At 57.0% G+C, this 461,373-nt stretch carries 400 protein-coding genes, 5 tRNA genes and 1 pseudogene (2 of these 406 running past the window's edge); 202 read left to right on the top strand and 204 right to left on the bottom strand.

The genetic code is table 11. The features are described 5' to 3' along the window. The 3 genes from AC2D8O_RS09700 to AC2D8O_RS09710 all read left to right on the top strand — a co-directional run. Positions 1-146: the 3' portion of a TonB-dependent receptor gene (locus AC2D8O_RS09700; RefSeq protein WP_484678619.1), read on the top strand. It extends 3,220 nt beyond the left edge of the window; the window shows 146 of its 3,366 coding nt (coding positions 3,221-3,366); its start codon lies beyond the left edge, outside the window; the stop codon is at positions 144-146. A 94-nt stretch (positions 147-240) separates the two neighbouring features. Continuing rightward, on the top strand, positions 241-1,941 hold the full coding sequence (locus AC2D8O_RS09705; protein ID WP_484678620.1) for a capsule assembly Wzi family protein: 1,701 nt from the start codon (positions 241-243) through the stop codon (positions 1,939-1,941). Positions 1,942-2,037: 96 nt separating this feature from the next. After that, positions 2,038-2,532, top strand: coding sequence for a hypothetical protein (locus AC2D8O_RS09710; RefSeq protein ID WP_484678621.1), 495 nt, complete (start codon positions 2,038-2,040; stop codon positions 2,530-2,532). Here AC2D8O_RS09710 and leuS read toward each other — a convergent pair. Continuing rightward, the gene (leuS, locus tag AC2D8O_RS09715; RefSeq protein WP_484679309.1) at positions 2,529-5,312 is read right to left on the bottom strand and encodes a leucine--tRNA ligase; all 2,784 of its coding nucleotides are present in this window, start codon (positions 5,310-5,312) and stop codon (positions 2,529-2,531) included. The two genes, AC2D8O_RS09710 and leuS, sit on opposite strands and share 4 nt — an antisense overlap. Before the next feature lie 175 nt (positions 5,313-5,487). On the opposite strand from leuS, the gene glmM reads away from it, so the two are divergent. The 4 genes from glmM (at position 5,488) to AC2D8O_RS09735 (ending at position 8,997) form a co-directional block, all read left to right on the top strand. Continuing rightward, a complete protein-coding gene (gene glmM / locus AC2D8O_RS09720; RefSeq protein ID WP_484678622.1) occupies positions 5,488-6,879 on the top strand; it encodes a phosphoglucosamine mutase in 1,392 nt (463 codons plus the stop codon). Positions 6,880-6,919: 40 nt separating this feature from the next. Continuing rightward, positions 6,920-8,080: a cysteine desulfurase family protein gene (locus tag AC2D8O_RS09725; protein WP_484678623.1), complete on the top strand. Its 1,161-nt coding sequence runs from the start codon at positions 6,920-6,922 to the stop codon at positions 8,078-8,080. Between the two features lie 120 nt (positions 8,081-8,200). Then, positions 8,201-8,578, top strand: coding sequence for a hypothetical protein (locus AC2D8O_RS09730; RefSeq protein ID WP_484678624.1), 378 nt, complete (start codon positions 8,201-8,203; stop codon positions 8,576-8,578). Between the two features lie 17 nt (positions 8,579-8,595). Then, positions 8,596-8,997: a hypothetical protein gene (locus AC2D8O_RS09735; RefSeq protein WP_484678625.1), complete on the top strand. Its 402-nt coding sequence runs from the start codon at positions 8,596-8,598 to the stop codon at positions 8,995-8,997. A 40-nt stretch (positions 8,998-9,037) separates the two neighbouring features. Here AC2D8O_RS09735 and AC2D8O_RS09740 read toward each other — a convergent pair whose 3' ends face one another. After that, positions 9,038-9,811 carry an AMP nucleosidase gene (locus AC2D8O_RS09740; RefSeq protein ID WP_484678626.1) on the bottom strand — a complete coding sequence of 258 codons (774 nt, stop codon included), beginning with the start codon at positions 9,809-9,811 and terminating at the stop codon, positions 9,038-9,040. Positions 9,812-9,877: 66 nt separating this feature from the next. Continuing rightward, complete coding sequence (locus AC2D8O_RS09745) at positions 9,878-10,537, bottom strand: hypothetical protein (RefSeq protein ID WP_484678627.1); 660 nt, start codon at positions 10,535-10,537, stop codon at positions 9,878-9,880. Between the two features lie 175 nt (positions 10,538-10,712). Here AC2D8O_RS09745 and AC2D8O_RS09750 point away from each other — a divergent pair, with 175 nt between their 5' ends. Further along, complete coding sequence (locus AC2D8O_RS09750) at positions 10,713-12,884, top strand: Tex family protein (protein ID WP_484678628.1); 2,172 nt, start codon at positions 10,713-10,715, stop codon at positions 12,882-12,884. A 47-nt stretch (positions 12,885-12,931) separates the two neighbouring features. On the opposite strand, the gene AC2D8O_RS09755 is transcribed toward AC2D8O_RS09750, so the two are convergent. After that, complete coding sequence (locus AC2D8O_RS09755; protein ID WP_484678629.1) at positions 12,932-14,167, bottom strand: MFS transporter; 1,236 nt, start codon at positions 14,165-14,167, stop codon at positions 12,932-12,934. Positions 14,168-14,296: 129 nt separating this feature from the next. Between AC2D8O_RS09755 and AC2D8O_RS09760 the strand changes: the two genes are divergently transcribed. Further along, positions 14,297-15,178: a DUF2911 domain-containing protein gene (locus AC2D8O_RS09760; RefSeq protein ID WP_484678630.1), complete on the top strand. Its 882-nt coding sequence runs from the start codon at positions 14,297-14,299 to the stop codon at positions 15,176-15,178. A 17-nt stretch (positions 15,179-15,195) separates the two neighbouring features. Here AC2D8O_RS09760 and AC2D8O_RS09765 read toward each other — a convergent pair whose 3' ends face one another. The 5 genes from AC2D8O_RS09765 to AC2D8O_RS09785 form a co-directional block, all read right to left on the bottom strand. Continuing rightward, positions 15,196-16,938: a sodium:solute symporter family protein gene (locus AC2D8O_RS09765; protein WP_484678631.1), complete on the bottom strand. Its 1,743-nt coding sequence runs from the start codon at positions 16,936-16,938 to the stop codon at positions 15,196-15,198. A 121-nt stretch (positions 16,939-17,059) separates the two neighbouring features. Further along, the gene (locus AC2D8O_RS09770; RefSeq protein ID WP_484678632.1) at positions 17,060-19,585 is read right to left on the bottom strand and encodes a PIG-L family deacetylase; all 2,526 of its coding nucleotides are present in this window, start codon (positions 19,583-19,585) and stop codon (positions 17,060-17,062) included. 85 nt (positions 19,586-19,670) lie between these two features. After that, on the bottom strand, positions 19,671-20,342 hold the full coding sequence (locus AC2D8O_RS09775; RefSeq protein WP_484678633.1) for a GDYXXLXY domain-containing protein: 672 nt from the start codon (positions 20,340-20,342) through the stop codon (positions 19,671-19,673). Beyond that, entirely contained in the window at positions 20,339-21,709 is a 1,371-nt protein-coding gene (locus tag AC2D8O_RS09780; RefSeq protein WP_484678634.1) for a DUF2157 domain-containing protein, read from the bottom strand. The genes AC2D8O_RS09775 and AC2D8O_RS09780 overlap by 4 nt, the downstream gene beginning before the upstream one ends. A 184-nt stretch (positions 21,710-21,893) precedes the next feature. Next, positions 21,894-22,769: a YncE family protein gene (locus AC2D8O_RS09785; RefSeq protein WP_484678635.1), complete on the bottom strand. Its 876-nt coding sequence runs from the start codon at positions 22,767-22,769 to the stop codon at positions 21,894-21,896. 241 nt (positions 22,770-23,010) lie between these two features. Here AC2D8O_RS09785 and AC2D8O_RS09790 point away from each other — a divergent pair, with 241 nt between their 5' ends. Both AC2D8O_RS09790 and AC2D8O_RS09795 read left to right on the top strand, forming a co-directional pair. Next, a complete protein-coding gene (locus AC2D8O_RS09790) occupies positions 23,011-24,225 on the top strand; it encodes a vWA domain-containing protein (protein ID WP_484678636.1) in 1,215 nt (404 codons plus the stop codon). Between the two features lie 3 nt (positions 24,226-24,228). After that, positions 24,229-25,383 (top strand): VWA domain-containing protein, encoded by a 1,155-nt coding sequence (locus AC2D8O_RS09795; RefSeq protein ID WP_484678637.1) that lies wholly within the window; start codon positions 24,229-24,231, stop codon positions 25,381-25,383. Between the two features lie 38 nt (positions 25,384-25,421). On the opposite strand, the gene AC2D8O_RS09800 is transcribed toward AC2D8O_RS09795, so the two are convergent. Further along, positions 25,422-26,966, bottom strand: a complete 1,545-nt coding sequence (locus tag AC2D8O_RS09800) for an acyl-CoA carboxylase subunit beta (protein ID WP_484678638.1) — start codon at positions 26,964-26,966, stop codon at positions 25,422-25,424. Between the two features lie 51 nt (positions 26,967-27,017). Beyond that, positions 27,018-27,758: a YebC/PmpR family DNA-binding transcriptional regulator gene (locus AC2D8O_RS09805; protein WP_484678639.1), complete on the bottom strand. Its 741-nt coding sequence runs from the start codon at positions 27,756-27,758 to the stop codon at positions 27,018-27,020. Between the two features lie 144 nt (positions 27,759-27,902). Here AC2D8O_RS09805 and AC2D8O_RS09810 point away from each other — a divergent pair, with 144 nt between their 5' ends. Continuing rightward, positions 27,903-28,124, top strand: a complete 222-nt coding sequence (locus AC2D8O_RS09810) for a hypothetical protein (RefSeq protein ID WP_484678640.1) — start codon at positions 27,903-27,905, stop codon at positions 28,122-28,124. Between the two features lie 11 nt (positions 28,125-28,135). Here AC2D8O_RS09810 and AC2D8O_RS09815 read toward each other — a convergent pair whose 3' ends face one another. Both AC2D8O_RS09815 and AC2D8O_RS09820 read right to left on the bottom strand, forming a co-directional pair. Further along, positions 28,136-28,498, bottom strand: coding sequence for a translation initiation factor (locus AC2D8O_RS09815; protein WP_484678641.1), 363 nt, complete (start codon positions 28,496-28,498; stop codon positions 28,136-28,138). A gap of 22 nt (positions 28,499-28,520) precedes the next feature. Then, positions 28,521-29,408, bottom strand: coding sequence for an aminotransferase class IV (locus AC2D8O_RS09820; protein ID WP_484678642.1), 888 nt, complete (start codon positions 29,406-29,408; stop codon positions 28,521-28,523). Between the two features lie 141 nt (positions 29,409-29,549). Between AC2D8O_RS09820 and AC2D8O_RS09825 the strand changes: the two genes are divergently transcribed. Continuing rightward, complete coding sequence (locus AC2D8O_RS09825; protein WP_484678643.1) at positions 29,550-30,749, top strand: hypothetical protein; 1,200 nt, start codon at positions 29,550-29,552, stop codon at positions 30,747-30,749. Between the two features lie 71 nt (positions 30,750-30,820). Here AC2D8O_RS09825 and AC2D8O_RS09830 read toward each other — a convergent pair whose 3' ends face one another. From AC2D8O_RS09830 to AC2D8O_RS09855, 6 genes are all read right to left on the bottom strand, one after another. Beyond that, positions 30,821-31,171, bottom strand: coding sequence for a hypothetical protein (locus AC2D8O_RS09830; RefSeq protein ID WP_484678644.1), 351 nt, complete (start codon positions 31,169-31,171; stop codon positions 30,821-30,823). A 17-nt stretch (positions 31,172-31,188) separates the two neighbouring features. After that, positions 31,189-36,201 (bottom strand): putative type IX secretion system sortase PorU2, encoded by a 5,013-nt coding sequence (porU2, locus tag AC2D8O_RS09835; protein ID WP_484678645.1) that lies wholly within the window; start codon positions 36,199-36,201, stop codon positions 31,189-31,191. Beyond that, entirely contained in the window at positions 36,198-37,289 is a 1,092-nt protein-coding gene (locus AC2D8O_RS09840) for a putative type IX sorting system protein PorV2 (protein WP_484678646.1), read from the bottom strand. Before AC2D8O_RS09840 ends, porU2 begins: the two co-directional genes overlap by 4 nt. Before the next feature lie 89 nt (positions 37,290-37,378). Next, complete coding sequence (locus tag AC2D8O_RS09845) at positions 37,379-40,642, bottom strand: UvrD-helicase domain-containing protein (protein WP_484678647.1); 3,264 nt, start codon at positions 40,640-40,642, stop codon at positions 37,379-37,381. Between the two features lie 8 nt (positions 40,643-40,650). Then, positions 40,651-41,169 (bottom strand): DinB family protein, encoded by a 519-nt coding sequence (locus AC2D8O_RS09850; protein WP_484678648.1) that lies wholly within the window; start codon positions 41,167-41,169, stop codon positions 40,651-40,653. 60 nt (positions 41,170-41,229) lie between these two features. Beyond that, positions 41,230-42,342 (bottom strand): chorismate mutase, encoded by a 1,113-nt coding sequence (locus tag AC2D8O_RS09855; RefSeq protein ID WP_484678649.1) that lies wholly within the window; start codon positions 42,340-42,342, stop codon positions 41,230-41,232. Positions 42,343-42,587: 245 nt separating this feature from the next. Here AC2D8O_RS09855 and AC2D8O_RS09860 point away from each other — a divergent pair, with 245 nt between their 5' ends. Together AC2D8O_RS09860 and AC2D8O_RS09865 are read left to right on the top strand one after the other, a co-directional pair. Then, positions 42,588-45,563 (top strand): serine hydrolase domain-containing protein, encoded by a 2,976-nt coding sequence (locus tag AC2D8O_RS09860; RefSeq protein ID WP_484678650.1) that lies wholly within the window; start codon positions 42,588-42,590, stop codon positions 45,561-45,563. A gap of 7 nt (positions 45,564-45,570) precedes the next feature. Beyond that, positions 45,571-46,131, top strand: coding sequence for a hypothetical protein (locus AC2D8O_RS09865; protein ID WP_484678651.1), 561 nt, complete (start codon positions 45,571-45,573; stop codon positions 46,129-46,131). A gap of 3 nt (positions 46,132-46,134) precedes the next feature. On the opposite strand, the gene AC2D8O_RS09870 is transcribed toward AC2D8O_RS09865, so the two are convergent. After that, positions 46,135-47,673, bottom strand: a complete 1,539-nt coding sequence (locus tag AC2D8O_RS09870) for a YifB family Mg chelatase-like AAA ATPase (protein ID WP_484678652.1) — start codon at positions 47,671-47,673, stop codon at positions 46,135-46,137. Positions 47,674-47,806: 133 nt separating this feature from the next. Here AC2D8O_RS09870 and holB point away from each other — a divergent pair, with 133 nt between their 5' ends. Continuing rightward, on the top strand, positions 47,807-48,937 hold the full coding sequence (gene holB, locus AC2D8O_RS09875) for a DNA polymerase III subunit delta' (RefSeq protein ID WP_484678653.1): 1,131 nt from the start codon (positions 47,807-47,809) through the stop codon (positions 48,935-48,937). A 150-nt stretch (positions 48,938-49,087) separates the two neighbouring features. Here holB and AC2D8O_RS09880 read toward each other — a convergent pair whose 3' ends face one another. The 4 genes from AC2D8O_RS09880 to AC2D8O_RS09895 form a co-directional block, all read right to left on the bottom strand. Beyond that, positions 49,088-50,473, bottom strand: coding sequence for a TolC family protein (locus AC2D8O_RS09880; RefSeq protein ID WP_484678654.1), 1,386 nt, complete (start codon positions 50,471-50,473; stop codon positions 49,088-49,090). Then, positions 50,470-51,084, bottom strand: coding sequence for a TetR/AcrR family transcriptional regulator (locus tag AC2D8O_RS09885; protein WP_484678655.1), 615 nt, complete (start codon positions 51,082-51,084; stop codon positions 50,470-50,472). The genes AC2D8O_RS09880 and AC2D8O_RS09885 overlap by 4 nt, the downstream gene beginning before the upstream one ends. 147 nt (positions 51,085-51,231) lie before the next feature. Further along, complete coding sequence (locus tag AC2D8O_RS09890) at positions 51,232-53,961, bottom strand: valine--tRNA ligase (protein WP_484678656.1); 2,730 nt, start codon at positions 53,959-53,961, stop codon at positions 51,232-51,234. A 53-nt stretch (positions 53,962-54,014) separates the two neighbouring features. After that, positions 54,015-54,707 (bottom strand): RsmE family RNA methyltransferase, encoded by a 693-nt coding sequence (locus tag AC2D8O_RS09895; protein ID WP_484678657.1) that lies wholly within the window; start codon positions 54,705-54,707, stop codon positions 54,015-54,017. Between the two features lie 163 nt (positions 54,708-54,870). On the opposite strand from AC2D8O_RS09895, the gene pckA reads away from it, so the two are divergent. After that, the gene (gene pckA, locus AC2D8O_RS09900) at positions 54,871-56,457 is read left to right on the top strand and encodes a phosphoenolpyruvate carboxykinase (ATP) (RefSeq protein WP_484678658.1); all 1,587 of its coding nucleotides are present in this window, start codon (positions 54,871-54,873) and stop codon (positions 56,455-56,457) included. 69 nt (positions 56,458-56,526) lie between these two features. Here the strand turns inward: pckA and AC2D8O_RS09905 are convergent, their stop codons facing one another. Next, a complete protein-coding gene (locus AC2D8O_RS09905) occupies positions 56,527-56,946 on the bottom strand; it encodes a BrxA/BrxB family bacilliredoxin (RefSeq protein WP_484679310.1) in 420 nt (139 codons plus the stop codon). Positions 56,947-57,149: 203 nt separating this feature from the next. On the opposite strand from AC2D8O_RS09905, the gene AC2D8O_RS09910 reads away from it, so the two are divergent. Beyond that, a complete protein-coding gene (locus AC2D8O_RS09910) occupies positions 57,150-59,189 on the top strand; it encodes an OmpA family protein (protein ID WP_484678659.1) in 2,040 nt (679 codons plus the stop codon). Positions 59,190-59,248: 59 nt separating this feature from the next. Continuing rightward, complete coding sequence (locus AC2D8O_RS09915; protein WP_484678660.1) at positions 59,249-60,436, top strand: AIR synthase related protein; 1,188 nt, start codon at positions 59,249-59,251, stop codon at positions 60,434-60,436. A gap of 111 nt (positions 60,437-60,547) precedes the next feature. On the opposite strand, the gene AC2D8O_RS09920 is transcribed toward AC2D8O_RS09915, so the two are convergent. Then, positions 60,548-61,897, bottom strand: a complete 1,350-nt coding sequence (locus tag AC2D8O_RS09920; RefSeq protein ID WP_484678661.1) for a tetratricopeptide repeat protein — start codon at positions 61,895-61,897, stop codon at positions 60,548-60,550. Between the two features lie 231 nt (positions 61,898-62,128). Between AC2D8O_RS09920 and tyrS the strand changes: the two genes are divergently transcribed. Both tyrS and AC2D8O_RS09930 read left to right on the top strand, forming a co-directional pair. Beyond that, positions 62,129-63,427, top strand: coding sequence for a tyrosine--tRNA ligase (tyrS, locus tag AC2D8O_RS09925; protein WP_484678662.1), 1,299 nt, complete (start codon positions 62,129-62,131; stop codon positions 63,425-63,427). A 48-nt stretch (positions 63,428-63,475) separates the two neighbouring features. Continuing rightward, positions 63,476-63,562, top strand: a tRNA-Ser gene (locus AC2D8O_RS09930). Positions 63,563-63,631: 69 nt separating this feature from the next. Here AC2D8O_RS09930 and lat read toward each other — a convergent pair. The 9 genes from lat to AC2D8O_RS09975 form a co-directional block, all read right to left on the bottom strand. Continuing rightward, positions 63,632-64,972: an L-lysine 6-transaminase gene (lat, locus tag AC2D8O_RS09935; RefSeq protein WP_484678663.1), complete on the bottom strand. Its 1,341-nt coding sequence runs from the start codon at positions 64,970-64,972 to the stop codon at positions 63,632-63,634. Positions 64,973-65,256: 284 nt separating this feature from the next. Continuing rightward, a complete protein-coding gene (locus tag AC2D8O_RS09940; protein WP_484678664.1) occupies positions 65,257-65,898 on the bottom strand; it encodes an O-methyltransferase in 642 nt (213 codons plus the stop codon). 164 nt (positions 65,899-66,062) lie between these two features. Next, entirely contained in the window at positions 66,063-66,527 is a 465-nt protein-coding gene (locus AC2D8O_RS09945) for a T3SS (YopN, CesT) and YbjN peptide-binding chaperone 1 (RefSeq protein ID WP_484678665.1), read from the bottom strand. A 93-nt stretch (positions 66,528-66,620) separates the two neighbouring features. Then, positions 66,621-67,415 (bottom strand): orotidine-5'-phosphate decarboxylase, encoded by a 795-nt coding sequence (gene pyrF, locus AC2D8O_RS09950; protein ID WP_484678666.1) that lies wholly within the window; start codon positions 67,413-67,415, stop codon positions 66,621-66,623. 64 nt (positions 67,416-67,479) lie between these two features. Further along, positions 67,480-69,420 (bottom strand): NADH-quinone oxidoreductase subunit L, encoded by a 1,941-nt coding sequence (gene nuoL / locus AC2D8O_RS09955; RefSeq protein ID WP_484678667.1) that lies wholly within the window; start codon positions 69,418-69,420, stop codon positions 67,480-67,482. 10 nt (positions 69,421-69,430) lie between these two features. Next, complete coding sequence (gene nuoK / locus AC2D8O_RS09960; protein WP_484678668.1) at positions 69,431-69,742, bottom strand: NADH-quinone oxidoreductase subunit NuoK; 312 nt, start codon at positions 69,740-69,742, stop codon at positions 69,431-69,433. 22 nt (positions 69,743-69,764) lie between these two features. Continuing rightward, complete coding sequence (locus tag AC2D8O_RS09965; protein WP_484678669.1) at positions 69,765-70,271, bottom strand: NADH-quinone oxidoreductase subunit J family protein; 507 nt, start codon at positions 70,269-70,271, stop codon at positions 69,765-69,767. A gap of 105 nt (positions 70,272-70,376) precedes the next feature. Continuing rightward, positions 70,377-70,895, bottom strand: a complete 519-nt coding sequence (locus AC2D8O_RS09970) for a MarR family winged helix-turn-helix transcriptional regulator (RefSeq protein ID WP_484678670.1) — start codon at positions 70,893-70,895, stop codon at positions 70,377-70,379. A gap of 5 nt (positions 70,896-70,900) precedes the next feature. Further along, positions 70,901-71,434 (bottom strand): DinB family protein, encoded by a 534-nt coding sequence (locus tag AC2D8O_RS09975; protein ID WP_484678671.1) that lies wholly within the window; start codon positions 71,432-71,434, stop codon positions 70,901-70,903. Between the two features lie 151 nt (positions 71,435-71,585). Between AC2D8O_RS09975 and AC2D8O_RS09980 the strand changes: the two genes are divergently transcribed. The 7 genes from AC2D8O_RS09980 (at position 71,586) to AC2D8O_RS10010 (ending at position 77,406) form a co-directional block, all read left to right on the top strand. Then, positions 71,586-71,660 (top strand) — tRNA-Val (locus AC2D8O_RS09980). A gap of 21 nt (positions 71,661-71,681) precedes the next feature. After that, positions 71,682-71,756: transfer RNA gene (locus tag AC2D8O_RS09985), tRNA-Val, on the top strand. Positions 71,757-71,932: 176 nt separating this feature from the next. Continuing rightward, complete coding sequence (hisG, locus tag AC2D8O_RS09990; protein WP_484678672.1) at positions 71,933-72,793, top strand: ATP phosphoribosyltransferase; 861 nt, start codon at positions 71,933-71,935, stop codon at positions 72,791-72,793. Positions 72,794-72,796: 3 nt separating this feature from the next. Continuing rightward, positions 72,797-74,092 carry a histidinol dehydrogenase gene (hisD, locus tag AC2D8O_RS09995; RefSeq protein ID WP_484678673.1) on the top strand — a complete coding sequence of 432 codons (1,296 nt, stop codon included), beginning with the start codon at positions 72,797-72,799 and terminating at the stop codon, positions 74,090-74,092. A 5-nt stretch (positions 74,093-74,097) separates the two neighbouring features. Then, entirely contained in the window at positions 74,098-75,147 is a 1,050-nt protein-coding gene (gene hisC, locus AC2D8O_RS10000) for a histidinol-phosphate transaminase (RefSeq protein WP_484678674.1), read from the top strand. Between the two features lie 15 nt (positions 75,148-75,162). Further along, a complete protein-coding gene (gene hisB, locus AC2D8O_RS10005) occupies positions 75,163-76,281 on the top strand; it encodes a bifunctional histidinol-phosphatase/imidazoleglycerol-phosphate dehydratase HisB (RefSeq protein ID WP_484678675.1) in 1,119 nt (372 codons plus the stop codon). 48 nt (positions 76,282-76,329) lie between these two features. Next, positions 76,330-77,406 (top strand): AI-2E family transporter, encoded by a 1,077-nt coding sequence (locus AC2D8O_RS10010; RefSeq protein ID WP_484678676.1) that lies wholly within the window; start codon positions 76,330-76,332, stop codon positions 77,404-77,406. Between the two features lie 8 nt (positions 77,407-77,414). Here the strand turns inward: AC2D8O_RS10010 and nuoK (AC2D8O_RS10015) are convergent, their stop codons facing one another. The 3 genes from nuoK (AC2D8O_RS10015) to AC2D8O_RS10025 are packed head-to-tail and all read right to left on the bottom strand — an operon-like array spanning position 77,415 to position 79,195. Continuing rightward, positions 77,415-77,714: an NADH-quinone oxidoreductase subunit NuoK gene (gene nuoK / locus AC2D8O_RS10015; protein ID WP_484678677.1), complete on the bottom strand. Its 300-nt coding sequence runs from the start codon at positions 77,712-77,714 to the stop codon at positions 77,415-77,417. A gap of 1 nt (position 77,715) precedes the next feature. Next, positions 77,716-78,294 carry an NADH-quinone oxidoreductase subunit J family protein gene (locus AC2D8O_RS10020; RefSeq protein WP_484678678.1) on the bottom strand — a complete coding sequence of 193 codons (579 nt, stop codon included), beginning with the start codon at positions 78,292-78,294 and terminating at the stop codon, positions 77,716-77,718. Continuing rightward, entirely contained in the window at positions 78,281-79,195 is a 915-nt protein-coding gene (locus AC2D8O_RS10025) for a NuoI/complex I 23 kDa subunit family protein (protein ID WP_484678679.1), read from the bottom strand. The genes AC2D8O_RS10020 and AC2D8O_RS10025 overlap by 14 nt, the downstream gene beginning before the upstream one ends. Positions 79,196-79,299: 104 nt before the next feature. On the opposite strand from AC2D8O_RS10025, the gene AC2D8O_RS10030 reads away from it, so the two are divergent. Then, positions 79,300-79,668: a TSUP family transporter gene (locus AC2D8O_RS10030; RefSeq protein WP_484678680.1), complete on the top strand. Its 369-nt coding sequence runs from the start codon at positions 79,300-79,302 to the stop codon at positions 79,666-79,668. Positions 79,669-79,676: 8 nt separating this feature from the next. Here the strand turns inward: AC2D8O_RS10030 and AC2D8O_RS10035 are convergent, their stop codons facing one another. After that, the gene (locus tag AC2D8O_RS10035) at positions 79,677-80,339 is read right to left on the bottom strand and encodes a DUF4230 domain-containing protein (RefSeq protein WP_484678681.1); all 663 of its coding nucleotides are present in this window, start codon (positions 80,337-80,339) and stop codon (positions 79,677-79,679) included. Positions 80,340-80,470: 131 nt separating this feature from the next. On the opposite strand from AC2D8O_RS10035, the gene ettA reads away from it, so the two are divergent. Beyond that, positions 80,471-82,132 (top strand): energy-dependent translational throttle protein EttA, encoded by a 1,662-nt coding sequence (ettA, locus tag AC2D8O_RS10040; protein ID WP_484678682.1) that lies wholly within the window; start codon positions 80,471-80,473, stop codon positions 82,130-82,132. A gap of 200 nt (positions 82,133-82,332) precedes the next feature. Then, the gene (locus AC2D8O_RS10045; protein ID WP_484678683.1) at positions 82,333-82,875 is read left to right on the top strand and encodes a hypothetical protein; all 543 of its coding nucleotides are present in this window, start codon (positions 82,333-82,335) and stop codon (positions 82,873-82,875) included. Positions 82,876-82,905: 30 nt separating this feature from the next. Here AC2D8O_RS10045 and AC2D8O_RS10050 read toward each other — a convergent pair whose 3' ends face one another. Both AC2D8O_RS10050 and AC2D8O_RS10055 read right to left on the bottom strand, forming a co-directional pair. After that, a complete protein-coding gene (locus AC2D8O_RS10050) occupies positions 82,906-83,298 on the bottom strand; it encodes a VOC family protein (protein WP_484678684.1) in 393 nt (130 codons plus the stop codon). Continuing rightward, positions 83,295-83,780, bottom strand: a complete 486-nt coding sequence (locus AC2D8O_RS10055) for a thioredoxin domain-containing protein (protein ID WP_484678685.1) — start codon at positions 83,778-83,780, stop codon at positions 83,295-83,297. The genes AC2D8O_RS10050 and AC2D8O_RS10055 overlap by 4 nt, the downstream gene beginning before the upstream one ends. A gap of 90 nt (positions 83,781-83,870) precedes the next feature. On the opposite strand from AC2D8O_RS10055, the gene sppA reads away from it, so the two are divergent. From sppA to murD, 8 genes are all read left to right on the top strand, one after another. Further along, complete coding sequence (sppA, locus tag AC2D8O_RS10060) at positions 83,871-85,664, top strand: signal peptide peptidase SppA (protein WP_484678686.1); 1,794 nt, start codon at positions 83,871-83,873, stop codon at positions 85,662-85,664. A gap of 394 nt (positions 85,665-86,058) precedes the next feature. After that, positions 86,059-86,517, top strand: a complete 459-nt coding sequence (gene mraZ, locus AC2D8O_RS10065) for a division/cell wall cluster transcriptional repressor MraZ (protein WP_484678687.1) — start codon at positions 86,059-86,061, stop codon at positions 86,515-86,517. Further along, the gene (gene rsmH, locus AC2D8O_RS10070) at positions 86,514-87,470 is read left to right on the top strand and encodes a 16S rRNA (cytosine(1402)-N(4))-methyltransferase RsmH (protein ID WP_484678688.1); all 957 of its coding nucleotides are present in this window, start codon (positions 86,514-86,516) and stop codon (positions 87,468-87,470) included. The genes mraZ and rsmH overlap by 4 nt, the downstream gene beginning before the upstream one ends. Positions 87,471-87,476: 6 nt before the next feature. Beyond that, positions 87,477-87,908 (top strand): FtsL-like putative cell division protein, encoded by a 432-nt coding sequence (locus tag AC2D8O_RS10075; RefSeq protein ID WP_484678689.1) that lies wholly within the window; start codon positions 87,477-87,479, stop codon positions 87,906-87,908. Beyond that, positions 87,905-90,010 carry a penicillin-binding protein gene (locus AC2D8O_RS10080; RefSeq protein ID WP_484678690.1) on the top strand — a complete coding sequence of 702 codons (2,106 nt, stop codon included), beginning with the start codon at positions 87,905-87,907 and terminating at the stop codon, positions 90,008-90,010. The genes AC2D8O_RS10075 and AC2D8O_RS10080 overlap by 4 nt, the downstream gene beginning before the upstream one ends. Positions 90,011-90,020: 10 nt before the next feature. Then, positions 90,021-91,478, top strand: coding sequence for a UDP-N-acetylmuramoyl-L-alanyl-D-glutamate--2,6-diaminopimelate ligase (locus AC2D8O_RS10085; protein WP_484678691.1), 1,458 nt, complete (start codon positions 90,021-90,023; stop codon positions 91,476-91,478). Next, a complete protein-coding gene (gene mraY / locus AC2D8O_RS10090; RefSeq protein WP_484678692.1) occupies positions 91,478-92,893 on the top strand; it encodes a phospho-N-acetylmuramoyl-pentapeptide-transferase in 1,416 nt (471 codons plus the stop codon). Before AC2D8O_RS10085 ends, mraY begins: the two co-directional genes overlap by 1 nt. A 173-nt stretch (positions 92,894-93,066) precedes the next feature. Further along, a complete protein-coding gene (gene murD / locus AC2D8O_RS10095) occupies positions 93,067-94,461 on the top strand; it encodes a UDP-N-acetylmuramoyl-L-alanine--D-glutamate ligase (RefSeq protein WP_484678693.1) in 1,395 nt (464 codons plus the stop codon). A 128-nt stretch (positions 94,462-94,589) separates the two neighbouring features. On the opposite strand, the gene AC2D8O_RS10100 is transcribed toward murD, so the two are convergent. From AC2D8O_RS10100 to AC2D8O_RS10110, 3 genes are read right to left on the bottom strand one after another with little or no spacing between them, the layout of a single operon-like run. Beyond that, entirely contained in the window at positions 94,590-94,802 is a 213-nt protein-coding gene (locus AC2D8O_RS10100) for a hypothetical protein (protein WP_484678694.1), read from the bottom strand. Positions 94,803-94,814: 12 nt separating this feature from the next. After that, a complete protein-coding gene (locus tag AC2D8O_RS10105; RefSeq protein WP_484678695.1) occupies positions 94,815-96,107 on the bottom strand; it encodes a type IX secretion system plug protein in 1,293 nt (430 codons plus the stop codon). 8 nt (positions 96,108-96,115) lie between these two features. Further along, positions 96,116-98,065 (bottom strand): ABC-F family ATP-binding cassette domain-containing protein, encoded by a 1,950-nt coding sequence (locus AC2D8O_RS10110; protein ID WP_484678696.1) that lies wholly within the window; start codon positions 98,063-98,065, stop codon positions 96,116-96,118. Between the two features lie 228 nt (positions 98,066-98,293). Between AC2D8O_RS10110 and AC2D8O_RS10115 the strand changes: the two genes are divergently transcribed. After that, complete coding sequence (locus AC2D8O_RS10115; RefSeq protein WP_484678697.1) at positions 98,294-98,752, top strand: hypothetical protein; 459 nt, start codon at positions 98,294-98,296, stop codon at positions 98,750-98,752. A gap of 78 nt (positions 98,753-98,830) precedes the next feature. On the opposite strand, the gene radA is transcribed toward AC2D8O_RS10115, so the two are convergent. Next, complete coding sequence (gene radA / locus AC2D8O_RS10120) at positions 98,831-100,222, bottom strand: DNA repair protein RadA (RefSeq protein WP_484678698.1); 1,392 nt, start codon at positions 100,220-100,222, stop codon at positions 98,831-98,833. A 95-nt stretch (positions 100,223-100,317) separates the two neighbouring features. Between radA and AC2D8O_RS10125 the strand changes: the two genes are divergently transcribed. After that, entirely contained in the window at positions 100,318-100,671 is a 354-nt protein-coding gene (locus tag AC2D8O_RS10125) for a YraN family protein (protein WP_484678699.1), read from the top strand. Between the two features lie 33 nt (positions 100,672-100,704). Then, positions 100,705-101,791, top strand: a protein-coding gene (gene prfB / locus AC2D8O_RS10130) for a peptide chain release factor 2 (protein ID WP_484678700.1) whose coding sequence is annotated in 2 segments (ribosomal slippage) — positions 100,705-100,764 and positions 100,766-101,791 — 1,086 coding nt in all. Because the reading frame shifts where the segments join, the coding sequence is not laid out codon by codon here. A gap of 57 nt (positions 101,792-101,848) precedes the next feature. On the opposite strand, the gene AC2D8O_RS10135 is transcribed toward prfB, so the two are convergent. Beyond that, positions 101,849-103,771: a RecQ family ATP-dependent DNA helicase gene (locus AC2D8O_RS10135; protein ID WP_484678701.1), complete on the bottom strand. Its 1,923-nt coding sequence runs from the start codon at positions 103,769-103,771 to the stop codon at positions 101,849-101,851. Then, positions 103,768-104,460 carry an ABC transporter ATP-binding protein gene (locus AC2D8O_RS10140; RefSeq protein WP_484678702.1) on the bottom strand — a complete coding sequence of 231 codons (693 nt, stop codon included), beginning with the start codon at positions 104,458-104,460 and terminating at the stop codon, positions 103,768-103,770. Before AC2D8O_RS10140 ends, AC2D8O_RS10135 begins: the two co-directional genes overlap by 4 nt. Before the next feature lie 157 nt (positions 104,461-104,617). On the opposite strand from AC2D8O_RS10140, the gene AC2D8O_RS10145 reads away from it, so the two are divergent. Next, positions 104,618-105,163 (top strand): GtrA family protein, encoded by a 546-nt coding sequence (locus AC2D8O_RS10145; RefSeq protein WP_484678703.1) that lies wholly within the window; start codon positions 104,618-104,620, stop codon positions 105,161-105,163. Here the strand turns inward: AC2D8O_RS10145 and AC2D8O_RS10150 are convergent. Next, positions 105,157-105,621: an Mpo1 family 2-hydroxy fatty acid dioxygenase gene (locus AC2D8O_RS10150; RefSeq protein ID WP_484678704.1), complete on the bottom strand. Its 465-nt coding sequence runs from the start codon at positions 105,619-105,621 to the stop codon at positions 105,157-105,159. The genes AC2D8O_RS10145 and AC2D8O_RS10150 overlap by 7 nt on opposite strands. Before the next feature lie 134 nt (positions 105,622-105,755). Between AC2D8O_RS10150 and AC2D8O_RS10155 the strand changes: the two genes are divergently transcribed. The 4 genes from AC2D8O_RS10155 to AC2D8O_RS10170 are packed head-to-tail and all read left to right on the top strand — an operon-like array spanning position 105,756 to position 109,287. Then, positions 105,756-106,778 (top strand): pyruvate dehydrogenase complex E1 component subunit beta, encoded by a 1,023-nt coding sequence (locus tag AC2D8O_RS10155; protein WP_484679311.1) that lies wholly within the window; start codon positions 105,756-105,758, stop codon positions 106,776-106,778. Beyond that, on the top strand, positions 106,778-107,386 hold the full coding sequence (locus AC2D8O_RS10160; protein WP_484678705.1) for a hypothetical protein: 609 nt from the start codon (positions 106,778-106,780) through the stop codon (positions 107,384-107,386). Before AC2D8O_RS10155 ends, AC2D8O_RS10160 begins: the two co-directional genes overlap by 1 nt. After that, on the top strand, positions 107,383-108,615 hold the full coding sequence (locus AC2D8O_RS10165) for an NAD(P)/FAD-dependent oxidoreductase (protein WP_484678706.1): 1,233 nt from the start codon (positions 107,383-107,385) through the stop codon (positions 108,613-108,615). The genes AC2D8O_RS10160 and AC2D8O_RS10165 overlap by 4 nt, the downstream gene beginning before the upstream one ends. 6 nt (positions 108,616-108,621) lie before the next feature. Then, complete coding sequence (locus tag AC2D8O_RS10170; RefSeq protein ID WP_484678707.1) at positions 108,622-109,287, top strand: DUF1684 domain-containing protein; 666 nt, start codon at positions 108,622-108,624, stop codon at positions 109,285-109,287. Positions 109,288-109,289: 2 nt separating this feature from the next. On the opposite strand, the gene cutA is transcribed toward AC2D8O_RS10170, so the two are convergent. Further along, on the bottom strand, positions 109,290-109,616 hold the full coding sequence (gene cutA / locus AC2D8O_RS10175) for a divalent-cation tolerance protein CutA (RefSeq protein ID WP_484678708.1): 327 nt from the start codon (positions 109,614-109,616) through the stop codon (positions 109,290-109,292). 85 nt (positions 109,617-109,701) lie between these two features. Here cutA and pdxH point away from each other — a divergent pair, with 85 nt between their 5' ends. After that, positions 109,702-110,379, top strand: a complete 678-nt coding sequence (gene pdxH, locus AC2D8O_RS10180; protein ID WP_484678709.1) for a pyridoxamine 5'-phosphate oxidase — start codon at positions 109,702-109,704, stop codon at positions 110,377-110,379. Positions 110,380-110,382: 3 nt separating this feature from the next. Here pdxH and AC2D8O_RS10185 read toward each other — a convergent pair whose 3' ends face one another. From AC2D8O_RS10185 to AC2D8O_RS10195, 3 genes are read right to left on the bottom strand one after another with little or no spacing between them, the layout of a single operon-like run. Next, complete coding sequence (locus tag AC2D8O_RS10185; protein ID WP_484678710.1) at positions 110,383-111,576, bottom strand: lipocalin-like domain-containing protein; 1,194 nt, start codon at positions 111,574-111,576, stop codon at positions 110,383-110,385. 4 nt (positions 111,577-111,580) lie between these two features. Then, positions 111,581-114,100, bottom strand: a complete 2,520-nt coding sequence (locus AC2D8O_RS10190) for an FtsX-like permease family protein (RefSeq protein WP_484678711.1) — start codon at positions 114,098-114,100, stop codon at positions 111,581-111,583. 53 nt (positions 114,101-114,153) lie between these two features. Then, positions 114,154-114,894: an ABC transporter ATP-binding protein gene (locus tag AC2D8O_RS10195; protein ID WP_484678712.1), complete on the bottom strand. Its 741-nt coding sequence runs from the start codon at positions 114,892-114,894 to the stop codon at positions 114,154-114,156. A gap of 179 nt (positions 114,895-115,073) precedes the next feature. Here AC2D8O_RS10195 and AC2D8O_RS10200 point away from each other — a divergent pair, with 179 nt between their 5' ends. Together AC2D8O_RS10200 and AC2D8O_RS10205 are read left to right on the top strand one after the other, a co-directional pair. Beyond that, positions 115,074-115,892 (top strand): segregation and condensation protein A, encoded by an 819-nt coding sequence (locus AC2D8O_RS10200; RefSeq protein ID WP_484678713.1) that lies wholly within the window; start codon positions 115,074-115,076, stop codon positions 115,890-115,892. Positions 115,893-115,928: 36 nt separating this feature from the next. Further along, on the top strand, positions 115,929-116,288 hold the full coding sequence (locus AC2D8O_RS10205; RefSeq protein WP_484678714.1) for a hypothetical protein: 360 nt from the start codon (positions 115,929-115,931) through the stop codon (positions 116,286-116,288). Between the two features lie 75 nt (positions 116,289-116,363). Here the strand turns inward: AC2D8O_RS10205 and AC2D8O_RS10210 are convergent, their stop codons facing one another. Beyond that, positions 116,364-117,749, bottom strand: coding sequence for a M20/M25/M40 family metallo-hydrolase (locus tag AC2D8O_RS10210; RefSeq protein WP_484678715.1), 1,386 nt, complete (start codon positions 117,747-117,749; stop codon positions 116,364-116,366). Positions 117,750-117,813: 64 nt separating this feature from the next. On the opposite strand from AC2D8O_RS10210, the gene AC2D8O_RS10215 reads away from it, so the two are divergent. The 10 genes from AC2D8O_RS10215 to gyrB all read left to right on the top strand — a co-directional run bounded on the left by AC2D8O_RS10215 (position 117,814) and on the right by gyrB (position 129,361). After that, positions 117,814-119,628 carry a M61 family metallopeptidase gene (locus AC2D8O_RS10215; protein WP_484678716.1) on the top strand — a complete coding sequence of 605 codons (1,815 nt, stop codon included), beginning with the start codon at positions 117,814-117,816 and terminating at the stop codon, positions 119,626-119,628. Between the two features lie 54 nt (positions 119,629-119,682). Then, on the top strand, positions 119,683-121,014 hold the full coding sequence (locus AC2D8O_RS10220) for a cryptochrome/photolyase family protein (RefSeq protein ID WP_484678717.1): 1,332 nt from the start codon (positions 119,683-119,685) through the stop codon (positions 121,012-121,014). 63 nt (positions 121,015-121,077) lie between these two features. Next, positions 121,078-121,248: a hypothetical protein gene (locus AC2D8O_RS10225; protein ID WP_484678718.1), complete on the top strand. Its 171-nt coding sequence runs from the start codon at positions 121,078-121,080 to the stop codon at positions 121,246-121,248. Between the two features lie 107 nt (positions 121,249-121,355). Then, complete coding sequence (locus AC2D8O_RS10230; RefSeq protein ID WP_484678719.1) at positions 121,356-121,934, top strand: UbiX family flavin prenyltransferase; 579 nt, start codon at positions 121,356-121,358, stop codon at positions 121,932-121,934. A gap of 159 nt (positions 121,935-122,093) precedes the next feature. Continuing rightward, complete coding sequence (locus AC2D8O_RS10235) at positions 122,094-122,540, top strand: hypothetical protein (protein ID WP_484678720.1); 447 nt, start codon at positions 122,094-122,096, stop codon at positions 122,538-122,540. A gap of 80 nt (positions 122,541-122,620) precedes the next feature. Further along, positions 122,621-123,328, top strand: coding sequence for a PrsW family glutamic-type intramembrane protease (locus tag AC2D8O_RS10240; protein WP_484678721.1), 708 nt, complete (start codon positions 122,621-122,623; stop codon positions 123,326-123,328). A 103-nt stretch (positions 123,329-123,431) separates the two neighbouring features. Then, a complete protein-coding gene (gene ndk / locus AC2D8O_RS10245) occupies positions 123,432-123,860 on the top strand; it encodes a nucleoside-diphosphate kinase (RefSeq protein WP_484678722.1) in 429 nt (142 codons plus the stop codon). Positions 123,861-124,044: 184 nt separating this feature from the next. Beyond that, the gene (locus tag AC2D8O_RS10250; protein ID WP_484678723.1) at positions 124,045-126,447 is read left to right on the top strand and encodes a TonB-dependent receptor; all 2,403 of its coding nucleotides are present in this window, start codon (positions 124,045-124,047) and stop codon (positions 126,445-126,447) included. Between the two features lie 5 nt (positions 126,448-126,452). Continuing rightward, positions 126,453-127,289 carry a DUF4249 domain-containing protein gene (locus AC2D8O_RS10255; RefSeq protein ID WP_484678724.1) on the top strand — a complete coding sequence of 279 codons (837 nt, stop codon included), beginning with the start codon at positions 126,453-126,455 and terminating at the stop codon, positions 127,287-127,289. Between the two features lie 65 nt (positions 127,290-127,354). After that, a complete protein-coding gene (gene gyrB / locus AC2D8O_RS10260; RefSeq protein ID WP_484678725.1) occupies positions 127,355-129,361 on the top strand; it encodes a DNA topoisomerase (ATP-hydrolyzing) subunit B in 2,007 nt (668 codons plus the stop codon). A gap of 94 nt (positions 129,362-129,455) precedes the next feature. Here gyrB and AC2D8O_RS10265 read toward each other — a convergent pair whose 3' ends face one another. The 4 genes from AC2D8O_RS10265 to panC form a co-directional block, all read right to left on the bottom strand. Further along, positions 129,456-132,500, bottom strand: coding sequence for a TonB-dependent receptor (locus AC2D8O_RS10265; protein ID WP_484678726.1), 3,045 nt, complete (start codon positions 132,498-132,500; stop codon positions 129,456-129,458). 147 nt (positions 132,501-132,647) lie between these two features. Continuing rightward, on the bottom strand, positions 132,648-133,628 hold the full coding sequence (locus AC2D8O_RS10270) for a lysylphosphatidylglycerol synthase transmembrane domain-containing protein (protein ID WP_484678727.1): 981 nt from the start codon (positions 133,626-133,628) through the stop codon (positions 132,648-132,650). Positions 133,629-133,630: 2 nt separating this feature from the next. Continuing rightward, complete coding sequence (gene panD / locus AC2D8O_RS10275; RefSeq protein ID WP_484678728.1) at positions 133,631-133,984, bottom strand: aspartate 1-decarboxylase; 354 nt, start codon at positions 133,982-133,984, stop codon at positions 133,631-133,633. Between the two features lie 59 nt (positions 133,985-134,043). After that, positions 134,044-134,898, bottom strand: coding sequence for a pantoate--beta-alanine ligase (panC, locus tag AC2D8O_RS10280; RefSeq protein ID WP_484678729.1), 855 nt, complete (start codon positions 134,896-134,898; stop codon positions 134,044-134,046). Positions 134,899-135,022: 124 nt separating this feature from the next. On the opposite strand from panC, the gene AC2D8O_RS10285 reads away from it, so the two are divergent. The 3 genes from AC2D8O_RS10285 (at position 135,023) to glmS (ending at position 139,160) form a co-directional block, all read left to right on the top strand. Then, a complete protein-coding gene (locus tag AC2D8O_RS10285) occupies positions 135,023-135,841 on the top strand; it encodes a glycogen/starch synthase (protein ID WP_484678730.1) in 819 nt (272 codons plus the stop codon). Positions 135,842-135,861: 20 nt separating this feature from the next. Further along, a complete protein-coding gene (locus AC2D8O_RS10290) occupies positions 135,862-137,253 on the top strand; it encodes a DUF4270 family protein (protein WP_484678731.1) in 1,392 nt (463 codons plus the stop codon). A gap of 68 nt (positions 137,254-137,321) precedes the next feature. Continuing rightward, positions 137,322-139,160, top strand: a complete 1,839-nt coding sequence (gene glmS, locus AC2D8O_RS10295; protein WP_484678732.1) for a glutamine--fructose-6-phosphate transaminase (isomerizing) — start codon at positions 137,322-137,324, stop codon at positions 139,158-139,160. A gap of 20 nt (positions 139,161-139,180) precedes the next feature. Here the strand turns inward: glmS and AC2D8O_RS10300 are convergent, their stop codons facing one another. The 7 genes from AC2D8O_RS10300 to guaB form a co-directional block, all read right to left on the bottom strand. Further along, positions 139,181-140,389, bottom strand: coding sequence for a glycosyltransferase family 4 protein (locus tag AC2D8O_RS10300; protein ID WP_484678733.1), 1,209 nt, complete (start codon positions 140,387-140,389; stop codon positions 139,181-139,183). Positions 140,390-140,410: 21 nt separating this feature from the next. Then, positions 140,411-141,619: a hypothetical protein gene (locus AC2D8O_RS10305; RefSeq protein ID WP_484678734.1), complete on the bottom strand. Its 1,209-nt coding sequence runs from the start codon at positions 141,617-141,619 to the stop codon at positions 140,411-140,413. A gap of 129 nt (positions 141,620-141,748) precedes the next feature. Further along, positions 141,749-145,321 (bottom strand): hypothetical protein, encoded by a 3,573-nt coding sequence (locus AC2D8O_RS10310; protein ID WP_484678735.1) that lies wholly within the window; start codon positions 145,319-145,321, stop codon positions 141,749-141,751. Then, positions 145,284-148,961: a sensor histidine kinase gene (locus tag AC2D8O_RS10315; RefSeq protein WP_484678736.1), complete on the bottom strand. Its 3,678-nt coding sequence runs from the start codon at positions 148,959-148,961 to the stop codon at positions 145,284-145,286. The genes AC2D8O_RS10310 and AC2D8O_RS10315 overlap by 38 nt, the downstream gene beginning before the upstream one ends. 72 nt (positions 148,962-149,033) lie before the next feature. After that, the gene (locus AC2D8O_RS10320; protein ID WP_484678737.1) at positions 149,034-149,684 is read right to left on the bottom strand and encodes a hypothetical protein; all 651 of its coding nucleotides are present in this window, start codon (positions 149,682-149,684) and stop codon (positions 149,034-149,036) included. A gap of 90 nt (positions 149,685-149,774) precedes the next feature. Next, the gene (rfaD, locus tag AC2D8O_RS10325) at positions 149,775-150,740 is read right to left on the bottom strand and encodes an ADP-glyceromanno-heptose 6-epimerase (protein WP_484678738.1); all 966 of its coding nucleotides are present in this window, start codon (positions 150,738-150,740) and stop codon (positions 149,775-149,777) included. Positions 150,741-150,842: 102 nt separating this feature from the next. Beyond that, positions 150,843-152,315, bottom strand: coding sequence for an IMP dehydrogenase (guaB, locus tag AC2D8O_RS10330; RefSeq protein WP_484679312.1), 1,473 nt, complete (start codon positions 152,313-152,315; stop codon positions 150,843-150,845). 75 nt (positions 152,316-152,390) lie between these two features. Here guaB and AC2D8O_RS10335 point away from each other — a divergent pair, with 75 nt between their 5' ends. Beyond that, a complete protein-coding gene (locus AC2D8O_RS10335; RefSeq protein ID WP_484678739.1) occupies positions 152,391-154,202 on the top strand; it encodes a lamin tail domain-containing protein in 1,812 nt (603 codons plus the stop codon). On the opposite strand, the gene rodA is transcribed toward AC2D8O_RS10335, so the two are convergent. Beyond that, the gene (gene rodA / locus AC2D8O_RS10340) at positions 154,199-155,470 is read right to left on the bottom strand and encodes a rod shape-determining protein RodA (RefSeq protein ID WP_484678740.1); all 1,272 of its coding nucleotides are present in this window, start codon (positions 155,468-155,470) and stop codon (positions 154,199-154,201) included. The genes AC2D8O_RS10335 and rodA overlap by 4 nt on opposite strands. Positions 155,471-155,532: 62 nt before the next feature. Here rodA and dapF point away from each other — a divergent pair, with 62 nt between their 5' ends. Both dapF and AC2D8O_RS10350 read left to right on the top strand, forming a co-directional pair. Beyond that, positions 155,533-156,330 carry a diaminopimelate epimerase gene (dapF, locus tag AC2D8O_RS10345; protein WP_484678741.1) on the top strand — a complete coding sequence of 266 codons (798 nt, stop codon included), beginning with the start codon at positions 155,533-155,535 and terminating at the stop codon, positions 156,328-156,330. A 128-nt stretch (positions 156,331-156,458) separates the two neighbouring features. After that, entirely contained in the window at positions 156,459-157,709 is a 1,251-nt protein-coding gene (locus AC2D8O_RS10350) for a PSP1 domain-containing protein (RefSeq protein ID WP_484678742.1), read from the top strand. 4 nt (positions 157,710-157,713) lie between these two features. Here the strand turns inward: AC2D8O_RS10350 and AC2D8O_RS10355 are convergent, their stop codons facing one another. The 5 genes from AC2D8O_RS10355 to AC2D8O_RS10375 are packed head-to-tail and all read right to left on the bottom strand — an operon-like array spanning position 157,714 to position 161,904. Further along, the gene (locus AC2D8O_RS10355) at positions 157,714-158,187 is read right to left on the bottom strand and encodes a gliding motility lipoprotein GldH (RefSeq protein ID WP_484678743.1); all 474 of its coding nucleotides are present in this window, start codon (positions 158,185-158,187) and stop codon (positions 157,714-157,716) included. Beyond that, the gene (locus AC2D8O_RS10360; protein ID WP_484678744.1) at positions 158,184-159,053 is read right to left on the bottom strand and encodes an EamA family transporter; all 870 of its coding nucleotides are present in this window, start codon (positions 159,051-159,053) and stop codon (positions 158,184-158,186) included. The genes AC2D8O_RS10355 and AC2D8O_RS10360 overlap by 4 nt, the downstream gene beginning before the upstream one ends. Then, positions 159,050-160,102, bottom strand: coding sequence for a dTDP-glucose 4,6-dehydratase (rfbB, locus tag AC2D8O_RS10365; RefSeq protein WP_484678745.1), 1,053 nt, complete (start codon positions 160,100-160,102; stop codon positions 159,050-159,052). Before rfbB ends, AC2D8O_RS10360 begins: the two co-directional genes overlap by 4 nt. Before the next feature lie 42 nt (positions 160,103-160,144). Next, entirely contained in the window at positions 160,145-161,215 is a 1,071-nt protein-coding gene (gene ribD / locus AC2D8O_RS10370; RefSeq protein WP_484678746.1) for a bifunctional diaminohydroxyphosphoribosylaminopyrimidine deaminase/5-amino-6-(5-phosphoribosylamino)uracil reductase RibD, read from the bottom strand. Beyond that, complete coding sequence (locus tag AC2D8O_RS10375; RefSeq protein WP_484678747.1) at positions 161,212-161,904, bottom strand: metal-dependent transcriptional regulator; 693 nt, start codon at positions 161,902-161,904, stop codon at positions 161,212-161,214. The genes ribD and AC2D8O_RS10375 overlap by 4 nt, the downstream gene beginning before the upstream one ends. A 235-nt stretch (positions 161,905-162,139) precedes the next feature. On the opposite strand from AC2D8O_RS10375, the gene AC2D8O_RS10380 reads away from it, so the two are divergent. The 8 genes from AC2D8O_RS10380 to cysS all read left to right on the top strand — a co-directional run bounded on the left by AC2D8O_RS10380 (position 162,140) and on the right by cysS (position 174,351). Continuing rightward, a complete protein-coding gene (locus tag AC2D8O_RS10380; RefSeq protein ID WP_484678748.1) occupies positions 162,140-163,216 on the top strand; it encodes an acyltransferase family protein in 1,077 nt (358 codons plus the stop codon). A 66-nt stretch (positions 163,217-163,282) separates the two neighbouring features. After that, positions 163,283-164,749 carry a tRNA (N6-isopentenyl adenosine(37)-C2)-methylthiotransferase MiaB gene (miaB, locus tag AC2D8O_RS10385; protein ID WP_484678749.1) on the top strand — a complete coding sequence of 489 codons (1,467 nt, stop codon included), beginning with the start codon at positions 163,283-163,285 and terminating at the stop codon, positions 164,747-164,749. Positions 164,750-164,786: 37 nt separating this feature from the next. Then, entirely contained in the window at positions 164,787-166,079 is a 1,293-nt protein-coding gene (locus tag AC2D8O_RS10390; protein WP_484678750.1) for a sigma-54 interaction domain-containing protein, read from the top strand. Between the two features lies 1 nt (position 166,080). Then, on the top strand, positions 166,081-166,641 hold the full coding sequence (locus AC2D8O_RS10395) for an LptE family protein (protein ID WP_484678751.1): 561 nt from the start codon (positions 166,081-166,083) through the stop codon (positions 166,639-166,641). Between the two features lie 61 nt (positions 166,642-166,702). Continuing rightward, positions 166,703-170,122, top strand: a complete 3,420-nt coding sequence (locus AC2D8O_RS10400) for a hypothetical protein (RefSeq protein ID WP_484678752.1) — start codon at positions 166,703-166,705, stop codon at positions 170,120-170,122. A 9-nt stretch (positions 170,123-170,131) separates the two neighbouring features. Further along, positions 170,132-170,515, top strand: a complete 384-nt coding sequence (secG, locus tag AC2D8O_RS10405; RefSeq protein ID WP_484678753.1) for a preprotein translocase subunit SecG — start codon at positions 170,132-170,134, stop codon at positions 170,513-170,515. A 103-nt stretch (positions 170,516-170,618) separates the two neighbouring features. After that, entirely contained in the window at positions 170,619-172,634 is a 2,016-nt protein-coding gene (locus AC2D8O_RS10410) for an alpha-ketoacid dehydrogenase subunit alpha/beta (RefSeq protein ID WP_484678754.1), read from the top strand. A gap of 220 nt (positions 172,635-172,854) precedes the next feature. Then, a complete protein-coding gene (gene cysS / locus AC2D8O_RS10415) occupies positions 172,855-174,351 on the top strand; it encodes a cysteine--tRNA ligase (RefSeq protein WP_484678755.1) in 1,497 nt (498 codons plus the stop codon). A gap of 70 nt (positions 174,352-174,421) precedes the next feature. Here the strand turns inward: cysS and der are convergent, their stop codons facing one another. Further along, complete coding sequence (gene der, locus AC2D8O_RS10420; protein WP_484678756.1) at positions 174,422-175,738, bottom strand: ribosome biogenesis GTPase Der; 1,317 nt, start codon at positions 175,736-175,738, stop codon at positions 174,422-174,424. 118 nt (positions 175,739-175,856) lie between these two features. Between der and AC2D8O_RS10425 the strand changes: the two genes are divergently transcribed. Together AC2D8O_RS10425 and AC2D8O_RS10430 are read left to right on the top strand one after the other, a co-directional pair. Continuing rightward, complete coding sequence (locus AC2D8O_RS10425; protein ID WP_484678757.1) at positions 175,857-176,426, top strand: porin family protein; 570 nt, start codon at positions 175,857-175,859, stop codon at positions 176,424-176,426. 33 nt (positions 176,427-176,459) lie between these two features. Next, on the top strand, positions 176,460-177,110 hold the full coding sequence (locus AC2D8O_RS10430; RefSeq protein ID WP_484678758.1) for a porin family protein: 651 nt from the start codon (positions 176,460-176,462) through the stop codon (positions 177,108-177,110). Positions 177,111-177,114: 4 nt separating this feature from the next. Here AC2D8O_RS10430 and AC2D8O_RS10435 read toward each other — a convergent pair whose 3' ends face one another. Beyond that, the gene (locus AC2D8O_RS10435; protein ID WP_484678759.1) at positions 177,115-178,671 is read right to left on the bottom strand and encodes a cryptochrome/photolyase family protein; all 1,557 of its coding nucleotides are present in this window, start codon (positions 178,669-178,671) and stop codon (positions 177,115-177,117) included. Positions 178,672-178,884: 213 nt separating this feature from the next. On the opposite strand from AC2D8O_RS10435, the gene AC2D8O_RS10440 reads away from it, so the two are divergent. The 4 genes from AC2D8O_RS10440 to AC2D8O_RS10455 all read left to right on the top strand — a co-directional run bounded on the left by AC2D8O_RS10440 (position 178,885) and on the right by AC2D8O_RS10455 (position 182,447). Further along, positions 178,885-179,307, top strand: a complete 423-nt coding sequence (locus AC2D8O_RS10440) for a hypothetical protein (RefSeq protein ID WP_484678760.1) — start codon at positions 178,885-178,887, stop codon at positions 179,305-179,307. A gap of 99 nt (positions 179,308-179,406) precedes the next feature. Continuing rightward, positions 179,407-179,985 (top strand): hypothetical protein, encoded by a 579-nt coding sequence (locus AC2D8O_RS10445; protein ID WP_484678761.1) that lies wholly within the window; start codon positions 179,407-179,409, stop codon positions 179,983-179,985. Positions 179,986-180,042: 57 nt separating this feature from the next. Then, positions 180,043-181,125, top strand: a complete 1,083-nt coding sequence (locus tag AC2D8O_RS10450; protein WP_484678762.1) for a DUF898 family protein — start codon at positions 180,043-180,045, stop codon at positions 181,123-181,125. Next, positions 181,125-182,447, top strand: a complete 1,323-nt coding sequence (locus tag AC2D8O_RS10455) for a M48 family metallopeptidase (RefSeq protein ID WP_484678763.1) — start codon at positions 181,125-181,127, stop codon at positions 182,445-182,447. Before AC2D8O_RS10450 ends, AC2D8O_RS10455 begins: the two co-directional genes overlap by 1 nt. An 80-nt stretch (positions 182,448-182,527) precedes the next feature. Here the strand turns inward: AC2D8O_RS10455 and AC2D8O_RS10460 are convergent, their stop codons facing one another. After that, complete coding sequence (locus AC2D8O_RS10460) at positions 182,528-183,559, bottom strand: DMT family transporter (protein ID WP_484678764.1); 1,032 nt, start codon at positions 183,557-183,559, stop codon at positions 182,528-182,530. Next, complete coding sequence (locus AC2D8O_RS10465; protein ID WP_484678765.1) at positions 183,556-183,999, bottom strand: hypothetical protein; 444 nt, start codon at positions 183,997-183,999, stop codon at positions 183,556-183,558. The genes AC2D8O_RS10460 and AC2D8O_RS10465 overlap by 4 nt, the downstream gene beginning before the upstream one ends. 254 nt (positions 184,000-184,253) lie before the next feature. Here AC2D8O_RS10465 and AC2D8O_RS10470 point away from each other — a divergent pair, with 254 nt between their 5' ends. Beyond that, positions 184,254-185,639, top strand: coding sequence for a poly(R)-hydroxyalkanoic acid synthase subunit PhaE (locus AC2D8O_RS10470; protein WP_484678766.1), 1,386 nt, complete (start codon positions 184,254-184,256; stop codon positions 185,637-185,639). Positions 185,640-185,718: 79 nt separating this feature from the next. On the opposite strand, the gene AC2D8O_RS10475 is transcribed toward AC2D8O_RS10470, so the two are convergent. Continuing rightward, positions 185,719-186,393: a hypothetical protein gene (locus AC2D8O_RS10475; RefSeq protein WP_484678767.1), complete on the bottom strand. Its 675-nt coding sequence runs from the start codon at positions 186,391-186,393 to the stop codon at positions 185,719-185,721. A gap of 21 nt (positions 186,394-186,414) precedes the next feature. Beyond that, complete coding sequence (locus AC2D8O_RS10480; protein ID WP_484678768.1) at positions 186,415-186,789, bottom strand: CoA-binding protein; 375 nt, start codon at positions 186,787-186,789, stop codon at positions 186,415-186,417. 136 nt (positions 186,790-186,925) lie between these two features. Here AC2D8O_RS10480 and AC2D8O_RS10485 point away from each other — a divergent pair, with 136 nt between their 5' ends. Continuing rightward, positions 186,926-187,120, top strand: a complete 195-nt coding sequence (locus tag AC2D8O_RS10485) for a hypothetical protein (protein ID WP_484678769.1) — start codon at positions 186,926-186,928, stop codon at positions 187,118-187,120. A gap of 204 nt (positions 187,121-187,324) precedes the next feature. Here the strand turns inward: AC2D8O_RS10485 and AC2D8O_RS10490 are convergent, their stop codons facing one another. The 5 genes from AC2D8O_RS10490 to AC2D8O_RS10510 all read right to left on the bottom strand — a co-directional run bounded on the left by AC2D8O_RS10490 (position 187,325) and on the right by AC2D8O_RS10510 (position 193,129). Beyond that, positions 187,325-189,850 (bottom strand): ATP-dependent Clp protease ATP-binding subunit, encoded by a 2,526-nt coding sequence (locus AC2D8O_RS10490; RefSeq protein ID WP_484678770.1) that lies wholly within the window; start codon positions 189,848-189,850, stop codon positions 187,325-187,327. A 102-nt stretch (positions 189,851-189,952) separates the two neighbouring features. Next, complete coding sequence (gene nuoH / locus AC2D8O_RS10495) at positions 189,953-190,990, bottom strand: NADH-quinone oxidoreductase subunit NuoH (protein WP_484678771.1); 1,038 nt, start codon at positions 190,988-190,990, stop codon at positions 189,953-189,955. Positions 190,991-191,047: 57 nt separating this feature from the next. Further along, positions 191,048-191,656, bottom strand: a complete 609-nt coding sequence (locus tag AC2D8O_RS10500) for a WbqC family protein (RefSeq protein WP_484678772.1) — start codon at positions 191,654-191,656, stop codon at positions 191,048-191,050. Positions 191,657-191,676: 20 nt separating this feature from the next. Continuing rightward, positions 191,677-192,393, bottom strand: coding sequence for a hypothetical protein (locus AC2D8O_RS10505; RefSeq protein ID WP_484678773.1), 717 nt, complete (start codon positions 192,391-192,393; stop codon positions 191,677-191,679). A 1-nt stretch (position 192,394) separates the two neighbouring features. Beyond that, a complete protein-coding gene (locus tag AC2D8O_RS10510) occupies positions 192,395-193,129 on the bottom strand; it encodes a hypothetical protein (protein ID WP_484678774.1) in 735 nt (244 codons plus the stop codon). Between the two features lie 51 nt (positions 193,130-193,180). Here AC2D8O_RS10510 and AC2D8O_RS10515 point away from each other — a divergent pair, with 51 nt between their 5' ends. Next, complete coding sequence (locus AC2D8O_RS10515; RefSeq protein ID WP_484678775.1) at positions 193,181-193,795, top strand: YdeI/OmpD-associated family protein; 615 nt, start codon at positions 193,181-193,183, stop codon at positions 193,793-193,795. Between the two features lie 68 nt (positions 193,796-193,863). On the opposite strand, the gene groL is transcribed toward AC2D8O_RS10515, so the two are convergent. After that, on the bottom strand, positions 193,864-195,516 hold the full coding sequence (gene groL / locus AC2D8O_RS10520) for a chaperonin GroEL (protein ID WP_484678776.1): 1,653 nt from the start codon (positions 195,514-195,516) through the stop codon (positions 193,864-193,866). Positions 195,517-195,560: 44 nt separating this feature from the next. Then, positions 195,561-195,836: a co-chaperone GroES gene (locus tag AC2D8O_RS10525; protein WP_484678777.1), complete on the bottom strand. Its 276-nt coding sequence runs from the start codon at positions 195,834-195,836 to the stop codon at positions 195,561-195,563. 186 nt (positions 195,837-196,022) lie between these two features. Between AC2D8O_RS10525 and AC2D8O_RS10530 the strand changes: the two genes are divergently transcribed. Together AC2D8O_RS10530 and AC2D8O_RS10535 are read left to right on the top strand one after the other, a co-directional pair. Beyond that, entirely contained in the window at positions 196,023-196,505 is a 483-nt protein-coding gene (locus AC2D8O_RS10530; protein WP_484678778.1) for a GbsR/MarR family transcriptional regulator, read from the top strand. A gap of 15 nt (positions 196,506-196,520) precedes the next feature. Continuing rightward, positions 196,521-197,390, top strand: a complete 870-nt coding sequence (locus AC2D8O_RS10535) for an SDR family NAD(P)-dependent oxidoreductase (RefSeq protein ID WP_484678779.1) — start codon at positions 196,521-196,523, stop codon at positions 197,388-197,390. A 41-nt stretch (positions 197,391-197,431) separates the two neighbouring features. On the opposite strand, the gene AC2D8O_RS10540 is transcribed toward AC2D8O_RS10535, so the two are convergent. Then, positions 197,432-198,256 (bottom strand): SDR family oxidoreductase, encoded by an 825-nt coding sequence (locus AC2D8O_RS10540; RefSeq protein WP_484678780.1) that lies wholly within the window; start codon positions 198,254-198,256, stop codon positions 197,432-197,434. Between the two features lie 89 nt (positions 198,257-198,345). Beyond that, the gene (gene paaN, locus AC2D8O_RS10545) at positions 198,346-200,046 is read right to left on the bottom strand and encodes a phenylacetic acid degradation protein PaaN (RefSeq protein WP_484678781.1); all 1,701 of its coding nucleotides are present in this window, start codon (positions 200,044-200,046) and stop codon (positions 198,346-198,348) included. Positions 200,047-200,207: 161 nt separating this feature from the next. Here paaN and AC2D8O_RS10550 point away from each other — a divergent pair, with 161 nt between their 5' ends. The 5 genes from AC2D8O_RS10550 (at position 200,208) to crtD (ending at position 204,682) form a co-directional block, all read left to right on the top strand. Further along, positions 200,208-200,858: a YceI family protein gene (locus AC2D8O_RS10550; protein WP_484678782.1), complete on the top strand. Its 651-nt coding sequence runs from the start codon at positions 200,208-200,210 to the stop codon at positions 200,856-200,858. Between the two features lie 147 nt (positions 200,859-201,005). Then, positions 201,006-202,322: an adenosylhomocysteinase gene (ahcY, locus tag AC2D8O_RS10555; RefSeq protein WP_484679313.1), complete on the top strand. Its 1,317-nt coding sequence runs from the start codon at positions 201,006-201,008 to the stop codon at positions 202,320-202,322. Between the two features lie 64 nt (positions 202,323-202,386). Next, positions 202,387-202,758: a hypothetical protein gene (locus AC2D8O_RS10560; RefSeq protein WP_484678783.1), complete on the top strand. Its 372-nt coding sequence runs from the start codon at positions 202,387-202,389 to the stop codon at positions 202,756-202,758. Positions 202,759-202,764: 6 nt separating this feature from the next. Then, entirely contained in the window at positions 202,765-203,157 is a 393-nt protein-coding gene (locus tag AC2D8O_RS10565) for a hypothetical protein (RefSeq protein ID WP_484678784.1), read from the top strand. Between the two features lie 37 nt (positions 203,158-203,194). Beyond that, entirely contained in the window at positions 203,195-204,682 is a 1,488-nt protein-coding gene (gene crtD, locus AC2D8O_RS10570) for a 1-hydroxycarotenoid 3,4-desaturase CrtD (RefSeq protein ID WP_484678785.1), read from the top strand. On the opposite strand, the gene AC2D8O_RS10575 is transcribed toward crtD, so the two are convergent. Continuing rightward, positions 204,679-205,482, bottom strand: coding sequence for a DUF3298 and DUF4163 domain-containing protein (locus AC2D8O_RS10575; protein ID WP_484678786.1), 804 nt, complete (start codon positions 205,480-205,482; stop codon positions 204,679-204,681). The two genes, crtD and AC2D8O_RS10575, sit on opposite strands and share 4 nt — an antisense overlap. A 149-nt stretch (positions 205,483-205,631) precedes the next feature. Between AC2D8O_RS10575 and AC2D8O_RS10580 the strand changes: the two genes are divergently transcribed. Then, positions 205,632-206,138 carry a hypothetical protein gene (locus tag AC2D8O_RS10580; RefSeq protein ID WP_484678787.1) on the top strand — a complete coding sequence of 169 codons (507 nt, stop codon included), beginning with the start codon at positions 205,632-205,634 and terminating at the stop codon, positions 206,136-206,138. Positions 206,139-206,239: 101 nt separating this feature from the next. Here AC2D8O_RS10580 and thiC read toward each other — a convergent pair whose 3' ends face one another. After that, positions 206,240-208,069, bottom strand: a complete 1,830-nt coding sequence (gene thiC / locus AC2D8O_RS10585) for a phosphomethylpyrimidine synthase ThiC (protein WP_484678788.1) — start codon at positions 208,067-208,069, stop codon at positions 206,240-206,242. A 182-nt stretch (positions 208,070-208,251) separates the two neighbouring features. Here thiC and AC2D8O_RS10590 point away from each other — a divergent pair, with 182 nt between their 5' ends. After that, the gene (locus tag AC2D8O_RS10590; RefSeq protein ID WP_484678789.1) at positions 208,252-209,568 is read left to right on the top strand and encodes an ABC1 kinase family protein; all 1,317 of its coding nucleotides are present in this window, start codon (positions 208,252-208,254) and stop codon (positions 209,566-209,568) included. Positions 209,569-209,664: 96 nt separating this feature from the next. On the opposite strand, the gene AC2D8O_RS10595 is transcribed toward AC2D8O_RS10590, so the two are convergent. From AC2D8O_RS10595 to era, 3 genes are all read right to left on the bottom strand, one after another. Next, positions 209,665-210,270, bottom strand: coding sequence for a DUF4199 family protein (locus AC2D8O_RS10595; RefSeq protein WP_484678790.1), 606 nt, complete (start codon positions 210,268-210,270; stop codon positions 209,665-209,667). An 8-nt stretch (positions 210,271-210,278) separates the two neighbouring features. Beyond that, the gene (locus AC2D8O_RS10600) at positions 210,279-211,121 is read right to left on the bottom strand and encodes an oxidoreductase (RefSeq protein ID WP_484678791.1); all 843 of its coding nucleotides are present in this window, start codon (positions 211,119-211,121) and stop codon (positions 210,279-210,281) included. Positions 211,122-211,188: 67 nt separating this feature from the next. Then, a complete protein-coding gene (gene era, locus AC2D8O_RS10605) occupies positions 211,189-212,085 on the bottom strand; it encodes a GTPase Era (RefSeq protein WP_484678792.1) in 897 nt (298 codons plus the stop codon). Positions 212,086-212,144: 59 nt separating this feature from the next. Between era and AC2D8O_RS10610 the strand changes: the two genes are divergently transcribed. The 4 genes from AC2D8O_RS10610 to AC2D8O_RS10625 all read left to right on the top strand — a co-directional run bounded on the left by AC2D8O_RS10610 (position 212,145) and on the right by AC2D8O_RS10625 (position 215,137). Beyond that, positions 212,145-212,216, top strand: a tRNA-Met gene (locus tag AC2D8O_RS10610). 120 nt (positions 212,217-212,336) lie between these two features. Then, on the top strand, positions 212,337-213,527 hold the full coding sequence (locus tag AC2D8O_RS10615; protein WP_484678793.1) for a tyrosine-type recombinase/integrase: 1,191 nt from the start codon (positions 212,337-212,339) through the stop codon (positions 213,525-213,527). Positions 213,528-213,572: 45 nt separating this feature from the next. Then, on the top strand, positions 213,573-214,577 hold the full coding sequence (locus tag AC2D8O_RS10620) for an HNH endonuclease (protein ID WP_484678794.1): 1,005 nt from the start codon (positions 213,573-213,575) through the stop codon (positions 214,575-214,577). 20 nt (positions 214,578-214,597) lie between these two features. Then, positions 214,598-215,137, top strand: coding sequence for a Panacea domain-containing protein (locus tag AC2D8O_RS10625; RefSeq protein ID WP_484678795.1), 540 nt, complete (start codon positions 214,598-214,600; stop codon positions 215,135-215,137). A 48-nt stretch (positions 215,138-215,185) separates the two neighbouring features. Here AC2D8O_RS10625 and AC2D8O_RS10630 read toward each other — a convergent pair whose 3' ends face one another. From AC2D8O_RS10630 to AC2D8O_RS10735, 22 genes are all read right to left on the bottom strand, one after another. After that, positions 215,186-215,368 (bottom strand): hypothetical protein, encoded by a 183-nt coding sequence (locus AC2D8O_RS10630; RefSeq protein ID WP_484678796.1) that lies wholly within the window; start codon positions 215,366-215,368, stop codon positions 215,186-215,188. A 44-nt stretch (positions 215,369-215,412) separates the two neighbouring features. Next, a complete protein-coding gene (locus AC2D8O_RS10635) occupies positions 215,413-216,630 on the bottom strand; it encodes a ParB N-terminal domain-containing protein (protein WP_484678797.1) in 1,218 nt (405 codons plus the stop codon). A gap of 2 nt (positions 216,631-216,632) precedes the next feature. Continuing rightward, a complete protein-coding gene (locus tag AC2D8O_RS10640) occupies positions 216,633-217,112 on the bottom strand; it encodes a hypothetical protein (RefSeq protein WP_484678798.1) in 480 nt (159 codons plus the stop codon). Beyond that, positions 217,109-217,297, bottom strand: a complete 189-nt coding sequence (locus tag AC2D8O_RS10645) for a hypothetical protein (protein ID WP_484678799.1) — start codon at positions 217,295-217,297, stop codon at positions 217,109-217,111. The genes AC2D8O_RS10640 and AC2D8O_RS10645 overlap by 4 nt, the downstream gene beginning before the upstream one ends. Continuing rightward, positions 217,294-217,533 carry a hypothetical protein gene (locus tag AC2D8O_RS10650; RefSeq protein ID WP_484678800.1) on the bottom strand — a complete coding sequence of 80 codons (240 nt, stop codon included), beginning with the start codon at positions 217,531-217,533 and terminating at the stop codon, positions 217,294-217,296. Before AC2D8O_RS10650 ends, AC2D8O_RS10645 begins: the two co-directional genes overlap by 4 nt. Further along, positions 217,530-218,171 carry a hypothetical protein gene (locus AC2D8O_RS10655; RefSeq protein ID WP_484678801.1) on the bottom strand — a complete coding sequence of 214 codons (642 nt, stop codon included), beginning with the start codon at positions 218,169-218,171 and terminating at the stop codon, positions 217,530-217,532. Before AC2D8O_RS10655 ends, AC2D8O_RS10650 begins: the two co-directional genes overlap by 4 nt. A 3-nt stretch (positions 218,172-218,174) precedes the next feature. Then, positions 218,175-219,284, bottom strand: a complete 1,110-nt coding sequence (locus AC2D8O_RS10660) for a hypothetical protein (RefSeq protein WP_484678802.1) — start codon at positions 219,282-219,284, stop codon at positions 218,175-218,177. Continuing rightward, positions 219,281-219,562 (bottom strand): hypothetical protein, encoded by a 282-nt coding sequence (locus AC2D8O_RS10665; RefSeq protein ID WP_484678803.1) that lies wholly within the window; start codon positions 219,560-219,562, stop codon positions 219,281-219,283. Before AC2D8O_RS10665 ends, AC2D8O_RS10660 begins: the two co-directional genes overlap by 4 nt. Further along, positions 219,555-220,199: a glycoside hydrolase family 108 protein gene (locus tag AC2D8O_RS10670; RefSeq protein WP_484678804.1), complete on the bottom strand. Its 645-nt coding sequence runs from the start codon at positions 220,197-220,199 to the stop codon at positions 219,555-219,557. The genes AC2D8O_RS10665 and AC2D8O_RS10670 overlap by 8 nt, the downstream gene beginning before the upstream one ends. Before the next feature lies 1 nt (position 220,200). After that, positions 220,201-221,127, bottom strand: coding sequence for a hypothetical protein (locus tag AC2D8O_RS10675; RefSeq protein ID WP_484678805.1), 927 nt, complete (start codon positions 221,125-221,127; stop codon positions 220,201-220,203). Between the two features lie 7 nt (positions 221,128-221,134). After that, positions 221,135-221,839, bottom strand: a complete 705-nt coding sequence (locus tag AC2D8O_RS10680) for a hypothetical protein (protein WP_484678806.1) — start codon at positions 221,837-221,839, stop codon at positions 221,135-221,137. A gap of 4 nt (positions 221,840-221,843) precedes the next feature. Further along, a complete protein-coding gene (locus AC2D8O_RS10685; RefSeq protein WP_484678807.1) occupies positions 221,844-222,290 on the bottom strand; it encodes a hypothetical protein in 447 nt (148 codons plus the stop codon). Positions 222,291-222,360: 70 nt separating this feature from the next. Further along, a complete protein-coding gene (locus AC2D8O_RS10690) occupies positions 222,361-223,092 on the bottom strand; it encodes a hypothetical protein (protein WP_484678808.1) in 732 nt (243 codons plus the stop codon). 45 nt (positions 223,093-223,137) lie between these two features. Continuing rightward, positions 223,138-223,551, bottom strand: coding sequence for a hypothetical protein (locus AC2D8O_RS10695; RefSeq protein WP_484678809.1), 414 nt, complete (start codon positions 223,549-223,551; stop codon positions 223,138-223,140). 56 nt (positions 223,552-223,607) lie between these two features. Continuing rightward, on the bottom strand, positions 223,608-223,853 hold the full coding sequence (locus tag AC2D8O_RS10700; RefSeq protein ID WP_484678810.1) for a hypothetical protein: 246 nt from the start codon (positions 223,851-223,853) through the stop codon (positions 223,608-223,610). 27 nt (positions 223,854-223,880) lie between these two features. Continuing rightward, the gene (locus AC2D8O_RS10705; protein WP_484678811.1) at positions 223,881-225,380 is read right to left on the bottom strand and encodes a transglutaminase domain-containing protein; all 1,500 of its coding nucleotides are present in this window, start codon (positions 225,378-225,380) and stop codon (positions 223,881-223,883) included. Further along, complete coding sequence (locus tag AC2D8O_RS10710) at positions 225,361-225,888, bottom strand: hypothetical protein (RefSeq protein ID WP_484678812.1); 528 nt, start codon at positions 225,886-225,888, stop codon at positions 225,361-225,363. Before AC2D8O_RS10710 ends, AC2D8O_RS10705 begins: the two co-directional genes overlap by 20 nt. A gap of 70 nt (positions 225,889-225,958) precedes the next feature. Next, positions 225,959-229,069 carry a metallophosphoesterase gene (locus AC2D8O_RS10715; RefSeq protein WP_484678813.1) on the bottom strand — a complete coding sequence of 1,037 codons (3,111 nt, stop codon included), beginning with the start codon at positions 229,067-229,069 and terminating at the stop codon, positions 225,959-225,961. Between the two features lie 125 nt (positions 229,070-229,194). Further along, positions 229,195-229,491: a hypothetical protein gene (locus AC2D8O_RS10720; protein WP_484678814.1), complete on the bottom strand. Its 297-nt coding sequence runs from the start codon at positions 229,489-229,491 to the stop codon at positions 229,195-229,197. Beyond that, the gene (locus AC2D8O_RS10725; protein ID WP_484678815.1) at positions 229,488-229,709 is read right to left on the bottom strand and encodes a hypothetical protein; all 222 of its coding nucleotides are present in this window, start codon (positions 229,707-229,709) and stop codon (positions 229,488-229,490) included. Before AC2D8O_RS10725 ends, AC2D8O_RS10720 begins: the two co-directional genes overlap by 4 nt. Next, a complete protein-coding gene (locus AC2D8O_RS10730) occupies positions 229,696-229,863 on the bottom strand; it encodes a hypothetical protein (protein ID WP_484678816.1) in 168 nt (55 codons plus the stop codon). The genes AC2D8O_RS10725 and AC2D8O_RS10730 overlap by 14 nt, the downstream gene beginning before the upstream one ends. Next, positions 229,860-230,096 (bottom strand): hypothetical protein, encoded by a 237-nt coding sequence (locus AC2D8O_RS10735; RefSeq protein ID WP_484678817.1) that lies wholly within the window; start codon positions 230,094-230,096, stop codon positions 229,860-229,862. Before AC2D8O_RS10735 ends, AC2D8O_RS10730 begins: the two co-directional genes overlap by 4 nt. Positions 230,097-230,861: 765 nt before the next feature. On the opposite strand from AC2D8O_RS10735, the gene AC2D8O_RS10740 reads away from it, so the two are divergent. The 9 genes and pseudogenes from AC2D8O_RS10740 (at position 230,862) to AC2D8O_RS10780 (ending at position 238,991) form a co-directional block, all read left to right on the top strand. After that, positions 230,862-231,536: an XRE family transcriptional regulator gene (locus AC2D8O_RS10740; protein WP_484678818.1), complete on the top strand. Its 675-nt coding sequence runs from the start codon at positions 230,862-230,864 to the stop codon at positions 231,534-231,536. A 91-nt stretch (positions 231,537-231,627) separates the two neighbouring features. Further along, positions 231,628-232,521 carry a hypothetical protein gene (locus AC2D8O_RS10745; protein ID WP_484678819.1) on the top strand — a complete coding sequence of 298 codons (894 nt, stop codon included), beginning with the start codon at positions 231,628-231,630 and terminating at the stop codon, positions 232,519-232,521. A 63-nt stretch (positions 232,522-232,584) separates the two neighbouring features. Further along, positions 232,585-233,010 (top strand): annotated as a pseudogene (locus AC2D8O_RS10750) (helix-turn-helix domain-containing protein); the annotation flags it as partial. A 9-nt stretch (positions 233,011-233,019) separates the two neighbouring features. Beyond that, positions 233,020-233,496, top strand: a complete 477-nt coding sequence (locus tag AC2D8O_RS10755; protein WP_484679314.1) for a S24 family peptidase — start codon at positions 233,020-233,022, stop codon at positions 233,494-233,496. 147 nt (positions 233,497-233,643) lie between these two features. Further along, on the top strand, positions 233,644-235,518 hold the full coding sequence (locus tag AC2D8O_RS10760; RefSeq protein ID WP_484678820.1) for a KAP family P-loop NTPase fold protein: 1,875 nt from the start codon (positions 233,644-233,646) through the stop codon (positions 235,516-235,518). Positions 235,519-235,522: 4 nt separating this feature from the next. Then, the gene (locus tag AC2D8O_RS10765) at positions 235,523-236,260 is read left to right on the top strand and encodes a hypothetical protein (RefSeq protein WP_484678821.1); all 738 of its coding nucleotides are present in this window, start codon (positions 235,523-235,525) and stop codon (positions 236,258-236,260) included. Beyond that, positions 236,253-237,641: a Qat anti-phage system QueC-like protein QatC gene (gene qatC, locus AC2D8O_RS10770; protein ID WP_484678822.1), complete on the top strand. Its 1,389-nt coding sequence runs from the start codon at positions 236,253-236,255 to the stop codon at positions 237,639-237,641. The genes AC2D8O_RS10765 and qatC overlap by 8 nt, the downstream gene beginning before the upstream one ends. Continuing rightward, entirely contained in the window at positions 237,625-238,359 is a 735-nt protein-coding gene (locus AC2D8O_RS10775) for a TatD family hydrolase (RefSeq protein WP_484678823.1), read from the top strand. The genes qatC and AC2D8O_RS10775 overlap by 17 nt, the downstream gene beginning before the upstream one ends. Before the next feature lie 134 nt (positions 238,360-238,493). Further along, positions 238,494-238,991, top strand: a complete 498-nt coding sequence (locus tag AC2D8O_RS10780) for a BsuBI/PstI family type II restriction endonuclease (protein WP_484678824.1) — start codon at positions 238,494-238,496, stop codon at positions 238,989-238,991. Between the two features lie 134 nt (positions 238,992-239,125). On the opposite strand, the gene AC2D8O_RS10785 is transcribed toward AC2D8O_RS10780, so the two are convergent. Continuing rightward, entirely contained in the window at positions 239,126-239,494 is a 369-nt protein-coding gene (locus AC2D8O_RS10785; protein WP_484678825.1) for a hypothetical protein, read from the bottom strand. 533 nt (positions 239,495-240,027) lie between these two features. On the opposite strand from AC2D8O_RS10785, the gene AC2D8O_RS10790 reads away from it, so the two are divergent. Beyond that, on the top strand, positions 240,028-240,927 hold the full coding sequence (locus tag AC2D8O_RS10790; protein ID WP_484678826.1) for a TlpA family protein disulfide reductase: 900 nt from the start codon (positions 240,028-240,030) through the stop codon (positions 240,925-240,927). 28 nt (positions 240,928-240,955) lie between these two features. Here the strand turns inward: AC2D8O_RS10790 and AC2D8O_RS10795 are convergent, their stop codons facing one another. Then, positions 240,956-242,092: a porin gene (locus AC2D8O_RS10795; protein ID WP_484678827.1), complete on the bottom strand. Its 1,137-nt coding sequence runs from the start codon at positions 242,090-242,092 to the stop codon at positions 240,956-240,958. A gap of 271 nt (positions 242,093-242,363) precedes the next feature. Here AC2D8O_RS10795 and AC2D8O_RS10800 point away from each other — a divergent pair, with 271 nt between their 5' ends. From AC2D8O_RS10800 to AC2D8O_RS10815, 4 genes are all read left to right on the top strand, one after another. Continuing rightward, positions 242,364-243,671 (top strand): carboxypeptidase-like regulatory domain-containing protein, encoded by a 1,308-nt coding sequence (locus AC2D8O_RS10800; RefSeq protein WP_484678828.1) that lies wholly within the window; start codon positions 242,364-242,366, stop codon positions 243,669-243,671. 26 nt (positions 243,672-243,697) lie between these two features. Continuing rightward, positions 243,698-244,948: a carboxypeptidase-like regulatory domain-containing protein gene (locus AC2D8O_RS10805; protein ID WP_484678829.1), complete on the top strand. Its 1,251-nt coding sequence runs from the start codon at positions 243,698-243,700 to the stop codon at positions 244,946-244,948. Between the two features lie 73 nt (positions 244,949-245,021). After that, positions 245,022-246,284 (top strand): peptidase associated/transthyretin-like domain-containing protein, encoded by a 1,263-nt coding sequence (locus AC2D8O_RS10810; RefSeq protein ID WP_484678830.1) that lies wholly within the window; start codon positions 245,022-245,024, stop codon positions 246,282-246,284. Between the two features lie 157 nt (positions 246,285-246,441). Beyond that, positions 246,442-246,975, top strand: coding sequence for a GNAT family N-acetyltransferase (locus AC2D8O_RS10815; protein WP_484678831.1), 534 nt, complete (start codon positions 246,442-246,444; stop codon positions 246,973-246,975). Positions 246,976-246,991: 16 nt separating this feature from the next. Here AC2D8O_RS10815 and AC2D8O_RS10820 read toward each other — a convergent pair whose 3' ends face one another. Beyond that, entirely contained in the window at positions 246,992-247,435 is a 444-nt protein-coding gene (locus tag AC2D8O_RS10820) for a hypothetical protein (RefSeq protein ID WP_484678832.1), read from the bottom strand. A 337-nt stretch (positions 247,436-247,772) separates the two neighbouring features. On the opposite strand from AC2D8O_RS10820, the gene AC2D8O_RS10825 reads away from it, so the two are divergent. From AC2D8O_RS10825 to AC2D8O_RS10850, 6 genes are all read left to right on the top strand, one after another. Beyond that, the gene (locus AC2D8O_RS10825) at positions 247,773-248,468 is read left to right on the top strand and encodes a LytR/AlgR family response regulator transcription factor (protein WP_484678833.1); all 696 of its coding nucleotides are present in this window, start codon (positions 247,773-247,775) and stop codon (positions 248,466-248,468) included. 173 nt (positions 248,469-248,641) lie between these two features. Next, complete coding sequence (locus AC2D8O_RS10830) at positions 248,642-253,165, top strand: PAS domain S-box protein (protein WP_484678834.1); 4,524 nt, start codon at positions 248,642-248,644, stop codon at positions 253,163-253,165. Positions 253,166-253,201: 36 nt separating this feature from the next. Then, the gene (locus AC2D8O_RS10835; RefSeq protein ID WP_484678835.1) at positions 253,202-255,064 is read left to right on the top strand and encodes a sensor histidine kinase; all 1,863 of its coding nucleotides are present in this window, start codon (positions 253,202-253,204) and stop codon (positions 255,062-255,064) included. Positions 255,065-255,079: 15 nt separating this feature from the next. Then, a complete protein-coding gene (locus AC2D8O_RS10840) occupies positions 255,080-255,475 on the top strand; it encodes a response regulator (protein ID WP_484678836.1) in 396 nt (131 codons plus the stop codon). Between the two features lie 57 nt (positions 255,476-255,532). After that, positions 255,533-257,308: a SpoIIE family protein phosphatase gene (locus AC2D8O_RS10845; protein WP_484678837.1), complete on the top strand. Its 1,776-nt coding sequence runs from the start codon at positions 255,533-255,535 to the stop codon at positions 257,306-257,308. A gap of 72 nt (positions 257,309-257,380) precedes the next feature. Beyond that, entirely contained in the window at positions 257,381-258,868 is a 1,488-nt protein-coding gene (locus AC2D8O_RS10850; protein WP_484678838.1) for a sensor histidine kinase, read from the top strand. 228 nt (positions 258,869-259,096) lie between these two features. On the opposite strand, the gene AC2D8O_RS10855 is transcribed toward AC2D8O_RS10850, so the two are convergent. Beyond that, positions 259,097-263,884, bottom strand: a complete 4,788-nt coding sequence (locus AC2D8O_RS10855) for a PAS domain-containing protein (RefSeq protein ID WP_484678839.1) — start codon at positions 263,882-263,884, stop codon at positions 259,097-259,099. A 140-nt stretch (positions 263,885-264,024) separates the two neighbouring features. Further along, complete coding sequence (kbl, locus tag AC2D8O_RS10860) at positions 264,025-265,215, bottom strand: glycine C-acetyltransferase (RefSeq protein WP_484678840.1); 1,191 nt, start codon at positions 265,213-265,215, stop codon at positions 264,025-264,027. A 181-nt stretch (positions 265,216-265,396) separates the two neighbouring features. On the opposite strand from kbl, the gene AC2D8O_RS10865 reads away from it, so the two are divergent. The 3 genes from AC2D8O_RS10865 to AC2D8O_RS10875 all read left to right on the top strand — a co-directional run bounded on the left by AC2D8O_RS10865 (position 265,397) and on the right by AC2D8O_RS10875 (position 268,758). Beyond that, entirely contained in the window at positions 265,397-266,599 is a 1,203-nt protein-coding gene (locus AC2D8O_RS10865; RefSeq protein WP_484678841.1) for a SpoIIE family protein phosphatase, read from the top strand. A gap of 132 nt (positions 266,600-266,731) precedes the next feature. Beyond that, on the top strand, positions 266,732-267,706 hold the full coding sequence (locus tag AC2D8O_RS10870; protein WP_484678842.1) for a magnesium transporter CorA family protein: 975 nt from the start codon (positions 266,732-266,734) through the stop codon (positions 267,704-267,706). A gap of 86 nt (positions 267,707-267,792) precedes the next feature. Further along, on the top strand, positions 267,793-268,758 hold the full coding sequence (locus AC2D8O_RS10875; protein WP_484678843.1) for an NAD-dependent epimerase/dehydratase family protein: 966 nt from the start codon (positions 267,793-267,795) through the stop codon (positions 268,756-268,758). Positions 268,759-268,831: 73 nt separating this feature from the next. Here AC2D8O_RS10875 and AC2D8O_RS10880 read toward each other — a convergent pair whose 3' ends face one another. Continuing rightward, positions 268,832-269,587 carry a septal ring lytic transglycosylase RlpA family protein gene (locus AC2D8O_RS10880; protein ID WP_484678844.1) on the bottom strand — a complete coding sequence of 252 codons (756 nt, stop codon included), beginning with the start codon at positions 269,585-269,587 and terminating at the stop codon, positions 268,832-268,834. 70 nt (positions 269,588-269,657) lie between these two features. Continuing rightward, complete coding sequence (locus tag AC2D8O_RS10885; RefSeq protein ID WP_484678845.1) at positions 269,658-270,458, bottom strand: hypothetical protein; 801 nt, start codon at positions 270,456-270,458, stop codon at positions 269,658-269,660. A 112-nt stretch (positions 270,459-270,570) separates the two neighbouring features. Between AC2D8O_RS10885 and AC2D8O_RS10890 the strand changes: the two genes are divergently transcribed. Next, a complete protein-coding gene (locus tag AC2D8O_RS10890; RefSeq protein WP_484678846.1) occupies positions 270,571-270,807 on the top strand; it encodes a hypothetical protein in 237 nt (78 codons plus the stop codon). A 111-nt stretch (positions 270,808-270,918) separates the two neighbouring features. Next, positions 270,919-271,857, top strand: a complete 939-nt coding sequence (locus tag AC2D8O_RS10895) for an SMP-30/gluconolactonase/LRE family protein (protein WP_484678847.1) — start codon at positions 270,919-270,921, stop codon at positions 271,855-271,857. A gap of 185 nt (positions 271,858-272,042) precedes the next feature. Here the strand turns inward: AC2D8O_RS10895 and AC2D8O_RS10900 are convergent, their stop codons facing one another. The 4 genes from AC2D8O_RS10900 to nadC all read right to left on the bottom strand — a co-directional run bounded on the left by AC2D8O_RS10900 (position 272,043) and on the right by nadC (position 274,617). Next, on the bottom strand, positions 272,043-272,924 hold the full coding sequence (locus tag AC2D8O_RS10900) for a hypothetical protein (protein WP_484678848.1): 882 nt from the start codon (positions 272,922-272,924) through the stop codon (positions 272,043-272,045). 198 nt (positions 272,925-273,122) lie between these two features. Next, positions 273,123-273,206: transfer RNA gene (locus AC2D8O_RS10905), tRNA-Leu, on the bottom strand. A 32-nt stretch (positions 273,207-273,238) separates the two neighbouring features. Beyond that, positions 273,239-273,751, bottom strand: a complete 513-nt coding sequence (hscB, locus tag AC2D8O_RS10910; protein ID WP_484678849.1) for a Fe-S protein assembly co-chaperone HscB — start codon at positions 273,749-273,751, stop codon at positions 273,239-273,241. Between the two features lie 2 nt (positions 273,752-273,753). Next, positions 273,754-274,617, bottom strand: coding sequence for a carboxylating nicotinate-nucleotide diphosphorylase (gene nadC / locus AC2D8O_RS10915; protein ID WP_484678850.1), 864 nt, complete (start codon positions 274,615-274,617; stop codon positions 273,754-273,756). Positions 274,618-274,737: 120 nt separating this feature from the next. Here nadC and AC2D8O_RS10920 point away from each other — a divergent pair, with 120 nt between their 5' ends. Continuing rightward, a complete protein-coding gene (locus AC2D8O_RS10920; RefSeq protein ID WP_484678851.1) occupies positions 274,738-275,736 on the top strand; it encodes an aldo/keto reductase in 999 nt (332 codons plus the stop codon). A gap of 75 nt (positions 275,737-275,811) precedes the next feature. Here the strand turns inward: AC2D8O_RS10920 and AC2D8O_RS10925 are convergent, their stop codons facing one another. Both AC2D8O_RS10925 and AC2D8O_RS10930 read right to left on the bottom strand, forming a co-directional pair. Beyond that, complete coding sequence (locus tag AC2D8O_RS10925) at positions 275,812-276,225, bottom strand: DUF4783 domain-containing protein (protein ID WP_484678852.1); 414 nt, start codon at positions 276,223-276,225, stop codon at positions 275,812-275,814. Between the two features lie 75 nt (positions 276,226-276,300). Continuing rightward, positions 276,301-277,641 carry a M28 family metallopeptidase gene (locus AC2D8O_RS10930; RefSeq protein WP_484678853.1) on the bottom strand — a complete coding sequence of 447 codons (1,341 nt, stop codon included), beginning with the start codon at positions 277,639-277,641 and terminating at the stop codon, positions 276,301-276,303. 172 nt (positions 277,642-277,813) lie between these two features. Here AC2D8O_RS10930 and AC2D8O_RS10935 point away from each other — a divergent pair, with 172 nt between their 5' ends. Next, positions 277,814-278,467 (top strand): hypothetical protein, encoded by a 654-nt coding sequence (locus AC2D8O_RS10935; RefSeq protein WP_484678854.1) that lies wholly within the window; start codon positions 277,814-277,816, stop codon positions 278,465-278,467. A gap of 23 nt (positions 278,468-278,490) precedes the next feature. After that, positions 278,491-278,724 (top strand): hypothetical protein, encoded by a 234-nt coding sequence (locus tag AC2D8O_RS10940; protein ID WP_484678855.1) that lies wholly within the window; start codon positions 278,491-278,493, stop codon positions 278,722-278,724. Positions 278,725-278,739: 15 nt separating this feature from the next. Here AC2D8O_RS10940 and AC2D8O_RS10945 read toward each other — a convergent pair whose 3' ends face one another. Continuing rightward, positions 278,740-279,012, bottom strand: a complete 273-nt coding sequence (locus AC2D8O_RS10945; RefSeq protein ID WP_484678856.1) for a hypothetical protein — start codon at positions 279,010-279,012, stop codon at positions 278,740-278,742. A gap of 29 nt (positions 279,013-279,041) precedes the next feature. On the opposite strand from AC2D8O_RS10945, the gene AC2D8O_RS10950 reads away from it, so the two are divergent. The 3 genes from AC2D8O_RS10950 (at position 279,042) to AC2D8O_RS10960 (ending at position 285,000) form a co-directional block, all read left to right on the top strand. Next, on the top strand, positions 279,042-279,497 hold the full coding sequence (locus tag AC2D8O_RS10950; protein WP_484678857.1) for a hypothetical protein: 456 nt from the start codon (positions 279,042-279,044) through the stop codon (positions 279,495-279,497). Positions 279,498-279,545: 48 nt separating this feature from the next. Continuing rightward, complete coding sequence (locus AC2D8O_RS10955) at positions 279,546-282,392, top strand: T9SS type A sorting domain-containing protein (RefSeq protein ID WP_484678858.1); 2,847 nt, start codon at positions 279,546-279,548, stop codon at positions 282,390-282,392. Positions 282,393-282,507: 115 nt separating this feature from the next. Continuing rightward, a complete protein-coding gene (locus AC2D8O_RS10960; protein ID WP_484678859.1) occupies positions 282,508-285,000 on the top strand; it encodes a penicillin acylase family protein in 2,493 nt (830 codons plus the stop codon). An 11-nt stretch (positions 285,001-285,011) separates the two neighbouring features. On the opposite strand, the gene AC2D8O_RS10965 is transcribed toward AC2D8O_RS10960, so the two are convergent. The 4 genes from AC2D8O_RS10965 to AC2D8O_RS10980 form a co-directional block, all read right to left on the bottom strand. Next, positions 285,012-285,647, bottom strand: a complete 636-nt coding sequence (locus AC2D8O_RS10965) for a hypothetical protein (protein ID WP_484678860.1) — start codon at positions 285,645-285,647, stop codon at positions 285,012-285,014. 116 nt (positions 285,648-285,763) lie between these two features. Then, on the bottom strand, positions 285,764-286,864 hold the full coding sequence (locus tag AC2D8O_RS10970; protein WP_484678861.1) for a hypothetical protein: 1,101 nt from the start codon (positions 286,862-286,864) through the stop codon (positions 285,764-285,766). After that, on the bottom strand, positions 286,842-287,513 hold the full coding sequence (locus AC2D8O_RS10975; protein WP_484678862.1) for a hypothetical protein: 672 nt from the start codon (positions 287,511-287,513) through the stop codon (positions 286,842-286,844). Before AC2D8O_RS10975 ends, AC2D8O_RS10970 begins: the two co-directional genes overlap by 23 nt. Beyond that, positions 287,503-288,099, bottom strand: a complete 597-nt coding sequence (locus tag AC2D8O_RS10980; protein WP_484678863.1) for an RNA polymerase sigma factor — start codon at positions 288,097-288,099, stop codon at positions 287,503-287,505. The genes AC2D8O_RS10975 and AC2D8O_RS10980 overlap by 11 nt, the downstream gene beginning before the upstream one ends. Before the next feature lie 205 nt (positions 288,100-288,304). Between AC2D8O_RS10980 and hflX the strand changes: the two genes are divergently transcribed. The 4 genes from hflX to AC2D8O_RS11000 all read left to right on the top strand — a co-directional run bounded on the left by hflX (position 288,305) and on the right by AC2D8O_RS11000 (position 291,160). After that, positions 288,305-289,489: a GTPase HflX gene (gene hflX / locus AC2D8O_RS10985; RefSeq protein WP_484678864.1), complete on the top strand. Its 1,185-nt coding sequence runs from the start codon at positions 288,305-288,307 to the stop codon at positions 289,487-289,489. Position 289,490: 1 nt separating this feature from the next. Continuing rightward, entirely contained in the window at positions 289,491-290,090 is a 600-nt protein-coding gene (locus AC2D8O_RS10990) for a ribonuclease HII (RefSeq protein WP_484678865.1), read from the top strand. 43 nt (positions 290,091-290,133) lie between these two features. Further along, positions 290,134-290,799: a phosphatidylserine decarboxylase family protein gene (locus tag AC2D8O_RS10995; protein ID WP_484678866.1), complete on the top strand. Its 666-nt coding sequence runs from the start codon at positions 290,134-290,136 to the stop codon at positions 290,797-290,799. A gap of 157 nt (positions 290,800-290,956) precedes the next feature. After that, positions 290,957-291,160, top strand: a complete 204-nt coding sequence (locus AC2D8O_RS11000; RefSeq protein ID WP_484678867.1) for a hypothetical protein — start codon at positions 290,957-290,959, stop codon at positions 291,158-291,160. A gap of 27 nt (positions 291,161-291,187) precedes the next feature. Here the strand turns inward: AC2D8O_RS11000 and AC2D8O_RS11005 are convergent, their stop codons facing one another. Together AC2D8O_RS11005 and AC2D8O_RS11010 are read right to left on the bottom strand one after the other, a co-directional pair. After that, positions 291,188-291,934, bottom strand: coding sequence for a polyprenol monophosphomannose synthase (locus AC2D8O_RS11005; RefSeq protein WP_484678868.1), 747 nt, complete (start codon positions 291,932-291,934; stop codon positions 291,188-291,190). 66 nt (positions 291,935-292,000) lie between these two features. Then, complete coding sequence (locus AC2D8O_RS11010) at positions 292,001-292,381, bottom strand: 6-pyruvoyl trahydropterin synthase family protein (RefSeq protein WP_484678869.1); 381 nt, start codon at positions 292,379-292,381, stop codon at positions 292,001-292,003. A 93-nt stretch (positions 292,382-292,474) separates the two neighbouring features. Between AC2D8O_RS11010 and AC2D8O_RS11015 the strand changes: the two genes are divergently transcribed. From AC2D8O_RS11015 to AC2D8O_RS11025, 3 genes are all read left to right on the top strand, one after another. Beyond that, positions 292,475-292,867, top strand: a complete 393-nt coding sequence (locus AC2D8O_RS11015) for a hypothetical protein (RefSeq protein ID WP_484678870.1) — start codon at positions 292,475-292,477, stop codon at positions 292,865-292,867. Between the two features lie 126 nt (positions 292,868-292,993). Beyond that, positions 292,994-293,665, top strand: a complete 672-nt coding sequence (locus AC2D8O_RS11020; RefSeq protein WP_484678871.1) for a sigma-70 family RNA polymerase sigma factor — start codon at positions 292,994-292,996, stop codon at positions 293,663-293,665. Positions 293,666-293,680: 15 nt separating this feature from the next. Beyond that, entirely contained in the window at positions 293,681-294,826 is a 1,146-nt protein-coding gene (locus AC2D8O_RS11025; protein WP_484678872.1) for a DegT/DnrJ/EryC1/StrS family aminotransferase, read from the top strand. Between the two features lie 9 nt (positions 294,827-294,835). Here the strand turns inward: AC2D8O_RS11025 and AC2D8O_RS11030 are convergent, their stop codons facing one another. The 3 genes from AC2D8O_RS11030 to AC2D8O_RS11040 form a co-directional block, all read right to left on the bottom strand. Next, entirely contained in the window at positions 294,836-295,612 is a 777-nt protein-coding gene (locus AC2D8O_RS11030; RefSeq protein ID WP_484678873.1) for a queuosine precursor transporter, read from the bottom strand. 51 nt (positions 295,613-295,663) lie between these two features. Next, positions 295,664-296,605 (bottom strand): ribonuclease Z, encoded by a 942-nt coding sequence (locus AC2D8O_RS11035; protein WP_484678874.1) that lies wholly within the window; start codon positions 296,603-296,605, stop codon positions 295,664-295,666. A gap of 67 nt (positions 296,606-296,672) precedes the next feature. Beyond that, positions 296,673-297,011 (bottom strand): hypothetical protein, encoded by a 339-nt coding sequence (locus AC2D8O_RS11040; RefSeq protein WP_484678875.1) that lies wholly within the window; start codon positions 297,009-297,011, stop codon positions 296,673-296,675. 165 nt (positions 297,012-297,176) lie between these two features. Here AC2D8O_RS11040 and AC2D8O_RS11045 point away from each other — a divergent pair, with 165 nt between their 5' ends. After that, positions 297,177-298,514, top strand: coding sequence for a UDP-N-acetylmuramoyl-tripeptide--D-alanyl-D-alanine ligase (locus AC2D8O_RS11045; RefSeq protein WP_484678876.1), 1,338 nt, complete (start codon positions 297,177-297,179; stop codon positions 298,512-298,514). A 10-nt stretch (positions 298,515-298,524) separates the two neighbouring features. Here the strand turns inward: AC2D8O_RS11045 and AC2D8O_RS11050 are convergent, their stop codons facing one another. Both AC2D8O_RS11050 and AC2D8O_RS11055 read right to left on the bottom strand, forming a co-directional pair. Beyond that, positions 298,525-298,683: a DUF2256 domain-containing protein gene (locus tag AC2D8O_RS11050; protein ID WP_484678877.1), complete on the bottom strand. Its 159-nt coding sequence runs from the start codon at positions 298,681-298,683 to the stop codon at positions 298,525-298,527. 41 nt (positions 298,684-298,724) lie between these two features. Then, the gene (locus AC2D8O_RS11055) at positions 298,725-299,429 is read right to left on the bottom strand and encodes a protein-L-isoaspartate(D-aspartate) O-methyltransferase (RefSeq protein ID WP_484678878.1); all 705 of its coding nucleotides are present in this window, start codon (positions 299,427-299,429) and stop codon (positions 298,725-298,727) included. 78 nt (positions 299,430-299,507) lie between these two features. Here AC2D8O_RS11055 and AC2D8O_RS11060 point away from each other — a divergent pair, with 78 nt between their 5' ends. The 3 genes from AC2D8O_RS11060 (at position 299,508) to AC2D8O_RS11070 (ending at position 301,779) form a co-directional block, all read left to right on the top strand. Further along, positions 299,508-300,290: an MlaE family ABC transporter permease gene (locus tag AC2D8O_RS11060; protein WP_484678879.1), complete on the top strand. Its 783-nt coding sequence runs from the start codon at positions 299,508-299,510 to the stop codon at positions 300,288-300,290. A gap of 20 nt (positions 300,291-300,310) precedes the next feature. Continuing rightward, the gene (locus tag AC2D8O_RS11065) at positions 300,311-301,087 is read left to right on the top strand and encodes an ABC transporter ATP-binding protein (protein WP_484678880.1); all 777 of its coding nucleotides are present in this window, start codon (positions 300,311-300,313) and stop codon (positions 301,085-301,087) included. An 86-nt stretch (positions 301,088-301,173) separates the two neighbouring features. Then, on the top strand, positions 301,174-301,779 hold the full coding sequence (locus AC2D8O_RS11070; RefSeq protein ID WP_484678881.1) for a response regulator: 606 nt from the start codon (positions 301,174-301,176) through the stop codon (positions 301,777-301,779). Positions 301,780-301,882: 103 nt separating this feature from the next. Here AC2D8O_RS11070 and AC2D8O_RS11075 read toward each other — a convergent pair whose 3' ends face one another. Continuing rightward, a complete protein-coding gene (locus tag AC2D8O_RS11075) occupies positions 301,883-306,703 on the bottom strand; it encodes a translocation/assembly module TamB domain-containing protein (RefSeq protein ID WP_484678882.1) in 4,821 nt (1,606 codons plus the stop codon). An 83-nt stretch (positions 306,704-306,786) separates the two neighbouring features. On the opposite strand from AC2D8O_RS11075, the gene tsaD reads away from it, so the two are divergent. The 6 genes from tsaD to AC2D8O_RS11105 all read left to right on the top strand — a co-directional run bounded on the left by tsaD (position 306,787) and on the right by AC2D8O_RS11105 (position 317,039). Next, on the top strand, positions 306,787-307,803 hold the full coding sequence (gene tsaD / locus AC2D8O_RS11080; RefSeq protein WP_484678883.1) for a tRNA (adenosine(37)-N6)-threonylcarbamoyltransferase complex transferase subunit TsaD: 1,017 nt from the start codon (positions 306,787-306,789) through the stop codon (positions 307,801-307,803). A gap of 84 nt (positions 307,804-307,887) precedes the next feature. After that, entirely contained in the window at positions 307,888-309,840 is a 1,953-nt protein-coding gene (locus tag AC2D8O_RS11085; protein ID WP_484678884.1) for a KUP/HAK/KT family potassium transporter, read from the top strand. Positions 309,841-310,023: 183 nt separating this feature from the next. Further along, positions 310,024-312,189 (top strand): glutamine synthetase III family protein, encoded by a 2,166-nt coding sequence (locus tag AC2D8O_RS11090; RefSeq protein ID WP_484678885.1) that lies wholly within the window; start codon positions 310,024-310,026, stop codon positions 312,187-312,189. 59 nt (positions 312,190-312,248) lie between these two features. Then, positions 312,249-313,175, top strand: a complete 927-nt coding sequence (locus AC2D8O_RS11095; RefSeq protein ID WP_484678886.1) for a hypothetical protein — start codon at positions 312,249-312,251, stop codon at positions 313,173-313,175. 59 nt (positions 313,176-313,234) lie between these two features. After that, complete coding sequence (locus AC2D8O_RS11100; protein ID WP_484678887.1) at positions 313,235-313,696, top strand: hypothetical protein; 462 nt, start codon at positions 313,235-313,237, stop codon at positions 313,694-313,696. Between the two features lie 28 nt (positions 313,697-313,724). Further along, the gene (locus AC2D8O_RS11105; RefSeq protein WP_484678888.1) at positions 313,725-317,039 is read left to right on the top strand and encodes a GEVED domain-containing protein; all 3,315 of its coding nucleotides are present in this window, start codon (positions 313,725-313,727) and stop codon (positions 317,037-317,039) included. A 73-nt stretch (positions 317,040-317,112) separates the two neighbouring features. Here the strand turns inward: AC2D8O_RS11105 and ispD are convergent, their stop codons facing one another. Both ispD and queA read right to left on the bottom strand, forming a co-directional pair. Next, positions 317,113-317,853, bottom strand: coding sequence for a 2-C-methyl-D-erythritol 4-phosphate cytidylyltransferase (gene ispD, locus AC2D8O_RS11110; protein WP_484678889.1), 741 nt, complete (start codon positions 317,851-317,853; stop codon positions 317,113-317,115). Positions 317,854-317,868: 15 nt separating this feature from the next. Next, positions 317,869-318,915 carry a tRNA preQ1(34) S-adenosylmethionine ribosyltransferase-isomerase QueA gene (gene queA / locus AC2D8O_RS11115; RefSeq protein ID WP_484678890.1) on the bottom strand — a complete coding sequence of 349 codons (1,047 nt, stop codon included), beginning with the start codon at positions 318,913-318,915 and terminating at the stop codon, positions 317,869-317,871. A gap of 129 nt (positions 318,916-319,044) precedes the next feature. Between queA and AC2D8O_RS11120 the strand changes: the two genes are divergently transcribed. After that, positions 319,045-320,292: an ABC transporter permease gene (locus tag AC2D8O_RS11120; RefSeq protein WP_484678891.1), complete on the top strand. Its 1,248-nt coding sequence runs from the start codon at positions 319,045-319,047 to the stop codon at positions 320,290-320,292. Positions 320,293-320,412: 120 nt separating this feature from the next. Beyond that, positions 320,413-321,369 (top strand): methylenetetrahydrofolate reductase, encoded by a 957-nt coding sequence (locus tag AC2D8O_RS11125; protein ID WP_484678892.1) that lies wholly within the window; start codon positions 320,413-320,415, stop codon positions 321,367-321,369. A gap of 12 nt (positions 321,370-321,381) precedes the next feature. Here the strand turns inward: AC2D8O_RS11125 and AC2D8O_RS11130 are convergent, their stop codons facing one another. Together AC2D8O_RS11130 and AC2D8O_RS11135 are read right to left on the bottom strand one after the other, a co-directional pair. Beyond that, a complete protein-coding gene (locus AC2D8O_RS11130; protein ID WP_484678893.1) occupies positions 321,382-322,392 on the bottom strand; it encodes a SpoIIE family protein phosphatase in 1,011 nt (336 codons plus the stop codon). Between the two features lie 84 nt (positions 322,393-322,476). Beyond that, positions 322,477-323,091 carry a heme NO-binding domain-containing protein gene (locus AC2D8O_RS11135; protein WP_484678894.1) on the bottom strand — a complete coding sequence of 205 codons (615 nt, stop codon included), beginning with the start codon at positions 323,089-323,091 and terminating at the stop codon, positions 322,477-322,479. Positions 323,092-323,306: 215 nt separating this feature from the next. Between AC2D8O_RS11135 and AC2D8O_RS11140 the strand changes: the two genes are divergently transcribed. Then, positions 323,307-325,484 (top strand): sodium-translocating pyrophosphatase, encoded by a 2,178-nt coding sequence (locus tag AC2D8O_RS11140; RefSeq protein ID WP_484678895.1) that lies wholly within the window; start codon positions 323,307-323,309, stop codon positions 325,482-325,484. 67 nt (positions 325,485-325,551) lie between these two features. Here AC2D8O_RS11140 and AC2D8O_RS11145 read toward each other — a convergent pair whose 3' ends face one another. Beyond that, positions 325,552-326,133 carry a MiaE family protein gene (locus tag AC2D8O_RS11145; RefSeq protein ID WP_484678896.1) on the bottom strand — a complete coding sequence of 194 codons (582 nt, stop codon included), beginning with the start codon at positions 326,131-326,133 and terminating at the stop codon, positions 325,552-325,554. A gap of 177 nt (positions 326,134-326,310) precedes the next feature. On the opposite strand from AC2D8O_RS11145, the gene AC2D8O_RS11150 reads away from it, so the two are divergent. The 3 genes from AC2D8O_RS11150 to AC2D8O_RS11160 all read left to right on the top strand — a co-directional run bounded on the left by AC2D8O_RS11150 (position 326,311) and on the right by AC2D8O_RS11160 (position 329,774). Beyond that, positions 326,311-327,060, top strand: coding sequence for a hypothetical protein (locus AC2D8O_RS11150; RefSeq protein WP_484678897.1), 750 nt, complete (start codon positions 326,311-326,313; stop codon positions 327,058-327,060). Between the two features lie 139 nt (positions 327,061-327,199). Next, a complete protein-coding gene (lysA, locus tag AC2D8O_RS11155) occupies positions 327,200-328,459 on the top strand; it encodes a diaminopimelate decarboxylase (protein WP_484678898.1) in 1,260 nt (419 codons plus the stop codon). Between the two features lie 25 nt (positions 328,460-328,484). Continuing rightward, on the top strand, positions 328,485-329,774 hold the full coding sequence (locus AC2D8O_RS11160) for an aspartate kinase (RefSeq protein WP_484678899.1): 1,290 nt from the start codon (positions 328,485-328,487) through the stop codon (positions 329,772-329,774). A gap of 46 nt (positions 329,775-329,820) precedes the next feature. Here the strand turns inward: AC2D8O_RS11160 and AC2D8O_RS11165 are convergent, their stop codons facing one another. Then, on the bottom strand, positions 329,821-330,117 hold the full coding sequence (locus AC2D8O_RS11165; protein ID WP_484678900.1) for a putative quinol monooxygenase: 297 nt from the start codon (positions 330,115-330,117) through the stop codon (positions 329,821-329,823). A gap of 90 nt (positions 330,118-330,207) precedes the next feature. Between AC2D8O_RS11165 and AC2D8O_RS11170 the strand changes: the two genes are divergently transcribed. Together AC2D8O_RS11170 and AC2D8O_RS11175 are read left to right on the top strand one after the other, a co-directional pair. Then, complete coding sequence (locus AC2D8O_RS11170) at positions 330,208-330,765, top strand: NADPH-dependent FMN reductase (RefSeq protein ID WP_484678901.1); 558 nt, start codon at positions 330,208-330,210, stop codon at positions 330,763-330,765. Positions 330,766-330,775: 10 nt separating this feature from the next. Further along, positions 330,776-332,209 (top strand): FAD-binding oxidoreductase, encoded by a 1,434-nt coding sequence (locus AC2D8O_RS11175; RefSeq protein ID WP_484678902.1) that lies wholly within the window; start codon positions 330,776-330,778, stop codon positions 332,207-332,209. A 2-nt stretch (positions 332,210-332,211) separates the two neighbouring features. Here the strand turns inward: AC2D8O_RS11175 and tamL are convergent, their stop codons facing one another. Next, positions 332,212-334,665, bottom strand: coding sequence for a translocation and assembly module lipoprotein TamL (gene tamL, locus AC2D8O_RS11180; RefSeq protein ID WP_484678903.1), 2,454 nt, complete (start codon positions 334,663-334,665; stop codon positions 332,212-332,214). 23 nt (positions 334,666-334,688) lie between these two features. Here tamL and AC2D8O_RS11185 point away from each other — a divergent pair, with 23 nt between their 5' ends. Continuing rightward, positions 334,689-335,462, top strand: a complete 774-nt coding sequence (locus AC2D8O_RS11185) for a TrmH family RNA methyltransferase (RefSeq protein ID WP_484678904.1) — start codon at positions 334,689-334,691, stop codon at positions 335,460-335,462. On the opposite strand, the gene AC2D8O_RS11190 is transcribed toward AC2D8O_RS11185, so the two are convergent. Further along, positions 335,459-335,947: a YceI family protein gene (locus AC2D8O_RS11190; RefSeq protein ID WP_484678905.1), complete on the bottom strand. Its 489-nt coding sequence runs from the start codon at positions 335,945-335,947 to the stop codon at positions 335,459-335,461. The two genes, AC2D8O_RS11185 and AC2D8O_RS11190, sit on opposite strands and share 4 nt — an antisense overlap. Positions 335,948-335,976: 29 nt before the next feature. Beyond that, positions 335,977-336,711 (bottom strand): hypothetical protein, encoded by a 735-nt coding sequence (locus AC2D8O_RS11195; protein ID WP_484678906.1) that lies wholly within the window; start codon positions 336,709-336,711, stop codon positions 335,977-335,979. Between the two features lie 132 nt (positions 336,712-336,843). Here AC2D8O_RS11195 and AC2D8O_RS11200 point away from each other — a divergent pair, with 132 nt between their 5' ends. The 6 genes from AC2D8O_RS11200 (at position 336,844) to lpxD (ending at position 343,772) form a co-directional block, all read left to right on the top strand. Next, positions 336,844-337,713 (top strand): 3-hydroxyacyl-CoA dehydrogenase family protein, encoded by an 870-nt coding sequence (locus AC2D8O_RS11200; protein ID WP_484678907.1) that lies wholly within the window; start codon positions 336,844-336,846, stop codon positions 337,711-337,713. An 84-nt stretch (positions 337,714-337,797) separates the two neighbouring features. Next, positions 337,798-339,918, top strand: coding sequence for a peptidylprolyl isomerase (locus AC2D8O_RS11205; protein WP_484678908.1), 2,121 nt, complete (start codon positions 337,798-337,800; stop codon positions 339,916-339,918). Between the two features lie 67 nt (positions 339,919-339,985). Next, positions 339,986-341,512, top strand: a complete 1,527-nt coding sequence (locus tag AC2D8O_RS11210; RefSeq protein ID WP_484678909.1) for a hypothetical protein — start codon at positions 339,986-339,988, stop codon at positions 341,510-341,512. Between the two features lie 122 nt (positions 341,513-341,634). Beyond that, a complete protein-coding gene (locus tag AC2D8O_RS11215; protein WP_484678910.1) occupies positions 341,635-342,213 on the top strand; it encodes a DivIVA domain-containing protein in 579 nt (192 codons plus the stop codon). Then, entirely contained in the window at positions 342,210-342,746 is a 537-nt protein-coding gene (dcd, locus tag AC2D8O_RS11220) for a dCTP deaminase (protein ID WP_484678911.1), read from the top strand. Before AC2D8O_RS11215 ends, dcd begins: the two co-directional genes overlap by 4 nt. 21 nt (positions 342,747-342,767) lie before the next feature. Continuing rightward, positions 342,768-343,772: a UDP-3-O-(3-hydroxymyristoyl)glucosamine N-acyltransferase gene (gene lpxD, locus AC2D8O_RS11225; RefSeq protein ID WP_484678912.1), complete on the top strand. Its 1,005-nt coding sequence runs from the start codon at positions 342,768-342,770 to the stop codon at positions 343,770-343,772. Between the two features lie 130 nt (positions 343,773-343,902). Here the strand turns inward: lpxD and AC2D8O_RS11230 are convergent, their stop codons facing one another. The 4 genes from AC2D8O_RS11230 to AC2D8O_RS11245 all read right to left on the bottom strand — a co-directional run bounded on the left by AC2D8O_RS11230 (position 343,903) and on the right by AC2D8O_RS11245 (position 349,804). Further along, positions 343,903-345,456, bottom strand: a complete 1,554-nt coding sequence (locus AC2D8O_RS11230) for a hypothetical protein (RefSeq protein WP_484678913.1) — start codon at positions 345,454-345,456, stop codon at positions 343,903-343,905. A 36-nt stretch (positions 345,457-345,492) separates the two neighbouring features. After that, a complete protein-coding gene (locus tag AC2D8O_RS11235; protein ID WP_484678914.1) occupies positions 345,493-348,336 on the bottom strand; it encodes a TonB-dependent receptor in 2,844 nt (947 codons plus the stop codon). A gap of 204 nt (positions 348,337-348,540) precedes the next feature. Beyond that, positions 348,541-349,284, bottom strand: coding sequence for a 3-oxoacyl-[acyl-carrier-protein] reductase (gene fabG, locus AC2D8O_RS11240; RefSeq protein ID WP_484678915.1), 744 nt, complete (start codon positions 349,282-349,284; stop codon positions 348,541-348,543). Positions 349,285-349,321: 37 nt separating this feature from the next. Next, positions 349,322-349,804 carry a hypothetical protein gene (locus AC2D8O_RS11245; protein WP_484678916.1) on the bottom strand — a complete coding sequence of 161 codons (483 nt, stop codon included), beginning with the start codon at positions 349,802-349,804 and terminating at the stop codon, positions 349,322-349,324. A gap of 85 nt (positions 349,805-349,889) precedes the next feature. Here AC2D8O_RS11245 and AC2D8O_RS11250 point away from each other — a divergent pair, with 85 nt between their 5' ends. Then, on the top strand, positions 349,890-350,021 hold the full coding sequence (locus AC2D8O_RS11250; RefSeq protein ID WP_484678917.1) for a hypothetical protein: 132 nt from the start codon (positions 349,890-349,892) through the stop codon (positions 350,019-350,021). Positions 350,022-350,029: 8 nt separating this feature from the next. On the opposite strand, the gene AC2D8O_RS11255 is transcribed toward AC2D8O_RS11250, so the two are convergent. The 7 genes from AC2D8O_RS11255 to AC2D8O_RS11285 all read right to left on the bottom strand — a co-directional run bounded on the left by AC2D8O_RS11255 (position 350,030) and on the right by AC2D8O_RS11285 (position 358,294). Continuing rightward, positions 350,030-350,845, bottom strand: a complete 816-nt coding sequence (locus AC2D8O_RS11255) for a S24 family peptidase (RefSeq protein ID WP_484678918.1) — start codon at positions 350,843-350,845, stop codon at positions 350,030-350,032. 113 nt (positions 350,846-350,958) lie between these two features. After that, positions 350,959-352,386, bottom strand: a complete 1,428-nt coding sequence (gene ftsZ / locus AC2D8O_RS11260; RefSeq protein ID WP_484678919.1) for a cell division protein FtsZ — start codon at positions 352,384-352,386, stop codon at positions 350,959-350,961. Positions 352,387-352,396: 10 nt separating this feature from the next. Further along, on the bottom strand, positions 352,397-353,716 hold the full coding sequence (gene ftsA / locus AC2D8O_RS11265) for a cell division protein FtsA (RefSeq protein WP_484678920.1): 1,320 nt from the start codon (positions 353,714-353,716) through the stop codon (positions 352,397-352,399). Positions 353,717-353,764: 48 nt separating this feature from the next. After that, entirely contained in the window at positions 353,765-354,589 is an 825-nt protein-coding gene (locus tag AC2D8O_RS11270) for a cell division protein FtsQ/DivIB (RefSeq protein ID WP_484678921.1), read from the bottom strand. 19 nt (positions 354,590-354,608) lie between these two features. Further along, a complete protein-coding gene (murC, locus tag AC2D8O_RS11275; protein WP_484678922.1) occupies positions 354,609-356,006 on the bottom strand; it encodes a UDP-N-acetylmuramate--L-alanine ligase in 1,398 nt (465 codons plus the stop codon). Then, on the bottom strand, positions 356,003-357,133 hold the full coding sequence (gene murG / locus AC2D8O_RS11280) for an undecaprenyldiphospho-muramoylpentapeptide beta-N-acetylglucosaminyltransferase (RefSeq protein WP_484678923.1): 1,131 nt from the start codon (positions 357,131-357,133) through the stop codon (positions 356,003-356,005). The genes murC and murG overlap by 4 nt, the downstream gene beginning before the upstream one ends. 6 nt (positions 357,134-357,139) lie before the next feature. Beyond that, positions 357,140-358,294, bottom strand: coding sequence for an FtsW/RodA/SpoVE family cell cycle protein (locus AC2D8O_RS11285; protein ID WP_484678924.1), 1,155 nt, complete (start codon positions 358,292-358,294; stop codon positions 357,140-357,142). A gap of 266 nt (positions 358,295-358,560) precedes the next feature. On the opposite strand from AC2D8O_RS11285, the gene fbp reads away from it, so the two are divergent. The 4 genes from fbp (at position 358,561) to AC2D8O_RS11305 (ending at position 362,127) form a co-directional block, all read left to right on the top strand. Then, positions 358,561-359,598, top strand: coding sequence for a class 1 fructose-bisphosphatase (gene fbp / locus AC2D8O_RS11290; RefSeq protein WP_484678925.1), 1,038 nt, complete (start codon positions 358,561-358,563; stop codon positions 359,596-359,598). A 195-nt stretch (positions 359,599-359,793) separates the two neighbouring features. Beyond that, on the top strand, positions 359,794-360,531 hold the full coding sequence (locus AC2D8O_RS11295; RefSeq protein WP_484678926.1) for a PspA/IM30 family protein: 738 nt from the start codon (positions 359,794-359,796) through the stop codon (positions 360,529-360,531). A 29-nt stretch (positions 360,532-360,560) separates the two neighbouring features. Continuing rightward, a complete protein-coding gene (locus AC2D8O_RS11300) occupies positions 360,561-361,016 on the top strand; it encodes a hypothetical protein (RefSeq protein ID WP_484678927.1) in 456 nt (151 codons plus the stop codon). Positions 361,017-361,236: 220 nt separating this feature from the next. Then, positions 361,237-362,127 carry a transglutaminase-like domain-containing protein gene (locus AC2D8O_RS11305; RefSeq protein WP_484678928.1) on the top strand — a complete coding sequence of 297 codons (891 nt, stop codon included), beginning with the start codon at positions 361,237-361,239 and terminating at the stop codon, positions 362,125-362,127. A gap of 75 nt (positions 362,128-362,202) precedes the next feature. Here AC2D8O_RS11305 and mdh read toward each other — a convergent pair whose 3' ends face one another. Further along, positions 362,203-363,135 carry a malate dehydrogenase gene (gene mdh / locus AC2D8O_RS11310; RefSeq protein ID WP_484678929.1) on the bottom strand — a complete coding sequence of 311 codons (933 nt, stop codon included), beginning with the start codon at positions 363,133-363,135 and terminating at the stop codon, positions 362,203-362,205. A gap of 129 nt (positions 363,136-363,264) precedes the next feature. On the opposite strand from mdh, the gene AC2D8O_RS11315 reads away from it, so the two are divergent. Further along, positions 363,265-363,921 (top strand): hypothetical protein, encoded by a 657-nt coding sequence (locus AC2D8O_RS11315; protein ID WP_484678930.1) that lies wholly within the window; start codon positions 363,265-363,267, stop codon positions 363,919-363,921. 13 nt (positions 363,922-363,934) lie between these two features. Here the strand turns inward: AC2D8O_RS11315 and AC2D8O_RS11320 are convergent, their stop codons facing one another. Genes AC2D8O_RS11320 through AC2D8O_RS11335 form a run of 4 tightly spaced genes read right to left on the bottom strand, consistent with a single transcriptional unit; the run spans position 363,935 to position 368,502 of the window. Further along, on the bottom strand, positions 363,935-364,477 hold the full coding sequence (locus tag AC2D8O_RS11320) for a hypothetical protein (RefSeq protein WP_484678931.1): 543 nt from the start codon (positions 364,475-364,477) through the stop codon (positions 363,935-363,937). Position 364,478: 1 nt separating this feature from the next. Then, positions 364,479-365,213 carry a tyrosine-protein phosphatase gene (locus AC2D8O_RS11325; protein ID WP_484678932.1) on the bottom strand — a complete coding sequence of 245 codons (735 nt, stop codon included), beginning with the start codon at positions 365,211-365,213 and terminating at the stop codon, positions 364,479-364,481. Then, positions 365,213-367,624: a polysaccharide biosynthesis tyrosine autokinase gene (locus AC2D8O_RS11330; protein ID WP_484678933.1), complete on the bottom strand. Its 2,412-nt coding sequence runs from the start codon at positions 367,622-367,624 to the stop codon at positions 365,213-365,215. Before AC2D8O_RS11330 ends, AC2D8O_RS11325 begins: the two co-directional genes overlap by 1 nt. Beyond that, complete coding sequence (locus tag AC2D8O_RS11335) at positions 367,624-368,502, bottom strand: polysaccharide biosynthesis/export family protein (RefSeq protein WP_484678934.1); 879 nt, start codon at positions 368,500-368,502, stop codon at positions 367,624-367,626. Before AC2D8O_RS11335 ends, AC2D8O_RS11330 begins: the two co-directional genes overlap by 1 nt. A gap of 190 nt (positions 368,503-368,692) precedes the next feature. Here AC2D8O_RS11335 and AC2D8O_RS11340 point away from each other — a divergent pair, with 190 nt between their 5' ends. From AC2D8O_RS11340 to paaD, 6 genes are all read left to right on the top strand, one after another. After that, positions 368,693-369,280, top strand: coding sequence for a TetR/AcrR family transcriptional regulator (locus AC2D8O_RS11340; RefSeq protein WP_484678935.1), 588 nt, complete (start codon positions 368,693-368,695; stop codon positions 369,278-369,280). Between the two features lie 57 nt (positions 369,281-369,337). Further along, the gene (paaA, locus tag AC2D8O_RS11345) at positions 369,338-370,327 is read left to right on the top strand and encodes a 1,2-phenylacetyl-CoA epoxidase subunit PaaA (RefSeq protein ID WP_484678936.1); all 990 of its coding nucleotides are present in this window, start codon (positions 369,338-369,340) and stop codon (positions 370,325-370,327) included. 79 nt (positions 370,328-370,406) lie between these two features. Next, positions 370,407-371,417, top strand: a complete 1,011-nt coding sequence (locus AC2D8O_RS11350; protein WP_484678937.1) for an NYN domain-containing protein — start codon at positions 370,407-370,409, stop codon at positions 371,415-371,417. A gap of 27 nt (positions 371,418-371,444) precedes the next feature. Next, on the top strand, positions 371,445-371,936 hold the full coding sequence (gene paaB, locus AC2D8O_RS11355; RefSeq protein WP_484678938.1) for a 1,2-phenylacetyl-CoA epoxidase subunit PaaB: 492 nt from the start codon (positions 371,445-371,447) through the stop codon (positions 371,934-371,936). 12 nt (positions 371,937-371,948) lie between these two features. After that, positions 371,949-372,749, top strand: a complete 801-nt coding sequence (gene paaC, locus AC2D8O_RS11360) for a 1,2-phenylacetyl-CoA epoxidase subunit PaaC (protein WP_484678939.1) — start codon at positions 371,949-371,951, stop codon at positions 372,747-372,749. An 18-nt stretch (positions 372,750-372,767) separates the two neighbouring features. Next, complete coding sequence (paaD, locus tag AC2D8O_RS11365; RefSeq protein ID WP_484678940.1) at positions 372,768-373,259, top strand: 1,2-phenylacetyl-CoA epoxidase subunit PaaD; 492 nt, start codon at positions 372,768-372,770, stop codon at positions 373,257-373,259. A gap of 7 nt (positions 373,260-373,266) precedes the next feature. Here paaD and AC2D8O_RS11370 read toward each other — a convergent pair whose 3' ends face one another. Genes AC2D8O_RS11370 through AC2D8O_RS11390 form a run of 5 tightly spaced genes read right to left on the bottom strand, consistent with a single transcriptional unit; the run spans position 373,267 to position 376,841 of the window. Continuing rightward, a complete protein-coding gene (locus AC2D8O_RS11370) occupies positions 373,267-374,208 on the bottom strand; it encodes a bifunctional riboflavin kinase/FAD synthetase (RefSeq protein WP_484678941.1) in 942 nt (313 codons plus the stop codon). Positions 374,209-374,226: 18 nt separating this feature from the next. Beyond that, the gene (truB, locus tag AC2D8O_RS11375) at positions 374,227-374,949 is read right to left on the bottom strand and encodes a tRNA pseudouridine(55) synthase TruB (protein ID WP_484678942.1); all 723 of its coding nucleotides are present in this window, start codon (positions 374,947-374,949) and stop codon (positions 374,227-374,229) included. Then, entirely contained in the window at positions 374,949-375,743 is a 795-nt protein-coding gene (locus AC2D8O_RS11380) for an undecaprenyl-diphosphate phosphatase (protein ID WP_484678943.1), read from the bottom strand. Before AC2D8O_RS11380 ends, truB begins: the two co-directional genes overlap by 1 nt. Then, complete coding sequence (locus tag AC2D8O_RS11385) at positions 375,740-375,976, bottom strand: DUF3098 domain-containing protein (protein ID WP_484678944.1); 237 nt, start codon at positions 375,974-375,976, stop codon at positions 375,740-375,742. Before AC2D8O_RS11385 ends, AC2D8O_RS11380 begins: the two co-directional genes overlap by 4 nt. After that, positions 375,963-376,841: a cell division protein FtsX gene (locus AC2D8O_RS11390; RefSeq protein WP_484678945.1), complete on the bottom strand. Its 879-nt coding sequence runs from the start codon at positions 376,839-376,841 to the stop codon at positions 375,963-375,965. The genes AC2D8O_RS11385 and AC2D8O_RS11390 overlap by 14 nt, the downstream gene beginning before the upstream one ends. A 108-nt stretch (positions 376,842-376,949) precedes the next feature. On the opposite strand from AC2D8O_RS11390, the gene AC2D8O_RS11395 reads away from it, so the two are divergent. The 9 genes from AC2D8O_RS11395 (at position 376,950) to AC2D8O_RS11435 (ending at position 400,009) form a co-directional block, all read left to right on the top strand. Beyond that, a complete protein-coding gene (locus AC2D8O_RS11395; protein ID WP_484678946.1) occupies positions 376,950-380,012 on the top strand; it encodes an ATP-binding cassette domain-containing protein in 3,063 nt (1,020 codons plus the stop codon). Positions 380,013-380,181: 169 nt separating this feature from the next. Continuing rightward, positions 380,182-382,146 carry a tetratricopeptide repeat protein gene (locus AC2D8O_RS11400; RefSeq protein ID WP_484678947.1) on the top strand — a complete coding sequence of 655 codons (1,965 nt, stop codon included), beginning with the start codon at positions 380,182-380,184 and terminating at the stop codon, positions 382,144-382,146. A gap of 456 nt (positions 382,147-382,602) precedes the next feature. Continuing rightward, positions 382,603-387,363, top strand: coding sequence for an nSTAND1 domain-containing NTPase (locus AC2D8O_RS11405; protein WP_484678948.1), 4,761 nt, complete (start codon positions 382,603-382,605; stop codon positions 387,361-387,363). 36 nt (positions 387,364-387,399) lie between these two features. Further along, positions 387,400-389,430, top strand: coding sequence for a hypothetical protein (locus AC2D8O_RS11410; RefSeq protein WP_484678949.1), 2,031 nt, complete (start codon positions 387,400-387,402; stop codon positions 389,428-389,430). A 49-nt stretch (positions 389,431-389,479) separates the two neighbouring features. Next, on the top strand, positions 389,480-390,799 hold the full coding sequence (locus AC2D8O_RS11415; RefSeq protein WP_484678950.1) for a T9SS type A sorting domain-containing protein: 1,320 nt from the start codon (positions 389,480-389,482) through the stop codon (positions 390,797-390,799). Positions 390,800-390,920: 121 nt separating this feature from the next. Continuing rightward, a complete protein-coding gene (locus AC2D8O_RS11420; protein ID WP_484678951.1) occupies positions 390,921-396,764 on the top strand; it encodes a T9SS type B sorting domain-containing protein in 5,844 nt (1,947 codons plus the stop codon). Positions 396,765-396,772: 8 nt separating this feature from the next. Continuing rightward, positions 396,773-397,876, top strand: coding sequence for a PorP/SprF family type IX secretion system membrane protein (locus AC2D8O_RS11425; protein WP_484678952.1), 1,104 nt, complete (start codon positions 396,773-396,775; stop codon positions 397,874-397,876). A 62-nt stretch (positions 397,877-397,938) separates the two neighbouring features. After that, complete coding sequence (locus AC2D8O_RS11430; RefSeq protein WP_484678953.1) at positions 397,939-399,477, top strand: PAS domain S-box protein; 1,539 nt, start codon at positions 397,939-397,941, stop codon at positions 399,475-399,477. A 49-nt stretch (positions 399,478-399,526) separates the two neighbouring features. Further along, positions 399,527-400,009 (top strand): SMI1/KNR4 family protein, encoded by a 483-nt coding sequence (locus AC2D8O_RS11435; protein ID WP_484678954.1) that lies wholly within the window; start codon positions 399,527-399,529, stop codon positions 400,007-400,009. 16 nt (positions 400,010-400,025) lie between these two features. On the opposite strand, the gene AC2D8O_RS11440 is transcribed toward AC2D8O_RS11435, so the two are convergent. From AC2D8O_RS11440 to AC2D8O_RS11455, 4 genes are read right to left on the bottom strand one after another with little or no spacing between them, the layout of a single operon-like run. Further along, a complete protein-coding gene (locus AC2D8O_RS11440) occupies positions 400,026-400,628 on the bottom strand; it encodes a flavin reductase family protein (RefSeq protein ID WP_484678955.1) in 603 nt (200 codons plus the stop codon). 9 nt (positions 400,629-400,637) lie between these two features. Then, positions 400,638-401,516, bottom strand: coding sequence for a peptidylprolyl isomerase (locus AC2D8O_RS11445; protein ID WP_484678956.1), 879 nt, complete (start codon positions 401,514-401,516; stop codon positions 400,638-400,640). Between the two features lie 52 nt (positions 401,517-401,568). Next, positions 401,569-401,949, bottom strand: a complete 381-nt coding sequence (locus tag AC2D8O_RS11450; RefSeq protein ID WP_484678957.1) for a hypothetical protein — start codon at positions 401,947-401,949, stop codon at positions 401,569-401,571. A gap of 21 nt (positions 401,950-401,970) precedes the next feature. Next, on the bottom strand, positions 401,971-403,731 hold the full coding sequence (locus AC2D8O_RS11455) for a tetratricopeptide repeat protein (RefSeq protein ID WP_484678958.1): 1,761 nt from the start codon (positions 403,729-403,731) through the stop codon (positions 401,971-401,973). 94 nt (positions 403,732-403,825) lie between these two features. Between AC2D8O_RS11455 and AC2D8O_RS11460 the strand changes: the two genes are divergently transcribed. Beyond that, entirely contained in the window at positions 403,826-404,086 is a 261-nt protein-coding gene (locus tag AC2D8O_RS11460) for a DUF4031 domain-containing protein (RefSeq protein ID WP_484678959.1), read from the top strand. Here AC2D8O_RS11460 and AC2D8O_RS11465 read toward each other — a convergent pair. Further along, positions 404,083-405,885, bottom strand: coding sequence for a BamA/TamA family outer membrane protein (locus tag AC2D8O_RS11465; protein ID WP_484678960.1), 1,803 nt, complete (start codon positions 405,883-405,885; stop codon positions 404,083-404,085). The genes AC2D8O_RS11460 and AC2D8O_RS11465 overlap by 4 nt on opposite strands. A 73-nt stretch (positions 405,886-405,958) precedes the next feature. Next, a complete protein-coding gene (locus AC2D8O_RS11470) occupies positions 405,959-406,747 on the bottom strand; it encodes a porin family protein (RefSeq protein WP_484678961.1) in 789 nt (262 codons plus the stop codon). Positions 406,748-406,831: 84 nt separating this feature from the next. Between AC2D8O_RS11470 and AC2D8O_RS11475 the strand changes: the two genes are divergently transcribed. The 9 genes from AC2D8O_RS11475 (at position 406,832) to AC2D8O_RS11515 (ending at position 414,927) form a co-directional block, all read left to right on the top strand. Then, complete coding sequence (locus tag AC2D8O_RS11475) at positions 406,832-407,476, top strand: L-threonylcarbamoyladenylate synthase (RefSeq protein ID WP_484678962.1); 645 nt, start codon at positions 406,832-406,834, stop codon at positions 407,474-407,476. A gap of 58 nt (positions 407,477-407,534) precedes the next feature. Beyond that, entirely contained in the window at positions 407,535-407,942 is a 408-nt protein-coding gene (locus AC2D8O_RS11480; RefSeq protein ID WP_484678963.1) for a hypothetical protein, read from the top strand. Between the two features lie 46 nt (positions 407,943-407,988). After that, entirely contained in the window at positions 407,989-409,215 is a 1,227-nt protein-coding gene (locus tag AC2D8O_RS11485) for an HD domain-containing protein (RefSeq protein ID WP_484678964.1), read from the top strand. Positions 409,216-409,356: 141 nt separating this feature from the next. After that, positions 409,357-410,220 (top strand): phosphate ABC transporter substrate-binding protein, encoded by an 864-nt coding sequence (locus AC2D8O_RS11490; RefSeq protein ID WP_484678965.1) that lies wholly within the window; start codon positions 409,357-409,359, stop codon positions 410,218-410,220. Between the two features lie 10 nt (positions 410,221-410,230). Continuing rightward, entirely contained in the window at positions 410,231-411,433 is a 1,203-nt protein-coding gene (pstC, locus tag AC2D8O_RS11495) for a phosphate ABC transporter permease subunit PstC (protein WP_484678966.1), read from the top strand. A 24-nt stretch (positions 411,434-411,457) separates the two neighbouring features. Beyond that, positions 411,458-412,321, top strand: coding sequence for a phosphate ABC transporter permease PstA (gene pstA, locus AC2D8O_RS11500; RefSeq protein ID WP_484678967.1), 864 nt, complete (start codon positions 411,458-411,460; stop codon positions 412,319-412,321). 15 nt (positions 412,322-412,336) lie between these two features. Then, positions 412,337-413,089, top strand: coding sequence for a phosphate ABC transporter ATP-binding protein PstB (pstB, locus tag AC2D8O_RS11505; protein WP_484678968.1), 753 nt, complete (start codon positions 412,337-412,339; stop codon positions 413,087-413,089). Positions 413,090-413,155: 66 nt separating this feature from the next. Then, a complete protein-coding gene (gene phoU, locus AC2D8O_RS11510; protein WP_484678969.1) occupies positions 413,156-413,854 on the top strand; it encodes a phosphate signaling complex protein PhoU in 699 nt (232 codons plus the stop codon). Between the two features lie 56 nt (positions 413,855-413,910). Next, positions 413,911-414,927 (top strand): MauE/DoxX family redox-associated membrane protein, encoded by a 1,017-nt coding sequence (locus AC2D8O_RS11515; protein ID WP_484678970.1) that lies wholly within the window; start codon positions 413,911-413,913, stop codon positions 414,925-414,927. Here AC2D8O_RS11515 and AC2D8O_RS11520 read toward each other — a convergent pair. Continuing rightward, positions 414,893-416,713, bottom strand: coding sequence for an ArnT family glycosyltransferase (locus AC2D8O_RS11520; RefSeq protein ID WP_484678971.1), 1,821 nt, complete (start codon positions 416,711-416,713; stop codon positions 414,893-414,895). The two genes, AC2D8O_RS11515 and AC2D8O_RS11520, sit on opposite strands and share 35 nt — an antisense overlap. A gap of 31 nt (positions 416,714-416,744) precedes the next feature. Then, a complete protein-coding gene (locus tag AC2D8O_RS11525) occupies positions 416,745-418,073 on the bottom strand; it encodes a hypothetical protein (RefSeq protein ID WP_484678972.1) in 1,329 nt (442 codons plus the stop codon). Between the two features lie 56 nt (positions 418,074-418,129). Here AC2D8O_RS11525 and AC2D8O_RS11530 point away from each other — a divergent pair, with 56 nt between their 5' ends. The 3 genes from AC2D8O_RS11530 to rlmD are packed head-to-tail and all read left to right on the top strand — an operon-like array spanning position 418,130 to position 421,833. Continuing rightward, positions 418,130-419,368 carry a pyridoxal phosphate-dependent aminotransferase gene (locus tag AC2D8O_RS11530; protein WP_484678973.1) on the top strand — a complete coding sequence of 413 codons (1,239 nt, stop codon included), beginning with the start codon at positions 418,130-418,132 and terminating at the stop codon, positions 419,366-419,368. Positions 419,369-419,389: 21 nt separating this feature from the next. After that, a complete protein-coding gene (locus AC2D8O_RS11535; protein WP_484678974.1) occupies positions 419,390-420,430 on the top strand; it encodes a bifunctional heptose 7-phosphate kinase/heptose 1-phosphate adenyltransferase in 1,041 nt (346 codons plus the stop codon). A gap of 2 nt (positions 420,431-420,432) precedes the next feature. After that, positions 420,433-421,833: a 23S rRNA (uracil(1939)-C(5))-methyltransferase RlmD gene (gene rlmD, locus AC2D8O_RS11540; RefSeq protein WP_484678975.1), complete on the top strand. Its 1,401-nt coding sequence runs from the start codon at positions 420,433-420,435 to the stop codon at positions 421,831-421,833. A gap of 9 nt (positions 421,834-421,842) precedes the next feature. Here rlmD and AC2D8O_RS11545 read toward each other — a convergent pair whose 3' ends face one another. From AC2D8O_RS11545 to AC2D8O_RS11585, 9 genes are all read right to left on the bottom strand, one after another. Then, positions 421,843-423,051, bottom strand: a complete 1,209-nt coding sequence (locus AC2D8O_RS11545) for an ATP-binding protein (RefSeq protein ID WP_484678976.1) — start codon at positions 423,049-423,051, stop codon at positions 421,843-421,845. A gap of 92 nt (positions 423,052-423,143) precedes the next feature. Next, a complete protein-coding gene (locus AC2D8O_RS11550; RefSeq protein ID WP_484678977.1) occupies positions 423,144-426,662 on the bottom strand; it encodes an adenylate/guanylate cyclase domain-containing protein in 3,519 nt (1,172 codons plus the stop codon). Positions 426,663-426,725: 63 nt separating this feature from the next. Beyond that, complete coding sequence (locus AC2D8O_RS11555) at positions 426,726-427,790, bottom strand: ABC transporter permease (RefSeq protein ID WP_484678978.1); 1,065 nt, start codon at positions 427,788-427,790, stop codon at positions 426,726-426,728. 12 nt (positions 427,791-427,802) lie between these two features. Then, positions 427,803-428,561: a glycosyltransferase family 2 protein gene (locus AC2D8O_RS11560; protein WP_484678979.1), complete on the bottom strand. Its 759-nt coding sequence runs from the start codon at positions 428,559-428,561 to the stop codon at positions 427,803-427,805. 14 nt (positions 428,562-428,575) lie between these two features. Next, on the bottom strand, positions 428,576-429,358 hold the full coding sequence (locus AC2D8O_RS11565) for an enoyl-CoA hydratase/isomerase family protein (protein WP_484678980.1): 783 nt from the start codon (positions 429,356-429,358) through the stop codon (positions 428,576-428,578). Between the two features lie 47 nt (positions 429,359-429,405). Then, on the bottom strand, positions 429,406-430,302 hold the full coding sequence (locus AC2D8O_RS11570; RefSeq protein ID WP_484678981.1) for a hypothetical protein: 897 nt from the start codon (positions 430,300-430,302) through the stop codon (positions 429,406-429,408). A 35-nt stretch (positions 430,303-430,337) separates the two neighbouring features. Then, entirely contained in the window at positions 430,338-430,547 is a 210-nt protein-coding gene (locus AC2D8O_RS11575; RefSeq protein ID WP_484678982.1) for a hypothetical protein, read from the bottom strand. 111 nt (positions 430,548-430,658) lie between these two features. Further along, complete coding sequence (gltX, locus tag AC2D8O_RS11580) at positions 430,659-432,197, bottom strand: glutamate--tRNA ligase (protein WP_484678983.1); 1,539 nt, start codon at positions 432,195-432,197, stop codon at positions 430,659-430,661. A gap of 65 nt (positions 432,198-432,262) precedes the next feature. Next, a complete protein-coding gene (locus tag AC2D8O_RS11585; RefSeq protein WP_484678984.1) occupies positions 432,263-432,796 on the bottom strand; it encodes a class IV adenylate cyclase in 534 nt (177 codons plus the stop codon). Positions 432,797-432,860: 64 nt separating this feature from the next. Between AC2D8O_RS11585 and AC2D8O_RS11590 the strand changes: the two genes are divergently transcribed. Both AC2D8O_RS11590 and AC2D8O_RS11595 read left to right on the top strand, forming a co-directional pair. Further along, the gene (locus tag AC2D8O_RS11590) at positions 432,861-433,454 is read left to right on the top strand and encodes a GbsR/MarR family transcriptional regulator (protein ID WP_484678985.1); all 594 of its coding nucleotides are present in this window, start codon (positions 432,861-432,863) and stop codon (positions 433,452-433,454) included. Next, positions 433,447-433,908, top strand: a complete 462-nt coding sequence (locus AC2D8O_RS11595; protein WP_484678986.1) for a demethoxyubiquinone hydroxylase family protein — start codon at positions 433,447-433,449, stop codon at positions 433,906-433,908. Before AC2D8O_RS11590 ends, AC2D8O_RS11595 begins: the two co-directional genes overlap by 8 nt. 4 nt (positions 433,909-433,912) lie before the next feature. Here AC2D8O_RS11595 and AC2D8O_RS11600 read toward each other — a convergent pair whose 3' ends face one another. From AC2D8O_RS11600 to AC2D8O_RS11610, 3 genes are read right to left on the bottom strand one after another with little or no spacing between them, the layout of a single operon-like run. Continuing rightward, entirely contained in the window at positions 433,913-434,359 is a 447-nt protein-coding gene (locus tag AC2D8O_RS11600; RefSeq protein ID WP_484678987.1) for a thiol-disulfide oxidoreductase DCC family protein, read from the bottom strand. Then, positions 434,360-436,336 carry an OmpA family protein gene (locus AC2D8O_RS11605; RefSeq protein WP_484678988.1) on the bottom strand — a complete coding sequence of 659 codons (1,977 nt, stop codon included), beginning with the start codon at positions 436,334-436,336 and terminating at the stop codon, positions 434,360-434,362. After that, positions 436,336-436,986 (bottom strand): 7-carboxy-7-deazaguanine synthase QueE, encoded by a 651-nt coding sequence (locus AC2D8O_RS11610; protein WP_484678989.1) that lies wholly within the window; start codon positions 436,984-436,986, stop codon positions 436,336-436,338. The genes AC2D8O_RS11605 and AC2D8O_RS11610 overlap by 1 nt, the downstream gene beginning before the upstream one ends. A gap of 127 nt (positions 436,987-437,113) precedes the next feature. On the opposite strand from AC2D8O_RS11610, the gene AC2D8O_RS11615 reads away from it, so the two are divergent. The 3 genes from AC2D8O_RS11615 to AC2D8O_RS11625 all read left to right on the top strand — a co-directional run bounded on the left by AC2D8O_RS11615 (position 437,114) and on the right by AC2D8O_RS11625 (position 438,990). Then, positions 437,114-437,749, top strand: a complete 636-nt coding sequence (locus tag AC2D8O_RS11615; protein ID WP_484678990.1) for a DUF4294 domain-containing protein — start codon at positions 437,114-437,116, stop codon at positions 437,747-437,749. A 67-nt stretch (positions 437,750-437,816) separates the two neighbouring features. Further along, positions 437,817-438,419 (top strand): glutathione peroxidase, encoded by a 603-nt coding sequence (locus tag AC2D8O_RS11620; RefSeq protein ID WP_484678991.1) that lies wholly within the window; start codon positions 437,817-437,819, stop codon positions 438,417-438,419. Between the two features lie 91 nt (positions 438,420-438,510). Beyond that, positions 438,511-438,990: a glutathione peroxidase gene (locus AC2D8O_RS11625; RefSeq protein WP_484678992.1), complete on the top strand. Its 480-nt coding sequence runs from the start codon at positions 438,511-438,513 to the stop codon at positions 438,988-438,990. 9 nt (positions 438,991-438,999) lie between these two features. Here the strand turns inward: AC2D8O_RS11625 and AC2D8O_RS11630 are convergent, their stop codons facing one another. The 7 genes from AC2D8O_RS11630 to AC2D8O_RS11660 all read right to left on the bottom strand — a co-directional run bounded on the left by AC2D8O_RS11630 (position 439,000) and on the right by AC2D8O_RS11660 (position 445,809). After that, positions 439,000-440,628, bottom strand: a complete 1,629-nt coding sequence (locus AC2D8O_RS11630) for a S8 family serine peptidase (protein WP_484678993.1) — start codon at positions 440,626-440,628, stop codon at positions 439,000-439,002. Between the two features lie 5 nt (positions 440,629-440,633). Beyond that, positions 440,634-441,521 (bottom strand): lipoyl synthase, encoded by an 888-nt coding sequence (gene lipA / locus AC2D8O_RS11635; RefSeq protein ID WP_484678994.1) that lies wholly within the window; start codon positions 441,519-441,521, stop codon positions 440,634-440,636. A 59-nt stretch (positions 441,522-441,580) separates the two neighbouring features. Beyond that, complete coding sequence (locus AC2D8O_RS11640; protein WP_484678995.1) at positions 441,581-442,375, bottom strand: hypothetical protein; 795 nt, start codon at positions 442,373-442,375, stop codon at positions 441,581-441,583. A gap of 118 nt (positions 442,376-442,493) precedes the next feature. Further along, positions 442,494-442,868: an FKBP-type peptidyl-prolyl cis-trans isomerase gene (locus AC2D8O_RS11645; protein ID WP_484678996.1), complete on the bottom strand. Its 375-nt coding sequence runs from the start codon at positions 442,866-442,868 to the stop codon at positions 442,494-442,496. An 85-nt stretch (positions 442,869-442,953) separates the two neighbouring features. Beyond that, complete coding sequence (locus AC2D8O_RS11650) at positions 442,954-443,451, bottom strand: FKBP-type peptidyl-prolyl cis-trans isomerase (protein WP_484678997.1); 498 nt, start codon at positions 443,449-443,451, stop codon at positions 442,954-442,956. Then, a complete protein-coding gene (locus AC2D8O_RS11655) occupies positions 443,444-444,478 on the bottom strand; it encodes a DHH family phosphoesterase (RefSeq protein ID WP_484678998.1) in 1,035 nt (344 codons plus the stop codon). The genes AC2D8O_RS11650 and AC2D8O_RS11655 overlap by 8 nt, the downstream gene beginning before the upstream one ends. Before the next feature lie 11 nt (positions 444,479-444,489). Further along, positions 444,490-445,809 (bottom strand): hypothetical protein, encoded by a 1,320-nt coding sequence (locus tag AC2D8O_RS11660; RefSeq protein ID WP_484678999.1) that lies wholly within the window; start codon positions 445,807-445,809, stop codon positions 444,490-444,492. Positions 445,810-445,926: 117 nt separating this feature from the next. Between AC2D8O_RS11660 and AC2D8O_RS11665 the strand changes: the two genes are divergently transcribed. Both AC2D8O_RS11665 and AC2D8O_RS11670 read left to right on the top strand, forming a co-directional pair. Beyond that, positions 445,927-446,868 (top strand): bestrophin family protein, encoded by a 942-nt coding sequence (locus AC2D8O_RS11665; protein WP_484679000.1) that lies wholly within the window; start codon positions 445,927-445,929, stop codon positions 446,866-446,868. A gap of 72 nt (positions 446,869-446,940) precedes the next feature. Further along, positions 446,941-449,499 (top strand): ATP-binding protein, encoded by a 2,559-nt coding sequence (locus AC2D8O_RS11670; protein WP_484679001.1) that lies wholly within the window; start codon positions 446,941-446,943, stop codon positions 449,497-449,499. A gap of 68 nt (positions 449,500-449,567) precedes the next feature. On the opposite strand, the gene AC2D8O_RS11675 is transcribed toward AC2D8O_RS11670, so the two are convergent. Beyond that, positions 449,568-450,368 (bottom strand): M48 family metalloprotease, encoded by an 801-nt coding sequence (locus tag AC2D8O_RS11675; protein ID WP_484679002.1) that lies wholly within the window; start codon positions 450,366-450,368, stop codon positions 449,568-449,570. A 40-nt stretch (positions 450,369-450,408) separates the two neighbouring features. Beyond that, positions 450,409-450,837 (bottom strand): GNAT family N-acetyltransferase, encoded by a 429-nt coding sequence (locus AC2D8O_RS11680; RefSeq protein WP_484679003.1) that lies wholly within the window; start codon positions 450,835-450,837, stop codon positions 450,409-450,411. Between the two features lie 74 nt (positions 450,838-450,911). On the opposite strand from AC2D8O_RS11680, the gene AC2D8O_RS11685 reads away from it, so the two are divergent. Then, positions 450,912-451,826: a prohibitin family protein gene (locus tag AC2D8O_RS11685; RefSeq protein WP_484679004.1), complete on the top strand. Its 915-nt coding sequence runs from the start codon at positions 450,912-450,914 to the stop codon at positions 451,824-451,826. A gap of 93 nt (positions 451,827-451,919) precedes the next feature. Here AC2D8O_RS11685 and AC2D8O_RS11690 read toward each other — a convergent pair whose 3' ends face one another. The 3 genes from AC2D8O_RS11690 to AC2D8O_RS11700 are packed head-to-tail and all read right to left on the bottom strand — an operon-like array spanning position 451,920 to position 453,938. Further along, entirely contained in the window at positions 451,920-452,477 is a 558-nt protein-coding gene (locus AC2D8O_RS11690) for an NUDIX hydrolase (RefSeq protein WP_484679005.1), read from the bottom strand. Between the two features lie 6 nt (positions 452,478-452,483). Then, entirely contained in the window at positions 452,484-452,810 is a 327-nt protein-coding gene (locus AC2D8O_RS11695; protein WP_484679006.1) for a DMT family transporter, read from the bottom strand. 18 nt (positions 452,811-452,828) lie between these two features. Continuing rightward, the gene (locus AC2D8O_RS11700) at positions 452,829-453,938 is read right to left on the bottom strand and encodes a type III polyketide synthase (protein ID WP_484679007.1); all 1,110 of its coding nucleotides are present in this window, start codon (positions 453,936-453,938) and stop codon (positions 452,829-452,831) included. A gap of 105 nt (positions 453,939-454,043) precedes the next feature. Here AC2D8O_RS11700 and AC2D8O_RS11705 point away from each other — a divergent pair, with 105 nt between their 5' ends. Then, positions 454,044-454,955 (top strand): UbiA family prenyltransferase, encoded by a 912-nt coding sequence (locus AC2D8O_RS11705; RefSeq protein ID WP_484679008.1) that lies wholly within the window; start codon positions 454,044-454,046, stop codon positions 454,953-454,955. 70 nt (positions 454,956-455,025) lie between these two features. Here AC2D8O_RS11705 and AC2D8O_RS11710 read toward each other — a convergent pair whose 3' ends face one another. The 4 genes from AC2D8O_RS11710 to AC2D8O_RS11725 all read right to left on the bottom strand — a co-directional run. Further along, positions 455,026-455,859: a hypothetical protein gene (locus AC2D8O_RS11710; protein ID WP_484679009.1), complete on the bottom strand. Its 834-nt coding sequence runs from the start codon at positions 455,857-455,859 to the stop codon at positions 455,026-455,028. 101 nt (positions 455,860-455,960) lie between these two features. Further along, positions 455,961-457,787, bottom strand: coding sequence for a bifunctional lysophospholipid acyltransferase family protein/GNAT family N-acetyltransferase (locus AC2D8O_RS11715; protein ID WP_484679010.1), 1,827 nt, complete (start codon positions 457,785-457,787; stop codon positions 455,961-455,963). A gap of 124 nt (positions 457,788-457,911) precedes the next feature. Then, entirely contained in the window at positions 457,912-458,619 is a 708-nt protein-coding gene (locus tag AC2D8O_RS11720) for an MBL fold metallo-hydrolase (RefSeq protein ID WP_484679011.1), read from the bottom strand. A gap of 118 nt (positions 458,620-458,737) precedes the next feature. After that, positions 458,738-461,373, bottom strand: partial view of a hypothetical protein gene (locus tag AC2D8O_RS11725; protein ID WP_484679012.1) — the 3' portion only. It continues 2,242 nt past the right edge of the window; only the last 2,636 of its 4,878 coding nucleotides appear in the window; the start codon falls outside the window, past its right edge — the gene reads right to left on this strand; the stop codon is at positions 458,738-458,740.

Consider the following 461,373-nt stretch of genomic DNA (forward strand, 5'->3'; position numbering starts at 1 on the left):
ATCCTGTTTCGGGTGCGACGGGCCTTCCCCGCTTCACCTTCACCCGTGCCAGCAACAGCTCCAACACCCCCCAGATTAACTCGTTCGCCCCCAACCTGAACTCCCGTTACCGGATTCAGTGTGGCATCCGTTATATCTTCAACTAAGCTGAGCCACACCGCAATCTGAAAAGGGCGCTCCACTCCGGAGCGCCCTTTTTCGTTTCTTTGTCACACCGTTCCTTTGGCCCTACTGCCCTGTATGAATCACTTACGCCGGGTGGCACTGCTGCCCCTGCTCTTCCTTCTGCCGCTGGCCACGCTGGCCCAGGAAGCCGACCTCCCCTACCACGATGAGCTCTATCGCTTCATTGACCGCATCGACATAAAAGGCCTGACCGGAAAGCCCATATCCACCGAGATCAAGCCCTATGGCCGCGAGCGCGTGCTGGAAATTCTGCGCGACGCAGACACCAGCCGCATGGGCCGCCGAGACCTTGCCTGGCTTAACCGCAGCCGCTTCCGCATCGACGAGTCCTACGCCCCCGAACGCACTGGCGAAGGCGCACGCTGGTATGAGCGCGGGCTCTTCAACCCCTTCTACACCAACAAGCGCGATCTCTTCACCCACCGCTCCGAAGACTTCAGCCTCTACGTAAACCCCACTTTCTACTGGGCCGTAGGGCAGGACCGCGTAACCCCGGACGGCGGCGCCCAGAAAACCAACAGCCTCTTCCGCAACTCCAATGGACTGCAACTCAGGGGCTCTCTCGTGAAGAAAATCGGCTACTTCGCCGAGGTGGTGGCTACCCAGCAGCAGTTCCCCGCCTACGTCAACAGTGTCATTTCTACGCTGGGAGCTGTACCCGGCGAAGGCAATATCAAGCCCTTCCGCGACAACGCCTGGGACTACTTCTCCTTCCGCGGATACCTTACCTACTCGCCCTTCAAGAACCTGCGCATCAAGTTCGGCCACGACCGTGCTTTCTGGGGCCAGGGCGACCAAAGCCTCGTACTCAGCGACTTCGGGCCTGAGTACCTCATGCTCAACCTCAACTGGCGCTTCTGGAAGCTGGAGTACACCAACCACTTCTCACAGATGGTGGACTTCATCCGCAATAAATCCGATGCCCTCGGCACCTACCCCCGCAAGTACGGCGCCTTTCACATGCTCACCTTCCGGCCCAACGCCAAGCTGTCGTTCAGCGTGTTCGAGAGCACTGTATTCTCTGGTCAGCAGGTCAATGGTCAGCGCGGTTTCGAGCTCCAGTACCTCAATCCGGTCATCTTCTTCCGCTCGGTGGAACAGTATATCGGCAGCCCCGACAACACCCTGCTGGGCGCTATGGCCAAGGCCAACCTCTGGAACCGCCTGCAACTTTACGGCCAGTTTCTCCTCGACGACTTCAATGTTGCCGCCAGCAGGAACGGTAGTGGCTATTGGGGCAACAAGTTCGGCTATCAGCTGGGCCTCAAGTACATAGACGTACTGGGTGTGGAGACGCTCGACGCCCAGGTAGAACTGAACAGCGTGCGCCCCTATACCTACGGCCACTACAACGTCAGCACCAATTACAGCCAGTATGGTCAGTTCCTGGCCCACACCTTCGGCGCCAACGTACGCGATATCAGCCTGACGCTCAACTACCAGCCCATTCCGGCGCTCTATCTGCACCTGCGTGTGCAGCACGTTCAGCAGGGCCGCGACGGCGATGGCCGCAACTGGGGTGGCGACATCTTCCGGTCCAATTCCACACCCCGCCCCTCTGACTATGGCAACACCGTCGGCCAGGGCACCGAATACCGCCTCACTTCCGTCAACGGCCGCGCCACTTACCAGCTCTGGCGCACAGCCCTTTACTTCGACCTCGAAGGCTACTACCGCAAGGAAACTGGCGGCAACTCGCTGGGCCTGCTGGGCGGCCTGCGCTACAACCTGCCCTGGCGCCCCATCCTGCTGTAATGGCAGTTTGCCTCCCGTATCGACAGGTTGCCCACTCCGGCAACCTGTCTGCTTTTAAGGAATTGGAATCGGGCGGGCAGCCCTGCTTCTTGCAGCATGGCCGCCATACGTGTTCCTCTGCCCATTCAGTTGCAGCACCGCCTGCTGCGCATCATTGACCACCAGATGGCCGTGATGGAGCGCAAGATGGCCGAACAGCCGGAGGAGGAAATCCCCAATGCCACGGTCAACAGCCTCAACCGTCTCATCAACACCTACCAGAAGGCTGCCAGTAACCACACGCCCGAGGGCTATTCCGGCATGTTCAAGCAGGTGACAGAATGGACGCAGAAGGCCCAGCCCCACCACATACCCGCGCTGGCCGACATCGTCATCGGCTTCATGGAAGACTTTGGCGGCCAGCTGGAACAGGGCAAACACGCGCAGCCACAGCCCGAGACGGCCCAGCCCAGCGGTACGCCCCCCGTATGGCGTCATACCGGGGCCATCCCCAACCTCATGCAGCAGCCACCCAGCCAGTGGCCCTCGGCACAGAAAGCACGCACTGCCAGTCAGCCGCTTGCACCTGACCGCCCTGCCGATAGCAGTTAAAGCACCACGTTGACGATGCGGCCCGGCACCACCACCATTTTCTTGATGGGGCCGGTCACATGTTTGGCCAGTTCGGGGTCAGCTTCCAGCCGTGCCCGCACTTCGGCTTCCACACCTGCCGCATCCAGCGTCCGCGCCAGCGTGATTTTCCCGCGCGTCTTGCCGTTGATGGAGATGGGATATTCCACTGAGGCCTCTACCAGATACTGCTCCTCATACTTCGGAAACTGCGCCTTCACCACGCTGGTGGTGTGTCCCAGCGCTGCCCACAGTTCTTCACAGATGTGGGGCGCGAACGGACTGAGCGCCAGCACCAGGGGCTCAAGAATGGCCCGCTTGCGGCAGCCCAGGCGCGACAGCTCGTTGGTACAGATCATGAACTGTGGCACTGCCGTGTTGAAGCTCAGCCGCTCGATGTCTTCGGCGGTCTTCTTCAGCGTCTGGTGCAGATATTTCAGTTCTTCAGCAGTAGGGGCTTCGTCGGTAACAGCGAGGTTGCCCTGTTCGTCGGTGAAGAGACGCCAGAACTTCTTCAGGAAGTTGAACACACCCGTAATGCCGTTCGTGTTCCAGGGTTTCGACTGCTCCAGCGGCCCAAGAAACATCTCGTACAGGCGGAAGGTGTCGGCCCCGTACTGCGCGCACAGGTCTTCGGGGTTCACCACGTTGTACTTCGACTTCGACATCTTCTCCACCTCCCAGCCGCATACGTACTTGCCGTCTTCCAGCTCAAACTCAGCAGTGGCATATTCCTCGCGCCAGTTGCGGAAGGCATCAAGGTCCAGCACATCGTCCTTGACGATGTTGACGTCCACGTGCAGGGGGGTGTAGTCGTCCATGCGCTGCAACAGGCCCTTCGACACAAACTTACCCGTCGTCTTGTGGCGATACACGAAGTTGCTGCGCCCCTGTATCATGCCCTGGTTCACCAGCTTGCGGAAGGGCTCTTCGGTGGCGCACAGGCCACGGTCAAAGAGAAACTGTGTCCAGAACCGGCTGTAAAGCAGGTGGCCCACCGCGTGCTCCGAGCCGCCTACGTACAGGTCTACGTTCATCCAGTACTGCTGGCGGGCGGGGTCTACAAACTGCTGGTCGTTTCCCACGCTGAGGTAGCGCAGGAAGTACCACGACGAGCCTGCCCAGCCGGGCATGGTGTTGGTTTCGCGCTGGCTGCCGTCGGGCAGGTGCACCCAGTCGGCCACAGCGGCCAGGGGGCTTTCGGCTGCACCGGTAGGCTTGTAGCTCTCTACCGCGGGCAGTGTCAGCGGCAGCTGGTCTACTGGCAGCGGGTGCGGAATGCCGTTGCGGAACACCATCGGGATGGGCTCGCCCCAGTAGCGCTGGCGTGAGAAAATGGCGTCGCGCAGCCGGTAGGTCACGCGCGCTTTGCCCAGCCCTTTGGCTTCTATCTCCTGTATGGCGCGCTCTATGGCCGCCTTCACCTGTAATCCGTTGAGGAAGTGCGAGTTCACCATCTCCCCCTCTTTGCCCGAAAACGCCTCTTCCTGCACGTTGCCACCCTTCACCACTTCCACAATGGGCAGGGCAAAGTGCTTGGCAAAGGCGTGGTCGCGCTCGTCGTGGCCCGGCACCGCCATGATGGCACCTGTGCCGTAGCCTGCCAGCACGTATTCACTGGTCCACACGGGCAGTTTCTCGCCCGTGAAGGGGTGAATGGCATAGGTGCCGGTGAAAGCGCCTGTCACGGTCTTCACCTCAGTCTGGCGCTCACGCTCGCTCTTGTTGCGGGCTTTCTCGCAGTAGGCGCGGGCCTCTGCGGCAGCATCGCCCTTCAGGAACTCGTCAATGCGCACATGGTCGGGCGCTACCACCAGGAATGTCACGCCGAAAATGGTATCCGGGCGGGTAGTGAACACCTCGATGGGCTCGCCGCCGTCGGCCAGCTGGAACTTCACTGCGGCACCCGCCGAGCGGCCTATCCAGTTGCGCTGCATCTCCACTACGCTCTCAGGCCACTCAAGGGTTTCGAGGCCCTTCAGCAGGCGGTCGGCGTAGGCCGTAATCCGCAACGACCACTGGCGCATCCGCACCCGCTCCACAGGGTAGCCCCCACGCTCGCTCAGGCCGTCCTTCACTTCTTCGTTGGCCAGGACGGTACCCAGCGCCTGGCACCAGTTCACCATCTCGTAGCTGAGGTAGGCCAGACGGTAGTGCAGCAGGGTCTCCTGCTGCTGGTCGGCGGTCATGGCGTTCCAATCGGCGGCGGTGAAAGGCTCGGGCAGCGCGGTAACAGCCTGCACGGCCGCACTTCCTCCCTTCGCCAGGGCGGCGGTCAGCGTAGCGATGGGCTCGGCTTTGTCCGTGGCTTTGTTGTACCACGAGTCAAACAGCTGAAGGAAAATCCACTGCGTCCAGTGATAGAAATCGGGGTCGCTGGTGCGGGTCAGGGTGTCGGGGTCGTGGCCCAGGCCCAGCACGGCCAGCTGCTTCAGGTAGCGGGCGGTGTTCTGCTCGGTGGTGAGGGCCGGGTGCTGGCCCGTCTGGATGGCGTACTGCTCGGCGGGCAGGCCAAACGAGTCGAAGCCCATGGGGTGCAGCACGTTGAAGCCCTGCATCCGCTTGTAGCGGGCCACGATGTCGGTGGCGATATAGCCCAACGGGTGACCTACGTGCAGGCCCGCACCACTAGGGTACGGGAACATGTCCAGTATGTAGTACTTGGGCTTGTGGGTGGCCAGTTTCTCGGCGGCAAAGGTGCGGTTGCTGCTCCAGTAAGCCTGCCAGCGCGGCTCGATCTGCTGTGGGGTATAGGGACCCAGTTTCGACATACGTTTCTCCTTGTTCCTGCCTCCTTTGGGGCAATTCAGGGCGCAAAACTACGGCTTTTGAGCCAAAGCCCCATTCAAAAAGCACCTGGCCTCAGGCCTTTGCGCGTTGTTCAAAATGGTACTTTTGCAGCCGAATCCATACGAACTGACTTTAGTCTCTGCCCGCATGTCTCTCATCGCATCCATTTCCGGCGTCCGCGGCACCATCGGTGGCCAGCCCGGCGACAACCTCACGCCCATCGACGTCGTCAAGTTTGCTGCCGCCTATGGCACATGGCTCAAAAGCCAGAACCTGGGCAACACCGTAGTGCTGGGCCGCGATGCCCGCGTGTCGGGCAGCATGGTGCGCTCGCTCGTTGCCGCCACGCTGCAAGGGCTGGGCATACACGTCGTAGACCTCGACCTCACCACCACCCCCACCGTGGAGGTAGCAGTGCCGATGGAGAAAGCCGCTGGTGGCATCATCCTCACGGCCAGCCACAACCCCGCCCAGTGGAACGCCCTGAAGCTGCTCAACAGCCGCGGCGAGTTCCTCTCCGGTGCCGATGGCGAGGCCATTCTGGCGCTCTATCAGTCGCAGGAGTTCACCTTCGCGCCCTACAACGAGCTGGGCACCTACCGTCTCGACAACACCTACCTCCAGAAGCATATCGACGCCATTCTGGCCCTGAAGCTCGTGAACCGCGATGCCATTGCCCGGAAGGGTTTCAAGGTGGTGGTAGACGCCGTCAACAGCACCGGCGGCGTCTACATGCCCGCCCTCCTCAAGGCGCTGGGCGTCACCGAAGTGGTGGAACTCAACTGCGAGCCCACCGGCATCTTCGCCCACAACCCCGAGCCCCTTCGCCAACACCTGGACCAGATCTGCTCCTACATCCAGCAGAACCCCGGCTACATCGGCGTAGTGGTAGATCCGGATGTAGACCGCCTGGTGTTTGTCTGCGAAGACGGCGAACTCTTCGGCGAGGAATATACCCTCGTGTTGGTGGCCGACTACGTCCTGAGCCAGACGCCCGGCGCCGCCACCGTCAGCAACCTCAGCTCCAGCCGCGCCCTGGCCGATATCGCCGCCAAGCACGGTGGCACGTACCATGCCGCTGCCGTGGGCGAGGTCAACGTAGTGGTGAAGATGAAGGCCAACAACGCGCCCATCGGTGGCGAAGGCAATGGCGGCATCATCTACCCCGAACTGCACTATGGCCGCGACGCCCTCGTAGGCGTGGCACTGGCCCTGACACACCTGGCCAACTCCGGCAAGACGCTGCGCCAGCTCCGCGACGAATACCCCAACTACGAAATGGCCAAGCACAAAGTGGAACTGCGTCCCGGCCTCAACGTAGACGCCATTCTCGACGCCATGGCCACCCACTTCGCCAGCCACCGCGTCAACCGTGAGGACGGCGTGAAGGTGGACCTGCCGGACAGCTGGATACACCTGCGCAAGAGCAATACCGAGCCCATTATCCGCATCTACACCGAAGCCGCTACCGCCGAAAAGGCGCAGGCCCTGGCCGAGGAAGTGCACGGGCTTATCACCGCCGTTGCACCCTCAAACTGAGATTCCGTACCTTTCGAGCCGACAGCCAGACAGAACAACCATGACCACCACCCGCGTTTACCTCGACAACGCCGCCAGCACCCAGCTTGACCCGCGGGTACTGGAAGCCATGCTCCCCTACCTCACCGAGCAGTTTGGCAACCCCAGCTCGGTGCACCACCATGGCCGCCAGCTGCGCGCCGCCATCGAGAAAGCGCGGAAAACCGTGGCCGAGATTCTGAACTGCGCCCCCGCCGAAATCGTCTTCACCAGCGGTGGCACCGAGGCCGACAACTACGCCCTTCGCAGCAGCGTCATTGGTCTGGGCCTGAAGCACATCATCACCAGCCCGCTGGAACACCACGCCGTGGGCCACACCGTGGAGCAGCTGGCACAGCAGCTCGGCATCACCTACACGATGCTGACGCCCGATGCCAAAGGCAACCTCGACCTGAACGAGCTGGAAGATGCCCTGAAGCGCAACCCCAAGTCGTTTGTGTCGCTGATGCACGGCAACAACGAGATAGGCACCCTGAACAACATTCAGGCTATCGGTGAGCTGAGCCGCCAGCACGGCGCGGTCTTCCATACCGACACCACCCAGACGGCAGGCCACCTGCCGCTGGACCTGCAAACGCTGCCCGCCGACTTCCTCGTGGCCAGCGCCCACAAGTTCTACGGCCCCAAAGGGGTAGGCTTCCTCTTCCGCCGCGAAGGGGTGGCCATTCCCAGTATGGTGACCGGTGGGGGCCAGGAGCGCAACCAGCGCGCTGGCACAGAGAACGTGGCATTCATCGTAGGGCTGGCGAAGGCGCTGGAACTCTGCACCACCGAGCAGCAGGCCCATCTGGACCTCTTCTGGAACCTCAAGCGCCGCATGATGGACGGCCTGAAAGCCCTGAGCCAGCAGATTGCTTTCAACGGCGAAACCGACTTTGACAAAGCCCTGCCCTGGGTACTCAACGTGGCTTTCCCCGGTACAGACGAAGAGTCGCTGATGCTCTTCAACCTTGACCTCTACGGCATCAGTGCCTCGGGTGGTTCGGCCTGCACCAGTGGCAGTGTCACGCCCAGCCACGTGCTGTCGGCACTGGGTCACACGCCCCAGCGCATCGCCAACAGTGTGCGCTTCAGCTTCGGCGCACAGAACACCGAGGCCGAGGTAGACTACACGCTGGAGAAGCTGCGCATAATTCTGGAGCCCGTGCTACAGCACGCCTAGCGATACCACAGCCTGACGCATTTGGCTTACTGCGCTACTGCCACTTGTAGGTTTCAGGAAACATACTTGGGCTTACCGCCAATGGCGCTTACATTGGGGTACTTATCTGCACATCCCTGAATGACCAAAAAAAGCTTTTTCTTCTCCTTTGACCTAGGGTTACAGCTGTTTCTGTATGTGCTCCTGGCCCTTGTGCTTTTAACCCGTATCAGCACCCCATTGGCAAATCTCCCAATTGGTGTCCTGTTGCTGATCATTGGCCTGTGGCATCTCTTTAGCTGGCTCATTCACTATGTAATGGGCGACCGTTCGGCCCAACGACGGACGTATGCCTATCTGGTGCTGGGACACATGGTGGTATCTATCATCCTGTTCAATGTCTTTTCGGGAGATGATTTTGCGACAGTATTTCCGCTGGTTCTGACGCTCGGTGTCGGCATTGGCCTCTTTTACCATTACCTCACCTGGAAGGCATTCCGCAGCCGCAACGCCTCCTGATTCTCAGCCCTCATCCGATGTCCACCTCGCCCCGTGGCCTGCGGTTCCTTCGCGCCGACGTCGCCATCCAGACGCTGCTGTACCTGTTCGCATTCCTGTCTGCCTTTCTCTTTGTGCTGAAAATTCAGGTTGGCGGGTTTCTCTTCATAATGGGCATGATTTTCATTGCCCTGTGGCATTTCGTCAGCTGGGGGATACATTTTTTTCTGTTGAAACGGCGCACTCGCGCCCGAAGTCTGTATCTCTGGCTTGTCATTGGCTACATAGCGCTCTACTGGTTGCTGGGCACGATTGCCTCAGGGCTGTCTGACGCCCTCCTCCTGCCCTACTTTGCCGCAGGAGTGCTCTTGGGGTTCTACTACCACATCACGAGCCGCCGCGAACTGAAATCCGAACTGGAGGAACAGCAGAACGGCTGAGCAGCTCCACTGCCGCATCCATTCGCCATTCAAGCACGTGCTAGTAGCGGAAGTGCTTGATTTTCTCACCCTTCTCTCCGATGTCGGTCATGGCTTCAATGCCGATCTGGAGGTGCATTTCGACGAACTTGGCGGTGACTTCGGCGTCAGACTTCTCGGTCTTCACGCCTTCGGGCGTCATGGGGGTGTCAGACACGAGAAGAAGTGCGCCTCGGGCCAGTGAGTTGGCGTGACCTACCACGAAGATGGTGGCGGTTTCCATGTCAATGCCGATGACGGTCTTCTTGCGGAGGGTCTCCTTGAACTCGGTGTCCCACTCCCACACGCGGCGGTTGGTGGTGTAGATAACGCCGGTGCGGTATTCCTGTCCGTGCTCGACGATTTTGTCAGAGACGAACTTGTGCAGCTTGAAACTGGGCAGGGCCGGGACGTCGGGCGGGAAGTAATCGTTGCTGGTTCCCTCGCCGCGAATGGCCGCGATGGGCAGGATGAAGTGGCCGAGTTCGGCGCTGTGCTTTACGCCACCGCACTTGCCCAGAAACAGGATGCCCTTGGGCTGGCGGGCCACCAGGAGGTCCATGATGGTGGCTGCGTTGGCCGAGCCGATACCGAAGTTGACTATGGTGAGGCCGGCGCTGTTGGTCGCGGTCTGCATGGGACGACCCACGCCTTTTACGTCACATTTGAATTTTTCGGCAAAGCGGGTGACGTAGTTGTGGAAGTTGGTGAGCAGGATGTAGTCGCCAAATTCATCCACAGCAGTGCCCGTGTAGCGTGGAAGCCAGTTGCGGGCGATTTCCAGTTTGGTTTCCATAGTTGGCTTCTGTGCAAGATACAGCCCATGGAGGCAATGGCGCAATGGCGATGTGGCAGGTTGCCCTCAGCGCAGATCGAGGCGGTGCTCTACGATGTTCATATCGTCTTCCACCTGTGTGACGACGAGCAGGTAAACCCCCTTGCGGAAGCGGGAGACGTCGAGGAGGAAGGCGTGGTTGCCGGGCTCACCAGAGGGCAGTTTCTCGGTCCAGACCTGCTGGCCGATACCATCGTATACGCGGACGAGGAGCTCCTTCTGGCGGTCGAGCAGGTAGTTCATGTATACTTTTCCAATCTCGCGGTGGAGCGTAAACTCACAGAAAAGAAGGGCCTTCTTGAGTTCGTAGTGAGTGGTAGCAAGGGGGGTTTCCTTGCGGTTGTTGTCGATGGCAACCAGGCGATAGTAGCGCTCGGCCTCGTTGAGCTGGTCTGTGAAGGAGAAGTTTTCTTCGAGCTTGGGGCTTACCCAGAACTGAACCGGGGCGTTGAGGCGGCTCCAATTGGCACCGTCGGCGCTGCGCTCTACGTAGAAATAACCCCACTGGCTGTAATTGCCAAGGGCTTTTGCCTTCCAGGAGAGCTTGACCTGGCGGGCCTTCTCGTCGGCATTGGCTTTGAAAGCGTGAATTTCCAGCGCTGGGGTATCGGCGCGGAAAGCCGCCGCCACCAGCCAGCAAAGGAGAAGCACGGGAGTAAGACGCAATCGGGCGTACAGCAACTGCATAACCGAAGGCAGAATTGTTTGTTGTGTTGTCTGTAGCAACAAATATCGGAGAGAAGTCGGTTTCTTCCACTTTTCCCGATTCACGGGGTGGTCACGTGCCTGAAACGGAAAGTTGCCCACAGTGGGGAAAACCTACACGTGCACGGGGAGGATTTCCCTGCGATTTTTGCCGGGTATGTCTGTACAGGAACAAGAACTGAACCGGCTGGTGGCAGGACGCACCGGGCTGGCACTGCATAACGTAAAAGGCACCATCGGGCTGCTGGACCAGGGCGCCACCGTGCCCTTCATTGCGCGCTACCGCAAAGCCCAGACAGGAGGGCTGGACGAGGAGCAGATACGCGACATTGCCAAGGCGCATCAGTATCTGAAAGACCTGCTGAGCCGCAAAGAGACGATTCTGAGCACAATAGCTGAGCAAGGCAAGCTGACGCCCGAGCTGAAGCAGCAGATAGAACGCTGCTTTGACGCCACCGAGCTGGAAGACCTGTATCTGCCCTACAAGCCCAAGCGCAAAACCAAAGCCACCGTGGCGCTGGAACAGGGGCTAGGGCCGTTGGCCGAGCGCATGATGAGCCAGCAGGACCGTGGCGAAGACAAAAACGCACTGGTACAGCCCTTTGTGACCGGCGAACTGTGCACCAAGAAAGAGGCCATTACTGGGGCGCAGTACATCATCGCCGAGCAGGTGGCCGAGCACAGCGAAATTCGCGGCGTACTGCGCAAGGAACTACAGGAGCGCGGCGTGGCCGTGAGCAAACTGAAGCAGCCCGACCACAAGGAGGCCAGCAAGTTTGAGCTGTATCACGACTTTCAGCTGACGACCAAGCAGATAAAGCCCCACCAGTACCTGGCGCTACAGCGCGGCGAAACGCTGGGCATTCTAACTGTGGGGCTGGAACTGGACGAAGCCGAAGCCGAAGACTTCATAGCCCGGAAAATGGGCTGGAACCACAACCTGCTGTTTGCCGAAGAATACCGCGCGGCACTGAAGATGGGCCTGACGCGCTACCTGCTGCCCAGCCTGGAGCGGGAAGTGCGCAACGCATTGAAGGAGCAGGCCGATGCGCATTCCATCAAGGTGTTTGCGGCCAACCTGCGCAACCTGCTGCTGCAACAGCCGATAGCGAACAAGGTGGTGATGGGGCTGGACCCCGGCTTTGCGTCGGGCTGCAAAGTGGCCGTGGTGGGCCGGCAGGGCGAGTACATGACCGGCGAAGTGATTTACCCGGTAGAACCCAAACGCGACCTGGCCGGCAGCGAACGTACGCTGCTGCGTCTGATTCAGCAGTATGGTGTAGAGCTGATTGCGATAGGCAACGGCACCGCCAGCCGCGAGACCGAGGAGTTTGTGGCTGGCATGCTGCGGAAGCACAAACTGAACGTGCAGTACCTGATTGTGAGCGAAGCGGGGGCGTCGGTGTACAGCGCGTCGGAACTGGCGCGGAAGGAGTTTCCGAATCTGGACGCCACGCAGCGGGGCAACATCAGCATAGCCCGGCGGGTGCAGGACCCCCTGGCCGAGCTGGTGAAGATAGACCCCAAGAGCCTGGGCGTGGGCATGTATCAGCACGACGTGGACGAGCGCATGCTGGAAGACGAACTACAGGCTGTAGTTGAACAGACGGTGAACGACGTGGGCGTAGACCTGAACACAGCTTCGGCGCGGCTGCTGCAGTTTGTGAGCGGCCTAAACGCGCGGTCGGCCGAGGAAGTAGTGGCCTACCGCAACCAGATAGGCCGCTTTACCAAGCGCAAGCAGTTGCTGGACGTGAAAGGCATTGGCGCCAAGGCATTTGAGCAGGCGGCGGGCTTTCTGCGCATCCGTGAGGGCGACGAGCCGCTGGACAACACGGCCATTCACCCCGAGAGCTACGACAAGGTGAAGCTGCTGGCCACCGAACTGAAAGCCGACACCAAGAACTTCCCTGCGCTGGGCCTGAAGCTGAAGCAACTGCCCGAACCCCAGAAGCGCACTCTGCTGGAGAAGGTGGCGGTGGACGAGCATACCTATGCGTTGATCGTAGACAACCTGTTGAAGCCAGGCCGCGACCCCCGCGAAGATGTGCCGGCCCCCATTCTGCGCAGCGACATCAAGCGAATGGAAGACCTGCGCGAAGGCGAGGTACTAAAAGGCACTGTGCGCAACGTGGTAGACTTTGGTGCCTTCGTAGACATCGGCCTGAAGAACGACGCCCTGCTGCACGTGAGCAAAATGCGCACGGGCTACAAGCGCGTGACCAATCCGCTGGAGGTGGTGCAGGTGGGCGACGTCATCACAGTGAAGGTGGACAAGATAGAGCACGAGCGCGGCCGCATCAGTCTGGCGCTGGTGAGCGACAACTAGGGCGCCCTACCCTACGCGATCCTTGTTCTGATACAAGCGCCTCTGCTTCAGGCTTCCTGCGGCAGGGGCGTTTCTGTTTCAGCGGCTGGCTGGGAACTGGCCTTAAGAGCTGGCAATGAAATGCGCAGGGCCATGAGGAAGGTCAGCAGCAGGAAGAAGGCGCAAGTAACATAAGGCATATAGTACAGCACCCCATAGAGTGCGCCACCCAGAATGGGACCGAAGATGCGGGCCAATGCACCGACACTCTGCATCTGGCCGAGGATGCGGCCCTGCTCGTGGGGGTCGGCGAGTTGGGAGACGATGCTGTTGGCGGCGGGCACCACAAGCGACTGGCCGAAAGCCCCGATGGCCACCAGCGCCAGTTCGAGGGTGTAGAGCGCCCAGACAGGAGCGAACGGAATGAGCCCGAGGCCAAGTGCCATAAGCAGGATGCCCCCGCGTAGAATGCGGATTTCGCCAAAACGGCGGGAGAAGAAACCGATGAGCCCACCCTGTATGAGTGCCGCCACCAGCCCCATGAAGGCAAACATATAACTGATGCCCTCGTCGTCGAGGTGGTAATGGTCTTTCCAAAGGAGGGCGTTGACCATCATCTGGGTAGCAAAGGCGAACACCAGCAGGAAGTAGAGCAGGAACATTCGGCCCAGCATGGGACGCTGGATGAGCTCGAAGAGATAGTCGAACTTGAAGAGCTCGAGTTTGGTCTCCTGCTTGGGTTCCTTCAGCGACTCAGGGAGGAAAAACCAGGCCAGTATGAGGTTGAGGGTGCAGAGCCCGGCAGCGAACATACCGACGCCGATGAGGTCGAAATACTTCTTGAGCAGGCCCCCGATGGGCGGGCCGAAGATGAAGCCGAGGCCGAAGGCAGCGCCGATGAGGCCCATTGCCTTGGCCCGGCTGCGGACGTCGGTGACATCGGTGATATAGGCCTGCGCCACGCCGAGGTTAGCCGAGCCGATACCGGCGAGCGCCCGTGCTGTCATGAGAATGAGCAGCGTGGACGAGAAGCCGAAGAGCGCGTAGGCCAATGCGTTGATAGCGATGGAAATAAGCAGCAGTGGGCGGCGGCCATAGCGGTCGGACAGGCTGCCCCAGATAGGCCCAAACACAAACTGCATGATGGAGAAGATGGAGGCCGTAAAACCCACCAGCCAGGGCTCGGCGCCAAGCTCGCGTGAGATGTTGGGCAGGATGGGCAACACCAGTCCAAAGCCCACGAGGTCGAGAAAGACGGTGAGAAAGAGGATGGCGAGGGGCGAACGAAAGAGCGAAAGGGACACGCGCGTGATGAGAAAATCAAAGGCTTGTTAAAGCCCGAGGCAAACTTACCGCTATTGCTGCCTGTGATGTACGATTCACCCACCCGAAAGCGATTTAATAATACTTATAGGCACCCAATGAACTACCTCATGCGCAAGCTGCTATTCCTTCTGCTGCCTTTTCTGTATCAGGCGGCCCATGCCCAGATAGACCTGCCACTGGCGAGCCCCCAGGCCAGTGTAACACAGACGATTGGCCTTACAAACATCACCATCAACTATTCGCGGCCCAGCACCAAAGGGCGCGCCATCTGGGGCAAACTGGTGCCATACAATGAGGTATGGCGCACGGGGGCAAACAACTGTACCCAGATTCTCTTCAATACAGAGGTGCAGCTTGGCAACGTGCGGGTGCCAGCGGGCCGTTACTCACTGTTCACCATTCCAACCGCGGGCGAATGGACAGTAATCGTCAACCGGAACACCAGCCTGTGGGGTTCTTTTGGCTACAACCAGAGCGAAGACGTATGCCGCTTCACGGTGAAGCCCATTGCCGGAGAGTATACCGAGACCTTCACGATTGACTTCTCGAACCTGAAGGAGAACAGTGCCACCATAGACATTCGATGGGACGAGCTGATTCTGCGCATTCCGGTGCAGGTGGAAGTGCAGAACCGCGTAAAAGAAAACATCGTGCGGGCAGTGGATGGTACCTGGCGCACCTATGCTACCGCAGCCAGCTATTATCTGGACAACAACCAGGAATTGCCAACCGCGCTGCAGTACATCGACAAATCGATTGTCCTACAGGAAGATACGTGGAACTACTTCCTGAAGTCGCGCCTGCTGGCCAAGACAGGCGACTACCGGGGCGCGGTGACGGCGGCCGAGAAGTCGCTGCTGCTGGCCAAAGCCACGCAGAACGACTTCTACATCAAGGCAAATGAAACCAACCTTGCCGAGTGGCGGCTGAAAGTGCCCACCGAAGAGCGCCAGCCGAACAACAACGGGCAGCCGAGCAAGCGCAAGTAAGCGTCCCCAGCCTTACGTTAGTCTCTATCATCCGCCTCCAGGGTGCCCGCAAGCTGCCGGGCCGATGGAGGCGGTTCGTTTCGGAACAGGGTGTACTGGCAAAGGAGAGCGGCCAGCGGCACCAGCAGCGTACCTACCAGGTTGTACCAGAGGTACGACATGCCTGTACCAAAGAAGCAGGCCAGTACAGCTGCCTGTGCCACCAGCGCACCCACAAACACGGCATTGCCGCGGATGGTACGCAAGAAAAAGGCCGTAAGGAAAATGCCAAGAATGGTGCCGTAGAAAAGCGAACCCAGGATGTTGACAGTCTCGATGAGGTTACCGAGGCGGGCAGCAAAGCCTGCGGTGAGGATACAGAAAATGCCCCAAAGCAGTGTGCTGATACGGCCGGCCTTGACGTAGTGCTCCTCAGAAGCGTCGGGGCGGATCATGCGGCGGTACACATCCACAATGGTGCTGGAGGTGAGGGAGTTGAGCGCCGCAGAGCACGAAGACATGGACGCTGCGAAGATGACAGCGATGACCAAGCCCACAAGCCCGCGGGGCAAGTTCTGCACCACGAAGGTGAGGAAGACGAAATCGTTGTCGGCGGGGGCCGGTGCACCCGTCGCTTTTTCCACCACAGCCATTGCCTGCTTGCGGAGGGCTTTTTCCTCGCCGAGTGTCTGCTGATACTGCTGCTGAAGTGGTGCAACGTTGGGAAGCGACTGGGCTTCAGCGGCAGCCAGCGCCTCGGCCAGGGCTTTCTTGCGCTGGAAGAGGGCCTGGTGCTGCTGCTCCAGCGCCTGGAACTCGGCGGCATGCGGAGATGCCAGTACCTCGGCGCGCTTCTCGGAATGGAAATACAGCTGGGGCTGGTTGAACTGGTAGAAGGCAAAGACCATTACCCCGACGAAGAGGATAACCACCTGCATGGGCACCTTGATAAAACCATTGAGGATGAGGCCCATGCGGCTTTCCTTTACCGACGGCGCGGTGAGGTAACGCTGCACCTGGCTCTGGTCGGTGCCGAAGTATGAGAGCTGAAGGAAGAAGCCACCGATGATACCGGAATAGAGGGTATAACGGTCTTCCCACCAGTTGGGCGGGGTGGTGATGGCCTGCATGCGGCCCGCGGCGCCTGCCACATCGAGTGCCGAGGTGAAGCTGACGGTTTCGGGCAGGAGGGAGAGCGTGACGCCCAGGGCGGCAAACATGCCGATCCAGATGACGGCCATCTGCTGCATCTGGGTGTAGCCCACGGCTTTGGCCCCGCCAGTAACGGTGTAGACGATGACGGCCAGCCCGATGAAAGTGGTGGTGGCGGTGGTGTTCCAGCCGATGAGCAGGCTAAGGACCAACGCCGGGGCATAGAGTGTGAAACCGGTACTGAGGCCTCGCTGGAGGAGGAAGAGAAACGCTGCAAAAGTGCGCGTCTTGAGGTCGAAGCGACGTTCGAGGTACTCGTAGGCGGTATATACGCCGAGTGTGTGGAAGCGCGGAATGAAGGCTATACACAGCACAATCATGGCCAGAGGAAGGCCAAAATAGAACTGCACGAACCGCATGCCGTCGCTGTAGCCCTGCCCGGTAGTGCTGAGAAAAGTAATGGCGCTGGCCTGCGTCGCCATGACGGAGAGGCCGACCATGTACCAGGGAATTTCTCGGTTGGCAAGAAGATAGGCGCGCATGTCCTTGCTTCGCCCACCTTTCCAGACCCCGTACAGCACGATGGAGACGAGTGTCAGAAAGAGGACAATCCAGTCGATGAGATGCATAGGCTGGAAAGGCTAAGAGAAAGTGTTGGTAAGCCACCAGAGGCCTAAAATGCAGACCACAAGCCAGAATGCCAACAGAAGGTAAAGGTTGCGCCAGCCAATGCGCGGGGGCGTCTCGGGGTCAGTTGCTGCCATTGGCTTTGCTTAGATTCAGGAGGTTGACAAACAAACGATAGGCACCGGGCACACCAGCAGGCAACTGGCGGAAGAAGGCCAACCCAGTGTAGACGAAATGGCCTTTGCCACAGCGGGCGACAAGCAGCGCACCGTCAAGGTCGTTGGAATCGTCATCGAGCACGTCCTGGGTGCGGAAGACAGGCTTCCACTCAGGGCCCCAGGTTTCAGCGAAATACAACCCCCGCTCCTGTACCCAGCCCTGATAGTCGGCTGCGGTAAGACGGTTGGGGAAATTGAGGGCGGGATGGCGGGCGTCGATGGCATTGAGGGCTGCATCTTCTTCCGTGACACGCCCCCGACCAAGTGAGAGGGCGAATGGGCCGAGTTTGTCGGTAACAAGTCCTTGACTGGTGCTGTACTGTTCTACCACAGTACCGCCCGCTTCTGCATAAGCAATGAGGCGAGGCATCCAGGCGCGAAGGCGGCGCTCGGTATTGAAGGCACGCACGCCGATGACGATGGCATCGTAAACGGAAAGATCGCCTGCGAGAAGGGTTTCATCGGCAAGCATGTCCACCTGAAGACCCACCTGTTGCAGCGCTTCAGGCACTTCGTCGCCTGCGCCCATGATGTAGCCAATTCGCTTGGCCACAGATACGAGTTCGACCTTGGTTAGGCGGCTTTGCGCTGGCGGATATAGTGTCTGAATGGGGATATGAGGATATTCGATGCGGATGCGGCCACGGTTCCAGGTGTTGGCGCCCACCTGTACTTCGGCCTGTAAGGTACCTTCCGTAGCGCTTTTTGGCGGTGTCACGGTAAAGGCCAGGACCTGCTCGGCATCGGTATCGGCCAGGTCAAATGGCCGGGAGGTGGGCGAGATCAGCCAGCAGGCTGGGGCTTTGAGGCGGGCTTCGCCTATTTGGGCACCCGCAGTACTGGTGACACGCACTTTTACCTCTTGGGCACCATTGGCAAACACCAGCGCCTGCGACGGCAGACTGACCAGCACTGGCGGTGCAACCTCAATGGGTCGCAGGCGCTCGCCGAAGGTAGGATCCACCCACTTGTAGCGCACGGGCACACTCAGGGAGAGAATCTGCTCTGCCTTTTCGCCAAAGGCCAGTTCGGCCATTACCTGAAAGGGCTCGTACTCGGGCTGCCCCACCAGCTGCTGGTGTGGGTGCTGGAAGCGGAAGCCATTGGCTGGCTGCGACAGCCAGTAGAGCGTGGACGTCCAGGCAAGCGGGTATTGCTCCATGACCCGGGCAGGAACCGACACCACCTGATTGTCGGGCAAGAGGACAAACTCGTCGGCACGGCCTTTGGTATAATCGAGCACACGCACAGGCATCTGTGCAGGACGGCGACGCACAACGGAAAGCGTAACCACGGGATTGACACCAGGCTGAACAGTAAAGGCAGGAGCAGTGGCTTCGAGATAAATGCCTGCGCAGGCAAAAACCAGGTGTGTGATTTCGCGCCGCTTGGTTACGAGAAGGGGTTCGGCTTCGATATTGTCACCGACATCATTCAACAGCCGGAGGGCCTCCAAAAGATGGGGCAAAGCTTTTTCGGGAGCCAGAGGATCGAAGGCCTTTTCGGCCTGAGCAAGCACCTCGCCGACTGCGGGCAGCCCTACGCGGTTCCAGGAGAGGTCAACACCTTCGAGAAGGTCGGATTTGGCAGGTTCACCGCCCCGGTGCTGGAGATAATCCATACGGGCACCCCGGCGGCGTGAAGCGCCAAAGCCCTGACTGCTGTGCTGGCTTCGGCTTCGGCCAGCCACCTCGGTATAGCTTTCGCCAAGAAGGGGATTGTACTGACCAAGGTCTACCCCGAGGACGCCCTGCGGCAACTGGGCAAGGGTTTCGCCACGAAAGCCCTGAAAGGAGTTCCAGAAAATACGTTTGGCCTGCCAGGGGCTGAGGTAACGCAACTGTTCTGGAAACCGCTTGGGGTCGGCAGCAGCGGCAAACGCTTCTTCGGCCAGAATGGCGCTTGCGGTATGGTGGCCGTGGCCGCCTTCTCCTGTGACAGGGAAACGGGTGATGATGGCATCGGGCTGAAGGGAGCGGATGATCCAGACGACATCGCGGAGAATGGAGTCGCGGTTCCAGATACGGAAGGCCTCTTCGGGGGTTTTGGAGAAGCCATAGTCTATGGCACGGGTAAAGAACTGCTCAGCGCCATCGATTCGGCGTGCGGCGAGGAGTTCCTGCGTACGGATGAGGCCCATAAGTGGCCCCTGTTCGGTTCCAATGAGGTTCTGGCCGCCATCGCCACGGGTGAGCGCCAGATAGGCAGTGCGCACTTTTCGGCCCTTTGCCAGCCAGGAAAGCATGGCGGTGTTCTCGTCATCGGGGTGGGCCGCAACATAGAGCACGGTGCCCATAACCTGTGCCTTCTGGATGCCCAGGAGAATGTCGGCGGAAGTGAGCCCCTGCGCCGGAACAGGCTGAGCGCGCAAGAGGGAAAAGAAGGGGCTGACAAGAGCCAGCAGGACGACCAGGAGTCCGGATTTCTTCATGCGAGGAGAAGTAAGACGCTGGCTAAAGGTAGCCTATTCGACCGAGGAATTGGCCGATTCTTCCACCCGTTAAGGATTCGTTTACTTAACGTTTCTGAATTTCCAGCGCTTTGAGGCGAGCCTTGCCCCCCGGCAGCGCATAGACGGTGGCGATAACGTGGAGGTCGGCAGGTGGGGCTACGTAGTAGGTGTCGGGATTGATGCGGCGGAGGCTGTCTTCGATCCGCCGGACGTCGTCGTCGATGCCACGCATGGCATCCTCAAAACGTTTGGCATCGGCCGGGGTAGCGTAGTAGTTCTCAATGCCTGCGGTGAGGTTTAGGTATCCACTGGGGCGGCCCTGGGTTTCGGCTCCTTTGTACAACGCGGCCTCAGAGGTAAGACGGGCCAACAAGAGGCGTTCGCCCTCGCGGGGTTCTGGCTGCTGCTGAAAAATGCCAGTGGGCGCGAAGTAGCCGGTAGAGTCTTTGGCCAGCGTGAGATAGAGCACCTGGTCTTCGGGCAACAGGAGGGTTGTATCGGAGGTATTGGCGAAGAAGTCGTGGCGCAGGCGGGTGTCGGAGAGATCTACAGACTGAAAGTCGAAGCCGAGGACAACGTAGTTGCCGCGCATGAGGTCGCGGGGGTCGCGGGCGATACTGCGCATCTGGAGGGGCTGACCAAAGAGCAGGGGCCACATAGCCATAACGACCATGCCCACCAGAATGGCCAGCTGAAGCCCCGCGGCCAGCAGAAAGAAGCGGTGTTTGGGGGTCATTTGCCGGATTGGTCAGGGTGTTGAGACTTGAGTGCGCGGTTCCAGTAGGAATTGAGGCCCCAGAGCGCCGCACCACCGAGCGCAAAGAGGAAGGAGCCAAAGAGGAAGTCGGCAGAGATCATAAAGAACTTGGTGACCATATAGACGATGAGCATGAACACACCCATCATAAAGTGGTACTTGACGAAATGGCGACGGCCGTACCAAATACGGAACAGTGCCACCCCGATAAAGAGAAGGTTGAAGAAGAGAAAAGCGACGTAACGGGCATATCCTTCGTTGAGGAAAGCCGGGTTATCGGTGGCGTAATTGCCTTCGAGCTGGAGAGAAGCGACCGCAACATGAAACCTGTAGAGGATACCAACTGCCACAAAAATGGGCAGGGCGATAGCCAGGGCAATCCAGGACTCAATACCTGGCTTAACGCGTGCCGAGACAGCCCCCCCCGCCACCAGCGCCAGCAAGCCGATGATTGAGATGCCGCCAGTGTAATAGACATCGCCGGACTCAGAGAACGTGAGGAAGTAGAGCATTGTCCCCAGCCCAAAGAAATGCAGATGGGCAATGCGCTGTGCGAGTTCGGTGCCAATGCGCTGGCGGGCCACTGGCAGCAATGAGACCATAAAGAACAGGCCTCCGGCGATAAACGTCAGATAGGGGAAGATGTCTTCGTCGAACCGGCTGCCGCCATTGGTGATAAGACCTTCGAGGCGCAAGGCAAAGAGCCAGAAGTTGACCACACCCGTAAGGACTGCCCATTTGCCGCCGTAGCGCCACAGCAGCACCAGACTAAGGGCCAGCATAGCATAACCGAAGTATGGGAAGGGGTCGGAAAAGGCGGAGAGCTGCCAGGCGAAAAAGAGCATCTGCACCACAATGTTCTGTAGCTGACTGCGGCACAGGATGACACCCGGCATAGCCCCGATGGCCCACCAGAGCACTCCATTGGGCCAGTGAGAAGAGATGTGGTAAATCTGCGCCTGGAGAAAGAGATTGGCGCCAAAGAGCATGGCGGCAAAGAACAGGGCAAGGTCCAGTTCGAGGGGCTTGTCGTTACGGATGGCGCGCCAGGCAAACCAGTACGCAGCCAGCAACGGCAACAGCGCGACGACCGTCTGGACAGGTGCGCCCATGTTTGCCCAGTTCTCGGAGATGAGCAGCACCAGCGCCGTGAAGATGAAGAAGAGCGCAACCGCCTTGAGGATGAAGCCCGTGCGGAGATACCAAGGCGTGTTATCCTCCGCTGAGCCCAGCAACTGGTAACGTTCGGCCAGTTTCTGGTGCACCTCAGGGGAGATGAGGCCTTCGTCGCGCCAGAGGTCAAGCTCGCGCTTGAAGTGCGGGTTGTGTTTAAGTGGGTTGCTCATGTTTCAGCCGGACAAGCCGGGTAGTATCCACCACCAAGTTAGACGAAACGCGGGGTTTCGGTGTCGCGATGATACTTACAGAGAAAACTTTTCTGTAACAACATCACGAATCAATCTAATTAAAATGACAAAGACTGCCACTGTAGCAATGGCAGTCTTAAAGAGAGTTTCTAAATATAGAATCTTACCTTTCCTGGTAGAAAGAAAAGGACTCTACGTATTTATTGGGGTTTTGCAACATAACCGAGTCCTTCCCAGATCCGTCTTCGTTAATACTGTATATATATTTATTCTGGCTAGACATATTTTGCCCAGAATAATATATTTTACGTGACAGGGGAGACATGGTAACAGCTCCAGGATATCTAACTTTTGCAATCGTAGACAATCCGGTTCCATCAGCATTCATTTTCAGTACTTTATCTCCATTACTATCGACTATAAATAATTGAGAGTTAGCGTGATCATAGTACAAATCTTCACACCACTGCACTCCGGATTGCAATATTGCAACTGGCCGGGACGACTTATCAAGAGGTGCCCTGAATATGGTAGTGCCATTGGCCCAGTACAATATCTTGTTCATTGTATCAACTACAAGGGCCTTATACATCGGATAACCAGCAAAAAGGGTATCTTTTACACCTGTTTTCAGATTATAACGCAGGAAATGTGCTGCCTGCATGAAAATCATAGTATTACTACCAGCAGCAGCAGCGCATCTTGTATTTAAACTGGAGCCTACCTGACTTAGCAATTCAGAAATACCAGATGGATTTCCCATTTTAAAATAAAAAGTTTTTCCATCATATTCAGATACGAAAATATTTTTTGTCAGTGGCTCAATAGCTAATGTATAGTAATTGTGGCCATTATTAATAGAAATTTTCTCAATTTTTTTATCATCTATTGAGTATCTAAATACTCTGCTACTATCATCATCCACAAAGTAAATCGACTGAGGCTTTGATGCCACAATAGGCTCCGGCGTATCGCTTTTGGCACAACTTGCCGCTAATAGCATGACAACCAAGAACATAATAGAAAAAAATTTGCTCATATAATTCATTTGAGATGAAGCACGAAATAGAACAATTAGGCAAATAAAATCATTGTATATAATTGACTTTAACGTTTAATTAAGACATATGTCTATTGAACCGTTTCGACTAGGCATCTTGTGAAGTCATGCCTCTGAAGCAGCGTCAGAATTAGCCCAGAACCTGCAACCCAATTGTGACTATTAATAACATACAAGCGTTAACCACTAAAGCAAACGCTTTGCCGTAGATTCGCTGACGATGTTTCTTCGCTTCTTCCTGCTGCTGCGCAGCCACGGTTTGCCCATTGGCTTTGGCGAGTACCTGACCCTGCTGGAGGGATGCAGGAAAGAACTGCACGGCTATGATGCCGAGACCTTTTACGGCCTGGCGCGCACCGTGCTGGTGAAGCACGAGAAGCACCTGGACCTGTTTGACCGGCTGTTTGCCCTGCACTTCGGCCATGCGCAGGCCATTCCGGCGGAGGTGTTTGCCGAGATACCAGCTGAGTGGCTGGAAAGCGACTTTCTGCGGCAGCTGACCGACGAAGAGAAAGCCGCGCTGGAGAGCCTGGGCGGGTTGGACGCCCTGATGGAACGCCTGAAGCAACTGCTGGACGAGCAGCAGGAGCGCCACGAAGGCGGCAACCGCTGGATTGGCACAGGCGGTACAAGCCCCTTCGGTGCGAACGGCTACAACCCTGAGGGCTACCGGATTGGGCAGGAGGAAAGCCACCACCGGAAGGCGGTGAAAGTGTGGGAGAAACGCGAGTTCAGGAATCTGGACGACGACGAACTGCTGAGCAAACGCAATGTGCGGATGGCCCTGCGCAAGCTCCGTAAGCTGACCCGCGAAGGCAAAGCCGAAGAGCTGGACCTGCCGGGGACCATCCGGCAGACGTCGCGGCAGGCAGGGCTCCTAGATCTATCGTTTCAGCCGAGCCGCCAGAACCGGGTGAAGGTGCTGCTGCTGCTGGACACTGGTGGCAGCATGGACCCCTACGCCCAGATGACTGCCGAGCTGTTTGCAGCCGCCCGACACGAGTTCAAGCACCTGGAATTCTTTTACTTCCACAACTGCGTGTATGAAAGTCTGTGGAAAGACAACCGGCGCCGCCACAGCGCAGGCGGGCGCATGGCCACTCTGGAAGTGCTTCGGAAGTACAACAGCGACTGGAAAGTGGTGTTTGTGGGCGATGCGGCGATGTCGCCCTACGAAGTGATAGCGCCCGGCGGCAGTGTGGAACACTGGAACGAAGAAGCTGGAGAAGTGTGGCTGCGGCGGTTTGTGGCTCAGTTTCCGGCGCTGGTGTGGCTGAACCCCGACCACCCGAAGTACTGGGACAGCACCCGCAGCACACGGCTGATTCGCGACATTGTAGGCGACCGGATGTTCAGCCTGACGCCTGCGGGCATCGGTGAGGCGGTGAAAGTGCTGAAAAACCCCGGGGCCTGGCGCACCTCACATTCTGCCTGAGCCATGCTGCTGCGCCTGTACCGCATACTCCGAGCCAAAGGGGTGCCTGTGACGCTTGGCGAGCACCTGGACCTGATGGCAGGCCTGCGGCAGGAGCTGCATGGCTACACCGTGGAGGGGCTGTTCTCGTTGGGGATGGCGGTGCTGGTGAAGCAGGAGAAGCACCTGGAGGCCTACACAGTGGGGTTTGCGGAGTATGCCACCGGGCTTGAAGCCCTGCCACCTGAAGCCCTTGCAGAAGCCCTGACCGGACTGGATGACCTGCCCCCCGAACAGGCCGCCGAACTGCACGAACTGCTGGAAGCAGGCGAAATGACGCCGCCTGGAGCAGAAGGCAGCAGCCAGACGAACCAGCAGGCTGGGCGGGGAAAAGGCGGTGCAGGCATAGGCGAGCGCACGGAAAACGCCCAGGAAGGTTCGGCGGGGAAAGGCAGCGGGGGCCGAAGCCGGCAGGCGGGCCGCTGGAATGGCAGCGACCTGAAGCAGCTGCGCGACGACCAGCTGCTGGGAGCCCGCAACCTGCAAGTGGCCCTGCGGCAACTGCGCCGCCTGACCCGCGAAGGCCGCGCCCTGGAACTGGACCTGCCCGGCACCCTGCGCGCCACGGCCCGCCAAGGGGGCCTGTTGGACATACGCCTGCGCCCACCCCGCAAAAACCACCTGCGGCTGCTGCTGTTTCTGGACACCGGGGGCAGCATGGATGCCCATGCACGGGTGGCGAGCCAGCTGTTCAGTGCTGCTCGGCATACCTTCAAACGGCTGGAGGTGTTCTACTTCCACAACTTCATTTACGAAGGGGTGTGGAAACGGGAAAATGGCCATGCCAAAGCCGTGACGCTACCTGAGCTGATGCGGCAGTTTGACCGCCGCCACCGCGTGCTGATAGTGGGCGACGCCTCGATGAACCCGTTTGAGCTAGTGGATGCCGCCGATGCCCGGGCCCACGAGCGGCTGGAAGCCCAACCCGGCGTGAAGTGGTTTGCGCGACTGATGCACCACTACCCGCTGGCCGTGTGGTTGAACCCCGAACCCGTGCAATACTGGGAGGGGACGGCTACCATCCGGTGGATACGTGCGCTGGTGCAGAACCGGATGTATCCGCTGACACCCGAGGGCCTGCGCGAGGCCGTGCGCGAACTGAAAAAGCCCCGCGTGTGACACAGGGCTTTTGTTCTATTTAATTGAAAGCCAGAACATCAGAGCGGAATGTTGCCGTGCTTGCGCTGCGGGCGGTCCACCTTCTTGTTCTCCAGACTCTCGAAAGCGCGGATGAGCTTCCAGCGGGTGTCTTCGGGTACGATGACCTCGTCTACATAGCCGTGGTTGGCAGCGCGGTAGGGGTTGGCAAACTTGCGGGTGTACTCGTCCACCTTCTCCTGCAGCTTGGCTTCTGGGTCGGCGGCCTCGGTGATCTCCTTGCGGAAGATGATTTCGGCAGCGCCCTTGGCCCCCATTACTGCGATTTCGGCAGTAGGCCATGCGAAGTTGAGGTCAGCGCCGATGTGCTTGGAGTTCATTACGTCATAGGCACCGCCATAGGCCTTGCGGGTGATGACGGTGATGCGGGGGACGGTGGCCTCGCTGAAGGCGTAGAGCAGCTTGGCGCCGTGGGTGATGATGCCGTTCCACTCCTGGTCGGTGCCGGGGAGGAAGCCGGGTACATCTTCGAACACCAGCAGGGGGATGTTGAAGCAGTCGCAGAAGCGGACGAAACGGGCTGCCTTTACAGAGGCGTCGATATCCAATACACCGGCCTTGTCGGCAGGCTGGTTTGCTACGATACCGAGCACGCGGCCGTCGAGGCGGGCAAAGCCCACGACCATGTTCTGGGCAAAGGCCTCGTGGATTTCGTAGAAGGAGTTCTGGTCTACCACCAGCCGGATGACGTCCTTGATGTCGTACGACAGGTTGCTGTTGAGGGGCACGATGTCGTTGAGGGCGGGAATCTTGGCGTCGCGGGGCTCGGTGGAGAGGTAGCGCGGGGGCTTCTCCTGGTGGTTCTGGGGCAGGTAGCCGAGCAGCTGCTTCAGCTTCTGGATGGCCTCGATTTCGTCAGCGGCGGTGAGGTGGGTAACACCGCTTTTGCTGGCATGGGTGTAGGCACCGCCCAGTTCTTCGCTGGAGACATCTTCGTGGGTGACAGTCTTGACGACGTTGGGGCCGGTAACGAACATATAGGACGACTGCTCCACCATGAGGATGAAGTCGGTCATGGCGGGGCTGTAGACAGCACCGCCTGCGCAGGGGCCCATGATGGCGCTGAGTTGCGGGATGACGCCTGAGGCCTGTACGTTGCGGAAGAAGATGTCGGCATAGCCGCCGAGCGACACCACTCCCTCCTGAATGCGGGCACCGCCGGAGTCGTTGAGGCCGATGATGGGGCAGCCGTTGCGCAAGGCGAGGTCCATGACCTTGCAGATTTTCTCGGCGTGGGCCTGTGACAGCGAGCCACCGAAGACAGTGAAGTCCTGGCTGAAGACGTACACCTGACGGCCGTTGACCGTGCCGTAGCCGGTGATGACGCCATCGCCCAGGAAGCGCTGTTTCTCCAGACCGAACTCGTGGCTGCGGTGGGTCACCAGTTGGCCTATTTCCTGAAAGGAGCCAGCATCGAGCAGGAGGTCTACGCGCTCGCGGGCGGTGAGCTTGCCCTTTTTGTGCTGGGCTTCGATGCGGTCGGCGCCACCTCCTAGAAGGGCTTCTTCCTGCTTGCGCTTGAGTTTCTCTACGGGATGTTCCACAGGGTGGAGAGGGGAGTTCGGTGAAAGGAAAGGGCTGCGATCGGCTGTATATCAGCCCATTTTCTCGAGGACTTCCTCGGTCAGTTCCAGGTTGTGGAAGACCTTGGCCACGTCGTCGTCGTCTTCGAGCTTGTCGATAAGCTTGAGGACTTTCTCTACGTTCTCGCCTTCGAGGCGGACGTAGTTGGCGGGGATGCGCTGGAGCTCGGAGCTTTCGGGCTCCAGCTTCAGGGCTTCGATGCGGGAGGAGACAGCGCCGTAGTTCTCGAAGGGGCAGGTGACGGTGTAAAACTCGCCATCGCTCTCGACGTCTTCGGCACCAGCATCGGCCATTTCGAGGGTCAGGGTTTCTTCGTCAATGGCCGCAACGGGGATGGTCCAGACGCCTTTGCGCTCGAACATGTAGCCTACCGAGCCACTGGTGCCCAGACTGCCGCCACCGCGGGTGAGGGCAGCACGGAGATTGGCCACGGTCCGGTTGATGTTGTCGGTGGTGGTCTCGATCATAAGGGCCACACCGGCAGGGCCGTAGGCTTCGTAGACCTGCTCGGAGTAGTTGGCATCGTCGCCGGCACTCTTATTGATGGCGCGTTCGATAACATCCTTGGGCATGGAGGCCTTCTTGGCGGTGAGGACCGCCAGACGCAGACGGGGGTTGTTGTCGATGTTGGGCCCACCTTCCTTGGCCGCCACGGTGAGTTCGCGGATGAACTTGGTGAACATGGCGCTGCGCTTGCTGTCGAGGACGGCTTTCTTGCGCTTGATCTGGGCCCATTTACTGTGTCCTGCCATACGACGGTGGAGGTAGATTTTGCGGGAAAAACGTGCAAAGATAAGCGTAAGGCGGTGTAGTGCGGCAGCCCGCTGCAAGTGGCGGCAGGCAAAAAAGAGGTGTTAACTTGAAAGCTGAACACAACCCTTTCCGCTACTACCACCATGCGACTGCTGAAACCCCTGCTGCTGGCTGGCGCCCTGCTGATGACTACAGGAACCGCCGCCATCAGTGCCACCCCTACCCCTTCGCCCACAACACAAGGCCGCGACTGCCAGTACGGGCGTTGCCAGGCGCAGACAAAAGCCAACACCCGCTGTGCCAACTGCGTGAGCGGCAAAGGCCACAAGTACTGCAAGACCCACCGCGGCTACCGGCCGAAGTAATCAACTGGTGGTCAGACCCCTGCGAGCTTGAAGCGGTAGCCCCGCTTCCTCAGTTCCTCCTGCACCTTGGCGAGGTGATTGCCCTGAAGCAGGATTTCGCCGTCTTTCACGGCACCCCCTACCCCACAGGCTTTCTTCAATTGTTGGCCCAGTTCTTCCAGCGCACTGTCGGGGCCCACGAAATTGTAGACCACCGTGGCCTGCTTGCCGCCTTTCAGCTTCTTATCGAGGGTGACGCGGAGGTCCTGCTTTGCAGGTGGCAGGACTTCGGCGGCGGAGTCACTGTCAGCGGCACGGGCCTGGGCATCGGGATCGGTGCTGTAGACGAGGCCGCCCAGTTCAGAAAGGCTGCCGAGGCTTTTCTTCGACTTCATGGTGCAAACTTACACAGCGTTGCTATTGCCACTGCCCGGCCTTGAGCCCGGCCAGCAAAGCCTGTTGCAGGCGCTGGGCCACCGGAGCCTTCTCGGAGAACGACCTGCCGGAGAAATCCATCCACGGGAAAACATAGCGGGCCGGGAAGATGCCGCTGATGGCATTGGTGGTGAAGAGTTCGGAGGCGGCCTGCACATCGGCGAAGGAGGTAAGGCGTTCTTCAACGGGGACGCCAAGGAAAGACGCGAGATCCAACACCACCGCCCGCATGACACCCGCCAGCACGCCAGAGGTGAGGGGCGGAGTAATGAGAGCGCCATCTACCACGAGAAACAGATTGGCACGGCCCGACTCGAGGGGATTGCCGGGGATGTCGAGGAGGAGGGCGTCGTCGGCGTCGCGGCGCTGAGCCTCCTGTGCAGCCAGCACATAGGGCAGCGCACTAGTGGTTTTAATGCCGGAGAGCACCGATGGCACCACCCGCCAACCGTCGAACACGGCGAGGCGCTGGGTGCGGTCGGTGGGATACTCGTTGTGGAGGAGTGTGTTGGCTTCGGCGAGCCAGAGACAGTCGTTGGAGACGGGGCGGTAGCCCCCTTCGCCGCCCAGGCGGGCGAGCGTCAGGCGGAGTTTGCCGCCCTGGGCGATGCCCTGACTGTCGACATACTGCTGAAGCAGCTGGCGGAAGGGCTCGGCGGCCTTGAATATCGGGGGGATGGCGAGTTGCAGCCGCTCCATGCCGCGGAGGAGGCGCTGGCGATGGTTCTCAACAAACAGGAGCCGGCCAGACCGTATGCGAAGGGTTTCGAAGAGGCCATCGCCGAGGCGAAAACCACGATTGTGGACAAGTGACTGAGCCTGAGCGCGGGGCACGGGGAGGCCATCGAGCAGGAGGGTATCGGCGGGCATAACGCAATCTCGCAAGAAGGCCGCTTGGCTAGCAATGAATTGTTTATCTTTGCCAGATAGGTTTCGTTATCAATCTGCTAGCCTTCGGTGGCGCTGTGCGAAACCCCATAATCACACCTAAACAGTTCTATCCCTAGTTCAATGGGTCTTTTTGATTTTCTGAAGGGTAAATCTTCCGATAAACCACGCAACAAAACACTGATCGCGATCGATTGGGACCGGGTGCAAGGCATCAACACCGACTTCCAGTTTCTGCAGAAGCACAAAAACCCGGTTATCTGGTTCTTCTACAAGCGTGTATCGCAGACTGACCAGTGGTCGAAGATTACCCAGAAGCACGAGTCGGCACACAAACAGATGCCGGCATATGAGCACCAACTGAGCCTGTACCTGGCTGAGAGCGTAGTGCACGAAGTGGTATCGAACCCGGTGTACAGCAAAGTCATCGTGGTATCGAACGACGATTACCTTCGCGGCCTGGCAAAATTCCTGAGCGAGCGCGGCATTGCTGCTGAAATGCTGGTACTGAGCAAAGGCGGCGCGAAAGATGGCCGTGATGGCAAGCGTGAACGTGGTGACCGCCCCGAGCGCGGTGACCGTGCCGAGCGTGGCGAACGCCGCGAGCGCGAGCCCCGTGAGCCCCGCAGTGAACGCGAACCCCGTGGGGAACGCGAGCCACGCGAGCCGCGTGCAGAACGCCCAGCGCGTGAACCACGCGAACCCCGTGAGCCCCGTGCAGAGCGGCCAGTACGCGAACCACGCCCCACTGCTGAAGGCGAAACCGAAAGCCACGAGGGTGGCGAAGCCCCCAAGCGCACCTCGGAAACCGTCAACCGCGACATTTCGCGTATTACGGACATCTTCCCAAAGCATTTCAACGCTGGTGAAGTGTATTCCAAGAGCGACGTGGAGGCTTTCCCTGCTTTCATCGCAGGCAAACCGCACGAAGAGATCTTTGGCAACGACGACCGCGCCGCCTACATCAGCTGTCTGGTACAAAACCTGGTGATTGAAGACCTGGGCGACGGCAACGTGAAGGTGCTGAAGAATCCCAAGAAGCTGCCGTTGCTGGAACTTGCCATGCTGGTGCCGCCCGCCAAAGGCGAACGCCGTGACCGCGGGGAGCGAAGCGACCGCGGAGACCGTCGTGACCGGGGTGGAGACCGCGATGGCGACCGCCGTCGTGGCCGCCGTGGTGGCCGAGGCGACCGCCGTGATCGTGGTCCCCGCGACGAGAACAGCTACGAAACGCCCAAGTTTGAAGAGGACTCACTTGACCATGCCGCCAAGGCAGCCGAAGAGGCCTACGAAAAAGCCATGCGTGAATCAGAAGCCCAATAAGCTTCTGTCAACACTATGCAAAAGGGCGCCCATGGCGCCCTTTTCTGTTTTGTAAAACGACGGCTGCCTGACTATGCCTTGCCCAGTGCCGGACGAAGCGTGGCGCCAGCCATGGCGGCAAGCCCAGACACCAGGCCACCAATGAATGCCGAAAGAAGAATGACGGCTGCGCGGCTGCCACCCAAGGGCAACAGGCTGGCCATCTGGGTAGACAGCAGCCCTGCATTGGGGATGTCTTTCAGCAGAATAAAGCCCAGCCAAAGCACAAAAACCGCAGCAAAGCCCCCCAGGAAAGCCTTGCCTGCAGGCAGACGACGAAGGAACGCTACAGCAGCTACCACGGGCGCGGCGACCCACCAGAAGGGGATAAGCACCTGAGCCACCAGCGCAGCCACCAGCATAAGGAGGAAAGAGATGAGCATGGACTCAAGATAATGGATCAGCGGAGAATGTACATCTTCCCGATGCCCCGAGTGAAAAACTGGCTGGTATGGGTGTCATCTACCTTGATTTCCTTGCCACCAGGCATGCGCATGACTACGCGGTAGAGATAGGTGCCATTGGCCAGTTTGTCGCCGTACTCATCGGTGCCATCCCAAGCGTAGTCGGTGAGGTTGGTGCCGGGACGAACCTCACCCAAAGCCTTGAGATCGATAACCTTAATGAGCCTACCTGTTACAGTATAGATGTGAATCTGGAAGACCTCGGGCAGCTCACCTCCTGTAAGAGTGTAGACAAACCTTGTAGACGTACTGAACGGATTGGGGTAGTTGACTACCTGAGTGATGCTGCTTTCGTTGATGACCTTGAAGCGCACCGAATAGGGAGTAGCACCCGCCTGGTTGCGGCGCCTGTCGTAGCCTTGAGCCAGCAGAATGTACTCGCCATTGGCAAAAGGGGGCGGGGTAAACCGTACTTGGGCACGGTTCTCGGGCAGAGAGGCCGGGATGAACTCAAGCATCCCACTCTGATAGGAAATACGGCGTCCAGGTCCCAGACTGTCGGCTGGCTTTACAAACACTTCAATTGAGGAGGTGTCGGTGATGGCGAGCTGTGGGTTCTCGTCTTTCACGGCAACCATGATAATCGGCTGCGGAGCCACAATATCGCCATTGACCAGATGCCGACCGTCGAAGGTGATGTCCATGGCCGGACTGAGCCTATCGCCGCGGATGTTGATTTCGGTGGACCAGGAGTTGTTGAAATAGTTACGCTCAGGCACCCTGCGGTTGGGATTGAGGGAAAGTATGAGGGTGTAGCGCCCACCAAGGCCCCGCGTAGGGAAAGACACCGACAGTAGCCCACGGCCCCCAGCATTCACTTTGGGCATTTTGCGCAGGAAGGTAGCCTGAGTAGCGGCGGATTCATTGAGCAGGGTGATCTGTACCTCTATGCTGTCATCTACCACTGAGGTTGGCCCAGCGTTGATGACCGACATTGCCAAAGCCACCTCTGCACCTTCATCTACCGTTGGGCTGTTGAAGGCGAAATCCACATTGGGCTCAAGGATGAGGTCGGTTGCAATTTCCTGGGAGACAGACCAGAAGCCGAACTGAGGGGGTGTACGATTGATGTTGTCGGTAAGAACTGCCTCCAGACGCATGAGAGGCCAGCGCTTTTCGTCGATGAGGGGTTCTATGTTGACGTCATCTGTAAAGAGTGTGGTTTCGTATGCCACTGTATCTGCGCCAGCGAGAGAAAGGCCATGCAACCGGATGCGCAGCTGATCGGTTACGGGAGCGTTCTCGCGAGGTGTGAATGCGTACTTGAAGCGCTTCCAGTTGCCCGCAGGGCCGACGAGGGCCGACTGCACGGTGGCAGTGTTGGTGAAGGTTTTGAGTATGGAAGAAAGCCGCTGGGGGTTAATGGTGAGGATAGGCCGAGGCTCGAAGAGCACCTGAATAGCCGAACCTGGCGCCCCACCCTTTCGGCCCAAAATAATGAATGGCTTATCCTTGGAACGAGTCTGGAGGTCGGCGCTGACCCCAATCTGTTGGGCAGCAGCCCAAGCAGTAGCATTCGCAGGCAAATTGAAGTTGACGGCAGCGTTGGCAGGCGCGTACAGCAAAATGTAATCGCCGTTAGCCGCACCATTAACGAGTGCCGAAAGCTGTGCGTTGATCTGGGTAGAGTCCAGCCAGGCCACCTGGCCCAAGGCGGGAGAAAATGGGGTTTTTACCTCCAGCGTTCGGCCATCAATCCATTCATACCAGATACCGCCACGGAAGTCTTCTGAAAAGCCAGAGAAAGTGATGTTCTGCCCGTTGAAGTTGATCTGCTTTTGCACCGGGCGGGTGTGCAGCACTTCAAAGAGATAGCGCAGGGAGTCATACTGATAAAAACCGGTGGGACTGTCGTAGCGGAGGGTACCGATATTGTTCTGGGTAAACTGAGTGGGGGGCTGCTGGCGCCAGCCCGGACCTTCGGAATTAATGCGGGTAAAAGAAGCGGTGTTCCAAAGAGCCAGCGGGTCGTTGCCGACCTTGACGCGCCAATAATATGTACGGTTGTTCTCGAGCGTAAACGGTACACGCCATGACGCAAACGCAGACGTTCCGATTATTTCAGGCGAACGCTTGAGGGCATCGGGCAACGGAGACGAGAAGGTAGAGACGGAGTCAATTTCGAAATAATAGCTGACCGGCCCGGAGCGCTCGATGCCATACAGTGAGGTTTGCAGCGTAAGGGTGTCCTGCGGGAGCTGCGCATAATTCCACGGATAGAGATGGGTGGCAATATTTTCAGAAAGCACCCTCTGGACAATAACGGTATTGTTTGACTCTACCAACTCGGCCACCTCGACATTGGGATCGGCCTCGATATCAAACAGGTGCACACCTTCGAACCGCTGTTGATTGCGATAGATTTTAAAGTCGAGGGTGTCGACTCCGGCAGTCATCCTCACCCGCTGGGTGTAAACGGTGGTTCGGCCCAACGACTGGACGGTATGCCGCAGGCGGACATTGAAGGAGTCCATCACGGCTAGGCCGCGATTGACCACTGCAACTCGAACCGTGAATGAATCAGCGAAGGCCGTAACGTCGGTTGGATTGACCAGCACCTGTGCCTCAGACAACACGAGATCGGGGCGCTGTGGAATGCGGAGCACAAGGGCAGGGTCGCCCTGAAGATTGAACTGCTGGGTAAGCGCTATGGAGCCGAAGTTGAAGAAAGAGAAGTTGCCTTTGAAGTCTTCATAATACTGCGCAATTGCCCCCTGCATGATTCGGCCGATAGGCACCCCGATGGAGTCGCGGAAGACGCGCTGGTAGAGATAGCCACTAAACCGGCCGAGATCCACCAAGGGTCCTTCACCTGACATAGCAACATAGCCAATGGCCCCGCGGCCAGGTTCTTTCACCCAGCGCTCACCAAAAGTAGAAGCACCTCTGGCGCTGGCAAATCCATTAAAGAAGTTGCCACTGTAGCAACCGTTAGCAATGATGAACGGATAGCGGCCAAAGTTCTGGTATTGGTTTGCTTCCTTAATGTCGATGTCGAACAGATTGGCGGCGGAGTGTCCAAAAAAGGTGATTTGCCCGACCCCCTGGTCTATCAGGGCCTGAATTTCAAGTGAGTTGGCGCCGGAGGTAACATCGGAAACCCGTTTCTGAAGGTAGGAAACCGCACCGTTCAGCGGATTACCTTCGTATACAGCTTCCATGCTATTGGTCAGATAACTGGATATGAGATTCTGTTCACCGACACTGGCACCGCCCCCCAAGTGAATTCCCTGTTTCATCCAGGCATCGTATGGCGCGTGTTCATATTCATTGACTTTCGCCAGATAGGCCATTCCCTCAACATCATCGGCCACAGTCACGCGGCCGATGGCCAGCAGCGGCTTGTTGTCGCGAACAGACTGATCGAAATTGGTTACAAAACCGTAATCGCTGGCCGGAATCCCCCAAACGGGAATTGACATTGCCTCTCGGTCTTTACCGTAGGCACGACCCCAAATCAGGAGATATTTAGGTTTGGGAGCCCAAGCGGCCAATGCCTGCTGGATGAAAAGCTTGATGGCCTGCGGGTGGTAGGTACCGTAGCCAAACTCATTGAAGATATCCTCCACATACACCACTTTGGGGTTATTGATGGGCGAGACTGTGGCGGTGTCGCGGTAGGTGCGATAGGCTTCGGCAGAGTTGGTAAGCGGCCTGGATGCAAGAATGATGTATTCGGTAGCATACGTGTTGGCTGCCAGATTCTTGAATTCGACCCGCTCGATGGACAGCGGCGTCAGCATGGCTGACGCCGCTGTTACCGCCAGTTGTATATTTCCATCGGTATCAGGCAGACGCACGTGGAGGGTATCGCGGGTGCGAGCAGTAGCACGGTCTACCCCGATACGGCCTGTGATGCGCTGATGGCGTGTGAGGTCGAAGACAAAGCCGCTGTCAACGGCAGCGAAATCCATACCGTCAAGGCGGAGATATCGGGGCTGAGGAGGCAATGCACGAAGGCGCATTGCCGAAAAGGCCCTGTCGCCATTGAAGCGTGTCTGCCGGTCGTACTCCAGCCGCGTGTATCCAGCAAAGTATACCAGGCCCCTTGTAGAAAGATTGCGCACATTGTTACTGGTGGTACCATTGACAACACTGGTGTAGGGCAACACCCAGGTATGAACAATAGGCCCTAATCCGCCGACCTGCTTTCTGATATTGAAAGCACTAATCGTATCAAGAACCGTATTCTGCCCAACAACAGACATTTCAAAAATGGGAGCAGAGCTACCAACCTGAGTTGCCGCAACCGGAAATGGAGTGGGAAATGAAACAGCGAACTGATTACCAGACGCCTGCTTACCTGTCCCCATGCCCTCTGACGGTGTGTACTCGGAGTTGAGAGCATATTGAAAGTCGGTTCCACTGGAGGTGCCTGGGCTCTGATAGGTATCGTAGTCGCGGTATGCGGAGACCCGGAAGAAAGGTTCAGGGGTAAGGCCGGTGGTGGAGGTGCCGACTACCTGTTGATAGCGAAGGCCTGGCGCCACGCCCTGCACGAGAAAATAAGCAGCTCTGTTAGAAAACATAGAGAGCAGCGGATTGGTGACACCGCCAGAGGTGATGTGTGCACCTGAGGCGACATCTCGATACATGGTGGAATCCAGAAATGCGGTATTCCGCATACCGTAAAACTCAATGACGTCATCGGCCTGAAAGCGCGAGGCATCGGCACCCCGGGATACATGTATTGGCACCTGACTGCCGCGATGGAATAGCTGAAGCAAGGTGGGATCTACTCCATTGAGCTCGGGCACCTGTGCAATGATATCTGCCGCCGACACACGGTAGATGCCTGTAGTGTTGACGGTGATTTTGGCGTATGGCTTCCCCGTCTCGAACCAGGTGTTTGTAAGGGGCATTGGCTGAGCTGAAAGGGGCACAGGCAGCCAACACAGCAACACCAGCAACAGTCGCAAAGTATAACGGAGGGTAACGGTATGTGTCATAGCGATACCTTATCGAAGGCGAAACGGAGAGAAAACAGATGCGAATAAAAGCCCTGGCGGAGGTCGCCAAGGTTGCTGAGGGCATAGTCTACCTGAAGCGTGTAGGCGTCGATCTGAAGGCGAAGGCCAAGACCCGCGCTGGGGAACACACTCCAATAGCGGGCGCCGTCTTCGCGCTGAAGGCGCTGAAAGTTCTGTAAGCCGCCTCTAAGGAAAATTAGGTTGCGGTAGTTGGCTTCGAGGCCCAGCCGGGGATCCAGGCTGACACGCCCAAACTCTACAAGTGTGTTACGCTTGCCATCGAAGGTTGACTGAACATCCATGGAGATGGCACCACTGAACTGTGACTTGGGGCGAATGCGATAAGCCAAGCCCAGACGGGCCGACGGCAGCGTGAGCTCGGTGTTTTCCTGAGGAACGAAGTTGCCAGTGGAACCGAACTGGCTACCGAACGCATCGACGTTGTAACTCCAGAGATTGAAGGTGCTGGTTAGGTCGGAAACCATGAGGCCGACCGTGAGACGATTACGACGATAGCGCGCAGCAACATCGAGTCCAAAGCCCCAAGCAGTTGCAAAAGGGCCTGCGATTCGATTGATTATCTTGAAATTACCGCCAATCGTAAGCCCCTTTATCCGCGGAATGGCCTGTGCATAGGAGATAAACACAGCCAGGCTGGCTTCGGAGAAAGAGGTAATCTGAGACAGATCCAGAACCCCACCACGGTAAATATTGAGCGTGTTGGGGATGTCATCGATACCAAGACGAATGGCAGAAATCCCGAGCCGACGATTGGAATCGATGCGGGTGGAGAAGCCCAGATAGTCGTACTTGGCAATGCCAGCAAAATATTCGCTGTGCATGACGCCAATTTCGTTGCGGGCATCTATGTCAAGAAGGGCTGCTGGGTTCCAGTAACCAGCGGTAACATCGCCTTCAACTGCGGTGACTGCGTTACCCATCCCAGCGGCCTTTGCCCCTACCCCGATTTTAAGGAATTCATTGGAGTATTTGCGGGCTTCAGTCTGGGCCTGAACATAGAGTGGCAGACCTACCAAAAGCCACAACAGAAGACGGAAGAAACGCATTCGGGTTGAGGGTATGAAAGAACCGCAGCAAGGGCGGTGCCAGCTTTACAGATTAGCTATCAAATGTACGGAGGAAGGGCCTGTGCCAGTCAGACAATTTCGATACCGGCACGGCTTACATCCTTCAAAAGCACCGGATTAACGTAAAGAATCTGGCCTTTCACGGATTGATAGCCCATTCTCGTCAATTCGGCGGCATAGCGCTTCACCTGCTTGTCGTGTGCGGGCAGCGGCTGACCCGATTTGAAATCGATAACCCAGGCATCCTTCCCATCAAGAGACTCCAGAACGCGGTCTGGGCGCAGGACTTCTCCTTCGGGCAGGATAATGTCGCATTCTGACCGAATCTTCCAGTTTCGAGAGAAAAGAGGCGCTACTTCCGGATGAGCGAGCAGGACTTCAACCTGGGCCGCGAGCTGGGCCAGCTGGTTCTCAGACACTATCCCCTGAAACCGGAGCTTCTGGAGTGCAGCGGGGGCATCTCCCGGCACCTTAATCTCGGCCAGCAGGGCATGGAGCAATTGCCCCCAGACAGCAGGAGGCAGGGTCTCGGCCGTAAGGAGCCCCTCAAGCACCTCGGCCCTGCGGCGGATGGTGAGGCGACGGCGCCAGGTATCAGAGCCAGAGGCACGGTAGAGGTGCAGTTCGGTATCGTCAGCAGTAACGGGATGGCTGCCACGCTCCTGCGTGCCAAAGCGCACGATGCCTTCGGAAATGGTAAGACCTGGCAAGGCTTCGCGCATCTGACGGAGCGTTTCTGCGAGTACAGCGCCTACAGATGCCAATCGAGTTTCTGTTTCTGGCTTGAGCTGGGGTGCCAAAAGGTACAGCTGGTCAACGGGGCGTGTGAGGGCTACGTAGAGTAGATTTAGGTTGTCAAGGTGGGTTTGGCGGATTTCGCGGAGATGGTCTTCAGCAAAGACGTCGTTATCTGCAACACGGGGGCGGCCAGGCAGCGGAAGCGTAGGGAAATCGGCATAGGGTTGCTCGGAACTGCTGCCCCAGATGATGGAGTCGTAACGCGGTTCGATATTCCAGTCGGCGTAGGGCAGAATGACCACTGGGAACTCAAGCCCCTTGGCCTTGTGGTGTGTCATGATGGTGACGGCTCCACGCTGATCGCCACTCTCTACGCTTTGAATGGCGCCCTTTCGCTCCCACCATTCGAGCAGGCGGAGCAGGTCGCTGCCCTCTTTCCGACTGAACTCCTGGACGAGGTCGAGAAAGCGGAGGAGATAGGGATCGGCCTCGGCGGAGCCACTGGCAAAGAGCAGGGCTACGATGCGTTCGACGAGTTCGTAGAGCGGGAGGCGCAGCCAGTCGGCGCGGCGGTGGTGCAGTTCGTCAAGACCCAGCGTGGCCCACAGCTCCTCGGCGGTGAGGTCGAGTGCAAGCCGGTCGAGGAGCTGGCTGGGCAACTGACGCTGCCTCAGCACAAAGTGACAGAGATGCGCCCGGTGCACAGCTGAAGCGGCTGGATCGGGGAAGGCGAGCAGGTGCAGCGCGCTGATGAGGGCCTGAATGGTGGGCGAGCCGGAAAGCTGGAGCGCCTCGGCGGAGACTACGGGAATGGGGTCGGCCTGCTCCATGAGCACCCGCACCAGCCGCGAGCCCTCGCTGTTGGAGCGAACCAGCAGGGCGATGTCGTCCCAGGCGTAGCCGGTAGCGCGGAGTCCGCGGAGGATGTCCAGCAGGCGGGCTTCGGCGTTGCGCTTCCAGCCATCGAGCACCTCGCCGGTTTCGGTATCGGCAAACTCGCCGGGCAGAAACTCTACCTGCACATATCCCTTGCCTTCGCGCTCTGTGGCAATTTCCTGCACCAGTCCGTCGGGCAGGAAAGAAGCCAGCAATTCATGGGGCTTCTGTTGCAGCTTCTGCGAAAGCACGGCCGATGCCGCCTGAAAGAAGGCATTGTTGAAGGCGATGATGTTACCGCCAGAGCGCCAGTTGGTGGAGAGGCGTTCGGGACTGATGAGCGTGGAGAACTGCGGGAACTCTTCCTCCAGCCCCTGAAGCAAACTGGCCTCGCCACCCCGCCAGCGGTATACGCTCTGCTTGGCGTCGCCCACTACCAGCACGGTGCCGCCATTGGAAAGGGCTTCGGACAGAAGGGGTTGCAGACTGGCCCACTGGCCCCGGCTGGTGTCCTGAAACTCGTCGAGAAGGAAGTGGCGGTAGCGCACACCTGCCTTCTCGTAAATGAACTGAACGGGATCTTCCTTGACGACCGCGCGGAGCCAGCGGGAGATGTCGGCGGTAAGCATAACGCGGTTCTCGGCGCGGTAGTCGCGGAGCTTCTCGTTGAGGCGGCCCATGAGGGGCAGGGCATACACCATCTTGAGGGCGTCGCCCGCGGCGCGAAGCTTCACAGAGCCGGTTTCCCATACAGCGATGGCCTGCTGGGTAAGGCGCATGAGGTGCTGCTCGGCCAGCTGTTCGATTTGAAGGCGCTTGGGAGCCGATTTCGAAAACCAAGAGGCCGAATCGGTAGCGGCTTTCTGCGCACGGGCTTTGGGTTCGGCCAGTTCGCCGGCAGCAATTCTGGACAGCCAGCCGGCCGGGCCCGAATCGCCGTAGGCAAAATCCTTGACGGAAAGGCCGTTCGCTGCCATCAGCTGTAGCGCCTGAATACCAGGAGCCGCGAGGTCGCGCTCGAAGTCGCGGCGCACCTGGCGGAGGTCGTTTACCAGCTGACGAAAGCGGTCATAGTTGTCTGCGCCCGCAAACAGGACGTCCGCGTTTTCTTCCAGCAGCTTGTTGCCCAGTTCCTGCAGGGCGCTTTCATACGAAAGCCAGGACTTGCCGTCCTCCATGCGGTCGAACACGAAGCGCGACAGCCAGTCGGTGAGGTCTTTGTCTTCGCCTACCTCGTCCAGCAGCTGGTCGGTGGCAAACGCAAGTGCGCCCTTGGCATCCATGTCGATCTCGGTGCCGGCGAGTATGCCCAGTTCGCGCTGGAAGGCCCTGACAACACTGTAGAAGAAGCTGTCGATGGTGCGGACACCAAAGTGTGAATAATCGTGGAGGATGCGGGTGAGGGTTTCGGCAGCGGCGGCACGTAGGTTGAGGCCCGGCAGTTCGCGCTGGAGGTCGACAGCGAGGGCTGTGGCTTTGCCCTGCGAGAGTTCGAAGAGGCGCTCGACGATGCGGCGCTTCATCTCGGCCGTGGCCTTGTTGGTGAAAGTGATGGCGAGGATGCTGCGGAAATCGGCGGGGCGAGGCAGCACCAACAGCAGATACTGGCGCACAAGGGCATAGGTCTTGCCGCTACCCGCCGAACTACGCAGGATGCGGAGCACGTTGGCAGGCTCGTGGCTGGAGCCGCCAGAGAGGTCCAGTGTCTGCTGTGCCATATTCTGAATCAGATTGCGAGACCGTAACGGTCGCGCAGTACCTGAAAATGGTGCCCAGCATGACCCGCCAGCAACGCAGCCTGCACACCCAGCGGAATGCGCAGCGTAGCGTGGGGGATGTGTTTGCGCAGCATGGATTCGTCGAACGTCTTCACGAGGTGAATGTTGGCCTTGCGGGCCAGCACCCAGTCTTCCAGTACATGGGAAAAGGGAAGGCCGCGGACGTTGGAGTGCTCGGCAATGACATTCTCATCGAGCGACGGCTGAATGTCGGTTATACCGCGGGCATATACCAGCATGCGATAGCCGAAAATGCGCTCCCAGTCGGCGACGTGGCCCAGTACTTCCTTCACTGTCCATTTGCCTGGGGCATAGGCATACTCGGCCTGCTCTGCGTTGAGGGCCGCCAGCACAGGCTGCATTTGACGGAGCTGATTTTCCAGTGCGGCAAGCGCCGGAACATCCGGCACGTGGCGCAGGTAGTCGTGATAGTAATCAGACAGGACGGCGTCGTAGAGAATAGGCATTTCGGGCAGCAGTGAGATACTGCCCGAAAGATAGGAGAAAGCCTTTACCGGCGGCGGCGCTTACTCACCAGCGGGGGTGTTGGCATCGTGGCGGGCAATGCTTTCCAGGTGGAGGAGGCGCAGACAGGCGGCGGTGAACTCGTCGCTGAGCCCAAGCTCGTTACCTGTAGCAAGACGGGTCTTGAAGACCTCGCGCCAGCGGGCCAGCTGGAAAAACTGTACGCCGTGGCGGCGCTTGAGTTCGCCAATCTGCTGCACCACTTCCAGGCGGCGTGCGATGGCGGCAAGGAGCTCGCGGTCCATCTCGTCTACCATGGCGCGCATGCGGTTGAGTTCGTGCTGATACAGCTCGTCGTCAGAGGCGGGGCGGCGATAGGCCAGTGAGCCGAGCATCTGTTCAAGGGCGGTGGGGGTCAGCTGCTGGGCGGCATCCGACAGGGCCTTGTCGGGATCGATGTGGCTTTCAAGGATGAGGCCGTCGAAGCCGAGGTCCAGGGCCCGCTGGGCAATTTCGCGCAGGAGCGGACGCGCCCCGGCAATGTGGCTGGGGTCGCAGATGAGGGGCAGGTCGGGGTTGAGGCGTCGCAACTCCAGGGGAATGTCCCACTGCGGGGCATTGCGGTAGCGGCCCTTTCCGTAATACGAGAACCCGCGGTGGCAAGCCGCCACGTCCTGAACACCCGCACCTTTGATGCGCTCGATGGCGCCAATCCATAGTGCCAGGTCCGGGTTGACCGGGTTTTTGATCATGACGGGCATGTCAACGCCACGAAGGGCGTCGGCAATTTCCTGTACTGCAAAAGGACTGACAGTAGTACGGGCGCCAATCCACATGAGGTCTATTCCCGCCTTAAGGGCCAGATCCACATGCTCGGAAGTAGCCACCTCTGTAGCGATTCGCATGCCGGTTTCTTCCTTCACCCGTGCCAGCCACCCCATCCAGTCCTGATGCAGGTTGCCCACGCCCTCAAAAGCGTTGGGGCGGGTGCGGGGTTTCCAGATACCGACACGCAGTGTGCGGATGCCCATTTGCTTGAGGGCCAGTGCCGTGGAAACCATCTGGGTTTCATTTTCGGCACTGCAGGGGCCAGCGATGACAGCTACCTTACCGGGTTCGGCGTCGGCGAGCCAGGCGCTGGCAGGCTTTTCAAGAACAGAAATGAAGGAAGACATGGATGGGAGGAGTCTTGCACTCCTAACGATAATTTTCAAAGATAATTGAAAACGCCAACTCAAAGCGGAATACACATGCCTGCGTTCTACCCCAAAGTGGCCTGTGTGTCCATTTTAAGCAGGCAAAAGGCTGGCAAGGGGCATGGGCTTTGTATCTTGTAAGCCGACCCACGATCAACCTGCCAGAAAAGTTGCGATACAAGGCTCTTCACCTTCTACTGGGCACATGGTTGGCACTTTTGCCAATGGTGCTGATGGCCCAGCCCGAGACACCGGCTCTGCGCCCTGCACCTGTTGCAGCTACTTCCCGCGAGCAATTGGCCATACCCAACACGCCATTCGCAGGCGTTCGCGGAGAATGGGCCCTCCAAACACTCAACAGTCTGTCGCTGGAAGAGAAGATTGCGCAACTTTTTATGGTACAAGCCTTTACCCGCGCATCTTCATACAACCGAAAGGCGATTGAGCTTCTGATCAAGAAGTACAAAATTGGCGGGCTGATCTTCATGCAGGGTGGGCCGATGAACCAGCTGCACCACGCCAACCTGTACCAACGGATGTCGGACCTGCCGCTGCTGATTGGCCAGGACGCCGAGTGGGGCCTCTCCATGCGGCTGGACAGTACGTTGGTATTGCCCAAAAACATGACGCTGGGCGCCATTGAAAACGACTCGCTGCTGTTCCGTTTTGGCCAGGTGCTGGCCGAACAGTGTCGGGCCGTGGGAGTACACATCAACTTTGCGCCAGTAGTAGACGTCAACAACAACTCGCGCAACCCGGTGATCAACGACCGGTCGTTTGGCGAGGACAAACACCGCGTGACGCGCCGCGCGCTGATGCTGATGCAGGGCATGCAGCAGAACGGTGTGATTGCCTGCGCCAAGCACTTCCCCGGCCATGGCGACACGGATACGGACTCGCACTTTGACATGCCGGTAATAGATCACAGCCGCGCCCGACTGGACACGCTGGAGCTGTATCCGTTCCAACAGCTGATACGGGAAGGCGTGATGTCGGTGATGGTGGCGCACCTGTATGTGCCGGCACTGGACACGACGAAGAACCGCCCGACCACACTTTCGCCCATCATTATCCGCGACCTGCTGCAACAGCAGATGGGCTTCGGTGGCCTGGTATTCACGGACGCCCTGAACATGAAGGGCTTGAGCAAATTCTATCCCCCCGGAAAAGCCGAACTGGCAGCCCTGCTGGCAGGCAACGACGTGCTGCTGTACCCTGAAAATGTGCCGCTGGCCATTCAGGTGATCAAACAGGCAGTATTTGACAGCGTGATTACAGAAGCGGAAATAGACCGCCGGGTGCTGAAGATTCTGCTGGCGAAGGAATGGGCCGGCCTGAACCGCAACCGCTATACATCGGCCAGTGCCGCCCGCGAGGTTCTGAACAGCCCCAAAGCCGAAGCCCTGCGTGCCGAGTTGTACCGTGCCAGTGTAACGCTGGCGCAAAACCCTGATACACTGCTGCCCCTGCGAAATCTGGAGCAGCGGATTGCCTACCTGCAACTGGGCTATGACAACCCCGCGCCTTTCTATCAGGCATTGCGGAAGTACAACCGGGTTGACTACTACAACGCCCCAAAAGACATGACACCCGACCAGCTGCGCCTGTTGCTGGACACCCTGGGCAAATACAACACCGTAGTGGTGGGCCTATTGCAGATGACGCGCCGCGTTGAGTTGCAGTATGGGGTACCCGGCATGGTGCAGGACCTGCTGTGCGGTATTTCCAAGACACCCGCCAAGCTGGTGATTGGCGCCTTTGGCAATCCTTACAGCCTGCAATTGATGCCTGTACAGGCGAGTATCATTGTTTCTTACGACGAAACGCCCGAGGCGCAACAGGCGGCAGCAGAAGTGGTATTCGGCGGCCGCGTCCCCCCTGGCGTGATGCCGGTTACCCCCCCCGGCCGCAAGCGTTCGCCCCAGCCCTATGCTGAAGGGTTCGAGCGCTTTGGCTATGCGCGCCCAGACAGCAGAGGACTGAATGCAGCCACGCTGGGCCGGATCGACTCGATTGTATACCGGGCCATAGGCCAGAAGGCAATGCCCGGCTGCGCCATTCTGGTGATGCGTGGCGACCGTGTGGTATTGGACCGCGGCTATGGCTATACAGACTATGACCGCACCCAACCGGTAGACCCCTACTCCACCGTTTACGACCTGGCATCGGTGACAAAGGTGGCAGGAACCACGCTGGCTGCCATGAAACTGGCCGAAAGAGGCCTGCTGGACCTCGAAGCGCCCTTGACAACCTATCTGCCCGAGCTGTCGGCGACGAACAAAACAGGTATCCGCATCAAGCATCTGCTGCAGCACGACGCCGGGCTGCCTGCCTTCAAGCCCTTCTGGAAAGAAGTAGTAAAAAGCGATGGCAGCGGCATTGACTCTGTGTGGATGCGCCGCCAGCTGGAAGGCGACTTCACGGTGCAGATTGGACCAGAGCTGTTTCTGCACAAGGACTTCAGAACACGGCTCCTGAACGAGATTTATCGCTGCGAACTCACCAGCGAGCCAGGCGAGAAGGTAGTGTACTCTGACCTGGGAATGATTCTACTGGCCGAGATTCTGGAGCGGCAGCTAGGCGAGCGACTTGAGTTTTTCCTTCAGCGGGAGTTTTTCCAGCCTATGGGTATGACCAGTACCTATTACCAGCCTGCGCTGAAGTGTCTGCCCCTGACGCCTGATCCTGGTGCACAGACGTTCCCGCCGACGGTGCTGGACACTTACTTCCGCTTTGGCAAAGTGCAGGGTTACGTGAACGACGAAACTGCCACACTGTTGGGCGGCTACAGCGGGCACGCCGGGCTGTTCAGCAATGTGTATGACCTTGGCAAACTGATGCTGATGCTTAAGAATGGTGGAGTATATGGTGGTCGCAGATATCTTTCCGCCAACACCATAGCGCAGTTTACCAAGCGGCGCGGCCCCAACAACCGTCGCGGGCTGGGCTGGGACAAACCAGAAACCGAGCCTACCCGCCCCTCGCCTACTGCGGTAGGCGCCACGGCCAGTGCATTTGGCCACTTAGGCTTTACCGGCACCTGTGTGTGGGTAGACCCAGAGAAAGACCTGGTGTTTGTGCTGCTCTCCAACCGCACCTGGCCCGACCCCAACAACAAACTCTTCAATGACCTGAGCATCCGCACCAAAGTGATGCAGGTGGTGTATGATGCGCTGGAAAACCCTCGCAACCAACCCTAACAGACACATGAAACTGCGTTTTACTCTCCTGCTGCTGGTACTGGGCAGCACGCTGGCTGGCTGCAACAGCAATGCGCCCGAACGTGCCGCCAAAGCCTTTTTCGAAGGCTATCTGAAGAACAGCAAGCCCAAGCCCACCAAGCGCATGAAGGTAGTAGCCGCCGATAGCGGCATAGTTCAACTGGACATATCGGAGTACCTGCTGTGGCTGGGTAAGCTTCCGCATGCTGGCGAAGGCCTGAAACAGGCGGTGCAAGAAATGGCCGATGTGTGCAACGAGCAGATGCGCAAGGAGAAGTTCAAGGGGGGCGACCTCCCGCAATGTCTGATTGCACAGATTGACCCGGTAATTCGCAGCGGCGATACCGTAGGCGACCCCTGTGTGGCTGTTGCTGGCATCAGCAAAAACGACAGTACCGCCCTCGTGATGGTCTACATTTATGAATGTGCCGACAAAGACATCATCGGAGCCTATGGCGGCCTCCGTGTGAAGATGCGTAAAACCGGCAGTGAATGGCTGGTAGATGGCTTTGACTACGACAAGCCCCAGCCGACCGTTACACAGTAAGCCTCAGCCTGCCCAGCCGTCGCGGTCGAGCGTTCGGTACTGTATGGCTTCGGCTACGTGGCTGGGCTGAATGGCCTCAGACTGTTCGAGGTCGGCGATGGTACGTGCCACCTTTAAAATGCGGTCATAGGCCCGCGCCGAGAGGTTGAGGCGCTTCATGGCGGTCTGTAGCAGCTTTTGGCCTGCTTCGTCTACCGCGCAGAGGGTGCGCACCAGCGGCGCAGGCATCTGAGCGTTACTGTAAATGCCGGGGCGATTGAGGAAGCGCTCGGCCTGAATGGCACGGGCGGCCATCACGCGTTCGCGTATGGTGGTGGAGGTATCCTGTGATGGCGCGGACCGCAATTCATCGAAGGGAACAGGTACTACTTCAATGTGGAGGTCAATGCGGTCGAGAAGCGGGCCACTGACTTTGGAGAGATAGCGCCCTACAGCACCAGGTGGGCAGAGACACTCTTTGTCGGGGTGGTTGTAAAAGCCACAAGGGCAGGGGTTCATGCTGGCGATGAGCATGAAGCTGGCGGGATACTCGACATTGAAGCGGGCACGGGAAATGGTGACCCGGCGCTCTTCCAGCGGCTGGCGAAGCACCTCCAGCACGGTTCGCTTGAACTCGGGCAGTTCGTCGAGAAAGAGGACACCGTGGTGTGCCAGACTGATTTCGCCGGGCTGGGGTTGGTTGCCCCCGCCCACCAGTGCGACATCGGAAATGGTATGGTGTGGCGCGCGGAATGGCCTTTGGGCCACCAGCCCCCGCTGTGTACCCAGACGCCCCGCCACCGAGTGTATTTTGGTGGTCTCCAACGCTTCGTGTAGCGACATAGGTGGCAGTATGGTTGGCAGCCGCTTCGCCAGCATGGTTTTGCCCGCACCGGGTGGCCCTACCAGAATTAGATTGTGGCCGCCAGCGGCAGCTACTTCCATGGCCCGCTTTACCTGATACTGACCGCGGACATCGGCAAAGTCGATGTCTACCTCGGTCTGTGCCTGTTCGAAGAGAGCACGTGTGTCGATACGTACCGGCTCAATGCCCGAACCTGTTTGGAGATAGGCTACGGCTTCGCGCAGGGTGTGGATGGGAATGACGTCGAGCCCGTCTACGATGGCGGCCTCTTCGGCGTTGGCGGCTGGAAGGAGAATGCCTTTGCGCCCCTCTTTACGGGCCTGAATGGCGATGGGCAGCACGCCACGCACAGGTTGCAGCTCGCCGTCAAGGCTCAGCTCGCCCATAATGAGGTAGTCGGCCAGTGGCTCGGCAGGTAGTTGTCCGGATGCTGCGAGGATGCCAATTGCGATGGTGAGATCGTAGGCCGAGCCTTCCTTTCGGACGTCGGCAGGAGCCATGTTGAGGGTAAGCTTTCCTCGGGGAAAGTCGAACCGATTGTTACGGATGGCCGCTTCTACCCTGGCGCGGGCCTCTTTCACTGCATTATCTGGCAGGCCGACCAGCTCAAAGCCAAAATTGGAGCCGAGGTTGACCTCGACGGTAATTGTCAGGGCGCTGACCCCATGCACGGCCGCCCCGTAGGTCTTCACCAACATTGGCGAAAAATACGCACTGACAATCAGGAGATTATGGTATAAAAGCGACAAAAGCTGAACGACTGTGCATACAGGGGCAGGCTTGCGGAAAACTTGCTGTGGAGGCGGGGCTGGGAGATGCTAATTTGCAATCATGCGATTTGCAGATGTAGTGGCGCAGCAGGCCGCAAAAAATGCCTTTCTGGCAATGATGCAGGGCGACCGTCTGCCCCACGCCCTGATGCTGCGGGGCCCGGCAGGGGTTGGCAAACTGGCCTTTGCGCTGGCGGCGGCACAGTATCTGGCCTGTCACAATCCTGGCCCTGAAGACGCCTGTGGTACCTGCCCCGCCTGTCACAAAGCCAGTCAGCTGATTCACCCTGACCTACACTTTACCGCACCCATTTTTCTTCAGACCAGCGGAGGCAAAACCGCCACCACCGACGACTGGATGGAAAAGCTGCGCCCCGCCATTCTCGCTAACCCATACTTCTCTCAACAGGAATGGCTGGGCATACTGGAAGCAGAAAACAAGCAGTTGGTAATAGGCATTGCTGAGATTCGCGAGCTGAAGAAAAAACTGCTGCTGAAAGCCTTTGAGGGCCGGCGCAAAGTGCTGGTGCTGTGGCACGCCGAGAAGATGAACACCGAGGCCGCCAATGCCCTGCTGAAGCTGTTGGAAGAGCCCCCAGATAACACCGTACTGCTGCTGGTGGTGGAAGAGCCCGCCCAGCTGTTACCCACAATCGTGAGCCGATGCCAGCTGCTGCGCCTGCGCCGGCTGCCGCAGACGGCCATCGAACAGGCCCTGCGCAACCGTGGGGTTGACGAACTGGTGGCCCGTGAAGCAGCACGACTGGCCGACGGCAGCCTGGCCGGAGCCGATGCCATATTGGAGCATGCCAGTCAGGGTCTGAGCGAGCTGTACCAGAAATGGATGCGCCTATGTTATGAAGGTTCCTTCGGCACATTGCAACAGTGGGCCGATGGCCTGAGCCATGAGCCGAAGGAAACGCAGAAACTGTTTCTGCAATATGCGCTGCACCAGTTGCGCGACACTCTGCTGTTGCAAACTGGCGTAGAAAGCCTGGTGATGCAACCGGCAGCCGAATTGCAGTTTCTTCAACGGTTTGGCAAAGCGCTGGGGATAGATGCCACTTTATATGCAATTGACAAGGTAGAGCAGGCTGTGCACTACCTGCAGCGGAACGCCAATGCCAGCCTGACGCTGCTGACCCTGAGCCTTGACCTACATGCGGCCATGCGGCGCAACCGCGCAGCCTGAGTATCGAACAAAAAAGGGGGCCTCGTGGCCCCCTCTGGATACTAACAAAACAACATGATGATGTAGTGAAAACTACACGGCCACATGGGAGGTTCCCACGTGGCCGTGCATTTGCCGTGCATTTTCAGTTTAGAGCGATTCCAGACAATATCAGTTCGCTGGGACCAAAGAGCCGTTGGCAGCTTTAAGGTCTATTCGAGCTACGTAAACATTGAGGATGGCGTTGTTATAGTCGCTTTGTGCTTCACGGTAACGCGACTCGGCATCGATCACCTCCAGGTTGGAGCCAACACCCTGCTTGTAGCGGGCTTCAGCAACGCGGTAGACGTTCTCAGCAAGGGCCACGTTTCGCTTCTGGATTTCCAGCGTACGGATGGCATTGGCGAAAGAAACACGAGCCTGCTCATATTCGAGCTCAAACGCCTGCGAGGACTGCTGGAGGTCGTTCTGGAGCTTTTCCATACGGAGGCGGGCCTGCTGGATTTTACCACTTTTGGCCAGACCGTCGAAGATGGGAATGTTGAGCTGTAGCCCCACTGCCCCCTGGGTAAAGGTGAAGTCGCGCCGGTACAGTTCGCCAATAGTGGAGCCGAAGGTATTGTACCCATAGTTTGCATAGCCGACCAGTGAGGGGAGATAGCCCGACTGGTACTGCTTCACATCGTATCGGCTGAGCTTGATATTCTGCTGTTGAAGGCGATACTCAATCCTGTTTTCCGCCTTGAAGCCCAGATTGGTTTCGGCCAGGGCATCCGCAGCAATAGACTCTGCATTGTTCTGAAGCGTGTCAGTGAGCGTGAGATTGCTGAGCAGAGGCATCCCCATCTGGAACTTGAGCGCCAGACTGGTAAGGGCGACCTGTGCGGCCGAATTCTCATAGTTGGCTTCCAGGTTGTTGTAGGCCACCTGGAGGCGGTCCACGTCAATCTGCTCGGCAAAGCCGTTGTTCCGCTGAACGGCGACTTCGTCAAGCTGTCGCTTAAGACGCACCATGTTCTCGCGTACAGTGTTTAGCGTAAGATTGTTAACCAGCACAGCATAGTAGGCTTTGCTGACTTTGGTGACAATCTCCACGCGGCTGCGCTCGGCCGATACCTCGGCCAGTTCGCGGTAAACCTTTGCCGCCTGCAACGCAGTAATGTACCTGCCGTCGAAGATGAGCTGGGTAAGCTGTACCTGACCGTTGGAGGTGGCTTTTGGAGAAAACTGCACCCCAACGAACTGACCCGCCGGAGCAGCAGGGTCGAAAAACTGCGCCGGGATGGGCGATACCGGAATCCGATAGTTGAAGTTCATGCCGACGGTTGCATCAACCTGAGGCAAGCCTTGGGCGCGGGTTTCGCGCATGAGGTAATGCGCGATACGCTTGTCGAGCATGGCATTTTTCAGCGCCTCGTTATTGGAGACGGCATAATCAATGCACTGCTGCAGGCTGAAATTGAACTGTTCGGCTTCCTGTGCGTACGAGGCTTTGGTGCCTATGAAAAAAGAAAAGAGGGAGAGTGAGAGCCCCAAGAGGAGTTTCGAGGGTTTCATGAGAGTGTAAGTGAGTAATTCTTAATGTATTCTTCGAGTTTCTCGTAGCCTTTCCGCGTGACAAGCCCAAAGAGGTAATGGGTCATGAACTCGCGGTTGGTATCTATAAGCGGGAACTGATCGGGTGGCAGGAGATCCAGATCCAGAAGCAGGTTGATGCTGGCGGTGTGCATACGAGCCATGAACTCGACATTGACATCCGGGCGATAGAGCCCCTCGGCAATGCCCCGCTCAAGGTTGCGGCGAACGGAATCGCGCACGAAGCCAGTGTGATAGGAGTCGAACTCCTGCCACACGACTGGAAAGTATTTCCGGATTTCAACTGGCAGAATGGGATTCAGGCCGTTAAGTCGCTGGCACTCGAAGTTCTGTATGCTCAGAATTTCGATGATGGCGTCTTCCGACTCTCCCATGATACGCCGGCAACCTTCGCTCTGTTCTGCGATGTACGCCATGGACACAGCCATAACCAACTCTTCCTTGTTACGGAAATGCTGGTAAATGGTTTTCTTCGACATACCAAGCTGTGTAGCGACATCATCCATTGTGATGTTGCGCACGCCGTACTTGAAGAAATAGGCCCGGCAGAATTCGAGGATGCGTTCTTTCATCAGGATAACGGGTGCAAAACTGAGGAAACTTTAAAAAAGTTCGCAGTTTCTTCCGTTACTTTTTTCCGGGAGGTAGGGGCAGGCACCCGAACCGTCAGGCCAGACGGCTCAAGTGTTGCCCCAGAAGTGGCGCCGGAGCGAATAAGATCAGCCCAGCGCAGCAAGACTTTGCTGCAAAGCGGCAATTTTGGCTTCGGCATCGGCCAGCTTCTGGCGCTCGCGCTCCACCACATCGGGCTTGGCATTCGACACAAACCGCTCGTTCGAAAGCTTGGCCTGCACCTGCTGGCGGAAGCCTTCGTTATACTCGATCTCCTTTAGAATGCGCTCTTTCTCACCAGCGGTGTCGACGCCTTCGCCTGCCGGAACGTAAAGCTCATGGCCGCCCCGAAGCACCAGGCTGAACGCGCCAGTCTGGGGCTCGTCTACAAAGGAGTAGCCATCGAGGTTGACGAGGCGGGACACAACGGGCAGGTTGCGGTCGAAGAAAGCGCGGTCGGTGGTGCGGATGCGCAGCTCAATGGGCTGCTGGGCCTTGATGCCTTTCTCGGCGCGGAGGGCACGGAGGGCAGTGGCCATCTCGCGGGCAAGGTCCATATCGGCCAGCAGGGCCAGGGCGTCGGCAGAGAGCTGGGTATCGGCAGCGGGCTCGGCCAGGGGTGCTACGATGACGCAGTCCTTGGCGGCGCGCTCGCCGAAGCTGTGCCAGAGCTCCTCGGTGAGGAAGGGCATGAGCGGGTGCAGGAGCTTCACCAGCTGCTCGAACGAGGCGAGGGTCTGCTCGAAGGTCTTGCGGGGCAGGGGCTCGCCGAAGGGAGGCTTCACGAGCTCAAGGTACCAGGAGCAGAAGTCGTCCCAGACGAGTTTATAGAGCGTCATGACACCCTCTGAGAGACGGAACTGGTCGAATAGCCCCTGTAACTCCACTTCCACCTGCTGAACACGGGTAGCCAGCCACTGGGCGGCCATTTCCTGGCGAGGCTCGGGCGCGGCGTCGGTGAGGTTGGCCTCCCAGCCCTTCACGAGGCGGAAAGCATTCCAGATCTTGTTGGCGAAGTTGCGGCCCTGCTCGCAGTAGGATTCATCGAACAGAAGGTCGTTGCCGGCTGGCGACGACATAAGCATGCCAAAGCGGACGCCATCGGCACCGTACTTCTGGATGAGCTCCAGAGGGTCGGGGCTGTTGCCCAGACTCTTGCTCATCTTGCGGCCCTGTTTGTCGCGCACAATACCGGTGAGGTATACGTTGCGGAAAGGCACCTGCTTCATCCATTCGTTACCGGCCATGATCATGCGAGCCACCCAGAAGAAGAGGATTTCGGGTGCGGTAACGAGGTCGGATGTGGGATAGAAGTACTGTAGGTCTTCGTTGGGGGTGCGGGGTTGGCAGTGCGCCTCTTCGTTGAAGATGGAGGCGTCGAACACTGCGATGGGCCAGAGCCACGAGGAGAACCAGGTGTCGAGGACGTCGTCGTCCTGGCGTAGGTCGGCGGCGGTGATGGCGGGGTTCTCGCGCTGGGCCTGTGCCAGGGCCTCTTCAACTGTAACGGCTACCACGAACGAGCCGTCGGGCAGATACCAGGCCGGAATACGATGACCCCACCAGAGCTGGCGGCTGATACACCAATCTTTCACGTTCTCCATCCAGTGGCGGTAGGTGTTGATGAACTTACCGGGGATGAGCTTTACCTCGCCCTCCTCTACCACTTTCAGCGCTTTCTGTGCCAGCTTAGGCATCTTCACCCACCACTGAAGCGACAGACGGTCTTCGATGACGGCGTCGGTGCGCTCGCTGTGGCCGATGCTGGTGGTATAGTCTTCGGCTTTTTCCAGCAGTCCGGCGGCGTCCAGCTCCTTAGCGATCTCCTTGCGGACGGCAAAGCGGTCTTTGCCCACGTAGTGCGGCAGGCCACAGGCTTCGTTCAGGGTGCCATCTTCGTTGAGCGTGTTGATGATGACGCCCATTTCGGGGTGGCGCTGGTAGATGTCGAAGTCTACGCGGGAATGGGCGGGCGTGACCTTGAGGCAGCCGGTACCGAACTCGCGGTCTACGGCCTCGTCGCCAATGACGGGAATCCAGCGGTCGGTGAGCGGCACACGCACCCGGGAGTTGCTCTTCAGCAGGTGGGCATAGCGCTCGTCTTCGGGGTGCACAGCCACGGCCATGTCGGCCAGAATGGTCTCGGGGCGGGTGGTCGCAACGGTGAGGTGCTGGTCGGTACCCTCGATAGTGTAGCGCACGTGGTAGAGCTTGGCGCGAACTTCCTTATAGATGACCTCCTCGTCGGACACGGCAGTGCGGCCGACGGGGTCCCAGTTGACCATGCGCTCGCCGCGGTAGATGAGGCCCTTGCGGTAAAGGTCTACGAAGACGGCAATAACCGCGGTGTAGAGGTCTTTCTCGGGGCCGGGGCCTTCCTGCATGGTAAAGCTGGTGCGGCGCCAGTCGCAGCTGGCACCGAGGTGGCGCAGCTGCTGCAGAATAATGCCGCCGTATTTCTCTTTCCACTGCCAGGCGTGCTTCAGGAAGTCTTCGCGCGAGAGGTCTTTCTTGGTAATGCCCTGCTCGCGGAGGAGGGCCACTACCTTGGCCTCGGTAGCGATGCTGGCGTGGTCGGTGCCAGCCACCCACAGGGCGTTATAGCCCTGCATGCGCCTGCGGCGGATGAGGACGTCCTGAATGGTGTTGTTGAGCATGTGCCCCATGTGGAGCACGCCAGTGACGTTGGGGGGAGGGATGACGATGGTGTACGGCCCCTTGGGGAAGCGGGTGCGGGCGGGGTCGGCATCGGCGTGAAAAAAGCCCTGCTCGTCCCAGTAGGCGTACCACTTGGGTTCGATGGCACTGGGCTCGTAGGTCTTGGCAATCTCTGACATGGCGTGCAAAAATGGGAGTGCAAAAGTAGGCAAAAGGCCCTCTTGGCTGGCACTCAGTAGCCAAGAGAAGCTTTGAGGGCGCTGAGGGCGTAGAGAGCGGCGGTTTCGGTGCGGAGGCGTGCCTGTCCCAATCCGACGAGGTGCCAGCCGAGTTCCTGCGCCAGTTGGGCTTCTTCGGGTGTGAAGTCGCCCTCGGGGCCAATGGCCAGCGTGGTAAGCAGAGGTTGGGCCGGAGGCAGCAGAGGGGCCAGCGGCGCGGTAGTCTCGCACCAGGCCAGGGCGCCCTTGTACTGGCGCAGCGCCTGGGGCAGCGACATGTACTGCAATTGCGGCAGGCGGCTGCGGTGGCACTGTTTGAGGGCCGCAATCATGATGCGCTCCAGCCGGTCAAGGTTGACATTACCTCGCTCGGTGCGGGTGCAGTCGGCCAGGATGAGTTGGGTTACGCCCAGCTCGACCGATTTCTCCACAATCCATTCAAGGCGGTCGCGGTGTTTCAGGGGCGACACCACAAGCACTACCTCGTGGGCATGCTCGCCCCAATTCGGGTGCTGTACCTCAATGGTGAACGCCACTTTGTCTTTGTGTGCCTTGACAATTGGGCCTTCAACGTAAAGCCCCTTTCCATCCACTGCGCCGATTCGCTGGCCGGGAGCATAACGCATGACACGCGTACAATGCCCGGCATCCTCGGCGGTGAGCCAAGCCCACGGCGCCTCGATATGATCCAGATAGAAGCAATCCATTCTGAATGCAATCTAATGTGCGTTAGGTTCGTTGGTGTGTTTGCAGATATCGAATGCGTATATTTGCGCCCATTGTCGGAACATTGAAACAGCGAACCTGATTCAATGCCAAGACGTTACAACCGAACCCACACGATTTAATCTTCCCATTTCGCGGACAGCCATGAGCAAACTGACGCAGCCAGCGCTGAAGGACATCACCAACGCGCCCAAGGTTAACTACCAACTGGAACCTGCTGAACTGGTAGAGCACGCCCTCCGTCGCGGCGACGGCGTACTGGCCGACAGTGGCGCCCTGGTGGTGAGCACGGGCAAGTTCACCGGTCGCAGCCCGAAGGACAAGTTCGTAGTGAAGGACGCGAACACCGCCGACAAGGTATGGTGGGGTTCGGTAAACAATGAGATCAGCGAAGAGAAGTTCGACCAGCTGTACAAGAAGGTGTGTGCCCACCTTGGCACCAAGGAACTGTACGTGCGCGACTGCTACGCTGGCGCCAACCAGAAGTACCGTATCGGCGTTCGTGTCATCAACGAAAGCCCCTGGGCCAACCTCTTCTGCTACAACCTCTTCCTGCGCCCCAAGCATGAAGAACTGGCAAACTTCAACGCAGACTGGACTATTCTGGCTGCTCCCTCTTTCCATGCCAACCCCGCCGAAGACGGCACCAAGGCTGAAAACTTCTCGATCATCAACTTCACCAAGAAGGTGATTCTGATCGGTGGTTCGGCCTATACCGGTGAAATGAAGAAAGGCATCTTCACCGTAATGAACTACATCCTGCCATTCCAGGGTGTGCTGCCGATGCACTGCTCTGCCAACGTAGGCGACAACGGTGACGTTGCCATCTTCTTCGGCCTGTCGGGCACCGGCAAAACCACGCTGAGCGCCGACCCGAACCGCCAGCTCATTGGCGACGACGAGCACGGCTGGACGGAAAACTCGGTGTTCAACTTCGAAGGCGGCTGCTATGCCAAGTGCATCAACCTGAGCCAGGAGAAGGAACCCCAGATCTGGAACGCCATCAAGTTTGGCTCGCTGGTAGAGAACACCCAGTTCTTCGACGGCACCCGCACCGTGGATTTCGATAACCAGAGTGTTACCGAGAACACCCGTGTGGCCTACCCCATCCACTACATCGACAACGCCCAGGAAGGCAGCGAAGCCGGCCTGCCCCAGAACATCTTCCTGTTGACAGCCGATGCCTTTGGTGTACTGCCCCCCATCAGCAAGCTGACCGTAGGCCAGGCAATGTACCAGTTCCTGAGTGGCTACACCGCCAAGGTAGCTGGCACCGAAGCTGGCGTGAAAGAGCCCCAGGCTACTTTCAGCCCCTGCTACGGCCAGGCGTTCCTGCCCCTGCACCCCACCAAGTACGCCGAAATGCTGGGCGACAAACTGCGCTCGCACAAGGTGAACGTGTGGCTGGTAAACACTGGCTGGACGGGTGGCCCTTACGGTGTAGGCTCGCGCATGAAGCTGGGCTACACCCGCGCCATGATTACCGCCGCCCTCAAAGGCGAACTGGAGAAAGTATCGTTTGAGAACGACCCGATCTTTGGCCTGGCCATGCCGACCACTGCTCCCGGCGTTCCCAGCGAAGTGCTGAACCCGCGCAACACCTGGGCCGACAAGAGCGCCTACGACGCGAAGGCCAACCACCTGGCCCAGCTCTTCAACGAGAACTTCGCCAAGTACAGCGACTTCGCCAGCGACGAGATCAAAGCTGCTGCCCCCAAGGTAATGGCCTGAGTTCGAACCGAACGGAAATGAAAAAGGGGCTTCGATGAAGCCCCTTTTCCTTTTGTGTTACGGGTGGAATCAGTTGCAGAACTGCTCCATTGCCATCTTGAGGTTGCCAGCAATAAGATCGGCGCTGCGACCCTCGATGTGATGACGCTCGAGCATGTGCACCAGCTTGCCGTCTTTGAAGAGGGCAATGCAGGGCGAGCTCGGAGGGAAGGGCAGGAGAAACTCGCGGGCCTTTTTGGTAGCATCGGTGTCTACACCTGCGAAGACCGTAACGATACGGCTGGGCTTGGCAGGAGCCTCTTCCAGCGCTTTGCGTACACCCGGACGGGCAGCGCCAGCGGCACAGCCACATACAGAGTTAACGACCAGCAGCGTGGTGCCTTCGTTGGCATTGAGAACAGATTCTACGGCCTGAGGGTCGCGGAGTTCCTGGAACCCGAGGGTCGTGAGCTCAGCACGCATCGGGGTGGTGATATATTCGGGATACATCGACATAGCGAAGCAAGTAAGGTTGTCGGTTGGTGTAACGCGTAATTCTGCTGTTAAGTATAAAACAAAGCAGCTGGTAGAAGTGTTCGGGCCGCCGAAGGGATGTTATTTCGGTTGCCTTTTGCCGCGTTTTCCCGTAGTTTTCGCAACGGAAAATACTTAGGTAGGGCATTACCGCCCTGCCACTCTATCCCCCTGAAGCTATGCGTCTGACCCTCAAGGTTTGTCTTTCTCTCACGCTGCTCCTGTTACCTACTGTATCCAGCTTTGCCCAAAAAGTGGCAGGCGACCAGGCCAAGCTGCTGCGGGATGCCGACCGCGCGTTCTCTCAGTATGACTACCCCACTGCCGACAAGCTGTATCGCATGGCTATAAAAAAGGATGCGGGCAATTGGCGCATCATGCAACGGATAGCAGAGGTGAACCAGGAGATGATGAAATATGAGGAGTCGTCGAAATGGTATCAAGCCGCACTGGACGTAGAACCTACCGCCAACGATACGCTCTGGTTCAATCTGGGCCGCGTACTGAAGACGATGGAGAACTTCGTGGAGAGTACACGGGCATTTGACCGCTTCATTGAACTGCACCGCCGCAACGACTTCCTGACCCGCCAGGCGCGCATGGAAATCGAAGGCAACAAGTATGCGCAGGTGGAACTGCGCCGCAAGCCCGGCTATCAAGTAACCAAGGCTGGTGTATCGAGCAATAACACCGACTATGACCCCGCGGTGTTTGTGGATGGCAATAATCGCTTTCTCGTGTTTTCCTCCGCACGACGGGGGAGCCTTGGCAAAGAAGTGTACGGCCGCTTTGGTGCCGAGCCATTCACCGACCTCTGGGTTGCCAAAATGAACAGCGACAGCACATTTGGAGGCCCCACCAATATGGGGAAGATGATTAACACCCAGCACAACGATGGCTCGGCGACCTTCACCCCAGATGGCCTGACGATGTACTATGCGATCGCCAACAAAGGAAAGATTGCCAAAGAAGGCAGCGACAACTTTGGGGTTAGTATCTATCAGTCAAAATTTGACAAGGACAAAAAAGTATGGAGCCGATATGAGTTGGCGCCACGACTTAACTCTACCCAGCAAGCCACTGTAGACAGCCGAGGCAAGACCAAAACAGTAGCTGGCTACGACGCACACCCGTTCATTACTGCCGATGGGCAAACGCTATACTTCGTATCTGACCGCCCAGGTGGCCGCGGTGGGCAGGACATCTGGTACTGCACGCGCGTGGGAAATGAGTGGTCTGAGCCGCAGAACGCTGGCCCTGAAGTGAACACGGAGTTCAACGACATTCAGCCTTTTGTGAGCGCCGATGGCCGCACGCTCTATTTCGCATCCGAAGGCCATATTGGCCTTGGCGGCTACGACCTGTACAAGGTGGAAGGCACGCCTGGCAGCTGGGGCCGTGTGGAGAACCTCGGCTATCCGCTGAACACCACTTACGACGAAACCTCTATCATGTGGCTGCAGCCCGAGCAAACGGGCCTCATCACAAGCAACCGCCCCGGTGGTTCGGGCAAGTCGGATATCTACTACTACCGTGTGCTGCCCCGTACACCTGACGAAGGCATCGAGATTACGATTCAGGGCCGTGTGCGCGATGTGAAGACCAAGCAGGCCATTCCGTTTGCAACTGTGCAGCTGTATGAGACCGACGGCTCCGCCCTCACCCCGATTGATACCTTCAAGACCGACCAGACCTCGCAGTACAAGTTTATCCTGAAGCGTGACCGCGACTACAAACTAGTGGGTAACGCGCCCGAGTACCTGGCGAATGAGGTGTTTGTCTCTACCAAGAACATCACCAGCAGCACCCAGTTGGAAGCTGATATTGATATCCTGTTGGAGCGCATCGAGATCAGCCGCCCCATCGTTCTCCAGAACATCTACTACGACTTTGACAAGGCCGAATTGCGTCCAGTGTCTATCACCGAGCTGGAGCGGATTGTAACGCTTATGCGTGAGAACCCAGGCATTACCATCCAAATTGGCTCACACACAGATACCAACGGCTCGGAGAAGTACAATCTGAACCTGTCGGAACGCCGGGCACGCTCGGTTGTGAACTATCTGGTGGAGAAGGGCATTGCCAAGAACCGCATCAAGTCGTTCGGTTTTGGCGAATCGCAGCCGCTGGTGTACCCTGAAATGTCGGACGCTGACGAGCAGACAAACCGCCGCAGCGAGTTCCGCATCCTGACGCTGGATCTGCCGTCAGGCCGGTAAACACAGATAAATGCAGTAAAACGGCAGGCTGACGCCTGCCGTTTTCGTTTCTTTGCGGCATGAGCAGTGCCAACGACCTGTATGCCCAGCGAGGCGTATCTGCCGACAAGCAGGACGTCCATAAAGCCATTGCCCACCTGGACAAAGGGCTGTATCCCAACGCTTTCTGTAAGATTCTACCGGATGTAGCTGGCGACCCAGCCTGGTGCAGCCTGCTGCATGCCGACACCGCAGGTACAAAAACCGTACTGGCCTATCTCTACTGGAAAGAAACCGGCAATCTGGATGTATGGAAGGGCATAGTACAGGACGCCATTGTCATGAACCTGGACGACATGGCCTGCGCTGGCGTGTTGAACGGCTTTGTGCTGTCGAACACGATTGGGCGCAACAAATCGGTGATTCCAGGGGAAGTGGTGGCAGCACTCATTGGAGGCGCTACAGAGTTTGCCGAACAAATGGCTGCGCTGGGCATTGAAGTGACACTGGCTGGCGGCGAGACCGCCGACGTAGGCGATATCGTGCGTACGGCCGATGTGGGCTTTACAGCACTGGCACGCCTGCCCCGTGCACAGGTGAAGAGCATTGACATACAGCCGGGCGACGTGATTGTGGGGCTGGCCAGCGACGGCCAAGCCACCTACGAACGCAGCTATAACAGCGGCATCGGTTCCAATGGTCTCACCTTTGCCCGCCACGAACTGCTGGATAAGCATTACGCCGAAGCCTATCCCGAGTCCTTTGACCCTGCATTGGACCGCCACGTGCTCTATACAGGCCGTCACCGCCTCACCGACCGCGTGGACAGCCTACCTATAGACATTGGCCGCGCCATTCTCTCACCAACCCGCACCTATGTGCCAGTGCTGAAAGCGCTGCCCCAGGAGCTGTGGCCGCTCATCAATGGCATTATCCACTGCACAGGTGGAGGGCAAAGCAAGGTGCTGCACTTTACGAAAGCGGGCCTGCGCATTGTGAAGGACAACCTACTGGACATACCCCCGCTCTTCCGCCTGATACAGTACCAGAACAACAGCGATTGGGAGAACCTCTTCAAGGTATTCAACATGGGCCAGCGACTGGAGTTCTACGTGCGTCCAGAAGGCGCCCAGGTGATCATCGACACTGCCCTGCGGTTTGGTATCCAAGCGCAGATTACAGGCCGCGTAGAGAAGTGGGAAGGTCCCAGCGAAGTGCGCCTGACCAACCCAGTCACGAGTGACATTTACCACTACATCCGTCAGTAGGCTCCGTCGCTGGAGAAGCCTCGAAACAAACAGGACTCAACTCCAACCCAAACGATGAAATGCAAAAAGCCCCGGTAAACCGGGGCTTTTTGCTAGACTGTCGTATTCGTATCAGCGAGCGGAGAGCTTCTCCATCTCTGTGCGGGCTGCAAATTTGAACTGCGATTTGCCACTGGAGAGTGTGCCAAACAGCTTCTTTGCACGCTCGTTGTCGCCAGCCTTTTTAGCAGACAGAGCCTGCGTAAACTGGAAAGCGGCTACGAGGTTAGCGTTGTTGTTGGCTGCAGCGATAGCGCGCTCAGCGGTGGCGACAGCAGCGGGATAACGACCCAGCTGATATTCGGCCTGTGCCTTGATGCCCAGAACGGTGGGATTGTTGGGGGTCTTGGCGAGGATCTTGTCGGCAGTAGCGAGGGCACCAGCGTAGTCGCCGTTGCGGAACTGCAGGTTGATAATGCTTGAGAGAACCTTGGCGCGCTTGGCTTCATCCTTCACCTGGTCGGCAGCCTTGTTCAGGTTGGCGATTGCTTGGGGAACCTGACCTTTACGAGACTGGATGTTAGCCAGCATCATGTAGCCAAGGTAGTTGTTGGGTTCCAGCTGAATGGCCTTGTTGGCGTAGGTAATGGCATCTTCCAGCACGTTAGCCTTAAGGTAACCACTGGCGATACGAAGCTGATAGCCTGCACCACTGGTGGCCTGGAAAGCAGCAACACGGCGCTGGTAAGGAGTACCTGCAACGTTCTTCCATGCTTCATTGGCTTTGGTCTGGTCGCCAGCCTTGTAATAGGCAACCCCGAGGCTGTACCAGTACTTGGCAACCTGATTGGGGTTCATGTTGGCAGCCTTGGCGCGGTCGATGGCACGCTGGTAGCTGGTAACAGCACCAGTGTAGTTGTTGAGGGCTACGAGGATGTCGCCGTCAACTGCGAGCACGCGGGGATCTTCGCCAGCGGTAGACTTAACCTTGTTGAGTTCGGCTTGGGCCTCCTGAGGACGGTTCTGCTTGAGCAGCAGGTTTACAGCAGCAAGCTTGTATTGGAGCTTTTTGTTAGCGTCCTTCTCAACATCATAAGCGGCATTGAGGGCTTGTGCGGCGCCAGGGTAGTTGCGCAGCTGGATGTAGGCCACCGCCATTTTCACATGGGGGTTAGCAATATCCTTGTTCAACACAGCAGCCTGACGGAAAGACTGTACAGCTTCGTTGAACTTCTTGAGCTTCATTTCGCTCTGGCCACGGTCGTAGAAATACCGGAAGTTGGTCTTCTCTACAGCGATGGCTTCATTGTAAGCCTGAATGGCCCCATTATGATCGCCACGCTTCGCAGCTTCCTTGCCTTTCAGATAGGCTTGGCGCCCCGGACCAGCGGTCTGGGCCACGAGCATCGCAGGCAGCAGGAGTGCGGCCACGGCAACCACCAGGCCGAAGGCGCGGAGGGTTGCGAGCTTGAATCCTTTCATTGCGTTCAGAGCTTTCATTCGAAGTAACGAATACGGTTGCAGTCTCTAGAGGTAACGCCTTAACGGCGGGTAGGTTTAATTCTCCTGTTACAAATGTAAAGGAAAAAGGCGACTGACCAAAGCCAAAAGAGAGTTAATCGCAGAAACCACGTACGCAGAATTTCCCACAGCCATCATTCTTTGGAGTTGTGCTTGCCGTAGAAAGCTATTAAAGCGGAACTTTGCCAGACTATGACACCCAAGTTTAATCTGGTAGAAGAACTGCGCTGGCGGGGCATGTATTATGACGCCACCCCAGGCGCAGAGGAACTAGTTAAAAAAGAATGTGTTACATGTTACGTTGGTTTTGACCCGACAGCGGATTCGCTTCACATTGGCAGCCTGGCAACCGCAATGCTGCTGATACATGCCCAACGCGCTGGACATAAACCACTTGCACTGGTAGGCGGGGCCACTGGAATGGTAGGCGACCCTACGGGCAAATCGGCAGAGCGCAAGCTGCTGACTACCGACGAACTGCAAGCCAATCTGGCTGGTATTCAGCGGCAACTGGAAGCCATGCTGGACTTTGGCGACATCCCCAACCGGGCAGAGGTAGTGAACAACTATGACTGGATTGGCCCCATGTCGTTCATAGAGTTCCTGCGCGATGTAGGCAAACATCTGTCTGTGAACTACATGATGTCGAAAGACTCCGTACAGAAGCGTCTGGAATTTGGCCTCTCCTTCACAGAGTTTTCCTACCAACTGCTTCAGGCCTACGACTTTGTGCACCTGTACAAGCACCGGAACTGCAAACTGCAGATGGGAGGGTCGGACCAATGGGGGAACATCACAGCGGGTACTGAGCTGATTCGCAGGATGTTGGGCGAAGCCGGTAGCGATGCGGAAGCCATCACAGGCCCACTGCTTACCAAGGCCGATGGCACCAAGTTTGGCAAGAGCGAGGGTGGCGCCAATATCTGGCTAGACCCCAAGCGGACCTCTCCCTACAAGTTTTACCAGTATCTGCTGAACACAGGTGATGCCGACGTGGAAAAGCTGGTGAAGGTGTTCAGCCTACAGAGCAGGGAAGCCATGGAAGCGGCTCTGAATGAGGGCAAAGCGAAGCCAGAGGCGCGTATTCCGCAGCGTTTCATCGCAGAGGAGCTTACTGCCCGCGTGCATGGAACCGAAGGACTGCGACAGGCAGAAGCGGCCAGCGAAGTGCTGTTTGGCAATGCTCCGGTAGCCATGCTGGAGCAAATGGGCCCAGAAGCAGTAGCCGACCTGTTTGACGGTGTGCCCACTGGCCAGTTTGCGAAAACACGCCTGGAAGAAGGCGCTCCCCTACTCGACCTACTGGTGGAAGCGCAAGCCTTTTCTTCAAAGGGGGAAGCCCGAAAGATGATTCAGGGTGGTGGCCTGCGCCTGAACAAGGAAAAAGTGGCTGATGAGAAGCTGGTGGTGAATGATGCCGCCCTTATTGCGGGGCGCTATCTGCTGTTCCAGAAAGGTAAACGGAACTACCACGTTGTGGAAGCCATCTGATATTTTTGCGTTCAAGGGAAAGTTGCTAAGTTTGCAGCCCCAACGCACGGAAAGGTGCCAGAGTGGTTGAACGGGCTCGCCTGGAAAGCGGGTATACGCTAAAACGTATCGAGGGTTCGAATCCCTCCCTTTCCGCAACCAAAAAGAAAACGGCTGGTCTAAGACCAGCCGTTTCTGTTGTAAGGGGGTTGATCGGTTCCCTACTTACTTCGTGATATCAGCGAGCGTTTTCTCGATGATGGAAATACCCAGATCGATGTCGGCCTTGGAGATGATGAGGCCTGGACGGAAGCGGATGCTACGGGGGCCACAGCCAAGGAACATGGTGTTATAAGCCTCGAGACCGCGGTCGATGAAGGCATTGCGATGCTGCGTGGTGGGCAGGTCGAACGCGATGATGAGGCCACGGCCACGGACGTTGGTCACCTGCGGAAACTTCTGTGCTACCTCATGAAGCTTGCCCAGGAAGTACTCGCCAACCACTGCGGCATTCTCCACGAGATTGTCCTCCGCAATGATGCTGAGGATTTTCTCGGCGCGGACCATGTCAACCAGGCTGCCTCCCCATGTGCTGTTGATACGCGAGGGAACTGTGAAACAGTTGGTTTCGACTTCGTCGATACGGGGCCCAGCGAGAATACCGCTGATCTGCATCTTCTTGGCGAAGGCCACGATATCGGGCCGGGCTTCAGGGCCAAAGTGCTCGTGTGCCCAGAACTTGCCTGTGCAGCCAACGCCTACCTGCACTTCGTCGAAAATGAGCAGGGCCTCATTTTCATCGCAGAGTTGGCGAAGGGTAACCATGAACTCCTTGCGGAAGTGGTTGTCGCCACCCTCGGCCTGGATGGGCTCGATGATGATGGCACAGATTTCGTCCTTGTGCTCCTGAAACGCCATCTTGATCTGGTTGATTGCCAGCTGCTCGCGCTGGATCAGATCGTCGTGATTGGCGTCGGTGTAGGGGAAATGAATCTTGGGGTTCAGGACGCGGGGCCAGTCGTTAAACTTGGCGAAGTAGCGGATCTTGGCGGGGTCGGTGTTCGTGAGCGACATGGTGTAGCCGCTACGCCCGTGGAAAGCCTCCTGGAAGTGCAGCACTTTGGTGCCCTTCTCGTGACGATAGCCCTTCTTGAAGTTCTTCTGCACCTTCCAGTCCATTGCCACCTTCAGGGCGTTCTCTACGGCCAGTGCACCGCCCGAGATGAAAAAGGCGTACTTGAACCAGTCGCGCTTGGCTACACGAGCGAAGGTGTCGAGGAACTGTGCGTACTGGGTGGTGTAGATATCGGAGTTGGAAGGGTTGACCAGAGCCGCCTGCAGCAGGTTCTTCTGGAACTCCTTGTCCTCCATCATCTTGGGGTGATTGTACCCCACCGGAATGGTAGCGAAGCAGGTGAAGAAATCGAGCAGCTTGCGGTCGTGCTTGGAGTCGTAGACATAGATGCCCTGACTCTTCTCGAGGTCCATGACAAGATCCATACCATCCTTGAGGATGTGCTTTTTCAGAATCTTGTCTACTTCTGAGGGTGCGATGGTTGCGCTCATGGCTATAGCAAAAGGGAGTATGGTCGACAGTACAAACAGATACGGCGAGGGGCTACCCATATACGTGGGTAATACACGCACACACATAGCGTGTGGCACACAACAACAAAAGACAATACAGGGAGGGCTAAGCGCCAGCGGGCTTAGAATACCGATTCCAGCCGACCAGAAAGGTCGAGGTAGAACAGGAGGTGCGACAGCTTATGTATGACTGCGGCTACCATCGGTAGGAGCTAGACAGGAGTAGCCTGTAGTGCAAGTATATGCAGGGCTCTGCAAAATTCCTAGAGGCTGAAATGCTCGGCGGCCTGTGGTCGGCGGAAGAACAGCAGGCCAGCATCAAAGAGATCAATGGAGACGGTAACGTCGGGGTCGGCAAGGAGGGAGTGCCAGGCCTGGAGCATATCGGGCGACCAGCGGATATCATCCACCTGCACGCATGCGCCTGGTATGAGGTGGGGCTTAAGGGCCTGCCAGTAAGCCAGCGTAGCAGCCGAAGTATGGTGCCCATCTAGGAGGACAAAATCCCACGGCCCTTGCGCAGCAGGCGTATCCAGAAACTGCTGGAAAGTACCGGTATGAAAAGCAATCCGGGCGTCGCCTGTTACCTGCTGGGCCGTTTGCCGGGCAATGGCCGCCAACTCGGGGCTTCCTTCAACCGTTTGAATATCAGCCGCTGGCGCCCCTAAAGCCAACCAGCATGTACCCACGCCAATATTGGAACCGAACTCGAGCACGCGCATGGGTTTCAGAAAAGCCAACAGCCGCGCCAGCCGGGCACCATCGGCCGGGGTACGTGCGGAAGAACTGGCGATACGGCCCAATGGAACTGTGCGTTCCCGCTGTCCGTCAGCGTCGTAGCCTGCGCCGTAGTCGACAATACGTATGGGTTGACCCGAAGCCTTCCAGTGCCTGTAGACTGCCAACAGAGTATCACTGCCTGGGAATCCCTGCGGTCGGAGGACCTGCTCGATCAACTGAAAGACGAAAGGGGAATGCACCCCGTGTCTTGTCTTTTTTCGCCATCGCCATTTCAGCCACTCGCCAGTTCTGAAAACGAGGAGGGCGAAGAGACGGAATACGCGTGTCATTACTCCTGCATGGGCACGGGGGCTTCTACAGGTTCTGAACCTGGGGGCAGACCGCCGTACTTGTCAATTAGGTAATCGTCGTACATATCGGCATACGTAGCGATGCGCGCGAGGATATTGAGGGCTTCTTCCACATCCATTCCACGGGCCTCGCGAATGGTTTTAAGCCAAACAAGGTCCTTGTACAGCGAAAATGCTACTCCGAAAAGCTTATCATTCAGCAGAAGCAATTCTTCGAAAAGGGCCAGCCGACTGGCCGTGTTAGGCACACGCATTACCGGGCTCATCACCTGATAATAAGCGCGGCCCTGTCGCTCAATATGCCAGAGGTCAATCCAGACTGATGCGGAGCCCTGTGCCAGGTTCCACTGCCCACGCTGCTCGCCCCGACAAGACTCAGGGTCAAGCTCCAGACGGCGAATTGAGTCTTCAATGATCTGGTAGTAGGCATCCAGATTTTCCATGTAACAGACAGTAGATAGGTTGCAGAAGGTCGTAGGCCGATATTACAGGTTTTTCGGGATGTTTAAATCGGCCAATAGTTAAAAAAGGGCTGCTCAACGCAAAAACGCCCCTGATGCGGTAGCCATCTCCTGTGCAGCCACTCTTGCAGCTTCGGGATAGGTAGCAGAGTTGCTGGAGGCGTAAAGAATGGAGCGGCTGGCATTGATGAGAAGTCCGCCATCGGGAGTAGCAGCTGCCCGGCACACCGCCTCCAGATCGCCGCCCTGAGCGCCCACACCTGGTACAAGAAACCAAGCATGGGGAGCGTCCTGCCGTATGTCGGCCAGGTGCGAAGCCTGGGTGGCGCCTGTCACGAAGCCCAAATGACCCTTGGAGGCCCACTGCTGACTGGTACGCACAACATGCCGATAGAGGGGCTTGCCGTCGGCCTGCGGGAGGAACTGGAAGTCGGCTGCACCAGGATTGCTGGTAAGTGCCAGCAGAAACACCCACTTGCCTTCCTGTTGCAGGAAAGGCGTAACAGAGTCTGAGCCCATGTAGGGACTAACCGTGATGGCATCAAAAGGCAACGCATCAAAAACGGCAGTGGCATACATGGTAGAGGTGTTGCCAATGTCGCCGCGCTTGGCATCCGCAATGCGGAGCGTATCAGTTGGCAGCAGCGCCGCTACCTCGGCGAGCAAATCCCACCCCCGGGGCCCCAATGCCTCGAAGAAAGCGAAGTTGACCTTGTAAGCAACAGCCAGATCGGCAGTGGCCTCAATGATTCGCTGGCAGAACTCTCTCACCCCGACGCCTGCGGGCATTTTGGCGCTGTCAGGATCGATACCAACGCAGAGCATGGACCGGCGTGAATGAACCAGCGAAGAGAGCTGTTGGGGTGTCATGGGCTAAAGCGGGTTATATGAAAACGGCCTGCTAGGCAGGCCGTTTGAAACATTCAGCGTTACATCAGAGCGGCAACATCATGTAGGCCAGCAGGGCAATAATGCCAATGGCCATGAGAAGAGCGTAGTTCTGTACGAGACCTGTCTGGAAGCGGCGGAGGCGTTCGCCAGTAACAGCCAGTACAGCACCGGTACCATCCACTATGCCGTCGATGACTTTCCGGTCGAAGGGTACAACTGCGTGTTCAGAAACCCAAACGAAGGGACGGATGATCATGCGGTTGTACAGTTCGTCTACATAGAACTTGTTCTCAAGCGTGCGGTACATGCCCCCGAAGAGCCCTTTCACCTTGTTGTCGCCAGCGAGGTCGAAACGGCTGTAGAGACGGTAGGCAATACCAACGCCCAGGAAGGCGATGAGGATGGAAACACCAATGAGCATCCACTCGGTGGCTACGTCGGCGTGTACAACACGGTTGACGATGGGGCCACCTTCGCGGGCCAGCCAGCTGTTGGTGATGAAGTTGTAGTGTCCGTGGCCGATAACCTCAGGAATGCCTACGTATCCACCGAAGATAGCCAGCACTGCGAGTATCCACAGGGGAATGGTCATGGCAGGCGACGACTCGTGTGGATGGTGATCGTGGTTCTCGTAGCGCTCCTGGCCCAGGAAGGTCAGGTAGGTGAGACGGGTCATATAAAAGGCCGTCAGCAGGGCGGTGAACATGCCAATGCCGTAGACCATGTAATACAGGGTAGACTCATGGCCATTGGCGAAAACCTTGCCCAGGATTTCGTCTTTGGAGAAGAAGCCCGACAGGCCCGGTATACCCGCAATTGCCAGCGTGGAAATGGCGAATGTCCAGAACGTGGAAGGCATGTACTTTTTGAGACCACCCATGGTACGGATGTCCTGTGGGTCGTGGGCCGCATGGGCATGCTCCATGGCGTGAATGACCGAACCGCTACCGAGGAAGAGGCAGGCCTTGAAGAAGGCGTGCGTCATTACGTGGAAGATGGCGGTGGAGAATGCACCAGCACCCAGGGCCATGAACATGAAGCCCAGCTGCGAAACGGTGGAGTAAGCCAGCACCTTCTTGATGTCGTTCTGAGCAATGGCGATAAGTGCCGCCATGATGGCCGTGAGACCACCTATCACGCACACCACCATCATTACGGCTGGCGCCTGAAGATAAATGATGCTGAGGCGAGAGATTAGATAAATACCGCTGGTAACCATGGTAGCGGCGTGGATAAGCGCCGATACAGGGGTTGGGCCGGCCATAGCGTCTGGCAGCCACACATACAGAGGAATCTGAGCGCTCTTGCCAGTTGCAGCGATGAATACCAGCAGGGTTACCCAGAAAGCGATATCGCCAGTGAAGGCAGAAGAAGCCAGGATGGCATCGTACTTCAGCGAACCGACGGTTGCGAAGATGATGAAAATGGCCACGAGAAAGGCGAAGTCGCCCACACGGTTGGCCACGAAGGCTTTCTGTGCGGCTTTGGCCTTCTCCATATCGGTATACCAGAAGCCGATGAGGAAGTAAGAGCATGCACCTACACCCTCCCACCCCAGGAACGTAACGATGAGGTTATCGCCCAGAATGAGGTTGTTCATCGCAAAGATGAACAGGTTGAGGTAGAGGAAGAACTTGTAGTACCCCTTATCGCCATGCATGTAGCTGGACGAATAGAGGTGGATCACCGAGCCTACGCCTGTGACGATCATGCCCATGAGGAGGGACAGTTCGTCGAGCTTGTAGCCGAAGTCGAGCGACAGGTTCTGCGTCTGCATCCAGGGAAGGATGGAGAACGTTACCGGAGTGCCGTTGTAAGAGAAGTATATAGAGCAGACGAGGATGAAGGGGATGAACACCGCAAGGGTAGCGATGGTCCCAATTAGTTTTTCCTGCTGCCGGAAGCCCTGCGACAGGAAGCCGCCCAGGCCAATTACCACTGCACCCAGCAATGGCAAGAGTATGATTAGCGCGTTCAGATCCATGAGTCGCAGATTACCACTTGAAGATGTTTACCTCGTTGATATTGATGTCCTGCCGGTTGCGGAACAGGGCAATGATGATGGCCAGGCCAACGACTGCCTCGGCGGCGGCCACGCACATGACAAAGAACACGAGCATGGTGCCCGAAGCATTGTCGTACATGCGGGAGAACGTAACCAGCGAGAGGTTTACCGCGTTGAGCATAAGCTCGACGCAGGCAAACACGATGATGGCGTTACGGCGGGTGAGCACCCCAATCAGGCCGATGACGAAGATGGCGGCACTGATGGCGAGGTACAGGTAGAGCGTCTGGGTATTTGCCATAAGGTCAGCTGTGCTGGAGGGTTCAGTTGTGGCGTTTGGCAATGACTACTGCGCCGATAAGGGCCGCCAGCAGCACCACGGAAATCATTTCAAAAGGGAACACATAGCTGGTCATCAGCTCGCGCCCGATGGCCTCAACCTTGCCATAGGCAAAATTTGGGCTGTTTGAGCCATTGAGCGCCGGCAGGCCCTTGTTGAGGGCGTACAGGAGTTGGCCCAGCAGAACAAGTCCCAACGTCATTGCGCCCAAGCGCCTGCTGTCCCACCGGAAGGGTTCCATGTGGCTTTCGTCCAGATTGAGGAGCATGACCACAAACAGGAAGAGCACCATAATGGCCCCTGCGTATACGATGATCTGGATGGCGAACAGGAACTCGGCATGCAGGGTGAGATACATCCCGGCGATGGCGAAGAAGTTCAGCACCAGCAGAAGAATGGCATACAGCGGGTTACGGCTGAAGATGAGACCACAACCGGAAGCCACGGCCAGAATGCCCAGCAGGATAAGAGGTAGATTGTCCAGCGACATAGGCGCAGTGTTAATAAGGCTGATGACAGGGCATGGGTATCCCTGGTTTCAGAATCGCCCGCAAGATGCAGGATTACGCCCAAACATTCAAGAAAGGGCGCATTTCTACTTGCCCACTTTTGGATGCGGGGGTTGTTGGGTGGCCTGTGTGCTTCGGCCGTGCCGGGTTGCCAGTTGAGACAAACCGCCTGTGAATGAGGCTACCTGCGGTTCCAAGACTTCAAAAAACGTGAAATCGACAGCCTCTACTATTGGTACTGCTTTTACAATAAGTGTGGCCCCGGCGGGGGTCAGTCGCGGCAAGCGGGCGCGGGGGTCGGCGGGGTGTACGACCCGCTCCACCCACCCGGCAGCCTCCAGCCGTCGGATTACCGAACTTACGAGCATGACATCCAGCTCGGCCATTTCGGCCAGCCGAGCTTGAGTGGGGGCTTGGCCCTTCTCTTCCATCCAGCGGAGAACGGCCAGCAGCACAAACTGCGTGTGCGTGATGCCGAAGGGCTTGAGGGCCTGTGTCTGCTGGCGCTGCCAGGCCTGGCTCACCTGCCAGAGCAAAAACCCCGGACTCTCACCCGGCTGCTCAAAGCCGAACGCCGAATCGGAGTGTGTAGTTGGTTCTGCCATGTGAATCAGCCCTGTTGCTTCAGAAGTGCATCAAGACGGGCCAGTTGGCGCTCGTGATGCGCAAAGTGCATGGGGATGAGCTTATACCACTGACGGGCATTGAGATGTGAAAAGCGGGGATGCAGACGGGTACCCGTCTGCCTGGCGGCCAAGAGTTGGGGCAACACCTCGCGCATGGCATTTTCGCATTGGGCCAGGCCTTCCAGCAGTTTGGCTTTATTCTCGGGCTGCGGCGGCGTGTATTGCGGAGACGGCGGCACCTTGATTCGCACGGGTGGCAACATGCCCAGCAGAAGCGCCAGGCGGGCAAACAGCCTGGCGCTTCCTTCGTTGGGAGTCGCGGGGTCCAGACATTCCTTGGCCAGACGTAACTGAAAGTGAAGTGAAGCGCCAATGAGATGCTGATACACCTGTCCGATGGTCCAGCCCTCTGCTTCCAGTTTCTGGGCCAATTGGGCTTCGGAATACCCCTCCAGCCGCTTGCGATAACGTGCCAGCAGGGCCTGGGTTCGAAGAAAAATGGCTTGAGGATTGCTCATACCGCAATACTAAACACAGTTATAATAATTGTGCTTACTATCTATCAAATAATTTTTTTGTGCAAAGGGGTTGCCACGAAAGAATGGACCACTATTTTTGCAAGCCCAATCGCTACAGCGGCTGGGCATTGAAAACGGCGCAAGCCAACGAGGGAGCTTAGCTCAGCTGGTTCAGAGCATCTGCCTTACAAGCAGAGGGTCGGGGGTTCGAATCCCTCAGCTCCCACTTTCGTTCTTACTTCTCTTTGGGAGCTTAGCTCAGCTGGTTCAGAGCATCTGCCTTACAAGCAGAGGGTCGGGGGTTCGAATCCCTCAGCTCCCACATCTCTTTATGATTCGTTTTCATCATCACCATCACAGCAGCCTCGAGGCCTTGAAGCCTTGCTGGATGTGAGGGTATGCACAGAAAACGACTCACTACCACCTAACTTCAAAAAGCCTCGTGAATGCTCACGGGGCTTTTTTGTTTTACGTCTACCCTATCCTATTCCTTCCGATATGTCTCTCCTGACCATTGCCATCCAGAAATCGGGGCGCCTGAGTGAAGACACGCTGCGTCTGCTGGCCGACTGCGGCATCAAGGTGCCAGCCGGTGGCACGGGCAAACTGAAAGCGGCTGCCACAGGCTTCCCCGCCGAAGTGCTGTTCCTTCGCGATGACGACATCCCACAGTACGTATCAGATGGCGTAGCGGATGTAGGCATCCTGGGCCGCAACGTGGTATTGGAGAAAGCCAAGCCCGTCAGAGAAGTGTCGACGCTGGATTTTGGCAAGTGCCGCCTGTCGCTGGCCGTGCGCCAGAATACCGAATACAGCGGGCTGGATTACTTCCGGGGGAAACGGATTGCCACCAGCTATGTAAAGATTCTCGGCGAGTTTCTGGCCAGCAAGGGGATCGAAGCCGAACTGCACGAGATCAGCGGCTCGGTGGAGATTGCACCGTCCATCGGGCTGGCCGACGCCATTTTCGATATCGTAAGCACCGGCAGCACCCTGCTGACCAACGGCCTGCGTGAAGTGGAAACCGTGTTGCACAGCCAGGCTGTACTGGTAAGCAGCCAGCGCCTGACCGCCGAAAAGCAGACGCTGCTGGACAAATTGATGTTCCGCATAGAGGCCGTGCACAAGAGCCGCGGACACAAGTACATCCTGCTGAATGCACCAAACGAGAAGCTCGAAGAGATCTGTGGTCTGATTCCGGGCATGAAAGCCCCGACCATTCTGCCGCTGGCCGAGCCCGGCTGGAGCTCTGTGCACAGCGTCATCTCTGAAGCTGACTTCTGGGAGCGCATTACCGCCTTGCGGGAAGCTGGCGCACAGGGGATTCTGGTAGTACCCATTGAAAAAATGATCCTCTGAGCCATGCAGACCTATGTAAACCCTGCACGTAGCGAATGGCCTCAGCTGCTGCAACGCCCTTACAGCGAAACCTCGGCCGAACTGACAGAACGCGTGTCCGCTGTGCTGAAACAGGTGCGCCTGGAAGGCGACAAAGCCCTGCTGGCACTGACCGAACGCTTTGACGGCGTGCGCTTGGAAAACCTGAAGGTAAGCGCCGCCGAACTGGCCGAAGCCGGCAGCCAACTGAGCACAGAGCTGAAGGAAGCCATTGGCACTGCCCGCGCCAACATCGAGAAGTTTCATGCCGCCCAGCGCAGCAAGGGGCTGGAGGTAGAGACACAGCCGGGTGTGATATGCCGCCGCAAGCAGGTGGCCATCGAGTCGGTGGGGCTGTACATTCCTGGCGGATCGGCGCCGCTTTTCTCTACCCTGCTGATGCTGGGTGTACCGGCAGTGCTGGCTGGCTGCCGCAACATCACGCTCTGCTCGCCGCCCGACAAAAGCGGCAAACTGCACCCTGCCATCCTGTATACCGCCCATCTGCTGGGCCTGACCGAGGTGTACAAAGTGGGCGGCAGCCAGGCCATAGCCGCCCTGGCCTATGGCACGGAAAGCATCCCTAAAGCCAGCAAGATTTTTGGACCTGGCAACCAATACGTTACAGCAGCCAAGCAGCTGGTATCGGCGCAGGGCACGGCCATTGACATGCCGGCTGGGCCATCGGAGGTGCTGGTAATTGCAACCGAAGGAGCTGATGCCGCCTTCGTGGCTGCCGACCTGCTGAGCCAGGCCGAGCACGGCCCAGACAGCCAAGTGATACTCGTGAGCGACAGCGCCGCGCGCGTGGAAAGCATCGTTGCCGAGGTGAACAGCCAGGTGCTGAAGCTGCCCCGTAAAGAGATTGCGCAGCAGGCGCTGGCCAACAGCCGGGCTTTTGTGCTGCCTACCCTGCAAGACCTCATAGACCTCTCGAACCTGTATGCGCCCGAACACCTGATACTGGCCGGGAAAGATGCCGATGTAGACTGGCTGGCCGAGCGTGTGGTGAATGCCGGTTCGGTGTTTATGGGCAACTGGGCCCCCGAAAGTGTGGGCGACTATGCCAGCGGCACCAACCACACCCTGCCCACCAACGGCTTTGCCACTGCCTACAGCGGCGTGAGCCTCGACAGCTTCTGCAAGCAGATTACCTTCCAGCGCCTGACGCCCGAAGGCCTGCGGGCACTGGGCCCCGTAGTAGAGCGAATGGCTGATGCAGAACAGCTTTTTGCGCACAAAAACGCCGTAACCTTGCGGCTCAACGCCCTCAACCGCTAAGACTCATGGCCTTCGAACTGAACCGCATCATTCGCCCGAACATCCAGAAAATGGTGCCCTATGCCACCGCCCGCGATGAATTCAAGGACACGGGCGATGGCAAGGAGCGAATCATGCTGGATGCCAACGAAAACCCCTACGACACCGGCTATAACCGCTACCCTGACCCACTGGCGAAGGAAGTGAAAGAGAAGCTGGCACGAATCAAAGGGGTGCAGCCCAGCCAGATTTTTCTGGGCAATGGCAGCGATGAGTGCATCGACGCCCTGATGCGCAGTGTATGCCAACCCGGCAAGGACGCCATTCTGATTCAGCCGCCAACCTATGGCATGTACGAGGTATGGGCCTCCATTCAGGACGTCTCGGTGATTCGTGTGCCGCTGGATGCTGATTTCATGCCGGATGCCGACAGGATTCTGAAGGCCATCACGCCGGAAACGAAGATTGTATTCTTCTGCTCGCCCAACAACCCGACGGGCAACCTGCAGCCCAAGGCGGTGATGGAGCGTGTGCTGCGCGAATGGCAGGACGGCATTGTGGTAGTGGATGAAGCCTATGCAGACTTTGCGCCGGAAGGCTCGCTGCTGCCCGACCTTGCCGATTACCCCAACCTGGTGATCCTACAAACGTTCAGCAAAGCCTGGGGCATGGCAGGCATCCGTCTGGGCATGGCCTTTGCCTCGCCCGAACTGGTGGCGGTGCTCAACAAAGTGAAGGCCCCCTACAACATCAACCAGATGACACAGCAGGCAGCGCTGAACGGCCTGGCGTATCAAGAAGTAACAGAGGGGCTGATGAAGATTCTGCTCTCGGAACGCCGACGCCTGACCGCTGAACTGGAAAAGCTGCCCAAAGTGGAAAAGGTGTACCCCTCGGACGCCAACTTCCTGCTGGTACGCGTAACCGGCGGTCATGAAGCCTATCAGTATCTCCTGAAACAGGACATTGTGGTACGCGACCGCAGCAAACTGCAGGAATGCCTTGGCTGTCTGCGCATCTCCATCGGTACGCCGCAGGAGAACGACCAGCTGCTGGAAGCACTGGCCAATTTCTAGAACCCATCCCGACATATGTCGAAACCAAAACTCCTCTTTATAGACCGCGACGGCACCCTGATAGTGGAGCCGTTGCCCGACCGGCAGATCGACTCGCTGGAAAAACTCCAATACATACCCGGTGTATTCACCTGGCTGGGCAAAATAGCCCGCGAGCTGGACTACACGCTGGTGATGGTGAGCAACCAGGACGGCCTGGGCACGTCTTCGTTCCCCGAAGACACCTTCTGGCCTGCCCACACCCGGATGCTGGAAACGCTTAAAGGCGAAGGCATTGCGTTTGCCGCAGAGCATATTGACCGTTCGTTTCCGCACGAGAATCTGCCCACCCGCAAGCCCGGTACTGCGCTGCTGACCGAGTACATGGACGGCAGCTATGACCTGGGCAGCAGCTGGGTGATCGGCGACCGGATGACCGACATACAGCTGGCGAACAATCTGGGGGCAAAGGGCATCCTGATTAAAACTGGCTTTGACAGCAGCCCGGAAGGTGTAGAAGCGCCACATGTGGTGGTGGACACCTGGCAGGAAATCTACCACCTGCTGAAGCGCCCCGCGCGAGTGGCCGAACACCGCCGAAAAACCAACGAGACCGACATCGCCATCCGGCTGAACCTCGATGGCACCGGCAAGGCCAACATCCATACAGGGCTGGGTTTTTTTGACCACATGCTGGACCAGCTGGCGCGCCATGGCGGGCTGGATCTGGACATACAGGTAGCAGGTGACCTGCACATAGACGAGCACCACACCATCGAAGACACTGCGCTGGCACTGGGCGAATGCTTTGACAAAGCCCTGGGCAACAAGCGCGGTATAGCCCGCTACGGCTTTCTGCTGCCAATGGACGACTGTCTGGCACAGGTAGGCATTGATTTTGGCGGGCGTCCGTGGTGTGTGTGGAAGGCCGAGTTCCGTCGGGAGAAGATTGGCGAGATGCCCACGGAGATGTTCTTCCACTTCTTCAAGAGCTTTTCTGACACCGCACGCTGCAACCTGAACATACAGGCCGAGGGCGACAACGAGCACCACAAGATCGAGGCCATCTTCAAAGGCTGGGCACGGGCCATTCGCATGGCTGTGCACCGCGACCCCGAACGCGACGACCTGCCCAGTACCAAGGGTGTACTGTAGCCGGAAATAGCCGTGGGACCGAGGGGCGGCAAGTGCTAGTTTTACAGCATGCAGTTGCGTCGCAAATCCGCCCCTCTTGTTCCGCCGGGCATGGCCCGTCTGGCACTGGTCCTTTTGATACTGACACTGGCCTACCACCTGCTGACCCAGTTCAAAAGTCTGCTGGTGCCCGTAGCCTATGCTGCCGTACTGGCATGCCTGCTGCTGCCAGTGGTCAGGTGGTTGCGCAAACGTCGTGTGCCCGATGCCTTGGCGGTGACAATTGGCATTCTGCTGGCAGGTGCAGTGTGCTTTGGGGTTTTCTACTTTGTGGGCACACAGGCAACAGCCCTACAGGAAGACTATCAATTGCTGCGCGAGAACTACCTGAAACTGCTGGACGAACTGGACGTGTGGATGCAGGCACATCTGGACTGGAAGTATCAGCAGAACCTTGATGCCCTACAGCATAGGCTGGCAGAAGCAGGCGACGAGCTTGCCGCAGTAGCAGGCTCCACACTGCTGCTCACCACCGATGTGATTACCGTGCTGGTGCTGATTCCGATTTACGCCTTCTGTATCCTCATTTACCGCAAGCGGCTGGTAAACGCCTTCGGCCTGATGGCTGGCAGCAGTCAGGCACCTGTGATGCGCGGCGTGGCCGAGCGCATCCGGAAAACGATGGGCTTGTACATTGTGGGGTTATTGGTGGTGATGTGCGTAGTGTTTACGCTGCTGTTCACCGGTCTGTTGATACTGGACGTACCACATGCGCTGTTTTTTGCGATGGTAGCCGCATTGGCCAACATCATCCCTTATGTGGGGATCCTGATGAGTGCCCTTGCAACCTCTGGCTACGCGATGCTGAGCACCGGGCACGGCTGGATGTTCCTGGCAGTGCTGGCGGTGTTCTGGGGTGTGCACGTGCTGGAATCGAACTTCGTGGCGCCTTTTGTCATTGGCCGCTATGTGCGGGTGAATGCTTTTGCCGCACTGCTGGGCGTGATACTTGGCGGCATGGTCTGGGGCATCCCCGGCATGATTCTGTCGCTGCCTACGCTTGCCGCACTGAAAATTGCCAGCACCGCTTCGCCCAATCTGCGGGCCCTGACGGTGCTACTGGGCGATGACCGCGACGAAGACTGAGGGAAGTCTCAGTGACGTAGGCGGTTCAACTGATCCAGAATGACCGTACGGTAGCGGTCGTATGCCAAGAGTACGATGGCCAATGCCACAGCAGCCTCGGCGGCGGCAATGACCATGACAAAAAGAGCGAACGTCTGCCCCTCAAGCGGATTATTGGCTGAAGTAGCAAAGCCAGCCAAATTGAGGTTGGAGGCATTGAGCATCAGCTCAACGCCAAACAGGATGGCCACCGCGTTTCGGCGGGTGAGCACCAGATACACCCCGATGGATAACAGTATGGCGGATAGGACGAAATAGTACTGTGCCATATCAGAGCAGGGGTTCTTCGGGTTCCTGTGTGTTGTTGCCTGTAACGGCCAGGGTCTCGCGGGGTTGTGACGCTTCGCGCCGCGAGAGGAAAGCTGCACCCAGCAGTGCTGCCAACAGCAGGATGGAGAGGAGTTCGAAGGGCAGAATCCATTCGGTCAGCAGCCCTTTGCCCAGCTCCACCACCGTGGGGGGGGAGGTGGCGCCGGAGTTTACCTGTGGCCGATAGCCCAGCAGCAGCACTGCCAGCAGGGTAATGGCAACCAGTGGGCCGCCCACCCTATTCACCAGCCCTGTGCGGGGGGCGGTGTCCATGGTATCGGGCAAAGATTCGACGGGCAGTTCGCGGTTGGACAGCATGACGCCAAACAGCAGCAGAATGAGAATGCCCCCGACATAGACGATGAGCTGAGAGACGGCGAGGAAGTCGGCAAGGGCAAAGACAAACAGCCCCGCGACGCCAAAGAAGCAGAGGAAAAGCCAAAAAGCCGCCCGCACGATGTTGCGCGAGAAGGCGACCGCGAGCGCCGAGCCCAGCATCACTGCCGAGAAGAGCCAGAAGACGATATCAAGCAGATTCATCGGGTTCGGGCTTGGCTGGTTTTGAGACAGGCGGCTTCAGGCCGGGTGGCAGCTTGGTGCCTGCGGGTGGCGCAGCAGCCTTGGGGGCATCGGCAGCGGGCGCATCGGTAGCTGGCTTGGCAACAGGCGGCTTCAGGCCGGGTGGCAGCTTGGTGCCTGCGGGTGGCGCAGCAGCCTTGGGGGCATCGGCAGCGGGCGCATCGGTAGCTGGCTTGGCAACAGGTGGCTTGAGGCCGGGTGGCAGCTTGGTGCCTGCGGGTGGCGCAGCCTCAACAACGGGGGCGACAACTGGCTGCTCGGCGGCGACTGCTGCCTGTTTGGCAGCACGCTTGGCGGCTTCGAAGCTGTCCAGTTCGGCCTGCTTCACCCTCGCCAACTCGGGCGAGAGGTTACCGAAGTGGTAGATGAAGTTCTCGCGGTCATACTCGGCGAAGTCGTAGTGCTTGGTCATGGTGAGGCACTCGGTGGGGCATACCGTGGTGCAGAGCCCACAGTAGCAGCACTTCGCCATGTCGATGTCGAACGTGGGCAGGTAGAACTTCTTGCGCGAGCCATCGGAGGTTACGCCAAGGTCGTCTACGGCTTTGATCTTCTCAATCGTGATGCAGTCTACAGGGCAGATGCGGGCGCACTGGTCGCAGCCGATGCAGTCTTCCGTTTCCAGGTACAGCCTGTAGCGGCCTACATCGGGCACTGCTATCTGCTGGTGGGGATACTGCACAGTGACAGGGCCAACCGGCTGCTGGAAGTAGCCTTCTTCCATCACGTGCAGCGGCTTTTCGCGGCCTGCTTTTCCGCGCAGCCCACGCTTCAGATGGCCCCACGTCAGGCGCAGGCCAGCCAGCGTACTGGTAGTGGCATGCACAATGCTGGCAAAATATGACCGGGAGGCGGGCGTCACGTATTGAACAATGAGTAGCGGCTCAAAGATAGTGCAGTGCACCGAGGTCTTAACCGCAGCAGGGGATAAGAAATTCCTAGTTTGCTGCACTAATCCCCTATCACATGGCGACTGTAGACATACTGAAACTGATATTGATTGGACTGGCCGCTGGATCGCTTTCAGGTCTGGTGGGCGTGGGTGGCGGCGTCATTATCGTTCCTGCGCTGATTCTGGCTTTGGGTTTCACTCAAAAGATGGCGCAGGGCACCTCCCTGCTGATGTTCATCCTTCCTTTTGGCATCATGGGTGTGCTCAACTACTATCGCCAGGGGAACGTAAGCATTCAGACTGCGCTGCTGATGGGTATTGGCTTTTTTGCGGGGTCGTTCTTCGGGTCGAAGCTGGCGCTGTCATTACCAGAAGAAACCGTACGCAGGATTTTTGCAGTAGTCATCATTCTTGTCGGGGTGAAGCTGCTGCTGGGTAAGTGAGGCGGGCCTCAACCCTTTACAGGCACGAATTCCACACGCTTGAAACCCAGGCGTTTGAAGAGTGGTTCAAGAAACTGGCGGGCCTGCTGTGAACTTTGAAGCAGAATACCCTGCTTGATGGCAGCTTCACGTATCTGCAGCTCGGCCTTTCGGTAGGCAGATTCCAATATCTCGGCTTTCTGCTTGTCGGAGAAGCGGTTGAAGAACGAGTCGTCGAACTGGGCGTCGAACACCTGGGTATTCTGGTGGTCGATGCGGAAGGTGCAGATTTCAGGCTCGGGCAGGCGCACCCGTACCAGCGTATCCAGCACCTCAATGGCCGAGGAGTCCAGTTTGGCCAGGTCTATACAGCCAATAGCCTCGCCTGACACCACCAGCAGCACCTCGCCAGTACGGCTGGGAGCAAACCGCTGGAAGCTCTCGAACATGGAGGGGAGCTTGGTTTTGTCCTCAAACTTGTGACGGAAGACATCCTTTAGGAAGAAGTGGGCCAGTTCCAGACGGCCTACCAGACGCACCTGCTCCACGACGGTCTGGCTGGTGACAGTTTCAGTGATGATGGAGCCCCCCCCACCAAGTCCGGTGCGTAGCATAAAGAACCCCGCCACCGCTGCCACCGTCAGGATTCCCACCAGAATGGCCAGCCACTTAAGTATGTCTTTCGGCATCATAGGCGTGAAAGATACACGTAACCAGTGGCTTCTGGAAGCGTGGGGACTAAGTGGCCGCCACCAACAAGGTCCGTAAACTGTAGTGGGGCCAGCAGGGCTTTTTCGTACCTTTGCACCCTATTTCATACGGAATGAGCGCCGAGAAAATCATCTATTCGATGGCGGGCGTGGGCAAAATCCACCCGCCGAACAAACAGGTACTGAAGGACATCTACCTGTCCTATTTCTATGGTGCAAAAATCGGGGTACTGGGTCTGAACGGCGCTGGTAAGTCGACACTGCTGCGCATCATGGCAGGCGTAGATCCCAACTTCATTGGGGAAGCCAAGCTGAGCCCCGGCTACACGGTAGGCTATCTGGAGCAGGAGCCCAAGCTGGACCCTGACAAGACCGTACGCGAGGTGGTGGAAGAAGGCGCTGCCGAGATCAAGGCGCTGCTGAACGAATATGAAGCTGTGAACAACGCCTTCGCCGAGCCCGATGCCGACTTTGACAAGCTGATTGAAAAGCAGGCCGCCCTGCAGGACAAGATAGACGCAGCCGATGCCTGGAACCTGGATACCCGGCTGGAGCGCGCCATGGAAGCCCTGCGCTGCCCCCCACCCGATTCCAAGATCGCACCGCTGTCGGGTGGTGAAAAGCGCCGCGTGGCCCTGTGCCGCCTGCTGATTCAGTCGCCGGACATTCTGCTGCTGGACGAACCTACCAACCACCTGGACGCCGAGTCTATCGCATGGCTGGAACACCACCTGCAGGAATACAAGGGCACGGTCATCGCCGTAACCCACGACCGCTACTTCCTGGACAACGTAGCCGGCTGGATCCTGGAACTGGACCGCGGCGAAGGCATCCCCTACAAAGGCAACTATTCTTCGTGGCTGGAGCAGAAGCAGAACCGCCTGAAGCAGGAAGAGAAGCAGGAAAGCAAGCGCCAGAAAACACTGGAGCGCGAACTGGAGTGGATTCGGATGGCCCCCAAGGCGCGCCATGCCAAGAGCAAGGCGCGTATTGCCAACTACGAAAAGATGGCCTCGCAGGAGGGCAATGACCGCGAAAAGGAACTGGAAATTTTCATTCCGTCTGGTCCCCGTCTCGGCGACAAGGTAATCCAGTTTGAAGGCGTATCGAAGAAGATGGGCGACCGCGAGCTGTACGGCGGCGTTGACTTCATGTTGCCCAAGGGGGCTGTGCTGGGCGTCATCGGCCCGAACGGCGCGGGCAAAACCACGCTCTTCCGCATGGTTATTGGTACCGAATCGCCTGATGCTGGCAAAATCACCATTGGCGAGACTGTGAAACTGGGCTATGTGGAACAGGGACACGACTCGCTGAACCCCAACGACGACGTCTTTACCGCCATCACCGAAGGCAACGAGGAGATTTCGCTGGGTAACCGCTCGGTGAACGGCCGCGCCTACGTGGCCCGTTTCAACTTCACGGGTGCCGACCAGGGCAAGAAAGTGTCTACGCTGTCGGGTGGTGAACGCAACCGCCTGCACCTGGCCCGCGTACTCAAGAGCGGCTCCAACGTGCTGCTGCTTGACGAACCGACCAACGACATTGACGTAAACACGCTGCGCGCGCTGGAAGAAGCCATTGAGAACTTCGGTGGCTCTGCCATCATCATTTCCCACGACCGCTGGTTCTTGGACCGGGTGTCGACCCACATTCTGGCGTTCGAGAACGATGGCGTTATTTTCTACGAAGGCAACTACAGTGAGTATGAGGAATTCCGCCGCAAGCAGGGCAAACTGCCCGACTTCAAGGCAGTGAAGCACCGCACGCTTAACTGATAGCCCCACCCATAAGCGAAAAGCCGGAATCTGACAGGATTCCGGCTTTTTGTTTGCACCAACAGCCTGCGTTTCAACACCTTTTGTGCGTGTTTTCGGGTGCGTCCCTACTCAAAAAACACGGGAACCACCTACCCCAAAGCAGCCCCTGTCTGCTGGAAGAAACAGCCTAACATGCAGTATCAAACTTCCAACTTCCCATGGACCACTCAACTGAAGGCGTAACGCTGTATGCGGCGTTTGTAAACGACGTACTCAACATGTTTGAAGGCAAGCCGGCCGACTTGGAAAAACTGAAGGAAATGGCCAGTGGGCTGGACCTTTCAAAGTTTGACAACAAGGTGCCGATGCAGGTGTATAACGAAATGTGCAACTACGTGCTGCAGGAGATAGGCCCGGCCAACACTCGCCTGCTGGGCAAGCGAATCGGTGCAACTGCCTTTCAGGGCATGGTAGCCAACAACCTGATACCGGAGAAAGCCACGCCCCACCAGGTAATGGACGCGCTGGTGACGGTAGCCAAAGTGATGATACAGGACCCCAAGGGCCGTGGCTGGGAAATACTGGAAAGCCACCCCAAACGTATGGTCATGCGCCGCACGCAGACATTCAACGGCGTAATGCAGATAGGGCTGCTTTTGGGCCTGTTGGAGAAGAGCTCGGCCATTTCACCCCGTGTAGAGCGTATCAATGCTGTTGAGAATGGGGCCGACTACGACGACTACGGCCTGACTTGGCTGTAAGCCGAGATGTGAAGGAAGCCGCCCTGGCAATCAGGATTCCGGGGCGGGCTCCCACAACTCGACGCAATTGCCTTCGAGGTCAAGTATCCAGGCAAATTTGCCATACTCGCTGACCTCCATGCCCCGCTCTTCGATCACCTGCACCCCTTCTGCACGCAATACCGGGAGCAGGGCCTCCAGATCGGCGACCCGGAAATTGAACATAAATGGTTTGGAGCTGGGGTTGAGGTAGTTGGTTCTTTCGGGCAGCGGACACCAGACACTCTGGCCAGCAACCTCTTTGCCAGGTTCGGCTTTCCAGACGAACATGGCACCATAGCTGTCGTCGACATCAATGCCTAGATGTGTGCGATACCAAGCCGCCAGAGCCGTGGGGTTTTCAGCTTTGAAGAGCACCCCGCCAAAACCTGTTACGCGTTTCATTTCTTTTTCCCGCTGGCAATCAAGTAGATATTCTGTTCCATACGAGTGCGTTTGGGGCTGGGCTTCTCGATGTAGCGCCCAAGCTCCTGGCCGTTCCGCTCAAAAACGAAAGTAGGGGTAAAGCGGATATTGTATTTGGCCGCCAGCCCCTTCTCATCACGTTTGGTAGTGTCCAGTGTGATGATTTCCACTTTCTGCACAGGCATGTGGGGTTGCAGGGCAAAGAACCGGGGCACCTCACGCTTGCTGTCATGGCACCAGGTGCCGACGAACATCTTCACTGAAAAGCTGTCTACCCGCTTGAGAGAATCAAGATAGGTGGGCATGGGGCGATAGCTGTCGTCCACTTTCTTCTTCCAGGCTACCATATCGATAAAGCCCTGTCGGTCGAAATAACCCTGAACAAATTGATATTTCTTGGAACAAGCCGAAGAAATCAGGAGCAACAGGCAACCAGAAAGCAGCCAGAACAGTCTTTTCATACAAGAAGTGTGATAGCAATGGCGCAAGATAGGGGCCGAAGCGAATTGCACTAGATTTGTAGATACAAACTCATCTGATCGCAGAACCCTATGGGCTTTTTCAAGACCTTATTTGCGGCATTCTTTGGCTTTCTGCTGGGAATAGCCGTGCTGTTTCTACTGGGGCTGTTCATTCTGGCGGGCATCGCCAGCAGCCTGGATGAAGAACCCACGCTGGTGGTAGAACCCAACTCGGTGTTGACGCTGGACCTGAGCCGGCCTATTGCCGAGCGCGGCTATGACGACCCTTTCCTGAAGCTGATGGGCGAGACTTCGCCACTGGGCCTCACCGAAATTCTGGCCGCCATTGAAGCTGCCAAAACCGATGACAACATCAAGGGCATCTACCTGAACACTGCCATGGTGGGCGGCGGCATGGCCTCGATGGAAAGCATCCGTGAGGCGCTGGTAGACTTCAAGAAGAGCGGGAAGTTCATCTACTCCTACAGCGAACTCTACACTGAGGGCGCTTACTACCTGGCTTCTACAGCCGACAGCGTTTTCCTGTATCCCGAAGGCTTGATGGAGTGGAACGGCCTGACTTCTACCCCCTACTTCCTGAAAGGCATGTTTGAGAAAGTGGGTGTACAGCCCATGCTCTTCAAGGTGGGCACCTACAAAAGCTACGGCGAGACGTTTACAAATTCGAAGATGTCGGATGCCGCCCGCGAACAGTCGACCGTACTGCTGGGAGACATCTGGGGCCGCATGCTTGAGCATATTGCTGTCAGCCGCAAGCGCGAAGCAGCCGAACTGAGCAAGCTAGCCACCGACCTTGCCGTCGGCGACGCGCAATCGGCCCTGAAACACAAGCTGGTAGACCGTCTGGCCTATGAGGACCAAGTGCTCAATCTGCTGAAAGCCAAAGCACACGGCAAACCCTATGTATTTGGCGACACCACCAGTGCCGAGCTGAAAGGCCTGAAACTACGTAAGGTGCCGGTGGCACGCTACGCCAAGTCGGCCATGGCAATGCGCCCCATCAAGTCGGACCGCATTGCCGTAGTCTACGCCCAGGGCGAAATCAACACTGGCAGCGGTGACGAGCAGAGTATTGGCTCTACCACGCTGGTGGAAACCCTGCGCCGCCTCCGTGACGATGACAAAGTGAAAGCGGTGGTACTGCGTGTAAACAGCCCCGGCGGCAGCGCACTGGCCTCTGACATGATTGCCCGCGAAATGGAACTGCTCAAGGCCCAGAAGCCAGTTATCGCCTCATTTGGCGATGTGGCTGCCTCAGGCGGCTATTACATCTCTGCTGGCGCCAACAAGATTGTAGCCCAACCAATGACCATCACGGGCTCTATCGGCATCTTCGGCCTGTGGTTCAACACCGAAAAGCTGTTCACCGACAAACTGGGAGTAACCTTTGACCGCGTAACCACCAACCCCTACGCCGACCTCGGCAACCCCAACCGCCCTATGACAGACGTGGAGAAGATGTTCGTACAGAACAACGTGAACCAGGGCTACTGGGACTTCGTGCGCATTGTGCGAAATGGCCGCAATTTTGCCGACAGCACTGCGGTAGACAAGATTGCGCAGGGCCGCGTATGGTCGGGTACCCGTGCCAAGGAGCTGAAGCTGGTGGATGAGTTCGGCGGCCTGCAAACAGCCATTGAACTGGCAGCCAAAGAAGCCAAGCTCACGGAATACAGTGTCATGAGCTATCCTGCGGTAAAGACCACCCTACAGAAGCTGACCGAAGATCTCTCCAGCCGCGTGAAAAGCATGTTCAGTGCCGAACTGCCCGCCGAAGTACTGGAGATGCGCCGCCTGATGGGCACCTACAACGACCCACGTGGCCTGTACGCCCGCATGCCGGAAACGTATCATATCCACTAAGCGGCCTCGAATTCAGAAGAAGCCCTGCCGGTTCCGGTGGGGCTTTCTGTTTTATCCACGTCTGAGATCGTAACACCTGCCGCATACCGTAATAATCCGAGGATAACCTGGCTCCCACCCACTCCCACAAGCAGCCTTTCCCGCCTACGTCAGGCTTACCCACAAACTGGAAAACAGCGGCACGTATACCCTGCGGACAAGTGCGCCTGAAAGCCAGAAACATAGCGTCTAACTTGCCTGTGCAGCTGCCAATTAGACGCTATGCGGCCACGGTTCTCCACGAGAGCCTGACAGCCTCAGGGTGTGCAAATCTAAATCCGTGGAAAGATGTGGGAGGAAGTGGGAAGAAGTGTTAGGTTTGTATGGGGTTTGAAGCCCCAGAACCCTACACTGCATGACTCCCCTCTTCGGCGAATACCCGGTGAAGCTGGACGCGAAAGGCCGCTTTCTGCTGCCTGCGGCCCTGCTGAAGCTGTTGCCCCCAGCGGCGCAGGGCGAGTTTGTAGTGAACCGAGGGCTGGATCCCTGCCTGGTAATCTATCCGCAAGCCACGTGGCTGGCCGAACTGTCCCGCATTCAGGCCCTGAACCCCTACCAGCCCGAGAACAGGGCATTTGCACGGCTGTTTCAGGCGGGCGCGCAGCCAGTGGCACTGGACAGCGCCAAGCGCCTGCTGGTACCCAAACGCCTGCTGGAGCAGGCCGAGATTGGCACAGAAGCCGTGCTGATAGGCGCGCTGGACCGGATAGAACTTTGGTCGCAGGCCCGGTACGACGCCTGGCTGGCCGAGCAGACACCGAATCTGGCTACGCTGGCAGCCAAAGTAATGGGCGAGAAAGGAGGCACGGCATGAGTGCTCAGCCCTACCATGTGCCTGTAATGCTGGCCGAGTGCCTGGAGTGGCTGAACCTAAAGGCCAACGGCCTGTATGCTGACCTGACTTTCGGTGGTGGTGGACACAGCCGCGCCATACTGGAGCGCCTGACTGCCGGAGGACATCTCTTCGCCTTTGACCAGGACCCTGACGCCCAAGCCAACGACCTGAAGAGCACACAGTTCACACTGATACGCGACAATTTCCGGCACTTGTCCACGTACTTCGGGCCTTCTGCACAGGCTGTCCACCAGATTCAACAGGGTTTTCCACAGAAATATGTGGATACTGAGCCGCTGCTGCTTGACGGCATTCTGGCTGACCTGGGCGTGTCGTCGCACCAGTTTGACGCCGCCGAGCGGGGATTCTCTTACCGCGCCGATGCGCCACTGGACATGCGGATGAACCCCGACAGCGACCAGCCTACCGCCGCCGATCTGCTGGCCACACTGGAGCCCCACGAACTGATACGCATACTGCGGGAGTATGGCGAAGTGCCTACGCCACACCGGTATGCACACGCCATTCTGGCCGCAAGGCCCACAACTACCCAGCAACTGTTTCAGGCGGTAGAGCCCATTCTGCCCCGCAAGGGCGGTATGTCGGTGCTGTCGCAGATTTTCCAGGCGCTGCGCATCGTAGTGAACGATGAAATGGCCGTACTGGAAGAAATGCTGGAAAGTGCCGTGCAAACCCTGAAGCCCGGCGGCCGACTGGTAGTGATGAGCTACCACTCGCTGGAAGACCGTCTGGTAAAGCACCTGTTCCAGACGGGCAATCTGGAAGGTCGCATCGAAACCGACCTCTACGGTAACCGGCTGACGGCCTGGAAGCCCCTGCACCGCAAGACCATCACGGCCAGCGAGGCCGAAACCGCCCACAATCCCCGTGCCCGCAGTGCTCGCCTGCGTGCCGCCGAACGAATTGCCTGACACCCCATGCGTCCCAACCGATTCAACACCCCCAAGTTTGAGACGGCCGCCGAAGCGTTCGAGCAGGGTCCACTGCCCGAACCCAAAGCGCCCGGTCGCTTCAGCAAGGTAGCCAAGGTGCTGCGTGGCCTGTTGGTACAGAACAATCTGCTGGGCCAGTTCCAGAAAAACTTCACGTTTGCGCTGTTTCTGACGCTGGTAGCACTGGTATACATCTGGAACTCGCACAGAGCCACCCAGCAGGCGCAACACGCCGAACGTCTGAGCCGCGAACTGAAAGAACTGAAGACAGAGCGTATGACGCTGAACGCCCAGTTGAGTACCGCCCGTCAGCAGAGCCAGCTGGCAGGTATCGTGGACAGCCTGGGGCTGCAACCCCTGCGCCGTCCGCCCTATAAGCTGAAGGTTGCCGCACCTCAATCGGAGGAAACACGATGAACATGGTATCTGACCAGATTCTCAAGCGCATTTACCTGCTGTTTGCTTGCTTTCTGCTGTTCAGCACGCTGATTGTGTGGCGTATCGTGCACCTGCAATTTGTGCAGGGCGAACGCTGGAAGCAGGTGCAGGCCACCGAGCGTGTGTACTACAAGAAGGTGCCTGCCGACCGCGGCGCCATTCTGGCCAGCGATGGCACCATCATGGCTGTAACACTGCCCTTCTATCGCGTGGCCATCGACGCCACCGTACTGACACGTGGTCGTTATGCCGCATTGGAAGACTCGCTGGACCTGCTGTGCCGCAAGCTGGCCAAGCACTTCGGCGGTGGCGAGTTCGACGCCCGCTACTTCAAGAACAAGTTCAAAAAGGCCATGCAGGAGCGCGACCGTCACGTGTACCTGTTCCCATACAAGCGCATCCTGAACTACCCCGAAATGCGGCTTCTGCGCAGCTTCCCGGTACTGAACCGTGGGCGCTACAAAGGGGGCCTTATTGTGGAGAAAATACAGAACAAGCGGTTCTATCCGTTCCGCGACATGGCCCGTATTACACTGGGGCTGGTGATTGACGACTCGATTCCGGCCAAGGGCATCGAGCACTCGTTCAACGCCATGCTGCGCGGCAAAGACGGCCTGATGCTGGTGCAGCGCATACCCGGCGGTGTGGAAGTTCCCCTTAGCGAGTATGGTGAAGTGGAAGCCCGCGATGGATATGACGTTCACACCACCATTGACGTACACATGCAGGATGTGGTATCCACTGCCCTGCGACAGGGCATGGAGCGTACGGGCAGCAGAGCGGGTGTAGCGATTCTGATGGAAGTGGCTACCGGCGAAATCAAGGCCGTAGCCAACTATCCCGAAAACCTGAACAATGCCATGGCTACCCTCTGGGAGCCAGGTTCTACTTTCAAGCTGGCAAGTGTAATGGCCGCCATTGAGGATGGCTATGCTACCCCTGATACAAGAATCGAGACGGGCAACGGTACGGTTACCTACTACGACCGCGTCATACGCGATGCGCACGGCAGTGGCAACATCACCCTGCAACAGGCGTTTGAACGCTCGAGCAACGTAGCCATCAGCAAGCTCATCTGGCAGCATTACCGCAGCCGTCCGGGTGCCTTCATCCAGCGGCTGGAAGACATGGGCCTGCTGAGCCCAGTCGGGTGCCAGATTACTGGCGAGCCAGCTCCATACGTGATCCGGCCCTCAGACCGCCACTGGAGCGGCCCCACCCTACCGCTGCTCAGCACTGGCTACAGTATCATGCAGACCCCCCTGCAAACACTGGCCTTCTTCAACGCCGTGGCCAATAACGGTCGCCTGATGCGCCCTCTGCTGGTGCGGCAGATAACCAACAACAGCCAGGTAGTAGCCCGTTACCGTCCCACGGTTCTGCGCGAGCAGATTTGCTCTGAAACAACCCTGCGTCGGGTGCGTGCCATGCTGGAAGGTGTGGTGGAAAACGGTACTGCCCGCAACATCAAAGGCACCTATTACCGCATTGCAGGCAAAACCGGCACCGCCAAGAAGCTGGAAAACGGCGTATATCAGAAGAAATACCGGGCCAGCTTCTGCGGCTATTTCCCGGCAGAGAACCCGCGCTACTCATGTATAGTGGTAGTAGATGAGCCGACCAACGGCGAGTTCTACGGTGCGGATGTGGCGGCCCCCATTTTCAAACAGATTGCCGATAACATACACGCCACCGACATGCGCTCGCAGCGCGAAGAGCGGTTTGCCTCCCGTATCAATGGCCGTCGGATTGCCTATCCCGTAACGCGCACCGTAGCGCTGGACGACGCCCGCCAGGTGTATGACGCACTCAGCATCTCAACACCCGGACAGCCCGAGTCGGCCTATGTGCGCGCGCGCCAGAGTGGGGCCACCGTCAGCCTGAGCTCCATGCGGACACCCCGCGAGTTAGTACCCGACGTAACTGGCATGACTGCCAAGGACGCGCTGGCATTACTGGAAAACCTGGGCCTGAGCGTGCGCCTCCGTGGCCACGGCAAGGTGCGGGAGCAAAGCCTGCCCGCGGGCACCCGCATCCGCGACAACCTGGCCATTGACCTGACCCTCGACAGCCAACCCTGACCGACCTTCCATGAAACCGCTACAGGACCTGCTATACGGCGTACACATCACCGAAGTGAATGGCCCCGCCGGCCCACAGGTGACGAACGTCCATTTTGATTCGCGGCAGGTGCAGGACGGCAATCTGTTTGTGGCTGTCCGCGGCACCAGTACCGACGGCCACACCTTCATCTCGGCAGCAGAAGATCGTGGCGCCCGCGTGGTGGTATGCGAAACCCTGCCCGACAAGCGCCGGGATGACGTAACGTATGTGCGGGTGCAGTCGTCAGCCGAAGCACTGGGCCAGATTGCCAGTAACTGGTACAACCGCCCCAGCGACCGCCTGAAGATTGTAGGCGTAACAGGCACCAACGGCAAGACCACCGTCAGCACCGTACTGTACAATCTGTTCCGCTCGCTGGGCTACCGCTGTGGCCTGGTAAGCACCGTCGCCATCAAAATCGAGGACGAAGAGCAGCCCGCCAAGCTCACCACCCCCGATGCCCTCGCCCTTCAGCATGCCTTCGCCGACATGGTGGAAGCTGGCTGCCAGTACTGCTTCATGGAGGTGAGCTCCATTGCAGTGGACCAGCGCCGTATTGCAGGCACACACTTTGTGGGCGCCATTTTCACCAACCTCACCCACGACCACCTCGATTACCACAAGACCTTCGCCAATTACCTGAAGGCCAAGCAGCAGTTTTTCGACGGCCTGTCGCCCCGGGCTTTTGCCCTCACCAACGCCGATGACCGCAACGGGCATATCATGGTGCAGAATACCCGTGCCCGTGTGAAGACCTATGCCCTGCATGGTGTAGCCGACTATGCCGCCCGGCTGCTGGAAAACCGTATTGAGGGCCTGCATCTGCAGGTGAATGGCCAGCAGGTGTGGTTTCAGTTGCCGGGCGAGTTCAACGCCTATAACCTCATGGCCGTCTATGGTGCTGCCGTGGAACTGGGGGAAGACAGCCAGCAGGTACTGATAGCCCTGAGCGAACTGCGGGGCGCCCGTGGCCGCTTCGAGGCGGTGCCCCTGCCCAACGATGTATCGGGCATCGTAGACTACGCCCATACCCCCGACGCCCTGCTGAACGTGCTGCAAACAGCCCGCGACCTCATGCACAAGGGCCGTATCATCTGCCTGGTGGGCTGTGGCGGCGACCGCGACCGCACCAAACGCCCCGAAATGGCCCGGATTGCTACCGAATGTGCCGATGTGGTGGTGCTGACCAGCGACAACCCACGTACGGAATCACCGGGCGCCATCCTCGATGAGATGGAAGCTGGCGTACCCACCCACCTGCGCAAGAAGGTGATGCGGATAGAAGACCGCCGCGAAGCCATCCGTGCCGCTGCCCGCCTGGCCGAACCCGGCGACCTGCTGCTGGTGGCAGGCAAAGGGCACGAGACCTATCAGGAAATCAACGGCGTACGCCACCCCTTCGACGATCGCGAAGAACTCATCCAGGCTTTCAAACTCCTCTACTGATGCTCTACCATCTACTCGACTGGCTGAACGAACTGTTCGACTTCCCGGGCGGCGGGGTGTTCCGCTACATCAGCTTCCGGGCCATTCTGGGTGCGGTGTTCTCGCTGGTGATATCGCTCATCATCGGCAAACAGATTATTGCGCTGCTGAAACGGAAACTGATCGGCGAGGCCATTCGCGACCACGGCCCCGAAAGCCATAAGAGCAAGAAAGGTACCCCGACGATGGGCGGGGTCATTATCATCGCAGCCATTGTGATCCCCACCCTGCTGTGGGGCGACCTCACCAATGCCTATGTATTGATGGTGCTGCTCAGTACCCTTTGGATGGGAGCAGTGGGCTTCACCGACGACTACATCAAGGTTTTCAAGAAGGACAAAGCTGGCCTGAAGGGTAAGTTCAAGATTGTAGGCCAGGTGGGCCTGGGGCTTATCGTGGGTCTGGTGATGATTTTCCACCCCGACTTCCAGGGCTCCAAACCCCACGTAATGTCAGATGGCAGCATACGTCCGAACCTTCCACTCCGTGAAGCAGGATTCCAGTATGGCGATACGCTGGTACTGGCAGGCGGTACCCCTTGCAGCGGCCCTCAACACCGACCACGTAAGGTGTGCGACAGTTACGTGATCCGGCGCAGCGCCAATGACAGCACCGTGCGGGAACTGGCACTTATCATTCCTGTCCGCGATCAACAGCGGGTGTTTGAAGAGCTGTTTGGCTCGGCCGAAGTGGGCTTTGCCACCAAAACCAACATCCCGTTCCTGAAAGACAAGCAGTTCAATTATGGACAGTTGGCGTTTTGGACAGAAGACGAATCGGGCATGTGGGCCAAAGGCATCTATCTGCTGGTGGTTATTTTTATAGTCACGGCGGTGAGCAACGGCGTGAATATTACCGATGGTCTGGACGGCCTTGCCGCCGGCACTACCGCAATTGTTACTGCCGCTCTGGGCATCCTGGCCTATGTGTCGGGCAACCTGGTATTCTCGCGTTACCTCAATATTGCGTTCATCCCCAACTCGGGCGAGTTGGTAGTGTTCTGTGCCGCTTTGCTGGGAGCCTGCGTCGGCTTCCTGTGGTACAATACCTTCCCGGCGCAGGTGTTCATGGGCGACACAGGCTCATTGGCGCTGGGCGGCGCTGTGGGTGTGTTGGCCCTGATGATCAAGATCGAACTGCTGCTGCCGCTGCTCTGCGGGGTCTACTTTGTCGAGAACCTGTCGGTCATTTTGCAGGTGGGCTACTTCAAGTACACGAAACGGAAGTATGGCGAAGGCCGCAGAATCTTCCGGATGGCACCAATTCACCACCATTTCGAACTGGGCGGCACCCATGAAGCCAAGATTGTGATGCGCTTCATGATTGTCACCATCCTGCTGGTAATTCTTGCATTTGCTACCCTGAAACTCCGCTGATATTGCGCATCACACTTGCCAACAATTACGATGTTCCACGGTCTTTTTGGTGTGGGGAAATACCTATCCACACTGCTCGGAGAGTGTGAACAACGCGATTCTTCTAACTAGGCAGTTCCGCCGATTTTTGTTCCACGACTCCCCGAACTCCCAACCGTCACCAATTCCATTCTGTGGCTGAGAAACTCCTGATACTGGGCGCTGGCGAAAGCGGCGTAGGTGCGGCCATCCTGGCCCGCAAGCTCGGCATGCAGGTGTATGTGTCGGACGGCGGGAGCATTGCGCCGCGTTTTCGCGACGAACTGGAGAAACGGGGCATCCCCTACGAGCAGGGGCGCCATAGCGCCGAACTGGTGGAGGCTGCCACACTGGTGGTGAAAAGCCCCGGCATCCCCGAGAAAGCCGAGGTAATCAAGCAGCTGCGCAAACGCAAGGTGCCCATCATCAGCGAAATCGAGTTTGGCTATCGCCATGCCGAAGGGGCCAAAATCATCGCCATCACCGGCACCAACGGCAAAACAACTACTACCAGCCTCGTCTACGAGATGCTGCGCCATGCCGGGTTTGACGTAGGACTGGGCGGCAACATCGGAAACAGCTTTGCAGCTATGGTTGCCGAAGAGCCCCATGCCTGGTATGTGCTGGAAGTAAGCAGCTTTCAGCTGGACGATATTGACCGGTTCCGCCCGCATGTGGCCGTACTGACCAACATCACCGATAACCACCTCGACCGGTACAATTACAATCTGTCTGAGTATGCCCGGGCCAAGTTCAACATGGCCCGGAACATGCAGGACACCGACTATTTCATTTACGGCCTCGACAGCGAAGTGCTGGTGCAGGAAATGGCAAAGCACACCATTCATGCCCAGAAGCTGGCGTTCAGCCGCAACCACACCCCCAGTGACCAGCACCCCGACATTGTGGCGTGGCTGGACACCGACGACGACACCCAGGAACCAATTATTCTGATCGATATGGAACGCAGGAAAAAGCGCGGGGCACTTGCCATCCCACCCGCACAACAAAAACTGAAAGGCAAGCACAACGAGTACAACACCATGGCAGCAGGGATTGTAGGCCGCGTGCTGGAAATCCGTAATGAGCTGGTGCGGGAAAGCATGCAGAACTTTGAAGCACTGGAGCACCGGCTTGAGAAAGTGCGCGAAGTGAATGGCGTAGCCTTCATCAATGACAGCAAAGCCACCAGCGTGAATGCAGCCTGGTATGCCCTCGACAGCATCCCCGGCGAGCAGAGCGTCATCTGGATTGTGGGCGGCGTAGACAAAGGCAATGACTACGGCATGGTAATGGACCTCGTAACCGAAAAGGTGAAAGCCATCATTATGCTGGGCAAAGACGTTGCCAAGATCCAGACAGCCTTCAACGGCGCTGTGAAAGTGCTGCGCCACGCCATGAGCATGGAAAGCGCAGTACAGATGGCAGTACAGGAAGCCCGCAAAGGCGATACCGTACTGCTGAGCCCCGCCTGCGCCAGCTTCGATATGTTTGCCAATTACGAAGAGCGCGGCAAGCGTTTCAAAGACTGCGTAGAGCGTCTGGACTGACCACGGCCAGACACACACAGTCTGCGCTTACCTTCTGTATCAGATACCTGCGTTTCCAGTGTAACGCAGACTGTCAATGCCTGAATAACCAAACCGCCCCAAGGCTGAACCCTGGGGCGGTTTTCTTTTCAGTGCCGCTGCTGCTTGCGGCGGCGCAGCTCGTTGAGTGCCTGCTTTTCACGCTCGCGCTCCAACCGCTGATAAACAAAGTGCGGGGCGATCAGCAGTACCCCGGCATAGGCCAGATACTCGCCCCAGGGCTTGCCCATGAACAGCGCCGCAAAACCTGCCAGCGCCACCACTACGCCTAGCCCCAACAGTAGTTTGAAGGCCGTTTTCATACCCGAATATAACTAACGGCCCTCGTAATAGTTGAGGAAGCGCAGCCCAAGCAGGCGGTCGTAGCGGTCACCGAAGCGGCGATAGTAGACGAGAATGGTATAGGTGTTGTCAGTTTCAAAGAAGCTGCCTTCGAAGCGGGTTTCGTCGGGTGGTGTACCCGGCCTGGCGTCTGCATCACGAACCACGTACAGGTAGTTGTAAATACCCTGCTTCAGGAGAGGCTCCACCACATAGGCCTGCTCATCTGCTGACCATTCCAGCTTATACTCTGGAAGGCACTGCCAGCGGGTGAACGCCCCCAGAAGGTAGATTTCCTGATTGCGTGGCAACGGATCGGCCTGAAGGCGGAACCGGGTACGCACGTAGTCGCCTTCCAGCGCGCCCAGATAGCGGTCGAGCGGCGTGAGGCCGGTATAGAACAGGCCGTTGAAGTCGGGATTGGCCAGATAGCCCATACGATTTCGGGGCTGGTCGGGATACAACAGTACCCTGATGGGGCTGGCGTTGCGGTCTACCTGCTGCACCTGCATGCCATTCTGGTTGAGGCTGCGCATGTCTACCACCCGGAACTCGTTGCCACCCGGAAACTGGTTACCCGGCTCCAGACTGTACTCGATTTTGCCCGGCATGAGGAATGAAGGCCGCATTTCGAGGGCGGCGTTGTCCCAGCGGAAGTTCTGGAGCACCGTTACCTTGAGTTCTCGGTAGGCATCGGTGATGGGCACCGCCGTAGGAACCAGCGAAAAAGCCACACGCTGCAGCTTAAAGCGGTCTGTTACGCTGAGGGCCAGCCCCGCTTCCGGCGCAATGCCAATGGCATCTTCTGCAACCACCAGACGCCGCACAAACAGCGGACGCTCCTCCTCGCCCTGAGGGTGCACCACCAACAGGTAGTTGCCGCTCACTTTGAACCAGCCGCCCTGGGAAGTGCCCGGAACCGTAGCTGTGTAATGCGCATAGTTGACCTTCGTCTGGCGTGCCCCCTGATAGGTCAGGATACGGTCGTTGGGGAAGCCGTTGAAATACTCGATGGGCATGAGGCGGCTCACCTCCCAATTGGCATCGCAATGCACCAGCCGAAACTGGAGGTCGTTTCGGGGCGCCCCCAGCAAGTCAAATGCGAGTGTGAGCGGCTGCTCGGGGCGGGAGAGATACAGCACGGGGTAGCCCAGTTCGCTTTCCCCTCGATACAGCTGCACCGAGCGTACGTCGTCAGAGGCATCCCAGTCGTAGGTGGGCAAATCCTGCGCCCAACTCCATACAGGCACCAGGGTCAGCAGGCACAACAGAAACCAACGGGTCATGCCCGAAACTACGCTTTTTCGAGCGCGCGCACCTGCTCACTCAGCTCTTCCCAGGCTGCCATTGCTTTCAGCAGGGCTTCTTCGGCCTTGCCCTTCTCGCGGTCAATCTCGGCCAGCTTGTAGAAGTCGGCCTGATGAGAAGGGTTCTGAAGTTCACTTTCCAGATGGGCCATTTTCGTTTCCCACTCGCTTACCTCCTGCTCGGCTTTGCGCAGCTGGGTTTGCAGCGTCTTTAGCTTGCGGCGCTGCTCGTCGGTAAGTTGGGGCTTGGCGGCTGGAGAGGTTTTGAGGGCGTGGGGCGACTGGGCCAATTTTGGTGGCGTCTGGCTGCTCTTGTCTTTGTCCTTTTCCTTGAGTTGGGCTGCCTTTTCCTTTTGCCAGGCTTCAAACTCGGTGTAGCTGCCGGGATACTCCTTGATCTTGCGGTCTTCGAGGTACCAGATTTTATTGGTGGCCAACGAGAGGAAATGGCGGTCGTGACTGACAACGATGTAGGTACCTTCGTAGTCGCTGAGAGCCTGAGCCAGAATCTGGATACTCTGCATATCCAGGTGGTTGGTAGGTTCGTCCAGCAGCAGGAAGTTGGCTTCAGACAGCAGCGTCTTGGCCAGCGCCACGCGCGACCGCTCCCCACCACTCAACACCTTAACAGGCTTGTAGACGTCGTCGCCGGTGAAGAGGAAACCACCCAGAATACTGCGCACATAGGTTTCGCCCTTCTCATAGGCAAAGTCTTTGCACTCATCCAGAATGGTTTTCTGGGGGCTCAGGGCTTCCAGCTGGTGCTGCGCATAGAAAGAAGGTGCTACGTTATAGCCCAGCTTGCGCTCGCCGGTGAAGGTATCGTGGTCGGCCAGAATACGCAGCACAGTGGACTTGCCCAGACCGTTGGCACCGATGAGGCCGATCTTATCGCCCCGCATGATGGTGGCCTCGGCACCATCCAGAATGTGCTTGGGGCCGAACGACTTGGAGATGTCCTTTACCGTAAGAATCTCGTTACCTGGCTTCACGGAAGGCTGGAAACGGAAGCTCACTACAGCTTCGTCAGACTCCGGCTCTTCGATACGGTCCAGCTTCTCGAGCATTTTGACACGCGACTGCGCCTGGGTAGCCTTGGAGGCCTTGGCCTTGAAGCGCTCGATGAACCGCTCGGCATCGGCGATGTACTTCTGTTGGTTTTCGTAAGACGCCTGCTGGATGACCCGGCGCTGCTCGCGCTCGGTGAGGTAGAAGGCGTAGTTGCCGCTGTAGTGGTTGAGCTTGCTGTGCGACACCTCGACAATCTTGTCGACCATGCGGTTGAGGAACTCGCGGTCGTGGCTGACGATGACGTAGGCGGCACCCGCACGGCGCAGGTAATCTTCCAGCCACTGGATACTGGGCAGGTCAAGGTGGTTGGTCGGTTCGTCCAGCAGCAGCAGGTCAGGACCTTGCAACAGGATGCGTGCCAGAATGGCCCGCATACGCCAGCCTCCGGAGAAAGTGTCGTAGGGTTGGTGCTGGTCTTCGGTGGAGAAGCCCAGGCCACCCAGCATTGCACCGGTACGGGCATCTATTTCGTATCCGCCCTTGCGTTCGAAGGCTTCCTGCAGCTCGCCCAGCTCGTTGAGAATCTGGTCAGTGACTTCGGTCTCCAGGCGCTTGAGCAGCGCATCAATCTTGTCCTGCATGGCCAGCAGGTCTGAGAAGCCGGCGCGGGCTACCTCAAAGATGGTAGAAGAGCTCTCGAAGCCGAGAAGGTCCTGGTTCAGGAAGCCAATCTTGATGCTGCTGGCACGGGTCACGGTGCCTTCCGTGGCCTGATACTCGCCGGCGATGAGGCGCAGCAGGGTAGATTTACCCGTACCGTTGCGGCCGATGAGGCCTACTTTGTCGCCGGGCTGAATGTCCCAGTTGGCGTTCCGGTAAAGGAAACGGCCTGCAAATTCGAAAGAGACGTCGTTTATCGTAACCATACCAAGGGCTGACGGGTGTCAGCAAAAACCGGCCGCAAAGTTCGGGAAGAAGTGCAGAGGAATTACCGAACCCCCGCTTTGAAACGGCAGAAAGTTGACCTTATCCCCTTTTTTCGGATTTTAACATGAGGAGAGTTCGATATCGGGTAGGTTTAATCCGAATTTTTAACAAATTTGCACAGAACCCTGACGCACACCTCTTGTCAGGGCACTACTAACGGCAGGCGCATGGGCCCCAATCGCATCTCAGCCTCGCTCGACAACGAGACGATCGACGATATCCAGGCTTCCCTGGAGAAGGTGCGTACCAGCTTGCCCTTTTTGCTCCAGTTGGTTGGATCGGATCGTCCCTCTCTGGTACACATCGGAGATGAGCTGTCGCCTTTCCTGCAACAGTCAGTGCAGGACGCCCAGCAGAACCCTGATCTCGTACCTCCGTCGCTGGATGTAGACGAATTGGAGCGCGATTACAAACTCTTCCTGCAGCTGACCAAAATTATGGAGCCGCTGGAAGAATTGCTGACGCTGTTGCACGACACCAGTCTCGCAGCAGGCTCTGACGCCTTCGACACGGCCCTGATTTTCTACAAGAACGTGCGCATGGCTGCACGTCTGGGCGACCCTAAGGCCCAACAGGTATTGGACGATCTGAAGGGGAAGGTGCCTACCTGGAAAAGCCAGCTTTAGCTGGTAGTTGAATTGCTGTTGCTATGCAAACAGCATCCGCACTACCTAACTAAGGACAAACCCTGAGCAGCCGAAGTCTTAGCCGAAGATTTCACGGAACACTCCATCGATACGTTCCACGTATTGCACGCGGATGTCCAATCCCTTGGGCAACATGAGTTCGCCAGCAGCAGCGCTGACGAACACTGTACGAAAGCCCAGCTTGGCGGCTTCGGCTATACGCTGCTCCAAACGTGCTACAGGCCGCACTTCGCCCGTGAGGCCCACTTCAGCGGCAAAAGCCACTTTGGCCTCCAGTGGCACATCATAGGCACTGCTGACGATGGCGGCCATCAGGGCCAGGTCCAGGGCAGGGTCGTCGAGACGAATGCCGCCAGCCAGGTTCACAAAGACGTCCTTCGAACCCAGTTTCAGCCCGGCTTTCTTTTCCAGCACGGCCAGCAACATGTTCAGGCGGCGCAGGTCAAAACCCGTGGCCGACCGCTGGGCCGTGCCATAAGCGGCATCGGACACCAGCGCCTGCGTTTCCACCAGCAGGGGCCGGTGCGCCTGCAAGGTAGCTGACACCGCCACCCCCGACAGTCCGCCCGCTGCGCCGCTCAGAAACAGTTCGGACGGATTGGGCACCTCGCGCAGGCCCTGCTCGCGCATTTCGTAGATGCCCATCTCGGGCGTGGCGCCAAAGCGGTTTTTGCTGCTGCGCACAATGCGATAGCCGCCGTGGCGCTCGCCCTCAAACTCCAGCACCACGTCCACCATGTGCTCCAGCACCTTGGGCCCGGCAATCATGCCTTCCTTGTTCACGTGGCCCACCAGCAGAATACTGGTACCCGTCTCCTTGGCATAGCGCATGAGACGCCCCGTGCACTCGCGCACCTGGGCCACGCTGCCGGGGGCGCTTTCAACTTCGTCGAGGAAGAGCGTCTGCACGGAGTCGATGACCATAAGCGCCGGCTCCAACTGACGCGCATGGGCAAAGACGGCATCCAGAGCGGTTTCGGCGAGTACGTAAAGGTCGTCGTTCTGGAAGGGCAGACGTTCGGCGCGCAGGCGCACCTGCTGCTCGCTCTCCTCGCCGGTTACATATAATATGGTGTGCCCCTTCATTTGCAACGAGAGTTGCAGCAGCAGGGTACTCTTGCCAATACCAGGCTCGCCGCCCAGCAGAATGAGCGAGCCGGGGACGATGCCACCATCGAGTACGCGGTCGAACTCTCGGTCGGGCATGGGGATGCGGGGCGCCTGCTCAAAGTCGATTTCCCGGATGCGCTTGGGCGCACTCTCGCGAACAGCACCTGCCACCTGCCTGCGGCCCACATGCACCGCTGCCGGTGCCGCAGCCCCTACCTGCAGTTCTTCTACCAGCGTATGCCACTCGCCGCAGCCGTTGCACCGGCCCTGCCATTTGGAGTGTTGTGTACCACAGGCCGAACACGTGTACACCGACTTGGCTTTGCGCGAGAGAGACATGCCACAAAGGTAGCGGGGAAAAGAGAAGGGTTTTCCGCTTCACATCGTCGGCTTTCAACAGCCACCCAATCCCATCTGCCGCACATCTTCGCGGCATGGTAAAACAGGCTTCGGGGGCTGAGGGCGAGGCCCTGGCGCTGGACTATCTGCTGCTGAAAGGCTACACCCTGCTGCACCGCAACTGGCGGCACGGCGGCCAGCTGGAACTGGACCTCGTGATGATGGACGGCCCCGAGCTGGTGATAGTGGAAGTAAAAACCCTCTCGAGCCTGACTGCACGTATGCCGGAAGACAACCTGAGCCCCGCCAAACTGCGCAAGCTTTATGAGGCTGCCGAAGCCTTCTGCGCGCTGCACCATGTGCAGGCAGTGATGCGCTTTGACCTCGTGGCCGTACAACTGCACAGCCATCGCCCGCCCACCATCCGCCACCACGAAAACATCGGCTGACAGCAAAACGCCTTTTTGCTATTTTTGCGACCTATGACTCCTGATCAACATAAAGAGCTTCGTAACAGGGTAGAGACTCTGGGGAGGTATCTTTGACGTCGCTGGTAAAAAAGAACAGCTAGCACAAAACGAGGAAGCCTCAGCCGCGCCCGGTTTTTGGGATGACCCCAAAGCCGCTGAAGCCCTGCTGAAAGGCAACCGCCAACTGAAATTCTGGACCGAAGCCTTCGACAGTGTGGCCGCCAAGGTGGACGACCTGGACGTACTGGTAGAGTTCTGGAATGCCGACGAGGCCACCGACACCGAAGTTGAGAACGCGTACAAGGCTGCTTACACTGCCCTGGAAGAGCTGGAATTTAAGAACATGCTCTCGGCAGAGGAAGATGCCATGGACTGCGTGGTGGAAATCAACTCGGGCGCGGGTGGCACGGAAAGCCAGGACTGGGCCGAAATGCTGATGCGCATGTACCTGATGTATGCCCAGAAGCACGGCTACAAAGCCTCGCTGATAGACGAGCAACCGGGCGAAGGCGCGGGTATCCGCAGTGCGTCCATCGAGGTTTCAGGCTCGTTTGCCTATGGCTACCTGAAAGGCGAAAGCGGCGTGCACCGTCTGGTGCGCGTGAGCCCCTTCGACAGCCAGGCCCGACGGCACACGTCCTTTGCTTCCGTATTCGTGTTTCCACTGGCCGACGACACCATTGAGATTGAAATCAATGCGGCCGACCTGGAGTGGGACACCTTCCGGGCAGGTGGCAAAGGTGGCCAGAACGTGAACAAGGTGGAAACGGCCGTGCGCGTGGTGCACAAGCCTTCGGGCATTGTGGTAGAATGCCAGCAGGAGCGCAGCCAGCACCAGAACCGCGAGAAGGCCATTCAGGTGCTGAAGTCGCGCCTGTACCAGCTGGAAATCGAGAAGCGCGAGGCTGCCAAAGCCGAAATTGAAGCCGGCAAGAAGAAGATCGAATGGGGTTCGCAGATCCGGAACTATGTGTTCCACCCCTACAAACTGGTGAAAGACCTGCGCACAAGCGTGGAGACGTCTGACATTCAGTCGGTAATGGACGGCGAACTGGACGACTTCATCAAGGCCTACCTGATGGAAATGAGTAAGCACTGAGCCTTGCAACGTATCCGAAAGCAGAACAGGCTCCCCTCTCCGGAAGCCTGTTCTGTTTCAGCGCTTGGCAAGTGCCACCCGAAAGTCCTTGCTGATGCGCACCCGGCCTTCGTCGGCCAGCGCGCGCAAAACACGTACCCGCTGCTCACCCGTACCAATGGCCAGCGATTCCAGCAGGCCAGCATAGCCACGGGGTGCGGCTTCCAGCACCGCAAGTATAGCTGCCGCAACATCGGCATCAGCCACCCCAATCTGGCGTGTGTGGGTACAGACATCGCAGACACCGCAGGGGTCGGGGCGCGTTTCGCCGAAATACTGGCGGATGAGTACCTGACGGCACTGCCTGGTAGTTTCGGCATATTCGGCCATACGCGATAGCCGTGCGGCGGCACCTGCTTTCCGGCGCTCCAGGGCATCCCAGTCCAGCAGCTGGCGGTTGAGTTCGTCTTTCCGCCGCTGGAAATACAACTTCCATTCGCCTGCATGCGCATAGCGGATAAAGCCCTGCTGTGCCAGATAGCGCAGGCGCTGCCCCACCCCATGCGTGGGAATACCCAGTTGCTGTGCCCATACTGCCTCTTCCACTTTCAGCGGCTCGCTGAACTCCGAACCACCGGTACGGCGGAGAATCAGCTCCAGCAGGTCGCGGGTAGGGTCAGGCAGCCGGGACATATGCTCGCGAATAGCACCAAGGTCGCGGATGGAGACTTCCGGGGAAGTACCACTGCGGTCATCGCCCCGTACAATCTTCAATGCCCCTGCCCCCTCCAGCAGCTTCAGCACGGCATCCACGCTGGCGGGCGGCACCTGCATACGTTCGGCCCATTCACTGGGCACACAGCCGATAGGCCGCTGCGGATCGGGCGGCAGACTACCCACGTCCGAGAAGTCGTACAGCCCACTGATGACCTGCTGCACTGTGGGCCAGTCGGGGTAGTTCTGGGCCATCATCTGCTCCTGTCGGTCGGCTTCCTGCGGATCGAAGAGCAGGGCCGCCACGGCCGTAAGGCCATCGCGCCCTGCACGGCCTGCCTCCTGATAGTAGCTTTCCAGATTGCCGGGCATGTTCCAGTGCACCACCAGGCGCACGTCGGCTTTGTCTATGCCCATGCCGAAAGCGTTGGTAGCCACCACTACGCGTGTGGTGTCGTTGAGCCAGGCGTCCTGCACGCGTTGCCGCTCCCAGCCCGAAAGCCCTGCGTGATACGCCTGCGCCGATATGCCCGTTGCCCGAATGGCCTCAGCCAGGCTCTCGGCAGTAGCGCGGGTGCGCACATATACTACTGCACTGCCTTTGTATCGCCCCAGAAAACGGTACAGCGCGGCATGGCGATCGGGGGTCTGCACTACGCCAAAACGCAGGTTGGGCCGCTCGAAACTGGCAGCAAATACGCCGGGCTGCCGTAACCCCAGTTGCACCACAATATCCTCCTGCACTTCCGGAGTAGCAGTGGCCGTTACCGCCAGCACTGGCACGGCGGGCATGCGGGCATGGAAGTCGCGGATGAGGCGATAGGCTGGGCGGAAGTCGTAGCCCCACTGGCTGATACAGTGGGCCTCGTCCACGGCCAGCAGCGACACTGGCAGCAGCGCCAGTTCGTTGCGAAAGCTTTCCAGCATCAGCCGTTCTGGGGCCACGTAGAGGAACTTCACCCGGCCAGAGCGCACCTCATGCAGGCGGCGCTGCTGCTCGTCGAAGGGCAGGGTGCTGTTGATGAAGGTAGCCGAGAGCCCTCGTGCCACAAGGGCCTGCTGTTGGTCGGCCATGAGGGCAATGAGCGGCGACACCACCACAGTGAGGCCACCACGTGCCAGCCCGGCCATCTGGTAGCACAGGCTCTTACCACCACCTGTTGGCAGCAGCGCCAGTACGTCACGTCCCTGCACGCTGGCCTCCACGATTTCGCGCTGGAGGGGACGAAAAGAGTCGAAGCCCCAGTAGCGCTGGAGCAGCAGATCTATATCGGCGACGGTACTCATACGCTGGCAGCAGGGTCGTCGAACACAGGAGCCATGGGCGTTACTATCTGGCCGTCTCGCAGGTGAATGCTGCGGTTGGCCATACGGCCGAAGGTTTCGTTGTGAGTGGCTACCAGCAGCGCCACGCCGCGCTCCTGGGCCAATTGCTGGAACAGCCCGAAAAGGGCGTCGCCATTGCGGGTATCGAGGTTGCCGGTGGGCTCGTCGGCCAGAATGAGGCGTGGGTCGTTGAGGAGGGCGCGGGCCACAGCCACCCGCTGCTGCTCGCCGCCGGACAGCTGCCCGGGGCGGTGGTCAAGCCGGTGGCCCAGTTGCAGATACTTTAGGAGATCGCGGGCCTTGGCGAGGGCTTTGGCCTTGGACTCGCCTGCGATGAGGGCGGGCATGGCGGCGTTTTCCTCGGCGGTGAACTCTGCCAGCAGGTGGTGAAACTGAAAGACGAAGCCAATGTGACGGTTACGGAAGCGGGCGAGGTCGGCGCCAGAGAGCCCACCGAGCGGCTTGCCGTCGAAGGCGATGCTGCCGGCATCGGGGCGGTCGAGCGTGCCTGCAATCTGCAACAGAGTGGTTTTGCCAGCACCCGAAGCGCCCAAGAGGGCTACCAGTTCGCCGGGCGCTACGGTGAGCGACACGCCGCGCAGCACCTCCACGGTTCCGTATCGTTTGTGTATGTCTGTCAGTTCCAGCATTGGGGCAAAGGTACGGAGGGTACTTGCGATATAGGCGAAATGGGTTGCTTAAATGACGGCGTGCTCTACCTGCACGCCAACAAGCGCTTTCGGCTGCTGGAGTTCCAATTGCCGTGAGTAGCCACTTCTGGCAGGTTTTTACGACCTTTACGTCGGAATGAACCCACTGACCGACGCCGACCCCACGCCGACGCCCGCCAGGCCCTCTCCCAGCCAGCGCCTGAAACAGGTAGCGCAGATGCAGCTTGTACGCTACATTTTCTCAGCTGGCATCGCCACTCTGGTAGATGTGTGTGTCTTTGCTGTGCTCTTCAACCTCTATTTCAGCCAGCCCTATTACGACCTGGGGATTGCCTTCAAGCCCAGCAAAGAGTTGCTCTCCCTCACCATCAGCTACACGCTGGGAGGCATCGTACACTTTGCTGTAAGCCGACTGCTGGTGTTTCAGGAAGCGTCAGGCCGCAAGCGCGAACAGTTGAGCCGCTTCCTTGTAGTGGTAATCGTGGTCTTCTTCTTGAACCATTTCCTTACCAAAGCGCTGCTGAACTGGCTTCCGCTGCTCACCTTCCTCCCCGCTGATTTTATCTCGGTTCTGGCCAGAGGCATTTCGGCGGGTACAGTTGGCATTGCCAGCTTTGTATTTCACAAGCATTTCACATTCAGAGTGAAACGCAACACCGATACTAGCGAAGAGGCTCAGTAACGGATACCCAACTGTCGGTACAGAAAGTGCAATAGCCACGCGGGGCCGATCAGCAGAAACTGCAGGTCCTTGAAAAAACTGGGCTTTTTGCCTTCGATGTTGTGGCCTATGAACTGGCCTACCCAGGCCCCCACGAAAATGCCTGCGCAGATGAGGGGAATATTGAATTCCTCCAGCTGCATGCGTGCCAGAATGGCCACCATGACCATTGTATAAACTGTCATGCCGATACCGAGCATGGGGCTGAGGCGGAAGTAGAACACCAAGGCGACCAATTGCAGCAGCATGGCCACGTTGATGGCCGGATGCACCTGAATGGCCGCAGGCAGCGGAATGCTCCAGAGCAGGCCCAGAATGCTGAAATAAATGAGCGGCACACAGATCCAGTGAATGAGCTTATTGGTGCTGTTCTGGTGGCTCTCGCCGTATTCGGCAAACCATTGGTCGGCAGTTTTCATGACAGTGAGACGGGAAAAGAGGTGACGCTGTCTACAAGATAGCGAGAAGCCGGACACACAGGAGCGAACGAACGTAAGGGAAACGGCTTGCAGGTAGGGGTGTTTTACTATCTTTGGCGCACGTTTGGGGTGGCATCCAACCCCGGCGTGCACCAACTCAACCCAAGCAAACGCACCGCATGCGTACCATACAGTTCCGCGAGGCCCTGCGCGAGGCCATGATTGAGGAAATGAAGCGCGACGAACGCGTGTTCCTCATGGGCGAAGAAGTTGCTGAGTACAACGGCGCCTACAAGGTCAGCGAGGGCATGCTGGACATCTTCGGCCCCAAGCGGGTCATTGACACGCCGATTTCCGAGCTGGGCTTCGCCGGCCTCGGTGTGGGCGCAGCCATGGTGGGTCTTCGCCCCATCATCGAGTTCATGACGTTCAACTTCTCACTGGTAGCCATTGATGCCGTTATCAACAGCGCAGCCAAGATGTACAACATGAGCGGCGGCCAGTACAGCTGCCCCATGGTGTTCCGCGGCCCAAGCGGTTCGGCTGGCCAGCTGGCAGCCCAGCACAGCCAGAGCTTTGAAAGCTGGTATGGCCAGGTGCCGGGCCTCATCGTCGTGAGCCCCACCACTCCCTACAATGCCAAAGGCCTGCTGAAGAGCGCCATCCGCAATGAGAACACGGTAATCTTCATGGAGTCGGAGCAGATGTATGGCCACAAAGGCGAAGTGCCCGAAGGCGAATACCTGCTGCCACTGGGCAAATGCCAGGTAGTAAAAGAAGGCACCGACGTAACCATCGTGACCTTCGGCAAAATGTACCACGTGGTGAAAGATGCCGTAGACGCCCTGGCCAAGGAAGGCATTAATGCCGAGTTCATCGACATTCTGAGCATCCGTCCGCTGGACCTCGAAACCATTGTCCGCTCTGTCATGAAGACGGGTCGCTGCGTGGTGGTAGACGAGTCGTGGCCGATGTTCTCTGTCAGCAGCGAAGTAGCTTACGGCGTACAGCGCTATGCATTCGACCACCTCGATGCCCCCGTAGTACGTGTAAACGGCGCCGACGTGCCCATGAGCTACGCCAGCACACTGGTAGCAGCCTACCTGCCCAGCGTAGAACGCGTGGTAAAGGCCGTGAAGGAAGTAACCTACAAGTAATGGCTGGCAAAAGCCGGAGCATTCAACTGATTGGGGCTGCCCTGTATGTGGCAGCCCTCCTTGTTTGTATTGTAGCGGCCAGCACCACCCAGTTGGCCGACTCTTTGGATGTAGCTCTGTTGCTGGCACCTCTTGTGTTCTTCACAGGAGGCGTGGTAGCCATCATCCAGAAACGGATACTGCGGGGCGTACTGCTTCTGGCCTTTCCGGTGCTGGTGTTTGGTGCCTATCGGCTGTTTTTGGTACCCCGGCTGTATCTCCTGCTATACAGGGCCGACTGGGAAGCCACCGTGCTGGCCCTTCAAAAGGAAGGCATACGTGAGGCTGGGCAGCAACAGCGGTATCTCAGCAGCCATCTGCCCAACCCCCTGTGCCGTGATGCCCAGTTGGAACTTCTGAAAGGCGAATTGGATCTGCCAGTGGTTGTTATCCCTTACCAGAAAACGGAATTTGGCTTCCGAGGCTATCTATACTGCCCCAATGGCGACTGTACCAAACAACTGCGACAGGTAGAATTCAGCGCTTTTCAACTGGGGTTGCAGTACGAGCCTCTGGCCGATGGCTGGCAACTGGTAAAACTCACCTATAACACCCCTCTTTCCGAATGAAAGAGTCACGGCCCTGCATCATTGGCGCTGGCCCTGCGGGCAGTTCAGCCGCCCTTTTTCTGGCCAAGCTGGGCATTCCCAGCCTGTTGACCGACCGCTCCACCTTTCCGCGGGACAAAATATGCGGCGACGCCCTCAGCGGCAAAGTGGTGGAGGTACTGAACAAACTGGACCCCGCCCTTCGGCAGGAACTGGATACTGCTCCGTTTCATGTAGGCTCATGGGGCGTAAGATTCGTGGCGCCCAATGGCAAAGACGTGCGCGTGCCCTTCAAACAGCAGTACAATGCAGCCGCAGAAATGTCGCCCGGCTACATTGCCAAGCGGCTGGACTTCGACAACTGGTTGTTCCAGAAAGCCGCCGCCCACCCACTGGTGGAAGTACGCACCGGCCATGCCCTGAAAACCGTGCAGCGCACAAGCGAAGGCATGCAACTGACCTTCGACAACGGCAGCGAGCTGACCACCCCGCTGGTGCTGGCCGCTGATGGTGCTCACAGTGTGGTGGCCAAACAGCTGCATGGCTTTACCGTGGAACCAGCACATTACTGTGCGGGTATACGGGCCTACTACAGGGGTGTAGAAGGGCTGGAAAAAGACAACTTCATAGAGCTGCACTTTGTGAAAGACGCCCTGCCGGGGTATCTGTGGGTGTTTCCGCTGCCAGATGGCCGGGCCAATGTGGGCGTGGGCATGCGGTCGGACTTCGTGTCGCGGCGAAAAGTGAACCTGAAAACGCTGCTGACCACCCTGCTGGAAAACAGCCCCGAGTTGAAACCGCGCTTTGCCAACGCCGTGCTGGAAGGCCCTGTGCAGGGTTTTGGTCTGCCGTTGGGCTCGAAGAAACGGAGCATCAGCGGCGATGGCTACCTGCTGCTGGGCGACGCTGGCTCGCTGATAGACCCCTTCACAGGCGAAGGCATCGGCAATGCCATGATATCGGGCTTGCTGGCAGCGCCTGTGGTGCAGAAAGCCCTGGAAACAGGCAATGTATCGGCCGCCGTCCTAAAGGTTTACGACGATGCCTTATACCACCGCCTGTGGTCGGAACTGCAACTGGGCAAAGTGATGCAGGAACTGGTGCGTGTGCCCTGGCTGTTCAATTTCGTGGTGAACAAAGCCCAACGCAACCGAACCCTCCGCGAAACCATCTCCTCAATGTTTGAGGACATAGAACTGCGCCAGAAACTGAAACAGCCGTCGTTTTATCTGAAACTGCTTTTCGATTGAGCCCCTATGACCAAGCGCATGCTGCTGCTGATTGCCGGAGCCACCATGGCCTCGCTGTTGTTGTTTCTTGTGCTGGACCTGGGAACAGGGCCCACCACCGAACTGAACGACAGTGAACTTGCAGGCATCAAAGGCGCCACGGCCGAAGAAACCGAAGTGCTGCAGGACCGCGAACGCAAAGACCACCGCTTCCGCGTAGCCGACGACAGCCCCCTGCCCGACTCGCTGCGCAAAGAGTTTGAGGGGCTCAGCTATTATCCCTATGCCCCTGCATTACGCGTTAAGGGCGTTATTCTGCTGGCAAGCGGCATTGAGGCCACTGTCGATACAAGCCTGAAAGCCAAAGGAGGCGTAGACCTCGTTTCCGCGGGAACAGTAGTTTTCCGCCTGAATGGGCAGGAGCAGCGTCTGAAAGCCTGGTGGGAAGAGGGCTCGAACCGGAAGGTACTTTTTGTGGCTTTCCGCGACAGCACCTCGGGCACCGAAACCTATGGCGGTGGGCGCTATCTCTCCATCCCGCTTTCAGCCGACAGCCTGACACTGGACTTCAACCGGGCCTATCACCCCTATTGTGTGTACGACCCTGCCTATATCTGCCCTGTGCCTCCAAAAGAAAATACGCTGCCGCTGGCCGTAAGGGCCGGCGAAAAACTGGGCCGCCAGTACTACTGAGCCTAGCGATTGGCCTCTCGGGTTTCACTGGCCAGCCAGGAAAGGTAAGCAGGGTTGCCCCCGACGATGGGCATAGCTACCACACAGGGGCAATTGTAGCTGTGGAGGCGCTTGACTTCTTCGGTCACCGCATCCAACAAATCGGCCCGAGTCTTTAGTATAAGTACTGCCTCGGTGCTCTCCTGTACTTCGTCTGCCCACCAGTATATGGATTCCATCTGGTCGAAGATGTTGGCGCAGGCGGCAAGGCGCAGTTCCACCAATCGGCGGCCAATCAACTGTGCCTCAGCCTTGTCCTTCGTCGTGATATAGAGAAACCGGAATTCCATTCTCCATACTACGAATCGGAATGCGGAAAGTCCAGCCCCCATTAAACAGGATGCACTAAGTTTGCCCCGCAACTGTTACCCTGCCATGCTGTATACGCCCAAGCCCGATCAGGAACCCACAGCGAACCTCGCACACCTTCGGCAGGAATATGCCCAGGCGTCGCTGGACATTACCGATGTAGCGGCAGATCCCTACCAGCAGTTTGCAGCGTGGTTTGCGCAGGCCCAGGAAGCCGGGCCCAAGGAGCCCAACGCCATGCACCTTGCCACCGCCGATGCCGATGGCCGCCCCTCTGGCCGCATTGTGCTGCTCAAGGGTTTTTCTATTGGTGAAGGGTTTGTGTTTTTCACCAACTACGAGAGCCGAAAAGGCCGCCAGCTGCACGAAAACCCTCACGCCAGCCTCACTTTTTTCTGGCCGGAGCTTGAGCGCCAGGTTCGGATCGAAGGGCTTATCCAACCGATATCAGCCTTGGCATCGGATGCCTACTTTGCATCGCGCCCACGGGGTTCGCAGATTGGCGCTGTGGCCTCGCCACAAAGCCGCACACTGACCTCGCGCGAGGAACTGGAGGGATACTTCAAACAGATAGAAGCCCAATACGGCGATGGTCCCATTCCCCGCCCGGCCAACTGGGGCGGCTATGCCTTAAGGCCGGTATTGGTGGAATTCTGGCAGGGGCGTCCCAGCAGACTGCACGACCGAATTGCCTACGAATTGCAGGACTATGGCACATGGAAACTGTTCCGCATGGCGCCGTGAGTGTCAGCGTGCACGCCCGGCCATCTCGGCATCGTAGCCGGTCAGCTCTACGTAGCCCACGCCTTTCACAGACTTGCCATTGCGGGTGCCGGAAAGGCTGACGGCGCCCTCCCAGTAACGAATACTCGTCTGCAACTCCTGGTCGGGTTGCTGCGGCGTTATCTGTAGGATCAGCTTGTCTTTGGGCACCGTCAGTGTCCATTGCGAAGGATAACGCACTTTACTTTTCGGGTGGATCCACCAGTCGGTTACTTTCAGGTCGGCCTCACCGAAAGCAATACTGGAAATCCGGCCCTGTGCGTCTACTGCACTGCCGGAACTGGAAACATCGGGCGTGCCATCTTTCTTCCGCAGTTGGTAATACATTAGCTCAGTGTTGTCGTCCAGTTGCAGCGAGAACCAGTCCCAGCCAACCTGTTCGGCAGATAGCGCACTGGTGCTCCATTCGCGGTCCATCCACGAAGTGCCCTCCACGGCAAAGGTATCGCCCTGCACTACCACAAACCCCTTTGCGCTCATGCGAGGATAGGAGTAATAGTAACTGGCATTGCCCGCCTGTGCACTCTTGCGGCTCAAGCCACGGTCGCCCTGCAACACAAGCGGCTTGAGAGAGTCTACGGAAAGATGCAGGACTACGCCATCCTGGGCCGCATGTACTGTAGTGGGAAAAATGCCGGAAGAGTTGCTACTGCGCAGCTCCCAGTCTTCCAGCCACACTGCAACGGGTGCCGCTTTAGCTCCGGCATTGTGGTTGTCGCCACGGGCAAAGCGCTCGAAGGAGAAGAAACGCTTCTCCTGTATGTCGCTGAGAGCGAAGTGGCCCATGTATAAGTCCTGTGCAGCCCAGTTACTGTTGCGGGAAGAAAGCACGCCTTTAGGCATCAGAGCCGACCGGAAGTAGGTCAGCTGAAAGCCGAATCGTCGGCCGGACTTCGATACCAGATTGCCGGTGTAATACCACCACTCGGTCTTGAATCCAGCATGAGGGCCGTGATCGGCAGGGAACCGGAAGGGTCGTACAGCAAGCGCGCGTTCATAACCAAGTGTATCGCTGTTGGCCATCGCTTCGCCAACGGTAAGGTTGCCGGAAGTAATTGCCTGCGGGGGGTCGGCCAGCAGCCACCAGCCGCCGGAAGCAAGGCCCAACAGCACCAGCAGAATCCAGAAGAGAGAGGCGGTACCCTTACGTTTCATCATGGCATCAGTTGTCTTCGCGGAGCGCTGCCGCAGGTGAGGTTTTGCTCTGCTTCCAGGCAGGATACAGGCCCGCGGCCACAGCGGCGACGATGGCCAGAAGGAGCCCCTGCACCATCAGGTCGGGGCTGGGTTCAAACTGAAGTGTCCAGCCGAAGCTGCGGCGGTTGATGACAAATACCAGGAACCACGACAGCGCTAGACCCAGTGGCTGGGCGGCAATACCCGCAACAAGCCCCAGGAGTCCGGTATGGAGCGCACCCAACTTCAGCAACTGGCCGGGTGTGAGGCCTACCGCCCGCAGCACCGCCTGTTCCCGGCTGCGCTCCAGTTGCAGGGCCAGCATGGCACTAAGCACGCCGACGAATGCTACCAGCAGCGTAAGCAGCCGCAGCGCCCCTGTGATGGCAAACGTGCGGTCGAACACCTCCAGCGAAGTAGCCAGCAGCTTCCGGTTGCTGCGCACCTGTAACTCCTGGCCCAGGGTTGCTGTCGTGCGCGTGACCAGCTCTGTCAGGCTGTCGCTGTCTACACCCTCGCGGCCAAAGATGGCCAGGCCACCCACCCCAGTATCGTTCCACCAGCGCTCATACGTCGGGCGGTCTATGTAGACGATGCCGAGGTCGGAACCGTAGTCGTAGAAAACACCCGCAATGCGGAAAGCCCGAAGACCGAAAGCGGTCGGCAGGGAAATGGAGTCGCCGACAGCTTTGCCGAAACGGAAGGCAAACGGCTCGGAAACCCACACCTCCCCAGCCATGAACTGTTTCCAGGCTGTTGCCGGATTTCCTTCGGCAAAACGGATGCGCTCCGGCGGCAGTGAAGAAGTGCGCAAATCCTCGTGGCCCAGCGCCACCAGTTGTGTTGTTTTCCCCTCTACCTCCACCAGAATACCGCGAATGGTGTGTACCGCACGTACCTGCGGCATCTCGCGTACAGCCTGTACAACCGCCGGAAGCAGTGTGGCATCGTTGCGGCGCGCCACCGGAGTGGGTGGCGATAGATATACGTCAGCATCCAGTGCCGCTTCCAGCCACACGGTAACCGTGGTACGGAAACTACGCACCATCACGCCGACGCCAATGGTAGCAGCCACGGCTACCGTGAGTGCAGCTACTGCAACTGAGGTGCGACTGAGCGAAGCATGCACATCGCGCGCAGCCATCGCCCCTGTCAGGCCAAACAGACGTTTCATTACTGGCTTCAGCAGCCGCGAAACCAAGGCAGTGATTGGCGGAACTATGAACGCAAAGGCAAGCACAAAGGACAGCACGCCAACATAACTGAGCGCAATGTTTTTGCCGGAAAACAGCATCAGCAAGGTGCCGACAAACGCCGAAAGCACCGCATAAAGCACCAGCCTGGGCAGGAACCGACGCACCCCTTGCTCCAGGCCAGAACGCAGGAGCGTGGCCCGTGGAGATATGTTGGCAGCCGCAGCAGCTGGGAACCAGGCGCTGAGCAGTGCACAGCCCAGCCCCAACAGCAGCCCCTTGATCGGCACCCACGGTTCAACTCCGGCAGCCTGTACCTCCAGTACAAAGTAAAGGTCGTTAATGCTTTGACTCACCAGCTTGGTGAGTATAGCCCCAAGAGCAATGCCCATTCCGGCGCCCAGCACAGACCCCACAAATGCCAATGCCGCTACTTCTGTCAGCACCTGCCGGCGGATTTCCCCACCCGTAACACCCTGGGCACGCAACAGACCTATCAGCGGCAGGCGCTGCACCAGACCGAACGTTGTGGTATTGTAGATCAGCAGCATGCCCACGACCAGCGCCAGCAGACTCAAAGCTGTCAGGTTGAGGCGGAAAGCTGCCGTCATTTCAGAGAGTCGTTCGTTGCGGGTTTCGGCACGCTCTACCTGCACGCCCTGTGGCAGCAACTGCTGTATGCGCTGCTCTTCCTGTTCAAGCGAAGGGCCAGTTTGCGACAGCAGCAGGTCTATCCGATTCAACTGCCCAATTCGGCCGCTGACTTCCTGCGCAGTGGCAATGTCAGTGAGAATGAGGCTTTCGGTGACACGGCGGGTGTAGTCATCGGCGGGGTCCAGCAGCCCAATCAGCTTGAGCCGTATGGTACGCCCCTCCAGCCGGAAGGCAAGTGAATCGCCAACTGAGGCGCCAACTGACAGCGCTCCCAGCTTTGACATGACGATGGTGCGCGGCAGGGCTACGAGTGGCGACAGTGGGAATACGGTGGAGTCGCGCAGCTCACCGAGATAATTCCGAAACGGAGCCTCGGCAAAAGGATCAACACCCAGCAGCCGGAACATACGGCGGGAGGTGTCGGAAGCCTGTAGATACTCTTCTACGATAGGGGCTGTGTTTCGGAGGCCCTTCCGGTTGCGCAGTGTGTGATACAGACTGTCGGGCAGCGTACCAGAAACAGCCACAATCCGGTGTGAAGCCTTGCCAGTTAGCCTGTCGGTACTAAGTTCGAAAGCCCGTGTTGCAGCCGAGTTTGCAGCATCTATACCTACTACAAGCGCCACACCCAATGCCATGCCCAGGATGGACAGGCTCAACTGCCAAGGGTGCCGCAACCAATGCCTCCAGCCACTGAGCCACAACAAGCGGCTCATCGGCTCACCTCCGGCGCTGTCTGTGTCTGTGCAGACGTAGCCGGCAGATGCACCAGCATACCGTTCTGCATCTCATAAGAGTTATCTGCCAGGCGGGTGAGGCCACGGTCGTGCGTTACCAGTACCAGTGTACGGCCCCGGCGGCGAATCAGGCGCTCGAACAGCTCTATCACTCCGGCAGCCGTTTTCTCATCCAGGTTACCCGTAGGTTCGTCGGCCAGTACAATGGCAGGCTCGTGCACCAGCGCGCGGGCAATGGCCACCCGCTGCTGTTCGCCACCAGAAAGCCGGTCAGGATAGGTGTTCACGCGTTCGGAAAGGCCTACCTCAGCCAACAGCTCCAACGCACGCAACGTGGCCTCCTGTGCTGGCACCTTCAACAGTTCCAGCGGCAGCATTACATTCTCCAACACCGTGAGGGTTGGGATGAGGTTGAAGAACTGGAACACAAAGCCGATTTTCTGGCGGCGCACCAGCGTGCGCTCTTTCTCGCTCAGCTGCGAAAACTCGCGGTTATCCAGCTGAATGGAACCACTGGAGGGCATGTCCATGCCACCCAACATGTTCAGGAGTGTAGACTTGCCACTGCCGCTGCGCCCCAACAGCACAACCGTTTCGCCCGCAGCCACATCCAGGTCTACGCCTTGTAGGATAGCGCGGAAGTGGGTGCCTTCTGAATAGTTTTTGTGCAGGTTGCGTACCTGCAGAATGGGGCGTGAAGATGACGGGAGCGGCATTTTAATACAACCTTAACTCGCTTGAATAGGTTCTTGCAAACCTCGCATTTTGCCGCGTTTGGGGCACCCAGCTAACAAAAGATAACGCAGAGGACGGCGGGAATAGAGTTGTCCACACGCCTAGGATGAGTGTGGAAGAGTGACGGCCCAGACCATGTACATGGCACCTACCTTTGAGTATGCAGCAAACTGTTGTATCTCAGCCCTCCAGTATAGGCGCGCCCACCTCAGGCCTGGGGTTCGGGCAGGCCTACCAGATACAGCTGCCCCAGTTCGAAGGCCCCTTCGACCTGCTGCTGTTCTTCATCCAGCGCGATGAACTGAACATACACGACATCCCCATCTCGCGCATCACGTCCGACTTCCTGCTGTATCTGCAACAGATGCAGGACCAGCAGATAGAACTGGCAGGCGAGTTCATGCTGATGGCCGCACAGCTGATGAAGATCAAAGCGGCCATGCTGCTGCCACGCCCCAAGCCCGTGGAAGGCGAAGACGTGGACCCCCGTACCGAACTGGTAGACCGCCTGCTGGAATACAAACGCTACAAACTGGCAGCCGACGAACTGGAGAAAAAAGAGCAGGACCGTGCCGCCCTGCAAACCCGCGGCTATGCTACCGAAGAGCTGAACCATGTGCATGACACCCATGAGCCCGAACCCGGCGACGAGTTGGTGGGCCTTTCGGTGTATAACCTCTTTAAGGTGTACGAACGCCTCATCCGCAAAGCACAGACCCGAAACCAGGACCCGCGCCACGTCATCCAGCGCTATCCATACACTCTGGAGCAGGTAAAAGAAGAGATAGTGGAACTGGTGGACAAATGGGAGAAGATAGAATTTGGCGCCTACGTAGCCCTGCGAGCCGAACTTATGTACATCATTTTCAGCTTTCTGGGCATACTGGAACTGGTGCAGCAGCGTCGGCTGAAGGTGGTGGCAGGCGAGGGCCATAACCAGTTCTGGCTCATGCGCATGCCAGAAGCCGAAGCAGCCTGAGGCAGCCAGTACTACCTCTGGCTTATCTTTACTGACATGGAAACCCACGACAAAACCCTCTACCAGATTTACAATCTATTGATTCTGATTCTGGGAGGGCTGTTTACGTTGGCGCTTTCGGGGTTTTTCTGGGGCACCGAGGAAGAACTCACCGAGCAGTTGTCCTATGGCGTAATGAGCTACGCCATCAACAGGATGATTGTCGGCTGGATCACAGGATTTTTTGTTGTCGGAGGACTGTACCTGTTGAATGCCACGCTGAATCGCAGCCTGCATTGGGACATCCCAAACGAAACACTACTGCGCCGCGCCACTCTGCAGTACACAATTTTATTTGTGCTGGTCATCATCACCGTACTGATGTTTGTGGTGCTGCCGCGGGCAGGCGGCGCATAGAGCCGAACTCAACATCAACAAAAAGCCGAAGCTCAGTTCCAGCTTCGGCTTTTTGTTTTTTGGCGAAAATCGTAGTTACTCTACCCCGTGCTGCGACAGCAGATACACCAGCGAAGCCATAGCGGCAGCGCCCAACTCCAGCTCACGCTTGTTTACCTTGTCAAAGGTATCGGCATCGGTGTGGTGAAGGTCAAAGTACCGCTGTCCATCGGGATTGAGGCCAATGAGAACAGTGCCCTGGGGGGCCAGCGGGCCAATGTCAGCTCCGCCGCCGCCATTCCGCCACTGATCGGTCAGGTATGGCTTGAACAGATGGCGCCAGGCGAAAATTCGTTCAAACTGCATGGCTTTGGGGGCGGAGATACCGAAGCCACGCGGGGTAAACCCACCGGCATCGCTCTCGATGGCGGCAATATGCTTTTCACCCTTGGCCTTTGCGCTGTCGGCATATGCATTGCCCCCGCGCAGGCCGTTTTCCTCGTTCATGAACAGCACCGCACGAATGGTACGCCGGGGTTTGATACCCAGCGCCTTGAACACCCGCAGGGCCTCGATGCTCTGCACCACACCCGTGCCGTCGTCATGGGCGCCCTGGCCCACGTCCCAGCTGTCAAGGTGGCCACCCACCACCACAATTTCCTCTGGCCGCTCGCTGCCTGAGATTTCGCCAATCACATTGTAGCTGTCGACATCGGGCCGCATTTCGCAGTTGGTGCGGAGATACACTTTCAGTTTGGGGTCGGCTTTCAGGGCAGCTGACAGCCGGTCTACGCTCTGGATGCCCAATGCCGCGGCAGGAATCTTGGGCTGGGCTTCATCATAGCGCAGGGCACCAGTGTGGGGGTGGTCGTCCAGCGCCTGGGTCAGAGAGCGGGTAAGCACTGCCACCGCGCCTTTAGAGGCCGCAACCGAGGGGCCAGCACGACGGATGTCGCCCGCCTGGCCATAGCCGGTCCCGGGGGTAATGTTGCGCGGGTCCATTGGCTTGTTGAAGAACACAATCCGGCCACGCACCTGCTCTTCAGGCATTGCCTTCAGGGCCTCCACGGTAGGAACCTCAATTACCTCGGCAGAAATGCCCTTGGGGCCCGTACCTACTGAATTGCCCAGCGCCAGCACGTTCAGCTTCACCATCACTTTGCCAGAGGTGAAACTGCACTCTTCCTTGGCGCCGCGCACCCAATGAGGCACTTTAACGGGCTGCAGCCATACTCGGTCAAAGCCATACTGGGTCATCATGGCACGCCCCCACTCTACCGCCTTGGCGGCCTGCGGCGAGCCCGACAGCCGTGCGCCAATATTCAGGCAGAGGTCCCCCAGGAGAGGATAGGCCTTGCCGTTGGTCAGTACCTCATCGTAGATCTTTCGGATGACAACCGAGTCGGGCGTCTGGGCGGTGGCCGTAGCACTCGCCAGCCCTGTGAGCAGGGCCAAAAGCCCCATTGTTCGTCTGATGTGCATAGCCAAACCTACCAAAAAAGGGAGAAGTGGAAAAAGTGTGAGGCCCGATTTGCATCTTCACGCCATGCAAGTCCGCTTTCTCACACTCCTGCTGGCACTGGCGCTTTCCCCAGCCGTTCTGCTGGCGCAAACCATCGAGTACCTGGTCGGCTTTCAGAACCGCGTACACCACGAGGCAGCAATCACCCTGACGGTCAGTGGCCTGACCGCTGGCAAAGCCCAGGACATCCGCATGGCGCGCAGTTCACCTGGCCGCTACGCGCTACATGAGTTTGCCAAAAACGTCTATTCTGTTCAGGCCAAAGATGGCAAAGGCAAATTGCTGACATTGGAGCGCCCCGACCCCTATTCCTGGCGGGTAGCAGGCCACGATGGCACCATCGTATTCACCTACACACTCTTTGGCGACCGCGCCGACGGCACCTATGCCGGCATTCAGGAGAACTATGCTCACCTGAACATTCCTGCCACGTTCGCCTACCCGGCCGGCCTGGATGCGCGGCCACGGAAAGTGCGGTTTCTGATCCCAGAAGGTGCTGACTGGAAGGTCATTACCCAGCTCAAAGAAGAACAGGACGGCACCTACAGCGCGCCCCATCTGCAATACTTTATGGATAGCCCGGTGGGCCTTGGCGCCTTCACCATCCGCAGCTGGCAGATGCCCCAGAAAGCCGATGGCTCCGGTCCTGTGCAGACCATCAGACTGGCCGTACTCCATACTGGCACCGAGGCTGAGGTTGACAGTCTGGCCGCAGTAACCCAGCGGGCCGTACGGGCACAACAGGCAGTGTTCGGTGAACTGCCCACCTTTGATTACGGCGTCTACACATTCATCGCCAACTACATGCCGACTGCTGCTGGTGATGGCATGGAACACCGCAACAGCACCAGCCTAACCTCCTCGGCTCCTCTTTCGCGGAATTTCATGGGGCTTGCAGGAACGGTATCCCACGAATTTTTTCACTGCTGGAATGTCGAGCGCATTCGTCCTGCCACACTGGAACCGTTCGCCTTTGACCGCGCCAATATGTCGGGCGAGCTGTGGCTGGCCGAAGGTTTCACCTCCTACTACGACGACCTGGCCCTGCGCAGGGCCGGGGCTTACAGTAAGGAGGAGTACATCGAGATACTGGGGCAAAGCATCAGCTTCTTTCTGGCATCTCCTGCCCGCAATTATGGTGGCCCGGTTTACATGAGTCGGCAGGCACCGTTCGTAGACGCGGGCGTCAGCATAGACCCCACCAACCGCAACTCCACATTCTTCAGCTACTACCCTTATGGAGCAGCCATTGCCATGGCACTGGACATGAGCATCCGCACGCAGTTTCCAGGCAAGTCGCTCGACAACTTCATGCAGGTAATGTGGCAGCGACACGGTAAGCCTGAAAAGCCCTACACGCTGGCAGACGTCCAGAACGCGCTGGCAGCTGTCACAAACCCCGCATTTGCGGCAGACTTTTTCACCCGATATATCCACGGCTCGGAAGCACCGGATTATGTCTCTCTTTTCCTGAAAATGGGGCTGCAGTTTGCCCGTACCAACCCCGAACGGCCGCTTCTGGGCTACTCTGGCAACCAAACCAAGGATGGTGGCCTGTTGGTAGCAGGTTATACGCAGGTTGGCTCGGCTCTTTATGCTGCCGGTATCGATAAAGGGGATATCCTCAAAAAGCTGGGCGATTATGAACTAATCAATCTTGACCAACTCACCTTGGCCCTAAAAGACCGCAAGCCAGGCGATAAATTACAATTGACCTTTGTGCGCAATGGTGAGACCCGCCAAGCCGAGGTGATTCTTGCAGCTGACCCCTCGTACACATTGACGCTGAATGGGCCTGCCAACGATGCACTCAAGCTGTGGATTGGTAGCAGGTTTTAATCTATCTTTCAGACACGCGCCGACCGATCCGGCGCCAAACCGATCTGCCTATCCATGAACAAACCCGCTGTCATTGCCTTTTGGCATCGTCGCGACCTGCGCCTCAATGACAATGCCGGGCTTTACCATGCTCTTAAAGCCGCCAAAGAGCAGGGAGTGAAGGTCCTGCCGGTGTTTATTTTCGACACCGACATCCTTGACCACCTGCCCAATCTGGACCACCGCGTCATTTTCATACACAGGTATGCATCGCGCCTGGCGCTGGATTACATCGTACGCGGCAGTATGCTGGTGGCTCAGCACGGCAAGCCCCTGGAGATATGGGAACAGCTGATGCAGCAATATGACATCAAGGCTGTCTACACCAACCGCGACTATGAGCCTTACGCCCTTGAGCGCGACCGAGCCATCGAAGGCCTTCTGAGGCAGCAAGGTGCCTCCTTTCACCACTTCAAAGACCATGTGGTGTTTGACGGCAGCGAGCTGATGACCCAGTTAGGAACCCCCTTTAAGGTTTTTACCCCCTATAAAACTGCCTGGCTGGAGAAAGTGACACCGGAAATGCTGAAGCCCTTCGCCTCCGAAGAAAACCTGGACGCGCTGCTGAAAGTACCCGTCGTAGAGCCAATCCCCAGTCTGGCCGACATGGGTTTCGAAGATTCAGCTGACGCTGATGCACTTTTTCCGTCTTCGTACATCCCCGACACGCTGATGCGCTATTATGCCACCCGACGTGATTTCCCTTCGGCACCCGAAGGGACGTCCCGGCTGGGTGTACACCTGCGGTTTGGCACTGTCAGCATCCGGTCGCTGGCCAACCGGGCCAACCTGCTGAGCAAGGCGTATCTCAACGAGCTCATCTGGCGCGATTTCTACTCGATGGTGCTACAGCACTTCCCGCATGTGGTGGGCGGGGCCTTCAAACCGGAATATGACGCCATTCCCTGGCGCGACGCACCGGAAGACCTCGAACGCTGGAAAACCGGCACCACTGGCTATCCCATGGTAGATGCAGGCATGCGCGAACTCGCTACCACAGGCTACATGCACAACCGTGTACGCATGGTGGTAGCGTCCTTCCTGACCAAACACCTGATGATTGACTGGCGTCAGGGCGAAGCCTGGTTTGCGGAAAAACTGCTGGATTATGATCTGGCCAGCAACAACGGGGGCTGGCAATGGGCCGCTGGAACCGGCTGCGATGCCCAACCGTACTTTCGCATCTTCAACCCGGCATCACAACAGGAGAAGTTCGACCCACAACAACAGTACATACGCAAATGGCTGCCCGAATTGGGCACCAGTCGCTACCCTCAGCCGATGGTAGATCACAGCCAGGCGCGCGAGCGGGCGCTGGAGACGTTCAAGCGGGTATTGTCGCGCTAATCAGTAAAAAAGATTGCACAGATACCGCAAGTTCCTATCTTTGCACCCTCAAACTTTCACGTCATGGGAAAAGCCCTGCAACGCCGTAACCTCCTTCTGGCCGTGCGTATGAAGCTGAAGCTTCAGGCGCGCAAAAACAACGCCCCCGCTCGTGGCGTAGAAAAATCGCTTCAGGAAGCCAATAAAGTGGTTCTGGATAGCGTACTCGCCAAAATTACTGCCACCAAGGCTTAATTGCCCTTGTCACGCATACGCAAGTCGAAGCGCCTTCTGGCGCTTTTTGCGTTTATATATCCCGCGCACGGAACCTGCCACCTGCTTTGCGCCGTTGACGCCTTAACATGAACAAGAAAAAAATCGTAGTTGCAGTGACAGGCGCCAGTGGCAGCATTTATGCCAAACGCCTGTTCGACCATCTGGCAGCCCTGGACCCCGACGGTTCCCGGCTGGAGGTGGGCGTTGTGCTCAGTCGTAATGCCCCCACGGTGTGGGAACAGGAGCTGGGACAAACTCTGCAACTGCCCTATAAAGTGTATGGCACCAGCGATTTCTTCGCGCCTTTTGCCTCTGGCAGTGCCCGCTATACAGAAATGGTGATACTTCCCTGTTCGATGGGCACGCTGGGCCGTATTGCGGCTGGCACCAGCGACGACCTCACAACCCGCGCTGCTGATGTTATCCTGAAAGAGCGCCGCCGCCTTATCTGCGTAGTGCGCGACACGCCGTACAACCTCATGCACATCGAGAACATGCGGACAGTGACCATGGCAGGGGGCATCATTCTGCCGGCCTCCCCCTCTTTTTACTCACGACCTGACAGCTTCGACGCCCTGGCCGACACCGTGGTACACCGCGTACTGGACCTCATGGGTCTGCCTCTGCCCCAGGGAAATGTATACCGGTGGGGCGAAGACCAGTAGCCAATCGCTTGTCCACACTGTTGACGGGTTTCCCGACAAGCCTCGGACGGGTGTGAATACATTCCCCACTTTCGGCCTACGAGTGGAAGCCAGTCCTGCTAGTTTTGTATTGTCCGGTTTGTCCTCTACCACCTGCCGGCCCAACTCTATTATTTCCGTATGATGCACCGCATTGCCAGCCTTTTTTGGGTTTCCCTGCTGTGCCTGACGTTGGTTTCCTGCTCTCAGGAGAGCCAGCAGGAAGCAGCTGACAAAGCCGAGAAAGGCACTCTGATGGAAGGCTCCATTGGCCGGAGCGAACTGAAGGTGAAGCCAAAGTGGAAGCAGGTCCTGTCGGTCAAGAACAAAAAGACCACCAAGACCAAGCATTTCAAGATTTCCGGCAACGAATGGAAAATCCGCTGGCGCACCAAGCCGTCGGCACAGAATCCCGACGAAGAGTTCATCATCATTCTCTACGATAAGAATGACGAGAACGTGTCTGAAATAATCGCCAATGTTAATGGCGCGGATGAAGATTTCGCCTTCCTCGAAGGCAAAGGCGAGTATTATCTCTCCATCAACACCGCCCAGAACTACGAAATCACTGTAGAGGAGCATAAGTAAGCTGCTTTGCACCTGATACTGTTAAAAGCCGACGTACTGGTCGGCTTTTTGTATTTTCAGGGCCCCAACCCTCCTGCCCCATGAATGCTATGCTTCTGATTGCGCTGGCTATCGCCCCAGGCCTGGCGATCATGATCTATGTGTTCTACATGGACAAGTTCGAGAAGGAGCCGCTGCACCTGCTGGCCAAGACCTTCTTTCTAGGCGTGCTTTGTACCCTGCCAGCCGTCTTTCTGGGTCAAATGATGCAGAACGTAGCGCCCACCTTCTACTCCTTCATGGGCAAACCCGCTTTTGACGCTTTTGTGCTGGCCGGGCTGATAGAGGAATATTGCAAGTTTGCCGTCCTCTTCTTCTTCGCCTACCCCAAGCGCGACTTCAACGAGCCCTATGATGGCATCACCTACTCCGTGATGGCGGCGATGGGCTTTGCCACATTTGAAAACGTGCTGTATGTATACCAGGGAGGTCTGGGTGTAGCCTTCATGCGGATGCTCACCGCAGTGCCTGCCCATGCGACCTTTGGCATCCTGATGGGCTACTTTGTGGGGTTGGCCAAATTCCGCCCAGCTTCGCGCTGGAAACTGCTGATGGCAGGCTTTCTTGTTGCCGCAGGCTTCCATGGCGCCTACGACTACTTTCTGATGCAGAACAACTATCAGCTGCTGGCGTTGGGCGCCCTTATCTCGCTGCTGGTGGGGGTTTGGCTCTCGTACAAAGCCATCCGCATTCACAACGACAACTCGCCCCATCGCCCAGGTGTCCCCCCACCCGACACCTGGGTTTAGAAGAAAAATAGGCCGCTAACTACTTTTTTGACATTGAGTTAACTGTCAGTTAGAATTAGCACTATTTTTGCGGCCAATTTTTGGGACAATCCCAACCGCTCACATGGCAGGTAACATCACCCTCTCGATCATCAAGCCGGATGCTGTGCGCAACGGCTATGCTGGCCAGATTCTGGACCAGATCACAACTGCAGGCTTCAAAATCCGCGCGATGAAGCTGCTGCAACTGAATGAGCACAGTGCTGGCATGTTCTACGACATCCACCGCGAGCGCCCGTTCTTCAAGGACCTCGTCAGCTTCATGACCTCAGGCCCCTGCATTCCGCTGGTGCTGGAGAAAGAAAATGCCGTTGCTGATTTCCGTGCAATCGTAGGCGCCACCGACCCTGCCAAGGCTGAAGCTGGTACCATCCGTGCCCGTTTCGCCAAGAGCATCGACGCCAACGCCATTCACGGCTCCGACAGCGACGAAAACGCCATTCGCGAAAGCCGCTTCTTCTTCGCTGAACTCGAAATGGTATCGGCGTCTTAAGTCGCCCCCCTTTCGCAAGCGCTACACCTGTGTGCTTTTCTGCACACAGGTGTTTTCGTTTCTGCACAGCCTGATACTGTCAATTTCTGTTAACGATTTTTTAGTCTTGTTGGCGAAACTAACGGACAGCTTCGTGCATTCTTCTACAGGCTTCGCGCTCTTCCACACTCAACTGCTTGCCCCTTTGCGCAATTTTATCCTCCTGGGCCTGTTTGCACTGATGCCCCTTGCCGCGCTGGCGCAAACCTCCAGCAAACCCGAACGGCCAAAAACCCGAACGCTAAGTGGCTATGTGCGAGACGCCTCCAATGGCGAGGCACTGCCCGGCCTCACTGTTCGGGTAGAAGGCACCCCCATTGGGGCAACCTCCAACACCTATGGGTTCTATTCCATCGCCGTGCCCGCCAGCACACCTGCAACCGTTTCGTTCTCCTATGTCGGCTACACCCCCGTACGTCTGGCAGTGAACCTCAAGGCTGACAGCAGTGCCGTGGTTCGGTTGATGCCCGAAGGTCGCCAGCTGGAAGAAGTAGTCATCACTGGCGAGCGTATTCAGGACGCTGTGGAGCAAACCCAAATGAGCGCCAACCGCCTGACGATTTCCCAGATCCGGTCTGTGCCTGCCATTTTCGGAGAAGTTGACCCCCTGAAAGTGCTGCAATTGCTGCCGGGGATTAAAGTAGGCACCGAGGCCACGGCAGGTTTCTATGTACGCGGTGGCGGCTCTGACCAGAACCTTATTCTGCTGGACGAAGCCACCGTCTACAACGCAGCTCACATCGGCGGTCTCTTCTCCATCTTCAACCCCGATGCCGTGAAGGGATTGCAGGTGTACAAGGCAGGCTTCCCCGCCAAATACGGCGGCCGCCTCAGTTCCATTCTCGATGTACAACTGCGCGAAGGCAACCAGGAAGACTACGCCTTCTCGGGCGGCATTGGTCTTATTTCCAGTCGCCTCACATTTGAAGGCCCCATCCAGAAAGGCCGCAGTTCTTTCATTGTATCTGGCCGACGCACCTACGTAGACATCTTCACCCGTATCGTCAACAGAGCCAATGAAGGAAACCGGGATTTCAATCCCATTCCAGATTACTATTTCTATGATCTGAACCTGAAAGCCAACTACGAACTTGGCAAGCGCGACCGCCTCTTCCTGTCGGGCTACTTTGGCCGCGACATCTTCGGTTTCAGGTCAGAGAACTTCAATTTCGATTTTGGCTGGGGAAACACTACTGCCACTCTTCGCTGGAACCACCTGTTCTCCGAGCGTCTCTTTGCCAACACCACGCTGGTTTACAGCAACTACAAATACGACATCAATACTGCCTTTGCCTCGTTCTCCCAGAGCCTGTTCTCCAGCATAGAGGACGTAGCAGCCAAGGTAGACTTCGACTGGTTCCCTACCCCCAAGCACACCGTGAAGTTCGGTGTCAATTACACATATCATATTTTCACGCCCAGTGGGCTCGACAGCGAAAACAGCTCTACTGGCACCAACTTTTCTTTTACCCAGCGCCTGTACGGACAGGAAGTTGCGGCCTACCTGTCTGATGACATTGATATTTCCGATAAGCTGTCGCTGAACCCAGGTATTCGCCTGTCGGGCTTCCTGACCGACGGCGTATGGTATGGCGGGCTGGAGCCACGCATGGCGGCGCGCTATCAGTTCAATGAAAAGTGGGCAACAAAGGCAAGTATCGGACGCATGTATCAATACGTGCACCTTGCCACCAACAGCACGGCTTCGCTGCCCACCGACATCTGGTATCCTACCACCCGTCAGGTAGCCCCCCAGTACTCCGATCAGATAGCCGCTGGCGTAACACGCATTCTGCCCAAATGGGGCGTAACGCTCAACCTTGAACTGTATTACAAGAAGATGTACTCGCAGGTAGAACTGCGCGATGGCGCCAACATCTTCGCCAACCAGAACCTGGGGCAGGAATTTACCTTCGGTGAAGGGCGCAGCTATGGAGCCGAGTTTCTGGCCGAAAAACGAGAAGGCAAAACCACCGGCTGGATTTCCTATACCCTTTCCTGGACCGACCGCCTCTTCCCCAACCTCAACATCGGGCAAAATGGTGCCCCCGGTCAGGGCCGTGTATTCCCCTTCCGTTACGACCGTCGCCACGATATTTCCGTCGTAGTCACCCGCGAGCTTACACCCCGCCTGTCAGCCACCCTCACCTTTGTCTTCCGCACCGGCGAGGCCGTTACGGTACCCAAAGACCGCTTTGCATTCTTCGACCTTGATGGCGCAGGCAGTGGCACGGTTGTCCGCCCTCCGGGTTCTGCGGCCATCTTCATCCCAGGGCAGGCTGTAGGCACTTACTATGACCGCAACAGCTACCGCATGCCTAACTACCACCGGGCCGATCTCTCTGTCACCTGGAAGTTCCGGCCCAAGAAGCCTACCCGCAGCAGCGAACTGAACCTCAGCATCTATAATCTCTACGACTATCGCAACCCCTTCTTTTTCTACATAGAAGGTGAAGAAAACAGCGCAGGGCAGATTGTCCGCTACCAGGCCAAGGTGGTTTCGCTCTTTCCGCTCATTCCTTCACTTACCTGGAATTTCAAGTTCTGAGCCCAATGACACGCTTTTTCCGCAACACCCTTATCGCGGCAGCATTGGGCTTGGAAACCCTGCTGCTGACCGCCTGTGGCAGCTTTGAACAGAATATCGACATTGACCTGCCAGAGGGCCCGCCAGACTATGTGGTGGAATGCTACCTTGAGCCCGACTCGCTGGCACACTTGAGCCTGACGACAACCATTCCCTACTTCGAAACGCCCGAGCTTCTGCCTGTGGTAATAGGAGCCAATGTCTCCATCTCTTACAACGGCACAACCCTGCCCCTGACCTTTCAGCCAGCCAATACCCCCGGCAATTACTTCCGAACGGGCGAGTATCGCTCGGCTACGCCCATCCCGGCCGACTACGGCGCCACGTACGAGTTGCTCATTGTGCTACCCGACGGCAAGCGCATCACGGGTACCACTACCATGCCGCGCCCCGTCAGCATCGACACCATCAAGCCGGCATTTGACCGTGGCGAGGCACAGCTGAATGTAGAATGGAAAGACCCTGACCGCAGCGCCATCAACTACTATCGCTTCGTTTTCAGCGAACCCGGCAAGCCTGACTCCGTCTTCACTTTTGCCCGCGACGACCAACAGCGTGGAGGAGCCGAAGTCGACTTCACTTTTACCCCCTTCCGCTGGCAGCCCCGCGACACCGTAAAAGTGGAGCTCTACCATACCACACAGTCATACTATGACTTCTACCGTTCGGTTCGTGGCGCTGTCAGCGGCAACAATAACCCCTTCCGCGAGCCCAGTACCGTACGCTCCAATATCACGGGCGGAATTGGGGTGTTCACGGCACTCTCCAAACGGCAAAAGGTGGTGATTATTCCGGTTCCGTAATGGCTTCTGTCGTATCTTAGCGCATTACCCCCGGCCTCGGGGAAACGCATCCGTTACGTGGTTACATGAGCCAGGACAACGAAGTAAAATCCGGCGCACAAAGCGCTGAACCCCAGAATAAAAGCAATTATACTGCCGACAATATCCAGGTACTGGAAGGGCTGGAAGCCGTGCGCAAGCGGCCAGCCATGTACATCGGCGACATCGGCGTGCGGGGCCTGCACCACCTGGTGTATGAAGTAGTCGACAACTCAATCGACGAAGCCCTGGCCGGGTATTGCAAAAACATCTTTGTCACCATCCAGAAGGACAACGCCATCAAGGTGCGTGATGATGGCCGTGGCATTCCGGTTGACATTCACCCAAAAGAGAAAAAGTCGGCACTGGAAGTGGTCATGACCGTCCTGCACGCTGGCGGCAAGTTCGATAAAGACACCTACAAAGTTTCAGGAGGTCTGCACGGGGTGGGCGTTTCCTGCGTGAATGCCCTTTCCGACGTATGTCAGGTACAGGTGCACCGCGACGGCAAAATCTGGTTTCAGGAGTACCACCGTGGCGTACCTGTAGAGCCTGTCAAGACCATTGGCACCACTGACTACCGTGGCACAGAAACCACCTTCTGGCCCGACAGCAGCATCTTCACTACCACCGAGTATCGCTTCGATACTCTGGCCAGCCGCTTGCGCGAACTTGCCTACCTGAACCGCGGCATCAGCATTACGCTCACCGATGAGCGCGAGCCTGCACGTAATGCCGACGGCCAGATCATTGAGGGAGAGTACCTGTCGCAGAATTTCTTCTCGGAAGGCGGCCTTCGCGAGTTCGTGAAATTTCTCGACTCCAACCGCGAGCCCCTCATTCCAGAGCCCATCTATATCGAGGGTATTGACGACGACAACCTCTACCCACTGGAAATCGCTATCCAGTACAATACGTCGTACAACGAAAACATTCACTCGTACGTCAACAACATCAACACCCACGAGGGTGGCACGCACGTCATGGGCTTCAAGAAGGCCCTTACGCGCTCGCTGAAGGCATACGCCGACAGCCAGAAACTGACCGAGAAACTGAAGTTCGAGATTACAGGCGATGACTTCCGCGAAGGTCTCACCTGCATCATCTCCATCAAGGTGCCCGAGCCACAGTTCGAGGGCCAGACCAAGACCAAACTAGGCAACTCAGATGTTGCGGGCGTTGTGGAAAGCATCGTAAACAAGCAGCTTTCCTACTTCCTTGAGGAAAACCCCAAGCTGGCCCGCCTTATCGTAGGCAAAGTGATACTGGCAGCAGAAGCACGTTATGCCGCCAAGAAAGCCCGCGAACTGGTGCAGCGCAAAAGCGCTGGCTTCGGTGGGGGCCTGCCCGGCAAACTGGCCGACTGCGCCAGCAACAAGTCGGAAGAATGCGAACTCTTCCTCGTGGAAGGTGACTCCGCAGGTGGATCGGCCAAGCAGGGCCGCGACCGCCGCTTCCAGGCCATCCTGCCTCTGCGGGGCAAAATCCTCAACGTAGAGAAAGCGCACCCCAGCAAAATCTACGAGAACGAGGAAATCAAGAACATCATCACTGCCACTGGTATCAAGGGCATTGGGGTTTCAGAAGAGGTGTCGCTGGAGAACCTCCGCTACGACAAGATCATCATCATGACCGATGCTGACGTCGACGGCTCACACATCCGCACCCTGCTGCTCACGTTCTTCTACCGCTACCTGCAACCGCTGGTGGAGGAAGGTCACATGTACATAGCCCAGCCACCTCTCTATCTTGTGAAAAAGGGCAAGGAAGAGCGCTATTGCTGGAACGAAGAACAGCGCAAGGCCGCTGTAGCCGAACTGGCCCAGGGCGACGAAAGCAAGGTAAACATCCAGCGCTACAAGGGTTTGGGTGAAATGAACCCAGAGCAGCTGTGGGAAACTACCATGGATCCCGAACGTCGGGTGCTGCAGAAAGTCACCATCGACAATGCCATTGAGGCCGACATGACCTTCAGCATGCTGATGGGAGACGAAGTAGCCCCACGCCGCGAGTTCATCGAGCGCAACGCCAAGTACGCCCGCATCGACGCCTGACATTTATCTATGCCAGGCCTCGGATCATTACGAGCCAACACACAAAAAGAAAGGCCCCGTTTCCGGGGCCTTTTCAGTTGCGTCTTCAAACAGCTTAGTTCATCAGCTGATCGAAGGTGAGCGATACGTAGTAAATCGCACCCAGCTCAGGACCACCGAAGTTGGTGAAGTAGCGGTGGTTCAGCAGGTTCTGGCCACCAATCTTCACGATGGTCTTGATGTTGGGCAGCTTGTAGCTGACCTGGGCATCCAACGTGCTGAAGGCAGGCACACGGCCAATGGCGAAGGAGCTTTCCCAGAGGAATGCATCCTGCCAGCGCCAGGTGACGTTGAACGCACCGTTCTTGAAGATTCGGCGGCTGCCGAAGCTCAGATTGGCCTTGTGCTCAGGCGTGTTGAACGAGTAGATCAGGCTTTCCTGGCCGGTCACATCCGTGTTCAGCTTGTTCCAGTTGTAGTTGGTGCTCACAAACAGGTTGGCAGGCAGCGAATACTCCGCACCGAAGACAAAGCCTTGGGCGTTCACACGCTTGTCGCTGTTGGTGTAGGGATAGAACGTAGACGCAATGCTGGGGTTTGTGTTGGGGCCGGCCAGTGTGGAGTTGCTGAGGCGAGGGCTCTGCAGCAGTACATTGGTGTTGTAGAAGCCAGCAGGAGCGGTAGGCAGTGGCCCGCCAGCACCATCAGGGTCAACAAGCGTAGCATCATTTACGTCGCCGACTACACGACGAACGAATACCTGCGAAATGAAGTCACTGTAGTCGCTGTAGTAGTAGGCCATATCAATGAACAACTTCTCATCGATGAGTGCCTTGTAGCCCACTTCAAATGTAGCCACACGCTCCGGCTTTACAGGAGTGGCGTTGAAAGGGACCAGCAGGCTCCGGGAAGCGAGAACAGCCGTGGGGTTGTTAAAGCCACCATTAGCCCGTACATAAGCGGCGGCAGCCAGTACCGATGCTTCGGTAAAGGTGTTGCTGTTCAGCTGGTAGCGGTCGATGGTTACACTGGGCAGGCCACCCAGCAGGCGAGAGGTCACAACATCCAGGTTGATGTATTGGCCCTGTGTGGTGGGGAAGCGGAAACCCGTCTGATACGAAACGCGGAGGTTGTGGTTCTTAATGAACTGCCACTGCGCCGCAAAACGTGGGTTGATCTGGCCTTCGAAGTTCTGGTTCTTGTCGTAGCGAACCGAAGCCGTCAGGCGCAGGTTGTTATCGAACAGACGCTTACCAGCCTGGAGGAAGGCGCCGTATTCGTTGATGGAGATGTCGCCCGCGGCATCGTCGAGGATGGTGCCACCGGTGCTCATCTGGAACTGGCGGAAGCTGGCACCGAACTGCAGATCCATGAAGTCGATCTGGTTCTTGAAGTCGTACTGACCTTCTACATGCACCAGACCCGAGCGGTCGTTGAACTTACCACCGGCCGGGATGAGGGCGTTGGTACCGTTGTTGAAGGCGGTACGGAAGGCATCGGAACCCGGCTGGAAACGACCACCATCGGCAGTGGTCCGAGCGAAGTTATGAGCGCCTGAACGAAGTGCAGATGGCAGTTGGTTGTTGTCTGAAATACCCCCGATAGCGGCAAAAAGAGCAGCCGGGTTGGTTCCGCCAGCACTCAGAGTATTAAAAAGCGCACCGATATAGGAGGTAGTGTAGGTAGGTAACCAGCCAGTGGCAGCGCTTGTCGGAGAGTAAGCTTCGTTGATAGCCGCACCTGTAGCATCTGCAATGTACGAGTTGCCGGAGTTCTCGAAGGTGTAGTAACCGCGGAGGAAGTAGTTATCGCCCTTCAGTTCGGCCTTGAACTGCTGGATGGAGAAATCCTTCAGTGAATAGCGCTGCGCACCCGTGTAAACCGAGGTACCAAAGCCACCGTTGTATTGCAGAATGGCTTCTGCATTGTCGGTGATACGGTAGTGCAGGGCAAGGCCACCTTTTACGTTGCGGGCATTGTAATCTACCAAATAACGTTCGTCATACCCAGTACGGCTGACAAACTGGTTGGGCACAAGACGTGCCAGTAGCTGGTCGTCAGTAAGGCCCAACGTTGATTTCAAAGCGAGATAGGTACCAGAGATGGGTGTGCCAGCGGGATTGTTGAGCGCGGCCCTGAACCCAGCATTTCCTGAAATGAGTTGCATGTTGAACTCTGACTCATCGCCGAGGGTGTGTACGCCGTTGTAGGCTGGGTTGATGCTGAGATCACCCTGACGGCCCGTGTTCAGATCGGTGAACGTGCGGCCATTCCAGTCTTCGGCGGCGAAATACGACAGGTTGACCTTGAAGGCAAACTTGTCGTTGAAGGCGCGGGCATAACGCAGCGAGCCTTCCCATACCGGCATGGTAGGACCTGTAGGGCGGGTAACGTGTGCCCCCGACTTAACAAATGCACTGAGTCCCTGGAAGTTGAACGGATCCTTGGACTGCATGACAATGGCGCCAGAAAACGCCTGCGGGCCATACAGCGCCGATGACGCACCCGGCACGAATTCCACGCTCTGGATATCCAGTTCCGAGGGGCCGTTAAGGTTCGAGATTGGGAAGTTCAGTACAGGTGCCTGGGCATCCATACCGTCGATAATCTGCACAAAACGAGTATTGCCCGTGCTGTTGAAGCCACGGGTGTTGTAGATCTGGAAGCCGATGGAGCTGGTAGCTACGTCAACGCCTTTCAGGTTCTGGAGACCCTGGTAATAGTTGGCCGATGCCGTCTGCTGCACCGCCACTGCATCCATTTTCTCGATGGTCACAGGCGCGTCAATCACACGCTCCGACACCCTTGAAGCCGACACTACCACCTCATTGCCCATTACATCCTGTACGGCCAGAGAGATGTTGAGTTTACCCCCTGCCTTCGCCTCTACTACCTGGCTGGCATAGCCCACGTAGGAGATACGGAGTTGAATGGGGCCCTGGTCGTTGATGGTGAGGCGGAAGTTGCCATCCTTGTCAGTAAGGGTGCCTGATACCTTGCCTACCACACTGATGTTGACACCAATCATGGGTTCGTTTGTCTCGGCATCCACCACCCGACCGGTGATGACGTTGACCTGTGCCCAAGCCGATGTAGCTGTGGCACAGCATAGCAGCAGCACGAGCAGCCGCTGCAACCAAGCGTAAAGGTGTTTTTGCATAAAGGGATGTTTGGGGAGAATTGTGTGCACCTTGCAAAGCCTTCGCTTTACAAAGCCATAACAAGTTACAGGGAATAGAAACCCCTGTCAACGCCCCCTCAACCTAATGAATCAGGGATTCATCCTGAAACAGGCCGCAGGGCCAAGTCAATCTATCGAAATCGTTGCCTCAGGCTGACTGAGATGCCAGCCGTAGCCAATGGCCCCTACAGCTACATTGACCAATAGCGCGGAGGCATGGCCTAAAATGGCAATCTGCGCCGTTTCCGATTCCGGAATACCGAAGCTGGCACCTCCAATCATAATTGCTGCATGATACGAGCCAATGCCACCAGGCACTGGAACCGCCATACCCACTGCTCCAAAAACAGTGAGAACTACCGCAGTGTAGAAGCTGCTGTCAGAAAGCCCGGAGATAGCCAGCATGATCAACCACATGTTGATGCAGTAGCCCGCCCATATCGCAACAGAGTAAGCCGCGAAACCCATAGGGTGTCGCAGACGGCGTACGCTCAGCACGGCATCCAGCGTCTGAAATCCAAAGCCTATCACCTTACCCAGGATTGGCAGTTTCATCACGCGCTCTTTCTGCCAAATGACCACCGCAAACCCAGCAATGGCCGCCACTATCAGCCCAACAAGCCACAGAGAGGCCCCAGGCAGCTTCACACGCGCCAGCAGCAACAACATCTTGTCGGCCTCCAGCCCCAACAGAGCCAGTACCAGCAGTCCCAGAAACAACACATCGGCCGCCCTTTCGGTAACTACCGTACCCAATGAGCCCGTGAGCGATGCGCGGTCAGAGCGCAACAGCAGGGTGCAACGCACTACCTCGCCCGCTCGTGGAAGGCCATAGTTTACCATGTAACCCGCCATTAGTGCATGAAAAGCCGGCAACGCACGCACCTTGGCCCCCGCCGCAGCCAACAGTTGCCTCCAGCGTTCAGAACGCGCAAAATGCGCCGCCAACATCAGCGGCAGCGACGCCGCTACTATCCAGTAGTTGGTGCGGTCGTGCATGGCTTCCAGATCGGCCCATTTTACATCTCTGAGGGCGAGATAGAGCAACAACAACCCCAGCCCAAAAAACAGCACCAGCTTCAGGGCATTCCACCAATTGGCCTTCATGCCTACTGGTTGGCTAAGCGGTTGTACTCATCCGGAAACACCACCACGGGCTCATGGACACGTGCCTCTTCGGGGGTCATCAGGGCGTAGGCAATTACAATAATAATGTCGCCCACAGCCACCAGCCGTGCCGCAGGACCGTTGAGGCAAATGGTGCCACTACCCCGCTCGCCCCGAATGATATAGGTCTCGAAGCGGGCGCCATTGTTCACGTTGACAATCTGCACCTTCTGGTTCACCAGCAGATCGGCCGCGTCTATCAGGTCTTCGTCGATGGTAATACTGCCAACATAGTTGAGCTCGGCAGCCGTGACGCGTACCCGGTGGATTTTGGACTTGAGAACTTCCAACAGCATGGCAGACCGCTTGGGAATGAATACTACAGACTAACGTAAAAAGCCCGCGAAAATAGGCATTACCCGAATACCGGAATATTATCGATGAGGCGGGTGCCCCCCAGATATACCGCAGCCACCACTACGGGGTTGTCGGCAGCTATTGCCTGATGGACAGGAGCCAGCGTTTCGCCGTGCACTACCTCTATATAGTCGAGCCGGAAAGCCACCTCCTGCTCCAACTGGCGTTTGAAAGCAAGTATTGCCGTTTCGGCTGAAGCGCCGCTGCGCAAGGAATCAGCAGCTTCCATCAACAACCGGGAGAAAACAGGGGCCAGCGCACGGTGCTCGACCGACAGGTAGCGGTTGCGCGAACTCATGGCCAGGCCGTCCTGCTCGCGTTCGGTAGGCTCCACTTTGATGTCCACTGGCAGCAGCAGGTCGCGCACCAGCCTGCGAATGACCACCGTCTGCTGAAAATCCTTCTGGCCGAAGTAGGCAGCATCGCACTGTACGGCATTCAGCAGCTTGGTCACCACCAACGCTACGCCGTCGAAATGGCCCGGGCGGGTCTTGCCCTCCAGCATGGCCGAAATGCCCGGCAACTGAATGCGGAGATCATCACCAGGGGCATAGATCACATCGGTAGTGGGCGTAAAAACAATGGCAGCCCCCTGATCTTCCAGAAGCCGCAGGTCAGCCTCCAGTGTGCGGGGATATTTGGCGAAGTCTTCGTTGGGGCCAAACTGGGTAGGGTTGACGAAAATGCTGACTACCACTTTATGGCCATCGCGCTGTGCTGCCCGCACCAGCGAGAGGTGGCCCTGATGAAGAGCACCCATCGTGGGCACGAAGCCAACGGTGGCGCCAGCTGCCCGCAGATTTCGGACAGCGGCCCGCAGGCCTGACAGATCGGATACGGTAATCATTGTCATTTCGTTAACATAATGCCTCTCAGGAGGGTCGCCTTGCACAGAAGCTAGCATGGCATTGCAAAGGCGGGCGAAAGTTATTAAATTTGCCTGCTTACCTACGCTAGCTGAACCCTACGTTCTGCCTATGGAAAAATTGCGGATCCTGTATGCCACCATGGAAATCGATCCGTTCCTGCGTATCAGTGACGCAGCCGATTTCCTGAGACTTCTACCCCAGGGCCTGCAGGAGAAAGGGCACGAGATCAGAATCCTGATGCCCAAGTTTGGTGTGATTAACGAGCGCCGTAACCGCCTCCACGAGGTAGTACGACTGTCGGGCATTAACATCAAGGTAGGCGGAGAGGAAAAGCCCCTGACCATCAAGGTGGCAACTATCCCTAACGCCCGCCTTCAGGTCTATTTCCTCGACAATGAGGATTACTTCCACCGGAAGTCGGTCCTCACGGACCCCAAAAGCAAGTCGTTCCATGACGACAACGACGAACGCTCAATCTTCTTCTGTAAGGGCGTTATCGAAACCGTCAAGAAGCTGGGCTGGACACCGCATATCATCCACTGCCACGGCTGGATGACAGCGATGATTCCGCTGTACCTGAAGACACACTTCAAGGACGACCCAATTTTCAAGCACAGCAAGGTGGTCTATACTGTCTATGACAATGAGGCCAACTACCCATTACCTGCCGGTTTTGCGGAGAAGGCCAAGCTGGACGGTATTCCCCCCAAGCTGATTGAAGCTTATTCTGGCACCTCCTACCTGGACGTTAGTTCAGGAGGCATGCGCCTGGCCGATGCCGTTACCAAAGGCCGTCCGAAAGTGGACGACCACCTGGAAGCCGTAATCAAGCAGCACAAGCTCGACGTCTCCTACGACCTCAACGGTCAGGACCCCGAGCAATATGTTGAATACTACAATCAGCTGTACCAAGACATTCTGGGCTGATTCTCTCACTACTCACACACGTGACAACAAGCAGATTCCTCAAGCCGCTGGCGCTATTTGCCATAGTGGCTTCTTTTGCATCCGTCTCCTGTAACGAACTTGGCACACTCGGCGAAGACATTACAGGCAGCCTCGATATTGAATATGTAGACCGCACTGCCGACACCCTTCTTACACAAGAAATCGGCGCCCTCTACACCGATGCCTACGGCGCTCCTACCAGTTCGCTTGGCCAGGGTTTCACCACGCAGGGCAACTTCCAGCTCGAGTCCATGATTGGCCAGGTGCGCGACCCCAAGTTTGGCACCATGACGGCGGGCACCTACACAGAATTCAACTACGTCATTTCCAAGCCCACCTCATACGGCGTGGATGTCGTGCTCGACTCCGTGATGATGACCCTGCGCATTGGCACCCGTTATGGCAACGCGCTGGATCCACAACAGCTGATTGTTGAGACCCTGGCCGATACGCTGGCGCATACACTTGGCCAAAAACGATTCAAAGCTGACACCACTGTCGCCCGAACTGGCGGCAACCTGGCCGCCAGTCTTGCCCCACTGGTGTTCCCCGACACCGTTACCTTCCGCCAGGTCAAGCTTCAGCTACCCAACAGCTATGCAGCCCCGCTGTTTGCCGAGCCAGTAAACGTGCTGAACGACAGCCTCCAAAACGTCATCCGGCGTAAGCAGATCCTTAAGGGATTCTTCATTGGCACCAGCGGAATTCCCGCTGGGCAGAAAGGAGCCATTTACACCCTTCAACACGCAGTCTTGAGTGGAAGCGGGGCTTCTTACCCGACTCAGATTACGATTTACTACCGGGCGAAGAACACGGCGACCGACACTCTCACCAGGCGATCTTTGATACTCATCAGCGGATTTCAGTCGCAGCACTACACCAATATCCAGCGCAGCGAAACTGCTGGCACCCTGTTGGACTCCATCATTAACCAAACGGCTCCACTTGGGCCGCAATACGCTTATCTGCAGAACGGTACAACCTCCAGTATGTATATGTCGCTGGCGGGGGTCCGCACCACCGGCGTAGATGGGGTAATCAATGCTGCAACCCTGACACTCAAGGTAGCGCCCAATTCATTCGGCGACGACTCTACTTACTTCCCTCCAGCGCAGCTTTACCTATTCCTCAGCAAGGAAAACAGCCGGGAGATTGACTACGATCAGGCAGTAACCATCGCCTCGTACAACGTCAAGTTGAAAGGCTATGAGTTTTCGCTCCGTAATTACATTCAACTGCTGATTGGCAACCGGATAACCAATCGTGGACTGGTTATCATCGATCCACGCACTGGCTACCGCTACGGCCGCGTTATTGTAGGCACACCTGCCAACACCGACCCCAACCTGCGGCCCTTCCTGCGTGTATACTATACCAAACTACCCTCCTGATTCTGGCACAGCTATTGCCATTCTCAGCACCGACCCCTCAAAGGCTCACTCTAGAACACAACTAAACTATGTGCGGAATTGTTGGCTACATCGGCCATCGCGAGGCCTATCCCATTCTGATCAAAGGCCTCAAGCGGCTGGAATATCGCGGATATGACTCAGCAGGTATTGCCCTGCTGAATGGCGGCATTCAGGTGCACAAGCGTAAGGGCAAAGTGCAGGACCTTGAAGACATCATGGTCGGGAAGGACACGCACTCTACCATCGGTATCGGCCACACGCGCTGGGCTACCCACGGTGAACCGAGCGATGCCAATGCGCACCCCCACGTCAGCCACACACTCAATTTCGCCATTATCCATAATGGCATTATCGAGAATTACCTCTCGCTAAAGAAGCGCCTCCAGCACCGTGGCTATCAGTTTGTTTCCCAAACTGATACTGAGGTACTTGTACACCTGATTGAAGAAATCTACAAGGTGGGGGATGTTAGTCCGGAAGAAGCTGTCCGTTTCGCGCTTTCCAAAGTGCATGGTGCCTTCGGCCTCGTAGTGCTGGTAAAGACCGAGCCCGGTATGCTTATCGCCGCTCGCCGCGCCAGCCCCATCGTACTCGGTATTGGTCAAGACGAATATTTTGTTGCCTCGGATGCTACTCCTATTGTGGAGTACACCAAGAATGTCATTTACCTGAATGACGATGACATTGCCATCATTCGCCGCAATGAGCTCACCATCAAGACGCTGAAGAATCTACCGCGTAATCCCGAAGTACAGACGCTGGAGATTGAACTGGATGCTATTGAAAAAGGTGGCTACGAACACTTCATGCTCAAGGAGATCTTCGAGCAGCCCCGTTCGATTCATGATTCGCTCCGTGGCCGTGTCCGCGAGGACCTGATGGCTGTACGTCTGGGCGGCCTGGAGCCAGTGATGAATCAATTGAGCAGCACCGACAAGCTGACTATCGTAGCCTGCGGCACCAGTTGGCATGCGGGCCTTGTGGGCGAGTACCTTTTCGAGGACCTTGCACGCCTGCCAGTGGAGGTAGAGTATGCCTCTGAGTTTCGCTACCGCAATCCGATCATCCGCAGCAATGACGTTGTCATTGCCATCAGCCAGAGTGGCGAAACAGCTGACACGCTTGCTGCCATTCAGTTGGCAAAAGCCAATGGTGCGCTGGTGCTGGGTGTCTGCAACGTAGTGGGTGCCAGCATCCCCCGCGAAACCCACGCGGGTGTATATACCCATGCCGGCCCCGAAATCGGCGTCGCCAGTACCAAAGCTTTTACTGCCCAGGTGACCGCACTTACCCTCATGGCCATCATGGTGGGGCGCGAACGTGGTACGCTCTCAGAAGCCCGCAGCAAGGAGTTGGTAAAAGGCCTGCTGTCTGTTCCCGAATTGGTACAGAAGGTGCTTGACAATGTGAACGATCAGGTAAAGGCCATATCCGAACGCTTCTATGAGGCCAGCAACTTCCTGTACCTCGGCCGTGGCCTCAACTTCCCCGTTGCACTGGAAGGCGCACTCAAGCTGAAAGAGATCTCCTACATTCATGCAGAGGGTTATCCCGCTGCCGAGATGAAGCACGGTCCTATCGCCCTCATCGATGAAAACATGCCGGTAGTGTTCGTTGCTACGAAGGACAAGTCGTATGAGAAAATAGTATCCAACGTACAGGAGGTAAAGGCGCGTAAAGGCGTCATCATCGCTGTTGTTACCGAAGGCGATACATTCATCCGCAACATGGCTGACTATGTAATCGAAATCCCCGAGGTAGACGACGCACTGGTGCCCCTGTTGTCTGTGGTACCGCTACAGCTGTTGTCGTATTACATTGCGGTGCTGCGCGGCTGTAATGTTGACCAGCCTCGCAACCTGGCAAAGTCGGTGACCGTGGAGTAACCCGCTGCCACAAGTCTGCCCTATCGCTGGCCGATGATGTTCTGCATACGCTGCAGAAGGTCATCGGCCAGTTTGTTTCTATCGAAATGGGCTACGGCCAATTCTCTGGCATTCTGGCCCATCTGCCTTCTCAACTCGGCATCTGCAACCAAGGCAGCCAAACGCTCGGCAAAAGCCGATACATCACCCTGCCGTGCAGTATACCCGGCATTGAAAGCGCGGATATAGTTGGCCTGCCACCCTTCGTAATTCAGCACCACAGGCAGTCCTGCTGCCAGATAATCATAAAACTTATTGGCGCTGTTGGCTTCCAGCGCTTTTACTGGAGCAAAGGTCACTACGCCAATATCTCCCTGAGACAATACGGTCGGCATCTCATCCTTTGGCACCGGCGCATAAAAATGAACACAATCCTCCAATTGCCATTCCTGCACAAGCCTTTGTAAGTTGTTCAGTTCACTGCCATCACCGTAAATACTGCACTGCCAGGGTGGCAACACCCGAGCTTTTAATTGGGATAAAGCCGCCAGCAATTGCTCGGGCGCATTAGCGGGCCCAAGTGACCCTGTGTATAGAATGTGGACAATCTCTGCTTGCCCCCTTGGCCCTGTGGGCCGAAAAAACCCAGAATTTGTCCCATTATGAGACACGTGTAGTTTCACTTTGGGAACGCCGTGTCCTTCAATCTGGTCGCGAATACCTTCTGAAAGGCAGGAGATGAAAGAGGCACGCCGATAGAGCCGCTCCACCCAACGGTGAAGGCCCCACAACAACAGTCGGTTCTTCAGAATACCCATTGCCTCGGGCACATCGGGCCACACATCACCAATCTCGAACACGAAAGGCACCCGATGAAATGCGGCAATCTGCAAGCCTAGTTCGCCTATCGTAGGCGGAGTAGAAAAGGCCAACACTACGTCAGGCCGCATCCTGCGCCAACCTGTCTGCATCCACATGCGCCAGAAAATGCGCAGAAACGCCCAAATACGCCGTAGAAAACCCATACGCTGGTGGTAGGGCTCATTCACCGCAACAACCTCAATGCCGTTCACGGTACCGTGCCACACACTGGTTTCCAGTGCCGGATGGCCCTTCGGAAAAAGTGCCGTAGTTGTAATCAACGTCACCCTACAGCCTGACTCTACCCATCGGGTTGCAAGCTCCAGATTCCTGTCATTCCCCCAGCCACCTGGCGGACAGAAATACTGATGCAGATACAGGATGTGCATCCTGCAAGTTCGCAGCTATCGTCAGTTTGACGACAGAGTACTGGCGATTTCGCGCTTCTCAGCAGCTTCGGCCTTCAAGGACTCTTCAGCCGCTGCGGTGCGCACCAGTTCGGCTGCACGCTCTTCCGCAACCAAGCTGCGCTGCTCTGCCAGTTCCTTCATGCGCTGCTTCCGGGCACCCGTACGATACATCACGAAGAAAACGCCAAAAGTCAACAGCACGAAACCGAAACCTATTCCCAGATTCAGCGCTGACCATACTCTCGCTGTCTGAATAAGCCAGAGAGCTGCCGCACCACCAAGAAGTGTAATGCCCCCAGTGATGATAGCCACAAAGCGCTGGCTGACCCCAAGGTAAACCAAGTGGTGGGTAACGTGGTCACGCCCCCCTACAAACGGGCTCTGTCCACGGCCCAATCGCGCGAAAGTGACAAAAGTGGTGTCCAGAATGGTCATCAGGAATACCAACAACGGCAGAAGAACATGGCCCAGTGGCTGCAAGAGACTGTCCTGTTGGCCTACCAGCGGTTGGTTCCAGAAGTACTCAATGCCAACGAAAGCCAGCAGAGCACCCAGAAACTGACTGCCAGTGTCGCCCATATACAGTTTAGAGGGATGCCAGTTCAGGATGAGAAATCCGATATGTGCCCCGATCATGCCCACCATGGTGTAGAACATGAAACTGTTGGTATCGCCCAACATCGCCATCAGAACCGCCGTAGTGGAAAGTACGCCCAGCGATACGCTCCCGCTGACGCCATCCATGTTGTCGATCATGTTGAAGCTGTTCATGATGCCAACAACCCACAGGAGGGTAAGCGCGTAATCGACGAGTGTGATGCCCGTTGCTTGAATGCTCACCCCAAAGGCAATCATGAGAATGCCACACAGAAACTGGCCTGAGAACTTGAGGAGTGGACGGGTATTGTAGGCATCATCAGCAAGGCCTACCACAAACCCCAACACCGAAGCAATCAGCAAGGGAGTAAAAAGGCGATCGGGCAGTGTAGTAGCCCCTTCGTGAAAGGCGAGATAAAAGCCGGGAATAGCCAAAAATACCATGAAGAACACAATACCACCCACGAGTGGCTTGGAGCGGCTGGCCCAACGGACCTCTGCTTTGTTTCCGGCACTGAGGGCCCCCATCTTCTTGAAGAAGCGAATGAAAATGAGGTTAAGTGCCAGGCTGCCTGCAAGAGACAGCAATAACAGGGCGGCAACGTTCAACATGTTGGTTCAGTTTAGTAGTGGTTCACAGCGTCACCATTGGCAGAAAGGATGGCTGTTATTAACCAGTCCTCAAAAATAGTGCTAAAAAGACGATGACCTGACCAATCAAATGGTTAGAAAGGCGAAATACTAAAAATAGGCTTTGAGCTGGACGCGGGCAGAGTGAATCACCGGAATACCAACAGCTGCCCGTCCATCGTACACCACATTCAGTTCAAGCAGACTTGAGAGATACTGAACCCACAGAAGATTCCATAACCCATTGCGGCCGGGCTGCAAGCCATCCAGCAGTTCAAAGCGCGCCGAGGCAGCAGGCTGGCCCAGCATATCATTCTGAAGCACCTCCAGGCGAGCCGTCAGCGTATTGCGGGCTTTATAGTTCCACCGGCTTTCGAAGATGAGTTTGTGCGAGCGGAGGTCCGCATTGGTTTCGGCCTGGGCGGCCCGCAGTTCCTTGTATCTGAAATCGTAGCCAAATGACAACCTGGCTTTCCGGCTCAATTGATACCCCACAGATGGGTTAATCCCAACGAAGGAAATGGCGTACACGCGCCCTGGAAGGCTTTCGTTTAGCGAACGGCGTTTCCCAAGCTGAAACAGATTTTCAAGTCCATAGCGTTCGTTCAGGTTGTAACGCTGGCGGGCATTGAAGGTCTGAGTGGCCCGTAAATCCGAGCCAACGGCCAGCAGGTTCAGCGAGCGGGTAGCCAGCCACGAAAATGAAAGATCACCCTTGGGGTTGTTTCGGAATAAGAAGACATCCTGCCGCACCTGTAACGTCTGTGAGAGCAGGCTGCTGTCGGCCCGTTCTGGCATGTCGAAGGAAATCAGATAGGAGCCAAACAGATCGGTAGGGTCGCGACGGCGCTGCTCCAGCCGGAAACTTGATTGGGCTGTTGTCTGCCGCAGCACCCGCTTCAGCCAGCCTGTCCCGCTTTCAGCCAACTGGGCAAAGTCCAACCGAAGTGAGCCACCAAGGCTCAGGCGTATGGCCGGAATCAGTGTAGGTGTAGGAGCCAGCAACCGAATGTAATTCGCCAGCAGCGGATTAACCGTTGGCTCAAACTCGTTCAACTCCTCTATGCCGTTCCCATTGTAGTCTATCCAGTCATACTGCCCCAGCCCAGGCGTTACTTTGATATAGAGGATTTCGCGCCTCGCTACCTGCTCGGTCGAGACTTCGTAGATGGCACTGCCCTGCCAGCTGCGACTTGGCGCACTGTAAGCGGCCTGCAGGTTGGATAACAGTGTCCGCTCGGGCCCCAGACCTTCCTGCACAAAGGCGTTGTCCAGTAAATCATAACGATAGTAGGTAGTTTGAGTAGAGAGGGTCAGGCCCTCACGGGGACGCCAGGCCAGCATGGCATAAGGCTTCCATGATCGCGACTTCTCGCGGTAGCTGCCCAGAAGGAATGCACGATCGTAGCGCCAGGTCAACCCTACATCATACGAGAGCTTGCGGCCCTCTCCGCCCCGGAAGTATGGCTTCAGGTCTACAAAATCGAAGCTTCCCTGCGCGCGTTCGCCGGGCAGAACCTCCTCGCGCCGATCCTCAATCCATATCTCGGCCCCTAGCCTGCCAATGGGAGCCGAAGCAGCCCCGAAGCGGTGAAAAAGATCGCCGTTGTTGCGTATCCAACTGGAGGTAGTACCCCTCAAAACGTTGCTGGTGCGGATATACTGCAACAGATTGGAACCCGCCACGCGGCTGCTGTCGGTGCTTTGAAACTCAGCATAGAAGCGCTGGGTACGCAGACTGTCATCCTGAGCACGATAGCCGCCGCCTATCTTTAACGAATAGCGGGTCTGTGCGGTCAGCTGCACAAAGCCTTCTACCAGCCGCTCGGTACCCCTGGCTCCCAGATCGTTGATGTTCCATTCCCGGCCATACTCCCGTACATACACACGATCTACATTCTGGAAAGTTGCGTCTACATATTGAGCAGCTACCTCAGCCGAAAGCCGGAGTCCTCTGTTCAACAGGAGCGAGTCGACGCGCAGACCCGTACGGTTGGCATAACCCTGTCGAGTAGCAAGGCCACTGTCGGCAAAACGATTTCGGTTGTCACGTGAGAACGCGTTCTGTGAGAACAACCGCAACTGGCTGGAGAGCCGCCATTCCATTCCAACAGCACCCACCTGGATTTCCCGCGGCAACGGCACCGTTCGCTGTGGCGCATAGTCACCCTGCGGAACCCCTGCCACTGGCGGCACCCACCGGAACACCGCCCCATTAACCAAAGCAGAATCGCGCACATAGTCACCCCTGTTGGGGCCTACCAGCGCAAAAGATACCCGATATACCGCCCGCTGGGGATTGACCGAACGCACAAAAATGCCTGGGTACGTGGTACCTCCCACCAGGGTATCGCGCCTTTCGTACCGGATTTCGCCTGAGACAAAACCCACTGAGTCGCCACCGGCAATGACACCCGACGTCTGGTCGCCTCGTATACTGCGCAACTGGGCGAGGTCATTGGCTGAGAGCTGAAGATTAACTGGCGCATCGGGGTCGTCGGCTTCGCGAGCATAGGAAGCTGTGAGTGTCAGACGGTCATTGAAATAGCGCCCGGCATAGGTGCCAAATAACAGCGACCGCGAAAAATTCTGCACCGCATACTCAAAGTCTACCACAATACGGGTGTTGACCTCGATGAGGTTGGCGGGCGTGAAGGTGAGTTCGCCTGTGTTGTAGTCAATGACATAGTCGCGGTTTTCACCGCGCACCAGCAGGCGCCCATTGAGGTAGACCTTTTCGGAACCCGCCAATACAATGATGAATGGCTCATTCTCGGAGCCCCGAAGCCTGTAAGGGCCCTGTCTACCATTCTGCCCCTGAAATGAGTTGGTGGCGAAGCGGCCTTTGCTGGCCGATCCCGACACCATCCACTGGCTGCGCTCGCCTTTCCGCTCAATTGAAATGCCTTGTACGTTACGGTACAGATCGGCAAAGCGGGTACCTCGCTGGGCCAACTGCATATCACCAAAGGTCACCGTCTGACGGTCCTTTTTCAGCCGTATGAATATGCGGTCGAAGTCCGACAGCTGTTGGGTAGCACCAGAAGGTTGTATCGGGATGTTCTCATCGGTCATGGCGGCGGCGATTTCAATATCGTCACCGACGGTGCCGTTGAGTTGCAGGCGGAAGTCGGACGTAACGCCAAGGTCGCGGTTGGAGCCTACCGTCACCGCGCGCGAAATACTGCCACTGCGCTGGATACGAGAAGAGGAAAAGAAGGGAGTACCACTCCGTCCATCCGTTTGGGCAGGATTCAACAGTTGATATGCACTGGTGTCCTGCATGGCTCCCCCGGCGGGTTCCGGCACGAACACCGGCTGCTGGCGCAACCGCAAAGGCCCTGGCCCTGCGCTGCCAGCGGGAAACACCCTGTAGCTGATTGTTACAGCCAACTGGCGATAGACTTTCTCCTGAAAAGCCACTACACCCCTGAAGTAGTCGATTCGATAATCTACATCACGTCGAAGAATGGAGCCCCCCATCAGGATGCGCTCAGAAAATGGCAGCAGATTGCCCTGCGGCAGTTGAAGGGTGTCGCCGCTGCGTCCCCCGGCCACCTGATGGGTCAGGCTGTCGGCTTGCTGAGCATACGCTCCTTCCCAAACAAAGCTGGACAGCAGTAGACACACCGACCAAAGGACGACGCTACTGGCGGGCAGCTGAAACCGAAGAGACAGGAGCATGTAATGGCAGCCGGATGACAAAAGTAGTACCACGGCCTACTACACTGGTGAAGCTGATGTCGCCGTTCATGTTCTCGACAATGCGGCGGGAGATAGCCAGCCCCAGGCCCATACCTGAGTTCTTTGTAGAGAAATTGGGCTCAAAGATGCGATGCTGGATGTCTTCAGGCACGCCAGCTCCTGTGTCAGCGATGGAAATGAACGCCTGGCTACCCTCGACATTCAGGCTGATGCTGATGCTGCCTTTCACTGGCATGGCTTGCAGGGCATTCTGCATGAGGTTCACCAGCACACGGGTGAGCTGCTCGGCATCAACCTCGGCATGAAGGCGGCGGTCTGTCATACTGAGCGATACCTCGGCCTGCTCATTTTCTGCGTAGAGGTCATACACCTGGCCCACAATATCCTGAAGGCAGTGTACGGCCTTGCGGTCCTGCGGCATGGAGGCGAAGTTGGAGAACGAGCTGGCGATGGTGCTGAGCGAGTCTATCTGTGTGAGCAATGTATTGGCCAGCTTCTCCACCTGTGGTGGGCGGCCCTCCTTACCTCCAAACATGGAATCCAGCGCGCGAATCAGCTGTTGGATACTCAGCCGCATGGGGGTCAACGGGTTCTTGATCTCGTGGGCAATCTGGCGGGCCATCTCACGCCAGGCAAGTTCGCGCTGGGTTTTGGCCAGCACTTTTTCACTCTCCTCCAGTTCCTTGAGCATGTGGTTGTAGGAAGTGATGATGGAGCCGATTTCATCGTTCGACTTCCACTCCAGAGGCTCGTTGCGGGCGCCAAGACTCGTCTTGTCTATTTTCTGCTTCAGCAGTCGCAGTGGATTGGTGAGGCTCTTGGATACAAACAGCCCCCCCACGATGACGCCGAGAATGAGAATTACATACAGGTTAACCAGATAGGCGGTAAACTTCCGCACCTGATTTTCCAGCAGATCCTGGCTCGAAAGCAGGGGCAGGTTCAGATAACCACGTATCTCCCCTCGGGCATCCAGCAGGGAGATGTAACCTGAGAGATACTTGAGGCCACCGATTGTTTCTTCCAGCACTATCTCTGACCGCTGGCCCAACCGTAAGGCCTCATACGCTTCCGGGTTCATGAAACTGCTGCCCAGTGCGCCCTGATACACCCTGCGTCGGGTAGTGTTGAAAAGGCGGCCATCGAGCGTGTACACGTTAATGTCAGCCAGCAGGAGATTGGAGATGCGATTGATATAATCCAGGGCAGGGGCAGGATCGGAATTGGGGTTGCGCAGCGCGTGCAGCGAAACCGTATCGCCTTCAACAAGTATGGTCACGGTCTGGAGCGTCTGCTGGAGATCCGACCGAGCGTCTTCAACGTAGAGATCGGTGAAGAGCTTCATCGAGGGCAGCCACAGGGCCAACAGCGGAATGAAGCCAATCATGGCCAGATAAAACTGAACCCGCACACCAAAACTGATACCACGCGACTCCTTTCGGCGGCGCAGAAGCCTGCGCAACAACCCCGGCAGCAGATACACGCCGTATAGCAGAATAAAGAAGTAGTACAGCAGCGAAAAGGCGGTCAGTCGCTCAAACCAGGTGGGCCTTGCAGCCTGTACCATCACCATACGGCCATCGGGCTGGGGCAACAGATAAGCCAGATGGGTAGCCGTCTCCTGATAGATTGGCTCTTTGAGTTGCTGGTTAACGAGGCGAGTAGGCAACGCACTGTTGCCATCGCGCCGAATGAGCAGCCCATTGCGGTAAATACCCACTTCGTACTCGGGTGGCAGACTCAGCTTCTGACGCAGCGAGAAATCCACCATCAGCGAAGGCAGCTGCCGCACGGCGGAAGTCGCTTTGGGGTGCAGCTCGATCTGGAGATAGCGTCGACCCGTCCAGGGACTGTTGACCATGAACTGCCCCACGTAGATAAACTTGCCACTGCCTTCGCGGGTATCGGGCACGAAGAACAGATTGTGCGAGAGCGTGCGCCCAGCACGCTTCTTCTGGAAGCTGAGCTGCGAGTATGGGGCCCACGGCTGATTATCTACGCGCGTGCCCCGTGAGTCATAGGCAAACACCCGGAAGTCGTAGCCTGGGAAGTTGCTCGCAAGGTGATTGGTGACCAGACGCGAAAGAAAAACACGAGGCAGTGTATCTGTCAGTGCCAGGGTTGAGTCCTGTACCCAGAGGCTGCGGTCGGTCTGGATATTTTGGGCTACCTCGTCGAAGATATACTCCGCAATGAGGTCCTGGCTTTTGGCATACTTAGCCGCGTAGAACACCAGGTTGTTTTCTGTAACCCGGCGCAATGCCCGTGCAATGGCCAGGTTGGTGGTAGCTGCCAATGCAGCCACCAACAGCAGTGTAGAGACAAGGCTGAAGTTAAGACGCGGCGAAGGCTGCTGTTCGCGCAGGAGAAACACAAGGGAAATGAATGCGCCGAAGCCAATAACATCTACCCAGGGCACCTGAAAGAGCGCCAGCAAAAGACAGGTAAGCCCTACCAGTGCCCAACGGCTGTCGAAGCCCGGATGCGTCTGCCGGGTAAGCTCGCGGCTGACTCCTGCCAGGAAATACACGATTAGAAAGACCGCCAGCAGCAGAAGGGCGACGTCCAGAAACAGTAACGCAGACTGGTAATTCAGCAGATAGAGGTCAGTGAACGCCAGATACGTTTTGCTGTTGATGGCCAGTTCTTCGAAGAAATGGAAGAAATAAAAATAGAGGCCGCAGGAAGCTGCTACCGTCACAATGTGGAAAGCAAGCCAACCGCCAAAACCCCAGCGGCTGAGGCGCGAAGCCAGTGTGTGGGGGGCAAACAGCCTGTAGAGGCGCAGCACCACTACCAGCACCAACAGTGCGTTGAGGGTCAGGTCGCCCAGAGAGGGCGTCAGCTCGTCAAGGGCCAGTACCCGTGGCGAAAAGAGTTCGAGCAAGACGTACCGGCCAGGCAGGTCGAACATCAGCAAGAGCGCCCGTGCCAACAGTAATGTAACGATCAGAAAGACTTCGCGGAGCAGACGATTACGAACAGTGCGCCGCAGCTGCTGCGCCAGCCATACAAACCCCAGCAGTATTGCCACGAATGCCAACGACACCACCAATCTTTTATAGGGCTGTCGTAAGGGTGTGGTGTCGGTAATCCGGATGCTGAAGAGATGCGTCCCTATCCCATCTGCAATATTCACACCCTGACGCACCGGCAATGTCCCAAAAGACTGCGCAGTAATTTCCGAGACTACTTCAGGCGCAGTGCTGTACCGACCCAGGAACACATAGTCTGACAGGTATTCGTTCTGAATTGGATACGATACACGCAACGGTACCAGCGTCAGCCGGGTCAGACTGCCCTTCTGCTTGCGAATGGAGTAATACACCTGGTTCTGGTATTCCAGCAGGTAGTTACGGGGGCGCTGAAGATGCTCGCGCAACACACCTTCGTTAGGGACAAACTGCTGCGAACTCCAGTATTCTACCCGGCCATCGCTCCGCACATCCAACATCACAATATCGGGGCGGCTGCCATTCTGTCCACCAGGGACTTGTTGCTCCCGAGCATCTCGAATTGTCTCGATGAAGTCGGCCTGTACATCGGTCTGGAGGTCGGCCAGCAATTCGGCATCTGAGGTCTGGTACTCGGCCAGTCCAATCAGCAGTGAGACCCCCAAACAAAACAAGGCGAGCCACCCTGCCAGGTGGCGCAACAACTGGTTACGCATGGCCCACACCCCAGCCAATGGTTAATTGCGCGACATTTTACGCAGAATGGCCCGCGACTGCTCGCGCAACTCCTGCTGGCGGCGAAGATTCATTTCCAGCATCACTTCAAATCGGGGCATTACATAGAAAGGAACCTTCAGGTTACGACGGGCATAACTGCCATCGGGCTGCTGGACGATAAACTGGAAGGCCGTGATGGGATAGTCTGACCGGAGGTAATAATCCTTGATATTCTCCCAGGGCAGCAGGTCTTGATGCGGCGACTGTATCAGCAACGGAAAGCGTGTGAGGTAAATGCCGTCCTGTGTGATGAACTGCGTACCAAAATTCTGTGCCGCTGCATACATCACCCACAGGGCAATCATCAGCAAGAGGCAGTCGAAGCCCATTTGCAACATCCGGTCTTCTGCCATGCTCCACAGCTTCATGCCGTTGATTCCACCCAGATAGCTGGCGAAAAAGAAACAGCCGCCCACAAACAGCACAAGACTGCCAAGAAAAGTGAATATGGTAAAGAAGACCAACCCTGTTTTCTTCCACTGCAACACCACACCCTTGAACTGACGACGATACATAATAGACGCCACCAACAGTGCCGGGGCAAACACCATGCTCAGGCCAATGGCCAACAGGTTTACCAGTTCATACATCATGGCGGCGAAGGCTTCCATAGCAAAATAACAAACCGAGCGTTTGGTGCAAACACTTGTTAGTGAAAGACACCCGGTTGTGGAAAAGGCTGCAAGCCAATGCCCCAACCATCAGTACACCTTGCCAGGCTGAAGGTAGTTGCGAACGTAGTCGGCGATGCCTTCTTCCAGTGAATGGAAAGGCTGGTCATAGCCTATGCCGCGCAGCTTGCCCATTTCAGCCTGGGTGTAATACTGATACCCGTCTCTGATATCCAACGGCATATCGACAAATAAAATTTCGCGGGGCACCCCCATTGCGTCAAACACCCCATTGGCGAGATCGGCAAAACTACGCGCCTGCCCGGTTCCTGTATTGTAGATTCCGGAGTTCTTGCGCGTCGTCATCAGGAAGTGCATAATCTGACACAGGTCCAGCACGTAGATGAAGTCGCGCAGTTGGCCGCCGTCAGCATAGTCGGGCCGGTGTGAGCGAAACAGCTTCACCTGCCCTGTTTCCTTGATCTGGTTGTAGGCGTGGAATATCACGCTGGCCATGCGGCCTTTATGGTATTCGTTGGGGCCATACACATTGAAGAACTTCAGCCCTGCCCAGAAGAAAGGCGTCTCCTTCTGGTCCAGCACCCATAGGTCAAAGTCCTGCTTCGACTGTGCGTAGGGGTTCTGGGGCTTCAGCGTCGGAATCACGTTGTGGCTGTCGGAGAAGCCTTGATCGCCACGACCATAGGTGGCTGCGCTGCTGGCATATACCAGCGGAATCTGATACTGCACACAGCGCTGCCAAATGGCCTTGGAATAGTTCAGATTCAGGCGATTGAACAGCTCCACATCCTTCTCGGCCGTGTCGGTGCGTGCCCCAAGGTGCAGGATGAACTCAATCTGCTTCTCGTTGCGGTCTATCCATTCGGGCAGCTCTTCACGCGGCACCAGAGCGGTGTAGGTCTTGGTAGCGAAGTTGCGTTGCTTATCAGCACGGGTAAAGTCGTCAGACAGCACCAGGTCTTTGAAGCCCAGCTGATTCAGATAGCCCGTCATTACACTGCCAATGAACCCGGCAGCACCTGTGACAATAATCATGGAAGAGACGAATTGTAAAACCGAGAGACAAACATACGCAGCCTGCCTGAATGGCTTCTGCAAAAAAGCAGAGGCCCCATTGTGGGGCCTCTGTATCAGCAGTTAGCGCGAGCTGTAGTTGGGGGCTTCACTGGTAATCTGAATGTTGTGGGCATGGCTTTCGCGCAGGCCTGCACCGGTAATCTGTACCATCTGGGCCTTTTTCAGCGCCTCGACGTTGGCCGAGCCTGTGTAGCCCATACCTGCCCGCAGGCCGCCTACCATCTGGTAAATCACTTCTGAGAGCTTCCCTTTATAGGGCACACGACCCACAATGCCTTCAGGCACCAGCTTTTTGATGTCGGCTTCTACGTCCTGGAAGTAACGATCCTTCGAGCCCTCGTTCATCGCCTCTACCGAACCCATGCCACGGTAGCTCTTGAACTTGCGGCCTTCGAAGAGAATGGTTTCGCCGGGGCTCTCTTCCGTACCGGCGAAGAGGTTGCCCATCATGGCTACATCGGCGCCAGCTGCAATCGCCTTGACGAAATCACCGCTGTACTTGATACCCCCATCTGCAATGATGGGGATGCCTTTCTTGGCCGCTGCTGCAGCTGCTTCCATCACGGCGGTAAGCTGCGGCACGCCCACACCCGTCACCACACGTGTGGTGCAGATACTACCGGGGCCCACCCCCACTTTCACCGCACTGACGCCCGCTTTTATAAGAGCCTCTGTAGCCTCGCCAGTGGCTACATTGCCTGCCACCATCTGTAAGTCCTTGTACTTTTTCCGGATGTCGCGCACCATCTTCAACACGCCTTCGCTATGGCCGTGGGCTGTGTCTACACATACTACATCCACCCCTGCTTTCAGCAGGCCTTCGATACGGTCGAAGGTGTCGGTAGTGACGCCTACGGCCGCACCCACACGCAGTCGGCCCATTTCATCCTTGCAGGCATGAGGGAAGTCCTTGCGCTTCAGTATGTCCTTGTAAGTGATGAGCCCCACCAGGCGGCCATTCTTGTCTACCACCGGCAGCTTTTCAATCTTGAACTTTCGAAGTACCTCTTCAGCCTTCTCAAGATTGGTCCCCTCTGGCACGGTGATAAGGTTGTCTTTGGTCATCACCTCGCTGATTTTCTTCTTCGAGGGAGAGTGGAAGCGAATGTCGCGGTTGGTGAGGATACCGACAAGCTTGCGGCTGGTGCTGTCTACTATTGGAATCCCGCCAATCTTGTGCTCAGCCATCACCCGGAACGCATCGGCCAGCGTCTGCTCGGGAGTCAGCGTCAGCGGGTCCACAATCAGGCCCGATACATAGCGCTTGACACGACGCACCTGGTCGGCCTGCTTCTCGATGCTCATGTTCTTGTGCAAAATGCCAATACCGCCTTCCGAAGCCATGGCAATTGCGAGCTGATACTCAGTCACAGTATCCATCGCCGCACTCATGATGGGGATGTTAAGGGTGATGTCTCGGGTCAGCTTGGTGGTAACATCCACGTCACGTGGCAGAACTTCGGAGTGGGCAGGCAGGAGCAGAACGTCATCGTAGGTCAGCCCTTGCATACGGATCTTGTTGGAAGTCGCCATTGTGATGAAGAGGTGGGTTAGGTAAGAACGTGCCGGATAAATTGTGTTCAAAACGCCTTTCACACGGGCGATGGTATGCATACTGGCAAAAAAAGTAACTCAGGTGGCAGGCTACTGTTCTACCTGTTTGTGTTTCAGTTTTTTCACCTTCTACCTTCATTATCATATTCCCAGATACCGGTAATCACAGACCCCTTTGAGGATGGCGACCTCACTGTAAGCCCAGGGTGGCTGGGCACCCTCAATCGCTTTCGGCACATAACAGGTGGGCGTTTACAGTTAGACGGAAATCCACAGGATGAGACGCTGCACCTTGCAACACACTGGCCTATACCGTTAAAAAAACACACCCTGCGTTGGCAGCTGCGTCTGGACACATCGCTGGATTCACTTTCCAACCGCAACAGCTTCCGCCTGCACCTTGCAAGCGACAACCCGTTGCTTCGGTCGCCAACTTCGAAAGGCTACACGCTGGAACTTGGCAGTAACCGTTATGGCAATGTGCCAACGATCTGGCGCGAGGATGGCGGAGCCCGAACCCTGCTGGCCATTGGCGAAACCGCCCTCCCATTGTCTGGGCAAACGATTTTTCTTCAGGTAGAGGTGGATGCTGTTGGTTGCTGGCAGATTCGCCACTCCACAGATGGACTACTGTATGTCCAGGATGCCATGGCATTTGACAGCACCTATTCGGCATCTCAATACACTGGCTTCTCGGTGCAGCACACACCAGCCAGCCGCGATCAATTCTGGTTCGATGACTTCCGGGCCCAAGCCTTAGCCGATAGCACACCACCCCAACTCCTCCGCATTGAAGCCACCAATGCCCAAACCCTTGAACTCCAGTTCTCCGAAGCACTGAGCCGTCCTTTGCTGCCGCTCTTGGCCTCCCTGAGCCTCTCCGGCGGGCCTGGCATATCAAGTTTTCGCATTCTGAGTTATTCTGAGTGGAAACTGGAAGTACAGCTGACCAGCCCGCTCCTGTCGCTTAAGCCCTACCAGCTTCGCTGTCAGCAGATACCTGACCGCGCTGGCAACCTTCTGTCTGATACCGTGGCGACGGTTCTCTGGGCCGACGCCCAACTACCTCTCCCGGGGCAACTGGTCTTTTCAGAGCTCATGCTGGCGCCTCCCACAGAAGGCAGTCGGTATGTCGAACTGCTGAACAATTCTACGCGTGCACTTCGCCTTACCGAACTTCAGCTTGTGCGCATACGAGATGGCGCCAGGACGGTTGTTCATTTGCCCAATGACATTCTGCTGCCCGGCCAGGTGGCGGCATTCACCAGCGACACCACCTGGGTGAAGAACCATTATTTGCCGCCAGATACTGCCGACATTCGCCTGCTGCAAAAACCCCTGCCGCCCATACTCCCTACCGATCTTCTGGCCCTTGAGACATCCTCCGGGCTTACACTGGCCACGCAACGCTGGCAACCCGCATTACATTCCTCATTCCTGCGCTCCATCAATGGAATAGCGCTGGAATGGACAGGCAAACGCTGGCGCACAGCGGCATCTTTGCACCATTTTGGCACCCCAGGCTGGCGCTCACAATCACATGAAGCCCCTGTAGCCTGCCATCTCAGTGGCCCGCATTTTTCACCCAATGGCGATGGCCATCTAGAAACACAAACTCTACGGCTGCTGGCGCCCGAAGGCACTCGGCTGGACCTGCAACTCATTGCAGGCAACGGCCTGGCACAGTCTGCCAGTCTGGCTTCAACCCTGCTCCTGAATGGCGAAACTCTACTGGAATGGGACGGCCGAGATGCAAACGGACAAATACTGCCCTCGGGGCCGTATGTATGGCTCATTTCCTATCAGACTGCCGATGGAGAAACAGGCAGTCTGCGGGCAGCATTCATTCTTCAAAGCCACCGCTAGGCGCTGCGGCGCTCAGAACCCAGAATATTGTTCCGGTTGGCGTGGTGGTTCAGCAAAATGAACAGCAGCACGGTAAACGCAATCAGCGAACTGCCGCCATAGGAGAAGAATGGCAGCGGAATGCCAATAACCGGCATTACACCTACAGCCATACCTATGTTGATGGCCACGTGCACAAAGAAAATGCTGGCCACAATGTACCCGTAGATACGCCCATACTGGGTCTTGGTGTTCTCGGCCAGATACAGGAGACGGGCCAAAAACACAAATAGCAACACCAGCAATACGGTACTGCCCAGCCAGCCATACTCCTCTCCGATGGTGCAGAAAATGAAGTCGGTATCCTGCTGAGGCACAAAATCGAACTTTGTTTGCGTACCCTTCAGGAAGCCTTTGCCTGTAAAGCCCCCCGAGCCTATGGCAATCTTACTTTGGGTAATGTTCCAGCCGGTACCGAGCGGGTCGGTCTGTGGGTCAAAGAGGGCGCGCACCCGCACCTGCTGGTGGGGCTTCAGCACGTCAGTCATCAGGAAATCGACGCTCAATACCAGTCCCGAGAATGCAATCATCAGCAGCAGATGCAGCCCCCAGAACTTGCGCCGAAACAGAAAGAAGAACGACAAAACCGCCAGTGCCACCACAATACCAATCACCACGAACTTCGACATCGTGAGCGCCATTATGACGAACACAGCTGCCAGAAAACCCAGAATAAGATACCAGGGCGACAGTCCTTCGCGGAAGAGCATCAGAATGAACGCACTGCTAACCAGCGCACTGCCGGTATCGGGCTGTAACATGATAAGCCCCGCAGGCACCAGAATGAGCGCAGCCAACCCCAACTGGTCTGTGGTTCGTTTCAGCGAGAAATTGTAGCGCGTCATAAAGGCCGCTACAGCCATAGCCGTACCTATTTTGGCAAACTCGGCAGGCTGCACCTTGAATGGCCCACCGAGGTCTATCCAAGCTCGGGCCCCATTCACATCACGCCCCACCACCAACACAAGCATCAAAAGTGCTATCGTGGCCCCGTACGCCAGGTAGCTGATAAGCTGGGTGAATTTCGTATCCAGCAACAGAATTATACCTCCAATCAGCAGCGCAATGGGGATAAAGATGAACTGCTTGCCGTAGTTATAGTCTACGTTGAAAATAGAGATGTTGGGATCGCGCACCGACGCCGCATAGACGTTGATCCATCCGAAAAAGACGAAGAACAGATATAGACCAACCGTAAGCCAATCTACGTTGATGGAGCGGCGGTTCATGAAATGGACTGTGTGGCGTGGGTTTGCAGTAAAGTTACATTCGCAGAACGGCGTCTCATCACATGCGCATCGAATTTCACAAATACCACGGAGCAGGCAATGACTTCGTCCTGGTGGACAACCGCAAAATCGGCCTCCCCGCCAACGCTGACGCATTGTACGAACACATCTGCCACAGGCGCTTCGGCATCGGGGCCGATGGCTTTATTCTGCTGCAGGCCGCCGAAGGCTATGACTTTGAGATGCGCTACTACAATTCCGATGGCCGTCTGAGCAGCATGTGCGGCAATGGCTCGCGCTGTGCTGTGGCGTTGGCCAAACGACTCGGCTTCTTTCAAGGTGACAACTGCCGGTTTCTGGCCTTCGATGGCCCGCATCTGGCACAGCTGGAAGGAGAGGATGTAGTAGTACAGATGAACATACAGGCCGAGGCGGCTCCAGTGGGCCCCGATGCTTGGTTCATCCACACAGGGTCGCCCCACCATGTGTGCGTATTGCCTCAGGGCACTGATATCACTGCCTGGCCAGTGGTAGAGCAGGGCAGGGCCATTCGCAACAGCGAAGCCTACCAGCCTGGTGGAACCAATGTCAACTTCCTGCTGCCTACAGGCCACAATCAATTGACGCTCCGTACCTACGAGCGCGGTGTAGAAGACGAAACCCTGGCCTGCGGCACGGGCGTAACAGCAGCAGCGTTAGTGTATGCAACCCGCCTTTTCCCCCAGCCGCCCCCATACACCATCGCCGTGCAGGCGATGGGAGGGCAACTGGCCGTGAGCCAGGACACAAACGGAACCGTCTGGCTGAAAGGACCCGCAACAGCTGTCTTTCAGGGAGTTATTGAGGTTGCGCAGCCCTGAGGCGTTGAACACCGCGGCAAAAGCCCTAACTTGGGGCTGTCGAAACGGGTATACTCCCGTTCATTACATATACTCCTCTACTTATGGGATGCACCTCCTGCGGAACCGGCGGATGTAGCCGGCTGGGTGTGACCGATTGGCTGGAAAACATGCTTCCGCCCGGCATACCTGAAGAGCAGAACATATACGAACTGAAGTTCAAAACCACCCGCAAGCAGTTCTTCCGGAACGATGCCGGGCTGGATATCATCACTGGCGACCTTGTCGTCGTAGCCTGCGACCGTGGTTTTGACATTGGCATGGTGACGATGGGCGGCGAACTGGCCCGCCTACAGATGCGCAAGAAAAAGGTGAGCCTGAAAGAGGTGGGCACCATTCTGCGTGTAGCCTCGGACGCCGAAATCAGCCTGCTGGAACAGGCGCGCAGCCGCGAATACACCACCCTGACACGCACCCGCACCATCGTAGACGAACTGCGGCTTGACATGAAGGTGTCCGATGTAGAGTTTCAGGCAGACGGCACCAAGGCCATCTTCTACTACACCAGCGAAACGCGCGTAGACTTCCGCCAGCTGATCAAGCAGCTGGCCCATGAGTTCCGCATCCGGGTGGAAATGCGGCAGATTGGCATGCGCCAGGAAGCCGCCATTGTAGGTGGCGTAGGCTCCTGTGGCCGCGAGCTGTGCTGCTCGTCGTGGCTCACCGACTTCCGGAGCGTCAACACCTCGGCCGCCCGCTACCAGCAGATTTCGCTGAACCCAGCCAAAATCACTGGCATGTGTGGCCGCCTCAAGTGCTGCCTCAACTACGAACTGGAAACCTACATGGATGCCCTCAAGGACATCCCACAGGTAAAACACATCCAGACCGAACTGGGCCAGGCCACCCTTCAGAAGACCGACATCTTCAAGCGCACCATGTGGTTCAGCTACGTGGGCGAGGAGAACTGGACAGCACTGCCCGTAGAGCAGGTCATTGAGCTGGTTAAGCTGAACAAGCAGGGCATTCGCCCACCCAGTCTGCATGCACTGGACGAAGAAGCCGCCGCCAAACAGGCCGCAGCGCCCCAGAAGGCTTCACTCGACTTTGTGGACGTAGTGGGCCAGAGCAGTCTGCACGAACGAATGACCCCCACACCACGCCGACGCAAGGATGGACGCAAACCTACTGTCGTTGGCTCCAGTGGAGATAAGTCGGGCAACCGGCAGCAGCGCCCGCCACGTGGAGAAGGCAGCGCAACGCCCCGCGCCGAAGGCCGCAGCACTGACAGCGACAACAAAGAAGGCGGAGACCGCAACCGAAACCGACGCAGAGGTGGCCGCAACCGCGGAAACCGCAGTGGAGGAGAAGGCGCCAAACCAGCTCCTTCGGCCGAGTAACAGCTTATTTCGCTGCAGCCTGTATCGAAAACTGCACCAGCTGAACGCCTTTCAGCGTGTCGGTACGCATGTACTGCACCAAACTGAACTGATAGGTGCCGGGGGTACGGAACCGTGCCTCCTCGTTCAGCACCGCTGTGGCTGATACCGTACCCGTCAAAGGGTTCTTGGTGCCAAGCCACTTGCCATCACTGGTAGCCAACAGAAACTCTGCACGGCCCTGCTGCACCTTACCCGCGGGATCCTTCACCGTGTAACGTACCCACAGGTTGTTGAAAGGGTAATCTTCCGTTACCTCCAGCTTCAGTACCAGTTGGCGGGGCAGCGTGTCATTGGCCTCATACTGCAGCAGCAGCGAGTCGGCGATAGGCCAGCCCTGTTCGGGGTTCAGCTGCTTTTCGCCTATTGCCTCAGGCGACTGGCAGCCAGTCAGCCCCAGCAGCAGAAACAGAACAGGCAAGAGTTGGAGTCGGATCATTGGAGTATGAGGATAATGGCTGTTACTGCACAGAGCAGGCCTGCCAGGGCAAAAGCATCAAAACGTTCGCGGTAAAGCAGGCGGCCCGCCAGAGCCCCTGTCAGCAGCAGGCCAATGCTGAAGCTGGGAAAAAATACCGTGCCGGGCAGCTCTTTCAGTGCTTCAATCAGCGTAATGATGGAGAAGTAGTTGGGAATACCGATACAGATGCCTGCAACCACATCGCGCCAGTGCAGGCGTACTTGGCCCCGCACCAGCCGAACGACCGTCAGCGTCAGGCCAATGAACGCCGCCACGCCAAATACGATAAGCGAGAAAGCAGGGCCAGGGAATGCCGGATACCACTCGTCAAAGAGTTTAAAGTTGGTATCAATCAGGCCATTGCCTACAAACAGTGAGATCCCCAAAAACAGAATCTGTGTGGGCTTCAACGTGGAACCATGTTGCGCGTTCCCGCGCACCAGTTGGTAGTTCACCAACACAATGGCTGCAAATGCCAGCACCACGCCCAGCCACTGCATCAGGCCGGGTTTCTCGTGAAAAGCTACAATGGACACCAGAAAGGGCACTACCAGGCTGATTTTGGACACCAGCGTGGTGTAGCCTACCCCTACCCGCGCCGAACCCAACGCAATGAGCGAGAACACCGAAATGAAAAGAACTCCCTGCAACATCCCCAGCCCTAGAGCGGGTCCGGGGTTCAGTGCCGCCTGCGCGCTGGACGGATCAAAAAGCGCCCCCACCACCAGACACACCAGATAGTTGACCGAGATGACCATCGTTCGGTCGCAGCCCCGGCGGTCAGCTTCGCGCAGCAGCACATACAGCCCGGCCGAGAGCAGGATGGTCAGCAGCAGTGCAATCATGCCAGTCGGTTGCCGTATTGGGTTTCGTAATACTGCTGATATCCGCCAGTCTTTACGGCGGTCACCCAGTCTTCGTTGTTCAGGTACCAGTCAATGGTGCGCTCCAGCCCTTCCTCAAACTGCAGCGAGGGCGCCCACCCCAGTTCTGTCTCCAGCTTGGTGGGGTCTATGGCGTAGCGCAGGTCGTGGCCCGGTCGGTCGGTCACGTAGGTAATCTGTCCAGCGGTTGCCCCAGCGGCGCGGCCCAGCTTGCGGTCTATCGTCTGGCACAGCAGGTGCACCAGGTCAATGTTCTTCCACTCGTTTTTGCCACCGATGTTATAGGTCTTGCCTACCCGGCCTTTGTGCAGTATCAGGTCAATGGCCGAGCAGTGGTCTTCTACCCACAGCCAGTCGCGCACGTTTTCGCCCTTGCCATACACTGGCAGCGGCTTCCCATCGCGGGCGTTGAGTATCATCAACGGAATCAGCTTCTCCGGAAACTGCATCGGGCCGTAGTTGTTCGAGCAGTTGCTCAGCACCACTGGCATATGATAGGTGTGGCCCCAGGCCCGCACCAGATGGTCGCTTCCGGCTTTGCTGGCGCTGTAGGGGCTGCGCGGGTCGTAGGGAGTGGTCTCCACAAAAAAGCCCGTTTCACCCAGCGAGCCGTACACTTCGTCGGTAGACACGTGGTAGAACCGCACGTCCTGCCGAGTACCCCACCATTGGCGGGCCGCCTGCAACAGCGTGGCTGTGCCCAGCACGTTGGTGCGCACAAATGCCAGCGGGTCCAATATCGAGCGGTCTACATGGCTTTCGGCTGCCAGGTGTATCACGGCATCTATGCTGTACTGCTCCATTACTTGGCTTACTGCCGCCAGATCGCAGATGTCGGCTTTCACGAAGGTGTAGTTGGGCGCATGCTCAATGTCGCGCAGGCTGGCCAGGTTGCCAGCGTAGGTAAGCACGTCCAGATTGACGATGCGATACTGCGGATAGCGCTTCACCATGCGGCGCACCAGATGCCCACCAATGAAACCTGCCCCTCCGGTAATGAGTATGTTCATGCCTGCGCAGAAATCGTGTAAGAGTGCAAAGGTACACCCCTGCTACCTACTTGCCACCCACAGGGCATCTTTCCCCAGCATTCCTTTCCGCACCAGGGCCTGCGCCTGAGTGGCAGAAAGGCGCGGAGCCAGCACATCGGCTTCGGGAGCCGCGTCAGGGCCACGCAGCACATGGATTTCGTCCCAGCAGTCGGCCGCCAGAAACGCCTGTAGCGTAGCAGCCCCGCCTTCCACCAGCACCGAGCCCACGCCATAGGTGCGGAAAAGGTGTGGTACCCACTCGCTGGGCTCATTGCCCCACTTCAGTAGGTCAATCTCCCGCAGACTACCCTCCGTGCGCTCCTCGCCTTCCAGCAACAGCCAGGTTTCGCTGCCATCGGCCAGCAGGTGCAGGTCGGGGTGTTCCAATATCCGCCTGCCGGGGTCCAGCACCAGCCGCAGGGGCTGGCGGCCTGTGTGGGTCAGCCGCACCGTAAGCTGGGGGTTATCGGCGATGGCCGTACTCGCCCCCACCAGCACAGCCTGCACCTGCGCGCGAAGGGTGTGGGTGTACTGGTTGGTCTCGGCGCCGGTAATCATCAACCGGCCAGCCGCCGCATCGCGGTTGCCCATTTTCCCATCGGCGGTCTCGGCCCACTTCAGTATCACATACGGCCGCTTGCGCTGCTGGTTCACCCAGAATGCCCGGTTTATCTCCAGAAAGGGGGCGGTATCCTCATTCACGATTACCTCAACGCCCGCTTCCCGCAGCCGGGCAATGCCCGCACCCATCACCTTCACATTGGGATCTATGCTGCCCACCACCACGCGGGGCACCCCCTTCTGCACAATCAACTCGGAACAGGGCGGGGTTTTGCCCTGATGGTTGCACGGTTCCAGACTTACATAAATCGTGCTGCGCGAAAGCAGTTCGGGGTGGGTGCAGTTGGCAAACGCGTTAACCTCGGCATGCGGCCCACCGAAGCGCTCGTGCCAGCCTTCCCCGACAATGCGGCCATCGGCAACAAGGAGAGCCCCTACGCGCGGATTGGGAAATACGGCGTTGCCACCGCGCAGGGCCAGGTCCAGCGTGCGGCGCAGAAACTGTTCGTCGGCAGGCGTCAGCACACTCATGTGCGGCTCACCAAAAGGTTCTCGGTCACGGCGCGACTCAGCAGCAGTTCGCGGGTGTCGCCACCTTTTCTACCCACCTGTACCAGCCGCGAGGCATCGAAGTCTATATGCTCCAGCACGGTCAGTTCCTCGCCTATACGTAGGCCTAGGCGGTCCAGATACCGAAGGAAGTCGGGCGAGGTATGCACCAGCCCTGCTACCACTACCTGCACCCCTGTTTCCGTAACAGACAGGTTCTCGGTCTGGCGTGAGGCCATGCGACCATCCGCATCCGGGATGGGATCGCCGTGGGGATCGAACTTTGGGTGGCCCAGAAAAGCATCCAGGGCTTCTACCAGCTGCGGGCTGTGAATGTGCTCCAGCTGCTCGGCCATATCATGCACCTCGTCCCACTTGAAGCCCAGCTTTTCTACCAGGAACACCTCCCACAGACGGTGCTTGCGCAGCGTGTTCAGCGCCAGCTTTCGACCTTCTGGGGTCAGAATCACACCCTTGTATGGTATGTGTGTAAGCAGGCCCTTCTCGTTCAGGCGCTTCACCATGTCCGTCACGCTGGCGGGAGTGGTGTTGAGAGCGGCCGCCAAGGCATTGGTAGTCACCGCATGACCACCATTACCTCTCTCTGCACTGGAGAGTCTGAGAATGGCTTTCAGGTAATTTTCTTCCGTACTGGTGGCCTGGGGCTGCATTGTAGAGCGGATCTGGCGTCGTGAGGATGGATACTACAAAGGTACAACTAAGGCAAAGACCATGCCCGCCATCCGGCAATCCCTACTTCGTTTTACCCAATTGGTTCTACTGTACTGAAATGCCAGGCGCCCAAAGTTTCATTGGCGTAATTTCGCACCCCATGACAGACGCCGCATGACGCAGAAACTGGCAGGCTGGAGGGCCGCTTTGCTGGAGAGAGGTCACCTCGCCGGAATGGATGGTTTGCGCGGAATTGCCGTATTGAGCGTCGTATTCTGCCACAACTTCAAGAATACCCACCTCGGAAGCCTCACCTTCTACGAACGGATGAAAAGCTATGCAGGCGGCGGCGGGGTCGAGCTGTTTTTTGTACTCAGCGGGTTTCTGGTCAGCTACCCTTTCCTCCGTGCTGCACTTGAGCAGGCACCTGCGCCACAACTGACCCCATACTTCCGGAACCGCATGCTTCGGGTTCTCCCACTCTACTTCATCACTACGGCCATCTTCGGTCTGCTGATGTGGTTAACAGCCAGTCCTTATGTATCCCTGATCCTACCGGCTATCCCGTATTACCTCACTCTCACCATCAACCTCTTCAGCGAACACAATGTCATCAACAGCGTCACGTGGTCTGTTGCAACTGAATTCCAGTTCTACCTGACGCTGCCGCTGCTGATGTACGCCTTCATGCAGCTCGAGCGAAAGCACCATCTCTATTTTCTGTCCGGATTGATTCTGGTTGCCATTGCTTACCAGACTGCTGTCTGGCTTCTGCTGCCCGAGATACAGTCCGATGCCTTGCTGTACCGTTCATGGGCCTACACCAACACTCTGGCCCGCTACGCACAGTTTGGCACTGGCATGCTGATGGCCTATTGTTACCTCGCCTTTCCAAGTCTGAAACCCAAGACCTACGCACTCGTTGCTGTGCTGGCACTGATGATACTGGCCATTTTTTGCTCCCGGACGGTTTACCTGCCTTTCAGCATGGATGCCTGGCAGTATTTTGGGTCTACGCTGTTGGGCACACTCACGTTTGCCCTGATTACAGCTTACTGCCTCTATCATCCCTGCTCTCGTGCCAGCCGCTTCATCGACAACCCGGTGTTTACCTTCTTTGGCAAGATTTCCTACAGCGTCTATCTACTGCACCGCCCGATACACGACCAGTTCGTCAAAGGGGTTGTACCCTACGGCTTCACCAACATCTGGGCACTCTGCTTCTCCACCCTGCTGATCATCACGGTTGTCAGCACGGCCAGCTACCTCTTCATCGAACGGCCCTTTCTCCTGCTGAAGAAGCCGAAATAACGCTTCTGCCATTTTGTCACAAATCGACGGCCTTTTGCGTTATCTTTGCACGCTGTCGATTGCCACATGAGCCAGAACACACAGAAAGTATTCACGCCCAGCGCCGTACCCACCACTGGCGGCCACACCGATACCCTTGCCCCCGAACTGGAGGGCCTCGTCAAGACCATCGATGAGAGCCGACAGGGCGAAGCCTATCAGGGGGATGCCCGCCTGCGCAATGCCTATGTGGAAACCTATGGCTGCCAGATGAACTTCTCCGACACTGAGATCATCGCTTCGGTACTCACAGGTATGGGCTACGGCTTCACGCGCGACGAACTCTCTGCCGACCTCGTGCTGCTGAACACCTGCGCCATCCGCGAAAACGCAGAAGAGAAAATCTGGAACCGCCTCCGCAGCCTGAAATCGGCCAAGAACAAACGCCCCAACCTGATGGTAGGCGTAATGGGCTGCATGGCCGAACGGCTGAAAACCAAGCTGCTGGACGAAGAAAAGCTGGTGGATCTCGTCGTAGGCCCCGACGCCTACCGCGCCCTGCCCGAGCTGATTGCCGAGGTAGAGTCGGGTCAGCGCGCCGTCAATGTGCTGCTCTCCCGCGAGGAAACCTACGCCGACATTGCACCCATCCGCCTCAACACCAATGGCGTATCTGCCTTTGTGTCCATCATGCGTGGCTGCAACAACATGTGCTCGTTCTGCGTGGTGCCCTTCACCCGAGGCCGCGAGCGCTCACGCGACCCCAAGAGCATCGTAGCCGAAGTGCAGGAGCTGGTGCAGCAGGGCTACAAAGAAGTAACACTGCTGGGCCAGAATGTAGACTCCTACCATTACGAAGGCACCAATTTCGCGCACCTCCTGGCCATGACCGCCGAAGTAGACAGCCAGCTGCGCATCCGCTTCAGCACCTCGCACCCCAAGGACATGACCGACGAGGTATTGGAGACCATGGCCCGTTATCCCAACATCTGCAACTTCATTCACCTGCCAGTGCAGAGTGGCTCCAGCCGCATATTGGAAGCCATGAACCGTGGCTACACCCGCGAGTGGTATCTCCAGCGCATTCAGCGCATCCGCGCAATCATGCCCGACTGTGCCCTGTCTACCGACATCATAGCCGGCTTCTGCTCCGAGACCGAAGCGGAGCACCAGGAGACCCTGTCGTTGATGCGCGAAGTCGGCTTCGACCACGCCTTCATGTTCTTCTACTCCGAGCGGCCCGGCACCCTTGCAGCCCGCAAAATGACCGACGATGTACCCGAGGAAGTAAAGAAGCGCCGCCTCACTGAGATTATCGAACTGCAGAACCAGCTGAGCCGCGAAAGCAATGCCCGCGATGTAGGCAAGGTGTTTACTGTGCTCATCGAAGGCGACAGCCGTCGCAGCGACCAGCAGTATGCCGGCCGCAACGACCAGAACAAGATGGTGGTCTTCGACAAAGCGGGCACACAGTATACCCCTGGCACTTACGTACAGGTGCGCGTCACTTCCTCTACCAGCGCCACCCTCATTGGCGAACTAGCCACCGCCTGACACTCCCTACCAACGCTCCTCTCTCCCTACGCAACGAATGTCAACCAGTAGGCAAACCATCAAGCAGCGCTTCGGCATCGTCGGCGACAGCCCCAAGCTGAACACCGCCCTCGACATTGCTTTGCAGGTAGCCCCCACCGAGGTTACCGTGCTGGTAGTGGGCGAAAACGGCTCGGGCAAAGACGTCTTTGCCAGCATGATCCACCAGCTGTCGCTGCGCAAACACCGCCCTTTCATTGCCATCAACTGCGGTGCCATTCCCGAGGGCACCATCGACAGCGAACTCTTCGGCCACGAGAAAGGCTCGTTCACCAGCGCCTACGACAGCCGAAAAGGCTACTTCGAAGAGGTAAACGGCGGCATCATCTTTCTGGATGAAATAGCCGAAATGCCCCTCCACACCCAGAGCCGTCTGCTCCGCGTGCTGGAAAACGGTGAGTATCTGCGCGTAGGCAGCAGCAAGGTCCAGAAGACAGACGTGCGTGTGGTAGCGGCTACCAACAAGAATCTGGTAGAGCAGATTCGCCAGGGCAAGTTCCGCGAAGACCTCTACTTCCGCCTGAACACCATCACGATATACGTGCCCCCGCTGCGTGAGCGCGGGTCCGACATCGAACTGCTCTTCCGCTACTTCGCCAACGAGTTTGCAACCCGCTATGGCCGCGAACCCATCGTGCTGGACGAAGGCGCCCGCGCATTGCTGTACGAATACCACTGGCCTGGCAACGTCCGCGAACTCCGCAATTTCGTAGAGAAGCTCACCGTACTCTCACCGCAGGCGCAGGTTTCAGCACAGATGATGCGCCAGCACCTGCCACTGAACGAGAGCAAACTGCCCGTGCACCTGCCTTCAAGCAACGACGCCCGCCGCGAGGAAAGCACCGCTGGCACGGTAGAGGGCCTGGACCCCAAGCTGCTGGTACGCATGTTCTACGAAATCAAGACCGAACTGGCCGACCTGCGGCGCACAGTAGCCGCCCTCACCGAAGCGCCCTTCGACACCATCCCCACTCCCGCCTACCCGCCCCGGCGCGAAAACGACGTCGCCTACCCCGAGGTCATCATCCATCCGCCCGCGGGCTCCAATGCACTGGCGGTAAGAACACCCCAGGCAGATCCGCGCTATGGAAGAGGCTATGGCGCGGACGCCTACCCTGCCGACCAGCCTCCATTGCTGGAAGAATCGCTGTCGCTGGAGCGCAAGGAGCGCGACCTCATTGCCAAAGCGTTGTCCAAGTACAACCACAACCGCAAAAAAGCGGCCGCCGAACTTGGTATCTCTGAACGCACTCTTTACCGGAAAATCAAAAGCTACGGCTTGGAACACTGATATGGCCTGCGAAAACTGCCGTTGTGAAAATCGCCCCCCCAGCCGCCTGAAGCGCTGGGGCCGCGCTGCCCTCTGGATGCTCCTGGCCAGCCTCGTTGCCTGGTCGCAAACGGGCTGCTTTTATTCCTTCAGTGGTGCGTCGGTGCCCGAAGACGTACAGACATTCACAGTTGAGCTCTTCCAGAACACTTCTCCACTGGTTTCGCCCTCTGCCGCACAGGAACTGACAGAAGCTGTGCGTAACAAATTCCAGACTCAGAGCCGCCTTCGCCTCGTCAATTCAGGCGGCGACCTCCAGATCACTGGTGTCATTGTAGACTATTATGTGCAGCCCGCCAACATCGTTGCCGGCAACACCGCGGCGGAAAACCGCCTCTACATGCGCGTGAAAATCACCGTAGAAAGCAGTAAGCACCCCGAAGACAACCTCGACAAGGTGTTTGAGCAGTTCGCCAACTATCCGGCCAATGTCAGTCTGGCAACCGTCGAAAGTACGCTCCTGGCCGATCTGAACGACCGACTCTCACAGGACATTTTTAATCAGGCGTTGTCTGATTGGTAAGGAATTACGCTATTTTTGGTAGTTATCAGGCGCTGAATACTTAAAAACCCTCAGGCGGACGGTGAATCCCCTGCACCTCTACAACCGATCAAGCGCTGGCCCACTGGGTCAGCAGGAGCGCAGTGTGCTGCAACAGCAGCTGGCGAAGTTTCCGTATTTCTCCCTGCTCCACATCATTCAGGCGCGGGAACTGAAATTGGGAGCCGAGGCAGTTGGTGAAGGCGATCCCATTGCCAAAGCCGCACTCTATGCCCACGATCGTGCCCGTCTGGCCGAGTTCGTAGAGCGCCCCATTGCCCCTCCTTCCGAAAACTCCGAACCCACCGGCAGCCGCGAACCCTTGCCGATTGGCGGACGCAAATCCGGCTTTCTGGAAGATGCGCCCTCCGAACCCACCAGCCCCAATGCGGGCGGTGTCAACCCGCGCTTCGTCATGCCGGCGCAGCGCAAATCCTCGTTCGTGCCCTCCTATCTACAGGACGACGAGAACTACTACCCCGACCCGGTTCTGCCAGCTACACCCGTCGCCAGCCGTGTAGATCCTGAGTTGGCAGCAAAGCCTACTACCGAACCCCGCGCCCCTGAGCCGCTGCCCGTTGCTGAAAAAGTGACCCCAGCCGTTGCAGATGCGCCAGCAGTTTCGGCGGAGGAAGAACCACTGTTTGCGCCCGAAGAGCCCCCAGTAACAACACCAGCAACTACAGTTGTTGCCCCTGTTGCTGAAGCAGAAAACAAGCCAGAGGCCCCTGTTGTCCCTGTTCAGGCGGCTTCTCCAGCATCAGCCAGCTCCGACGCCTTCAACGTAAAGCTGCAAACACTGTTGCAGGTGCGTGTAGGCATGTATGTGCCACTGTCTGCCCAGCTGGCCAAGGAAATTCGCAAGCATCTGGAGGAATGGGCCACTGTCTCTGTTGCAGCGCAGATTACAGGCAAAACGGTGGCTACCGCCACTGCTCCTGTTGCTGCTGACGCGCCCGCTATCGAAAAGCCCGAACCCGCGGCCTTTGTTCCGCCTCCGGCACCCGAGCCTGTTGTGGCGGCAGTTGAAGAAGTAGTTGCAGCTGCACCCGCGGTGCCCGCGCCTACAGAACCGGCTGAGGTGCCAGAGAGCCCGACAGAGGCCAGGCGAACCCTCCCGCCGCCGCCGCCCGAGCCAGAGCTTACACCTGAGCAGAAAGCCGAAGAGGAGCGGTTGGCTGCCGAAGCCCTGGAGCAGCACAACCGTCAGATGGGTGCCGACCCATCAATGGACGACCTGCGCCGCAAACTGCTGAGCCTCATCAACCAGCAACTTAGCAGTCCCACGCCCGAGCCATCGGAGCCAGTTGCAGCCGCACCCACGGTTGAGGTACCCCCGGTTGTCGCAGTCGAACCTGCAGTTGCCGCTACTGCTGCGCCCGAGGACACTGACCCCAGCCTGCTGGCGCTCAAAAAACGCCTGGAGATGGTGGAAACACCAGCCCCCCCTACAGAAGAAGTACCCACCCGCAAGCTGGAGCCCTTTTTTGCGCCTGCACCGGAACAGCCGGCTGCACTGCCTGAAGCCAAAACCGACGCTGCACCTGCTCCTGCCGACAACGACCTCAAAGGCTCTTCTGAGTCTATGCGCCGCTTTGTACAGCCTTCTTTCGACATCAAGCCGGAAACGCTGTATGTAGAGGGCCGCAATCGCCGCAGCGGTGACCCCACCGAAGAACCAGCAGCCCCGCTTGCCGCTGCCGAGCCTGAAGTAGCACCCGCAGAACCTGTTACCAGCAACCCTGCTACCGAGCTTACTCCATCATCTGCAAAGCCTGAGACGCATCAGTTTCCTGAACTTGAGGCTCTGAAGCCGTCGAACGAGCACCTGAAACCCACCCCTCGCGCCGAGCAGTTGGGCGGAGAAAGCAGTTTCCGTCGCTTTGTAGAGCCCGATTTCTCGGCCGAAACCAGCGTGCGCCTGCGCAACCGACCCACGGGTTTCGACGCACCAGCCACCCGACACGAACCCGAGGCCCCCAAGCCCGAAGCTGCGCCTGCAACCGAACCGATGGCTGATGTGCCCGTGGCTGCCTCACCGGAACCCGCCCGCTCAGAGTCAGCTTTGCCAGAAACACCTTCTGCAGTTGCTGCAACGCTGGAGTCCCCTGCGGTGGCGCCCAAGCCGGTGGAAGAGATAGGCCCAATACAGCCCATCAGCACCGATTCATTCCGCAGATTTGTCCCGCTTGAAACCGATACGCGGATTGTAATGCGTATGGGTGAAGCAGCAGAACCTGCCGTAGAACCAGCCCAGGCAACTCCCGCAGGTACTCCCGTTGGCCGCATTACCGATGAAGGAGCCGACCGTTTTGTGGCGGTAGAGAAAGCGACTGCGCACCTCAGCCCCGAGGCCGTAGACCCTGCGCCGAAAGACCCCACCATGACGACCGACTCGTTCCGCCGCTTCGTCGAGCCTGAGTTTGGCCGTCTGCGTTTAGCACCCACCCTGCACCGCGACTTCGACGAAACAGCCCCGGCTGTTGCTGAAACAGCATCCGCTGATGTGGCACCAACACTCCCCGCCGAGCCCATTGCCCTCCGCGAGAGTGACCTTGGGGTGGAAATCGTCATCAAGCCCGAGCAGATGCGCTACTTCCGCGAGATTCCGGTTCAGAAACCGGAAACCCCTGTCGAAGTACCCACTACCGAAACCTCTGTAGCAGCGGAAGAGACGCCCGGTCAGCCTCTTGTGGAAGAGAAGCCACATATTCCTGCCGAGCCCAACGAAATCATGCTGAAAGACCGGGAGCTGCGCCGCCTCATGGGCCCCGAAACCTTCCAGCACCTGGAAAAAGCCTTCGAAGCCCCACCAACTGCTACCAACCGCGCCGCTGAAATACTGGCAACTCCACTGCCTACCCTGTCGGCCGAGCCTGTTATGGGGGAGGTAATAGAGGCCAGCGAAAGTGCGCTGCCATCTACTGGCGAGGCTGGCCGCCAGACCGAAGATTTTGCGGTTCGCATCAGTGCCTTCCGCGAAAATCTTTCCAAGATTCGCAGCAAAGGCATGCCGCTGCCCGATGAAATCAACCTGCGAAGCATTCAGCAGAAGTTCCTCGATCGCGTAGTGCGCGACATGACCGGCGAGCAGGGCCGCGAACCCAATGCCGCTGGAACTACCACGCTCGCCGATCCCCGTGCTGGCTACGACGTCGAACGCGATGCTCCAGACTCACCGCTGCCAGTGGTTGCCACCAACGTCGATGACCTTATTACACGCTTTGCCGAGTTTGAGCCACGCTTGGGCTCGCTGAAAACCGAAGGCAGTGTCGAAACCCTCAGCGATGAAGAAACCGAAGCTGCCGCAGCCGCTGAAATGGAAGCAGCCTCCGAAACACTGGCCGAAATCCTGGTCAAACAGGGCAACATTGAAAAAGCCCGTCAGGTATACCAGAAGCTCCAGTTGAAATTCCCGGAAAAAAGCACGTACTTTGCCGACCTTATCAACCGACTGCAGTAATCACCGCATATGTCCGCATTCGTTATCACTCTGGTTGTCCTGCTGACACTCCTCGCGATTCTTCTGATTGGCCTGGTCCTGATCCAGAACAGCAAAGGCGGTGGTCTGGTCTCCAACACCTCTGGCGCCAACGCCGCGCAACAGATTTTCGGTGCTCGCAAAGGTGCCGAGGTTGTCGAAAAGCTTACCTGGGGCATGATGGCTGGCATCTTTGTTATGACCTTCGCCATCAACATCATGATGTCGCAGTCTGTTCGCGAAAGTGCTCCCCAGAATGGCCTGCAACTCTCCCCCGAAGTAGAGCAGAGCCTGCAGACCACTCCCAACATACCTGCTCCGGCACCCCAACAGGGTACACCGGCCCCCGCCGATACCACTGCCGGCCAGAAGTAATTCTGCCTACAGCCTACAGGAGAAGCCACCCACTACGGTGGCTTTTCCATTTGTTACGAGTCAGAATGCCCTAACTTTGCGCACCGACCAACCTACCGGCATCATGATCGCTTCTCCTGTATCCTTCGCCGAAACCCCCATCCGTTACGACCGCAGCCGCCTTTCCGACGCCGAATTGCTGGCGCTTTACGAGGCCATACTGCTGCCCCGCATGATTGAGGACAAAATGCTCATCCTCCTGCGGCAGAACAAAATCAGCAAGTGGTTCAGCGGCATTGGGCAGGAAGGCGTCGCAGTGGGCGTTACCATGGCCCTCCGGCACACCGACTATATCTACCCTCTGCACCGCAACCTGGGGGTCTTCACCAGCCGCGATGTAGACCTGACGCAACTGTTTGCGCAGTGGCAGGGCAAGAAGTCTGGCTTCACCAAAGGCCGCGACCGCTCTTTCCACTTTGGCAGCCCCGAGCACCGCATCATCGGCATGATCTCGCACTTGGGCGCCATGCTCAGCGTGGCCGACGGCACCTCGCTGGCCAGCAATCTTAAAGGTGAAGAGTTCATCTCGCTGGTGTTCAGCGGCGACGGCGGAGCCTCCGAGGGCGACTTCCACGAGGCCATCAACGTAGCAGCTGTTTGGGATCTCCCCGTCATTTTCCTCGTAGAGAACAACGGCTATGGTCTTTCCACCCCCAGCCACGAGCAGTTCCGCTGCCGCCAGTTCATTGACAAAGCCATTGGCTACGGAATCGAGGGCGTGCAGGTAGACGGCAACAACATTCTGGAGGTGTACGAGACCACCAAGCGGATTGCCGAGAAAATGCGCCGCGACCGCAAGCCCATTCTTCTGGAAGCCATGACCTTCCGGATGCGGGGCCATGAAGAAGCCAGCGGCACCAAGTACGTACCCAAAGAGCTGCAGGAAGTATGGTCACGCAAGGATCCCGTTGAGAACTACGAGCGCTGGCTGGTAGAACAGGGCCTGCTGACCCAGCAGCGCATTGACGAACTGCGCGCCACCATCAAGCAACAGATTGAATCTGCCCTGGCCACCACCTTCGCGCTGCCCGAAATCGTGGCAGACACCGAAGAGGAAATGCGCGACGTATACGCCCAGAACGTACCCGCACCTGTGGCCCCAAACCACAGCAGCATGAAGGAGATGCGTTTCATCGACGCCATTTCCGACGGCCTGCGCGAAGCCATGCGCCGCGACTCCAAGCTGGTGCTCATGGGCCAGGACATCGCCGAGTATGGCGGCGTATTCAAAATCACGCAGGGCTTCGTGGAAGAGTTTGGCAAAGGCCGTGTCCGCAACACTCCCCTCTGCGAAAGCGCCATCGTAGGCACCACGCTGGGCCTGGCACTCGAAGGCATGCCCAGCATGATGGAAATGCAGTTTGCCGACTTCGTGTCCTGCGGCTTCAACCAGATTGTCAACAACCTGGCCAAGACCCACTACCGCTGGAACCTGCCCGTACCGGCCGTCATCCGCATGCCAACGGGCGCAGGCACTGCTGCTGGCCCCTTCCACAGCCAAAGCAACGAGGCGTGGTTCTTCCACACCCCCGGCCTTAAGATCGTTTACCCCAGCTCGGCGTACGATGCCAAGGGCCTGCTCACCGCGGCCCTCGCCGACCCCAACCCGGTCATGTACTTCGAGCACAAACTGCTCTATCGCTCCATCAGCGGCCTGGTACCCGAAGGCTACTACACCCTGCCCATCGGCAAAGCTGCTATTGTTCAGGAAGGCGACACCCTCACCATCGTTACATACGGTACGGGCGTGCATTGGGCGGTAAATCTGGCTAAGGAAATGCCCGAAGCCGGTATTGAAGTAGTGGACCTTCGCACACTCCTGCCCTGGGACCGCGAAACCGTCTACCGCTCGGTGAAGAAAACCGGTCGCTGCCTGGTACTGCACGAAGACACCCTGACAGGCGGCATCGGTGGCGAAATCGCCGCTGCCATTGGCGAAGACCTTTTCCGCTCGCTCGATGCCCCGGTCATGCGCGTCGGCTCAATGGACACCCCCGTGCCCTTCAACCCCGAGCTGGAGAAGAACTTCCTGCCTGTTGCCCGCCTCAAGGCCAAGGTGCAGGAACTCCTCGCCTACTGAGCCGTCAGGCCCAACGTCTTACTGCGCAACGAGCCGTCATTCAGAAACTGTTGATGGTTCGTTGCGCCGTTTATTCCATCTTTGCATTTACAGAGCCTCAGGCTCCCGTTTGCCGTTATGAAGACCTTCACGCTTCCACTCCGCTGTTGTTGCTGTTGATTCCTGCGCCGCCCGGCCGCGCCTGTTCAGCTTTTGCACAACTCATTATCTCTGGAATCCTGTGGAACACAAACTGCATCTTCATAACACCCTCACCCGTCAGAAAGAACGCTTCGAGCCGCTGAACCCGCCCTTCGTGGGCATGTACCTCTGCGGACCCACCGTCTACGGCGACCCGCACCTGGGCCACGCCCGTTCGGCCATCAGCTTCGACATCCTGTTCCGCTGGCTCAAGTACAGCGGCTACAAGGTGCGCTATGTCCGCAACATCACCGACGTAGGCCACCTCACGGGCGACAGCGACGAAGGCGAGGACAAAATCTCCAAGCAGGCACGGCTGGAACAGCTGGAGCCCATGGAGGTAGCCCAGTATTATACCGACCGCTACCACCACCTCATGGCCCGGCTCAACGTCAGCCGTCCGTCCATCGAGCCCCGCGCTACCGGCCACATACCCGAACAGATTGCCCTAGTACAGCAGATTCTCGACAACGGCTTTGCCTACGTGAGCAGGGGCTCGGTGTATTTCGACGTACAGGCCTACCGAAAGGCCTATCCCTACGGCGAACTCTCTGGCCGCGACCAGGTGGAAGAAGCCATTCAGGGCACCCGCGACCTGGACGGCCAGGAAGAAAAGCGCCACCCCAGCGACTTCGCGCTCTGGAAAAACGCCTCGCCCGAGCATCTCATGAAATGGGAAAGTCCCTGGGGTGTGGGCTTCCCCGGCTGGCACATCGAATGCACGGCCATGAGCACCAAATACCTGGGCGCACAGTTCGACATCCACGCCGGTGGCCTCGACCTCATGTTCCCGCACCACGAGGCCGAGATTGCCCAGTCCAACGCCTGCCAGCACCATCACCACCCCACCCAGCCGGGGAACGAGGCCCGTTATTGGCTGCACAATAACATGGTCACCATCGGCGGCCAGAAGATGGGCAAGTCCCTGGGCAACTTCATCACGCTGGAGGAATTCTTCACAGGCACCCACCGGCTGCTGACGCAGGCCTTCAGCCCCATGGCTATCCGGTTCTTTGTGCTGCAAAGCCACTACCGCTCTACGCTCGACTTCTCCGACGAAGCCCTGCGCGCCAGCGAAAAGGCCTACCGCCGCCTCATGGCGGCCCTGCGCCTGCTAGACAGCATCAAGCCCACCGCCGGCGCCACTACTGGCTTTGACATTCCCGCGCTGGAAGCACGCCTCACCGCCGCCCTCAACGACGACCTCAACACCGCCATCGCCATCGCCGAGCTGTTTGAGGCCGCCAAGTGGCTGCACGCCCTGCACCAGGGACAGGAGCAGATTTCCGAAGCCGACCTGACCGCCCTCCGTACCCTGCTGAAGGGCTTTGTTACGGATGTGCTGGGCCTGTCAGATGACGAAGCCAGCGACCAGACCACCGCTCTGGACGCCGCCCTGCAACTGCTGGTAGAGCTCCGCGCCGATGCCCGCAAGGCCAAGAACTTCGCCATCTCCGACCAGATCCGCGACCGCCTGGCCGCAGCTGGCGTGCAACTGAAAGACGGACCGGCGGGCACCACCTGGGTGGTGGAGTAAGCTATCCGTTCATGACATGAAAACGGGCTGCCATTGGCAGCCCGTTTCTGTATCAGTACCCGTGCAAGGCTTACTTCTCGCGGAAGAAGATATTGAGCGGCCAAGCCTCAAAGCCAAAGTTCTCGCGGATCTTCGTTTCCAGAAAACGCTTGTAGTTTTCCTTCACCAGCTTGGGGTGGTTACAGAACATCAGGAAAGTGGGCACGCGGCCTTCTACCTGCGTAATGAACTTGATACGGATGAGCTTGCCACGCTGCGAAGGCGGGGGTGTCTGCTCTATGATGGGAATGAGCACTTCGTTCAGCTCGCGCGTTGGCACAATGCGGTTGCGCTGGTCGTAGATCTCCTTCGCCTTCTCCAGCGCTTTGTGCAGACGCACCTTCTCCAGCGCGGAGATAAAAAGGATGGGGATATTGGAGAGTGGCGCAATTCGAGCCTCTATCTGGGTGCGCAGGTCCCGGTCGGCCGTAGGGGTCTTGGGCACAGTGTCCCACTTGTTGGCCAGGATGATCAGCGGCTTGCGCTGCTTGTCTATCTGGTGCAGAATGGCTAGGTCCTGGGCTTCTATGCCTGCGTTAGCGTCCACCATCAGCATCACTATATCGGCTTCCTGAATGGCCCGCAGGGTGCGGATGACCGAATAGAACTCCACGTTGTCGTTCACCCGGGCCTTGCGCCGCATACCTGCCGTATCTATCAGGTAAAAGTCGAAGCCAAAGGCTTTGTAGCGAGTGGCGATAGAGTCGCGGGTAGTACCTGCGATGGGCGTGACAATATGCTGCTGCTTCCCCAGCAGTGCATTGATGAGGCTGCTCTTGCCTACGTTGGGGCGACCTACTATGGCAATCTTGGGTACGCCTTCTTCCAAGACAGGTTCGGCATCGGTGGGCAGCAGACGCACCACTTCATCCAGCAGGTCACCCGTACCCGCTCCCGTCATTGCCGAGATGGGAAATGCTTCTGAAAGACCCAGCGCATAGAACTCGGCCGAGCGCAGCTCGCGCGCGTAGTTGTCCACCTTGTTTACGCCCAGCACCACCTTGGCGTCTGTCTTCTTCCGGCGGCGGATGACGTCCAGAATATCCTCATCGGCAGGTGTCAGGCCGTCCTTCACGTCCACGATAAATACAACTACATTGGCCTCCTGAAGGGCAATCTCTACCTGCTCACGTATGGCAGCCTCGAACACATCGGCACTGTCTGGCACATAGCCGCCAGTGTCTATTACCGTAAAGAAACGCCCACCCCATGTGGCATTGCCTGTGTTGCGGTCACGCGTAACGCCCGGCATATCCTCTACTATGGCCTGCCGCTGCTCTATCAATCGATTAAACAGGGTGCTTTTGCCCACATTGGGCCGTCCTACTATTGCTACAATACCTTCCATGGAAACTCTGCCGCGAGTGCGGGACCACAAAGGTACACGCTTTGCCCGCAATGGCACGATAGTTGGTTAATTACCACGTAACTTGGTCCCCAAACCAGTACTAACCACTGCCAGAATTATGAAAAAACTTCTGTCTGTTTTTGCCTTCCTCTTGGTTGGCTCCACCGCCTTTGCCCAATTGGTACCCGTCACTTTTGGCCCTAAAGTCGGCATCAACTACTCGACTCTCATCAAAGACAACGTAGACCTTTCCTCAACCTACCGTTTGGGCTTTGTTGCTGGGGGCTTCGCCCGGGTGAACATCCGCAAGCTCTATATTCAGCCTGAGGTTTACTTCACGAGCCGTAACAGCGATGTCACCATCGGCGGCACCACGTTCAAGTCTCAAATCCAGAGCGTTGATATTCCCGTAATGCTGGGCTACAAGATTGTAGACCTGAAGCTGGTAAACGTACGCATGATGCTGGGCCCCGTAGCGTCGCTCACCGCCTCCACTGGTGGCGACCTCGTAGCCGAGAACATCAACGACTTCTCCTGGGGTGGCCAGGCAGGTGTGGGCGTTGACATTGCCAAAATCACTATCGACCTCCGCTACGAGTGGACGTTCAACCGTTTCAAGGAGTCGGGCGGCGCTGGAAAGCCCAGCAATGGCCTCTTCCAACTCGGCGTGGGCTTCAAGATCCTCTGAGTCGGCTACGACGCTGACAAAAAACAGGCCCATGTGGGCCTGTTTTTTTTGTTTATTACTACTTTCGTATATCAAGTAAAGCTGCCCCAACCATTGAAAAAGACTGTCTCAGCGCTGCTGCTTACTTTGTTCTGCTTAACAGCCCAAGCTCAAAACTTTCACTTCACCCTGGGGCCTAAAATTGGGCTTAATTACACGGGTATTGTATGGCCCAAGGGAGAGGTCTCTACCACCTTCAAAGTCAATTATCAGCTTGGATTCTCATTTCGGATTACCTACCGCAGATTCTTTCTTCAGTTAGAATCAAATTACGTTGAGCGAAGTTGTGTGGTAGATGCACGCCGCCCTCCCAATCAGGCCTACAACTTCCCGATCACTCAGACAGCTTTCGACATCCCGTTACTGATTGGCTACAAAGTATTTGCAAAGGAAAAGGTCAGCATCTGGCCGCTGCTGGGAGCTTATTTCTCAACTCCTGGCACTTTCATTGAGGGGGTGTCTACTACCAGGGCTTTCGCCAACTACGGCTACGGGTATCATTTGGGTGTTGGCGCCAGCTATGATCGATTGAATCTTGACCTCCGCTATGACATTGGCTTGCAGCGCTACAGAGCAACGGACCCCGACTTTGGATATCCCAAAGACTACGGCTATCAGCTGTCGCTGACTTACTTTCTGTTCTGAGAGGCTACAGCACCTCCAGTTGCCCCAGATACGCCTCAGCCTGATACAACAGTGCACTGCGGTCTTCTGGCGCCATGCGGTCCAGCGTACCGTACATCATGGCCATACGGGGGTTACGGGCAAATACCTCGCGGTTACGAGCCAGAAAATGCCAGTACAGGCTGTTGAACGGACATGCGCTTTTGCCATGCTTTTTCCGCGGATCGTACGCACAGCCTTTGCAGTAGTCGCTCATTCGGTGGAGATACGCCCCACCTGACACATAGGGCTTGGTCGCAATGACACCCCCATCGGCGTACTGACTCATTCCGTGGGTATTGGGGAGCTGCACCCACTCAAGCGCATCGGCATAGATGCCCAGATACCAGGCATTCACCTCGGCAGGCTCCAGCCCAGCCAGTGCTGCGAAGTTGCCTACCACCATCAGCCGCTGAATATGGTGCGCATAGGCATTGCGCAGGCTCTGCCCTATGGTTACTGAGAGGCAACGCATGTGCGTCTGGCCCGTCCAGAACCATGCAGGCAGGGGCCTGTGTGCCCCCAGATGATTGCGCAGCGCATACTCCGGCATCAGCGCCCAGTAGATACCCCGCACATACTCGCGCCAGCCCAGTATCTGCCGCACGAAACCTTCTACCGATGCAAGTGGAAAACGCTGCGGCGCCTGCTGCCATGCCTGCACCACGGCCTCCAATACTTCCGCGGGCGACAGCAGTTTCAGATTCAGCGCCACACTCAGCGCGCTGTGGTGCAGCAGCGTTTCTCTTGCCACCATCGCATCCTGCAGCGCCCCAAAGCCCGCCAGCTGATGTTCCACAAAGTGCGCCAGCAGCGCCAGTGCCTGGGTGCGGGTATACGGCAGGCTCAGGTCGCCCTGCCAGGCCCCAAAGTGCGGAATACCCGCCGCCTTGATATCTGCCAGCACATCCTCGGGCACGGGTGCCATATCCGGATACTTGGGAAACACATAGCCGGCGGGCGGCGGAGGCTGCCGGTTTTCGCTGTCATAGTTCCAGGCACCACCCACTGGCTCCCCTGCAGCATCCATCAGAAGCCCCGTCCGCTTTCGCATCATTCGATAAAAGCTCTCCATCAGCCACTGCTTCTTGCCTTTGAAGTGCTGGGCCAGCGTGTTCCTTTCTGTCAGGAAGTGTTCGGTGTCGCACACGCTCACCTCCAGTCCCTGCCCCCGCAGCCTGTCAGCCAGTTGAACCAGCTCCTGATCCAGGCGGTATTCATCGGGCAACTGATACTCCACCTTGCGCGCACCGGTTTCTCCCACAAGCTGCGCCAGATTCGCCTCAAAGCCGTGCTGGTTGTCGGCATCCACAATCCGATAATACCGCACCCGATGCCCCTGCTGCTGCAACCAACTGGCAAATGCCCGCATGGCCGCGAAGAAAAGCTGGATTTTCTGCACGTGATGAAGCACATATTCCTGCTCGCTGCGCACTTCCATCAGCACGTACTGCACCCGGTCGTCTACCGTGCGGTACCAACTGTGGTGCGCGTTCAGCTGATCTCCCAGTATCAGGCGCAATGTCTCTGTCTTTAGCGGCATCTCTTGGCTACAACATCCCAGGCGGACCGGTTCCCACTGTTCGCCCACGCACAGAAAGTGTCCGCTTCCGAACATCCCTCTTAACAAAAAACCGCTCAAGCACCTCAATTCACGCGATTCTACGTTCTGGCACACCCATTGACATATTACCGGCATACCGTGCAACCGGCCACTCACTCACCACTCTTTCTCTCACTCTCACCTCACACTCATATGAAAACGCTCCGCACCACCGTACTGCTGTCTCTGTTCACGCTGGTTGGCTTTGCTGCCAAAGCCCAACAAGCTCCCATCCCACCGACGCCACCTGCCCCTGCCTTCATGACGGTTCAGCTCAGTGCCGATGTGCGCGAGAGCATCCGAACTGCCTATCTGGTTGCCGCCGAGTACCATGGCAACTGGACGCTAAACACAGACTATGTATTTGTGAAAGGCACCAACGGCTACGCCTTCGACCTTCTGCCCATTGATGACAGCAACCGCGAGGTAAAGGTTGTCGGCTTCCGTCAGGACACCCTGCACGACCGCCTGATGGTTCTCCTGCTCCTGCCCGACGGCACCCCTGCCGTTACTTTTGTCGCCAGCGAATTAGACCTCCCCAGCCTGCTTTCACACCCCAGCGCACTGGAACTCTGAGCCGCCTGCCCACACACACACTCTCTCTCTCTCTCACCACACTCAAGCCCTGCCCCATCTGGCAGGGCTTTTTTATTGCTGCGTGGTATCTTGCCTCACATGTTGTCCAGCCCTTTCCCACACCTGCTGCGCTTTCGTGCACTGCTATACTGGCATATCGCCTTGGCTGCCATCACGCTGCTCATCTTCAGCGCCTTTCATAATGCCTGGGCCAGTGTAGGTTTTCTTACCGGGGTAGTATTGGTGATTGCGGTTGGCAAATGCGGCCTTTACTGCTGGGCACTCTACCGAAGCATCGTTAATGCGGCACAGAGCAACACCTATTTCTATCAGTTCCTGATGGCGCTGGCAGGCCTGATCATGACGGCCATCTTTTCTTTCGCACTCGATTTCTTCTGTCTCTACACATTTAACCCAAAGTCGCTGGAAGGTGTGGACCCCAAGGCCGATGTCTGGCTGCACCTGTTCGACTGCTGGTATTTCTCCGTGCTCAACTTCAGTTTCTTTGGTGTGGCCGAAATCCTGCCCCGGTCTTACCCCACCAAGTTCCTGCTGACCCTGGAGGCGCTCATCTCCTTTCTCACGGTCATGTTCATCCTGTCCGACTTCATTTCCCTGCGCGACTCCATCCATGCCAGCCGAGCCGGAGCCCCACCACCACCGCCCCGAAAAGGTTGATACTTTTGCAACTCCACTGGACGCCAATTATCTTTAACTGGCATTCCTTTATCCAACATGGCGTTACCGGACGCTCCTGAACAGGAGCCCTACACTCCCCCTGCCGACACACCGGCTCCCGATTCGGCAACCCCACCTCCGACCGCCGAAGCCAGCGCCTCGCCACCCTCTCCAGAGCCCCGCGCAAGCAGTACGCGCAAAGCCTGGCGGCTCAGGTTTCTGGGCTCGGCCGAGCAGTTTCTGGGCATCCAGTTGCTCAACATGCTCCTGTCCATCATTTCCCTAGGGCTCTATTATCCCTGGGCAAAAGCCAACTCACTTCGTTACTTCGCCCAGTACACCGAACTCGCCGGCAGCCGTTTCGTTTTCCACGGCACCGGGCAGGAGCTCTTCCGTGGTTACATGCGGGCGTTGGCCATTGCCATTGGCTTTGGAGCGGTTATCCTGGTGTTGCTCTACTCTGGCGAGGCCCAGTTGGCCTTGGCAGGTCAGGCATTGGGCTATGTGCTACAGGCTGTTCTGGTGCCGCTGGCGCTTTACGGCATGCTGCGTTACCGTCTGTCACGTACCAGTTGGCGTGGCATTCACGGCGGCTATCGCGGTACGCAGTCCGATCTCTTCAAAGTATATATCCGGGGTCAGGTACTAACCATCCTGACCCTCGGCCTGTACTTCCCCTGGTTCATCAACGACCTTCGCCGCGAAGTACTGTCCAACATCCGCATAGGCAGCCTGCGCATGCGCTACACGGGCGAGGGGCTCGATCTCCTCTGGCTGTATGTCAAACTGGTCCTGCTTGTGCTACCCACCTTTGGGTTTTACTTCTTCTGGCACTGGCGCGACATGAAGGTTTATCTTATCAACCACATCGTGCTGGAGCAGGAAGGCGAATATGTAGAGGCCGAGTCGTTCATGACCGTCAGCGACTACATGTCCACCACCATCACCAATGCTCTCATGAAGCAGTTTTCTGTTGGACTTTTGAGTCCTGTAGCCGCTATCCGCGCTTACGAACTCTACGTTTCCTCCATCCGCATCTCTTCCAACTTCGATCCCGACGCTGTCGTCCAGACCGAAGACGACTTCCGCGACGCAACCTCCGAAGACCTGGCCGACATGTTTGACGTTGGCATCAACTGATGAGTACCCACCCGAACGTCCCCGTATTCACAGGTCGTTATTTCAATGGCCTGACGTCCAAGGTGCATCATGCCACCATTCTGCTGGAGGCCGACTCCGTAGTCATCGGCTGGCTCGACCCTGAAGGCCAGCCCCTGCGCGTCGACTGGGAAATAGACCGCATTCACCGCAATGATGCCAACATCAGCGGAAAAGCGGTGCTCACTTACGGCAGCTTCCCCTATCAGACACTGGAGGTAGACCACCCCCAGTTCATCCAGTTTCTGGCGAATACCTATCCCAAGGCCAATTTTACCCAGAACACCTATCGCCAGCTTACCCGCACCGGGTGGAAAGGAATTGCCTTTTCGGCCAGTGCCATTGTGCTTTCGCTGGTCATGTTCTTCCTCTATGGCCTACCCTTCATCACCACGCAGTTTGTAGAACACCTGCCTATCGAGAGCGAAAAACAGATAGGGGCTCCTACCCGTGGCCAGATGGTAGGCGATGCCTTCATTGACGCCCGCCGTACCCGCCTGATGAACCAGTTTTTTGCCGAGCTGGAAAAAGACGACCCGTACAATACCCGTATCTACGTCGTCAACGATTCCCTCGTCAATGCCTTCGCCCTCCCAGGTGGCTACATCTTTGTTTACAAAGGCCTGCTCGACCGCATGGAGAATCCCGAAGAACTGGTGGCACTTCTGGGCCATGAGTTCGGCCATGTGCGCAAGCGCCATTCCACCCGCGCCATCGCACGCATACTCTCCAGCTACCTGCTGCTCAACATCATCACCAACGATGTAGGCGGCATTTCTGCTACAGTTGTCGACAATGCCAATGCGCTGTATCAGCTCAAGTTCTCACGCGAGTTTGAGACCGAAGCCGATGAAAGCGGCATGGACATGCTCGAAGAAAACCACCTGGACCCCCAGGGCATGGTGCAGATGTTCTCACGCCTGAAGGCTGCCGGCGGCGACATTCCCAAAGAGATGGAATGGGCCAGTACCCACCCGATCGTAGACAATCGTATCGAAGCCGCCGAAGCCCGCATACGCGACCGTCAATACAGCCACCGCCCGACGCCTGCCCGCCTGATCGAGCTGTGGAAAGCCATCAAGGTCCCTTCAACTGCCGACAACTTCAAAACCTGGGCTGAGTTTTCGGAAGAAGAGAAGCAGCAGGAAGCCGACATTACCCGGTATTTCGAAGATGGCCAGTACCATCCGCCAGTGGAAGAAATTCCTGGCAAGCACGACGAATCCCAAACGGTGGAGCAACCGGCCAAGAGCCCTCCCGAACCCGAGAAAACCAGTAACAGTTCACCCCTCAGCAACAACTGATCTACCGCGCAAATGCACAGCGGCCACAGTTTCCTGTGGCCGCTGTCTTTTCTGTAGGCGCTGAAGCAATTGGGTGTCACTCAGTCGGCCAGCTGGCGGGCGGCCATGCGGCGCTGAGCCAGGTTCAGCAGAAACACCCCCAGCACGGTAAGCGAACCGCCAACAACAAAGGCCAGCGTAAGGTCTTCGCCCATCACCAGTACCGCCCAAAGGGTGGCCACCACCGGCTGCATGTTCATGTAGATGGAAACCTGCGAGCTCTTCAGTTTCACAAGTGCATAGACAATCAGCAGGAAGGAGATCACCGAGTGGATGATAATCATGTACAGCAGGCCTGTCCAGCCAGAAGCTGGCACTGCGGCGTAGTCCAGACTGGGTAGGCGCCACAGCATGATGGGCAGGAACAGCAGCGCCCCCATCGCCATCATGGCTGCCGACATCTGCACGGGGTCGAGGTTGGCTGCCAGCCTGCGGTTGTACACCATATAGATGCTCCAGAAAATGACAGCCACCAGTGAAATGAGGTTGCCCAGCTGCACATCAGAGCCAAAGTCCAGGCTTTTCTGACTGAAAATGAAACCCACCCCCGTCAGGGCCACCACTACCCCCAACAGCTTGCCGGCGCTCATGGCTTCGGCTCTGGCAATGAATACCGAAATCAGCAGCACAAACATTGGCGTAATGGCATACATCAGTGCGCCGTTGGCCGCGGTGGTCAGCTTCAGGCCTGCGGCAAAAAAGTACTGATTCCCCGCCATGCCCAGCAGCATCATCAGAACCATGAACCTCCATAAGTCTGCAGTCGGCTTGAAAGTCCGGAAGCCTCCCTTCAGGAAGAACAGCGGCGTCAGCACCAGAAAGCCCCCCAGCATACGTAGCGATACCAGCACCTCCGGGTCAAACGCCACAGAGGCATTCCGGGCATAGGAATATCCGATACCGATAATGAGGGTATGAATCACCATGGCCAGATGGCCCTTCCAGCTGTCGTCGGGCGCAGCAATCGGGGCAGGCACTGGTTCCTTGGGGGTGGGCACAGCTGTGATGAGAATGGGTGGCGCCTTCTCCTCCGCCACTACCGGAGCGGCGGTTTCGGGCAAGGGGGTGTTCATGCGTGTGGAGCGAGTGCAGTTAGCGTGTGGTAGGCTTTCAGGTATCGGTTCAGGCGCGGCAGATCGGCAGCAGTCACCTCTGTCAAGCGGGTCAGGGTCAAGTTGTCACGCAGGTCGGCCAGCTTCACACGCACAGCCTGCGGATTGGCCTTCACCCGGTTCAGGTATACATCATATTCTTCGGTTTCGTCCTTTGTCAGGGCTTGCACGGCCTCCACTAAATGGGGCGGAAAGCCTTGTGCCAGCAGATCGTCGGCTGTAGTGTCGGTATCCTCCAGCACATCGTGCAACAGGGCCACCACTTTGTCCTCCGGGTTGGGAAGTGCGGCCGCAACACGCATCACATGAAACAGATACGGCATACCCATGCGATCTACCTGTCCCAGGTGGGCATTTGTGGACAGTGCCAGCGCGCGGGCCAGCAGCGTTTCGATACTCATAGCTGGACGGGACAAAGTTGTACAAATGCTACCAGTCTCCCAACGGCCTTTGCAAACATTATCCTTCGGTTAAGTATTGCAACAAAAACGCCGAAAACACCGCTTTCATGCATTAATCCCAACATTTAGACGCTTTTCAGGGATGTTTCGCAACATACCCTGTAAAACGCTTACGGAAATTCACTAGTTTTGCCAACGGGGTACAGGTGTATCCCTACAAAGAGGAACCCGCCATGGAGCGCACCACAGATCAGATGAAGTCTTTTTATGAGGCTTGGCTCGGCACGCAGAAGCAGCTGACCCAGCAATGGATGCAGGGGATGAACAATCTCCAGCAGCAGATGACCGGCAACTTTCAGGAGCAGGGCAAGCAGCTCTATGGCCAGGTAGCCGATCAGCAGGTATCCATGTACAAGCAGTGGATGGAGTCGGTACAGCGTGCGCAGCAGGGCGTGGCAAGCCTCATGGGCCTGCCTACCATGGCCGCAATGCCCGGCTTTGCCATGACGGAGCAGGGCTTCAACGCCATGCGTGACATGTGGGAACAGCAGATGAAAGCCTTCGGCTTGCCCTCTGTTGCTACCTCGCAGCAAGACATGATGGGCAACTTCGGCAAGCTCCGAAGCGATATGCTGGGCCAGGTTTTCGGCATGTACGACAACTGGACCAATCTCTACCGCCACTCGGCTGAAGCCATGGGCCGCATGCAACAGGACCTGCTGAAGAATGCCAAGCCCGGTATGCCCAAAGAGGCCGCCGACTTTGCGGCCCGCAGCACCGAAGCCTACCTCAAGGTGCTGGAGTTCTGGATGCCTGTGATGAAACAGATGCAGGAGAAGACCCTCACACCCGAGCAGTTCCAGCAGATGCTGCACCCCAGCCGATACAAAGAAGTAATGGACCGCGTGTTCTCCTTCGCTTCGGCCGAGAACGTACAGCAGTTCAACGCTCAGATGACCAAACTCGTGGAAGGCCTCTCTGGCAACGCGCAGCACACCGCCAAACGTTACCAGGAGATGCTCGAGCGTCATAGCCAACTGCTGCCCGAGCTCATGGCAGGCGACCCACAGGCGGCCGTAAAAATCTACGAGAACCTCTACGATACCTACCAGAAGAACCTGGATCCTATGCTCAAGGCTTCGCTCGGAGGCCGCGACGCAGAAGCAATCGGCATCGTTAAGGACATGATGGCCAAGTACGCCGACTACATGGGCCGCGTAACGCAGTTCCAGTACAAAGTGTACGTGACTGGCCAAAAGACGCTCGAAGGAGTGGCTGACAAAGCCTACAAAGCCTATCAGAAGAGCCACGAGGCAGGCAGCTTCAACGAGTTCTTCCAGCAGTGGGCGGCCGCCAACGAGTCGGCGTTCCGCGACCTCTTCCAGGCTGAAGAGTATACCCACGTGCAGAACGACCTCATGAATGTCGGCATGGAAATCCGTACCGATTTCCAGCGCCTCATGGAAATCATGATGGCCGACTACCCCGTAGTACCCCGCAGCGAAATGAATGAAATGGCAAAAACCGTGAACGACCTCAAGGCCCGCCTCTATGAACTGGAGAAAGCCCTGGGCAAGAACGGCGCTGCCGATACAACAGAAGCGCCCGCTGCCAAGCGCACGGCACCTGCCAAGAAGTAATTCTTTTCTATACAGTGAAGCGGCTCCTGGGATGTTCGGGGGCCGCTTTTATTTTACCCTGGCGAACAAACTGCAATAATCAGTCGAGGCCGCTGACGCTTTGCAGTTCCAGCAACGTGAAATAGCTGTTGGTGGTACGCGGCCGGGTTGGCAATCCCAGATCGAATTCATAGTACCGATCATACCGGATGATGAGCCCCACTTTCGGTGCGTAGATTTCGTATGTCTCGAAATCGAATGCCAGCGTCTTTCGGCGGCGCCACAACACCTTGGCGCAACGTTCGTAAGTCACTCCGTTGAGCGTTACGGTTGTGTCGGTGAGTAAATAACTGGCCTGCTGGCTGCCCAGGTTGTTGTACAGGTTGATGTTCCACTGCTGGCTGCCGGTTACTGGATAAGCCAGCACCAACCGCCGGATATTTCCCTCCTGACGCTCTGCATACGGCGACAGGTAGCCATGATGCCACACCTCTTCCAAGTCAAAGCCCGTGTTCGCAGAGGAAGAAGTATCGCGGCGCACTGGATACAGCGTCCGGCCATTCAGTTCAAAAGGCGCCAGGTAGGTCTCCCTGAGAAAATAACTGCGCCCAATAACGCCCAGTGTCGTCACATTGCTGTCGCGCACAGCATAAACCCGCTCCCCACCTTGCCGAATCGGGAAGAATTCCTCCAGACTGGGAGACAGCGGCTCCGCTTCCTGCACGCACCCAGGCAGCAGAAGCATTCCCAACAACACTATCGACAGCAGACGCATAGACAAAAATAAACGCTTTGTTCAGGCCGTGGCATACTGGCCTGTAGAAAGCAAAACCAGTGTACATGCCTCTACAACATGAATGCCAGCTTGTTCAGCCAGATCAGCGAGGTCGGGGTTCTCAGCCCCAGGATTAAACACAATACGACGAGGCTTCAGCGCCAGAATAGCCGGAATCAAAGGGGCCTGCCGAGCCGCACCCAGGTACATCGTCAAGGTGTCAATCGGCTCGGTCACCTCAGCCAATGACTTTCGGATTGGCACCCCCGCCACTTCGCCTGAGTCAAGACCAACTGCAATGACGGCCTCGTCGTGTTGGCGCAACATACGGATCGCCTTATTGGAATATCGTTCGGGGTTGGTGCTGGCACCCAAAACCAGTGTAAATGCACTCATTTGCGTGATTGTTCTGAATTATACACACCCGTGTACTTTGTGAACACAGTATTTTTCTCAAAAGATTTCACTAAATACTTGTATCATATTGGTATTTGCTATTTTTGTCGCGGATTTCAACTCAATTCCGCACACAATGAAGAAGATTTTCGGTCTCCTGTTCCTCGCTGGTATGTTCGCCGTAGTAGCTTGCGGTCCCAAAGAAGCTGACAAGCCCGCTGAAGCTCCTGCTGATAGCGCTGCTGCTGCTCCCGCTCCTGCTCCTGCTGACAGTGGCGCTGCCAAGGCTGACAGCACTGCTCCTGCCGCTGCTGCTCCTGCTGCTCACTAATTGTGAGCGCCAGCTAGGGCGCGTGCATTACGCACAAGGAACAAAAAATACCCGCTTCATCCCCGAAGCGGGTATTTTATTAACGGGCTGCCCTATACCAGCATCTCTGACCCAATACAATTCCTGTAGCCCACAATAAGACGGGCCTGCTCCGTAAGAAGCAGGCCCGTTTGGATTTCAATCAGGTCCGGACGTCAGTCCGTATCAGGAGCCACTCTTGGTAGCGCGTGAGGTCTTCTTACCACTGCGCTTCACGTATGTCTCCTGGGTTTCGGTATTCAGCTCTACGCGCAGCAGTTCCGAATCCTTGGCATCCAGGTTCAGCAGTTCTGACGCAATGGGGTCTTCAATGTACTTCTGAACGGCACGGTTCAGCGGGCGGGCACCAAACTGCTGGTCAAAGCCCTTATCTGCCAGAAACTCGCGCACTTCATCAGACACCTCGAAGCGATAGCCCAGCGCTTCTACACGCTTGCCTACCTTCGCCACAGCGATATCGACAATCTGGAGGATGTGTTCTTTCTCAAGCGCCTTGAAGATGATGACATCGTCAATGCGGTTCAGGAACTCGGGGCGGAACACCTTGCGCAGCGCGCTTTCCAGCGTGCCCTTCATGTTCTCGTAGCTCCGGGCCACCTTGGCCGAAGTAGCAAAGCCAACGCCAGTGCCGAACTCCTTCAGTTCTTTGGCACCCACGTTCGAGGTCATGATGATGATGGTGTTGCGGAAGTCTACCCGGCGGCCCAGACCATCGGTCAGGATACCGTCGTCCAGCACCTGCAACAGCAGGTTGAAGACGTCCGGGTGGGCTTTCTCGATTTCGTCCAACAGGATGACACTGTAGGGCTTCCGGCGGACCTTCTCGGTCAGCTGGCCGCCTTCCTCGTAGCCTACATAGCCGGGGGGCGCACCAATGAGGCGCGACACGGAGAACTTCTCCATGTACTCCGACATGTCTACCCGCACCAGCGAGTCGTCGCCTTCGAACAGGTAGTTCGCCAGTGCCTTGGCCAGCTCAGTCTTACCCACACCCGTCTGGCCCAGGAAGATGAACGAGCCAATGGGCTTGTTCGGGTCCTTCAGGCCCGTACGTGAGCGCTGAATGGCTCGCACCAGTTTTTCGATGGCCTCATCTTGGCCTATGATGCGGGCCTTCAGTTCGTTGGCCATTGCCAGCAGACGGTTTGCATCGCCTTCGGCAATCTTGTTCACCGGAATACCCGTCATCATGGCTACCACGGCAGCCACGTCTTCTTCCGTTACGGTGTAGCGCTTGCTGCGGGTTTCTTCTTCCCACGCCAGCTTGGCCAGTTCCAGTTCTTCCAGCAGGCGCTTCTCCTGGTCGCGGAGTTGGGCAGCCTCCTCATAACGCTGGCTCTTGACTACACGGTTCTTTTCCTCTTTCACCTGCTCTATGCGGGCTTCGAGGTCCAGAATATTCTTCGGTACATGGATGTTGCTGATGTGCACGCGGCTGCCAGCTTCGTCCAGTACGTCTATTGCCTTGTCCGGGAACTGCTTGTCCGACACATAGCGGTCAGACAGCGTGACGCACGCCTTGATGGCGTCGTCGGTGTAGTTCACGTTGTGGTGGTTCTCGTACTTCTCCTTGATGTTCTGCAGAATCTGCACCGTCTCGTCAGGAGAGGTCGGGTCCACCATAATCTTCTGGAAGCGACGCTCCAGCGCACCGTCTTTCTCGATGAACTGGCGGTATTCGTCCAGCGTGGTAGCACCAATGCACTGGATTTCGCCACGGGCCAGCGCCGGCTTGAACATGTTGCTCGCGTCCAATGAGCCGCTTGCACCGCCTGCGCCCACTATCGTGTGCAGCTCATCGATGAAGAGAATCACGTCAGGGCTCTTTTCCAGTTCGGCCAGTACTGCCTTCATGCGCTCTTCAAACTGGCCGCGGTACTTGGTACCAGCCACCAGCGAGGCAATGTCGAGGCTCACCACACGCTTATTGAACAACACACGGCTCACCTTGCGCTGTACAATGCGCAGCGCAAGGCCTTCGGCGATGGCAGTCTTACCGACGCCAGGCTCACCAATAAGTACCGGATTGTTCTTCTTGCGGCGGCTGAGCACCTGGGCTACACGCTCGATTTCCTTGTCACGACCAATGATAGGGTCCAGGCGGCCTTCTTCAGCCATCCGGGTCAGGTCGCGACCAAAATTGTCCAGAACAGGCGTCTTGGACTTAACGTTCTTCTTCGGACGGTCGGGGTCCCCACCACCTTGGGCGGCACCTGCGCCGGGATCCGACGGCTCTGACGGCAACGCCATCTTGATGCCATCACCGTTCTGTTCCAGCTCGGAACGAACGATTTCGTATGTGACGCCGAAACGCGAAAGAATCTGCGCGGCGATGTTGTCTTCGTCACGAAGCAGCGAAAGCAGCAAATGCTCGGTACCAATCACATCGCTCTTGAAAAGCTTAGCTTCCAGATACGTGATTTTCAGCACCTTTTCGGCCTGCTTGGTCAGAGGAATATTGCCGATGTTGACGTTGGTATTCGTCACCCGCACCGATTCCTCTATCGTCTTGCGCAGCTTCTGCAGGTCAATCCCCAAATTAACCAGCATTTTGATGGCCATACCCTCGCCTTCACGAATCAGCCCCAACAAGAGGTGTTCCGTGCCGATGTAGTCATGACCCAGCCGCAATGCCTCTTCCCTGCTGTAGGAAATCACATCGCGTACACGGTTCGAGAAGTTGGCCTCCATAACAGGTGATACTCTTTACTTGAATGCCTTTGGAATACAACTGAGAATATCGGCAAAAAGTTGGCCACCTCGGAGGTTGGCATGCCTGCCTGCCAATTTGCCTTACTGGCCGAAATACGTGCTGTAGATCAGCAGACCCAGCGCTATCAGCAAAAGATTTGCCAGCGACACCGGGATGAATGACTTCCAGCCAATATCCATCAGTTGGTTGTACTTGAAACGGGGCAGCGTCCAGCGTACCCACAGGAAGACGAAAATCATGAAAATCGTCTTGACCGAGAACCATGAGATACCCCAGAGCGCCTGTGCCAGTGGGCTCCAGTTGGCTACTCCCAGCGCTTCTTCACCAATACCCAAGTAGCCACCCAGGAACAGCGTGCTGATGATACCCGAGCCAATAACTACGTGCATGTATTCGGCCACGTAGAACGCACCGAACTTCATCGAAGAGTACTCGGTGTGGAAACCGGCTACCAGTTCCTGTTCGGCTTCCGCCAGATCAAAGGGTGCCCGGTTACATTCTGCAAAAACGCAGGTAACGAAAATGAGGAACCCAATCGGGTTCAGTATGATGAACCAGCCACTGCTGCGCTGGGCCTCTACAATGGTGGTAAGGCGCAGGAATTCAGATCCCTCGGGCGCAAAGTGGTTGGCCAGCAGAATCACGCTGACCACCGCAATACCCATCGACAGTTCATAGGAAATCATCTGGGCCGAACTGCGCAGGCCACCCAGCAGCGAGTACTTGCTGTTCGAGCTCCAGCCTGCCAGCGTAACGCTGTACACCGCGATGGAACCCAGCGCCAGCGTGTACAGAATCCCGATGTTCGCATCGAAAATCTGCAACCCCTTGGCGAACGGCAGGATCGCCATTGCCGATATGGCCAACGTAACGCCAATCACTGGCGAAATGAAGTGGATGAAACGGTTGGCGCCAGAAGGCACAATGTCTTCCTGCAGAATCAGCTTCACGGCGTCAGCGGCCGGTTGCAGAAGCCCCCAGGGGCCTACGCGGTTGGGACCCACGCGTTGCTGAATCCACGCTGAAACCTTGCGCTCGGCAAAGGTGACATAGGCAGCAGCCGTCAGAATCGTAAACAGTACGATGACGATGAACAGGACAGTACTCAGGATATCCATACGCGCAAAAATAGGCCCCTATGCGTACGGAACAAACTCCCTACCCCGGAAAATGCATCAACGTGGCGGGAAACTTTGCACCGAGCCCCTCAGCACCGTGTGGGTACGCGGCCCTTCATTGCACAGAAGGTCCACCAGCGACAGATTTGGCGCAAAACCTTCAAACTGCTGGAAGTATGGAACTGTCACAAACCAGCCAGGGGCAGCGGTATCCATTCCCAAGTTTTCTGCCACATTGTCAGCAGATGTTTCAAAAACCAGCCCAAGGCGTTTCCCCATGTACTGAATCAGCGCCACATTCAGCTCCAACAGCCGCTCGTGCGGCATCATCAGTATCCGTGCAAGGTCTTCTGCGTAGTGCAGATAGAAAGGGGAGCGCCGAAGGGCCGCGTCAATGCTGCGTATATGGGTACGGTTCCAAGGTTCCCGGTAAGTAAGCCGAGCCTCTGCAAGAGGCGTCTTCAAACCGTCCTGAGATACGGTAATACTCAGACGCTGAATGCCTTCTGGCCGCTTGATATACGCGCGGCTGTAGTGTGTCTGCTTGCGGTAAAACCCACCGGTACCCAGCACCAGTGGCTGGCCCTCCTGATGCCCAGCATAGGCCAGCGCCCACCAGGCAACCGATGGCAGATAATATGGCGGCAGTATCAGCGGACTCAACATGGCCCGCAAAAGTAGCTACTCTAGCTTTCTGCCAGATACGCGTCTAAATCTGCCAACACGGCCCGGGTCTCGGTCAGTGCGCTGCGGATAGCCTCCATACAGCTGTTTGCCTGATAGCGGGTAACATATACCAGTGCTGGAAACTCTTTCACACTCGTCAACTGCGGTATGTTCTTCAGTGCCCGCACGCCCGTGCGGGCAGGATCAAAGGTCCCATTGGCCAGCAGAAAGGCGCGTTTACCCGCATTCACTTCCTCGGCATACACACCATACTGCAGCTCCACCACTTTGTAGTGTGCTTCAAACAGGGCAAGCACCCTACGCTGCAAAGGCTTGTTGCGCAGCAGCTTCCATTGGTCGTTGCCAGTGATGGTTTCGTAGAACGGTGTCCGATGCGAGAAATACAGAAACTGATAGAACACCCTGTAGAAGCACTCGCGCTGTTCGGCAGTCAGCGACGCCAGACTGCTGTAGCTCCCTACTTCTCCTGTACAGGCGATAATGTTGGTATACCCCAGACTGTCCGACTCTAGCTCGCCTAGTTTCTCAATCAGGTCCTGCCGCAGGGAAGCCAGCAACTGGCGTTCCTGCTCCGCGTTTTCACGGCTCTTTTTCCATTGCTCAAAAGCAAACGACATTGTTATGCCGATGAAAATCACCAGAATCTCGGTGGCATAGCGGCCCCACGGTATTCGGGTAAACCAGTCGCGAATAGGTGCTCTCTGCTTGGGCGTCATATCAACGGTTGGCGAGATAATGGTCGAGTTCGGTTATGACTTTGCGGGTAGAGGCCAACGCTCTTGCGATTACCCCCCGACAGGCAAACGCATTGGCCCGTGTGCTGAACAGCATGGTCTGCATCTCGGGCGCGCGCAGCACTGCCTGTAGATTTGTCACCGCCCGCATACCACTCACATTGCCAGGGGCCTGCGCATGTGCCAGCGTATAGGGGCGCTTGTGCTGCCGCACTACCTCGCTGAAATTCCCATACTGCCATTCTACCACTTTGTAGTCGCTTTCATACAACCTTAGGATGTCCCGCTTCAGTGAGTCCTGTCGTATCAGTTTCCACTGGTCGTTCCCCGTAATCACTTCATAAGAGGGGGTTGTCTGTTCAAAGAAAAAATCCTGCTCCAACAGTTGAAAGGCACACTGGATTTGGTCATCCGACAGGCGCTGCGCCGCCATAATCTGCGGCAACTGCCGTGTACACTCTATCACCTCTGAGTAGCCCAGACTGTCCGACTCCAGCTCCTCCAGCTTCTCCTGAAGGTCCTGCCGCAGGGCCCCCAGCAGCAGACGCTCCTGCTCGGCATTCTCGCGGCCCTTCTTCCACTGGTCAAAGGCAAACGACACCGTGATGCCAATGAAAATAACCAGAATTTCGGTGGCATAGCGCCCCCAGGGTATGCGCAGGTACCATTTTGTGCGATGCACAGGAGTAGGCACCAAAGGCAGTAGTGGGTCGGACATGGAAAGCAGAAATGGCGGGTTTTCACAAATTACCAAACAATCCACCAGCCCATGCCTTCTTTTAAGGAATCCCTGCCCCATTATGAGCCGGCAAACCGTGCCGAGTTGCGCCAGTGGCTCGCCGATAACCATGAAACCTCAAAAGGTATCTGGCTGGTATTAAGGAAAAAGAAAGCAGAAGGAGAATACATTCCCTACACCGAGGTGGTGGACGAGGTCCTCTGCTTTGGCTGGATTGACAGCGTTACAAACACCATCGACGCCACCCGCTACAAGCTGATGCTAACCCCGCGCAAGAAGGGCAGTGGATGGTCAAAGGTGAACAAGGCCAAATTGGAGCTGCTGCTCCAGCAGGGTCTGATGCATCCTTCTGGCATGTTGGCAATTGAAAAGGCCAAACAGGATGGCTCGTGGGAGAAACTGGACCAGATAGAGGCGCTCTCCGTGCCCGACGAGCTCGCAGCTGCACTTGCCAGCCACCCACCTGCGGCCGAACGCTTTGCCGCCTTCTCGCCCTCCAGCCGCCGCGCCATCCTCGAATGGCTGAGCAATGCCAAAACGCCCACCACCCGCAGCAAACGCCTGAAGGAAATTGCCGAACTGGCTGCATTGGGCATCCGCGCAAACTACCCCGCCGACGCCCACAAGCGTCCACCGAAATCCTGACTCCTTTCTCCCCTAAACGACAACAGCCAGGCTTTCGCCCGGCTGTTGCGCTGTATGGTCTGTAGGAATTACATACCCATGTCCATGCCACCACCCATGCCAGCAGGCATCTTGGGGGCATCTTTCTCAGGCTCGTCGGTGATCACGCACTCGGTGGTGAGCAGCAAGCCAGAGATGGAAGCGGCGTTCTCGAGGGCCGAACGGGTAACCTTCGTCGGGTCGATAACACCAGCACCAATCAGGTTTTCGTAAACCTCAGTGCGGGCATTGTAGCCGAAGTCGCCTTCGCCTTCCTTCACCTTCTGGATGATGACAGCACCTTCCAGACCGGCGTTCGACACGATAGTGCGGATGGGGGCTTCCAGTGCACGGCGGATGATGCTCACGCCAATGCCTACGTCACCCTTCAGCAGGTTGTCGTTAATGCCGCCACGGCCGGGCTCCAGCGCCTTCTGGGCACGCAGCAGAGCCACGCCACCACCAGGAACGATGCCTTCTTCTACCGCAGCGCGGGTTGCGTGCAGGGCGTCTTCAACGCGGGCCTTCTTCTCCTTCATTTCCACTTCGGTGGGGGCACCGATGTAGAGCACGGCAACACCGCCGCTCAGTTTGGCCAGACGCTCGTTCAGCTTCTCTTTATCGTAGTCGCTGGTCGTGGTCTCAATCTGAGCCTTGATTTGGTTTACACGAGCCTTGATGTCGTCAGCTTTGCCAGCGCCACCTACTACCGTGGTGTTGTCCTTGTCAATGCTCACTTTCGAGCAACGGCCCAGGTAATCAATCGTAGCGCTCTCCAGCTTGTAGCCGCGCTCTTCGCTGATTACGGTACCGCCAGTCAGAATGGCGATATCTTCCAGCATGGCCTTGCGGCGGTCGCCAAAGCCTGGCGCCTTTACGGCAGCTACTTTCAGCGAACCACGCAGCTTGTTCACTACCAGCGTAGCCAGGGCTTCGCCGTCTACGTCTTCAGCGATGATGACGAGCGGACGGCTGGTGCGTACTACGGCTTCCAGCACGGGCAGCAGCTCCTTCATCGAGCTGATCTTCTTGTCGTAGATCAGCAGATAGGGCTCGTCCAGCTCGACAGTCATGTTGTCGGGGTTGGTCACGAAGTAGGGGGAGATGTAGCCGCGGTCGAACTGCATACCCTCTACGGTGTCCAGATAGGTCTCGATGCCCTTGGCTTCTTCAACGGTGATTACACCGTCTTTGCCAACCTTGTCCATAGCCTGGGCCAGCAGATCGCCAATCTCGTGGTCGTTGTTGGCAGAGAGGGTGCCTACCTGTGCAATTTCCTTGCTGTTCGAGATGGGCTTGCTCAGCTTCTTCAGCTCAGCTACCACCACTTTCACGGCTTCTTCGATACCGCGCTTCAGCTCCATGGGGTTGGCGCCAGCGGTTACGTTCTTGATGCCTTCGCGGTAGATGGCCTGGGCCAGTACAGTGGCAGTAGTGGTGCCGTCACCGGCGGCGTCGTTGGTCTTGGAAGCAACTTCCTTCACCATTTGGGCGCCCATGTTCTCGATGGCGTCCTTCAGCTCGATTTCCTTGGCTACGGTAACACCGTCCTTGGTTACCAGCGGCGCGCCAAACTTCTTGTCGATAACGACGTTACGGCCGCGGGGGCCCAGCGTTACCTTTACGGCGTTTGCCAGAGCGTCAACACCAGCCTTCAGTTTCTCGCGGGCTTCGATGTCAAACTTGATCAGTTTTGCTGCCATGATATTGTGCAGTTAAAGGGGTGTTAGAGGATTGGAAAGGCGGTTCAGATGATAGCGTAGAGGTCAGACTCCTTCATGATAAGGTAGTCGTTGCCCTCAATCGAAATCTCCGTGCCGGAGTACTTGCCATACAGTACAGTCTGGCCAACCTTCACCGTGGTGGGTTCGTCCTTTTTGCCAGGGCCTACTGCCACTACGGTCCCACGCTGGGGCTTCTCCTTGGCGCTGTCAGGAATAATGATACCCGAAGCGGTCTTTTCTTCGGCAGGTGCGGGCTGAATCACCACGCGGTCTGCCAGAGGTTGAATCGAGAGTGCCATATATGTATAGCGGTTTGATGATAATGTTGACGTGCGCTCCTTAGCGAAACACGTGCCACCCACCCACACATGTACACCCTGTCAGTTCTTCCTGCCACTTGCTCCTCACAGCCCTGCCACTCTGTCCTTTTTTTGTGAATACTTTTTAGTTCGGTAATTTCAGAACCAATCATACATTTGCACCGTATGGCTCCTGAAATACACACCCCTACCCCACTCCAGGAATTCGTCGAGGCCGCAGGTATCAGCCTCGAACGACTTGGAGCACCCAAGATGGCAGGCCGTATTCTTGGCTATCTCCTTGCAGCAGATGCCCAGCACATCTCTTTCGACGACCTCTGCCTGGCGCTCGGTGCCAGCAAAAGCTCCATCTCCACCAGTCTGCGTCTCCTCGCCGACAGCCAGATGGTAAGCCCCTATACCCTGCCCGGAATCCGCAAAACATACTATCGATTCCACTTTCAGGAGTTCTACACCGCCTTTGAGGAGAAGATGAACCACTCGGTAGCATTCCGAAAACTCTTCGAACAGGCTCTCGCGCTCTACGGCACCCGCGACGACGACCGAAGCCGCAACCTCGCCGAGATGGTCGATTTCTATTGCTGGCTCGAAGCTGAACTGCCACGCCTCTTTCTACAGTGGCGCACGCGCAACAACCCTGCATCGTAATCACTCACACCCAATATGAATACGTTTCTCACCCCTACCCTCCTCTCCGGCAAAGTAGCCGTCGTGGCCGGTGCCTCACGCGGTGCAGGCAAAGGCATTGCGCTGGAACTGGCCCGCTGTGGTGCCACTGTCTACGTTACAGGCCGCAGCACCCCAACCACACGCACCGACAATGTGCAGGGTTCGGTCCAGCAGACTGCGGAAGAAATCCGAGCATTTGGAGGCACCGCCATCCCAGTCATCTGCGACCACGGTTCCGAAGCTGCCAACTCCGCCCTATTCCAGCAGGTGTGGCGCGAGGAAGGACGTATTGACATCGCCGTCCTCAACGCCTGGAGCGGCAACGAGGGCTTCGATGGCAAAGCCTACGCCGACGACGGCAGCAGCTACTTCACCCCTGTGTGGGAGCAAAGCACCAGCCACTGGACGCGCATGATTGACGGTGGCGCCAAGCTGCACTATCTGGCAGCACGTGCCGCCATACCCTATCTGCTCCAGCAGGGGCACGGGCTGCTTATCTCCACCACCTTTTACGACCGCAACCGTTTCCTCGGCAGTGTCTTCTACGACCTCGCCAAGTACACCATCAGCCGGCTGGCATTTGGCATGGCGCAACACCTGAAGCCGCACGGCATTCCCTATATCGCGCTGTCGCCGGGCTTCATGCGCACCGAGCGCGTGCTTGACGCCCACCCGCCAGACGAACTGGAGCAGACCGAATCAACCGCTTACATTGGCCGTGCGGTAGTGGCCCTGGCCCAAGCCGACCGTCAGTCACTTATGGCTCGCATCAACGAACCGCAGGTGGTAGGCGAACTGGCCCGCGAGTTTGGCTTCACCGACGTGGATGGCCGCCAGCCCGAGCCCTTCCGTATGCCCGACTGACCCTACCCGCAGCTCTCACCCGCCCTCAGCAAAAGACCCGGTCACACCACCGGGTCTTCTTCTTTTTTGAAGTTCTTCAGCACCAGCTTATCGGCCATGGCGCCCCACAGCTTGTTCAACCACACAGCCAGTTTGCCCTGCCCGGTAAGTATCAGGGTGCGCTTGCGTGCCACTGTCGCATTGTAGACATGCAGTGCGCACTCTTCGGCGGTCATCATGCTGGCTTCCTCGCGGTAGCTGGCGCCCGCGCCTTTCACCTGGCTGTACGACCTGCCATCGGCCATCAGGGCATTTTCCCGGATACGGCTCTGTGTAAAACCCGGACAGGCGGTCAGCACATGTACGCCGCGCTCCAGCAGTTCGGTGCGCAGCACTTCCAGAAAGCCGTTCAGCGCAAACTTGCTGCCACTGTAAGCCGTACGGCCCGGCAGCCCCCGAAACCCGGCAATGCTGCTGATGCCCACCACGCTGCCCTTCGTCTTTTCCAGGTGCTTCACCGCAGGCTGTATGGTATGCAGCGCCCCCCAGAAGTTCACGTCAAACACCCGGCGCAGGGCGTCCATCTGCGCACTGTCAAAGCGTGCCCGCTGCGATATACCCGCATTGGCAATCACTACATCTATCTGTCCATAGGCATTCAGTGCCTCATCCACCATGCGCTGCCCGTCTTCGGGGCGGGTTACATCCATGGGCACCACCAGCGGTCGCTTGCCGGTTTCTTTCTCCAGTGCATCGGCAAGCACGTTCAGGGCGGCTTCATCGCGCGCGCCCAGCACCACACGGCTGCCCTTGCGGGCAAATACCTCGGCCAGGGCCTTACCGATGCCGCTGCTGGCACCAGTGATGAGTACTACTTTGTCCTGCATGGCTGCAAGATACACCCCGGCCTCACTCCCCAAAACAGAAACAGGCACCTCGTGGAGGTGCCTGTCGTGTAGTTGCAGCTGGAAGCAGCTTATTGGGCCACTTTGAAGCCGATATAGGTAAACCGGCGCAGCAGATACTCGGGGTTCGTCAGCGTAGCATTGCCTGAGGGATTGGCGCCCGTCACGTGGAAATCGCTGAATGCAGCGTTCTGGTTGATGAATACACCACCTGTCAGGTTGAAGCCAACCGGCGTGCCGGCATCGGCCATCGCCTCGGCAATCTCTACCATCACCTCCTCGCTGGTCGTGTAGGCTCCGCAGGAAATGGCACCGTGCAGCTTGGCGCTTTCAGCGGCCAGCGCAATAGACTGCTGCGTGCTGTCGGTCGGGATCACATAGAACACACCGCCAAACATCTCTCGCAGGTAGACGTCCTTTTTGTCGGCAGGCACTTCCACAATCACTGGCGTGAAGAGTCGGGCTTCGGGGAATTCGGGGTTCGGCACCGGAACGGCATCCAGCAGCACCTTGCCAATACCAGGCTTGCGGGCGGTGTCTACACGCTCGGCTGTGGCATCGGCCTGTATGGCCCCCAGTACGGCAGGGCCAGCCTTTGGGTTTTCTGCAAGGCCCTTAACGGCAGCTACCAGCGCTTCCATCACCTTATCATAGGCCACCACTTCGCCGCCCACTTTCACCCCACTCTTGGGGATGTAGAAGTTCTGGGGTTTCGTACACATCTGGCCGCTGTACAGCATCATCGACATCGCCAGGTTCTGCACCACAGCGTTCAGGTCGTTGCAGCTGTCCAGAATAATCGAGTTGATACCGCTCTTCTCGGTGAAACACTGCTTGCCGGGCAGGCTCTCCAGCCAGTTACCGAAGCTGGTGCTCCCGGTGTAGTCTATCAGCTTCACGTCGGGATGCTCGGCCAGCGGCTTCGTGATGGGCGCGCTGGTGGTATCGGGGGCCAGCATCAGTACGTCGGGCGAAAAGCCGTGGGCCTTTAGCACCTTCTGAATTTCAGCCACGCCAATGGCCAGCGAGTAAATGCCCAGTGGGTGCGGCTTCACAATCACCGTATTTCCCGTAATAAGGCTGGCGTAAACCCCAGGCAGGGTATTCCACAGCGGGAAGGTGGAGCAGGCCACCGCCAGGCTCACGCCCTTGGGTACCGGACGGTAATATTTCTTCAGCACCAGATTGGTCTTGCCAGCGGGCTTGTCCCAGGTTACTTCGTCGGGGTAACGGGTCAGCTCCTGAATACCCAGGGCAATTACCTCCATGCAGCGGTCAGCCGCGTGGGGGCCACTCGCCTGGAAGGCCATCATGTAGCCTTGGCCAGTGCCGTGCATGGTGGCATAGGCAATCTCGAAGAACTTGGCCTTCATGGCTTCCAGTGCTTCCACCAGAATGCCGGCGCGGGTCTTCACATCGGTCTTCTTCCACTGCTGCCAGGCAGCAGCACTCTTGGCTACGTAATCGGCAGGGCTCTTAAGGGCTGGATAAGTAATGCCCAGCTTCTGCCGAGTGAAGGCCGACACCTCGTCGCTGGTAATCTGCGTGTCGGCACTCTGCAGCAGGCGGCTGAAGGGCTTGCCCAGCTGTGCTTCAAATTCAGCTTTGCCCTCCGCATCTGCCGTCTCGCCATATACTTTGGGCGATGGCATCTCCGGATACTGTGCATAGAACTCGCGGCTGTGGAAAGCCTTCAGCGCTGCTTCAATGGCAGCTTTGTGCTTCTCAAACAAGTCAGCAACCGTAACTACGGGCAGCTTCAATACAGACATATGGGTAAGGATGTGCGGTAATCAATTTTGAAGGCCTCAAGATACAAAAACCCAGTCCCATCCATTAATTGGTAATTTCAACCCACTTCTGCCATTCCGTCAGCCTTCACTTACGGCACGAATCTTGTTTGTTGTTTCACCATCTTTTCCATCTTTCACACATGCGTAATTCTCTCCTTCTCTCCGCGGGCCTCTTCGCCCTCGTAGCCTGCACCAAGGCTCCTGAAGCGCCACAAGCGCAGGTATCTGACGCCCAGGCTGCCCCCGCAGTCGCTGGTACCGAAGTCGCCATCGACACCGCCAAAAGCCAGGTGAAGTGGATCGGCACTAAAGTAACCGGCCGTCATGAAGGTACTTTTGCCGTTACCAATGGCAAATTCATTGTGAACGACAGCGCACTCGTAGGCGGTGAATTCACCCTCTCCGTAGCCAGCCTCAACGTAACTGACCTGCAGGGCGAGTGGAAGCAGAAGCTCACTGGCCACCTCCTCAGCGCCGACTTCCTCGATGCCCAGAACCACCCCGAAGCCAAGTTCGTTATCACTGAGGTAAAGGCACAGCCCGGTGCAAATGGTGCTACACACCTCGTGAAAGGCAACCTGACACTCCGTGGTGTTACCAAGGCGATTGAAATCCCTGCTACCGTTACCCGCAATGGCAACGACATTGCCGTAGCTGCAAACTTCAACCTCAACCGCAAAGACTTCGGCATTGCGTACGAAGGCAAGAAGGATGACCTCATCCGCGACGAGGTGAACCTGAATATCGATGTCAAGACTGCTGCGGCTGCCGCAACACAAGCTGCCCAGTAAGCAGCCTGGCATTCAAAGGTATGGGAGGCCTCAACTGGCCTCCTTTTTTATTTTCAATTAAAAATGAAAATATTAACTTCGCAACGTTGAATCGCCGGAAACGATAACCCTGCCTTTCCGCGTTACTATAGCTCAATCTTTACTATGATGGTTGCTACCCAAACCACTGCCACTACCTACAAGGTTAAAGACATTACGCTGGCCGAATGGGGCCGCAAAGAAATCCGGCTCGCTGAAGCGGAAATGCCTGGCCTGATGGCACTGCGCGAAAAGTACGGCAAGTCCAAGCCCCTCGCTGGCGCCCGTATCGCTGGCTGTCTTCACATGACAATCCAGACCGCCGTCCTCATCGAAACCCTCGTAGAACTTGGCGCCGAAGTGCAGTGGTCGTCCTGCAACATCTTCTCTACCCAGGATCACGCTGCTGCTGCTATCGCTGCCGCTGGCATTCCTGTCTACGCCTGGAAAGGAATGACCGAAGGTGAGTACGACTGGTGTATCGAGCAGACACTCTATTTCGGCCCCGACCGTAAGCCTCTGAATATGATCCTCGACGATGGTGGCGATCTCACCAACATCGTCCTCGATGGCAAAGCCGACATTGTTAAAGAGCTCCGCGGCATCTCTGAAGAAACCACCACTGGCGTTATGCGCCTGTATGAGCGCATGCGCGCTGGCAAACTGCCCGTGCCCGCCATCAACGTGAACGACAGCGTTACCAAGTCGAAATTCGACAACAAATATGGCTGCCGCGAATCGTGTGTCGACGCCATCCGCCGTGCCACCGACGTTATGGTAGCCGGCAAGGTTGCCGTTGTTGCTGGTTATGGCGACGTAGGAAAAGGCTCGGCTGCCAGCCTGTCTGCCTCCGGCGCCCGTGTCATCGTAACGGAAATTGACCCCATCTGCGCCCTCCAGGCCGCAATGGACGGCTACGAGGTGAAGCCCATGGATAAGGCTATCCCCGAAGCTGACATCATCGTTACTGCCACTGGCAACCGCGATATCATCATTGGCCGCCACTTCAAACTCATGAAGGACAAGGCCATTGTGGGCAACATCGGCCACTTCGACAACGAAATCGACGTAGCCTGGCTCAAAGCCAACTATGGCCACACCCACATCAACATCAAGCCGCAGGTAGACCTCTACAATGTAGATGGCAAGGAAATCATCCTGCTGTCAGAAGGCCGCCTGATGAACCTTGGCAACGCAATGGGCCACCCCTCATTCGTAATGTCAAACTCGTTCACCAACCAGACCCTCGCGCAGATGGAACTCTGGAACAACCATACGAGCTACAAAAACGAAGTCTACACCCTGCCCAAACACCTCGACGAGGAGGTAGCCCGTCTGCACCTCGCCAAGATTGGTGTTGAACTGGAGGTCCTCACCGAAGACCAGGCCAACTACATTGGCGTACCCGTTCAGGGCCCCTTCAAAGGCGATGCCTATCGTTATTGAGAATCTTTAAGGTTAATATCTTCGCAAGCCCGGCTAATGGCCGGGTTTTTGCGTTTATTGTAACATGATTCCGTCCATTGTCAGAGAAAACCTACTGATTGGAACAGCCTTTCTGCTGTTGCCCGTTCTGGGATGGAGTCTGGGCTATGCGCTCGTGTTCCGCTTTGCCGAAACCACGGCCCACTTCTCCTGGTATCACCTCCTGGCGCCCCTAACTGCACAACTCACCTACGCTCTCCTCTGTCGCATCAGCGAGCGCAACGGCTGGAACATGTTCCTCGAGCCTTTCATCGTCTCATTTGCGGCGATCTTCTGTTCGGGTGTAACCTATAGCCTCCCTGGCGGAGAGGGCCTCCTCCCTGGCTTGGCAACCTGTGCTGCACTGGGACTGTCATATTGGCTGTTTGTTGCCAAAGACAGCACTTCAATCAAATAAGCTGACATGGAGGACCTGCTGGGAACTCTAATACTGCTTGCAGCCTATTTCGGTATCCCCTGCGTAGGCTGGCTGGCGGGCTTCGGCATCATGCATACCGCTGCAGACCTTCCCGTAGTACTGGCCTACCTCAATGACCGGCCGCGCCTGCACCTGTTGCATTTTCTTGTCCCATTGGCCGGCCAGTTCCTGTATGCAGGCCTGTATTTTCTTCAGGATCGCCAGAACTGGAATCTTTTCTCCCAGCCTTTTGCCGCAGCGTTCATTGCCCTGGCAGCCGCAATCGTCTTCTATGGGATTCCTGAAGGCAAAGGCCGTTGGCTGGCGCCTGCCGTCATGGCCTTGGGCATTCTGCTCTTTTATTTCCTGATGCCCAAAGGAAACATGCGCCTGTTCTGAGGGGCACCTTTTCGCTGCCGCACTGCGTTTAACTCTCATGTCTGCACCAGCCTCTGCCATTGTCGTGGGAGCAGGAGTGGCCGGCCTGGCCGCCGCCTGTCGTCTGGCACACAAAGGGTACGCCACCACCCTGCTCGAAGCCAACAGCTATCCGGGCGGCAAGCTCTCAGAGTTTGTACTGGAAGCGCCTGGCGGCACCTACCGCTTCGACGCCGGCCCCTCGCTCTTCACCCTGCCCCAATACCTAGAGCGCCTCTTCGCAGACTGTGGCCAGTCGCTCGGCGACTACCTCCAGCTCCACCGGCTGGACCCCATGTTCCACTATTTCTGGCCCGACGACACCCGCCTTGATGTCGCCGCCAGTCCCGAAGCCTTTGCCCAGGAGTGCAACCGTCTCTTTGATGTGCCCGCCGCCGATGTCCTGCACCACCTGCACCGCGCCCGCGAGATTCATGAAATCACGCACCACGTATTTCTCGACCGTTCGCTGCACCGGCTTGCCACCTACCTCCGCTGGCCCACCCTGCTCAGCATCCTCCGCCTGCCGCGTATAGACGGCACCCGTTCGCTGCACAGCGCCAATGCCGCCCGCCTGCGCCACCCAAAAATCGTCCAACTGTTCGATCGCTATGCCACCTACAACGGCAGCGACCCCTACCGGGCCCCGGCCACACTTTCCCTGATCCCGCATGTCGAATTTGGCTTTGGTGCATGGTTCCCACATGGTGGCATGCACGCCATTACGCTGGCATTGGTGCGCCTGGCCGAAAAATTGGGAGTCAACATCCAGTTCAATACCCCCGTTTCTCGCATTCTGCACCGGAATGGCAAAACGACGGGGGTCGAAACCCCTTTCGGTCCACTCTTCGCACAGGTTGTCGTCAGCAACATGGACGTCACGCCTACCTACCGCCGCCTCCTGCCTGACCTCCCTGCTCCCGAGCGCCTGCTGGCGCAGGAGAAATCCACCTCCGGACTTATTTTCTATTGGGGAATCCGCAAGGCTTTCCCGCAGCTGGGGCTCCACAACGTCTTCTTCTCCAGCAACTACCAGCGCGAGTTCGACGACATGTTCCTCCGGCGCACCGTACCCGCCGAGCCCACCATCTACCTCAATATCTCCAGCAAAATGGCACCAGCCGACGCCCCAGAGGGCTGCGAAAACTGGTTCGTCATGATCAACACCCCGCCTGACACCGGTCAGGACTGGCCTGCACTTATTGCAACCGCCCGCCAGACCATTCTGCAACAGCTGTCCGCTCGTCTCGGCACCGACATCGCGCCTCTAATCGAATGTGAAAGCCTGCTAGAACCGCGCCTGATTCAGCAGCGCACCAGCAGCCTCGGCGGCTCACTCTATGGCAACGCCAGCAACTCGCGCTTCGCGGCCTTCCTGCGCCACTCCAACCACTCCGGCCGTCTAAAGGGCCTTTACTTTGCTGGCGGAAGTGTGCATCCCGGCGGCGGTATTCCTCTCTGCCTCCAAAGCGCTGCTATTGCCGTAAACGGCATTCCCAAGCCTTAGCGTTTGCCCATAGGCAGGTACTCTGGCTTCAGGATGCCCTTCAGCACATCGTATGACAGCGTGAATTCGGTAGGCCCCATGGCATAGGAACCTGCATCGTAGGCATTGTAGCGCACCAACAGGCCCTGTTCCGTCAGCGCTACTTTCTCCGACACAAAGAAGCCGTTCTCTTCAAAAAAGATGAACCCCTGCTCCACCAGCGAGCTGTCGGCAGGAATCTCACGTTCGTCACGAAATGCAGCCTCTGCTACCCGTGCCAGCACCTGTTCCTGCCCCGGCTTCACCAGTTCCTTCAGCGTCAGCTGACGGCCAGTCGTCCGCCAGAAACTTGCCAGTTGCACGGTCGTATTAGGGTGCGCCCCACCAGCATAGGAGTCGTCGTGGAAGTACAGCGAAATCAGCGAGTCGGTTACCCACAATACCTTGGCGTCGCGCTCTATGTACCAGTGCCCCATCAGCTCCGCATTGGCCTTGACCGCGCTGGTATATTCCGCCCGCATGAATTCGAAGACCTCCCGAACCGTCTGGGCCTTCACTTCGTCGTCATACACATGAAATAACCGCTCCTTCAGCCAATGGTTGGCGACTGCCAGCCCTGCCTGCGTGGTATCCAACTGGGGGTAAGCCATCTGCACCCGTACGGCACACCCCTCGCTGTCGCAGGGTGGCAGTTCGTACCTGTCCTTGATGGGTGCCCCTGAATAGAGCGGAAACGTAGCAGGGGGCTGATCAGCAGCCTTTTGCGCACAGCTTTCCAGCAACAACACGGCACTCAGCAGCAACAGCAAATAATGATACATGGCAAAAATTCAGGCTGCGAAGATGAACAGATTCCAGCACCCAAATGCGGTAAAATCCACCACTTAAGAAACATTGTGTAAAGGAATGTGAAGCCGTAAAAGAAAAGCTGCCATCTTGAGGTCAACTAACAGCTAATCCTTAAACAGCTATGCTTCGTGCCACCCTCCTCGGCCGGATTCTCGCACTGGCCTTCCTCGTACTCCCCGCTGTAGCTTTCGCACAGATGGGCGACGACAACATAGACCAGCGTGTTGTCCGCTTCATGACTGAAAAAGGCTACAAGTACACCAACCTCTCGAACGGCGACTTCAAGTGCACGTTCAACGTAGAGGGCGGCCGTACCCAGCTCGTATTCGTCCGCTCGGTTACCTACAAGTACTCCGGCCTCGAAATCCGCGAGGTTTACTGCCCTATCTACAATGACACCAAGCGCCCCTCGCAGGAAATCATGCAGCAACTGCTCACCGACAACAGCCGCCGCAAGATTGGTGCATGGGAAATCAACTACAGCGAGTCCAGCGGCAAATACATGATCTGCTTCTCTGTAAAGATCTCAGCCAACGCCGATGCCGCTACCCTCAATGCCATGATCGACCTCGCCTCGGAAGTAGCCGACGAAATCGAGAAAGACATCTACGGCACCGACGACTACTGAGAATCCACCTCGAGAGCCCGTCTGTAAACGACCGATCCTCTCTATTACAACCGAAAAAGGCCCCGATATCGGGGCCTTTTTCATTATATACCTTTATCTGATTACTGCTTGACGTATACCTCGCCACCAGCTTTCAGAAACTCTTCCGATTTCTCACGCATGCCCTGCTCGGCCTCCTGGCTGGCGGCATAGTCGCGAATCTGCTGCGTAATCTCCATCGAGCAGAATTTCGGGCCACACATCGAACAGAAGTGCGCCACTTTGGCGTTCTCGCTGGGCAGCGTCTCGTCGTGGAATTCACGGGCCGTATCAGGGTCCAGCGCCAGGTTGAACTGGTCTTCCCAGCGGAATTCAAACCGCGCCTTCGACAGGGCATCGTCGCGCAGTTGTGCACCAGGATGCCCCTTCGCCAGGTCGGCGGCGTGGGCGGCGATCTTATAGGTAATCACGCCGTCCTTTACATCCTTCTTGTTCGGCAGGCCCAGGTGCTCCTTTGGCGTCACATAGCACAGCATGGCGGTGCCAAACCAGCCGATCATGGCAGCGCCAATGGCCGAGGTAATGTGGTCGTAACCCGGCGCAATGTCCGTTGTCAACGGCCCCAGGGTATAGAAAGGCGCTTCGCCACAGTGCTTCAGCTGCTTTTCCATGTTCTCCTGAATCATGTGCATCGGCACGTGGCCCGGGCCCTCAATCATCACCTGCACGTCGTGCTTCCAGGCTATCTGCGTCAGTTCGCCCAGCGTTTCCAGCTCGCCGAACTGTGCAGCGTCGTTGGCATCGGCTATCGAGCCCGGCCGCAGACCATCGCCCAGCGAAAAGGCCACGTCGTACGCCTTCATGATTTCGCAGATCTCCTCAAAGTGCGTATACAGGAAGTTTTCCTGGTGGTGGGCCAGACACCACTTGGCCATGATGCTGCCACCCCGGCTCACGATGCCGGTCACGCGCTTGGCCGTCCACGGAATGTAGCGCAGGCGCACTCCGGCGTGGATGGTGAAGTAGTCTACGCCCTGCTCGGCCTGCTCAATCAGCGTATCGCGGAAGAGCTCCCAGGTCAGGTCTTCGGCCTTGCCGCCCACTTTCTCCAGCGCCTGATAGATGGGCACCGTACCGATGGGCACCGGGCTGTTGCGCAGAATCCATTCGCGTGTCTCGTGGATGTTCTTGCCAGTAGACAGGTCCATGATGGTGTCGGCGCCCCAACGGCAGGCCCACACCGCCTTCTCCACTTCTTCAGCAATACTTGACGACACGGCCGAGTTGCCGATGTTGGCGTTGATCTTCACCAGAAAGTTGCGGCCAATGATCATCGGCTCGCTCTCCGGGTGGTTGATGTTGGCCGGAATGATGGCGCGGCCGCTCGCTACTTCTTCCCGGATGAACTCGGGCGTGATTTCAAACTTGGGGGTACGGGCGCCCCAGCTGTGGCCGGGGTGCTGTTTGGCCGCCTGTTCGCGGGCAGCCTGCAAACGCTGGTTTTCACGAATGGCGATGTACTCCATCTCCGGCGTGATGATGCCTTTGCGGGCATAGTGCATCTGCGTCACGTTCTGGCCAGCCTTCGCACGCAGCGGAAAGTCACGGCGCGAAAGATTCGGGAATCGGATGACATCCAGCTCGGTCTCGGCCAGACGCTCGCGGGCATAGGCGCTGCTGGGGGCGTTCAGGCGCTCAACGTCGCCACGCCCTTCTATCCAGCCCTGCCGCACTGGCGAAATCCCCTGCGTGATATCAATCTGTACAGAAGGGTCAGTGTAGGGCCCCGACGTGTCGTATACCGTAATCGGCGGGTTGTCCTTCAGGCTGATTTCCCGCATCGCTACCTGTACGTCCGGGAAGCGCTCGGAAGGGACATACACCTTGCGCGAGGCCGGGAACGGATCGCGCGTAATGGCAGACATATCGGGAAGTGCTACAGGCTTGGCCATGCAGGTAAGTTCTTTAGGTTAAGGTTAGAACAGGACAACAAAGGTAGAACGGAAATAGCGCCGAAATACCGTTCTTTTTCGGCCTTCAACCGTCGTTTTTGCTGCCTCAATCCGGCACTGTTGTGCCCATTCTGGCGTTATTCAGACATCGCCCCGACAACTGCCATACTCACGCTCACACCATGTCTGAAAACTCTCCCCAGGAAAAGCTCCCTACCAGCAAAATCGAACGCGCCAGCAAGTTTCTGAAGACTGGTGCCAAGATGGGCGGCAACTACCTGAAGTATTACGGCCAGAAGGCCCTGCTCCAAAACCCCAGCCGCGAAAGCCTGGACCAGGCCAACGCCGAAGACCTCCTCGAAGGCATGACCGAGCTGCGGGGCACTGCCCTCAAGGTGGCCCAGATGATGAGTATGGACCAGGTGAACCTCTCGCCCACCTTCACCAACGTGCTGGCAAAGGCCCAGTATCAGGTGCCGCCCATGTCGGCGCCACTGGCCATGCAGGTGTTCAGCAAGTCGCTGGGTCAGTCGCCCGAACAGCTGTTCGACCGCTTCGAGCCCCAGGCCGTGAAGGCCGCCTCGATGGGCCAGGTGCACATGGCGTGGAAAGACGGGCAGCAGCTGGCCGTCAAAATCCAGTATCCGGGCGTGGCCGACAGCATTCAGAGCGACCTCCGCATCGTCAAGGCCGTGGTGCCCCGCTTTGTCAACACCACCACCGCCGAAATCGAGCCCTACTTTGAGGAGGTGGAAGCCCGGCTGCTCGAAGAAGCCGATTACGCCCACGAGCTCCGCGTGTCCATGGAATTTGCCCAGCTCTGCGGCCATATTCCCGGCGTGGTCTTCCCCCAGTATCTGCCGCAGTATTCCTCCGACCGTGTCCTCACCATGACCTGGCTCGAGGGCATGCACCTCAAGGACTTCCTTGCCGCCGTGCCCACCGACATTGTGCAGAAAGCCGCCCAGAACCTTTGGGACCTTTATGCCTTTCAGGTGCACGAGATGAAGCGCGTACAGGCCGACCCCCATCCCGGCAACTTCCTCTTCCGCCCCGATGGCACCGTCGGCGTGCTCGACTTCGGCTGCACCAAGCAGATGTCCGATGCCCTGTACCGCGATTACTTCTGCCTCGCTGACCCCACCATTCTATCGGACAGCAACCGCCTGCTCGCCGCGCTCCGCAAGCTCGATATTATTCGCCCCGACGACTCGCCTGCCAAAATCGAGCAGGTGGCCAGCATCTTCTCACGGCTCGTGGGCCTGCTCACCGCACCCCTGCGCGAAGGCCGCTTCTACTTCAACAACCCAGACTACTTCAAGGCCATCAGCGACCTCGGCTTCGAGATCAAAGACCTCAAAGAAGTGCGCGGCAGCAAGGAGTTTCTCTTCGTCAACCGCACCTTCTTCGGCCTCTTCACCCTCATGCAGGCAATGGACGCCACCGTCGACACCCGCACCCACTACCTCGACTGGCTCTTCCGCCCCACCACCGCCTGAGCGCCCACTCAGCGCCTACCGCTTTTCTTTTGTGTGTTGCAATGAAAAACGGAGCAGTTGACCGCTGCTCCGTTTTCTGTTTCTGGGTATCCCAGGTCAGGCGCTGGGCGTTTCTTCCTCTTTTGTGGTTGCCGCCGGAGCCACTTCCACCGCCGCTGACGTCCGAAACAGAAAACCCAACAGCAGCCCGAACAGCGACACTGCCAGCAGTGTACTGCTCACTGTTTTCATGGCAATGGTGCCAACGTCGTTGGGTGTATTCTTGATGACGTCGCGCATCTGCCGGAACCCTTCGTCGGTCTTCTTCCAGTTTTCCTCCGTCAGGTTGGGGTTTCCCTTCTGCTTCTGCCATTCAGAAAGCTGGAATTCGGCCTGCTCCAGTGCATACGTCGGATGGGCGTACTTGTTGAACCACACCTCGTGCGGCACAGCAGTCAGCCCGGCAATGAAGCCTGCAATTAGCGTATGAATCAACGCCGCGTACATCGACATCGGCCGCACCTGCTTGCGCACCGCCAGTATCAGGCCCAGCACCAGCGCGCCAGTACCCAGCTGCGTCAGCCCCCAGATCACTACGTTGGCTACATTATCCTGCCCGGCGTACACCTGATAGTTCACCTGGAACATCAGCGTGCGCAAAATGCCAATCAGCACGCCCCATACCAGGACGGCCTTCCACACAATTCGGTTGGGATTGTTCATCGTTGGTCTCAGAGCGATTCGGTTCCGTGGGGCAGATAGCGCATGAAGTTGGGGTCGGCCACACGCTCCAGCTCGGTCTGCCACGCCTTGATGGCTTCGTCACCAAAGAGCAGGTGCACCGGCGGCTTGTCGTGCTGGCTGGCCGAGAGCAGCACGCGGGCTATCTGCCGTGGGTTGCCGGGCTGTTTGCCCGTCACCGAGTTCAGGTAGGTGTCGGTGCGTTTGTTCACGTCCAGATACGCGCTGTCGGTGGCATGCACTCCTTCGCCCCGCACAATCGAGCGGCCCGCCCAGTCGGTACGGTACGGCCCCGGCTCCACCACGCTCACCCGTATGCCCAGGTGCTTCACTTCCTGCGCCAGGCTCTCGCTGAAGCCCACTACCGCAAACTTGCTGGCGCTGTAAATGGGCAGCCCCGCCATGCCACGCAGGCCCGCAATGCTTGCCACGTTGAAGATGTAGCCATACTGCTGCGCCCGCATCAGTGGCAGCACAGCTCTCGTCATCGCTACCAGACCAAAGAAGTTGGTCTCCATCTGGTCGCGCACCAGTGCCATCGACGTTTCCTCCACCGTGCCTTCCAGGCCATAGCCAGCGTTGTTCATCAGCACGTCTATACGCCCAAAGGCGTTCTTGGCGGCCTCTACGGCGGTGGTTATCTGCACATCGTCGCGCACGTCCAGCCGCTGTATCAGCAGTTGCCCGGGCTGGGCAAGCGGCTTCAGGTCGTCCAGTTGCTCGGGCTTACGCGCTGTAGCCACCAGCTTGTGGCCTGCTTGCAGCACTTCTTCGGCCAGCACACGGCCTATGCCCGTGCTGCAGCCAGTGACAAACCATACCTGTTGCTTCATAGCACAAACCTACACCATTCGCCCGCAAAGTGTTCCGCTGTGACGCCAGGTACAGGGTCAGCCTGCACTATTCGTAGCCAAACTGCCGCAGGCGCCCTTCGGTGTTCTTCCAGTTCTCAGCCACCCGCACATACAGGTTCAGGAATACCCGCCGGTCCAGAAACACCTCGATGTCGCGCCGCGCCTGTGTCCCGATCTTCTTCAGTGCCACCGCACCCTTGCCTATCAGTATGCCCTTCTGGCTCTGCCGCTCCACATGTATCTCGGCATCTATATAGGTAACGTTCTCGCGCTCTTCAAACAGCAGGATGGTCACCTCCGTCGAATACGGGATTTCCTCCGAGTAGTTGAGGAAGATTTTCTCGCGAATGATTTCTGCCACGAAGAAGCGTTCGGGGCGGTCGGTCAGCTGGTCTTTGTCGAAATAGGGCGGGCCTTCGGGCAGCAGCGCCACAATCTCCTGTATCAGCGCCTCGGTGTTGAATTTGTGCAGCGCCGACACCGGCACGGCCGCTTTTACCGTCGGCACGGCCTCGCGCCACAGGTCGCGCGTCGCCACGATGCGGTCAGGGTCCGAGAGGTCGCTCTTGTTCACGGCCAGCACCACCGGTGCCTGATACTTGCGCAGGCGCTCCACTAGTTCAGCGTCACCGCTGTCAGTGGGTTTGTCGCCGGGGTTCACCACCAGTACAATCACCTCGGCATCCGACATCGCACTTTCCACGGCGCCCATCATTTTTTCCTGGAGTTTATAGCGTGGCGCAATCACGCCCGGCGTGTCCTGAAACACCAGTTGGTAGTGCGGCTCGTTCAGAATACCGAGAATCCGATGGCGGGTGGTCTGGGCTTTGTGTGTGACGATACTCAGCTTCTGGCCCAGTAACGCATTGAGCAGCGTAGACTTACCCGCGTTGGGCTTGCCCACGAGCGACACAAAGCCGGAGGTATGGGGTGTATTTTCCAAGAAAAGTGCAGTTCAGGCTTGCAAGTTGCAAAAAAGGCCGTATCTTTGTGTCCTCAAATCGCGGGATGGAGCAGTGGTAGCTCGTCGGGCTCATAACCCGAAGGTCGTAGGTTCGAGTCCTACTCCCGCAACTACCGGAGGAAAAACCCCTCCACGTTGACATTAAGGGCATTTAGCTAGGTCGTCTCAAAATTCTCACAACGGCGCACCGGATTGATTGAGTCGGAAACCAATCGTTCCAGCCGGAGAAAATGTTACGATACAAGCCTGCCAAGCTCTACGACTGCGGCGGTGATTTAAGCCGCCGCTGGTTCGTTCAGTATTATGTCGAACACCCCCTTACCGGAAAGGATATACCCTTCCGGGTTGAAAAGGGAATCAACCACACACAAAGCGCAAAAGAACGCCGTAGAATCGGCAACGGTATCGCTGCGCACCTGAATCAGCTGCTCGCTGACGGCGCACTGAATCCGTTTGCCGAGCTGGCACCGCCTGCCCCCAAGCAGACGCTGCTCACTGCCCTCCAGGAGCGCGTGGACGCCTACAAGCGCCCACCCTTCCGGGAGAAGACCTGGCGCAGCTACCAGAACTTCCTCAACCGTCTGGAGGACTTTCTGAAAGAGCGCCAGCTGCACGACATCGGCCAGACGGACTTCACCGCCGGGCTCGCCCGCCAGTTCTCCGACTGGCTCCAGCAGTCGCGCACAGGCCGTTCCATCAACAACGTGGTGGCCGGGCTGCGCACGCTCTTCACCCAGCATTACGACCGGCTGGACGAGCCGCCGGGCAACCCCTTCGCCAAAATCGGCAAGCTGCCCGAGGACCTCAAGATCCGCCGCCCCTTCACGCCCGAGCACCAGCAGGCCCTGCGCAACTGGATGCGCCTGCACGACCCCGCCCTACTCCTCTACATCACGCTGGAGCACGACTGCTTCATCCGCCCCATAGAGCTCCGCAGCCTCATGATCGAGGACATCCTCCTGGAGCGCCGCATGATCCGCATCAAGGCCAGCGTGGCCAAGAGCCGCCGGGAAGAGTTCGTAGCCATTCCGCCTAAAGCCTACGAGCTGCTGAGCGCCGCGCGCCTGAGCACCTATCCGCCCACGTGGTACCTGTTTGGCGGTGTAGGCACGGGCATGCCGTCCATCCGCAATGGCCGCCCTGCCCCCTCTGCTGCGCTGGAACCGGGCAAGGGCAAGATGGGCATCAACGTGGCCAATTACCGCCACAGCGTGGCCCTCAAAGCCACCGGCTTGAAACAGGAGGGCTACAGCCTCTACAGCTGGAAAGACACCGGCGCCAGCAACGCCGACCAAGCGGGCATCTCACTCACGGCCCTGCAGAAGCAGATGCGCCACACCGACCCCAAGATCACCATGCGCTACCTCAACCGCCAGCGCCAGATCATTGCCGAGGAGTTCTTGACTTTTGAGGTGGGATAAGCCAGATAAGCAGACAATCTGTATTTTTCAGACAAATACAGACGCATGCTACCTACTCTAGCCTCTAACCAGAAAGTCTATGTTGAAATTTCTCATGTGAACCATGGGGGTCCAGGATGGGATCTAGGCCAAAGAATATGGAGCCCAACTGTTGCAAAAGACGGCAGAGCAGTATGGAAAATAATGGAAAGTGTTAATCCTGGCGATATTATACTTCATCTAATCACATTAGGTGATGATCAAAAATATTTTACAGGGTTCTCGTTCGCCAATACCAATTTAAAAAGAGACCTTATTGGACCTCCCGATAAAAGAGAATGGGCATATGCTAGAGTATTTCAATATATTGATCTTGTTGATTATACAAAATTTATCGAACCTATAAAAGCTTCGGATTTCTTTACTTCAAACTTAAATGAATTAGTCATAATACTAAATAGCCCGAATAGAGAACAAGAGTTCTACATACAATACTCGTCCCGCGAATTACGTGTTAAGCAGTCCTATCTATCAGCGTGTAGCAAAAAAGTATATTCATTGCTTTACAATTATTCAAATAGCAGTACTGGCGAACAGCATCCTAAACTCAAAGACAAACAGGAAGAAGAGGTGTTGATTGTAGATAATCAACTATCTCCTGACAGATCAGCGGTTATTGTTAACAGAATTATTCGCGATACAAAGCTAAGTACGGAGGTTAAAAACAAAATGAATCATTCCTGCCAAATATGCAGGAAAACAATTATAAAATACGACGGAACTAAATACTCGGAAGCGCATCACATAAAACCACTCGGGAGCCCCCATAATGGACCAGATATTGAACAGAATCTACTTGTTCTATGTCCTAACCATCATGCTGAATTTGACTTTGGGTCCATCGCCATAGATATATCAAACTATACTATCGTACATATTGATAGCGATAACCCACTTAATGGCAGAAAGCCTCAGTCACTCGAACCGAATTTTTTCCAGAAAGAGTATTTACGCTATCATTACGAGAACATATTCAAGAAAATGGCACAAGAAGAGCCGCGTGACGAATAGCCCCTATCTTCGCTCCAACCATGTTGGACGACGAACTGAAGCTACCGCCCGGGGACGAGCAGGAGCGCCTCGGCAATCTGGTGGTGTACACCGCCGAGCAGCCCGGCCAGGACTATTCCTTCCTGCTGTCCACTATGACGCTGCTCTACCTGGTGGACGTCGAGAGTATGGCCCGCACGGGTGCCCGCATCTCACCGCTGAAGTACCACGCCTGGCCGCAGGGGCCGGTCGCGCCACGCCTGCACCTGTTCACGCATCACTGGCCCTACAGTCACTATCTCTACAACTTCGTGATGTTCTGGAGGCCTGAGTTCTATCCGGGCCATCAATCCCACCTCCTCATATCCAAGGTGCCCTTCGACACCGATCCCTTCACGCCCGGAGAGCTCCGCATACTGGAGGAGGTCGTCGCGCGGTATCGCCATACGCCGCTGCTTTCCTTGCAGGCAATCGCCCGGCGCGCCGGTGGCCACTGGAGCCGCACGGTGGAACGGCACGGCCTCTTCGGCCAGTTCCGCCGGGGCGTCACTGCCACCAGGGTTCCCATCGAGTTTCAGTAACGGGTGCGCGGCCCAAACAGCGCCGCTCATTTCGTTAGGCGGTAAACCTCACTGCCAAGACTGAAGTAGGCCGTCCATAAAGCCCTGCTTCATATCAGCCCAATTCTTCACCAGCAGAATCACCGCAACGAACACAAGAATTGTGCGAGGCGTGAGCCGGAAGCGTTGTTTGCTTTCTGCTTGCCCTTCCTGCATAGGCACATCGGGGCGTGAATCGGGAGAGGCTTTCATAATATCTTTGGTCAAGTTACATTGCCATCCGTAAAGTCCAAAATCTAACGCCCAAACAGCGCCGCCTGACTCTTCAGCGCCGTGGCAATGCCCCGCTGGAGGCGTTCGCGCTCTTCGCGCAGCTCCAGTATTTCCCGGCTCAGCTGGTCTTTCTCGGCCTTCGTGCGGGCGCCCCGGAGGCGGTCGCCCAGTTGTTGCAGTTCGCGGTCTATCTCGTAGATCCTGCGTTGGCTCGGCCCGGTGTCGGCCCGGCTTTCGGTTTCGGTGGTCTGCACGTTCAGGGCCAGGGGGCGGTCGCGGTCAAAGAGCAGGTTGTCCACCTTCTTCTGCACCAGGGCAAAGAAGTCGTCCTTGGTCAGCTGCAGGGTGCGGGGCGTGGTCAGCAGATACTGGAATATCTCGTCCTCGTGGGCGTTGGTCAGCCGGTCGGGATAGCGGCGGCGCAGCTCCCCTACCCAGGTGGCCTTTGTCTCGAGATACGGAAACTGCTTCTGCACGTCGGCGGGCTGGCGCATCAGGTCCAGAAACTTGCCGCGCGGGTTCAGGTGGCTCAGCAGCTCCAGCTTCTCCAGCCGGTTGCCGAACACCTGGCGCAGCCCCTTCTTTTCCATGGGTGGCACCGCCCGGCCCGGATCGCCGTCGCGCAGCAGGGCATAGGTGCGCACGTCTTCGGCCAGCGTCTCCGCCGTGGCCAGCCGATTGGCGTAGCCCTTTGAGAAAGCCACCGCCTCGGCCTCTGTGCCCTCAAACACCTTGGCCGGAATCGTGGGCCTGCGCAGGCGCCTCATCGCCTCCAGACGCGAGTGGCCAGAGAGCACGTAATACTGCCCGGTTTCCGGCTCCTGCCACACGGTAATGGGGTCCAGTCTGCGCGGATCAAAGTCGGCCAGAATGCGCTGCACACTTTCTTCGGAGAAGTGGGCCTCCCTGCCCTGGAAGCGCTCCGGGTCGGCCTGAATCTCAGCCACCGGCAACCAGCTGGCAAAACACTCCGGCGCGGGCGGGCAGTGCTGCGCCCGGGGCCGGGGAGCTGGAGCCGGGCGCGCCCCGGGCGTGGTCAGCGCCGAGCCACTGGCCTGCATCCGGGCCACCAGCTGCTGCAACCTCCGGCGGTTGGCCGCTGTGTCGTCAGCAAAGAAAAACCGCCCTCGGCGGTCCCATACGAATCCCCGCTCAGATAGCTGGAGGATGTCCTCCCGGCTTGGCTGGGAGGCAGGAAAGAAACGCACCTCCCGCAGGGGTGCGTGCTGCTCGATGCGCATAGTTATCGTTTCAACAGAAGGGCACCGGCGCCGCCCACTGCGGCACCGATCAGGATTGGCTTTGCGCTCTTGCCTAGTGTGCGCCGCAGCCGTCCAAACCACTTCAGGCGCTTCACCTCCACCCGCCCGGCGCTGTCTATGCGCACCTGGGCAAAGTCTTCGGGAAGCGGATACCGGCTCACCGTCCACTGGCCAGCCGTGTCAAGCGTTGCAATCTCCACCCCGCGCACGGGGTCCAGCGTCACGTGGTGCAGCAGCCGGGGCGCCTGCTCCAGCTGCTTCCGTTTCGCGGGCTCTTTCTTTCGGGGGACAACGACCACGCGGGGCGTTTCCTCCTGAACGATCGGCGCAGGCGGCACATACACCGGCGGGCGCAGCGTGTCGGGCCGCACCACCGGGCCGGTAACTGGGGGCTGCACGCTGCACCAGCACACGCTCAGCAGCACCAGCACCCCTACCGTCAGCAGCAGCCAGCGTATCATCGGGCGTCAGCGCTTGCGATGAGTCCCAGCCCGGCGGCCACCTCCAGCACCTGCATGGCAGTGAGCTGGTGGGTCAGCGCCTGGTACACGGCAATGCCGAACACCACCGCCCCGGCCAGCGTCGTGGCCGGATTTTCCAAGGCACGCGCATAGAGCCGTTTCAGTGTAGTTTTCAGTCGCTTCATCGTCTGACAGAGGGTTGAGGTACGGTCAGGGCTTCGAGGGTAGAGATGCGGCGCTCGTGCTCCTTCAGGATCGTGCGCAGCTCGGTGCCCGAACTGGCGGCCTCCAGGCGAATCATCTTCACCTCATCGGCCAGCAGGCGCGTCTGCGCGTAGAAGTCCTTGAGGAACCACGCGACGGTGGCCAGCAGCGCCACAATGCACCAGGCGGCCACACGGAGGGTCAGGTCTTTGGTCATGATTTCGAGAGATAGGGAGTGAAAGGCATTGTGTCGTAGCCGCCCTGGTCCAGGGCAGCTTTCAGGGCGGGCAGGCGGTCGGGCCGCACAAAGGCGCCGCCTTCGGTGCCGTGCAGCGAAGCCTCCAGCCGCAGGCGCTGCTCGTAGGTGTACACCGGCTCGATGGTCAGGGGCTTCTTTGCGTTCGGGGCGGGTGGCACGGGTGTCAGCGCCACCAGGTAGCCCAGCACCACCTTGGGCGGTGTACTGTAGCCGGTGCGTTGGCTGTAGGCGTCAATCCGGCTCACGTCTATGCCCTGCCCCTGCGCCATCAGTTTGATGTTGCGCAGGTTATCGCCCCAGAAGTATTCCTCAAAGCCCATCGGGGGCTGCGCTGCTTCCATTGGATAGGGCTCCAGCAGGGTGTTGCCCTCCAGCGGCACAAAGTGGCGGATGGGCAGGGGCGCTTCGGGCAGGCGCTCCAGATCACCCGGCTCGGCAGGCGCCGCCGGATGCACCAGAATGTACAGGCGGCCCTCGTAGTCGCGCATCGGCGCACCGGACCACCGGGTGCAGCTGGGTTCAACCTGCTGGTGAATCTGGGTGAAGACGGCGTTCAGCGCATCGTATTCTTCCAGCGTCTGGCAAAGGCGGTACATACGTCAGTAGGGTTTGAAGTACTGGCCGAAGGTGGCGGTGTTCTCCAGCAGGTAGCGGTTCACACGGTCGCAGAGGATCGACGGGTCGTTCAGCCCGCCGCACCAGGGGCTCACGTCCACTCCCAGGTTCAGCACGCACATGTACACCAGGTTCACGTTCGCGTGGTTGTTCAGGGTGTTGGTCAGGCGGCAGCGCCCCAGCGAGAAAGGCCGGTCGAAGGTGGCGTAAGGATCTGGCGGCAGCTTGGCCTCGCCGGGGGGCACAAGCCCACCGCCGCCGGTACTGGTGGCCAGCGTGCCACCCATCGGCCAGAGCCGGTTTCGGCCAATCATGTACGGGGGCTGCAGAAAGGCATTCTCGCCCTGCTTGGTCAGCATTCCCGCGTATCCAGCAAAGCTCAGCGCGTTGCCGTTGTTATAGATGTTGTGGGCGTTGGTGGCGTGACTGCCGCCGTAGTAGCGGATAGAAATGGCGTTTGTCCCGCCGCCGCTGTTGAGCAGCAGTAGGCCGTAAGGGCTACCCGTGTTGGAGCTGCCTACGTCCGTAACGAAGTCCTCAAAGGTGGCCAGCCCCTGCTGCTGCCCGGAGGTGCCCGAAAGGAAATTGTTCACCCCGAAGAAGAAGGCCATGCTGCCCGTCAGGCCCGTCACCGGGTCGGGCGTGCCGTCTTCCAGCTGCGTCTGCATCCAGTTCGTTTGGGCAACCCCGGTGCGGACATAGCTGGAGTAAAACGGGCTGACGTCCTGGTCGGTCGGAATGAGCCGGAAACGCTTCGTGGGGTCCAGCTGGCGCAGCACCTTCTGGTTGGCCGACTGGTCGAACCACTCTGCCACCATCTTCTGCCCGGCCACCGGCTCCACAATCGTCATCTGGTTCTCCACCGCGTAGTAGAGGCCCTTACAGACACTCGCAGGCAGCAGCGCCGGGTTCAGCGGCAGGTCGGCCACGATGGACCGATATGGCAGCAGCTCCGGGGCGATACGCGGGTCGCCGGTCGAGAAGTCCAGCGGCGCCTTGCCGTCCAGAATGGCCGTCAGGTCCACGTCGCCGCGCAGCAGGCTGCCACCTACGCGCACCGACGAAACGCCCGGCCTGGGGATGCGGATACTCATGCGCCCTCCACCCGTTGATAGGTAATCACCAGATTCAGCGGCGAGGAGTCTATGCTCTTCACCCCGAACGTGCCCACCAGCTGGCCAATGCCCTGCTGAAACTGCGGTGCATCGATTGTCAGGCTGTCGCCCGGCGGAATGGGCAGGCCACCGTCGAACATGGCGGTTACCGTCCCGGCGTTGTACAGGTTCAGCGACACGGCGCTGCCGTAGTCCTGAATCGTGCTGGCCTCGCCATAGACGCGGCGCACGGTCGTCTGCACGCGGATCTTATTCACGTGCCCCTCCTTTCGGAGAGGTACCAGAGCCCCGCGACGAGGAGGCCGAGGGCGAGCCAGTCCCCTTTTTTTTTGCCAGCGCAAACACCTCCTCCACCCGGCGCGTCCAGCCCCGGATGAAGTCCGAGGCGCCGCTCACGTTCTGCAGGAAGCGGAGCCGCGCCTGGTAGAGCGCCGTTGCCAGCGCCTCCCCGTTCACGCGGTTCACTGCCGCCAGCGTCTGCGGCCCCATTGCACCGTCCACGGCCAGCGTCTGGCCAAACTGCTGGTTCAGCACACGCTGGAGCACGCTCACGGCATTGCCCGGCCCGCTACCCCATGCGAAGTCTGCCAGCTGGTTGGCTACGCCCTGGTGCAGGATGCGGTCGCCCAGCACCGAATCCCAGAAGCCCATCTTGAAGATGGCCGTCCAGGTGGTGAGGGGCATGGCCGAAAACAGCGGTTCCGTAGCCTCATAGCCCACCCGCGCCGCCAGCCCCACAAACGTCTTCCAGGTAACGCCCCGGTTGGTGTGGTAGCCGTACCGGTCGAAGAAGGCTTTGGTGTCCGGGTCGCGCAGGGCCAGGTCGCGGACGTTGCCGCTCTTGCCGCCTTCGTGTTTCAGCACCAGCGGAACGAGTATGCGGTAATCTGCCATGTCATTTCAGGAGTTTGGGGAGAATGAAGATGCCGCCGCCTACCAGCACCAGCATGCCCAGCGCATCGCCGACGCCGCTCAGCAGGCCGCCCTGGCTCTTGGAAGCCTGTTCGGTGGCCGCCTGCACAAACTGCCGGAAGCGGCCCTTGGCCTCCTGCGGCAGCTGGTTATACAGGAAGGTGTAGTCGTCCATCAGCTGCACGTTGTCGGCCTTGGCTTCGCCGAAGAGCGAGCGCCAGAGCACCGAGCCCAGGTACACCACCCCGGCGGCAGTGAGGGCGCCCACGGCCAGCGTACCGGCCCAGCCCAGCGGCGCCAGCAGGGGCAGAAACCCCACACGGGCACCACTGATACCGATGAGCTTCTTGAACTCCTCCCACAGCCCGGAGGTAATGCGGGAAAGGTTGTCGAAGATGCCGCTGTTGGCCATGGACTGCTGGCGGGCGTTGTACCGGCTGGCCAGCGATTCCGTCCGCTGGCTCACGGTACTGTACCGGCTCGCGGGCACGCCCTGCGCCTGAAGCTGCTGCACCAGGTAGCGGTTCAGGTTCAGCTGCTGGTAATTCAGCTGGTCCATCTCCACGGCCTCCAGCATGGCTTTCAGGTTGGCGGCCTCGCTTTCGGGCAGCACGGCCAGCGCCGCCGATCGCTGCACTGCCACCTGCGTCAGGGGCACGTAGCGCGGCTTGGTGTAGTTCAGCTGCGCCAGAAACGCCTGCCCGGCGCTGTTGCGCACCAGCCCTTTGAACGTGCCCAGGTACCGCCCCTTCTCCGGGACGGTAGTGCGGGCGTCGCTCTGGTTGGGGCCTTCCCACACCTGCGCCACCACCGCATCGGTACGGGTGTAGAGCAGCATCCCAGGCCGCAGAATGCGCTCGGCCAGGGCTGCCGTGGTCAGGTTCAGGCTTTGGGCTGGGGTCAGGTCCATAGTGGGGTTAGAGCTTGAGGAAACCGAGCAGGGTATTCAGCTGGGCCTCGTCCATCGCAGAAAGCGCTTCCATTGCCTTCACGGCCCGCTCGCCCAGCTTCTGGGTCAGGATGGCCGTGGCGTGGGTCAGGCGGTCGGCCTGGTCTTCGGTCAGGTTCACCTCCAGCCCGCCCTCTACCTGGGTGCTGGGGCCAGAGACAGCCGGAGCGCCTGGCGCCGCGAACGGAATGCCCATGCCCTGGGCAAGGCCCGCAATCACAGGCAGCCATTCGGTCATGCCGCTGGGCTTGTTCTTCAGCTCCTCCAGCTCCTTCTTCAGCTCGCGGATCTCCCGCTCCTTTTCCTGTTCCAGAAAGCGGCGTTCCATCTTCGCCATGCGTTCCATCAGCAGGGTGTTCTGGGTCAGGGTGTCGCGCAGCAGGTCGCTATCTTCTTCCTCGTATTCGGGGGCGGCGCCAGCAACGGCAGCGCCCTCGCCGGGGATGCGCAGCTTCCAGGTGACGGCGCTCTTGTGGCCGTTCTTCTCCCGCCATGCACGCACAGTGTATTCGCCGGGCGGAAAGTTTTCGGCCTCCTGGGCGAAGAACTCCGACGCCTTGGTCTCGGAATAGTCTGGGTCGTAGTCGGCGATACGGTTCGCCGAGTGCAGGATCGAGAGATAACGGTAGCCGCCCTCTTCAATCTTTCGGACAATCAGTTCGGCGCTGAACATCGCTTTAGCAGGCTTTGGAGGGTTTGCGGTAGAAGAACAGGAAGGGCAGGTAGCGGCCCGCCTGTGTCAGGTTGTTGGGAGAGGCGAAGCGCACCTTGCAGCGGGTGAAGTCCAGCTGCAGGGGTTCGGGAAACCACACAGGCGAAATGCCCGACGGGTTGTTCTCGCGGATCAGCGTCTTCAGGTGCAGGTCCTGTATCACCTCCTCCTGTTCGGAGTACAGCGTCAGGTACATGTTGTCCAGGTCGGCTGCCGCGACGGTCAGTTTGCCGTTGGGCGTGTAGAAAGTGCCATAGTCGCCCGGCGCCAGCATCAGGCCCACAATCAGGTTCTTCGAGAGAAACGAGTCGTTCTCGAAGACAAACTCCTTTTCGTTGGCACTGATACCGCACTCCAGGTTGACCGCCTTGCACAGCGAGCCCAGGGGCAGGTTGGGGATAGGGAAGTTCATGGCAGGGCGTGGGGGTTACGCAAAGGGCCAGGCAGCGCCAGTAGCACCGCCCGGCCTTCTTGCGGCATTCTTACAGGCCGTACTCGGCTTTGAAGATCTTCTCGCGGTTGCGTGCAGCGCCCGCCAGGCGGAAGCCGTGGGCATAGAGCACCACACGGTTGTCGTGCGTGGCATTGGTTTCCTGAATGTCCAGGCCCTTGATGGCCGGGATCTTCAGCGTCCACTTGTTGTCCGAGTCACCGAAGAGGATGATGCGGGGCTCCACGGCCTGGAGACCAAAGCCGTACTGGAACTCCGAGTCCTGCTTGGCGTACTTCACCTCGGCAGGGGCTGCCGACAGGTAGGCCGCCACCACTTCGCCGCGCTGCTGCGCAGGCACGTGCTTGAAGGCCAGCGCCGGGTAGCTGGAGTAAAACTCCCGCTGGTTCGAGCTGAAGGTCAGCTTGCCTTCGTAGAGGGCGTTCAGGTGGTCCACGTTGTACGTGCCGCCGGTGAAGATGCCCTGGTTTACGTAGGTCTGGAGGCCGCCGATGGCTACCTCGTCGGTGCGCTGGCAGCGCTTGAGCATCAGCCCTACCTGGGTGATGACGAAGGCGTCCTGCTGGCTCAGCAGCTGGTCGAAGAGCGCCGACGCTTTCTTGTCGTTGAGGGCGAACTCGTAGTTCGTCACGTTGTCCTCCAGCACGAGCTCCTCGCGCAGGTACGACTCCGTGATGGAAGTCACAAAAGACTTGTACTTCCCGTTGAGGTCCATCAGGATCTGACGGTTACGGGCCACGTCGCCCGGAAGAAAAGCTTGCATGGCTTTAGGGGGAATTGCAGTGAGAGAATGGGGAGGAAGGGGCGCTTAGTGGCCGTCGGCCATGCCGGGGCCGAATACGCCGGTGGCCTCGGTCTGCGGGTCCATCAGGCCCGACACAGCCGTCTCGGCGGTCGAGTCAATCAGCGGCAGCACCTGCGGCCCCGGCAGAGCGTAGGGCGCACGGCCTATGCCCAGGATGCCGCCCGTGAAGCCCTGCACCAGCCGGAAGCCTGCGTAGGCAATCATGCCATAGCCTGCGTAGCTCACCAGCTCGTTACGGTTCTTCGACAGGAAGACACCCACAGCCGCCGGGAGCAGCGGGCGCAGTTTCTCCGGCACCACGTTGGCCACGGCAGGCATACTCAGCACCTTGGTTTCGAGCATTGCAGCACCGGCTGCGCCCAGGGCAAGGCCACCCGCCTTGGGCAGCAGCTTGCGGAAGTTGATCTTGGTTGCCATAAGGCGGGGGGTAGAAGGTTAGGTTGATCGGTGTGGTATCGTTACGGCTGCGGCGCTCAGCGACGGCGCCGCCGGGTCGTTTTCTTCGCTTTCTTCTTCGCGGTCGTGGTCTTGGCCTTCAGCTTCTTGGAGGTCGTGGCCAGCACCGTCTTCGCAGCGCGGGATACTTTGGCCTTCGCCTCCTGCAGCTTGGCGTTGTTGTCGCGCACCACCTCCCGCACGCGGGACTGGTAGTTCTTCAGCGTCGTGGCCGAAGCGCCTGCCTTGGGCGCCTTCGGAATCTTTCGCAGGGTTACACTCATGTCAGTAGGAAATCAGGGTTGGGGGAATCAGCTGGCCAGTGCGAGAAGGGCCGGAATGGCCAGCGCCAGCAGGCCGCCATTCCCGGCAGGTTCGGCACCGGGCGTCTGCGTGCCCGGCTGGGGGTTCGTCGGTGTCGGCTGCCCACTGCCGCCGGGGGTCTGGGCCGCCTGCTGCGCCTGCACCTGGGCATACCACGCGAAGGCCTGGTTCAGTTCGGCCCGCAGCTGCGCCAGCGGCACCTGGTTGTCCGCAGCCATGCCCACCATGCTGGCCAGGAAGGCAGGCAGGTAATACCGCAGGTCCTGGTCGCGCGAGAGCTCGTAGTGCTTCGGCAGTTGGGCGTCGAAATACTCCCGCTTGGCCTTCCAGGCTGGGAGGTCGCTGCGCAGCAGGGCCAGCAGCACCGCTTCGTAGGCCGGAATGTTCAGCCCGGCGAAGTACTGCTTCGCCATCTCGAAGCGCCCGTTACTGGTGGCGTTCCACCGCGCCGACTTCTGGATTTGCGCCCGGCGGTCGTCTCCACCCGTGGGCGGGTTGTTGCGGAAATACAGGATGGCCTGGTCGGCAGGGTCGTGCAGCCACAGCAGGCAGACCATGCTCTCCTTGTAGCGCTCCTCCACTTCTTCGCTGAAGGGGCCGGGGCCGAAAAGACTGTCCAGGCCCAGAGCGCTGCCAATGCCTTTCAGCGTGTCCCACACCTTTCCGGCCACTTCTGCCACCGTACCCGCAGCCGTAGCCACGGAAATGGGGTCGAAGCCTACCGCCGGAGGGCCGAAGGCCGCCTGTACGGCCAGCCGCACCTGCGCCACATCCTGCACCTGCCGCGTATTGATCGCGCGTTCCATCGTGGCCAGCACCGCCAGCACTTTCTGCGTATTTGCGCCGAAGGCCTGCGGCGAAGCCAGCACCGTGGCACGGGCTTTCTGCACTTCTTTCAGCAGCTGACGCTGAAGGTCGGCCACCTGCCCTATCGAGGGCGACATCTGCGGGCACCGGACGCCCGGACCCGCCAGCGAGGCAATCGTCGTTGTGTTCATATCAAGGGTCCGGCTTGCGGGTTGTTCCTCATTGAAGCCGTCCAGACAGGCGTCCAGCACGTAGCGCCGCCCGCCCAGCATCGCCACCACGTACACGTGCTGGAAATCCGGCTTCTCGTATTGTGCGAAGCGGAAGACGTGCGGAATCCCCAGATTCCGCAGCACCGCCGCGATCAGGATCGAATAGCTCTTGCAGTCACCGTAGCCGTCGTGCAGCGTCCGCGCCGGGCGCTTCACCATCTGCCGGTCCATCGGGTCGGCGATGTAGCGCACCGTCTGCCGCGTCATCGCCCAGATGGCCTTCAGCGCATCTTCCCGCTCCAGGCCCTGGAACAGCTGCGCCAGTCCGGCCACTTCCTGCCAGCTCTCCTGGTAGGTGCGCAGAATCTCGCGCATGATGGCCTCCGTGCCGCCCCTGTACTGGCGCATCACTACCCCCTTCGGTGGGGGCACCAGCCGCCGCACCTGTTCAGGAGTCAATGCCTGCATAGTTCAGACAGTTGGGGAGAAGCGAAGACGAATTGCTGCACGTGGGCTCTCCGGCGGCAATGCCTGCCGGTTTCGTCAGCAGGGGATTGGGCAGGTTCAGCGTCAGGCGCACCGGCACGCTCACAGTGCCCATCTGCACCGTGCCGTCGGCCACCAGCTCCAGCACGCCGCTGTTGAAGCCTTCCAGCAGGGCGCCCACCTGGGCGGTGAGAATGGCCAGCTGAATGGCAAAGACTTTCGTGCCGGGTGTCAGGGTCAGGGGCTCGGTCAGGCGGAACTCGCCCACCTGGGCGTTGGTCGCTTTCAGGCGCAGCAGGCCGTAGAAGCCTGTCAGCTGGAAGCTTTGGGCCGTGGGATTCACGGCTTCCACCTGCACCGTTGCGTTGATGCGCTCCAGCGTAACCGCGCCAAAGGCAGCCGCTTTCGGGCGAAACTCAATCCGCCCGAAGTTGCTGCCCGCTCGCGAAAGCAGGAGAAAAGCGCCGATACCGATAGCCACGAGTAGCATAGGGGCAAGTTTCCCCTACTCCCGCGCGGGCGTGTCGCATATTGTCGTGCTTATTAAAATTTCCTAAAAACTAGCGCTCTTCACTACCCCTAGCATTCATAAGTCGCTTTCTTTCTTTGTACTTGTTAATTGTTTCCGACTTTAATGCACCACCTCTTCCAAAATTAGTCAAATCAGCTATTAAATTTAGTATATTATTTTCCGATTCGCCCGAAAAATCTCTAAAAAAGTAATACATAATACTCTTAATCGCCGCCTGCTCCCTGAATTTAGAGCTAGTAAAAGCACGCCCACCTTTAATAAGGTAAGTATCCCAATCTGCGCCGCGCAAATCAATATACACAAATAATGCAATAAACTTTGCAAAATCATTAACATTATCGGCAAATAAAATTGTATCCAAATATTGCTTTAATATGGCAGTCAACTTCTTAGTGCCAACTTCAGAAAATAAAAATAGCTGCGCCAATATCGGCAGCATATTAACCGAATTCTCAGCATTAAGAACCATTACATCAGGCGCAGTATATCTATTTTTTTCAATCCATTGACAAGTAAACTGACGATATATTAAAGCAAAAAATATATTATATTTAATCAATTTATCATAACTATTATATTTCAAATCACGGCTTGCGATTTCTTCACTATTCTTGAGCACATTAGATGCTATCTTCAACACACGAAATAGCTTCTCCATGACTCCAATATTAGCACTAACTTTTTTCACCTTCTTTCTAGAATCACTAATAGCATCCAATTGCATATTTAATACACTCTCAATTTCAGATTCAGTAGGCTTAGTAATGCTTATTTCATCAACAATATTAGCCGAATTGGGTGTATCAAACAAGCTATCACCTCCAAAATACAAATCAATACTACTATAATCAACATCACCAAAATATTCATTATATATTGATTCCAATTGACCCATCACAAAATCAAAGACTCTAATATCTCCTCTATGCTTGCCAGTATAATAATCTAATTCTTTATCAAAATAATAAAAGTTTTCCGGACTTAGCACTTCTTCTTTAAAAGCAGCATCATTCTCTATTTTGAGCATTATGAAATACTCGAAAAAGCAATCGAATCGAAAACTGACAAAGCCCTCAAAATTAACTAGCAAACCAGTAATTAGAAGGTCGTCAAGAATTATCTCTGGGTTGAAATCCCACCCCCTGTCATTAAAATATTTAGAAATAAAATTGATCAATTCAATTCTTGAAAACTCATTATAATCACCCTTATTTTTGTACATCTGGAAAGCTATTTCGGTAAGTAGATTTATATTATTTCTAAAATCGAACCTAGAAGAGTATCTTTGTGACTTTGAGCGCTTACCTAGAGATTTCTCAATAAAATTTTCAACCATAGTTGAATTATTAATTGGCGTATAATCTTCTTGTTTCTCAATAATCCAAAAATACATTGAAATCGCAAGTGGATTGCTTGGTATATTAAGAGTCTTAAATGTAGCAACAAGCTTATTTACAAAAACTTTATCATCATCTTTGTTGAACCATTTTTGAGCAAGCTGCCTAATTTGTTTAATTTTGAATTTGGAAAGATAATAACTTTCAGCGTTAGCAAAAGGAACGTGACCAAAAATTGCAGAAACATATTCTTTTTCAAATTTTGTTGTAAAAGTACACACAATCCTAACAGACGGATATTGGGCACAAAATTCGTTAACTCTATTAAGAATTAACTCACTCTCGTCACTTAAAGAAATATCATCAACTAAAAGAGTAATATTACCACTTAATAATAATGACCTAATAATTGAATTACTAAGTAACGCCTTTTTCCTTATAATATCATAAACGCTATCTTCTTTATCAAAATCTCTTTTTTCAATTAACACCGGGACAGATTTATTATCAGACTCTAATATATCTATACAGATTTTATATAATAGAGTAGATTTGCCAGATTCTTTTACGCCAAAAATAAGTGAGTTATGTACGCTCTTCACAATCGCATCGACATCACAAGGCCTATACTTTTCTTCTCTATTCGGATCATCAATTTCTATGCATGGCGCAACGAATATTTTATCAAAATCTTTAGGCGCAATTGAATCAGTAGAATTTGAAAGAATCCTTGAATCAAAATGCAATTTATAGGCATCTTTCAGCCTACTCTTTATTGACTGAACCTCTTTTAATTTATTACTCTCTGAATCGCCAGGATACATAAACGTATACACACCGTTATCATCTCCATAATCCAAATCCCTGACAAAACAATCTCTTGTATCGCTAAATCTCCATGTGATCTGCTCTATTGATTTTGGCTCTAGATTAAGTTGTAACATAACCAGCCTTTGCTTATACTCAATACTATCAACTTTTCTATTTCCAACTGAAAAACTCGGCACAACGAGCTTAACACAGCTACCAGCAATACTAGACATTATTTCAAAATGCGTGTTGTGTGTATGCCCAAAGCAAACTAAATCAAAATTCTTCTTTACAAATAACTCAACACTTCCCTTATTATATGCAGACATAAATTCAAATGCATAGTGAGTAATAAGTATCTTAAAAGCACAAGATTTCAACAGGCTCAAAGCTTTTTGCAGACATGCCTCAGGTATTACAATTCTTCCGTTATCATCTAGTTCATGATGATAACGCCATGAATTATTAATGGAAACAATACCAACACTCAAATCTTTAAAATTAAAGATTTTAACGTCTATCAAATCGTCAATAATATATGCATCAGCTGAATTATAAAAATTTTTCTTAAACTCATTAAATGATTTAATTCCTTCAATTATACTAATCTCTTTCTCATAAAACTGATCCAAAATATTGTTACCATGCAACTTACTTTCAAGTCCTTCCAAAGTATATTTACTAGCTGGATGGCTAACGATATCATGATTTCCACATGTTAAAATAAAGCCAGTTTCTGGAAATAGTTTTCTAAGAAAATAACCAGCTTGTTGGAATTCATTTACCGCATCCTTCCCATATCCGCCACGATCGATAATATCTCCATTAACAATCACAAAATCAATATTAGCTAGTACAGGGTCAGTTCCCCTTAGTTTTGTAAGGCTCTGATGTATATCATCGTAGTAGCTTGCCTTATCACTTGAAAAGTGAATATCAGAAATGCACAAAATTTTCATCATATCGGGGATCAATCTCTTGCCAAGTAACATTAACACGGACTAATATGCAAGTACATCTTATCATCATATGTCGAAAAAGACTCATACTGCACACAATACATTGATTATCAATCAGTAAGTGGCGGATTTTTATATAAGCCTGAACTGTAAGCCAACTAATAATCTACCAAGCCTTTCTCATACTGGCTGCCACACTTGCGCAGACAGGCATCCACTTCGGCCAGTAGCTGGCGGTCGTGCAGGCGCTGTTTCAGCCGGTCCAGATCGCCGTAGAGTTCCACCAGCTGGTTCCGCAGCTCGATGTTGTGCTCGGCCAGCCGGGCAATGTCGCGGCGGCGTTCCCGCTCCACCGCCGACACCCGTTTGCTCTGCCAGCGGATGAACTGGAGCACCGCCACACAGAGCCCCGCTCCCAGCGGCGCCGATACCAGCAGCAGTGTTTCGGGCGTCATACGGGCCTCCCTTCTTCCTTCACTTCCTCAAAGGCCACGTCCTGGGCCACAGCATCCCACCGATTGGCGGCAGACACCCGGCGCGACGGCGGCACCGGCTTCGGCAGGGGCTGAGGCGTCAGCGTCTCCTGCTCCCGGCTCTCTTCGATGGCCCGCAGCAGGTGCAGCCCGGCAAAGCCTACCAGCAGCGCACCCAGCCCAATTTCACCGAGACGCATGGCGGTCCTCCTTTCCGTTCAGGGCCTCGCTCAGTTCGCGCTTCCGCCGGGCTTCCTTGCGGTCCAGCCAGCGGCCATAGAGCATGGCTCCCACCACCGCCGCCGCAGGCGACAGGCAGAAAGCCGTAAAAAATAGATAGTCGATAACGGTCACAGATACCTCCGTTGTTGGGGGATGTCGAAGAGAAAGGGTTGCGAGCCGCTGAGGATTTCGCGGCAGTTCTGCTCGGTGGCAGTGTCTCCGGTGGTCACTTCATAGACCACCACATCGGCGGGCGCCAGCTCTTCCATCCACTTGTAGTAGCAGGCCAGCGCTTCTTTCTTGTTGGGGAAGTTTTGCCAGCGCTGCCGCTGGTTGCACACCACCCGGTAGGCTACGGCGCTCATGGTTTAAGGAAAATGAGAGTAGAGTACACGGCAGCAATAGTGGATAGCGTCCCGTTCACGGACACGGCGCCTCCAGACTGCCACCTATCAATAAGTATCAGTCGCCCACTAGGCTGCGCCCGTAGAATCACTTGGTGAGGCGCCAGCTTCAAGAGCCATTCCCTGAAGCATTGTGTTGCTTCCTCCAGGCTGTAGAAGTCTCGCTTGTTCCCCAGCGTTGGGCATTCGACCAGATAGGGCTTCAGAAGCGCTACTGGCTTTATTGGAGCTGCGGGCTTAATTGGAATGGCTTTCGCCTCGTCCGTAACTACTGGCTTCGTCTTCTCTCGAATGCGCAGGTAAAGAGAGAAGGCACCCCAGTAAAGGGCCGTCACACCCGTAAGGCTGTACACAACCATATCCCAAGGCGTCATACTCATGGGTGGCCCTCCTGATTCGGGTCGTTGGTCAACATCGCTATCGTGGTTTGTGGTGAATACCCTACAAGCAGACAAGCCCGGCGCCACTGAGGGCCGGGCCTGTGCTGGTGCGTGCATCGGCGGGGAGCAGAGCGTTAGAAACACGCGCTACCAGTTCAACACTGCTCCACATCCCCCCGCCGATGCAGGCGAGTTGATTAGCTTGTACCGTGAACTGGGTCTTCATAAGCGGCGCGTGTTATGAAGGCAATAATCACCCATTAGCTTCATTTTAGAAAGCCATAAGCTCTTACAATATCAACATAGTGGTGATTATTTCTCGCCCTAGGGTTGATTTCTTTGAATCGTGGACAAGAAATCAATCTCGGATGTGCTACGCTCGCTACGAGCGAAATCCCGCTACTCCCAGGCGGATGTCGCTGCGTATCTGGATCTTGTCACAAACGCATACTGGAAGATTGAAACCGGCCAAACAGAGCTTAAGGTGGATGTGCTCATGAAGCTGGCCGAGTTCTATGGGATACCAGCAACAGAGTTTCTCGCGATGCTTCAAGATGGCTCAACAGAGAGGATAAAATTCGCCAAAAGCGAATTACCATCTGGAACCCGCCTGCTTCCCTTTGCGTCAGTCCGTGCGCAGGCGGGCTTTGTTGATGCGTTCATCCCTCAAGACCAGATGCAGCATTGGGAGAAGGTCGCAATCCCAGACGCTGACGATCTCCCCAAGGATTCCTTCGCAATTGAGGTAAAAGGCGACAGCATGATCCCGAAGATCATGCCGCGTGATACGGTGGTGGTCTCTCCAATTGACCCCAGCCGGTGGCCCGAGCTGGTGAGTGGCCAGCTGTACCTGATATGCTACGACGAAACGATAACCGTAAAGCGGGTGCGCAACCGCATCAACCAGTCGGAAGCCCTTGAGCTGGTGAGTGAGAACCCCAACTATGAACCGATGTCGGTACCTGCACAGAAGATTCGGCAGGTCTTCAAGGTCCACCGCATCATCTCACGGGTGGATTGAAAGTGCCGCACACTTAAACAAAGTGACCTCCAACTACCCTCACCATTACCGATAATAGAGGTCATACATTTAAAACTAACAGACATAACCAATGGCACTCCTCAGCTTTTTTACCCAGATGCTAAGTCAAGCAGGAACTATGCTGGCCACTGTTTTCTCCGGCCATTGGATTCAAAGAATGAACCATAAATTCAATGCGCAAAATGCAGTTATTGAAAAGAATACCTCAACAAATTCAGATATCATTTTACTACACAAGTTCCTAAAAGAAATAGAAAAAAGCATGGCGTATTTAACAAACACGCAAAACGAAGAGTATGAGATAAAAAAATTGATACAAGTAAAGAAAATTGAATATTATGGAGAAAAAGTAAAATCTAATCTAATTACAATAAAAATCGACCTGGACTACATCAAAAGAACAGACAGCATACTGTATATAAAGCTAAATAATTTAGAGGAAAGGATTAGCAAAATATTTGATAATCTAAACATTGCATATGAAGTATTTTGGAAATCCGGGCCACAAGAAGTAGCATCAGATATTATTTTTCTGGGTCACAGTCTATCCATAAAAAGCATCATAAAACTACTCGAAAAGGCAATAAATGAAATCGCAAAATCACAAAGCAACTTAAATCAAACCAATATCAAAAATTATCTAACATCAGGGTTGATTGAAGATGAAGATGATACTGAAAATCAAAATCAAGTACTAATACGTCTTAAAAAAATAATCGAGTATAATCAAAAAATAATAATACAAGACGAAGATTTGATTAATTTATATTCAAAATTAAACAGCAATCATACATTATATAATATGCTAAAAGAGTCCCTTAGAAACGCCAAATATCAGGAACTACCAAGAATCTATATAAATTGCTACATGGAAGCAATAAAGTATAAAGAATTTCAGGATTTCGCCAATAATGAGATAAATATTTTAACAGATAAATATAATCAGAGTTTGCTTAAAAATTAACTTACCGACTAGATTACGTTTCACCCCATAAACATTATGGTGATCTAATCAGCTAATAAGAAGATGGCAAATCCTTCCCCTACCCAGGATCACGTCCTGCGGCGCATACGCGAGAAGTTTAGGTTCAGCCAAGGAGACATAGCCACCTATCTGGACATGACGCAGGCTAATTACCAGCGCATTGAGTCAGGTAAGACTATCCTATCCTTCGAGGTTCTCTGTAAGCTGGCCGAGTTATACGGGATAAGTGTAAGTGACATCGCGGGCATGGTCAGCACCAATGACGAAGACTATCATCCTGATAACAATAGCAGCCGACTACAAGGTCAGGCCGAAGCTTTGAGGCGCCTACGCACAATGCGCGGGAAAACTCAGCAACAGATCGCTGACGAGCTGGGTATCACTCTGCGCTCGTACTCGGATATAGAAAGAGGTATTACGCAGCTCAGCCATCAGAGAGCATCACAGCTGGCAAGTATTTACCAACTATCCGAGGATATGATCTGGAGAGCAATAAACGCCGAAAGAGTCTCATGGAAAAACAATATACCAGCTACCACTCACCTGCTTCCCTATGCCTCTATTCAGGCTCAGGCCGGATTTCAGGATACTATCATCCCACAGGACACAATCGACAACTGGGAGCGCATTGCAGTGCATGACGCGCTGGGCTTCCCTGACGATGCCTTCGCAATAGAGGTTATCGGAGACAGCATGACGCCCCGAATACAGCCCCGCGACCAGATTGTCGTATCCCCGGTTGACCCTGGCAAGTGGGCAGACCTCCCTACCGGCAAGATCTATCTCGTATGCTTCGGCTATAGCCTGGTGGTAAAGCGTATCCGCAACCGTATCCACACAGCTGGAGAGGTGGACCTTATCAGCGACAACAACCTCTACGAGCCACAGACTATCCCGCTGAAGTCTCTACGACAGGTTTTCAAGGTCCACATGATACTTTCCCGCCTCGATTGAGGCCCTTCTGGCCCTCAGTAGTGCCGTCTGCCCCTCACTATAACCCGATTTTCCCTCCGTAGGGTGTGATTTGCCGACGTTAGAAACTTGACAAACAACAAATGAATCCGTAGCATTACATACTAATCAGGCCGAAGAATCAAGAACATGTGGACTGACGCAGAAACAACCACTGACTTACTAGGATACTCAGTTCACAGTGAGCTGCTATTAGATCTTGTCCTTGATGATAGTATCTTGCCAGTAACTATAGGTATTCATGGTGATTGGGGGAGCGGTAAAACTAGCATACTTCGTATGCTGCAAAAAACATTGACAAATAAAGATTTACATGATAACCCTGAAAAAAAGAAAAAAATAGAAAATGTAGCTTGTATTTATTTTAATGGTTGGTTGTTTGAAGGATATGACGATGCAAAATCCGCGCTATTAAGCTCGATATTAGCAGAACTAGAACAAAATAAGAAAATAACAACCTTAGGAAAAGAATTAATTAAAAAATTAATTGGAAAAGTAAATTGGATGCGAATAGCAAAAAATGCATCACAGCATTATTTACTACCAGTAATATCAGCCTATTTAACTGGAGATCCCGGATTTATGAGCATTATACAAAGCACATTCACCGGAAAAAAGACCAAAGAAATACTCGACAAAACTTCAACGGGGGATTTAATTAACCCTAGCAATAATTCATCCGAAAGTATAAATATTAGAAATTTCAGAGAACAATTTGAAGAACTAATTAAAGTTAGCAATATCGAAAAATTAGTAATAATTATAGATGACCTAGACAGATGTTCACCAAAACGAATAATTGAAAATTTAGAAGCGATTAAATTATTTTTAAGTGTGAATAATACAGCCTTTATTATCGGAGCAGATTCAAGAATAATAAAACATGCTGTACATGAGTTATACAACTCAACTGAATTAATCGATAATACTTACCTGATAACAGAGTACTTAGAAAAAGTAATACAAATACCCTATCATTTACCAGTTCTTTCACCAGCAGAAGTTGATACATACGTAACTCTTTTATTTTGTCATCTTGATTGTAATCCAGAGGATTTCACATTAATATATAATGATTATCATGATAAGATAAAAAAAGGAGAGGAAAATACATATGGCTACAATGATATTAAAAAGATTGTAAAAAATATACCACCAGGACTAGCTGAAAAATTATTCTTTCTGAATTCTTCGATTCAGATTATTACCGAGGGCCTAAAAGGGAATCCAAGACAGATAAAAAGGTTCTTGAATTCATTCCTATTGAGAAAAAAAATGGCAAAAATAGCAAAAGTTAAAGGAATTGATGATGCAGTTCTTCTAAAATTAATGATGCTGGAATATTTTCATACTGAACATTATAAAGAACTATTTGAATTGCAGCAAAGTCAAAATGGCAAACCTGTAGAGTTGGTTAGTTTGGAGGAAGAATCGTCAAATAAAAATATAAAGCAAAGCCAAAAGAAAAATAAGTTACGTAACGATTGGGATCAACCCTTAATAAAATCGTGGCTTAAGATTGAGCCAAAATTACAAGATATTGAACTACAGAATTACTATTGGCTTTCAAGAGATAAACTTGCATCTTCGGTTTCAAATCTTAAATTAATATCTACGGAAATCCGTGATCTGTTCAAATTAATAACAGAAAAGGAATTAGATGACCATAAGAAAAATATTAGCTCAAAAGTCAAAAAATTAAATGAGGCTGAAATAGAATTACTATTCAAATTAATGTCTGATACCGCAAATTCAGAAGAAAGGGTTAATAAATATCTAGAGGTATTAGCTATTTTAGCATTAGATGGTTTGCCTCAATCTATACAGTACATAGAAAGAATACTATCTAAGTCAAACCTCACTTTAATTTCCGCATCCACCGTAATAAGACTACAAACAGTAGTGCATATGAATAAGCCTCAAAGTGTCGAAGTAATTCTGAATTCACTTGACGAGATTAGAAAATTAAATAATCAAGCAAGCGAAGCTCTAAATAATAACTGAAGAAATGGGAACATCTGCAAGCTATACCGCACCAACCACTGCAAATTGGCCTTCTTATAAAAGAAGCGTCACAATCGCAATTTCCACTGGGAACGAAGGAAGCACTGAGGAAAAATACTATCGAGTCATCAAAAAATACTTAATAGCCTCAGGAACAAAAAGTGTAGCTAAAGGAAAAACCAATAGTAATTTAGGCGGCTTGTATGGAGAAATACTTAACACTGCATTAAACAACATTGCTATTTTAGCAGAAGAATTAGAAAATAATTCGCTAAGTAAATATGAAGAGCTATTTAGTGGCAGCTCTATTTCCGAAATTAAAAATAAAATGATAACAATGCTTTGTGGTGATGGAGGAGTTATTGATGAAGGAGATGCAAGAATAGCTATGGATGATTTATTAATAAGCATTCTAAAAGATGCGGCCAGCCCCCAAAAAGTAAGAGAGATAATGACCGAAACCATGAGCGTAAGCAAATTAACAGAATTTATCCTTAAATTTATCGGTAAGTATCTTTTTAATCAGATAAGTCGTCACAGCTATGAAGAGATAGTTCAAAAAACCAGTATAAATGATGCTGAAAAGTTTTGTTTAAACTTAAGGAAAGTAATCGATGCATCAATAGACGATTATTTAGCTAAGAAAGCTGATAAATTAAAGAAAACTAAAACCATTCATGATATAATAAAACAGGTGAGGATCAAAATCAAAAAAATCTTTAAGCTCGACAACAATGTTTAAGGCAACAATCACAACCGGTCAAAATGGCCATAACCAAATTACTCTGAATAGTAATGGAGAAGCAAAATCCATTGCGTTCAAAGACAAAGATGGGAATTTAGTTTATTTCCATGACAACTCAAGAATTAACAGCAAAATAATAACTGATTTTCTAACAATTAGTATCATAACTTATTTTATTGATCGCACTGTATTAAGGAAAAATGCGCCAGATAACTGGACAAGAGATTTAAGAGTTTCTTTTCCTGTTTCAGATATCAATGTCTGGCTACCACAAAAAAATAAACTCGAAAAATGCCTTAGGTTTTTAACTGGCGATATTTGGGAAATTAGTTTTCACAAAAGTGAAATTCAAATACTTGATAAAGAAGTAAACTCACTTACTAATAATACACAATTTACACACGTGTCTCTTTTCTCAGGAGGTCTTGATTCATTCATTGGAGCAATAAATACACTTGAAGAAAGCAAATCAAACAAAGTTTTACTAGTCGGGCATAGAGACAATGCTGGAAGCAATGGTGTTGGCCAAGACCAATTAGAATGTTTTACTGAGCTCAAAAAAAAATATAACCGAAATACTAATGAAAGGGTAAAATTGATTCAGACTATAGCAGGTATTAAAAGACAAAAAAGTAGTGATCAAAATAAACAAAAATATGAGGGTACTTTTCGTAGTAGATCAATAATCTTTATCGGGCTAGGGCTCGTTATAGCTCATGGCGTAGGAGAGAACGTTGCACTCTTAATACCCGAAAATGGAAGTATTGCAATTAACGCACCATTAACACCATCTAGAGGTGGATCATGCAGTACGAGAACTGTACATCCATACTATATAGAAATGCTAAATGAAATACTAGGATCCGTGGGAATACAGAACAAGATCATAAACCCACTAAAAGGTAAAACTAAAGGCGAATCCGTCAGCGAATGTGCCAATCAGGATATGATGGTAAAATATTACAAAAAAACAAACTCCTGCGCAAAAAGAGGTCATAACGCTATTTGGCGCAATAGAACGGCCTCGCATTGTGGCAAATGCATGCCATGTATTTATAGAAGAGCTGCATTACATAGAATTAATAAAGATATCGGAAGAGAATATGGCTTTGACTTTTGTAAAGGTGAAGTCAGTCTTACTGAAAGAAAAAAGTTTGCAAATGACTTTAAGGCATGTATTTCTGCTTTACGTAGCAGAAACAATATGGAATACTTCAAAAGAAGGATAATTGGAACAGGAGAAATAGGTAATAATAGTTTAGAAGAACAGTCATCAATTTTTATGCGAGCGCTAGATGAAATTGCAGTCCTAATAAACAAAAAAGGAGAAGATTGGCTGAAAGAAATAATAAAACTACCAGATGGTAAATCTAATTGATGGGCATTGCCATATAGACCAGTATGCTAATCCATTAGCAATATTAGATTTATGTGAAAGGAATAAAATTGTTACAATTGCAGTTAGTAATCTTCCTAGTCTATATCAGCAAGGACTACCTTTTATTTCAAAATTTCACTATACCAAGCCAGCAATTGGGCTACATCCTCTTCTTGCGAACTACCATTCAACTAAAGAGCTTAATATTTTCGAAAAAATAATTACCGAAACATACTATATAGGTGAAGTAGGCTTAGATTTCTCATCAATCGGAAATATTAGTAAAAATAAACAGATAGAAACATTTAAATTTGTATTAAACATACTAAAAAACTTTCCACAACGGTATATAACAATACACTCAAGAGGCGCAGAAACCCAAGTACTTGACTTATTGATAAAATATAATATAAAATCTACTATCTTTCACTGGTACTCAGGACCTGAACATTTAGTACCTGAGATTATAAGAGCCGGAAATTTTTTCTCAATTAATATCAAAATGCTAAAATCGAAAAAAGGAAGATCAATTATAAGTTTAATTCCATCTAGTAATATATTAGCGGAATCAGATGGACCATTTATAAAAATTGGCCAACGTATAATTATGCCAACGGATTGTTTTAGCATAATTAATGAATTATCCGAAATTTACAATATATCTCCTGATAAACTTAATCAAATGACGAATAAATTGTTACAAAAAATACTAGGGTAATAAGTTTGTATTGATCCGCCTCTTACATAATCGTATTGTAAATTGATTGATGCAAGGCTTACAAATTAGCCCTGAAGGAGGTCAAGAGCCTGGCGCTGCAATATCAGAAGCAGCTGGAGCTGCAAAAGGTACCAGTGCGGCTATTCAACGGCCAAGAGATACTCCTCTCACCAGGCAGCCACAACAAGCTTCATGCCGCGGTTATACACGAGTTCGCCCCACGTTTCGCCAAACCCAAAGCCGTTCTACTTTACATGGGCGATACGGCGAGTAGCCGGGCAGAAGGTGGCAAGCAGCTGATTTTCGAAGAAGAGAAACTCCGGGCACTGGGAGTTAGCGAAGGCTTCTTTGTGAAGATGCCCGACATCATCATCCTGGAGGAAGAAAGAAACTGGCTCTTCCTTATAGAAGCCGTAACGAGCCACGGCCCAGTATCTCCCAAGCGATGGACCGAGTTGGAAGAGCTGCTCCAGCACGCAACCGCAGGCCGCGTTTACGTGACTGCCTTCCTTGACTTCAAGACTTTTGTCAAGTACTCGAAAGACATCGCCTGGGATACCGAAGTATGGATAGCTGAATCACCAGACCATATGATCCACTTCAATGGGGATCGGTTCTTGGGGCCGAGATGAGTTGTTAAAATACAAATTAACCTAATTAGTATTAACCAAAAAGCAATCAAAATATGATCCGCTATTGCTAGAATAATGAAATATCATTAATCTAAAAATATATCAAACTAAAATTAATTTTATCGCAATTTTAATTATGATATAGTATATGGCTCCTCAAATACTGGTTTCCATCTAAAATCTGAGGTATTGATAACATAACTCAAATCCGCTAAATCTACTATCTTATTATCAGACGTATATCGGTACAACTTAAATAAACGGGTTCCTGTAATATTATTTGTACCAACAGACTTTAACTCGCCCTTCATTTCCAAATGCTCCATAACTCCCCTAATAATTTTACCATCCTCAGAAACCACACTATCTACTCGTATCTTATCTAACAATGATTTAGACGCCTCAACCAACGCACACTGTGATTCAACATTCACTGTTGAGAAGTAAAAAACTCTCAGTTCAGCTACCGCATTCAAAATTTCATCAAGTTTGTTTATTTCCATGAGTTGAGGATTTACAATTTTCACACGCAATCTTAGCAAAAAAACAAATCTACACAAATGGGAAAGAAAAGGATATAGCAAAACGGTTATCCTACCCCCCTCCACCCCTCAAAAACCGTCTCAAAATCTTGTCTCAAAAACGGGGAAAAACGCTACTTTAGGGCTCTGTTCGGGCCCGCTGAGGGCGTTTTGAGGCACTGGCGACTGTCCTACTCCCGCAACTAATACCTACACACCGGCTACAGTGCCGGTGTTGTCATTTATGGCAAGTGGGCGCGGCCTACCACAGCAAAACACCACGCTACTACATCCTGTGCTACGGGTGAACACCACCGGCGCCCGTCGCCTCAACTGACCCATCGCTTTCCCTGCCCTGTAAGTAGCACGCCCTGCCGCACCGCAGGGCGTGCGGCGTTTAGGAGCTGCAGAAACCAACCGTGCTCACGAATCACTTATCGAAACCTCTCCCCGCGCAAACGACACCAATCGCCCCACTCAGTTGTAAAAGAATTTACACCTACCTCTTTCTGGCCATGCGATTCCTCTGTCTCTCGCTCTTCCTGTACCCCACCACTGCCGCTGCACAGTGGGTGCTGAAAGCGCCAGCAAATGCAACACTCGCCTCACAGCGGATACGCACCCCATCCAACATCTACAACTGGACCTCCCGGGGCGACTCCCTCTATCTCCAGCAGGAAGGACCGCCGCCAGCATCCATACAACTCATCACCGTGGAGTCGTCCGGGCGCCTTCGGCCTACTACCCCTCCATTATTGCTCCAGGCGGCAGCAAGTGAACTGACTGTCGCAGAGGGCACTCCCCGGCTATACCCCGCCCACCCGGCACAAGGCCTCTCAGACTCACTCCACCAGCTGGATCCTACAGCCGGACTCACATTGGCGCTACAACGACTGCCCGAGATTCCCGCTGTCTATTTCTTGCAGCAAAACAGAGCAGCACTCCCCGCCCCTACCCTTCAGACGGTAGCAGCCCGGCTTGCCACCGCTACTGATGCCACCGCCCTGATGTTACGCGCATACGCCGCAGCCAGTGCCCTCGAGGCCCCACGCACAGGCCAGCCCCTGCCGGTACGCCAGGTGCCAACCACCACTTCCGACACCCTACCCCTCGCAACTGAAGGCAAACGCACCCTTGTGGCACTCCTGAGTGCGGGCTGCGGCTTCTCGCTGGCAAGCCTGACCGAACTGGATGCGTTAGCGCAACAGCCTGATCTGGCCATCGTGCGGGTATGGACCGACCCCGAACTCTCTGACAAGGCCAGCCGAGACGACCGCTGGGACCGCTACGGATACCTCCAGGCAGCCCTTCGCTACAAAGTCTCGCCCAGTTTCTTCCTGCTGGACACACAAGGTCGGCTCCTCCGCCAATGGACCGGATACAGAAAAGGCAGTCTGGTCAAAGCCCTGAAGTAAGCTGTCCTGCTGTATCGGCAAAAGCCCCCTAGAACCGGGCCGCCAGGCTCGCCGTTACGAACTGGTTGACGCGGCCGGGGTTGCCATCACGGTCACGGAACTGCTTCTCCGGCGAAGCCAGCAGCCGGTATTCCAGCCGAAAGCGCACGTTGTCGGCGGGCGTGAAGTCGGCCCCCACTGAGCCGCCATAGGCCGTGAAGCCCGGCACACCGGCAGCCCGGCTCGCAATCAGCACACCCTGTGCATCGCGGAAGTACTCCACCCGGCCCGAAACCGCCCAGTGATCCGCCACCCGGTACCGCGCCATCGCGTTGGCCGTGAACCATATATCCGCTGACCGCCCATCCCGATACTCCTGTCGGCCTATGTCGAACAGCGCCAGCACTTCCATACGCTCGCCCGCCTGCCACCACACATACATATCTGAAAACCAGCGGTAGCCGCGCCCATTGTCTGAAATACCTGCGCTGGTATCTGCGGCCACCTGCTCGCTGCCCGCATAGGTGCTCCAGTTCAGCAGCAGACGGCTGTGGGGTTTGTATTGCAGCTGCGTCGCCACGCTCTTTGCCCCGTTGTTCTCCCGGATGTTCTGCCAGCCGTTCAGCACAAACACCGCCAGTGTCAGCTTGTTGCTCAGTGGGTACGTCAGCTTGGCTCCCGTCACGTAGTAGGGTGAGTTCTCCGCGCTCAGCGACCGCGTGTAGGTCAGCTGGTCCAGACTGATGGCGCCCTCGTAGCCATACGGCGACGGCAGCACCCCGGCGTCCAGCCACAGGTCGTCGCTTTTCAGCAGCTTCACCCCCACGCTGGCCTCAAACAGGTTGCGCAGGCCCACAGGCTCGGCGGCGTAGTTGGCCTCGAAGTACGTACCGAAGCCCAGCGCCAGACGGCCACGCACCCGCTCTGCACTGTACAGCGCGTCCAGCATCGCCAGGTTTACACTGAACTCGTTGTGGCGGTTGCTGCTGTAGAAAAACGGCTGCCGATTGCCCGGCTCCCTGCGTGCCAGGTCGTAGCCATAGTAGCCATCCACAATGAAGTGCAGCGACAGCGTATTGCCACCTGCATTGCGCAGAGAGTCACCCCGCACGTCCTGCGCGTGCAGGCTCAGGGCGTGTGACAGCAGAACCCACAACTGGAATGATAACCAGGCGCGCACATTCATACGGCAAGATTAGCGAACTAGGAAAGACAAACCGCGCTACTGGAGCTGGGTGGGTGCCGCCGGGCAGGGCGCGCCTTGCGGCACACATGCGACTTATTCTAACAGGTCATTTTTAGCTCATTAATAAGAGCAGGTCCGCACCCTCGTCGCCAGGCCCATCCCCAACGCTGGTTATGAATGAATTAGCAACCAGAGAAACAACCACCCCACCCCCCCTAATGCAACTTTTTACAGGTGCCACCCCTCTTTAATAGGTAACCCATCTGTTGATATGCGCCGTCTATCTGCCCGTCACCTGCCGTTTGCGCTGGTCATTGCCCTGCTGCTTGTCCTCGGTACGCATGTTGTGGCCCGTGCACAATCTGCCACCACGCCCGCTCCGCCCATCACTGGCGGCACGGTCACAGGCAGCGTCACCAGTCCTGATGGCCCGGTGGCCTTTGCCCAGGTGGGCATTGTGGGCCAGCAGCAGGGCACCCTCACCAACGACGAAGGCCGTTTCTCGCTGGCGGTAGACACCTGGCCCGCCACACTGGTGGTGCGCTACCTCGGCTACCGCAGCGATACGCTGCGCCTGACCAAAGCCCCCGCCGGCGCCGTCACCCTTACCCTCCAGACCGCCGACATCCAGTTGAGCGAGGTAGTCATCACCGATGTCAACTACGGCCTTCAACTGGCCCGCAAAGCCTTCGAACGGCTGAAAGACAGCCTGAAGACCGGTGACCCCACCACCGTCTTCTATCGTATGTTTGCCTATGCCGACAGCACCTGTCTGGAAGCCCACGAGGTGTTTACCGAAGGAGAAGTTCGGCCCCACCAGCTGGACTCGCTGACTATCGTGACGGGCCGCTATGCCCGCCTCACCGCCGACGAAGCCGAGGGCAAGCCCCCAGTGCGTTTCAACGGACTGTTGAAACTGGCACGCCTGCCTTACTACTATCCTTATGCCGGAGGAAAAAACCTGGTGCCTCTCTCGCCCGACGGGCTGGAGTTCTTCCGGTTTGAATACAAGGGCAGCATTACCCAGGATGGGCGGGCGCTGGGCAAGGTGGCCTTTCAGCGTAGCGGACGGAACAAACGCCCAGGTGCGGCCTCGGGCGTCCTGTACATCGACGAACAGACGGGCAACCTCTTTCGCATCGAAAGCGAGCTTACAGGCATCATCAATACCTCCTTTCTACTAAAGGAAAACCAGGGCCTGCCCTGGATCCACTATGATTTCCGGCCCGACGCCGACCGTACCGTTCTCGCCAGCATCAGCAGCGGGCTGGCAGTGGAATACCGGTTTCTGGCGAAACGGAGCCTCATCCGGGCGCAGGCGGTATTCCTGCTGCTGCCGGGCCTGCCTCCGCAGCTGAAAGCCAAAGCCACCGAGCGCCAGAAGGTGCTGCTGGCCCTGAGCAAACGCCCCCTCACCAAAGAAGAAAAGGCACTGACAGGCGAGCAGCTGCTGATTCGACTGGCAGGCTACGACCCGGCATTCTGGACCTACTCGGCAGCCGTCATCACCCCAACGCCCAGCCAGGCTGCGGCACTTGCCAACTTCGAGAAACAGGGTAAATTCAGCCGGGCTCAATAGCCCTTCTCAGTTACCCTGTTTCTATTATGCGTGTTGCTTTTCTTCGCTGTCTGCTGCCTCTTCTGCTGGGGGTGGTTACCTGTGCCTACGGCCAATCGCAGTTTGTACAGGGGTTGGTGCAGGGCCCCGATGGCGCCATTGCGTTTGCCCAGATCGGCATACTGGGGCAGCCTCGCGGCACCCTCACCAACGAGGAAGGTCGCTTTGTGCTGGGGGTAGATGCCTGGCCCGCCACACTGGTGGTGCGCCATCTGGGCTACCGGAGCGACACCCTGCGCCTGGCAGCGCCCACAAGCGAACCTCTGCGTATACAACTGCAAGCCAGCGACATACAGCTGAGCGAAGTGGTGATTACCGAGCGTAACTATGGCATGCTGCTGGCCCGCAAAGCCCTGAACCGCCTGCAGAAAGCGAACAAGGCGGGCCGACAGGACGCAGCCGTGTTCTTTCGGATGTTTGGCTACAGCGACACCGTATGCGTGGAAACGCACGAACTGTTTGCCCAAAGCCGACGCCAGGCCGACGCTCTGGCACCTCTGGAAGCCATCACCGGGCGATATGGCTATCTTACCGAGGCCGAAAGCGGACAGCCCGACCTGCGGCTGGAGCAGTTTTTCCAGCTGGGGAATATGCCCTATGCCTACCTGAAGAAGAATGCCGCCTTCTGTATTCCGCTGTCGCCCGACGGCCTGAAGCAGTTTTATTTCACCTATGAAGGCAGCCTGCGGCAGGATGGGCGCTCGCTTGGGAAAGTGGCCTTCAAGCGGGCGCCAGGCGTGCGTGGACCCGGTTATTCTCAGGGCCTGCTGTTCATAGACGAGGAGACGGGCAACCTGCACCGGGTAGAAGCCGACCTGTATGACATGGTAACGCTGCTGTTCCAGATCAAACGTGAGACGGTGCGGCTGCACATGGACTACAGTTTCAGGCCCGAAGGCGACTACACCGCACTGGACAACATCCAGGCCCGCTTTCAGGGAGCATATGTGGTGCAGGGCAAGACCGGACAGATAGACGTGCAGTCGGTGTTTCTGGTGCTGCCGGGGCTGCCGGAAGCGTTGGCCCTTAAAGCACGGGAACGACGGAAGCTGATGGCAAAGCTGAATAACCAGCGCCCTACCGCCGAAGAGCAACAACTGACGGAAGACCAGCGGCTGATTCGCATGGCGGGATATGACCCGGCGTTCTGGCAGCATGCGGGGCAGACCATCGCGCCCACACCGACACAGGCCCGCCTGCTGGCCGACTTCGAGCGGCGGGGCAAGTTTGACAAGTGACGCAGAGTTTCTTACCCTCCTACTTTGAAATACCCTATAATATGGCATAATTGGCGCCAAAAGAAAAGATTACATGACTATTTTATCCAGATTTCTGGCGATTGCTACCCTGTTTGGTGCCCCATATTTACTCTCAGCCCAATCACCCCAACTCCTTTCCGGAATTATCCGACAAAACGGTGAACCAGCTCCTTTTATCCGCGTGCAGACACTTGGCCAATCGGACTGGACTTACACGAATATGGAGGGCATATTTTCACTTCCTGCACCAGACACCTCTTTGCAACTTGTCATAGGCGCAATCGGCTATCAAACTGATACTGTTGCGATTGAGAACCTCAAGGACACCGTCCAACTGAGTATCGAGCCTCAGATGCGTGAGTACGGAGAAGCATCTCCGGATTATGGAAAAAAATTGGTTGAGAAGTGCCTAACTCGACTATTGGACTCTATTGGCATATCACCACGTACGGGGGTAATGTTTCAGCGCCTTTTGCTGCTGGATGGGACAAGCCCGCTCAAGCTTCAAGAGCTCTTTGTCGAAGCCAGTATCAGTCCCTGGAAAATTCGCTCTAAAGGCGTTATCAGCGCACGTGAAGGTTGGGTGCCGGTCAAAGATGCGCGCATTCAAAGCATGGTGGATATGGCTGATCCCAATGATATTCTGATTACAGACTTTGTTGTGAGCGATGCAAAAGATAAAGACCCGGCGCCTCTTTCGGTGGCTACAAAGGATTACTTTACCTATTCTTATGAAGGCGCATTGATGTTTCAGGGGAGAAAGCTGGGGTTTGTCACTTTCAATAGAATCAAGCCTTCCGGCCGTAAAGGATACATCAGTGGCTTAATCGTAATTGACGAGGAAAGTGGTGACCTATATCGCCTGAGTGGAAAATTATACCCACCAAGTGTCATTGGCGTAGACGAGGATGAGGTCGAAGCGGCTCAGGTGCAGGAATTCCGGCTGGTAGGGGGCCGAAGCTCACTAGAGCTCCAGGTATTCCATGTCAAAGTTCCATTCAAATTTCTGGGGCTAAAGGCAATTATCGAATCGCTACAATGTGTCGTAGTTAAAGAAGGGCTTCCCACCGAACTGGCCCAACAGATTGCCACCCGCGAAAGTCTTAAGGCAAAGCTTCCGCCTGTCAAAAAGCGGCTGCAACACATGCGCCGGATGTCTGACACTTATTACCTGGGCGTAACTTTAGCACCTTATGATGCCTCATTCTGGAAAGCTCGAGCGTACCTGTTTACCCCACTGAAAGATGAGATCCTACTGATGGATAAACTTGATGAGTACGGGCTTTTCAATAGACGCTGGAATGGCGTAGATTGAAACACATGGGCAGCTGGGCAAGTTTGGGATGTGATGCCATAAGTGCAGTTAACTGCACATTTTGATCCAGTCGACGGCCCCAGCCAGGCCTAAACTGCTAAATGAGCACCTAAATACACATTCGTCACTAAGCCCGCCAGCCGCGTATCTTCGGGTAATGGCTGCCTCTCCTACTTTAACGCTGCGCCGCGTGACGCCTGCCGATGTACGCGCCCTGCGGCAGGTAAGTATTGACACCTTCGAGGAGACGTTTGCGCACCTCAACAGCCCTGCCGACATGGCCGCCTTTCGTGAGCAGCAGCTGTCGGAAGCACGGCTGCTGGCCGAAGTGAACAACCCTGACTCGGCCTTCTACTTCGCCGAACTGGACGGTATCGTGGCGGGCTTCCTGAAGCTGAACTTCGGCAGCGCCCAAACCGAGCCCGACCATGCCGGCACCGTGGAGATCGAGCGCATCTATGTGCGCAAGGCCTTTCAGGGGCTGCGGGTGGGTTACAAACTGTATGAATACGCGCTGGCGGTGGCACAGGAATGCCGCGCGCCCTATCTATGGCTGGGGGTATGGGAGCACAATGCCAAAGCCATTGCCTTTTACGAGCGCTTGGGCTTTGTGGCGTTTGGACAGCACGACTTTGTGCTGGGCAGCGACGTGCAGACCGACCTGCTGATGAAGCGCGAACTGGCCGACTGACCCGCGGGGGCTGTGATCAGCGGCGCAGGGGATGAGCGGGCTGCGGGGCGGCACCCGTGCGGGGCGCGGCAGCAGGGGAACCCGCGGGCGGAGACATGCCCTGCATCGTGTGAGCTGCTGGCAGGGCGGCAGGTTCTGCGTTGGGGTGTGGTGGGCGTGGCGCAGAGGCTTTCTCCTGCTGACGGGCTTCGCGGGCCTGCTCCCGGGCTTCCTCACGGGCTTCCTCACGGGCTTCTTCGCGCAGCTGGCGGTCTACCTGCCGCGAGAGCTGTGCGCACAGGCGCGTTTGCGAAGCACAGAGCTGCGAAAGCTGGCGGAGTGTGCGGAAATCGGTGGCGGAGACGTCGTCAGCCGCCTCAAGCTTTTCTTCCAGCAGGTCGACGCGGTTGTTGAAGAGGGTTTCGAGGCGCTCCTGCAGGCGGAGGGCGGAATGGAGGAGTTCGGCGGTGAGGCTGTGCATATGAAGCGCAACATCCGAGGGCGTTCTGGGAGGGACAAGCGGCGGCGACAGAAAGTCGGAAACATACCAGCTCAAACGACCGCCGAAAACTTTGCCACCTTAATAGATGTATAACCATTCTAAATCATCCAAAAGCAGGAAAAGTTGAATTCGCCACCCGTTATTCGCTACTCAGCACTCAAGCAACATCCCAAAGCCCTAATTGTTATAATATTTACCTGACACGACTCGCCTCATACTCAACCTGCTACTAATCTTACCGAAATTTGAGTAGCAGATATGAGATGAATCACCCAAAATAGGCTATAGCCAGGCCCGTTACTGGCTAACTTTCATCATGCTCCAATGCCTCCTCGTCGACGACGATCCAGCCGCCAGCTTACTCCTGACCACCCTGGTAGAGGACAATCCGGAGCTGCAACTATCCGGGGCGTTTGCTACCGCCGAAGAAGCCCTTCGCTTCCTCCGAAGCCACCCCGTAGACCTGCTTCTGCTAGATATAGAACTGCCCGACTTTTCTGGCTTTGAGCTACTGCAAACACTGGCCAGCCCGGTGCAGGTCATTGTCATCAGCAGCAAATCAGAGTATGCGGTCCGCAGTTTCGATCTGCACGTGTCTGACTTTCTGCTGAAACCAGTCACCAAACCACGCTTCCTGCAAGCTGTGCACCGTGTGCTGGAAGACCGCGCCAAACAACAGCCCAAAACCGATGACGCACTCAAAAGCGTTTTCATCCGGCAGGACCGCCAGTATATCCGCGTCGAGGTAGCCGCCATCCAGTGGCTCGAAGCCGATGGCAATACCGTAAAAGTCCACACCCGCGACAAGGAGTATCTCGTGACAACACCCCTTCGCGAGCTCGAGAACCTCCTGCCCCAGGAAACCTTCCAACGGGTGCACCGCTCGTTCGTCCTCAACCTCAGGGCCATAGACCTGCTGCAACCCGGCATGGCCGTGGTTGGCAACAAGGTGGTCCCCGTCAGCAAAAGCAGCATGCCCGTGCTGGAGAAGCGCCTCCGCATGATTGACTGAAAACTACATCCATTCAGACCCAAATCTGTTCCATTCAGACTGTCTAACCAGCCAATGAGACAGTAAATCCAGCGCCAGCGGAGCCGAGAGCCGTACTTGCCATCGTACTGAAAGCCAACACCCACCAGCTTCAGACGATCAACAGCTACAGGAACCTCTCAACCCCGACTGCCATGGATACCCCCTCTCTTCTCCAGAACGAGCCTCGGCTCGAGACGCTGCTGGCCGAACTGGCCGAACTGAAGCGCGACAAAGACGAACTGGAGCGCAAACGGTATATCGACGCCAGTCTGGCCCGCTTTGCCCAACTGATGCGCTGGCAGGTAGGCCAAACCCTCGAAGCCTGGGCGCAGCAGCTCCTCATCGAGCTCATTGGCTACATCGACGGCTTACAGGCGTCGCTCTATCGCCTCAATGAAAACGGCGACTCGCTGGAGTGGGTCGGGGGGTATGCCTGCCCAGAGCAGGTACGCAAGCGGCTGGCAATTGGCGAAGGGCTGGTGGGCCAGGTAGCCCGCACTGGTCAGCCCCACTACTACGACGAGCCCGGCGCCTTTGAGGCCTACACCTATTCCAGCCTTTCGCAGCTGGAAGCAAAAGTACTGCTCATTCAGCCGCTCATTTACAACGAGAAGGTGGAAGGGGTATTGGAAATCAGCAGTCTGCATCCGTTGACAGCCGGGCACCAGGAGCTTATCCGCGCCCTCAGCGAGTCGCTGGCCGCCAACCTCAGCAGCATCGGCAGTCAGGTGGTAATGCAGCGTCTCTACCGCGAGGCACAGGACACCACCCAACGGCTTCAGGCACAGGAAGAGGAAATGCGCCAGAACCTGGAAGAACTGGAAGCCACCCAGGACGAAATGCGCCGCGTGCAGGGCGAATTGCAGGTGCGCCAGGAGCAGTTCCGCAAGATGGCTGACAGCGTGCCTGGCGTCATTTTCCAGCTGCGCCGCATGGCCGATGGCCGTGCCGAGTTCCTGTATGTATCCGGCGGCAGCCGCCAGGTGCTGGAGCATACTCCTGATAACCTGCTCGGCAACAGTAACCTCTTCTTTGAACTGGTACACCTGGAAGACCAGGCCGGGCTGCAACAAGCCCTCAATGCCAGTGCCACCCAGGCGCAGGAACTCAACTGGGATGGTCGCCTCCGCTGGCAGGATGGCCGTCTGAAGTGGGCCCGTATCGAAGCCTATCCCGAACGTGAGGAAACGGGCGCAACGGTCTGGAATGGTGTCCTCTATGACATCACAGAGCAGAAGGAAATAGAAGTGGCCCTGCAGAAGCAGAATGCCGAGCTGGAACAGCAGCAGGCCCGCCTGAAGCAGAACACCGACGAGCTGGAACGCACCCAGCAGGAAGTTCGCCGCATCAATGCCGAAATACAGAGCCAGATGGACGCCATCAGCAAGAGCTCGGCCATGATCGAGTTTACGCCCGACGGCACCGTTGTCACGGCCAACGACAACTTCCAGCGTATCTGTGGCTACACTCTGGGCGAGCTCAAGGGCAAGCACCATTCCAGTTTCGTGCCCAAAGCGCACGCCAACAGCCAGGAGTACAAAGACTTCTGGGCGGCCCTTCGCCGCGGCGAATACCAGCACGGCGAGTTTGAGCGCCAAAACGCCGCTGGCGAAACCTTCTGGATCATGGGCAGCTACAATCCCATTCTGGGCAGCGATGGCAAAGTGACCAAGGTGCTGAAGTTCTGCACCGACATCACCGAGCAGAAGCTGCAGCAGGAGCAGGTACGCCAGGCGCTGGAAGAAGTGCAGGCTGCCGAAGAGGAACTGCGCCAGAACGCCGAGGAACTGGAAGCCACCCAGGAGGAAATGAAGCGGATGAACCTGGAAATGCAGGGCCGCCTCGAAGCCATCAACCGCTCCAGCGCCGTGGTGGAAATGAGCCTCGATGGCCAGATTCTTTTCGCCAACGACAACTTTCTGTCAGTTGTGGGCTACACCCTGCCCGAGGTACAGGGCCAGCACCACCGGATGTTCGTCAGCGACGAGCTGGCCGAATCGGCCGACTATGCCGCCTTCTGGGCCAAGCTGCAAACCGGCCAGTATGTGGCAGGTGAGTTTCAGCGCAAAGCCAAGGATGGCCACGCCATCTGGATTTACGGCAGCTACAACCCCATTTTCGGCAACGACGGCAAGGCTTACAAGGTGATGAAGTTCTGCAACGACATCACCGAGCAGAAGGCCCAGCAGGAAAAGGTTCGCCTGGCCTACGACGAACTGCAATCGGCTGAAGAAGAACTGCGCCAGAACGCCGAAGAGCTTCAGGCCAGTCAGGAGGAGATGAAGCGTCTGAACCTGGAGATCCAGGGCCAGCTGAACGCCATTCACCGCAGCACCGCCGTCATCGAGTTCGACCTCAATGGCACCATCCTCTTCGCCAATGACGCCTTCCTGAAAGTGGTGGGCTATGCAGCTGACGAAGTGAAGGGCCGCCACCACCGCCTGTTCGTTGACACTGCCTATGCCACCACACAAGGCTACCGCGATATGTGGGATACCCTCCGCCAGGGCGAATTCGTGCAGGGCGAATTTGAGCGCGTGGGCAAAGACGGCAAACGCATCTGGATTGTCGGCAGCTACAACCCCATCATGGGCACCGACGGCAAGCCTTACAAGGTGATCAAGTTCTGCACCGACATCACCGCCCAGAAGAACCAGCAGGAGCAGCTGCGTCAGGCCTTTGAGGAAATGCAGGCCACTGAGGAAGAGCTGCGCCAGAACATGGAGGAAATGCAGGCTGCGCAGGACCAGATGGCCAAGATGCAGGTAGAGCTCCGCGGCCAGATTGCTGCCCTCAATAACGCCGCCATTGTATCCGAAGCCAACCTCGCCGGCGACATCATCTTCGCCAACGACGAGTTTGTGCGCCTGGCCAAGTACACCCGCGAAGAACTGATAGGCCAGAACCACCGCATTCTGAAGAGCGGCCACCAGCCCGACGAAATCTTCCAGGACCTGTGGCGCACGGTATCGCGCGGGCAGGTATGGCGTGGCGAGGTGAAGAACCGCGCCAAGGACGGCACCTACTACTGGGTGGCTGCTACCATCACCCCTGTCATCGGCCCCGAAGGCAAGCCCATCAAGTACATCGGTGTGCGCTTCGACATCACGGCCCTGAAGGAGAAAGAAGAAGCCATCAACAAGATGCTGCAACAGGCGCAGGCTGCTGAGGAAGAGCTGCGCCAGAACGCCGAAGAACTGGAAAGCACGCAGGAGGAAATGCGCCGCATCAACCTTGAGATTCAGGGCCAGCTCACGGCCATCAACCGCTCCAACGCAGTAGTGGAACTGAGCCTCGACGGCACCATCCTCAGTGCCAATGCCAACTTCCTGGCCGTCACAGGCTACCGCCTCGACGAGATTGAAGGCCGCCCGCACAGCCACTTTGTCCCTGCCGACTATGCCCGCAGCGCCGAGTATCAGGCTTTCTGGGACAAGCTCCGTGCTGGCGAATACGTAGCTGGCGAGTTTGAGCGCGTGGGCAAAGGCGGCCGCAAGGTTTACATCTGGGGCAGCTACAACCCCATCTTCGGGGCCGACGGCAAGCCCTACAAGGTCACCAAGTTCTGCAACGATATCACCGAGCAGAAGGCCCAGCAGGAACAGCTGCGCAAGACCATGGAGGAGGTGCAGGCAGCCGAAGAGGAACTGCGCCAGAACGCCGAAGAACTGGAAGCCACTCAGGACGAAATGAAGCGTCTGAACCTGGAGATGCAGGGCCAGCTGAGCGCCATCAACAAGAGCACCGCTGTGGTGCACCTGGATATGGACGGCATGGTACAGGACGCCAACGAACTGTTCCTGAGCATCCTGGGCTACACCCGCGAGGAAGTGGTGGGCCGCCACCACCGGGAGTTCGTACCCGCCGACCAGCGCGAGGGCCTCGAGTACAAGAACTTCTGGATGATGCTGCGCAACGGCGTCTTCCGCTCGGGCGAGTTTCGCCGGGTGGCCAAGGACGGCACCGAGATATGGATTGTAGGCAGTTACAACCCCATCATGGGCCCCAACGGCAAGCCCTACAAGGTCATCAAGTTCTGCAACGACATCACTGCCCAGAAGATGCAGCAGCAGGAGGTGCGCGCCATGCTGGAACAGGTGCAGGCCGCCGAAGAAGAGCTGCGCCAGACCGCCGAGCAGAACCACGCTGCACAGGAGCAGCTGCAACGCGTAAACCAGGAGTTCCAGCACCAGTGGGGCGCCCTCCAGCGCATCACCCCCATGGTGGAGCTCACCGCCGAAGGCCGCATTGCCACCTGCAACGACCTCTTTGCCCAACTGGCTGGCTATGACAAAGCCACCCTCCTGGGGCAGGCCATCGGCCACCTGCTTCCCGACACCGACTTTACCCTGCTGAGCCAGAGCCTCCGCCTGGGGCAGACCATCCACGGCACCTACCACGTCAGCGTGTCATCGGGCGGGCAGACCTGGGTAACCGGCGGCTTCTCGCTGGTGCCGGCTACCGACCGTCGCCCGGCCCGCATCTTCTTCACCTGTCAGACGGTGGGCGCACCTTCGTCGCAGGAAGAAGAGCTGTCTACTGCCCTGCGCCTGGCCGAGCGCGGCCTCACCGAGCAGCAGCAGGAAATAGCCCAGCTGCGCGCCGAGCGCGAACTGCTGGCCCGCCAGCTGGCCGACTGCCAGCGCGGCAACAACGCCACCGACGCCACCCTCTAAGGCCCTTCATTCCCCCACCCCAACCAACCTACCGCCATGTTTACCGACGGACACACCCCCGCCGCTGGCGACAACGGGAATGGCAGAGCCCCCGCCGTAGACGCCGCCGTAAAAGCTCTGGCCCAACTGGTGCACACCAATGGGAACGGCAACGGAAATGGCCACTACGCCCCGGCGCAGTCCAACGGCCACCACCCCGAACCCAGCACTCCTGCCCGGCAGGTGGCGCTGGACCGCAACCACCTGGAACAGGCCCTGCGCTGGCGCGAAGGCACCCTGCTCTCCACCTGGGCCTCTGACGCCATGCAGGAGTTGGCCTCGGCACTGGCCGAGTGGAAAGTGCTGCAGGCAGCCTTCTACCAGCACATGGAGGCCACAAGCAACCGCCCCGCACACCTGCAACTCATCGGGGGCTATGCCCTGCCACCTGATGCACCCCGCGAGGTAGGCATCGGAGTGGGCGTAGTGGGCCAGGCAGCCCTCTCCTTCCAGATGAAAGCCTACGACCTGACCACCAGTGGCAGGGCCCGGGGCGAAGCCAGCCTGTTCGCCATCCGTGCGTCGTCGCTGGTGGTGTACCCCATGGTGCAGAACGACCTCCTGCTGGGCGTGTTTGAGTTCAACACTCTTTATCCCATTCCCGCCCACGAGCTGGAACAGGTGAAGCCCCTGCTGCGTGTCATCAGCCAGCTGTTCCACACCATCCGCAGCCAAACACGCATTCAGGAACTGCTGGAAGAGGCCAACGCCCGCAACAGCCAGCTGGAAGCCCAGGAGACCGTGCTGAAGCTGAAGATCGAAGAGCTGAACCGCATACAGCACGAGCTGCTGGACGCCCGCAGCGAACTGGAACTGAACAACCAGCAACTGGAAACCCGTATCCAGGAGCGCACCGGCGAGCTGGAAGAAGCCATTCACAGCCTGCGCAATGCCCAGAGCCAACTCATCATCTCAGAGAAAATGGCCTCGCTGGGTACGCTCATCGCGGGTGTGGCCCACGAAATCAACACGCCGATTGGCGCAGTGAAGGCCGCCGCCACCAACGTACTCGACATCATGGGCGACTTCCTGCGCCAGACCGAGACGCTTATGGCCAACCTGCCCCACGAACTGAAGCCCAACCTGCACGACGTTGTCACCTACTTCCTCGAAAACACCGAGCTGCTCTCGGCCAAGGAAGAGCGCCAGAAAACCCGCGCTTTCACAAAAGCACTGGAAGGCATGGGCCTATCCAACGCCGATCTGCTGGCCGAGGAACTGGTAGTGGCAGGTTACTACGGGGCGCTGGAGCCGCTGAAGCCGCTGCTGGAATCGGACATGGCGCGGCAGGTGCTGCTGTACATCCGCAATCAGGGCCTGCTGTTCCGCAACCTGCGCAACATCCTCGTGGCCGCCCAGAAGACCAGCAAGGTGGTGATTGCCCTCAAGAGCTACACCCACACCTCGCATGCCGAAGAGCGCGTACCGATGGACCTGCGCGAGAACATCGAGACGGTGATGATTCTGTATCACAACCAGCTGAAGCAGGGCATCACGGTGCAGTCGCACTTCGACGATGTCCCCTCCATCATGGGCAACCCCGACGAGCTGAGCCAGGTGTGGACCAACCTGATCCAGAACGCGGCCCAGGCCATGAACTCGCAGGGCAACCTCACCGTGAGCCTGTACAACCGCGGCACCCACGCCGAAATCCGGGTACAGGACAGCGGCAAAGGCATCCCGCCGGAAATCATGGCCCGCATCTTCGAGCCCTTCTTCACCACCAAGGGCCGCGGCGAAGGCACCGGCCTGGGCCTCGATATCTGCCGCAAAATCGTAGAGAAGCACAAAGGCAAAATCTACGCCCAGAGCCAGCCCGGCCAAACCGTCTTCATCGTTGAAATTCCCTTCCAAGCCTAACCCCGCACTCCTGCCATGAACAAGCGCCCTGTCATCCTGTGTGTCGACGACGAGCAGATCATCCTCGACACCCTTTCGTCGCAGCTGCGGCTGGCCTTCGAGGGCCGCGTAAAGCTAGAAACCGCCTCGTCGGTAGAAGAAGCCTGGGAAGTGATTGAAGAACTGAAAGAAGACGGCCTGGACCTCCGGCTCGTCATCTCCGACTGGCTGATGCCGCCCCACCGCGGCGACCAGTTTCTCAGCGACCTCCACGCCACCTGGCCCGATGTGAAACTGGTGATGCTCTCAGGCCAGGCCGACGAGGACGCCACCGAGCGCGTCAAGCGCCTGAGTTCGCTGATGGCCTTCCTGCGCAAGCCGTGGGACAAAGAAGAAATCATTGCCCTGGCCAACTCCGTGCTGGCTGCCTGACCCAGCGTTTCTACACACCCTGCTGTTATCTCCTGCCCCTATTTAACTGCCACCGCCATGAACAAGCCCTATATCATCTGCGTGGACGACGAACCCACGGTACTGGAGTCGCTGCTGACACAACTGCGTGCGCATCTGGGCAGCATGTGCCTGTATGAAGGCGCCCAGAGCGGCGAAGAAGCGCTGGAGCTGCTGGACGACATCATTGGCCGTGGCCACGAGGTAGCCGTCTTCATCTCTGACCAGATGATGCCCGGCCTGAAAGGGCACGAGCTGCTGGCCATTGTGCACAGCCGCCTGCCCGACACCGTGAAGGTGCTGCTGACGGGCGTAACCACCACCGAGGAACTGGGCCGCGCCGTCAACGAAGCCAAGATTTACCGCTACATCGCCAAGCCCTGGGAGAAACTGGACCTTCAGATGACCGCCGAAGAGGCCCTGAAGACCTACCTCCAGCGGCGCGAGATCGAGTCGTACACCCTTACGCTCGAAAGTCTGGTGACTGCCTCGCAGCTGATGGTGAAGGAAAACTCGCTGGAGAGCCTCACGATGGGCATTCTGAAGCACCTGCAGGACGCAACCGGCGCCGACCGCGGCGGCATTCTCATTTTCGACGGCCATGAGCCCATCAGCCAGCTCTTCTATGACCTGTCGAAGAAGCCCTTCCCCTACACCGACGACCGTGAGGCCTTCCCCACCACGCTCTTCGAGGTAGCCAGCTACTGCGACGACACCCTGCTGATTCTGAACCCGGACAACTGCTCGCTTATCAAGCCGTCGTATGTGCAGCAGTACAACCCCAAGAGCATCTGCTGCAAGCCGCTGTACCACAACGAGCGCCTGTCGGGCGTCATCTACCTGGAGTCTACCCGCCAGAAGAACTTCTTCCACAAGGGGCGCCTGCGCTTCGTAGAGCTGCTGGCCATTGACGCCAGCCTCAACATCGAGCGCATCAAGATGATCCTGAACCTGGAGCGCACCATCGCCGACCGCACGGCCGAGGTCAGCCGCCAGAAGCAGATCATCGAAGCGAAGTCGCGCGACCTGCTGGACAGCATCACCTACGCCTGCCGCCTCCAGAACAGCCTGATGGAGCCCGTGGAGGTCATCCGGCCCGTGTTCCCCTCTGCCTTCGTGTACTACAAGCCCAAGGACATCATCAGTGGCGACTTCTACTGGTTCAAGGAAACCGAGCAGCACGTGCACTTTGCCGTGGTAGACTGCACGGGCCACGGCGTGCCCGGTGGCATGCTCTCGGTGATGGGCCTCAACCTGCTGAACCAGATAGTACTGGACCAGGAAGTGCACGTGCCTGGCACCGTACTGGAAGGCCTCAACCGCCACTTCACCACCCGCATGGGCAACAACAGCGGTGGTCAGCGCTATTACGACAGCATGGACGTTGCCCTCTGCTGCTTCGACAAACACACACAGCAACTGGCGTTCGCTGGAGCCAAGCGCCCGCTCTTCCTGCTACGTGGCGGTGAACTCATCGAATTCAAGGGCGACAACTACGCCCTGGGTGGCAGCCCCCTGCACAGCGAAGACGCCTATGCCTTCGACACCAAATTCATCAATATGCTGCCCGGCGACCGCGTCTTCATCTTCAGCGATGGCATCACCGACCAGTTTGGCGGCAACCGCGACAAGAAGTATTCCTCGCGCCGTCTGCGCGACTTCCTGCTCCGCACAGCCACCATGCCGCTGGACGATGTGCACAGCGCCCTGGAACAGGAGCTGGAAGACTGGCGCGGCGACAACGACCAGACTGACGACCTCCTCCTCATTGGCCTGGAATTTCCCAACGACGACAACAAACGCCAGGCCGCCTGATCCTGCCACTTCCCTGCTTCTGACGCCCCTCTGTTACACTCCATTTTCGGAACCTCTCAACCTCTCTAAGCCATGTTACGCTCCAACCCCAGCTACGACGACACTGCCCACAAGCGCAACCTGCTGCTGGCAGAATCGGCAACCTTCTCCGGCATCGATCGGCTGGTGATTGTCAACCCAGACCTGATGATCCTGCGGCACTACGTGTGTATCACCCCTGGCGAAATCAACTATGACAACCACCGCGTTGAGGGCAGCAGCATACTGGAGCATTGCAGCCGCGCCGAGATACCCGCCCTGCGCGAGCTGTTCAAGCGGGTGTTTGCTGGTGAGCGCCTGCACCAGATTGCCCAGGTGCGCGATGAAGGCAATACCCTGTGGCTGACCGAATATTACCCGATGTACGGTGGTGATGGCCGTATTGTGGCAGCTGCCTGCGCCGCCCGCCGCCTGGAACATCCCATCCGGCAAACGACGGCCGTGCCCTTCATGCCCACAGGCCAACCGATTGAATGCAGCCCGGTAAGCCACACACCCAACCTGGTGCGGCCAGAAACCGCCCCGCAGCCCGACAACACCCAGGCTCTGGCCGACCGCCTGCTCCGTAGCGAAAAGTATGGGGTAATGGGCCGTCTGCTTGCGGGCATCATTCACGAGCTGAACACGCCGGTGGGGGCCATCAACGGCGCCACCGACAACCTGCTGGAATTCAGCACCCACCTGCCCTCGCGACTATCGCTGGCCCGGGCCGAACTGGGCCCCGAAGGCTTTGATCTGCTGGAGTATCTGCTGAGCGTGGTGAACCTGCAACCGCTGGAAATGGACTCCAAAACGAAGCGCGCACGCACCCGCGCCGTAGAAGCACACCTGGCCGAACAGGGCCTGGACAACCTGATGGAGCAGGCCGACCGACTGGCTGAGCTCATGAACCCCGACGACATCCCTACCATTGCACGGCTGCTGAAGCGCCCCGGCGCCTTCCCGGCCCTGCAGATCGCCGGCCTCTTCGGGCAACTGCGCCGTACGGCTTCCTCTTTGCGCACCTCGGCCCAGAAAGCCACCAAGTGGGTCAACAGCATCAAGCAGTATACCCAGAACAGTGACAGCGCCATTGAGTTGGTAGAGCTGAACCACAGCCTGCAACAGATGCTGCTGGTATATCACAACCGCATCAAGTATGGTGTGCAGCTACAGGTGAACCTGCCAGGCTCGGTGCCTGTAAAAGCCAACCCCGGTCAACTGGCGCAGGTGTGGTCGGCGGTGCTGGCCCATGTGCTGGATGCCATGCAGGCCAAAGGTCAGCTGGAGGTGAGCAGCCAGGTGTACGACAGCAACGTGAAAGTGCTGATACAGCACGATGGCGCGGCCTTCAGCGACGAACTCATCGCCAGCCTCAGCGCCCCGATGATACCCGCCGAAGCCATCGCCGACACGGAAGGCGGCATCACGCTGGGTTATGCCCAGCAGCTGCTGGCCAAATGGAAAGGACTGCTGAGGAGTGTAACAATCGACGGCCGCCACGGGCTGGAAATTCACCTGCCAATAGCGCCCGTAGGCTGATATCAAAGGGCACTATCCTGAAACAGCCGGAAGCTGGTGAAGAGGGTTATCAGCTCCTGCCGGATAGTCTGAAAGAGGCCCGCCTTTGGTGCGGGCCTTTTTCATTTGGGAACCGTGCTGTTGGCAGCATTTTCGGCCCAATACATCAGGAAAGTATGGCAATGGGCCACACAAAACCGGCAAACATTCGGGCAGCGGCATTCCCTGCCTGCAATGGCGGCAGAAGCCTTACAACTGGCTATCCAGAAACTGCAGAAAGCTGGTGCAGATCGCAACCAGTTCCTGCCGGGAGGTCTGCGTGAGGCCAGCTTTGGTGCGGGTCTGCTTTTTTGCCCGGGTTTCCAGGTCGTCGAGACGGGTATCGGAGGCCAACTGGTAGTAAACCGGACGCAGCTTGTGCAGGTCGCTCAGCAGTTCCTCGGGGTTCAGCGGTTCCTGCGCCAGCAGTTCCAGCACGTGGGCAGTGAGGGCTCGGGTGTGCTGCAGGTACATCTGCTGGCGTTCGGCGTTGCCGGCAAACAGCTCTTCGAGGCTGGCTAGAGAATACTGGCGGTCGCCCTTGAGTTTGGTTTTGGGAGCCTTGGCCTTGCGGGCACTGGGCTTGGCACTGGCCGCAGCCCCTTCGCGGCTCACGATAATCTGCGACAGGGTTTCTGACAGGGCATCGAGGCCGAAAGGCTTCACGAGGTAACGATTGGCGCCAAGGGCATAGGCTTTGCGGCGGTCTTCATCCCCAGCAAATGCCGAAGCGGCTACTATTTGCTGCACATGATACTTACGGGGATGCTTGCGCACCTCGGCTATTACCCCAAAGCCATCCAGAATGGGCATGCGCAGGTCTACCAGCAGGGCGTCGAAGTCCTCTTTGGTGAGCCATTCCAGGGCCTCCTGGCCATTGCCGACGATACGATACTCCACTTTCAGCTGCTTCAGCAACTCGGCTACGAGTATCTGATTGGCCGGATAGTCTTCGGCTACCAGCACACGGGCACCTTCCAGCGACTTGCGTTCGCGGGCCACTACCGGGCGCTCTGGTGCGGGGGCTTCCGCCGACCGATACGGGATGTGAATGGTAAACTGTGTGCCCTTGCCCACCACCGACTGCACCGCTACCGTTCCCCCCATGGCCTCTACAAGGCTGCGCACAATGCTGAGCCCCAAACCTGTGCCTCCAAACTTGGGGGCAGTAAAGAGCGAAGCCCGGCTGAAGGCCTCGAACAGGTAAGGCACGTGCTCGGACGGGATGCCGATGCCCGTGTCGGCTACTTCAAACTGCAGCTTCTTCTGCTCGGCCAGATAAGTGGCCTTCACCTGAATGCCGCCAGTGGTAGTAAACTTGATGGAGTTGTGGAGCAGGTTGCCCAATACCTGTTGCAGGCGCACATTGTCGCCGGTAAAGAAATCCGGGAAACCGGGCTGTACCTGAAACTTGAGCTGAAGGCGCTTCTTGCGAGCCATCGGAGCAAACAGTTCCTGCAGGCGTTCGATGAGCAGGGCGGTTTCGATAGGGTCGCTGTGGAGGGTGATTCCCTCGTTCATAAAGCGCGAGATACTGAGCAGGTCGTTCATGATGGCCTGCAGGGTGTGCGCGCTGTCGAGCAGACGGTTGAGATAACCCTTCTGGCGGCCAGTCATGTGCTCCTGCCCAATGAGCTCGGCAAAGCCGATGATACCATGCAAGGGCGTACGGATTTCGTGGCTCACGTTGGCCAGAAACACCTCGCGGGCCTTGCTGGCTTCTTCAGCGCTGCGCTTGGCTTCCAGCAGCTTGTTCATCATCTCCACGTTCTCGGTAACGTTGAGGCCCACACAGAGTACTTCATCGTAGCTGCCGTCGGGCTTTTGGATGGGAATGAAGTAATGATCGAACACGAGGCCCCAGTAGGAGTAGCGCCCCCGCACCAGACGGCCTTCCAGGGCCTGCTGCACCTCGTACTGGCTACCGGGCACCAGTGCGTCCAGTGGCTTGCCGATAATCTGGGCCGGCGTGAGATCCACAGCCGCAAGCGTCTGCCCTCGCGAGAGCAGCACCTCACCGGTACGGTTCACGAGATAAATGATGCCCGGGAAGTGGTCTACTATGTAGGTAAGCTGCTGTTGCAGTTCGTAGAGTTTGCGCTGGTTGGCTTTTTCTTCGGAGATGTCTTCCAGCACTTTCAAGGCGAAGATTTCGCCCGCGGCATTTCGGACAGGCACCCCATGATAGCGGTAGCGGCGGCGCTTGCCACGGTCTACCACTTCGAGGTCTTCGCCAAAAATGTAGGCCCCCCGCAGTGCCGCCTCGCTGGGGTAACGATCGAGCGGAAACGGCTCTTCGGTGTCAGCGACGTAGGACTCGGGTATCTCGCGGCCTGAGGTGGCGAGCATGCCGTGCTCTACCAGCACTTTCATGTGGGTGCGGGCAAAGCGGTTGGCGAAGAAGAAGGTGCGCGAGTCGTTGCCAATGAGGATACCCAAGGGGATCTCGTCGAGGAAGGTCTGGAGCTGGCGGTTACCGGCTTCCAGCTTTCGGGTCATCTCGTTGAGGGCATCGATGTTGAGCTGAAGGGCCTGCTCTTTCACCCGCAATTCACCTATGAGGCGGTCCAGTTCCTGCTGCTGCTCCACCTGCCGTGTGAGGTCGAACATAATGCCGATATGGCGCAGTACATTCCCTTCGAGGTCAAAGATGGGGGTGAAGGTTGTTTGCAGATAGACGGGCCGCAGCTCCTTGTGCTGTTTGATGAGCATGCCGCGCCAGGGCTTTTTGCTGGAAATAGTGAACCAGAGATCTTCAAAATGAGAGCGATCATGGTAGGGTGAGCTCAGCAGATATTCCTGGTCTTTGGCATAGACTTCTTCTTTGGGGAAGCCGACGATTTCGGAATAGAGGTCGTTGAGGTAGACGATGTGGCCAGCGGCGTCGAGCTCCATAACGATGGCCGAGTTGTCGAGCGCCCGCAGCCGGCCTTCCAGTTGCTTCTGTACCTCGCGCAACTGCTTCATGTAAAACTCGTTCTGCTGGTTCAGGTCGGCCAGCTCGTTGCGCTGCTGGCGCAGCTTGGTCACCATCTGGCGCAGGCGTTGCTGGTGGGTGCGGTCTTTGTCGATATCGATCATGGCACCCAGCAGCTTCATCGGCTCCTGATTCGACCGGCCTGCGAGCTTAATGGTAATCTGCCGGAACCAGCGATAGATACCCATCTTGGTGAGCAGCCGGATTTCGGAAGTATACTCGGTGATGTCGGGGTTGGAGATGAACTCCACCCAGTCCTGCGCCATACGGGCGTAGTCGTCGGGATGCAGCGAATCGCGCCAGGCAGAGATGAAAATGGCCAGTTCCTCCTGCGAATGAAGGCCGAGCGCCGAGAGATACTGGTCGTTGACCTTCATGGACGCCGGGCTTGGGTACTGCTCGCCAGCCTCCATTTCCATTTCGAAAATGCCTTCGCGAATGGCACGGCTGAGCGTCTGATACTTAAGCAGTGCGGCTTCCAGGTCCATCTGCCGGTTCACCTCCTGTGTCACATCGCGCGAGTGCTTCACTACCCCTACCACATCGTGGGCCGAGTTGCGCAGGGGTGTGTACTGTATGTCGAAATGGATGGTGCCGGAGCGGTCGGGCGACGGATAGCTGGTACGAATGGTGAAAGCTTCGCCCCCCAGTGCCCGGTCATAGATGTCCTTGAAGTAGACCTTGTGCGGCTCCAGCATGAGATCAAAGACGCTCTGCCCCACAGTTGGTGGCAGCTTCTGCGAGTCCATGTAGTCGTACCACGACTGATTGAATGCCAGCAGCCTGTACTCGCGGTCGAATACGGTGATGTAGTCGCTGGTGGCATCGAGGATGGTGCGGTTGAGATTGGCGGCACTCTCTGCCTTCCGGGCCAACTCTATCAGATGGGTGATGTCGCGGGAGGAAGAACAGATGGCGATAACCGCGCCAGATTTGTCACAAACCGGTATGTACTCATGCTCCAGCACATGAATGCCGTCCGGGAAAGGATATTCCTTCTGATAGCTGAAATGCTCGCCCCGCAAGCCTCTATTCAGCAGCTCATAGGCTTCATCCCGAATTTCCGGCACCAGATACTCCAGCACATTGCGGCCCTGCTGGGGCTCCATACCCAAATGTCGCACGAGGTCGGCCCAACGGGAGTTGTAGTTCATCACTCTGAGGTCGGGCGACACCACCACCATCCAGGCATCGAGGCCATCTGACACACTGGTGAGGATGTTGTTGGTCCACTCCACCTGCTGCTTCTGGGTGCGGAGTTCGTCGTTGAGCGATTGCAGGGAGTCGAGCATGGCCTCCAGCTCTTCCGAGTTCTGGGCCAGTTCTTCTACCGCCTGCTGCAACTGGTCGTTGGATTCCCGCAGCTCTACGTTTGCGGCCTGCAGGCTTGACTCCAGCTCTTTTTCATAGGAAATGTCGTAGCAGAGAAAGAGAATACGGGAAATCTGCCCGGCGGCATCCACAATGGGGGTATAAGCTCCTTTTACCCATCGTTCTTTGCCATTGGCGCCCAGCCGCACAAACTGGCCTGCCACGGTTTGTCCTGACAGCAGCCGCTGCCAGAACTCATTCTCCGGCTGGCCCTGGTCCTGCTCCAGCAGGTACTCGCGGCGGTTATGGCCGATCATCTCCTGCGGCGCATATCCAGCAAAGCGGGCAAAGAGAGCGTTTACATACTGAATCTGCCCATCGAGCGAAATCTCCGCGACACCAATGGGCTGATCTGATAGCTGGTGGAGATCATGTTGCTGGCTATCGGCATCGGGCGGAAAGTCTTGGTGCAGGCTGGGAATGGCCGACACGAGATAGGCCTCGGCGCCACCGCCGGGCTGTGTCATTGGCTGCCAGGACAACTGGAAGAAATAGCTTCCCAGCGTGAGGCTGGGGCTGGCTTTAGGGGGAGGCAGCAGGCGAACCGCCGCCAGGGGCGCGGCTGAACCGAGCAACGCTTCCAATTCGGATGCGTACGAAAGCAGATGCCCGTCGCGGCCAACCAGCAGATGATAAACCTGTTGCGCCATGCAAGAGAGGAAAGACCATCATTTTAGTAAAAAATAGCCCACTCTTGACACCGCAACCTGCCAATGGACAGCGTTGCCCTGCGAATGGAAACAGCCAGCCTTTGAAGGGCTGGCTGCTGCTTCAAGATTTGGTAGCGGGCTTATTTGAGCACGCCCAGTTGCTTGCCCACCTGGGTGAACGCGGAAATGGCGCGGTCGAGGTGGTGGGTATCATGAGCGGCCGAAAGCTGCACACGGATACGCGCCTGCCCTTTGGGCACTACAGGGTAGTAGAAACCGATGACGTAAATACCCAGCTTCAGCAGTTCTTCGGCAAACTTCTGGGCCAGCGGTGCATCGTAGAGCATGATGGGAACAATGGGGTGCACCCCGGGCTTGATGTCGAAGCCCGCAGCAGTCATCTTCTCACGGAAGTAGTGGGTGTTCTGCTCCAGCTTATCGCGCAGGTTGGTGGTTTCGCTCAGCAGCTTGAACACTTCAATGCTGGCACCTACCACACTGGGCGGCAGGGCGTTGGAGAAGAGGTAAGGGCGCGACCGCTGGCGCAGCATCTCGATGATTTCCTTTCGGCCAGTGGTGAAGCCACCCAGGGCCCCACCCAGCGCCTTGCCCAGCGTGCCCGTGATGATGTCTACACGGCCCATGACATTGGTGTGCTCGATGGTGCCTCGGCCGGTTTTGCCCAGGAAGCCCGTGGCGTGGCATTCGTCTACCATGACGAGGGCGCGGTATTTGTCGGCGAGGTCGCAGATTTTGTCCAGCTGGGCGATGGTGCCGTCCATGGAGAAGCAGCCGTCGGTGACGATGATGCGGTGCTTGCAGTGCTGGGTTTTCTGCAGGCAGGCTTCCAGCTCGGCCATGTCGTTGTGGGCGTAGCGGTGACGCTCGGCTTTGCAAAGACGCACACCGTCAATGATGGAAGCGTGGTTGAGAGCATCGGAGATGATGGCGCTGTCTTCGCCGAAGAGCGGCTCGAACACACCACCGTTGGCATCGAAGCAGGCGGCGTAGAGAATGGTATCTTCCGTGCCGAGGAACTTGGCGATAGCGGCCTCCAGCTCCTTGTGAATGTCCTGTGTGCCGCAGATGAAGCGCACCGAGCTCATGCCGAAGCCGTGGCTGTCGATGGCGCGCTTGGCAGCCTCTACAACGCGCGGATGCGAGCTGAGGCCCAGGTAGTTGTTGGCGCAGAAGTTGAGCACCTCGGCACCATCCTGCAGCCGGATTTCCACGGCCTGGGGCGAAGCGATGATGCGTTCGTTCTTGAAGAGTCCGGCCTCCTGGATTTCCTTGAGGGTCTGGACCAGTTCCGGCTTCAGGGTATCGTACATGACAGTGCGTCGGTTTGGATTGCCGCAAAGATAGGGGCCCAGGCCATGTTGCAGCTACTCTGCCCTGTCAGCCGAAAAGAATGATTCAGGGGCAACACACCAGCGATGGGAACTGTGAAGATTTGCCGTACCTTATATAGAGTAACCGATCCTGAACCTATTCTTTCCTGTCATATCGCCCATGCCCCTGCGGAACATCAGCCTTGAGATGATGGCCCATGCGCTGCACTGCTCGCCGGATGCCCTGGCCATAGCCGACCCCGACGACCGTGTGCTGTATGTAAACCCGGCCTTTGAGCGTATCTATGGCTACACCTCTGCCGAGGTTGTGGGCAAGCCCAGCGCCGTCTTCCGCGCGCCAGGGCACGACACAGAGCAGGCCGCACACATCCTGCCCGAGACCCTGGCCCACAACGGCTGGCAGGGCGAAGTACTGAACCGCCGAAAAGACGGCTCGAAGTTCTTCATACAACTCACTACCAGCCCTGTATATGACGCCGATGGAAAACTGATTGCGCTGATTGGTATAGCCCGCGACATCACCGAACGCAAAGCCCAGGAGCAGACCCTGGCTACCCAGCAGGCGCAGATACAGCAGCAGAAAAACACCATAGAGCAGCGGAACCACGAGCTTACCACCTCCTTGAATCTGGCCCGGCGGCTACAGGAAGTGGCCCTGCCCGAACGTGACCTGCTGCTGAAGCACTTCCCCGAAGTAGTGATTTACAACCGGCCCTATGGTATACTGGCCGGCACCTTCTACTGGTTCTCCAAACAGTTTGACCGGCTGTTTCTGGCTGTGGGTGAATGTCCGGCGGATGGCGCCGCAGGGGCCTACCTCACGCTGCTGGTAAACACCCTGCTGAACCAACTGGTGAACGAGGAATACAACCTGGACCCCGACGATGTGCTGGAACAGCTGCAAACCCGCCTGCTGAAGATTTTTGGCAACGGGCCCGGCACCGCCGACCTGCTGAAGGGTGTACGCATCGGGCTGGCCAGCTTCGCAAGTGACCTGAGCTCGGTAGCGTTTGCCGGTGCGGGACTGTCGCTGCTGGTGTCGCGTGGAGGCGTGATGGAAACACTGGAGGGCGCGCCTACCCCACTGGCGTTTGAGGGCGGCAACTCGTTGGCGGAACCGCCGCCTGTGTGGGAGTATAACCTGAAACCGCAGGATCGGGTGTTCCTGCTGACCCCTGGGCTGGAACACCTGCGCTCGGCCACGGGCCATGAGCCAGGGCGATTCGAGGTGCTGCGTTGGATAGGCCAACACTCACAGGGCACCCTCAACGACCTGTACAACGCGCTGGTGCGGTATCAGATGGACTGGTGTGGCCGCGTGACACCACAGCCCGACACGATGCTGGTGGGTATCCGTATCTGAACCGGAAATTTCGGGCGGGGCGGGCCGGCAGAACCGGCAGATAAGTGTACCTTGCGACGCTTTTTCGGGGACGCGTTCCCTGCACCCATGTAAACCTCCCGTTCATCCTTCGATTTCCCGCCCAGCGCAGTCATGATCAGCGTGTACCAACTGGAGCAGCGCGTTACCACACACCCGGAAACGCTGCCCGTGGCGAAAGACCCCTGCTGGATCAATCTTTCCGGCCCCACACACAACGAACTGCATCAGCTGCACCATGCGTACGGCATTCCGATGGAGTTTCTGACCGCCGCGCTGGACCCCGATGAACGCGCCCGCTTTGAGGTAGAAGACGATGTGCAGCTCTTCCTGCTGCGTATCCCCATCGCTTACGAGCCCCAGAGCCCTGACGAAGAAGACGCCGAAATTCTGCCCGGCGTACCCTATATCACCCGACCACTGGGCCTCATCTTTGCCCAAAACGTCATCATCAGCGTGTGCTCGAAGGAGAACACCGTAATTGGCGACTTTCTGGAAGCCAAGGTGAAAGCCTTTGACCCCCGCAAACGCAGCCGGTTCCTGTTGCAGGTGTTTCACCGCACGGTGCTGAAATACCTCCGCTTCCTGAAAGACATAGACCTGCAGACCAACCGCATAGAGCAGGAACTGCAACAGAACCTGAAGAACGAAGACGTGATCAGGCTGATGAACCAGGAGAAGAGCCTGGTGTACTTCACGACCTCGTTGCGGAGCAACCACTTCATGTTCAAGCGTCTGCGTAAATCGTCGCTGCTGAAACCGCTGACCGAAGACGACCGCGAGCTGTTTGAGGATGTGATGCTGGACTGTGCCCAAGCCATTCACATGGCGGGCATCTACACGAACATCCTGAATGGCCTGATGGACGCCTTTGCGTCGGTCATCAACAACAACCTGAACCACGTGATGAAGTCGCTGACGAAAATCACAATCATCCTGATGCTGCCCACACTGGTTGCCAGCATATATGGGATGAACGTGGGGCTGCCGTTCCAGAACTCGCCGTGGGCCTTCGCCATTGTGATGTTCATCTGCTTTCTGGCAGGCGGCATCGGCTGGGCGCTCTTCAGCCTGGGCCGGCGCTACTGAGCCCTCTGCGAGCTTTTCCGAACAGTTGTTCGGGTGCGCAGGGTTGTGTTACTTCGCGGCATCCATTCCCAACCTCCGATACATCCATGACCACACCTCCACGGGTATTGCTGATTGGCGCAGGCGGGCAGATTGGCACCGAGCTGATTGCCGCCATGAGCCAGCGCTACGGCGCGGCCAACCTGCTGGCCACCGACTTCCGTGAGATACCAGCCGACAAACTGCACGGCGCACGTTTCGAACAACTGAACGTGATGGACCGCGCCCGGCTGGAACAGCTGATGGACGACTTCAGGCCGACGGTGATTTACCACCTGGCAGCGACCCTTTCTGCGGCTGGCGAAAAAGACCCCAAACATGCCTGGGCCCTCAACATGGACGGCCTGTTCCATGTGCTGGACCTGGCCGTGGAGAAGAAGACCGAGCGCGTATTCTGGCCCAGCAGCATTGCGGCTTTCGGCCCCAACACCCCCAAAGTAAGCACCCCGCAGGACTGCGTGATGGACCCCACCAGCATGTACGGCATCACGAAGCTGGCAGGCGAGCGCCTCTGCGAATACTACCACAAACGCTACGGTCTGGATGTGCGCAGTCTGCGCTACCCCGGCATCATCAGCTGGACAGCGCCCCCCGGCGGCGGCACCACCGACTACGCCGTGCACATCTTCCACGAGGCCCTGGCCACCAACTCATATACCTGCTTTCTGGGGCCGGAGAGTGAGCTGCCGATGATGTACATGCCCGATGCTGTGAAGGCCACCCTGATGCTGATGGAAGCCCCCGCCGAGCAGGTGAAGATCCGCAGCAGCTACAACCTCGCTGGCTTCAGCTTCACCCCTGCACAGATTGCCGCCGAGCTGACCAAGCTGAAGCCAGGCTTCAGCATCAGCTACGCACCCGACTTCCGGCAGGCCATTGCCGACTCGTGGCCCAAGAGCATTGACGACAGCCGCGCCCGCACCGACTGGGGCTGGAAGCACGAGTTTGACCTTGTGGCCATGACCCGCGAAATGCTGACGAATCTGGCCCGCGAAAAGGGCGTGCAGCTCTGAAACTGCCAACCGCAACGACGACAAAGACCCCGCATTCCGGGGTCTTTTCTGTTTAAGGGCAGCAAACCCATGCTCAGTGGTAACGGGCCGGGAAGGGCTGGTAGCCCTGCTGCTTCAGCTCCTGCATGCTCAGGCGGGCATCGTCGGCATCTTCAAAGACGCCTACCAGCACTTTGTAGGGCACGGCCTTGGCAGCCACCACCTGTATGTAAACACGGCGATAGCCAGCGTTGCGCACCCGCGTAGCCAATGCCCGGGCCGCCGCCAGTTCGGAGAACGCGCCAATCTGCACGCCCCAGTCACCGGAGGGGTCGGCAGGCTTGCCTTCCAGGTCGTATACCCCCTTTTTGCTGAAGGCGACAGAAGGGGTTTTGGATCGCTTGGGAGCTTTTTCAGGCTTGGTTTTGGCAGGTTTGGGCGCCTTTGCTGGCTTCGGCTTGCTGTCTGTAATGGCGCCAGCAGCACCCTTGGGCACTTCCACCACCTCGATGCGGACGGCAGCTACGCCCTCGCGGATGAGGTCCAGTTCGCGGGCGGCGGCAGGCGACACGTCGATGATGCGGCCAGGCTTGAAGGGGCCGCGGTCGTTGACCCGCACCACCACCGACTTGCCATTGTCCTGGTTCTCTACCCGCACCAACGTACCAAAAGGCAGTGTACGGTGGGCAGCGGTAAACTTGCGGATGTCGAACCGCTCGCCACTGGAGGTAGACCGGCCGTGGAATTTATCGGAGTAATAAGAGGCCTCTCCTTTCTCGGAATAGCCCACCTGGGCGCACAACGGCAGCGCGGCTGCCAGCCACAGGAGCAGAAGGGGAAGTCGTCGCATGGGCTAAAAATAGCAAAGGCCGCGCCAAACGGCGGGCCTTCGTGGAATCCGAATCGGGTTCGGTGGATTATCAGCAGGGATTGACGGGCGCAATGCCGCCGAAGAGCAGGGCTTCGTCGTTGGCCTTGATTGGCTCCTGCGCCCATTTAGAACGGTTGGCAGGGTCGTAGAGCAGCTTCGCCGCATTCTCTTTGGCCAATGCTTCAGGCATCTCCATATACACCAGCCAGCCGTATACATTGAGCGGAACCCGCACAGTGGCTGCTTTTCCCTCGCGCATGAGGGCATAGCTGAGGGCAAGGTAGTCCCAGGTAATGCGCTCTTTGTTTTCGAGCGGGGCGAGGAGTTTCAGCAGCTGCTCGCGGAAACCGGGGGTATCGAGCAGGCCAGCTGGAGGTTGAGTAGAGAGCGTTTTCAGTTCCTCGCGGGTAGCGAAATGAATACCGCGGCGGGTATCTACTACCTGGAAGGCCGAACGCAGGCTGCCGAAGAGATACGAGGAATTGGCAGTGACCGCGCCATAACAGCCGTCTCCAATGCAGCGAAGAAAGCCTGGCTCTGCAACCGCCTTGGCATCCCCCTGGCTTTCCTCACAATCACACTTGATGTAATGACTGGTGTTGGCCACGGGTGTACCTGCATTGGTACGGTTCATCAGCCACACGCCATCGGGCAGGATATAGCGGAGCTCGGTGGCAGTGGGCTGCCACACGACCGTGCCCGCGGGCATCATTAAGCCGCCCTGCAAGGTGGGCTCGGTAAGGGTGTAGCTCTCGACACTGGTGCGTCGGTTGCTGCTGCCATTCCAGGTAAAGGCGGCCATAATAACCAGCACTACCCCCAATACTATAATCCGATGGGTTGCTTTCATAGAAGAGAAATGAGCGATATGTAAAGCCGAAGCAAGCAAACGGAAAGCGCATCTGCAAGCAGCAGACACCCAATACACCCCTACAAGGCCATCTGTTAACTAACCTGTAACAATGAGGCGGTTAGATTCGACCGCGGGACTCCTGCTGGCGCTGCTCATGCCTACGAATACGGCCAGCACCGAAGCCCATCGGCGGGCACTGGTATATGTATGCGACAGCCGCGGTTCGGTGGCGTATCACAAGCGTGAGCGGTGTTCGGGCTTGCAGCGGTGCACGCACACCATCATCCGCATAAGCGACAGCGAGGCCCGCGACCGCGGCAAGCGCCCCTGCAAGCTGTGCTGGTGAAAACAGAAAAAATCAAGCAGAGACTGCGTACTTTCTCGAACGAAAGGCAAAGAAATATTAAGGTCGGTTCTGTACCAGCAGATATCATCTTAAAAGCCTGAAGTTCGCACAATGAAACATAAGCTTGCTTTACTGGCACTGGGCGCGAGCCTGCTCTTCTCGGCCTGTAGCAAAGACGAAATTGTAACCACAGAGCCAGTGCCCGAGGGGTACGTTTACTGGACGAATTATACCCACGTGTTCCGTGTATCGGAAAACGGAGGAAAAGTAGACACTCTCCACCACAACCTTTATGACCCTGAGAAAATCCAATTTGTCCCGTCTGTCAAGAAACTGCTGGTCTTTAATTATTACCGCGACAGCGCCAACCTTATCAAACATGAAGTCCTGCTGATGGACAGAGCGCCAGGTGGCAGCTACACGAAGGTATTGGATGAAAACTCCAGCCCATTGGTGCGTGGCCTCTGGGGGGGGCTGGCCGCCGATGCGAAAGGCAACTTCTGGCTGACTGCTTCTGATGGAGTTTACGGAACAATTGCAAAGGGCAGAATCGGCTCCAGCGCTTTGGATACTATTTACAGCCGACATTATTTTGACCGTTACTATGTGGATTCGTATTCGTTCTCGGTCAACGCAGAAGGCTCCAAGCTATACATTGCCAGCACTGACCGGGATGACAGAACCAAGCATCGCATTTGGGAGATGAATGCCGACGGCACTGGTTCTCCACGACTACTCATACAGACTACAAATGAAAATGCGATTGGTGCAATCGCATTGGATGAAAAGAACGGGCGCATGCTTTTCCTGCATTACAATGAAGGCATTTATAGCGTGAAGCTGGACGGCACAGGCCTACAGAAACTGCATGCCGTTACAGCAGCTGATAACTTTGCGGCCCTGGCATACTCACCTGACAGGAACCGACTGTACATAGGCTCATATAGCCGTAACAAGCCTGTTTACTATATTGAAGCAGTAGCAAACGCCCGTCTCGACAGCCTGACAGCACCTGTTTATGGATTGACCTATGGCATTGCCGTGTACTGAGACAATCTGCGCACACAGCACAGCAACCGCTGATGGTTGGTGGCCTACTGCCGTTTACAACGTCCACATTAGTCACAGCGAAGCTGGCGACCGGGGCAAGCGCCCCTGCAAGCTGTGCTGGTGAAAACCGAAAGTCCCGGCGTTAACCGGGGCTTTTGTTTTAGTGGAGTGGCCTTCTGCTGCTGCTACTCGGCCTCTTCGCCCTGACTTACCTTCATCTCGCAGGAATTGCAGGAGCCTGCCTTGCAAATCTTTACAGAGCCCGCGACTGCTGTATCAAACGTGCAGCCTACAGGGCCAGACAGGCATTTGCAGGAATACTTCGGCCCGCCATCCTTGTGCCTTGGCATCTGATTGCGGTCAGTTGCCAGGTCGGCCAGGTCGGCCTGAATGTCCATCACTGCCAGATAGCCATAAACGGAAACTGGCACCTGCACAAACCGCTCTTTCTGGCCGTACATGAAGCTGTAGGCCGCTTCCAACTCCTCGTATGACTGAGCTGACTCTTTTTCCAGCTTTTGCATCATCCCCAACAGGTCTGCACGAAACTGGGGCAGTGCCAGTAGCCCAGCAGGCGCCGATCGCTTCAGACTCGCCAGTTCTTCGTCCGTGGCAAAGTGGACGCCTTTCCGTACGTCCACCACCGTAGCACCCCCAATGCTGTAGGATTCTTCCGCGCCGGGCGTCTGCTGGCCCAGACAGCCTGCAAGACAGGTGCCCTGTTCCTGTGCACATGCCAGATAGTTACCCCGCACCACCACATCGCATCCACCACTTACACCATCCTTGCAGGCGCACTTGTAGAGAAAGGAAGAGAGCATCACGGGGCTATCACCCAAACCAGTGCCCAACAGATAGACCCCTTCTGGCAACTGCACCTTGTAGGCGTTGCTGCCCGCTCGCCAATAACTGGTTCCTGCTGGAACCTCTACCTCGCCGACCTTCATCGGCTGCTGGGCTACCGCTTTTTCCGAGTTACCAGGGTTGGGCGTATCACCCGTCTCCTTGCTACAGGCACTGATCAGCACCCATATGGCAAGGCCAAAGAAAAAACTGATGCGTTTCACACAGGTAAGGATTTACCATGATAACGACAAGTAAATCCACCTATTATCCAGTCAAATTTCGGAACAGGAGCGACATTTACAGCCGCTCCGCAGACAGACAGAGGTACCAACCAAAACCACAAAAGCCCCGGAGTTAACCGAGGCTTCTGTGGCAATTCTGTGGCAAATAAGCCCCCTGTGGTAGCAGGGGGCAATTTGTGCCCAAGACCGGACTCGAACCGATACGGGGGTTTAGCCCAGTGGTGTTTGAGACCACCGCGTCTACCATTCCGCCACTTGGGCAAGTGGAGCGCAAATATACGTTTCTGGCCGACTTATCCAGCAACTTTTGCCAGCGCTTGCTTCAGCCGCAGCACATACTTGCGGCGCAGGTGCAGGTCCATCGCCTGGGCCAGTGCGGTATGGGCGGCCTCGTCGGCGGCCAAGAGCAGGGCAATCTGCTGTGAGAAGCCGTCGGCCAGCTGATTGATCTGCAAGGCCAGTTCGGCAGCCTTGGCGGTATCCTGGCTCATCTGCACATCTTCCACCGCTTCGTTGATGTCCATCATTTCCATGAGGAAATCGTTAGGCAGGGCGGGCGTCTGGCCGGATACCCAAACGCCTTTCAGCTCCAACAGGTGCTCAAGGCGGGCGCTGTCATCGTTCAGCAGTTTGAACGCGGCGTTGACCTCGCTGCTGCGGCGCAGGGCCTCAGACTGTTCCTGTGGCGTAGCCTGGGTATAGAAATCGGGGTGCAGGGCACGGCTGTGGGCCATCCACGTCTGGCGCAGGGCCGCCTTGTCAATGGCGTAGCGCAGGGGCAGGCCAAACACTTCGAAGGCGTTCATGGTCAGAGGGCTTTGAGAGAAATGTCGAGGCTCTTGACGCTGTGGGTAAGCGACCCCATCGAGATGAAATCGACGCCAGTGGCAGCCACTTCGGCGAGGTTGTCGAGGGTGATGCCGCCGCTGGCTTCGGTTTCAAACCGGCTGGCAACCAGATGGGTGGCAGTACGAAGCTGGTCGGGGGTCATGTTGTCGAGCAGGATGCGTTGTACAAGGCCCTCGCCGTGGCTGAGCACCGCTTCCACCTCGGCCAGATTGCGGGTCTCGATTTCCACTGCCAAGCCCAAGCCTTTGCTGGCGAGATAGCTGCGTGTAGCGGACAGTGCCTGGGCAATGCCTCCGGCGAAATCGACATGGTTGTCCTTGATGAGAATCATGTCGAAGAGACCGAAGCGATGATTGACGCCACCGCCAATGCGCACGGCCCACTTCTCGAGCACGCGGATAAGGGGGGTAGTCTTGCGGGTGTCGAGGATGCGGCAGCGGGTGCCAGCGGTGAGGTCTACAGCGCGGCGGGTCTGGGTGGCAACACCGCTCATACGCTGCATGACATTGAGCACCAGCCGCTCGCCTGCCAGCAGGGAGTGTGTGCTGCCTGTAACGGTGAACGCGACATCGCCGGGCTTCACCGCCACGCCGTCTTCCAGCAGTTGGTGAAACTGCACGGCGGGGTCCAGCAGTTCGAAGGCGCGACGGGCAAAGGCCACGCCTGCCAGCGTACCGGTGTCCTTGACCAGACAGCGCGCCCCACCCTGCGTACCAGCGGGAATGGTGGCAAGGGAAGTGTGATCGCCCGAACCGATGTCCTCGGCGAACGCCTGGCGGATAATGTCATCTACCTGCTGCTGAAAGGGAGCGCTGTGGTTCATGGGGACGAAGGTCGCAAAAAGCGCGGGCCGAAGGAAATCTGACGATAGCTGAACTTAGCGCCTCTACATTTGTTGAAACAGCAGACGCAAGCACGTCCATTCACTCCTTTCAATACTCTTATGTATCCCACCCGCCAACTGGGCCGTCAGGGCCTTGAGGTTTCGGCAATCGGGCTTGGCTGCATGGGCATGTCGGGCATTCCGGGCATGACCGGCGTATATGGCCCCGCCGATGAAGCCGAATCCATTGCGACGCTGCACCACGCGCTGGAAATCGGCGTGACCTTTCTGGACACCGCCGAGGTGTATGGCCCCTACACCAACGAAGACCTGCTGGGCCGCGCCCTGAAAGGCAAGCGCACGCAGGCAGTCATCGCCACGAAGTTTGGCTTCAAGCTGGACGAGCAGGGCCAGAACCGCGGCGTAGACAGCAATCCGGCCACCATTCGTGCCCGTGTAGAGGCCAGCCTGCGCCGCCTCCAGACCGACTACATTGACCTGCTGTATCAGCACCGCGTAGACCCAGCCTTCCCCATCGAAGAAGTAGTAGGAGAAATGGCACGGCTGGTGGAAGAAGGCAAAGTGCGCTTCCTGGGCCTGAGCGAAGCCGGGCCGCAAACCCTGCGCCGGGCACATGCCGTGCACCCCATTTCGGCGCTGCAAAGTGAATACAGCCTATGGGAGCGCGGCATTGAGGAGAACATCCTGCCGACAATCCGCGAACTGGGCATTGGCCTGGTACCCTACAGCCCGCTGGGCCGGGGCTTCCTGACGGGCAGCTTCACGCAGAACGGGGTGGAACTGGGCGACTACCGCAGCCGGGACCCGCGTTGGTCGCCGGAAAACCACGCGCAGAACCTGCGACTGGTGGCGGTAGTAAAAGAGATTGCCACTGAGCGCAACGCCACCGCCGGGCAGGTGGCACTGGCCTGGCTGCTGCATCAGGGACAGGACGTAGCGCCGATCCCTGGCACCAAGCGCCGCAGCTATCTGGACGAGAACGCCGCCGCCGCCCACCTGACGCTGAGCCCTGCCGAACTGGAACGCCTGGGCCTGTTGGTGCAGCAAGTGGCAGGTGCCCGCTACGGTGAGGGCGCGATGAAACTGATTGAACGCTGAGCAGCTGTTATCTGCGGAAAAAAGAACAGCTCCCTTTGTAGGGGAGCTGTTTTTGCATTTGGGGCTGCCAGAACGTCAGTCGTCGCTGCGCTCGAAGCGGATGGTGTCGACAAGGTACTGGGTGCCGTATTTCTTCATGTAGATGGTAGTATTGAAGGTGCCACGGCCCGAGACATAAGAGCCCACGGAATAGTAGGTGTCGCCGCTGTTGCCGCGGTGTACCAGACTGAACGACTTGACGGGGTAGCTCTGAAAGAACTCCTTGAGCACGAACTGCGCCTGGGCACGGGCATAGTCCTGGTCAGCGTCTATGATGGTGAGTTCGACGGTTTTGTTGAGGAAACGCGCCAAGCCGTTGGCGTCGCCGGAACGAATGGCGGTTTCAAGTTGGCTGAACACTTCATCGGAGCTCTGGGCTTTTGCCCAGTTTGGGACGGTCAGTGTCAGCATGGCAAAGAAAAAGGCCGCTAGCGTGCTGAAACGTGTCATGTGGTGAGAGTAGACGAAAACTGTGCCAAATGACGCAGAAAAGCTGTCGCGGCGCCAGTCCCGCATATGCGTGATTCAGTTTGTGGACGACTTTCCGTAACGTGTCCTGAAATAACGAATTACCAACTCCTGAAGCCGCGGGAAGGCCTGAAGGCTTAATTCGGCCGGATTGTCCTGGACATCGTGGTAATAAGGGGCACCCCCTTCGGCATAAAAAAAGAGGGCAGGCACCCCCAATTGCGTGAAGGGCCAGTGGTCAGAATTGGGGGCGTTGGGGCGTTTGCGGAGGGCTGGCAACAGTTTGAGGCTGTCGTTCAACGCCACCAGCGGCTCGTAAATGGCTGGGTACGTGGCCCCACCTACGGCCATCACCCCTTTTTCGCCGTAGCCCATTAGATCGACATTGAAGACGAAGGGGATGGAGCGGAGCGGCATTGGGGCCGGGCGGCCTGCATAAAATGAGGAACCATTCAGTCCTGTTTCTTCGGCTCCGAAAGCCACAAACACGACGGGTATGCGCAGGCCGCCTTCGTCGCGGAGGCGCTTGGCCAAAGCCAGGAGCCATGCCACGCCCGAGGCATTGTCATTGGCCCCGCGGAAAATGGCATCGCCGAGGCGCCCCAGATGGTCGTAGTGGGCACAGACAACGATGGCACTGTCGGTGGCCTGTTGGCCAGGCAGCCAGCCTACCACATTCTGGGAATGGATACGGCGCATACTGGCCTGTACCTCCACCTGTATCTGCCGCGGGCGGCGTGGCAGGTCGGAGGCCAACACCTCCAGAAGCAGGAGGTCGGCCTGGGCGGCGCTGAAGGAATAAGTGAGCTTATTCACCACGAAGAGGATGCCTGCTGCACCGAGAGCCCGGGTCATTTTCAGTTGCTGAGCCAGCTGTTTGTACTGTCTGCGTATGCTATCGGGCCAGGTTGCATTCTGGGGCCAACCTTCGCGAATGAGGAGCAGAGCACCCCGTGCATCGGGGTTTTTGGCAGCTTTTTCCCAGTCGGCAGGGGTGCCATATTGAAGGTCCAGCAGCGGGAGCCTGCGTTGGGGGCTGGCCGCGGTGGCTGGGTGAGGCAAAAACTGATAGCCTGCCCGCAGTGGCCTGCGACCGAAAGAGAGTTCCGCCTGTTCTATCTGATTGACCTGGAAGGAAAAAAACTGGAGGTAAGGATCTTCAGGACGGTTGGGCGCGATGGGCGCGAGGTCGAGCTGGGCAAAGCGACTGGCGATGTAGCGGGCCGCCTTGAGGTGCCCCTGCTGTTGATAGCCCCTGCCATGGAGTGAGTCGGAGCAGAGGATGGCGATGTCGGCGCGGGCCTGGGCCATCATGGCGGTTGAATCGTGCTGGCGGGCAAGGGCACTCCCCCATCCCAGCAGCAATATCAGGCACAGGCAAACAACGGATTTCCCCACAGACGATGTGTTTCGCCAAAGAAAAGACAAAGCCGCCATATGGACAGTACCTGTTTGGCGAAAAAGCAAAAGACGTCACTTTGCAGGTGCGCCTAGACGTAAAGAGGTTATATTGGCGTTGAAAGCAAGAATGGTGAAGCCCTTATTCCTTCTGTCGGTGTTGCTGTGTGGGATGCTGCCGAGCAGCCTACAGGCGCAGAAGACCGCTCCCAGCAATCGTTTCCAGGAGAAACGGGTGGCGCTCTATGTGTCGAAGAAGAACTTCCAGTTCAGTGAAGCCTACAACATTCTGTTCTCGGGGCTGTTGCAGCGCAACGATACACTGGGGCTGTCGGAGACCGACATTCGCACTGGCACCACTATCAAGCTGGGCACGCTGATGACCCAGGTGCTGAACGACAAAATGCGGGCCTACGGAAGCTATTTCGTAAACGGCGTTCCCGGTCTGGCACAGGCTTTTGTTGGCAGCGCAGAAGCGGGACAGTTCGACTTCAACGCCGTACACGGCGCCGTGCCCGAAGGAACCGACTATGTACTGGTGGTAGACAACATCTGGATGGGTACCACGGTGCGCGTATCGACCTTTGCCTACAGCAACCAACTGTATACCGAGCGCCGCAAGGTGAAGCTGGCACGGCTGCATGCCGAACTCTACGACGTGCGCAGCCGCCGCAAGGTGCGCGACGTGGTGCTGAACTACGACGACGACAAAGCCCCCATGGCGCGTGCCTACTTTGTGGCCGACGCCAGTACCCCACCTGCACAGACCTTTCTGTATCGGCTGTTCAACACCCTGTTTGCCGACCTGAATCAACTGGAAAACTGAGCCCCGGGCTCACCCTCAACCACATGCAGAAGTTCACGATGTACACTGGCTTCGTTATGGGAGCCGTATTTCTGATTGTAGGCACCCTGCTGATTGCCAGCCCCCCTGAGGGCTTCAACCTGCCCATCAGCCCGGCAGTACTGGGTGTGATTGTCGTAGCCTACGGCGTGCTGCGCCTCACGCGAGCGTGGTTTCAACTGAAGGCCGTGCGCCGCGATGCCGCCCGCGAACGGCTGGACAACCAGCAACAGAACTGACCGCCGCCAATCGCACTAACGGACCACCAGACTGCCCAGATAGGTAAACAGCGTACTGAGGACCATAAAGCCGAAGACAAACCGCAACTGCCACTCGGCCGCTTTGGCACCCATACTGGCCGAAAGCCGTGCCCAGACCTGTGGGAAAGCACAGGCAGAAGCCACGAGCATGGCGATAGAGGCCATGAAATCGAGGCCGTTGCCGCGCAGGGCCACTACAAACTGCAGGACGCCCAACAGGGCCAGCAGTATACCCATCAGCGTCAGAATACCTGGAGTAAAACGCATAGTGCCGCAAGTTATCCCGCAGCCATCGTATGAAAAACCACCTGTGCAGAATTAGCGTCCTGCTTGTGCTGCTGATGCTGGCGGTAGCGGCCAGCTGCCAGACCCGCGCCGTCACCCGCCAGGACACCGGCCGGGCGGCCATCCGGGCCAGTGGCCTGCGGGATGAAGACCCCAGCCGCATCGAAATGACCGTTGTGCTGCGCGGCCCATGGACTCCACTGGGCCTGGGCCATTCCATGCTCGTGCAAATGCGGGTGCTAAAGGTGCACAAAGCAGGTCGCGATGCCGAACAGTTGATATCAGGCATCGACAGTCTGGATGGCCGCATACGGATAACAGAGGACATGGTTATGGATAACCAGGCAGGCGCCACCCGGTCTGATGTCGAACTCAAACGTGGAGATACACTTTACGTAATAGGCCGACTAGCCCCAATTAGCCAAGGGGCGGTTTCCATGGAAATCATTCGTTGTAAAAAACCGTAATACAAGGAGATAGACTCCCTAAATTGGCCCCTTGTAAAACCCATTCTGATGAAACACCTTCTACGATTGCTGGCGGGCGTAACGGTTATTGCCGTACTGGTGTACCGCTTTGAGCCTGAGGAAAATGTGTGGTACGTGAACCCAATGCGCACCACTGAGTATGAAGAGGGCCGCCCCGACCGGAAAGAGGGCGGAGCCCAGAGCCGTGCCGCATGGGAGCTGATGCGCCTGGCTGATCCGGCCACCGGCCAGATTCCTTTTGCCATCCGGCGGAATGAGCTGCGCTATGCCCGTACGCTGCCTACCAGCATGTACAAAGCGGGAGGGCTGGTGCCAGTAGACTTTATCCAGCGCGGCCCCAACAACGTGGGAGGCCGTACCCGTGCTCTGGGCATTGACGTACGGAACGGCAACACCATTATTGCAGGTGGGGTATCGGGCGGCGTGTGGCGCACTACAGATGAAGGCGTGAGCTGGAGCCGTGTGCCCAATGGCAACGACAACCAGTCGATTACCTGCATTGCGCAGGATCTGCGCCCCGGCAAACGCGACAACTGGTATTATGGCGGCGGTGAGCGTCTGGGCAACAGCGCCTCCAAGTCCGGTGCCTTCTATGTAGGAAATGGCATCTATGCCTCGGCCAACAACGGCACTTCCTTTACGCAGTTGCCCAGCACTGCGTCGGCTACGCCGGTGTTCGATGGTGATTTTGACATCATCAACGGGCTTATAGCCGATTACAAAGCACCCGCCAATCAGGATGTGCTCCTGGCGGCAGTGTATGGTGGCATTATGCGTGGTGTGCGCAATACCGGGCAGACAGATTTCACCTGGACAGCCGTGATCGGCACCGCAAGCCTGACTGCGGGCCAGTATACCGAGATAGCTCAGGATACGGCCAACAAAGTGTATTACGCCACGGTGTCGTCGGAAGGGGATATCCCAGGCGGCATCTTCCGCTCAACGGATGGCATTACCTGGACCAACATTACGCCGGCATTCATGCCAGCTTCCTGGGGCCGCACTGTCATTGGCATTGCACCTTCGAACCCCAACGTAGTGTATTTCATGGTGTACGACTTTGACGGTGGAGGCACCAACGAAGCCCACTTCTTCAAGTACACCTATGTGTCGGGCAATGGCGCCGGTGCAGGTGGTACGTGGGTAAACCGCACGGCCAACCTTCCGCGTGCGGCCAACTTCACGGGCGTAAGCAATTCGGTAAGCGGCCTTGAGTTGCAGGGCAGCTACAACATGATTGTTCGGGTGAAGCCCGACAACGAGAACGTAGTGTACCTGGGCGGTACCAACCTGTATCGTTCCGAAGATGGTTTTGCTACCCCTATCAGCAATGAGGGCTGGGTGGGCGGCTACTCTAAGTTCGTGACCATCATAGACCTGTACCCGAACCAGCACCCCGATCAGCATTCGCTGGAGTTTTCTCCTGGAAACCCCAACCGGATGGTAAGTGGCAGCGATGGCGGTATTTCTGTTGCGGCAAATGCAGGCGGCATCGCCGATGAAGGCTTCTGGCAATTCCGCTCGTTTGGCTATGTGACCGGGCAGTTTTACACTGCGGCCCTGGACCCTGCACCGCTGTCGGCCAATGCCGCCAGTGCAAGCCTGGTACTGGGCGGGCTTCAGGACAACTCGACCTACTCAACGGCTAATGCCGGGGCCCTGAGCAATTGGGAAGATGTAGGCGGTGGTGATGGGGCTTTCTGCGCTGTGGCTCCACAGGCGCAGTTCGGGATTATCTCCACGCAGGGTGCCAACCTGTTCCGCTACATTCCGAACCTGACCACCGGTAGCGGCAGTTCGTATGTGCAGGTACACAACCCCAATCTGAAGCCTGGCACCTTCCTGTTCATCAACCCCTTTGTGATGGACCCCAACGACGCCAATACGATTTACATGGCGTATAAAGACTCGCTGGGTATCAACACAGGCGTACGCACCCCGAACCCTGTTACGCGCTGGGTAACGATCCCGGGCTCGAAGCTGCCTACGGTTGCTGGCGCAGCCCACAACGTAACTGCGGTTGCGGCCTCCAAAGCTCCGGCCAACGTGGTGTTCTATGGCAGCAACCGCGGCCGTCTGTTCCGGGTAGACAATGCCAAAGACGCCACACCGACGATCTCGGAAATAGGCGGAGGCCTGCCACTGGCCAACATCAACTGCATTGCGATTGACCCGCGCGACGCAAATAAAGTGATTGTGGTAATGAGTAACTACCGCGTTCAGAGCCTCTTCTACTCAGAAAACGCCCTGTCCGGTGCACCGCTCTGGCGCGCCATCTCGGGTAACCTGGAAGAAGGGGGCAATGTGCTGGGCAATGGCCCCTCGACCCGCTGGGTAAGCATACTGCCGCTCAGCAATGGGAACACCCGCTATTTCTGCGGCACCAGTGTAGGCCTGTTCTCGACCAATGATCTGACAGGAACACCCACGTGGGTACGCGAAGGTGCCAGCACCATTGGCACTGCCATCGTAGACATGGTAGTAACCCGCGAGATAGACCGTGCCGTCATCGTGGCTACACACGGCAACGGGCTATATTCAGGCTTTGCACCCGACGACACTTCTGGCGGCCTTGTAACGACCCCTGTTGCAAATGGTATTAAGTCAGGCGAAGTGCGGGTAGGTCCTAATCCGCTGTATGCCAGCAGCAACAAACAGCTGTACTACAACCTGGCGCAGGCTGCCAGCAGCGTAGAGGTAGAGATCTTCAACACGGCAGGGCAGACGGTGGTGTCCTATCGTCTGGGGGCACGCCCGGCAGGCGAGCAGAGTTCGCCCCTGGTGGCAGGCAATCTGGAATCCGGTGTTTACATCGTGCGGCTGACCACCAACACCGGTACCCGGGCAACGGGCCGTTTCCTGGTGGTGAAGTAATCCATTTGGCTAAAAATGTTGCAAAAGCGCCCCATAGGGGCGCTTTTCTATTGCTGGACCATGCGGCGAAACCGCCCAGCCTGTATATTGTAAACACAACACTCCCCAATTGTACATGCACTGGTTACGCTTTGGCGCTGCGGCAATTCCAAGTCTGCTGCTGATTGTTCTCTTCAACATGAAACTGGGGCCGTTGCCCCCTGTAGGCAAGCTTCTAAGCCCGTTTGGGGGCTTCTGGGAGCAGGCCGAGGGTGCGACCCCACTGGAATCGGGCGAGTTGAAGCTACCCGGCCTCAAGGGGAAAGTCACGGTGCTGTTTGACGACCGTCTGGTGCCGCACATCTTCGCAGAGAACGAGCACGACCTGTACATCACGCAGGGCTACCTGACAGCGCGTTTCCGTCTGTGGCAGATGGACCTGCAAACGCGCTTCGCGGGCGGCATGCTGGCCGAGGTCCTAGGCCCCGATCTGGTAGAAACAGACCTTTTCTATCGGCGTAACGGCATGATGAAAGCGGCCGAAGCTGCCCTGGAGGAGATCAAGAAAGAACCGCTGACACACGAATATCTGCAGGCGTATGCCTCAGGCGTGAACGCCTATATAAACAGCCTGTCGTATGCCGATCTGCCGCTGGAATACAAACTGATGGACTTTGAGCCCACCGAATGGAGCCCGCTGCGTACGGCGCTGCTGCTGAAATACATGGCGTGGGATCTGAGCTCGGAGTCGAGCGACTGGGCAATGAGCCACGTCCTGGCCAAGCTGGGCCCACAACTGACCCAGAAACTGTACCCCAACTATCCACACAAGGAAGACCCCATCATCCCGCGTGGCACTGAGTGGGATTTTGAACCAGCCGCTGCACCCAAAGTGCCCGACAACTGGCTGAGCTATGGCGCAGACACCACGCTGGATGCCACCATAGGAGCTGCCGAGCTGCCCCGCAAGCCCGACCCCGACAACGGAAGCAACAACTGGGCCGTAGCGGGCAGCAAAACAGCCACTGGCCGCCCCATGATTGCCAATGACCCCCACCTGTCGCTGAACCTACCGTCCATCTGGTTTGAGGTGCAGCTGGTGTGCCCCACCGTGAATGTGTATGGGGTATCGCTGCCGGGTGCACCGGGGGTGGTTATCGGCTTCAACAAAGACATTGCCTGGGGCGTGACGAATGTGGGCTCGGATGTGCGCGACTTCTACCGCATCCGGTTCAAGGACGCCAGCCGGAACGAATACTGGCACGACAACCAATGGAAGAAAGTAGAACGCCGCATTGAGACCGTAAAAGTGCGTGGCCAGGCCGACCGTGTAGACACCGTGCTGTATACCCACCACGGGCCTGTCCCTTACCTGAAACCACAGGATGGCGGCGGTGAGCCCGCAGGCATGGCTGTACGCTGGCTGGCACTGGAGCCCAGCAACGACTTCCGCACTTTCTGGGCGCTGAATCATGCCCGCAACTACGACGACTACAAAGCCGCACTGGCCACCTATGTTTGCCCTGCACAGAACTTCTGTTTCATCAGCCGCGAAGGCGACATCGCCCTATGGGCCAATGGCCGCTTCCCACTGAAATGGGAGGGTCAGGGTAAGTTCATCAGCGATGGCACCGACCCCCGCTACGACTGGCAGGGTTGGATACCGCAGCCCCACAACCCCCATGTAAAGAATCCCAAGCGGGGCTTCGTTAGCTCGGCAAACCAGCAGTCGGCCGATGAGACGTACCCCTATTATCTTGACTGGCATCAGGTAAACCTGTGGCGCGGTGCGCGGATCAATCAGCGACTGGATGCCATGCGCCAGATTACCCCCGACAGTATGCGGGCCGTGCAGAACGACAACTACAGCCTGATGGCAGAGATGTTCCTGGGCACACTGCTGAAGGCCACTGGCAACCAGACTCCCGTTTACACCGAGGCTGAACTGAAAGAAGCAGGCGAGGACGTAGCCGAAACGTTGCCACAAGCCTATGCCGCACTGAAAAACTGGAACCTGCGCAACGACCCTGACCAACCCGGAGCTACGGTATTCAACCGCTGGATGGACGATTTCATGCTGGCGACGCTACAGGACGAACTGGGCCAGGAAAACGTGCGCTATCCCGACGACGTGGAAGTGGCCCTTGCCGTGATGGCCGACAGCAACTTTGTGCTGCTGGACGATGTGAAAACGCCGCAGACAAAAGAGAACCTGCGCGATATCGCGCGGAAGTCTTTCCTGATGGCTGTGAGCCGACTGCACAAACGGCTAGGCACCTATGGGGAAGGCTGGCAGTGGGGTGCAGCCAAGAATACCCGTATCACACACCTTGCCAAGTTGACACCCTTCAGCCGGAGTGTACCGGGCATAGGGGGTGGCGAGGGCATTGTGAACGCGACGAAGTCGACGCACGGCCCGTCGTGGCGGATGGTGGTGCAGGTGGGCGACATGCCCACCGGCTTTGGCATCTACCCCGGCGGCCAGAGTGGCAACCCCGGCAGCCGGTTCTACGACAACTTCATTCCGCAATGGGGCAAAGGCGAACTGGCCCCGCTGCTCTATCTGACCGAACCCAAACTGCCCGAAGGCAAAGAGCTGGTGCGCCTAGACGTACTGACAGCCAACTGACCCCTCAGCGCTCAGAGCCCTGAGCCCCAGATTCCCATATACAGGCTGCCTTTGGTGGCCTGTATTTTTTTGCCTTGCCTCGAATAAAGGTAGACTTTCTGGAAAGAGGCGGAGAGTATGTACTCATAAAGGCCAAAACCACCGATGGCTTTGCCGGGGCGATACTCGGCTGACGAACGGAAGCGAACCGCCTTCGGCTGTGGGCCCCAGGCTGAGCTGTACAGCGTACCCGTACTGTCTTTGTAGCGCAGCTCGATGCCGTCGCGTGCATAAGACTCAGAAGCAGGGTTGGCCTGAGCGAACTGCCAACTGCGGCGAGCAAACAACTCTGCGGCCAGCAAAGCGCGGGACTGCTGTTTTACCACCTTGTGGTGTACGTACACCTGCACACCTCGCCCGCCCAGAAAGTTGTTGTAGTAGACGCCTGCCCGGTCTGTACGCCAGGAGTAGGTCGTATCGGGAGAGGTGGCCAAGACACTGTCCTCGCAGCATATGACCGCATGCCGGTCTATGCCGGGAGAGGTTTCGAAACGAACAACGCCAGCTTCGGGCGATGTGAAGATGGCAAAGAAGGGGACCGGCTGCTGTGCCAGTGTCAGGCTGGAAACGCTGGCAAGGGCGAGCGCGAGAAGTGCGGAACGCAACATTAGAGAAGAGAATGGTGAGGCCAAATAACAACAGAAAGCACCAGCCGGTGCCTTAACAGAATGCAAACAGCCCGGCAGTAATGCCAGGCTGTCGTGTATTGGACATTCAGGGCGCGTCAGTTGGCGCCGACTAGATTCATGCGGAAATCGCTGTGAAGCCCATTGAGTACCACCCGGGCAGTACCTGTGCCTACCTGACCGTTGTAATACGCGGAGGTAGCGGTTTTTTCCAATGAGTTGACACGCGTCTGGCCCATAGGGAAGCGAAGGTCACCAAATTTGAAGCGGGCATCGAAGGAAAACGCTGCGCCAGGGGCGAAATTGAGCGTTGCGTCACCGTAGTCTGAGGAAACTTCCACCAGACTAAAGCCAGGCTCAATGCGGTCGATATTCAGGCGACTGGGGTAGAGGGCTACCAGCTTCGCCTGTTCTTCCACTACTCCAAGTGTGATGCCCCCATAGGATACCTTGCCGTCAAATGAGTGCACACGGTCTACGACCAGGTCGGCATATTTGGAATCGACGGTAAGCTTATGCGCCGTGCGAATACGCATCTTGCCATAGCCGTTGACCAGCACGATATCGCCGAGACGGTCGAAGTCGTAGGTACCGTATTCAGCCGAGAGCGACCCCTGGGCAATTTCAGCCACATCGGCACCCCCATACTTGAGTTCGAGACGGGTGTTGCGGCCAGAGAGCTTGCCTGCCTTCAGGTTGCCATACGACATGCTGATGCTGACCGGACCCGTGAGGGTACCGAGCAGTGCGCTGCCGAAGGAGTTGCGAATTTCAAGCGCCTGACTTGCGGGCATGTTAACGACCATAACAATCTCGAAGCCTGCCCGTGAACGCGAGCCCATGTTGAGTTCTCCATCGAGGCCAGTTTGCAGTTGGATGCGCCCACCCGCACGGCTCTCGCTAACCACCAGACGCTTCTGGATTTCCATGGCGCGGTCAAGGCTCTCGGCCCAAGACTTTAGATTGATTTCGACAGAGATGTCGGGGCGATCCCAGGCGTTGACGATGACGCGGCTGAACTTGCTCTGGAGGGCCAGTACCTCACCGGGCGAAGGAGTAAACGCCTTTGTGACGGTGCGCGTCTGAAGGTTGGGGCGCTCTGTCTGAGCCTGGGCGCCAGTGTGCGCCAGCCATACGAGCCCCATGAGCACCAACAGTGCAAATGACGCCAGGAACTTAGAGGAGAACAGGCTTTTCATTCTGGGCCTCCTTGGCTTTGCGGTCGTGTGCGATTTTCTTGAGTACCTCGATCTGCCGATTGAGGACGTCAACACGCATCTGGAGGTTGATGACAAGCGCCGAGGCGATCTGGTCGCGGTTGGGGCTGGTAGCCATTTCCTGTTTCAGAGCGAGATACATGCTGTCGAGCCGCTCAAGGTCACGGGTGAATGCCTCACGGAGCTCGGGGAGATTGCGGGTGGCTTCAGCGACCTCGGTCTGCTTGGCCTGGATAATCTGCATGAGCTGGGCATCGGTCTGCGCGAGTTGGGGGTCGTAGGCGGCTACCGAGTTATTGGACGGCGCTACAGGCGCCGACGCAATACTGGTAAGGCGACCCAGTTCGGGCATGGTTGGGTTTCGGAGTACCACCGCAAAGCCAACCAGCAGCATGACGGCAGCGGCAATCTGGTAAGAGATGGGGCTGAAACTGATGATACGGCCCAGCGCACCACCCTTTCGGCGCTTGCCGGGGCCGGGCAGCACACGGGGTGCTACATCGCGGGCATCAGCGTCGAGGGTCTGGCGCACACGGTCCCATACCAGCGGGTCGGGTTCGTAGGCGTCAAACGCGTCGCGGTGCTCGGCGATGAACCGCTCCAGCGGATCGTATTTTGGGTTATCCTTCATCGCTTTCGGAAAGGATTTGACGTAGTTTGTTTTTTGCTCGGTTCAGTTGCGACTTCGAAGTAGACTCGGTGATACCGAGAATATCGGCTACTTCCTGGTGGTCATAGCCTTCGAAGAGATAGAGAGTGAGCACAGTACGATAACCATCAGGCAAAGACTGTACCGCTTTTCGGATGCGCTCTACGGTGTAGCTATCGGAATCGGCGGCGATGCCCATCGAGCCAGCGGATGGGTCAGCGTCTTCGTCGGCCCGGGCATTGTGCCGCTGCATAAGGGGCACCATGTCGAGTCGGCGGCGTTTCACATGCTGCACAGCGCAATTGACCACAATGCGCTTGAGCCAGGCACCGAAAGTGCTTTCTCTCTTAAAACTCGCCAGATGGCGGAAAGCGTTCACAAAAGCCTCCTGCAGCACATCCTGTGCCTCGTCGAAGTCGTTCGTGATGCGCATGCACACGTTGAACATGGCCCGATTGTACAGCCGATAGATTTCATGCTGGGCTTTACGATCGCCCTGGAGGCACAGGTCTATCAGTGCTTCGGGATCTTTGCGGTCAGATGCTATGGTGGCCACAAGGGTATCCATGTTGTGCTAAAGAGCACGCCTGCCAGGCAGGGGTTGCATGCTTCAGCCGAAATGAGCAAAAAAGACTGCCGCGCTGACAGCCAACTGCAATAATACGCATGCCCCAGCGCAACGCTGTAGCCAAAGTTGCTCTTTTTTACCCCAAACTGGGTATGACAACGGCCACCTGCCCCCAGCCGTTATATTTGTGTTTTACGATTACTGCTTGGAGCCTACCCAACCCCACCGTTCTGCCGCCGACCGCCACGGGCCCATTCCCGCGGTGCTGGTAGGCGTATGGAACAAACGCACCATTGGCTATGAGCAGGCCATGGAATACCTGGCCGAACTGGAAATGCTGGCCACTACCTATGGCGCCCACAGCGTAAAGTCCATTCTGCAACCGATGGACAAGCCCATCGCCTCTACCTATCTGGGCAGTGGCAAGCTGGAAGAGATTCTTGGGATCTGCGAGCTGCTGGGTGCCCAGATCGTAATTTTTGACGATGACCTGAGCCCCACCCAGGTGCGCAACCTGGAAAAAGCCCTGAACCGACGGATACTGGACCGTTCGGGCCTGATACTGGAAATTTTCTCGGAGCACGCCCGGACCTCGCAGGCCAAAGCCCAGGTAGAACTGGCCCGGCTGGAATACCAACTGCCACGCCTGACCCGTATGTGGACGCACCACTCGCGGGAACGGGGGGGTATTGGCCTGAAAGGTGCTGGCGAAATGGAAATCGAGACCGACCGCCGCATCATCCGCGAGCGCATTGCCAAGCTGAAGCAGGACCTGAAGAAGATAGACCGCCAGAACGAAACCCGGCGCAAACACCGCGAGAACGTGGTGCGGGTATCCTTGGTGGGCTACACCAACGCAGGTAAAAGCACTATCATGAACCTGCTGAGCAAGAGCACCGTGCTGGCTGAAAACAAACTCTTTGCCACGCTGGACACTACCGTGCGCAAGGTGGTGCTGGGCAGTGTGCCGTTCCTGCTGTCCGACACGGTTGGGTTCATCCGTAAACTGCCGCACGGATTGATTGAGTCGTTCAAGAGCACACTGGATGAGGTACGTGAGGCTGATATTCTGCTGCACGTGGTGGACATCTCGAACCCGCACTATCTGGAACACGTGCAGGTGGTACGCAACACACTGGCCGACATGGGCGTAAGCGACAAGCCAACCATCATGGTGTTCAACAAGCTGGACCAACTGGAAGGCGACGACATGGACGACCTGGGGCGCACCTGGCAGTCGTATGAGCGCTATCCGGCGGTGTTCATCTCGGCTACACAGAAAGACAATATCGACAAGCTGCGAGGCGCCCTCATCAGTGTGGTGATTCAGCAGTATCAGCACAAGTATCCGGGACTGATTGAACGCAACGGCTACATCACGATAGAGTAACATGGCGCTGGAGCCGTATCTGGAAGCCGGGCGCGTAGAGGCGGGCGTGGACGAAGCTGGCAGGGGCGCACTGGCAGGCCCAGTGGTAGCCGCCGCTGTTGTTTTGCCGCCCGATTTCCGCCACCCTACCCTCACCGACAGCAAGCAGCTGAACAAAGCGCAGCGGGAAGCTCTGCGCGAAGTGATACTGGCCGAGGCAGTAGCCTGGGGCGTGGGCATTGTGAGTGTGGAGCGCATAGACGAGATCAACATATTACAGGCGGCCTTCGAGGCCATGCACGAGGCCATCGGCTGCCTGTCAGTAACGCCCGACCACCTGGCGATAGATGGCAACCGCTTCCGGCCACACGCCACCCTGCCGCATACGTGCGTAATCAAAGGCGATGGAAAACTGCTGCACATAGCAGCCGCCAGCATTTTGGCGAAAACCTTCCGCGACGACCTGATGCAGCTGCTGCACGCCGACTTTCCGGAATACGGCTGGGCCGGAAACGCAGGCTACCCCACACCCGGCCATCGCCGGATGATTCAGGAGCTGGGCGCCACGCCTTGGCACCGCCGCAGCTTCACCGTGAAGCCCGTGCAGGCAAAACTGTTCTGAGCCAAGTAGCTGTTATCGGTGCAGCCCTTACCTTTGCACCCTGATGAAACCGTACATTCTGCATCGTGAGGGCCGCGTGGAAGTGGCCGTGATTCTTCTGGCAACCCTGGTGGGCGGCGGCCTGAGTTTCTGGCTGCTGGGCAACCACTGGTTTGCGTGGCTGCTGACCCTAACGCTGGCAGTGCTGGCAGGCCTGGTGCTCAACTTCTTCCGCAACCCCACGCGCACCATCGCCACCAACGCCCAGCATGTGATTGCCAGCTGCGATGGCAAAGTGGTGGTGATAGAAGAGGTGGAAGAGCCGAAGTTCTTCAAAGGCAAGCGTATTCAGGTTTCCATCTTCATGTCGCCGCTGAATGTGCACGTGAACCGCAGCCCCATTGCTGGCAAGGTGGAGCACTTTGAGTACAAGCCGGGCAAGTTTCTGGTGGCCTGGGACCCCAAGAGCAGCGAAGAAAACGAGCAGACCTACACCGTGGTGAGCAATGGCCGCCATGCCATTGGCTTCAAGCAGATAGCAGGCGCTGTAGCCCGCCGCATCCGGTGGTACATCAAGCCGGGCGATGTGCTGGCGCAGGGCCAGGAATACGGCTTCATCAAATTTGGCAGCCGGATGGACCTGTTGCTGCCACTGGACGCCAAGGTGACTGTGCAACTGGGCCAGGTAGTGCGGGGTGGTGAAACCGTCGTAGCCGAACTGCCACAATAAGCAGCGGGTAACCGACTTTCGGCTGATGGACGTCAGGTAAAAGCACGCGAATTCCGTCACCCAGCGAATACACGAATATCAGGCCCGCGCCGAACAGGCATCAGGGTTTGTCAACGGGGGAGGGTGCAGTTTTGGACTGTACTCTCCCCCTTGTGTTATGTGCCAAACCCTTGACCACCTGCTGACCGACGCCCATGGCGCCACCACCGGAACGCAGGAACGAAAATGCAAACAGTGTCCTAACTGTAAAAAGCGGCAGGAGCGGATGCAGCAGCAGGCAATTGACCTTCCGAGCGCCGTGCCATTTGCCCGTTATACCGACGAACTGAGACTGCCCAGCGACGAACAGCCCAACAGTTGAGACGACCCAGGGAGTGGGAAGTGCTTGTCAGGCGGTGCGGGCCGGCAGGCGCTCCCACTTCTGGAAGAAAGATGCGAGCTTGAGCGACAGCACACCGAATACGGCTTCGCGAATGATTTTGCCCGACATCTTGGAGACCCCCTGTGCACGCTCGGTGAAGATGATGGGCACCTCTCGGATACGGAAACCAAACTTCCAGGCCTTGAACTTCATCTCGATCTGGAAGGCATAGCCAGTGAACTTCACTGGCTTGGACAGGACCGTCCGCAGGGTTTCGGCACGGTAGCACTTGAAGCCTGCGGTGGCATCGCGCAGGGGCATACCGGTAATCCAACGCACGTAGACAGAAGCAAAATAACTGAGCAACACGCGGCCCATGGGCCAGTTGACGACATTGACGCCAGTGATATAGCGCGAACCGATGGCCAGGTCCTGCCCGTCGTCGCGGCAGGCACGCAGCAGGTGCACCAGGTCGTCGGGGTTGTGGCTGAAGTCCGCATCCATCTCAAAGATGTAAGCGTAGTTTCGGGCGAGGCACCACTCGAAGCCAGCGATGTAGGCTTTGCCCAGCCCCTGCTTCCCCGCACGCTTGAGAATGAAGAGCCGTTCGGGATAGGCATTCATCAGGGTCTCTACGGCCTGGGCAGTTCCGTCGGGGGAGTTGTCATCCACCACGAGCAGATCGATACGTTCGGGCAGGGCCATAACCCTGTGAACCATCCGCTCGATGTTCTCTATCTCGTTGTAGGTGGGGATGATGACGATGGCCGACATAGCGCAGGAAGCGGCAAATATGCCACATGCGGGGCAAAGCGCCAAAAGGAAGCAGGAAATGGCGGATTATTCCCCCGCGTATTGGCAAGCGGAGGTACAGGTTTCATGCACCACCACCCGGCTGAGTTCGGGCAGGATGGGCTTGAGTTTCTGCCAGAACCAGATAGCGAGATTCTCACTACTGGGGTTGCGCATGAGGTCGTCGTTCCACTGCTCGCCGAGGTGGTTGAGGCAGTAGTGGTCCAGTGCGTCAATGTAGGGTTTTACCGCAGCCTTGATATCGCCGTAATCAATCAGGACACCCGTGCTGCTATTGACAGGCCCCTTACACCAGATTTCGATTTCGAAACTGTGACCGTGTAGTCGGTGGCATTTATGCTGGGCCGGGAAGCCAGGCAACCAGTGAGCCGCCTCGAACCTGAATTTCTTGCAAATCTCTACCGTCATTGGCAGCAAAGGTACGCCAAAGTAAGAAAGCAGGCGAGAATGAACTTTTCCTGCTGTTTGATGTTCAGCTATTACTGTCTATTATTGTAGACCATGCGTCCACCCTTGTCCACCTCGCTTCGAATCAGCACCCTTCTGTGGGTGATGAGCCTTGCGTTTCCATGGCAGGGTGTATGGCAGAGCGTCCGCAATGACATTGCGGAGCAGCGCGTAACAGTGAATGCAGAAACCGTGTGGCTGGTGGATGAAAATCCCGATGCCCCACCGATGGCACCTGTCAACACCAATCTGCCCGAAGAGAACGAAGCGGAGGTAGAAGTTTCGCCCATCATTGGCGTACTGAACGGCTCGCTGAATCTTCCGGCTCCAGAAACAGACCACACGCTGGGTGATGGATATATTCATCGCAAGCCTGTTGGCATGTCAAGTCCCCTGCATCGCCCTCCCGCCAGTGATCCTGGCCTACCGGGCGATTGCCGCAGCTAACCGCTGCTCCCCGCTTTGCTGGTTGTCACCTGCCAGCGTGGCACAATGAGCGTCGCCCGAAGCCCCTCCGAGGTGGTTTCATTACTCTCATTCTGTCCACTAATGTCTGTAACCACTCTGGTGCCCATGGCACCTGCTCTGTATGCCGTGCGGCCACGCACGCCTGTTCAAGACCTTCGCCTGGCGCCGCCTGTCCAGGTGCTGACACCTGAAGAGCGCCGACGTCTGATAGAAGAGCATCTGCTGCCCTTCTCCAAAGCGCTGTTCCGTTTTGCCCTGAAACTGACCAACGACCGGGTGCAGGCTGAGGACCTGGTGCAGGACACCTACTTCAAGGTCTGCCGCTATATCGACCATTTCCAGATTGGCAGCAATGCCAAGGCCTGGCTGTTCCGGATTCTGAAAAACTCGTTCATCAACGAGTATCGCCGGACCCAGTATCGCCCTGGCGCATACGAAATGGCAGACCTGAGTCGGATGTCGGCCCGCAAGCAGATAGCGCAGCTCCAGACTTCGCACCAACACCAGGAGACGAGCTGGACGCACCAACTGCTGGGCGATGAGGTGACCCGCGCCATGCATGCCCTACCTTCCGATTACCGGATTGTGGTAGTGCTGTCGGACCTGGACGGGTTCTCCTATGAGGAAATAGCGAAGATTGTAGGCATTCCTGTAGGCACAGTGCGTTCACGCCTGCACCGCGGCCGCAAGATGCTGAAGGCCCGCCTGAGCGACTATGCTGCCCAACGAGGCTTCTCTGTTAAAGACAGTGAAGACGACTCGATGGAAGCCGCTTGAGCATAACTTTCGGCCATGTCAGCCGGAAGCCCCTATGATATTCTGCTGTCGCCGCCCTTTGTGGGTGGCGGTGAGGGCGAAGCCCTAGAGGAAGTATTGCGCAGCGGATGGCTTGCACCGGCAGGTCCTCCGCTGCTTGCATTTGAGGCAGCGCTGGCCCAAGCCACTGGCAGCCCGTATGTGCTTGCGGTGAGCAGCGGCACAGCTGCGCTGCACCTGGCACTGGATATCCTTGGCGTAGGCCCTGGCGACGAAGTACTGGTGCAGAGCCTGACCTTTGTGGGCGGTGCAAACCCGGTGCGCTACCTTGGCGCCAATCCTGTGTTTGTAGACAGCGAGACCACCAGTTGGAATCTCAGCCCCTATTGGCTGGAGAAAGCGCTGGAACACCGACTGGAGCTGGGGAAAAGCGTGAAAGCCGTGTTGCTGACCCACCTGTATGGACGCATGGCGCAGATGGATGAAATCATGGCCATTTGTCAACGGCATGATGTGACCCTGATAGAAGATGCAACCGAGGCGTTGGGCTCTACCTATAAAGGGAAAGGCGCTGGCACCTTTGGGCGAATGGGCGCGCTGAGCTTTAACGGCAACAAGATCATTACCACCAGCGGGGGCGGTGCCCTTCAGGCCAACCGCAGGGAAGACATTGACCTGGCCCGCAAACTGGCCACTCAGGGCCGCGAACCGGCCCCGCACTATCAGCATGAACGGATTGGCTACAACTACCGCCTGAGCAGTGTATCGGCAGGTTTGGGCACTGCGCAACTGAAAACACTGGACTATCGCGTGGCGCGGCGCCGTCATCATTACGCCTACTACCAGCGGCGACTGGGGCTACTGCCAGGAGTATCGTTCCTGCCAGAGCAGCCAGACACCTTTGAAAACTGCTGGCTGTCTACCCTGCTGATAGACCTGACACAAGCCGGCGGCATTACACCGGCGGACGTGCGACTGGCACTGGAACAGGCGCGGATAGAAGCCCGCCCGCTGTGGAAGCCCATGCACCTGCAACCCCTGTATGCCGACTGTCCGTTCTATGGCGACCATACTGCTGATCGCCTGTTTGAGCAGGGGCTCTGCCTGCCTTCTGGGACAGGCATGACCGACGAAGAGCTCGACCGTGTGTGCCGCGTGGTAGAGCAGGTGTTTGGGCGCTGAAGCGCTGTGTCAGGCGCTGGGTGCTGTGCTGCGGGTAGAGTAGCCCTCGGCCGCAGAGGCTTCTTCCATCAGTTCTTCGGCCAGCTTCCGCCCCAGATACCGGTCTATGGCGTTGTGGACGCCCAGCAGCACGGGAGTCATGGCCAGGGCTGCCACAAACTTGTAGAGATAATTGACGATGGCGATGGCCAACACGGTTTTCAGCGACCAGTCGGCGCCAATGTAGAAGGCGATGAAGAGCACGACGAAGCTGTCGATCAGCTGAGAAACGAGTGTGCTGCCGGTGGCACGCACCCAGACCATCCGTGGCCCCGTCCAGCGCTTGAAGCGATGAAACACAACGACATCCACCAGCTGGCCAATAAGGAATGCGACCAGCGAGCCAGCGATAATCCAGAGCCCTTGACCAAAGACGGCCTGATAGGCATGTTGGTTATTGAGGACCGCGCCTTCGACCTTACCCTGCACCCAGAAGTCGGCAGGTGTGAGGTGAATGGCGATATATACCATGCAGAAAGCATAGAGGATAACTCCTGCGGCAATAAAGGACAACAGCCGCACACCGCGGCGGCCGAAGTATTCATTGATAAGGTCGGTTAGGACAAAGACGAAGGGCCAGAGGATGACACCGGCGGTCATGTTGAAGGCCAGCCCATCGACACCGAAAAGGCTGAGATTAACAGGCTGAGTACCCAGCGTAGCTTCCAGCGAGAAGATTTTGGCCCCGATAAACTCGGCCAACAAGGCATTGCCGATGAAGAAAATGCCCAGAAAGAGAAAGAGCATCTGAGCACGGGGGTGCTGCTGTGGAGTTGACGTGGACAACGGGAGGAGGCGTTAGAGTGGAACTGACAGCAGGGGCTGTGTGACGGGGTAGTTGCGCCCATCGATGGCGAGGGACGCATCAGGAAAGACAGAACGCGCTTCGGCGAGCAAAGGGTCCAGATATTTGTAACGAGCGCTGAAATGGCCCAGCAGGAGGTGGCGTACCTGCGCGGCCCGCGCTATTTCGGCCGCTTGAAGGGTGGTACTGTGGCCTGTGTCTTTGGCCCGGGCGGCGAGGTCTTGGGTGAAGGTAGCCTCGTGGTAGAGCAGGTCGACGCCTTGAATATGCGGAACGACCGCCGGATGGTAGGCGGTGTCGGAGCAGAAGGCGTAGGCATAGGCGGGATCGGCGGGGCCTACGTAGTCGGCTGAGTGAAGCAACCGCCCATCGGGCAGTGTGACGTCATTGCCCTGCTTCAGCAGATGAAAGAATTCTCTGGGAACTTCGTCGAGGCGGGCACGGTCGGCGAGAAAGCGTGGGTACTTGGGCTTTTCCTGAAAACGAAAGCCATGGGTAGGAATGCGGTGGTGCAGGGGGAACGCTGAGACCACGAGGCGTGAGTTCTCGAAGACGGGAATAGGCGCGTCGTATTTGTTGGGCAGCTCCTTGATTTCCAGCGGAAACTGCAGATAGGTATCGCCCAGCTTGAAAGTGACTTTCAGCCATTCTGCTATTCCCTGTGGCCCCACCAGCAGCAGCGGGGTGGTACGGCTGAAGATGCTCATGCTGGTGAGCAGACCGGGGAGGCCGTAGACATGGTCGCCGTGCATGTGGCTGACGAAGACGGCATCGAGGTTGCGCAGGCGGAAGTGGTATCGCTGGGCATGAAACTGGGTCCCCTCGCCACAGTCGATGAGGAAGAGGCGCTCGTAATGCTGCACCATTTGTGCAGTAGGGAAGCGACCATACGCAGGTACGGCCGAGCTGGTGCCCAAAACGCCTACAGAAAACATGTTTTCGAAAATAAGAAAACCCTGGCGAAGGCCAGGGTTTATGCTAATCGGCTACTGGAAGCGGAGCTTAGAAATCGTCGTCGGCTTCGAAGTCGTCTTCAAATTCGTCGTCGTCATCATCGTCGAAATCGTCGTCATCCTCGTCATCGTCTTCATCGAGGTCGTCTTCGTCGAATTCCGAGTCCAGTTCGGCCAGGTCTTCTTCGTCAATTGCTTCGTCGTCCTCGTCGAAATCGTCTTCGTCGTCTTCGTCGAGGTCGTCATCCTCCTCGAATTCCTCATCGTCTTCAAATTCGTCGTCATCGCCAAGTTCTGCTACGGGCAGAGTGGCAATCCCGAGACGCTCGAGGAGCTCGTCGAGAGAAGTGGTGGTGCTTTGCTCAGCAGGGCTGGTGGTGATCGTCATAAGGCTAGTGCTTAGGGTAGCGCGAGTAGCGTTTATGCAGGTGCAATAATACGGAACAAACCCAGAGGCACAGGCGCGCAAGAATTTTTTTTTCGGTGTTGCAGACAACGGAAAAGGCGTTTTTTAAACGCGTGTGCAGTGTTATAGAGTACGTATCTTGCGGGCGTGACGCCTGACCTGCCCCCCGCCTTACTTGCTGATTTACATACGATTTTTTCGGCCAGCACCGGCCTCACCACTGACAGCCGCAGTCTGCGCCCAGGCCAGGTATTCCTGGCCCTGAAAGGCCCACGCTTCGACGCCAATTCTTTTGCTGCTACAGCGCTTGAGCAGGGTGCAGCAGCCGTAGTGGTAGATGACCCGGCTGTAGCCGCAGGCCTACCGCAGGAAAAGTGTTTTCTGGTGCCCGACGGCCTTTCGGCGCTGCAACAACTGGCCACCTGGCACCGGGCGCAGCTGGCACTGCCGTTCATTGCCATTGGGGGCAGCAACGGCAAAACCACCACCAAAGAGCTGCTGAACACGGTACTCAGCACCCAGTGGAAAGCCTTTGTAACACCTGGCAACCTGAACAACCACATAGGAGTGCCGCTGTCGGTGTTGCAGGTAAACCAGAACCACGACGTGGCCGTGCTGGAACTGGGCGACAATGCCCCCGGCGAGGTAGCCGAACTGTGCACCATAGCCCAGCCAACGCAGGGGCTGGTGACCAACGTGGGCCGCGATCACCTGGAGGGCTTTGGGGGGAGCATGGCTGCCAATGCCGCCACCAAGCTGGAACTGTTCGACTACCTGAAGCAGCACAATGGCTTTGCCTTCAGCAACGCTGGCGACCCCTGGGTAGCAGCCTACGACCACAGCGGCCTGCGGCACGTGCGCTATGGCGCCGACAGCGAAAACCGCATAGAGCTGCTGGCGGCCAATCTGGATGGGCTGCGCTTCCGGCTGCACTGGCGTGGCTGGGAGGCCCCACGCGAACTGGCAGCCAGCCTCTACGGCCAGTACAATCTGGAAAACATTCTGGCAGTGAGCCTGATAGCACTGGAACTGGGTATAGACTACCGCAACCTGGCCGCCGGGCTGCTGGCCTACACGCCCAGCAACATGCGCAGCCAGATTGTGCAACTGGGGCCGCTGAAAGTGGTGCTGGATGCCTATAACGCGAACCCCAGCAGCATGACTGCCGCCCTGACCGGCTTTCTGGCACTGGAGGGCCGCAAAGCCGTACTGCTGGGCGACATGCTGGAGCTGGGCCCCAATGCCAGCGCCGACCACGCCGAAATGGGCGAGCTGCTGAACCAACTGCCCACAGCCCGCTGCATCTTCGTGGGCGCTGAAATGAAGCATGCCTACGATGCCTGCCGCCAAACCGACTGTCACCACTTTGCCACGCGCGAAGAAGCCCAGGCGGCACTGCCCACCCTGCTGAAAGACATGGACCTACTGCTGGTGAAAGCCTCGCGGGGGATGGCGCTGGAAAAACTGCTACCGAGCAAGCTGTAAACAGGAAGCCTCAGCCAGCGGGGCGCTGAATTTTGGCTTGCGCCCGGCAACGGTCAGAGCAATAGCGGACGTTCTCCCAGTCGCGCTCCCACTTCTTGCGCCAGGCGAAGGGACGTTGGCACACGGGGCAGATTTTTTCGGGCAGGTGCTGCTTTTTCACTCCGCGCATGGGAGCGTAACACCACAGCGGCGCCAACGATTCCCGCGGGCTCAGCCTGCCCAGCCGTGGCGGCCGATGAGGGGCACAAAGCGGAAGTTGTCTACGATTTCGATGTCGAAGGAAGCTGGGCCTGTGCCTTCGTCGAGACGGGTAATGATGTGCAGCTGCTGCATATCGCGGTCGCCGACGGGAATGACCAGACGGCCACCCACCGCCAACTGGTTGCGCATGGCCTCAGGGATGGACGGACCGCCAGCGGTTACGATGATGCCCTCAAAAGGTGCGGCGGCGGGCCAGCCCAGGGTGCCGTCGCCCACCTTCAGGCGGGGATGATAGCCCAGGGCATCCAGCACGTGTTTAGCTTGAACCGTGAGTGGGCGCTGCCGCTCGATGGAATAGACGTCCATCTGAAGGGCGCAGAGAATGGCCGCCTGATAGCCGCTGCCAGTGCCGATTTCCAGGACCTTGGCGCCGGGCCGCAGCCGCAGCGCCTGGGTCATGAAGGCTACCGTGTAGGGCTGAGAGATGGTCTGCTCACAGCCAATGGGCAGAGGGATATCCTTGTAGGCCTTTTCGGCAAAGGCGCTTTCTACAAATGCATGCCGCGGAACGGAACGAATGGCTGCAAGGACATTGGTGTCCTTAATGCCTTTCTCGGCCAACTCGGCAGCCAGACGCTCGCGCATCCCGCGCAGCTTGGGTGTATCGGGGGCGATGGGATGACGCATGGACTGAACAGACGAAGTGAAAGACATGGGAACGCAAATTACGCAGGGTGGGTTGGGTTTCCGACCCGCCACGAGTGGTTTGTGTATCTTCGTAGCCGCTACGCTATGGCCCGCCCCCTTTCCCCCATCGTCGCCCTGACGACCCTGCCCATCCGGTGGCTGAACGACATCGGAGAATATCTGCTGATGCTGAAACGCCTGTTCGAACAGCGCGAGAAAGCCCGCGTTTACTGGGATGAGACCATGCGCGAAGCCGTGTCGATGGGTATTGGCTCGGTGCTGATTGTGGTGGTAATCTCCGTATTTGTGGGCGCAGTTTCCACCCAACAAACTGTCTACCAGCTGATTGGCAGCTTCGTACCCCTGACAACGGTAGGCAGTATCGTGTCGGCCTCTGCCATGCTGGAGTTTGCCCCCACCATCACCTCGCTGGTACTGGCAGGGAAAATCGGCTCGAACGTGTCGTCGCAGATTGGCACCATGCGTGTATCGGAACAGATAGACGCGCTGGATGTGATGGGCATCAATTCGGCCAGTTTCCTTATCCTGCCGAAAATCATTGCAGGTGCTGTGATGTTCCCTCTGCTGGTTATCATCTCGTGCTTTCTGATGCACCTGGGTGGCATTTGGGCAGGCGTGGCTACCAACGAGGTGTCGTATGAGCAGTTCACCATCGGTGCACAGGGCAACTTCACCTATTTCCAGATTTACTTCATGCTGACCAAAGCCTTCACCTATGGCCTGCTGGTGACGTCTATTGGCAGCTACCAGGGCTACTACGTAAAAGGCGGCGCCATAGAGGTAGGCGAGGCCAGCACCCGCGCAGTGGTCTACAGTTGTATCATGATTCTGCTGGCCGACTTCGTTCTGGCTACCATTCTTCTGTAACCCCCTTCTGCACACACGTCATGAGTATTGAGATACAGAAGGTAAGCAAGCGGTTTGGCGAAAAGAAGGTGTTGGAAGACATCAACTTCGAGTTCGAGACCGGGAAGATCAACATGATCATCGGGGCGAGCGGCAGCGGCAAATCGGTGCTTATCAAGTGCATCGTGGGGCTGATGCGGCCAGAAGAAGGCTCGATTCTATTTGACGGGCAGGACCTTCTACAACTGAATGAGCGTGAAACGCGGACCTTGCGGCGGAATATCGGGATGCTGTTTCAGGGCTCGGCCCTGTTCGATTCGATGACCGTAGGCGAGAACGTTGGCTTTCCGCTGCGAATGTTCACGCACATGACGCAGAAGGAGCAGGACGCCCGCATCAATGAACTGCTGGGAATGGTGAATATGCCCAATACGGCGCATCTTTTTCCATCGGAGATATCGGGTGGCATGAAGAAACGGGTGGGCATTGCACGCGCCATTGCACTGAGCCCCAAGTATCTGTTCTGCGACGAACCGAACTCGGGCCTGGACCCCCAGACCGCCGAGGTAATAGATGACCTGCTGCAGAAGCTGACCCGCCAGCTGGGTATCACAACCATTGTGGTGTCGCACGACATGAAGTCGGTGATGACGATTGGCGACAAGGTGCTGTTCATCTACAAAGGGCACAACGCCTGGCAGGGCTACCGGAAAGACATCTTCACGGCGCAGAACGAGGTGCTGCGCGATTTCATCGAGACTTCGGGCGTCACGATAGAGTCGATGGCAGAGAAAGAAGCCGAGGAAGCCGAGAAATAATGGACAAGCCTGCGCCGTGCATTTGGGATATTGCGGATTTAGAGCAATTTTGTGGGTGACGCTACCCCACTACCAATCCTATCTGAATGGCTGCCACAACGACTGAAGCCAAACCCCGCATGTTCGTTGTAGACGACGACATGACGTGGTGCACACTGCTGAAAACCAAATTCGGCAAACGGTTTGATGTAACCACCTACACCAAGGGCGAAGCTGCCCTTGAGGCCCTGCACCTGCGGCCGGAAATCATCATTCTGGACTACCACCTGAACGAGGACACCAAGCCCGAGTTCCAGTTGGGCATGAATGTGCTGAAGGAAATCCGGAAGACGATGCCTACGGTACCCGTGGTGATGCTGTCGGCACAGGAAGATGTGCAGGTGGCCGTAGACGTGCTGAACAGCGGTGCCTACGACTACGTGAAGAAGAGCGAAACCGCCGCCGAGCGCCTCAACATCATTATCCGCAACATCCAGAACTCGAAAGAGCTGCGGCAGGAGGTAGTAGAGCTGAAGCTGAGCATCCAGCGTTCTAAGCTGGCTGTTATCGGCCTGACGACGTTCATACTTCTGCTGGCCTTCTTCATTTACCTGAAGCAGTGCCCCAGCCAACGCCTTATCAGCTGGGATCCCTTTGGCGTAGCAAACGACCCGCACTGTATGTCGGGCGTGGCGGCCCCTGGCTCCAAGTGACCCCGTCAACGAACGGACGATTCCAGCCCTCTGCCTGCGCAGGGGGCTTTTTGTTTGCCCAGCCAACAGCAGTGACTACCTCTCCTCAGGGCCTTATGCCTGGTCAGTCTTCGCGGGGAGCGAGGGCTTGAATGGGCAGGGGCAGTATGGCGCGGTCGGGCAGGCTTCTGACGGGGTTGCCCTCTTCCGATGCTGGGCCTTTGAGCCTGCTGCGCTGCCTAAACTGGACACCATTGCGGATGGTGGTATCGCGGCGCAGGCTGTCTTTCTTCAGACTATCAAGGCGCAAACTGTCTGACCGCAGACTGTCGAGGTTCAGTTTCAACTTACCCCCCAGCTTCTTGGGCTTGTTGGCGCGTTCGCGGCGATAATCGCGGCCCGTGAGAAGCTCGCGGAAGGAGTTGAATTCCTTGCGGTAGAACACACCGAGGCCTTGGGTTGTGGTGATGATGGAGTTGTTACCGGCGCTGCTGCCACCAAAAATGCCCAGGTTCTCGCGGTTGAAGGCTTCGATGCTGAGCTGGCCTGCACGAGGATTGGCGCGGTAGATGGAGTCGCTGGGCAGCAGGCGATAGCGGGCAGTAATATTACCCACGGTTACGCTGCGATTGGTGCTGCCCACGAGCGCCCCGCTGCGCTCGATGTTCAGCCGGCCGTTGAGCAGGTTGGCCCGCAGGTTCAGGTTGATGTCGTTGAGGCGGGTAGTGCCAACGTTGAAGGTGAAGTTTTCGTCGAAGGCGCCACCCAGGAGGTTGTTGAGTTGGGATGACAGCAGTTCGGAGGCGGTACCAGCCACGCCAGCATTGCCCGCAGATGCCAGCGTATTGTCCACCGGAGCAAAGCGGCGCAATGTAAGCAGCGAGAACACCTGCCGGTTGAGGGCCTGGGGGTCGGACTGGATGAGGGCCAGGCGGGAGGAGATACCGCTGAGCGAGCCGGAAGTACTGGTAGGCAGTTCGAGGCGGAACGAGACTTCGGGCTGTAACAGCGAACCCTTCACAAACAGGAGAATGTCGACAGGCTGGTAGACGTTGGCGGCAGCGGAGTCGAGAGCTCCGAGGCTGGCCTGAACGGTGTACTTGGCCTGGATGTCGAGCTGGCCGTCGTAGGGGTCGCCTGTCCAGGAGATGGCACTGGGCTGCACGAGGTCGAAGTTGCGCTTGATGACACCAGCAGCAGAGAGGAAGTAGTTGCCGCGGACGAGCTCGTACTGGCCATCAAGGGTAAACTCGCCATCGGTGGTGATGTTGACGGCAAGCGTGCCGATACCGGCGCCGCGGATGTAGTCGCCGGTCTTTTCATCCAGAATGAGCGAGAGTTCGGCATCGGCGGTGGCTTCAACATTGAGTGCCAGGTCTACGCCTTCCAGGTCTACGCTGGAGCCCTTGACCTGCACCTCGGTGTCGCGCTGACGGAAGACCACGAACGGCAGACGGCTCTGTTCGGTGTAGCTGGTGATGGGAATGAAGAAACGCGTGCCCGCGCCGGTAGTAATGGACGCGCGCACCATCGGTTTGAGGAAAGGCCCTTTGATGGAACCTGAGCCATTGCGCAGCACTACCCTACCATAGAAGAGGTCGTTATCGCCGGCCTGGGTATCCATGAAGAGGAAGTTGCGGAAGTCGTCGAATCGGAGGTCAAGGCGTACCTGCGTGAAGCCTTCGTGGAAGATGTTGCCAGTGATGCGTGCCGACCCGCCCTGGGCATCGCGCACAGTGAAATTTGGCAGGCGGATGGCTTTCTCGTCAAAGTCGATTACACCATCGAGGCGATAGGTTGTCTTGAAGTAGTAAGTACCAAAGGACACGTCCTTTAGGTAGCCGTCACCCTTAATACGGGGCGCATCAAGGGTGCCGGTCACGTTGAGCCGCTCGATCTGGACCAGCCCTTTGATATCATAGAGGATGTGGCCGACAAAAGGCTCGGCCAAATTCACAGGCAGATTGTTGGTAGCCAGCACAAAATCGAGTGGGCTGCGCTTGTTGCCGGGGGTATAGTATCCCTTAAGCCCCAGCAGGGTATCGGCCTGTTGCACCAGACTGACGTCCATGGCCATGGACTGGCGGTGTTCGTCCCAGTCGGACTGGAGGAAGATGTCGCCGTAGCGGACGTTCTCGTAACGGAAGCGACGCAGTGAGCCATTGGCAATCCACTCGGGCTTGTTGAAGAGATTGCGGACGGTGAGGTTTCCACTGAGCACCCCTTCGAGGCGATAGCCGGGCAAGAGGAGATCGGCCAGCTGGGCAACATTGAGGCTGCGAAGGGTGAGATCCAGGCGGCCTTCCTGGCGACCCGGCCGAATGTTGGACTCTACGACGATGCTCTGTTGGCCGTTCACCAGGCGGAAATTCTCCATCTCAAGGCGCCCGGCGCCATACACAATACGGTTCTCGCGATCGAAGCTCCAGAGGGCATCGCGCAGGAGCAGACCCGAACTGTCGGCCACCAGATGGCCGTCGAATATGCCCTCGCGGTAAGTAGCCTCGCCAGTAAGGCGCAGTTGCTTGCGGGCGCTGTCCTGGGTAGCAGCCAGCTGAAACCCGATAAAGCGGTTCTGAATGCTGGGCAGGAAAGTGATGTCGTCCAGCACGAAACCACTGCCGATGTACAGGTGGTCGAGCTGGAGGTATGACTGCGCCCGCAGGGCATTGGACAGTGCCGACTTATCAAGACTGAAACGGCCAACGACATTCTGCCCACGAATGTCGTCATAAGAGACATCGGGGAGGTTCCAGTTGAGGAGAAAGCGATCGGTTTCGCCAAAGGCGAAGGTGCCATCAATATGCCCACCTTCTGCCGCCTGAACAGGGAAGTTGATGAAGTCTGATACCTCGCGCAGTCTTTTGACATTCAGCTCAAACGATCCGGATACCAGACTGTCGGGGTTGGGCTCCATCTTCTGCTCATAGTAGGTACGAATGGCCGCCGTATCGTTCTCCAGAAAGAGCGACGTTTCTTTGCCAAGGCGACTGAAAAGAGGCCCCATCTGGTCGTAGCGGAAGATGCCCGCAATGGAGGCGTCGAGCAGTTCGCTCTGGAGACTCACACTCTTGCGGCGGTCTTCGGTGGCCTTGACAGTGAGGAGAATGTCGGTAATGACGCGGTCGCGGCGCTTTGACAGGTTCTTCACCCGGATATTGGAGCCCTGCACCAGCCCGCTCATGCTCTCGACAGAGTCGCCAGCAAGGGCCAGCGTGAGGGCAGTGGAAAGACGAACGCTGTCGCGGGCCAAACCATAATGCTGAAGGTCTATCTGGTCCAGGCGGCCCTCAAAACTATAGGCGGGGCGTCGGGTGTCGAGGTGTACAGCGAAATTACCGAGCAGGCTTCCTTCGCGGTCGTCTACGGTCAGCCTGCCTGAGAGATTTTGGTCAGATACACGCACCTTACCGGCCAAGGAGTCGATTGCGTGATTGAAGAACCAACTGTCCCAGCCAGTAATATCGAAATCGGCAGTTGCCGTACGGGGGCTGAACCCCGTACCCCGGACATTGACATCGACATTGAGGCTCTGTGACACGGAAAGATCCAGCAGCTGGTCGAGATTGATCATGCGCCCCCTGATAGTCCCTGCATACTGAGAGGCTGCGCCACGCGGAAACTTCAGGTTCAGGTTGGCATAGGCCGTGCCGAGGTCTGTTTCGACGCGTGTCAGAATCACCATATCACGGCCAAAGCCCTCGTACTTACCTCTCAGACGGGCGACACCCACACGGTCAAGCTCGGAGGGAAAATCGACATCGGGCAGCAGGGGCCGAAGGTCCTGAACATGAACGTTGGAGGAGTCGATGTTGACCTCGAGGAAAAAGTCGCGTTTGGTGTAATCGTTCATCCGGAGGTCGCCGGAAAGCCAGGAGTACTGGCCCATAGCCAAGCGCAGCCCGTCGCCTTTGATACGCCTTACGTCGCCAGTGACTTTGCCGTGTAGCTGGACGAGTCCTTCCACCGGCAGGGGCTCTTCCAGGAAGTAGGTGATGGCATCGAAATCTACCAGCGACTCGCGAAAATCGAAATAATACCAGCGGCGGTGAGGCGCCTGGGAATTGAAGATGTCTTCGAAGGTTTCGTTTCGGAGGTCGGCATCGAACTCCAGGTCGGCACGGGCCAAACGCACCTGCGTTCCCATGAGGCGGACATAGGGCATGGAGTCGGGCGGCGCGACGGCAATGTTGCGGAGCGAATCGGGCACACGGGCCACATAAGGCACCGCCAGGTTGGCGCTGAGGTTGGTGGAGAGGTGATGCAGCTGCATGCCGCTCACGCGCTCTCTGAGACTGAGGCGCTTGATTTCGGCCTCCAACCGGCCGGGGCCCAGCAGCTTGAACGACGTGTTGAGGTTGAGGCCCGCCACTTCGAGGTTGCTGAAGTTGAGCATACCAGGACGAGGCCTGGTGTTGGCGGTGGAGTCAATCAGGCGTAGGTGCAGCCGCCGAATGTCGACTTCCCCAATATTGAGTAGCAGTTGCTTAGGCTGGCTGGTATCAGGCTTGGCAGTATCGGGGCTGGCAGAGAGGAAATCAAGATTCGAGCGGCCATCGGGGTGGGTAATGAGCCGTACCTCGGGTTCAACCAGCCGTATCAGGCGCGCCCCTATCCTGCGGGTAGTAGCATCGGAAAACAGAAACTCGGAGGCCCGAAAGCTGAGAAAGCCGATATGCAGCTCTTTCAGGCGAATGGCAGGCTGCTCTTCGCCAGGGCCGCAGAGGGAGACATCTTCCAGAATAAAGCGGTCGGGGAAGCCGATTTCGATGCGACGGACGTAGACCTCACCGCCAACTTGATCGGACAGGTAGCCCCGAAGCCAGGGCAGAATGGTGTTCTGGGCTGCGGGGAACTGTATGGCAAAAAACGCCACCACGAACAGCTCCAGCAGAAGGCCAATGGCGATCTGGCAGAAACGGAGCGTGCGAAGTAGGTAGCGCATTTCGGAAAAACACTGCAAGTTAGGGGCAAAGCACACGCTAAGCGGGGCCAAATGACGTTAATTCGCTTCGACACCTGCTTCCGATGCACAGAATCCTGTTGGGTATAGAGTCTTCCTGCGATGACTCGGCCGCCGCCATACTGGTGGACGGCCAGATTCGTGCCAATGTGGTGAGTTCGCAGCTGAAACATGCCCAATATGGCGGGGTTGTCCCCGAGCTGGCCTCGCGGCTGCATCAGGTGGGGGTGCCCGCGGTAGTGCAGCAGGCACTGGCCCAGGCCGGTATTGACTGGAAAGACCTCACCGCCATAGCTTTTACGGCAGGGCCCGGCCTGATGGGTTCGCTGATTGTGGGCACGAGCTATGCCAAAGGACTGGCAATGGCACTGGACGTGCCACTGGTGTCAGTCAACCACCTGCAGGGCCACATTGCGTCGCTGTATGTGCCGACAGAAGGCCGCCCGCTACCCGAGGGCCCGCTGGTGTGCCTTACCGTGAGTGGCGGCCACACACAGATACAGATTGTACACTCACCGCTGGAATACGAAACCGTAGGCCGCACGATGGACGATGCGGCCGGAGAGGCGTTCGACAAAGCCGCCAAGCTGCTGGGCCTGCCCTACCCTGGCGGCCCCCTGCTGGACAAACTTGCACAGGAAGGCGATCCGGCGTTTCACGCGTTTCCGAACCCCGCCAAAGAGGGGTGGTCTTTCTCATTCAGTGGGCTGAAAACCAGCTTCCTCTATTTCCTTCAGAAGCAGCAGGCCCAAAACCCGCAGTTTCTGGAGCAGCACCGCGCCGATCTTGCGGCGTCCATTCAGCATACGATTGTGGAGGCGCTGATCCAGCAGTTGTTTGGCGCGGCGAAAGCCTATGGCATAGCGCAGGTAGGTATTGTGGGCGGGGTATCGGCCAACTCGCTGCTGCGCAAACGCTTTGCTGAAGAATGCGAACGGCGCAAACTGAAGGGTCACATTCCTCCTTTTGAGTACTGCACCGATAACGCCGCCATGATTGCCATTGCCGGCGACTGGCTCTATCAAGCTGGCTATCAAACGGATGCCTACGCAGCGCCCTATCCTTCCGGCACTCACATATAAAGTCGGTTGCTTCGTCGGGTTTTGTTGTAAGTTTGCCGCCGTCTCAGGCAGATGTCTAACGACGTCAGCCCTTTTCTGTACCGCATGGCAGACCTGAAATCCCAGTCGCACCACGGGTTGGACCGCGTAACCCTTGGCACACTGCTCGTTACGATGGGCATCGTGTATGGCGACATCGGCACCTCGCCGCTCTATGCCCTCAAGGCCATTGTTGGAGACCGCGCCGTAAGCGAACAGCTCGTGTATGGCGGCCTCTCCTGTATTTTCTGGACGCTGTTCTTCCAGACGACGCTTAAGTACATCTTCATCACCCTGAGGGCCGATAACAACGGTGAAGGCGGAATTTTCGCACTGTATACCCTGGTGCGTCGGCAGAAGAAGTGGCTGTTCTTCCCGGCCATCATCGGCGGGGGGTTCCTGCTGGCCGATGGCATCATTACCCCGCCTATCTCGGTAAGCTCGGCGGTAGAAGGCCTGCGGACGCTGTACCCTGAAATCCAGACCATCCCGATTGTCATTACCATACTGGTGGCGCTGTTTGTGGCGCAGCAGTTTGGCACCAAGAAGGTAGGCATCTTCTTTGGGCCAGTGATGCTGGTGTGGTTCACGATGATTGCCATTCTGGGCCTGAACTACGCTCTGAAGCACCCGCAGATTTTCATGGCCATGAGCCCGCACTATGCCATTGACCTGCTGGCGAACTATCCGCAGGGTTTCTGGCTGCTGGGGGCAGTGTTTCTGTGTACCACGGGTGCCGAGGCGCTGTATTCTGACCTCGGGCACTGCGGCCGCAAGAACATACGCATCAGCTGGATTTACGTAAAGCTGGCACTCCTGTTGTGCTATTTCGGCCAAGGGGCTTTCCTCATCGAGCATCTGGGTGAACCCGGCCATCAGTTCAATCCCTTCTACAATATTGTACCCGGCTGGTTCCTCATCCCGTCTATTATTGTGGCCACACTGGCTGCCATTGTAGCAAGCCAAGCCCTGATCAGCGGCTCATTTACGCTGATCAACGAAGCCATCCGCCTGGAGTTCTGGCCCCGTCTGCGGGTCATCTACCCTACGCTGGTGAAGGGCCAACTATACGTACCGTTCATCAACTGGTTTCTACTGGCAGGCTGCATTTTTGTGGTGCTGTATTTCCGCGAGTCGGCAGCGATGGAAGCAGCCTATGGTCTGGCTGTCACTGGCTCCATGCTGATGACAACCGTCCTGCTGACGTACTACCTGTTCAAGCTGCGCTGGAACCGCTTCCTCATCTACCTGCTGACTGGCATGTTTCTGGCGATTGAGCTGTCGTTCCTGGTAGCCAATGCCATCAAGTTCCCGCATGGTGGCTGGGTATCAGTGGTCATAGGCTCTACACTGATTCTGGCGATGTGGATTTGGCATGAGGGGCGTGTCATCAAGAACCGTTACATCGAGCTGGTGCCGATACAGGACTATTTGCCTGTACTGAAAGAGCTGTCCAACGACCCTACTGTACCCAAGTTTGCCACGCACCTGGTGTACCTGACATTTGTCAAGAACCCTGAGAAACTGGACCGCCGTATCATCTACTCCATCCTGAACCGGCAGCCAAAGCGGGCCGACGTCTACTGGTTCCTGAACGTGGACGTAGTGGACGAGCCCTATCGGATGAGCTACACGGTGCACAAGTTCAATGACGATGCCTTCTGGATCCAGTTCAGGCTGGGTTTCCGGGTAGAGCCACGCATCAACCTGCTGTTCCGCAAAGCGGTGGAGAGCCTGGTGGCCAACGGGGAAGTGGATATTCGCAGCCGCTACGAGTCGCTTGGGCGGCATCACATCACGGGCGACTTCCACTTTGTGGTGCTGGAGTCGTTCCTGAGCTACGACAACGACCTACCGAACTACGAGAAAGTGGTAATGAATTCGTACTTCCAGCTGAACCGGATGTCGCTGCGCGATGGCCGTGGCTTTGGCCTGGACACGAGTTCGGTGACGGTGGAGAAAGTGCCGCTGATTATTTCGCCAGTGAAATCGCTGAACCTGGTGCGGGAAGACGCCTGAGTGCAGCCCGCCAGAAAGCAACCCTACAAGCCGAAGCCCCCTGCTTCGGCTTCTTTTTTACCTCCAGAACCTGATTATACAAGTGAATTGAGGCTTTTCGCTGCAAAAAACTGGAAGTAGACATTTTTTTGCAACGAAAACCGTAGTTTTGCTTGCAGATAACGCAACACCACCCTAAGAAACATGTCCACCCAACGCTTTCGTGCGCTTGAGACCGCACAGAACCGCCAGGCTACGCCAGTAGATCATCCGAAGTCGGTGAAGGAGATCTTCGGCGTCAACGTTTTCACCCCTGAGGTGATGCGCCAGTATGTGTCGGAGGAGGCCTACCAGGCCATCATCAACGTAGCGACGGGTGGCACCATCGACGAGCGGATTGCCGACGAAGTGGCCAACGCCATGAAGACCTGGGCTATGAGCAAGGGTGCCACGCACTATACGCACTGGTTTCAGCCGCTGACGGGCCTCACCGCCGAGAAGCACGATGCGTTCTTTTCTTTGAAGGATGGGCATCCGATTGAGCGGTTTGGGGGTGATGAACTGGTGCAGCAGGAACCCGATGCTTCGTCGTTCCCGTCGGGTGGTATCCGCAACACTTTTGAAGCACGTGGCTACACCGGTTGGGACCCCTCCAGCCCAGCCTTTATCATCGGTACTACGCTATGCATTCCGTCCATCTTCATCAGCTACACCGGCGAAGACCTGGACTTCAAAGGCCCTCTGCTGAAGACGATTGCCCTGATTGACCGCGCGGCTACCGATGTATGCCAGTTTTTTGAGCGCGGCGTATCGAAAATCACGGTGACACTGGGCCCGGAGCAGGAATACTTCCTGGTAGACCGTGCGTTCTACGAAGCCCGCCCCGACCTGGTAATGGGTGGCCGCACGATCTTCGGCGCGCCCCCAGCCCGTGGCCAGCAGCTGGAAGACCACTACTTCGGCATTATCCCGCCACGCGTACAGAACTTCATGATTGAAATGGAGCAGGAGTCGCTGAAACTGGGCATTCCACTGAAGACGCGCCACAACGAAGTAGCGCCTGGCCAGTTTGAGTGTGCGCCCTTCTTTGAGGAAATGAACATCGCGGTGGACCACAACCAACTGCTGATGGACGTGATGGAGCGCGTAGCCATGCGCCACAACTTCAAAGTGCTGCTGCACGAGAAGCCCTTCGCAGGCGTAAACGGCAGCGGCAAGCACAACAACTGGGCGCTGAGCACCAATCTGGGCCGCAACCTCTTCAGCCCCGGCAAGACTCCGAAGGACAACCTGCAGTTCCTGACCTTCCTGATCTGTACGGTAAAGGCCATCCACACCCACGCCGACCTGTTGCGTGCCAGCATTGCCAGCGCCAACAACGACCACCGTCTGGGTGCCAACGAAGCCCCGCCTGCCATCATCTCGGTGTTCCTGGGTTCGGAACTGGACAGCGTACTGAACGAACTGGAAGCCACCAACGTACAGAAGCGCATCAACCCGAAGAGCCCGCTGAACCTGGGTATCAAGCGCCTGCCCCAACTGCTGCGCGACAACACCGACCGTAATCGTACGTCGCCTTTCGCCTTCACGGGCAACAAGTTCGAGTTCCGTGCTGTAGGCAGCAGCGCCAACATCTCGGCGCCAATGATTGTGCTGAACCTGATTGTAGCTGACCAGCTGGTGCTGTTCAAGGAAGAAGTAGAGAAGCGTGTGGAGAAAGGCGAAGCCAAGGAAGTAGCCATTCTGGAAATCCTGCGCCGCTACACGAAAGAAAGCAAGGCCATCCGCTTTGAAGGCAACGGCTACAGCGAGGAATGGAAAGCCGAAGCCAAGAAACGCGGTCTGAGCAACATTGGCACCACACCCGAAGCCCTGGACGCCTACGTGACCAAGCAGACGCTGGCCCTCTTTGCCAAGCATGGCATCCTGAGCGAGCGCGAACTGCACGCCCGCTGGGAAATCCGGCTGGAGACGTACGTGAAGAAAGTGGCGATTGAGTCGCAGATGATGAGCGAGATTGCCCTGAACCAGATTGTTCCTGCCGCCCTGGGCTACCAGCGCGAAGTACTGGAGACCCTCGAAGGCCTGACTGACGCCGGCCTGCCCAAAACGGCTGGCAAAATGCAGACAGAACTGGCAGGCGAAATCTCTGAGCACCTGAACGCCCTCTACACCAATGTGAAGGCGATGGACAAGGCCCGCCACGCTGCAGAAACTGAAGAGGACATCCGCAAGCGTGCGCTGGCCATGGAGAAAAACGTACTGAAATACTTTGAGGTAATTCGCACACACGTAGACGCGCTGGAAAGCATCGTAGATGATGCCCGCTGGCCGCTGCCGAAGTATCGCGAGATGCTGTTTGTGAAGTAAGCAGTCCTACTCTTTCTGAACCCAGCCGCAACCCGGCTGGGTTTTTTGTTTCTTTCAGTATGATGACCGAACTGGAAATACAAGGCATATCGCCCGCCTTTCGGACGCTGGCAAGCAAACCACGGCCCGTGCCCCGACGGCTGAAGTGGGTGCTTCTGGCTGGCAATCCGCTGGCGCAGTTGGGCTGGGCAGCCCTGCTGTTCGTGGTGGTGTATCAGTTCAAAGTGTTATCGATGATTGATTTCACAGGCTGGAAAGACCGGAGCGACTATCAGTGGGTTCCCTGCCGGGTGGTGCATGCTACCGACACGACCGACCGCTTTGTGTCGCGCTTCTTCCAGTCGGTACGGGTGCTGTACCGCAACTCGGCCAGCGAACTGGCCGTAGCCGAGGGCTTTGCAGAGTACAAACGCTACCGGGTTGGCGATTCCATTTACGTGGCCGTCGCGCCCGACGGCGCCGATGCCTACATTCCCGGCAGCCGGAGCAACGTGCTGAGCACAAACGAACTGCAGCATCTGTCCTGGGTCTGGATAGGACTGCTGCTGCTGACAGTGCAGTATCCGTTTGGGCGGCGGAAATACCAGTTGCTGCGCGAAGGCAGCATCAGTATAGCCGAGTTGCTGGCACGGGAGAAACGGGCTATAGGAGTGACACCCGGCATTCAGGTAGCGCGGGCGGTGTTATATGATACGCTGTACCGCTACCAGGATGGCGGCGGCGAATGGCATGAGCTGAAAAGCACCCTTGACCCCGATGGCAAGCGCAAGCCAGCCGAACGTGTGGTCATTTTCTATAATCCGGATAAGCCTGCGAAGGAGCGCCTGATGTTGCCCCAACTGCGAATGGGTATTGGCATTACGCCTGAGGGCTTTCTGGCCGAGCGACAACCCGACTACCTGAAACTGCGCCTGGCACTACCTGCACTGACCATCGCCTGCTGGACCTTTTACGGCGGCTTTCTGCTGATTCAGTGGCTGTTTTAACAGGTGTTTCCTCGTAGTGGCCGCACCATTGACACCCCGAAAACACCTATCTTGGAAGGATGAAAACGCCATGGGTGTTATCTGCTGTTTTGGCCGTGCTGGGCATGCTGATTGCCGGAGCCAGTTGCCGTGAGGCACAGGCAACAGGTGGTGACACCGGGCAGCCTGTGGCACAGGCCCAACATAGTGGGGCAGTGGAGGTCATTACAGGAGAAATGCCCAAACTGGCCCCTCTGCCACTGGATTCTGCGTGGGTTGCGGGCGATACGCTGCATCTACTCGTACACTTTACTGGCTGCCAGCAGGATACGCCACGTGCCATAACCTACGGCATGTACATGAAATCGATGCCGCCACAGTTGGCTTTACAAATTGGCCGCCAACCTTACAATGGCGACTGCCGCCCTGCAACTGTCCGTACCGAACTGCGCTTTTCCCTGACCGCCGTACGTTATGGTGGCCGCGGCCCGCTGATCCTGAGGGTAGCTGGGTGGCCCCACGGCATTCGCTACAACTATTGACCCATTCCGTCTGATATCCGCCTGCTACATGTTTCGTTTTTCTACGCTTGTTATTGTACTGAGCCTGCTGAGCAGCCTGCCAGGCCTGGCTCAACCCAACCGCGGAGGCACGCCCTTCAGCGAGTCGGCATTGGGGCGGCAACTGCTGGTGAAGCAGAAAACCGATGGTATTCACATGCCCAGTGTCAACAACCGCCTCCTGCTGGAGCGCTCGGAAGCACAGGACAAGGCAGGGCCATTTCAGTTTGGGCACAGTTTCCCGGTAAGCCTGGGGCTGGACAATGCTGGCGAGTGGACCGACCTGCCCGGGGGTGCACGTCTCTGGCGGTTGAGGATAGACTCAAAAGAAGCGTTCTCCATCAACCTGGTGTTCAGTGAATTTTTCCTGCCGACGGGTGCCACACTGTTTGTGTCGGACGAAACCGGCAAGCACCGGCTGGGTGCTTTCACAGAGGCCAACAACAACCTGGAGCGCAAGTTTGCTACGATGCCAGTTCCGGGTGAAGTGGTGGAGCTGGAGTACTTTGAGCCTGCGGGTGTTCGTGGGCAAGGCAAAGTGCGCGTAGGCAAGGTAGTACATGCTTTTCGCCCACTTTTCAACCGTGAAAAAGCCTATGGCTTTGGCGATGCAGCTGCGGCCTGCCACATCCATGTCAACTGTGCCGCTGCCGCGCGATACCAGGACATCAAGCGGTCGGTAGTGCTGCTGCTGGCAGGCGGGGGGCTCTGCACTGGGGCCATGATCAACAATGTAAAGAAAGATGGTCGCCCGTTGCTGCTGACAGCCGACCACTGCTATGGCGATGAGGCCAATGTAGGCGAATGGCTGTTTGTGTTCAACTATGAAGCGGCGGGCTGCCCTACCGGCACTGGCACAGAAGGCCGCACCGACCAGGCGCTGTACGGCAGTTCGGTATTGGCGCGCTACGCAGGCACTGACCTGATGCTGCTGGAGCTGAAAGACAAACCACCTGCCAGCTTCAATGTCTTCTACGCTGGCTGGAACCGACAGGACGCAATCGTAGACAGTGTGGTGGGCATTCACCACCCCTCTGGCGATCTCAAGCGGATTTCATTTTCGGACCGTGCCATCGTCTCCAGCGAATGGGGCCCGGACAACGGTGCCTATGGCACGGGCACCCACTGGCAAGTAACGCGGTGGGACCGCAATACCGTAACGGAAGGTGGGTCGTCGGGCTCGCCACTGTTCAATACGCGGCGCGAAATCATTGGCTATCTCACGGGTGGGCGCTCGGCCTGTTCGGGCACTGTTGCCAATAACCAGCCCGACTGGTATGGCAAAGTAGCGCGGTCTTGGCTGGGCAATGGTACCGCCAGCACCCGTCTGAAAGACCATCTGGACCCAAACGGTACAGATTCAGTGCGGCTGTCGGGCATGAACTTTGGTGGCAGCGAAGTGTACTGCGGAGCAGCCCCTTCGCTACCCAACTACACCAAGTTTGTACTGGCAAGTTTTGGCGGCCGGTTCTCCAATGCCACCACTGGCGTATGCCAGCCCTACAGCGACTACAGTAACCAGTATCGCGTGGCCATCAACAAAGGCAGCAGCTTCAGCACCACATTTCAGCTGGGCTTCTGCACAGAAGAAGGCCCACAAAACGCAGTGAAAGTGTTTGCCGACTGGAACAACGACCGCGACTTCAGCGACAGCGGCGAGCTACTGTACAGTTCGGTCAACACGATTGCGGGGAATTCGGCACGGACGTTCAGCAACACGTTCCCAGTCACAGTGCCCGATTATGCGCAGGTGCGAGTACGTATGGTGGCACGGGTGGCGCTGGTAAGCGACGAAAACGCAACGGTAGCACTGACCCAGCCCTGTGGCGGCTTTGTGTTTGGCGAAACCGAGGACTATACCCTGCAAGCTATGCCTGCGGGAGTTTCGGCCTCCCTGACGGGTGCGGCAGTACTGGTGGAATGCGAGCGTCTGCAATTCATGGTGGATAAACAGAACCTGCCAGTCTGGGCCGACAAATTTGTGCTGGAGCTGAGCAACCGGTTGGGGGCTTTTGGGCCAGGTATATCCCGTCGCCTGACTACGACGGTCATGGGCACTGTGCCCCCCAACAGCAACACCTATCAGGCAATCATTCCCGGCGACATCGAAACTGGCGACTTTTACACCATACGGCTGGTACACCCAGACAGTAACATTGTGTGGGATACCAAGCAATTGCGCGACATGGGAGTGACCCGCCTGTATGCAGCCCCAGACACTTCCGTGAGCGTAACCTATCCCTACGCGTTTGTATGCCCAGGCTCGCAGGGTGTGGTACAGCTGGCGGGCACCAAAAATGGGCTGGTATACTCGCTGGTGCGGGCCGACCGCCCCGGTGTGATTGTGAGTGAGGAACAGGCAGGCAATGGCGGAACGTTGACGTTTTATCTACCTGCTGACAGCGTGAATGCAGCCACGAACACCTTCAGGGTGCGGGTGTTCAACGGCAATGCCTGCGACCGCATTGGCAGTCGGATCATCACTCTGACGCAGAGCCCACTACCCCGCCCTACCATCACCACTGCCGGCGGCACCAGTGTCTGTTCAGGCCAAACCCTCACCCTGAGCGCTGGCGTTACCCAGAGCAGCTATGTGTGGAAACGGAACGGCATCGTCATCATTGGCGCCAACAGCAACACCCTCACAGTAGGCACGCCAGGCAGCTATACCCTGGCTTACGGCGCCAGCGGATGCCTGTTGGAAAGCATGCCTATGATTGTGACGCCCACGGCCATTACGCGGCCCAGCCTTGCGCTTGTCACTGGCATACTGACCCCAAGTGGCACAGCCGCTGCAGGTGAAAGCTACCAGTGGTACTTTAATGGCAGTATCAATGGTACGCCCCTGAAAGGCATCATATTGGGCGCCGATGCCCGCACCTACACACCGCTGGTAAATGGCCGCTACACCCTGCGCGTTGCCACCGCTGCGGGTTGTCGTTACTTCACTGATACACTGAACGTAACCTCCGTGACAGCCAAGGCATCAGTGCTGCAAGTGAGCGACTCGCTGCTGTCCATTACCCGCGCCGACGACCTTACCTATCTGCCGTTTGGCCTTCAGGTGAGCCCCAATCCTGTGGTACGTGGCAGCCAGGCCAGCATCCGTATTGCTACACCCACCATCCAGGAGCAGGTGCCTGTCATCTACGTAGTGGATATGCAGGGACGTGTTGCCACTACTTTCCTGCCACAGACAGTGGCGCCAAGCATGGGCTACTTTGAAGCTATCCTGCGAACGGAGACACTGGCACCTGGAGTTTACACCATCCGCATTACACTTGGTAATGGGGAAGACATGCACGCCAAACTGGTAGTGCAATAATCCCACAGCCTTTCCAAAGCAGAACGGCTACCTGTTGCAGGTAGCCGTTCTGCTTTCAGCGGGCTCTATATTTTCAGGATGCGCGCCACTTTGCCAGAAAATCGGGCAGGAGGAGGGCCGCCAGTGCCATGTCTTCGGGCGTGGTAATCTTGATGTTATCGTAGCTGCCCATTACCAAGTGGATGGGATAACCGGCTGCTTCAAGCAGGCTGGCATCATCGGTGAAAACGCCTTCGGGGGTACGCTGGAAATAGGCTTCCACCAGCGGCGCAAGCGCAAAGGTCTGTGGTGTCTGTACGGCAAAGTAGGCCTCACGGTCTACTGCAACTGAGCCTTCTGGAGTTCGCATGCGCATGGAGCTTTTGCTGGGAACTGCACACACGCCACTTCCTTTGGCTGCAGCCGCCTCATAGGCTTCGGCAATCATCTGGGGGTTGGTGAAAGGGCGCACAGCGTCCTGAATAGCCACCAGCGCATCGGATGGGGTATCGGGCAACTGTCGCAGGGCTGTCAGGCCATTGCGGACGGAGTCGGTACGGGATGCGCCACCAGGGGCCAGCGTAATACGCTGCCGCTGAGCAGGGCTCAGAAAATCGTGGGCCAGCTGCTGCCAGGTGGGGAAGTGAGCCTCAGGCAATACGAGCACTACGCGGAGTGCATTGTCGAACGCCAGAAAGGTTTCGAGCGTGTGTACGAGTATAGGCTTGCCACCCACCAGCAGAAACTGCTTGGGGACGGGTGCGCCCAACCGCGTGCCACTGCCCCCAGCTACAAGCAGGGCAAACAGCCGGTGTCCGGGCAAAGAGGCAGGCATCGGCTCAGACTGAAATCAAAGCACAAGAAGTGCGTCGCCGTAGCAGTAGAAGCGGTATTTCTCCTTCACAGCTACCTTATACACCTCTTTCATGAAATCGTAATCCATGAACGCGGCCTTAACCATGAGCGTAGTGCTCTTGGGCGGGTGGAAGTTGGTGAGGTAGGCGTTGGCGATGGAGAAATCGTAGGGCGGGAACATGAATTTGTCGGTCCAGCCCTTGGCAGGGTTCAGGAGGCGCTGGCTGGAGACGGAACTCTCGACTGCCCGCATCACGGTGGCACCAACGGCACACACCCGTTTCTTCTTCTGCTTGGCTTCGTTGACGATACGACAGGTTTCTCCGGTAATCTCGAAGGACTCGGAGTCCATCTTGTGTTTGGAGAGGTCTTCGACCTCCACCTCACGGAAGCTGCCAAGACCGGTATGCAGAGTCACAAATGCGTGTTCTACACCCTTGAGTTCCAATCGCTTCAGAATCTCCTTGGAGAAATGCAGGCCCGCATCGGTGGCAGCAACAGAGCCCTTCTGCTGTGCAAAAGCGGTCTGATACCATTCACGATCCTTTGCCTCTACCTTACGGCTGATGTAGTGCGGCAGAGGCATTTCGCCGAGTTTGTCGATGGTAGCGTAGAACTCATCTTCGGTTCCGTCAAAAAGGAAACGGATGGTTCGGCCACGCGAAGTGGTGTTGTCCACGACTTCGGCTACGAGGTCGCTGTCGCCGAAGAAGAGTTTGTTGCCAACACGGATTTTGCGCGCGGGGTCAACAACGACATCCCAGAGGCGGGAATCGCGGTTGAGCTCGCGGAGCAGAAAGACCTCGATCTGCGCTCCAGTTTTTTCCTTACTGCCGTACAGGCGAGCGGGAAAAACCTTGGAGTCGTTCAGGATCATAACATCGCCTTCGTCGAAATACTCGAGTATATCGCGAAAGGTGCGGTGCTCAATGGTCTTTTTCACGCGGTCCACTACCATCATACGGGCAGAATCGCGGGGTTCCGCCGGATACTTCGCAATCAGGCTGTTGGGAACGGGTAGATCAAATTCCGATAGCTTCATTAAGCTTCGTTAACGGTTGGCTAAAAACTTTTTGCGGATTTTTACAGTAAATAATCCGCAAAGGGATGCAACGATAGGCTGCAAATATAAGTCTGTTATACAACGTCCGTTACATGGCCCCCTGCTTTTATGCGTAAGCTCTATGAATCCTTCCGGTTGTCCTGGCGTGCGCTGGGCAGCCACCGCCTGCGAACCCTGCTGACCATGCTGGGCATTTCCATTGGCATTTTCTCTATCACGTTCATTTTCACGCTGGTAAACACACTGGAGTTTGCCATTGTGAAGAACCTGGAGAAACTGGGCAACACTGTACTGTATGTGCACAATTGGCCGTGGCGCGACGCCAGCGAAGACTGGTTCAAGTTCATCAACCGGCCCCGTGTGAGCTACGACGACTACCAGAAGCTGAAAAACAACCTGGACAACGTAGTGGGCGTCTACTACGAAGTGAGCCTGAATGGCACCGTCAAAGCTGGCGACCGCAACATGCAGGGCGTTGGTATTTCGGGGGTGACGTTTGACCACGCTACCATCGAAGGCTACAACATGGACCAGGGCCGCTATTTCAGCAGCATCGAAATGGAGGCTGGCCGCCCGGTGTGTATCATCGGCGTGAAGATTGCGGAGGGTCTGTTCGAACAAGGCCCATACGTAGGCCGCTACCTGCAGGTGCGGGGCAAGCGCTTCCGCATTATTGGGGTGATGGAGAAAGAAGGCTCCAGCCTGTTTGGCACCTCACGCGACGAAATGGTGATTATGCCCTACAAGTCGGCTGCGATGGTGATGAACCTCAACAGCCGCCGTGTAGACAAAGTGATTTCGGTGAAAGCCACCCAATACGAACTGCTAGATCAGGTGGAGGGTGAAACCATAGGGCTGATTCGTCAGGCCCGAGGCCTGAAGCCCACGCAGGAAGACGACTTCAGCATCAACCGGCAGGAAATGCTGCTGACCGGCATACAATCCATTATGGACGTACTACGCGTAGGCGGCTTTGTCATCGGCATGCTGGCGCTGCTGGTTGGGGGCTTCGGCATTGCCAATATCATGTTCGTGTCTGTAAAAGAACGAACAGCCGAAATTGGCACACAGAAAGCCTTGGGTGCTACCAAGCAATTTATACTGAACCAGTTTCTGATAGAGGCTGTACTGCTCTGCGTGTTTGGCGGCGCCATCGGTATCGCGTTTCTATCCGGTATAGCAGCACTGGCCCAAATGGTATTGGACAACATGGAAATGAACGTGACGGTAGTGATGAACATCAACAGCGTCATCGGTGGCATCATGGCCTCTGCTGTCATTGGCATCCTCTCTGGTTTCCTGCCGGCATTCTCTGCCGCTCAGCTGGACCCCGTAGAGGCCATGCGCCAGCAATAACCTGCATGTTATCTGATAGCAAAGGCGGCTCTGAGGGGCCGCCTTTTTGCGCAGGCCGAATGCAACTGCGTACTACCTTTGCCCCGGGCCGGGCTGCAGAGGCGCCGCCGGCTTTTTGCAATGAAGGTTACAGAACACCTGGCTCAGGCCGTAAACCCCATCATCAGCGTAGAGATTATTCCGCCCAAGCGTGGCGGCAACCTCGAACAGTTGTACAAGGCGGTAGAATCGGTGGTACCGTATCGTCCGCCATTTATCGATGTTACGAGTCATGCTGCTGAGGTTTTATGGGAAGAAATGCCCGACGGCAGCTACAAACGCCGTGTAAAACGCAAGAGCCCTGGCACCTTTGGCCTGTGTGCTGCCATCAAATACAACTTCCGGATAGACCCTGTGCCCCACCTGCTGTGCACGGGCTTCACCCGCGAGGAAACCGAAGATGCCCTGATTGAGCTGAACTATGTGGGGGTAGAAAACCTGCTGCTCATCCGTGGCGATTCCAAGACTGAAAAGCCACACAAAGAAGGGCGGAGCATCAATCTGCATGCTGCCGATCTCGTAGACCAGGTAGCGCACATGAACAAAGGCGAATATCTGGACCTGCTGATTGACGCCTACCCCACCAACTTCTGCATCGGAGTGGCGGCATACCCTGAGAAACACTTTGAGTCGCCGAACCTCAGTTTCGACATTCAGAACCTGCTGCGCAAGCAACAGCTTGGGGCCGACTATGCCGTGACCCAACTATTCTACGACAACCAGAAGTATTACGATTTTGTCGCCAAAGCCCGTGCAGCAGGCGTAACCATACCTATTATACCGGGCCTGAAAATTCTGACCCGTCGCGAGCAGCTGACGAGCATACCCAAAGTGTTCTTCATCGACATGCCAGATGAACTGGTAGATCGCGTGATGAACGCCAAGACTGACGCTGAAGTGCTGGATGCCGGGGTGGAATGGGCCTATCTTCAGGCAATGGATCTGCTGGAGAAAGGCAACAAAAGCCTTCACTTCTACATCATGCAGAACACCCGGCCCTTCACCCGGCTGATGGATCGTCTGCAAAAGCACCTCTAAGGGCGAAGGGCATCACCCGTGTCGGAAGCCGACGATGGTAACGTCGTCGGTCTGCTCATTATGCCCACGCCACTCATTGAAAAACTCAATGAGTGCGGTTTTCTGCTGCTGCAGGTCGTAATAGGAGGAGGCAAGAAGCTGGCGTTCAAAAGCCCTGCTGCCCATCTTTCGGTTGTTGGCGCCCCCAAACTGATCATAATAGCCATCCGAATAGAGATAGACTGCGGCGCCAGGCTCCAACAGGATTTCCTGTTCAGAGAACGGCAACTTCTCGGTTTGCATCCCCCCCACAGGCTGCCGATCGCCCTTGAAAGAGCGGATCTGGTTGTTTTCAATGACAGTCAGGTTACGCATGGCCCCTGAGAACAAAAGACGGCCAGTAGCAGGCCAATAGCGGCCGAGGGCAATGTCAATTCCATCCTGCATACCTCCAGTGGCAGTCTGGCCGAGCGTAAGCCGGATTTCCTGATCAAGGGCGGTAAGAATGGCGGCAGGCCCAAGAACGCCATCGCGGCTGAGGCGGTTGAGAAAACTGAGACCCAGAAGTGAAAGGAATGCCCCTGGTACGCCATGACCGGTGCAATCGCCCACTGCAAAGAGGGCGGAATCGCCCAGGCCCATGCCCCAGTAGAAGTCGCCAGAGACAATGCTCTTGGGTTGAAACAGTACCAGAGAATTGGGAAAGTACTGGCGGAGTTCGTCGCGGCGAGGCAGAACTGCCTGCTGAATGCGCTCGCCGTAGCGGATGCTTTCGAGAAGATTACGGTTGAACTCGGCCAGCGATCTCTCCTGCTGCTGAATACGGGAATAGGCATCCTGAAGCTGGTCGTTAATGGCGATCAACTCCATGTTGCGGTCGGTGAGTTCGGCTGCTTTCTGTTCTACCGCCTGCTTCAAATGAAATGCCTCAAGGCTTTTGCCTTCCAGAAGCTGCTCGGCCGCCTGGCGCAACTTGCGCTCACGTTCCAGTTGGTCTTTCAGCAGGGCGGCGTCTTTGTTGCCAAAGAGCGAAAAGTCAGTCATGATTCAGCAGGTTTAGAAAGGCAAGGTTCAGGCTATGGATGCCAGCAAAGGGGCAAACGTTGCACCGTGAAGCAAAAAAGCGCCTTAAGCAGCACGGAAGAGCCGTTTGAACCGGCCCCAAAGCGACTCGCTGGTGACTGTTCTGAGCGGTTCGCTGAACTTCTGCTCGCTCAGGGTAATGGTAAACCGTGTACTGCCATCGGCTTCGGGCTCATAGTGCACCTCGATTGGCTGACCAAAGTGGTCGGCACACCCCTGCATCATGCCATGTGCAAAGACCTGCATATGCCGGCTGCTCTGATAGCGAAGCACCAGCTTATTAAAGGAGTGCTCCAGCGTCTCGAACTTGGGCAAGTCGGCGTCAGGATAGAGCTTTCGCACCTCTACGTGAATATAATTGTCTACTGAGGCAATGAAATCGAGCGGATTGTCTTTGCCTTCCAGCAACTGGGGCTGCATCTGCACGAGCTTGCCGAAGAGATGGCGGCCATAGGTGAACATGAGCTGGTCCACCGGAACCTTTGATTCCTTAGAGAGCTCTACCAAAATGCGCTGCATCTCGGCATGGGGGTAATAGCCCCCAGACACGTACAAGCCTTCGTTGGGCAGATTGGCGGCCTTAATGGTTTTGGCCAGAACAGCGTATCCATACTTCTGTTCTACCATTTCCATCAGTTGGGTAAAAACGATTCCTTTCACTTTGAGGAGGAGTTGGTAAGGTATCGGATTGATGGGCTCTTGGCGAGCATTTGATAAGACTTTCAAAATTAGCCATTTCTAACCCATATAGTTAAGCCGCAGCCCGAGAAAGGGCTGAATTAGTCATTAGTTAACAAATGAGAGCGAGTAAGTCGGGGAGAACGCAGGGATTACTATTTTTGCGCCTCAATATAAAGTCAACATTCCCCCGCTGAATGGAAACACTGGTGTACTTAATCCCCGTGGTCGCGCTGCTGACCCTCGGCTACACGTTTTTGCAATCTGCCTGGGTTGCAAAGCAGGATGCCGGCAACGATCGCATGAAGCAGATCGCATCCTACATCCAAAAGGGTGCCATGGCGTTCCTGAAAGCAGAATACCGTATCCTGGCCATTTTCTGCGTCATCGCTGCGGTACTGCTGGGCATTATCTCGTATGGTGACGAAAAGAGTTCGCCCTGGATTATCGTTGCCTTCCTGATTGGCGCTGTGTTTTCTGCCTATGCGGGCTACCGCGGCATGAGCATTGCCACGCTGGCCAACGTGCGCACGGCACAGGCTGCCCGTACCAGCCTGTCGAAGTCGCTGGACGTATCGTTTGCTGGCGGCGCTGTAATGGGTATCAGCGTAGTGAGCCTGGGCATGTTGGGCCTGGGTGCGCTGTACATCCTGTTCTTCAACAAATTCTACGACGCCAACAAGCACGAAAGCATCCATATCGTACTGAACGTACTGACGGGCTTCTCGCTGGGTGCTGAGAGCATTGCGCTCTTTGCCCGTGTAGGTGGTGGCATCTTCACCAAAGCTGCCGACGTAGGCGCTGACCTCGTGGGTAAAGTTGAGGCGGGCATTCCCGAAGACGACCCCCGCAACCCTGCTGTTATTGCCGATAACGTAGGCGACAACGTAGGTGACGTGGCAGGCATGGGTGCCGACCTCTTCGGCTCGTATGTATCTACCGTAATTGCTGCCATGGTGCTGGGCGCTGCCGTAGTATCCACTGGCGACAAGTTTGGCGGCCTTTCGGCTGTCATCCTGCCGATGATTATTGCAGTAGTAGGCATTCTCTTCTCCATCGCTGGCACCTTCGTGGTGAAAGTGAAAGAAGGTGGCGACCCACAGGCTGCCCTCAACCGTGGCAACTTCGGTGCCATGATTCTGACAGCCATCGCCAGCTACTTCATCATTCCCATGATTCTGCCCGAACGCTTCAGCCTCTACGGTGTAGAATATACTCCGATGAGCGTGTTCTGGGCCATTATTGTAGGTCTGGTTGTAGGCACTGCCATTTCACTGATTACCGAATACTTCTGCGCCATGGGCCGTCGCCCGGTGAAGTACATCGTAGACCAGAGCACCACTGGCCCCGCTACCAACATCATCGCTGGCCTGTCGGTGGGCATGGTTTCAACCGCCCTGCCGGTAATGATTCTTGCCCTGGGTATCGTAGTTGCGTTCCAACTGGGTGGCCTTTATGGCGTGGCGATGGCTGCTGCCGGTATGATGGCTACGACGGGCATGCAGCTGGCGATTGACGCCTTCGGCCCGATCGCCGACAACGCAGGTGGTATTGCCGAAATGTCGGCCCTGCCGAGCGAAGTACGCGAGAAGACCGACGTGCTGGATGCCGTAGGCAACACCACTGCTGCTGTAGGCAAGGGTTTTGCCATTGCTTCGGCCGCACTGACCTCGCTGGCGCTGTTTGCTGCCTTCATGGAAGCTACACACCTCGACAAGATTGACATTGCCGACAGCCGCGTACTGGCGGGTCTGTTTATCGGCGCCATGATTCCCTTCCTGTTCTCAGCGCTGGCTATCAGTGCTGTAGGCAGTGCTGCCAACTCGATGGTGCAGGAAGTGCGCCGCCAGTTTCGGGAAATCAAAGGCCTTCTGGCTGGCGAACCCGGTGTAGAACCCGACTATGACCGTTGCGTGCAGATTTCTACCACTGCCGCCATCAACAAAATGATTGCCCCTGGTGCCCTCACTATCATTGTGCCTATCATCATCGGCTTCCTGGCTGGCCCCGACGTGCTGGGCGGCCTGCTGGCCGGTGTAGTAGTTTCTGGCGTGCTGATGGGTATTTTCCAGAGCAACGCTGGTGGCGCCTGGGACAACGCCAAGAAGTCGTTCGAAAAAGGTGTAACCATCAACGGCGAAGTGTACTACAAGAAGAGCGAGCCTCACAAGGCCACTGTAGTAGGCGACACCGTAGGCGACCCCTTCAAAGATACCTCTGGCCCGTCGATGAACATCCTCATCAAACTGATGGCCATCGTATCGCTGGTTATCGCCTCGTCGATTGCGGTGAAGCCTAAGGTTGAAGTGCCTGCTGCCGGCTCTGAACCTGCCGCTGCCGAACAGATGATGGCTCCGGTATCCGACATCCGGTAACCGCTGCTGTCAAGCATACAAAAGCCCGCTGATGCCAGCGGGCTTTTGTGTTTTCAGGAATGAAGCCTCAACCGTGCATGGTGGCCGAGGTGCCGTAGCGCTGGATGATTTCGGCTTCGTGGGCAAGCCACTCTTTCCAGCGGGCGTCGGTGCGGTCGCGGCCACAGTACTGGCGGGCCAGGCCCAGAAAAGTGGTGTAGTGCTCGGCCTCAGAGGCCATGAGGTCGTGGTAGAACTGGCGCAGTTCGGCGTCCTGACACTCCTGCGACAAAATGCGGAAGCGCTCGCAACTGCGGGCCTCAACCATCGCAGCAAACAAAAGGCGATCAAGGAGGAGATCATCGCGGCCCACCCCTTTCCGGATGTAGCCGTAGAGCTCGTTCACATAGTTGTCCTTGCGCTCGCGCCCGAGGGTAAAGCCGCGCTTGAGGATGTGCGCAAACACCTGCTCGAAGTGGGCCATCTCTTCCTGGGCAATGCGGGCCATGGTGCCCACGAGATCGGAATGCTCGGGGAACTGTATGATGAGAGAGATAGCGTTACTGGCGGCCTTCTGCTCGCAGTAGGCGTGGTCGGTGAGGACCTCCGAGAGGTCGCTCTGGGCAATCTGTACCCAACGGGGGTCGGTCGGAAGCTTGAGTCCCAGCATGGGCACAAAGTTACGGTAGAGCACGGTGCCGCAGGTGGGGTAAAAGTGGGCAATGGTTGCAGAGAAATTGTCAGAAGCAGACAGAAACTGACATTTGTATTAACTTGCGCCCATTCCCGCAGTGACCAACCCGGAGAATAGATGTCTTTTACAAACAGGATCAGTCGTTTTGCCCTTGTGGTAACGCTTCCCGCAGCCCTTCTGGCCGCGTGCAGCGAGCCTTCACAGCAACAGACCGAACAGTCTGCCGGCACCGCAGTTGCCGCTGACTCACAGACATCAGCGACCAGCACTGCCGCTTCTTCGGCTGCCAATGCCCCCATTGCGGATGCCAAGCAGCCCGCCAAAGCGCCTGCCACTACTCCAGCACCTGCCGAAAAAGGCAACCCCACTGCCGCCCCCACGCCATCGGCCAAGCCTGCTACCCAGCCAGCTGAACAGAAGGCCCCAACAGTGGCCGAGGAGACCTTCAATTTGGTGCGTGCAGTGCAGATGGATGAGCGCACCATCTCCACGTTCAACAACGACGTGGAAGACTTTGAGGTTGAAACCGGCGCCCTGCAATCCTGGTTGGCAGGAAGCCTGCGCGACTATTTCGGCACTTATTACGGCCCGCTAGGCTCTGAAGTAGCCTCCATCAAGATTACCAATGCAGGTGGCGGCAAAGTTACGCTGACCATTGGCTATCAGGCCGAAGTGGCGACCGACGACGGTATGATCAATCAGCAGGAAGGCGAACGCGTAGCCGCAGGTCTGCTGCCTGTTGGCACCACCCTGCAGTGGAAGCGCATGAGCCCAGTTTATGTAACACAAGGCCAGTTTGTGAAGTGGATGGTGGCTGGGGCACCCCAGTACGGCATCCTGGTGTATGGCACTGCTCCTGGCAAGGCCCCCTACACTCTCATGCATAAGGTTAAATCGAACTGACCGGCCCCGAGTCAGCGGGCCCGGTTCGTCCGACGCCCGCCAGTGCCACCTCCCAGGCCAGTCAGGAAAAGGATAGAACAGGGCCCGCCACTCGGCAGGCCCTTTTTCTTTCTGTACATCCTATCCTTTTCCCATAGTCATGCAGTTGAACAACAACCGCTTTTACCTCGACGGTGTGGACCTCGAGGCGCTCTGTGACCAATTTGGCAGCCCGCTGTATGTGTACAGCAGCCAAAAAATTGTGCAGCAATACAAACGGCTGAAAAACGCCTTTGCCGGTATGCCCAACCGGATTCACTATGCCCTGAAAGCGAATAACAACCTGGCCATACTGAAGCTGCTGAAAGCGCAGGGCTGCGGGCTTGACGCCGTATCGCTGCAGGAGGTGCAGCTGGGCCTGCTGGCGGGTTTCGATGCCAGCGACATTCTCTACACGCCCAACAGCGTAGGCTTCAACGAAATAGAGGCTGCTGTGGAGCTGGGCGTTACCGTGAATCTGGACAACATCACGCTGCTGGAGCAGTTTGGTGCGCGCTATGGCAGCAGTGTGCCGGTGATGATTCGTCTGAACCCGCACATCTATGCAGGGGGCCACGGCAACATCCAGACTGGACATATCGACAGCAAGTTCGGCATCAGCATTCACCAGATGCGACATCTGCTGCGGGTGGTGCGGGCACACAAGCTGCGGGTCATGGGCCTGCATATGCACACTGGCAGCGACATTCTGGATGCCGGTGTTTTCCTTCAGGCAGCCGAGGTGCTGTTTCAGGCGGCACTGGAGTTTGAAGACCTCGAATGCATCGACTTTGGCTCTGGCTTCAAAGTAGCCTATCGCGAGGGCGACATCACCACCGATGTGGAAGCGCTGGGCGCGCAACTGGCCGAGCGGCTGGCAGCCTTTACCCAGGAGTATGGCCGTCAGGTGGAGGTGTGGTTCGAGCCGGGCAAATTTCTGGTGAGCGAAGCCGGCTATCTGCTGGTGCGGGCCAACGTGGTGAAGCAGACCGTAAGCACGGTGTTTGTGGGTGTGAACAGTGGCCTGAATCACCTGATTCGCCCCATGCTGTACGACGCCTATCACCGTATTGTGAACGTGAGCCGCCCTGAAGGCACCCCGCGCGTATACAGTGTGGTGGGTTACATCTGCGAAACCGACACCTTTGGCTGGGACCGCATGCTGGCCGAAGTGCAGCCCAACGACGTACTGGCCCTGTGCAACGCCGGGGCTTATGGCTTCAGCATGAGCAGCAACTACAACGCACGGCCACGCCCCGCCGAGGTGCTGGTGGAGAACGGCAGCGCCCGGCTGGTTCGGCGCGCCGAAACGCTGGACGATTTGCTGCGAACGCAATTTGACGTAGTATCGCAACCCGAAGCCTCCCCTGCGCATTCCTAACCAACCCTATCGTACCGCCAGAGACATGCAGGTAATGAAATTCGGTGGGGCGTCGGTAAAAGACGCTGCCGCCATCCGGAATGTAGCCGACATCCTGAACGGACTGGGATACGGCGCCGAGGGCACAGGCCGCAATCTGGTGCTGGTAATCAGCGCCATGGACAAAACCACCAACGGGCTGGAACTGCTGGCCAACCTGGCCACCACCGGCAAAGCAGCGGAAACCCAGGCCCAGTTTGAGAAACTGCGCAGCTTTCACCATGAAGCGGTGGAACTGCTGTTCAACGGCGATGCCACGGCCGTGAAAGCCGGGCTGGCCGAACACTTCGATGCACTGGACCGCACTGTGCAGGGCGTGCTGCTGCTGGGCGAATATCCCGCCAGTATCTACGACCGCATCATGGCCTTTGGCGAACTGCTGTCGAGCACGGTGGTGTATCACTACCTGCGGCGGGTAGGCTTTGACGCGCACTGGGCCGATGCCCGCGAGCTCATAGTGACGGACAGCGCCTATCAGCAAGCCGACGTCATCTGGAGCCTGACCGAGCAGAACGTGCGCCGAGACCTGGTGCCCACGCTGCTGAAACATCGTGTAGTAGTGACACAAGGTTACATAGGCGCCACGCCTGAAGGCCGCACCACTACGCTGGGCCGCGAAGGCTCGGACTACACGGCGTCCATTCTGGGCAGTCTGCTGAGCGCGAGTGCAGTAACTGTGTGGAAAGACGTGCCCGGCGTGATGAGCGCCGACCCCCGTGTTGACGCTTCGCATGCACAGGTGCTGGCCCGCATTTCCTATGCCGATGCGGTGGAGATGACCTTTTACGGCGCCAGCGTTATTCACCCCAAGACGCTGAAACCCCTGCACAACGCGCGTATTCCGCTACAGGTGAAGTGCTTTCTGGACCGCAACCTGCCCGGCACGGTCATAGACGAGCACTCGACCGCGCCCGTAGCGGGCCGCATTCACAAGAAACAGCAGGCGCTGCTGCAACTGCGGCCCCGCGACTTCTCGTTCATGGACGAGCGGCTGCTGCCCGAAGTGTTTGCGGCGGTGCGGCAGGCAGGGCTGGCGCTGAATCTGGTGCAGACCAGCGCGGTGTCGGTGACCCTGTGCGTGGACGATACGCCTGCCCGGTTGGACACCTTTGCTTCACTGGTGGCTGACAACTACCAGCTTACGCGCGAAACCGGACTGAAAATGACTACGCTCCTGCACCATTCTGATATTCCGGCTGATCTGGCTGGCGCAGCAGACAGCGCCCTGCTGGTGCAGCGGAACGGCCCACACTGGCACCTGGTGCAACGGGCTTAGGCAAGTGTGAATCAACGGCAGGCCGCTGCCCTGATGCCTTGGTGCGTCAGGGCAGTGCTACCTGCTGCTCCAGCGAGAAGGCCATGGGCTTACCGGCGAACAGCTTTTTGGTGAACTCCCAGGTGCCAGCGAAGAGCTCGCTGTGACGATAGGCGTTAAGGGCATCCTCCGAATCCCAATGACTGAGGGTGTAATAGACATTATGGGCCGCGGCATCGCGGTGCAGTTCCAATCGCTGACAGCCTGGAAAAGCCCGGATGCGGTCTTTCACCTGCTCGAAGTTTTCCAGAAAGGGAGCCACGCCGGTCTCGGCCAGCTCCAGGCGCACGATGCGGACAATCATACCGCAAAACTACGCCAGACCAGCCGAAGAGGCCAGTAACTTTACATACTGTCTGTAGAACCAATCCCCGATTGTGGCGGTTAGAGCGACATGGTAACCCTGATCAGCGGCACCAATCGAGCCGGGAGTCGTGCGTTGGCTGTAGCCCGGCAGTACCAACAATTGTTGCAGGACCGCGGCATTGCAGCAGACCTGCTGTCGCTGGCCGACCTGCCCGCTGATTTTCTGCTGCTGGACCCCGAAGACCCCGGCCACAGCCCCGAATACCGTGCCTGGGCTGCGAAAATCCAGCAGACGCAGCTGTTCGTTTTTGTAGTGCCTGAGTACAACGGCAGCTACCCTGGCATATTGAAAGTGCTGATAGACGCTCTGCCCCCCAAGCAGTATTTCCATGGCAAGAAAGCTGCGCTGGTGGGAGTTTCCACGGGTAGGTTCGGCAACCTGCGTGGGCTTGACCACCTGTCGGGGGTACTGGGCTATGTGCAGATAGAGCTGTTGCCGTATCGCGCCCACCTGATGCACGTACACAAAGGCAGCGACGCAGACGGCCAACTCTCCGATGCCGCCCTGCTTAAAGAACTGCATACCCAGATAGACCGCCTGGTACCAGTGGTCCAGACGCTTGCTGCGCCTTCGCAGGTTGGGTAATTTGGCGCATATGCAGATGTACCGCGCCCCCGATGCCGCAGCCGCCGGCTTTGCCCGTATTACGCCTGACGACCTGATGTACTTCCGGCAGCAGCTGGGAGATGATGGCGTATGGGCCGACGCCGACAGCCTGGAGCGCTACTCGCACGACTGGACCGAGGACTTCCGCTTCCCGCCTGAGGTAGTGCTTAAGCCCCGCACGACTGCGCATGTGTCGGCTATTCTGAAACACTGTAACGAGCGGCGCATACCTGTTACGCCCATTGGCGCACGGACAGGCCTCAGCGGCGGCATGCTGCCTGTCTATGGCGGTGTGGCACTTTCTATGGAGCGTATGAACCGCGTGCTGGAAGTAGACACACGCAACCTCCAGATTACCGTAGAGCCCGGCGTAGTGGTAGACGACCTGCGCAAAGCCGCCGAAGCTGTGGGTCTGATGTACCCGCCCGACCCCAGCAGCAAGGGCTCGTGCTTTATTGGCGGCAATCTGGCCGAAAACAGCGGCGGTGCCCATGCCGTGAAGTACGGCATCACCAACGCCTATGTACTGGCGCTGGAAGTGGTATTACCCTCGGGCGAAGTGATACAGACCGGCGCGAAGACGCTGAAGAACAGCACTGGCTACAACCTGACACAACTGATGGTGGGCAGCGAGGGCACACTGGGCGTTATTACCCGCAGTACCCACCGGCTGGTGCCACTGCCGCGACTGGCCCGTACCCTGCTGGCCGCCTTCACCGATGCCGAGAAAGCCTGCGAAACGGTGTCGGTGTTCTTCCAGAAAGGGCTGAACCCCTCGGCGCTGGAGTTCATTGAGAAAGACGCCATCGACTTTGGCCAGCAGTTTCTGGGCATCAACCGCTACGACACCACAGGCGTGGCCGCCCACCTGCTGATAGAGTTTGACGGCAACGACGAGGCCCAGCTGATGGCCGAGTGCGAGCAGGCATACGCATTGCTGGAAGAAATGGGCGCCACCGACGTGCTGCTGGCCGAAAGCACCGACCAGCAGGCTGAGCTGTGGCGGCTGCGGCGCTGCCTGGGCGAAGCCGTGAAAGGCACCACCATCTACAAGGAAGAGGATACCGTGGTGCCCCGTGCCGAGCTGGCAAAGCTGTTGCGGTTCATCAAGGAAACCGGGCGGGAGTTTGGGTTCCGGAGTGTGTGCTATGGCCACGCCGGCGACGGCAACCTACATGTGAACATCCTGAAAGGTGACATGCCCGACGACCGCTGGCAGAACGAGCTGCCACAAGCCATTCGGCGCATTTTCGAATACACAGTGTCGCTGGGGGGCACCCTCAGTGGCGAACACGGCATCGGCTGGGTGCAGCGCCCCTACATGGACGTGCGTTTCTCTGAAACCGAGCTGCTGCTGATGAAGGGCATCAAACAGGTATTTGACCCCAATGGTATCCTGAACCCCGGCAAGATTTTCCCGTAAGGTCAGAACGGGTAGCCGATGCCGAAGTTGTACTGCATACGGGTGTTGCCGATGTCCTGAAAACCCTTCTGCAATACCCAACGCCGTAAATCCGGGGCATAGAGCTGCTGGCCTATGTCGAGGCGGAGGACAAGGAACTCGAGGTCCCACCGGACGCCAAAGCCGCCAGAAAGGCCCAGTTGCAGGGTCTCTTTGGACAATACGGCCTGTGGGTTGCCAGGTGCGCTCTCGGCATTGAACCAGACGTTACCAGCGTCGAAGAACAGGGCGCCCTTGAAGTCGCCAGCCAGCGGGAAGCGGTATTCCAGGTTGAACTCCAATGCGATTTCGCCCCCGATTGGCAGCAGCGAACTGAGGCCATTTTCCGAGTTGCTGAACGTGCCGGGGCCCAGTGTGTTGCTGAGCCAGCCGCGGTTGGTGCTGACACCACCCGTGAAGAAGCGATATTGGAAGGGAACGCCAGGATTGTTGAGCCAGCCCCGAGAGTAGCCAAGGAAGAGGCGCGTGACGAGGTCGGAGCGCAGGCCAATCGGCCGGAACAGCTTCAGTTCGTTGGCAATCTTGAAATACTGCCCATAGATGTATTGCCCTGCCAAGAGGTTATCGTCGGCTCTGCCGTCACTGGAGAGCAGATCAAGTATCCAGGGAAGGTTACCGCCAATCTCGATGGTTGGCCGCACAAACCAGCTGAGGGGTCGGCGCCGATCGCCATAATGGCCGCTGTAGGAGTAGGAGAAAGTGCCGCGCGAAAGCAACCGCGGCTCCAGATCGCGGAGAATGAAGAACTTAACCTGCTCGGGGAGCGGGTCGAAGAAGTTGCCGAAGGCAGTTGTATCAAGGTCTTTGGTCTCTACCCAAAGCACGCTCAGGGGCGTGAAAGTCATCTGGGCGCGGTCGCTCTGTGGGATGTTGAACCAGGTGTAGATCCATTCGCCACCCACACTGGTTCGGGTAAATTCGACTCGGCGCTCCTGCCCCAAGGTCAGCGCAAAACTGGTGGTGGGCCGGAACTCCAACATGTTGCGACGGGGTGTTTCCACCAGCCAGAAGCTGGGCATCACCACATTGAGGCGGCCTGCATACTGATACAATGGCTCAACCTGATTGGTTTGTGGCGAACGGTAGAACGACACCGTGCCATTGAGCGAGGCAATGAACTGCTCGGCGCCGCCAAAGAAATTGCGGTCGCGCAGGGAGAAGGTGGCCCCAAAGCCCGGAATGTTGGAGCCATTGAGGCTCTGGTTCTGGCTCTGGAACATCTCGGCGCCGACGCGCATATCGTACTTCCGCAAGAGTTGGAGGTCCACATCGGCAGTGAGGCCGTGGTTTTCGGGGTCGGTTTCGCGGAAGGTGACGAACGACGATCGGAAGATGCCCATCGCGTTGAGGCGCTCGATGGTGCGTCGCTGCTCCAACAGCGAATAGCGGTCGCCAGGGTTCAAACGAATGCGGCGGGCAATGACACTGAGCTTGTTGCGGCGGGCCTCTTCGGGTGTGGTAAAGAAATGTACGTCCTGATCGGGGCTAAGCCACTTGGTGTTCACGCCATAGGCCTGCCGAACTTCGGGGCTCATGTGGCGAAGGTCGAAGAGGATATTGCGGGTAGTATCGCCCGTGTTGCCCCGGTGCAGCGTAGCCCTTACTTCCTGAAGGTGATAGATGACGGCGCTGTCGGGCAGGATGATCTCAAGGGCGAGGGGGCGGGCGGCGGTAGGTAGTTTGATACGGCGGCGGTTGCGGCGCTGCAACGAGTCGGGCAACTGCTGACTCAAGGTATCTGCGATGTAGGAAATCTGGCTGGGATCGACCCTCAGGTAACCATAGTTGCGGAACACGTTGGCCAGCCGGATGCGCTCGTTCGTGAGGTTCTCGTGGTTGTAGCGTCGGCCCAGTCGCAGCAAGGTTTCGTTGCTGAACTGGTTGGCCAGGTTCACCAACTCCTGATTGCCTGAATACACGATACTGCTGATCTGGTAAGGAGGGCCTTCGTTAATCTCGAAGACGACATCCACCACACGGGGATTCTTCTTCGAGGGCTCCAGTCTGGGGGTGACTTTTGCATCGAGAAAGCCATTGGCAAAGTACAGGGCTTCCAGATTGGCGGCATCTGCCAGCAACTGGTCGGCATCTACGGTACGAGGAGCCTGTCCAATTTTGTCCTTCAGCCAGTTGGCCACAGCGTTTTCGGCGGCGCGCTTCCGGTCGATCTTCCGATAGAGCTTCATGCCCAGCGAACTGTCGCGGGTGAGGCTGATACCGAGATAGTGCACCTGCATTTTCAGGCGGTAGCCGAAAATCTGGTCATTGGCTTGGGTCTTGATGCCTGTGCGGAGGGCCTCTTCGCGCACCAGTTGGTTGCCCCGAAACTGGGGTTCGCGGCGGATGAGCTGCTTTCCGGGCTGCAAATGCAGGGTACTTTCGCACCCGACGAGTGCCAGCAGCCCCAGGAATCCCACTAAAACCAGATACTTTTGCACTGATGCACCCGCTTTCGCAGGCAAAACTAAAACAATTCAGCGCCCTACAGGCAGCCAAAAACCGGAAGGAGGAAGGGCTTTTCGTTGCCGAAGGCCTGAAACTGACCCACGAAGCCCTGATGAGCGGCTGGCCGGCAGTGGCAATTGTGGTGCAGGAAGCCACACTCGACAGCCTGGCTGACATAATAAGGCTGAGCCAGCAGCGCGATATTCCGCTGTATGTATGCAATGAGCGGATGATGGGTAAACTCAGCAGCCAGGTGACCCCAGAAGGCGCAGTGGCCATCTGCCGGCTGCCGCAACAGCCCCCAGACCTACCCTCTCCGCTGGGCCCTGCTTTTGTACTGAACCGCATTCAGGACCCAGGCAACCTGGGCACTATCCTTCGCACGGCGGCGTGGTTTGGGCACAAGGCCCTGTTCTGCTCGGCCGATACCGTTGACTGCTTCAATCCAAAAGTGGTACGGGCCAGCATGGGTGCCATCTTCCGTGTACCCGTCCACTACCTGCCCGACTTCTCCAGCTTTGTAAAGACCCACGCCGAGCAGATGGCAGCCGCTGTCATGCAGGGCCCATCACCTGCCGCCATTCTGGGCACGCGCAATCTGTTGTTGATGGGCAGCGAAAGCCACGGACTGGCTGCTGAACTGCTGGCCACGCCAAACCTTGCCACCGTGAGTATACCCGGGGCCACCGCGCAGCCGATGGAGTCATTGAACGTGGGCATTGCCGCCGGTATTCTTGCTTATGCACTGCAGCAAGCGACCGTTTCTTAAAACCGCAGCATCACCACAACACGGACATCGTCTGACATGACCCAACTGGAGCTACCAATCCGGTAGTCAAGCCGGTTGAGGATGAACTCGCCAGATACTGCCAATTCCTGGCTATCATCTATCGTGATGGGTATCACAACCTCGCGGGTGGTGCCTTTGATGGTGAGGCGGCCTGTAGCTAGCCAGCGGCCATCTTTCTGAGAGAATCCCGTGGACACAAACGCCAGTTGGGGGAACCGCTCTGCGTCGAAATAGTCGGGCTTGAGAAGGTGCCGGTCGCGGGCATCAATACCTGTAGAGAGAGAGGCGACAGTCGCTGTAGCTGCTAGTTGCCATGTAGCCGGATTGCCCCGCTGACCAGTGAGGGTGGCCTGCACCTTCGAAAGGCTGCCATCGACCGTAAACCCCGCATTGCGGATGTAGAACTGCACCGTGGCCGACTTAACCTGAAGTGCCTGGGCCGAGACGGAAACAAATACGCTCAACCAGCACAGAACCAACATACTATATCGCATCATTCAGTAGTAACAGGCTCGTGCGCCACAGGGTTCAGATGCCATATGATGCCAATGAAATACAGGTTTCCTTTCCAGCGGAAGCGGTCGTTGTCGAAAGCCTGCTTCTCGTTGGTACGCCACTCCAGAAACTGGTGACTGAGCCCGCCCCGCAGCGAAATGGACGGAGAAGCCTGCACCTGCACATAAAACTGGGAGTTGAGCGAGCCAAAGTCGTTGGGCCCTCCGAGCAACAGGTTGTTACCTGAGGGTTCCGCATCGACCGGATACGGCCCTGACCGCTGAGACGAAGCCTGTAGAAAACCACTTCGCTCCCCGCCAAAGCTGAGCCCCACTACATCCAGGTTCAAGCCAACAGCCACACGGCGTGCCAGCTGATATTCTGCCACCCCCATCAGGTTGAGTGAGAACAGCAGCGAACGGTCAAGCGTCAGTGTATCAAGGTTCGCGCGGTTGGGCTCACTGAACACAGCAAAAACCCCGGGCTTGGCGGCATACAACGCCCCGGGCGCCGTGAGATACTCCAGGCTTTTGCTCTGGGCGCCTGTCAGTCGTACGCCATATCCCAAACGAAGACGCTGCTTCTTACCCAGATGGTGCAGCCGATAGGCAGAAACAGACAGGGTCTGAACCGACGGGCCCACGCCCACATCCATACTTGCGCGGATGTCTCTCTGTGCCGACAGTGGCAGCATCCCGGCTGAAAACAGCAATAAAAGCAGCAGGCATTTCATGCCCGAAGATATTGCAGCGCGAGGCGAAAACAGTACCAATTATTACACACTGTCGGCTGGCTGACACTTCGAAATGAGGAGAGCCTGGGCGTATCCTTCAGCGCATTGTGGGTTTGTAGGTAAGTTTGCTGTATGAAGGTAGAAGCCATTCGTACGATAGGTGTAGCTGGTGCCGGCATCATGGGCCACGGTATTGCAGCGCTGTTTGCCCAGTATGGCTATAATGTAGTACTGTTCGACCCCTCAGAAACAGCGCTGGAAAAAGCCCGCGGACACGTGAAGACATTGGCCGACAAAGCGCTGGACAAGCAGTTGATCGACAGCCCACGCCACGCCCACATGCTCACGGCCATCCGCTATACGCACGTGTTGACCGAGCTGAAGGGTGATCTGATCTTGGAAGCAGCCCCTGAAAAACTGGACATCAAACACAGCCTTCTGAAGGAGATAGAGGCAAACAACAGCCCGACAGCCATCATTGCCACCAATACCTCCAGTATCAGTGTGACGCGGATTGGCGCGTGCCTGAAGCACCCCGAGCGGTTTGTGGGCATGCACTTCTTCAATCCGGTGGCGCTGATGAAGCTGGTTGAAGTGATTGGCGGCGCGCAGACTCCGCCAGAGCTGATGGAGACAATTGCCGAACTGTCGCGACGCATCGGCAAGACGCCCGTCAAGGCATTGGATGCGCCAGGCTTCATCGTCAATCGCGTTGCCCGGCAGTTCTACCTTGAGGCCCAGGACATATTGGAAGATGGCGGCGGCATTGATTTCCAGACGGTAGACCAGGCACTTGAGGCGGTCGGCTTCCGGATGGGCCCCTTCAAGCTGATGGACCTGATTGGAATTGACACCAACCACGATGTGACACAGCGGATGTATGAGGGCTTCTTTCACGAACCGCGGTTCAGGCCCAGCCGCCTGCAGCAGAAAATGGTGGATGCAGGCCTCTGGGGGCGAAAAACCGGCAAGGGCTTTTACGACTACCCTGCCAAAGGTTAATAAAGTTTACCCACTGGTGCACAAAGGGATTCGCTATTCCTTATTTTTGCCCCTCACTTTTGCGTAACAAGCCTATAACTGCACATGGCAGGCGTTATTAACAGTATCCGAAGCCGGGCTGGCCTGGTGTTCGGCCTCATCGTCCTCTCTCTGGTCATTTTCACCGTAAGCTCCGTTCTGACGCAGCAGAGCCTGTTCCAGGAAGACTACACCGTCGTAGGTGTAATCGGCGGACAGGAAGTGCGCATCAACGACTACCAGCCAAAAGTCCAGAACGCCGTTTTCAATGCTGAGCAGAATGGCCAGCGAAAACTGAACGAGCAGGAAAAAGAACAGGTACTCAACGAAGTATGGGAGCGTCAGGTCACCGACATCCTGTTTGCACAGGAAAACGAAGACCTGGGTCTTCAGGTTACGGTGGCAGAAAGCAACCAACAGCTGTTGGGCCCCAACCCCAACCCCATCATGATGCAGATTCCGGCGTTCCGGAATGGTGCAGGCCAGTTTGACCCCAACCTGGTGAAGCAACTCATCAGCAGTTCGCGTCAGGCCGGGCAAGAGCAGCTTGCCGCGCAACTGGGCCAGCTTCAATCGCAGGTGAACTATACCCGCCTGCTGGAGAAGTATTACAACATGCTTCAGGCTGCCACTTTTGTTTCTTCGGAAGAGGCCCGTCTGGCTGCTTTCAACAACGTACGCCAGGCTACCATCAACTATCTGGCCATCAACTACGCTACCATACCGGACAGCGCTGTGGAAGTAACGCAGTCGGATCTGACAGCCTATTACAACGAGCACAAGAACCGTTTCCGCCAGCCGCAACCCGAGACCATTATCCGGTATGTATATCTGAGCAAACTGCCTACGGCTGCTGACTCTGCAGCTACCCGCGCTGCTGCCACCAAGGCCGCCAGCGAACTGGGTGTCGCAGAAAACGACACGGCCTATGCGCTTGCAAACTCTGATGACCCCATCGAGCCCATCTTCCGCAACGTTATGATGTTGGATGAAGAGGCCCGCAAGGCTGTAGAAAATGCCAAGCCTGGCACTGTACTGCCCCCCTCTGAAGTTCGTGGTGGCATCCGTGTGTTCAAAGTACTGGCTTTCAAGAACGACACCCTGAACATCGTAAAGGCCCGTCATATCCTCATTCAGCCTGCCTCCGGCTCAGTAGCCGACTCGGTAGCAGCGCGTGCGCTGGCCGACAGCCTGGCTCGTGTAGCTACCGCCGAGAACTTCAGCTCGCTGGCCATCCAGTACTCTGATGACAACCAGACCCGCTATTCTGGTGGCGAACTCGGCGTATTGCCACGCGGCGTACTCGGCACTGAGTTCGACGAAGCAGTTGGCAAAGCAGGTAAAGGCATCATCCGCAAGGCAGTAGCCTCGCGTGGCGGTTTCCACGTTATAGATGTGCAGGAAAGCTCAAACCGCATGGTTCAGCTGGCCGCCGTTATCAAGCGCTTCGAGCCCAGCAATGAGACGATCCGCCAGATGGACAGCAAAGCCAATGAGTTTGCTGCGCGTCTGCAAGGCGATGCCGCCCGTTTTGACACCGTAGCCCAGAACCTGGGGCTGGATGTGCGCACCAGTGGCCCTATCGTACCGCAGACAACTCTGCTGCCTGGAATCGCAGGCTCCAACAGCATCATAGGTTGGGCGCTTCAGAGCGACCTGAACGCTGTTTCCAACGTTACTCCCACCAACGACGGCTTCATTATTGCGGTCGTGAAAGAGAAAAACGTAGATGGCTTCCGTTCGCTGTCATCAGTAGAGGCACAGATTCGCCCCGACGTTCTACGTCGCAAGAAGGCCAAGATGATCATAGAAAAACTGGGTGACACCAATGGCAAGACACTGGATCAGCTGCGTGGTACCTATGGCCAGGGCGCCTTTACCGGTAACGCCCAAAACATCACTCTGAATGCACCAGGCGTACCCGGTGTGGGTTCTGACAACATCGTAGTAGGAGCTGCGTTTGCACTGAAAAAAGGGCAGCGCTCCAAGCCGGTAGAAGGCCTGACGGGCGTATATGTACTGGAAATGCAGGAACTGACCGAACCCGCCGCCCTTACCGATGAGCAGGTGAAGCAGTACCAGGCCAATCTGCTGCAACAGCGCCGCAACCTCATCATTCAGCGGGTTTCGCAGGGCATGCGCGAAACGGGTAACGTAAAAGATCTGCGTTACCGCCACTCGCTCTAATAGAACTGTTGATAGCTAACCAGAGTGCCGGTGCGATTCGTACCGGCACTTTTCATTTTTTCGCACCATGGTTTCCCGCTGGCTTACTTCCTACAACCCCTTCACGTACCTTCTGCTGCTGGCTGCATTGGTGGCCTTCAGTTGGCCAGCGTGGGATGCAGGCTGGATTGGTGAAGCCGAAGCCTTTCAGCTGACCCTGGGGCGCAGGCTGGCCGATGGTCATCCGCTCTACGAGGAAGCCGTAGTCTCTATGCCTCCCCTGCTGGCCTACTTCCAGAAAATGCTGCATGAAATCTTCGGGAGCTACACCCTGACATTTCTTCGGGTCTTGCGCCTGCTGTACATACTGCTCTGCGGAGTGCTGCTGATGCGCTTTTTCAATGCGTATCGTTTCGGCAGCTCCTATTCGGCACTGCCGCTGGTACTGTTTACCGCATGCGGTGTCGCTTTCTGGGACGACCTGAGCCTGCACAGCGAACTATTGCTGATACTGCCGGCCCTGCTGGTTTGGGAGCTGGCCCTACAGGAACCCAGCCGCCGTTCTGCCTGGCGCCAGCCTTTTCAGATTGGCTTACTGCTGGGGGTCTCCGCGCTGCTGGATCTGAAAGCAGTTGTCTTCGTTCCGGCAGGAATAGCCGCCCTGTCCATCGTTCGCTCGATCCGGCTGGAAGATATCATCAACGTGCTGGGTGGCTTCTTTCTGGTATTGGCCATCACGTCAGGGTGGTTTTTGTGGCATGGCAACCTCAACAGCGCCTGGGAGCAGACGGTACGCTTTGCCCTCTACGAGTTCCGCAGCCCGTTTGCTGATACAATGGGTGATGGTATTTTCAGCCATGTGCTTTCCGTCTGGGGCGGACTGATGCTATTGGCATTTGTCGGCTTTCTGGCCTACCGGACACAGCTGTTCAGCACCAGTATTCGCAGCCGCCAGGCCGAAAACGTGGTGGCGATATGGACAGTGGCCGCCATTGTGATGATTCTGCTGGCCCAGGGCACCTCACATCTCGGGCTCTACTTTCTGGTGTTGCCCTGCCTGGTGTTCTATGTTTCGTATCTGGCCGACGGGTTCGCCAAAGGCCGCTGGGGCTATCTGGTGCTGACGGGGGTCCTGTTCCTGCCCGTACAGTACCTCTCGCTGAATGCCGCGCTGCATCAGCCTGCACTTTCACCGAAAGTTCGCCGCTACTGGGATTTTTCTGGCAACCTGCCCTATCTGGAAGCCGTACGCCAGCAGCACCAACAGCTCAGCGCACTGGCGGCCAAGTTGCCGGCCACAGATAAAACACCAACGCTATGGGTGACCTCGCCATCGGCCCGCGCCTATGTGCTGTTGGACTATACTCCTGGGAATCGTTATCTCGAAACAGACCTGGCCGCCTACCTTCTATGGGGTCAGCCGGCAGACAGCCTTGCCGCCCTTCCCAGCCAAAGTCTGCCAACACTGTATAAAGCGTTCGCCCAGCACAAACCAACAGTGATTCTGGGCACCCAGCCCCTCTTTGGCCAAATGAGCGCACAACTGCCGCTACTGCTTTCGGGCTACAGCAAGCGCGAAGATTATCCGTACACCCTTTGGGTTCAACAGCCCTAACAGACGCTTCGCAGCAAAAAATGGTGCGGTTGTATCGCGGGGTCTGCTATTAGTTATTTTAGAGGTTAATTATCAACTTTGCCCTCCGGCAAAACCTGTCCCGCCTGCCCAATTCCGTCCGTATGATCAGCCCGCTTGAGATACGTCAGCAGCAGTTCGCGAAAGCGCTGCGTGGCTATGATGCGGAGGAGGTGAAGGCTTTTCTGGCCAGCCTGTCGCAGGAATGGGAACGAATGCAGGAGGATAACAAGCGCCTGCGCACCGAAGTTGAGAAGCTGCAAAGCGGCCTTCAACGATACCAGGAAGTAGAAAACATACTTCACAAGACACTGAAACAGGCTGAGGACTCGAGCCGCGGGGTGGTGGAAAATGCCCAGCGTGAAGCCGAGCTGAAACTGAAGAGTGCGGAGAATGAAGCGGCCCAGTTGATTCTCAAAGCCAAAGATGAGCGCGCTCATCTGGAACGGGAAGTGCGTGAGTTGCAACAGCGCCGCGACGATCTGCTGCTGAATATGGAGCAGTTTCTGCGCCTGCAACTGGACCGCCTGTACCAATACCGCGCACAACCCCCGAGTGGTGCTGGCACAACAGATACCCATGCACCACAGCGCATGGACGCCGGATTTTTTCAGCAGTTGCTACGCGATACCGACACACGTGGTACAGAAATTGTAACCGACATTGCCCGCCCAACCCCATGATCCTCTCCGATAAGGAAATCCTTCACCACATAGAAGTTGGGGACATTCTGATTGAGCCCTATCGCCCTGAATGCTTGGGCAGCAACAGCTATGATGTCCACCTGGGGCGTTACCTGGCGGTTTATGAGTCGAAAGAGCTTGACGCCAAGCAGCACAACAAGGTGCGCGAAATCATTATTCCAGCTGAAGGTTTTCTGCTCGAACCCGGCACGCTGTACCTGGGCGTAACGGAAGAATACACCGAAACCCACCGCCATGTCCCCTTTCTGGAAGGCAAGAGCAGTGTGGGCCGTTTAGGCATCGATATCCACGCCACCGCTGGCAAAGGCGATGTTGGCTTCTGCAATACCTGGACACTGGAGATTTCTGTGGTGCACCCCGTTCGGGTGTACGCAGGCATGCCCATAGGCCAGCTGATTTTCTTCGAAGTGAAAGGCGATGTCGCCCGCCGCTACGACCAGAAGGACAATGCGAAGTACACCCACAAGACCGTGAAGCCAGTGGAATCCATGATGTGGAAGAACAAGTTTTAAGGCTCCCCGCATACTGTATATATGAAGTTAACCCCTGCACGCACCGTCAGTGAACTGGCGGCTCTGGTCAACGGCCGGGTAATTGGCAATCCCGAGCATCTGGTGAGCGGAATCAACGAGATTCACCGCGTAGAGCCGGGTGACATGACCTTTGTGGACGTGGCCAAATACTACAAGAAGGCGTTCGCCAGCAAAGCCGATACCATTCTGATCAACAAGGAGGTGGAGCCCCCAGCTGGTAAAGCCCTGATTGTAGTAGAAGACCCCTTCAACTCATACAACGCCCTCACTGAGCATTTTCAGCCCCGCAACCCGCTGGATCTGAACGTGCCCCGTGAGAAGAACCAGATTGACGCCAGCGTGCGCATGGGCCAGAGTGTGATTCTCGGCACCAATGTCACCATCGGCAAGAATGTAGAGATTGGGCATAATGTAACCATTGGCTCAAATGTCGTGATTGGCGAGGGCTCGTTGATTAATGCCAACGTGACCATTTATGACAACACCACAATGGGTAAGTTCTGCTGCATCCAGAGTGGTGCCCGCATCGGGGGAGAGGCTTTCTATTACAAAAAACGCCCTTATGGTCGCGACAAAATGCTGACCAAAGGCCGCACCATCCTGGAAGACTACGTGGAAATTGGCGCCAACACCACCATTGACCGTGGCGTAAGTGCCGACACTTTCATCGGTGAGCATACCAAGATCGACAACCTGGTGCAGATTGGCCATGACACCATCATAGGCAAGCGTTGCGTCATTGCCGCACTGGTAGGCATTGCAGGTGTTACCACCATTGAAGATGACTGTATCCTCTGGGGCCAGGTAGGCGTGCCCAGCGATGTAGTCATTGGCAAGGGTGCCATCCTGATGGCCAAGACGGGCGTTATCTCCTCGCTCGCAGGAGGCAAAATCTATGCGGGCATGCCTGCCCAGGAGTGGATGAAGACCCTTCGTAAGTATGCCAGCCAGGAGAAACTGGTGAAACTGCTGCACAAGCTGGAAGCCCTGGAAGACAAAGAGTGAGCTTGCTACCATGCCACACCATTCAAGCCCCCGGCAAAAGCGCTGGGGGCTTTTTATTTAAGACACCTGGAGGAGTGGGCAAAAAAAAAGCCCCGATTGCTCGGGGCTTCTGAATCTTACTGAATCACAATCAGTAGGGCGTATTCTGGGGATCGAAGTTGGTCCAGCTGGCGAGCCAGTTGGTAGCACCGATAGCACCCAGGAAAGTTACGTTCTCGAAAGTGAACTCCAGTGCAGAACCCGTAACCCCAGTGAGGGCATTCATCTGGTTGGCACGAGCCTGAGCCAGCGTTACACTACCACCAGTAGCAGCGGGAGAACCAGCAGCCAGCGTGAAGTTGGGGGCCGTGAGGTTGTAGGGATCCTGATAGATACCAGTGCCCGAGCCCTTGGGAGAACCAGCGTTGAGGCGGGTAGTGATGCCCAGAGTGGCGGCGTAGGCGTTCAGGAAAGTGGTGGCATTGGCGTTACCACCGCCCAGTGCATTCTGTACGTCGGCAATCATCACGTTGCGGATCATCATGCTGTCGGTGTTGGCAGCATCAGAAGCAGCAGCAGCCGAGAGGTTGGCAGCGGTAGTGGCATCGTTTACTTCGATACCTTCCAGATAACCCATGATCACGACGTTGAAGGCGTTGAGACGGGTATTGCGACGCAGGCGCATGCCAGCGTTGTAGTTGTTGCTGGAGCCTACGGTAAAGTCGGCGGCTTCGTTGCGGCGGGGCCCGATGAGGGTTACGTTGCTGAAGACAGGGCGCGTGAGCGGAGCGAGTGCCGAGGTGTTGGCATCGTTGTCAGACTCAAAGCCGTTGCTGGCATCGCTGTCGGCACGGGCTGGGTTGCGCAGGGCCAGTGCAAACTGCACATTGCCCCGGTAGCCGAAGTCGGTATCGAAGTCGTCATCAGCCGTACGGAACGCAACGAGGTACTTGGCATTCACGTTACCGCCAAACCACTCAAACGCGTCGTCGTTGCAGAAGGACACCTGGATGTGGTCGAGGGTAGTACCAGCACCTACACCGTACATAGTGAGGCCGTTGATTTCACTGTTGGGCAGCGAACTCTGTGGAATACCGGCAAATTCGATGCGCACATAGCTCAGACGGCCCAGGCTTTCGGAGTTGGCAGCCGAAGTGGTGAGGTTGTTGGCACCACCGTAACGAACGTATGAGGGGATGTTGCCTTCGGGCTGCGGGCGGGCAGCGCCAGCACCCGTGTATTGGTTGACAAAGCTCTTGCCGATGAGCACTACCCCACCCCAATCGCCATAGTTACGCTGACCAGGAGCCTTGATGGAGGTGAAGACGATGGGGGCAGCAGCTGTACCAATAGCCTCGACTTGTGCAGCCGGGCGGCCTTCGATACCACCGTTGATGATAAGCACACCCGTAGCCTCGCCCTTGATGATAGTACCAGCCTCAATGGTGAGCTTAACAGGAGCAGCAGCGCCTGCGGGCGTTTCGAAGATAACGTTGCCACGGAGCACGTATACCGAGTCCTTGTCCCAGGTCTGGCTGGTAGTGAAGAGACCTGTCTTGATAACGTAGTTGGCAGGATAGCCATCCGGGCCAGTAGGAACGGGATCGTCCTCGCCCTCGTCGTTGCTGGAGCAACCAGCCAGGATGCCCAGGCTCAGGCCACAGACCATCGCCCAACGCATGCTGTTACGAACAAAAGAATACATACGGAAGAGATTATGATGAAAAGGATGTAGAGACGGTTATAGCTTGTAGGTAGCGCCAAAAGTGATGTACTGACCCGGGCGAAACTCCTGGAAGACGCGGTCCTGGCCAGCTTTGTAGACGCCATCCTGCTGGAAGTCGTAGTAGAGGCGGAAGGGCTGGTTCAGCAGGTCCTGAATACCAATGCGGAGCTCCAGCTTGCCAAGGGTCTTGGTCACGTTGAAATCGATGACGTTACGGGGAGTGTCATAGATTTCAGGATAGGGATTGAGGCCTGCCTGGAAAATGCGCCCCCCGGCTACGTTGTACAGCAGATTCACCTGCCAGCCGCGCTGTTCGTCGGTATAGAAGAGGCTGGCGTTGATGATGTACGGGGCCTGGCCTTGCAAGGCGCGGGTACTGCGCTGGCGAATGGAAGCCACATTCAGGTTGATTTCGCTGAACATGTAGCTGGCATTCAGCACCAGCGAGGTACGCTGCCAGAAGTTGCCGCCGCCAATGAAGTTGAGCGACTTGCGGGCTTCCAACTCTGCGCCATAGACACGGGCGCGGTTGTTGTTCTGGAGGGTAAAGACAGGGTCGAGATTCGACTGAGGGTCAAACACCGATTCGATGGGATCTTTGAAGTCTTTGTAGAAAGCTGCCACCGTGATGTTCTCCTGGGGTGTGGGATACAGTTCCCAGCGCACCTCGTAGTTCGTGATGGTCGCCGTCTTCAGATCGGGGTTGCCCTGCACGAGGTTGTTGATTTCGAAGTCGATGAAGCGGAAGGGGGCAAGTTCGCGCAGTTCAGGGCGGTTGACGGTCTGAGAGAAAGCGGCCCGAATGAGCATTTTGTCGGTGAGGTTGTAGCTGACGTTCAGCGAGGGGAGCACACTGGTAAACGGACGGTCGATGCGGATACGCTGGGGAGCATCGAGGGTTCCGGTTGCAGTTTGGAGGCGCTGCTCGTTGGCTTCCACACGTACGCCGGCATTGATGGTCAGTTTTTGGTCAAGCAAGGGCCAGATGACACCAGCATAACCTGCCATCAGGATGTTCTGGGCGTCGTAGCGGTCGGAAGGCAGGGTAGATTCGGTGACGCTGATGGGGAAGGTATTGGCCGGGCCAATGTTGGCGTCGATGAAAACCTGGTCGAAATCGGGGTTGATGAAATCGGTGCCGTCGCCACGGGTGTAGCCTACTACGCGCGAACGGAACTCGCGGTCACGGTATTCACCGAAAGCACCTGCTTTGATTTTCAAGCCTTTGTCGTTGGCCGAGAAGGTGTAGTCGAGGCCACCATTGACACCATACTCACGGTTGCGGCCGAAAAAGCGGCCGAGGTCACGGAGGTCCGTGTTGTTCTGGGAAGGGAAAATGAGCGAGTAGGCCTCAGTGGTATTGCTGAGCGAGCTGCCCGTACGCACCTGGCGGAAATCCGGGATGCGGGTATCAGCAAAGTTGAAGCCTGCCAGCCAGTCGAACTGGTGCTTACCCTCGGCAAAGCCGTGACTGCCCGCCAGCTGGGAAGAATAGAGGGAACGCTGGCGGTAGATGTAGCGCCAGTTGCGCTCGCGCCGTACACCCTGCAACGAATCGATACCCGTACGGTAAATGACACGAGAGAGGGCAATCTGGTTAAAGAGGTTGCGAAACTCAATCTTGTGATAGGGATTGATACGCAGCACAAAGTTCTGCAGAGCTGAGAGCCGTACTTCGTTGCTGGACTCCTGGTCGTTGAAGCTGTAACGCTGCGCACCTGCACCAGTGGGAGAGCCCTCGTAGAAGTTTCGGGTGATGTCGTACACCGAGTTGGTGTTGGAGTAGTTGACAGCCGTAAGCGAACGGAGCGTCCAGGACCCGATGTTCCAGGAGTTTCCGTAGGTAACCCCGATACGCCCGTCGGGCAGCGCGGTGGTCTGGTCGGCAACGTAGGCGTTCTTCAGGCGGCGGATGGCGGCGTAGGCACGGCCCGAGGTGCTGGTATTGAGCAGCAGCTGCGACAGATTGGTAGAAGGGAAGCGCGAGGGAAGGTCACGGGCCTGTGCGCCAAAACCCACAAGGTCTTCGGGCACCCGGGCAGGATCGCGCAGCATGTTCTCAAACGTAGAGTTGGCACGAACTCCTACGGAAGCGGTAACACGCAGCTGGCGCTCGTCGGTGGCATTCTTGGTGGAGAGCCTGATGACGCCCCCAGCGAAGTCGCCGGGGATTTCGGGGCTGGCTGTCTTGTAGACAATCAGCTTGTCGATCATGCTGGATGGGATGAGGTCGAAGGAGAAAGCACGCTTGTCAGGTTCAGCGCTAGGGGCGATAGCGCCATTGAGCATCACCATATTGTAGCGTTCGGCCAGACCACGGATGTTGATGAAGCGATCGTCCTGCACCGTGATACCAGGCACACGACGCACTACGTCGGCGGCATCACGGTCTTGGGTACGGCCGATGAATTCGCTGGATATACCGCTGGTAACAGCCTGTGTCGTGCGCATTTCGGTTAGCAGCGCAGTTTCAGTGGTTACCTGGGTACGCTCGCCAATGATGCGTACCTCGTTGAGGGTGGCGCCTTCGGGTACCAGGCCGTGGTTGACGACTGTAGCCTGGCCAAACTTTACTTCAACGTCGATGGTGTCGGTTTCGTAGCTGATATAGGTAATGACCAGTTTGTACTTACCTACTGGCACTGCCATGATTTTGAAGGCACCGTTCTCATCGGTATTCGCACCGTACTGAGTACCTGAGAGCAGGACGGTGGCACCAATGAGGGGTTCGCTGGAGTCGAAGTCCTTGACAGAACCTTCGATGACACCTGCGCCATTCTGGGCTACGGCAGCGGCTGCTGTGCCCAACAGGCAAAGGCAAAGAACGAGGAAGCGTGAGAGGCGAGACATAGTATCCATTTCCGGTCGCAAGTTGGCCCCGGGGGATGAAGCACCCGTTTCTTGCCTGTTAACGGTTGTTTAAATGGGGCGGGACAATATCCTTGGGCAAACCGTTTAAACGCCCCACTTAACCAACTGATTACCAGCAATAACCATCCATTAAAACAGAAATGGCGCCCTTTTCTGGGCGCCATCTGTGAGTAATCTGCACTTAAACTTGGCTTAACGCATGCCGCCGTCTACGCGGATGGTTTGGCCCGTAATGTAGCTGGAGCGATCGCTGGCGAGGAAGATGCAAAGGTCTGCAACATCCTGGGTAGTACCTGGGCGATTGAGGGGAATACCGGAGAGCCACTTCTGGATTTCGGCCTCGGGAATGGCGTTGGTCATTTCGGTGGCGATGAAACCGGGGGCCACCGCATTGGCGCGGATACCGCGCGAACCGAGTTCCTGGGCGATGCTCTGTGTAAAGCCAATGATGCCTGCTTTGGAGGCAGCGTAGTTGCTCTGGCCGGCGTTGCCGGTAACGCCTACGATAGAGCTCATGTTGATGAAAGAACCAGCGCGCTGCTTCATCATGTGCCGGGCAGCAGCCTTGGTGTAGTTGAATACGCTTTTGAGGTTGGCGCCCATTACGTCGTCCCACTGCTGCTCGGTCATACGAAGGATGAGGGTATCGCGGGTAATGCCAGCGTTGTTCACCACTACGTCGAGGCGGCCATGACGGGCCACGATATCGTCTACCACCTGGGCAGCCTTATTGGTGTCAACAGCGTCGGCCTGTACGGCTTCCACCTTGCCGCCCTGGGCATTGAGTTCGGCTACCAGTGCCTGGGCCTTCTCGGTAGAGCCTGCGTAGGTGAAGATAACCGTGGCACCTTCTGCGGCGAACGCACGAACGAGGGTGGCGCCGATACCGCGCGAGCCGCCTGTAATCAGGCAGACTTTCGAATCAAGCTGCTTCATTTCTTGGAGATTGAGTGGCAAAAATAGCAGAAGGGCGTTACCGCGCGTCGATTGCGAGGAGCCGCTCTTCGGGCGGAAGATCGCGGAAGTACGCAACGATTTCGTCGAAGGCAGGCCACTCGGCACGACGCAGCACCACTACCTGGTCGTGATAATGCAATTGCAGGCCCTCACGCACCACCTGTGCGGCGGCATAGGGCACTGGGAACGGCAACGGCGCGATGCCCTCAGAGAGGCCATAAAGCGTATCGAGGTACAAAGCACCGCCCTCGATACGGAGGCGAACCCATCGACCGCGCGCCTGGATAACCGTTATGAGCCAAGCCAAGCCGACACTGGCCAACACTGCCCCAAAGGCATATCCCAGTATAGCGGCGCCTGTAAACATCCGAAGCAACACCAGCACAATTGCCGCACTGGCCAACAAACCAAACCACTGAAGAAACAGCGACTGCAACGCCCTGTGCTGGTTTCCATCTACATAATGAATGCTGGAATATACCAGTGGCTCGGTTCGCATGATGACAAAGTATTACAAAAACCCCTGTTGCGGAAAGGGCTCCATGTCTGACAAATACCTAACTTAAACAAACAAGCCGATTTCTATGAATGGTAAATGGTCCAGAATAGTACGGGAATATACACTCTATGGGGTGGTATTCTGTTCAGCCCTGGTGGTATTCGGGGTGGTGTACCTGCTGGACAAACTGATGGGCTGGGGTATATTCATAGACTGAACCCAGCCTTAAGCATCCAGCCGTTTGGAGAGCAGGGATATCTGCTGCTCCAAGCCAGCCACCTTTGATTCCAGCTCGGCATTTTTGTCGAGAAAGGCCGTAATACGGCGGCGTACCTTCCAGATATGGCGCAGACTGGTAAGCGGCACTTCAAAGGCCGGGTACTCCGGGTTATCAGAGAGACATAGCAGGTTACCGCCTGCTGTGGTCTGGTCCAGCACACGCTTTACCACCACACCTTCGTCGTGGCAGACCACATAGACGCCCTCATTGGCAATCTTCTGGCCGCGCTCCACATACGAGCACAACAGCACATCATCTGGGTAAATGGTGGGAGACATACTGTCGCCCTGGACACGAATGGCAATGACGGGCCCCAAGCCTTTGAGTTCGGGATAATAGATAACCGGTTGGGTATCGAAGAAATCCTGATCGGCATAGCCCGCGAGATAGGAAGCATACGCCTTCTGACTGACGAGCGGAATGGTCTGCTTTTCCTGTTGGGCTTCCAAGAGGCGGGCTCGCCACCCTGTAACTGGACGGGGTGGCTCTCCATCAAAGGAAGAGTCGAGCGGAACGTGCTTGGCCGGGGCGTTCTTGAGCATAGGGCCATCGCCCGAGAGCAGCCAGTCCATACTGAGCTCAGGGTAGCGGCGGATGATTTTGGCGAGCAGCGAGACGCGGAAATCGGGCCGCGACCCATTCTGGTTCGTCACCTGCGACACCTTGGCAGACGAGTCGCCAATCTCCTTGGCGAATTTGTTATTGGTAATCTGCAGATAGTCGATAAACTGCTGAATACGCTGATGCAGACCGTCTTCCATACCAGTGACTCTATTTTACCCGAATACTAAACTTATTTAGCATAAGAAACGCGCCGCCTGCAAAGTATTTTATGCAGACGGCGCGCGAGGATAAAACTGAACCCGGTGGACAATCAGTCCACGTTGTCGAAGAGATAGGAGTTGTTGTCGCGCAGCTGGTAGCGGCCCGAGGGATCGGTTGCACCATCGAGGCTGAAACGCGACAGCTCGGGGCGTGCATCGGCCGAATTACCCGTGAGAAAGTGGTCGAGTTCACCTGAATTGCGGCGGCGCAGGTAGGTGGGCTCGTCTTCCAGCTTCTTCAGGCGGGCCGGGTTGCGGAAGTCGAACTGCTTATTGTCAATGCGGCGCAGGCGCTCTTCCAGCGACATCGGGCGAATATCAGGCTGAGGAACGGTAGGCTCCAGAATGGCGGGGCGGAACTTCTCAGACACTTCGTCCACTTCGATATCCAGCCGCCCCTGTGCAGGGTTGGGCTGGGGTTGTGGCTTGGCCGAGTTGGTACGAGGCTGCTGAGCGGCAGTATCTGCAGCTGGCTGGGCAGCCGCAGCAACTGCTTGCCGGGCATTGCCTTTGCGGTCGAAACCAGTGGCAATAACGGTAACGCTGAGCTGGTCGCCCATGTCTTCATTGAAAACCTGCCCCATGATGATGCGGGCCTGAGCACCTGCAGCCTTCTGCACAAATTCGCCAATAATCTGGGTTTCCTCCAGCGTAAGCGAGTCTTCGTGCGCCGTGATATTGAGCAGAACGCCTGTAGCGCCGTAGATGTCCATGTGGTCGAGCAGCGGGGAATTGAGCGCCTCTTCCACCGCCATCTGGGCACGGTTTTCGCCTTCGAACGTAGCAGAGCCCATCAGTGCGCTGCCACTACCGCGCATGATGGTCTGTACGTCGGCAAAGTCGACGTTCATATAGCCATCAACCGTGATGATTTCCGCAATGCCCTTTGCGGCGTTGGATACCACCTGATCGGCGAAGACAAAGGCATCGCGCTGCTTGATGTTCTTTGGGCAGATGGACATCAGGTTGGTATTCTTGATGATGATGAGGGAGTCGACATGCGGCTCCAACTCATTGATACCTTCCTGTGCAATGCGTGCACGCCACTCGCCCTCAAACGCGAAAGGTGTAGTGACAATGCCGACAGTGAGGATGCCCATTTCCCGGGCCAGCTTGGCAATAACCGGGGCTGCACCCGTACCGGTGCCACCACCCATGCCCGCCGTGATGAACACCATACGGGTGTTGTCTTTCAGCAGCTCGCGGATTTCATCGATGCTCTCCAGTGCTGATTGACGGCCAATCTCAGGATTGGCGCCGCAGCCGAGCCCCTGGGTGAGGTTTTCACCGAGCCGGATTTTGGTAGGAATGACGCTCTTCTCCAACACCTGCATGTCGGTGTTGCAGATAACGAAATCGACCCCCTTGATGCCGTTCTTGAACATGGTGGTAACGGCATTGCCGCCGCCACCCCCAACACCCAGCACCTTGATGATGCTGCTGTTGGACTTGGGAATATTGAACTGCAGGTTGGCCATGGCTCAGTGCTTACTCGATGAAATTGGACCCATTGGTGATGCTGGACTCAAACCAGCCCTTCACCTTGCTGATGAAATTGGAGCCATCGCGTGGTGCTTTGTCCTGAGCGGGCTCCTGCGCCAGGGGTTGCTGCGTAGCGGCGGCGTCGGGGCGGGCCGCGCGGGTGACGATGATCTCCTCTTCGTCCTTCAGGCCATAGATTACCAGCCCTGCGCCAGTGGCAAACAGCGGATGGTCAACTTCCTTCACCATTCCGGCAGCCAGGTGCTCGCCGGGGCGGCCAATGCGGGCGTCTATGCCTGTGACATAAGACACCAGATGCTCGATATACTGCAACTGCGCTCCCCCACCCGTCACGACAATTCCGCCTGCAAGTTTGTTGAGGTAGCCAGCGTTGCGGATTTCCAGCGCAGCCAGTTCGATGATTTCCTCCATGCGGGCCTGCACCACGCCTGCCAGCGTACGCTTGCGGATTTCCTTTGGCGGACGGTCGCGCAGGCCTGTGATGGTGATGATTTCATCGTCTTTCACCTCGGAGGCCATAGCAGCACCGTACTTCATCTTGAGCAGCTCGGCCTGACGACGCATGACATTGCAACCCTGCTTGATGTCTTCCGTGATGATGTTGCCGCCAAAAGGAATAACCGCCGTGTGCCGAATGACGTTATCGGCGAAAATGGCAATGTCGGTAGTGCCACCACCGATGTCGATGAGGCAAACGCCTGCTTCCAGTTCTTCGTCGGAAAGCACAGAATAGGATGAAGCAAGTGGTTGCAGAACAACAGCCTCCACGCCAAGGTCGGCCTTCTGGACACAGCGCATGATATTGCGCAATGGAGTTGTCTGTGCGGTGACGATGTGAAAGTTGCCCTCCAGGCGCACACCGTTCATGCCCACTGGGTCAGTGGCATACTCACCGTCAACGTAATACTCCTGAGGTATGACGTGGATGATTTCGGTGCCAGGGGGCACGTTCACTTTGAACATGTCCTCGCGCAGGCGTACAACGTCGGCCTGTGAAATCTCGGCGTCGGTAGAGTTGAGCGTGATGATGCCCTTCTGCTGCGATGAGCGGATATGGTCGCCGGCGATACCTACGTAGACAGCGCCAATCTCGACGTTTGCATGCTGCTCGGCTTCGGCAACTGCTTTCCGAATAGCAGCTACAGTTTTGTCGATGTTGTCAATCACCCCACGGCGTACACCCTCGCTCTCGGCCTTTCCAATGCCGAGGATGTTCACCTTGCCATATTCATTATACTGGCCTACGACAGCCACAATCTTGGTGGTGCCGATGTCGAGGCCTACTACTATCCGGTCGGTGCTCATGTGTGGTTCGGGTGCAGTTGCGTGTGCAGACAGAGGTGAAGAGGTCACTTAGTTTTCCGGGGCGTCGGGCTGGTATTTCTCCGCCACAACCTGTCCGGCAAACTTGAGGTTGATTCGTTTGTAATAATCCCATCCGGCACTGGCCAGCACCTGATGGTAGAAAGCGCGCAGTGTGGCCATTTTCTCCTCGCTGCGCTCGTTACGGCCAAAGACGACAGGCGTGCTGCCGACTTCGGGATACAGGATGATGTCGCCACTGTCTTCGAGCACCAGTTCAGAGAGCTGGGCACGGAAGAAGGGATCGGCGTTGATGAGACGCACCAGCGGCATCAGTGCGCGCAGAGTGCTGTCGGTGAGGGTGTCCGCTCCGGCGGCGGCCAAACCAGCGCGCAGGCGTAGCGACTCGTGGAAGCGGCCCCGTACCAGCAGCGTACGTGCAGTGAACTGCGACGAAAGGCGGATGCGGTGCCCCTCGGCGTCAACATAGAAACTGTTGCCGCGGATGTCCATCACGCGGGCGATGGGCTGGCGCAGGCGGATGTTCAGGTTGAGCTTGCCAGCGGTACCAAGGTAGGCGTGTACCTGCTCCACATAGCCCGTGGCGCGGAGGTTGCGCTCGATCGAAGCCAGGCGTACATCGGAGGCCGGCGCACCGATGATGCGCTGGTCAGCTCCAATGAGAGCCTTGACGTTGTTGAGCTCCAGAAAGAAGTTGTTGGTCTGCTGCTCCAGGCGAATTTCGACCGCGGTGATGGGCCGTTCGGCCTGGTGGCGACGGCTTGCCATGAGCAGCACCAGGCACAGCACGACCGTGGCGCCGTAGAATACGGGGCGGAACAGTACCAGTAGTCGATGGAACGAAGTGCCTGCCATGGGTGTGTGTGCCAGTGCCTTACACGTTCCGCAGACGGGATTCCAATGCAGCCTTCAGGGGAGACACCTGTGTGTCAATGTCTCCTGCACCGAGTGTAACCACCACAGTTTGAGGCCGAACCAGCTCCGACAGCGTAGACGTCAGGTCATCCAAAAATACTAAGTGTTTATAAGTACTGTTTATATGTGCATAAATTAACTCACTGGTAACGTGGGGTATGGATAACTCGCGCGCAGGGTAAATGGGCGTGAGCACCACCTCATCGGCCAGGGAGAGCGCGGCCCCGAAACCCTGATGGAAATCGCGGGTACGGGTGAACAGGTGCGGTTGGAAGGCCACCAGCAGCCAATGGTTGGGCAGCAGCGCCCGGATGGCGCGCAGGACTGCTTCGATCTCGGCTGGGTGGTGGGCGTAATCGTCGATGTAGTAAAGGCTGGGGGTGTCGAGGTGAATCTCGAAGCGGCGGTGTACCCCTTTGTAGGCGGCCAGCGCGTTGCGAAGCTGGGTTTCCGACAGCCCCGCCTGGCGTGCCAGCGTCAGGGCGGCCAGGGCATTTTCCACGTTATGCAGGCCGGGCATACGCAGGGTCAGGTCTTCCATGCGGAAGCCGTCGCGGGGGTCGATGTAGTCGAAGCGCATGGTGAGCCCCTCTGAGTGGAGGCGCTGGGCATGGATGGCCGTAGCGTCTTCGCGACCGTAGTAACGGATGTCACCCTTGAGGTCGGCGGCAAAGTCCTTGAGGCTGGAGTTTAGCAGCAGGCTGCCTCCATCGGCCAGCAGGCGTTCGGCGAAAAGATGATAGCCTTCGCGCACCGCCTCGGCGGTGCCGTAGATGTCGAGGTGATCGGCATCGGTGCTGGTGATGATGGCTTTACGGGGTGAAAGCTGCAGAAAAGAGCGGTCGAACTCGTCGGCCTCGCACACCATCCACTTTCCCTTGCCCATCAGCAGGTTGCTCTCGTAGTTCACCATGATGCCACCGACGAAAGCGGTATTGTCGGTACCGGCGTGGCGCAGCAGATGTGCCAGCATGCTGCTGGTAGTGGTTTTGCCGTGGGTGCCTGCCACCGCCAGCGTGGGTTGCAGACGGCTGAGAGCGCCCAGCAGTTCGGCACGCTTGTACATGGGCTTGCCCGCAGCGCGCGCGCCTTCCAGTCCGGGGTGATCTTTCACGGCGGGGGTGTACACCACTACATCGACGGTGGAGAGCCACTCGGTGGTCATGGTGTAGACGACGGGAATGCCCTCAGCTGCCAGCGCCTGCGTCAGGGGTGTCTCGGTGCGGTCATACCCTTCCACCACGCAGCCCATGTGCTTCAGGTAGCGGGCCAACGCACTCATGCCAATGCCGCCAATACCCAGGAAGTAGTAGCGGGTGCCAGGCTGGAGCAGCAGTTGTATGTCGAGGGTGTTCATGCGGGCAGAAGATGTGCAATGGCGTCGGCCATACGGGCAGCGGAGTCGGCTTTGGGCAGCAGCTGGGCTGCCTGTTGCAGAGCCACGCGCTTGGGGGAATCGGGAGTACCGAGCAGCTCCAATACCAGAGGCACCAGCTGTTCGCGGGCATCGGCATCGGTTACGATTACGGCTGCGCCTCTGTCGGCCAGCGAGCGGGCGTTCTGGGTCTGGTGGTCGTCGGCCACGTTGGGGCTGGGCACCAGAATGGAGGGCTTGGACAGCTCGGCCAGTTCGCTCATGGAAATGGCCCCCGCACGCGAGACAACAAGGTCAGCAGCGGCATAGGCGGCTGCCATGTCCTCTACAAATGCCATCAGCCGTACGTTGGGGGCATCGGTTACCTGGGGCTTCAGGGCTTCGTAATAGAGCTTGCCGCACTGCCACAGTATGTGCACTGGCGACTGCCGCAGCAGGTGCAGACCGCCCAGCAGGGCCTCGTTGAGGGTGCGGGCCCCCAAACTGCCTCCGATGACCAGCAGCACTGGCACATCGGGTGCGATGCCAAGTTGTTGGCGAGCCGCTGCGCGGTCGCCCGTACGCAGGTGTGCACGAATGGGGTTGCCAGTTACCAGACACTTGGCGGCAGCGGGGCCGAAGTGACGGGCTGCTGCTTCATTGCCCAACAATATATGTGCTGCTTTGGCTGCCAGACGGCGGTTGACGAGTCCGGGAAAGGCGTTCTGTTCGGTAAGAACGATTGGCACACCTGCCTGCTGTGCGGCATAGAGCGTTGGGAAGCTGGCATAGCCACCCATGCCAATCACCAGCCGGGGCTTTACAGTCTTAACCAGCGTACGCGCCTGCCAAAAGCCTTTCAGCAGCTTGAAAGGGAAGACGAGGTTGCGCAGAATGTTCTGAATGGTGAGCCTGCGTTGAATACCAGCGATGGTGATGCCATGAAAGGGCAGGCCGCTTTTGGGCACCAGCGTGGCTTCCATGCCGCCTTCAGCGCCTGCAAACTCGATACGCAGGTTCGGGTGCCGCCGCTTGAGTTCTTCGGCCAGTGCCAGCGCAGGGAAAATGTGGCCTCCCGTGCCGCCGCCCGTCAGGATAACCGTGTGACTGTCAGGGTATGGATGGGGCATGGCGCGTCAGGCTACAGCAGGTGAGGCGGACATCTGTTCGCGGGAACGATCGTTAAGGGCGGTACGGCTGACACTCAGGATAACCCCTAGTGACATCCCCGTAAATAGCAGGCTGGTGCCCCCCATTGAAAGCAGCGGCAAGGGCAGGCCCGTTACGGGAAGCACGCCCACCGTTACCCCCATATTAATAAGCGCCTGTATGACCAGCAGGAAGGAAAGCCCTGCTGCCAACAGCGCCCCGAACGTTTTGGAAATGGTGACGATGGCCACCGAACGGAAGAGCAGCGTGAGGTACAGGCCCAACACGATGAGGCCACCAACCAGGCCGTACTCTTCGATGATGACCGCGTAGATGAAGTCGGAGTAGCTCTGCGGCAGGTAGTTGCGCTGTACCGACTTGCCGGCACCCTTACCAAGCAGGCCACCTGTTGCCACAGCAATGTTGGCCTGCTTCACCTGATACTCAGGCTCAAAGGTGGGGTCAGTCCAGTTGGCGACGTAATCCCGCATGCGCGATTCCCAGGTTACGCGCCGCTGCGAGAACGACACCAAGATGATGAGACCCACCAGACCGATGCCCAGAAAGCCTCCGATATGCCGCAGAGAAACCCCTGCAATGAACATCAGGATAACGCTGACCACGAAAATGAGCAGCGCTGTACTGAGATTATGAGGCCCAATGAGACCACATATAATCAGCACCCAAGAAATGGCTGGCAGGAAGCCTTTGTAGAAATCCTTAATGTTTTCCTGGTTCTCGGCGAGCAGCCGAGCCAGATATACCATGAGCGCAAACTTGGCAAGGTCGGAGGGCTGAAAAGAAATGCCGGAGATGTTGATCCAGCGGGCGGCACCGGAGAGTTCGTCGCGACGGCCAAAGACCATCACATAGGCCAGCAGTACGATGGAGATACCAATAAGCGGAAGCGCCAGACGCGCAAAGAGGCGATAGTCTATGCGGTGCACCACATAGGTAACACCCAGCCCCAGCAGCAGCAACGCCAGGTGCTTGAGCATGAACCCTTCAGGCGTCCGGTTTTCCGCACGAAATGCGAGAGAGCCAGAGCTGCTGTACACCGCCAACAGACTGATCATCGACAGAATGATGATAATCAGCCAGATACCGCGATCGCCTTTGAGATACTGGAAGAGGTTTTTCATAGGCTTCCAAACAGGTTGGAATGCAAGGAACAAAGTTACCGTAGGGTAAGGGGCCCCACGGCAGACCGCGGTCCTGCTTCCCATTCACGAGTTAGCCAACTACATGTTGCACAGTCGGTTAATACGACATGTTGTTTTCAACACGCCACAGGTAGTCAGGCCAAGAAATGAACACCCTTCACCAGCATTGGGCACTACCAACGCGGTCGTCAGGCCAAACTGTTTGCGTATCTTTGCACCGCCATAAGCATAACTGGCTCATTGCCATGCAAACCCCTAGTGTACAAGCACCTGTGAATACCACTGTCCGCAAAGTCGTTACCCTGGAGCAGTTCATCATTGAAGGCGAGAAAAACGCCCCGCACGCTTCTGGTGAATTCTCTCAGCTGCTGCGTGACATTCTGTTGGGCGCACGACTGGTAAACCGCGAAGTGAACCGGGCCGGTCTGGTGGACATTCTCGGTGCCATGGGCGGAGAAAACGTGCAGGGCGAAGCGCAGCAGAAGCTGGATGTCTTTGCCAACGACCAATTCATCCATGCCCTGCGCCTGGGCGGCCAGTGCTGCGCCATCGCCTCGGAAGAAGACGACGAGATGATCATGCTGAACCCGCACGGCGAGTACGTGGTGCTGATAGACCCTCTGGATGGCAGTTCCAACATCGACGTCAACGTGTCCATTGGCACGGTGTTCAGCATCTACCGCCGCCTGTCGCAAAAAGGCATGCCTGCCACCGAAGCCGACTGCCTGCAACCCGGCCGCAACCAACTGGCCGCCGGCTATGTGCTTTACGGCAGCAGCACCCTGCTGGTGCTCACAGTAGGCCAGGGAGTTCATGGCTTTACGCTGGATCCCTCACTGGGCGAGTTCTTCCTCTCTCACCCCAACATTCGCCAGCCCGAAGAGGCCTACTATTACTCGATCAATGAAGGCCGGTCGGACCAGTTTACAGCCGAACTGCAGAACTACCTGAAGGACATTAAGGTGCGCAATGCAGCCAGCGACGAGAAAGCCTTGGTACCCCGCTACATCGGCTCGATGGTGGCAGACTTCCACCGCAACCTGCTGAAAGGCGGTATCTTCATGTACCCCGGCAGCATCTCCAAGCCGCAAGGCAAGCTGCGCCTGCTGTATGAAGCCAATCCGATTGCCTTTCTGACCGAGCAGTCGGGCGGCATAGCCATCGACGGCAAAAACCGGATTCTGGACATACAGCCCACAAAGCTCCACCAGCGCACCCCGCTGTTCACGGGCTCGGCACAGGAGGTGAAGCACCTGCACAGCTTCTTGGCGCCCAACAACTAAGCCTCAAAATCGCGCATTCAGCGGCCTGCCACGCAACCCTGCGGCAGGTGCGCTGCTCTTTACAGCAGCCCATCGCAGCAGTACGGCGACTTTCCTTTACCGGGAAAAGCCTACGTACCGGTTGCACCATTGCGCGGTGGGCCGTACCTTTCGTCTGGAAAACACTCTTAATTACGCCAACAACCAACCTGCGCTATGTGGAAGCGATTTGTCCGCGCGATCAAGGCCATCTTCGGGGGTGCCGTCGCTGCGATTGAGGATCCCAAACTGATTCTTGAGCAGAATATCCGGGAACTGAACGATCAGGTGCCCAAAATGAACGAGAGCATCGCGACCGTTAAGGCCAGCGTTACCCTGCTTGAAAAAGAAAATACGAAGTACAAGTCGGAGTATACGGACCTTGTAAGCAAGATGAAGGCTGCCATTCAGGCGGGTCGCGACGACATCGCTGCCAACTACGCCGTGCGTCTGGAAAGCCTCAAGAGCCACATGGCGCAGACGGAAGGCCAACTGATTACTGCCCGCCAGGCCTACGAAAAGGCACTGGAGGTGAAAAAAGCCTTCATGCGCGAAAAAGACCGCAAGATTGCCGAAGCCCGCGACGCACTCCGCGCCCACGAACGCGCCAAGTGGCAGGCCAAAATCGCCGACACGCTGGAGAGCTTCGAAGTGGCTGGTATTGACCAGACCCACCAGGAGATGGTGCAGCGCGTGAACGAGCAGACCGCCAAGAACGAAGCCCGCATGGAAATGGCGCTTGACAGCGTGGATACCACGGGTCTGAAAATCGAGGAAGAAGCCGAAAAACTGCGTGCAGCGGAACTGGTGAAGCAGTTCAAAATGGAGATGGGCATGGACGGCGGCGCCTCGGCACCGGCAGCACCCGAACAGACCTCCAGCGGCCAGCAGCAGAACCGCGATCAGGTATCCTAATCGTCCTTCTGATTCTGAGCAACTGACGCATGGAACCCGGCATGGAACCCCTGCCTGACGAGGCGCCTAAAAGCGACCGCGAGTTGACAGGCGAAGAGAAGCGTGCGAAGCTCCGCGAGGAGTATAAGCGCGAACTCATGGCCCGCAAACAGATAGAGCAGGAGATGCGCGGCGCCGACAAAATGGCAAAAATCCAGCGCGAACTGTCTAAAATGTCAGATGCCCTGACAGACGACACCGACGAGTGGATTGCCAAGCTTCGCGGCCCAGCCGATGTGGCAGAGGCCAAGCTGGACATGGCACTCGAAAGTCTGGGCGCCGACAGCAGCGAAGCGCCTGCCGAAGGCAATGCGTCTCGTTCAAAGACGCTGCTTGACACAGAAAAGGCCGATTCCGAAACGGGAAGCGATTCCCAAAGCGAAGAGGGCGGTTCTATATTGGACCGGCCCAAGCCGCAGAAATCGCTGGGCGATTTCGAGTTATAGCACTCCTGATGCCCGCAATCAACGTTTGATGCCAGCCTCACCGCTGGCATCTTTTGTTAAGTGTGGGTAGAAAAAATCGCCAACCTACCCTAACAAATAAGTCATTGTACGACTTTGGCTCTTGAATTGTACGTAGCTGATTGAACCTTGACCGCCAATCAGCGTTTAAACCTGAAATGGCCGAAGGCTACAAAAGGCATAACGACAAACACCGATTGCCATGGAAACGATGATGACCGATGCCACGTTCAACGCGCTGATAAAGCTCCTGGACGATACCGACCCCCGGGTTGCCGAGCAGGTGGAGTCAGAGTTATTCCGCCTGGGACCAGCGGGCATTGGCCGGCTGGAAAAAGCCTGGGAGACAGTTTCCGACTCGTCTATCCAACAGCGGTTGGAAGAACTGATTACCAAGATACAGGTGGACTCGGTCACCCGCCAGCTGCTGGAATGGCGGCTGGATGGCGGCCGCGACCTGCTGGAGGGCTGGATTCTGCTGACACAGATCCAGTACCCTACCCTCAACGTCCAGAAGTACCGCAACGAGATCAACCGGCTGGTAAACAAAATCTGGCTCCAGACGAACTCCGGCATGAATGACCTGGAGAAGATCTGCGTGATCAACAAGCTGCTCTTCGGCATGGAGCGGTACAACGGCAACTACAAAGACCCCGATCGCGCCGACAATACCTACCTCAGCTTCGTAATCGACAGCAAAAAAGGCAATTCACTGGCCCTGGCAGCCTTCTATCAGGTAATCTGCCAGCAACTGGAAATTCCCTTGCAGGTGGTCAACTTCATGGGCTATTACGCACTGCGTTACTACCATGAGAACTCGCACTTCTACATAGACGCCTACAACAAGGGCATGCTGTTTACGCCTCAGCAGGTGCAGCAGTTTCTCAAGAAGCTGAACGCAGAAGAGAACGTGTATACCTATAAGCCGCTGTCGAACATCTACATTATCCTGCAGATGATTCAGGCGCTGGTAGCCACTTACGAGCAGCAGGAGCAGCAGGGCAAAGCAGACATCTTCCGCCAACTGCTGAAAGACATTGAGGTACGTCTCGACAGCCTGGACAACCGGGAGGCTGGCGGCGACGACGCTTAAGTACCGATAAACCCACCAAATACAACGGGCGGCCCTTCAAAAGAGCCGCCCGTTGCTGTTCAGGGTGCTGCCCTATCAAAGGGTCTTGAGCACATTGTTCATATCGCGTACTGCGGCAGCCGACTTGTTGAGAAGGTCGTTCTCTGCAGCGTCGAGCTTCAGTTCAATGATTTTTTCGATACCATTGCGACCGAGCACGACAGGCACCCCCACGCAAATGTCCTTCAGGCCGTACTGGCCGTCGAGGTAGCTGCACACGGGGAAAATACGCTTCTGGTCGCGCAGAATGGCTTCTACCATCTGGGCTGCGGATGCACCAGGAGCATACCAGGCCGAAGTGCCGAGCAGCTTGGTGATTTCGCCACCCCCTACCTTGGTGCGCTCAACGATTTCGTTCAGGCGCTCAGCGGTGATGCCAAGTTCGGTAACAGGAATGCCGCTGACGGTGGTGTAGCGGGGCAGCGGCACCATGGTGTCGCCGTGGCCACCCAGCAGCATAGCCTGGATGTCTTTGGGCGATACACCCAGTTCGGTAGCCAGGAAGGCGCGGTAGCGGGCGGTGTCGAGAATACCGGCCATACCGAATACACGGTTGGAAGGCAGGCCAGCTACTTTCCAGGCGTGGTAGGTCATGGTATCCAGCGGGTTGGACACCACGATGATGATGGCGTTGGGAGAATGCTTGATGACATTCTCAGTTACCGACTTTACGATGCCGGCGTTTACGCTGATCAGGTCATCGCGGCTCATACCAGGCTTGCGGGGCATGCCAGAGGTAATGACCACGACGTCTGAATTGGCGGTGCGGCTGTAGTCGTTGGTGCTGCCCACGAGGCGCGAGTCGAACAGTTCTACAGGTGCTACCTGCCAGAGATCAAGGGCCTTGCCTTCAGCAGTTCCTTCCTTGATGTCGAGCAGAACAACTTCGTTGGCGAGTTCGCGACGTGCGACTACGTCGGCACAGGTGGCACCTACGGCGCCAGCTCCGATAACCGTGACTTTAGACATGCTTGGGTAGCGTTGGGGTGAAAAATGCGTTTCGCAGGGCCCAAATTTAGAAATTATCGGGGCCGTTAGACGTCTGCCAATACTGAATCTGCCTATTTTGCCACTTTCCGCGACTATTCCTTAACTGACATGCGCCATCTACTGACCTTACTGCTTGCTGCCTTTGCCATCTTTGTCGTGACCCCAGCGTCGGTCTCGGCCCAGCAGAACCGCCCGCTGACCAAAGCGGAGCAAAAGCGCCTGAAGAAAGAGTGGAAGAAGCGCGCCAAAGAATACGTACGCAACCCCATAGCCCTGCGCGACAACCAGGACGGATTCAAGAAGAAAGTAGAAGACCTGACCCGCGAAAATAACCTGTTGAGCGAACAGTATCGCGATGCACAACTGGAACTGGACAAACTGCGGGCCGAAATCGAACGCTTGAAGGCCGAGAACGGCGAGCTGCGCACCGCCTACGAGGCCCAGAAAGCCAACAATGAGAAAGGCGTAACCCCCGGTCTGGTATTCAAGGTGCAGATTGGTGCTTTCCGGCACTTCGACATGAGCCGCTATCTGGCCGAGACACAGAATTTCGAGGGTGAGTCGGCCGACAACCTGAACCGTTACACCCTGGGCAGCTTCCGCGACCTGGCGATGGCCGAGGCATTCCAGAAAGACATCAAGAAAATGGGCATTCGCGATGCCTGGATTGTTCCTTACCGCGACGGCGTCCGCATCGAAATGAAAGAAGCCAAGCGGATTCTCGCAGGCGAAGGCGCTGCGGCTACACCCTCAGAGAGCAACTAAACCGCTCAGACAGTCATTCTACGCCGTCTTCCAGCATTTGGAAGGCGGCTTTTTCTTTGTCCCAGCGGAAGAAAATCTGGTCAGAGGCTGGCGCCCCGCTTGCATCCAGCTTGGTGAGCGCAAACAGTACCCGTTTATCTGCCGAGACAAACTCGGCGGTGTAACCACCCTCGGACATTTCGTGCTGCATCAACACTTCTTTAGCGGCTTCTACAGACACATCTTTAATGGCGAGCAACAGCCGAGGCTTTTTCTTCACAATCTGTACTATGGCCAGCCGTTCGAATCGCTTCAGACTTGGCTTCTGACCCGTAGTACCAACCGCCCAAATTTCTTCAGGCACATTATCACCATTAAAGTCAGAAGCAATATTCAGTTTCTGCAGCCCTTCAACGCCAATTGCCAACCCGGCTTCGGCCTGGAGTGCATTCGAGCCATTGTTCCCATGCTCCTTCACGTAACGATAAGCGAAGAATATGGTAAGAAGCAGCCCCACGGATAACATGGCCATGACGAGTACCAGCCTGTTGCCTGAAGTGCGAGGAGTCGATTCCATATCAAAGAGTTGAGTTGAGGAGCCTGCCTGAGGCCATGAGTTTCTGAAGGGCGGGGTTCTTCAGCGCGGCCGACATACCCTCCAGATGATCCATTCTATGGGCATCGGAACCCACAAAGGTTGCCCATTCCTTTTGAGCAAGTAAGGCTGCTGATTTCTGAATCTCTTTCCGATACCGGCTGGTGAAGGAATTGAGGTTTATCTGAAGCAACACTCCCATGTCTACCCACTGCTGGTAGATTTCAGGACGCCCCCAGGCATAGGAATAACGTTCGGGATGCGCCAGAATGGTAAAGTAACCAGCACTGCGAAGTTCTTTAACAATTGTCTCAAAGTCGATAGGGGCATGGTTATGTGCGGTTTCTACAAGCACATACCTACCTGCAAGCGGTAAAAGCTCGCCCCTTTGGACCAGTGGAAGAAAATGCTCGTCGAGAAAATACTCTGCCGCCAGGTCGATATCAGGCAGCCCAGAGATTGCCTTCAGCTGCTCTTTGAGTATCGCAAATCGCTCCTGCAGGTCAGACTTCTGGTTAGGAAACTGTGAGGGCTTGATATGCGGCGAGGTATAGACCTTACGATAACCCAGCATCCGGAAAGCCCGGAGCATCTCCAGGGTCTCGTCCAGCGACTGTGACCCGTCGTCTACCCCCGGAAGTAAATGGGAATGCAGGTCGTTATGCAGCGTAGCATAGTCTTGAAACTGCTGCTTGGACTTTCGAAACCAAGAGAACATCAGCGGAACAGGTCTTTTACCCGGTCGACCATCGACTTGGGCTTTACGGGATTGGTGTAATACCCATAACTGTAGCCGTAGCCGTAGCCATACCCTTGGTCTTCAGAATCTACGCAGTTCAGCACCAGGAAGATGTTTTTAAGATCCTGATCATGGACCAAACGGTCGAAGTTGGTCAGGAATCCTTTTTCTGAATACTTAGCACGAACAATGTACAGGGCAATATCACTGTTCTTGAGCGCAGGAATGGAGTCGGTAACCAAGCCTACTGGCGAGGTATCCAAGATGATGTACGTATAACGCTTGCGGAGTTCGGCAATCATCCGAAGCAGTTCATCGCTGCTGAGCAGCTCGGCAGGATTGGGCGGAATCTGTCCGCTGGAGATAAAGTCCAGCCCTTGAAAGCCGGTCTTCTGGATAATGTCGTCAAGCCCTACCTGCCCGGAAAGAAAGTTAGTGACGCCTCGTTCGTTGTTCAGATTGAAAGCGTTGTGGAGCTTGGGTTTCCGGAGGTCAAGATCCAGCAGCACCGTGCCCTGTTTGAGCAAGGTGAGCGTTGCAGCCAAATTGGAGGAGATGTATGACTTGCCTTCACCAGAAACCGTAGAAGTGATGGAAATGACGTTGGTTTTGCGCCCTGTCTCCGGATGCTCAACTTTTGATCCTACAAAGGACAGATTGGCCCGCAACGCCCGGAAAGACTCAGAGATAGCCGACTTGGGCTCGGTGAGCACTTCCAGTTCCACTTCACGCATAGGGCTATCAGAACGGACAATTTCGCCGAGAATACCAGCAGAGGTGAACTGTTCAAGTTCCTTTCGATTACGGAAAGTATTGCGGAGCAGCTCCTTGGCAACAACAATTCCCACCCCACCCAACAAACCCAACACCAGCGCTGCTATGGCAATGATGCTGCGCTTGGGCTTGACAGGACTGTTGATGGATGGAGGTAACGCGGTGTCGATGATGCGGCTGCGTGATACTACCGCAGATTTAGCCAGCGAGGTTTCGAGACGCTTCTCATAGAGAAGTGTGTGAATTTTTTCACTGATAACATAGGGTCGAGCGGCAGCCATTGTACTCCGCTCAAGACTAGGAGCCGGCACAACCTCGTTGTCCAGCACAGAGGAACGCGACTGCAAGAATTTGCGTGTCTCCGCCAGCGACCCTTTGAAGCGGGCCAGCGACTCCTTCAACGAATTAAGGCCCAGGCGAATCGCCTCCTGATTCTGAATGGCGACCGGGCTTTTGACAGTGTTGCGCTCAAGCAACAGATAACGCTGTTGCAGAAGGGTATTCAGTGCGGCTATACTCTCGGTAATCTCTGGGCCCATGATTTCGCTGAGTACCGGAATGGCCACCATCTGGCGTTCTGCAAAGTCGAGATTGGCAAGGTTTTCCCGCAGAAACTGCTCCAGGTTATCTACGGTCAGTTGCTTGATTTCCAACTCAGTGCGGCGCGCATCGTATTCAGTCAACCTAGCCAGCTTGCTTTGGTATTTCGCATCGAAGGACGCCACCCGATTTTGGTTTTCAAATTGCCGCAGCGAACGCTCATTGGTTTCCAAATCGCGGGAAACCTGGCTTAAAAGAGTATCAATGAAGCGTTCGGTCTGCTCGTAAGACTGCCTTCTGAGCGCCAGTTCCTGATTCAGGTAAACATTCAGCAGCGTATTGATTACCTGCGCCGAGCGATTGGCAACGAGGTCCTGATAGGTTACCCGGAACAACGAAGAAGTTTTATGAGGAGCGATGTTGAGATTGGCGATAATCAGCTCGCTCAACTGGCGGATGTTATTGATCTTGAACTTGATGAACTCGCCCGCAAACTCGGCTTTGAATGATGGATTTGCTTTGAGGAGAAACCTGTTCCCCTCAAGCATAACAGGCGTTCCCAAGACCCCCGATACAGATGCATCCTGCGTAGAAAGGGTAAACTCCGTATTGGACTTGAAGCTTACGTCGAAGTATGTGTTGTAGTCGTTGAAGGTAGTGGTATCAAATTCTACCTGAATGAACGCTTGGTTCCCAATGGGTATCGTCTTGATGCGACCCTCGCGATAATAATCGACCTGCATCTGAAGCCGCTCAATGGCAGCAATTACCATCTCACGAGACTTGATGACCTCTGCCTCGCTCAGGGCTTCTGACTCGGCAAAAACATTGGACATCCCTGTCGCACTGATATCATTCAGGGAGGAGGGCAGGCCGACGTCCAACTTGATGATTGCGTGGGCCTCGTAGGTAAACTCTGAATAACGGAGATACAGGAACGCAGCTGTCAGGCTTGTCAGCAACGCAAGTATGATAATCCAGAGGCCTTTCTTCAGTGCCACCAGCAGCTGCGCCAATGCCCTGTCGTTCGACTGCCCAAAGTCGGCATTGGAAGGATTAGAAAAATGAGCGTTCATCAGAAGCGCACCGGAATAAGAAGCAGCGTATTAACAATGGTAAAAAAAGCAGTGAAGGAAGCAATACTGCTGAGGCTCTGGCGCACCAGTGCTCCGTCACGTGGAGGGACATACAGAATGTCGCCTGGGTAAACATACGCACGGGGATCACCCAGTACCTGCTGATTGGTTAGATCCACATAGAGCACCTCGGGGTTTGGTTTGTAGCCCCTGACAATCTGAATCTGTCGCAGCTTGGCTTCAAATTGGGCACCCTCTACAGCTGCGAGTGCTTCATAAACCGTCAGCCTGTCAGCGCTCATCTGAAACTTACCCTGGCGTGTGGTGAAGCCAAAAGCGGAGAAATAGCGGGATTTGACCTCCACATTCAGCACTGGCGTAGGGGAGGTGACATATTGCGCATAATGTGCTTCGAGTGTGTCGCGCAGGGCAGTGGCAGTCAATCCGCCTGCTGCGAGGCGGCCAATCAGCGGCAACGCTATTCGCCCCTGCTCGTCTACTGTAAACAGGCTGACAGGGACTGCCGACTTATCCTGTGGAGGGGCTTCACCGCTGTTGGCTACTACTTCATCGCCATAGCTGGTAAGACTGGGAATCAGGGACTGCGGAAAGTTGATGTATTGAACCGCAATTCTGTCACCCGGCTTAATTCTGTAGGGTGTAGCGGGCGTTTGGTCTGACCTGGTCGAATCTGCTGAGGTAATTTCCCGCGAAGAGATTACCGCTCTTCCCTTTTTGAGCTCCTTCTTATAATAGGTGTAGATGCGCTTGTCCTTGAACATGATGTTGCGCGATTTGTACGAGCAGCCAGCACCGGAAAGCAGAAGGACACAGGAAGCCCACATTAGCAACAGCCTGGGCGCGGCAGATAACTTCATTGGAAGCAGCGTAAGTTTTCAGAGATGCCTGCAAAAAACAGGCCGGACAAAGCTAGCAAAAAAGAATGGGGGAAGGAGTGGAGGCCAAATGCGAACATTTGTTCGCCCCGTGATGCATTTGTATCAGAAACCCTTTATTTTTGGGGAAGAAGCATATACGAACTAACGTACGTTAGGAGTTATTAAAGCAATGAGTGTCCGCGCCTTAACCGACCGCAAGGAGAGTATCCTCGAAGCAGCTGCCGATTTGTTCAGCCGCAAGGGCTTTCAAGCTGCCAGCATGCGCGAGCTTGCCGAGCACGTGGGGATAGAAGCGGCCAGCATTTACTCTCACTTCAGTTCGAAAGATGAACTGCTGCGCACACTGGCATGGCGTTGCGCCGATGACTTCGAGCGGACGGTACGGCCCATCTTCGAGTCGACGCTGCACACCCGCGCCAAGCTGAAAGCCATGATTGCGGCACATATCAATGTACTTGCCCGCAACCGTAAGCAGGCGATGGTGTTCATCATCGAGTGGAAACATCTGGAACCTGCCCACCGGCAACGGTATGAGGTAATGCGCGACAACTACGAGGAGATGTTCCGCGACGTCGTGCGGCAGGGCGTAGTGGAAAACCTGCTGCGCAACCTTGACGAGAAACTCTGCGCGCTCATTCTACTATCGGCCCTTAACGGAACAGCCAACTGGTACCGTCCCGATGGCTATCTGACCCCCGACGAACTGGGCGACCAGGTTGCTGAAACCATCATCAACGGCCTTGTGCGCCACGTATAATACACCCCGGATACTGCGACAACTGATCTTCGTACAACCCACCCATTCCTAATTAGCATGTACGGAAACGTAAGCGTCATCGAAGTGGACAACCATGGCAAAAAGGTCCACGAGGAAGATCCCGAGAAACTGGCGGCCTTCGAAGCCCGCATCTCCCGGGGAGAGAAAATCGAACCCACTGATTGGATGCCGTATGAATATCGGCGGCAATTGGTGCGGATGATTGAACAGCATGCCCACAGCGAGATCATTGGGGCACTGCCTGAAGGCACCTGGATTACTCGTGCCCCTGGGTTCAAGCGCAAACTGGCCCTGATGGCCAAGGTGCAGGACGAAGTAGGCCACGCCCAGCTGCTCTACAGCGCTGCTGAAACGCTTGGCAAGAGCCGCGAAGAAATGATCAACGACCTGATCTCTGGCAAGAGCAAGTACAGCAACGTATTCAACTATCCGGCTGTCACTTGGGCTGACACCGCAGTGATTGCCTGGCTCATCGATGCTGGTGCCATCATCAACCAGGTAGCCAACTCCAAGGGTTCGTATGGCCCCTACTGCCGTGCGCTGGAGCGCATCTGCTACGAGGAGTCGTTCCACCTGAAGTATGGCTATGACACCGTGGTGCACCTGGCCACTGGCACACCCACGCAGCGCACAATGCTGCAAGAAGCCTTGAACCGCTGGTGGACACCCATCATGCACTTCCATGGCCCCCCAGATAAAACCAGCGTGCACACCGACACCCTGATGAAGTGGCAGGTGAAAATGGCAACCAACGATGCCATGCGCCAGCAGTTCCTGGACATGTACGTGCCCAAAATCTGGGAACTGGACCTCACCGTGCCTGACACCAACCTGCGCAAGAACCCCGAGACCAACCAGTGGGAATACACCGAGCCCGATTGGACCGAGTTCATTCGCGTCATTAACGGCGATGGCCCCTGCAACCGTGAACGCCTGGCTGTACGCCGCTATGCTGAAGAGAAAGGCCGCTGGGTGCGTAATGCCCTGCTGAACCGCAGCGAGAAATACGTGACGCCACTGGCCTGATAAATTCTGCCACATAACAGCCGGGGAGGCATTGGCCCCCGGCTGTTTAGTTACATAGTAAAATCATTTTCATACATATATGGATCCTAAAAACCAGATGATGCGTGTAGGCGTGTTTTATGATGGAAACTACTTCCTGCACGTAAGTAACTACTACGCCTATCAGCATGAACGAAGTGCCCGCATCAGTATTCGCGGTCTTCATGAGTTCGTGCGTGAGCAGGTATCGCGGAAAGAAGGGGTGCCCCCCCATCTGTGCCCGGTAGTGGATGCTCATTATTTCCGAGGCCGCCAGTCGGCGTACGACGCACAGGAAAACAACCGCCTGTATGCCGAACGCCAGTTCGACGACATACTCATGAACGAAGGTGTGACCACACACTACCTGCCCATCCGTACCCGCAACAAACAGCGGGTGGAAAAAGGGGTGGATGTGTGGCTGGCACTGGAGGCGTTTGAGCATGCCGTACACCGTAAATACGATGTACTGGTGCTTATTGCCAGCGATGGCGACTATGTACCACTGGTACGTAAAGTCCAGGCGCTGGGTGTGAAGGTGATGCTGCTGAGCTGGGACATGGAGTATACCGACGACGCCGGTAACCCACGCGAAACCCGCACTTCACAAGACCTGCTGGAGGAAGTGATTCACCCAATACCGATGCATGAGATCATCGACAATCGCTTGTCTAAAAACGACATGTTGGTGAACAATCTCTTCCTCCCCTCGAACCCCAACCGCAGCCGGGAGCATCGTGGCCAACAGCCTCGCGAGTATGAAGACCATACCGCCGCCCGCGAGCGCGTAGTGCCGCTGGAAGAAAATGGCGAGATACTGGAGAGCACTATTTTTGATGTTCTGTCGGGATATGGCTTCATCCACCACCCGCCGAACAATCTCTTTTTCCACTTCAGCGACCTGGTAGACACCGATTTCTCGGAACTACAAAAGGGTGATGTGGTGGAATATACCGTAGGCCACAACGACCGCGGTCCCTGTGCCCGCAACGTAAGACTGATTCGTGAAGGTGGCAACCCCGTGCTGGCACCCCACGACGACTACGAAGAAGACGACGAATACAACAGCTGATTACTCACCCCTCCCTGTAGCGTAGCCATGGCAGACGCCACCAAAGACTCTTTCCTCCCCTCGCTGGACCCACGCGTGAACCGACTGGACCTGCCCGGCGCACCCGAGCAGTTTGATACCGCCCAGCCGATGGACCAATGGCAGACCTACGAGGTCTTCCACCAGAAGTCGCGCGGTGACCAGCACGTACATGTGGGCCCCGTGCATGCGCCTAACGCCGAAATGGCGCTGCTCTTCGCAAAAGAACAGTATGCCCGGCGAATGAAGTGTGTGAACCTCTGGGTAGTGCGCACAGCTGACGTATTTGCCAGCGAATACGAGGACGAAGACATGTTTGAGCCTGCCACCGACAAAGGCTACAGGGAGGCTTATTTCTATAAGACGCGCGACGTCATTTCCCGCTACAAGGAGGAAAAGGGAGGTGAAGCCGCCAAGCCTGCCGAAGCCAAGCCCAAAGCGCAACCCGTAGCCGCCGGCAGCGGCAGTAAGCCCCGTATCATCCTTGGCAAGAAGAAATAAGCCAGACACCCCATGAGCACTGCACCCATCGCACCTGCACAGCACCCCATAGCCGAACAGCATCTGGCAGCCCTGAAAGAACTGCTTTTTGCCCTGGCCGACGACGACCTGGTAATGGGCCACCGCAACAGCGAGTGGACCGGCATTGGCCCAACGCTGGAAGAAGACATTGCCTTTGCCTCCATGGCGCAGGACGAAGTAGGCCACGCGCAGGCGTTCTACTTTCTGCTGCATCAGCTGGGAGAGGCCGAACCCGACCAGACGGCCTTCACACGCGATGCAGCGAACTTCCGCTCGTGCCAGTTTGTAGAGCAGCCCATTGGTGACTACGCCTTCAGTCTGGTGCGCCAGTTTCTTTACAGCCAGGCCAAGGAAGTGCGGATGCGTGCACTGGCCGCCAGCAGCTTTGCTCCGCTGGCCGAGCTGGCCCGCAAACTCCAGCGCGAACTGAAATACCACAGCCTGCATGGCCGCACGTGGGTACAGCAGCTCTCACGTGGCAGTGAAGAAGGCAAACTTCGCCTGCAAAGCGCCCTGAACGAGGCTTATCCAATGGCCTTCAGCCTGTTTGAGCCGCTTGGCAGCGACGCCGAACTGGCCAGTGCCAACATCGCCCCCACTGCCAAGCAGATGGCCAGCGACTGGATGGAAGCCGTAGGCAAGATTGTGCGAGACGCAGGCCTGCAACTGCCTACCGTAGCCGACGCCAGCACATTCTATGGTGGCCGTAAGGGCTACCACAGCGAGGCGCTGACACCCCTGCTGAAAGAGATGACGGAAGTGTTTTCGCTGGACCCGAGCGCCAGCTGGTAACCATATCTTCTATTGCCGATGGCTGAGCGATCTCGTGCAGCAGTTCTGGAACTGCTACAGGCAGTGAAAGATCCTGAGATACCGGTGGTATCGGTAGTGGACCTGGGCGTGGTAGATGCCATTCGCTTTCAGGAGGACGGTGGCGTGCAGGTAGAACTGATTCCCACTTTCGCGGGCTGTCCAGCCATCGGCTTCATGAAACTGCATGTGCAGGAAGTGCTGCTGGCAGGAGGCTATCCTTCGGCCGAGGTGGAGATAGTGTACAACCGGCCTTGGAGCAGCAACCGCGTGACAGAAAAAGGCCGTGCCGAACTGAAAGCCTTTGGCCTGGCGCCACCACCCGTGTTTGAAGGCGAGGAAGCCGACCTTGAGGCACTGGCCCATACGCCATGCCCTCGCTGCGACAGCACCGATACCTTCCAGATCAGCCCGTTTGGGCCCACTGCATGCCGTGCAGTACACCACTGCAACAGCTGCCACGAAACCTTTGAGCAGTTCAAGCCGCTGTAATCACCAACTACAACGCTGATGCGGCAAATGCCGCCAGCGACTGCTCACGGTCTAAGGCGATTTGCGCCAGCATGGCGTCCAGTGTGTCGTACTTCTCTTCGCCGCGCAGCCATTTCAGGAACTGCACCGTGAGGTACTGTCCATAGAGGTCGCCTTCGAAACCAATCAGATTTACTTCCACCTTGATGGAGGTATCGTTGGTGACGGTGGGGTTTGTGCCAATGCTCATCATGCCGGGCCACACTTTGCCCCCATATGGCACTGACACGGCATAAATGCCAGATCCCGGCACCAGCTTGTGCGGGTCGTCCATTTTCAGGTTGGCGGTGGGCACCCCAATGGTACGGCCCAGTTGTCGCCCCTGTACTACCAGTCCGGTGAGTGGATAGTGATAACCCAGCCAGCGGGCCGCATGAGTGACATCGCCCTGCTGCAAAGCCTGACGAATGCGGGTAGAGCTTACGTTGGCATCGTCGATCTGCTGAGCCGGGATCTCCTGCACCTGGAAACCCAGTTCGGCACCAGCCTGCTTCAGTTCATCGAGCCCCCCACCCCGACCTGCCCCAAACCGGTGGTCATAGCCAATGACAATGGTGTGAGCCCGCAGGGTGCGGAAGAGGATGTCGCGGATGAAGACGTCGCTGGGAGTGGCAGCGAACTCGCGGGTAAAGGGCAGCAGCACCAGGCGATCAATGCCTACCCGGCGCAGTGTTTCGATTTTTTCGTCCAGCGTCTGTAGCAGCCGCAGCGTGTTGTCTTGAGGCCGCAATACCGCCCGCGGATGCGGATGAAAGCTCACCACCACGCTCTCGCCGCCCACCTCCTGTGCCAGTCGTCTGAGACGGTCAAGAATGACACGGTGCCCCAGGTGCACGCCATCAAACGTACCAATGGTAATGACCTGGGGGCGTGGGGCGGTGTAGCCTTCCAGACTGCGGATTACGAGCATTGCGTGCGAAGATAGCGGCTAGCGGTCTGCGGCAGGGGGTGTGGGGCGAGCAGCCTGCAACAATGGCAACAACGTTTCGAGGGGCTGTGCCTGTTCCAGTGTGTAGGCGCCAATACGGGTACGAATCAGGCCAGTGAGATAGGCCCCTACCCCCAACGCCTGACCGAGGTCGTGTGCCAGACTGCGTATGTACGTTCCCTTCTGACAGTGCACGCGGGCCGACGCGCGGCCAGTAGCGGCATCATAGCTCAGCAACTCAAAAGCGTAGACTTCAATGCGCCGGGCTTTCAACTCCACCTCTTTGCCCTTTCGTGCAAGGTCATACGCGCGCTTTCCATCTACTTTGATGGCGGAGAAGGCTGGCGGCCTCTGCTCGATCACCCCTACAAATTGCTGCATGGCAGCACGCAGCATAGCCTCGGTAATGTGTGAGGGGTCAGCAACGGGCTCGGGCGGAAACTCAGCGTCGTAGCTGGGCGTAACTGCCCCCAGCTGAAACTCGGCTACATATTCCTTCTCGGCATTCTGGATGGCGTCAATGCCCTTGGTGGCCTTTCCCGTGCAGACTATCAGCAAGCCGGTAGCCAGTGGGTCCAGCGTACCTGCATGCCCCACTTTCTTGATCTTGGCGGCGCCCCGCACACGTGCCACTACATCGAACGAGGTGTAGTGCAGGGGTTTGTCAATCAGCAGTACCGCACCTGCCTCCAGTTGCTCGCGGGTGTAGGGAGAGGCTTGCATCAGAACATGTGCAGTTCAACCCGGAAGCCGTAAAGCAGCACCAGCAGAGTGATACCAACGGCAATGCGGTACCAGCCAAAGGCACGGAACCCATATTTGGTTAGATAGCCAACAAACGCCTTGATGGCAATAAGGGCCACGACAAACGCTACAAGCCCTCCCAACAGTAGAATATGCACCTTGTCGGTGTGCTGGGCCAGCAGTTCGCGCTCGTCCCACAGGCTTTTGACACTGGCTGCAAACATGGTAGGCACGGCCAGAAAGAAAGAAAACTCGGCAGCAGACTTGCGGTTAAGGCCCAGCATCTGCCCGCCGATGATGGTGGCCGCTGAACGGGAAACCCCTGGAATCATGGCGATTGCCTGCATCAGGCCAATGCCTACCGCCTGCTTATAGCCAGGCTCGGCATCGGGCAGGCTTTCGTTTTGGGCAAACCATTTGTCTACGAAAAGCAGCACCACGCCGCCAACCAGCAGGGAAATCGCCACTACCGTGACGTTTTCCAGCAGACTGTCGACCATCGGCTTCAGTAGAAAACCCAACACTACGATAGGGAGAAAACCAGCCAACAGCCGATAGTAAAACACCATTCCACGGAAAAAACGGCGGAAATACAGCACCACCACCGACAGAATAGCCCCAAACTGAATGCAGATCTCGAACACCTTGACGAAAGGATCGGCGGCAATGCCCATCAGCGAGGAGACAATAATCATATGGCCTGTGCTGGAAACAGGCAGAAACTCGGTAATGCCCTCGACGATGGCGAGAATGAGCGCCTGTAGTGCGGTCATGCCTTGTCAGCACCGTTTTTATCGGCCGAGCGAGCCAGCAAGGCGTAGGCTACCAGTGCAAAGCCCCCCAGAATCAGCACAGGCGCTACATGGAGCGACAGCGAAAACCGGGTTGCGTCTACAAAGCCATCCATGGACATGAGGGCAAAGCCTGCCAGTATGACTACGAGTGCGGCCACCAATAGCAGGTAGTTGCGCTTGCCAAAAGGCAGCGAGTTCTCAGGCGATTTCATCCAGCGATTTGTTGAGATATCGGTTTACGGCCATACGGCTGCCGAAGTAACCCAACAGGGTACCCAGCACAATCAGGCCGACATAAAGTAGGTAGAGGTCACGGCTGCGGGTGAGCACGCCTAGGTCAAGGTCCAGCTCGGCCATCTGTGTGGAAAGCAGAAACAGAAGGCCAAAGAGCAGGAGGTCTGCAAGAATGCCTGCCAAAAAGCCCTGCCACAGGCCCATACGCACAAACGGCCTTCGGATAAAGCTGGCAGTAGCGCCTACCAGCTGCATCGTGCGAATGAGCAGTCGCTGGCTGAAAATTGCCAGGCGAATGGTATTGATAATAAGCAGGAAGGCGATAATGGCCAACAGAATGCCGACAGGTATGGCAATCTTGGTGGCGCGGTCAACATTTCGGTTTACCGACTCGATAAGGTTGATCGGGTAGTTGATCTCGAACACCTCGGGGTTCTGGTCAAGAATCACCTTTGAGAGTGCGCGCACACTGTCGATCTGGATGTAATCGGCGTTAAGGCGAATATGGATGGCCCCCAGGAAGGGATTGATGTTGTCCATCGCCTTCATGAAATCTTCGCCCAGTTCCTGAAAGTCCTTCAGGGCATCCTGCCGCGAATGATAGGCGGCCTCCTTTACATAGGGCTGCACCCGCAACTGTTGCAGCAACTTGGTTGCCTGCTCGTCGGTGGTGCCTTCCGTGAGCATCACTTTCATCACCAGTTGCTCCTTGGCATCGTCCACCACCACTTTACCTGTGAGTGCCAGCACCGCCAGAAAACCCAGAAAGAACAGCGACAGCGTAATGCTGAACAGCGAAAACGAATAGGGCGTGCGGGGGCTGCGTGGAGGACGTGCGGGCATGTTGCCGATAGGCTTGGGCCAGTGCAAAGCTAGTAAAATGCAGCAAGCCAGCCGGCGCCCTCAAAATCTTGCGAACTTGGGCCAAGCATTCTCCTTTAGTCCCCCCGAATGAACCAACAGGTATTGGATGTGTTGATGCAGCTGTTTGCTGCTGTGGCACAGCTGGATGGCCTTACCCGTGAGGAAGAGACTGTCATACGCACCTTTCTGGACGAGGAACTGCCCCACGACGTGGCAGAACAGTATTTCGCCCAGTTTCGGTCGTATGCCGAGCGCAGCGAACTGCGCGACCTGGAAGCCCTGTGCGCCAAGGTGAACCCCGATCTTACCGCTCGGCAGAAATTCTACATTATCACACGGCTGCTGGAGCTCATCAACGCCGACAACAACCTGAGCGACCGGGAGCTGGATGCGCTACGGACCATAGTGGCGGGCTTCAATCTGGCAACGGAGGAGTATGCCCCCCTCTTCGATTTCATCACCACAGACAAACCGCGCCAGCTTCTGCACCGAAACCTGCTGATCATCAGCTCTGGGTTGGGTTCCATGCGAGGTGCGCACCTGGAGGTAGAGGGGTTTGTGGGCTACATTGCCGTGCTGCACATCGAGAGCGTGGATGTCTTTGTGCTACGCTACATCGGCAACGGCGAGGCCTATTTGAATGGGCAGCTTCTGCGTAGCGGGCATGTATACCAGCTGACGCCGGGCAGTGTCATCCGTTCTGGGCTGACGCAGCCAGTGTACTACAGCGACATCATTGCCGAGTTTCTGGAGCCAAAACAGAAATCGCGCATTGTTTTCAGCGCGCAGGAAGTATGCTACACCTTCCCGACCGGACATACCGGCCTGTTGAACATCAACATGGCCGAACAGAGCGGCCGCCTGGTGGCACTGATGGGCGCCAGCGGGGCAGGTAAAAGCACGCTGCTGAGCGTACTCAATGGCTCTTTGAAGCCAACCAGCGGGCACGTGACCCTCAACACCATTGATGTGCACCTCAGGCCCGAAGCCCTGCAGGGGCTCATCGGCTTCGTAAGCCAGGACGACCTGCTGATGGAAGAACTTACGGTGTTTGAGAACCTGTACTACAACGCCAAACTGTGCTTCAGCAACCTGACGCCACCCCAACTGCGCGACAAGGTAGAACAGACCCTACAGGAACTGGGGCTGCTGGAAATCAAAGATCTGAAAGTAGGCAGCCCCCTGGACAAGAAGATAAGTGGGGGACAGCGCAAGCGTCTGAACATCGCACTGGAACTTATACGCGAACCCGCTGTCCTGTTCGTAGACGAGCCGACCTCCGGGCTTTCGAGCCGCGACTCGGAGAACGTGATGGACCTGCTGAAGGAACTGGCACGCCGGGGCAAACTGGTGTTCGTGGTCATTCACCAGCCGAGCTCGGAAATCTTCAAGCTTTTTGACCGGCTGCTGCTGCTGGACACTGGCGGCTACCAGATTTATTACGGCCAGCCACTGGAAGCCCTGCGCTACTTCCGCCGGGCTATGAACTATGCCCACAGCGAACAAGCCGTGTGTGGCGAGTGCGGCAACGTTAACCCCGAGCAGATTTTCACCATCGTGGAAACCCGGATCGTTGACGAATACGGTAACCAGACTCCGCTGCGAAAAGTAAGTCCACAGCGCTGGCACCAACTTTATCAGCAGCATCGCTTCAGCAATCCGTTGCTGCCGCCGCCCCCCGCTGGGCCAGAAGAACGCCCTGAGAGCAACTTGCGACTGCCCGGCTTCTTCGAGCAGATAAGCGTATTTTTCCGCCGCGATCTCCGCAGTAAGCTGGGCAACACATCGTATCTGCTGCTCAACTTTCTGGAAGCCCCACTGCTGGCGCTGGTACTGGCCTGGCTGCTTAGATATGAACACCCAGGCGACAACAACACCCTGGGCTATTCACTGCTTGAAAACGTTAATCTCTCGGCCTACCTCTTCACCTCGGTGCTGGTAAGCCTCTTTATTGGCCTTACTGTAAGCGCTGAAGAGATTCTGCGCGACCGCAAGATCCGCAAACGCGAGGCCTTTCTCCATCTCTCCCACGGCAGCTATCTGTCCAGCAAGCTGTTACTCCTGTTCAGCCTCTCTGCATTGCAGACCTTATTATATGTAGTGGTTGGCAGTTGGATTACCGGAACGTCTGACATGACGCTGGCGCACTGGTTCATGCTGTTCTCGCTTACATGCTTCGCCAATGTGCTGGGGCTCAATATCTCTTCCGCCTTCGACTCGGCAGTCACCATCTACATCCTGATCCCCATTCTGCTGATTCCGCAGATTATCCTAAGCGGGGCAATGATCCGTTTTGGCGAACTGAACCCCGGGGTGAGTGGCGCGGGCACAGTACCCGCTGCCGCCAACGCCATGGCCAGCCGCTGGGCCTATGAAGGACTGGCCGTCTACCAGTTCCGAAACAACAGTTTCGAAAAGCACTTCTATCAGAGCGACCGCCGCCTTCGGACAGCCGCATACAAGGCCAACAACTGGATACCTGCCCTGCAAGGCAAACTGGACTATTGCCTCACCCACTACAGTGTTGCTCTGGATGCCGATGCCGTGCGGGCCGACCTGCGTCTGCTGCACCACGAACTGAAGACAGAACTGGGCAACCGCTACCCGCAGTCTATTTCGCATGCACTTGCCAAACAGTCATTTACCCCTGAAACCGGGGCCCAACTTCAAAAACTGCTGGATGCAATGGCTGCCAGCTACCGCAAGCAACTGGCAGCGGCCCAGGAGGAAAAAGACCGTATTCTGAAAGAACTTGTCGCCGCTGGGATAGACCCGGCCCAGTTGAGGCGGAAACACTATAACATACGCCTGGAAGAACTCGTGACAGGCAAACTGGAATCGAGCCCGGTGGTAGAGGTAGAAGACCGACTGATACAACTCTCAGACCCCATCTACCACGAAAAGCAGCCCGAGGGCCTATCGAGTCAGTTGCTACAGACAGATGCCCATTTCTTCGCACCATACAAATATCTGCTGGGGCTTCGGGTTCATACCTATTGGTTCAATGCCATCATCCTCTGGCTTTTGACGACAGTGCTGTACGCGACACTGTATTTCAATCTGCTGCGCAGGGTTGTCATCGTGTTGGAGAAAGCCCGAACACGCATCGTCCACAAAAGAGGACGCTCCGCAGCGGCGGCCGCTGAATGAGTATAAACTCCATGCCAAAATCGGACTTTAATGTCTAACACACTTGTTGAGACCTGCATCCCTTTCACAATTCACCAAAAGAATCCCATTTTGGAACAGTAATTGTGAACGGCGGGAGCACATTTCCCTATATTTGCCCAAGCCTTTTGAACACCAATTCATTACCAGTATGAACTATTCTACTCTGCGTGCGATCGCGTTCCGAGGTGCCGCAGCGCTGGCTGGCCTCGGGCTGTTCAGCGCCTGTTCGGACCCGAACCTGATCAATAAGACCAAGTACAACGGTCAGTCGTACGTGAACACCTGCGAAACGTTCCGCAATGAGGTTCAAGCCATTCTGGACGCCAACAGCGGCCCGGCTACCCTGCGTGTATCCGAGAATGACAATTCGCAATTCGATTATTTCTATCTCGAGCCCGGCCAGTTTGAGCAGAAGGGCGATACGCTCTATTTCCGCCTCATCAACGACCTCGAGTATGGCAAATACCTTCAAAAGGGCGTAGCTGTACAGGTGCGTGCCACTTTCAGCAGCCAGGACCACCTCGCTGACCTCGAAGCTGAAAGCCAGGGCAACCTCGACGTGCTGGTAGTGAACCAGGCTTACTGGCAGGCCAACCAAGCTCCGTTCTTCGTTTACAAAATTCCTGTAAGCCAGAAGGTTAACGGCAAGCAGATTGTCCTGAACTTCTCGGTAGTAAAAACCGACAAGAGCGGCAAAGTGACCAAGGAATACTGCAACACGGTACAGGTTCCCCTGGGCCCGCTGGATGCTCCCTGCTGCACCGACAAGCCATTTGAGCAGGCCAAGCCCCGCAGCATTGTACAGATGCCGAACATCGACATCACGCCTGTATCCTACAAATACAAAGGCTTTACTGGCACGCTGGACCTCATCTTCCCGATGAACAGCACCAAGTTCGAGCGCAAGGAACTCACCAACGTTATTGCCAACTACATCGGCAAGTACGAAGCTGAAGGTTACCGCGTGCGTACCGTAGAAATGTGGGGCTGGGCCTCGCAGGGTGGCACCGTAGACTTCAACCAGCGTCTGTCTGAAGCCCGTGCTGCTGTTGTAGAAAAAGACCTCCGCCGCATGTTCCAGGAGAGTGGCCGCACCGACACCGTTGCTGTTACATCCTCTGGCCGTGGTGAAGACTGGGAGCGTTTCGAGCTGCTCGTCAAGACCGCAGCCTTCAGCGAAGAAGAGCGCAACGAACTGCTCTCGATTGCCAGCAGCAGCGACGATGCCGACACCAAGGAAGCCAAACTGCGCAAGCTGAAGTACTGGAAGAAGCTGGTAGCTGAAGTACTGACCTACTGCCGCCACACCTTCATCACCTTCACTTTCGACTGGACTGGCAAAGACGGCCTGGTTGTAGGTGAAACCTACGCTACTCGCATCCCGGTTATCTCGCCTGAACTGTACAACGTGGCTACCCGCACCAGCACCATCTCGGCCTTCCGCGCTGGCGATGATGTGAACACCGGTCTGGGTACGCTGAACACCATCATCGACCAGAACGGCTTCCGCACTGCCAACCTGTTCGCCATGCGCTCTACCTACCACTTCGCCAACCGCGACGCTCGCGCCGCCATCAGCGATATGGAAGCTGCCCAGGGCCTTGACCAGAACAACCCGCAGTACGGTGTAGCCATGCTCGCCTACAAGACTGAGTACGCTGGCATGTACAGCACCAACGAGCGCCTGAAGCTGCTGAACACCTACAACGATTACGTTGCCCGCTACCCCAACGACATGATTCTGGCCTACAACCGTGCCGTAATGATGGACCGTGCAGGTTTCATCAGCGGTGCACTGGCCGAATATGACAAGCTGATGGGCAGCAACGGCAAAAACGCAGTAGCCCTGAACAACCGTGGCGTAGCGCGCCTGAAGACCAACCGTGTGGTTGAAGCCGAAGCAGACTTCCGCGAAGCCCTGTCTTTGGATGCCAACCGTTGGGAGTCGCACTTCAACCTTGCCGTAGTAGCCGCCTACAAAGGTCTTACCGACAAGGCTGTACAGCACCTCGACATGGCTATCAGCCTCAACCCCGCCATCAAAGGCGACATCCTGAACAACCCTGTTTTCCGGGTAATGAAGGACAACCCCAAATTCGCCAAGTATCGCTAAGCGACTCGGTGTTCAAACAAAAAGCCGCGCCTCACAGCGCGGCTTTTTGTTTTTGGGCTACATACGTCTAATCTGTTCACACTAAGTTTTTTTACGAACTAAAAAGATTGGGCAAAGCGGATTTCTACCTAATTTTCCAGTTGTAGGATAGTGATGTAGTGCGCGTTCCATCAACCTGAAATACATCACTTTCTGTACTCCTCTCTCGATCGACGCCAACTCTTACGGCCATGAAAGACCAAACCCCTCCCACCCCTGCAACCGTTGGGGAAGAGGCCCTGCCTACCAATGTTGCACCTTCCGGCGCAAATGAGGTATCCATGACGGGTGACAAACGCCGCAGGGTATTTCTTGCCTGGACTACTGACGACATTGCTACACAGCGCGACACACTGGCTGTGATGTTGGAAAAGNCTTTCTGTACTCCTCTCTCGATCGACGCCAACTCTTACGGCCATGAAAGACCAAACCCCTCCCACCCCTGCAACCGTTGGGGAAGAGGCCCTGCCTACCAATGTTGCACCTTCCGGCGCAAATGAGGTATCCATGACGGGTGACAAACGCCGCAGGGTATTTCTTGCCTGGACTACTGACGACATTGCTACACAGCGCGACACACTGGCTGTGATGTTGGAAAAGGCCGGCATGGAGGTCTTCCCTATGGAGGCCAAGCCTAGCGACGAAGCTGCTTTCAAGTTGCAGATTGACGCTATGGTGCAGAAAGCCGACTTGTCCATCCATCTGCTGGGCGGAGAGTTTGGGGCAGTCATGTCAAACAACCCCAATCAGTCGCACACGGCCTATCAGTATGAAGTATCGCTGGAAAAGAGCCGCAAGACCAAAGGCGCCTTTAAGCGCGTGGTCTGGAATCTGCCACTTGAGGGGTTGATACTGCAAGGCGAACAAGCCGATTTTGTGGTGCAGGTGCAGAACAACGTGTCGCGCGAGATGATGTTCACCAGCGTGAACAACGCTGCCCAGTTCATTGATGAGACACGTGCCTTTATAGAGTCAACGGTGGAGGTCAAGGCCCTCCCCAAGGAATACGACATCTCGTTCATCTCTAACGTAGCCGACGCAGCCGATTGCTACCACATGGTAGAGAAGCTGGGAGAAGAACGTAAGCTGGCGACTCTCACGATCGTACCTGAGGCCGATACCAACTACCGCAACCAAGCCGCCGATCTGATTCGTCGCAGCCGACTGACGGTAGTTTATTTCAAAGAAAGTTCGGACTGGGCTATCAGCTTTGTCAAGCAACTGTGGAAGTATGTAGGCGGGGCCAGTGGTACCACGCCATTTCTGCTCATTGGTGAAGACGAACCCCGGCGTAACCGCTTTCTTCGTTTCAAGGCCCCCCAGACGGTGATGATGGTGGTGCACAAAGACGAAGTGCTGAAAAACATTCAGGAGACTTACGCCAAGATTGTACAGACTGGTCAACTGACAGAAGAAACCTTCTGCCCCTACACAGGTCTGCGCCCTTTCAATGAAGATGAGTCTATCTTCTTCAAAGGCCGCGAAAAGCACGTGGACTACATCATCGAACTGCTGCAACGCCAGAAGTTTGTAATGGTGACTGGCTCCTCGGGCGACGGCAAGTCTTCTCTGGTTTTTGCTGGTATGATTCCGAATCTGAAGGGCGGCTTCCTGAAGACGCAATTCAGCAAATGGGCAGTGGCTGACTTCCGACCGGAACGCCAGCCCCTGCGCAATCTGGCTACTGCTCTGTCTACGGAGTTGCGCATGCGTAACCCGGATGATGTAGAGAATGCCCTTTCCTACGGTTTCTCCGCGCTGGTAGACCTGTACAAAAAGTCGCCACTATACTGCGACATGACCAGCCAGGAGTACATCGATGCCGATGAAGAAGGCCGTAAGAGCCTGCGCCGCAAGGCCGCCAATCTTCTGGTATTGGTGGATCAGTTTGAGGAGTTCTTCACGAACATCGAAAACTACCGCGATGGTGTGGCCAGCCCTATCGCCCAGATTACAGTGAACGTGCTGGTAGAAACCGTCCGCATTGCCCGCGAGGAAAACCTGCCCATCTATGTAGTCTGCACCATGCGTTCGGACTATATCGGTCAGTGCGTTGCGTTCCGCGGTTTTGCGGAGATGATTGGCCTGAGTACCTACTATGTGCCGCGCTTGAAGCGTGAAGAAGTGCAGGAAGTAATTCAGGGCCCAGCTGAACTTAACGGCAACACCGTATCTCTACGACTGGCCCAGCGCCTGCTGAACGACCTTGGCGACGGCATTGACCAGTTGCCTGTGCTCCAGCACTCGCTGCACCAGATCTGGACCGATGCCGATCTTGGTAAGCAGGAGATGGATCTGTTGCACTATGCCCGTGTAGGTGGGCTAGCATCCAGCAAGCTGCCAAAAGAAAATCAGAACGAATATGCACGTTGGTTTGCCTCGCAAAACAACGATAAACAGGCACTGTACGACAAACCTCGCCTGCGTAACGTACTGAACCGCCACGCCAACGAACTCTACAACACCGCGCACGACTATTACAATGCGCGTTACAGCCCTGCCATCAGCCAGGAAACGGCACAAGACATCATCAAAACTGCGTTCATCTGTCTTACCAAAGTAGATGAAAACCGTGCGGTGCGTAACCGCATGACGGTGCAGGACATCACCGACATCCATGGCAACCCTGCAGTGGATGCCCAGATGGTAGGCCGCGTGATGAACATATTCCGGGCACCGGGCAACACCTTCGTGCAGCCCTATATCACCGACGACCCCGATACACTCGAAGTCGGTGCAACGACGGTGCTGGACATTACACATGAGTCGCTCATCCGCAACTGGGAACGACTGACGGAATGGGCCGAACAAGAAGACAAATCCGTTAAGGTTTACAGCGATTTCAAGAAGGAAGTAAACCGCTGGATCGACAATGACAGCAACAAGAAATACCTATTGCTGAGTACCGGTACCTTCGATTACTTCAACAGCTGGCATCAGAGTCACAAGCCGAACGCCGCCTGGATCAAGCGCTACTTCCGTCCGGAAGAAATTGTTCCGGAACTGGACCCGATGGAACAGGGCGCAATGTACCTGGAGGATATTCAGGATTTTCTGGAAGGCTCGCGCAAGGAAATAAACCGCCGGAAGCGCCTCCGGAACTTGGCCATCAGCGTGGTGCTGCTGCTGACACTTCTCGGTTTCATCCTCGCGTTCTTCGCCAACCAATCTCGCCTGGAAGCGGTAGCACAGAAACAGGAAGCCGAGAAGCAGAAAGTCATTGCCGAGAGTCAGAAACGGGAAGCAGAACGCCAGCGCCTGGAAGCTGAAAACCAGAAACTATTGGCCGATCGCGCCTACATTCGTGCACAGCTCGAAGCGCTGAATGCCAAGAACCAGACGCTGATTGCAGAAGGTGCACTGCTGGATGCGACCAAACAGAAAGAAATCGCTGAAGTGCAGCGCCAGATGGCCGAACTCCGGCGCCAGGAAGCTGTGAAAGCACAGCAGTTTGCCGAGAACCAAAGGCAGATAGCCGAGGCCGCACGTTATGATGCCGAGATATCTGAAGGCTATGCGGTAGACCAAAGCCGAAATGCTGTTATTGAGCGCGATAATGCACTGATTACGCAATCGCTCTTCTTGGCAGCAATGGCCGAAGAACAGTCGGACCAAGGCCGGAACGAATTGGGAATCCTGCTAGCCCTGCGAGCGTTGCCCGAGTCCATTGGCGACAGTAATCAGCGCCCTTACGTAGAAGAAGCCGAAGCGGCACTGTATTACACGCTGAATCGCGAGAAAAACAGCCGCCCCGATGCCGAAATGTTCGGCCACACGAACCGACTTGTATACAACCAGTTTTCTCCAGACAGCAAGCGGCTGATTTCAACTTCCTGGGATAAGACAGCACGCATCTGGGATGTTGCTTCCGGCAAGGAAATCAGCAGGCTTTCTGGCCACTCGCACATAGTTGAGAAAGCCTACATGTCGGCGGATGGCAACTACGTGATTACACAGGCGGAAGACTTCTCTGCCCGTGTTTGGGATCTCCGGAGCAACAAGCTGACCGCTGTGCTGCGAGGGCATGACGATCTGCTTACACATGTCGCCATCACCAACGACGCGCAACGTGCAGCTACCACTTCGCTCGACAACGACATTCGCCTGTGGCGCATCAATGGAGCTGACGAAATTGCTGTGCTGAAGGGCCACACCGATGATGTACTCTATGCAGCTTTCAGCCTTGATGGCCGTCGACTTGTTTCGGCAGGCGCTGATGGAACTGTTCGCATCTGGAACGGCGAAAATGGTGCAGCCTTACACACTATGACAGGCCATAGCGGTGCCGTTCGTCACGTAGCATTCAGTCCTTCCGGTCAATATGTGGCATCAGTTGGCGACGACGGAACTGCCCGCATCTGGGATGCAGCTTCCGGCCGTCAGGTCTTCCTGCTGCGCGGCCACAAAGCAAGTGTACTGTGGGCCGCGTTCAGCGCCGATGGTGGCCGTCTTGCAACTGCCAGCAGTGACAGCACCGCACGAATTTGGGACATGGGCACCGGCAGTGAAATTGGTTTGCTCAAAGGCCATAAAAACTCTGTTTACAATGTGCAGTTCAGTAACGATGGGCTCCACATGGTTACAAGTTCTGATGACTCAACAGTTCGTCTCTGGGATGCGGAGTCGTACCTGCGAATTGCAGTATACAACGGCAACCCCCGCAACGGATATGCAGCCGCCTTCAGCCCAAACAGCCGTTATGTGGCAGTTGCCGGCAAAAATGGCAACCAATACACTGTACGGGTTTATGATCTGCTTCCGAACCGTCAGGAGCTGATTGATCTTGCACGCCAGCAGGTAAAACGAGACCTCACACAGTCTGAACTCCAGCAGTTTTTCCTGGACGACAAGCGTCTGAGGAAAGCCCGAATCATGGAAAAGCTGGAGGAACGGCGTGAGCGCCTGCGCAAGCAGCGTGGTGCTACGGTGCCTACCATGCCCGCGGACCCTTCGTCTGTGCCGCAGGCAGCAGAAGAGGTTCCGGCATCTCAGATGACGCCAGGGCCTGACAAGCCAGACCTCCAGGCGATTCCGGCAGATGGCCTGCATACTGTATCGCCAGGCGAAACGCTCTTCCGCATTGCGCGACGCTATGGCTTGCCGCTTGAAAAACTCAAGTCCATGAACGGCCTCAAGAGCGATATGCTCAAAGTAGGTCAGAAACTGAAACTCCGCTGATTGCTCTCCTCTCTAAACGACTGAACCACGACTACCATGAAGCGCATCATTCTCGGAGCTTTCCTGCTGTCGACCGCATTTACGGTTCATGCACAAACGCCCGTGCGAAACACTGGCACATTGCATGTCAATTCCGGCACCACGTTTTTCGTACGTGGCACACTTTCCAATAATGGTACCATCTCCAACGGTGGTACTATTCAGGTGGCGGGTGACTTCAACACCCAAACCGGAACCTACACCCGTGCCTCCGCCACAGATGTGGTACATATGGCCGCCGACGGAAGCGGCTTTACGACTCTGTTCTTTGGCGGCAACACCATGGGCGAATTCGTTGCCAACAACCCTTTGGGAGTTATGGTAGCAACGGATGCCTTCATTGCTACCAGGTTGCGCTTTCTGGGTGGACGTATCCGAACTGTAGGTGCTGGTGAGCTTATACTGCTGCCCAGTGTGACTGCCACTGATATCATCGGCGCCAGTGCCGGGAACTATGTCGTTGGGCAGATGCGTGTGCAGCGAAACGCAGGAACCGGCCCTATTTTCTTTCCTCTCGGCACGGCTGGCTACTACCGCCCAGTAACGATCAACGGCTACACCGCTCCTGCTGGCCTGGTAGATCTGAGGATAGAAGTGATTGCCAATGACCCCGGAGCTACGGTTGTGCCTGGCAGCAAATTCGTGCGCCCCAGCAGAGCTTATTATTACCAGCTACAGAACCTTGGGACAAATGCACTGCTCAACAGTCCCACTGCGCGGCTAACCGTCGAATGGGACAACAACGACCTGCTTACTTTTTCAGCCGGCAACCCCAGTCATGTACGCCTCGGCTACACGGGTCTGGGTATAACCGGCCCCTATTCGCTGGCTAACAAAACCTCCCAGAGCGGAACGGGCCCATACGTACTGATTTCCGAATTGCCCGGCGACATCAACACCGGTGGCGCTGTCTACAACCTAGTCACTGGCATTGGCAAAGTGGAGGCTGGCACACTTGCCTCTCTTTCCGGCACTACCATTGCACCATCAGATACTGCGCTGCTGGAAGTTACGGGAGCGTCTACGCCCTCTCCTGCCATGTTATGGAACACGGTTACCGGAACGGCCCCCGCTTTCACATTCACCCCAGTTGCCAACCAACCAGCCATTCCGGGAGTCAATTACACCACACCCCCGCTGTTCAGCTCAGTCAACTATGCTGTCATAGCATCGGAACTTGGGTTTGAATCTGATACCACCAATACACTCGGGCTCTCACTGGCCGATCACATTCTGTTACAGCTGAGTGTACATCTCGAGGGCCCAAGCCCTACTGATGGCGTACGCATCATGAATGCATACCCTAACAAAACCCACCTGCGCAACTATTACAATACTGCCGGTAACCCTGGGGTAGCAGCGGTCTACACTGGCCCGGTAGTACCTGACAATGTGGTGGACGCAGTTGAAATCGAACTGCGACGCGGTACTGGTTTAACATCGGCTGCCGTGGCAAGCGATCCAACCTCCTATCTGGTTACACGGAAAATGGGCTGGCTGCTGACCAATGGCACCGTGGTAGAATATCTTAGCCCCGATCCTGCGGCTCCTGTTCCCGGTATACGTATCCCAACCAGTGCCTCTCCGAATGTAAACACTACAGACCGCTATTTCATTGTGGTCAAACACCGGAATCACCTGCCGATTATGTCGCGCAATTCGCTGGTGTTCCCTCTGGCTACTGGAGTTGCACTTGACCTCTCGGTGCCCGGAAACGTGTATTCCCAGCCTGGCTTCTTTGATGCAGGCGGACGCCTCGACCTGACTATTCCCAGTTCACCCATTATCCGCATGTATGCGGGCAATGTAGATGCTACTCAGGTTCAGACATCCGGTGTCTCCGTCTACTCGTTCATCAGCGCCCGGGACTATAACCGAACCACCATCAGGAGCGCTTTTGCTACTGTGGTATCTGCATTGGACAACTTCGATCTCAACCTTGATGCCGCCATCAACTCAAGCGATGAAACGGACGTTCAGGCCAACTCCGACATAACTGCCATCAGCAGCGTGTCTACCGACAACTGATCCCTTGCCCTCTGTTCCTTAGTCAACCGATCTACCAACCTCTCTACTCATGATATCCCGCACTCCCTTCCGCAGCCTTACGCTGATGGCTGCTTTCATGGGGCTGCTGTTGTCGGCCGTAGCCCAAACGCCTGCCAAGCGCTACCGGGTGGAACTAGAACCGACCGTGCGTAATGGCCAGTTACTGCTGGATATATACGCCTATCTGCTGGCAGGCGATGCTTTCAGTCTGGCTTCAAGCAACTTCCGTTTCCATATCGAGACATCAGGCCTGAACTTCAACAATGCCGTACTCGATAACGATGCGGCGGGGCCGTGGGATTTCAGAACCGATGCGCGGGGCTATCGGAACCTCTACCTTGTTCGTGATGGCACCAGCCTAGTAATGAACGTGCTGGCAAATTCTCAATTGAAAAATACCATGGCTGCAGTTGGGGGGCCAGGCAACGGGCAACCCCTTACCACAACCCGTACACGCGTTGGCCGAGTGGCTATTCCAATTACAGATGCCAGCCAAACTGCACATCTCAGCTGGGAAATGGCGGGAGCTGCTGTAATGAACTGGGATGCGGCCAACATTATTAGAGACGGCGAGTTTACGATAACCCGAACGGAGATTCCCCTTTGCGAGGCTCCAGCCAAGCCCATAGTCACAGCCGCGGCGCTTACCTTCTGTCTGGGCCAGCAAGTGATGCTGAGTGCGGGCCCCATCGGAAACTACCAGTGGTATCGCGATGGTGCGGCCATCAACGGCGCCACCTCCAATCAATACGCAGCCACTGCCGCCGGCAGCTATACCGCTATTGCAATCAATGCCATCTGTGAGTCTGAAGCCGCTGACAGCATTCGCCTCACCGCACTCCCTTCTGGCAACCCTACTCTCAGCCGGTCTGGAAACCTGCTCACCGCCAATCTGGGTGGCGCATCGGCCACTGGTCTGCAATGGTATTTCAACGGCTCGGTTGTTACCGGAGCTAACGGCCTTACCCTGAAAATGGAGGCCACTGGTTACTACCGGCTGGTTGTCACCACTCCCTGCGGCACGTTCAGTTCCCGCGAAGAATTCTATGTGAAACCCGCTGACAACCTCGTGAACGAGGGTGTGAAAGTGCAGGTAATCGTAGCCCCCAATCCGTATGCGGAACAGACAACTCTGAGCCTGTATCTACCTAGCAGCGCCGAGGTAACCGTAGAGGTTACTACCACAAAAGGGTCACGGCTAAAGACCCTGTTCAAGCAGCAGATGCCGGCTGGCCAGCAGGCCGTGCTGATAGACGCCCGACAGGCTGGTATGACGCCTGGCTCTTATTTCCTGCATGTAAAAGTCGGTGACCACGAGGAAGTCCTCAAGCTGGTGCAACTGAACTGACGCGAAACCTACTCTCCACTCGGTAATAAAACGTAGTTTTAAACCCCGAGTCTACCCTTCCGATCCTCTTCTGCCTCAACTACTACCACCCACACCTATGCGGAGAATTATACTCCTGGGAATGGTGCTATTTTCCCTGGTTTCTACGGCGTTGGCACAAAAAAATGCCACTATTACCGTAGATCAACAGATTGCCGGCACCAACGTACAATATACCGTCAAGATTCGGGCCAATTCTCCTGCCGATGCTTTTCTTCTCGGGCCCTCCAACATTGTTTTGAACTTCCCAAGTGGCTGCCTTAATGTAGGTCTGGCCAGCAAAGTCGCCAACTCGGACAATCCTCTTAATAATATAGCTCAAACGCTGCCGCCCCTCAGCCCTATCTACAATCCCGTATCGATTGTGGCAAACGGGGGCCTGAACCGGGTGTCGGTCAACATTACTACGGTGGCAGTAGGGGTCACAGGTAATCAAGGGTATCCGATTACGACAACCGACTCGGCGATTGTGCGGTTCGAAATCCCGATATCAGACTGTAACTGTCCTAATCCGAATCCGACCTTCGCCATCACGAACAACATCAGCGAACTCATCTCGACAGCTGGCAATCAGGACTTCGTCGACGTCAACATTGTTTCGGAGACAGTAACCCCGCTGAACCGCGCACCTGATTTTGCTCCTTCCACGGCGACCGTCAACCCGACCTCCGTCATACGTTGCACTGCGCCTCTTCAAGTCGAATACCGTACACTGACCCCCGCTTACTTCCGCCTCAACAGCGCCAATGGGTCGGTATTCACGGCTGGCGGAACCGTAGTGGGCCCTGCCACCAGTGTGTTGGTAGATGTTGGGCCGGGCAGTGGTTTATCGCCAGATGAGATACAGGTTAGCGCCAACAATACCTTTATCTGTTACGAGAGTTTCTTCACCAGTATCACGCCAGCACCCAGCACCAGCTTTTCGCTGTCACTGGTCGAGGCCCAAGCCTGCTCCGCGACTCCTTTCAGTATATTACAAGCCGGTTCCAAGGCTGGGGTTACCTATGAGCTGCTGGAACGTGAGCCATTAGCGCCAGGCTTCGTACCAACAGGACTCTCATTTACATCCACTGCCGACGGCCAGACCTTTACCTACACGCTCTCTCGACTGGCCGATACGCTTTCATACGATTTCAAAATCAGAGCGACCTTGGGTGGTTGTGTGGTAGAGTCCCCAACCAACATCAGTGTTCCTGTAATATTGTGCAATCTGCCAAGTCAACCACTCACGCTTTCCAAACCTGTAGTCTGCCCCAACGATACCGTTACTGTCTCGGTGCCAGCCAGTGCATCTTCTGCCAACCTGTTTATCTGGTCAACCGACAATCCGGCTATCACTTTTCTGAACGGTGTTAACTCTGGCAAGAGTGTGGTGCTGGTGATTCCGTCTAACGCCGGCCCCAGCTATACGGCAAACATTTCCGTCAATGAAATAGATGCTGGCGGAAATACAGGCTCAAGTACGATTTCCCTCACCGTCAACAGCGCCGCCCAACCTGCTCTCAATGGGCCTTCCAGCGTAAATATCAACATGGGCACCGCTACGTTTACTTCACCCGGAAATCCGAATCCGGTGTGGACTTACACGGGCCCTGTTGGTGGTATCGTAACCTTCGCCTACTCGGCTGCTAACGACACCGCATTTGCCATCTTCTCGTCCGAAGGTGTCTACACCCTGACTGTCACCAATAACACCGCCCCCTGCCCCACTTCTACGTCTCGTGTCGTCGTCGTTTCAAATTGCGATGCTACGATGGGTGTTGCCGGCCCCAACGCCGACATCTGTGACGGAGGAACGGCAGTTGTATACATCTCCGACTTTACTCCGCTACCTGGCAGTACGCTTCAGTGGGTCTTTTCCACTACTGACCCCAACGATATCTCCAGCTACTCCAATGTGCCAGCAAGCGCTATCGGGGGAGCAAACTCCACTGTTCTGTTAACGCAGCCGCTTACAAATACTGCCTACTTCCGTCTTCGGGCAAGCGGCTCGTCTCCCACAGGCTGCTTCACCTACTCTTCTCCTATACGTGTCACTCCAGCGCCGCCCAGTTCTGCAGGTTCGTTAACACCCACCTCGCAGGAGCTTTGCCGGAATGGCAGCACTGTGCCACAGGCTACACTCACCTATTCCGGTGGCCTGGGCCCGGTGGACTTCGAGCAATCGGCTGATGGTATCACCTGGAACCGTGCGGTAGGCACTGTCAGTGGCAACACCATCACCACAGGTCCACTTCTGACCAGTACCTACTTCCGAGCCCTCTTCAGTACTGCCTGCGACACTTCCATCAGTAACCCTGTGTTCATCCGGGTGTTCGGAAGGCCCCGCGCTGTTATTACCTCCCCGACAACGCTGGAGGTGTGCGACACAACATCTACGCCCGTCCTTACGGCAGTTGCCAGCAACACAGAAACCACTGGGGGCTTCTGGACCTCTACTGGCACAGGGACGTTCTTCTATACTGGCGTTGGATCTACCAATGCCATCTACAGACCCAGCGCGGCAGATGCCCTGACTGAGAATGTGATTATCAGGTACTTTGCAACCAACAATGGTTGTGTTCCCGTTGTCGCGACTGATTCTATCAGGCTCCGGGTGTATCGCCGGCCCACTGTCAGCGTTGCAGAAATTCCCCTCTCGCGTCAGACCATTTGCGCAGGCACCACTACCGACACGCTCCGCGCCACCGTCAACACTGGCACTGGGCTTTGGGAAGCGTTGATTGGCCCTTCTTACACCACGGCGGTTGTGGTAACAGGTGCCACTCCCGCTGGCCGCTTTTTCCCCAGTGAAAACTCTCCAAGGGCCATATTCTATGCTGGGCCTACTTTGGCAGGTCAGCAAATACGTTTCCGCTATACGGCGAGCAGTGGCGTTTGTAATCCAGCTGCCGACACTACAGCAGCCCCGCTCAACATTACGTCCGACATCGTAGGCGGCAGCATGACTTTCCTGGGCGAACCTGCCGCAACCCTCACTAAAGTATTCTGTGCTGGCCAGAGTGTTGTGTTCCAGGTATCTAAAGGCGCCGCTGACCTCAACACAACATTCAGTGCTACTGGTTCGGGCACGCTGCTGTACACGGCGCAAACCGCCACCACCGGCCTGCTGACTTACGTGCCCAGCAACACAGACGCCGGCACCTCTGTACAGATTTTCTGGACGGTATCGAAGCCAGGCTGTTCGCCGCTTCAACTGTCGCGCGAAGCTGTCATCCGGCGCGCACCTGTAGCGTTTATTTCCAGTCCCCTCCGCTCTACCAACTTCCGGCGTTGCTATGGTGACATCACCGCACTTTCTGCCATTTCCCAGGCAGGCACTGGACAGTGGTCTGCATTCATCCGTGCGGCAAATGGTACGTTGACCGCGGTACCCAACACTGTTTTCTCTGACCCCAACGCCCCCAACAGCAACCTGCTGCCCCTGGCCAAAGCTACCTTTGCCAACACCACCTTGGCGTTGGTCTGGACCGTAACCCCCTTGGGTGGCTGCAACATTGCAACCGACACTACCCTGGTGTACATCTCTGATGACCCGGTTGGTGGCTTCGGCGGTAGCGCTACTGTCGTCCCCGACGTTTGTGCAGGCGCGTCTACTGTTGCACTGAATAACAGCGCAGCACTTGGTGGCTCTGGAGGCGCAACCCTGGGCAGCAATGGTTCAACTGGCCGTTGGTTCGCTTTTGTAGCCATTGGTGCGGGTGCTGGTTCTCTGGCAGCAGGCACCTTCAGCGACCCCACCAGCCCAGCAGCTTTCTACAACTCAGACCTTGCCGATGGAGGCAAAACCCTACGCCTCGAATGGCACGTCTACAGCCCCGCCTGCGACAGTGTCGTGTTCAGCGACTCGGTAGTGGTGTTAAGCTCTATCGTTAACGGGGGCTTTGCAGCACAGCGCCTCGATGGTACCCTTCGGCCAGTCTGCTTCCCCGCAACCTCCGACACCCTGAAAGCGTTTGTAAACGCCCCAGCAACGGGTATCTGGAGTTCCACTGGCGCGGGCCTCTTCCGCGACCTCTCTGGCGTGGTTACTACGAATGCCCCAATGGCATTCTATGTGCCGGATACCGCCGACCGCAACAAGCTGATCAACATCACCTGGACGGTGACCGACCCCTCGTCGCCTACCTGTGCCTCCTTCAGCATTACCCGCTCATTGCAGGTACGCGACTCCGTCGGTGCGACTTTCCCGCAGCCTCCTACCATCTGCTTCCCCAGTGGATCTGATACGTTGCGCGGGCGGATCCAGGGCGATCCCACTGCAACTGGCCAGTGGTCGCTCGAACCTGGACCAGGGGGGTATCTGGGCGAAGGCGGTTTCACCAATACCACCGACCCCAATGCCCGCTACATTCCTGTCGCGAATGACGTAGGCCGCATCATCCGCATCGTTTGGACTGTCACGAACAATATCTGCGCAACCAGAATCATCAGGCGGGATGTCCGAGTGAGCGGCGAATCGCAGATAGTCATCACCAAATCGCCTGCGACGACTACCTGTGCCGGCGAACCAGTGTCACTGAAAATAACCGGTGGCGACGCCTACATCTGGACAGCCTTGAGCGGCACACCGGAAATCACCTTCCCCGTTGTCGGGCGTACCGATACACTGGTGGTTCGCTCTTTTGAAAACGTAGTGTTCAATGTGCAGTCGGTTATCGGCACCTGTACCTTCACCCGTACTTACACGCTGAACGTTCAGCAAGGGCTGCCGCTGACCGTAACGGAATCTGCCGGCGCTCCTGTCTGCGCTTCCGAACCTGTCCAGCTGACGGTACAACCTACCAACCTGCCTGCACCAGCTTCGCGTACGTTCCTCTGGCGCAAACTCCTGGGCAGCACACTGGTTGCCATTCCGCCAAGCGAAATCAACGACAGCACGATCATCAACCCGGTAGTAACGCCCAATTCCACTACCACCTATGTAGTGCGGGCACTCACGGCAAATGGGTGCTTTGACAATGCCGAAGTAAACATCATCGTCAATCCGTCGTTCCCTCCGGTTATTCCGGACGGTGAAATTTGCCTCAGTGCTACGGGCAATGACACTCTTTTGGTACACCCCGATTACCTGAACCAGCCGAAGGATGCCACATTGTGGTTCCGTGCTCGCCGCAGTACCCTATTGGCCGCTTACCTCGGAGGCACGCTTGACAATACGCACCCCACGTTTGTCACTGCTGACTCCATTCTGGTAGACCCACTGCCCGCAGTCACCTCTATCGATTCGGTGTATTATACGCTGCTCTTCCGTTCGGGCCCCTGCCGATCGCTGGTGGAAGTCAAATACCTGCTCTACCCCTCGCCTGTATCGGACTTTGAGATTGGTGATGTATCATATGACAACACCTTCGCACCCATCGATACTGTTTACCGCGATACTGTGTCGGTTCCGTTCTTCCTGCGCACCGTGCCCTTCCGCAGCACTGCATCGGCAGATGTTGTGGAATTCTTCTGGGACTTTGGCGACCCCAACTCTGCACTCGATAACACCTCTACCGACCAGAATCCGTCACACACCTTTACTGGCCCTGGCATATATACCGTGGTGCTCTACGCCAAGAATGCCATTGGTTGCGCCGACCTGCGGATTGGTACCAACACGGTTATTGTTCGAGAAGAAGAGTATCTGTTCCCCAACGCTTTTTCTCCCAACAATGATGGTAACAATGACCAATTCCGTCCGCTTCCGCTGCAGTACAACGCCCTGACCGGCCAGCAGGAAGTGCGCGCCAATATCCAGCGATTCCAGATTTTCGACCGTTGGGGAAATCTTATCTGGGAAACTGCGCAACGAATTGGCTGGAACGGCCTTACGCCAGAGGGCAAGCCCTTTGAGCCTGGCACCTACACCTACAAGTGCACCATTCGTCTGGAATCGGGTGGTGATGAAACCTACACTGGCTACGTAACGCTTATCCGCTAGCACGGACCATGAACCGCTCGCTGCTCTCCATACCAACTCTTTCCGCGTTCGTGCTGACTGCGTGCATGCTGTTGCCTGCCGCCCTGCACGCACAAGATCCGAACCTGGCCATGCCCTATGCCAGCCCTGTGCTCGTAAACCCCAGCTTTACGGGGCTCGTAGAAGGCAAGGCCGGCTTTAGCATGACGCACCGTGTGCGCCGGGGCACCATCAATGCAACCTCCAATTCCACTGTGTTTCAGGCTGACCTGCCGATAAACAAAAAGTGGTATCAAGGTGGTGCAGGGCTTGTTATCATGACCGACAATTACGGTGGCTTGAAACGCAATTCGGCGCTGTTGGGTCTCTCGTGGGAGGCTCCCCTCGGGGCCAAAACCCGTTACACGCACATCCGGGCGTCGGTTCAGGCGGGTGTTACCCAAAGTTCGGTTTCTGACCCGCTCTATGTCTTTGAAGACATGTACAATGCCACACTCGGTGAGTTTTCCGGCAACACCACTGAGAACATCTTTGGCCTGAGCAGTCAGGTGAAGATGGATGCAAGCGCTGGTATTCTGATTTACCGCACGCAGAAAATCAAGGGCAACCCTGAGTTCAACTGGTTTCTCGGTGGCTCGATTTATCACCTGAACCAGGCCAACATGGGGCTACTGCCTTCCGACAACATTCCTCGGCCAATGCGGTATGTAGGTATGGGCGGTATCAAGTACCGCACCCGCTCTTCGTTCGACCTGAACCTGAACCTCCTGTATCAGCAACAGAACAACTCCAGCCAGATTACCTATGGAACGTTTATCCGGACGCTGTTCTTCGACAAAGGCATTTTGTTTGGCGCAGAGAGCGCCGCAATTGTCGTTGGTGCCAATGTGCGCCAACAGTTGAACACCGTCAACATCGATGGCACCACCCAGCGTCAGACCGGCCTCGAAAGTGTCACGCCCTACATTGGCATAGACTATGGCCGACAGTTCCGATTTGGCTTTGCCTTTGAGCTGATTATTAACAAGAACACCACTCTCGACAGCCAGAACGGCGGTATGCAGTTCTCTGTAGGCTACCTGATTGATGGTGCCAAATACAAGAAGCCGGCGCTTCCCTTCCCCAGCTTCTGAGTTCTACCCACAGACCTCTCTTCTCTCCTATACCAACTTCTTGACTCCCATCCTGCGGCATCATGAGTAACCTGAAACTGACCGACGCGCGGGTACGTCGCAAGACGCGCGAAGTAAAGGAAAGCGCCAACACCTGGGGCCTCTCCTACTGGATTCTGTCGATCATCATCGTCGGCTCCATTCTCATTCCCATCGCCAGCAATAAGTTTGAAAGCTGGGTGTCGCTGATGTGGGCCATTGCCATCACGTTCATTGTAGGTGCTGGGGGCTATGTGGCTGTGCGGCGACTTATCTCCTATGCCGGAGCCAGCCTGGGCCAGGTGGAGCGGATGAGCACCACCACCAAATCGGCACTGAACGAAGGCAAATTCAAAGCCCTCATTCAGCACTCGCTTGACATTATCACGATAATAGACAGCAACGGCAGCATTCAGTATCTCAGCCCCTCTACCGAGCGTGTCCTGGGCTACAACCCTGACAGCCTGATTGGGCAAAGCATCTATGAGCTGGTGCACAGCGACGACCATGCCCTCATGCGCAATGCCACCGGCCAGAAGACTACTTTCTTCTTCTCGTTCCGCATGCAGCACCACGATGGCAGCTGGCTCTATTTCGAGAGCTCCGGCACCAACATGCTGCAGGATCAGCTGATTCGTGGCATCGTGCTCAACTCGCGCGACATTACCGACCGCAAACGTGAAGAGGAAGCCAAGAAACAGAAAGAACTGGCAGCCATGACCTTCAACCTGCAGCGTGAGCAGGCCGAAAAGGAAAAACGGATTGTAGAGGAGTCGAAGAAACAGTTGGAAGAAGCCTACTCCATCATCGAGCACAAGAACAACGAGATACACGACTCCATCACGTACGCCTTCCGTATCCAGAAGGCTATGCTCCCGGAGCTGGAAGTGATCAAGCAGCACCTACCAGAGTCCTTCATCTTCTGGCGCCCAAAGGACATCGTATCCGGCGACTTCTACTGGTTTGCCCAGATGGGTGACTATACCCTGATTTCGGCTGCCGACTGTACAGGCCACGGTGTACCAGGTGCATTCATGACCATGATTGGCAACACCCTTCTGAACCAGGTGGTGAAGCAGCAGGGCAACGTAATGCCAGACCAGATTCTGAACAACCTGCACCTTGCCGTACGCCGAGCCCTGCGCCAGGACGAAAAGGGCTCTACCTCCCGCGACGGTATGGACATTTCGTTCCTGTGCCTCGACAGCAAGAACAAGAAAGTATACTGGGCCGGAGCCAACAACCCCCTCATCATTGTTCGCAATGGCGAGCACATTGAGCACAAGGCCGATAAATACTCCATCGGTGGTTTGCAGACCGAAGACCAGCGCATCTTCACGCTCTTGGAACTGGACATGCAGCCAGGTGACACCTATTACGTCTACTCCGACGGCTTCCAGGATCAGTTTGGTGGCGACAAAGGCCGCAAATACATGACCAAGCGCTTCAAGGAGTTTCTGGCACAAATCAGCACCCAGAAGCCCGAAGAACAGGCACAGGTGCTCGACACCGAGTTCTCAAACTGGTTGGGCAGCAATTTCGAACAGATTGATGACGTACTGGTAGTGGGGGTGAAAGTGTAGTACACACCCCTACCCAACCGTCTGCTTTCATGTTGCAACCCCATCTGTTTTGAGTTACCGTATCGAGCAATCGTATCCTCGGCTTGCCGAGGAGGAGATTTCCCGGCTGGAGAGCCAGGTGGGTCACTCTCTGCCCGAACCCTATCGCGACTTTCTGGCCCAGCACAATGGTGGGGTTCCTTACAACAATACCTTTGACGTCCCCTCCCAGACGCACGATGGCCGGTATCTATACAGCTTCACCATTCGCCGCTTTCTGGGACTGACAGCCAAAGGGCACGACGACATCCTGCGCGTGCGCGCCAATCTCGCCAGCCGTATGCCCATCGATCTGCTGCCGATCGCCATAGACCATTTCCGCAACTTTATGTGTCTGAATGTGCGCTCAGGCGAGGTTTTCTTCTTCGACCTGCAGAATGCCATCAAGGCCGAGCGCCCAGGCCAGCCGTTGCTGCTACAGCTCTATCTGCACAAGGTGGCGTCATCATTCGATGACATGATGGAGCACCTGTATCACAAGCGCTTCTCCTGAGCACAAACATCCTTCCTCAGGGTTTTTCGGGGCGCCACAGTTCTACCGCTGGCAACGGAAAATACCCACTGTTGCCGATTATGCCGGCAGTGCCGGCGGCAGACTGCTGGAAGTGACCACTGGCGGTTATCGCTGTTTCGGGATAGTGGAGGTGCACCACCTCACCTATCAGCAGCCAGGTGTCGTTGGTCTTGATGAAATGCTCTTCGCGGAACTGTAACTCAAAACGCACAGGGCATTCCTGAACCAGTGGTGATCCGACAACGGTTCCGGCGATTTCAGTGAAGCCTGCCGGCACAAATTCCGACTCGCCTTCCGGCAGATTTCGAGCTGTCAGATGCGCTTTGTCGACCAGTGCATACGGTACCAGTTGAATGGTATACTCGCCTGTACGGCGGATGTTGCGCAGTGTATGTCGCGGGGCACGGTCGGGCCGGAACATGAGCCCCAACAGCGGCGGATTGCTGCCGTAATGCTGCAAGGAATTGAAAACTGCCAGGTTGGCCGCGCCATTTTCGTGCCGTGTACCTACCAACACCGGCTGGCGCACGCCCAGCAGGGTGGTGAAGAGGTGTACGCGGGTATTGCTGTCTAGTGCGTCGTAGGTGGTGCGGGTCATGGATAGGCGTCAGTCCTTTGTAAGGACCTCAACCTTTAGAATACGCACTGGCTGCAACGGAAGGTTCCCCGCATCCACCTTTACGGCAGCAATGGAATCAACTACCTCCATTCCACTTACCACTTCTCCGAAAATGGTGTAATCACCGTCCAGTGAAGGTGTGCCGCCCAGCTCCATGTAGACACGCCGCTGCTCGTCAGAGAATCGAAACGGTGTATCTCTGGACCGATAATCGCGGCTGAAGAGTGTGTCAAGCAGTTGCTGGCTTTTCTTGAGGCCGGGCTCATACTGCCTGGCCTTAAGTGAGTCGCCGGAATAACGGGCTTCCTGATAAGCCATGATGGAATCTTTCAGGGGCTTGTGCTCTGGCTTTTCCATGTAGGCCATCAGGTACTTTTCCCAGGCCGCGCCCATGTGCTGGTCGTTCACATACTTCTCTATGTCGTCCAACTCCTGTGCTGTCAGCTTCTTGCCTTGAACAATGTAGAACTGCGAGCCAGACGAACGCCGCGTTGGATTGATCTGGTCAGGTTCGCGGGCAGCCCCCAATGCGCCACGCTTGTGAAAATACTGTGGCAGAACCTCGGCATCGATGAAATAGCCCGCACGTTCTACACCGAGAATCCCTTTGAAATTTGGATCCTTGCTGTTCGAGTCACCGGTTTGAATGACAAACTGCTGGATAACCCTGTGAAACAGCTGATTGTCATAATATCCCTTGCGCGCCAGTTTCAGAAAATTGTCGCGGTGTTTACCCGTTTCCTTGTAGAGGATGAGGCCAATATCGCCGTGGGTGGTTTTCAGAATCACGTCGGGCGAGGGTTGACAGGCCGAGGCCGTCAGCAGCATAATCAGCAGGCAGGCAAGAGCGCGAAGTTGGCGTAGCATACGGGGAAGTTGGTCACCAAAGTTTGGTAAAAACGATGGAAAAGACCAATGCCTATCTCAGCTCCAGGGTCTCCTCGAAATAGTCGCAGAGCATTTCCTGCAGAAAACGTGCCTGGGCAAAAACATCAAGTTCCGGCAGCGCCTTCACCAGTTCATAATGGGGCCAGCCATCCTGGTCGCGGTGCGAGAAACGATAATATCCTCTGCGCACCAGCAGGGTAGACATTCCCACGTGGATAAGGTCCTGCTTTTCCTGCTTGGTAAAATCCGAAGGCCCGAAGCCCAATTCGCGCATACCGATCAGCATGAGCATGGCCTCGGCATTGACGTGGCTTTTACCAAACTGGCCACGCAGATGATCCTGTACCCGTTGCCAGCGCGTATCACCACCAGCGGGCGTAGCTGATTCTTCAAAAGGGGGGAACGTAGTCACAGGGAGAGAACGGCCAACCCCTCAAGGAAAATTGCGTTGTACGCAGTGCTTCTGAAAGAGTTCTTCGCAATGGGTGTCGCCGAGATCGCGGGCGCGGCTCCAATCAGCACAAGCGGAGGTGAAATTCTGCTGTGCGTAGAAAGCAAGGCCGCGGCGGTAGTAGGCTTCAGCGATGTTGGGATTGATCTCGAGGGCACGAGAACAATCACGGATAATCTGACCAGGATTTTCCAGCCGCGCATTGATATAGGAACGGATCATCAGCGCCGGGACACTTTTTGGGTTGACAGCCAGAAGGGTATCGAGCAGTCGCATGGCAACAGGGAAACTGTCGCGGTCTGTGAAGATATCCGCAGCCCCCAGCAGGGCGGTCTGATTGCGGCTGTCCATCTTCAGAATAGCATTGTAAAGTTCCAGGGCCTGAAGGGTGTCTTTGCGTGCGCGGTGGAAATAAGCCAACTGCGTTCGGCTCTGGACTCTGTCCGGATAGGCGGCGTTGAGGACCTCGAGGTCGCGCATGGCAGCCGTGGTGTCTCCAATAGTGGCATACAACTCCGAGCGGTTGCTGAGGGCCTGTATATGCTTGGGATTCAGCTTCAGGGCCGCAGCATAGTCGGCAAAGGCGCGGTCCATCTGCGTGACCACGCTGTAGGTGTAGGCGCGGTTGTTAAAACTGTTGGGGTCTTCACCGTTCAGTTCAATGGCGCGGGTATAGTCTTCCAGGGCTTTCTCGTATTGACCAAGTCTCAGCAGCAGATTGCCTCGGTTGTTGTAAGCTGCGGCGTTGCTGGGGTTGTACTGGATGCTGAGGTCAAAATCGCGCATGGCATCTTCGTACTGTCGGGCAGTGTAGTAGTAGACAGCACGCGAGAAATAGGCAAAGTTGTTGGTGGGATCCAGCTTAAGAACAAAAGCGAAGTCTTCCAGTGCGCCCAGCGAATCGCCTTTCTGAATGCGGATGTTGGCGCGCATGGTGCGGGCGCTCAGATGTCGGGGATTAAGACGAAGCAGTGCGTTGAGATCAGCCATTGCCATATCCAACTCACCCAGTTCTACGTAACAACTGGCGCGGCTCTGATATGCTGATGCATACTGTTTGCTGATCTGGAGTGCTTTGGTGTAGTAATTAATGGCCTCGCGATAGTTTTTCAGCTTCTGAAATGCCTGGCCGTTGTTACCATAGGCACGGCTCTCTCGCGGATTGAGCGCAATCGCCCGGTTGTAATCCTGTATTGCCAGTTCTATTTCGCCGAGTTCATACAGCGCCTCACCGCGGCAGATGTAGGCCTGGTCGAGTTTGGGATCCAGAAGCACCGCCTTTTCAGCCTGTTCGTATGCCTGGCGATAGCGTGCTTCGGCGTTCAGGATGTTGGAGAGCGTCACATAAATGGGCGCTTCCTTGGGATTCAACTTAAGGGCAGCCTCGCAGTCGGCGCGCGCCGCCGCAAGGTTGCCCAAGCCGAAGTAAGCCGAGCTGCGTGCCACATAAGCATCGACATTGCGCCGGTCGCGGCGGAGCACCATATCAAAGTCCTGAATGGCTGCCAGATAGTCGCCGAGCTCTGCTTTAGCCGCACCTCGTATCAATAGCGACTCCTTCACGTTGTAGCCCTTTTGCACCGAGATATCCAGCGCCACAATCGCGCCTTTAAAGTCTGCCGATTCAAACAACGCCTTCCCCAAGCCAAAATGCTGGTCGAGGTACTGGGCGGGTGACAACAGCGGCAACCCACTCCACAGGAGCAACTGGAACAGGGAAAACAGAAAGAGCCGTCTGGACATCAGTCAGGAATTTACAATCCGTCAGTGCAGTGCGCAAAATCGTTAACATTGATTTGACACTTTTCAATCGATATTCAGCGAACAAATGCTCTACATGGACAAACCTCTGGTAAGGCCAGTGCGTGGACAGCCCCGCCTGACGAGCCATTTGGTGAGCGACGTAGGGCTGGACGAGCTGCATGCATTTGCCGAATCGTTGGGCATCAGTCGCCGAGGCTTTCACAACAAGCCAGGCATGCCCCATTATGACCTGATTGAGCCCTACATAGAGCGGGCACAGGATGCAGGAGCAAAACTGGTTTCTCCCAAAGAACTGGTGCGCATTCTACGCGGGCTGTATCCGACCGAACGCTAAAAGAGGCCTACATAGCCGATGTGTATTCGACCCCGGGCGGGCTGAAAGGGTGTCTGCTCCGACTGACCTATGGCATAACTGACCGAGATAATGCCTGCACCCGTCTCCAGTGTCAGTCCCAGGCCTACTCCTACCGGGTGCAGCACATATTGCTCCAGCACGGTGCGATGCTCGAGATAGCCATAATCGAGGAAGGCTGCGAGGTAAGAGTTCCGCTCCAGCAAGAGTCGATATTCCACTGTTGTGATCGAGTAGAAGCTGGCCTGAAACTGGTTTTCGTTGAACCCCCGCATCACCCTGCTGCCTCCCACAAAGGGCAGGTCGTTTAGAAAACGCTGCTGCATGTCGAGCCACCAGGTTCGATTGCCCAGCACCAGTACCTGACGCGGGCGCAAAGTGTAATACCAGAAGCCCTCGAACCGAAACTCGCGGCGGGGTTGACTGGCAACGATACGGTCGAACTCCAGGGAGTCGAGCTGCGGATTGCGCCGGACGGTCTTGTTACCGATAGCGGCTTCCAGCTCCAGGTATACTCCGCTGGTAGGGTTCAGGCGATAGTCCAGTGTCTGGTATACGATGCCCAAGCCTGTGGCAGTACTGGAACCATCCATGGCGGGTGGTGGGGGCCACTTCTGTGCACGAAAGGCGCGGCCTGCCTGTAGGCTGCTTTCGCGCGAGCGGAAGTAGGCCTTGAGCGCCAGTCGTGGCGAGAAATCCCAATAGGCAGCAGGCTCAAAACTGACTGACTGAAATACCGTATCCTGCTTCTGCAGCTCGAAACGTATTTCGGCACGGAGCGGAAGCCCCAGAATGGCTGGCTGCTGATAACGCAGATCTATCCTCCGTGAAGAACTAGGCAGCTCTTCGTACTTCAGTGCCAGTAACTCGCCCATCCGAAGGGCCGACACGAGCTGCAGGTCTACCAGCGCTGTGAACTGCCAATCGGCATTGCCGCCGCGCGGTGGCAACAGACCCACGATGGCATCAAAACGGTTGCTACGACGCTGAGTCAACGGAATAACAATGCGAGCCCCGGCACGGGACGAGTCGAAGGCAGCAGCCCCAACGCCGAGATTCCCTTCGGTGGGCCGGTAGCGAAACCCTACCTGTGGGGGTTTTACATCGCGGAAGTAAACGCTGCTGCCGAGTACCTGCGCGGCGGCGTCCACCTGCCGCTGGCGATAGAGGTCGCCCGGACGTATACCTATAAGCTGCTGCACCAACCGGGCGGGTTCGCGTACCTGTCCCTGCACACCCACTGAGTCTACCGTCACCAGAGGGCCCTGCTTCAGCTCGTACATGACACTGACCCGGAGGGTGGTGCTGTCTTGCTGCCGATAGCGAATGGTGGGCGGCAACAGCTGCGCAAATGGAAAGCCATTGTCGGCGTTAAGGCGCAGCAGCTGTTGTAGGTAGCGGTCTACCGCCTGCCACGACAGCGGGCGGGAAACAGGAGCTTCACCCGCCTCCAGCAGCCAACGCTCAGGGCAGTTCTGCACTGCAAGAGAATCCAGCAGGTATAGCCGCCCTGACTTATAGCGCACTATCAGTGAGTCGGCCGTACGACGCAGGCTGAGCAGAGTGGCTTCCGGATACCCTTCTTGATGCAGAAGCACAACAACAGTGACGGCTTTGGTCCTCAGCAGAGAGTCGGACGCCCGGACGTCCAGCTTGCGTAATTCCTGCTCGAGTCGGCGTTGCAAACGCTGACTGGGGGCACCCTCCACCCGAATGCCACTTTGCGCCCAGGCCCAAAGCCCGGTAGCCAGCCACAGCAGCAAAACAGACAGCACCCTCATTGGCTGCAAGTTCGCCATAAAAACAAACAGGCAACCAAGGTTGCCTGCTGTGTATGAGTTCTTCCTGTAAGGATTACCAACGGTAACCGCCCTCGTCGCCTTTGTTACTCATGAGGTAGGTGATGCCCACCATAAAGCCGACAGAGTACTGGCGGGTGATGCTTGTGCGAGGCCTATCGGTCTGGACCGGGAAGCGATAATTGTCGTAGTAGTTTACAAGGGTACCACCTGCAAAGGGGTCTCGCCACTGTACGCTCTTGTTTTCGGCATCGGTAAAGCCGAAGTCGGCACGGACACCTGTATTGAGCACCAGCGTTTTGCTGATGGCGAAGTCAATGCCAACACCGCCTGCCACACCTATGACGATGCCTCTGTACTTATCACCAGCGGACATGCCGAAGCCAGTGTAACTGACATCGAAGCCCTCAACCGTTTCGCGAACGCCCGTCTGAAAAGAAATCTGCGGGCCGATTGCAGCGCGAAAAACAGCTTTCTTCTTCACGCTGTTGTAGGTGAGGAAGATGGGCACTTTGATGTAGGTAACATCTACGGTGTAGTTGAGAAACCCATCTGGAAAGGTAGACCGGAGGTTTTCGGTAGACCGAAGAAGGTATTGCTGGGTAACGGGTGCGTAGAGGATGTTCATCTCTACCCCAAAGCGCTTGGCAAAACGGTAGCCAATGGAAAGCCCCGCAGCTGCCGAGGTAGAGGTTTGGGGCGAGATGATTCTGCTGTCGGCGTCGTCGCTGTTGAGCAGGCCGGTAAACTGGGGTATGATTCTGGCACCCAGACGAATCTGAGCCCAGGCGGGAGTAGCAAAGGCCAGCAGCAGAGGCAGGGCCAGCCAACGGAGTCGGTTCATGGCAGCGGTCAATCAGAGAGGAAGCAAACAGAATTCGCTAAATTCGGAAAAAACGGATTCACCACCGCTATCTTTTTTCTTCCTGTGTTACTGAGAATCAACCCCCAAAACCCTCAGGAGCGCCTCTTGAACCAGGCGGTGGAGGTGTTGCGCAACGGGGGTGTAATAATATACCCGACCGATACTGTCTATGGCCTTGGCTGCGACATCAAAAATCGCAAAGCCATGGAAGAAATCTGCCGCATCAAGGGAATCAAGCCCGAAACCGCCAATTTCGCCTGCATCTGTGAAAGCGTTGGCATCATCTCAGAATACGCAGTGCAGGTATCTACGCCTGTATACAAGCTGATGAAACAGGCGCTGCCTGGGCCCTACACCTTCATTCTGCGAGCCAGCAAGAATATTCCCCATTTCTTCCAGAGCAAGAAAAAAACCGTGGGCATACGGGTGGTAGACAACCATATTACCACTGAACTGGTGCGGCTGCTGGGCAATCCTATCCTGACGACCAGCCTGAAAGACGAAGACGAGATTATTGAATATGCTACCGACCCCGAACTGATCCACGAACGCTATGAGTCGCTGGGCGTGCGCTGTGTGATAGACGGCGGGCCGGGGGGGCTGGTGCCCAGTACCATACTGGACTGCTCGGAAGGGGAAGACAAAATCATTGTGGTGCGCGAGGGCCTTGGTCCGCTGGAGCCCTTGGGCATATCGTTGGAGGAATAGCGGCCAACAACGACTGCTGTAAACGAAATCAGCCTTCTGGGCCGTTAAACATCGCGCCATGAGTACACCCGACCGTCCACCCAAACTGGCAGGCGACCCCGGCGCCGAGCCTCAGGACCCTTCCCTGAAGCAATTGCGGCGCGACTTCAAGCGGGTAGCCAAGCCGCTGGCTCAAATCACCCGCCTGGCCATTGAGGGCGAAGCCACCACCCACCCGGTGTTTGTCGCCTCGGAACGGCCAGTTTCGGTGGGCCTCCCTGCACTGGCCGCCACCGACTACGACCTGCAATACAACTTCCGCATCGCGCCGCTGGAACAGATGGTAAAAGTGGGCCTGCTGGAAAAAGACGCTCTGACCGAGTTTCGTGATACCTGGGGTAACCCCATGGAGCGGGCCTGTATCCTGCTGATAGAGCCCGGTGGCGGCCGATTCGTCTTCATCGACTACCCCGACACCCTGCGGTAAGGTTTGCCTCTTGGCTGCTGCCTGCCAAGACGGTAGCTTTGCCGCGATGAAAATTTTCAACGACCCGGTGCACGGGTTCATTGAGGTGCCGCCCGGCCGCCTGCTGCGTATACTGGACCACCCAATTGTGCAGCGCCTGCGCCGCATCAAGCAGATGGGGGCCAGTTCGCTGGTGTATCCTGGTGGCGAACACACCCGGCTGAATCATGCGCTGGGGGCCATGCATCTGACACAACTGGCCCTGAGGGTGCTTCGGACTAAGGGCGCCGTCATTTCGCCTGAAGAAGAAGAAGCCACACTGGCCGCCATACTGCTGCACGATGTGGGTCACGGCCCTTTCAGCCACGCGCTGGAAAGCCTGCTGGTGCCTGGCGTTTCTCACGAACGGCTGTCGCTGGCGCTGATGAACCGACTGGCCGGCGAATTGGGCGACCCGCTGCCGCTGGCCATTCAGATTTTCACCGGCAGCTATCCCCGCCACTTTCTGCACCAGTTGGTGAGCAGCCAACTGGACATGGACCGCATGGACTATCTCTCGCGCGATTCGTTTTTCACGGGCGTGTCAGAAGGCATCGTGGGGGTAGACCGCATCATCAAAACGCTGGTGCTGCACACCGACTCCGAGGGCCGCGAAACACTGGCAGTGGAAGAAAAAGGCGCCTACTCCATCGAGAAGTTCCTGATAGCGCGCCGCCTGATGTACTGGCAGGTATACTTCCACAAGACAGCTCTTTCTGCCGAGACCATGTTCGGGCTGGTGGTAAAGCGCGCCCGCACGCTATTCCAGCAAGGAGCGGCCTTGGCCTGCCCCGACCCACTGCGCAGCTTTCTGCAGCTACCCGAGACACCTGCCCCCCAGCTGGATTCCGACCTGCTGGACGACTTCGTACTGCTGGACGACCATGACATCTACGGTGCCCTGAAGCTGTGGCGAAACACCAGCCTGTGCCCCGACCCTATTCTGCACGAACTGGCCACCCGCCTGCTGGACCGTCGCCTGCTGAAACTGCGCTACCGCCGCCAGCCCCTTACGCTTGAAGAACGTGCTGTCGCTGAACAGAAAGCGCGGGAAATGGGCTATACAGACGCCGCCCTGGCCTACTTTGTGCTTGACGGCTCTGTCCAGAACCAGGCATACAAACAGGAAGGCGACAGCGTCAGTATTCGTTACAAGGACGGCACCGTGCGCGACATTGTACAGGCCTCGGATCTATCGAATCTGGAGACGCTGGCCCAGCCTGTCACGAAATATTACCTGGCAACACCCTTCTGAAGAGACAATAGCCCTTTTCGGCCCCATTAACGCCGATTCACCAACTTGTTAACCGAAACTTAACGAGCGGGGCGAGAAGGGCAGCCCCCCCACAGCCTACCTTTGCGTTCCGTACTGTGTTACGGCCCCAAGCCCGTACCCATGCTTTTCCTCCGCGCTCTGTTTTCTGCCCTGCTAGCCCTGTCGCTGGCATCGTGTGCGCGTCAGGACGACAATTCGCTGAAGTTGAAGGGCAGCGACACCGTTCTGCCCATTGCCCAGCAACTGGCCGAAACCTACACAAACAACACTCCTCTGGCCGATATCTCTGTGACCGGTGGTGGTTCGGGTGTGGGCATTGCAGCGTTGATGGAAAACACCACTGACATCGCCATGGCCAGTCGCGACATCAAACTGGGAGAAAAACTGCGCCTCAAGGCACACAAAACACCTTTCCAGAAAGTCGCTATTGCCTATGATGCTCTGGCAGTGGTAGTGCACCCCAGCAACCCACTAAAGCAACTGACCCGCGAACAGCTGGAGCTCATTTATACCGGCAAGGCAAAAAACTGGAAGGAAGTAGGCGGTCCTGACCTCCAGATTGTGGTATACAGCCGCGAGAGCAGCTCGGGTACCCATGAGTTTTTCAAAGAGAAAGTAATGGACGGCCGCGAGTTTGCCCCTGACGTGCTGATGATGTCGGCCACGGGAGCGGTGATTCAGTCGGTAAGCCAAACTCCTGGTGCTATTGGGTACGTAGGTCTGGCCTACCTGAACCCTACTGTACAGGCACTATCTGTTTCTTACGACCAAGGCAAGACTTTTGTGGAGCCAACGCTCACCAACGCCCTGAACAAATCGTATCCGATTGTGCGTCCGCTCTTCTTCCTCTATCTTACCGAGAAGCAGAAGCGCGTGCAGCCCTTTCTGGACTATGTGTTCTCGGCCACCGGTCAGGAAATGGTGCGCCGCGAAGGGTTCATTCCGGTAACTGCCGACAGTTCGCTTACCGCCAAACCCGCCTGACCCCACCTCCATGAGCAAACAGCGTGCGAAGCTGACCACCCTGCTGGTGGAAGCACTCATCAAAACATCGGGTTGGGTAACCTCGGCAGTGGTGCTGCTGATTGTGTTTTTCCTCTTTCGCGAGGGCTTCGGGCTGTTTCAGTCGCCCCCAGTGAGCGAAGATCTGGTAATTGCCGTACACCCCGACAACCCCGTAGAGAAGCTGACCGCACGCGAAGTTCGTGCCCTCCATGAAAAGGAAATCACAAACTGGAAAGACCTCGGTGGACATGACGAAAAGGTTTTTCTGCTGAACCTGAACAACCTGGACAAGCACGTAAAGGAAAATGCGCTTGGGGCCGAATACGAGAATCTGGCGCGCGTGTTGGATTCACTGATGGCGCAACAGCCAGGAATTTTGATGGTGTTCCCGAGCGACTATCTGCCTGTTTCGGCTCGGCAGATTCAGCTGGACAACATATCTGTAAGCAGTTTTCTGGGCGGGACTGAATGGTATCCCACCGCCAACCCATCGCCAGAGTTTGGTGCACTGCCGCTTATTATGGGCACATTCTGGGTAACGCTGGGAGCCATCGCATTTGCACTCCCCTTGGGGCTGGCCATTGCCATTTATCTGGCTGAACTGGCCGACAAGCGACAGCATGCCATTCTGAAGCCCATGATCGAACTGCTGGCGGGCATACCGTCGGTGGTGTATGGCTTCTTTGGCCTGGTGGTAGTGGTGCCGCTGATCAAAGACCTCTTTGGCCTGTCGGTGGGTGAAACGGCCCTGACTGGCAGTCTGATGCTGGCGCTCATTTCGCTGCCAACCATCATCACCGTATCGGAAGACGCGCTGCGCGCCACCCCACGTGCTTTGAAAGAAGCAAGTCTGGCACTGGGCGCCACGCACTGGCAGACCATCACGAAAGTAACTGTGCCATATGCCATCAACGGCATTACCGCGGCTACCATTCTGGGGGTAGGGCGTGCCGTGGGCGAAACCATGACCGTGCTGATGGTAACGGGCAACGCCGCAGTGATTCCTTCCAGCTTTCTGGTACCTGTACGCACGCTTTCGGCCACTATCGCCGCCGAACTGGGCGAGGCCCCACAGGGTGGCCTGCACTACAAAGCACTTTTCATGGTAGGCTGCGTGCTGTTCATTGTAACTTTTACCTTCAACCTGTTGGCCAGCTACATTGCCGCGCGCAATCGCTTGGCCCGCAGCTAACCCTGTCGCAAGGACTCCGCCTGCATGAGCCTCCGCCAACGCAAACTCACCGAACGCTTCTTCTTCCTGCTCCTGCGGCTGGTAACGGCCAGCGTGGTGCTGGTGCTGATAGCCATACTGGGCTTCCTGCTGTGGAACGGGCTGGGTGCACTGTCCTGGGAGTTTCTGACAGCCATGCCCTCCAAGGGTATGCTGGCAGGTGGCATACTCTCTGCCATTATCGGCACCCTGCTGCTCACGCTTCTCAGCATTGGCATTGCCTTCCCCATCGGTCTGTTCTCTGGCATCTACCTTTCCATGTACACCACGCCGGGACCAGCCAAGCGTTTCATCGATATGATGACGAACAATCTGGCTGGCATTCCGAGTATCGTTTTCGGTTTGTTTGGCATGGCGGTGTTCGTCATCGGTTTCGGCTTTGGCGACAGCATTATCGCAGGTTCGCTTACGCTGGCCATCATGGTGCTGCCGGTCATTATCCGCACTACCGACGAAGCCATACAGGACGTCCCCTACGAGCTGCAACTGGCCAGTATCGGGCTGGGCGCCACCAAGTTTCAGACGATCTTCCGAGTCATACTTCCTGTTGCCTTCCCGCGCATCCTCACGGGCCTCATCCTGTCGGTAGGCCGTGTAGCTGGCGAAACAGCGCCCATTCTGTTCACCGTGGCGGCGTACTTCCTGCCGCGGCTGCCCCACTCGCTCTTCGATCAGGTGATGGCCCTGCCCTACCACCTGTACGTCATTTCCACCAGCGGCACCAACATCGAGAAAGCACGTCCCATGGCCTATGGCACGGCGGTAGTACTGGTGCTGCTGATTCTGCTGTTGAATCTGGCGGCTACGCTCATTCGCCGCCATTATGCCAAGAAGTTCCACCTGAACTGAGCCCTCCCTGCACGCATGTATAAACTAGAAGCACGCGACGCCCATCTGTTCTACGGCACCCACGAGGCGCTGAAGGGCATTTCGCTTGGCATCTCGCGCAATACGGTGACGGCCCTTATTGGCCCCTCAGGTTGTGGCAAATCCACTTTCCTGCGGCTGTTCAACCGCATGAACGACCTCATCCCCACCGCCCGCGTCACGGGCAGTATCCTGCTGGACAACGTAGACATCTACGGCAAAGACCAGGATGCAGTAGAACTGCGCAAGAAAGTGGGCATGGTGTTCCAGAAGCCCAACCCGTTCCCGAAGTCCATCTTCGAAAATGTGGCTTACGGCCTGCGCATCAACGGTGTAAAGGACGAAAAGTACATAGAGCAGCAGGTGGAAACCGCCCTGCATCATGCCGCCCTGTGGGACGAAGTGAAGGACGACCTGAAGAAGAGCGCACTGGCGCTTTCAGGAGGGCAGCAACAGCGACTGTGCATAGCCCGTGCGCTGGCAGTAGAACCCAGTGTACTGCTGATGGACGAACCCACCAGCGCGCTGGACCCCATCAGCACGGCCAAAATCGAGCAGCTGATTCACGAGCTGAAGACCAGCTACACCATCGTCATCGTGACCCACAACATGCAGCAGGCAGCCCGCGTGAGCGACCGCACGGCCTTCTTCTACATGGGGGAGCTGATTGAGTGCGACGACACCAAGAAGATTTTCACCAAGCCCTCGCAGCAGCAGACGCAGAACTACATCACAGGTCGTTTTGGCTGAGCCTGAGGAAAAAGTTTGCATCAGCCCGGTTTAACCGAACGATTACACGCCATATTTGCGCACACGATGATACGCCTTATCGAATCCGAGATCCGCGAGCTCAAGCACCGAGTGCTGGACATGGCGGAACTCGTGCGCCTGCAACTGGAAAATGCCTGTGTGGCCCTGAAAACCCAGGACCACAGTCTGGCGCAGCGCGTTATGGCACGTGAGGCGGAAATAGACGAGCTGGACAACAAAATCCACAAGCGCTGCGAACGCATCATTGCGCTGTACCAGCCTGTAGCCAATGACCTGCGGTTCGTGTTCTCAGTGCTGGAAATCAACGGCTACCTGGAGCAGATTGGTGACAATGTAACCGGTATTGTAAACAAGCTGCAGAAGTTTCAGCACCCGCTGGACCCACAACTCATTGCCGAGTTGCGTCTGGAAGAACTTCAACAACTGGTACGCGACATCCTGTACGAAACCCTGCGCGCGTTCTTCCGTGAGAGCAGTGCAGATGCCCGCGCCATATTCGCCAAAGACGACGCCATCGACGAAATCAACCGCGCAGCCTTTGACATTATCGTACAGCGCATACAACAGGACCCAGCCCGCACAGCAGACTACATCCACCTGCTGAATGTGGTGAAGGGCTTGGAGAAGATTGGCGACAACGCCGTAGCCATTGCCGAGGAAGCCCTCTTCCACACCGATGGTGAACTGTATCGGCACACCGACCTGAAGCACGCTCACCGTTCCAGCGACGGTGCAGGAGCCTGAGTGCCCGTTGGCATTTCGTTTACACAAAGCGACTGTTTTTTGCGGATGTTTGCAGCATGGGAAATGCCGCACTGCGCTTCTTCGTGCTCCTGAGCCGCCTCGTTGTAGGCCTCCTGTTTCTGGTGTCGGGCCTCATCAAGGTCAACGACCTGACGGGGTTCACCTATAAGCTGGAAGAGTACTTCCACGTGTTCTCGGCCCAACTGTGGGAGGGCTTTTCAGGCCTGTTGCCCTACAGCACTGGCATTGCGGCAGGCATTACCCTGCTGGAAGTGGCGCTGGCGCTGCTGCTGCTGCTGGGTCTGTGGCGCTGGTTCACCGTACTGCTGCTGCTCATCCTCATTGTGTTCTTCAGCCTGCTTACGGGCTTCTCGGCTGTCACCAACGCCGTTACCGACTGTGGCTGCTTTGGCGAGGTGCTGAAACTGACGCCCTGGCAGTCGTTCATCAAAGACGTAGTACTGCTGGTACTCATCCTGTTCCTCTATATCTACCGCGAGGAAATCGTACCCTTCCTGAAACGTAAGCCGGTGGTGCGTTACACGGCATTCCTTGGCAGTTTCCTGCTGACAGCCTTCCTCACCTGGTATTGCTACAACTACCTGCCGCTGAAGGACTTCTCCCCCTATGCCATTGGCCAGAACCTGAAGCACAACAGTACCACCTTTGGCCCCGAAGGCAACCTCATCGCGAAGGACTATATGCCATGGGGGCCCGACTGCCCCGTAGATGGTAAGTCCCAGGACGAATTCAGCGGACCCGTGCTGCTGGTGGTAGCCTATGACATCAACACCGCTGACGCCGAAGCCCTGAACGCAGCCGGGCAGCTGGCCCAGAGCCTCAAAGCCGCAGGCATCCCCACCATGGGCGGCACGGCATCTGGCGCCGATGGGCAGAAAAAAGCTGCAGAACTGGGGGCCAACTTCTGCTGGACGGCACAGGACGTAACGGTACTGAAGACGATGGTACGCAGCAATCCGGGCTTCCTGCTGCTGAAAGATGGCACCGTAGTGGGCAAATGGCACTACAGCGACCTGCCTACCGCTGCCGAGGTGCAGGCCAAGCTGAAGTAAGCACGGAACCTGCCGTCGTTTTCTGCTGCGCCAGGTTGTGGCCGGGCGGCGGCATGCGGCGCAGGAAGGCAAAGCCGTTCTTCACGTAAAGCAGCTCCAGTTCGGGGATGTCGCGGTAGTTGGGCAGGTCCTGAATCTTCACCGAGAAGTACGCGGGTGCGTCTATCTGGCCATACAGCAGCCACTTGTTGTAGTCGGTACCCTCTTTGATGCCCGCAGAAGCAGGGCTGTACTGCGGCCTGATCTGCGCATAAAACAGGTGGGCGTAGCTCTTGTATTCCAGCGTGGTGACATAGCAGTCGCAGCCTTGCAGCCCCTCGAAGAACTCGACCGCGGCTCGCTGGCTGTAGCCCTCGATACGGGGCACCAGCACGGGCAGCAGCAGGTTGAGCGTGAAGGCCGTACCTGCAAACAGGGTGACCGCAGCCCGCTGGATGAGCCCTTTGCGCACAAACCACAGGGCCAGCAGGATTACCGCCAGATGCGTAAGCCCTACCCCATACTCCAGCCCAGACCAATGAACGTCGGCCTGGAGATTGCCCGCCGTGAAGGGGTCGTTTTTCAGCAGACTGGCAATCCACTTGGCGTTCATGCCCACCCAAGGCAGCACCAGAATGGCCAGCAGCAGCACGCCCCCCACCCCGAGGAGGGTGCGGGTAAGCCACTTTGGCCACTTCTCACCTTCAAACATCAGGCGGTGCAGATACCACGCGCCCAAATAGGCCACCGGGAAGTAGGCCAGCGAACTGTAGTGCACAATCTTGGTCTTCACCAGTGTGAACACCACCAGTACCACCAGCATCAGCAGCGCCATCCAGCGGAGGAAGGACTCGCGGCCAGGCAGCTCGGGAGCAAACTTGTCGCCCGGCAACAGGAAGCGGCGGCGCAGCGCCCCGAACACGAAAGCCGAAACAGGGAAGCAGCCCACCAGCACTACCACCCAGTGATACCAGAAGGGCTGTTCGTGGCCAGCATCGCCAGTAGTGAGCAGGCGAATCTGGTAGGTAACGAACTCCTGCATGAACCACGGCCCATTGGTGACGAGGTCATACCCAAACCACAGCAGCGAGGTAGCCAACGCCACAATGGCGTACAGCGGCCCCTGCCAGTATGGGAACGGCATGCGGCCCCAGCACAGCACCCACACGGCAAACCATGTGAGGGCTGGCAGCAACAATCCTACAGGGCCTTTGGTCAGCATAGCAAGCCCTATGGCCAGCCCACCCCAGAGGATATGGCGCAGGCGCTCGGTGCCCTTGGGGATGTACACAAACTCGGTGGCATCGGTGGGGCGATAGTATTCGGCCAGTTGCCACACCCCCATGAAGATGAAGAGGTTGAAGAGCGGGTCGATGATACCAGAGCGGAAGTAGAAGTGCGGCAGGAAGCTGCACAGGTACACAAGGCTCCAGAGCAGGCCCAGCCTGCGGCCACCGAAGCGAGTGCCAACATGCACCAGCAGCATAGCCGTGGCAATGCCGCAAAGGGCATTGGGCAAGCGGGCGGCATACTCGTTCACCCCAAATACCTTCATGGACAGCGCCTGCGCCCAGATGAACAGCGGCGGCTTTTCCCAGAACGGCTGGTAGTTGATGTGGACGCGCTGCCAGTCGCCCAGCACCAGCATCTCGCGGGCGGCTTCAGCGAAGTTGATTTCGTCCCAGTCGAAGAGGTGCACATTGCCCAGAAACGGCAGCAGGATAACTGCGGCAAACAGGCCCACGAGCGTGTAGAGCTTACGTGCGGGCTGGGCCTCCAGCCACTCGATGAGACGAAAATCGCGCATAGGGCGCAATATCGGCAAAGGGCGCGCTGGGTCAGCGGTTGCCGGCGGGGTTCTGCAGTTTCCTGAGCAGTTCCTGCCGGGTCATGGCTTCCAGCTGCACATGGTTGCCCAGCTTGCTGATGGCTGGGATAAGCAGCAGCCGGCGCATGTACAGGGCGGCCTCCAGATGCTGAATCGGGAAATCATTAATCTGCGCCGGGTAAGCGTACAGCTTGGCAATTTTTGCGAGATAGTCCTCCAGGGGCTTCCCGTCCACCCGCAGCTTCAACCGTTGGAGGTCTTCCACATGCACTACGCCCAGCGTTGTGCGCTGCAAAGCCGAATCGCGGCTGGGGTCATACCAGATGATTTGCAGCGACTCGGGTTCGAAGCTGACCGCATCCGCCATCGGGGGCGGTGGCTGGCGCCATGTGCCTTCTACCATGATTCCTGCTACACCATAACTCCAGTCCAGCTTGCCGGGCTTGCCCCGGGCATTCTCCGGCGGTGCCGAGGGGTGGTTGGCGACATCGCGCAGCACGGCATCCTTGGGCATGCGTGTGGGTTGGTTGCTGTAGTACACAGGCACTTTGCCGCTCACCAGCGCCTGCATCAACGGCGAGGCAATGCTTTCAAAGAGCAGGCGATTCTGAACCATACGCTCCGATAGGTCGGGCAGCAGGCCGGGAAGGTGGTTGCCAGGCTGGAGGTCGCGGGGAATGACCCAACGCACCCTGCGCATGTGGCCGATGCGACTTATGGGAAGCGTATGTTCATGGCTTCCATTCACTGAACGATTGAAGTAATCTGAGAACAGCACCTCTGCAGCTCCAAGCCCCGGCATGCCGTGGTAGTCCACATTCAAGCCATATAGATTCAGCACTTTGGCGTCTCTGAAGTAGCCAAAATCCCTGAGCCGGTGGGTGGCCCGATATACTGGTATGGGGTCGGTGGCGCGCAGCATCACCACCTCCAGCAGCAGCGGGCGTTCCTGCACCAGATAGGCGCGCAGGCGGATGGAGTAGTCGGAAGCATGGGGCGTTTCGGGCACCCAGGGCTTGCGGCTGCGGGCCAGCGTGCGCCACGGGCTGATGCGGGCTTTTACAACCTCGCGGGAAGCCAGCGAGACGGTATCTGTCCCGAGTAGTACGGGCAGTTTGCCGCTGTAGACAGCATCGCTGTAGGCTTTGCCAAAAGGCTGGTCCAAACCTTCGAGCCGGAAGGTATAGGGGTAATGGGTTGTGAAGGTAGTGTCGTCGGTGTAGCCGGAGGGGGCGTAAGGCACCAACTCGACCCAGCGGCCTGCTGGAAGCTGGGCAAAGGCGACTGGCATCACCGCCAGACACCACAGGCCCAGCGAAACAAGGAAACGGCAGAACATGCGAAACGCGGGGGTTGTCCGAAAGGGTTAACTTGCAGCCCAGAAACAACCATAATATGCAAAACTCTACAGCAAAGCCACTGCCGCCTGCTGCCGAATACCGCGGAGCCGCCCGCATCGGAGCACTGGCCGAGAGCGCCACGCTGGCGCTGGCCAAGAAAGTGCGGGAGATGAATGCTGCTGGCAAAAACGTGCTTTCGCTGACGTTGGGCGAGCCCGATTTTGATACTCCTGATTTTATCCGCGAAGCCGCCACGGTGGCCATTCGCGAGGGCGATACACACTACCCGCCCGTAGCGGGTACCCCAGCCCTGCGCGAAGCCTGCGCAGCCAAGTTCCGTGCCAACGGCATTGCCTCGGAAGCCGCCAACATCGTGGTGTCTACGGGTGCCAAGCAGAGCATTCTGAACCTGCTGATGGCCCTGATAGAGCCCGGGGATGAAGTGATTCTGCTGGCCCCCTACTGGGTGAGCTACAACCCCATGGTGCGCATGGCCGAAGGTGTGCCCGTCATTGTAGACTGCAAAGCTGAAAACGGGCTGAAAGCCACGCCTGCCCAGCTGGAAGCGGCCATCACGCCCCGTACCCGTGCCATCCTCTTCAACTCACCCTCCAATCCCCACGGCGCGGTTTATAGCGAAGCCGAGGTGCGCGCACTGGTGGCAGTGCTGGAGCGGCATCCGCAGGTGTTCGTCATCTCCGACGAGATTTACGAGCACATGAACTACACCGGGCAGCCGCACTTCAGCATCGGCGCGGTGCCCAGCATGAAAGACCGCGTGGCTACGGTCAACGGCATGTCGAAAGGCTACGCCATGACGGGCTGGCGTCTGGGCTACTGCACAGCGCCGCTGTGGCTGGCACAGGCCGCCGAGAAGTATCAGGGCCAGGTGACCAGTGGAGCCAGCAGCATATCGCAACGTGCCGCACTGGCCGCCCTCACTGGCGACCTCGCCCCCACCAAAGCCATGGTGGCCGAGTTTCACCGCCGCCGCGACCTTCTCTGTGCCATCATTCGCGAGCAGATACCCCAGTGGAAGTTTGACGTGCCCCCGGGCGCCTTCTACCTCTACCCGGACGTCTCGGCTGACTTCGGCAAGACGAGCCCCGATGGCAAGCAGCTCATCTCCTGCGACGACATCGCCATGTACCTGCTGGAAACCGGCCGTGTATCGGTGGTGCCCGGCTCGGCGTTCGGCACCGATGCCCATGTGCGCCTGTCGTATGCCAGTTCGGAGCAGGACCTGCGCGAAGCCGTTCGCCGTATGGCCGAAGCCCTGAAGCAACTGAAATAACCCTCCCGTCTCTTACCCGACGTGACACCTTCACCACTGATTCGCACCGCACTGCCTGACGCCGAGGCAGTCCGCATCCTCTTTGACCGCTTTCACCGCCTGCGCGTGCTGGTGGTGGGCGACCTTATGCTCGACCGTTACCTCTGGGGTAAAGTGTCCCGCATTTCGCCCGAGGCGCCCGTGCCGGTGGTGGATGTGCACCGGGAGGAAAACCGCCTGGGAGGTGCCGCCAACGTAGGCATGAACCTGCGGGCACTGGGCATAGAAGCTGTGCTCTGTGGCACTATCGGCACTGACCGCGACGGCGAAATCTTCCGGCAGGTAGTGCAGGAATGTGGCCTGCCCGACTACGGCCTGCTCAACCTGACAGATCGCCGCACAACCGCCAAAATCCGTGTGATTGGCAACAATCAGCAGATGCTTCGCGTAGACCGTGAAGATTCTTCGCCGCTGGCACCCACGCAGGCACAGCTGGTACTGGACCACGTGATGCGGCTGCTGGGCGAACACCGCTTCGACGCCCTCATTTTCGAAGACTACGACAAAGGCCTGCTCTCAAAAGACATGATAGAGCAGATAACCCGCAACGCCCAGAACCGCGGCATACCCGTGATGGTGGATCCGAAGTTCCGCAACTTCTTCTCCTACCAGCAGAGCACGGTGTTCAAACCCAACGTGAAAGAACTGAACGAGGCCCTGGGCACCACCTATGACCGTGGCGACATCGCAGGCCTGAAAGCTGGGGTAACCCTGCTGGCCGAACGCATGCCCCATCAGCAGACCATGGTAACCCTGAGCGAACATGGCGTGTTGGTGCGCGATGCAAAAGGAGACTTCCACCACCTTCCGGCTCACATCCGCCAGATTGTGGATGTGTCCGGTGCAGGCGATACCGTTATCTCCGTGCTGACAGCCTGCATGGCGGCTGGCATTCAGCTGCCTGCAGCTGCCGCCATCGCCAACCTGGCAGGCGGGCTGGTGTGCGAATCGGTAGGTGTGGTGCCCATTGACCCTGCCCGCCTGCAATTGGAAGTACTGGAACACCTGCGGAACGACAACTGACTGTGCGTATAGAACCCTTTCTGGCCCCCGGCCTCCGGATAGAAGATACTCTGGAAGACGGCCGTGGCCTTGCGCGCCTGGATGGCCGCGTCATCTTTGTGGAAGGTGGCGTGCCCGGCGATATAGTAGATGTATGGATCTACGGCAAGCAGCGCCGCCAGCTGCTGGGCCGCGTACAGCAGCTGGTGCAGTCCTCGCCTGACCGTGTGACACCCGAGTGCCAGCACTTCAGCGCCTGCGGCGGCTGCAAGTGGCAGCATCTGAGCTACGAAGCCCAGCTGGCCTTCAAGGAAAAGCAGGTGCGCGATGCCCTGCAACGCATCGGCGGGCTGGAGAATGTGCCCGTACTGCCCATTCTGCCCGCCGAGCAGCCGTACTTCTATCGCAACAAACTGGAATTCACGTTCTCGAACCGCCGCTGGCTGACACGCGAACAGATGCAGGCTGGCGAGCAGGCCGATGTGCCTGGCTGTGGCTTCCACGTAGCAGGCGCTTTCGACAAGATTCTGCCCGTAGACCGCTGCCACCTCCAGGACGACCGCATCAACCCTGTGCGGAACGCCGTAGTAGCTTTTGCCACTGAGCAGGGCTGGCCTTTCTACGACCACAAGCAGCAGCAGGGCTGGCTGCGTAACCTGGTTTTCCGGACCTCGCGGGCTACTGGCGAGATATTGCTGATGCTGATTGTATCAGAGCCCGATACCGACCGGATTAATCTGTTGTTTCAACATCTGGAAGCCCGCTTCCCTTATCTGACCTCGCTGCTGTGGCTGCACAACTCAAAGAAGAATGACAGCTACAGCGACCTGCAACCCGTAGTATGGAAAGGCCCGGCAGGCATCACCGAGCAGTTGTTTGACAAACGCTTCTTCGTTTCGCCCACTTCCTTCTTCCAGACGAATACTGCACAAGCCGAGCGTCTGTATGGCGTAGTACGCGAGTATTTTGGCGACCCTGTTGTGCACGCGTGGGACCTTTATTGCGGTGCTGGAAGCATCGGCATTACCCTCGCTGACAAGGCGCAGAAGTTTCTGGGGATAGAGTATGTGCAGTCTGCCGTAGAAGATGCACATGTCAACATAGAACTGAACAAACTCTCAGGCTATACATTCATTGCCGGAGATATAGCCAAGCTGCTGACCGACGATACCACTCATACTTATGGGAAGCCAGACGTCATTGTAACAGATCCTCCGCGTGCCGGCATGGATGAGCGCGTTATTAAACAACTGCTTTCCATTGAATGTCCCAAAATTGTATACGTAAGCTGCAACCCAGCTACTCAAGCCAGAGACTTGTCCTTCTTGTCTGAAAAATACAAGATAGAAAAGGTTCAACCCGTGGACATGTTCCCACACACAAGCCACGTTGAAGCTGTAGCTTTGTTGACGTTACGCCTCTAAGCGCATTAATTAAAGGGGCAACAAGAGGGAGAAAGTAGTGCCCTTCCCCTCCTCGCTATCAACCATGATGTGCCCTTCGTGCATATCAATGATCTGCTTGGCAATGCTCATACCCAGGCCCGTACCCTTTTCTCCTTTGGTACCGGTACGCTGAATCTTGTTGAACTTGTCGAAGAGTCCGGGGATGGCCTCTTTTGGAATGCCGATGCCTGTATCGGAGATAAGAATGGCGGCGTAATCTTTTCCCTCATGCTGCATGCGCTTGAGGGCCAGGGTAATCGTACCACCACTGGGCGTAAACTTGAACGAGTTGGCGAGGATATTGTTGACGCCTTGGCTCAGCTTGGCGCTGTCGGCCAGGGCAGTCAGCGACTCCTCTATGTTCAGCACCAGTTTCACCGACTTGGTAATGGTCAGCGGCTCGAACTGCGCATTGAGCGAGCGGAGGAAGGTTTCGAGATTGAGCTTCTCCTTGTTCAGGTGCGAGGTACCACTCTCCAGTTTCGCGAGATCGAGAATGTCGTTGACAAACTTGGTGATGTTGGTGGCGCTGGAGCTGATGAGCTTGGCGAACTCCACCACCTGATCGGCGTCGGCGGCAACATCGCGGTCCTGCAGCATGGCGGCCAGAGAGCCGATACCGGTCAGCGGGCTACGGATGTCGTGCGAGACAATGGAGATGATCTCGTTCTTGTTGGCATTGACGTGTGCCAATTGGTCGTTGGCAGCAATGGTCTCCTCAATCTGCTGCGACAGCTCCTGGGTGCGCTCTGCCACCTTCTGGGCCAGTTCTTCCTCGCGGCGCTTCAGGTCGTCAATGATCTTCTGGTTCTGGGCACGCAGACGTGCCAATACGTATTTAAGCACAGCCTGCATGGCCTCAGCGTGCGGCAGGACGATGCGATAGAAGTCGGCCTGATCGAGGCGGTACAGACGTGTGGGCTCCAGCGCAGTGACGGTAGCCGAGCGCGGTTCGGTGTCGAGCAGCGAAAATTCGCCTACCACTTCACCTGCACCCAGTTCCGCAATGGTAAAGTCGCCATCGTGCACTTTCACCCGTCCGGTTTCCAACACGAACATGCAATCGCCAGGCTCACCCTTGCGAGTCAGTATGGCCCCAGCATCTACCGTCTGTTGCTTGAGCGCTTCAGAAAGCTGCTCCAGAACGGCTGTTGGGGTGTTATCAAAAATCTTGACTTGCTGCAGCAGGGGCAACATAACAGGTAGGCGGGTAGAGAGAGGTGAGGAGTGGGTGCCGTTAGGCTGCAAATCCGTCAGCTAACTTACGTCAAAACTGGCGACGGCGGTAGTCAGTTTCCCGACAAGCCATTTCCTGTGGGTCGGGGTCGCCATTCGATGGCCTCCCACAAGGCCTCACCCCCCACCAGCCCTTCGGCATCGGCAGCATACTGGGGCTTCAGCCTGTCGACAGTGTACATCATTACTTTGCCTTTGTTCTTGGCATCAACGAGGCCCCGCTCGGTGCATTCGAAATAGTCTTTTACGAACTCGTAGGTAGCCGCCGAAACGTTCACCTTATCGACTTCGCCGCTGCTCTCCATGCGGGCAGCCAGGTTCACTGCATCGCCCCAGATATCGTAAGCAAACTTCTTGGCACCAATAACCCCCGCTACCACACTGCCTGTGTGGATACCCAGCCGCAGCTTCCATTGGGGGCCATCCAACATTTTACGCTGTGCAGCCATGATTTTCTGCATCTCCAGGCCGGCGAGGACCGTTTGAATCGGGTTGTTGAGGTTGGGTTCGGGCACCCCTCCTGCGGCCATGTAGGCGTCGCCGATGGTTTTGATTTTCTCCAGACCGTATTTCTCGGTAATCATATCAAAAGCCGAAAAGGCACGGTTGAGTTCTTCAATCAGCGCCTCTGGCGACAGTTTCTCGGCCACGTGGGTAAAGCCCACAAAGTCGGTAAACAGCACTGTCACGCGTGGGTAGCTGTCGGCAATAATGGAGCGGGTGATACGGCGAATGTCGCTGTCGTCCAGGCGATTCTTCTGAACGAAGCGCTTACGCTCCTCGCCGTCCAGACGCGCCAGGGCATTGCGCATTTCCAGGTCGCTGGCCAACTCCTGCGGCAGAATGCTGTAGAGAAGCTCTTTGGCCTCCTGTGCCTTCTCGGCAGCCAGTGCCTCCAGTATCTCGTTGCGCTTCCGTAGCTGAGCCGTGCGGTAACGGACCACCAGCCACGACAGCACCCCAAACAACACCACCAGCCCTGCAATCAGCGGCCAGAGGTACTCCTCGAGAAACGAAGTGCCAACGGAGAGCTGATAGGTTGTGGCTTCGGCCTTTTGGTCCAGCGAGTTTCGGGCGCGGATTTCCAGTTTGTAGGAACCAGACTCCAGCGGAGGCAAATTCAGGTAGGGGTCGTCGCTCCAAGGCGAGAAGTCGGCAGAAGTGCCTTCGGGAGCTGGCGAAATGCGCCAGGAGAACTCGGCTCCATCGGCAGACCACACGCTAGGGGCCGACAACAGCAGCTGTACAGCATCGCCTGAGGTAGCCCACTTTTGGCGCTGGTTGTCGGAGGGCATGCGCAGGGTATCGCCGCCACTCACCACACGGGCCACTATGGCCTTGAAGCCAGTTTGGTTCACGGCTTTGGGCGCAACAGCGCCCCGGATGACACGCCCATTGCTGGCCATCCACCACTTTTCTATCTGCGCACTGAAGGCCGGCACGCTGCGGTCAAGCACCCGTGTGATGGGCCAGGTCTCTACCGTTTCAAGGCCCTTGGCACCCATTTTGCCGCGCAGCACACCGTCGGCCGTGAGGGCAAAAAACTCGCCGCGGCGAAAGTTTCGAATGGCCGTGATGACATCGCCGGGCAGGGTGCCTGCGGTTTTCTTGAACCGTACGCCGTCGTAGACCCACAGCTCGCCCTCGTATTGCAGCACCATGTCGTTGTTGATGCGCGCCAGCGTGAAGCGATCGGCTACCTCGCCGGGAATTGCCACATCCTCATCCGCTTCGGCGGCACCGGCGTCCAGCTTCACACGGTGTATAACCTGGCGGTCGGTGGCGTACCAAAGCACGCCATTGCGGTCGAGCGCCCAGTCGGTGATGGGGTCACGGACATCCAGTACTTTCTCGGCACTCTCACCAGAAATGACAAAAAAGCCAGTAGGAGTCGAGGTCAATAGACGCCCAGGCCCAAACTGCTCGAGGCGGAAACACTTGCCCGAGATGCCACGCACTGCCTGCCAGGAATAGTCGTCCAGATAGGTAGTAGGCAGCGTTCGGTTGCCAAACTGGTTCTTGAAGAGCTCGGTATCGGAGTTGGCGCGTCCATCGATGAAGCTCTGGTAGCGCTTACGCACTTTCTGCTCTATGTCTTCGCGAGCGGCAGCAGCCTGCTGATTGGCTTTTTGACGCTGCTTCCGTTTCTCGGCCTCATAGTCCTTTATCCGCTGAGCCTCTGCCTCCTCGAACTTCTTTCCTTTGCCTTTGTACTTTACACGGTTGGCCTCTTTCAGGCGGTTGTACTTGGCGTCAACCTCGCGCATGAGCTTCTGCAGAATGTCGTCTGGGTTGGCAGCACGAGCCACTTCGCTCTCAATGTCGCGCTGTATCTGCTGTTCGTACTCGGCAGCAAGCCGGCGCGCCTGCTGCTCGCGGAAGCCATCTACCGACGACGCTCTGCCTGCTACGTTCTGCTTCACCAGCCGATACACCCCTGTGTTGGTGGCGGCGAACAACAGGTTGCTGGTTTCCTCTTCCACAACATCGTTGAGGGCGGTGCTGGGCAGACCAGTGTATACCGCCAGATCCGAAAGTCCCAGGCGCAACAACGCTACGGAAGCCCCTGCGCCATGTACCATCCACAGGTTCTCTGAGGCATCGGCTCCCAGTGCCTGAATGGCGTTGTCGGCCATACCGCTCTGGATGTTGAAGAGATTCTTGAGGCCACCATTGCGGGGGTCGATTACCAGCGCCCCTACCGTAGTACCAATGGCTACTTTGTCAGGGCCAATCCAGGCGGCAGACGACAGACTGGCCTGCTTAAAGTATTCCTGAACGATAAACGCCTCGGGGTGGGTGTACTGGAACTCGGAAAGAATGAAGCCTTTGAGCCAGAACAGCCGCCCGTCGGAGGCACCGATGAGGGTGGTGCCGGGGCGGTCGGAAGCGACAGCAAAACGGATGCTGGCCGAGTCGAGCAGCTCGCCGTGCGTCACTTTCTCCAGCTTGGTGCCATTGACGTGGTGCAGGCCCTTGCCATCGAGGTTGAGAAACAGGGCACCATTGGCCCCAAAAACACCTGTGAGGGCAGCCCCCTGATACCAGCTTTCCGGCAGAAACTGCGAGGGCTTCTGCGGCGTGAGACTCAGTTCCAGAATGCGGGCATCGGTGTAGGCAAAATACTGTGCCTGCTTAGGGTCTTTGCCTACAGCAGCAAAGCCCCTGACAGCCTGCCCACGCACTACTTTTCCCAAAGAATCGATCAGGCGGAAACGACCAAGCTGCGGCTCGGCATAATAAATACGCCCTGCTTTGGTACCCACCAGCAGGGTGTGATCGCCAATAAGCGAAACCGCGGTCACACTCTCTTTTTTCTTGCCGAATGAAAGTGTGAAGTGTTCCCAACTGTTCCCGTCGAACCGGACAATGCCTTCCTGGGTGCCGAAATAGGCAACGCCTTCGGGTGCAACAGCCACCGTGAGCAACTGTAGCCCCTGGGGTGTGCCTTCGGGCTTGAGATTGCGGATGACGGGGTTGCCGGGCTGTGCCCACGCGTGCGGCGCCAGAAAGAGCCAACTGACGCAGAGGGTCAGCAGGAGCGAAAAAACGTGCTTGTTGTGGGTTTGCATGGCTGTTTGAAGATAGCCAGCAAAGCCCTTGGTTCGCCTGCGGTAACGAAGAAATAACCGACATCATGCGCGGCTGGTACGCACACGCGGGTCGATGAGGGGATACAGGAGGTCTACGACCAGATTGGTCAGTATGAAGATGCCCGCGGTAAAAAGACAGGCACCCAACACTACGGGATAGTCATTGGCGAAAAGGGCATCGACGGTGAGCTTGCCGATACCGGGCCAGTCGAACACGTACTCTACAAAGAAGGCCCCTGTGAGCAGCGAGGCAAACCAGCCTGACAGGGCCGTGATAACTGGGCCCAGGGCATTGGGCAGTGCGTGGCGCCACAAAACCCTGCGCTCTGAAAGGCCCTTGGCACGGGCAGTACGGATATAGTCGGCCTGGAGCACCTCTATCATGCCGCCGCGGGCCAGTTGAAACAGTAGTGCCATCGGGCGGATGCCGAGTGTGAGCGCCGGCAGCAGCAGGTTGCGCCAGTGGTACACATAGCCATCGGACAGTACGGCATGGGCCCGCACGTAACCCGAGAGGTTGAGGCCCGTCCACTCGTGCAGACTGATGGCCAGCAGCCAGGCCAGCAGCACTGCCACGAAGAAAGAAGGGGCTGAGACGCCCAGCACCGCGATGCCCGAAGCCAATCTGTCGGCCCAGGTGTCGCGGCGGGCAGCCGCCCACACACCCAATGGGATGCCCAGTGCCGCCGCAATCAGTATGGCTGATACTGCCAGCAGCAGCGTGGCCGGGAACCGTTCGAGCAGGAGATCCAGCACCGGACGGGCTGTTTGGTAGGAGCGCCGGAGATAGGGCAGCTTCAGCGCATAGGCACCGCCGTTGTCCAGCGTTGCCACTGGCAGACACTGACACTGCCCTGTCGCCATGCGGAGGGAGTCTACCGTCCCCACTGGGCTCAGGTCATTGAGGTAGCGCAGATACTGCACATGTAGGGGCGCATCCAGGCCCAGTTCGCGGCGAATGAGCTTGAGTGTGGCGGCATCGCCACGCTGGCCGGCCAACATACGGGCAGGGTCGCCCAGCAGGGAAAACACCAGAAACAGCAGCGTTACAATACCTGGCAGCACCAGCAGGGCAGCTCCCAGACGACGAAACAACAACTGCTGCATGGGGCGGCAGGATTAGCGGCTGCGGGTCGGCGCGTTGTACATGGCCAGTTTTGCCAGGCCCCAGCGGTGGAGCAAATGCCCGAAGCTGACACGCAGCACCCCCAGGCCGTAGATGACACTCCGCTTGAAGTTGATGGAGCTGGCCTCTTCGAAATATTTCGTGGGGCAGGAGACCTCAGCGATACGGTAGTCGCGCATGATGATCTGCGACAGCATCTCGTTGTCGAACACGAAGTCGTCGGAGTTCTGATGATAATCGATACCCTCCAGCACCTTACGAGTGAAAGCCCGGTAACCAGTGTGGTATTCGCTCAGCTTGTGGTTTACCAGCACGTTCTGCGTGAAGGTGAGCAGCCGGTTGGCAATGTACTTGTACATCGGCATGCCGCCCTGCAAAGCGCCTTTGCCCAGAATGCGTGAAGCCAGTACGGTGTCGTACAGGTCGCTGGCCAGCAGGTGCGCGATGCTGGGAATCAGCATGGGCGTGTACTGGTAGTCGGGATGCAACATGATGACAATGTCGGCCCCCAACGACAGCGCGGTATCATAGCAGGTCTTCTGGTTGCCGCCATAGCCCTTGTTCTGGTCATGGCGCACCACGTGGCGAATTCCCAGCTTGCGGGCCACCTCCACGGTATCGTCGGGGCTGTGGTCGTCTACCAGCACTACTTCATCCACAATGTCCAGCGGCACCTCGCGGTAGGTGCGCTCCAGCGTCAATGCCGCACGGTAGGCGGGCATCACCACTACAATCTTCTTTCCGTTGAGCATGCGCGACGAAGAAATCAGTTACCAGTGAAATTGGCCTTGCGCTTTTCCAGAAAGGCAGCTACGCCTTCGCGGCCATCGGCGCTGGCAATGGCCTGACCAAAGAGTTCACACTCAAGAGTAAAGCCGTCTACCTTGGGGTTCTCGGCACCGTTTACCGCCTGCAGAATGAGTGAGGCTGCCTTGCTGCTGTTGGCCAGAATACGGTTAGCAAGGGCAATGGCAGTAGAAACAAGGTCTACCTGCGGGCACACGTCGTTGGCGAGGCCTATCTGAAGCGCTTTGTCTGCATCAATCATATCTCCCGTGAGGGCCATCTGAAGTGCATGGCCACGACCTACCAGGCGGGTAAGGCGCTGCGTTCCGCCATAGCCGGGAATGAGGCCAAGCTTGATTTCCGGCAGGCCAAACTTGGCATTTTCAGCCGCCACCCGCAGGTGACATGAGAGGGCCAGCTCGCATCCGCCTCCCAGCGCAAAGCCATTTACCGCTGCAATAACCGGCTTGGTAGAACCCTCAATTTTCTCAGTAAAAAAGCGATGTACCCGCTTGCTCTGGGCCACCGCTCCGGGGCCGTCTAATTCCTGAAATTCCGAAATGTCGGCACCAGCGACAAACGCCTTGGGACCTGCGCCAGTGAGCACGATAGCACGGGTAGCCGAGTCGGCTGCGGCGGCATCAAACGCGGCTTCCAACTCGCGTAGAACGGTCTGGTTCAGCGCATTGAGCCGGTCGGGGCGATTGACGGTGATGAGACGAACAGCACCATGCTGCTCCACCAGAAGCGTTTCAAATGACATGCCTGCTTGGAAATTAGGGCCTGCAAACTACGCAAACCCTACCAAAGTCAGGCGCCGGCAATGCCCTGCTGCTGGCTGCGAGGGCCGCTGGGAGTGTTGTCTACTGCTTCAATGCGCGACTCGGCAAAGGCACCTTCGGGCGTGAACTCGTCCACGATGCCCTGTATATCGCGAATGGACTGGTAATGCTCCTCGGTTTCGAAGAGCACCTGATCGATGGCGCGGGTAATGTCGTCGGGGTTCTTCAGCGTGATGGACTGCTCCAGCAGGTAGTTCACGGTGTCTTCCAGCATAGCGATCTGTAGCTGGGCCACCTGCAACTGCTCCTTCACCGACACATTCTTCTCCTTGCGCTTGGCGATGAGGTCGAGGCGCTTGCGGTACAGTTCCTGCATTTTGCCGGTAGAACCCTGCATCTCGGTCTCCATCTGGCGCTGCTGACCTTCCAGGCGCTGAGCCGACTCACTTTCAAGAAACTTTGTGAACCGGTCGATGTCATAGAGCAGTTCTACATAATAGGCTTCGAGCGCATTAACCTTGGCAATGTACGAGTCCATGAAGGCGCTGGAACTGCCAGTACCAATGTTCTTGGCCAGATTGTCGCTGATCTGCTGCTTTTTGCGATAAAGCTCGGTATACTTCTCAAGCGACGACTTGGGCAGCTGGGTCAGATACTTGAGAGCGCGCACCTGTTGGTCTACCTGTGCCGTTTGGGTGTGGCGCTTGGAATTGACAGCACGAATGAAACGCTTGTTCAGGGGCATAAAGCCCAGATACAGCATTTCGAGACCTGCACCTAGGAAGGCAAAAGAGCCTACAATGGAACCTGGCAGGTCCAGCGTAATACCTGCCACCGTACCCACCAGCAGGCCTACGAGATAGACCAGGTTGGGGGTAAGGGTAAAGGCTTCCTTGGTGTAATTGATGAGACTGTTACGTTTCATGGAGAGGGCGCAGGCCGCGGTAGTAGTCTAGTGGTTCAGGCTTCGTCTTCTGTCTTGCCATCCTTGCGTTTCACGACATCAATTCCGCGGAACTTCTTGTCGTCCACGTTCTTATCGAGAAAGTTATTGATTTTCTGGACGTCGAACGTAGAGATGATTTCGCCGAACTCGTTTATGCGGATATCGAATCCGTTGAGTTCAGGATTCACCTGTGGCGTTTCCTGCTGTTTGGGCTTGCGTGCCATGGTGTAAGCGTGGGGTCGGAGGAGAGAAGGTACAACAAAGAGGGCCAATCGCCTAAAAAGGTTGCGGCCCTCTCAGGTAAACGTACGGAATCCGCCGTTGGTACACCCCCCTTATGCGGCAGGGGTGCCCAGGGCAGCCACCGCAGCCTTAAGTCGGGCAACTGTGTCCTGCTGGCCAATGATGGCCATGATTTCGAACACCCCGGGGCCAAATGGCATACCCGTGAGCGCCAAACGTGCACCTGCCAGCACCTTGCCGGGAGCAGTGCCCAGGCCAGCGGCGGTCTCGTTGAAGGCAGCTTCCAGGGCAGCGGGCGTCCAGTCGGCATGGGCAGCCAGTTTATCGGCCAGGGCAGTCACGAAATTGGCCGTCAGGGCGTTCCAGCGCTTGGCCTTCATGTCGGCATCGTACTCGGTAGGGGCGGCGAAGAAGTAGCGGCCCATGGGTACGAACTCGTGCACGAAGCTCACGCGGTCTTTCATCAGCTCGATGACATGTGCCAGCTTGTCGTCGGCCATCACCGGCAGCCCTTCGGCAGCCAGTTGCTGCTTCACGGTGTCGAGGTAGGCACTGGCGGGCTTCAGTCGCAGATAGTACTGATTGAACCACAGGCCCTTCTGGTAGTCGAACTTCACGCCACTCTTTCCTACTCGCTCCAGTGAGAAGAGTTCGATGAGACGATCCATGGACATCACCTCCTCGTCATGGCCGGGGTTCCAGCCCAGCAGGGCCAGGAAGTTGATAACGGCTTCGGGCAGGTAGCCGCTCTCGCGGTAGCCACTGGCCTTTTCGCCGGTCTCGGGGTTCTTCCACTCCAGCGGGAAGACCGGGAAACCGAGCTGGTCGCCGTCGCGCTTGGACAGCTTGCCGTTGCCATCGGGCTTCAACAGTAGAGGCAGGTGCGAAAACTGGGGTGCTTCCCAGCCAAACGCCTGATACAGCAGCACGTGCAGCGGTGTGCTGGGCAGCCACTCTTCACCCCGGATGACGTGGGTGATTTCCATCAGGTGGTCGTCTACGATGTTGGCCAGGTGGTAGGTAGGCATGCCGTCGCTCTTCAGCAGTACCTTATCGTCGAGCTGCGAGGTGTTGACGGTCACCCAGCCGCGGATGAGATCCTGGAAACGGACGTCCTCGCGACGGGGCATCATGAAGCGGATAACGTAGGGCTCGCCAGCTTCCAGACGGCGCTTGACTTCGTCTTCTGGCAGCGCGATGGAGTTCTTCATGTGCTCGCGCAGGACGGCATTGTACTGCGGGCTCTTGATACCAGCGGCTTCGCCACGCTTGCGCATCTCGTCGAGGTCGGCCTCGGTGTCAAAAGCGTAATACGCCCAGCCTTTGGCAATGAGCTCTTCAGCATACTGGCGATACATGGGTTTGCGCTCGCTCTGACGATAGGGCGTATGGGGGCTGCCAGGGATGTGCGGGCCTTCGTCGAAGGTGATGCCCAACCATTGGAGCGCCTCAATAATATAGGCTTCGGCCCCGGGCACATAGCGCGTCTGGTCGGTATCCTCGATACGGAGAATGTTGACGCCGCCGTGGTGACGGGCGAAGAGATAGTTGTACAGCGCAGTACGTACCCCGCCAATATGGAGGGCACCGGTGGGGCTGGGGGCAAAGCGCACCCTGACAGGTCGAGACATGATAATCGGCAAAAACAGGCCGCAAAGTTAGGGTAAAACGCAGCGAAACAGGCAGATTCCGGTCATCATTTAGTAGCGATGGCCAGCAGCAGGTCGCTGTAGGAGGCTGCCACGAAGTCGGCCGGGGCAATGCCCAGCGCCTGAATCCAGGGTTGGCACTGCTGGGTCAGGTGATCGGCGCCAAGCGTACCGTCGTAATCTATGGCTTCCAGTTCCAGAAAACGGCCCAAGCCCTCTACTTCATCCAGATGGAACTTCAGGTTGCCAAGCCACCAGATTTCACGGTCCTTGGCCACGCGCACCCTCACCGGCAGGGCGGCAGCCAGTACCTCGGCTGTGGTGCGGGCTGTGGCTTCGTCGGGGTAAGTTACAAGCGACACCTGCGAGCTTTTCAGGCCGGCCTGCTCCTGCCGGTTGTACTGTATCAGTGAGTTCTCGATGGGGCCGTAGCGCAGCTTCAGGCGGCCATAGGGCACATCAAAGTAAACGTCCGTCTGAGTATCAGTGCCCTGAAGCCGTGCCCCAGCGTTTGTCAAAAGTGTGCGGGCGTGGTCGTGTGCGTTGTAGCGGGCCTTGAACTCGATGTTAAGGTGTGCCATACAGAATTCAGATATTTTCAATCAGAATTGAAAATTAGTAAGTTTGCGCGAGCGTTATAACAGCATGTCAGCACCAACCCCACCCGCCACCACCGCTGGCACTTCGGCCGAACTGTCGAATGCCCGTGCCCGGTTCATCGAGGCGTGGGGCGACATGGCCTCGGCCTGGGGCATCAGCAAAACCATGGCCCAGATATACGCGCTGCTCTACGCCTCGTCGCAGCCGCTGGACACCGACGACATCATGGCCACCCTGGACATCAGCCGCGGCAACGCCAACATGAACCTGCGCAAACTGCTGGAATGGGGACTGGTACTGAAGGTGGACAAGCACGACAAAGACACGCGCAAGGACCTATTTGAAGCCGAAAAGGACGTGTGGACCATGACCGCCCGTATCATCCGCGAGCGGAACGACAAGGAAATTGCACCCGTAAGCCGCCACCTGAGCGTCATTGCAGCCTCGCTGGACAAAGACGCCGACGGCAAGCGCCGCGCCCTCACAGACGAAGAAGCGGCCTTCAAGAAAAACATACAGGAGATGTCGGACTTCATGGGCCTGTTCAACACCGTGTTGCAGACCATGTTGCCGCTGCTGGAAAATAAAAACCGGAGCCAGATACAGGCTCTGCTGAAACTGTTGCGCCCCAATGCCTGACCTGCGGAAAGAAACCGAACGCGCCCTGCGCGACCTGCATGCCCGCGAGTCGATGCGGCTGGGCTGGTATCGTCAGCTGACCCACGGCGGCGAAACCCTGCAACAGCTGCGCGAGCGCAAAGCCCAGCATCAGGCATTCCTGATGGATCTGCTGCGCCGCCGCGGCTGGGAGCCTGCCTGGTACAGCAAATACCTCTATTGGGCTGGGCACCTGTTTGGCCTCTTCACCGCCCCCCTGCCCGACCGCTGGGTGGCCTGGATAGAACACACCCTCGAGCACTGGATCATCATCCGCTACGAACGCTACCTGAAAGCCCTGCGCCTGCAAGGCAACCTGCGCTCGATGGTTGAGGCCATACGCATGCAGAAGCTTGAGCATACCGAACCCGGGCACGATGTACTGCACACACTGGAGCACTTTCTCAACGACCAGCGCAAGCTGATGACTCGTTAAGCCGCTATTGGTCTACAAACCGCGCACGCCACTCGGGCCGCGGCAACCAGCAGCTTTCTTTCTTGCCGTAGAGCCTGTAGCGGTTACGCGCCACCCAGCGATACACTGCATCGCGGAGGAAACGCGGGAACACCCCACAGAACCGCGCCAGCCAAGCGTATCGCCCCTGCATGGCAATGCCCAGCCGTATGGCGGCATCGCTCTCTATGTAGATGTGCCCCTGCTGAATGAACACCAGCGAGGTAAGCTGCTGAGGGTCGCGGCCAGCAGCGCGAAGCAGCCTGCCAGCCACTTCAGACTGAAGCGAGGCAAAACGAATTCGTCCGGTGCGGTCGTGCCGCAACACTGTCTGCACACTGGCGCTGCACAGGTTGCACACGCCGTCAAACAGCAGCAGGGGGCCCTGCATCAATTGACTATCCGTCTCAGAGAGCGGCTGCGCAGCTTCCATTTACTTGATAACCCGGAACTCGGTACGACGGTTCAGCGCCTTTCCTTCCTCGGTGGTGTTGGGGGCCATAGGAACTGTCTCGCCGTATCCTTTGGCCACGAGGCGCGTACCCGCTATTCCCTGCGCTATCAGCCACTCGCGAACGGCATTGGCGCGGCGGTTGCTAAGGCCCAGATTGTAGGCAGGCGTGCCCTGGTTGTCGGTGTGGCCACGCACTTCAATGCGCATGGTCGGGTTGTCGCGCAGGAGTTTGATAAGCGCCTTCAACTCCGACTGGCTGGCTGGCAGCAGCTCGGCCTTGTCAAATTCAAAGAAGATGTTGCGCAGCACCACTGTGGCTCCCTCACGGATGGGTTGAAGCAGGATGGAGAGGTCGTAATACTGTTTGCCTGCAAGGTTCTTCAGCGAGAAGTTCTGGCTGTAAAAGAGGTAGCCCTTCGCCGAAACGATAGCTGCATAGTTGCGCTCCAGCGGCAGTGACAGCAGAAAGCGGCCAGTGGCGTTGTTGCTCTGCACGCTACGGACGGTGTCGCCGGTGGCGAGGTCCAGAAACTGCACGGTTGCCGTAAGCGGACGGCGCGAGAGGCTGTCCAGCACGAGACCCCGCACGTAGGTAGCGCGCTTGGGCTGTATGCTGGGGTCGAGGTCAAACTCGTAAAGGTCATTGCGGCCAACCCCACCCGGCTGGTCTGTATTGAAATAGCCCTTTTCACCAGAAGAAGTAACAAAGATGCTCTGCTCGTCACGCGCCGAGTTGATGGGCCAGCCGAGATTACGGACGTTGGCGAAGGTGGTGTCATTCACCCGCTCGGCCATAAAGAGATCAACTCCGCCAAAGCCGACATGTCCATCACTGGAGAAGTAGAAGGTCTGATCGTCGGCATGCAGAAAGGGGGCATATTCCGAGCCGGGGGTGTTGATAGCAGGACCGGCGTTGCGCGGGGCCGTCCACTGACCATTCACCAGCTGGCTATACCAGATGTCAGCTTTGCCATAGCCCCCTGGGCGGCCTGATGAAAAGAAGAGTGTGCGGCCGTCGTTGGACAGGCTGGGGTGCGACTCCCAAAACCGCGAGTTGACAGCGGTAAGCGACTGAGGTTCGCCCCAACTGGTACCACTGAGACGGGCGATATACAGGTCGCAGCCGCTTGGAGTACCTGGGCGGTTGCAGGCAGTAAAAACTACCCACTGGCCATCTGGCGAAATACAGCTTGCGCCTTCATTCTGTACTGTGTTGATGGGTGCCCCCAGATTCTGGGCTGGCCCCCAGCTGCCATCTGACTGTCGGGTACTGTAATAGAAGTCTTCATCAAAGTCTCCTTCCAGCGGATTGAACCCACCCAGGCTTTCCTGCCGACGAGACGTAAAAAAGAGATACTGGTCGTCAGCAGTGGTATATGCCATGAAGTCATGGCCGGGAGAGTTGATAGCCGCACCCAGGTTGCGGGGGTTGAACTGCACGGGGTTCTTCATGGCCTGGGCGGCAAAGGCAGCCCGCTGTACATCCTGTTGAGCCTGTGACAGATACGGCGGATACTGCCCACGCCCTGCGAGGTATTTGGCATACCACTTCTGTGCGTCGGCATACTCGCCCTCGCTCATGGCAATGGTGCCGAGAAAGAAATAGAGGTTGCTGAAACGCGGCTCGTAGTTGGGATACTTATGGGTCAGGTTCAGCAGAACGGCGCGGGCGTCGATGGTGCGGTTCAGCTGCATGAGGGCTTCGCCCTTGCGGTAGATGGCAAGGTCGAAAGCCGGTTCGACTTCAATGGCTTTGTCGCACCAGTCCACTACTTCGGTCCAGCCGCGGTAGCCCACGGCCACCATCGCCTCTTCGTAGTACTGAGCAGCCTTCTTAGACTTGATGCCGTATTCCTTGGGGTCGCGGCCTGGCAGCGGACGGCGTTGGCCATTGCGTTGCCCCAGCACCGCCAGCGACAGCAGCAGCAGAAAGAGTGTGAGAGTAGTGCGCAGCATCAGGGGATGTTGAGGTATTTGTGGGTTTGCAGGCTCAGCCGCCACTGGGGGTTGGCCTTGATGTATTCGATGCACCAGGCCACGCTGTCGGGCGTGTCCCATTCTGGTTGAAGATAACGCACAGCTACTGCGTTGCCAGCTTCGGTCAGCCTCTGGGCATGACCTTCGGCCCACTTCAGGTCATGGCGGTTATGCACAATCACCTTCAATTCGTGGCAGTGGCTGTAGTATTCCTCAAGGGAGGCCTTGAACTTCTTGGGCGAGAAGCACACCCAGTCGAAAGCACCTGTTAGTGGGTTGGTGCCACTGGTTTCGATGTGCACCAGCAGTCCCTTGGCATGAAGCGTATCCACCAGGGGTGCCAGGTCAAAGAGTGTAGGTTCTCCGCCAGTGATGATGACACGCTGGGTGCCGCTGGCGGCAGCAAGTTCGGCCAACTCCGAAGCAAGCATTAACGGATGGGCATCGGCATCCCAGCTCTCCTTTACATCGCACCAATGGCAGCCGACATCGCAGCCTCCCAGGCGGATGAAATAGGCAGCCACTCCGCTGAAGGCCGCCTCGCCCTGCAAAGTGTAGAAATGCTCCATTATGGGATACTCCCCCACACGGAGGCTGCGATTGGAAATGGGGCGCTCGGCGGTTTTCACTGGTCCAAGTTACAACAGGGGGTGTCAGGCTTAGGTAACGGCAAAAACCGGACCTTTCGCACCCAGGCTGTATTGGATTACGCGGATTTTCCGTTCTTGGGAGGACAGACTGCCCGCCTTTACCCGCATGCATCGCCTTCTCCTGGTACTTTTCTGCCTGCTGTCGGGCCCGTATTGCTGGGGGCAGACATTACTGGGCTTTGCACAGCGCAGCCAGGCGCCCATTGGCGCCGACAGTATTCCCATCTTTGAACTGGACACCCTCACTTTCGTTGAGAAGGCCCCGACGGAAGCAGAAATCCGTGCCTACCGCAAGAAAGTGGAACATTGGAGCCGCCTGCGCTACAACGTGCGCAAAGTATATCCGCTGGCGCTGGAGGCCGAACGTATCGTGAAGGAGGTTGACGCCGAACTGGCGCGGCTGGGCAAGAAGAAAGACGCCAAGGCCTATGTGAAGCGCCTGGAGAAAGACCTCTTCAAGAAGTATGAACCCCAACTGCGCAAGCTCACCATCACACAGGGCCGCATCCTCATCAAGCTCATCAACCGGCAGACGGGCATTACTGCCTATCAACTGATCAAGGAGTACAAGAGCACATCAAGTGCCATGCTCTGGCAGTTTGTAGCCCGGGTATTCGGCTCCAACCTGAAGGACGACTTTGACCCCCAAGCAGACTGGGACATCGCCTATGTGGTGAAAGAAATTGAAGAGGAGATTGCCGCCCACGGCTTCATGCTTCCCTATCCAGCGCCTGGTTCCTGAAAAAGGGGGAAAGAGGGCCGAACCTTTTGGCCATAAGATGTGGTTCTAGGTGGGTAATTCAGCAACAATGAAAAACCCACGACTCCTACTGCTGGCAGGTCTGATGCTAGGCCTCACTGCCTGCAACTCCCGCCCCGAAGCCTCTGCTGAAAGCAATGTGCCCGTAGCGCAGGCCGCTAACACCCCTGCCACCGCCAGCAACCAGACGCTCTACGACTTCACCATGCTCACCATTGACGGCATGGAGCAGAAGCTCGACGCCTACAAAGGAAAGGTAGTAGTGGTGGTAAACGTGGCCAGCAAGTGCGGCCTGACCCCTCAGTATGAATCCATCGAGAAGTTCTACCGCCAATACAAAGACAAGGGCGTAGTGGTACTGGGCTTCCCAGCCAACAACTTCATGGGCCAGGAACCCGGCACCAATGAAGACATCAAGGCATTCTGCAAAGCCAAATACGACGTATCCTTTCCGATGTTTGCCAAAATCAGCGTGAAGGGCGACGACATGCACCCACTGTATCGCTACCTCACCACCGCCACTGGCGAAGAGGTGAAATGGAACTTCCAGAAGTTTATTGTGGGCAAAGACGGCAAGGTTATCCGCACCTTCTCGCCCCGCACCACTGTAGACGAGCAGGAGTTTCTGGACGCCGTCAATGCCGCGCTCTGATACCGACCTGCGCTAACACCTAACTCCTCCACGCCCGACTGGTACACTGGTCGGGCGTTCCTTTACCCTGAAACCCCAACCGACACTTCACATGAGCACCTCCGTTCACACCTTCAGCCTCAAGGATATAGATGGCAAGGAACAAAATCTGGCCGAATACAAAGGGAAGGTACTGCTGCTGGTAAATGTCGCCAGCAAGTGCGGCCTCACGCCCCAGTATGCCGATCTCGAGCTCTATTACCGCGACCACAAAGCACAAGGCGTGGAGATTCTCGGGTTCCCCGCCAACAACTTCGGCGGCCAGGAGCCGGGCACCGAGCAGCAGATCAAGGAATTCTGCTCGCTGACCTACGATGTATCGTTCCCGATGTTCAGCAAAATCAGCGTGAAGGGGGCCGACATTCATCCGCTGTACGACCACCTGACCAAAGCTACTGGTGCCGAAGTGCAGTGGAACTTCCAGAAGTTTCTGGTGGGCAAAGACGGCAAGGTCATCCGCTCATTCGCGCCCACAGCCTCTATCAAGGATGCCGAGATTCAGCAGGCGATTGCAGAGGCTCTCAACGCCTGAGTGTCCCTGTCATTGCACCAACAGCCGAGCAGTTTCTGGCTTACCGGAACCCTCGGGCTGGACCCATACTATATATGCCCCCGGTGACAACGGGGGCAGTTTTATTTCATAGCGTACGCCTGTAGCAAAACGGCCCAGACTGCACACCTCTCGGCCCAGCAGATCAAGCACGGTAGCGCGGTAGTTGCCGGCAACGGGCTGCATCCAGGTGAGCGTCAGCTGGTCACGAACCGGATTGGGGCTCAGGTGCAGGCCAACGGTATTCTCTGGCAGCGGGCGGCCTGACAGAAGGGCATCGGCACGAAGGGCATCGGGAATCCCATACCCAAGGAAAGCATCTGGCTGCTGATACTGACTGGCACTGCGGCGTATGGCATCCAGTATATCCCAGGCACTGCGGGTGGGGTGTTTCTGCCACAGGCAGGCTGCTAGCCCTGCCACCAATGGCGCACTGAAAGAAGTGCCGTTCCGGTAACTGACATTTCCGCTGCCCCGCAGCACGGCAGCCCCTGCGCCCAATGCGGCAACATCCGGCTTTACACGGCCATCGGCACTGGGGCCTATGCTGGAGAACGACGCATACTCCATCTGGGCATTCACCGCCCCCACGCACAAAACAGAATCAACATCGCAGGGCGAGCTGATGTAGCGCCATGGCTGGTTGCCGTCGTTTCCGGCACTGTTCACCACCAGCAGACCCCGGCGTACTGCTTCCTGAGCAGCCTGGGCTATGATGGTAGTGCGGCCGTTCATGTCTGAGTAGGTGTAATCGCCTTCGCCCGCACTGAACTGCGCATATGACAGTGAGCTGCTGACGATCTGCGCCCCGGCAGAGTCGGCCCATTCGATGGCGCGCAACCAGTTGTATTCTTCCAGATGGCGCTCAAAAGACTCCACCTCAGTACGCAACAGAAAATAGGAAGCCAATGGAGCAGCTCCACGATAGGTGCCGGGCACATCGCCTGCCAGCACCGTGAGACACTCTGCCCCGTGAGTAGATTCGTCGTATACCTGGCGGTTGTTCTCGTAGGTGTCCCAGGTATCGAGCAGGCGGCCTGAAATAAACACGTGAGCCAGCCCCGGATTGATATCGGTGCCCAGAAAGCCCGCGTCCAGTACGGCAATGGCTACGCCCTGACCACTGTAACCCTGTTCCTGCAGACTGTGCAGCTGTATCTGGCGCAATTGAGTGCTGCTTGCCCCTGCGGCGATTTCCACAGTTGCATTCTCGGCCGTACTGAGGCTGCGCAGCCTGCGGCTGTCCAGCTGGCGTATTTCACGCACGAAGGGCATGCGCGCCACCAGCAGGCTGTCGGTCGGCGAGGCAAACTGCACCAGCACGGCATTGAGCCAGCGCGAGCCCCCCAACTGACGCGTCACATAGGGCTTCAGCGCGACGGCATAAGCACCAGCCACTGGCAGGTCTGCTGCTGTGATAACAATGCCCTGCCGGGCACGACGGTCCAGCGCACGTTGAGACAGAAAGGCCTGTGGGTGGCGCAGGACCGAGTCGGCCTGCAGGCCTTTGTCGTTGAAAAAAACGAGATGGTAGAAAGGACGCGGCGCAGGGCGCTGCACCCCCAACAGCAGCGGCAACAGTGCAGTCAACGCCAAGAGGCGTACACGGGCCGCCCTCATGCCAATCAGCCGAGGTGGCGTTCGGAATGGTAGCTGGAACGCACCAGCGGGCCACTCTCTACATACTTGAAGCCCAACTCAAGGCCAATGGCCTTGAAGTGTGCAAACTCTTCAGGCGTAACAAAAGCCTCTACGGGCAGGTGCATCTTGGTGGGTTGGAGGTACTGCCCCAGGGTCAGTACGTCGCAGCCGTGGGCTACGAGGTCGCGCATGATTTCATACACCTCTTCGCGGGTTTCGCCCAGCCCCAGCATGATGCCGCTCTTGGTGCGCAAGCCGTATTCCTTGGTACGGCGTATCTGTTCGAGACTACGTTCGTATTTGGCCTGCGGGCGCACACGACGATAAAGCCGCTTTACGGTCTCCATGTTGTGCGACACCACGTCGGGGCGTTCGGCCAGTACCAGTTCAAGTGCTTCCCAGCGCGACTTGAAGTCGGGTATCAGCGTCTCCATCGTAACGCCGGGGTTCAGGCGCTTCACTTCGCGAATAGTAGCCGCCCACACACTGGCACCACCATCGGCCAGTTCATCGCGGTTTACGCTGGTAATTACCGCGTGCTTGATTCCCATGAGCTTCACGGCCTCGGCCACGCGGTTGGGCTCGTCCAGGTCATACTCGTTGGGTTTGCCAGTGGCTACGGCGCAGAAAGTGCAGGAGCGCGTGCAGACGTTGCCCAGAATCATAAAGGTAGCCGTTCCAGCTCCCCAGCACTCGCCCATATTGGGGCAGCGGGCGCTTTCGCATACGGTGTGCAGCTTGTGCTCGTCGATAATCTGCCGCACGCTGCGGTAACTCTCGCCATAGGGCAGGCGCACGCGCAACCAGTCGGGCCGCTTGGCGCGGGCATTGGAGGCTTCGTTCTGGGGAGAGACAACCGGCAGTTCGATCATGAGTAGGCGGAGTTTGTTCTAAAACGTGCTGGGATGCAAAAATGTGCGAAAAGCGCTTACTACCACGCACTCCCCACTACAAAGCCCAGATAGCCACCAAAATAGCCTGTACGGTTATCGCGGGTAGAAATGGGAACCGCCTGGCTGAAGAAATCATACTGTACGCCCGCATGTATGGCCCGCACAAAAAAGCTGGTGCCGGACAGGTCCAGCGTGACGTCGGCACGAAGGCGCCATCCCAGTTGCGTGTTCAGGCTGAAGTTGGTGAAATAGTCTACTTCGCCAATGACATCGCTGGGGAGGTGAGGTCGGGTCGGAATGTTGGTGGCCACAAAGGGATTGTACACAACAGGGTCGGGGAAATTGGGATTGGAGCCCACGATGTACACCAGATAGGGCTTGAGCAACGCAAGCGTGGGGCCAGTGGAAAGCCCCGCCTTCAGCTGCACACGGCTGAACTCGGTACGCTGCAGAATCACATACTGCACACCCGCTGTAAGGCTGGCGAAGTAGGTGTAGTTCTGCTTCTCAAAAATGTAATCGCTGAACCCTTGTGAAGCACCTGCGCCAGGAATGCGACCCTCGCCCCGTTCTTTGAAAGATGCCAACGACAGGTTGAAGAGCATTTCATAGCGCGGCTTCCACACACGGGTGTACTGAAAATCAACGCCTATGCCAAAGGAGTGAAGGTGCGCGCCCACATTAAAGGCGTTGCGGCGCTGCTCTATGGCATCGTTCTGGGGCACGTTAGGGTCGCTGCCCGTGGCTGTACGCTGCCGGGCCTGCACACCTGCAAGGCTGGCGAACAGCAACAGGCTGCCCAGCGCCATCCGGTTCAGAAAGTTCAGACGCATCGGTGGTGGTTTCTTCCAGAACGAATATAGGCGGCAGCGGGTGCCCATTAACGTACTTAAGCTGACTTAACACAAAAAAGCCCCGCCGAAGCAGGGCTGTGTTGGGTTCTGAGGGTGGTTACATCACCTCCAGCAACTCTACGTGGAAGAAGAGCTTGGCGTTGGGCGGAATAGGACCACCGGGCGTACCTGTGGCACCATAGCCCATTTCGGGCGACAGTTCCAGCACGGCTTTGGTACCCACGGGCAGTTGGCTGAAAGCAACGTCCCAGCCTTTGATGACGCGGCCTTCGCCTACGGCAAAATCAAAAGGCTGGCCGCGCTCAAACGAACTGTCGAATACCTTGCCATTCTCCAACATGCCATGGTAGTTCACGACAACCGTCTGATATGGACGGGCTACTTTACCCTGGCCTTCCTGAATGATGTAAACCTTGAGGCCCGGGGCCAGCTCTTTGGCAGGAATGTTGGCGTAATCGTAGGGAGGCTTCATGTCTTTGGAGGCACAGGAAACTGCGAAAAGGAGGGCAAATGCCCAAAAAAGAAGATTGCGCATAATGAGCAGGTGGGGGTTTAGCTTATTGTGCGTTGCCGTTGCAGCCCAGCAATTCTACGTGGAAGAGCAGCGTGGCGTTGGGGCCAATATCGGGGGGGGCGCCCATCTCCCCATAGGCCACTTCTGGTGCCAGTTCCAGCACAGCTTTAGAGCCAACGGGCAGCTGTGCAAAAGCGATGTCCCAGCCACGGATTACACGCCCCTGTCCCAGCGCAAAGCTGAAAGGCTGGCCACGCAGAAATGAACTGTCAAACACCTTGCCGTCGGGCAGCATGCCGTGGTAGTGTGCCACCACTTCCTGGCCAGGCTTAGGCACCTGACCCGTACCCTTCTCCACCATGTAAATCTTTACACCTGGTGCAGCCTGAATGGGTGTGATGGAATCGATTTTGTAGGGCGTGAAGCTGGGCGCAGCCTGTGCCGCCGCCGCAGGAGCAGTGCTTTCGGCTGCCTGCTCTTCCTTCTTGCTGCATGCCAGCGCCGACAGCGCCAGCGTCGCTACAACGAGGGTCTTATTCATGTTCATATTGGAGTTCCTGTTTGTGCTCTTGGAGTAAAGCTACGAGGCGAGCTTCGGTTTCGGCCAGCGAAAGGGCGCTTCGGCCACCAGCGGCATTGTAATGGCCGCCGCCATTAAAGTTGCCAGCGAACGCCTGGGCCGAGAATCGCCCCACCGAGCGGAAGCTCATTTTCACCTCGCCCTGCTTCTCGATCAGGATGATGCCAAAGTTGGTGCCACGGATGCCAAGCGCGTAGTTAACGATGCCCTCTGTGTCGCCAGGACGCAACTGAAACCGCTCGTGGTCTTCATGGGTAACAACGATGTAGGCCGTGCGGAGCTCGGGCAACACACGCAGCCGTTCGCTCAGGCAATAGCCCAGAAAACGGGTGCGCATTTCGGTGAACTCGCTGAAGGTGCGGTGGTGCACTTTGCCTACTTCCACACCAGCGTCGATGAGTTCGGCTGCGGCACGGTGTACGGCCGGAGTGGTGCTGTCGAACCGGAAAGAGCCCGTATCGGTCATGATACCCGTGTATAGAGCTGTGGCGGCATCCTTTGTGAAAACATAGCCGGGTTCATAGGTGCGGATGAGCCGGTACACCAGTTCGCAGGTGCTGCTGGACTTCACATCACGACACAGCACATCGGCAAAGTCTTCGAGGTCCAGGTGGTGATCCAGATGCAGTATAAGCGCGCCACGGGCTTTGGCAGCGCGAACCGCAGGTTCCAGCTCTCCACCTACGCGGTCCAGCACACCATAATCCAGACAGCCAACAACATCGGCTTGTGCAAGCAGTGCCAGACACTCGTCACGATTTGCTTCCGCATCAAGGGTATGCTCCAGCCCGGGCATCCATTGCAGGTAATCGGGTACTGGCGTGGAAAATGTAACCCGGGCATCGTGGCCCTGCGCTCGCAGCCAGTGCATCAGCCCCAGCGTAGACCCTACGGCATCACCATCAGGGCGCACGTGGGTGGTAAGCACAACTTTTGAGGGCTGGCGCAGGATGGTCGCCAGCCGCTCGTTCGGTTCAAAATAGGCCATTCGGCGTTCTACTACTGGCTGTTGTCGGTCTTGAGGAAACTGGGCACCTGGTCGAGATTGGTCTGGCGACCGGGGTTGCCCGGGCAATCGACATCGGCCTTGAATTCGATATATACATTCTGGCGGAAAGCCAGCGTCTCGGGCTTATACTTGAGGCCAGCCAGGATGGGCGAAATGGCATCGAGCACCTGCTTGCTGTTGGCCCGGAACACCCGCACCGAACTGACAGTGCCATCTTTCTCTACGGTAACCTCGGCCAACACATGTGCAAAGCCGCAGGCGTTGGCCTTGCGCAACTCGCGCTTGATGTAAAGCGCCAGCATGGTTTCGCCTTCTACAAACTCAGGCGTGGTAGCTCGTGGACCCGACATATTGGCGCTGCTGCCTTGGTGCGAGGCATCAGGCTTGCGGTCGCCAGCACTTACATACCGGGGTGCAGGCACTGCTACATTGCCCGTAACGCCAGCCGAACTGGCGGGCTGGGTGGCGGGCGTCTGTGCAGAAGGAGTACTACGCGCCGCCGTAGTGGCAGCTGCCGGCTGAGTAGTTGCAGGCGTAGCAGATGTTGTGGGAGCTGTGGGCTTGGGCTGTTCAGCGGGCTTCTGCTGTGGCTGAGCAGGGGTCGTAGTGGCAACTGGCTGTGTAGCGGCAGGCTGTGTAGTAGCAGGAGTGGTCGGCTTGGGCTGCTCCGCAGGCTGGGTAGTGGGCTTGGGCTGGGCGGTGGCAGTGGTTACAGGCTGCTGGGTGGTCTGTGCAGGCTTGGCTGCTGGCTGTGTGGCGGGCTGACTGGCAGCAGCAGGCTGTGCCGTTACCGTCATAGGCTGCGTGCTGACTGGCTGTGCGGCAGCAGGCTGCTGGGCCGTAGTGGCAATGGCCGTGCCAGCAGCGCGGGCCTGACGGGCTACGATCGTCAGCGGAATGTACTCGTTGTCCTTATCTGGGCCTGAACAACGCAGCGCAGGCTTGATCTCGAAGTAAATCGGCTTGGTTTGTGTGAAGCCCGAAGCCTCCCACTTGATGTCTTTCAGGATGTCGACCACCGACTTCTGGATACACTTGTTACTGCCAGTGAGTGCGCGGGCGCTCTCTACTGTGCCATCGGGCCGGATGCGGACTTCCAGGTAGATAGCGTCGTTGCCGCAGCAGCGCGACTCTTTTTCAAGCACGTAATACACGTACCCCGCGACCGTATTACGGTTGTCGTCGAAGATGCGGGTGATGGGGTCGGCCTTGGCGGCAGTTATGTCCAGGTTCTCCTGAGCATACGCTCCCAGCGACATCACCAGACTGAACATGGCCACGAGGCCCAGACGAATCCGCTGCAGTTGCATGACAATAGATAAGATTACCTTTCAAAGGTAACGGAAAACGCCTAGCCCAGCATACGCCCAAGCACGGACTGCCGCCAGATGTTACTTTTGCAGCGCACTTCTTCTCTTCTGCTGCCCTTGCGTCATTTCTCTTTCCGGCCCACGAAAATCCTGCGGCCTGAATCCTTTCTCAGTTTCGAGCGGCGAAACTGGTTCTCCTTCGTTTTCGAACTGCACCGCAACGACACGTTCAAAGCATTGGGCGGCAGCATGTTGCTGGTGGGCCTCTACACCTGGCTCATCGTGTGGGTGTTTGAAGAGCAGCTGCACTCAATACCTACAGTCTCCACTGCCCTTCACAGCATCCTGGGCATGACACTGGGTCTGCTGCTGGTAATTCGCACCAACACTGCCTACGACCGCTGGTGGGAAGGCCGCAAGATGTGGGGTGGTCTGGTGAACAACAGCCGTAACCTGGCACTGAAAATCGCCACCTATCTGGGCCATGACCGTATGGACGAACGGCAGGACTACGCCGCACTCATCAGCAGCTATGCCATTGCCCTGCGCGACCACCTGCGGGGGCACCCTACTGCCGAGGCCTTGACCGACCTAAATCAGGTAACCATCGACGAACTGCGCCATGCCCATCACCTGCCCAATCGCGTTGCTGTCATTCTCTATGAAAACCTCAACGACCTGGCGCGCGACAAACGCCTGATGCCCGAGCAGACACTGATGCTGGACACCAACCTAAACGAGTTCACGAACATCGCAGGTGCCTGCGAGCGCATCAAGAAATCACCCATGCCGAGGGCCTATGCCCAGCACCTCAAAATGTTCATCCTTGTGTTTGTGCTGACCCTGCCGCTCGGGCTGGTGCGCGAATTCCACTACTATGCCATCCCCGCCTGTATGCTGGTGTTCTACGCCATGACAGGCTTGGAGCTCATTTCCGAAGAAATCGAAGAGCCCTTCGGCACCGACAACAATGACATTCCTCTGGATACCATCTGCCAGACCATTCGCGCCAGCGTCTATGAGATACTGGCGCCTCACACGCTGGAGAATGGGAAATGATTGGGTTGACGTGTAAAGTTTAGCCGTTTTAGGCTGGCAGCTTTCAGGCGCTCCTGCGTAACTTTCATACGTATGAATGCCTCTCCGGCCACTGCCCGCAAACGCGACTCTCTATTCGCCCGCATCTTCAAGGCGGGCACTCAGGATATCTCCGACCCTGGCCTGCGGCTGCGGGTCATCTTGGCGCATCAGGTGGCGTATGCCACTGCCGGACTCACGATGTTGCATATGCTGTTTTATGCAATGGTGGGCATCTCGGCATTTGCAGTGGTTTCCACTCCCATGATTGTCATCTGGCTGGCAGCCCCACTGCTCAGCCGCTGGCGTCAGTATACAGCCATGCGCTGGACGCTGATTCTCAACAGTACAGCAGAAGTAGCAGTTGTCTCCGTCACAATGGGCAGCGTCACTTCACTGCCCCTGTATTTCTACACCGTGGTTCTGCTGCCTGTCATCGTATGGCACAGCCGCGAAACCGTCCACTTTTTCCTGTCCATTCTCATTGTGCTGGCCACCTACATGGTGGTAATGATGCACTGGCACAACATCCCGGTGTTCTACGATGTAGACCCCAGCCAACTGAAGTATATCACGCCCTTTTCGGTAGGGGTGTCGCTGCTGGCCGTCGCCACCATTTTCAGGCTGAACAACAACATGCTGACCGGCCTTGTCCAGCGTATGCTGAACAAGGAACGGGAGAAGACGCTTGAGCTGGAAAAGAGTCAACTGAAACTCCAGGCACAGGCATCTGAAATGGAGGAAGCGAACGCACGTCTGCGCTTGCGAGAGCAGGAACGCGAACAGAATCAGCAGGCGCTGGAAGCTCAAACCCGCATTCTGAGCCAAAATGAAAGCCGACTGAAGGAAGCTCTGGCCGAAGCCCATTCGCAGCGGGCCCTGCTCGAGGGTAACCGCTACATCGATGCGGGCATGGCACAACTGGCCGACGCCATGCGCTGGCAGGACGAAGAAGCCCGCGTATGGGCTAACCGGGTGTTACAAGCTGTGTGTGAGTATGCAGGCTGCGCCCAGGCAGCGCTGTATCTGGGCAGTGAGTTTTACGGCAATGGTGCGGCAAAAGACAAACTTCAACTGGGCGGCTCCTATGGCCTGCCCAGTTATGCAGCGCAGACACTGAACATCAGCCGCAACGACGGCATACTGGGGCAGGTGGCGCGGCAGCGCAAGCCCTTGCGACTGGGGCAGGGTTCGGAAACCGGCAGGATGATCTGGCTGGCTTCAGGCACACTGGATGCCAAAGACCTGTTTGTGCAACCGCTGATTCACGAAGGTCACTTCCTGGGCCTTATGGAAACAGTAGCCGTAACTCCCCTGCCCGATAGCCGTCTGGAATTCCTGTCGCGAGCCGCCGGTGCTGTAGCCAGCCAACTGGTAGCCATCAAAGCACAGCTGCAGGTGAAGAAACTGCTGGACGAAACCCAGGCCAAAACCGCCCTGCTGGAAGACCGCGAAGCCCAGCTGAGTGTGCAGCTGGAGAAAATGGCTGCCGCCCAGCAGGAGATGGAGCGTGCCCAGCTGCGCCTGCGCGAAAGCGAAGAACGCCTGCGCCAGATGAACGAGAACCTGGAAGACATGGTGGAAGCCCGCACACAGGAGCTTACCAGCACCCAAAGCCAACTGGTGCAGAGCGAGAAAATGGCTACGCTGGGCCAGCTCATTGCAGGCATTGCCCACGAAATCAATACGCCCATCGGAGCCATCAAAGCCAGTGGCGAAAACATGTCGGACCTGCTGATGCCGATGGTGCACGGCCTACCTGTGCTGCTTACGGCACTGGCCCCACCCGACCGCGCCCTGTTTCTGAAGCTGCTGGACATCGTGAGTCAGAACACCCGCCAGCTGGGCAGCACCGAAGAGCGCAAACTGCGCCGCGCACTCACCCGCGACCTCGAAGCAGAGGGCGTGGAGGAAGCCGAAGACACCGCCCGTCGTCTGGTGGAGGCTGGCTTTCTGGAAGACTATCAGCCCTACCTACCCCTGCTGAAGGGTAGCCACCGCGAACTGGTGATAGACCTGGTGTATCGTATTGGCCAGCTCCGTATCAACATAGACAACATCGGCATGGCCGTAGACAAGACCAAGAAGATTGTTTACGCGCTCAAAAACTATTCGCACGGCCACAGCGACGAATCGGCAGTGCCCATTGACCTTCAGGAGAACATCGACACCATCATCACGCTGTTCACCAACAAGATCAAGTACACCGTAAAGCTGGAGCTCGACTACCAGCCGATACCCCAGATCATGGGTCACCCCGACGAGCTGGGCCAGATCTGGACCAACCTGGTGCACAACGCCCTACAGGCCATGAACTACGAAGGCGCCCTGCAGGTAAGGCTGTTTGAGGAAAACAACCACGCCGTGGTGCAGGTCATCGACAGTGGCAGCGGTATTCCCCCCGAAGTGGTGCCCCGCATCTTCGATGCCTTCTTCACCACCAAGAAGCGCGGCGAGGGTACGGGACTGGGTCTCAGCCTTGTCAAGAAAATCATCGTGCGCCACCGGGGCGAAATCTCGGTGGAAAGCGAGCCGGGCCGCACCTGCTTCACCGTACGCCTGCCCTTCAACGCCCAACTGCTGACCGCTGCCGAAATGGCCGCCATGCAGTAACCCGCTTATCTCTAAAACAGCACGGGCCACTCTCACCGAGCGGCCCGTTGTATGTTCAGGCAAAAGGGTCAGCCAGCATACTCAAACGGCAGCAGGTTTTTGAAGCGCGTATACGCCTCTTTGCCAAAGGGTTGCCCCTTGCAGCCCTTCTGCCGGGCCAGGTTGCGGATGTCATTGATGCGGTTGCCGGGATCGGGGTGCGTGCTGAGAATAGCCCAGCCCTGTCCCGCACCGCCCTGCGCCTTCAGGCGCTCAAAGAACGAAGCACAGGAGCCTGCATCATAGGGGGTGCCACAGAGGTAGTCGACAGAAGCGGCATCGGCCTCGCGCTCGTGGTCGCGGCTGAAACGGAGGTTGGCAAGGTTGCCCGCAACATTGGCCACCATCTGCCCCACCTGCCCCGTACGGCTACCCAGTAGGCCAATGCCAATTTGCATGAACTGGGAGTTGCGCATAGCCCGCGCGGTGTGGCGGAGGTCGGCATGGGCAATCTCGTGCCCCAGAATGCCTGCCAGTTCACTTTCGAACTCAAGCATGCGGATCAGGCCGGTGTAAACGTAAATTTTGCCACCGGGGGCACAGAAAGCGTTCTTCACGTCCTTGTTGATGATCTTGATGGACCACTGGAAGTCCTTGGCATACTTCACCTTGCCCGATTGCAGCATGCGGTTGACGATACTCCAGAGATACTGATAGGCTTCGGGATACTGCCTTTCGTCCAGAACTGGGTACTCTTTGGGGTTGGCCAGAATTTCGGCCTCGACCTGTGCACCAAGCTTCCGGTCTTCGTCCAGAGAGGCCAGGAACTGGGCACGTGCCATGCCTGCGGTGGTAAGCAGGAGCAGGGTGGCCATCAGGAGTGCTTTCATGGGGTTGAGTTGGGTTTAGTCAGAACAGCGTCAGGGGCGCTTACGAGCGCTTCAATGTCATACGAATATGCTCAATCCCGGCTTCATGGAACAAATCGCCTTCGGGCATGAAGCCCAGTTTGTCGTAGAAGCCTTTGGCCGAGGTCTGGGCATGGAGGTAAATGGGCAGTTCCAGCGGAATGTCTGCAATGGCAGCCTGCACTGCAGCGCGGCCCGCACCAGTGCCACGCGCCATTTCCAGTGTAGCGCAACGTTCGATCTTGGCTTTGCCTTCGGCGGTACGACGCCAGCGGGCCGTAGCTACCGGAATGCCATCTGCAAACACCAGAAAGTGGCGCGACTCATCCTCGTACTCCAGCTCTTCTTCGGCAGGCACCTGCTGCTCGTCAACAAACACCTTGAAACGGATATCCTGTGCCAGGCGCAGCTCGGCTGGCGTTGTTACGTGTACTGCATGTAGGGTTGGCATACCCAAAGCTACACACACTGGTATTTTCCCGCTATCTTTCTGCTACTGTTCCATACTCCAACTCTCTGTCTCTCATGTCGTTTTTCTTCATTTTTGTGGGGCTGTTCGCGGCGCTGGTGGGCTTCATCATCCGCAAGGCCGGGCAAGGCAGCAACAAAGGCAGCGCAGGCGTGGCGCTGTTTTCCATTGGCCTCACGGTGGCAGCTTTGGCCTTCGTTTTCGGGCTGGTAGTAGTGGTGGAGTCCGGCGAAGTCGGGGTGAAAAAACTCTTCGGGAAAGTGGATAATGAAGTACTTACCGAGGGGCTTCACTTTGTGAACCCACTAGCCGAAATCATCACCTATGACGTGAAAACGCAGAACTACACGATGTCTTCGGCACACACCGAAGGCGACAACGAGGGCGACGATGCCATCCGCGTGCTCACGGCTGATGGCCTGGAAGTCATCATCGACCTGACAGTCCTGTACCGCGTGATGCCTCCCGAGGCACCCCGTATTCTGCGTGAGATAGGCCCTGACTACAAGGGCGTTATCGTGCGTCCCATCAGCCGCACCAAGATCCGTGACAATGCCGTGTATTACGACGCCATCTCGCTCTACAGCACCAAGCGCGATGAGTTTCAGGCGCGCATCTTCAAAACCATCTCCGATGACTTTGCGTCCCGTGGCCTGCAACTGGAGCAGCTGCTGGTGCGCAACATCACCCTGCCCGCCAGTGTAAAAGCTACAATCGAGAGTAAAATCAACGCTGAGCAGGAAGCCCAGAAAATGGAGTTTGTGCTGCAGAAAGAGCGTCAGGAGGCCGAACGCAAACGTGTGGAAGCCCAGGGCCGAGCCGATGCTCAGCGCATTCTGGGCAGCTCGCTGAACGACCGGCTGCTGCAATACGAGCAGATTCAGGCGCAAAAGGAACTGGCACAGAGCCCCAACGCCAAGGTCATTATCATGAATGGCCGTGGCGCTCCCGTCATCCTCAACCCTAACTGATCGCCAACATGGTAGGCATTCTGTTGATCATTGCCGGCATCGTAACCGCTGCCGCCTATGTGGCGGTGCGCATGGTACGGAGACGCTAGTTCCTCATAGGCCCAGCTTGCGCAGCCCCAGCAGAATGGTGGTGGCGTGCAGCGCCTGCATAATGGCTCCGCTTTCGATGAGGCCGGGCAGTTCGGCCAGTGGCACGGGTACTACCTCTATCTGCTCGCCTGAGTCGAGGTCCTGCGCCGACACCTGCCGCACGTTCCGCGCCAGAAAACCCCAGCACAGGTTGGTGTGGTTGGCTGGGTTAGGGCTGATACAGCACAACTGCTCCAGCGGAGCGTCAGAGGCATAGCCGGTCTCCTCTTTCAGCTCACGGGCCGCACCGAACGCCGGATCTGGATCGGTGGGGTCCAGCACCCCACAGGGTAGTTCCAGATGAATGTCCTGCAAGCCGTGCCTGTACTGCCGGATGAGGATGGCCTTGCCATCAGCCGTAACGGGCAGCACGTTGGCCCAGTTGGGATACTCGTGAATGTAGTATGGGTCTATGACACGGCCATTGGGCAGCAGCACGCGGTCGGCGCGCACTTTCACCCAGGGGTCTACCACGTCGTAGCGCGAGGCCAGCAACTGCCAGGGTTTTACCAGGTCAGACATACGGGATTATTTCGAAGTCAGTTTCAGGCCCACCACACAGACAACCAGACCGGCCAGAAACAGGAGCCGAAGAGCGCTGCGGGGTTCATTGAAAAGGAAAATACCCAGAATCACTGTGCCCGCAGCGCCAATGCCTGTCCAGATGCCATAGGCAGTGCCAATGGGTAACTCGCGGGTGGCCTGCGCCAGAAACCAGAAACTGGCCAGCATCAGTACGATTGTAACGGCGCTGGGAACAGGTTTGGAAAGACCGTCGGTATACTTCAGCCCAATGGCCCAGCCTACCTCGCACAGAGCGGCAATCATCAGGTTGATCCAGGGGTTGGCTATCATGCGGGCAAGTTACCCCTTTTACCTGGCGATGCGGCCCGCCAGGGCTTCCATGGTCAGGCCGGGGCCAAAGGCACAGGCCAACAACGGACGGCCATTCTGGGCCAGGCTGGTATCGGCCAGCATGCGCTTCAGCACAAACAGAATGGTAGCGCTGGACAGGTTACCATGTGCATTCAGTGCTGCATAGCTGTGGGCCAGTGTGTCTTCGGGCAGGGCCAGGGCGCGTTGAACGGCCTGCAGAATGCGCACACCACCGGGGTGCACGGCATACAGCGTGTCCGGCGTGCCGCCAAGCGGGGCCAGCAGCGCTGCTATCCCTTCTTCCACCAGCTTGGGCACATAGCTGGACAGGCGTATCTCAAAGCCGGTATCGCCCACATGCCAGGCCATTTCGGCGCGCCCGCTGGCCTCTACACCCGACCGGAAACCCTCCAAAACCAAGGAGGGTGCATCTTCTGTTTTGTCATATCGTCCTGCGGCAGCAACTACACAGGCGGCAGCGCCGTCGCCGAAAATGGCATTGGAGGTCAGGTTGTCACTGTCGGGCAGATTCTGGAAGTGCAGGGTGCAGAGCTCTACCGAAACCACCAGCACCACCGCTTCAGGCGAGGCCTTTACTGCATCATGCGCCACCCGCAGGGCGTTGAAGGCGGCGTAGCAACCCATGAAGTGTATGCCAGTGCGCAGCACGTCCTGCCGCAGCCCCAGAGAGTTTATCAGGTCCAAGTCGAGGCCTGGGGCATACATACCCGTGCAGCTTACCACTACCAGATGGGTGACATCGGCCCACTGAAACCCAATAAGCTGCATTGCCGCCTGCTGCGACGCCTCGGCGCCAAGTGCCGGAGCATGCTGCCGAAACAGCGCCATACGCGCGGCGGTGCCTGGCGCGGGTTGCAGGTTGGGGGTGTTGGGATAGAAGGTATAATCGCCCTGCTGGCGCAGATAGTCTTCCAAAACGGTGTAGCGCTGGGCTATGCCCGACTGGGCATACACCCGCTCAAGGCTGGCGCTGCGCCCGGCCTCCAGCCCCAGTGCCCTGGCCATGAACGCGGCTATGTGGCTTTGAGGAATACAGTGGGCTGGCAGGGCAGTGCCTATGGCCAGCAGGGTGGGCGTAACAGACATTAGGGCGGAGGGTGTGCCTCAATTTACAGGTAGAAACCAACGCTCTGCCTAAAAGGTTTGTCAGGCCGCCGACACCCCGGCCTCCCCTTTTTTGTAAGTTTCCACATGCCCCTCCCCAATGCCTCCAAGGCGCTTTTCACGCGCGACAATCTGCTGTTGCTGCGCCTGCCTTTTTCACTGTTTCTGCTGCCTATTTTCCTGTTTGCCTGTTGGCATGTTGCAGCCTATCGCTTTCAGACCGACTGGCATAACCTCTGGCTGATGTTTGTGCTGCTGCACCTGCTGGTGTACCCTGCCAGCAATGCCTACAACAGCTATATGGACCAGGACGAAGGGCCCATCGGTGCGCTGGAAAAGCCGCCAAAGGCCAGCGTGGGCCTGTACCGGCTTACGCTGCTGATGGATGCCCTGGCATTGGTGCTGGCTGCATTTGCCAGTCCGGCGGGGTGGCGCTTCAGCCTGCTGGTGGCCATCTACATTGGCGTGAGCAAAGCCTACAGCTGGCACGGCATCCGGCTGAAGAAATATCCAGTCCTGAGCAGCAGTGTGGTGGCGCTGTTTCAGGGTGGCTACACCTTCTGGCTGGTGGGGCAGTCTGTGGCCGGGATGTATCCACACCAGTTTACCACCTCGCTGGACCTGCTGGGTATGCTGGCAGCCACCCTGCTGGTGGGTGCCCTCTACCCTACCACGCAGATCTTCCAGCATGCCGAAGACCGCCAGCGCGGCGACCGCACTTTGAGTCTGCTGTTGGGAGTGCGGGGCACATTTGTATTTACTGGCATGGTTTTCTCCCTGGGCATGGCCGTGCTGTTTCTTTACTTCCGCCAATTGGCGCTGCCACAGCACTGGTTTCTGTTCGCCGCAGGCACCCTGCCAGTCACTGGCTATTTCCTGTACTGGGCCTGGAAGGCCTGGAATCATCCAGAGGAGGCCAGTTTCCGGCACTCGTCGCGGCTGAACCTGCTGTCGGCGGTGTGTCTCTGCCTTCTCTTTCTGCTATTGCCGCAAGCCTGAAAACCGGGAAAGCCCGCACAAGGCGGGCTTTCTTCCAGCAACTACAATCGGATGAAGAAACAGTAGGCTGTTACAGCGTGGTGGTTTGGCCGTTGATGGTAACAGTAGCCGTATTGTCGCAGGCGCCGGTACCATAGTCAATGGTGCGGTCGGGCTTGCCTGAGCGGGTGATGCGGAGGACGCCCTGCACTGGGAACGTACCACGGTTGACATCACAGGAGCGGTCGTACACCAGCGCCGAGATAATATTGGCGGTGAAGGTTCGGCCCAGGCGGTTGACACCTGTCCAGGTGCCCGTGAGGGAGAACTTGTCGTCGCTGGGGTCCCAGGTGCCGGGGGTCCAGCCTTCGGTCCAAGTCCAGGTGCGGTCCGAACTCCAGGAAGAAGTGGTGTTGTCTTCAAACACCAGGTTCCCTGCAGTAACCACACGGCGGGTAGGGTTGCCACCTACAGGCACCGTAAAGGTGATGGTACCTTCGAAGTTTACCCGAATACGGTTCACCTGATAACTTTCGGTACGCACGGTCTTTACAGCACCATAGAGTGAGTCGCTGGCCGCTTTGGCCCACTTGATGACGATGGCCCCGCCACGGCGCTTGCCGTCGGCACAAATGACATCAGGATTGAAGCGGATACGCACCAGTCGATATACCACCCCACCCTCTGTGGTGTCTTTGCGAACGCGGGCAATAGCGCATACCCCCAGGCGGCCATCGGTCTTCTGGCTGCCACTGACATTGGATTCAGCCTCCGCAATTTCGATGGCATCGGTAGAGAAGTTATCGGCAGTACGATACTCCAGCGTGTCGATGCTCTGGGGCTCAGGTGATTCTTCCTTGTTGCAGGCCGAGAATGCGAGTAGCCCAACAGCCAGCGGGGCGAGTAACAGAATACGTGATTTCATACGGGAGAGAGAATTGAGGATTGTAGGGATAGGATGTCCCCATGACCCTCCCGTTTAATGCACTCCCTCAAAAAAAATTTAATCAGCTGAAAATAAAGCCTTTATGCTTCAATCGCGTGCTCCTTTGTGAACACCTCAAAGCCCTCAGGGGTCATGTACTTGCGCAGGATATCAGGCTTGGTCTGGCGCAGGTCAATGTAAATGAGGCCGTCGAGCACGTCAGAAAAATCGGGGTCGACGTTGAAGGCCAGAATCTTGCCGCCCATGTTCAAATAATGACGCAGCAGCACGGGCACCTTCATGTCGGTGGTCTCGATTTCACTAATGAGGTCCTGCACATCGTTCAGGCTCTTAATGCTGAACGAGTTGTAGAACTCTACATTCTTCTGCGGATCGAACGGATAAGGATTGCGGGGTTTGACCAGGTGCTTAAGATCTTCAGCGAACTTGTTCTCAAAAAGGAACTTCACCATCAGGTCTTTGCTCGTGGTCTGGAAATCGCCCGAGATGGACACTGGCCCAAAGAGTGAATGATATTGTGGGCGGCGCACAATGAACTGCCCTATACCGGTCCAGAGCAGAAGCAGCGGCGCATAGCTGCGCTGGTATTCCTTGCGCACGAAAGAACGCCCCAGCTCCAGCGATTTGTCCATCTGCCGGAAAAGCTGCGGATGGATGTGAAAGAGCGTATTGGTGTAGAGGCCTTCCTGGCCCTTTTCCTCCAGAATCTTATCGGCGCGGCCCATGCGGTAGGCGCCTACGATCTCCTGCTTCTCGCGGTTCCAGAGCACGATATGCTCGTACCAATTGTCGAAACGGTCTACATCGTATGCCTTGCCAGTTCCCTCACCTACTTCGCGGAAGGTAATTTCGCGCAGACGACCCAACTCGCGCAGAATGTTTGGCTGGTCATTCCCATGAATGTGCAGCACATCAATATCCTTCTGGGCAAAGAGAATAGCCTCAGCCCCCGCCGCAGCAATTTCCTCCACCAACAGGCGGGGATCAACGGGCTCGATGATGGGCTCGAAGGGAGTAGGCACCTTAAGGATATTCTTGATGGGCTTGAACTTGAGTTTCGACTGATTCAGTCGTGAACCCAGAATATAGCACTTACTGCGCAGATGCGCCATCAGTGTCTCAGCCGACTCGTACTGCTTTACTTTATCGGGTGTGATGATGCTGCCAACCTCAAACTGAATGCTTCGGTCGTCTTTGTTGACGAACTCGCGGATGAGCAGCGAGGTTCGCAGCTTCGGGTTAATGAGCGAAGCTATCTGAAACAACAGACTGTTGTGCCCACGGAAGAACACGGGGACTACCGTGGCGCCAGTCTTTTGGATAAGCCGGGCAATGTTGGGATTCCATTCCGGCTCGGTAATCTTGCGGGTCTTGGCGTTGAGTGCAGCCACTTCGCCCGAAGGAAACACTCCCAGAAAACCGCCCTCGCGCAGGTATTTGAGCGACTCCTTCATGGGGCCTGCGTTGAAACGCTTGGCGTCACCACCACCGAAGGGGTCAACCGTTATGAAATAGGGCGTCAGCTCCTTGATGCGGCCAAGCATGAAGTTGGCCATCACCTTGAAGTCGGGCCTGATCTGCTTCATCAGAATGATGAGTACCAGCGCCTCAATACCCCCGAAAGGGTGGTTGGATACCAGCACCAGCGGCCCCTCTACTTTCTTCAGCCGCTCAACAGCCTCTTCAGGAATGTCAAACTTGACATCCATGAGCTGGAGCGCCTTTTCGCAGAACTTGGCCGGATCTTCGATGCCGTGCGTATTCTTGTATATCCAGTTCAGCTTGTTGATGCCCAGTAGCGCCTCGATGGTAGGCTGCACGAGGCCATAGAGTGACCGCTTGAGGGGCGACTTCACAAACTCGCTGGTATCCAGCAGGGTGGGTGCCTGGCGAGATGCGGGTTTCACTGGCTCTGCTGTTGAGGGATGGGGCACGTCAGGAAAATGGCTAGGCTTCGGTGTCCGCGGTTCCGGAGGAGGCGAGACTCCCGCGTTTGGGTCAAAGATACGGCGAAAACAATTGTCCCATTGGCTAAAGCAGATAGTCAGGGTTCAAAGCGGCCAATGGAATGCTGTTTTCTTCAGAATTGAAGCGATGGTCATGGTGATAACCTACCACATTATAGCGATCCAGATACGGTGCCACATCCCCGTAGAAGGCATGCGGCTGTATGTTGGGGAAAAGACTGATGTCGTGGAAAACAACTCCTGGCTTTTGGGGCCACTTGTCCATAATCCGGAAGAGAAAGTCAGGGTCGCCTAAGTCGCCAGAGAACACGATCGTGTCTTTCGGGTAGGCGGCATCCGCAAACGCATAGGCATAGGAGGTCATTCCCTCCACGTGATAGCCTGTGGTGTTGATGCTGGAGAGTCCATTCCAGCCGCTCATGTCGGCATAGTTGAAATACCGGCTGGGATGCTGCATCATGTTCGCCAGGAACTGGTCCAGTTCCTGCTGAAACTCGGCATCTGGCACCAGTAGCGTCAGTTTACGGTCGGGGGTGAAGAAGTGCCGATGAAACAGCAGCGTACTGAGGCTGCCGGCATGGTCGTCGTGCAGGTGGGTAATCAGCACCGCATCGATTTCATCTACCAGATTCAGCTGGCGCAGCCGCAGGTACACCGTATTGCCACAGTCCACCAGCAGCTTCCGGCCCTTGAGGGTAACGATAGCTGCCGAGTTGCCCGCCTCGATGTCGAAGGCGCCGCCTGTGCCGAGGAAATGCAGCGTTGGTTTCACGGGTGCGTGTGGCGGTAGGAAACGGTTAGCGGTGGAAAGATACAGCAAAGGCACAGCGGATGCACCCCGGCAGGCCTTTGGCTGCAAAAAATCAGCTGCGGGCCTGAAGGGGTGTACGCTAATTCGATAGCAGATAGCGTGAGAAGCGGCGCAGGAAGCGCACTTTCTCCTCTTCCTCCAGTTTCACAAGCGTCATGACGGGTACCTTGGGGTCACTACGCTTTTTGTCGCCTTTGGCAATGGCCGCTTCTACCATGCGATTGTAGCTGGCCTCCGAGCCGACGGTGCGCAGTTCCGAGCCCCGCACCTCGAAGTATACCCACGACACGTCGTCGGTCTGGAGATAGACGCGAAGCGTGTCGGTGGTGGGAGTTCCGTCGGGCAGCACCCGGCTCATCCGATACTCTATACGCGCATCTACCACTTTGTTCAACTGGCGGCCGCCAATGCTCATCAGGCCAATAGGCATGCTGCTCCAGAAGCCGCGGATGGAATCGTTGTAGTTGAACCTTACATCAGACAGCAGCATGGTTGCCGGAATCTCCCGCGTGGTTTTCACGCTGGCGGGCAAAGCAGCGGTCTCAGCCTGCTTCTTGAAAGACTGCGTATTGGGTTCGCTGCCATCTATGCTTCCGGCATCCAGAAACTCGGAGATGGCCTCAATCAGCGCAGGATCGGCAAGGTTGATATCACTGCTGGCCATGGTGTAGAGGTTGAACTTGTTGCCCAGGTCCTCAAGGGCGTCGTCGGGCATGGCCGGGAAATCAAGCTTCAACATCAGGCGCGTAAGCACCTTGCCGCTGTTGCCGTCGTCGCGCCAACTGCCGCTGGCCTGCACCTGCGCCGAGCCCTCAGGGAAGAAGAACGGTCCATTGAAGAGTCCCCGCGCCGTGGTGATCGACAGTTTGTCGTCGTAACTGACGATGCCGCCTCGATAGCGCTCGCCGGAAATCTTCAGCTGTGGGCCCACACGGAACTCCTGGCTCTGGCGGTCGTAGGTAAGGCCACCTTCGGCCAGAATCACGTCCTTGTCGCGCTTGCCATCCTTGCGCTCCTGGAAGAAGCTGGTGTAGAACAGGCGACGTGAAGGCTGATAGTGCAGGCCGATAGTGAGCTGCTGGCGCGTGCGCTTGTTGCGTGGGTCGCGGATGGGCACAAACACTGTGTCGGGGTTTACGAAGGTGTCGCGGAAAGCAAACCAAGAGTCGGCGAAGAAGGGCTTCTCTGACTGGATCTTCACCTCGCCACCAAACTGCAGGAATCGTTTCGGCGCCCGGAGCTCCACGGTGTCGCGGAAGTAGATACGGTCGGTGATGAGAAACTCCTGCTCGGTGCGGATGGTGCCACGCGCCCAGGTGGTGGTGTCGCCCAATACACGAATGGTTGTGAACTCGATGCGCTGCTCGGGCACACCGAAGGTCCTGTACGGATATATGCCGGTTGCCTTGTAGTCGTAGCGATGCAGAATGTCTACCTCGGCGTCCACAATGGTATGATACTTCTTCACGGTGTCGGCCACGATGCGGGCCTTCTCCAGATGCTCTACCTTGCCTTTGGCATCCACTACGACACGGCGCTCGTTCGGGAAGATGGAGGCGTCGGCTACATGGATGGAATCAACGCCTGTGATCTTGATACGGCGCTCGCTGAGGTTGTAGGTAGCACCCTGCGCGGCAAAACGCAGACGGTGCTGATCGGCCAGAGTGCTTTCCCAGAGGTTGAGCGCGGCATCCGGATAGCGGGCCTTTAGTACCACTTCCTGCTTTTTCTCGTCATAGCGTCCTTCAGCCAGCGAGGTTTTGTAGCCATGCAGCGGGAAGTCGAGCAGCAGGCGGCCAGGCTCTGAGGTGTTGAAGATGGCCGTGCGGGCGCGCACATCGCTGGTGACGTCTACGCCGGTGGCCACGAAATCGAACTTGGTGCTGTCGGCCAGGTTGGCGATACGGAAGGTTGAACCCCGCGCATTAATACGAAGGTCAGAAAGGTTGATGCTGTCGCCCTCTACCTGCGCCTGCCCCGACACCAACAGCCCAGAGCCCCAGGCGCCTTTTGCAGAGAAGCTCACTTTGCCCGCCAGGGTGGCGTTGCCATTGTGCAGTGCCAGTGGTTCATCGGCAGGGGTTTCTATTTCCAGCACGCCCTTACGCGGGTACCACTTGTATTTCAGATTTTTGCCCTGCATCGGCGGGAAATACACGCCTTCGAAATTTCCCTCCACCGCCTCAAAGGCTGTCAGCTGGGCCATCACTGAATCGGGGTGGAAGAGGAAGGTATCTGACTCGGCGCGGGTCACGAGGAAATCTACCCTGCCACGGCCATGCAGGCCATAGCCGTCCATCTGCAGTTCGTTGTAGAACTTACCCTTGCCGCCATACAGGGCAATACCCTCTGCGAATATTTCGCGCACACCATAGGTGTTGTCCGATACTGGCTTCAGGGTGTCGCGGAAGGCTGGCACAATATCGCCCGCGTAAAACTCGCCCTGAAACTGCAGATTCTCAATGCGGAAGTTCTCCAGACTGTCGAGCAGGAAGGGGTCGAGCGCGAAATTGAGCTTGCCACGCTTGTATACACCCTTCTGCACAGAGGGGTTGCTCCAGAACACATAGGAGGTGGTATAGCAATCGAAAACCGGATAGCCACGTACCCGCTTGGTGCCCGATTTGTTGTTTGGTTTGTTGATGTAGATGGCACCTACTACACCTTCGATCTTCAACTGTTCCAGTGCCTTGGTGAGGCGAGGATTGGCACGTG

It is taken from the genome of Pontibacter sp. T17 (assembly GCF_057219875.1).

Bases quoted from the DNA above. Each gene is read 5' to 3' on its own strand.
- AC2D8O_RS09705 (WP_484678620.1), top strand. From the start codon at position 241: ATGAATCACTTACGCCGGGTGGCACTGCTGCCCCTGCTCTTCCTTCTG.
- AC2D8O_RS09710 (WP_484678621.1), top strand. From the start codon at position 2,038: ATGGCCGCCATACGTGTTCCTCTGCCCATTCAGTTGCAGCACCGCCTG.
- glmM (WP_484678622.1), top strand. From the start codon at position 5,488: ATGTCTCTCATCGCATCCATTTCCGGCGTCCGCGGCACCATCGGTGGC.
- AC2D8O_RS09725 (WP_484678623.1), top strand. From the start codon at position 6,920: ATGACCACCACCCGCGTTTACCTCGACAACGCCGCCAGCACCCAGCTT.
- AC2D8O_RS09730 (WP_484678624.1), top strand. From the start codon at position 8,201: ATGACCAAAAAAAGCTTTTTCTTCTCCTTTGACCTAGGGTTACAGCTG.
- AC2D8O_RS09735 (WP_484678625.1), top strand. From the start codon at position 8,596: ATGTCCACCTCGCCCCGTGGCCTGCGGTTCCTTCGCGCCGACGTCGCC.
- AC2D8O_RS09740 (WP_484678626.1), bottom strand. From the start codon at position 9,811: ATGGAAACCAAACTGGAAATCGCCCGCAACTGGCTTCCACGCTACACG.
- AC2D8O_RS09745 (WP_484678627.1), bottom strand. From the start codon at position 10,537: ATGCAGTTGCTGTACGCCCGATTGCGTCTTACTCCCGTGCTTCTCCTT.
- AC2D8O_RS09750 (WP_484678628.1), top strand. From the start codon at position 10,713: ATGTCTGTACAGGAACAAGAACTGAACCGGCTGGTGGCAGGACGCACC.
- AC2D8O_RS09760 (WP_484678630.1), top strand. From the start codon at position 14,297: ATGCGCAAGCTGCTATTCCTTCTGCTGCCTTTTCTGTATCAGGCGGCC.
- AC2D8O_RS09765 (WP_484678631.1), bottom strand. From the start codon at position 16,938: ATGCATCTCATCGACTGGATTGTCCTCTTTCTGACACTCGTCTCCATC.
- AC2D8O_RS09770 (WP_484678632.1), bottom strand. From the start codon at position 19,585: ATGAAGAAATCCGGACTCCTGGTCGTCCTGCTGGCTCTTGTCAGCCCC.
- AC2D8O_RS09775 (WP_484678633.1), bottom strand. From the start codon at position 20,342: ATGACCCCCAAACACCGCTTCTTTCTGCTGGCCGCGGGGCTTCAGCTG.
- AC2D8O_RS09780 (WP_484678634.1), bottom strand. From the start codon at position 21,709: ATGAGCAACCCACTTAAACACAACCCGCACTTCAAGCGCGAGCTTGAC.
- AC2D8O_RS09785 (WP_484678635.1), bottom strand. From the start codon at position 22,769: ATGAGCAAATTTTTTTCTATTATGTTCTTGGTTGTCATGCTATTAGCG.
- AC2D8O_RS09790 (WP_484678636.1), top strand. From the start codon at position 23,011: ATGTTTCTTCGCTTCTTCCTGCTGCTGCGCAGCCACGGTTTGCCCATT.
- AC2D8O_RS09795 (WP_484678637.1), top strand. From the start codon at position 24,229: ATGCTGCTGCGCCTGTACCGCATACTCCGAGCCAAAGGGGTGCCTGTG.
- AC2D8O_RS09805 (WP_484678639.1), bottom strand. From the start codon at position 27,758: ATGGCAGGACACAGTAAATGGGCCCAGATCAAGCGCAAGAAAGCCGTC.
- AC2D8O_RS09810 (WP_484678640.1), top strand. From the start codon at position 27,903: ATGCGACTGCTGAAACCCCTGCTGCTGGCTGGCGCCCTGCTGATGACT.
- AC2D8O_RS09815 (WP_484678641.1), bottom strand. From the start codon at position 28,498: ATGAAGTCGAAGAAAAGCCTCGGCAGCCTTTCTGAACTGGGCGGCCTC.
- AC2D8O_RS09820 (WP_484678642.1), bottom strand. From the start codon at position 29,408: ATGCCCGCCGATACCCTCCTGCTCGATGGCCTCCCCGTGCCCCGCGCT.
- AC2D8O_RS09825 (WP_484678643.1), top strand. From the start codon at position 29,550: ATGGGTCTTTTTGATTTTCTGAAGGGTAAATCTTCCGATAAACCACGC.
- AC2D8O_RS09830 (WP_484678644.1), bottom strand. From the start codon at position 31,171: ATGCTCATCTCTTTCCTCCTTATGCTGGTGGCTGCGCTGGTGGCTCAG.
- porU2 (WP_484678645.1), bottom strand. From the start codon at position 36,201: ATGACACATACCGTTACCCTCCGTTATACTTTGCGACTGTTGCTGGTG.
- AC2D8O_RS09840 (WP_484678646.1), bottom strand. From the start codon at position 37,289: ATGCGTTTCTTCCGTCTTCTGTTGTGGCTTTTGGTAGGTCTGCCACTC.
- AC2D8O_RS09845 (WP_484678647.1), bottom strand. From the start codon at position 40,642: ATGGCACAGCAGACACTGGACCTCTCTGGCGGCTCCAGCCACGAGCCT.
- AC2D8O_RS09850 (WP_484678648.1), bottom strand. From the start codon at position 41,169: ATGCCTATTCTCTACGACGCCGTCCTGTCTGATTACTATCACGACTAC.
- AC2D8O_RS09855 (WP_484678649.1), bottom strand. From the start codon at position 42,342: ATGTCTTCCTTCATTTCTGTTCTTGAAAAGCCTGCCAGCGCCTGGCTC.
- AC2D8O_RS09860 (WP_484678650.1), top strand. From the start codon at position 42,588: ATGGTGCTGATGGCCCAGCCCGAGACACCGGCTCTGCGCCCTGCACCT.
- AC2D8O_RS09865 (WP_484678651.1), top strand. From the start codon at position 45,571: ATGAAACTGCGTTTTACTCTCCTGCTGCTGGTACTGGGCAGCACGCTG.
- AC2D8O_RS09870 (WP_484678652.1), bottom strand. From the start codon at position 47,673: ATGTTGGTGAAGACCTACGGGGCGGCCGTGCATGGGGTCAGCGCCCTG.
- holB (WP_484678653.1), top strand. From the start codon at position 47,807: ATGCGATTTGCAGATGTAGTGGCGCAGCAGGCCGCAAAAAATGCCTTT.
- AC2D8O_RS09880 (WP_484678654.1), bottom strand. From the start codon at position 50,473: ATGAAACCCTCGAAACTCCTCTTGGGGCTCTCACTCTCCCTCTTTTCT.
- AC2D8O_RS09885 (WP_484678655.1), bottom strand. From the start codon at position 51,084: ATGAAAGAACGCATCCTCGAATTCTGCCGGGCCTATTTCTTCAAGTAC.
- AC2D8O_RS09890 (WP_484678656.1), bottom strand. From the start codon at position 53,961: ATGTCAGAGATTGCCAAGACCTACGAGCCCAGTGCCATCGAACCCAAG.
- AC2D8O_RS09895 (WP_484678657.1), bottom strand. From the start codon at position 54,707: ATGGATTGCTTCTATCTGGATCATATCGAGGCGCCGTGGGCTTGGCTC.
- pckA (WP_484678658.1), top strand. From the start codon at position 54,871: ATGAGCAAACTGACGCAGCCAGCGCTGAAGGACATCACCAACGCGCCC.
- AC2D8O_RS09905 (WP_484679310.1), bottom strand. From the start codon at position 56,946: ATGTATCCCGAATATATCACCACCCCGATGCGTGCTGAGCTCACGACC.
- AC2D8O_RS09910 (WP_484678659.1), top strand. From the start codon at position 57,150: ATGCGTCTGACCCTCAAGGTTTGTCTTTCTCTCACGCTGCTCCTGTTA.
- AC2D8O_RS09915 (WP_484678660.1), top strand. From the start codon at position 59,249: ATGAGCAGTGCCAACGACCTGTATGCCCAGCGAGGCGTATCTGCCGAC.
- AC2D8O_RS09920 (WP_484678661.1), bottom strand. From the start codon at position 61,897: ATGAAAGGATTCAAGCTCGCAACCCTCCGCGCCTTCGGCCTGGTGGTT.
- tyrS (WP_484678662.1), top strand. From the start codon at position 62,129: ATGACACCCAAGTTTAATCTGGTAGAAGAACTGCGCTGGCGGGGCATG.
- lat (WP_484678663.1), bottom strand. From the start codon at position 64,972: ATGAGCGCAACCATCGCACCCTCAGAAGTAGACAAGATTCTGAAAAAG.
- AC2D8O_RS09945 (WP_484678665.1), bottom strand. From the start codon at position 66,527: ATGGAAAATCTGGATGCCTACTACCAGATCATTGAAGACTCAATTCGC.
- pyrF (WP_484678666.1), bottom strand. From the start codon at position 67,415: ATGACACCCCAACAGCTCTCTTCGCTGGTTCATTCACGCCGGTCCATG.
- nuoL (WP_484678667.1), bottom strand. From the start codon at position 69,420: ATGGATCTGAACGCGCTAATCATACTCTTGCCATTGCTGGGTGCAGTG.
- nuoK (WP_484678668.1), bottom strand. From the start codon at position 69,742: ATGGCAAATACCCAGACGCTCTACCTGTACCTCGCCATCAGTGCCGCC.
- AC2D8O_RS09965 (WP_484678669.1), bottom strand. From the start codon at position 70,271: ATGTCGCTGGACAATCTACCTCTTATCCTGCTGGGCATTCTGGCCGTG.
- AC2D8O_RS09970 (WP_484678670.1), bottom strand. From the start codon at position 70,895: ATGGCAGAACCAACTACACACTCCGATTCGGCGTTCGGCTTTGAGCAG.
- AC2D8O_RS09975 (WP_484678671.1), bottom strand. From the start codon at position 71,434: ATGAGCAATCCTCAAGCCATTTTTCTTCGAACCCAGGCCCTGCTGGCA.
- hisG (WP_484678672.1), top strand. From the start codon at position 71,933: ATGTCTCTCCTGACCATTGCCATCCAGAAATCGGGGCGCCTGAGTGAA.
- hisD (WP_484678673.1), top strand. From the start codon at position 72,797: ATGCAGACCTATGTAAACCCTGCACGTAGCGAATGGCCTCAGCTGCTG.
- hisC (WP_484678674.1), top strand. From the start codon at position 74,098: ATGGCCTTCGAACTGAACCGCATCATTCGCCCGAACATCCAGAAAATG.
- hisB (WP_484678675.1), top strand. From the start codon at position 75,163: ATGTCGAAACCAAAACTCCTCTTTATAGACCGCGACGGCACCCTGATA.
- AC2D8O_RS10010 (WP_484678676.1), top strand. From the start codon at position 76,330: ATGCAGTTGCGTCGCAAATCCGCCCCTCTTGTTCCGCCGGGCATGGCC.
- nuoK (WP_484678677.1), bottom strand. From the start codon at position 77,714: ATGGCACAGTACTATTTCGTCCTATCCGCCATACTGTTATCCATCGGG.
- AC2D8O_RS10020 (WP_484678678.1), bottom strand. From the start codon at position 78,294: ATGAATCTGCTTGATATCGTCTTCTGGCTCTTCTCGGCAGTGATGCTG.
- AC2D8O_RS10030 (WP_484678680.1), top strand. From the start codon at position 79,300: ATGGCGACTGTAGACATACTGAAACTGATATTGATTGGACTGGCCGCT.
- AC2D8O_RS10035 (WP_484678681.1), bottom strand. From the start codon at position 80,339: ATGATGCCGAAAGACATACTTAAGTGGCTGGCCATTCTGGTGGGAATC.
- ettA (WP_484678682.1), top strand. From the start codon at position 80,471: ATGAGCGCCGAGAAAATCATCTATTCGATGGCGGGCGTGGGCAAAATC.
- AC2D8O_RS10045 (WP_484678683.1), top strand. From the start codon at position 82,333: ATGGACCACTCAACTGAAGGCGTAACGCTGTATGCGGCGTTTGTAAAC.
- AC2D8O_RS10050 (WP_484678684.1), bottom strand. From the start codon at position 83,298: ATGAAACGCGTAACAGGTTTTGGCGGGGTGCTCTTCAAAGCTGAAAAC.
- AC2D8O_RS10055 (WP_484678685.1), bottom strand. From the start codon at position 83,780: ATGAAAAGACTGTTCTGGCTGCTTTCTGGTTGCCTGTTGCTCCTGATT.
- sppA (WP_484678686.1), top strand. From the start codon at position 83,871: ATGGGCTTTTTCAAGACCTTATTTGCGGCATTCTTTGGCTTTCTGCTG.
- mraZ (WP_484678687.1), top strand. From the start codon at position 86,059: ATGACTCCCCTCTTCGGCGAATACCCGGTGAAGCTGGACGCGAAAGGC.
- rsmH (WP_484678688.1), top strand. From the start codon at position 86,514: ATGAGTGCTCAGCCCTACCATGTGCCTGTAATGCTGGCCGAGTGCCTG.
- AC2D8O_RS10075 (WP_484678689.1), top strand. From the start codon at position 87,477: ATGCGTCCCAACCGATTCAACACCCCCAAGTTTGAGACGGCCGCCGAA.
- AC2D8O_RS10080 (WP_484678690.1), top strand. From the start codon at position 87,905: ATGAACATGGTATCTGACCAGATTCTCAAGCGCATTTACCTGCTGTTT.
- AC2D8O_RS10085 (WP_484678691.1), top strand. From the start codon at position 90,021: ATGAAACCGCTACAGGACCTGCTATACGGCGTACACATCACCGAAGTG.
- mraY (WP_484678692.1), top strand. From the start codon at position 91,478: ATGCTCTACCATCTACTCGACTGGCTGAACGAACTGTTCGACTTCCCG.
- AC2D8O_RS10100 (WP_484678694.1), bottom strand. From the start codon at position 94,802: ATGAAAACGGCCTTCAAACTACTGTTGGGGCTAGGCGTAGTGGTGGCG.
- AC2D8O_RS10105 (WP_484678695.1), bottom strand. From the start codon at position 96,107: ATGACCCGTTGGTTTCTGTTGTGCCTGCTGACCCTGGTGCCTGTATGG.
- AC2D8O_RS10110 (WP_484678696.1), bottom strand. From the start codon at position 98,065: ATGGTTACGATAAACGACGTCTCTTTCGAATTTGCAGGCCGTTTCCTT.
- AC2D8O_RS10115 (WP_484678697.1), top strand. From the start codon at position 98,294: ATGGGCCCCAATCGCATCTCAGCCTCGCTCGACAACGAGACGATCGAC.
- radA (WP_484678698.1), bottom strand. From the start codon at position 100,222: ATGTCTCTCTCGCGCAAAGCCAAGTCGGTGTACACGTGTTCGGCCTGT.
- AC2D8O_RS10125 (WP_484678699.1), top strand. From the start codon at position 100,318: ATGGTAAAACAGGCTTCGGGGGCTGAGGGCGAGGCCCTGGCGCTGGAC.
- AC2D8O_RS10135 (WP_484678701.1), bottom strand. From the start codon at position 103,771: ATGAGTACCGTCGCCGATATAGATCTGCTGCTCCAGCGCTACTGGGGC.
- AC2D8O_RS10140 (WP_484678702.1), bottom strand. From the start codon at position 104,460: ATGCTGGAACTGACAGACATACACAAACGATACGGAACCGTGGAGGTG.
- AC2D8O_RS10145 (WP_484678703.1), top strand. From the start codon at position 104,618: ATGAACCCACTGACCGACGCCGACCCCACGCCGACGCCCGCCAGGCCC.
- AC2D8O_RS10150 (WP_484678704.1), bottom strand. From the start codon at position 105,621: ATGAAAACTGCCGACCAATGGTTTGCCGAATACGGCGAGAGCCACCAG.
- AC2D8O_RS10160 (WP_484678705.1), top strand. From the start codon at position 106,778: ATGGCTGGCAAAAGCCGGAGCATTCAACTGATTGGGGCTGCCCTGTAT.
- AC2D8O_RS10165 (WP_484678706.1), top strand. From the start codon at position 107,383: ATGAAAGAGTCACGGCCCTGCATCATTGGCGCTGGCCCTGCGGGCAGT.
- AC2D8O_RS10170 (WP_484678707.1), top strand. From the start codon at position 108,622: ATGACCAAGCGCATGCTGCTGCTGATTGCCGGAGCCACCATGGCCTCG.
- cutA (WP_484678708.1), bottom strand. From the start codon at position 109,616: ATGGAATTCCGGTTTCTCTATATCACGACGAAGGACAAGGCTGAGGCA.
- pdxH (WP_484678709.1), top strand. From the start codon at position 109,702: ATGCTGTATACGCCCAAGCCCGATCAGGAACCCACAGCGAACCTCGCA.
- AC2D8O_RS10185 (WP_484678710.1), bottom strand. From the start codon at position 111,576: ATGATGAAACGTAAGGGTACCGCCTCTCTCTTCTGGATTCTGCTGGTG.
- AC2D8O_RS10195 (WP_484678712.1), bottom strand. From the start codon at position 114,894: ATGCCGCTCCCGTCATCTTCACGCCCCATTCTGCAGGTACGCAACCTG.
- AC2D8O_RS10200 (WP_484678713.1), top strand. From the start codon at position 115,074: ATGCAGCAAACTGTTGTATCTCAGCCCTCCAGTATAGGCGCGCCCACC.
- AC2D8O_RS10205 (WP_484678714.1), top strand. From the start codon at position 115,929: ATGGAAACCCACGACAAAACCCTCTACCAGATTTACAATCTATTGATT.
- AC2D8O_RS10210 (WP_484678715.1), bottom strand. From the start codon at position 117,749: ATGCACATCAGACGAACAATGGGGCTTTTGGCCCTGCTCACAGGGCTG.
- AC2D8O_RS10215 (WP_484678716.1), top strand. From the start codon at position 117,814: ATGCAAGTCCGCTTTCTCACACTCCTGCTGGCACTGGCGCTTTCCCCA.
- AC2D8O_RS10220 (WP_484678717.1), top strand. From the start codon at position 119,683: ATGAACAAACCCGCTGTCATTGCCTTTTGGCATCGTCGCGACCTGCGC.
- AC2D8O_RS10225 (WP_484678718.1), top strand. From the start codon at position 121,078: ATGGGAAAAGCCCTGCAACGCCGTAACCTCCTTCTGGCCGTGCGTATG.
- AC2D8O_RS10230 (WP_484678719.1), top strand. From the start codon at position 121,356: ATGAACAAGAAAAAAATCGTAGTTGCAGTGACAGGCGCCAGTGGCAGC.
- AC2D8O_RS10235 (WP_484678720.1), top strand. From the start codon at position 122,094: ATGATGCACCGCATTGCCAGCCTTTTTTGGGTTTCCCTGCTGTGCCTG.
- AC2D8O_RS10240 (WP_484678721.1), top strand. From the start codon at position 122,621: ATGAATGCTATGCTTCTGATTGCGCTGGCTATCGCCCCAGGCCTGGCG.
- ndk (WP_484678722.1), top strand. From the start codon at position 123,432: ATGGCAGGTAACATCACCCTCTCGATCATCAAGCCGGATGCTGTGCGC.
- AC2D8O_RS10255 (WP_484678724.1), top strand. From the start codon at position 126,453: ATGACACGCTTTTTCCGCAACACCCTTATCGCGGCAGCATTGGGCTTG.
- gyrB (WP_484678725.1), top strand. From the start codon at position 127,355: ATGAGCCAGGACAACGAAGTAAAATCCGGCGCACAAAGCGCTGAACCC.
- AC2D8O_RS10265 (WP_484678726.1), bottom strand. From the start codon at position 132,500: ATGCAAAAACACCTTTACGCTTGGTTGCAGCGGCTGCTCGTGCTGCTG.
- AC2D8O_RS10270 (WP_484678727.1), bottom strand. From the start codon at position 133,628: ATGAAGGCCAATTGGTGGAATGCCCTGAAGCTGGTGCTGTTTTTTGGG.
- panD (WP_484678728.1), bottom strand. From the start codon at position 133,984: ATGCTGTTGGAAGTTCTCAAGTCCAAAATCCACCGGGTACGCGTCACG.
- panC (WP_484678729.1), bottom strand. From the start codon at position 134,898: ATGACAATGATTACCGTATCCGATCTGTCAGGCCTGCGGGCCGCTGTC.
- AC2D8O_RS10285 (WP_484678730.1), top strand. From the start codon at position 135,023: ATGGAAAAATTGCGGATCCTGTATGCCACCATGGAAATCGATCCGTTC.
- glmS (WP_484678732.1), top strand. From the start codon at position 137,322: ATGTGCGGAATTGTTGGCTACATCGGCCATCGCGAGGCCTATCCCATT.
- AC2D8O_RS10300 (WP_484678733.1), bottom strand. From the start codon at position 140,389: ATGCACATCCTGTATCTGCATCAGTATTTCTGTCCGCCAGGTGGCTGG.
- AC2D8O_RS10305 (WP_484678734.1), bottom strand. From the start codon at position 141,619: ATGTTGAACGTTGCCGCCCTGTTATTGCTGTCTCTTGCAGGCAGCCTG.
- AC2D8O_RS10310 (WP_484678735.1), bottom strand. From the start codon at position 145,321: ATGCTCCTGTCTCTTCGGTTTCAGCTGCCCGCCAGTAGCGTCGTCCTT.
- AC2D8O_RS10320 (WP_484678737.1), bottom strand. From the start codon at position 149,684: ATGGAAGCCTTCGCCGCCATGATGTATGAACTGGTAAACCTGTTGGCC.
- rfaD (WP_484678738.1), bottom strand. From the start codon at position 150,740: ATGATTATTGTCACAGGTGCTGCCGGGTTCATTGGCAGTGTAATGACG.
- guaB (WP_484679312.1), bottom strand. From the start codon at position 152,315: ATGGCGACTTCCAACAAGATCCGTATGCAAGGGCTGACCTACGATGAC.
- AC2D8O_RS10335 (WP_484678739.1), top strand. From the start codon at position 152,391: ATGCATACTGGCAAAAAAAGTAACTCAGGTGGCAGGCTACTGTTCTAC.
- rodA (WP_484678740.1), bottom strand. From the start codon at position 155,470: ATGAACCGCCGCTCCATCAACGTAGATTGGCTTACGGTTGGTCTATAT.
- dapF (WP_484678741.1), top strand. From the start codon at position 155,533: ATGCGCATCGAATTTCACAAATACCACGGAGCAGGCAATGACTTCGTC.
- AC2D8O_RS10355 (WP_484678743.1), bottom strand. From the start codon at position 158,187: ATGATCCGACTCCAACTCTTGCCTGTTCTGTTTCTGCTGCTGGGGCTG.
- AC2D8O_RS10360 (WP_484678744.1), bottom strand. From the start codon at position 159,053: ATGATTGCACTGCTGCTGACCATCCTGCTCTCGGCCGGGCTGTATGTG.
- rfbB (WP_484678745.1), bottom strand. From the start codon at position 160,102: ATGAACATACTCATTACCGGAGGGGCAGGTTTCATTGGTGGGCATCTG.
- ribD (WP_484678746.1), bottom strand. From the start codon at position 161,215: ATGAGTGTGCTGACGCCTGCCGACGAACAGTTTCTGCGCCGCACGCTG.
- AC2D8O_RS10375 (WP_484678747.1), bottom strand. From the start codon at position 161,904: ATGCAGCCCCAGGCCACCAGTACGGAAGAAAATTACCTGAAAGCCATT.
- AC2D8O_RS10380 (WP_484678748.1), top strand. From the start codon at position 162,140: ATGGATGGTTTGCGCGGAATTGCCGTATTGAGCGTCGTATTCTGCCAC.
- miaB (WP_484678749.1), top strand. From the start codon at position 163,283: ATGAGCCAGAACACACAGAAAGTATTCACGCCCAGCGCCGTACCCACC.
- AC2D8O_RS10390 (WP_484678750.1), top strand. From the start codon at position 164,787: ATGTCAACCAGTAGGCAAACCATCAAGCAGCGCTTCGGCATCGTCGGC.
- AC2D8O_RS10395 (WP_484678751.1), top strand. From the start codon at position 166,081: ATGGCCTGCGAAAACTGCCGTTGTGAAAATCGCCCCCCCAGCCGCCTG.
- secG (WP_484678753.1), top strand. From the start codon at position 170,132: ATGTCCGCATTCGTTATCACTCTGGTTGTCCTGCTGACACTCCTCGCG.
- AC2D8O_RS10410 (WP_484678754.1), top strand. From the start codon at position 170,619: ATGATCGCTTCTCCTGTATCCTTCGCCGAAACCCCCATCCGTTACGAC.
- der (WP_484678756.1), bottom strand. From the start codon at position 175,738: ATGGAAGGTATTGTAGCAATAGTAGGACGGCCCAATGTGGGCAAAAGC.
- AC2D8O_RS10425 (WP_484678757.1), top strand. From the start codon at position 175,857: ATGAAAAAACTTCTGTCTGTTTTTGCCTTCCTCTTGGTTGGCTCCACC.
- AC2D8O_RS10435 (WP_484678759.1), bottom strand. From the start codon at position 178,671: ATGCCGCTAAAGACAGAGACATTGCGCCTGATACTGGGAGATCAGCTG.
- AC2D8O_RS10440 (WP_484678760.1), top strand. From the start codon at position 178,885: ATGAAAACGCTCCGCACCACCGTACTGCTGTCTCTGTTCACGCTGGTT.
- AC2D8O_RS10445 (WP_484678761.1), top strand. From the start codon at position 179,407: ATGTTGTCCAGCCCTTTCCCACACCTGCTGCGCTTTCGTGCACTGCTA.
- AC2D8O_RS10450 (WP_484678762.1), top strand. From the start codon at position 180,043: ATGGCGTTACCGGACGCTCCTGAACAGGAGCCCTACACTCCCCCTGCC.
- AC2D8O_RS10455 (WP_484678763.1), top strand. From the start codon at position 181,125: ATGAGTACCCACCCGAACGTCCCCGTATTCACAGGTCGTTATTTCAAT.
- AC2D8O_RS10460 (WP_484678764.1), bottom strand. From the start codon at position 183,559: ATGAACACCCCCTTGCCCGAAACCGCCGCTCCGGTAGTGGCGGAGGAG.
- AC2D8O_RS10465 (WP_484678765.1), bottom strand. From the start codon at position 183,999: ATGAGTATCGAAACGCTGCTGGCCCGCGCGCTGGCACTGTCCACAAAT.
- AC2D8O_RS10470 (WP_484678766.1), top strand. From the start codon at position 184,254: ATGAAGTCTTTTTATGAGGCTTGGCTCGGCACGCAGAAGCAGCTGACC.
- AC2D8O_RS10475 (WP_484678767.1), bottom strand. From the start codon at position 186,393: ATGCGTCTGCTGTCGATAGTGTTGTTGGGAATGCTTCTGCTGCCTGGG.
- AC2D8O_RS10480 (WP_484678768.1), bottom strand. From the start codon at position 186,789: ATGAGTGCATTTACACTGGTTTTGGGTGCCAGCACCAACCCCGAACGA.
- AC2D8O_RS10485 (WP_484678769.1), top strand. From the start codon at position 186,926: ATGAAGAAGATTTTCGGTCTCCTGTTCCTCGCTGGTATGTTCGCCGTA.
- AC2D8O_RS10490 (WP_484678770.1), bottom strand. From the start codon at position 189,850: ATGGAGGCCAACTTCTCGAACCGTGTACGCGATGTGATTTCCTACAGC.
- nuoH (WP_484678771.1), bottom strand. From the start codon at position 190,990: ATGGATATCCTGAGTACTGTCCTGTTCATCGTCATCGTACTGTTTACG.
- AC2D8O_RS10500 (WP_484678772.1), bottom strand. From the start codon at position 191,656: ATGTTGAGTCCGCTGATACTGCCGCCATATTATCTGCCATCGGTTGCC.
- AC2D8O_RS10505 (WP_484678773.1), bottom strand. From the start codon at position 192,393: ATGACGCCCAAGCAGAGAGCACCTATTCGCGACTGGTTTACCCGAATA.
- AC2D8O_RS10510 (WP_484678774.1), bottom strand. From the start codon at position 193,129: ATGTCCGACCCACTACTGCCTTTGGTGCCTACTCCTGTGCATCGCACA.
- AC2D8O_RS10515 (WP_484678775.1), top strand. From the start codon at position 193,181: ATGCCTTCTTTTAAGGAATCCCTGCCCCATTATGAGCCGGCAAACCGT.
- groL (WP_484678776.1), bottom strand. From the start codon at position 195,516: ATGGCAGCAAAACTGATCAAGTTTGACATCGAAGCCCGCGAGAAACTG.
- AC2D8O_RS10525 (WP_484678777.1), bottom strand. From the start codon at position 195,836: ATGGCACTCTCGATTCAACCTCTGGCAGACCGCGTGGTGATTCAGCCC.
- AC2D8O_RS10530 (WP_484678778.1), top strand. From the start codon at position 196,023: ATGGCTCCTGAAATACACACCCCTACCCCACTCCAGGAATTCGTCGAG.
- AC2D8O_RS10535 (WP_484678779.1), top strand. From the start codon at position 196,521: ATGAATACGTTTCTCACCCCTACCCTCCTCTCCGGCAAAGTAGCCGTC.
- AC2D8O_RS10540 (WP_484678780.1), bottom strand. From the start codon at position 198,256: ATGCAGGACAAAGTAGTACTCATCACTGGTGCCAGCAGCGGCATCGGT.
- paaN (WP_484678781.1), bottom strand. From the start codon at position 200,046: ATGTCTGTATTGAAGCTGCCCGTAGTTACGGTTGCTGACTTGTTTGAG.
- AC2D8O_RS10550 (WP_484678782.1), top strand. From the start codon at position 200,208: ATGCGTAATTCTCTCCTTCTCTCCGCGGGCCTCTTCGCCCTCGTAGCC.
- ahcY (WP_484679313.1), top strand. From the start codon at position 201,006: ATGGTTGCTACCCAAACCACTGCCACTACCTACAAGGTTAAAGACATT.
- AC2D8O_RS10560 (WP_484678783.1), top strand. From the start codon at position 202,387: ATGATTCCGTCCATTGTCAGAGAAAACCTACTGATTGGAACAGCCTTT.
- AC2D8O_RS10565 (WP_484678784.1), top strand. From the start codon at position 202,765: ATGGAGGACCTGCTGGGAACTCTAATACTGCTTGCAGCCTATTTCGGT.
- crtD (WP_484678785.1), top strand. From the start codon at position 203,195: ATGTCTGCACCAGCCTCTGCCATTGTCGTGGGAGCAGGAGTGGCCGGC.
- AC2D8O_RS10575 (WP_484678786.1), bottom strand. From the start codon at position 205,482: ATGTATCATTATTTGCTGTTGCTGCTGAGTGCCGTGTTGTTGCTGGAA.
- AC2D8O_RS10580 (WP_484678787.1), top strand. From the start codon at position 205,632: ATGCTTCGTGCCACCCTCCTCGGCCGGATTCTCGCACTGGCCTTCCTC.
- thiC (WP_484678788.1), bottom strand. From the start codon at position 208,069: ATGGCCAAGCCTGTAGCACTTCCCGATATGTCTGCCATTACGCGCGAT.
- AC2D8O_RS10590 (WP_484678789.1), top strand. From the start codon at position 208,252: ATGTCTGAAAACTCTCCCCAGGAAAAGCTCCCTACCAGCAAAATCGAA.
- AC2D8O_RS10595 (WP_484678790.1), bottom strand. From the start codon at position 210,270: ATGAACAATCCCAACCGAATTGTGTGGAAGGCCGTCCTGGTATGGGGC.
- AC2D8O_RS10600 (WP_484678791.1), bottom strand. From the start codon at position 211,121: ATGAAGCAACAGGTATGGTTTGTCACTGGCTGCAGCACGGGCATAGGC.
- AC2D8O_RS10615 (WP_484678793.1), top strand. From the start codon at position 212,337: ATGTTACGATACAAGCCTGCCAAGCTCTACGACTGCGGCGGTGATTTA.
- AC2D8O_RS10620 (WP_484678794.1), top strand. From the start codon at position 213,573: ATGCTACCTACTCTAGCCTCTAACCAGAAAGTCTATGTTGAAATTTCT.
- AC2D8O_RS10625 (WP_484678795.1), top strand. From the start codon at position 214,598: ATGTTGGACGACGAACTGAAGCTACCGCCCGGGGACGAGCAGGAGCGC.
- AC2D8O_RS10630 (WP_484678796.1), bottom strand. From the start codon at position 215,368: ATGAAAGCCTCTCCCGATTCACGCCCCGATGTGCCTATGCAGGAAGGG.
- AC2D8O_RS10635 (WP_484678797.1), bottom strand. From the start codon at position 216,630: ATGCGCATCGAGCAGCACGCACCCCTGCGGGAGGTGCGTTTCTTTCCT.
- AC2D8O_RS10640 (WP_484678798.1), bottom strand. From the start codon at position 217,112: ATGATACGCTGGCTGCTGCTGACGGTAGGGGTGCTGGTGCTGCTGAGC.
- AC2D8O_RS10645 (WP_484678799.1), bottom strand. From the start codon at position 217,297: ATGAAGCGACTGAAAACTACACTGAAACGGCTCTATGCGCGTGCCTTG.
- AC2D8O_RS10650 (WP_484678800.1), bottom strand. From the start codon at position 217,533: ATGACCAAAGACCTGACCCTCCGTGTGGCCGCCTGGTGCATTGTGGCG.
- AC2D8O_RS10655 (WP_484678801.1), bottom strand. From the start codon at position 218,171: ATGTACCGCCTTTGCCAGACGCTGGAAGAATACGATGCGCTGAACGCC.
- AC2D8O_RS10660 (WP_484678802.1), bottom strand. From the start codon at position 219,284: ATGAGTATCCGCATCCCCAGGCCGGGCGTTTCGTCGGTGCGCGTAGGT.
- AC2D8O_RS10670 (WP_484678804.1), bottom strand. From the start codon at position 220,199: ATGGCAGATTACCGCATACTCGTTCCGCTGGTGCTGAAACACGAAGGC.
- AC2D8O_RS10675 (WP_484678805.1), bottom strand. From the start codon at position 221,127: ATGGACCTGACCCCAGCCCAAAGCCTGAACCTGACCACGGCAGCCCTG.
- AC2D8O_RS10680 (WP_484678806.1), bottom strand. From the start codon at position 221,839: ATGTTCAGCGCCGAACTGATTGTCCGAAAGATTGAAGAGGGCGGCTAC.
- AC2D8O_RS10685 (WP_484678807.1), bottom strand. From the start codon at position 222,290: ATGAACTTCCCTATCCCCAACCTGCCCCTGGGCTCGCTGTGCAAGGCG.
- AC2D8O_RS10690 (WP_484678808.1), bottom strand. From the start codon at position 223,092: ATGCAAGCTTTTCTTCCGGGCGACGTGGCCCGTAACCGTCAGATCCTG.
- AC2D8O_RS10695 (WP_484678809.1), bottom strand. From the start codon at position 223,551: ATGGCAACCAAGATCAACTTCCGCAAGCTGCTGCCCAAGGCGGGTGGC.
- AC2D8O_RS10700 (WP_484678810.1), bottom strand. From the start codon at position 223,853: ATGAGTGTAACCCTGCGAAAGATTCCGAAGGCGCCCAAGGCAGGCGCT.
- AC2D8O_RS10705 (WP_484678811.1), bottom strand. From the start codon at position 225,380: ATGCAGGCATTGACTCCTGAACAGGTGCGGCGGCTGGTGCCCCCACCG.
- AC2D8O_RS10710 (WP_484678812.1), bottom strand. From the start codon at position 225,888: ATGCTACTCGTGGCTATCGGTATCGGCGCTTTTCTCCTGCTTTCGCGA.
- AC2D8O_RS10715 (WP_484678813.1), bottom strand. From the start codon at position 229,069: ATGTTACTTGGCAAGAGATTGATCCCCGATATGATGAAAATTTTGTGC.
- AC2D8O_RS10720 (WP_484678814.1), bottom strand. From the start codon at position 229,491: ATGACGCCCGAAACACTGCTGCTGGTATCGGCGCCGCTGGGAGCGGGG.
- AC2D8O_RS10725 (WP_484678815.1), bottom strand. From the start codon at position 229,709: ATGCGTCTCGGTGAAATTGGGCTGGGTGCGCTGCTGGTAGGCTTTGCC.
- AC2D8O_RS10735 (WP_484678817.1), bottom strand. From the start codon at position 230,096: ATGAGCGCCGTAGCCTACCGGGTGGTGTGCAACCAGCGGCAGCGCTGG.
- AC2D8O_RS10745 (WP_484678819.1), top strand. From the start codon at position 231,628: ATGGCACTCCTCAGCTTTTTTACCCAGATGCTAAGTCAAGCAGGAACT.
- AC2D8O_RS10755 (WP_484679314.1), top strand. From the start codon at position 233,020: ATGATCTGGAGAGCAATAAACGCCGAAAGAGTCTCATGGAAAAACAAT.
- AC2D8O_RS10760 (WP_484678820.1), top strand. From the start codon at position 233,644: ATGTGGACTGACGCAGAAACAACCACTGACTTACTAGGATACTCAGTT.
- AC2D8O_RS10765 (WP_484678821.1), top strand. From the start codon at position 235,523: ATGGGAACATCTGCAAGCTATACCGCACCAACCACTGCAAATTGGCCT.
- qatC (WP_484678822.1), top strand. From the start codon at position 236,253: ATGTTTAAGGCAACAATCACAACCGGTCAAAATGGCCATAACCAAATT.
- AC2D8O_RS10775 (WP_484678823.1), top strand. From the start codon at position 237,625: ATGGTAAATCTAATTGATGGGCATTGCCATATAGACCAGTATGCTAAT.
- AC2D8O_RS10785 (WP_484678825.1), bottom strand. From the start codon at position 239,494: ATGGAAATAAACAAACTTGATGAAATTTTGAATGCGGTAGCTGAACTG.
- AC2D8O_RS10790 (WP_484678826.1), top strand. From the start codon at position 240,028: ATGCGATTCCTCTGTCTCTCGCTCTTCCTGTACCCCACCACTGCCGCT.
- AC2D8O_RS10795 (WP_484678827.1), bottom strand. From the start codon at position 242,092: ATGAATGTGCGCGCCTGGTTATCATTCCAGTTGTGGGTTCTGCTGTCA.
- AC2D8O_RS10800 (WP_484678828.1), top strand. From the start codon at position 242,364: ATGCGCCGTCTATCTGCCCGTCACCTGCCGTTTGCGCTGGTCATTGCC.
- AC2D8O_RS10805 (WP_484678829.1), top strand. From the start codon at position 243,698: ATGCGTGTTGCTTTTCTTCGCTGTCTGCTGCCTCTTCTGCTGGGGGTG.
- AC2D8O_RS10810 (WP_484678830.1), top strand. From the start codon at position 245,022: ATGACTATTTTATCCAGATTTCTGGCGATTGCTACCCTGTTTGGTGCC.
- AC2D8O_RS10815 (WP_484678831.1), top strand. From the start codon at position 246,442: ATGGCTGCCTCTCCTACTTTAACGCTGCGCCGCGTGACGCCTGCCGAT.
- AC2D8O_RS10820 (WP_484678832.1), bottom strand. From the start codon at position 247,435: ATGCACAGCCTCACCGCCGAACTCCTCCATTCCGCCCTCCGCCTGCAG.
- AC2D8O_RS10825 (WP_484678833.1), top strand. From the start codon at position 247,773: ATGCTCCAATGCCTCCTCGTCGACGACGATCCAGCCGCCAGCTTACTC.
- AC2D8O_RS10830 (WP_484678834.1), top strand. From the start codon at position 248,642: ATGGATACCCCCTCTCTTCTCCAGAACGAGCCTCGGCTCGAGACGCTG.
- AC2D8O_RS10835 (WP_484678835.1), top strand. From the start codon at position 253,202: ATGTTTACCGACGGACACACCCCCGCCGCTGGCGACAACGGGAATGGC.
- AC2D8O_RS10840 (WP_484678836.1), top strand. From the start codon at position 255,080: ATGAACAAGCGCCCTGTCATCCTGTGTGTCGACGACGAGCAGATCATC.
- AC2D8O_RS10845 (WP_484678837.1), top strand. From the start codon at position 255,533: ATGAACAAGCCCTATATCATCTGCGTGGACGACGAACCCACGGTACTG.
- AC2D8O_RS10850 (WP_484678838.1), top strand. From the start codon at position 257,381: ATGTTACGCTCCAACCCCAGCTACGACGACACTGCCCACAAGCGCAAC.
- AC2D8O_RS10855 (WP_484678839.1), bottom strand. From the start codon at position 263,884: ATGGCGCAACAGGTTTATCATCTGCTGGTTGGCCGCGACGGGCATCTG.
- kbl (WP_484678840.1), bottom strand. From the start codon at position 265,215: ATGTACGATACCCTGAAGCCGGAACTGGTCCAGACCCTCAAGGAAATC.
- AC2D8O_RS10865 (WP_484678841.1), top strand. From the start codon at position 265,397: ATGCCCCTGCGGAACATCAGCCTTGAGATGATGGCCCATGCGCTGCAC.
- AC2D8O_RS10870 (WP_484678842.1), top strand. From the start codon at position 266,732: ATGATCAGCGTGTACCAACTGGAGCAGCGCGTTACCACACACCCGGAA.
- AC2D8O_RS10875 (WP_484678843.1), top strand. From the start codon at position 267,793: ATGACCACACCTCCACGGGTATTGCTGATTGGCGCAGGCGGGCAGATT.
- AC2D8O_RS10880 (WP_484678844.1), bottom strand. From the start codon at position 269,587: ATGCGACGACTTCCCCTTCTGCTCCTGTGGCTGGCAGCCGCGCTGCCG.
- AC2D8O_RS10885 (WP_484678845.1), bottom strand. From the start codon at position 270,458: ATGAAAGCAACCCATCGGATTATAGTATTGGGGGTAGTGCTGGTTATT.
- AC2D8O_RS10890 (WP_484678846.1), top strand. From the start codon at position 270,571: ATGAGGCGGTTAGATTCGACCGCGGGACTCCTGCTGGCGCTGCTCATG.
- AC2D8O_RS10895 (WP_484678847.1), top strand. From the start codon at position 270,919: ATGAAACATAAGCTTGCTTTACTGGCACTGGGCGCGAGCCTGCTCTTC.
- hscB (WP_484678849.1), bottom strand. From the start codon at position 273,751: ATGAACGCCTTCGAAGTGTTTGGCCTGCCCCTGCGCTACGCCATTGAC.
- nadC (WP_484678850.1), bottom strand. From the start codon at position 274,617: ATGAACCACAGCGCTCCCTTTCAGCAGCAGGTAGATGACATTATCCGC.
- AC2D8O_RS10920 (WP_484678851.1), top strand. From the start codon at position 274,738: ATGTATCCCACCCGCCAACTGGGCCGTCAGGGCCTTGAGGTTTCGGCA.
- AC2D8O_RS10925 (WP_484678852.1), bottom strand. From the start codon at position 276,225: ATGACACGTTTCAGCACGCTAGCGGCCTTTTTCTTTGCCATGCTGACA.
- AC2D8O_RS10935 (WP_484678854.1), top strand. From the start codon at position 277,814: ATGCTGCCGAGCAGCCTACAGGCGCAGAAGACCGCTCCCAGCAATCGT.
- AC2D8O_RS10940 (WP_484678855.1), top strand. From the start codon at position 278,491: ATGCAGAAGTTCACGATGTACACTGGCTTCGTTATGGGAGCCGTATTT.
- AC2D8O_RS10945 (WP_484678856.1), bottom strand. From the start codon at position 279,012: ATGCGTTTTACTCCAGGTATTCTGACGCTGATGGGTATACTGCTGGCC.
- AC2D8O_RS10950 (WP_484678857.1), top strand. From the start codon at position 279,042: ATGAAAAACCACCTGTGCAGAATTAGCGTCCTGCTTGTGCTGCTGATG.
- AC2D8O_RS10955 (WP_484678858.1), top strand. From the start codon at position 279,546: ATGAAACACCTTCTACGATTGCTGGCGGGCGTAACGGTTATTGCCGTA.
- AC2D8O_RS10960 (WP_484678859.1), top strand. From the start codon at position 282,508: ATGCACTGGTTACGCTTTGGCGCTGCGGCAATTCCAAGTCTGCTGCTG.
- AC2D8O_RS10965 (WP_484678860.1), bottom strand. From the start codon at position 285,647: ATGTTGCGTTCCGCACTTCTCGCGCTCGCCCTTGCCAGCGTTTCCAGC.
- AC2D8O_RS10970 (WP_484678861.1), bottom strand. From the start codon at position 286,864: ATGAAAAGCCTGTTCTCCTCTAAGTTCCTGGCGTCATTTGCACTGTTG.
- AC2D8O_RS10975 (WP_484678862.1), bottom strand. From the start codon at position 287,513: ATGAAGGATAACCCAAAATACGATCCGCTGGAGCGGTTCATCGCCGAG.
- AC2D8O_RS10980 (WP_484678863.1), bottom strand. From the start codon at position 288,099: ATGGATACCCTTGTGGCCACCATAGCATCTGACCGCAAAGATCCCGAA.
- AC2D8O_RS10990 (WP_484678865.1), top strand. From the start codon at position 289,491: ATGGCGCTGGAGCCGTATCTGGAAGCCGGGCGCGTAGAGGCGGGCGTG.
- AC2D8O_RS10995 (WP_484678866.1), top strand. From the start codon at position 290,134: ATGAAACCGTACATTCTGCATCGTGAGGGCCGCGTGGAAGTGGCCGTG.
- AC2D8O_RS11000 (WP_484678867.1), top strand. From the start codon at position 290,957: ATGTGCCAAACCCTTGACCACCTGCTGACCGACGCCCATGGCGCCACC.
- AC2D8O_RS11005 (WP_484678868.1), bottom strand. From the start codon at position 291,934: ATGTCGGCCATCGTCATCATCCCCACCTACAACGAGATAGAGAACATC.
- AC2D8O_RS11010 (WP_484678869.1), bottom strand. From the start codon at position 292,381: ATGACGGTAGAGATTTGCAAGAAATTCAGGTTCGAGGCGGCTCACTGG.
- AC2D8O_RS11015 (WP_484678870.1), top strand. From the start codon at position 292,475: ATGCGTCCACCCTTGTCCACCTCGCTTCGAATCAGCACCCTTCTGTGG.
- AC2D8O_RS11020 (WP_484678871.1), top strand. From the start codon at position 292,994: ATGGCACCTGCTCTGTATGCCGTGCGGCCACGCACGCCTGTTCAAGAC.
- AC2D8O_RS11025 (WP_484678872.1), top strand. From the start codon at position 293,681: ATGTCAGCCGGAAGCCCCTATGATATTCTGCTGTCGCCGCCCTTTGTG.
- AC2D8O_RS11030 (WP_484678873.1), bottom strand. From the start codon at position 295,612: ATGCTCTTTCTCTTTCTGGGCATTTTCTTCATCGGCAATGCCTTGTTG.
- AC2D8O_RS11035 (WP_484678874.1), bottom strand. From the start codon at position 296,605: ATGTTTTCTGTAGGCGTTTTGGGCACCAGCTCGGCCGTACCTGCGTAT.
- AC2D8O_RS11040 (WP_484678875.1), bottom strand. From the start codon at position 297,011: ATGACGATCACCACCAGCCCTGCTGAGCAAAGCACCACCACTTCTCTC.
- AC2D8O_RS11050 (WP_484678877.1), bottom strand. From the start codon at position 298,683: ATGCGCGGAGTGAAAAAGCAGCACCTGCCCGAAAAAATCTGCCCCGTG.
- AC2D8O_RS11055 (WP_484678878.1), bottom strand. From the start codon at position 299,429: ATGTCTTTCACTTCGTCTGTTCAGTCCATGCGTCATCCCATCGCCCCC.
- AC2D8O_RS11060 (WP_484678879.1), top strand. From the start codon at position 299,508: ATGGCCCGCCCCCTTTCCCCCATCGTCGCCCTGACGACCCTGCCCATC.
- AC2D8O_RS11065 (WP_484678880.1), top strand. From the start codon at position 300,311: ATGAGTATTGAGATACAGAAGGTAAGCAAGCGGTTTGGCGAAAAGAAG.
- AC2D8O_RS11070 (WP_484678881.1), top strand. From the start codon at position 301,174: ATGGCTGCCACAACGACTGAAGCCAAACCCCGCATGTTCGTTGTAGAC.
- AC2D8O_RS11075 (WP_484678882.1), bottom strand. From the start codon at position 306,703: ATGCGCTACCTACTTCGCACGCTCCGTTTCTGCCAGATCGCCATTGGC.
- tsaD (WP_484678883.1), top strand. From the start codon at position 306,787: ATGCACAGAATCCTGTTGGGTATAGAGTCTTCCTGCGATGACTCGGCC.
- AC2D8O_RS11085 (WP_484678884.1), top strand. From the start codon at position 307,888: ATGGCAGACCTGAAATCCCAGTCGCACCACGGGTTGGACCGCGTAACC.
- AC2D8O_RS11090 (WP_484678885.1), top strand. From the start codon at position 310,024: ATGTCCACCCAACGCTTTCGTGCGCTTGAGACCGCACAGAACCGCCAG.
- AC2D8O_RS11095 (WP_484678886.1), top strand. From the start codon at position 312,249: ATGATGACCGAACTGGAAATACAAGGCATATCGCCCGCCTTTCGGACG.
- AC2D8O_RS11100 (WP_484678887.1), top strand. From the start codon at position 313,235: ATGAAAACGCCATGGGTGTTATCTGCTGTTTTGGCCGTGCTGGGCATG.
- AC2D8O_RS11105 (WP_484678888.1), top strand. From the start codon at position 313,725: ATGTTTCGTTTTTCTACGCTTGTTATTGTACTGAGCCTGCTGAGCAGC.
- ispD (WP_484678889.1), bottom strand. From the start codon at position 317,853: ATGCCTGCCTCTTTGCCCGGACACCGGCTGTTTGCCCTGCTTGTAGCT.
- queA (WP_484678890.1), bottom strand. From the start codon at position 318,915: ATGAAGCTATCGGAATTTGATCTACCCGTTCCCAACAGCCTGATTGCG.
- AC2D8O_RS11120 (WP_484678891.1), top strand. From the start codon at position 319,045: ATGCGTAAGCTCTATGAATCCTTCCGGTTGTCCTGGCGTGCGCTGGGC.
- AC2D8O_RS11125 (WP_484678892.1), top strand. From the start codon at position 320,413: ATGAAGGTTACAGAACACCTGGCTCAGGCCGTAAACCCCATCATCAGC.
- AC2D8O_RS11130 (WP_484678893.1), bottom strand. From the start codon at position 322,392: ATGACTGACTTTTCGCTCTTTGGCAACAAAGACGCCGCCCTGCTGAAA.
- AC2D8O_RS11140 (WP_484678895.1), top strand. From the start codon at position 323,307: ATGGAAACACTGGTGTACTTAATCCCCGTGGTCGCGCTGCTGACCCTC.
- AC2D8O_RS11145 (WP_484678896.1), bottom strand. From the start codon at position 326,133: ATGCTGGGACTCAAGCTTCCGACCGACCCCCGTTGGGTACAGATTGCC.
- lysA (WP_484678898.1), top strand. From the start codon at position 327,200: ATGCAGTTGAACAACAACCGCTTTTACCTCGACGGTGTGGACCTCGAG.
- AC2D8O_RS11160 (WP_484678899.1), top strand. From the start codon at position 328,485: ATGCAGGTAATGAAATTCGGTGGGGCGTCGGTAAAAGACGCTGCCGCC.
- AC2D8O_RS11165 (WP_484678900.1), bottom strand. From the start codon at position 330,117: ATGATTGTCCGCATCGTGCGCCTGGAGCTGGCCGAGACCGGCGTGGCT.
- AC2D8O_RS11170 (WP_484678901.1), top strand. From the start codon at position 330,208: ATGGTAACCCTGATCAGCGGCACCAATCGAGCCGGGAGTCGTGCGTTG.
- AC2D8O_RS11175 (WP_484678902.1), top strand. From the start codon at position 330,776: ATGCAGATGTACCGCGCCCCCGATGCCGCAGCCGCCGGCTTTGCCCGT.
- AC2D8O_RS11185 (WP_484678904.1), top strand. From the start codon at position 334,689: ATGCACCCGCTTTCGCAGGCAAAACTAAAACAATTCAGCGCCCTACAG.
- AC2D8O_RS11195 (WP_484678906.1), bottom strand. From the start codon at position 336,711: ATGAAATGCCTGCTGCTTTTATTGCTGTTTTCAGCCGGGATGCTGCCA.
- AC2D8O_RS11200 (WP_484678907.1), top strand. From the start codon at position 336,844: ATGAAGGTAGAAGCCATTCGTACGATAGGTGTAGCTGGTGCCGGCATC.
- AC2D8O_RS11205 (WP_484678908.1), top strand. From the start codon at position 337,798: ATGGCAGGCGTTATTAACAGTATCCGAAGCCGGGCTGGCCTGGTGTTC.
- AC2D8O_RS11210 (WP_484678909.1), top strand. From the start codon at position 339,986: ATGGTTTCCCGCTGGCTTACTTCCTACAACCCCTTCACGTACCTTCTG.
- AC2D8O_RS11215 (WP_484678910.1), top strand. From the start codon at position 341,635: ATGATCAGCCCGCTTGAGATACGTCAGCAGCAGTTCGCGAAAGCGCTG.
- dcd (WP_484678911.1), top strand. From the start codon at position 342,210: ATGATCCTCTCCGATAAGGAAATCCTTCACCACATAGAAGTTGGGGAC.
- lpxD (WP_484678912.1), top strand. From the start codon at position 342,768: ATGAAGTTAACCCCTGCACGCACCGTCAGTGAACTGGCGGCTCTGGTC.
- AC2D8O_RS11230 (WP_484678913.1), bottom strand. From the start codon at position 345,456: ATGTATTCTTTTGTTCGTAACAGCATGCGTTGGGCGATGGTCTGTGGC.
- AC2D8O_RS11235 (WP_484678914.1), bottom strand. From the start codon at position 348,336: ATGGATACTATGTCTCGCCTCTCACGCTTCCTCGTTCTTTGCCTTTGC.
- fabG (WP_484678915.1), bottom strand. From the start codon at position 349,284: ATGAAGCAGCTTGATTCGAAAGTCTGCCTGATTACAGGCGGCTCGCGC.
- AC2D8O_RS11245 (WP_484678916.1), bottom strand. From the start codon at position 349,804: ATGCGAACCGAGCCACTGGTATATTCCAGCATTCATTATGTAGATGGA.
- AC2D8O_RS11250 (WP_484678917.1), top strand. From the start codon at position 349,890: ATGAATGGTAAATGGTCCAGAATAGTACGGGAATATACACTCTATGGG.
- AC2D8O_RS11255 (WP_484678918.1), bottom strand. From the start codon at position 350,845: ATGGAAGACGGTCTGCATCAGCGTATTCAGCAGTTTATCGACTATCTG.
- ftsZ (WP_484678919.1), bottom strand. From the start codon at position 352,386: ATGGCCAACCTGCAGTTCAATATTCCCAAGTCCAACAGCAGCATCATC.
- ftsA (WP_484678920.1), bottom strand. From the start codon at position 353,716: ATGAGCACCGACCGGATAGTAGTAGGCCTCGACATCGGCACCACCAAG.
- AC2D8O_RS11270 (WP_484678921.1), bottom strand. From the start codon at position 354,589: ATGGCAGGCACTTCGTTCCATCGACTACTGGTACTGTTCCGCCCCGTA.
- murC (WP_484678922.1), bottom strand. From the start codon at position 356,006: ATGAACACCCTCGACATACAACTGCTGCTCCAGCCTGGCACCCGCTAC.
- murG (WP_484678923.1), bottom strand. From the start codon at position 357,133: ATGCCCCATCCATACCCTGACAGTCACACGGTTATCCTGACGGGCGGC.
- AC2D8O_RS11285 (WP_484678924.1), bottom strand. From the start codon at position 358,294: ATGAAAAACCTCTTCCAGTATCTCAAAGGCGATCGCGGTATCTGGCTG.
- fbp (WP_484678925.1), top strand. From the start codon at position 358,561: ATGCAAACCCCTAGTGTACAAGCACCTGTGAATACCACTGTCCGCAAA.
- AC2D8O_RS11295 (WP_484678926.1), top strand. From the start codon at position 359,794: ATGTGGAAGCGATTTGTCCGCGCGATCAAGGCCATCTTCGGGGGTGCC.
- AC2D8O_RS11300 (WP_484678927.1), top strand. From the start codon at position 360,561: ATGGAACCCGGCATGGAACCCCTGCCTGACGAGGCGCCTAAAAGCGAC.
- AC2D8O_RS11305 (WP_484678928.1), top strand. From the start codon at position 361,237: ATGGAAACGATGATGACCGATGCCACGTTCAACGCGCTGATAAAGCTC.
- mdh (WP_484678929.1), bottom strand. From the start codon at position 363,135: ATGTCTAAAGTCACGGTTATCGGAGCTGGCGCCGTAGGTGCCACCTGT.
- AC2D8O_RS11315 (WP_484678930.1), top strand. From the start codon at position 363,265: ATGCGCCATCTACTGACCTTACTGCTTGCTGCCTTTGCCATCTTTGTC.
- AC2D8O_RS11320 (WP_484678931.1), bottom strand. From the start codon at position 364,477: ATGGAATCGACTCCTCGCACTTCAGGCAACAGGCTGGTACTCGTCATG.
- AC2D8O_RS11325 (WP_484678932.1), bottom strand. From the start codon at position 365,213: ATGTTCTCTTGGTTTCGAAAGTCCAAGCAGCAGTTTCAAGACTATGCT.
- AC2D8O_RS11330 (WP_484678933.1), bottom strand. From the start codon at position 367,624: ATGAACGCTCATTTTTCTAATCCTTCCAATGCCGACTTTGGGCAGTCG.
- AC2D8O_RS11335 (WP_484678934.1), bottom strand. From the start codon at position 368,502: ATGAAGTTATCTGCCGCGCCCAGGCTGTTGCTAATGTGGGCTTCCTGT.
- AC2D8O_RS11340 (WP_484678935.1), top strand. From the start codon at position 368,693: ATGAGTGTCCGCGCCTTAACCGACCGCAAGGAGAGTATCCTCGAAGCA.
- paaA (WP_484678936.1), top strand. From the start codon at position 369,338: ATGTACGGAAACGTAAGCGTCATCGAAGTGGACAACCATGGCAAAAAG.
- AC2D8O_RS11350 (WP_484678937.1), top strand. From the start codon at position 370,407: ATGGATCCTAAAAACCAGATGATGCGTGTAGGCGTGTTTTATGATGGA.
- paaB (WP_484678938.1), top strand. From the start codon at position 371,445: ATGGCAGACGCCACCAAAGACTCTTTCCTCCCCTCGCTGGACCCACGC.
- paaC (WP_484678939.1), top strand. From the start codon at position 371,949: ATGAGCACTGCACCCATCGCACCTGCACAGCACCCCATAGCCGAACAG.
- paaD (WP_484678940.1), top strand. From the start codon at position 372,768: ATGGCTGAGCGATCTCGTGCAGCAGTTCTGGAACTGCTACAGGCAGTG.
- AC2D8O_RS11370 (WP_484678941.1), bottom strand. From the start codon at position 374,208: ATGCTCGTAATCCGCAGTCTGGAAGGCTACACCGCCCCACGCCCCCAG.
- truB (WP_484678942.1), bottom strand. From the start codon at position 374,949: ATGCAAGCCTCTCCCTACACCCGCGAGCAACTGGAGGCAGGTGCGGTA.
- AC2D8O_RS11380 (WP_484678943.1), bottom strand. From the start codon at position 375,743: ATGACCGCACTACAGGCGCTCATTCTCGCCATCGTCGAGGGCATTACC.
- AC2D8O_RS11385 (WP_484678944.1), bottom strand. From the start codon at position 375,976: ATGAAATCGCCTGAGAACTCGCTGCCTTTTGGCAAGCGCAACTACCTG.
- AC2D8O_RS11390 (WP_484678945.1), bottom strand. From the start codon at position 376,841: ATGCCCGCACGTCCTCCACGCAGCCCCCGCACGCCCTATTCGTTTTCG.
- AC2D8O_RS11395 (WP_484678946.1), top strand. From the start codon at position 376,950: ATGAACCAACAGGTATTGGATGTGTTGATGCAGCTGTTTGCTGCTGTG.
- AC2D8O_RS11400 (WP_484678947.1), top strand. From the start codon at position 380,182: ATGAACTATTCTACTCTGCGTGCGATCGCGTTCCGAGGTGCCGCAGCG.
- AC2D8O_RS11405 (WP_484678948.1), top strand. From the start codon at position 382,603: ATGAAAGACCAAACCCCTCCCACCCCTGCAACCGTTGGGGAAGAGGCC.
- AC2D8O_RS11410 (WP_484678949.1), top strand. From the start codon at position 387,400: ATGAAGCGCATCATTCTCGGAGCTTTCCTGCTGTCGACCGCATTTACG.
- AC2D8O_RS11415 (WP_484678950.1), top strand. From the start codon at position 389,480: ATGATATCCCGCACTCCCTTCCGCAGCCTTACGCTGATGGCTGCTTTC.
- AC2D8O_RS11420 (WP_484678951.1), top strand. From the start codon at position 390,921: ATGGTGCTATTTTCCCTGGTTTCTACGGCGTTGGCACAAAAAAATGCC.
- AC2D8O_RS11425 (WP_484678952.1), top strand. From the start codon at position 396,773: ATGAACCGCTCGCTGCTCTCCATACCAACTCTTTCCGCGTTCGTGCTG.
- AC2D8O_RS11430 (WP_484678953.1), top strand. From the start codon at position 397,939: ATGAGTAACCTGAAACTGACCGACGCGCGGGTACGTCGCAAGACGCGC.
- AC2D8O_RS11440 (WP_484678955.1), bottom strand. From the start codon at position 400,628: ATGACCCGCACCACCTACGACGCACTAGACAGCAATACCCGCGTACAC.
- AC2D8O_RS11445 (WP_484678956.1), bottom strand. From the start codon at position 401,516: ATGCTACGCCAACTTCGCGCTCTTGCCTGCCTGCTGATTATGCTGCTG.
- AC2D8O_RS11455 (WP_484678958.1), bottom strand. From the start codon at position 403,731: ATGTCCAGACGGCTCTTTCTGTTTTCCCTGTTCCAGTTGCTCCTGTGG.
- AC2D8O_RS11460 (WP_484678959.1), top strand. From the start codon at position 403,826: ATGGACAAACCTCTGGTAAGGCCAGTGCGTGGACAGCCCCGCCTGACG.
- AC2D8O_RS11465 (WP_484678960.1), bottom strand. From the start codon at position 405,885: ATGAGGGTGCTGTCTGTTTTGCTGCTGTGGCTGGCTACCGGGCTTTGG.
- AC2D8O_RS11470 (WP_484678961.1), bottom strand. From the start codon at position 406,747: ATGAACCGACTCCGTTGGCTGGCCCTGCCTCTGCTGCTGGCCTTTGCT.
- AC2D8O_RS11480 (WP_484678963.1), top strand. From the start codon at position 407,535: ATGAGTACACCCGACCGTCCACCCAAACTGGCAGGCGACCCCGGCGCC.
- AC2D8O_RS11485 (WP_484678964.1), top strand. From the start codon at position 407,989: ATGAAAATTTTCAACGACCCGGTGCACGGGTTCATTGAGGTGCCGCCC.
- AC2D8O_RS11490 (WP_484678965.1), top strand. From the start codon at position 409,357: ATGCTTTTCCTCCGCGCTCTGTTTTCTGCCCTGCTAGCCCTGTCGCTG.
- pstC (WP_484678966.1), top strand. From the start codon at position 410,231: ATGAGCAAACAGCGTGCGAAGCTGACCACCCTGCTGGTGGAAGCACTC.
- pstA (WP_484678967.1), top strand. From the start codon at position 411,458: ATGAGCCTCCGCCAACGCAAACTCACCGAACGCTTCTTCTTCCTGCTC.
- pstB (WP_484678968.1), top strand. From the start codon at position 412,337: ATGTATAAACTAGAAGCACGCGACGCCCATCTGTTCTACGGCACCCAC.
- phoU (WP_484678969.1), top strand. From the start codon at position 413,156: ATGATACGCCTTATCGAATCCGAGATCCGCGAGCTCAAGCACCGAGTG.
- AC2D8O_RS11515 (WP_484678970.1), top strand. From the start codon at position 413,911: ATGGGAAATGCCGCACTGCGCTTCTTCGTGCTCCTGAGCCGCCTCGTT.
- AC2D8O_RS11520 (WP_484678971.1), bottom strand. From the start codon at position 416,713: ATGCGCGATTTTCGTCTCATCGAGTGGCTGGAGGCCCAGCCCGCACGT.
- AC2D8O_RS11525 (WP_484678972.1), bottom strand. From the start codon at position 418,073: ATGTTCTGCCGTTTCCTTGTTTCGCTGGGCCTGTGGTGTCTGGCGGTG.
- AC2D8O_RS11530 (WP_484678973.1), top strand. From the start codon at position 418,130: ATGCAAAACTCTACAGCAAAGCCACTGCCGCCTGCTGCCGAATACCGC.
- AC2D8O_RS11545 (WP_484678976.1), bottom strand. From the start codon at position 423,051: ATGTTGCCCCTGCTGCAGCAAGTCAAGATTTTTGATAACACCCCAACA.
- AC2D8O_RS11550 (WP_484678977.1), bottom strand. From the start codon at position 426,662: ATGCAAACCCACAACAAGCACGTTTTTTCGCTCCTGCTGACCCTCTGC.
- AC2D8O_RS11555 (WP_484678978.1), bottom strand. From the start codon at position 427,790: ATGCAGCAGTTGTTGTTTCGTCGTCTGGGAGCTGCCCTGCTGGTGCTG.
- AC2D8O_RS11560 (WP_484678979.1), bottom strand. From the start codon at position 428,561: ATGCTCAACGGAAAGAAGATTGTAGTGGTGATGCCCGCCTACCGTGCG.
- AC2D8O_RS11565 (WP_484678980.1), bottom strand. From the start codon at position 429,358: ATGTCATTTGAAACGCTTCTGGTGGAGCAGCATGGTGCTGTTCGTCTC.
- AC2D8O_RS11570 (WP_484678981.1), bottom strand. From the start codon at position 430,302: ATGAAACGTAACAGTCTCATCAATTACACCAAGGAAGCCTTTACCCTT.
- AC2D8O_RS11575 (WP_484678982.1), bottom strand. From the start codon at position 430,547: ATGGCACGCAAGCCCAAACAGCAGGAAACGCCACAGGTGAATCCTGAA.
- gltX (WP_484678983.1), bottom strand. From the start codon at position 432,197: ATGTCTCGACCTGTCAGGGTGCGCTTTGCCCCCAGCCCCACCGGTGCC.
- AC2D8O_RS11585 (WP_484678984.1), bottom strand. From the start codon at position 432,796: ATGGCACACCTTAACATCGAGTTCAAGGCCCGCTACAACGCACACGAC.
- AC2D8O_RS11590 (WP_484678985.1), top strand. From the start codon at position 432,861: ATGTCAGCACCAACCCCACCCGCCACCACCGCTGGCACTTCGGCCGAA.
- AC2D8O_RS11595 (WP_484678986.1), top strand. From the start codon at position 433,447: ATGCCTGACCTGCGGAAAGAAACCGAACGCGCCCTGCGCGACCTGCAT.
- AC2D8O_RS11600 (WP_484678987.1), bottom strand. From the start codon at position 434,359: ATGGAAGCTGCGCAGCCGCTCTCTGAGACGGATAGTCAATTGATGCAG.
- AC2D8O_RS11605 (WP_484678988.1), bottom strand. From the start codon at position 436,336: ATGCTGCGCACTACTCTCACACTCTTTCTGCTGCTGCTGTCGCTGGCG.
- AC2D8O_RS11615 (WP_484678990.1), top strand. From the start codon at position 437,114: ATGCATCGCCTTCTCCTGGTACTTTTCTGCCTGCTGTCGGGCCCGTAT.
- AC2D8O_RS11620 (WP_484678991.1), top strand. From the start codon at position 437,817: ATGAAAAACCCACGACTCCTACTGCTGGCAGGTCTGATGCTAGGCCTC.
- AC2D8O_RS11625 (WP_484678992.1), top strand. From the start codon at position 438,511: ATGAGCACCTCCGTTCACACCTTCAGCCTCAAGGATATAGATGGCAAG.
- AC2D8O_RS11630 (WP_484678993.1), bottom strand. From the start codon at position 440,628: ATGAGGGCGGCCCGTGTACGCCTCTTGGCGTTGACTGCACTGTTGCCG.
- lipA (WP_484678994.1), bottom strand. From the start codon at position 441,521: ATGATCGAACTGCCGGTTGTCTCTCCCCAGAACGAAGCCTCCAATGCC.
- AC2D8O_RS11640 (WP_484678995.1), bottom strand. From the start codon at position 442,375: ATGCGTCTGAACTTTCTGAACCGGATGGCGCTGGGCAGCCTGTTGCTG.
- AC2D8O_RS11645 (WP_484678996.1), bottom strand. From the start codon at position 442,868: ATGAAGCCTCCCTACGATTACGCCAACATTCCTGCCAAAGAGCTGGCC.
- AC2D8O_RS11650 (WP_484678997.1), bottom strand. From the start codon at position 443,451: ATGAATAAGACCCTCGTTGTAGCGACGCTGGCGCTGTCGGCGCTGGCA.
- AC2D8O_RS11655 (WP_484678998.1), bottom strand. From the start codon at position 444,478: ATGGCCTATTTTGAACCGAACGAGCGGCTGGCGACCATCCTGCGCCAG.
- AC2D8O_RS11660 (WP_484678999.1), bottom strand. From the start codon at position 445,809: ATGCAACTGCAGCGGATTCGTCTGGGCCTCGTGGCCATGTTCAGTCTG.
- AC2D8O_RS11670 (WP_484679001.1), top strand. From the start codon at position 446,941: ATGAATGCCTCTCCGGCCACTGCCCGCAAACGCGACTCTCTATTCGCC.
- AC2D8O_RS11675 (WP_484679002.1), bottom strand. From the start codon at position 450,368: ATGAAAGCACTCCTGATGGCCACCCTGCTCCTGCTTACCACCGCAGGC.
- AC2D8O_RS11680 (WP_484679003.1), bottom strand. From the start codon at position 450,837: ATGCCAACCCTACATGCAGTACACGTAACAACGCCAGCCGAGCTGCGC.
- AC2D8O_RS11685 (WP_484679004.1), top strand. From the start codon at position 450,912: ATGTCGTTTTTCTTCATTTTTGTGGGGCTGTTCGCGGCGCTGGTGGGC.
- AC2D8O_RS11690 (WP_484679005.1), bottom strand. From the start codon at position 452,477: ATGTCTGACCTGGTAAAACCCTGGCAGTTGCTGGCCTCGCGCTACGAC.
- AC2D8O_RS11695 (WP_484679006.1), bottom strand. From the start codon at position 452,810: ATGATAGCCAACCCCTGGATCAACCTGATGATTGCCGCTCTGTGCGAG.
- AC2D8O_RS11700 (WP_484679007.1), bottom strand. From the start codon at position 453,938: ATGTCTGTTACGCCCACCCTGCTGGCCATAGGCACTGCCCTGCCAGCC.
- AC2D8O_RS11705 (WP_484679008.1), top strand. From the start codon at position 454,044: ATGCCCCTCCCCAATGCCTCCAAGGCGCTTTTCACGCGCGACAATCTG.
- AC2D8O_RS11710 (WP_484679009.1), bottom strand. From the start codon at position 455,859: ATGAAATCACGTATTCTGTTACTCGCCCCGCTGGCTGTTGGGCTACTC.